Here is a 349,442-nt window from a genome sequence, read left to right on the forward strand (position 1 = left end):
TTTTTTATCAACTTTAAAACTTACTTCTCTCCCAACCATCATTTCCGCTAATTCCTCTTCAGACACATCTTCAACTTTTACCGTGCCAACCTTTTTCCCTCTCCTGATAATAGTACAATAATCCGCTGCTTGTTTTATTTCTTTTAATTTATGAGTAATAATAATTATTGTTTTGCCCTGTTCGGTTAATTTCTTCATTATCTGAATAAGTTCATCTATTTCCTGAGGAGTCAATACTGCTGTAGGCTCATCAAGTATTAAAATATCCGCACCTCTATAAAGAGCCTTTAATATCTCAACCCTTTGCTGCATACCCACAGTTATATCTTCAATTTTTATTTCGGGCTCAACAAAAAGTCCGTATTTTTTAGACAGCTCTTCCACTTCTTTTTTAGCCTTATTCATATCCAAATACCCTGAATCCTTAGAACCCATTTTTTTGGTCGTTTCCATGCCTAATATTATATTTTCCACTACAGTGAAGGTATTTATCAGCATAAAATGTTGATGAACCATGCCTATTCCGTTTTTTATCGATACATTTGGATTTGTGACATTTACTTTTTTTCCATTTATAAATATTTCTCCTGATGTAGGCTGGTATAATCCATAAAGAATATTCATAAGCGTAGTCTTGCCTGCTCCGTTTTCTCCCAAAAGCGCATGAATTTCCCCTTTATGAACTGTTAAATCTATACCGTCGTTTGCAACAAAATTGCCGAATTTTTTAGTTATCTTTTTCATTTCCAGGACTTTGGTTGAAAAATCAATCCTATTCAATAAGGTTGACCTCCTATCTTTAATATCAAACAGCCCAGGCATTTGCCTGAGCCGCCTATCAATTTTTATTGTAAGGTTTTTATAAACTCCTTGTAAGTATCTTCATTATACGGAACTACAATTTTCCCATCTATTATATCTTTTTTCAATTGCTCAACTTCGTCAAGTATTTCCTTTGGAACGTGTTTATCCGAAGTCGGAGCAATATCTACGGCTCCTTCTTTCAACCCATAAACTACGGTAGTCCCTCCTGGGAACTTACCTTCCTTTAAATCTTTAACTACATTATATACTCCGACATCAACTCTCTTCATAGCAGATGTAATAACATTATCCGGAGCCTTGAAATTCTGGTCCTTGTCAACACCTATTGCATACTGGTCCTGTTCTTTGGCCGCTTCTATAACACCGTCTCCAACTCCTCCTGCCGCATGAAACACTATATCCGCTCCCTGCTGATACATTGATGTCGCTATGGCCTTCCCTTTTGCCGCATCAGTATAGGATTCCGCATATTGTCTCAAAACTTCCGCATCCTTATTTGCATATTTAACTCCTGCCTGATAACCGTAATCAAAAGCCCATATTACATCTCCTTCCATACCGCCTACAAAACCGACTTTGTTCGTCTTTGTCATTTTTCCTGCTATGTACCCTACTAAGAATGACGGCTGTTCTTGTTTAAATACTATCCCAACTACATTATCGGGAGTACCGCCTGGAGTATCATCATAAGAAAAATCTACAATAGCATATTTTATCTCTGAATTCTTCTCAGCAGCCTCTTTAATAGCATCCGACAACTTATAACCGATACCGATTATCAGATTGTTTCCTGCATCTGTAGCTGCCTCAATATTAGGTTGAAAATCCGCATCTTGATGAGATTCCTGATAAGATACTTTCACACCCAATTCTTTTCCTGCTTTCTGTAAACCTTCCCACGCCGATTGGTTAAAAGATTCATCATTTACTCCGCCTACATCAGTAACCATGCTTACCTTTAAATCTGAATTTCCACCATCTTTAGAACATCCTACAATACCTAAGACAAGTACCGAGATAATTAAAATCGATACAATTTTCCTCATCTTAACTCCCCCTCTAAATATATTAACTCATATTTCTATTCTACATATCTTTTATAATTCCTGCTCTCTATCCATATATTTTAGCAAAAATGTTTTCAGAAGTTTCGGAAAAACAATTAACATTGAATATTTGATTCTCTTGATATATATCCTTCCTTTGACAAAATATTCACAGCCTTCGGCAGTTTCTCCTCATTAACCATTAATATAGGTCCCGTACATCCCATTCCGCTTTCTGCATAAACTCCGTTTTTCCACAAAACTTTTACTGCATTTTCCAACTCCATAATATCTATCCCCGCAATAGACCCTGTAACTACTTCTTTCAATGGAGCTTGAACTTCTTCATACTCATTTTTGTCTTCTTTTTTTGTATCCTTTGTCACATCTTTTAAAATTTCTTTCAATCCTGCATTGTTAGCTCTTGAAAATTCTTCTTCTTGTTTCTTTCGAATTTCTCCGTCTATTATATTTTTTCCGTACAATATGGCATTTTTAACTACTGGAGCTCCTGATGCTCTTGATATTATAAGTATCTTCCTGTCATACCCTTCTCCTATACTCGGCCCATATCCGTAACCCAAAGATTCATAGCTGCCTCCCGTTGTAAATGACGAAAATAATTTTGAAAGAATATTTCCCGTCAAAGTATCGGTAACAATTACATCAGCCGAACCTGTAAGAAGATCATTTCCTCTCATGATACATCCTCCGTCGGCTCTCATGGATTCGGCAAAATTAATTTTATATCCGTTGGAATTCAGCCTTTCTAATGCCCTCTCAACTTGATTTGCCCCATCTACATTTAATATGCCTACTTTGGGATCTTCAATTCCCATGGATTTAGCCGCTATTATACCCAATATTCCATTTTTAATCATAGCTTCAACCCTATGAGATGATGAGGTTCCTGTGGTTGTGGCTATAAATATTTCTTTTCCCGTTCCCGGGCTTACAGTTCTTCCTACAGTCGATACCCCAACCGGAAAACTATAATGCATGGTAACTGCACAATCTATTTTTCCGCTGTCAAGAAGTTCTTCCATTTTTTTATATCCTTCTTCTTCATCTTTTACTGCTTCTTGAATTAAAGAACTGTCCACTTTTGGTCCTATCAATATTACTTCCACGGTTTTATCTGATTTCTGTGCCATCTCCGCACCTTTGACTACATTTTCAACTCCATGTTCACTGCCAAAAGTTGTTATTCCTACTCTTACCTTTTTGCCTGTACTTCTGCCTTCCAAAATATCTGCCATGTCGTTAAAAATCTCACCTATCATTTTATTTACATTGTCTGACATTTTATCACCTCTAATCATCTATTAAATGAGATGCAAAATCTCTCATAGCTTCTGCTATAAGTTTTTTAATATTTTCCTGGGAAACTTCCTTGTCTTCCTTTTCAATTCCATGATTTTTCTCTATAACTATAGATACTCCGTCGAATAAATTAGTCATTCTTCCAAGGAAAAGACTTCCCTTACCTACTATCATGACTCTGTTAATGTCCCCCGCAAGGATGCCTTCTCTTGCAAGTCCCACATATGGCACGCCCGAAGGAATATGACCTTGAGTTGGTGCCCATCCTTCCATTCCGTGTTTCTCAATGAAAGAATTTATTTCCGTCCTTTGAATATCATTTCTCTTAACTCCCAATGCCGCTATCATCTTATAATTAGCTTTCGGCACATCTCCTGCTCCCGCAGGTTTCGTTATATCCGGATTTTGCATTTCTACCGAATATTTATCTATATCCGTAATCTTCAGATTTCCTCTATCCAGAGGTGCGGTTACCAAGGAAGTAATTACTGCCTGAGGCGAAGAACCTGTTCCTACGGTATGTCTCCCGACTAAATCCGTTCTCAGTACGGGATTTACTCCGTCATTTTCTCCTATGAGAATTGCAAAACCTCCCAACACATCCTCCAATATGGGTAATCCCTTTTTCACATGATCTTTCCCGTTCATCCCCAGTTTAGCGGTTGAACCTCCGCCAACCACAACCACGTTCTTATATATCTTTGATTGGACTAAAGCAGCAGCCTCTATTATGGAATGGGTAGGACCTGCACAAAAGCCTCTCGTATCTGAGCCCGTAGCATTTATAAATTCTGCTACTTCGGCTATGGATTTGGCAAAATTTCCTCCTCCTCTTTGATTCATATCACCGCAAGCCTCTTCCGAACATTCAATTATATACTCAACGTCTTCAGGATTGATATTATTCTTGTCAATCAGATTTAATGCTGCTATCGCTCCTGAAGCTTTAACCGCAATGTTTTCAAACATTACATGAGCACTTAGATTGATGTCAATATCATGAGCTCTCTTTATACAGCCTACAAGTTCATTATTGAAGAAAAGTCCTTCTGCCCCTTGCTCGTTTATTAATCTCTCTATTTCAGTTTTTTCTTCTCCTTTTTTAATTTTTGAAACCAACTCTTCTTTTATAAAATGATGCTTCAAAAGTTTTTCTTTGGCACTGTTGCTGAAATTATCGGTGAGCTTTACAAGATCAAAGGTATCAACTATCTTCATAAAGCCTATAAATTCATCTTCCGGCATTATTTCTCCAAATTTTCCTATCTTATTTGCTTCTTTCACTTTTTTATCATACCACGGTTCTCCATAATTTTTTAAGTCCTCCGGAGTGATATTTCCAATATATGTTTGGTTAGGAGGATAACTAACAACGTCTTCAAAGCTGCGAAGATGATTTGGCAGCTCTTTCAGATAATCTGAATTTGGATTTATAATCCTTTCTGTTGTCTGCGTTGTACCATTGTGTATAACCATATCTGGAGTATGAATCAAGACATACCCGGCTCCTTTAACTACAGGATAATTCATATTATTACACCTCCAAAAATTATATTACGAAAATTATTAAAAAGGCTTTTATCGAAACATCAATAAACTAATGAAGCCTTTGTTGAAACCCACTTAAGGTCAAATATATATTAATGAAAATTGGATTTTCCTATGGGTTATAAGAATTATAGTTTTTAAATGGGTGATAATTCTACCACCCATTTAAAAACAAATATATTATTCTTCAAAAACAGTCTGTTCTTCTACTTCTGTTGATAAAGCCTTCAAAGCTCTTTCTACAAGCTTTCTTCTCAATTCTTTCTCCTCTTTTTTGTCCAGACTCGGATTCCCAAGAGGATGAGGAATTGCAACTGTAGGTACTATTCTGTTAGCTCCTACAGTTAAAGATATAGGAACTATAGTACACATATGAACAACAGGAATTCCTGCTCTTTCAATTTCCTTCACCATTGTTGCACCGCAACGTGTACAGGTGCCTCAAGTGGAGGTTAATATAACTGCATCTACTTTATCTGCCACCAAATCTTTTGCAATATTCGCCGCATATTTTTTTGCATTGGCTACTGCTGTTCCATTTCCGACAGTAGCATAATAATATCTATGCAAGCTTCCTATTTTACCTTCTCTTTCCAAATCCCTCATTATATCCACAGGCAGAACCCTGTCAGGATCGTCATTGGCATATACAGGATCATACCCGCCATGAGCTGTCTGATATGTTTCAGAGGTTAGATCATTTACTCCCTCGATATCATACTTCCCATATTTAGATGCACTGGAAGATTCAATATGATCGGGATTTCCCTTTGGAACTATTCCTCCCGATGTAACCAATGCAATTTTAGCGTGAGCAATATCCTTTATAGGAGGATTCGGCTTAACTCTGTCAAATTTCGGCATAGGAAATTCTGTTGTGAATTCCTCTCCCTTTAATTTTTTAATCATCATATCTACTGCTCTTGCAGAACCTCGTTCTTCTGCAAAATAGTTTTTCCTGATTCCCCGCGGTATATATTCTTCTTCTTCCGGCATTCCTATTTCTTCTCCCTTGGCAAGCTTAAGTGCCAAAGGAACCATTTTCTTTACTGCGTCTCTCATTCCTGCAGCGCTATTTTTAGTTGATACTATATATATACTTTTCTTAAACATATCTGCTCCGGGATTTTCTACATACATTCCGGTTAAAACAGGTATTCCAAGTTCTTTATATACAGCATCTGCTATTGTGCCGCAGGCAACTCCGTATCTTCCTGCATTGAAAGCCGGTCCTGCTATAAACATATCCGGATTATAGCTTTTTACCATCTTAATTATTTCAGCCTTTGCTTCTTCAATGTTTTCGTTGAAATAACTGTCGCCGCATATAATTGTGGCCACTATCTCAACTTCTCCCTTAAAGCCAGCATTCAAAGCCATACCGGGACCTACAAACCCTTTTCTTATTTCCGGTTTATAATCAGCTTTTTCTTCTCCTCCTATACCTGCAAAAAACTGATTTATATAGTGAACAACTTTAATCTTTCCCATTATTCTCACCCTCTCCTTTGTCCACGGGGGCACTAATCTTTAAATATTGTATATTCATCTCTTATAGTTTTAACTTCTTTCCTTATTTCATCTACGTCTAAAACCATTTCCATCATTCCTATTTGCTCGTCATAAACTTCGGGATTAACTTCCTTTTTAAATTCCGGTTCTACTGCATGATAAACTCTGAGTCCCAACTGGACTCCTGCCAATGGACCTGCATAAGTAGGATCACCAGCTGTAACGGTTTCGGCAGCTAATCCGGCAGCTTCTGCTTCTGCACCGCCGATTATAACTACTGTATTTTCCGGACCGTATTTTTCAGCTAATTCTTTAACCCTCTTCTGATTCTCAAGATCCATTGCTCCTGCTGCAGTTCAGACAAAGCATTCTGTTGATGAGAATACAACTTCGCATCCTGTTCCCTTTAGACATTCTTCTATTGCGGGACCCGGTATACCGTCTCTGTCTCCGATGATTATAACCTTTTTCCCTTCCAACATTGACATGTTCTCACTTCCTTTCTTCTACATATTATTAATATCCTTTTACCGACATTTTATTAAAGCCCATTTCATTAGTAGCACCAGTAATAGCTTGAAGTTCTACTACTACGGAACCGTCTTTATTTAAATTACCTACAAATCCTCCGGCTATGGCTTCAACCTGTCTTATATCCCCTATGACTTTTTCCATTGGAGGTAGTGTAATAAGTTCATTTGCATTGCCTCCCGTTACTACAGCATTGGCCGATACGTCTGCATCTGCCAATGACTGGCTTGCTCCGTCTCTTCCGGCATATTCATCGGTAATTATTACTGTTTTAATTCCCTTATTTTCTATCTTCTTGCAATTCATAATAAGATCAGTATCGGGATTTCCAAATCCTTCTTGGGAAACAATTGCTCCGTCTGCTCCCAAATACTCAGCTAATTTTGCTGTCCAATTAGAAGATCTCTCTTTATCTGCCAAATAAACATTTTCATTGGTTATTATTACTCCTACAAAGTTAAGTTCCTTTCCATGTTTTTTAAACAAATCCTCAATTACAGGATTGTTTAAATGATGGTAGGTAGTATTTTTATCGCAGGCAGAAACACAATTCCCGCTGATTATAGCCCCATCCATCAATTCTGTAGGATACACTATCGTAGGAACCATACGCTTTGCATCTACACCATAAACATAAGTATCATGAAGCAATCCTTGACTTTGAAGCATTAAAACATAAACTACTTTAGGTAAATCAGGATATGCTTTTATGCCCTCCAATAGAGGTAATGTCTCAAAACTTTCTACCTTATCGGGAACTAATTGGGAAGCTGATTTCCCTACATAAGTTGCGGCTTTCAAACCTGCAATTCTCAGGGCATGTTCATATTCATGTTGTTTCAGCCCTTCTTTAGGTTGAAATGCCAATACTATATTATTAAGCTTTGAAAAAGGAGTATATTCTGCTCCTACGCCGGTCATGTCAATAATGCCTTCCTGAAATCCTACTATCTTTCCTGTTGTAACTATAGCGCAGCCTTTTAACACATTTGTTCTGCCACTTCCGACGGTTTCCACCTTTGAAATTACTCCCGGAAAAATTCCTCCTGCACCTTCTACTTTAACTCTCGGTTCAATGACATCTTTTACCGGTGTAATTCTTATGCTTTCTCCCGGTCTTGCAAGTTCAACTTTTACATCTTCTATATGCTCGTCTTCTTTTATTAAAGATATCAGTTCTTCCTTATTAACATATAATACTCCATTTTCCACTTTAGTTTCCTTGCCAAACTGAACATCTTTAATAAATATATAACCCAGATCAAGCTTCATATATTTCTTCACCTCCTTAGTTGTTTAAATATATATTTTAATTCCATGAAGGAATTAAAAACAATTTGAATTAAATATATTTTTTGATCATCTCTTCTACAGATTTTACGGTAGCATCATCTTTTATCTTTTCATCAATTTTTTCTCCGTCTTTATATATAGCTATTACAGGTAATCCCAAAACCTTTTGCCCTATAGCGACTCTTCTTGCTTTCGTTATATCCAATTCACAAAATTTAATCTTATCACCATATGTTTTTTCCATTTCTTCAACATGAGGTTTTAATGCCTTACATGGTTCACAACCTTGAGACCAAAAATCTACCAATGCATAACCCTTTGACTTTAATACTTCTTCTTCAAAATTAGTTTTGTCAAGACTTAACATTATTTATTCCTCCTCTTTATTATATTTAAACATCAAATGTATCCGCAATATATTTTTCAGCTTCAACAGCTGCTATTGCCCCATCGGATGTTGCGGTAACTACTTGCCTCAATGACTTCACCCTGCAGTCTCCCGCCGCAAATACTCCGGGAATATTCGTTTTCATATTTTCATCGGTTTTTATATAACCTCTTTCCATGTCCAATATTCCTTCAAAGAGCTGAGTTACAGGATTGTATCCAATAAACACAAATATGCCGAAAGTACCATCGTCTTCATCTGCAAATATTTCTTTTTCCTCTCCCGTTATTGTATTTTTTACAATCATAGACTGTACTACTCCATCGCCTTTTATTTCTTTAACAGCTGCATTCCACAAAAACTGAATCTTGGGATTCTTAAAAGCCTTTTCCTGAATTGATTTAGCCGCCCTTAATTTATCTCTTCTGTGAATTATTGTTACTTTTCTTGCAAACTTAGTAAGATACATAGCTTCTTCTACAGCCGCATCTCCTCCTCCTACTACAAATACCTCCAGATCCGTAAAAAAGTCGGCATCGCAAGTAGCACAATATGATACCCCTTTCCCCGTGAATTCTTTTTCTCCAGGGCATCCAATCGGTTTGGATTTTGCACCTGTTGCTATTATTACTGCCTTTGCTTTATAATTCCTTTTTTCTCCCTTAAGTACCTTTATCTTTCCATCAATTTGAACTTCCGTTATCGTATCAAGAGTTCTTTCAGCTCCAAATGCATCTGCTTGTTGAACCATTCTGGCGGTTAAAGACGGTCCGCTTGCATTTTCTATAGAACCCGGATAATTAGCAACTTCTTCTGTCATCACAATTTGTCCTCCGGATTTCTCTTTTTCCACTATAAGTACATTTAGCTTGGCTCTTGCACCGTATAGTCCGGCAGATAATCCGGCAGGCCCTGCCCCGATAATTATTAAATCATAAACTTCTTTCATCCTTACATCCCTCCCAACATATACTATATGTCATTATAATAATTAAATCTATCAATGTTAAAAAAAATTAATTTTTAAAATAAATTATCCTTTATTGCAGAGTTCATAAGGGATAAATCTATTATCTGAAAATCCTTAAGGACACTTTCATTCCATTTACAAGGCCTTTTTCCCTTCAAAAACTTTTCAGCAGTCATAATACTGTTTTCAATAATTGAGAGGGAATCCAAGTCAAGTGCATCTCCATAGCACATAATAATAGATTTATATGGAGTTTCATTTGGCTTTACGCTTCCTGACAGAGGATGAGTCCCAAGTTTATATCCTAAATGAATCTTATCCCTTGCATATTTTAATATACCCAATAAATCAACACTGAAATATTGTACTTCAAACTCTTTATAATATCTATCTCTCACCATTGGGTTGTTTGTCAATATAAAAAATTTTTTCATATAAATTCTCCTTACTAACCAATTCCGGGGAAATCCAATTGTCTTAAAGCTTCATAAAGAATAATATTTACCGAATTAGATAAGTTTAAAGATCTTTTAATCTCCAATCTCATGGGAATTCTAATAGTCCTGTCCCAGTTTTTAGACAACAACTCCATAGGAAGTCCCCTTGTCTCCTTGCCAAATACTAAGAAACAATTATCAAAATACTTCATATCCGTATATCTTTGCTTTCCCTTAGTAGTTGCATAGAAAAACATCTCTCTATCATATTTATCTAAAAGTTCTTCAATGCTATCATGATAATTTATATTTACAAGATTCCAATAATCAAGACCAGCTCTTTTTAAATGTTTATCATCAGTGGAAAACCCAAGAGGTCTTACCAAATGAAGAATTGATTTTGTAAGAGCACAAGTTCTTGCAATATTTCCTGTATTTTGAGGAATTTCCGGTTCCACAAGCACTATGTGTACAGACATACTATCTCTTCTTTCCAAAATTGTATTTTACATTAAATTTTCAATTATAAATCTAATTATTAAGAACGTATCTTTCAATAGCATTTCCTACTCCGTTTTCATCATTTGTGTCGGTTATAACATCTGCACTTTTCTTTGCTATTTCCACTCCATTTTTCATTGCAACAGACAATCCCGAAAATCTAAACATGGATATATCATTTTCATTATCTCCTATTGCCACAACTTCTTCTTTTTTTACTCCTAAGATATTGCATAATTCTCTGAGAGCGGTCCCTTTGGACACTCCTTCATTCATAACTTCAAAATTGTTATACCAAGAACTTGCAATTTCAATTCCGTTTAATCGAGATATTTTTTCTCTGAAAGACATTAATTTATCTTTATCATCCTCAATAAAAGTAATTTTAAATATATCGATATTTTTATTTCTTATAACTTCAACAGGATTATCGACTACTTCAATATTTATTTTATCTTTACCTTGCAGGCTTTGATTATTCTCATAATATTTTAAAGTTGCCTTAGTCATACCCGTTGAAAAGAAAGTATTCTCATTATAAAAATGGTAATACATGCCTTCCTCTTTCCCAACCTCAAATACTTTTTCACCAATCTCAGTGGGAATGGGATTTTTATATAGGACCTGTGAACCATCCTGATTTGATACATATCCGCCGTTGCAAGATATAATCGGAGTATCTATCCCCAAACCTTTGGCATAATGCAGTCCCGAAGTAAATATTCTTCCTGTAGCAAGAACTATTTTTATTCCTCTTTTTTCGGCTTTTCTTATAACATCTTTATTTTTTTCAGATATCCGTTCCTTACTGTTTAAAAGAGTCCCATCCATGTCTATTGCAATTACCTTATACCTCATTGATATACCTCCTTAATAATTTTGAACAAATAAAGTATAGCATAAAATTAGTAAAAATTTAAACCAAATCTTAAATAATAATTAAATGAAAATGATTTCCTAATAAAAATAAATCAATTCATAAGAACTAAAAGGTATCAACCGGGTATCTTAATAAAATCTTCTATACTATTTAATATGATGAGTCCATCTTTTTTCATCTGAAACAGAAGTTTTTCTCCCTCTTCTTTTTCCGTCCAGTCCATTCTCTTATAGCCTTTGGACTTTTGTATTAAATATACTTTTTTACCCATTTTTAATCCTTCATAGGCGCTCTGAAGATTCTTTAAATTTCCTCTTCCATAAGGCACATCACTTAATATTACTATTTCAGATTCTTCTATGGATTTCATATTCTTTTCAAAAGCAATTTCTCCTATTTCATTAAAAGGCTGCTCTTCTATCACTTTTATTGATAACCTCTTTGCCAGCTTCCAATCACTGTCTCCTATATTTATAACTCCCAAAGTAATATCAAAATTCGCTTCTTCCAATTTGCTTAATATTTCTCCTCCCGTTCCTCCGCCAGCTATTACATGAATCTTTTTCTTTCTAATTTTCTCTTCAGCCTTATTTAATTGAAGAGGTACTATATAAATGCTGTCAGTATAAGGGTTTTCTTCAACTATTGAATTTAAATTATAGGCTTTTTTTATGTTTTCTCTGGTTATGACGTTCTTTGGAACTCCTTGAGATAATATTTTCCCTTTGTCCATAAGTATTATATCATCGCTGTATCTTAAAGCCAAATTAATATCATGGATTACCAATACAACAGTAGTTCCTTTATTTTTATTAAAATCTTTTAAAAGAGAAAGTATTTCTATTTGATGGTTTATATCCAAATGACTTGTAGGTTCGTCCAAAAATATTATTTCCGATTCTTGAGCCAGTGTTCTTGCAATAATTACTCTTTGTCTTTCCCCTCCGCTTATTTTGTTTATACTTCTGTCTCTCAATTCAAATATATTAGTTAGTTTCAAACATTCATTGACGATTTCCAAATCATTTTCCTTTTCATTTTGAAATCTGCTGATATAAGGATATCTGCCCATAAGAACTACATCAAACACGGAAAAATCATAAGGAATATATGTATTCTGAGGAACAAGGGATATCTTCCTTGATAATTCCTTTGTCTTGTATTCCCTTATGTTCTTCCCATCCAACAATACCTTCCCACTATCAGGCTTATATATATTGCACAGATTGTTAATGAGAGTGCTTTTCCCACAGCCGTTGGGTCCGATTATACTTACAAACTTCCCCTTTTCTATATTAAAGGATACGTTATTTAATACTTTTTTATTTTCCATATATCCAAATTCTAAGTTGTTAACTTCCAAAACATAAGTCATTTCTTTCACTCCTGAAATCTATACGGTTTTTTTCCTTTTTCTCAATAAGTAAATAAAAAACGGCCCTCCAAACATAGCGGTTATAATTCCTACAGGTATTTCAGTAGGAGAAATTACAGTTCTCGCTACCGTATCTGCAAATATCATAAACATTCCTCCTACAAGAGCCGAGCTGGGCAGAAGTATTCTATGATCCGGACCTACAATGAGCCTTACAATATGAGGAATTATAAGCCCTACAAATCCTATTATACCACATACTGAGACTACCGAAGATGTTATAAAAGCACATATAACAAGTATATAAATTTTGGTTTTCTCAACTTCCACCCCCAAACTTTGAGCTGCCTCTTCTCCCGTAAGTATTATATTTAAATCTTTTGCAAAAAAAGTAAGAATAATCATAAATATTATAACCGGAGGAGAAGTTTTTAAAAATGGTTCCCAACCCTTGCCGGAAAAGCTCCCTAAAGTCCAAAATATAATTTTGGACATATCCTTGGAATTTATCACCATTATAAAAGACATAACAGCCGTAAAAAATTGTCCTACTGCAACACCCGAAAGCAGAAGGTTATCTACCGGTATTTTATTTTTAACTCGTGAAATAAAATAAACCAAAAAAGCCGCGGCAATCGCTCCTATAAATGCTCCAATGGAGACAGAAGACATTCCCAGCAAACTAAAATCAATCTTCGCCACTATGGTTATAGCGGCTCCCAGAGCCGCCCCTGAAGATATTCCTATGATATAGGGATCCGCCATGGGATTTTTAAATATTCCCTGAAACGCCGCTCCCGATATTGAAAGGGCTGCCCCCACGATAACTCCCAAAAGTACTCTGGGGAGCCTTATATTGAGAATAATAATTTTGGAAGAATCAGATATATCCGATGTATCTATATTATCACCCAATACAGGAATTTCTGATAAAATTATCCTCACAGTATCTACAACTTTAATATTTGCACTTCCCATTGTGGAAAAAACAGCAATTAAAAGAATAAGTAATATAAACATTAATAATATAATTTTCCCGTAATTCTTTCTATTCATCTTAAGTCTCATAATATACCTGCTTTATTTATTATTTGAAAAGTTCCGGATGTATTGATTTTGCTATTAATTCAAGGGCATCTATTATTCTCGGACCAGGTCTTGAAACTATATCCGGATCTAAAAGATAAATTCTGTCATTTTTAACTGCATTTATATCCTCATACCCAGGTCTTTTCCTAATGGAATCAGTGGTTTTTTCTTTACTGTCCTTTGAAACCAAATACACATCAGGGTTTCTTTCAACAAGTTGCTCTAAATCAAATTGAGGATATCCTTCCGCTGCGTCTCCCGCGATATTTTTCCCCCCAGCCAAGTTTATCAGTTCGTCCATAAATGAACCCGGACCTGCAGCCATCAAAGGGTCATACCATATTTCATAAAAGGTACTTATTTTTTTCGCATTTTTAACCTTTTCCACTACAGCATCTTTTCTTTTTTCCATCGAAGATACAATCTCCTTGGCTTTTTCTTCAGTATTTGTTATTTTACCTATATCAACAATAGTATCCTCAATTTGCGATACGTTTTCCGGTTCATAGGACACTAAAGCTATTTTAGCTTCTCTCATCTTATTATTGGTTTCCTCATTTCCTTGTCCGTACTGTATTACCAAATCAGGTTCCAAACTAATAATTTTTTCAAGGTTTATATTTTGGTAAGAACCAACTTTTTCTTTAGATAAAGCTTCTTTAGGATAATTACAAAAATCTGTAACTCCGGCTATTTTTTCTCCTAATCCCAATGCAAAAAGAATTTCCGTATGGCTTGGAGCTAAAGACACAATTCTTTTGGGCTCTTTTTCGATTGTAACTTTATTTCCAAACTGGTCTGTTATATCTAAAGGATAATTAACTTCCTTGTTAGTTTTCTCTTCACTTTCCGAGTTGCCTTTTTCATTTTCGGCATCTTGTTTTGTACAGCCCGTTCCAAAGGAAAATATCAATACTATCGTCATAAAAATCAAAAACAACGATTTAATGCCGTTCTTCTTCATAATCTATTCCTCCTATTTAAAAAAATTATCTTTTCATCTCCTTCCCGAAAATCACCGGTAGAATAATACTCTTAATCAAATAAAATTTTATCAAATTGAAAGGGCTAAATCAAGGATTCCTTGGTTAAAAATACTTTTTTATTAATGTTTTTATTAAATAATATTTTGATTTCATTTTTATTATCAATATAAATAAGAACAGCTCTGGCATCTTTTTCTTTTATGGGATTTAAAAAAATATTGAAATCTTCTTTTTTATCAGCATACAGAAATGATAAATAATGATTTTCTTCTAAAAATTGCGTTGAAATTTTGGAATCTTCCATATTAGCAGCTATATCTGCCCTATTGATATTTGAAGAAATGAGAACATATATACACTCCATCTTCTCAGTCGGTATTTCGGCTGCTCTTCTTTTTCCAAGAATATCGGATATATAATCTCTTGACCCACAGAGGATATCCCCATGGTCTCCTTTAATTTCTATCTTTTCCCCACAAAAAGCAGAAGAACTGTTTAAAGTTACGGTTCCGTCTCCCAAATTTGTAACCAATGCAAATTCAGGTTTTCCATCAGTCCATTCATTTTTGTATTTGTCATATTCTACAGTTAAATATTTGCTTGTCCTTTTTCCAATGCCCGATATCAGATAAGTTTCAAAGTTTTTAAGTCTTTCTTTTGAAAGATCGTTTAAAAAAACATTTTGACTGTTCATATTCCTTACAGGAATGAATTTATCCTTTTCCTGACCTTTCAGTATCAAATAATTCCCATACTCATTGCTTGGAAGCAAATCCCTTACTCCCGGAAAGGTCTCCCTTAGCAAATTCACATAATCCATTTTCTTAAAAATCTTAAAGTATATTCCAAGTCCTGCTTTAAATCCTTTATACAAGAGGTTTTCTTCCAAATCAAAGTAAGGAATCTTACCTCCTCCCCAAAAATAATAAGATTTAACAACACCTGAATTAGGCGTTCCGATCATTATAATTTTATCTACATCATTTCTATATCTTTTCCCTTGAATATATGCTCTCGCTACCAGCCCTCCCATACTATGGCAAATTAAATTTACCTTCTTGCTGCTGGAGATCCTCTTGGCTTTTTCAATGGTCGGAATTAAATATTTTTCACTTGAGAATTCACATGTATTCTTCCAATCATAAAAAGCTATAAACAGGCTCTGATTTTCTATATATCCCATGCTTAAAAGGGTTTTTATAAAGGGAACATATATCTTTGAAGCCAATCCAAAGGAGAACTCTCCTGTTCCCCTTATAACATCGTTTCCCATAGAACCAAAAAGTCCCGGTATAAATATTAAAGGATTATCCATATACACTCCTCCATTAATTTTTATTACCAGGATATTCTTTTTAACTATGGTTTAGAATAATATTTTTTAAATCTGATTTTCATTCATTATCAGTTGTATTTGCTTTTTGGGCTCTTCCTTCCCTTACCAGATTCCATTGATCCCTCGCCATTTCTTCAATAACAGGATTTTTATTGTTTCTGCAAACGGTAAATACCGTATTGAACCAATTCAATGCCTTTTCATTTTCTCCAAGCCTTCTTGACAATTCTCCTATTAAATATGATAAAGTTACCTCATCATAGCCGTTCTCCCTTAAATCTTCCTTATAATAAGATTCTTCAAATAGATCTCTTCCGTATCTTAGAAATCTTTTCTCTTCATTATCAATTCCCTGTATTCTATACAGCCAGCCTATTCTTAAGCAAATATTTCCCAATTCAACTTTACTCTTCTTTATAATTTCTCCGCAATATAAAGCTAATTTATAAATATTTACCGCATCTTCGAAAGATCTTTCTGGTTTCAGATCTCTTTTGTGCCATTTAGGAGTTACATTTCTCAATATAATACTCTTCCCGGAAGGCTTTATTTTATCAAATCTCTTCTCCATAGCAGCATATCCGCAAAACGGACATAAAAACACTTCATATTTTAAGGGATGTTCTTCTCCCTTATAATAATTTAAAAAATCCTCGTCTCTTTTCACAAGTTTTAGTTTAGATGTTTTAACTTTAGTCGTCATAAATTCTTTATTGCATACGGGACATTTAACTTTTTTTTCGTATATCATTGTTTTGTCAACCAATTAATTATATTCCTCCTAATTTATTAATCATTTGTACAAATCCGTGAAGTTTATTGATCCTCCGGTATTTCTTCTTCTATATGAGAACTGTCCAAACTTTCTTCCTCTGTAAAGGTATTGGATGCATCTTCCTTCTGTGGGTTTACTTTGTATATATAATTTTTAGGTGTATAGAAATCTGAAGTAATAAGCTCTTTTTTTGTTACTTCCCCATTTTTTGAAACAACTTTATAGGTTTTCACCTTGTACCCGTTTCTACCTTTTTGAACCAGCTGTTTAGTCCCCGGTTTTAATGAAGTATCAACAACCGTCTCTTCTTGAGCCTGAACTTTTTCAACCGGATCTGAAACTAAATCAATATCATAGTCTTTAACATTTCTATCTCCATAAATATATACATATACTCTGCTGCCGGAAACTCTCGTATAAATATATATGGGAAAATCAAATTCATTCTGAAATTTCAAATCCAAATATCCATATGAAACCGCCGCATCATGGCCGTAATTTACATAGGTCGCCGGTATGGAATGATGATGCCTTTCCATTATATTTATATCGGCACGGACCAAAGCATTATAAAGGGTTGTAGACATCTGGCACACTCCGCCTCCCACTCCGGGAGTAAACTCTCCCGATACTATGACATTTGCCTCCTTATATCCGAATTTTTTGTCCCTCGGGCCTGTAATATTATTAAAAGAAACGGATTCTTTAGGCATAATCACTTTATTATTTATTGATTTGGCAGATATAGTAATATTCTCGATTCTATCCCTGCTGCTCCCCTTGAAAGAAGTGGAGAATTCCCCGATAACACCGTTTATCCTTGACAGAAGAGCTTTGGTCTTCGTCGGAACTGATTGTTCAACATCAATGGTTATTTCCTTTAAATCATTCATATTGTTTTCAATATCTTTAATCAGTTTTTCCGTATTTACTTTTCTTCCTGTTGTTTCTTCCGTAATTGAAAAATTTTTTCCGTTAAAAGAAATATCGGCATCTTTTCCTTCCATATCTATAGCCTGAGCAATTCCTTCAACTGTTTTTTTTATCTTCTGGGGATTATATGTCCATTGAAGCTCTATTTCTGCACCATGTTTTTTAGTATCATATATATCCCTAATTCTTTTTAAAACAGAACCGCTCCTTCCAATATTGTGTCCTTCTTCCACTCCCTTTTTATAATCATAATTAAATTCCAAATCTTTCAACATGATTTTATACGTCTTATTTTCATATCTCAGAGTCATATTTTTTTCTTCTATTTGTTTTTCCAACTTGTCCTGAAGAAATTTTAAGGCTTGTTCCTCATTCATATTTCCTACGTCATAGTTGTTAATCTTTACCCCTTCATATATTGTTTTAGTATTCAACTTAGAATATAAAACAAAAAATTCTATTCCAAATATTATAACTATAATTCCAAGTATAATCAAAAGCATGTTTTTTATTTTTGTTTTTTCCATGACAAACCTCCATCTTTTCTATATTGCTTTTACTAAAATTATGATATGTATTAAAAGGAAAAAACAGAAGATAAAATTTATTTCTCCCAGTATAATTCAATATGATCTCCATCTTTTAATCTTTCCATATATTCGGGAGTTTTATTATTTAATTTCAAGATTAATCTTCCCTGGGGGTTTTTCAAATCAAAATCTATATAATCAAAAATATCAACAAAAACAAACTCACTTTTATTATATTCAAACTCTTCTTTCTTGCCATTGATATTTAGATATATCTTTTTATGTGAAGAATTTTTGTCTTTATCGTCCAAATTAAAATCTTTCGTCAAAATTACGTCATTATCTTTCAGTAAATAATTTTCATCAGCTTTTTCTCCATTGACATAAAGCTCTAAATTTGAATCCGTTAAATTCATATACTGAATCAAATCTCTTAGATATCCTATTTCTTTATATTCAATTTTATCCTCATCTTTTATTTTAATATTTTCTTTGATTGGTATATCATTAACTTTTACATCAGAAATCAAACTTATCTCCCTTTTATTTAAAGTTACCATTCTTCCCATTGGAATACAATCAAAAAGATATACTTCTTTTTTCTTGCCCTTCATACTTTTGGTAATATTTATTTCATCATTATTTCTAAGAACCGTATTCAAATTTGCAATTTTATCATTTACATATATAATCGAAGGAACGCCGGCTTCTCCTTTAATAACTTTCTTGTTTCCATTTACATAAAAAGAAGTTTCTTCTCCCATATAGGGAATTAAATCTCTGGGATCAAAATTAACGAGAATAAGTACATCAGAAACCTTTATATTTTCCGTATTAAAAATTCTTATTTCTTCCCTATTCAAATAAACTTTTAAGAAATTCTGGTTTGTATTATTTATTCCTTCCATTGCAATTCCTATTGGAGTAATAATGTCAGGCCCTTTCAATCTTCCTGTTAATCCTTCAACATTATCTATAGAGTCCGCATTTTTAACAACTACTCTTTCCTTGGGAATATTTAAATATCCGCTGATACTCTCCTTCAAATTAGGGAGCTGACTGCTTCCCCCAATAAGGAACACCGCACTTGGGGCTTTCCCGTTATATTCAAGTATCTTTTCACTTATTTCTTTTGCCAAATAATTTATAGTATCTGATATGGAACCGATTATTTCCTCCGTTGAAATCTTATGGGTAACGCCTACAACATCAGAGAATTCATGCTTGTCTTTCTTGTTAAGTTCAATTTTCAGTTTTTCTCCTGAATTGAAATCTAAAAGATAAGTCTTGCATAAACCCTCGGTTATCTCGTCTCCGGCTATGGGAATCATGGCATAAGCTATTATCTTGCCGTCTCTTGTTATGGCAATATCGGATGTTCCCGCTCCAATATCCACAAGAGCTAAATTTAAAAGCCTTAAACTCTCGGCTATAGCAACATTAATAGCTGCAATTGGCTCCAAGGTTATATTTTCAACTTCCAGCCCCGCCTTGATTACTACTGAATAGAGGCTGTCCACCACTATTTGAGGAAGAAAAGTAGCAAGAATTTCAGCACCCATAGTGCTCCCCTTATGTCCCTCCAACTTTTCCATATAAACACCATCTAAGTAATAACTCATTACACTATATCCCACACAATAATATTTTAATTTTTCTCTGCTTTTCTCCTTGTCTATATATTCCTGAGCCCTCTGAATACTTTCCAGTTCCAACGCTCCAACCATATTTTTATCTATTTCCATTGTAGCATCAATATCTTTATCCAATCTTACTTTTTGAGATATCAATGACCTTCCCGCAGCAGCTATAGAGGCTTTTTTTAGCTGAATCCCCAATTTGCTTTCCAAATCCTTTTTAATTTCAGTAACAATTTTAGTTACCCCTTCAATATCATGGATTTGTCCGTCATACATATTTCTTCTGTTATGTTCCATAATGGAATTTGCGAGTATGGTAAATTTACCATTTTCCGTTATTTTTCCTACTATACCTATAACAGTTCTTGTTCCTATGTCCAAAGAAAATATTAAATCATTCATCCCTTTATCAAAAGTTAGCATTGAAAACAATCCTTTCTTTTTTATAATTTCTCTATAGCGAACATTCTCATGTGAAATTATTCTCTGATATTATCTTTGTAATAAAGGCAGTATTCATTTATAGGACAGATTTCACAAGAAGGCTTTCTCGATTTACATATTCTTCTGCCATGAAAAATGAGAAGATGGTGTGCCTTAGACCACATTTTCTTATCTATATTATTCATCAACTGCATTTCCGTCTCGTATACATCGTTGCTATCCGCCAGGCCTATTCTGTTTGATACTCTAAAAACATGAGTATCCACAGCTATAGCATCCTTTTTGTAAGCATTTGAAATAACCACGTTAGCTGTTTTTCTTCCGACTCCGGGCAGTTTCATCAATTCATCTCTGTCATCAGGCACCTGCCCATTATATTGTTCTTCTAACATCTTACATGTACCTAAAATATTTTTGCTTTTATTCTTATAAAATCCGCAGCTTTTTATCTTTTCCCCAAGCTCTTCTTCAGAAAGAGATAAAAAATCTTTAGGGCATTTATATTCTTGAAACAATTTTTCTGTAACTTTGTTTACCTGTTTATCCGTACATTGAGCTGAAAGAATTGTTGAAATAAGCATCTCAAAAGGATTTGAAAAATTTAGTTCGGATTTTGCTTCAGGATATGTGTTTTCTAAAATATTCAACACAGTCTTTATTTCTTTATCTGTCAATTTTTTATTCATATTTATCACCTACAATATTTCAATATTATAATCAATAATTTCCATTCTGCTATCTCCATCTATAAATTTTATTATATTGGAAACCATTTGATTAGCATGATTTGTATTATTCGTAACACAAGCAAAGCCTATTATTGAGACCTGCCAGCTATCGTTTAAATCTAATTCGGCAATTGATACATTAAATCTGGATTGAATTTTCCCTATTATGCTTTTAATAACATGCCTTTTATCCTTTAAGGAGTTCGATTCAAATATTTGTAACTTTAAGGTACAAGCACCTATAACCATTTTTGCCTCCTCACATATGTTTATTACTCTATATATTATAATTATATATTAGACTATTTATGAAAAAAATAAAAGAGGGGATTTCCCCTCTTTTTAATTACCCAATTATATGCATTTTATTCCCGACTTTTTCAAAGGCATCTACCGCCCTATCAAGCTGCTCTTTAGTATGAGCGGCCGTTACCATACATCTTACTCTTCCGGTTCCCCTCGGAACTGTAGGAAATACTATTCCTGATACAAATACTCCGTTATTAAATAATTCCCTGCTAAACTCCATTGTCTTCGATTCTTCTCCTATTATTACAGGAGTAATCGGAGTTTGGCTATGGCCTGTATTAAATCCTAATTTTCCGAGTTTTGCTTTGAAGTATTTGGCATTATCCCACAATCTATCTGTATATTCGGTAGATTCCATAAGCATTTTAATGGCTTCAATGATAGCACCTACTGCTGCGGGAGGGAGAGATGTACTGAACAATACAGGTCTTGCCCTATGATTTAGCCATTCATACATAGTATTGCTTCCTGCTACATAACCTCCCAATACTCCTATAGCCTTAGACAAAGTTCCTATAGAAAAGTCAATTCTTCCATGAAGTCCAAAATGATCAACCGTTCCTCTTCCGCTTTCTCCCAATACTCCGGAACCATGAGCATCATCCACATAAGTCATTGCCTCATATTTTTCAGCTAATTCTACTATCTCCGGAAGTTTAGCAATATCACCATCCATGCTGAATACTCCATCAGTGATAATAAGTATATTCCTGTATTTATCCCTATTGGTTTTAAGTACCTCTTCCAAGCTGTCCATATCCGAATGTTTAAAAATAGTTTTTTTAGCTTTGCTCAATCTTGAACCGTCAATAATGGAAGCATGATTTAACTCATCGGAAACAATTAAATCTCCTTCTTCGGTTATGGCTTGAATAGTTCCTGCATTACAATTAAATCCGGACTGATAAACAAATGCTGCTTCTTCCCTCTTAAATTCAGCAAGAATTTTTTCAAGTTCTTCATGAATATCCATGTTTCCTATAATAGTCCTTACGGCTCCGGTTCCTGCTCCATATTTTTCAACAGCCTCAATAGCTGCTTTTTTAAGCCTTGGATGATTTGCAAACCCCAAATAATTGTTGGAAGAAAGATTAATAACTTTTTTTCCGTTAAGCATTACTTCCGCATCACTTGGGCCTTGAAGTACCGGTAATTTTCTATAAACACCTTGATCCTTAAGTTGTTGAATCTTTTCCTTTAAAAATTTAAGTTCATGAACATTTTCCATCTTTTTTCCTCCTTAAAATAAAAAGGTTTTCAATACTCTAAAAACAGTATATCACAAACTCTCATATTTTTTAATAAATATCATATTTTAAAATATCTTAATAATTTTTCTATTTCATCAATATCAATTCTATCCTTTATGCCATCGCCAATAATTTCTTTTCCTAATTTCTTATCTATATTTAGCAGACTCCAATATATATATTTTCTAAGATTAAAATCGATATTATTTAAAGACAAAAGCTCTTTCAAGAAAGAAACATTTTCTCCTTTTTTCATATTCCCCAAGGCTATAATTGCATTTCTCCTCAAAGTATTTCTTCCTACCCAGCTTCCCGCCATATTCCCGTATTCATTTTTAAATTCCCTATTGGATATCTTAAAAAGTTCTTTTATATCTATATAACCCTTTGTCCTTAAAGGCAGGAATTCCTTATTAGAACTTTCCTCCGCATATTTATTTTTAGGACATACCAATTGACAAACGTCGCATCCGTATACGTTGATCCCCATTTTCTTTCTCTGCTCATAAGGAATATCTCCTTTGGTCTGAGTAAGATAGGATATGCATTTCTTAGGATTTAACCTATATGGAGCTTCCAATGCCCCTGTAGGACAAGCTTTTAAACACAGATTACATTCTCCGCAGTTATATCCTTCAATTATTCCATCTTCTTCAATATCCAAGTCAGTCAGAATATATCCTAAAAAAATAAAGGAACCAAATTTTTCATTGATAATGGTACAATTTTTCCCGTAATATCCTAAACCGGATTTTTTAGCAATTTCTCTGTCTACAAGAGGACCCGTATCTGCAAAATAAGAATAATTAAATTTTACTTTTTTCTCCATTTCTTCAATAAGTTTTTTCATCTTATTATTTAAAACTTTATGATAATCCAATCCCCATGAGCATCTGGAAAGCTTTCCCTTTAAATCAGTATTTAAATTTTCATTATATTTTATATTATATGAGAGAGCAATGGCTATAATACTTTTACAATCGAGAAGTATAATTTTAGGGTTTATCCTTCTCTCTATATCTTTTTCTTCAAATTCCGTCGAATATCCTAAATTTTTTCTTTCCATAATAAAATCCTTAATATCAACTAAAGGACTGCTATCCGTAAATCTTATCATATCAATATTAAGTTCTTTTGATTTATCCATTATATATTTTTTTATATTCATATCCATTCCTCTCTAAATTTTCTTAATAATATTATAACATAAACATATATGATTTAATTTTGCATAATTTGACTATACCTTACAAAGAACAATATGGTATAATTATTTTTAGTAATAGAAGAAGGAGTAATGAGTATGCTTAATTTTAGAAAAAGTATCGTAAAAAGATTTGATTTTGTTCTCTTCATCACCGTCATACTTCTATGCATATACGGTCTTGTAATGATAGCAAGTGCAACTAAAAGTTTTGAAACCAGCCGTTTTATAAAAGTACAAACTATTTCTATGATATTAGGAATCGGCTGCATTATAATATTGGTAATAATGGATTATAGAATATTAGGCAAATTGTATATTCCAATTTATGTGTTTTGTAACATACTCCTTGTTGCGGTACTTATCTTCGGAACAGGAGATGAATCATGGGGAGCAAGAAGTTGGCTAAGCATAGGCGGATTTCGATTTCAGCCTTCGGAAATCGTAAAAATCGGATTAATTATATCAATATCAAAATTTATAGATAATAACAAAAATGATATAAATAACCTCTGGACATTATTAAAAATTTTATTGTTCGCCGGAGTCCCCATATTCCTCATATATAAACAGCCGGATCTCGGAACTGCCTTAGTATTTGTGTTTTTCATAATAATAATGCTTTTTATTGCCGGGCTTAATATAAAATACTTTGTATACACCATCATCGCGGGAGTTATAAGCCTCCCTATATTATGGTTTTCCCTAAAGCGCTATCAAAAAAACAGGATTTTAAACTTTTTAAATCCGCAAAATGATACAAGCAATACCGGATATCAAGCATGGCAATCAAAAATAGCCGTGGGGTCCGGAAAAATACTGGGAAGGGGATTGTTTAACGGGGTTCAGACTCAATTCGGATTCATTCCGGAAAAACAAACGGATTTGATATTTGCGGTTATAGGGGAAGAACTCGGACTTGTCGGTGGGCTGGTTCTTATTGTACTTTTCGGTATTATGATGTACAGACTTGTAAAGATTGCCAGGAATACTACCGATTTGTTCGGTTCCTTAATGGTAACAGGAATAACCGCAATGCTTTTCTTTCATATATGGGAAAATATAGGTATGACTATAGGCTTAATGCCTATAACAGGTATTCCGCTTCCCTTTATAAGCTACGGCGGGACTTTCCTTTTGGTAAATATGATTTCTATAGGAATTGCTTTAAGCGTAGGGGTTCATAAAGAAGGTCTGAATTTTTAATAAAAAAGGCTTCCATCGAATTATTAATACATTGAGGAAGCCTTTTTTTAGTCTCATCTTATAACTTTTCTATTAAATGTGTACATCTAATTTTTGCCATATATAATTGAAATAATGCCTGAATTCCGGTGATTCTCTACATTTCATGGGTGTTCTTATCCCATCGGGGCAGGTTAATTTTATATCGATTATTTCTTTTATTGTAGCCGGTCTGTTAGTAAGTACTACTACTCTATCAGCAATAGAAATTGCTTCCGATATGTCATGAGTTACCATTAATGCTGTTTTTTTCTCTTCTTTTAGTATTATTCCTACTTCATCCGCAATAGCCAGCCTTGTTTGATAATCGAGAGCTGAAAAAGGTTCATCCAATAGAAGTAACTCCGGTTTTACAATCAGAGTTCTTATAAGAGCGGCTCTCTGTCTCATTCCCCCTGATAATTGCCTTGGATAGCTGTTTTTAAATTCCGAAAGTCCGTAAGCATTCAACATTTTTTTTGCTAACTCCTTGTCCTCATCACTTACTTTCCCCTGAATTTCCAATCCTATTAACACATTTTGAAATATTGTTCTCCATTCAAAAAGATGATCTCTTTGAAACATATACCCTATTTTTTCAGTCCTTCCCGAAAGTCTTTCCCCGTTAATAAATACTTCCCCTTTAGTCGGTTTTATAAGTCCGGCAATAATTGACAAAAGAGTAGACTTTCCACATCCGCTTGGTCCAATAAAAACTACTATTTCCCCTCTATATATATCTAAATTAATATTATCAATGACTTTCGTTTCACCTTTTACAGTATGATAGTTCATACTTATATTTCTTATTTTTACAATCTTATTTTCATCCATCGGCATCTACCTCCTTTATGTCAGTACAAGATACTTTATAGTATTCATTTAAAAGTCAATATGTGAATGGGTTGTTAAGTCATTTGAAAATTTAAAATAAAATATCTTCAAAGTAGATATAAAACTAATGTTGTAATATAATTAAATTAGTTATAAAAGTGAAAAGGAGGGTTTTTATGAAAATAGTAATATTGGAACCTTTGGGAATTCCTGAAAAAGAAATCAAAGATATCGGGAAAACTCTCACAGATAATGGTCATGAAATTATATCTTATGAGGATAAAACCGATAATATGGATATCTTGAAGAAAAGAGCGGAAGATGCTGAAGTTCTGATAATAGCAAATATGCCTTTAAAAAGAGAACTTATATTATCTTGTCAAAAACTTAAGATGATTTCTGTAGCATTCACCGGAGTTGATCATGTTGATTTGGACGCCTGCAAGGAAAAAAACATTACCGTATGTAATTGTGCAGGGTATAGTACTCAAGCCGTTGCGGAATTGGCTATCGGATTAATGATAAGTTTAATGAGAAATATCGTCCCTTTAGATGAAAAAACTAAGGAGAATAAAACAAAAGAGGGGTTCACGCAAAAAGAAATTTTCGGAAAAACATTGGGAATAATAGGTACAGGCGCTATCGGAAAAAAAGTTGCGGAAATAGGCGTTGCTTTAGGATGCAATATTTTGGCTTATAACAGAAGTGAAAAAGAAGATGTTAAAAAGCTGGGAGCAAAATACGTAGAGCTGGATACTCTGTTATCCAATAGTGATATAGTTTCAGTACATTTGCCTTTAAATAATAGAACTCGCGGACTTATCTCAAAGGAAAAACTTGACCTAATGAAACCCGATTCCATTCTTATCAATACCTCCCGGGGCCCTATTGTAGACAATAAATCATTGGCTTACAAACTTAAAAGAGGAGAAATAGCCGGTGCCGGAATCGACGTGTTTGATATGGAACCTCCTTTGCCAAAGGATTACTGCCTTTTAAATGTACCTAATACCGTTCTCACTCCCCATATAGGGTTTGCATCGGAAGAAGCGATGGAAAGAAGAGCCAAGATAGCCCTCGCAAATATTTCAAAATGGATTGAAGGCAATCCTCAGAATATAATAATCTAAAAATGCATCAATTTATTTGGTTATGAAAGGAGTTTCTTATGAAAAACTATTTACGGTTTCAATCCTCTGCAATTCTCCTTTCCCCCGAAAGGGATGAGGATCTGTATTTTATATTTAATAACGGAAAAATTGCAGTAAATAAATCAAAAAAAATCATAAAAATACCTACCAGAAAAGATATTTCAGAAATGGGATTGAATATCAAAAATCCTATGTATATCGGTTCCTTTGACAATATAAATTGTTTTGGAGGGACATGCGAAAATATCCCTTCGGGATTTAAAAATTTAGAAGCCATAGGATTAAGGGAATTAAGTTACCTTGTTGAGAAAGAACTTTATTTAATAGCAGCCAAAGTATTTCTTTTGATTAATTGGGAAAAAGATCATAGATATTGCGGAAGATGCGGAAGCTTAATGGAAAGGAAGAAAAATAAAAACGAAAGAGCCTTGATATGTCCAAAGTGCGGATTCACTACATGGCCCAGAACGTCTCCGGCAATCATCGTAGCTGTTACCAAAGAAGACAAGCTTCTTCTTGCCCACAATAAAAATTTTGAAAACGGGAGGTACAGCGTTATAGCAGGATTTGTTGAAATGGGAGAAACCTTTGAGCAATGCGTTAAGAGAGAAGTATTTGAAGAAACGAGAATAGAAATTAAAAATATTAAATATTTCGGCAATCAGCCTTGGCCTTTTCCCAACTCCATGATGATAGGATTTACCGCAGAATATTTAAGTGGAGAAATAAAGGAAGACGGCGATGAAATAGTCACAGCCGGCTGGTTTAGAAAAGAAGAAATATGCGGAAAATACAACAAATCAAATAGTATCGGATCTCAGCTCATAGAAAATTTTATAAATACCCATTGAATGAAACAAGGAAAAACACAAGGGGACGGTTCTTTTGTGCGACACAAAAGAACCGTCCCCTTGTGTTAGTTTTTAATCCTTAATTGCTGCCTGAATACATAGATCTTCTTTATAGCTGTTTCCCACAGCGGGATTTACTTCTATATCCGGAGCAGTCTGAACTTCTTCGTTTATGGTATAGTCCGGATTGAGACACAGAAGACTTGAATATCTTACAATAGCCCCGCTGTTTGGAAGAGAAAAAATAATGGGATCTGGCCCTATCCCGTCTCCCCCCGTTCTTTCTCCGATAAGAGTCGCAAATTTACTTGCTTTAGCAAAAGAAGCAAACCCATCGGAAGAAGAATAAACCGCTTTATCTATCAGCATATATATCTTCCCCTTAAAGTTTATGCTGTTATATGGCTTTATTACAGCTGTAGAAATTTCATAATTTTTAAACTTGGTCTTTACTTCTTGGGGCATCTTATTTAAGATTTCTGGTGAAATTGATGAAATATCTCTAAATTCAGAGCCCATTGAATCATAAATTTTCTTATTATATTCTCCTCCTCGTTCAAACATATAGTAGTTGACAGATAAAGGTTTAAAGGTTAAAGGCTTAATTATATTTTCTATCCAATAATAATCCGAACCTCCACCGTTTCCTCTTATATCAATAATCAATTTGTCATAATCTTCTATTTTATTATAAAACTTTTTTATTTCTTTTCCGTCTTCCTCAATTCTTTTGGGATCCATCAATCTGATCTTTAAATATGCTACTTTGTCGGGAACAATTTTATCTGTTTTAAAAGCAGGTTTGGTACTGCTGAAAAGTCCATCGGAGCTTTCATCCTTCAAAGAGTCCTCACTGAAACCATACCACTCCATGGATTTTTTATTTGTAAGTACATTAAACCATGGCTTTCTACTATCCATATCTTTATATACACTATAAAAATCGGGAAAATTTTTTTTAAATAAGACATTAGTATGCCCGTTATGCAATTCACTTAATATGCTGTTCAGTTCTTCCATGAAATCTTCATTGTTCTTTGTGTTCTCAATTCTTGATTCATATATTTCTTTATTTTTAAGCCAATCTACTCCGTTAACTCTTTTGTTCACTTCAAAATAAGGATAATTTTCCTTAAGTATGTTGTACATGTATTCAAAGTCTTCCATCTTTTCCTGAGAAGTAAGTTCCTTTTTCCCATAACTGATTCCTGCATTTTCACCAGAACATCCGGTCAAAAAAACAGATATCAAAATAAAGATCATAATAAAGTTTACAAATACTTTAACGCTTTTCCCATTCATCAATAAGGCCTCCCCTTTACAACAAATCAAACAGTATCGGATCTCAGCTCATAGAAAACTTTATAAATACCCATTGAGTGACACAAGAGAACCGTCCCCTTGTGTTAGGGCCTCCCCTTTAACAATCACATTACTTTTATTATTTTTCTTTAGGATATATGGAAATATCTCCGGAACTCGTTGTTATATCTATGTTATTATTGCCTTCTCCCGTTTTTCCTACTAATCTGTGTTCTTCTTTACTTACTACAGATAAGGGAAAATTACATTCTATTTCTCCGGAAGCTCCGACGGCATTTAGGTTGAATTTTGAATTATTTGGGAGGTATACCTTCACATCCCCCGAGCTGCTGACAACGGCAATATCCCCATTCAGTTCCTTATAGCTTACGGAAATCTCCCCGGAACTCGTTGCCGCGTTTAAAATCCCTTTCATATCTTCTATGGTCATGTCACCCGAACCTGACTTAAATTTTATATTATCAGCATTGACACTTTTTATATTTCCGTCTCCCGAAGATGTTTCCAATGTCACAGTATCCGAATTTATATTTTTTAAATTTATGTCTCCGGAACTCGTAGCAATATTTATGCTCTTAACATTCATCTTTTCTCCGGTTATATCTCCAGAAGAAGTATTCATCTCAAATTTCCCATTGTATTCCTTTGGAATATAAATATCTAATTTTAAGTCTGAATAATTGCTATAATTACTATAGTAAGAATCGGTTCCCTTATTTTTTACATCGATATAAAGGGTACTTCCCGATTTTTCAGATGTCATGGAAGGGATATTTCCGGAACCTGATTTTATCTTTCCGTTGAAATGAATCCTTATATTATCTCTGTCTTCCGGAATCAGGTTTATATCAACAAAGGAAGTTCCAATATCTATCTTTTCAATTCCTTTTATATCTTCAAACTTTTCATGATCTATACTGTTTGATTTCAAATCTAACTTTTCATCTCCTGATTTTAAATTAACTCCAGAAGGACTTACATTGACAACATTGTCCCCTTCATCATCGGTAACATGTACTCCCGATAAACCTACGTTTACTTTTACACCATCTGCATCAACATTGATTATGCCTGGAGCAACATCTATATTCTCGCCTTTAAAATCATGACCTCTCTTCCCTTCAGAAAAATTGAGTGATAAAAAACATATTCCAAAGGATACAAGAGTAATTCCCAAAATTATTAAAATTATTTTCTTCATACTCATTTTCATTCCTCCTATTTTTTTATAACATTAATATTCCACTTCAAATATTTAACGGCCAATTTATAAAACAATTTGCTTAGATAAAATGTTCCGATTATAATCATTAATCCCAAGCCAACAATTCCGATTCCAAAGAAAATATAACTAATACGATTTACTCCCAAATATATTTCTATTGGGAAAAACGAGCCGAGCGTAATATTAAAAATAGTTTCCATCCCCCCCAGTATAAGACTTATAGATATTCCATATAGCAATACCAATACAAAGAACGACACCACAGTCGGCCCCAAGACTATAATAAAATTAAATATTCCAAGTGCAGTAGCAGAAAGAATGGCTTTAAATAAATTTTTAGTGGAAGGATCATTTTCAGCTTTCTCTATAGTTGAATTAGCTTTATACATCTTAGCGATGCTCTTTGGATCTCCCAGTTCAACGCATATTTCCTCCTCACTCTTCCCTTTTGACTCCCCAATCTGAAAATGTTCCTCATAATCATATATAATATCATCTGTTTCTTCTTGGGAAAGTCCTTTAATGTTAGATCTCAATATACCTATAAATTCTTTTTTATTCATGGAAATTCCCCCTTATTAATTCATTTACTCCATTTATAAAATGACTCCATTCTTCTTCAAGCTTATTAAAGGTTTCCTTCCCCTCTTCAGTAATTCTATAATACTTTCTGGGAGGCCCCTCCTGGGATTCGGCCAGATAAGTATTTACATAACCGCCATCTTTTAATCTCTTTAATAGAGGATATATAGTACCTTCTGATATATCAATATATTCACTTATATGTTCCACAAGTTCATATCCGTAATAATCTCTTTTTATAAGCATAGAAAGAACACACAGTTCCAAAACACCCTTTTTTAATTGAATATTCATAATTTTCTCCTTTGCTTTATATAACTATATTATATACTACGCTACCTTGCATTGCAATATAGCATTTAAAAATAATCCATCAAAATATTATTTTTAAATTTTTACCTAATAATTGTTAATCTATGGATTGATATGAAAAATTTTATCAATCTGACTTTGAATCCATTCAATAACATTCTTTTTATTTTTATTATTACTCGGTAACTTGTCCCACAAGTTGTTAAAATAATCTTTATGGGCTTGTACTATCATGGGTTCATCAATTAAAAAATCTGATGCTAATTCACTGCTAAAATCATCATATCTATTATTAGTATCTATCATCAAAAAATTTCTTCCCTTTATTAAAAATTTATAATCTTGATAATTCTCTTCAGGTTTATCATCTATTAATCCTATTTTATAATTATCATAATTTTTTAAATTAAAAATTGTATTGTTTAAATACTCAACTATATAATTTTTATTCGGTTTTAACGTACTATTTTTAAAAAAAGGTTTATCTTGGAAAGCCATATCCATTAAAAATTTCTCTACATCTTCTTTTATATATATATCTTTATAATTATAATATTTTATTTGATATTCAAACATTTTTAACTTTTTTTCATGACCAGACAGTCTATAATTGAATTCTTCGCAAGTATATTCCAAATCATACAAAAATTTTTCATAAGTATTCATAGAAATATTTAAATCATTAATCATTTCGCCGTACATGAATCTATCGCCAAATTTGAATTCATTACCAAAATATATTTCATCATATTTATTTTTATTATTCAAACGTGCCGTAATTAAAGGAACAGAATAAATAATCAGTTCATAATAACTTTTAACAAACATTTCAATTGTTGAATTACTTTCAAAATAAAAAGAAGTATCTATTTGTGCAAAAGGATCATTTCTAAAATAAATAAAAGCACTTATTTTAGGTAGAATAACCATTTCAGTCACAGGGTCTGATGGACTATTTCCCCTAAAATAATACATAGAAAAATTTCTGTAATTAATGAGTTCTCTAACAAAATTGAGTACTTTTATGGTTCTTACATTATCTTCATACAAAAATACGTTAAATACTATTTGCCAAGAATTATCCAAAAGCTTCTTTAAGATATTTTTGAATTTTTTAACTATCTCTTTAGAATTTAAAATACCGTCAATGCTTCCTCCTAAATTGAATAAAATTGGTTCACTTAGCCAACCATCTAATTTAGAAGCCTTATCTAGTTTATCCAATATTTCTTCTATAGCATTTTCCCCTCCATTTATAACTCTGTCCTTAGAAGACAATGATTTAGTTTTAATTTCATCTCTTAGCCCCATTTCCATTAACTTGCTTTTACAATAATCGTTTTTAAATGAATTGTTTCCTCCATTAGATAATAAAATTTTTGTTTTCTTATTCTGTTCAATAGAAAACTGCTGAGAACAAATAAACAAATTCATTAATCTTTTTTTAAGTGTCTCATTTTTATCACATTTATCGCCACCTATTACTAACAATAAATTCTGCAATTTTCCAAGTCTATAGGAATCGTTTTCTACGATATCTGATATGTAAGCCACAATATTATCAATATGGTTGGAATCGTAAGGAGGTATTCTTATATCATTAGCCCATCTGCTGACAAGGGAAGAATCCACATTTATTGCCCTTGCTAATTTACTGTAATTAATATCGAGAGTAGATAAAACCAGATTTAAACATTTGCCAAATTTAAGATTTTGATTCACACATATTCCTCCTAGCACATATATTCTTATATTTATAAATTTGTAAAACATTTTAATTATATATTAATTTTAACAATCCCTTTTTACATAAAAAGATATAGTTCGACAAATAACATAATATTGTCACTGACATTTAGTTGTCATTATTATGAAAAGGTTTTTATTAGAAAAAAACATTAAGGAGGCACTTTTTTTTGAAACACATCTACGGAAAGTTCACATTAAAATTTTAACTTTCTTATCGGTTATAAAAAAGGACTTTATTAAAACATAGAACATTTCATTTCTACATGAATAATATAAATTGAATACTTAATTTTGGTATAAGAGAGGAGAGGCTAACTATGAGCACTGTATCAAAAGAACATATGGAATATATGGATAGAAGAAAAAAGAGAAAAAAACTTATAGTATTTACTCAATTATTAATCCTGATTTTGTGCCTTTCAATTTGGGAAATTCTTGCAAGATTAAATATTATAGATACCTTCTTAACCAGCTATCCTTCGGAAATTTGGGCTCAATTCATCAATTACGTTAAAAACGGAGATCTATACTACCATGTAGGAATATCTGTCATGGAGACCATAGCCGGTTTCGTATTTGGGACTATATTAGGTGTAGTAATTGCTATTGGTCTATGGTGGTCGGATTTTATGGCAAGAGTATTAGATCCTTATTTGGTCATTCTTAACAGTCTTCCTAAAACTGCTCTTGCCCCTATAATGATTTTATGGGCAGGCGCAGGATATTCAGGAATAATAGTAACAGCCATTACAGTATCTATCGTAGTAACCATTATGAATATTTACTTAAGTTTTCAAAATGTAGATGAAGATAAAATTAAGCTGTTAAAAACATTTGGGGCTACAAAATTTCAGATACTTAAAAAAGTGGTATTTCCATCAAGTATTCCAACAATTATAAGTACTCTTAAAGTAAACATAGGATTATCATGGATAGGAGTAATTGTAGGAGAATTCTTAGTGTCAAAAGCAGGTATAGGATACCTAATAGTATACGGCGGGCAGGTATTCAAATTGGATTTAGTTATGATGAGCGTATTTATACTTGCAATAATTTCAGCCTTTATGTATCAAATAATTGCAATATTGGAAAATAAGTTTATGAAATGGCAACAATAACAATAAGCAATAAAAAAAATCCCTATAAAGGGATTTTTCTATTGTTTGGTAATTATAATAACTCCATTTTCAGTTATTGCAATAGTGTGTTCATACTGACAAGAAAGCTTTCCATCTTTAGTTCGTGCAGTCCAGTTGTTGTTATCTATAGTACAATGGTAAGTCCCCACATTTATCATAGGCTCGATTGTAAATACCATTCCCGTTGTAATCCTCGGCCCTCTTCCGGGACGTCCAAAATGGGGTACTTGTGGTTCTTCATGCATTTCCTTTCCTATTCCGTGTCCTACAAAATCTCTTACCACTGAGAAACCTTGGGCTTCTACATAAGACTGAATTGCATAGGATATATCTCCTATCCTATTCCCTGCTACAGCCTTTTCTATCCCTATATAAAGTGATTTTTCAGTCACTTCCATTAGTTTTTTTGCCTCTTCGGAAATATTCCCTACCGCATAGCTCCACGCAGAATCGGCAAGCCATCCGTTTAAATTAACTACCATATCAACGGTAACAATATCTCCGTTTCGGAGCGGCTTTTTCCCGGGAAATCCATGGCATATTTCATCATTTACAGATGTACAAGTAGCAAAGGGATACCCTTGATATCCTTTTTGCTCCGGCGTGGCTCCGTTCTTTTTTATAAATTCCTCTGCGAATTTGTCAATATCATAAGTAGATATTCCCGGCCTAATCATCTTTTTAATTTCTTTATGACAATTTGCCAATATTCTTCCTGCCTTCTGCATTTTTTCAATTTCATTTTCAGTTTTTAAAATTATCATATATATGTACTCCCTTTCAATTTATACTTATTATTTAAAAAATAAACCATATTTCCTATACCCTAAATTTTTTATTAATAAGAGAAATAAATCTGCTATCTTTATATAAATTTTCTAAATCCTTATCAAGTTTGATTATGTCTATGAAATTCGGATATAAAATTATAGCTTTTTTTAAATCATTTAAAGCTTCATCCAATTTTTTAATCTTTGAATAACAACAGGCCCGATTATAATATAAATATTCTGCATGAGGATTGTATTTTATCCCTTCTGTCAAAACTTTTATTGCCCCTTTAATATTCCCTCTTTCTATATAAATAACCGATTTGTTTAAAAAAGAATAAGGATACGTTTTGTTTTTTTCAATGGATTTATTATAGTATTCCACTGATTTTTTTAAATTCTTTCGTTTCTTTTCTATAACTCCCATGTTGAACAATGCCTTATAATATTCGGGATTTATTTTTATGCTTTCTTTAATCATATCATATGCTTTATCATACTGATTAAGTTCTTCATATATAGAACCTAAATTATTATAGGCAACATAATCATTTGGTATAAGATCAATAACCTTCTTATAATATTTTATTGCCTCATCCTTCTTCCCTATCTCGTCATATATATTAGCTATATAAAAATATGCCCTGTTGTATTCCTCATTTAGTTTCACAGCGTTAAAATAATATTTTAATGCCTTTTCCTTATTTCCTATTTTTTCATAAATAGAAGCCATTTCAAAATAGGCTCCAGCTTCTTTTTCATCCTCTTTAATTATCCTTTCATATGCCTTCAGGGATTTTTCTCTTTCTCCCACTTTGCTATATAAAAACGCAATATTATAAAGTATCTCTATAGTTTCATCTTTATCTCCCGGAAAATTTAAAGCCTTTAAATAAAATTTAATGGCTTTTCCCATTTTGTTATCTAAATAAGAGCGTTCGGCAAGTATTATATAATTATATCTTCTGTCATAATCACTTAAATGACCTTTCATTAAATCAGCACCTCTTACATGAATAATTAATTCTATTATAGTTTATCATATTTACCTTCTAAAATATTATACAACAAAAAAATGAAATGTAGAAGTAAAGCAAAAAAATAGACCTTTTAAAATAGGTCTATTTTTTTGTATATTAATATTTACTTAGGACGATTTCTGTTTTGATTTTTCATGGGATAAATTTTTATTTCTTATATAAACATACCAATATGCCATACCTACAAACAGTACTCCTCCAATGATATTTCCAAAGGTCACGGGAATTAAGTTTTTAATTATGAAATTTTTCCAATTGAGAGAATTCAATCCTTTCATTTTAACTCCAAGATTTAAAGCAGCTCCTACCCAATTCTCGTTTCCTTTTGCTAAAATTCCGGCCGGGATATAATACATATTAGCAATACTATGTTCAAATCCCGAAGTAACAAATAACCAAATTGTGAAAAATACGGATAATATTTTTCCTGTAATGTCCTTAGCTCCTGTTGCCATCCAAACCGCAAGACATACCAGCCAATTACACATAATTCCCAAATAAAAACCTTGTGCAAATGTTAATCCAACTTTAGATGAAGCTATTTTAATTGTCATTCCTCCCAATTCATTTGCTCCGCTGTTAAATAATCCGGATTTCACCATCATATAAGCTACAAACACAGCTCCTATAAAATTCCCGCAATAAACAAAAAACCAATTTTTTAACATATTTTTTATTGAAACCTTTTTATCCAACACGCTTATAATAATAGTTGCATTCCCTGTAAAAAGCTCTCCTCCTGCAATAAGAACAAGCATAAGGCCTGTGCTAAAAATTGCTCCGGATAGGGCTTTCCCCAGACCATAGGTTTCAATATTGCTTAGTAAATTATATGATGCCATATTTGAGCCTTCTGCTGCAAATGCTATAAAAGCTCCTGCCAATATCCCTAAAACAATCATCTTCACAACGGGCAGTTCCGTCTTCTTTATTCCATTTTGAATTGTAGCTTCAGCAATTTCGGGAGGAGATAAATAATTGTGTTCACTCATAGATAGAATCCCCGCCATTCTGCTGCCTGCAGGCTTTTATCACATGCTTTGCAAGTATTGACGTAGTAACTGAACCTACTCCTCCGGGAACAGGCGTTATCATAGATGATTTTTCAATACAGTCTTCCGTATCCACGTCTCCACACAAATTACCATTTTCGTCTGTATTTATTCCCACATCTATAACTGCCGCTCCTTCTTTTATATATTGGGAATTAACGGCTTTTGCTCTCCCAATACCCACAACCAATATGTCAGCTTGAGAACAAACCGAAGGCATATCCTCAGTTTTGGAATGACATATGGTTACAGTGGCGTTTTCATTTAAAAGCAGCATGGCCACAGGTTTACCCACTACCATGGATCTTCCTATAACCACGGCTCTTCTCCCTTTCATTGGGACATTATAGTACTTCAATATTTCTATAACCGCCGAAGGAGTGCATGGAGAAAACCCTGTCGGATCTTTCTCCATTATCTTAGCTACATTTACGGGGCTAAAACAGTCCACATCCTTGTCGGGTGCAATTTCGTATTTTATTAAATTCTCATTTAACTGTTTAGGAAAAGGCCTAAAGATTAAAATACCATTGATGGCTTTATCTTCGTTTGCCTTTTTTATTTCAGAAATAAATTCATCTTGAGGTATAGTCTCGGGAAATTCTCTAACTTCAGATAATATCCCAATCTTTTTACATTTTTTCAAGGCTCCCTTTTCATAGGCCAAATCACTTCCGTTGGACCCGACCCTCATTATCAATAGTTTAGGGATTATCCCTTTTTTCTTTAAAATTTCCACCTCACTAATCAACTTTTCATTTAATGCATCTGCCACGATTTTCCCTTTAATTATCTTTCCCATATTTTTTCTCCTCATATATGATTAGTAAATTGTTTTTCTATAAAATGGATTTTAATACTTTATTATAAACATCATCGCATATCTTAATTCCATCTTTGACTAAAGGCTCTATCTTATCTTTAATTTTATTTATATAGTCCTCATCCTTTATCAATTTTATATTAATCATTACATTTAGCTCTGCTCCGATTATTGCGGCTTTCAAACATTGAACTCCCACGCCTACATCACTTATAGCTAATTTTGAACAATTATCAACTAAATCTTCATGGATTTTAATCGATTCATAGGATAATTCAATTATCGATACCGGAATCTTGCAGGCATCTTTTAAGCCTCTCTGTAAGGCCTGTTCCTTTGATATAATTTGCTCTTCTGTATCCTTCGGCATACTATAAGCCTTTGACAATGGCAAGAAATATTTTGCATCTTCATTTACCATCTTCATCAGATCTTCTTGCAGCTTTTCTGCTCTGCTTAATATATCATTTAATTTTCCTTCAAATTCAGCATACTTTTTTTTCCCTATTGTTAAATTGCAAACCATACTTCCGAGGGCAGTTCCTACTGCCCCTACTAAGGCTGATGCAGCTCCGCCTCCCGGTACAGGACTCTTCGATGCCAAAATTTCCGTAAATTCTACACAGCTCTTATCCGTTAAATTCATTTTAATTCCCTCCAAAACATTAGAACAATCCGCTTATTACTCCATTTTCATCAACGTCTATTTTCTCGGCAGCCGGCAATTTGGGAAGACCGGGCATCTTCATTATTGATCCCGTTACCGCAACTATAAATCCTGCTCCCGCAGAAACAGTTACCTGCCTTACCGTTATATTAAATCCCGTCGGCCTTCCCAGTTTAGTTTGATCATCTGTTAAGGAATACTGAGTTTTAGCCATACATATTGGGAGTTCTCCGAACCCGTTCTTCTCCAATTCTGATATTTCCTTACTTGCTTGGTTTGTAAAATCAACATCGTCTGCTCCATATATCCTTCGGGCTATAGTTTTAATTTTTTCTTTTATAGGCAGTTTAAGATCATAAGCAAATTCAAAATTACTCTTTCCTTCATCTATTAATCTCAATACTTCTTTAGCAACTTCCGTTCCGCCTTCTCCTCCCTTAGCCCATACTTCAGAAAGTTTAACATTAACTCCGAGTTCTTTACATTTATCTTCAACAAGTTTTATTTCAGCTTCCGTATCCGTAGGGAATTTATTTAATGCAACTACTGCAGGAAGTTTAAAGACTTTAGTTATATTTTCCACATGTTTTAACAGATTAGGAATTCCTTTTTCAAGGGCTTCTAAGTTTTCATTATTCAATTCTGCTTTCGGAACTCCTCCGTTGTATTTTAACGCCCTTACCGTAGCAACTATTATTACAGCATTTGGCCTTAATCCCGACATTCTGCATTTAATATCCATAAACTTTTCTGCACCCAGATCTGCACCGAATCCTGCCTCCGTAACCGCATAATCAGCAAAATGAACCGCCATCTTTGTAGCCATTATTGAATTACAACCATGAGCTATATTAGCAAAGGGACCTCCGTGTATAAATGCCGGCGTTCCTTCCAAAGTCTGAACTAAATTAGGCTTCAGTGCATCTTTAAGTAACGCCGCCATAGCTCCTTGGGCTTTGAGTTGCCCTGCCGTTACTGGTTGTCCACTTCTGTTATATCCTATAACTATTTTTGACAGTCTTTCCTTCAAATCGTTTATATCATTCGACAGGCAAAATATAGCCATTACTTCTGAAGCAACCGTTATGTCAAATCCATCTTCTCTTGGCATACCGTTTGCTTTCCCGCCAAGTCCGTCAACTATAAATCTCAGTTGCCTATCGTTCATATCAACACATCTTCTCCAAACAATTCTTCTCGGATCAATGTCTAAAGCATTTCCTTGATAAATATGATTATCAATCATTGCTGCCAATAAATTATTTGCCGCTCCTATGGCATGGAAATCACCGGTAAAATGTAAATTAATATCTTCCATAGGAACAACTTGCGCATATCCTCCTCCTGCTGCTCCTCCCTTTATTCCAAATACAGGGCCAAGGGATGGTTCTCTTAACGCAACTATCGTATTTTTCCCTAATCTTGATAATGCATCCGCAATCCCTATTGATGTAGTCGTTTTCCCTTCTCCCGCCGGAGTTGGATTAATTGCCGTAACCAATATTAATTTAGCATTTTTCCCTTGAGTTTTTTTAAGCAATTTATAGTCTACTTTTGCTTTATATTTTCCGTATAGTTCTATATCATCTTCAGTTAATCCAAGTTTTCCCGCAATCTCTCTGATATCCTTTATCTTTGCTTCTTGTGCTATTTCAATATCTGTTTTAAATGACATTTTTGTTCCTCCTTAAATTGTAAAATTAAATTACAAATATAATATATCATATATAACTATCTCTTGAAAACCAAATATCTTAACTTTTGGCTATACCATTTTTAAAGTCTTTCGGTGTAGCTTCCATATTTCTCTTGAAAATTTTATAAAAATAATTGAGGTTATTATATCCAACTTTATACGCTATTTCCTTGATTGACAAATCCGTATTTCTTAACAACTCCTGTGCTTTCTTTATTCTGAGGCTATTCAAATATGTTATAAAACTTATACCATAATATTTTTTAAACATTCTTGCAATATAATTAGGACTTGTATGATATTTCTCTGCACATTCCTTTAGCTCAATATTTTCTTGATAATTATAATTTATATATTCAACTATTTTGTTAAATATCTGATTATCTGAATATCTATAGCCTAAGACTCTTTCCATAGTCTCCACAAATTGTTCGGGTTCAACAGGTTTTAACAATATATCCTTTGCTCCTAATCTCAAAGATAGCTGTGCATATTGAAAATAACTGTATCCGGTAATAACAACAAAATCGACTGCACTGCTATTTTCAGACATCCTCACTTTTTCCATTACTTCCAAACCACTTAAAACCGGCATATTAATATCTATAAAGACAATATCCGGCTTTAATTTTGTAATCATGTCTAAAGATTCATCACCTGCCGAACTTCTTCCAATAACTTTTAGAGGTAATTCATAACGTTTGATCAAATACTCTACCAATTCAACAGATAATTCCTCATCATCTGCAATAACAGCATTTCTCATTTTTATTCCCCCTAAAGTAAATTTTTTGATTTACAATTTATGATATATACTCTGGTAAAACCATTTTTACATATGTGCCTCTTTTTGGTGTGCTTTCTATTATGAATTCAAATTTATCTTCATAAAGAAATTTCAGCTTGGAATATACCATCATAAGACCGCTTATCTTGCCATATTTATCATTTGCCTTTATTTTGTCTTTAAGTTCATTTAAATGTTCTCCATCTATTCCAGCTCCATTGTCAATTATCCTGATTATTATTTTACCCCTATCCGTTCTTCCGCTAATTTCTATTTTCATATCCTTTTTCATATCTTTAAATCCATGAACAAAGCTATTTTCCACAATAGGTTGCAGACAATTGAAAGGAATATTTTTATTATTTATATCTTCTGAAATATCAAAATTTACTTCCAATTTATTACCATAACTTAGCTTTTTTATGTTCAAATAATTCTTCAAATGCTCCATTTCAATTTCAAATTGAACAAAATGGTTTTGATCTCCGGTAGTATACCTAAGCAGCTTTGAAAGATCTATAATTGATTGATAAACCTTTAATGAGTCTCCTTTCACAGCAAGTCCTGCCAAAGAGTTTAAGGTATTAAACAGAAAATGATTGCTGATCTGGATATTTAATACCTTTTCTTCTGTGGATTTTAAAGATTCTTCAAGAATAGTTTCATTTTTTACTATATCCTGAATAATATCTTCTTTCTTACCCAATTCAATTTCCGCATCTTTAAGAATATAATGATTCTCTATAGTTTTGCTTAGTTTTTTAAATTGCTGCATTACAGCATTTTGCGTACCTTTCGGAACAACCGGAATTAATTCTTCTAATGTATGAGAAGAAGTTACTCTCTTAATATTATAATCCTTAGATGTTCTTATATGCCCTCCCTTTATTATTCCTATAGCTCTATTGTTAAAAATAATAGGAATATCAAATATAGTCAGCCCGTAAGGACAAATAAATGCCGACAAATCCGCATAATGAGGAGGCCCATATTCATCTTTTATTTTATACATAGGGCAATTATTCACGTCTTGGTCTATTAAACATTTATGCTTACAAAATTCAGAATAATTCCTTCCCTGAATGATTATGTTTCCATTCATGTCAAAGATAGTTACCGGTATTTTCAGAGGGTTAACAATCGCTTCATATATATAGTTTATTTCATTATTGATTTTTACTTGGCTGTCAATTTTGCCCATTTCTTTTGCTAACGCTAATCCCTTGTTCCCAATCTGTACATTTTGCTCATAATGCACCGGAATACATACAAGTAATTGTCTTATGGGTTCATCGCCTAAATTAATGGTTTCATGGATAATCCCTGCATCCATATGATAAATATCTCCCGGTTTCATTTTTCCCGTTTTATCCCCAATTGTCTGAAAGCCCTCCCCCGATAATACATATATTACCTGCTCATTTCCATAATGCATATGCTTGTTTTGACGCCTATTAGGAAAAATAGTTGTAATACCTATACTCATAGTATTTAATGATCTATTAAAATCCGGTTCATATATCCATTCTACTTGTCCCCACTCAAAAGACTGTATATTACCTTGCACAGATTTTATTCCTCCTTTTTTCTATCTTATATTTAAAAGTAATCTGCTATTTTAATTATACCATTTTTGATTTGTCTGTTGAGTGTCTTGTGAGTTCAATTTACTAAGTTTCTTATACCTTTTAATTCCATATAATATAATCATAGCCGGCAGCTCCATTAATTTTATATTATTAAAACAGGGTTGCCGACTATTTTAAAATTAGGGGTATTTATAATGTATATGTTAAATTACAACTATTTTTTATTATACCTTGGAGACCATGCATCACTAACATTTTTAAGACCTAACTTATCGCCGTCAAATACAGGAGTTATTTTCATCTTTTTCTGTTCATTATAATCTTTGTAAATTTTTACGGCAGTATTCCCGAGGAACAATATAGCTATAACATTTATCCAAGCCATTAAAGCATTCGCAATATCTCCCATAGTCCATACGGTATCAGCCGATATTACAGAACCTATAAAAACGGAGCCTATAAAAAATATTCTCTGTATAAAAATACCTAATTTATTGCCTCCAATGAGATATATCAAATTACTTTCGGTATACAGATAATAAGCCGTAAGTGCTACAAAAGCGAAACATAATATGGATATCGCAATAAATTTTTCACCTAAGCCAGGTAAAGAAGTATTAATTGCATTTGTTACAAATGGGTTTCCATATGCTATTTCAGGCAGATGCTCAACTACCAACTTACCATTACTTCCGATTGTATTATAACTGTTTGTTATTAATATCATTACTGCAGATGTAGTACATACAAAGAATGAACCCATAAATACGGATAAGCCTCCTATCATTCCTTGAGTAACGGGATGATCCACTTCCGCTGAAGCTGAAGTAATAGCAGAGGTTCCGATTCCTACTTCATTAGCATATACACCTCTTTTAATACCCCAGCTTACTGCAGCACCAAACATAGCCCCAAATACCGAATCCATTCCAAAAGCAGATCTTATAATTAACATAATTACACCGGGAAACTTATCTATGTTAAAAATAATAATTACTACCGACATTAAAAAATACAATATTGCCATAATTGGTGACAATCTCTGTGCCACATTGCCGATTCTTTTCAAACCGCCAAAAATTACTATCCCCATAATCGCAGAGAATATAACCCCTGCTATTACTACATTAAAGCCAAATGCTTGGTTAAGTCCTTGTACTATATTATATGTTTGAACGGAAGGCATCAAAAATGTTACACCTATTACGGTTATAACTGCGTAAGCTACTGCAAATGTTTTTCCTAATTTGGCATTCTTCATTCCATTTTCCATATAGTAGGCAGGACCGCCCTTGAATTCGCCGTTAACTTCTACTTTATAAGTTTGGGCAAGTATACCTTCAATCATAGAAATTGAAGATCCGAATATTGCAAGTATCCATAACCAAAATATCGCACCAGGGCCCCCGAAATATATACCTGTAGCCATACCGGCAATATTTCCTACTCCTACAGTTCTGGCCGCCGTGAATATAAATGATTGCACAGAATTTAATCCCTTCTCAGACTTATTGGCACTACCTGCCGCTTTTACCATATCTTTTATATGAAGTATTTGAGGAAAACCTAACTTTATAGAATAATATAACCCGCTTATTAAAACCAATATAACTAATGGCATACTCCACACTACACCATTTATTCTATTCAATATATCGCTCATATAAATCCTCCCTATTTTTCATACTTAAGAAACTATATTATATATCCTCAATAAAATTAAAATAAATATTCATTTATATGAAATTTGATCTGAACTTTTTAATCATTAAAAGAATTTTCGGGATATAAAGGAAATCTTGATATTAATTCATGAGCATCTCTTCTGCATTTATCCAAATTTGTGGTATCTTCAGGGGCATCTGCGACTCTTTCCATTATCTCTGCAATTTTTTCTATTTCTTTTCCCCTCAATCCTCTTTGAGTAATTGAAGTAACTCCTATTCTAACTCCGCTTGTAACAAACGGTGATTGAGGATCGTTCGGAATTTGATTTTTATTAACGGTTATGCCTATTGAATCAAGTGCATTTTGAAACAATTTTCCGGTTATATTTTTCTTTCTTAAATCAACCATGACAATATGATTATCCGTTCCTCCGGTTACAATCCTAAAACCTCGTTTTTCTAATTCTTCCGCTAATTTTCTTCCGTTAACCAATATACTTGACATTATATTTTTAAATTCATCTGTTGCAGCATGTTTAAACAGCCATGCTTTAGCCGCCATAGTAGTAAGATGCATAGAACCCAAACACCCTGGAAATACACCTTTGTCCAACAATTTCGCATATTCATTCTTACACAAAACCATACCTGCCCTTGGACCGCCAAATGTTTTTGTAGTTGAAGTTGTTACAAAATCTGCATAAGGTACCGGACTGGGTATAACTTTTGCCGCAACTAACCCTGCAACATGAGCCATATCTACCATGAAATATGCTCCAACTTCTTTAGCAATTTCAGAAAACGACTTGTAATCTATAAGTCTTGGATACGAACTTCCCCCTGCTATAATTAACTTTGGTCTATCTTTTAATGCCTTCTCCCTGACCTCATCCAAATCTATTAATTCAGTATCTTTATTTACACCATAAAAATCATAATCATAAACTTTAGACAAAAAATTTGCAGGACTTCCATGAGTTAAATGGCCTCCCTGGTCAAGTCTCATACTCAGAACTTTGTCTCCCGGTTTTAATATAGATGAATAAACACAATAATTTGCCGTTGAACCAGAATATGGCTGAATATTAACATGCTCTGCATCAAATAATTTTTTTGCCCTTTCATCTGCCAATATCTCTAATTTATCCGCTATTTCAGATCCTGCCTGGAATCGGTTACCCGGATATCCTTCCAAAGTTTTATTAGTAAATATAGAACCGCTTAACTCCATGATTTCTAATGGTACAGTACTTTCAGATGCAATCATTTCAATATTGTTTTCTTGTCTTTCCAACTCTTCACAAACTATTTCATACAATTCTGCATCTGATATTTTCGTATTTTTCAACATATTATTGCCTCCCCAGATTACTTAATTTTGTTAATATAATTTTTTAAAACTTTGCTGATAACAACTTGTCCAACCCTTTTCCTGATAAATAGTATATAAATTCACCTCCTTCTATACTTATAAAGTTTATATTTATAACGTTTTCGTAAATATTATTTCATAATATTAAAAAAAACTATATTAACATATTGGACGCTTTATTGAACAAAATTGAACAATTTTTTGTAAGAAATATTATAAGTTACTTTAACAGTTCTATGATAAACTTAGATGTTTCTTCTATCAGTTGTGATTGAAACTTTGCTGAAGAATAGCAGTGATCTGCCTCATCTATAAATTTAACTTTTACATCTCTAAGTACAGATTTATATGCTATGGAATTTATGGGCAGTATATCGTTATCCTTACTTCCGTGTATTATTCTAACCGGATTTTCAAAATTTTTTATTTTTCTTATGGGATCTATTTTAATAATATCTTCAAAAAATTTCCGGCTAACCATATCCCCTTCCACATCAACATCATTCCCATTAATCCCTTTCATAAATTTTTCATGTCCAATCAAATGATAAAAATTCCAAAACGGATTGGAGACAGGAGACCATAATATCAATGCATCTGGATTTACTTCTGCAGCAGACAATGCCGCAATTGCTCCTCCCATACTGTAACCCATCATAAACAATTTCTTCATATTAAAATCCTTTTTTAAAACTTCAACTACATTGAGAGTATCTTCAACTTCTCCATTAATGGTCATATATTCATAATCTCCTTCACTGTCCCCCGCTCCTACACAATCAAATCGTACCGTTGTTATCCCCATGTCTAAAATTTTTCTGGACAAATTTACAGCCATTCTATGGGGTGTTATCTTGTTGCCGACAAAGCCATGGTTAAAAAGAAGAACGTAATCTCCCCTGACATCTTTATTTTTATATTCATATACAGCTATCATCTCATGAGCCCTGCTCTCTATAATCTTTGTTTCCAGCATTTATATCATTCCTTTCTTTATTAAATCAATATATACATTATTTCATAGCCTAAAAAAACTATATTAACATATTGTACATTTTATTGAACAAAATTAAACAATTTTTTTTGCAATAAAATCTTTAAGACAAAGTAGAATTTTTTTCTATGAAGTATAAAAAAAGATCCTTATTGTAAATCTCATCAATAAGGATCTTTAATGTTCTATACTATTTTATCACCAAATCTAAAGCTTCTTTTAAATCTGCAATTATATCTTCCGCTGTTTCAAGCCCAACCGATAATCTGACCAGTCCGTCACTGATTCCGGCTTCTGCCCTCTCCTCGGGAGTATAAGGCGAATGGGTCATAGATGCGGGATGCTGAATCAATGTTTCAGGATCTCCTAAGCTTACGGCAAGTTTCGCAAGTTTTACATTATTCATGACCGTTTTTCCTTCCTCAATTCCGCCTTTCAATTCAAAGGAAATTATGGCTCCCGGCAATTTCATCTGTTTCTTTGCTAATTCATAGTATTCGAAGCTCTCAAGACCTGGATAATAAACTTTCTTAACGGCAGGGTGAGTCTCCAAAAATTTCGCTACTTTTATAGCATTATCACAGTGCTTTTCCATTCTTATTTCCAATGTTTTCATTCCTCTTATTATTAAATATGCATCAAAGGGGCTCATAACCGAACCGGTCATATCCTTTATTCCAAACATCTTAACTTCTTCTATAAACTTCTTCCTACCTACTGCAAAACCTGCAATTACATCTCCATGTCCATTTAAATACTTTGTAGCCGAATGAATAACCACATCTGCTCCGAGTTCTAAGGGCTTTTGTATATAAGGAGTGCTGAAGGTATTGTCAACAAATACCAAACATCCCTTAACCTTATGAGCTATTTTAGATACGGCTTCAATATCGGTAATTTTTAAAGTGGGATTTGCAGGAGTTTCTAAATAAACAACTTTAGTATTAGGCCTCATGGCAGATTCCAGTTCTTCAAGATTACTTATATCTACAAATGTAACATCTACTCCGAATCTGGTAAGTCCATGGTTTAAAAGCGAAAAAGTACATCCGTAGAGAGTATCGGAAGCAACTACATGATCTCCCGCTTTTAAAGCAGTCCATAAAGATGCTGCCACCGCTCCCATGCCTGAAGAAGTCGCCGCTCCAGCCTCTCCTCCTTCCAATAAAGCTATCTTTTCTTCCGCCTCGGCAACCGTTGGATTTCCCAACCTTGTATATATGTAGCCCGATTCTTCTAAGGCAAACCTTTTCCCTCCCTGCTCAGCAGAATCAAATACAAATGTAGACGTTTGAAATATAGGCGTAGCCAAAGAACCATACTGAGAATCCTTTTTATGACCTCCGTGAATAGCTTTCGTTCCAAATCCCAGAGTATTTATATCTTCTCTATCCATATAATAAACCCTCCTACAAATTTTATTTTATAATCCATATTTCCATTATTATAACCCTGTTCATCCCCTCTCGTTTTAATTCTATCATAATAATAAAAAAGCTTCCATTGAAATATTAATAAATTAAGGAAAGCTTTTTTGAAACTCATTTTACGGAAAACATACACTAATGTATATTAAAAAAAACAGAAGAATTATTCTTCCACTTTTAATGCTCTTATAGAATTAAACACTGAAATCAACGCAACTCCTACGTCTGCAAATACCGCACTCCACATGTTTGCTATCCCCAATGCACCTAATATCAATACGACCATTTTTACTCCCAATGCAAAAACTACATTTTCTCTCACTATTCTATTCGTATTGTGGGAAATATTTATTGCCGTTTTAACCTTACTTATTTCATCATCCATGATAACCACATCGGAAGCCTCAACAGCCGCATCCGAACCCATTCCTCCCATGGATATCCCCACATCTGCTCTTGCAATTACGGGAGCATCATTTACCCCGTCTCCTACAAATATTACTTTTTTCTTGCCCTTCTTATTTTTCAAGATTCGATCCATCATCTCAACTTTTTCCTGAGGTAGCAATTCTCCATAAATTTCGTCTATTCCTATTTCTTTTCCTACCTGTTCGGCTGTAGTCTTTTTATCTCCTGAAAGCATTATTGTTTTTCGTATTCCTAAAGCTTTTAATTTCTTAATAGTTTCCTTTGATTCATCTCTTATTTCATCGGAAATTACTATATTGCCTATATACTCTTCGTCCTTACTTACGTATACTACAGTACCTATACTCGATTTATCAGCTACTTTCAATCCATGCTCTTGAAGGAGTTTCACATTTCCGAGAAGAACTTTACTTCCCTCCACGGTAACTTCTATTCCTTTTCCCGGTATCTCTCTATAATTGGAAATTTGACTTTTATCTATTTCTTTCCCATATTGTTTAACGATAGATTTAGCAATAGGATGGTTGGAAAATATTTCTCCATAGGCTGCCAACTTTAATATATCATCTTCAGAGTAGCCCTTAACTCCTTCAACTTCAGTAACCTCAAATATCCCCTTAGTCAAAGTTCCCGTCTTGTCAAATACTATAGTATCCGCCATACTTAAACCTTCTAAGTAATTTCCCCCTTTAACAAGAATGCCTGATTTAGAAGCTCCTCCTATTCCTCCAAAAAATCCTAAGGGTATGGATACTACCAGAGCGCATGGACAGGACGCAACAAGAAATATCAAGGCTCTATATACCCAAGTACTTAAATCTTGATGAAAAAACAAAGGAGGAATAAAAGCTAAAGCTATGGCCGAAAAAACTACTACAGAAGTATAATATTTAGAAAACCTTGTAATAAATTTTTCAATATTAGCTTTCTGTTTTGAAGAATTTTCAACCAGGTCCAATATCTTTGATACAGTAGATTCCCCAAATTTTTTAATAGTTCTTACTTTCAATAACCCTTCCTTATTCACAAATCCGCTCAAAATATTATCTCCGGGTTGTATACTCCTTGGGACACTTTCCCCTGTAATATTGGATGTATCCACGAAAGAATTTCCTTCCACCACTATTCCGTCCAAAGGAACTTTTTCTCCGGGCTTAACAATTATATACTGCCCTATTTCAATTTTATTTGGATCAACCTTTTTTATTCCTTCATTCGTTTCTATATTCGCATAATCCGGTCTAATATCCAACAAGGTGCTTATAGATTTTCTTGAATGATCAACAGCTTTTCCTTGAAAATATTCTCCTATTTCGTAAAAAAGCATTACAGATACTGCTTCAGGATATTCTCCTATTATAAACGCCCCTATGGTAGCAATAGACATTAAGAAATTTTCATCGAATACCTTGCCCTTAAGAATATTTTTAAATGCATTAATCAGTACTTCTCCGCCAATTATTATATAACTTATAAAAAATAATATAAATTCAATCCTGTATTCAAATTTAAAAATTACGGCAGCTAAAAAAACAATTACTCCTATTACAAATTTTATATTATCATTTTTCTCTTCCTCTTCTGTCTTTAAATCATCTTTAATTTCATCCGTTGTCATACCACCAATTTCATGTATAATTACATCAGGTTCTATTCTCTTCACAATGGATCTGACCTCATCTGAAACAGTTTCAGCCCTTGGTATTTCATCTATTTCAACTTTTAGTTTTTTAGTAACAAAATTTATATTTGCTTTTTTAACACCTTTTATCTTATTGGCATCTTCTTCAATTTCTCCTGCACAATGGGTACAATTCAATCCTTCTAACAAAAATTCCTTCTCTATCATAGCAGCCATCCCTTCCATCTGTTATATGTTAATATGGACATATGAGCAATTGTTCATATATTAATATAAATATAACTCTTAATTTAAGTTTTGTCAACTAAATATGAATAAAACAATTAATTTATTTAATACTATCTTTTTATCATCATATATCAGATTTAAGGAAAATTTAACAAAGAGTGTTCACACTTGAAAGATTAACAGGATTTTCATGGGTTAGTTATAAATAATATAAGAAAATTTTTCAACTAATTCAATAAACTGAAAATGAATTATAACTGCCGAAGAAATCCCTATTACAATTCCTGCAATAACATCTGTAGGATAATGGACTCCCAAGTACATTCTCGAAATTCCAATTGTAAGTGCTAAAATTACTAATATAACAGAAATACTTGGAAAATTAAGAGTCATTGTTGTAGCAATTGAAAAACTTGCTGTAGTATGTCCCGAAGGAAAAGAATAGTCCCTTAAATTAATTCCAAAGGTATTTATGTTTTTCAATATATTATACGGTCTTTCCCTTTGCAAAGATTTTTTCAACACTTGAACAAATATTTGGCTGACAGAAAGAGATGTAAGCCCCTCGATCCCTGCAACCCTTATTTTTTCTTTTCCAAATACAATCATTGCAAGAAGAATAATTGTAGTAAATATTCCTCCCCCCAGGTTAGTTATCCTATACATAAATCTATCTAAAACTTTGCATTTTATTGTATCATTAAACCAATGAAGTAATCTTTTATCAAAAGATTTAAATTTTTTTTTCATTTCCATCACCCACTTTCAATTTTGTTAATACCTTGTGTTATATTATTTTAAGATATTATTAACTTTTTTGCAAACAATTTTTATACCTTTAAGTAAATTTTATCTTAAAATTGGATATCTATATCTTGTATGCTATTATTAATATATAATATATATGTTAATTCAACGTTAAAATCTGATTGTAAGCAGGTGTACTAATGAAAATAAATTTTAATGATCAACAAACAAAAGCCATAAATCACGGAAAGGGTCCCGCTATTATATTGGCTGCTCCGGGTTCCGGAAAAACAACTGTCCTTTTACATAGAACATATAATTTAATATCAAAACATAAAATTCTGCCGGAAAAGATACTTTCCATCACTTTTAGCCGGGCTTCTGCCAAAGAAATGAAAAAAAGGTTTGTCAATAATTTTAAAAACACTTCCTCTATTCCCATAACTTTTTCAACAATTCACAGTTTTTCCTATAGCATATTGAGGGAATATACTAATAGACATGGAATACCCTATACTCTTATAGAAGGAAACAGTAATTCTATAAATAAAATCACTATATTAAGAAATCTATATTATGATATAAACGGTGAATGGGCCGCGGATGAAAAGTTAGAAGGAATAAACAACGGCATAGGATATATAAAAAATATGATGATTGGTGTTGATGATTATTTAAAAGAAAACAAGGTTGAAATAAACCACTTCAAAGAGATTTATATGTCATACGAAAATTTTAAAAAAGAGAAGAAAATGATAGATTTTGATGATATGCTTGTTTTAACTCTCGATTTTCTTAAGAGGGATTCTTACCTTCTTTCAAAATGGAGAAATAAATATGATTTCATCCAAGTAGACGAGGGACAAGACACGTCTAAAATTCAGTTGGAAATAATTAAACTTATAGCAAAACCTAAAAATAATCTGTTTATAGTGGCAGATGATGACCAATCCATTTACGGATTCAGAGGCGCTTTCCCTCAAGGCCTGTTTGATCTTAAAAGGGAATTTAAAGACCTTTCAATATTCTACATGGAAGAAAATTATCGATCATCCCGAAATATTGTCTCTGTATGCAATAAATTTATAAGGCAAAATAAATTAAGATACAACAAAAATATATTTACAAAAAATAATTATGTATCTCCTATAAATATAGTGAAGCTTAATACAATAACAGAACAGTATGAATATATAATAAAAGAACTGAAAAAATTTGCTGATTATTCAAATGCTGCCATATTGTATAGAAATAATATATCTTCTATCGGTGTTATAGAATATTTAGAGAATAACAAGATTCCCTTTCATATGAGAGATGTAAATGTTAAATTTTTTAATCATTGGATAATAAAAGATATCATCTCATTTTTAAATGTAGCTAATAATCCTGAAGATTTAAACTCCTTTGAAAAAATATATTTTAAAATGAAAGGCTTTATATATAAAAATTATGTGGATTATATAAAAACTCTCAATTATGATAAATCAGTATTCGATAGAATATTGGAAATAAATGATTTGAGCAGAGATTATCGTCAAAAAATAATGGAAATAAAAATCGATTTTAACAGGCTTAAAAATATGGCACCTCATGAAGCAATAACATTTATAGAAAAGAGCTTAGAATATGAAATATATTTGAAAGAAAATGCTCTAAAATTTGGATACACCTTTGATTCATTAAAAACTATACTTTATTATTTAAAATTAATCTCTGCAAAAACAGAAAATTTAGAAGAGCTTCTAAGAAGATTGAAATATTTAGAGTATTTAACATTTCAATCAAAATATAATACCAAAGGAGTAAATCTTTCAACTATCCACAGTGCAAAAGGTTTGGAATATGACAGAGTATTCATGATAGATTTAATTGAGGGCGATTTCCCTTCTTCCAATAGTATAGACGCCTTTGAAAACGGCAAAATTCAGCTAATGGAAGAAGAAAGAAGGTTATTTTATGTGGGAATGACCAGAACAAAAAATAATCTTATGCTTTTAACCTATTCAAACAAAAGTGAAAAAAAAGTATACCCTTCCCGATTTGTAAATGAATTAGAAAATTTATGATTTTTTGCTTAAATTTAATTTTTTATACTAAATTTTTCAAAAAAAGGAATACTATTAATGAAGGTTATACAATTTCATGAAAGGAGGGAAATCAATGTCAAAAGATAAAGATAAAAGAGACAATAAAAAAGCAAAAGGTGAAAAGAAAGAAAAGAAAGAAGAAAAGTAGGAATATTAATTATAAAAGATCCTTAAAGCCTTAAAAAGGCTTTAAGGATCTTTTATTTGAATTCTTCTACGTCCTTTTCCTCAACCGAAAAGAATTCTCCTTCTCTAAGTTGAAAGTGACCTGTACTGTAAGGAACACCTTCTGTTGAAATATATATCTTATCTGCATCATAATAATCTCCGAATGTATTTACTATACTTTTAATTATTTGAGCTTCAAAATTACTTCCGGCATTCATTTCTTCAGTTAATTCATTGGAAAAATCAACTTTTACTGTTCTATTTTTTTTATCAAAATTTATTTTATTTATTGCTGTGTTTTGAGAAATAGGAGATATTAATTTCTCTGAAGGAGGATTCTTAAATCCATTTTCAAATAGTTTTTCTATCCCTTCATTCGTCTTAAATCCAATATCATTTTGAGTATATACAATTTTTTCTCCTGAGTTCAGAATATAATAAAATCTCATATTTTGAACTAAGGGAGCGTTCTCTTCAATTTTTTCAAGAAGAGTTTTTATCTCTGTTTCTCCATCATTATATATGCTTGCAACAAGGCCTATTCCTTTAGCATAATAATCCTTCTCAACTTTATCTTCTCCCATTTGAGTAGTTACTTCCAAAGCTTTAAATTCCCTTAAAGGTGTTTCTATTGCTACATTGGAACCTGTAATGGTTCTTTTAGTTCCATCCGGAAGAGTCCATGAAGCTCCTACATTTAACGGTTCCTTCAATATAACTGTATTTTTTTCTTCATCTACATTCAATAAATTTTCTATATTATAAAATTCCTCTTCCGAATATATTTCTTTTAATTCTCCATCCTTATATTCAAGAATACTTACCATATTGGTTCCCGGATTCAATATTTTCTGCTGTGCTCTGTTATTGCCAATATACTCAAAATAAGATTTTTTTTCGGCATATTCATTCCCTTCTCCCGAATAATACATAACTGTATTCTTCTTGAAAGGATAGTAATCCGGTATGTATATTGTTTCTTCTTGAATATTTTCTGCATCTATATTTGAATTATCTTTATTGCTATCAATGCTGCAGCCGGCAGTAATACCAATCATAAAAATCATTGTCCATAAAATAATAATTCTTTTTTTCATAAAATCACTCCTACACATTGTTTTCATATAAATTATTATTGACAATATTTATATATCATTATTCATTTTCTCCGAATTCTTCTCTTTATCCATCATAGCAATAATTATTATTGACAATATCACCAAAAAAGTTCCTATTACCATTCCCAACCCTATTTTTTCTTTTAGTATTATCGCACCTATTATAATACTCACAAGGGGCTCAAGAGTATTAAGAATTGAAGCCTCCGAAGGTCCAATACATCTTACAGCCATTAAAAATAATATAAGGGGTATTGCAGTACAGGCTAAAGATAAAAACAGAGCGCCTACTACTGAGTATAAATTTATATACAAATGAAATTGGCCTGTTATTGTACTAAAAGTAAAAGCACATAAAGATGCCACTAATGTTACATAAAAAATAAGGATAAATGAATTTATATCCTTCAGATCCTTATTAGCGCCCATTAAAATATAAAAAGCATAGGCAAACCCTCCACTCAATGCTAATAAAACTCCTTTTATATTCATTACTCCACTTTTGTTTTCCACTAATAAATATATCCCTATTATAGATAATACTAAAGCTAATCCTTTCCTGAAATTCACCTTTTCTTTATAAATAACTATGGAGAACAGATTGACTACAATTGGGTATACAAAGCTAAGTATCGTAGCAAGTCCCGTAGAAATATACTTATAAGAATTAAATAAAAAGGCTGAAGTTAAAAAATATCCTGCCGATCCCATAAGCATGATAAATAAAAACTGTTTTCTGTTTATCTTTAAACTATACCCATGCTTTTTTATATAGATAAATAAAATAACTGCTGCCCCCAAAAATCTCAACGTCAGAGTAGTAAATGAATTAAGTCCTCCTTTAAAAGCAACTTTAGCAAATAACGGTATAGAGCCTAATAAAAATGATGCAATCACTATAAAAAATATTCCTTTATTTTTTGCCATTTTATCTGTCCTTTCAATTTTCAATATGTACCCTTCACGATTATATCATAAATTGCTCCTAAGCAAAAGCGCATTGGCATATTCATACATTTATCGATTTTTTATTCATATATTATATTAGCATTTATAATCTTAAATCTTTCCAACTTATTTTATATCAAAAAATAGACTTTATATTTTTAATATTATAATTTTCCAATGAAATAAATCCTCCAATAAGATATAATAGTTAAGGTGGGATATTTGTTAAAATAAAGGAGATGATATGTTGAAAACTATAATATTCGATATGGATGGAGTCATTGTAGACAGCGAACCTTTGCATTTCGAAGTATTTAATAAGCTCTTAGGAAAATTCGGCAAAAAAGTTAGCGTGGAAGAACATTCTAAATACATTGGAGTAACTGATTATGACTGCTGGAGTGAATTAAAATATAAGCTTAACATCCCCGTTTCTGTAGAAAAGCTAATAGAAATGTATAAAGAGAATTTCATAGAAAATATAAATGATATTCAAATGGTAGATAATGTTGAAAGTTTTATTAAAAATGTATATAAAGATTATTCCTTAGGATTGGCTTCATCTAATAATCGAAGAAGCGTCGATGCAATAATAACAAAATTTCAATTGGAAAAATATTTTAAAATATTTATAAACGGCGAAGAAGTAAAAAACGGAAAACCCGCTCCTGAAATTTTTCTCAAAGCCGCAAATGAGATGAATGCATCTTATACCGATTGCATAGTAATAGAAGATTCCAATGCGGGAGTAGAAGCTGCAAAGGCTGCAAACATGAAATGTATAGGATATAAAAATCCTAATTCGGGGAATCAAGATCTGTCTAAGGCAGATTTAATAATAAAAAACTTCAATGAATTATCAATAGAAATATTAGAAAGTTTATTTTATGTGTAAATGCACAAATAGTTTTAAGTATTAGCGATTATCATAAATATTTTTCTAAAATATTCTTATTTTAGAAAAATATTTATTAACACTATGCCGATATTTTTCATACTCTATTCTAAGAGGCTTTACTCTTATAATAGGAGGTGCTTATTATATGGATGATATACTAAGTAGAGATGAAAGACGTTGTGGCATAGATAGTTCTTTGTTATTCTTCTTCCTCATATTAGTAATCATTTTCTGTAATTGCGATATGTTTAGAAGATATTAAACTTATATACCATTTAGCGGGGTTTGTCCCCGATTCTTTTTTATCTGTATTAAAATCTAAATAAATTTATAATGTGGTTTTTCCTCTCCAAACAACCAATGCCTTAAATAATCGTAAAAAATTATAGCTGGTAAAGAAAGAAAAAACCATAAAACACTATATTCTAAACATATTTGACCCATCAAATTAAATTTTAAATTACTATAATCCCAAACATTTAATCTCAACCTTACATTCAAAATTAATCCAAATATTAATTCTAATGTTGTTATAACCAAACAAGATACACTCTGCTGTATTAATAAAGATTTTTTAAGTTTGAAATAGTATTCGTTTATTAAACCTACTGATACAAAACATAAGCCGCCTAAAATAAACATTGTAATATGGGAGTGCCCTCTCCATAAGATTTCAATAAAAAAATAGGATATCCCTCCGATTACGAATAAGATTAAATATTTATTCAGTCGTTTCATTTTCTTCATCCTTCACATTATTCAAAATAATGATTTCTTTATATAGTGTGAAGAATTTTTCTTTAAATATTCATAACCCATATAATGGCAAACGGCAATATAAAAGCACTTACTATTTTATTCAGTAAGTGCTTATCAATATAATGCAACTATTTTCCATGCCTTCTATTCCTCCTCTTTCTTACTTAAAAGAGAATATAGGAATTCTCTCTGCCTTTTGGCTTCTTCCAGCCTTTCGGCATTGATTATTTCTACACAATTTTTCAATTCCTCATATCGTGTTTTCCACGTTATAACCTCATCTCTAAGCCTTTTTATTTCATCATCCAATATTCTGATTTTCTCTTTGTCATTCATGGTTAGCCTCCCTTTCTTCGCTTTCCAAAAATATCTGAATTGCTATTATCCTTCGATCAATCATCTCACCTTATATTTATGTTGTTATTAGAATGTCCTATGATGATTTTAATTCATAATATTTACAAACTAATTCCTATGATAATTGGAGAGATACATCCTGAAATAATAATATAAAGGGATTTCTATTGGAGCGTGTAATAATCTCTGTTGGGAGTATGGAATGAAAGGAAAAAATCAGAGTGGCACGAAGATACCATATTGAGGGTTGCTAAATAAAAATAAAAAAACCTCACAACCCACTGGTTGCAAGGTGTTCCTTCTGGTGCACCTTCAGGGACTCGAACCCTGGGCCCACTGATTAAGAGTCAGTTGCTCTACCAACTGAGCTAAAGGTGCAAAACCAAATAACATTACTTATTATACACTCATTTATTATATTTGTCCAGCATTTTAATTTATTTTTTGTTAATTATTTTTCCATAATCCTCTCTTAATATGCCCATGATAATTTCATCATGGTATTCTCTTAAGCGCACTTTTTCTCCGCAATACATAACAATAACTCATCTCCATATTTTATTTAATTTTCTTAGCAAGAATTCTCCCATCTTATATAAGTTAGAATAATTCACATATTTTATATGATAAAAATCATAATAAATATAAAAATTTATTTTAATTTCTTAATTACCATAGTTGTTTTCCCAGTATGAGGATTTATGGCTAAGCTTTTCTCAAAAGAAATATCATACTTTACATTTTCCATATTTTTTTTCTTAAGAAAATTATCTAATAAGCCCTTTAAATTTTTTATTAATTCTTCCTCATCTGAATTTGAGAACTTTACACATTTTAAGCTAAAAAACGTATCGCTCTTCTGTATAAATTGATAATACTTTATGCCTTTCACATCTATATCATCTAAAAATAGCGGGTGAAGAAAATCAAAATTCCCACTACTGTTTTTAAACCACATTACTTCCTCTTCTCTTCCTATAATTCTATTTATATGAGTGTAAGGAAGAACCCCTTCTCCATCATAGTTAAAATCCTCAACTATATCATTTAATCTATATCTAATTAGAGGAAAGGTATTATTATAAAATGGAGTAATAACAAGTTTATTATCTTTATCGACCTCTATATAGTTCATATCGTCAAATAAATACATTCCGTCATAATAGCTTGCTCCTGCTCCAATAATAATGGATTCCGTACATCCGTAATAATCTATTATATCCGCATTAAACAATTCTGAGAAATATTTTGAAGTTTCTTTCGTCAAAGGCTCTCCGCCGGTAATAATTTTCTTGGGCCTTAATTTTATTTTCCCTTCTTCTTGAAGATGAGCTGCAATTTTTATACAAGAAGGGTAACCGCCAATATAATTCGGTTTAAAATCGCCGACAATTCTTTGCCATTTTTCTAAAGGTTCAAGAGCACTAACTACTACACTCCTTGATTTATATTTCTTTATACCTTCCAGAGCTAAAGCAGTACATGCATATCCGCTACCTACACTTGCTATATAAAGAGTTCTTATGGGAAAATCAGTCATTCTTATGGAGTTCTTTCCCCCTATACTCAATCTAACAAAATTGGATTCAATTTTGTTTAAAGCTCTTTTCCCATATAAAAAACTACATGGCCTTCCCGTACTTCCGGAAGTATGAACCAAATAATAGTTACCCACCTTGAGCAAGAGTTCATTCCTTTTTAATGCATCATTTAAATATCTCTTTTTTATCTTAAGAGTTGGAATATCAAAAAAATTATTTCTGACTTTTTCCTTATCCATATAAGGAATATCCTTTGGATCAATAGTGTTTAAATGTTCAAACTTTATACCATAACTCGCATAATACCTTCTATAAAAAGTGCTGTTCCTATAGGCATATTTAAGTATATTTCTAAAACATTTATCACTATAATCCATAATTTCATTTCTATCCCATTTATTATGATTATAATACATCCTTCCATATTTAATTAAAGAAATAATAATATCTCCTCCCGTCTAAACACAATTTCATCAAACAGAAAAATCCTCATTCTTTATGAATATATTTTACCACAAAATAAAACCATTAACCCTTCCTCCAAATTATCACTTATGTGAATCTCCCATACCCCAAGAATAAAAACTTCGTATAAAAGTTCAATTAGGAAAACATATAACTCTCCTCATTGAAAATCCTTACATTCTCAGCCACAACGGTATGAGGTTTTGCGGAAGTTTAATGGCAAAATCATAAAAACTGATATTGAATTATTTTTCTATTATTATAATTATATAATCTTCTCTATCAAATATTCTTATAACTCAATCACTTTATCCGGTTTTTCATTTAAAAAGAACACAGACAATGTCCCTGGTCCCGAATGTGCACCTATAGAACAGCACAACATATTAATTATAAACTCTTTGCAGCCAAACTCTTCTTCAATCATTTTCTTTAGCTGCATTGCTCCATTAATATCATCACCATGGTTAATCCCTATAACCTGATTTTTAAGATCCGCACTTTTTCCTCTTTCCTCCATTATCTCCAACATTCTTTTCATTACTTTGTTTCTTCCCCTAATTTTTTCAAATGGAACAATTTTCCCATCATTAAAGACCAATATAGGTTTAATATTTAGTAATCCTCCTATGAATGCCTGAGATCTCCTGACTCTTCCTCCTCTAAAAAGATACTCTATGTCATCAACAGTAAATATGTGTTCGATATGCTTCACATAAAACTCTATAGTTTTGAGTATTTCTGCCTTGACCTTGCCTTCTTTCGCCATCTGAGCCGCCTTATGTACAATAAGTCCAAATCCTAAGGAGGCCGACTTAGAATCCACTATGTCAAGGTCCAGCTCAGGATACTTTCCTTTCATTGTATCTCTTACTATTACAGCAGTTTGATATGTTCCGGAAAGGCCAGAAGAAAATGCTATATATATTGCGCTTTCTTTTTTCTTTGCAATTTCTTCAAACTTTTCTTCAAACATATGAGGCGGAATTTGGGCAGTCTTATAAACCGCTCCATTACGCATATCATCATACATTTCTTTAGGCATTAACGTTGCTCTGTCTAAAAATTCTTTTTCTCCTTTATTTACCACAATAGGTAATATCTCTATGTTATATTCATCTAATATTTCCTCTGGCAGATCACATGCACTATCACTCAATATTTTTATTGTCATTAAACATCCCCCTTTTTAAAGTTATCTTAAGTATATAATACCACTAAAAAGATACATTTAAAATATAAAAAAAGAAAACATGGCATATAAATGATTTTTAATAAATAAATTATACTACAAGAAAAATAAGGGGTGGGTAATATGAAATTTTTCTTTATAAAGAAAAAAACACTTCGTTATGTAATAGGAACAATTGCAGGAATAATTATATTGATTATAATATTTTCCTTATTATTATAATTATAACATAACAAAATCTTACATTTAGAATTGAAGCAGAGCTCCAAACTCTGCTCAATTACTCTTTTCATTTTCTCTAAATTTATAATACTGAAATATTAACTTGTCTAATTTTTGACTAAAATCAAGAATCTTATATTTATCTATTTCACATACCATCAAATTGTTAAGTTCCTCTCTCTTTTTCTCTATTTCCACTTTCAAATTTTCTAAAGTAATTATATTATTCATAAATCTCCATTCCCTTCCAGAATATTAATTGCTACTTGCAATTTTTTCTCCTTTAACAGTATAATTAATTACCTCCCAAATGTCTGGCTCTTCAAAGCCTTTTCTCCAAGAAGAAATTCCTTTTAAATTATATTTTGCTACAAGGTCAGATTTTAGCTTTACAGATTTTTTATCCTCTATCCAAATCCTATATCTCTTCCCAGCCTTTGCATATTCTATATAATTCTGACCATAATTACTTAACCAAACAGGTTTGCAGTCATTCTCCATAATTATTTTATTTACAGCCTTCATAGAAAGTGTTTTTGATTTTACACTTATATTGCCTTTTGTATCTTTTGCTTCCTCCCATTGCCTTGTATAAAATGGAATTCCCAATATAAGCTTTTCTCCTGGAATTCCGGACTTAATAGTATCTGTTATGCCTTTGGTTACCCAATTAATAGATGCTACCGGACCGCTTAATTTACTATCTCCGGGAGTTTCATCGTAAGCCATTAACATGCAATAGTCTACAATTTTGCCCAATTTTTGCCTGTCATAAAATTTAGACCATGTAGGACTTGCAGATGGAACAGTTATATCTATGGAAACTGAAATATTTTGCTGTTTTAAAGTTTGCGTAAGTTCAGAAATAAAATTTGTGAACCTATCCTTATCTTCATAATACACATTTTCAAAATCAATATTTATGCCATCCAAATTGTATATGCTCGAATATATCAATAACTGATTTATAATATTTTTCTTAGCATCAGAACTTTTTAATATTTTGCTGGTTAACTCCTTATCAAAATTATTGTCTATTAATGCCCAAACTTTATAGCCCTTGTTATGAGCATTTTCCACATATTTATAATCTCCTTTATTCAAAATATATCCTTTGTCATTTATCACGGAAAACCAAGTAGGGACTATAACATCCAGTCCGTCTATTTTATCTTCATCACCAGTATCTGGAGTCATATCTGTTATCTGATCCCATACAATATTTATTTTCCCTTTGGGAGAATAGTTTTCTCTTAGAGTATTAAGTTTTAAATCATTATTGTAAACTTCCCATCCTAATTGAAGTTCATCTTTTTTTATAAAGCCAACTTCTCCTTGCTTTGTCCTAACTTTGTAATCATTTCCCTTTTCATCAAAAATAAATACCTTTTCTCCTTTATTTATATATCTTATAGTTGGAATATAAAAGAAAAATTTATTGTAAGGGGACTTTAATTTTGTCTTATTAACAGTTTTCCCTATCATTTGCTTGTCCTTTATTTTGTCTAAAATCAGAATATTTGAATCCTTTATATAAGAAGAGCTTATTCCCAATATTTTTTCTATACCCTTAATATTTATGTAATTTACACCATCTATATTTTGGATTGGAAAATTTAATGATACTCCGTCCTTTATTCTATTAGAAAGCGTAAAATTTTCCAAAGTAAAAGCAGGTTTTTGTATAACTATATGTAACCTGTTCTCTTCTTCCTTTATTGAAATATCGTTATCAAAATACTTCTTCAGTATCTCAACAGGAATAAATATTCCCTTAGAATTTACTATAGAAAGTCGTTCCCCTTCTTCATTGCCCTCTACTACCAATTTACTCTTTAAAATATCCTTCTGTTTAATATTTTCTGCACTTGTCAAGCTCAATACGAAAAAATTAAGAATTAAAGCTAAAAACATTATCAAAGTGACAATATTTTTACTTTTTTTCATCTATCTACCCTCCTTCTAATCTTATTCCTTTTTTAATTATATCAGTTTAATAATAATATTCCATATTAATTTTTTTCCTTTTATCTACAATAATGTTTAAGAATTATTATAATATCTAATTTTAGTTAATTATAAATGTTATTTTTTATTTTTTATAAAAATGTAGTATAATAATGTCAAAAGGAGCGGAGGTGGAAAAATGTCGAAAATATTAAATAGATTTTTAAAATATGTAAGTTATGAAACTACTTCTAATGAAGAATCTAAAACAGTTCCAAGTTCTAAAGAACAATTAGAGTTTGGAAAATATTTAGAACAAGAATTGAAGGATTTAGGCCTTTCTTCTGTTGTGTTCGATGACAAAGGATATCTATATGCAACTCTGCCATCAAATATTGATAAAACTGTTCCAACCATAGGATTTATTGCTCATATGGATACCAGCCCGGACATGTCGGGGAAAAATGTAAAACCAAAAATAATAAAAAATTATGACGGCAATAATATCCTGCTAAATAAGGATTTAAATATTATCCTTTCTCCTGAAGATTTCCCTGAAATAAAAGATTACATAGGAAAGGATATCATCACAACTGACGGAACTACTTTATTAGGTGCTGACGATAAAGCAGGAATTGCTGAAATCGTAACAGCAATGGAATTTTTAATTGAAAATCCCAAAATTCCTCATGGCGAAATTAAAATAGGGTTCACTCCCGATGAAGAAATAGGAAGAGGTGCAGATTATTTCGATGTAAAAAAATTCGGGGCTGATTTTGCCTATACCGTTGATGGAGGAAAAATAGGAGAATTGGAGTATGAAAACTTTAACGGGGCAGAAGTAAAAATAATTATAAATGGCAGAAATGTTCATCCCGGTTCTGCTAAAAATAAAATGGTTAATTCAATGATTATAGCCATGGAATTGAATTCCCTTCTGCCTGTAAGCGAAAGACCGGAGTATACCGAAAAATATGAAGGGTTTTACCATATTACCAAAATAAATGGAAATGTGGAACAAACGGTCATTAATTATATCATCAGAGACCATAATAGGGAAAAATTCGAACAGAAGAAGAATTTATTTAAAAAAATAGTTGATTTTATGAATGAAAAATATGGTAATATTATTGTTATGGAATATAAAGATCAATACTATAATATGAAAGAAAAAATAGAACCTGTGATGTATGTTGTTGACATAGCAAAAAATGCCATGAAAGAAGTATCTGTAACTCCCTCCATTATTCCTATTAGGGGTGGTACAGACGGAGCAATGTTGTCCTTTAAGGGATTGCCTTGTCCTAACATCTTTACCGGCGGACATAATTTTCATGGAAAATTTGAATATGTACCTGTATTTGCCATGAATAAGGCTGTTGAAACAATAATTAAAATAGCAGATTTAACCAAAGAAATATCCTTAGCCTAAGCTGAGGATATTTTTATATTACAATTTTTTTTCTTCTCCTAATTAAATGATCTATAAAAGTAACAAATCCTGTAATTAAAATTTTCAAATAATAGTTTATAGCTCTCCATAGAATTAAGGAATGTAATATTAAGTTCTTGGTAAATATTGGCTTAAACAAGAGGTAATACCCTCCTTCCGAAGCACCTATACTCCCCGGAGTCGGCATAAAAACCGCCACCAAATATACAATAGACTGAACGGCTATAACATCCAGATATGCTGCTTTTCTAAGGTGCATGGATAAATAAACAAAATAAGTTACACTTAAATCAAAAGTTATCTGAATTGTTGAAAGTAAGAAAAGCCCCAAATTATTATTTCTGTTTCTTTTAATTTTTTCCGCACTAATTTCATATTCTTCCACGAACTTTTCTATCTTGTATTTATATTTCTCTAAATTTTTCATAATTTTGATCTTACTTAAAAATTTATATAAAGTTAAAACTATGGGTTTTATCCAACTTGGCTTATAAAATAATAAAGTTATACCTATCAGTACTACTACATATAAGAATAATCCAAATATTGCAAAAGGCAACACTGATTTTGCATTAACGGATACAAAATTAAATTTGAAAATAAACATTATTAAATAGTAAAGCGTTACTGCTGCTTGGTATATTACGAATTTATTAAATAATATAAGAGAACTCTTTGATACCGGTATGGAATCCTTAGACATCAAATATATCTGCGCTGGTTGTCCTCCCGCAGAAAATGGAGTAATAGCACTATAATACTGCCCAACTAACGAAAATCTAAAAGATTTTAAAAATTTTACCTTGCCATAAATCTTGTTAGTTAAAACATTTAATATAATTCCGTCTAAAGCCCAGTTTCCAAACATCAGCAATACGGCCACAATCAAATATTTAGTATTAGCAGCAATTATTACTTCAGGAAAGTCTTTTAAATCTTTATTAATAAATATAAATATTAAAAAAAAAGCTATAACCAATACTAAAGATACATTATTCCTTCTATTCTTATTCATGGCATTTCATCCTTTAATTTAATAGAATTTATATGTTATGCTATATTATAACACTGTTTTATATTATTTACAAAGGGATTTCTTCTCTTCAATGTAATTCTTAACTAAATTTAAATATCCATCTTGTATGGCCTTTATTAAATTATTGTCTGCGGAACTATATTTCTTATCATCTATAGAAGATATAGGCAGTACATTTACTGAAGTACCGGACATAAAGCCTCCGTCTATTTTATCTAAATCCTTTATATTGATATTTTCTTCCACGACATCAATATTTAATTCTTTACAAACATTTATTATATGTTTTCTCGTGACTCCCAGAAGAACCTCTCCTTTAGGAGCTGTAAACACTTTTTCCCCTCTTACAAAGAACATATTAGACCTGCTTCCTTCGGTAATATATCCTTCTTTATTTACCAGAAGAGCTTCAAATGCATTCATTTCTTTTATCTTTTTATTAACTTCATCTTTGAATGAAACATTCAACACCTTAGCATTAGGATTTTTTCTTTCATAATGATAAAGTATTGTATGTATTCCTTCTCTATATACCTTTTCATCAGGGTAGTAACTTTCAATAAAATACGCTAAAAATGTCTCCTTCTTTCCTTCTTCATAGGCCGAAAGAAGTTTTACATTTAAATTCTTTACATTATTCGCTTCTATTAGCTTCTTAATGTCCCCTATTATTTCCTGATCTTTTCTGAATATAGTTTTGCCCACTATTTCCGCAGATCTTCTCATTCTTTTCACATGCTCCTCAAAAAAAAGGGGTATTCCGTCCATTATTCTGATAACTTCATATATGGGAGAAATTTTTATAGTATCAAATACTCTCATATCATCGGTAGATATTATTTCTCCATTAATAATAAAGTAATTCTTTACTGCTTCCTTGTTCATAGTTTAAAATCCCCCTTACAATTTCTAATTTTTATTCTTCTATATCCTTGATATTTTGTAATATTATATCTCTTTTAATCTTAAGCAAATTATTATTTCCAACATTTATTGCCTCTTTCATATCCTGAAGAGACAGTACTAATTTTTCAAATATCTTCATTTTTTTTTGATCATCCTCAATTTTTTGTCTTAAACCCGCAGTATATTCTTCAGTCATATCCAGAAGATCCTTTGCCTTTTCCAATTCATTATTTTCTCCCGCAAGATAGCTTTGATACACATAATACTTTATTCTTGATGTTTCTCCTCTGAATTCATCTTTATAAAGCTCTAAAAAAGGAGAAAAATCAAACAGCGCCTTACTCCCATAATTAATTATATCCTTATTTTCTCTGTTTTCTACAGCAACGGTAAGGCCATTGAGACTATTTTTAAATTTTAAAATATATTCACTCGTAGCTCCACGTTCCATTATTTCTTTTTCATACTTGTTCCAAGATTCATGGCTATCCTTTATTTTGGAATTTATCTCTTCCCAGGCTTTTTTTATCTCTTCCTTCTTTTTTTCCTTCTCCTTAAGTATATCTGCTTCAATCAAACTTGTACTTTCATTAAAAGTTGCTGAAAGTTTTCCTGCTTTTTCTACATCTATTATTATATCATTAATATTCTCAACAATTCTATATAAACCTTCAGAAGCTTTATCGCTTTTTTCATAAGTTGTAGGTTTTTGATTTTGCCTAACTTGACAAGAAGTAGAACTAACAATTATAATCATTAAAATTAAAACAATAAAACCTTTTTTCATAGTCACCACCTCATTATTTATTATTTCCAAAGGCGGTTATTTTATGTTACAAAATAGGTGAAAGTAATCTCGATATGGATTCCTTAAATTTTATGATAAAGGATCTTTTCTCGTATTCTTCCATGGTTATTTCCTTACAAAAATTCAAATCATCAATAAATTTATCTGTTATTTTTTTATTTATTTCTTCATCGTACATAAATGCATTTACTTCAAAATTCAGCTCGAAACTTCTTATGTCTAAATTTGCACTACCTACAGAGGAGAGTACATCATCCGAAATAACTACTTTACTATGAATAAAACCGTTATTGTATATATAAAATCTTACTCCTGCTTTTAAAAGCTCCCCCATATATGATAAACTTGCCCAATACACAAAGGGATGGTCTGGTTTCGACGGAATTATAATTCTTACATCTATCCCAGACAATGCGGCAATTTTTAAAGATTCCAATATACTATCATCTGGAATAAAATAGGGAGTCTGAATATAAACTTTTTGCCTTGCATTACTAATCATTTTAAAATATCCGTCTTTAATACTGCTCCATTTAGAATCAGGGCCGCTTGATACTATTTGGATACTGGTTTTCCCCTTTGGTTCTAACTCAGGAAAATATTTCCTGTCAAACTGGAATTCTTCTTTAGAAGCAAATCTCCAATCAAGTAAGAATCTCCATTCAAGTCCTGTAATAGCTTCTCCCTCTATTTTTAAATGAGTATCCCTCCAAAATCCAAATCTCTTTGAAAGCCCCAGATATTCATCTCCGATATTAAATCCTCCTATAAAAGCTTCTTTTCCGTCGATAACACAAATTTTCCTGTGATTCCTATAATTAATTCTCAAATTAAACAAACCAAAAGACGGAAAAAATACTCCTATTTTTCCTCCCCCATCAACTAATTCTTTCCCGAAATCCTTAGGAAGATGTCTTCCTCCCATTCCGTCGTACAGAAGTTTCACTTCAACTCCGGCTTTCGCCTTATCGGTAAGAATCTTCATTATCTTTTTACCGATATTATCATTTCTTATAATATAATATTCCATATGAATAAATTCTTCTGCCTTTTCCAAACTATCTATCAGTGCCTTAAATTTATCTTGCCCGCTAAAATATACTTCCACTTTATTATTCTGAAAATAAATAGATTCGCTGGCAGCAAGATGATATTGAATTAAATCCTGATGCTCCTTAATTTCAGGATCATCAAAATTTAGCTGATTCCTTTGAATATTCCTTTCCTGATTTCTCACAAGATCTCTGATATATTTATCCTCCTCTTCCTTTAACTTAAACATATTTCTCTTTTTTAAATCCTGCCCAGCAAGCAAATAAAATATAAATCCAATACCAGGAAGAAAGAAAAATATCATCAACCATAACCAAGTTGACTTTGGATCTCTTCTTTCAAAAAAAACTACCAATATAGCCAGCAAAATATTAATCCATAATATATTTTTTAATATCCATATTATTATAGATATTACTGTAGATATAAAGTTTTCCACATCATCCCCTCCCTCTCGCTTTTATTCATGGCAATATTTAGTATATACCCAACCAAAATATAAAAAAAGGCTTTTGTTAAAAAAATAATATATTGAGGAAGCCTTTTTTTAAACCCATTTATGGAAAGCTTACATTAAGGTATATTATGATTTACCTATGGGTTATAAAAAATAAGGAACATTAAAAAATGTTCCTTATTTTTTATTTTTTTGAGATTTATACCTTAATGAACTGTTTAATATTCTTTTTCTTATTCTTAAACTTTTCGGAGTTATTTCTATGAGTTCATCATCTTCTATAAATTCCAAAGCTTCTTCCAAAGACATAATATCCGGAGGAGACAATTTTAATGCATCATCTGAATTAGACGATCTTATATTGGTTTGTTGTTTTTTTCTGCAAACATTAACTTCTATATCGTTTCCCTTAGGATTCGCGCCTACGACCATTCCTTCATAAACTTTCTCAGCCGGCTGTAAAAACAAAACTCCCCTTTCCTGAGCAGAATATAAACCGTATCCCGTAGCTTCTCCGGTTTCACATGCAATAAGGGATCCCTGACTTCTTCTGGGAATATCTCCCTTATATGGTTCATATCCCTTAAACACGGAATTCATTATTCCATTGCCTTTGGTATCGGTCATAAACTCCTGTCTATAACCTATAAGCCCTCTTGCCGGAATGAAAAACTCCAACCTCGCATATCCTCCGTTGGATTCCTTCATATTAACAAGTTCTCCCTTTCTTCTTCCCAGCTTCTCTATGACTATTCCTATAAAATCCTCAGGAACATCAATTGTTACATTTTCTATAGGTTCATTCTTCTTTCCGTTTATGGTTTTAAACAAAACTTCCGGTTTGGATACTTGAAACTCGTATCCCTCTCTTCTCATGGTCTCAATCAGCACCGATAAATGAAGTTCTCCTCTTCCCGAAACCTTAAAGGCATCTGTAGAATCCGTTTCTTCGACTCTTAAACTCATATCCGTCTGTATTTCTTTAAAAAGCCTGTTTCTCAAATGTCTCGAGGTAACAAATTTTCCTTCCTGCCCTGCGAAGGGACTGTCATTTACGGAAAAAGTCATTGATATGGTGGGCTCGGAAATTTTTACAAAGGGAAGAGGTTCCGGATTATCCACATCACATATGGTATCACCTATGTGTATTCCTTCGACTCCCGTTACGGCAACAATACTGCCCATCTTTGCTTCCTCTACTTCTACCCTTTCCAGTCCTTCAAATTCATATATTTTAGTTATCCTGACTTTTCTTCTCTTATCCTTATCTTCATAATTTACTATAACTGCATCTTGATTTACTCTGATGTTACCTCTGTCAATTTTGCCTATCCCTATTCTCCCTACATAATCATTATAATCTATAGTGGATATTAATACCTGAAGAGGTCCATCATAGTCTCCGACCGGTGCGGGAATATACCTGATTATGGTTTCAAACAAATCCGTCATATCCTTTTTTTCTTCATTAAGGTCAAGAGTCGAAGAGCCTGTTTTAGCCGAAGCAAATACAACAGGATAATCACACTGATTTTCATCTGCTCCCAGATCAATAAATAAATCCAAAACTTCATCTACTACTTCCTTAGGCCTTGCATCAGGTCTGTCAATTTTATTGATACATACTATTACCGGTAATTTAAGGTCTAAAGCTTTTTTTAACACAAACTTGGTTTGAGGCATTGGTCCTTCAAAAGCATCTACAAGAAGTACTATTCCATTTACCATCTTTAATATTCTTTCCACTTCTCCGCCGAAATCCGCATGTCCGGGAGTATCCACAATATTTATTTTAATGTCCTTATAATAAATGGCTGTATTTTTGGACAGTATAGTTATTCCTCTTTCTCTTTCAATGTCATTAGAATCCATTACCCTCTCTCTTACCACTTGGTTTGCTCTGAATATTCCGCTTTGTTTGAGTAGAGCATCGACTAATGTAGTTTTTCCATGATCCACATGGGCAACTATGGCGACATTTCTTACATCGTTTCTCGTTTCCTTCATACTTTTTACCACTTCCTAATATTTTAAGAATTTATCAACAGAATTAATTTTACCACAAATCACAAAAAAATCAACAAAACAATAAAACAAACACAAATATACCTAAGATTTATTCCTTTTTCGATTAAAATCTTAGGTATATTTAAAATAACTATTGGATTTTATGTTTTTTATATTAAACAACGTCCTTTTTTATTCTTCGCTTTTACTTAAAAGTTCAAGGGGTTCCGCTTTTAAATTATTTTTAATGAATATTAATGAAATAACAAAAGATACAATAACCACCCCGAGGCATACTACAACCGGCGTCATGGGATTTGCCGATACGTTGATTTCACTTAAATTCGCCATCTTATCGGAATTGTTTACCCAATTGCTGAAAGCCGTGCTGTACAATTCCGTTTCCATGTTTGTCGACTTCGACATAATAAAATCTGCCGTCTTAAATCCGGCAAAACTTCCTGTAACTGCCCCTATGGATATAATTATAAGAATACCGTAGAGCATGGACAGTGTACATTCCTTCCTGTTCATACCGAGAGAACGTTCTATTGCCGTACGCTTCTTCTGCTTCGAAATGAACAAAAATACGAAGAAAAACAGTATCGCCAGTGTCGTCGCCCCGCTTACCGCTACCAAAACTACGGCTACCGTTTTCAGATTCTGCATTCCTGAAGACAGCTTTTCATACCCTCCGTCATAAAATTCCACCTCCAAATTGCTGATGCCTAAAGCTTTGAATTTCTCCATGTATTCCTTTGTCGTCCCGTTGGGTATCTGAAAACATGTGTTGTATCCCTTCATGGGGCCGTAGCCTACAATGTTGTTTTCGTCGCTGTTTTTCACGGATTTTGAAGGGATAACCACCGCATTCCTTCCCAGTTCATACCCTGTGGGTTCTGCTTCCGTATTGGCGGTATTGCTGTAAAATCCTACAATTTTATAATTGCTGTCCTCAAAGACCGGATATTCTTCTCCTTGGGCATTGAGAAGCCCGAAATCCGACACAGTACCATTTGCCCTAAATATCTGACTTGCCGATTTTTCATAATCTGCATAATACAGTTTAAGATTTAAATTATCTCCTACTTTTAAATTGTTTATTTGAGCAAATTTCCAATGTATAATACATACCTTATCACCTTCTTCGTACTCTTCCTTTGTGATATCACGTCCGTCACAAATAGATGCACTTCCTTGGTTAAACTCCATCAGAAACTCCGTCTTGTTTGTAGGAACAACGGGAAAGGTATCTTCGAAAAATCTGTCTTCTGCCTTTCCTAAGTTTTCCCATTTCTTTACTTTCTCAGTTTCATAAAAATTATCAGTAACTTCTTCCCACTTTTCAGAAAGCATATCTTCCCCCGCAACCGTTTCTCCCTTCTTATTCCTTTGGGTTGAAATAGTAAGATTTTCCGGAATAAATTCATAAGATCTTTCCATATAAGAATCCTTATGTTCATTAGGAATTTGTTCAATAAATGTTATATATGTTTTTCCTTTCTCCAACAATCCCGGATTATCGTTAAATTCGTCGCAAAGCCAAATGTCAGTCCCCTCCAGATCAAACGTCCCATGAAGTACTCTTTTAACTTTCACTTTCACAGGATCTGAAGGAATACAGTCTCCATAGGCTACTATTTCCACAATAGAATTAAGTTTACTCTCAACATCTTCTTCATCCTTGGCAGACCTGATTTTTATACCGGGAGAATAAGCGCCGTAGTATGGCCTCTGCTCGGGTTTAATTATGTAACCAGCCCCTTTGAAATCAAGGAGAGAAATGGGTAAAATATAATCATATATAGGTTCATCCCAATAAGTATATTCCTTTCTTGCGGAATTCCAGCTCTGCTTTAACTCCACGGAATTTTCCTTTTGATTGACTACCCCCACAGTGGTAAAAACCTTTTCGTACTTTTCCATATTATCATTACATGTCCGCCAAAGATTGATACCTAAGGACAAAAACGTAACCGTCAGTACCGTAAGCAAAAGAAAAACAATTGTTCTTGCCTTCGTCCTTCCCATTTGTTTCAGACTGTTTTTTAACAGCATATTTCTCACCTTCCGCTTTTATTTTTCATTAATGAATGGGAGTCCGTCTACGGTACCGCAAACGGCTCTCATATTTCAAAATCAGTACATCTCATGGAAACCATTTATCTTATCATCCGTTATTTTTATACTCCAGTTGTTCTGTGTGGATTATTTGCACTCATTTCATTTTCAAGATTACCATTAGTTGAATAAATAGAATGACATAAACACATTGTTGAACAGTACCCATCGCATGCACATCCAAAGGAATATACCGACTGGGCAGATATTTGATTTATTTTCTTAATCTTCTTCACTTTATCGCCTCCTTGGTTAGTTTTGAGATGCACTGATATGAAATCTGTTTTCTGATTTATTCACCCTTACCAATCTGCCTTCAGATAAGCGATATATGATATCCATACCTTCCAAATTATCATATCTGTGCGTTATCATAATCACGGATTTATCCTTAAGTTCATTCAGGATTACATCATGGAGGTATGAATCGGACTCCACGTCATATCCCGAAGTTGCCTCGTCAAGTATGACAATGGGCGAATCCTTTACAATTGCCCTGGCAACCGCAAGTTTCTGTTTTTCTCCGCCGGAAAGCCTTGCTCCGTTTTTCCCGATTTTGCTGTTTTCCTTCTTGGGTAATTTATCGATAAACTCATTTGCTCCGCTCTGCCGGCAGGCCCTTTCCACCTTTTCTTCATCTGCACTGCCGTCAAGATTGATATTGTTCATAATAGTATCATGAAAGAGATAAGGCTCCTGACTGACAACAGAAAACAGTGAGCGGTATTTATCTATGCTGATTTGGTTTATATTTTTGTCACCAATGTATATTTCACCCTTTGTAGGTTCAATAAAACGCAATAAGAGATTCAATATAGTTGTCTTACCGCTTCCGTTTGCTCCGATGATGGCGATCTTCTCTCCCTTTGAAAAAGTAAAGCTGATATCTTTTAAGACTTCCCTGTTCTCCTCATAGGAAAAAGATACATTTTTGAATTGAATCATTTGATTTTCTTTCTCAACTTCCCTACCGTTTTCGGGATCTACCTCTTCTTCCATATCAAGAAACGAAAAAAGTCTTTTTGCAGACGGAAAAATCTTCGAGAAAAAATACCTGATGTTGAGTATTGAAGAAATCGGGCCGGTAACATAGCTGCTATATGAAAGAAATGCAAACACTCCTCCGATTGTAAGGGAACCGTTGACAATCAGAATCCCGCCGAGAATATATAGAATCCCCGTCACCGACCATTCAAGCATAACCTCATAAAATACATTCCAAGTATCCAGCATCGTGCTTTCTTTATTAATCTTCAGAATATCCTTCTGCTTTTTTTCAAAAGTTCTGTAACGCCGGTCATAAAGGTTCCATAGCTTTATTTCTTTCACGCCGCCGATATTGTCGTCAAACCATGCGGAAAAATCACGGTATATCTCAATCAATTTCTCCGTTTTCTTTTCTTTTCGTTTGGAAAGCTTCAGCACGGTAAAGTATTTGATCGGCGCCATTGCCAGAACAACAAGGGTTAACTTCCAGCTGATAATAACCAATCCCGCTATACCGCTGATTACCCTAAATATATAACTGATATTGACTGCTATGAAACGGCTTGTTACGGATGATACATTATCTACATCCATTTGTAGACTGTTTATAATTTCGGAATTGTTCTTATCGCTGAAATATTCAGTTTTAAGATGAAGGAGCTTATTGAAAGCCTGATGTGAAAGCAGAAACTCCGATTCGTTATGAATATCCGTAAAAAGCTTTGTCTGCATCACCTCAATAAGCTGATTCACAAAAACCAAACCGAATAAAACAAACACGGAATATATAATAACCCGCAAATTTTTTTGTGACATACCGTTATCCGTAATGTTTCGGATGGTAAGGGGCTGGAAAAAGCCGACTAAGGTGGACAGGCCAAAACCGGCTATAATAAGCCATAACCTTTTTTTAAACGGTTCCAGATACTTTAATATTCTTTTGAGCAGCCCAAAATCGAATTTTTCGCTTTTCATATAAAATTTCACTCTGCCTCTCATATCAATCTTAAGCATTGAATAATCCGATAACCCATTCAAAAATTTCTTGAGATGCCAAATCATCATTTGTTGATTCCAAATGACAGAATGGGCAGTCAAAGTGTCTTTCCTTTTCCGAAACAACTCCATCGATAAAACGGGAAGATACAAAAAAATTCAGCCATTTTTCATCAACCAACATGATGATGATATTTGCGTTTAAAAAACTTTCATAAAAGCATAACCATTCTTTTGTATTTTCTGCCGGCAATCTAAAACGGTTTTCTTCGAAACGGTTTTCCGAAATCATATCGCTGATACATACACAGTTGTACTCATTTTTTATGAATTTCCGCTGCAGCACCCTTGACAATTTTTCAATATTTTTTTTATTTAAAGGATCATATTCAACAGCTATTATCGGTATCTGCATTTCCTCTATATCCTTTGTTTCCGGTAAGGTTCTTGATAAAAAACAACCGTAACTGTCACTTATAACCTTTAATTTTTTTTTCTTTGCCAGGAGCTTTTTTATAAGCTTGATATCGGCAATTTTTTCTTCCCTCAAAATAATTTCTGCGATCTGTGCGGCAACAACCGGTGCGATAATACTGTTGGCCGATGACAAATAATAGCCGAAATCCCGTTCCAGCTTTTTCAGCACATTTAATTCGGGAACATATTCCCGGACATCTATGCCGTCTGCCGGACTGATATAAAATGTTTCTTCCTCTGAAGCCGAATCAGCTGTCTTTACCCCTATCACGGAAGGCAAACATGCGGGATAAGTGACGATGCCGTCATTTGCCCCGGCGGCAACTATAATTGTATTGTTCTTTTCGGCTTTTTTTGATACTTCAATTATCCTGTCCGCGGAAACGAACTGTTTCAAACCGATACTCAAACTAATCAAGTTCACTTTATTGTCAATGCTCCATTGAATTGCTCCGCTCAGTTTCCGGAGATTATTCCGCTTCTCCATGTCCAAAACCGAGATACTTACAATTTGGACATCATTTAAAATTTTTTCTGTCTCCAGGCTCTCCAGTAAAATCAAGGTACATACCGTTCCGTGATTAATCATCTGCAGCGGAGTTGTATACTGGGCAACACAAGTACCCTTCCATGCCTGGAGACAAGTAATTTCATTTTTTTTATCTCTCATCCTATGTATCAGCCCCATATTTATTCCGTCATCTATAACCGCTATTTTCAGTTTGCCTTCTGCCATAACATACCTACTCCTCGCTCTTACTTAAAAGTTCAAGAGGTTCCGCTTTTAAATTATTTTTAATGAATACCAATGAAATAACAAAAGATACAATAACCACCCCGAGGCATACTACAACCGGTGTCATGGGATTTGCCGATACACTGATTTCACTTAAATTCGCCATCTTATCGGAATTGTTTACCCAATTGCTGAAAGCCGTGCTGTACAATTCCGTTTCCATGTTTGTCGACTTCGACATAATAAAATCTGCCGTCTTAAATCCGGCAAAACTTCCTGTAACTGCCCCTATGGATATAATTATAAGAATACCGTAGAGCATGGACAGTGTACATTCCTTCCTGTTCATACCGAGAGAACGTTCTATTGCCGTACGCTTCTTCTGCTTCGAAATGAACAAAAATACGAAGAAAAACAGTATTGCCAGCGTCGTCGCCCCGCTTACGGCTACCAAAACTACCGCTACTGTTTTCAAATTCTGCATCCCTGAAGACAGCTTTTCATACCCTCCGTCATAAAATTCCACCTCCAAATTGCTGATACCTAAAGCTTTGAATTTTTCCATGTATTCTTTCGTCGTCCCGTTTGGTATCTGAAAAGATGTGTTGTATCCCTTCATGGGGCCGTAGCCTACAATGTTGTTTTCGTCGCTGTTTTTCACGGATTTCGAAGGGATAACCACCGCATTCCTTCCCAGTTCATACCCTGTGGGTTCTGCTTCAGGATTGACGGTATTGCTGTAAAATCCTACAATTTTATAATTGCTATCCTCAAATACAGGATATACTTCTCCTTGGGCATTAAGAATCCCAAAGTTCAGTACAGTAACACCTGCTGAAAATGTCTGGCTTGCCGATTTTTCATAATCCGCATAATACAGTTTAAGATTGAGATTATCACCTACTTTTAATCCGTTTATCTGGGCAAATTTCTGGGGTATAATACATATCTTATCACCTTTTTCGTACTCTTCCTTTGTGATATCCCGTCCGTCACAAATAGATGCATTTCCTTGGTTAAACTCCATCAGAAACTCTGTCTTGTTTGTAGGTACAACTGGAAAGGTATGCTTAAAGAATCTGTCTTTTGCATTCCCGAAATTTTCCCATTTCTTTTCCCCCCCAGTTTCATAAAAGTTGTCCGTAACCTCTTCCCAATTTTCAGAAGGCACATCTTCCTCAACGACTGTTTCGCCTTTTTTGTTTCTTTGAGTTGAAACGGTAAGATTGTACGGAACAAATCCATAAGATATTTTCATATAAGAATCCTTATGTTCATTAGGAATTTGTTCAACAAATGTTATATATGTTTTTCCTTTCTCCATCAATCCCGGATTATCGTTAAATTCATCGAAAAACCAAATGTCGATCCCTTCCAAATCGGATGTACCATAAAGTACCCTTTTAACTTTCACTCTTACAAGATCTGAAGGAATACAATCTTCATATGGTGTTATTTCCACAATACCGCTCGTTTTACCTTCAACGTATTCTTCTTCCTTTGCAGACCAAACTTTTATACCGGGAGAATAAGCTCCGTAGTAAGGCCTCTGCTCGGGTTTAATTATGTAACCAGCCCCTTTGAAATCAAGGAGTGAAATCGGCAAAATATAATCATATATAGGTTCATCCCAATAAGTATATTCCTTTCTTGCAGAATTCCAACTCTGCTTTAACTCCACGGAATTTTCCTTTTGATTGACTACCCCCACAGTGGTAAAAACTTTTTTGTACTTTTCCAGGTTTCCATTACATGTCTGCCAAAGGTTGATACCCAGAGACAAAAACATAACCGTCAGTACCGTAAGCAAAAGAAAAACAATTGTTCTTGCCTTCGTCCTTCCCATTTGTTTTAAACTGTTTTTTAACAGCATATTTTCACCTTCCGCTTTCATTTTTCATTAATGAAGGAGAGTCCGTTTACGCTACCGCAAACGGCTCTCGTATTTCAATCAATGCATCTCATAAATAATTACTTTCTATTATCTATTATTAACTTTTATACTCCCGTTGTTCTGTGCGGAGTATTTTCATTCAGTGAATTAATAAGATTAGACTTTCCCTTACTTGAAATGTTGCATAAACATACTACTTCACAACGTCCATCACATGGGCAATAGAAAGAGTACACTGACTGTGCAGATATAGGATTTATTTTCTTGATTTTTTTCAATCTAATCACCTCTTTTTTATTAATTTTGAGATGCATTAATATGAAATTCTATGTTAATACTGACTCCATAATTATTTTAGTAATGTCATTAATGGTATTAAATCTGTACCCTCCCAACTGTCTACTATCAATGGCAATATTAAATTTGTCTTCAATTAAAATATAGAGGTATACAAGGTCTGAATAACCAAAGGAAAAATACCCAGTTAAGATTTTATCAAAGTTTTCTTCCCTGAATTCTTCATTTATATTGAAATATGTTGAAAAAATTTTTTTCAGTCCTCGGACAATTTCTTTTCTCTCCATAAACTCTCCCCCTATACAATCAGCCCGTACGGTACATGAATTAAGCTGTTTTCTATTTCTTTAAAGACACGTTCCATATATTTCGGTTCGGTAAGATTGCCTAATATAAACGAAGACTCATCAGACACTTCTTCAATAACTTCCTGAACTTTCCGGCCGGACATATGAACAAAACAAAGTTTATTTTTATCCATCTCATCCGTACTGTCTATCATCTTATTGCTGATATGAACCGCATCTATTTCATATCCGAACTTTGCCTGAAAACTGCCGCTCATCGGCTCCCAAAACTTCTCTGAGAAAAATCCGTATGGACTGCAGGCAATAAAAAAACTCGCCGGAACAGCCTGAGAAACCATATAAGCGGATAATCCGAAATCATACCTGACATCTTCATCAAACTTCATCATCGGTTTTGGCAATTTGATGATGATGATGCCCGGATTTTCCTGCTCTTCAATATTCCTTACATATTTATTTACCCTATAGACACGGCTGCCCAACTCACCTCTCATATCCGAAAAATCAATTGTGTGGAAACCGAACAAACCGTTTGCCCTTTCCGGACCTATGGCGGACACTCTAAGACCCTTATCTTGGCACAGTTTAACCAAATTGTAAAATACCTCGTATCCCTGAACATTTTCTGCCAGTTCCCCGATAAAAACAACAGGTGCATAGGGATGATACAAGGGCTCCGAAATGTCCCTGTATGAAACCCGGGGAAGTTTGTCCTCAATGATACAGCGGAAGCCGATGTTTTCTTCATGACATATTTCTTTATACCGATTCATTGTTTCTCTGTCCAGATCCAGCAGGCATATGATATCCTTTCTCTGCCTGATTGCTTCTTCCACTGCCTTTATCCCATAATCATATAAATGGCCGGATTTATCTTTTGATAATATAAGTACTGTATCACATGATTTTATACTGTCATTCAGATTTGAAGTAACCGTATATCCTAATTCACACCTGTTTTCAGCAGCACCGATATCTTTCCCTTCCAAGCCCAATCCTCCTGGGGCAATGACGGAATCAACGACATATTCAGGCATAAAATTCGTCAGATTTATGATAACAGGTATATCTTCCGCCGAAAAGGGAACAGCACATATCGCCGATTTTCCCATAATCATTTCACCTCCCGGAATATATTTACATCGTTCAATGAATTCCCTTCTCCCGACAAATGCCTCTTTAACTCAAAGAGCAGAACCTTATTCTTTATTTTCGAGAAAGCCATTCTTTTTGATTCCTGACAATATTTTCTTTTCTTTTCCGCCGATAACTTCCCATCTTTGTCGGCTTTCTTTCCGCAGAGAATACACTGGGTAAACGCCCAGCAATTTCTGCACTCATCTTCCGTCAGTTTTCCGATATTAAGCAAGGAATTGATCTTATCCTTATCTAAACCCCTATCCAAAGAGCCGATATTCATACACTCCGATATTTCGTTTACCCTCTCGCATGGGTAAAATTCACCTTTGCAGTTTATAAACAGCCTCATTTTGCCGGGGATACACGGGCCTCCCGGCGCCGCCACATCCCCCAATACTCCATACCTTATTTTTTGTATTTCATGCTCCATATTTTCAATTTCATCAATTGTTGTCTTTCCGACTCCGGCTTTCTTGAATCGCCCGACTGTAGACAAAATACCCAAAAATTGATTGTAAAGGCTTTCATTCACATACTCATCCGAATAGTTCACCGTCTCTCCCTCATCTTTTTCCACAATCGAATGAAGGCATCTCATTTTCCTTATATACCTGTCATTAAATAATTTGTTTATTTCTTCATAGCTGTTCTCCGGATTGATTACCATATTTATAGATACGGTTTTCGCAAATTCCGGATGATTCTCCCATATTTTTTTGATATTCCTTATTACCGTATCATAGGAACCTTTCTTATTAGCAGCAAAAACCCGATTCTGATTATGTATTGATTTCGGGCCGTCCAAGCTGATCATAAGATTGAATTTGTTTTCAGCAAGGTAATCTATAAGGTCGTCGGTTAACAATGTAGCATTGGTTGTCGTAGTAAAAGTAATATTCCGCCCTTCAAACACTCTTCTTGCATAGTCAACTACCTGTTTGATCAACTCTTCATTTAAAAAAGGCTCGCCGCCATAAAAGCTGATATTAGGCTGCTTTGTATCCATAGAATGCATGAAATAAAAATCCACTGCTTTTTTTGCCGTTTCAAAAGACATCATTTTCTCCGAATGACTTCTCTGGCTGGGATAACTGTTCTCGGAATATACGCAATATGAACAGCGTAAATTACATTTCTGTGTCACTTGGAGAGTAATGCTGTCAATTTTTCGTTCCAAAAAAAGTTCCAATTCATCCGTTGCAGGATGTTTTATTTCTTTCACATGATTTGTACAAAGATATCCGCAGTCCTTCAAATCACCATACTGACGGACAACTTCCTCCCCAAACTGGTGGATCTCCTGCTCATTATCCTGCATTACGGCATCAATATACTTATATAATTGTTCATTTACTGCCACTATTTCATTCCTATTTGTTTCATAGAAATAAAACCCCAACGGAGTCTTAAAAGGCAGAATCAGTGGCTTAGACTGTTTAACTTGTTGTTCCATTAAAACTTCCCCCTTTTGTTGCCAGCTTCCCGTCTTTCATGGTGTAAACAACGTCTGCCCTGTCGGCTATGCTCATATCGTGGGTTATGATAATCACTGCGTATCCTTCGTCATGAGCCAATTTCCCCAGCAGTTCCACTACTATGTTTCCGTTTGCGGTATCAAGGTTTCCCGTAGGTTCGTCGGCAAGGAGGATTTTCCCTCCCACTGCAAGGGCTCTCGCTATTGCAACTCTCTGCTGCTCTCCTCCGCTCATCATAAGAGGAAGCTGATTATATATTCTTTCTTCGAGCCCTACTTTTGAAATCAGCTCTTTTGCTTTTTCTTTGGCTTCTTTTGTGGGAACTCCTTTAAGCTCCATGGGATAAGCCACATTTTCGAGAGCCGTCAAAAGGGGAAACAGGTTAAAGGACTGATATACAACAGACGCCGTATTTCTCCTGTATTTATCCCTGTCCAATGTGCTCATGGGTTTGTCCTCCAAATAGATTTCTCCCTTCGTGGGCAGATCAAGGCCTGCCAAAAGGGAAAGAAATGTGGTCTTTCCACTCCCGGAATGGCCTACTATGGCATAGACTTTCCCCGTATCAAAGGTGCATGAAACGTCGGAAACCGCTTTAACCGTCTGATATTTGCTTTTATATATATAGCTTACTTCCTTTGCTTTTAATATACTCAATTTCACCATACCTCCCTTTAGTCCGTTTTGGATAATACCGCCATTACGCTGAATCTGTTCAGTAAAAGCAGTGCAATTGCTGTCCCCATCATGTAAAAAATCAGGAATACTGCTAAAACAGTTACAGTAGTTTTAAACATAAGGTTTACAATAAAACCCGATACAAAAGCTCCTATGATACTGCCTAAAAGTGCCAATATCATGCTTTCCAAAAAGATTATCCGAAAACATTTTTCTTTACTTGTCCCTAAGGAACGCATAATGGCAAATTCATGCTGCCTGCTCTGCATCAATAAATAAGACGATATAAAGCCGATTGCGGCAACGATTATAAAAATCAGCGGTGCAAAACTTTTTAGCATGTTCAGGCTTTCCGTAAGCTGAGTTGCCGACATGATGAATGTTTCGTCGTTTATGGTCAGGGCTTTTCCCACCCGTGAAAAACCTGAACGCATATTGGTAGGTAAAAATCCGATTTTCTCCATTTCATCTTTAAATTCGTTGATTTTGAGAGAATCCCTGAGGGTAAACCTTGCGGCGCTTGCATAGCTCTTAACATTTGTTCCTTCATAGATGCTTTCCACAAATTTGTCCGAGCTTATAATATAGGGCGCTTCATTGCGGCTCTGGGTTTTGGACTTATAGCTTCCGATCACCTTCATCTTCACAAGGCCTATTTTTTCAAAATCGTCTATGATTTGTCCTTCATCATCATATTTCGGTGCATAGGCCTCAACTTCCAATTCGTCTCCCAATTTGATATTCTGCTCCCTCATAAACCTGTCCCTTACAATACATACGGCTTCACTTCCCTTTAAAAAACTTTCATCGTAGTTATCAATATATGAAACATCCTCAGGTGCGAATGATGAAAATATAGAAAAAGAATTGGTGCCTTCAAACCTGAATAAAATTCCCATAGCCGATTCGCTGTATGTACCGGGTAAAGCAGCCCATATTTCCATCGCAGTCACTTCGTCTTTTACAAGTCCCGTGTTGCGCATCTTTTTTAGCATCCCGAAATCAATCTGAAGCCCCACATCCTGACTGCCATCCATATTGCATATGCTCCCCGTAACGGGAATGGTCCTTCCGAGCCTTAAAAGCTGGGCTTGATTTTTTTCTATATTTCCCATGTACAACAGCAGAAATAAAACAATCATGCATGAAATCAGAACAGACAGAAAACTCTTTTTTCTGTGCCTTGAAATATTCTTCTGAATTGCATGAAAAACAAACATAATCACCACCGCCTTTTTAAAAAGTAAATAAATAAAATGACTATAATTGATAATAAATATCTATTTAAAATTTTTTATTTAATAAACGCAGGATACATTATGGAATAAATTTTGGATTGAGTATTGGAATTCTTATGTCTGATCTTAAGAGATGACTTGCTATTATCCTGACAACTTTCTGTAGGATTTGTTCTAAAGGGTTTGCCGGATTATTTATGTATTGCTTTTTTAATATCAATATTTACCTTTTTATCATAATAAAAGCATATATTTCTATTTGATTTAAATTATATCGTTATTATATATATAAGTAAATATATTTTATGTAAAAATTATGTAGAATTTATGGAAAAATATGAAATATATCAGGAAAAGCCCCTGCAATTTTAATTAAAATTGCAGGGGCTCTAAAAGTATTTTTTATATTTTCTGTTTTGCCGTTCCCAGATAAGCCGATTTAATATTTGGATTTTCGGCAATTTCTTTCGCTGAACCCTTCATCGTTATCTTCCCTTGTTCCAGGACATAAGCCCTGTCGGCAACGGAAAGGGCTTTGTATGCATTTTGTTCCACCAATAGTATGGTCTTGCCCATCTTTCTTATATCCACTATTATATCAAATACTGTCTGAACCAAAAGAGGCGCTAATCCCAAAGAAGGTTCATCAAGAAGCATAAGATCAGGATTGCTCATAAGTCCTCTTCCCATGGCAAGCATCTGCTGTTCTCCGCCGCTCAAGGTACCCGCAATCTGGTTTTCTCTTTCCTTTAATCTTGGAAAAAGAGTATATACCTTCTCCAAATCCTCTTTTATTTTTTTATTATCATTTCTCAAATAGGCTCCTAAATACAGATTATCTTTCACGGACAAATTGGCAAACACAAGTCTTCCTTCCGGTACCTGACATATGCCGTCTTTTACCACTTTGCTCGGATTAGACGGAAGATTTTCACCTTTATATGTTATCTTCCCTTCTTTATACTTTAAAAATCCGGATACGGCATTAAGCAAAGTCGATTTTCCGGCTCCATTGGCTCCGATTATAGTTACAATCTCACCGGAATTTATATCTATGGACACTCCTTTCAAGGCGTGTATCCCTCCATAATATACATGTAAATTGTCTACTTTCAGCATTTCTATCCCTCCACTCCCAAATAGGCTTCGACTACTTTAGAATTTCCCTGTATTTCCGAAGGAGTTCCTTCAGCTAATTTGCAGCCGAAGTTTAGAACCACTATTTTTTCGCATATACCCATAACAAGATCCATATGATGATCTATAATCAAAACAGATACTCCGAATTTTTCCCGTATATATGATATCAGGCTCATCAACTGTTCCGTTTCGTCAGGGTTCATGCCGGCAGCCGGTTCATCCAACAATAAAAGCTGAGGATTTAATGCCAGTGCTCTTGCTATCTCCAACCTTCTCTGAAGCCCATAAGGAAGATTATCGGCTATCATTTCTTTTCTGTCCATAAGCCCCATTATTTCAAGAAGTTCTTCTGTTTGGCCTTTTAACTTTCTTTCCTCTTTTCTGCATTTAGGAAGTCTCAAAAAAGTTTCGACAATATTATAATTTCCGTTATAATGACAAGCCGTAAGAACATTTTCATAAACAGTAAGCTTTTTAAAAAGCCTGATGTTTTGAAAAGTCCTGGTAATACCGCATTGGGCTATTAAATAAGGCTCTTTATTTGTAATTTCATTTCCCTGAAATATTATATTTCCCTCGGTAACCTTGTAGACTCCCGTTATAAGATTAAATATGGTTGTCTTGCCGGCACCGTTAGGACCTATAAGCCCTACGATATTGTCATCGTCTACGGTAAAATCCACATTTCCTACCGCCGTAAGTCCGCCGAAACGCTTTGTGACATTCTTAAATTCCAACATAGCCATTTTATTATTTCCCTCCTTCAGTATCTTCAGCAGGGTTCTTTTTATGTTTGCCTATCCTCGAAAACAGTTTTTTCATACTTGAAGGAGTAAATTCATATCCGCCCATAAGGCCTTCGGGCCTTGTTATCATAATAACGATTACGGCTAATCCGTAAAAAACAAGCCTCCAACTTGAAAATGCCCTTAAAATTTCAGGTAAAGCAGTTAATATAAGGGTTCCAAGTACACTTCCGGATATACTTCCGAGGCCTCCGAATATAACTATTATTGTGAGTTCAGTGGACTTTACAAGACTGAACATTTTAGGTTGCAAAAACGTCATATAATGACCCATAAGTCCTCCTGCAATACCTGCATAAGCAGCGCTTATCATCAATGAAATGAGTTTATATTTAAAAACATTTATGCCGACTGTTTGGGACGCCAGCTCCTCTTCCCTTATAGCAATCATATTTCTTCCGTATTTTGACCGAATTAAATTTGCAAGTAGAAATATTCCGATTATATTTATAACAAGAACATTGGTCAAGTTCGTATAATTAGGAATTCCGGGCCAGCCTCTTGCACCGCCGAAATATTGAACATTATCAAGAATCAGTCTTACGGCTTCTCCAAATCCCAATGTCGCTATACAAAAATAATCTCCTTTAAGATTAAGAGTCAATCTCCCTATGAAAATACTAACTACAGCGGCCGACAATCCCCCAATCAGCAAGGCAGGTATAAAAGGCCAGCCGTATTTTACGGTCATCATGGCTGTCGCATATCCTCCTATTGCCATAAACCCAGCATGTCCAAAGGAGAACATCCCCGTAAATCCTGTCAAAAGAGATAATCCCAATACAGTCATCAGATTTATTCCCGATAATATCAAAATTCCTTCTATATAATACATATCCATTAGAAAATCTCCTTTCTATGCTTTATCCTCAGTAGTTTTACCCATAAGCCCAGAAGGTTTTACAACCAAAACCCCTATTAATAGTACAAATGCTATTAAATCTCTATACTGAGATGATATATATCCCGATGTAAAGGTTTCGATTATTCCAAGTAAAACGGAACCTATAACGGCTCCCGGAAGGCTTCCCAGTCCCCCGAAAACTGCCGCTATAAAGGATTTATTTGTAATAACCCCTATCTGAGGATAAACCGTGTATTTCATACCAAACAATACTCCTGCTATTCCTGCAAAAAAACCCCCTAATGCAAATATGGCAATTATGATGAAATCCGTATTTATTCCCATAAGGGCACTTGCTTTTATATTGTAAGATGTAGCTTGAATCGCTTTCCCGATCTTCGTATGATCTATAAGGTAAACGAGAAGTAGCAGGCATATGGCAGATATGACAAACATAAGAGCATCTAACCTTCCGATAGAAATACTTCCCAAAGTAAAAGGCGTTTTATCAAGTACAGGAGGATAGGTCCTAAAAGTAGGACCTATGGACGGTATTGCTATTATAATATTTTCCATGAATATGGATGCCCCCATGGCACAAATAATAAAATACAGAAACGGGGCTTTTCTGTCTCTCAACGGTTTATATGCGGTTCTTTCGATTATTACCGCAACTATTGCGGTACACAGAGCTGCAAATAAAAATGCCAAAGCAAAAGGAAGATTGTATTTTGTTAAAAAAAAGTACCCAAAATAAGCTCCGAACATTATAACTCCGCCATGAGCAAAATTGCTGAATTTCATAATACTATAGACTAAAGAATATCCGACAGCCATTAATGCATATACACTTCCGATGGATAATCCGTTAATAAGTTGTTGCAAAAATTGAGTCATAAATCTTCTCTCCTTTAAAAATTATCTTCTCTCCCAATAAATTTAAGTTTTTATTGCGCAGCGGAATATTTTTTCTGGAATACGTATTCTCCATTGACTAACTTAACTATTGCTGCTTCTTTTCCCTCCGGATTATGCGTATCTTTACCAACCTTTATTTTACCGGTTATTCCGACTATATCCGTAGTTTCAAGAGCTTTGGCAATTTTTTCGGAATCTGCTTCTCCTGCCCTTTCCATAGCGTCAACAAGCATCATTATAGCATCGTGAACCAAATATCCGTTGATCTCCATATTTTTGTTGTATTTTTCCTTGTACTCATTTTTTAAATCCTGCACGTCAGGGTCATCATAATTTACCTGATTAACTATATATGAACCTTCTACCGCATCCTTGGCCATAGTTATAAGTTGTTCCGAAGGCCAAGTGTCTCCGCCCATAAGAGTGGCTGTTATTCCCAATTCTCTGGCCTGATTTGAAGATAGAGCAACTTCTTTATAAACAAATGGCATAAATATTACGTCAGGATTTGCAGATTTTATCTTGCTCAATTGAGGTCTAAAATCAACATCTCCGGTTTTAAAGGCTTCCTTGGCAACAATTTTTCCTCCCTTTTTAACAAAGGTTTCCTCAAAAAATTCACTTAATCCTTGAGAATAGTCATCGGACACGTCATAAAGTATAGCCGCATTTTTTGCTTTCAGCTCGTCTGCTGCAAACCCTGCCGCTACCGCTCCCTGATATGGATCTATGAAACAAACTCTGAAATTATAGGGCTTAACTTTTCCATCAACAACGGTGACCTTTGGATTCGTTGCAACTGTAGCAATATCCGCAACTTTTGCCTGTTCAAGTACGGGAGAAATGGGTATAGCAGTACCGCTTGTATTAGGCCCTAATATTGCAACCACCTTGTCCTGTCCCGTAAGCCTTTTGGCAACGTTTACAGCTTCCTGAGCATCACCTTTTGTGTCATATCCTATAACTTCCAATTTCTTACCCAGAACTCCTCCCTTTTTATTAATATCATCAAATATCATCTTTACCGCGTTCAATTCACATTGTCCCCATACTGCTTGATCTCCCGTCAGGGATCCCATCCAGCCTACTTTTATAACGTTTTCATTCTCCGTCTTCTCTTTTTCGTTCTTAGAACATCCCGTAGTAATTACAGAAAAAATCATTACAAATAATAACAATAATGATAAGGCTCTCTTTTGCATTTTATTCATTCCTCCTTAAATATTAAAATAAAATGGAATTTTTTTTATTATAATATTCAATATTCAAAAAACTTCATAATGCTTCAAGAATATTCGAAATTTTTAAATGAATTTTATATTTCTCATAATAACTGCCCCTATACAAGAACATTGTCCTTGTATAGGGGCAGTTATTACTTACTCAACATTACTTTAACTTTGATAATAAATCATAATACTGATCCATAAATTCATCTACGGAATCGGTCTTTTGCTTAGCTAATCCTAAAAACAAAATATCTACTATAAACAGTTGCCCATATCTGGAAAAAATCGGAGCTAATCTCGTTGCATTAAGTTCTGTGCTTGGAACTAAAAGCTTTAAATCTGCTAAAGTTTCAAGCTCACTCTTGAAATTTCTCGTTATCGCTATACATTTTGCCCCGTTTTTCTTGGCTTCTTTGACAGCTAAATTTACCGCCTTAGTTTTGCCGCTAAAAGATATTGCTATTATTACATCTTCTTTAGTTGCAATTCTTGAATTCAGTACTCCAAAATTACTATCAATACTATATACACAACGTTTTTCTAAGCGTATCAACTTTTGCATAAAATCCATTACTACGATACCGGATGATCCTACTCCAAAGAAGAATACAGTATTGGCAGCATTTATCCACTCTATAGCCTGTTTAAATGGCCTGATACCGTTAACACCTATGACATCCTTACATGTTTTTGATATGCTGCTTATTATATTATTGGGCATTTCGTTAAATGAATCCGCCCAATTAAAAATTTTATTAGCATTATCATAAGCGTCGTTGTCATTACCGGAAGCAACCTCAATTTTTAATTCACCAAAAGATAATTTACAATACTTACGAACAAATCTTGATATAGATGCCGATGAAACATTTAAAGTTTTTGCCATTGCATGTATATTTGCCTTTACAAATTTATCTGTATCCTTCAAAATATAATTTGCGATAACTTTTTCGGTATCCGTCATCATATCATAATTTCTTTCTATTAATCTTAGGCTTTGCAACGGTATATCTCCTTCCATTTTACTAATTAATTAGTATTCTATCATTATCCACACACTTAATTTTATTGTCTGGCTTTATGATAAATTTTACAGGGTTACCATATTCATTATACCATAATACTAACATACACAATTAATTGAGTCCCTACCTGCTTCTATTGCTATATTAACAAGATTATTCAGATTCTCCTCACGGCTTAAAGCTAATGTTGTCTCTATAATCATGGGAAGATTTACGCCGGTTATAATCTTGATATTGCTTTTATTATTTTCCCGGATATATTTATAACTTTCATTAAAAGGTGTTCCTCCCATAATATCGGTAAATATTAATACCCCATTATAGTGGGAAGTCAATGTATTCAGCTTCTTTGTCAGTTCCTCTTTATAATTGTTGTAGTCATCAAATTTTAAAACAAAAACATTATGATTTTCTCCTGCAATCATTGCTAAGCTATTCAGCATCCCTTGGCATAAATCTCCATGGGAAGTCACTAATAATCCTATCATTTATACCCCTCCAAATGTAATTGCTTATTATAATGTGTTATGGATTCATCGTCGTGGATAGTAAATTTTAAGAATGCGGCATCTTCCTTTTATTTTTATATTACCTGAAGAAGCCGGCACAAATATTGTTTCTGTATATGATAAATTATATAGTTCGTCTTCACATTGTAATACGCAGTTCCCTTTAACACATGTAAGAATGTAATATTGTCCATTACTCAAAATATCCATTTCATTTTCTATGTCAATCACATCTGCGTGAAATAATATATGTTCAACCCCTACATGGCAATTATTGCTTTGAATTTGAGTTAAAGGAAAATGCTTAATTTCATATTTAGCATTAATGTCTAATGCCTCAAAGCCTTTCTCTAAATCTAACGGGCGAGGGCGGCCATAATCGTATATACGGTAAGTAATGCCACCAAAACTTCCTATTTCAACCACTAACATATTTTTACCGCAAGCGTGCAAAAGACCGGCAGGAATTAATACAAAATCTCCCTGTTTTACAGGTACTCGGTTGACATAATTCTCTAAAGTCCCATCTTCAGCCGCTTTACGCAATATGGCTTTATCTCCTATATTAACACCGGCTGTAATGTATGCTCCCTCATCTGCTTCTAAGACGTACCATGATTCCGACTTCTCATAATCATTTATTTTTTGAGCATACTCTTCATTAGGATGCACCTGTATTGAAAGGTCTTCCGCTGCGTCAATATACGCTACGCGTATTAATTGTGTATTCGGATCATCTCCCATTATTTCTTCATGATGATTTTCAATAATCTCTTTAATATTCTTCCCTGCAAATCCGCCTTCGGCAATTGAATTCTCCGAATTCTTATATGCACATACTTCTCTGGAAATACCAAAACCATGTTCATTCAAATTCCTTATTTTTTGCAGCCTATTGCCCGCCCATATACACTTCATATAAACGGGTTTCAATTTTAATGGTTTCATTTTTGCTTCTCCTAACGATTTTTATATTTTTCATTTTTGTAATGAGTATAGTTATCACGTAAAAATGTTTTGTGGATAACTACAGGCTGGTATCCTTTTGCTTCAATAATATAATCATCAATTGTTGCAGGTATCGTAACAATTTCCAGATATTTTTGTGTAAAACGGAATTCAGGATTACTTTTTGAATAAACCTCAATTTCTTCTCCATCCACTAATGTTATGACAGTAAACTGTCCGCTATTATTACCTTCATACTTTCCATGTGTATTCAACTCTATACGATTAGTCTGATAGTACATCAAATCTGTTCTTCCAACGATATATTCTTTATAATCTTGGGATTCTGAAATTAATATGGGTTCTATGACTATATTTTGCCTTACCCATTCTGAATCCCGTTCAAAATGTAATACCTTTTCTGCATTCTTGGTATGAATAGGACGAAATTGTCCTTCTTTGTCCTTACGATTATAATCATAAATTTTATAAGTATATGATCCAAGTGTTAAGCTGCCTAATTCTAAAATAAACTGATTTCTACCGGAAGCATGAATGGTACCGGCCGGTATCATAATTTGCTTCCCCGGAACAGACTCAACTGAATTTACGTATTTCTGATAGTCTATGTCTTGATGATCTCTTTCTGATTTTTTAGCAAGTTCTACAAGTTCCTTGCCATCTCCCTTAAATCCAGCGTATGTTTTAGCTCCATGCCCTGTAGCAATAACATAATACGCTTCATCTTGACGTCCTAACTCATTATAATTATCCATAACAAAATCTTCATCCGGGTGAACTTGAATAGACATATTTCCATCGCTATGCCACGTATCGTCATAATTAAATCTGATCGGAAAATATCCGTCAAATTCATCAAAACATTTTTGTCCCATCATTGACAGCCCTTTTTTCTGTACAAATGTATAGAAAGGAATGTCAACATAATTACCGTCTATATCTACAACTATACTTGTTTCCATTGGTATAAATTCAAAAATCCAAGCTATATTAGAAGAAATATCCTGGGGAATATTCCTAATCTTACGTATATATTCGCCTCCCCAGATTCCCTCCAGATAAACCGGTTTTGCCCTGAAAGGATAATGGACTAAAGTTTCCAAAACGGTTTCTAAACTTGAACCATCCATTAACATATAATTATTATCGTCATTTCCAAGAATATAAAAATCAATACCATATTCATTAAGTAATTCTTCACGCAATTTAAATACAATTTCAAAATCAACGAAATAATTCCTTCTCATAAGTAAATTGAATTCACGAGGGTTTTTATCACCTATATTGGCAAATCTCTTTTCTCTGGCGCGGATAGCTGCAACTTTTGGTGTGACATCAATGTAGGCTACCGCATCACAAAGATTGCGGATGTTTTTTATGGCGCTTCCCAGTCCGTATACTGCTGTTATACCTTCATTCTTTTTCTTTAACACCCCACATAATGAATTTAATTTATCTTGATCCATTAAATCATCCATGCTTCCTTCGAAAAGTTTACCAAATAGCAGGACCGGATCATCATCATAATTTAGCGGTAGGCTTTTCTTTGTTAACTCGTCAATTTCCGATTCTGATTTATAGTAATCTTTTATATTAATAGTAGTTAATTTAATATTTCTCTTTTTGCAGTATTCTCTAATTCCTTTTAATACTACATCAAACTCTGCACTTACATATCCATCGATGGCTAAAGAATATCCATTGTTTTTCATATTTTCAATACAATGTTTTGCAATGGATATTCCTACCTTATCATTGCCAACCACCAAAGACTCCTTTACTTCTCTCGGTAAATCTATTTTATTTACAGCACTCATATCGTCATACGCTAGCGGTTTAAACATAAAACTCATATTCTGTCCCTCCAATTTTAGCATTTACAGTTATCTTCTATAAACACTGATTTATAAAATCTACAATCAAATTTGCCTTGAGATATCCGTCAATTGGAACTATAATATATTCAATAATACTCCAAATATTCCCATGGCAAATGACAAAGCCAATGTTATATACAAACCATTCTTGGGATATTTTTTTATAATATAATAAAATAGAAATACTGTACAATAAGGTAATAATTTTGGTATTACAGAGTTAATTACATCATTTAACACAATTTCTTTCTCTGCAAACTTAAACACCGGTGATAGATTAACCTTTACATAGTTGGTAATTAAACCGGCTGTAACCATCATACCAACAATAGTAGAACCCTCAACAAATTTTTGTATAATATTACTATTTTTCATTTTAAGTATGAATTTAGTTCCAAATTTATAGCCCATCATGGTACCATAGTATCTTACTAAAATACAAACTATTAAATTGGGAATAATAAATACTAAAGGAGCAATCGGGTTTCCTTCAATTGCTAAAGCTGCAGCAAAAGCACCGGTGATAGTGACTACAACCCCCTTAAAGAAAGAATCGCCAAACCCTGCTGTAGGTCCCATTAGGGCTGCTTTAGTAGCTGAAATGGACTGTGCTTCGATAGGTGCCCCCAAAGCTCTTTGCTCTTCTAATGCGATAGTTACGCCCATGATTACATTATGCATAAAAGGATGTGAATTATAAAATTCAGTATTACGTATAGTTGCCTCTTTAAGGTCTTCACCTTTATATAATTTCTTTAAAGCAGGTAAAATTGCATAACAATATCCTAATCCCAAATATCTTTCATAATTTAAACATGCACCGGTAAAGTACGAACGACGGTATATGGATTTTAAATCCTGCTTTGTCAGAATCCTTTGTGAACTGTCTTCTTTAATCTCTCCACCGATTTCCTGGGATTCCTCTTCTTTGCCAAGAGTATAGATGGCCACTGCAACACCAATACTGAATATAGCTATGGATATGACGTTCATCTCTAAATAAGCCGTCATCACATATCCTATTGCTAAAAAACACCAATACCTCTTCAAATTCATCATTTTTAGAAGCATTGCCATACCCATTGCTGGCATTATACCTCCCGCTACACTGAGACCTGTTCTTATAAATTCCGGTAAAATATTATATAGCCTTTCAACCCATGCACTTCCTAAATATATACCTAAGAAAGACGAAAGCGCCCAACAACCAAACATACAAATTAGGCAAAGCATTTGATGTGTTTTAACAGCATCAACATTGCCATCCATTATTTTTTTGTCTGCTCTATGTGCAATAAACAGATTTATATTATAATCCAGTAATAATATAAATTGTGCAAATACGCCTATGGGAAACGCCAATGTTACACCTACCTCTGCATTTCCGCCGCTTGCTATGGCCAAAACAGTTGACATCATTCCTGCAAATTGTGCATTGGGAGGAACACTTCCACCTACCGGGAATACACCCATAAACATTAGCTCTACCGTTCCTCCTACTATTAATCCTGTTCGTAAATCACCCATTAAAAGACCAATTATTGGACCCGCAAATACCGGACGGCTAATTTGGATATGTCCATATCCCAAATTTTCCGTTAAGAGAAGCGCCATAATTAATGCAATTACGATTGAAGTTGCTAATGACATAAAAAAACCCCCTTTAAAATTAAATTTTTGTTTTTTATATCTTCTGACACTGTTTAAATTAAATCTAAAATATTCTTTTTTGACTCTGTCGGCAGTTTTTGTATTTCACATACAATTCCCATATCAGTTATTTCACGTAAAGCATCTAACTCTTCCTCAGAAACATACACTGTCTTAAAGATTTCTTTTTTGCCGGGTTTGAAATGAATGCTTCCAATATTGAGATTGGTAATTTTCACTCCGTTTTTTATTAGGTTTAAAAAAGTTATAGGACTTTTAGCTATTATAAACATTTTCCTCGAGATGTTATTTATCTGTTCGATGGCATCGTTTTCATCAAAAACGCATAGTTTCTTACCTCTCGGGCAAGCCATCTCCAATAAGTCTTTAAGCATTTCATTTTTTGCCGAATCGTTATCCACTACAACAAAAGTATCAAAATTTATAGCCTGTGCCCAGGCGGTGCTAACTTGTCCGTGTATCAACCTTTCTTCCACTCTGCTAAAAACTATAGGCATAACTTATCTCCCTCCTTAAATTTTGATCATTTAATTTTTAAAATTAAATATCGTGAAATAATTCTTTATTATTAATATATCAGAAATTTAATTTATTTTCAATATATATTTTTAAAATTTAATTTCATATACTATTTTATAATTAATCCTTTGTCTTTACCCCTACAGAGTTTTACTTGCATTTGATGTATCCGGCTGAATTATAAGAAAGTTATAAAAAAATAGAAGGAATAAAAATTCCTCCTATTTTAACATTATTGTATTATTTATCTGAACTTCTAATAGGGCTTTTCACATAAGAAAAGTAACCCTTCAAAAAATTTATCGATGTTGACCTTTCCCCCTATATTTCTTTTCCCTCGTAAAAAATCCATTTCTGCCTTTACATTTTCAAAATCAAACAACGTATTGAAATATGTTTGAAAAATTTCATTAGAATAATCTTCTAATCCTTCGCTGGCAATATTAGACAACCCTATTTTAATTGCTCTTCTTATCCTTTGTTTTACTGTTTTGGGTTTGTCCTTGCTTATATATGAGCATAGATTATCTAAATTAAAATCTTCATAGGATTTTTCGGACTCTATAATATACATACAAATTTTAATAATATCGCTTGTCCCTTTTTCTCCCAGCATTCCGACCATACTAAGAGCATTTTTTATCTTGTTGATTTTGTTTTCTCTTTCAGTTTCTTCATGAGAATCCGAATCCTTAAATACCCTCTTTATTCTTTTCAACATCCTTTCCAACTCAATTTTTTGGGCTACTTTATTTGCAACTTTTTCAACCTCAATTATATTTATAGGTTTGTTTATAAAGAATTCTATTCCCAAATTATAGGCTTCTGTTATAAGGTCCGTATCTGAAACTTGAGATATCATTATAAAATTTATTTCCGGTTTAATTTTTTTTATTTCTTTTACTAAACTATTTCCATCTAATTTAGGCATAAGCAAATCGACCAAAACAATATCAGGATTTATAATGATAATTTCCTTTAAAGCCGTATCTCCGTCATTGGAAGAACCGACTACCTCTCCCAAATTGTTTTCTTCTATAATGTTGGCAAGTATTTTTACAATATTTATATCATCATCTACAATATAATATTTCAAAACAAATCCCTCCCGAAAACTTCTTTGGGTATATTTATGGTAAAAACAGTCCCCTTATTCAGTTCAGATTTTACAGAAATCTTTCCTTTAAATTTATTTTCCACAAGATCTTTTACCAATGCAAGACCTATTCCTCTTTCTATATTGCCTGTATCCTTATCAAACTTCGTGGAAAATCCCGGATTATATATATAATCCAAATTATCTTTCTTTATTCCCATACCGTTATCTGAAATATAAAATACATAATCATTCGTATATTCATCTATTAACACTTTCAATATGCCTCGTTTTTTATTTTCCATGGCTTCGATTCCGTTATTTATTAAATTCATGAATACGGACATAAGATAAAAATGATCCTTAACATCAAAATTTACTTTGACATTAAAATTTAAAATTATATCCAATTTATTTCTTGCTATATATTCTTTCATATCGATCTCTAAAATTTTTATTATATCTTTAATGTTCATACAAGATACATCTGATTTATCTTCAGACATTTCTTCCAATCCTTTTATAACTCTTATATAATCCTTTTTTATTTCGTGGACATTTTTAGCAATGTCTAAAGATAAATTTTTAAGTTCTTCAGGATAATTGTTCTCCGAAATTGTCTTATAAGCAAAATATGATTTTTTCATTACCTCCTCAATCTCTGCCATATTTTTATTCATAAAGTAAATCTCACTTTTAAAACTGGCAGTAAGCATCATCAATCTTCTGTATCTGAATTCATGTTCATCTTTTATAAGAAATGACTGGTATCTCTTTATTCCTATTACTATTCCCAGAACAGCAGCGGACCTTAACAATGCTATTAATATAAGCCCCTTGATAATCTCTATATCCATATCAACTATTCCGGTCCTTATACTCATTTCTACCACGTTTGAAAGAAAGTCACAGGAAAAAGAGGCTGTTATAAAACTTGTAAGATTTTTTTCTGTTTTTCTATAATAAAATAAATAAAAAAATATACCATATGAAAAATAAAAAAATACATCAGGCATTACCATTATATATATTTGATGTATATCCTTAATTGTTATATAAAGAACTATGCTTCTAAAAACGGGAGAAACTATCCCCGATGCAAAACCTACCCCTATAGGATTGACATCCTCATAATAATATAAAAGGACAGGAAGTATTATAATCGAAAGAGTTATGATGAACCCTTGAGAATAATAGTTTATATGAAACAGAGCGCCTATCGCTATACATACTGCAATAAAAACCGTATGCTTAAACTTTTTCATTTTTTTCACCTTATCATAAGCTATTATGAAATTGTTTTCCTTTTTATCTATAATACTAAATTTATATCTTCTTGTCCATATTGTTTTTCTGCTTTAATTTATCTTTAAAGCAATAAAAAATCTGCTTTGAAATTAATTTCAAAGCAGATTTTTTCAAATTCTATTTAAATAGATAATTGTAAATCATTATGGCCGCACTTTCTCTGGTCAAATTGCTCTTAGGATTGAATTTACCATCAGAACCTTGAATGATTTTTAATCCATATGCAATATTTACATATCCTAATAATTTTGGATCTATATCCTTTGTATCCTTAAATATTTCTTTGTATATTCCTTCCAGATCTGCGACTTTGCTATATCCCAGAGCTCTTATAATAAATTTGACTCCTTCTTCCTTTGTAACGACTCTCTCCGGATCTCTTTCCCCTTCTTTTACTATTCCTTGAACCGTTAAATATTTATAAAGAGAATTATCAAAATCCTTAGAGTCCGGCTCAAAATAAGGATAAGCCGCTTTACAAATTAAATATAGGAAATCCTTCTGGATAATATTTTCTTTCGGTTTAAACTCATCCGATGAAAAATATATGCCATAATCAGCTAAAGTCTGAATCTGAACCTTTGCATTGCTATCATCAATATCCTTATAAACAGGGGCTACCTTTTCTTTATAAACGTTCCCGTTACTATCCAAAAGCTGTCCCGTAGTCGCACTGATATTTACAGGTTTATCCTGCTTTAACGTATAGCATAATTTTACGGACTTAGTATATTTAGGAGTCGTATAATCATATACAGTCACATATCTAAGTTCCATCCCTATATTACTATACAGAACGTCGTAAGCTTTGTCTGAAGATATTATCTTATCTTGAGACGGAAATTCTCCTTTATACCAATCAATATTATACGATGTTATCTTTCCGTTCACACCATTAATTCCTACACTTATATCATCTCCGTCGACATAAGCTTCACCTGATTTTCTTACAAAATTAAAATATCTATAAATATCATTCTTTTGTACATTTCCCTGCTCCATCAATTCCACTTCTTTATACTTTGAAGGATTGAATTTTTGGATAAAATCCTGAGCGTTCTTTAACAGTTCTTTATCCGAATATTTTACGGAACCTGTACTCGCATTTGGATCCCCGTAATAAAAACTTATCAGTTCTCCCGTTTTAGCATCAACAGACACCTCATAAGTTTCATAATTGTTATTCTCGGATTTTTTATTAAAACTAATCATCCATACATATTCGCCTTCGTTTTTCCAATAGGAATTTAAAGACTTATCAACAACTTCAAATTCTTCACCTATATTTAACATTTTTCTTGCTTTATCTACGGCTTCATCACCATTTATAATTGAAGATATACTTTCAACGGCTTTAATCTCGTCGGGAGATAAATTCTCTCCGTTACCGCCTGCATCTGCCATACTTTTTTCCTCTGCTCCTCCATATAGTCTGTAATAATCGTATGGCATCAATTCTCCCGTCAGTGCATCTACTCCCTTAGATTCTCCTATATAAGAGTATGCTAAATAATAGTTTGGCTTATCCTTTTCATAGGTATATTTATACACCAAATTTATTCCTTTTTTATCTTTAAATGTGCTCTTTGCCTCATCTAAAGATATAATATTTTTGCTATCCGGAAACTTCAAGCTACTGTCCCAATTGAAATTGTAATTTGTAACTTCTCCTGTATTTTTATCTACATATATGGTTGCATTATCATCACTATAAGGAATTCCGTTTACAATCCTTATGAATTCATAATCATATTCATTTGATCCAGGATTCAAAGATGTATTTTCATTGTCATATTTTACAGACTCAACTACTTTAGGATTGACTTTTTTCAAAAATTCCTGAGCAATTTTCAATCCGTCTTCCTTTGAAAGTTTAGGCAGTTTGTTATCTGATGTATTCTCGGAGTTATATTTATTGTAATTAAGAACCGTTCCTTCAGCATCAATAGTCACATTTACTCCCTTAGAGTCCTCCTTGGAATTAGTCCAATTTAGATAGAATGTAACTTTTTCTCCCGAAGAGCTTACATTATAATCAAATTTATCATAAGTATCTGTAATATTAAACAGCTCTTTAGATCTTAATATTGCATCTTGAAGTTTTTTATCATATTGTTCTTCTCCAAATACTGCTAAAGGCAACATCAGAGAAATCATCAGCATAAAAGACACTACTTTTAATATTTTTTTTCTCATAAATAACCCCCCTTGGTATTACAAGTATTTAATAGCTATAATCTTATTTTTATTAACATAAAACTCATCACTTAAGCCATTGGCAATTATCAGTCCTCTTCCACTGCATTTTAAATCTAAAGGATTATATTTATTGCAGTCAAAAATAAAACCTTCTCCTTCATCTGATACTTCAATCTTTATTACTTTCTCCATCACCTCCAGATGGAGTTTAACACATTTATTTCTGTCATAATCATTTCCGTGTATGGCTCCGTTAGTTACAAGCTCATTTAATATCAGCTTAACATCGAACATTACCGTTTCATCCGAAATTATTCTGCTCAATTCATTCAACACGTTTTGTAAAAAATCTTTAATAATATACAAATCACTGCACACATAACCATTAAATATAAAGGACAACTAAATCACATCCATCTAATATATATTTTACGTTTTATGATTTTATTTAAACTATTTAATAGTTACCCATATTTTTGTCCTTCAACCTAATGTTTTTTACTTAATTTATAAAACTATATCTCTCCTTCCATATCAAATTTCTTAAAAATATTATATAATTAAAATATCATAAATGGGTTACAAAACCATTACAATATTGTATAAACAAAAGTGGTTTAAAATAAGCAATAAGCGGGTATTATTTATTATGTTTAACTCATTATGACAAATTTATGAGGAGAGTGATAAAATGGATAGATATGTTTGTGGTCCGTGCGGTTATGTTTATGATCCTAAAGTAGGAGATCCCGACGGAGGTATAGCTCCGGGAACCCCCTTTGAAAAACTTCCTGATGATTGGGTATGCCCAGTCTGTGGCGCTACAAAGGATCTTTTTGAAAAAGAAGAATAATAAAAGAGCAGCAATTATTTTAATTGCTGCTTTTCATTTACTTCAAGTATTTCTTCTATTATTTCCCATATAAGTTCAATATTCATTCTCTTTTCTGCAGAATATGGAATTATCAAGTTTTCATCAGCAATTCCCAATTTCTTCTTTATTACAGAAATCTGTTTTGTAATCTGACTTTTAGATAGCTTATCGGATTTGGTACATACAGCTATGCCGTTAAACCCATAGGATTTAATCCACTTATACATGGTTAAATCATGCTCCCCAGGTTCATGACGTATATCTAAAAGAAGAATTACTTCCACAAGGTTTTCTCTGTTGTGAAGATAATCATCAATCATTTTGCTCCATTTTTCTTTTTCTCCCTTAGACACTTGAGCATAACCATATCCGGGTAAATCTACCAGTCGAAATTGATCATTTATATTATAAAAATTTATAGTTCTGGTCTTCCCAGGTTTGTTGCTTGTCTTTGCTAAACTTTTTCTATTTGTCAATGTATTTATTAGAGACGATTTCCCTACGTTGGATCTTCCTGCAAATGCTATTTCAAATTTATTATCTTTCGGATATTGTTTTTCATTAACTGCTAATGCAGTAATTTCAGACTTATTTATTTTCATTTTTATCATCCTTATTCAGCAAAGAATATTTTAGCACCTCATCCATACTTCTCACAAATATAAATTGAGTCCTTTTCTTTATGTTCTTGGGGACTTCTTCCATATCCTTTTTATTTTCATAAGGAAGAATTATCCTTTTAATCCCCGCTTCACTTGCCGCAAGGACTTTTTCTTTAATTCCTCCTATAGGAAGGACTCTGCCCCTTAATGTTATTTCTCCTGTCATGGCCGTATCCCTTCTTATAGGCTTTCCGGAAAGAGCCGATATAACTGCCGTAGCCATAGTAATACCTGCCGACGGACCATCTTTAGGTATTGCACCTTCCGGCACGTGAATATGAATATCCGTATCTTTATAAAACTGTTCGTCTATACCAAAATCAGAAAAATTCCCTCTTATATAACTTATCCCCGCCATGGCGGATTCTTTCATTACATCTCCGAGCTGTCCCGTAAGTTGGAGTTTACCTGTACCTTTCATACAATTTACTTCTATAAAGAGTATTTCCCCTCCGAATACTGTCCATGCAAGGCCTGTTGCTATTCCTACTTGATTCTTTTCTTTTACTACTTCGTGCTTGTATTTTTCTACTCCTAAGTAGTTATGCAAATTCCCGTTATTTATTCTCACCCTGTTGATATTTTCTTCAACTATTCTTTTAGCCGACTTTCTGCAAATATTGGCTATATTTCTCTCCAAATTTCTAACTCCCGCTTCTCTGGTGTAATTGCTGATTATAGTTTTTAATGCTGTCTCGGAGATATATAAATTTTTCATTTTCAAACCATTTTCTTTAATTTGCTTGGGAAGAAGATAGCCTTCCGCAATTTTTAATTTTTCTTCTTCCGTATACCCCGATATTCTTATAACTTCCATTCTATCGAGGAGTGCATCCGGTATAGTCATAGTAGTATTGGCAGTAGTTATAAAGAACACCTTTGACATGTCAAAAGGTACTTCCAAAAAGTGATCTGTAAAGGAATTATTTTGTTCGGGATCCAGGACTTCCAGCAATGCACTTGCCGGATCTCCTCTGAAATCTCTATTTAATTTATCTATCTCATCAAATAAAAATACAGGATTTTTTGAACCTGCCTTTTTAATTAAACTTATAATCCTTCCGGGCATCGCTCCTACATAAGTTCTTCTATGTCCTCGTATTTCTGCTTCATCTTGAATCCCTCCCAAGGACATTCTTACAAAGTTTCTATTTAAAGACTTGGCTATGGACTTAGCTATAGAAGTTTTCCCAACCCCAGGAGGTCCTACAAAGCACAGTATAGGTCCTTTCATATTTCCGGATAACTTTCTTATAGCTATATATTCCAATATTCTTTCCTTTACATCCGTCAGTCCATAATGATCCTTATTTAATATTTCTCTTGCCTTTTTTAGATCTACCTTATCTTTAGTTTCTTTATCCCAGGGAAGTTCTATAATCCAATCAAGATAAGTTCTTATAACTCCCGTTTCAGGTGAACCTGGAGAAAGCTTATATAATCTCTCTGCTTCAGTTATTGCCTTATCTCTTACTTCTTTAGGCATCTTTACTTTTTTAATTTTATTCTTGTATGATTCCACTTCCTCAGATACTTCGTCTTCTTCACCCAACTCCTTTTGAATTGCTTTCATCTCTTCCCTCAAATAATATTCCTTTTGCACTTGCGTGATCTGTTTCTTAACTCTTTGATTGATATCAACTTTAATTCTCAATATTTCTATTTCTTCCTGAAGCATTTTATGAAGTATTTCCAATCTTTCATAAAAATCAAATGCTTCCAATATTTTCTGATCGTATTCAGGCTTTAAATATATATAAGAAGCTATAATATCCGCAAACCTTCCCGGATCTTCTATTTCGGCAACAGTAACAATTACATCCTGAGATATTCTGTTGCTTAAGTTAGTATATTCCTGAAAATCATCCAGTACCAATCTCATTATGGCTTCCGTTTCCTTATCTTTTCCTATTTTCTCCGGATCATAAGTAAGCTCTTCTATTTCGGCTTCAAAATATTTATCCGTTTCTGTAAAATCTACTATCCGTCCTCTGTTCAATCCTTCTATAAGAACTCTTATACTCCCTCCCGGAAGTTTAAGCATTTGTTTAATTTTCGAGACAGTCCCTATATGATAAAAATCATCTATCCCAGGTTCATCTATTTTGGGATCCTTCTGAGAACATAGTAAAATTAGAGAATCATCTACCATTGCCTTTTCCAGTGCATTCACAGACTTATCTCTGCCTACATCAAAATGAATAATCATATAGGGAAAAACAGATACTCCTCTTAAAGCTATGATAGGTATGGTTCTTTTTAAAATACTATATGGGTTTAACTTCATTTTTTCACTCCTTTATGTACATAACTAAATATAGTTTATCTTATTAAATTAATATTATGAAAAAATTAATGAAAAAGACTCACCAACATGTGAGCCTTTTTCATTATGATGCAGTCTCTCTTTCCCCAGATTTTTTCTGTCTTGCTTTTTTCTTTCTATCAGAAATCACAAGAGTAGGTTCTCCACCATTCATAATTGTTTCCTTAGTTATAACACATTTCTCTATATCATCCCTTGAAGGTATTTCATACATTATATCCAACATTGTTTCTTCTATAATGCTTCTGAGTCCTCTTGCTCCGGTTTTTCTTTCAATGGCTTTTTGGGATATAAGATCTAAAGCATCTTTCTCAAACTCAAGCTCCACATCATCCATTGCAAATAATTCTTTATATTGTTTTACCAAAGCATTTTTAGGTTCAGTAAGGATTTTAACAAGAGATGGTTTATCCAATTCCTCTAATGTAACAACGACAGGAAGTCTCCCCACAAATTCAGGAATTAAACCATATTTAATTAAATCTTCAGGTCGAATATATTTAAGTATATCTCCTACGCTCAAATTGGTTTTACTTTCAATTTTTGCTCCGAATCCCATGGAAGACTTTCCGGTTCTGTTCTGGATAATCTTCTCCAATCCATCAAATGCTCCTCCAACTATAAACAAAATATTAGTTGTGTCAACTTGAATGAATTCTTGATGGGGATGCTTTCTTCCTCCTTGAGGAGGTACATTAGCTACAGTTCCTTCCAATATTTTCAAAAGTGCCTGTTGTACTCCCTCTCCGCTTACATCCCTTGTAATCGACGGGTTTTCCGTTTTTCTTGCTATTTTATCAATTTCATCTATATAAACTATACCCTTTTCCGCTCTTTCAATATCATAATCCGCCGCTTGAATTAATTTTAGTATGATGTTTTCAACATCTTCTCCTACATAACCTGCTTCTGTTAAAGAAGTTGCATCCGCAATAGCAAAAGGTACATTTAATATTTTGGCAAGAGTTTGAGCAAGAAGAGTTTTTCCTGAACCAGTAGGCCCAATCATAATAATATTACTTTTTTGTAATTCAATATCATTATTTTTATTTGATTTTCTGTTAATACGTTTATAATGATTATACACCGCTACAGCTAAGGCCTTTTTGGCCCTCTCTTGTTTTATAACATATTCATCAAGAGTTTCTTTTATTTTATAAGGTTTAGGAAGTTCTTTTACTTCATAATCAAAGGAATCTTCAAATTCCTCATTTATAATCTCCTGGCAAAGTTCAACACACTCATCACATATATATACATTAGGTCCTGCAATAAGTCTCCTCACCTGGTCCTGAGGCTTTCCGCAAAAAGAACACCTAAGCTGCTTGTCATCATATTTTGCCATTGTGACACCTCACTTAAAGTTATTTTTTAAACTCAATCACTTCATCTATTATACCATATTTTTTAGCTTCGTCTGCATTCATAAAAAAATCTCTATCAGTATCTTTCGATACTTGTTCATAGGATTTTCCGGTTCTATCACTTAATATCTTATTTATTCTCTCCCTCATTTTAATTATTCTTTCTGCTCGAATTTTAATATCTTCTGCCTGCCCTTGAGTTCCTCCTGAGGGTTGATGAATCATAATCTCCGAATTCGGAAGAGCAAATCTTTTTCCCTTTGCACCTGCGGCAAGTAAAAACGCTCCCATGCTTGCAGCCATTCCTACGCATATAGTAGAAACATTGGGCTTTATATACTGCATAGTATCATAAATTGCAAAACCAGATGTAATAACACCACCAGGAGTATTTAAATAAAGTTGAATATCTTTGTCGGGATCTTCCGCTTCAAGAAACAATAACTGTGCTACAACTAAATTTGCAGTAACATCATTTATTTCATCTCCAAGAAAGATAATCCTTTCCTTTAATAATCTTGAATATATATCGTAAGATCTTTCACCCCTATTAGTTTGTTCTACTACCATTGGAATTAAAGCCATCAAAACACCCCTCTCATAACATTATACGAATTTTACATTTTTAATAAGCAATTCAATTGCCTTATCTTTAATTATACCCGATTTAATCCATTCTAAATCTCCCTTTTTTACGTCTTCTTTAAACTTTTCTGTATCTTTTGGATTATATTCCGCAGCAATTTTTTCTATTTCTTTATCTATCTCTTCTTCTGTAGCCTGAATATTTTCCTGTTTTGCCAATTCACCCAATACAAGGTCAGACTTAACTTTGTTACCAGATCTTTCTTTAAATTGCTCTTTTAATTTTTCCAAAGAAGTATTTGCAAATTCAAAATATTTATCAAGAGACAATCCTTGCATTTTCAGCCTATAATCAAATTCCGATACTTCATCATCTATTTGTCTGTCAATCATAACTTCAGGAATTTCAACTTCTGAAATCTCCATCAATTTTTCAATAGCTTTTGTTTCATTTTCAACTTTCTCTTTATCTTTTGCTTCCTTCTCAAGTTTCTCTTTTATACTCGATTTAAGTTCATCTAAAGTATCAAACTCACTTACATCTTTTGCAAATTCATCATCTAATTTTGGTTTTTCTTTAATCTTAATTTCCTTTATCTCAACTTTAAAGAGTGCATCTTTAGATCTTAATTTTTCTTCAAAATAATCATCGGGAAATTTTACATTAACATCCACTTTTTCTCCTACTTTTTTCCCTATAAGCTGTTCTTCAAAACCAGGGATAAATTTTTTTGAACCCAATTCCAAATTTTGATTTTCAGCCGTTCCACCTTCAAATTTTTCTCCATCCATATATCCTTCAAAATTTATTGTTAATATATCTCCATTTTCCGCTTCTTTATCATCAGCATCAATAAGCCTGGAATTCATATCCTGCATATTTTCAATTTCTTTTTTTACATCTTCTTCAGTAACATTATACTTTGCCTTTTCTATTTCTATACTTTTATAGTCTCCAAGCTTTACTTCGGGTTTTACGGTCACATCAAGTTTTAGTATAACAGGTTTACCTTTTTCCAATTGTTCAATATCCACTTGAGGTTGATCTACAGGTTCCAATTCTAACTCTTTAACTGCTTCCTCATAAGCTTCTGGTAATAATATATTCAACGCCTCTTCATAGAATATGCTTTCTCCGTAATTTAGCTCAATAATTTTTTTTGGAGCTTTTCCCTTTCTAAATCCGGCCACATTAAATTTATTTCTAATCTTTAAGTATGCTCTATCTATAGCTCTTTCAAATTTATCCTCTTCAATTTCGGCTTTAAAAGTAACTATATTATTCTCCTTTTTTTCTACGTTAAAATTCATGTTTTCCCTCCTAACTTAATATTTGACTCTTCAAAGCTAATATACACTATCTTATAAAATTATATCATAAAAAGTAAATATTTGAACTGTCAAATGTCAAAAATAAAAAAGCCACTGGAGTAACCACTGGTTTCATCTTGGTGCGGGAAAGAGGACTTGAACCCCCACGTCAATGACACTAGATCCTAAGTCTAGCGCGTCTGCCAATTCCGCCATTCCCGCTTATCTGTATAGATTACCTTTTTCATTATAACATTTCACATTAAATTGTCAATATTATTTTTTGTGTTTGGTTTCCATAAAAAACTACAGCTTTGTTATTCTAAAACTGTAGTTTTAATGATTTTATTCAAAATATTTGCAATTTATTTTAAAAATACTTTGGTAAAAAACAGAATAAATAAACCAAATACAATAGCGCCTAATACTACTATAGGAAATATTATCTGAAAAGCTGCTATTATCATTGCTAAAATATCTTTCTTAGTGAATTTGTATGGTTCTTCAGCATTTTTTCTGTCAATTTCTCTTTTCAAATCCCTTTCCTGTTCTTTTATAGTTTTTTTATTTGGCAAAGTGGCACGCCACAAAGTGTTCTCCTCCCAGATTTCTAAATTCAGGAATTTCTTCCTTACATATATCTTTTGCATAAATACATCTTGTATGAAATTTGCAACCCGAAGGAGGATTAGCCGGACTTGGAATATCCCCTTCCAAGATTATTCTTTTAATTTTTGTCTTAGGATTGGGTACAGGTATCGCGGAAAGCAATGCTTGAGTATAAGGATGCTTAGGATCATTGAACAGGTCCTTTTTATTTGCCATTTCAACTAAAGAACCCAAATACATTACTCCGACTCTATGGCTTATATATTTAACAACCCCTAAGTCATGAGAAATAAACAAGTATGAAAGCCCTCTGTCTTTCTGCAAATCCGTCAAAAGATTTATAATCTGAGATTGAATCGAAACATCAAGGGCAGAAACCGGTTCGTCGGCAACTATAAAAGAAGGATTAAGGGCCAAAGCTCTTGCTACCCCTATTCTTTGCCTCTGTCCTCCGGAAAATTCATGAGGATATCTGTTTAAATGATATTTAGCCAATCCACATGATACAATAACTTCTGTTATATAATCATCTAATTTCTTCCCCTTTTTGTACAATCCATGTTCGACTAATGATTCTCCGACTATTTGAGACACTGTCATCCTCGGATTAAGAGAACTGTAGGGATCTTGAAATACTATCTGCATCTCTCTCCTTAATTTCATCATTTCATCCTTGGAAGCATTTAGAACATCTTTTCCTTTATAATATACCTTCCCTTCATTGGCATCCAGTAGCCTTAAAATTGTTCTGCCAGTCGTAGACTTTCCGCAGCCCGACTCTCCTACCAACCCTAAGGTTTCTCCTTCTTTTATATAAAATGAAATATTGTCAACTGCTTTTACATCTCCTACTTTTTTTCTAAAAATTCCTTTATATATAGGAAAATATTTTTTTAAATTATCCACTTCAAGAAGTGCATTCTCGATCATTTTGTCACCTCCTCAGCCCTAAAACAGCTAACCTTATGATTTGAACTCAATTCTCTTAAAGCCGGCTGAGATTTTTTACATTCATCTGTTGCCCATTTACATCTCGGGTTAAAATAACAGCCCCTCGGAAGATATAACGGATTCGGAACAGAACCCTTTATGTTTTCAAGCCTTTTTCCCTCTTCAATCAGAGACGGAATGGAGGTCATGAGGCCTATTGTATAAGGATGTTTGGGATTATCAAACAATTCATATACGGGAGCATCTTCAACGACCTTTCCGGCATACATTACTATAACATGGTCAGCCATTTCGGCTATAACTCCTAAATCATGAGTGATAAGCATAATAGAAGTATTCAACCTGCTCTTTAAATCATTCATCAATTCGAGAATCTGGGCCTGTATAGTAACATCCAATGCGGTAGTCGGTTCATCTGCGATTAATAGCTTAGGCTGACAAGCCAAAGCCATGGCTATCATTACTCTCTGCCTCATTCCTCCTGAAAGCTGATGGGGATACTCATCAACTATCTTTTCAGCTCTGGGAATCCCTACAATTTTTATCATCTCAATAGTCCTTTTTCTGGCTTCTTCCTCAGTCATATGCTGGTGAAGCATCAGAACTTCGGATATTTGAAATCCTACGGTAAATACAGGATTCAGCGACGTCATAGGCTCTTGAAATATCATTGAAATATCATTTCCGCGAATATCTCTGATTTTATTTTCGGAAACTTCTAAAAGATCTTCCCCATTAAATGTTATCCGTCCATTGACAATTTTTCCGGGAGGACTTGGTATTAAACGCAATATAGACATAGCCGTAATGCTTTTGCCACAGCCTGACTCTCCTACTATTCCTATGGTCTTCCCCGATTCGACATCAAAATCCACACCATCTACGGCTTTCACTACTCCATCGTCAGTATAAAAATAAGTCTTTAAATCTTTTACTTTCAATAGTTTATCCATACCTCTATCCCCCTTATTTAGACTTAGGATCAATGGCATCTCTTAATCCGTCGCCAAACAAATTGATTCCCATAACCGCTAAAAAAATAGCAATTCCCGGCGGTAACCACAACCATACACGATTTTTCAATACATATATATCCCTTGCATTTTGAACAAGATTTCCCCAAGTAGGTACGGGAGGAGTTACGCCAAGTCCTAAGAAGGACAAAGCCGCCTCACTCATTATTGCTGCCGCCATCCCCATTGTGGCGCTGACAATTATATAACCAACCGTATTGGGTATTAAATGTCTCCATATGATTTTACTGTCCCTGATCCCCAAAGCTCTTGCAGCCTGAACAAATTCCTGTTCTCTTAACGAAAGTATCTGGCCTCTTATCATTCTGGCAAGTCCTGGCCAACTCAATACTCCTATAATAACCATAACTATATACATTTTTTGTTCCGGCTTAACGCTGGTTCCAACTACTGCCGATATAGTAATGGCTAAAGGCAGAAAAGGGAACGACATGAATATTTCATCAATTCTCATCAATAAATTATCTATCCATCCTCCATAAAATCCCGCTACTCCTCCGACTAATGCGCCTATTACTATTTCTATTCCAACGGCAAAAAGTCCAACTTTCATAGATACTCTGCCGCCATACAATATCCTTGTCAGATAATCTCTTCCTACCTCGTCAGTTCCCATAAGATGTTCTCTGGAAGGCGGCTTATTTATTTGAGTAAAATCCATAGTATAAGGGTCATAAGGAGTCAAAACAGGAGCAAGTAAAGCGGACAACACCAAAATTAAAAATATAAACAGCCCCACCATGGCTACCTTATTCTTTATGAACTTCCTAAAAACCAGCTTCCAAGGAGTAATAATTTCCTGCTTTCTTTTATTTTCATCGTCGGTAATATCACCATCAATATCATTTTCCATTTTAACATCTGCATCTTTATCAGTCATCATGTTCCCCCCTTAATCGACCTTAATTCTTGGATCTACCAAGGCATAGCCTATATCCGCCAAAAGATTGCCAAGAAGAGTAAGGAGTGCAAAAAACATATTTAAAGCCATCATCATGTTATAATCCCTGGCACTGATAGCATCCATCATAACATTTCCTATTCCAGGCCATACAAATATTCTTTCAAGTATTACGGCCCCCGAAAATAATCCCGGAATAGAAAATCCCACTATGGTTACTATAGGTATTAAGGCATTTCTGAAAGCATGTTTATATATAACTATTTTTTCCGTTAATCCCTTAGATCTTGCGGTACGAATATAATCCTGATTAATAACTTCCAGCATACTTGTCCTTGTATACCTTATTAAGCTTGCCATACTTCCGAATGTCAGAACTACTGCCGGAAGAACCATATGATATATAATATCCTTTGCTCTTGCCAATCCTATGGCGTTTTTCCCCGGCGTTATCATGCCGTTTATAGGAAACATATTTAATTTGACCGAAAAAATATATATCAAGAGTAAACCGAAAAAAAATGACGGCATAGATATCCCTATAATAGAAAACACAGTCCAAAAATTGTCCGTAGTCGAATACTGTTTAACCGCACACACTATACCGATTGGTATGGATATGGCAAATGCCAAAAAGTAAGTTACAATATTTAAAATAAAACTGTTTTTTATAAATCCGGGCACTACTTTGCTTACAGGCTGTTTATACATGTAAGAATCCCCGAAATCGCCTTTTACAGATCGCCTCAGCCAATTAAAATACTGAACCGGTATAGGTTTATCCAAACCTAATCTGGCGCGCTCAGCCGCTTTCTGCTCAGCCGTAGCTTTAGGATCCAGCCTTGACCCTACCGGATCTCCGGGAGCCATTTTAATAATTCCAAATATCAAAACCGATATGATAAATATTACGGGAATCAGATGTAGTAACCTTCTCAGTATATATTTTAGCATAATTTCCCTCCTTTAATGAAATAAAGTTGTTCTTCTATGATATAAACCCGGTATTTACCGACCGGGTTTATATCACTTTATATTATCAAAACAGCTATTGTTACAATTCAACATTTAAAATGGTCACTGGGTAAGTAAAATCTTCGTATGGAGAAGTGTTGAAATTCTTAACTCGATTATTCACCACATCCCAAACTAAATTTTGTGTCATGAACATATATGGGAGTTCTTCATTTATAAGTTCTACCCATTTATGATATATTTCTGCCCTTTTCTCTTGGTCAAATTCCATTCTTCCTTCATCTATAAGTTTATCATTTTCCTCATTGCGGAATCCCCCTGAATTAAATCCGCCGAGAACATCTGCCGAGCTATGAAATACTTCCTTTGAATCCGGATCTATACTTAAAGACCAAGCCATATTGAACATTTCAAAATCCTGCTTATCATATACTTTTTCCGTAAGAGCGGCAAATTCCATTAAATTAGGTTCAACCTTAACTCCGATCTTCTCCCAATCGGCTTTAAGCATAGGTATTAAAGTTTCAACGTATTTACTGTCCGTATAGGTATCCCATACAAATTCAAGACGCTTGCCGTCTTTTTCCCTGATGCCGTCTGCCCCCGGTTTCCATCCTGCTTCGTCAAGAAGAGCCTTTGCCTTTTCCGGATCATATTCATATTTGTTTATATCTTCGGTATAAGCCCATGAAACCTGAGAAACAGGTACATTTGAAACCTCGGCATACCCCTGATAATAAACGTCAACAAACTGCTGCCTGTTGAATCCATAGGTCAAAGCCTGACGAACTCTCTTATCGGAAAGTCTTTCATCTCTTAAGTTAAATCCCATGTAACCATATCCGTTGTCAGGAAAACTGTGAATATTTAAAAATTCTGCATCGTCTACCATATTTTTATTTTCTTCTTTTGGAGGAACGGCTAACTGAACGTCAATGGTTCCCTTTTCCAACTCCTGCATCTGAGTTTCAGCAGTCGTAAATTTCAAAATCAATTTTTTAATCTTGGGTGCTCCGAGAAAATAATTCTCATTTGCCGTAAATTCTACATATTGTTTCGGTTCGTATTTCGCAAGGATAAAACTTCCCGAACCTATAGGAGTGTTCATCTTATCCTTTATAGGTTGAATATTTCCCTTTTCGTAAGCATAAATATGGGAAGGCATAATCCCTATTATTAAATCCCAAATATGTGTAATCATTGCGGTTTTAAATGTAAATGAAATGTTATGATCATCAATAACCTTTATTCCTGCCACATTGGTAGCGCTTCCATTATGGTATTCGTCATATCCTACCAAATCCTCCACATATGAAGACCTGGGCCCGTCGTAAGAAGGGTCACATAAAAACGTATAAGTAAATTCCACATCCTTAGCTGTCAATGGAGTACCGTCGGTAAACTTAACTCCCTCTACCAAATGAAAGGTATAAGTTTTATGATCTTCGGAAATATCCCAATTTTTAGCCAAATGAGAGGTAGGATTTCCCTCCTTGTCATTGGAAATAAGTGCATCAAAAATTAAAGATGTAACATACCCGTCATATACTTCCCCTGCAATTCCGGGAACAAAATCGCCTTTTGTTTCATGGGTCCCTATTATTAAAGTATCTGATGCGCCGTCTCTTGTTTTTGCCGGATTGACAACAGTTTCTTCCGTTTCATCTTCTCCGCCCGTTACAGGAGCGGGTTCTTCTTTTTTACCACACCCTGACAACACTGCCGATAAAACCAGAACCAAACAAAGAATTAAACAAATCTTTCTTTTCATTAAAATATACCCCCTTTTATTAATTATACTTAATAATAATTAATTATAATTAAATGTATTATATCATCCGACTTTCATGGGTGTCAACGGGCAACGTAGATATAGTACATTTAAATTTAAAATAATAAAAGTATATTTATACTAATATACACATATATATTCTTATCTGATAAAAATATTTTGTTTGCCGTATTTATAATATTTATTAGGTTTTTTTGAATATCCCACTACAATCAAGCGCATCACTAATTTATTATTCATTCACATAAACTAATATTCTTAAAGTATAAATAATTCTGATTTTTATTTATTTTTTATTATTTTATATTAATATAAATATTAAAAATATTATGATCTGTAACTTTTTCTTGTTAATATTTATCAATTTTTCTTTTAAATATATTAATTTAATGAAAATTTAATTATATAATGGGTATAAATGAATATATATTAATAAAATAGATAAAAAATAATATTTTTTAATATTTCTTAATTTTTCGTAAAACTAATCAGCCCTTTATATTTCTACGTAGTAAATTCTTTTAATTTCACTTATTAAAGTGGTAAATGTATTTTTTGCACAAAAGGAGGATTTTAAGATTATTTGTCTAATTTATAATTATGAAAATACAATTGGGGTGATATCATGGGAAAAATAGAAAATGATATTGAAAAACTATGTATAGACCTAATAGTGATTCTTAATGATTTAAAAATCAGTGGGAAAATATCTGAAGAAGAATACAAAGAATATATAAAAGAAAAATTAATATTTATATCAAAACATATGGATTTTTCCAACACCTGTTAGGTGTTGGAAAAATCCATATTTAAAACACCTGCTTTATAATGCCTCCGCCTAATACTAAATCTTTTTTGTAAAATACAACCGATTGTCCCTTTGTAATTGCCCTCTGAGGACACTGAAATTCCAATATTACCCCATCATTATGAGGAGTAACTGTTCCTTCCCCTTCTTTCATTGTTGATCTTACTTTAGCGGTAATATTTTCCTTCTTTGTCAGCTCTTCCACCGGAATGATATTTAGCTCATCTGCATATAACCTTTCTTTGAATATATCCTCCTCATTTCCCAAGACAACTAAATTCTTATCAGGAATTATCTCTTTAACAAATACCCTCTTGCCCAACGCGATTCCCAGTCCTTTTCTCTGCCCTATGGTGTAATGAACAATTCCCTTATGTTTTCCCAATATATTTCCCTTAGTATCCACAAAGTACCCTTCCGTAATCTTTTCAGGAATCCTATTTTCTAAAAACTTTCCATAATCATTATCGGGAATAAAACATATTTCTTCACTGTCCGGCTTATTATAGACCTTCAGCCCGATATTCTCCGCTATCTTTCTTACTTCATCTTTATTATAATATCCCAAGGGCATAAGAGTATGTTCCAATTGATATTGAGTCATTGTATATAAAAAATAGGTCTGGTCTTTTTTAGGATCCACAGATTTTTTCAAAAGAAATCTGTTGGTTTTTTCGTCTTTTTCTATCTTAGCATAATGTCCTGTAGCTATATAATCTGCCCCAAGCCCTTGAGCTTTTCTTAAGAATTCATCGAACTTTATATATTTATTGCATGATATACATGGATTTGGAGTTCTTCCCTCCAGATATTCATTAATAAAATAATCTATTACTTTTCTCTCAAATATTCCTTTAAAATTCATGACATAATGAGGAATATTAAGTTGCTCGGCTACCCTTTTAGCATCATATACTGAAGAAATAGAACAACATCCTCCTTCTCGTTCATCATATACCTCATCATGAGGAATAACCGTCATAGTAACTCCTATTACATCATATCCTGCTTTGAGAAGTAAATAAGCTGTAACGGAACTATCCACTCCTCCACTCATCCCTACTATAACTTTCTTCTTCATATTAACACCTGCTTTTCTAACAGTCTATATTACAAAAAAATTTCTATATAAAAACAGTTTCCACATTTGGACTTACTTTATATATTATATCTTTCCTTTCAACTACAATGGAAATTTTCTTATATAAATCTTTATCCTTCTTAAGTACTTGAAGCAAATCCCAATTTGGGTTAACCGCTGTCGGATTTCCTACCATTCTAAGCATGGACAAATCACCCGTTGTGTCTCCATAGGAGTAGCTTTTATCAAGATCCACTTCATATTTTCTTACAAATTCATCAATAATGTTTTGCTTATTTTCCGAGTCCCACATTTTTATAATTTCCCCGGTAAAATTATTATTTTCATCTACTATATATCTGCTTCCTCTGCATTCCGTAATTCCATATTTTAATGCCATTTTTTCTACTAAAAAATCAGGACTTCCCGATATAAAAAATACTTTATGTCCTTTTTGCTTATGCCATTCAATTTTGTGTCTGGTATATTTATAGACATTTTCTCCATTTAATTTTATAACCTGACTTGATACAAAATCTATGTAATTTTTATTTATACCCTTAAGTCCTTTCAAATAAAAATCAGCCAATTCCTCAAGATAATCTTCAAAATTCCCGTATCTTTTTTCCCATTCGGTATATGTATGCTTTACATGGTTATACCATACAGAGGGATCTATAATTTCATATTTAATTAATTTTTTGAAATGCTGTATCATTAAAGAATTTCTATACAAAGTACCATCTATATCAAAAAAGGCACCTATATTATTCAATGTTAAATCTCCCCTTCAACCTATTTTAATCTTATAATACCCAAAATTATAATTTTCCTTTAGAATCTATTTGAAATAGAGGTGACATTCGCCATATCCATTATTAAAATGCTAAAACTATTCCTCCCTTATCAGCATAAGCACTGCTTAATCCACCTGTTCTCAATATTATTATCTCTTTAAAATTATATTTCTTTTCTATCATTGCTTTAAGAGCTTCTGCTTTTTCTAATGCATCACAATGGGCAATCCCCAAAATTTTATTTTCAAATTTATATCCATTTTCTCCTATTATTTCAACAAGTCTGTTAAATGCTCTTTTAGCTCCCCTCACATTATCAAATAGCTTAACATTTCCAGAACCATCTGAACCCATAATAGGTTTAAACGACAACAGAGATGCAATGCGACCTGCTATTTTATGAAGTCTTCCAGCTTTAATTAAGTTATCAAGATTTTCTAATATAAAATAAGTTTTCATTTCCTTTATATATTCTTCAGCTGCTCTTACTATTTCATATTTATCATATTTTTTTTGTATCAATTCAAATATTTTCATACTGACTAATGTTTCACCTATGGATGCACTCAAAGAATCAAATATATGGATAAATTTCTTTGTACTTTCAAGGGTAAGTTTTTTAGCAAGTACTGCATTATTATAAGTACTACTCAATTGAGACGAAAGTGTAACCACAAAGATCTCATCCCCTCCTTCATATGCCTTCATAAAGTCAGCCGGAGATGGGCTTGAGGTACGGATACCGGTTTTACTATTCCCCATAGTATAAAGAAAATTTTCAATATTCAAATTCTCATCGTCTATGAAGTATTTCTCTCCTATATCTATTTTCAACGGCACTAAAGAAATATTCATTTCTTTCTTCAATTCCTCGTTTAGATCGCAACTGCTATCGGCAACAATTTTAAAAGTCATCACTACACCTCTTCTATTTAATTTAAAGTTATACTAATAGTACCACTTATCTTATAAGGACACAATAAAAAATAAATCAAATTATGCAAAAAGACCTCATATATAAATTATCCAAATAATATGAGGTCAGCAACATAATATCCTGTTATATTTTACAATTAATAATTCTCAGCTAATAACTCAAAATATCCTTGAGGATGAGCACAGGCAGGACATTTTTCAGGAGCAGACGTGCCTTCGTATATATATCCGCAGTTATTACATTTCCATCTTCTCACTGTTTCTTTCTTAAATACAGAATTATTCTCTAAATTGCTTAAAAGTTTCCTGTATCTCTCTTCGTGATGTTTCTCGACTTCTGCAATTTTCTCATAAACATAAGATATTTCTGGAAATCCCTCTTCGGCTGCAACTTTTCCGAACTCAGAATATAATTGAGACCATTCTTCGTGTTCTCCGTTAGCCGCGGACAATAAATTTTCTTTAGTATTTCCTAAGTTGACAGGATAGGAAGCTTCTTTGATTTCTATCGATTCTCCTTTAAAATCTTCATTTAGAAATTTAAAAAATCTTTTAGCATGTTCCTTTTCATTTTCTGCCGTTTCCATAAAAATATTAGAAATCTGGACATATCCTTCCTTTTTAGCTGTAGATGCATAATAAGTATATCGAGTTCTGGCCTGAGCTTCTCCGGCAAATGACTTCATCAAATTTTCAGCAGTTTTTGTACCTTTTAGTGATTTCATTTATAATCCTCCAATCTTAAATTATTTCAATAAAGATTTTAATTACCATTTAAGAAAAATTGTTGAACTTATCCATTTCAACAAATCATTTTATAAATATTAGGTTTTCATTTATCCTTATTGGCTAATTTATACATATCACATAACTTATATTATATCATCGATCATATAAAAAGTTAATCTATTTTATCACTAAAAATAGCATCTATATGCATTTTCCAAAAATATAAGCAAAAGTTCAACATTTAAATGATCGCCTGCCATTGATCTAAGAATTTTAAAAGCATGGGTAGGAGTAATTTTTTTCTTATATGCTCTATTTGTGGTTAAGGCATCATATATATCCGCGATAGCACAGATTTTTGCATAAAGGGGTATATCTTGCCCTTTTAGGCCATTTGGATATCCACTTCCATTTTCCTTTTCATGATGCATTAGCACTGCTAATTTTACGTCTTCCGAAATGCTGTCTGCATTTTTAACAATATCATATCCTAAAAGGGGATGGAGCTTAATTATTTCAAATTCTTCTTTTGAAAGCTTTTCTTTTTTATTTAATAGCTTTAAGGGAATTTTTATCTTACCAATATCGTGAAGAACTCCGGCTTTAATAATTTCGCCCATATTGTAATGAGAAAATTTCAAATATTTTCCCAACACCATACAATAATATCCTACATTTAAACTATGAATATATGTATAACTGTCCCTTTCATATAGGTCAGTAAGATAATTATTAATAAATGGCTCATTAACTATTTTCTCAAATAATCCGTCCGAAATTTCATTTGCCTCTCTTGTCTCAAGCATTTTCCCCTGTGATAATCTTTCAAAGGTCTTTTTAATTATAACCCTGTCCTTCTCGTATATATCATTGATTTTCATTATTTTTTCTTCTTTTTCACTTTCTTGATTTTTATAAACATATATATATTGAACTCCCATCTCCATTAATTTCATTTTAATATTTTTATCAATTATTGTAGACTCCTTTATAAGAAGCTGCCCTACATTATCTACGATATTTTCAGCCAATATATCTCCATATTCACATGTCACGATGTCTCTTTTATTTTTAACCATATACACCAACCTCACCCTGATTTATGAATAATTCTCAAATTAACAATTCGATCAACACGTAACTTAGTACAATAATAGAGTTCATTCTATATATGAATTTTCAAAATAATATAAATATATTTCGTCTTTTAATTCCATAAATTTGCACAATTCCTTAAAAAAATTTATATTACCAATAAAATATTATAACGTAATATTTTTCATGTCAAGTAATTCATTATTTTGTCATATGTCACATAAATCTTTACTATTAAATATAAAAACTTATTATATATTTTTACTTTATTCTATTAATTCTTCGACCTTTCCCATTGATTTGCTTCAAGGAATACCAATATATTTATAATAACTCAAATATTTATTATTTTTATGCACATATATTTTTAAATCAAATATGGCTTCCCTATGGATTATAAAAAAGGTTCAATGAAAATTTATAACCATAAGTTAATTTTCATTGAACCTTTCAATTTTTTATTTAATATAATTTGAAATTAAAGTAATTTTATTTTATTGGCATATATATGTCAAATTCTCCATTTTCCATAAATCTATGGTCGTACAGTTCAAGTTGAGGTCTGCAATCCATCTCATGGCCTGAATCCGGCATCCATTTTGTAAATATGCTGTTATAAAATTCACCTAAATTTTTTAAGTCTCCGCAATAAGTATATACGACATACTTACCTTCAGGAACGACTTTTCCTTCCATTCCTTCCGGTATATCTTCAAAACTATCTACTTCTGCACAAGCGGTATAATGAAATTTTCCTTCAGAATCCACTTCATCACATATGCCATAACACAGCATAGATTGGCTCTTTCTTTTTATATAATTGTATCTTTTATTAAATACATCCCAGAGTTTTGGGATTTCTCCATTACTATTATCTCCAAAATAAGTAAGCCCTACAGCTTTAAAACCATTGATTTTCACTGCTTTTCCTTCCATAATATCTCCCTCCATTCATTTAGTAACCCAATTATATCAAATAATTCTTGCCATCTGTATGTCAGGAATTTATTATGGTTTATATAAATTTAAAATTTTTTGAGCTTTTAGGATTATATATTCTCTCACCTCTACAGGTTCTATAACTTCCAGCCTATCACTCAAAGTAAAAAGCATATTACAAGCAGTTTCAAAGCTTATCATATCTACATCACAAATTTCATATCCCTCTATTTCATTCTGAGAAAGTATAAAAAAACCTTTGAGCAAAGCTTCCATTTTTTCAAAAAATTTAATTTTTACAGGATATGCATTATAAACTTCATTAGATAATGACTGATTTACAAACTGCTCTTTGTTCTTTTCCCAGAAATTTTCTAAAGAAAAACCACAAGGCATAATAAAATTTTCATTTATTACTTCAATACTTTCTATCCTATTACACTTAAACGTTCTAATATCCTTTTTGGTCTCACAAAAAGCTACTACATACCATTGAAGATTTTTTATCACTATCCCATAAGGTCTTATAATTCTTTCTGATGTTTCCCCATCATATTTTCTATACGTTATCTTTAACTTTCTAAGATCAATTACAGACTTTTTAATTATGTCCACATTTTTATTTCCGCTTTCCCTGCCCCACCAGGGATCTGAATCAACAAAAAATTTCTCCTTAGCATTAATAATCTCTTTTCTGTGTTCTTCCGATACACTATTTTCAAGTTTAATAATGGTATTTTTAATCTGTTGTTCCATTTCCGTATTTCTTTCCGACGTTTCAAGTATTTTAGCCAAATCAGCCGATTTCATTACCCCTCTTGCATCAAGAAGCATAATAATTCCCAAAAGCCTATGAAGTCTCATAAACACACACTCCAATTAAGTTTAAAAATTAGTTTGCTTGTCCATATCCATAATTACTGTTTAATGAAATTGACTTAACTTTTAATAGTCTATCCTCTTCAAAAACACATATATGTTCATATTTATTATTTTCATTTAGCATCTTAGGCAAAAACATAGGAAGATTTAACGCAACTCCCGTATTTTTAGAGTCAAGAATCCATGATATATTTTTCCAGTCAAGAATCCCTTCCCTTACTTTTCTTGGTGTTATATAAGAAAAATTTTTAGGGATATCCGCCACAAAAGCATACATACCTCCGCTAAAGATTCCATCCTTTACCCAGGTCACCACTCCTTTATACTCTACATTTTGAAGTCTTATAGACGTTTCTTCAAGAACTTCCCTTAATATACACTCTTCAGGTGTTTCTCCCTTCTCCAATTTTCCTCCGACACCATTCCAACTACCCATCCAACTTGGTTTTTCTCTATTAATCAATAATATATTGTCTCCCTGTCTTATAAAACAAATAGTATATTTAAGCATATTAGTTCCTCCATTAATCTACTCAAATTAATATTACACCTTACCATTTAACAAAACCATATGAATATGATCTTCCCATTTCCCATTTATTCTCAGATATTTATACGCTATGCCTTCATTGTAAAACCCTAATTTTTGAATTACCCTTAATGAACGCTTGTTTTTAGGCATAATATTAGCTTCAATTCTATGTAGACCTTTTTCGTTAAATATGATTTCAATTGCTTTTTGAATTGCTTCAGTAATATAACCTTGATTAATCTCATCTTTATCTAATTTATATCCAAGATGACAGGATAAAAAAGAACCCTTCACGATATTATTAAAACTAACGGAACCAATTATTCTATTTTTGTCTTCCTTCTTAAAAATCCAGAATCTAAGGCAATTTCCTCTCCTTATATTAGTTAATTCCCCTTCCAGTTGTTCTTCTTGATATCTCTTTGTGTAAAATTCTTGGGTTTTTACAGGTTCCCATTCCTCTAAAAACGATTCGTTTCTTATGTAATAATCCAACACTAATTCTGCATAAGATTTATCTAATATTTTTAATACAAGACGTTTTGTTTCATAGAAATCCTCCATATAACTCCCTCCGATATTTTATCTTTCAAGAACTTATATTATCATCAAATTAAATTGTATAACTTATATGGACTAAAATATTACAATTTCAAAGCCATTTCATATTGACCAACTTTATATTTAAATCCCGATTTAAATATAAAGTTGGTCATGGATTCAGAATCTTCATCTATATTAAAAATTCTAATTTTTTGTGATTCCGTATTTTTTAATAAATCCGTAATGATACTTCTTCCAATCCCCTTATGTCTATAATTCTTGTCTACTGCTATTTGAGGAATATCTCCTGTCTTTTTACTAACAATTCCATAACCTATCTTTGTGTTATTAACACGAACAACGGAATACACGAATGTATCGGAAACAGCATTGATTGAATCTATAGAATTCTGCCATGATGGTATAAAATCCCAAAAACTCGTCATCAATTTCCATTCGTTAGATTTAATTCTATTGACATGTTCAACCTTATAAGCCATACTATGATCATACTCATCCTTATTATCCAATTCAAAACACAACAAATTTCTTATAATCTTAAATCCTTGTTTTTTATAAATCCGTACTGCTGACGTATTTGATTGGATTACTTCAAGAAGGTATCGGCTCACATCTTTTTTGTTAAACAACTCTTTAACCTTTAGAAGCATATTATTCGTTATCCCTTGTTTTCTATATTCTCTTATAACACCTGTTCCTATATCATAGACAGTTTGCTCTCCTCTCCAGTTTCTCAGCCCATTCAAAACAAAACCTGCCAGTTCCTCATCTTTAAACGCACCTATCGAAATCCCAGGAACATAACCTCTTCTTTGCAACAATTGGCAAAAATCAAAAAGCGACAAATCTATTTCAACTTGATAATCGGAAAATGCCCCTAAAAATCCCTTATAAAGCATTTCAATATTTGTATTTTCAAGGGTTTTATAATCAAACATATTAGTTTTCTCCTTTTCATCCCTTCATCAATATAAATCATACATAAGCCATAAAATTTAAACCTTTTATAATTTATATTTATATTGCTGCTTTTTTCAGGCATATTAAATTTTTTATATAACCGATTGCTTGTACCTAACAAGGAGATAGTCATCATAATTTTTAAATCCCAATGAAGTGTAAGCTTTGACAGCAGGTAAATTGTTCTTTACAACAGAAAGAGTCGGCAATTTTCCCCTCTCAACTATCCTTCTGCATATTTCCGATACAATTGCTTTACAATATCCCTTATTTCTTTCATCCTGAACTGTATAAACACCTCCGATTTGATTAATCTTAGGAGTATAAGTCTGGATACACGCCTGAGCTACAATTTTACCGTTTCTTTCCCCAATGATAAAATCTTCTTCCTCTTCTCTTTGGATTAATGTGTTTTTAATGCTTTCTCTCGTCTGAATTTGGTTGAATCCATTTATGCGAGCATTCAACACAAAATCTACTACGTCTTTACTATCCACTCCCCTTATATCTCTAAAATTTAAATCATTTAATATAAAGGGTTTAAAATTCTTATTTATAAAATACGAACCTTCACTATATTCCTCAATCTCTTTATAATCTTTGAGTCCTTCATATAAAGGCCTTACAATCCTGTTCATTCCCAATAAAAACTCAAACTTCCTCTTTTTCATAATTCCCACAAATAAAGGAACAGCATCATCAACGATACACCTCCGTAAATAAAAATTATAAGTAATGCGATGTTTCAGTGGGCATATCTTTTTTCTTTAATCTTTCTTCAATAATATCCTTAATTATAGAATAAATTATTGTAAATAAAGGAACTCCTATAATCATTCCTACTATTCCAAATGCCTTTCCCATTACCAAAATGGAAAACAAAATCCAAAAAGCCGATATTCCAAGAGAATCCCCCAAAATTTTAGGTTCTATAAGATTGGCATCTGTTTGTTGTATTATTAATATAATAAGTAAAAACCATAGCGCTTTTATTGGCGAAACAAAAAATATTATTATAAAAGATGGAATAGCCCCAAGAAATGGGCCAAAAAACGGAATAACATTTGTAATCCCTACCGTAAATGAAATCAACACAGCATAAGGCATTTTAAATATTGTTAAAACAATAAATGTTATTATTCCTATAATAAATGCATCTAATATCTTTCCGCCTATAAATCTGTTAAATATATTATTGCTTCTATAAAATAACTTTAAGATTTCCATTGCTCCCGTTTTTGAAAATAAGGAATAAACTATTTTTTTCCCTAAAGCAAAAAACCTTTCCTTATCAATTAAAACATAAATGGAGATAATCAATCCTAAAATTATATTCCAAATACCGGATATTGCTGTTTTAAATAAATTGCCCAACATAGGAACCAAATCGTCGGAAACATTATTAATATAATTTACAAATTCATTCCATTTTTCAACTGCGAAATCTAAATATTCCTCTCTTATATTTAAGCGTGAGACTAAATTATTTAATAACTCGTCTCCTTTGTCAATATAATAAGGAATATTGTTTATTAAACCTACAATGCTGGCAGACAACTGAGGCAGTATAAAATTCATAAATAAATATAACATCAATAGAGTAGTAACATAGGTAAGCAAAATACCTATCCTTCTTTTATTTTTTTGTTTCAGTTTATTTAAAGTTCCAAGGGTTAATACTTTTTTTTCATAAAATTTTAATATAAAATTCAAAAGGTAGCCGATCGTCAAACCTATAATAAACGGCTGAAGCACTGATACAGCATTTGATACATGAACTCTAAGCGAACTTATCCGTGATATTATAAGGTAAAATATAATACTACAACAGATTACTATAAAAGAATACACGGATATTGTAGTATAATTTCTATTCCAATTTATTTTCAACTCTTTTTCTCTCCTAATATTAATAATATTTTTTATAACGAATAAGAAAGTTCCCACTTATAAAATACTGATTAAAAAGAACTTTCCGTAAATGAGTTTCAAGAAAAGCTTTCTTATAATATAATTTTTCGATAGAAGCTTTTCTTATAACCCATAGGGAAATCAAGATTTCCTTAATATAAATTTCCCGTTAAGTGGGTTTCAAGAAAGGCTTCCTCATAATTCTTTGATAGAAGCTTTTCTTATATTGATTCTATTATAAACATTAATTCTACCTATATGTCAATATTTTTTTAATAAAAAAGGTTTCTATTGAAATACCAATATGTTAAATAGGCCTTTTTTGAAATCCATTCCATGGAAAATATAAATTAAGGTAAAATATGTTTTCCTATGGGTTATAAGAATTAATTTTATTGTAATTATCTCAGAAAAAACTTTATATACAGCCTAAAAGGACAGTTTTTTAAAAAAACTGTCCTTTTGATCTCTTATATTTTGAAATTTTTAATCCATTTTAAATTTTCTAACCATTTCATTAAGTTTCTGTGCAAGTTCCGCTTGCTCTTGAGCAACTTGAGCAACCTCTTCAACTCCTTGGGAAGAATCACTTATACTGTCTTCTATTTCGTGTGTATCCTCCGATACTTTTTGAGATGTATTTGCCATAACTTGGATAGCTTCACTTACTTGTTCTACCGTTGCATTAATTTCTTCAGTCATAGAAGCAACTTCTTCTGATATTTCACTTAAGAAACCCGCATCTTCATAATATTGTCTTCCTGTTTCTGCAAAAGAATTTAAATGCAAATTTATGTTTTCTTCCATGAATTTTAATATTTCACTTCCATTGTTAGATAAGTTAATAAAAGCATTCTTAACTATTTCCACAGTATCATATATATCCGATACCGATTGTGCAGACTGTTCCGCAAGCTTCCCTATCTCTTCCGCTACTACCGCAAACCCTTTTCCATGTTCTCCAGCTCTTGCTGCTTCTATAGATGCATTCAATGCAAGAAGGTTAGTCTTTGATGAGATACTTGAAATAGTATCTGCCATTATTTTTATTTTATCTACTACCCTTCCATCTTCTATTGCTTTTAAAATAGCTTTCTTTTTCTCTTCATTCATTTGTTTCGTACTATCTACGGATTTCTTAGCCTCTTTCTGAACATTTAAAGCCTTTTCTTTTATGTCACTCGCATGATTATTTCCTTCAACTGCTCTGTCTGAAAGCTGTGAAATACTTGCATTCACTTCTTCTACGGACGCAGTTATCTCTTGTGCCGAAGAGCTGGAATCTTGAACACCTTTTACTATTTCCGAGGTGGAACCGTTTATTGTCTCAATCTTTGCTGCAATCTCTTCTACAGATGAAGAAAGTTCCTCACTTAGCGAACTTAAATTCCCTGAGGTATCCACAATATCTTTAATTATTCTGATTAACCCTTTTTGCATCGTTTCCACAGAATTTGCTATATCGCCTACTTCATCCTTTCTGTCCAAATACTTTTTAGGCACATGATATGTAAAATCTCCATTTGAAACAATCTTTAAATGTTTAGAGGTGAGAATCATAGGAGCCACAATATCTTTATTTAGCATAAAACCGAGTATAATACAAAGAATAATTCCAAAGCCCGTCAATATTATCATTGCAAGTCTTAAATTGTCCTGATAAATACTATTAATTCCCACACAACCGATTATTACAATAAATAAAGCTATAAGTATAAATGATACCAATAATTTATACTTAATTTTAAACTTCTTGCCCATAATTTTCATTCCTCCTAAGTAAGTTTTAAATTGTCTAATAATTCTCAGCCTTTGTTTTTTGACAATTAATTTTTAAAGCTATATTATTTATTAAAACAATATAAATATTTTGTTTAAATTATCGGCAAATTTTTTTAATATGGAATTATTAATACGCCAATATATGACTTAATATTACATTTATTTTATATTATGTTATATATATTGTTTGAATTTGTAAAAAAATTATTAAAAGTTGGTTTTTAAGATATATTATGTTATAATTTATTAAACAAAATATTTATTTTGTACCATTTTATGCTTAGGAGGAAAACAATGGAGCAAAATTACAATAGACGAATAAAATATCTGACACAACAAGAAACAAGAAACCTTTTCATGGAAATCAGCAACTTAAAAAACATTCATAACACAAGAAATTTGGCAATATTTAGGATTGCATACAGGTGTGCACTGAGAGCATCGGAAATAGCCCTAATAAGACTGCAAGACTATAATGCTGGGAAAGGGGAACTTTACTGTAAAAGGCTTAAAGGTAGCTGCAATAATACAATACGGCTTGATAGTAAAACAAAAGCAGCTTTAGACAAATATATAAGTGAAGCGAATATATCGTCTAACTCCGAAGTGCTTTTCAAAAGCCAAAAAAATAAACCCATTTCGAGGCAAACTCTTGATTACTTAATGAAAAAATATTGTATGCTTGCTAAAATCGACGATAAAAGCAAACATCACTTTCATACCCTGAAACATACTGCGGCAGTTCACCTGGCCGAATCAGATATGGACATAAAGGAACTCCAGTGGTGGCTTGGTCATAAGTCCGTTTCAAATACAGAAATCTACTTTCAATTTACTACAAAGCAACAAGAAAAAATGTACGCAAAACTTGAAAAAAACAGCGAAATGGTTTAAAAGGATGCCATGGACCATATTCAAATCAACTATTGCAACAGTAATCTTGCTCACAAAGAATCTCTCGGTACTTTCATATCTCATCAAAAGTTACAATTTACAAGGATAATCCGTATTGACATATGTTTTCATTACAATTTGTACCTGAGCAAAGCGAAAGGATGTGAGTTAAAATGAAATATGGAATTATAACTATCGGTTCTCAAGGGGATATTAACCCCTTTATTGCCCTTGGAAAACGGCTTCAAAGCCGGGGACATCATGTGCGAATAGCAGCATTTCACAAGTTTGAAGAATATATCAGGTCAGAAGGCTTTGAATATGCACCACTGGCCGGGGATGCTGTCGATGTAATTCGATTGTTGATCGGGGAACAAGTGTCCCCATTTCAATACTTCTATAATCTTGATACATTATTAAATCCCATAAAAGACGAGTTCCTTTCCGATGTGGTTTCTGCCTGCAAAGGTATGGATGCAATACTGTATTCGTTGCTTGGTGCTGTGGCATGGCATGTAGCGGACAGCTTGAATATCCCTTGCTTTCGTGTATTCTTTTTTCCGGCAGACCCGACAGGAGAATTTCCGGCAATGACAGCGCCTGGTTTACCTCTTGGTCCTGTCTATAATAGATTTACATTTGCCTGCGGGGATTTTCTTTGGACTCATGCTACGCGAAGGTTGCTAAACGATTGGCGGAAAAATTTAGGGCTTACAAAAATACGTCCTTTCTCTTTTCCCTATCGAAATTTACATGGAAAGCCAATTCCTACCCTTTACGCATATAGCCCGATTGTTGCACCAAAACCTGATGAATGGGATGACGATAAACACATCACTGGATATTGGGTCCGTGATTCAAAAACTGATTGGAAGCCAGACAAGACACTTGTTAACTTTTTGAAAACAGGAAGCCGGCCAATTTATATTGGCTTTGGCAGTATGGTCGGTGGTTCATTTCAACAAATTCTTGATATTGTATTGGAGAGTCTTCGAATAACGAATCAACGCGCTATTCTTTCTGCCGGATGGGGCAATTTGCAGGAACAGCATTTACCCGACTATATCCATCAAGTCGGATTTGTTCTCCATGAATGGCTCTTTCAACATGTTGCTGCTGTTGTTCATCACGGCGGAGCTGGAACGACGGCCACCGGATTGCGGATGGGTGTTCCAACGATTGTAGTACCGTTTGGAGGAGATCAGCCCTATTGGGGCAATCGTGTTCATCAATTAGGAGTTGGACCAAAACCGATACCACGAAAAAAATTAGATGCAAAATGCCTTTCTGCGGCTATTTTACAAGCTATTAATAGCCAAGAAATAATTGCTAATGCTAAACATATTGGAGAAAAACTGTGTGCAGAAGACGGCGTCGGGAAAGCAGCGGATATTATTGAGCATAGAACCAAAATAGATAATTATTAAGTTGATTTTCTTAATGCATCACACAGAATTATTCATTAAAATGTATCAGAAATTTTTGTTCTGTACAACTCCAAAAAATCACAGGAATTTAAGGGCGGCAAGTTCGCTCTTTTTTTTCGACACTTTTCAAATGACATATACAAAAAATTTGTGAGGAACACTGTATCTCCGATGTGGTTCACTTTGAACATATATGGCTGGTACCTAAAGAAACAAGTAAATCTGAAAATATAAGATGGAAAGAAAATAAAAAAATTTGAAACGTTTTTATATAATCTAAGTCTTTATAGACGGGAGGTGAGAAAGTGAGGGACTTCGAAAAAATATATACAGAATACTTTTCCGACGTATATAAATATGTGCTGACCATATGCCGGAACGGGGCCATTGCGGAAGAAGTTACACAGGAAACTTTTTTCAAGGCTATGCGGCATATAAATCAATTCAACGGAAGCTGTAAATTATATGTATGGCTTTGTCAGATAGCTAAAAATACTTATTTCTCGCTTTCCAATAAGCAAAAGTGGATAAGCCCTGATATAGATGTGGATTTCCCGGATACAACATCGGATTTAGAAAGAGATTACCTTGATAAAGACACGGCAAGGCGGTTACACGTTCTCCTTCATAATCTGAATGAGCCATACAAAGAGGTCTTTACTTTACGGGTGTTTGGAGAACTGCCATTTTCTCAAATCGGTGAATTATTTGAGAAAACCGATAGTTGGGCAAGACTGATTTTTTACAGAGCAAAAAAACAATTACAGGAGGCAATGAAATGAAAATATCTTGTGAAATCATAAGAGATTTACTGCCGTTGTACCACGATGGCGTTTGCAGTAACGATAGCAAAAAATTAGTTGAAGAACATCTTGCTTATTGTGATAGCTGTAAAGCCGAGTTGAAAGCAATGGACGATAAATTACCCATTAACGATGCGAAGCAAAATTTGAACGAAGCCGAAGCGGTAAAGAAACTGTCAAGGAGGTGGAAAAAAGGAATGATAAAATCGTTGCTGAAAGGCATTTTAATCACGATTTTAGCCATTGCCGTTATTGTGCTTATTCTCTATTGCTTCATGGATTTTAGAATTACACCCAAACCCTATTGATTGGAGGAAAATAATTTGAATGACTACATTTTAACAGCAGAGCATATCAAAAAAGAATACAACGGAAACACGGTTTTACGTGACGTTTCAATTTATATTAAGAAAGGTGAGATTTACGGCTTGATTGGTAAAAACGGTTCCGGTAAAACGACCCTGTTTCGTATTCTGACAGGACTTATTCAAAGATATAACGGAACGGTTTCCGTTGGAAAAGTTAATACTCACAAAAGCAAGGTTTCTGCAGTTATTAACTCTCCATCATTGTTTCTTAATTTGAGCGCATTTGAAAACATGAAAGCGCAAGCATTCCTGTTGGGAATTCACAATGACAGCCGGATTAAACAAACCCTGAAAACTGTCGGATTACAGGATTATAAAAACATACTGGCAAAAAATTTCTCATTGGGCATGACCCAAAGATTGAAATTGGGAATGGCACTGTTGAAAACCCCTGATATTCTCATTTTAGACGAACCTATTAATGGACTAGACCCCGACGGTATTGTAGAACTACGGGAACTGCTGCTCAACTTAAATCATACCGACGGAATGACAATTCTAACTTCCAGCCAGATACTTTGAAAGGAATTCCTCCACAATTTCTTCAATTGAAGAACTCAAATTTGATGGTATTTTATCCAACGGGAAAAATCGTGCATCTCTACCTTCACTCGGATCAACTACTATTTCTCCAGAAAAATCTTTACATATATATGTAGCAGTAACATTATAAACTTCATTCCCGTCCGGATATTTATAGTATAATTTCTCTCCTGAATAAACATTAAAAAGTTTTAGATCTCTACATATTAGTCCTACTTCTTCCAATACTTCACGCTTAGCCGTTTGTTCAAAGCTTTCACCTAACTCCATCGCTCCACCTGGTAATCCCCACCAATCTCTGTCGATACGATGATGTAACAAAATTTGACCTTGATCATTCAGTAAAATAACATTTGCTCCGCACATAATTATTGGTCTTGTGCCTATTAGTTTCCTTAAATCTCCAATATAATCTGTCATACCTGCCCCTCCAAAATTATACTTATTTAACCTAAATACTGATTAGCATCATAGAAATCTTACATAGCTTTCGAATCTCTGACATCTGCAACCTAACATTTCATATTATAATTATGGGTATTGCTAATTCTCACAAATTATATACTTTAATTGTATACATCGGCAATATCCCCTTTATGCATTATTAGTGAACTACACCCCACTTATAAGAAGTGGGGGCTTCGTACAGAAGATTTATAGTCTAAGCTATCCTTATTCTAACAGGCGTATCCACTTCGCCACTACCGTATAGTGCTTTTATGCACACAACGCTACTTTTTTTTAGTATATTCAATGCTCCGTTTACATCAGCATTTAAGCAATATCCTTTTTGGGTCTTATATAGTCCTCTTTTGCCACTGAATTCATATTCCTTTGATGCGTTGGGATTATATTGATGTAACTTTGTAATAAAGTTTAATCATTTTATTATATATATTATAAAAGTTTATTATAAATCCATATCAACAGTGCAGAGTTAAAAAACAAAACTACATTCCTTTCAATGCTAAATTTTATTTTTGCAAAATATACCCTAATGCCTTTGCTGTACCAATGGGGTAAAGATATATATTATCAAAATCTAAATTTTTACACCCAGCTACTATATCAGCTCCATTATTTACTAATTCTCTCAATGTAGGCTTATAACTAACATTTTTAACCACTTGCTCTCTAGTTAAAGCAATCACTCCTCCAACTTCATATTTTTGAAGGTTTTTAGGCTCTGTACTTAATCTTGCATTAAATATTATTATTTTATACAATTGTCCTGCTTTTGGAGTTCCTTCTGCATGAATCATATCATATAACGCAAGAGGTTTTACATTATCCTCCACTTCAACATTCTCTATTTTACCATCACTATGCATATACCACGTTTTTTCAGATGAAATTAGTTGTATATCAGCCTCTAATTCTTCCTTAACTTCTCGTTTCGCACAAGTAACAAAATCCTCCCCTTCCTCTAAATGACCTCCAATCCCTGCATAAAAAATATTATTTTTCATATTCTCATACTTTTTACCCGGTAAGAAAAATAAATATTTTTCATCAGTATACTTTAATGCTAATCCTACTCCAGTTTCTGTACTTTCCTTAATATAATCCGAAAGCTTATACAACAAATCTATCATCTCCTAATTAATTAGTATAGTATTATCTCAATACTATCTATTTCATACACTGGAATTATTATTGTTCTATTTCCCGAATCATTTTAAAAACATTATCATCAATAATAAATCTCAAGTTATAATAATCGTCTCCCTTTAAAAGGAGGCTCAAGTATTCTTTTTCAGATATGTTATTATATCCAATAGTTGTTTTTCTACAAACATCATACTTTTCATAATTGTTAAGAAGCCTTTCAACTAATAAAGAAAGATATTTTGCTTGATCATAAGATAAATGCATAGGGTATGCATGAACTTTATTCCAAAATACTGTTTCAATTTTTCTAGTTCCATATAGTTTATTAAACTTATCATAATCTTGATATAAAATAGTACCAGGATAAAGCATAGTTGGCTTAAGTGATACTCCGCAAATTTTGATAAAAACCCCGCAACAAATCAGAAATTATTCTGTATCTACTGCGAGGTTTCACAAAGTTCATTATTATAGAGTAAATGTATATTTAAAATAAACTCCGCTCCAAACCGAAATCCCTCAAACCCTTATCCCTTCTCGCCTTATGCCCATTTTCCTAATTCTTTCCATATAATAAAGTCGGTTCAAAAATTCCATATTTTCATTCCATTTAATAACATTTATTCCTTAATTCTTGTAGTAATTTTTAAAATAAAGTCGGTTCCAAATAGGGATAAGGTGAAAGGAAAAAGGTATAAGGTTGCATTTTCTATTGTCTTATTTCAGTGTTATTTCAATCAACATATCGTTTTCAATTCCTTTAAAATCAATACCTTTAGCCTTATTACTTACCCCTTAACCCTTTCTTACAGAAAACAAACCCCGCAGCAAATGAAGATTTCTCCTGCATCTGCTACGGGATTTTGGAACGGACTTTATTTTTATGGAGCGAACTTTATTTTAATGGAGTCAACTTTATTTGAATTATACATAGTTAAGGTCAAGAAGACTTGGGATAAGGAAATAAGCATTTTATATCCGTTATTCTATATAAACAACTGTAACTTGAAAGTCCACTATGCAAAATAAAGCCCTCATCAATTCTTCGTAGTAAATGTAAAGTTTCTTATCTGTTTAAGTAATATTTATTTATTTTGTTTATACTCAATAAATAGGTTTCCTGATTTACTTTTTATTACTGTGAAGTTCTTTTCTTTTTCATCTAACACTATATTTTTAGTCTCTATATAAGCGTCATCACAATGAATATGTGGGCGACCTAATGTTAATTCAGTTCCAAAGAGTTCTATAGTTTCTTCCTCTTCACCTTCTATATCAAATTCAAATGCATCGCTATTTTCTTTATTATATAAAGCAATTATCTTTTCATCTTCAACTGGCAATTCCTCAATATACAATTTACCATTGTTTTGAATGATATTACCTAGCCTATTAATTATATCGATATCATCATATGATATTTTATCTGGCACGTTAAAATTAACATGAAAATATTTTTGTATTTTTATGAGGTTCGAGTAAGCAAATTCTTGCAGTTTAAACGATTCAATAAATTCTTTCAAATTATCTTTTTCAATCGATATGTCAGGCAAATCAAAATGAATACTGTAATCATCTGCTCTATATAGTGATACTTTTTCTCCATTAAACCACTTTAAAAGCAACTTTGAAACCTTACTTCCTTCATATATATCTGATGGTTTTAACCATTGAATATTAATTTTTTTATCTTCAATTATGCAATGATGCTCGTCTATACTTTTTAGTAAAAACTTGAATATTATTCTAAAACTTTTATGATTTATTTCAGTTTGTATTAAAAACTTAGAAACATATCTTTTAAATATGACATTTTCAGGTTCATCTACGTCTTGAAAATATAGGTGTCCTACATACTCTTCCTCTGGATGAGGTATTAAATGTAAACTATTAGTTATCTGTAAACATTGTGGAACCGAATTTATGCTATAGCCATTAATTTTACTATCTATTTCTTTAATAAATTCACCAGGTATAGTAATAGGTTCAAAACTTTTACCATTCAAAAATTCATATAATTTTTTCATTATATCAATATACTCTTCGTCTTTTTTATTACTTTCAAATCTAATGCTTAAGTTCATATTAACATTATCTGAATTACCATTTAATAAACCTATGGAAGATAAATATGGATACTGTCCGAAAATTTGGAAATCTAATTTTACTCCTTCTTTTTCAAAAACTTTTTTAACTTTTTGAAATTGTACTAAACCTTTACTACAATCTTCAATTAATTTGTCTTTAATATCCTTTTCCAATTTAGGAATAATTTCTTCCGCAGACATCGGTATATAGGATATATTTTTTGTTGCTAAATAAGCCTGTTTATATTCAGGTAATTGTGGTATTGCTAAAAAACATTCATTACCAAATTGTCCCAACTTATCAATTATCTTATCAAAAATAAATTGGATATTAGGGTCTTCCAAAGAATATCCCACAAAAAAAATCGATTTCTTTGCAATAATAGATTTTATCTCTGTCCATAATGGCCTAAATATATCACTATCAAAAAACTTTAAATAATCCGATTTTGTTATTATGATTAAATCTGGATTAGTAAAATCAGAATGTATTTTAAATAACTTAACTTTATCAGAATTAATCGATGAAAATGCTGTAGCAATAGACTCATCTCTAATAATTACCTCTATATCATTTCCATATGCTCTTTCAAATAAATCATCAAAATTTGTTGTAATAATTGTTTGTATTTGGGGTATGTTTTTTAATGAATTATGTACATATAAATCTGAAACATTAATGTCTACTTGCAAAGCATTTTTGATTATTGAAAATAACTCTGTTTTTTTATTATTACGCATTTTGACAAATTCTTCTGCTACTTCTGGTAAAGTGTTATAATGACTTAGTAGTTCCTTTTCACTTTGTGTCGCACTTGATTTAATTTTTTGTACTAATTCTGCTCCCATCGGCACTCCTGCGTATTTTGAGAATCCTGCTCCAACCCAAAGAACTACTTCATTATTTCTAATTTTATTTAATAGTTTTTCATAGTTATGCATTCTTAAATCACCTTCTTTTCAAAGAAAGTTTATCATTTTATCTTGTACATCTTTATAATTAATATTTCGACATTAGCCCTTATTTTCCTTGAAGATTTTATAATTCTATCAACTAAAATATTAGCACATCTATAAAGTATATAATCATGTTTGTCGCTTTTGTAACTATTTACTCAACAAATATTTTACTTAATTCAAATTTATATTCCTCCCTAATCCCCGCCTTCCTGATTATCTTCCACATTTGCAGTTCCTCTCCTTCTTTCTCTAATTCCTTAACTGCCCAGCGAAACCTTCTTAACCTGAAGTCATGATTGGTCTCCTTAACAGAATCCAGGTATGCTTTTGTCTTTGGAAGTTTATCTAAATGCTTTCCAAGCAAGCCTCTTATACCTAATTTACTACCAATTAGACTAATAGTAATCCTTTCAGGCTTTTCGTCCGAATTCAGCATCTTATCAACTATTTCTTTTATCTGAGACAATATCTCATTATCTCTTTGATTCCAATCAACTCTGCTTTTTACAGTATTAGACACTTTTTTATCAGGTGAGTTCTGGTTTAGCCATTCCCTGTCATTTCTATAAAGCCAGGCAAATAAAGCCTTATCAACCTGCCGTAATTGCGTTTTTCCCATCTCTGGATATTGCTTTCTTAATTCATTCCACCTTTTTCTGTAGTAATCCTTATCATCCAAGTTCTTTGAAGAATAACTGCTTTTTTCATTATCATATACAACATCAGCCTCACTCCGCTTTCCCCAGTAAGTCGTTAATCCAAGTTTCTTAGCATACTTCTTAACTGTAATAGGGTCTACCCCTAATAACCTTGCTGTTTCTCTTAAACTCAACTTTCGGTCTAATAATTCTTTGAGTTTCTCCTCCCATACTTGTCCAAACTTTTTTATCCTTCCGAATCTATATCTTGCATCCTCAGACTCATCTGGCCCACTTCTGGTATAAACAAAACCGCAAGCACAGGAAAAAGTCCCAACAGGACATTTTGAATCTGTACTGTGTGAGACCTTTAAATCAAAAACAACTGGTTTCAGATAATGGTCTGCCGCTGCATTCAAACAAGGCCACGGTCCATCCCCAAATGGTTTATATTCCATCTTTTTATAAAATAAATCAGGAAGAGAAATTCCAAGAAAACGGGACAAAAGCAAATGTCTGATAGGATGAGCAGTCTTGTTTTTCTTCCTTAACATATCCATCAGCCAATTTGAATCGTTATCGACATCAACCCTAGACTGAACAATTTCTAAAAATTCTTCACCGTAATAATTAACAAACTCTTTTATAAACTCCTTTTGATGCACTTTTCCGTTTGAAGTTGCAAATCCCATTTCTATCATCTTTGCAAGATACTGCTCTTTATACCATTCTATATTTCTCTTTTCAAAATCACTGTTAAGTAAAATCTGAGCATCCTCTGCAAGCCTAACCAGTTTTTCAAAAACATCAGCAGCGTATATCACATCAATATCTGGCTTTACACAGTTCTCTTCGCTAGCAGCCTTATATTGGTATTTGTTATATCCCCTGACCAGTACCAGGCTATTATATAAAGGAACATAATGTTTTAGGCATACTAGTACCCCTGGTATTTGATGAACTCTATGCCAGTATAACTCTCCGTACTGAAACTTATCTTCTTTAGCGCAGATAGGACAAAACTTAAAATACTGGTTTAATACTATAGAACTGGCCATAATTCCAGTCCGGCTGTATATGCTTCCTCCATTTTCCCCTTTCATTGATTGAAAAACTTGTTCTGCACGCTCAGGAGGTAAGAAAGCAGAATAGAATGGAAGAAGTGTATGCCTTTTAATAAGATATTCTTCAGTATACCTGGAATTAAGGGGCATATTATTGACGAGGTTATGTATATTGGAAGGCAAGTCCATCACCGCTGTTACGAAAGTTGACCCAAATAGGTCTCTTATTGTCGCCTTATAACTTATATTTCCACTCCGCACATGGTATCTTGCAAGGACGCTGTATAATACTTCATCCTCATAAGGCACAGGAAAAAACGTCATCATATGCGCTACACCGCCTTGAAAAAGTCTTTTTCTACCTGCTTAATAAGCCCTTTTTCTTTTAATGATTCATAGGCTGATTTTTTATTTCTCCTGCCCTCTTCCACAATAAACCTTATATCATTTTCATCCATATTCTTTGCTTTACTTTTTTCCTCTTGTTTTGATTTACCATTGGTTGCTATCATCTGTACAGCCTTTATTACAATCTCAGAAACTTCAAGCCCTTCTTCATTATCAAGTACCTTCTCAACTGCTTTTTGAGCCTTTTTGGCATCAATATTTAAGTCCAGCAATTTAAGAATTGCCTGTTCCTTCTTTGAAAGATTGACTTCCTCTTCTTTTTTCTTTTGCTGCTTTTGAAGCATTTTCATCCTCATGTCCCAATATACTGACTGTTTGCTTTTGTCCACAAATCCCATAAAATCAATGTCTACAGTGCAAATATCTTCATATTTTGCGATTTCTTTAATATTTCCTGATTTTAATGCTTCCAGCATAGGACGAACCAATTTTAAATTATCTTTTGCAACCTGCCTAATCAGATTTGCTGTGATAACCTCTTTCCCTGAAAGAATAGCCCGTATTTGTGACATCGCATAAAGTTTTACCGCAATGTCTATAATGCCTTGTGACTCTTCATAGAGAACATCACTTAATTCAGGTGTTAGCGGTACTTCCTTTTTGGTCCATTGATAGTCCCAAAATGCATTGATAATCAGTTCCCAACTTTTATCTTTGCTCAACCTCTCCCAAATCATATCCCCTTGTCCGCTTCCACGCCTTGCCTGACGGAATTCAGATTGCAAAACTGATAATGCTTTTGTTGTACCAATAAGTACAGTAGGCACTCCGATAGTATTTACAAGGGTGACAAAAAAGTTAAGCATCTTTTCATCCCCTCCGCTTTTTGCACTGCTCAGATGTTGAATCTCGTCAATTACTAATACTCCTAACGCTGTATTTCTGGCTATCTGAGACATAACGGAGAGCATAGTGTCTACTGTATTCCTACCTACCCCGAATTTCTTATGATAGTCTGTACCCAACAGGTCATCTACCTTATGGAAGAACTCAATACACAAGCCTTTCAAAGAACCATCAAAAGGGCAGTCCAACTTAAGCCAAACCAGTTGGTACATACTAAAATTGGTATTATTATATTCTGAATGTACAATTATCTGGGGATAAAGAGATAATACACGGTTGATAGCAGTTGTTTTACCCATTCCACTTACACCTATAATAGTAAATCCCGATGCAGTAGTCCTGAAGGATGCGTTACTGCTTAACTCCCATTTCATGCTTTGTATTGCCTTATATCCGTTTTGTAGACTTTCAGCATAGGAAGGTTTAAATGGGTTACGTGCCAGGTATCCCTGCCTTATGACTCTGCTTATCCTGCTTTCAAGGTCAATATGAATACTCAACGGCTGAAAACACTGAAACAACCGCTGCACCATATGAATACGGTAGTGGCCTTCCAATCGTCTTTCCTCTGGATTATAGTGGGGATATAGAGATAGTTTATCCACTACCTCTTCCTTAGAATAAACCGGTGGTAGTGCTTCAATAAATGGATTCCCGCTATATTCAGGTATCAACTGTTCCTTGTATTCTGCAACTACAGCATTAGCACCGTTAGGTATTATTACTTTATTCATGGATTTTCTTCAAAGCCTCCTTTTGTTTTCTTATCAAAAGGCTTATCGTATCATTCTCGTCCACCTCTTCCTCCTGTTCTGCCCTGCTAAACGGTATAACTTCTGCATTACTTCCTGTTTCTTTTTTATCCAGTTCAAAGGCTTCTTTCTCCCTGTTTAACATCTTTTCTAATTTTCTGTTGTTTCTAATCCCTTTTTTACGTTTCGAATCGCTTTCATTTGATTTTTCTTCTTTAAAAGATTTTTCTGCCTCTTTTGCAATACTTTCAATTTCAGTAATTAAATCAACCTTTGCCTGCAGTTCCTTATCTTCTGCAATTTTTATTCTAAGTTTCTCATCTTCAAGAAGGTATTGAATTTCCTCAAGATTTTTATCTTGATACCTATCCTGGTGTTCCAGAAGAAAACATTTCTCGAAGTCCATACCATTTTGCTCTTTGACATAAATAAAGTTCATATTGCGGGGGTCATAGGAAACATCAATCTTCCATGTTCCTTTATTTCGCGCCTTTTCAAACCATCTCTCCTTGAGAGTTTTTGGTGAAGCATAATACAATCCTTTGAATTTTATTCCCTTTGCTGTTACAGTTGCCGCATCTGAAGGCATTAGATTTAGTTTAACGATATCCTCTGGTACACTTCGCAATTTTCCCGCACGGTTCGCAATCCCCCAGTTCCATATTTCCCGTGGAATGCATTCTACTTCATCAGCAACCATCATCTCTTCCCTGTCATAGTTTTTAAGATGATACTGGTTATTATGGTACAAGGCACATTTTATGATTATCTGTGTAAACTGGTATATATCCAATTTGGCATCCAACCTGTAATCCCTGTCGCCACGCTCTCTCACATCAGGGTCAACAGTACCAGGCAAAAGCGGTCTTACCCTTAAATTAGTAATTCTGAAATGCTGTTCAACAATTGCTTTCCAGTCTGCCCGATATGGCGGAGTATTCTGTATCTTTACATGCAGAGCATTAATAAGGTTTTCAACATTTTTTCCTTCAAGTTCCCCTCTGTCTGCCAAAATGGACTCTGGCAAGTGATGGACAGGCCAGTCCTTTTCTTCAATATCTATTCCATACTCTTTGCAAAAGGCAACTTTGTCGGACGCTGCATTTACAAGAGCCATCATGGCCCCTATCCAACTCGGACCCTCTAAGCCAACATAAATACCAACAACCATTCTGCTGAAAACATCTAAAACTGCGTAAATCACCGGTCTTCCAATTATCCAGTTCCTGTTATACCGGCTCACAAGGTAAATGTCGCCTACAGTTGCATCAATCTGATAGATACTTCCTGGCGCAATTGCTTCGGAAGTTGTATTGCCTAAAAGGGGTCTATACTGCTGCTCATATTTTTTGCTGCTTTGTCTGGATGAAATTTGCTTTTTGAAATTGATATTCTTATAATACCAGTAACGGAATTGGGCATATGTAGGAACCTCACCTATAGTTTTTATTACAGGAACTCTTATTCCGTTTTCTATCTTAAATTCATCACTGAAGAATTCCTTTCTCATCAGTTCATATGCAAGTTTAAGAGAATTTTTGGCGCTTGTATGATAGTATTTATTGATAGTGACATTGAATATCCTTTTTATTTCTTCATCTACATTGATTCCCTCACCCACCAGTTCAGCATTTTTTCTTCTGCGCCCACGCTTTTTGTCTCCTGCCCGCCTTTCTTTTCCCGGGCCTCCGCATAAATAGTAGTCCGGAAGCAAGGCGTTCTTTGTTTTCCCTCTCTTCCAGAATCGTTTTAGGTAATTTGAAATAGTTTTGGCATGCAAATTATAAATTGCCGATGCCTTTAATACGAGTTTTCTCCGTTCTTTCTTATAAAAAATAACAGGTTCAAGCACAACCAGTTCCTTAATTACTTCCCATGCTTTATCACGTATTTCTTTTGATTTCTCTGATAATTCTCCTTCATCAATAACCTTAACAAACGGGTCGCTATCCAATATGTTTGCATTCCCCTGCTTAATGCCCTCTTCAATATCAGAAATATACCTTAGGAAAGGACTTTCATTTGAATATATGTTTATAACATATGCAATGTTTTGCTGCCTATCAAGCCATAAAATCCTTCCCACGTTTTCTTTATCATTATCATGTTCCCATTTGATTAATGTATTTACCGCTATCATAGAACTCTCACCCTTTCTGTTAAACTGGGATTTATGATTTCTATACTCCGGGTCGAATTATTAAGGTCGATTTTTTTATTCATGTCCACCATTATCTTTTTAAGGGCAATTAAGCGCTTAAATATGTATATCCCTGTACCTGTGTCCAAATTAAACAGCCTGTCAAACTGCACAGTGAAATTTCTAATCGATGTATTACTTCCTTCCAATTTGTCAATAAAAGCATTACAGTAATAGTCAACCTCTTCATCTGTAAGTCCTCTTTCATCGGAAGGATACAAGGATGAGTGAATCCATTCGATGTTCTTTGCCTTAACCACTGGAATCTCTTTTTGTGTTACTATTCCCCAATCAATATTTTGGCTCTGCCAGTATCTCCTCTCTATTTCCAACCTTTCTAATGCTGTTTTGCGCTCAAGTTCATAGTCTGCTTTAAGACTTCTGGCAACATATACTATTTTATCGTTTGGTTTTTTCAAGGTTATAAAAAATGATGTAGATAAAATGTATGGCGTTCCTGTATCTTTGTCTTTAAATAAATTAAAATTTAAGCCAGCCTTGTTTTGCATTACTTCTTCACAATCAAATAAGGGGTAATGTTCCCTGATATCTAAAACATCATCCTCCCATTCCAACAGATAAAAATACCGTGCTTCCGAATCCGTAAAAAAATGATGAATTCTTTTTGTTTTCCATCCAAATACACGTGTAACCCTTCCTTTGCTGGGAAAGTCCTGTACAGTAAGCCAGGGCTTGTAATCCTTGCCTTCCCCCTGTCCTCTGCCTTCCTGTATCCATTTTTTTAATTTATTTTCATCCCAATCTATTTTCCGTTTAGCCATGCAGATACCTCCAGAGTTTAGGAGTTAAAGGTTAAGGTGGATAAGTTAAAAAAATTGATTAACTTTGTTAAAATCCCAGAATCTTTACTTCTTATCCCTTATTCTCCTATTCTGAATAAATAAAAAATGCCATCGACATCAGTTGGACACCTCTAGGGTGACTGTGTCAATGGCACTTAGTCCATTTCCTTTAAACCTATTCTCATTATATCATGGACCGACTTTATTTTAAACGTAAAATCTGACTTGAAATAATATGCAGTAGTCGGATAAAATTCTGTGCAACCAACATAAGGAGGCATTTTATGAGGTATAGTGTTTTTTTGACTATAAAATTGGTAATACTCATGAGCATGTTTTTGTTGCCATTTACCATTATTGCAGAAAATATGTTTATCCGCTTTATTGCAGGCTCCCTACAAGGCATATTCCTTATTATGCTTCTTTCTTTTACCATAAAAGTCCAATCATACTTTAAAAAGGATAAGAAATATTAAAAAATAAGAAAAAGGTTTTGGTAGGCTTAAAATCTACTAAAACCTTTTTTACTATAGTTCAGTATATTCAAAAAATTAAATGTATCGTGCTGTCCTTTAACATTTCTAAAAATGCTGCATTATCTATTAATTTGTCTTGCTCCTCAATTGAATTATCCTGTTTTTTTCTCGTAAATTTTATTCTTCTCGTCTGCCTGTAACTGTCCACAAAGGCATCAATATTATTTTCATTTATATATCCAAGCCTTGTCCATTCATAAATCAGAAAATCATTCGACTTAAATGTTATGGAAGTATTATTTCTATTTTTAAATCGCTCATCTCCATAAAGTATTTCCTTGGCCTTAGAAATAAATTCATATGTATCTCTGTCACTGCTAAAGATAGTAATAATATCAATACTTTCACTGTAATAATAGGAAAGAATATAACTTAGAACAGAAATAGATATCTCTCCTGCATTTTTCCTTTGAATTCTGCCGTTTGAAAGTTTCCTCTGGTCTAGACCCTCTTCATAAAATATGTTTAGCCATTCTTCATAGGGGTCCAAGTCTTCTACAGGTCTGTTTTTTAAGATGTTTTTCTTGATAAAACTAATTAGTCTGCTCACATTGTAGCAGCAATACAAAAACAGATAGTATAATTCTACTTCTTTGTAATCCACTAATATTAAATAATCAACTTCATCTATAATTTGGACCTTCAAGTAATGTTCTAAATCATTTATGTAACTTTTTCTATTATCACTATCACAGACCTCAACCCATACCCATTGAGGAATAAAAATAATATCATACTGGCTAAATATCTTTTCAGGGCTGATGCTCCCATGTACCCAAGTCAAAAATTCAACAGAGTTGTTATCTAAGATGCAAACTTTGAGAGACTTGCCCGTGGAAAGGTATTTTTTTAAATCATTTATGCCTTCTCCTTTCATTTGACAAGCCCCTCCACTCCTTTTTTAATTTTACTCTTTAGTTTGAGTAGAAACTGATAATTATCCTTATGATGGGAAACATCTGGGTTTTCTTTCATAGCATTTTGTATCTTTTTCTCTAACCCCCCCAAACTTACAACAAATGAGGGTTTTACTAACTCTGCATCCAATTCCAAATCTATAAATTTTTGCACTAAGTCATCAGGTTTATTATCAAAATGCTCAAGAATTTTTTCTTTTAAATCCAAATCATTATATTTTGTAACGGCTTCTTCAAATAGTTCTATCAGTACTGCCTTATATGGTGCCTTATATACATCCATGCATTTTATAACTCTGTCAATAAAATTTTCATCATCTAGTGAATAGTAGTAGTCGTACACATTGCCAAAAATCATTTTTGCAGCAAAATAATCTGCTCTTCTCTCATTCAAATCCATATCAACAGCAATATTATGGGTCTCATCCATTAAACTGAGGTCATAGAACAAATGATATATTTCATGCCATGCAACAAAATATTGGTAGACACGGGGCTGTGCTGTATTGATAACTGGTATTTTAATACTTCCCTTTGTAATAATAGCCCCGCCCCAATACTCATCATCAATAGGAATCTGGATTAAATGCTTCTCTTTTAATACCGAAAAAGACAGTTTATCCTGTCCCGTTACCCTCGACTTATTAAATCTGACTGTAAAATCATTTGTTAATCTTAATATATCATCTTTAATCAGGTTATTTTTTTCAATAACCTGCTCAAGATTATTACTCGTTATTAATTCCGACATAATCTGCACCTTCTTAATTGTAATACAGTTCGCACATATGAACTATATCTTCTAGAATACCAAACATCTCTTGAGCATTAGGTTTCAGGACATGATTCTCTGGAGCATTGTCAGACAGAGCAAAAACAAGTTCCTTTTTTGTATTATACTTTGGAACATAGTTAAGTAATTGTTCTCCATCCATGCCCTGTGTTTCCAAGATTTTTCGAACATGAGTTTTAAATGTCGCAAGGCTGTCGACTTCTCCTTTGATTAATTTATCTAAAGTAGGTCTTGAAATATTGGTAAGTCTTGAGAAGGAAGACTTCGTATATCCGTTGTCTTTAATGATACTCAATATATTTTTGCCAATTAGTTTTCTATTTTCAAATAATAATTCCATACTCATTTTTTACACCTCCTATTATATTATACACCAAAAGTGTAAAAAAAGATACAGCATGTAAAAAAAATTTTTACGAATTTTAAAGGTTGACTTTTTAGTAATAAAATTTCCTATAAGAAAAAAGCATCAGCAGAATTTATTTCCTGCTAATGCCTTTTACCTATTACCTAATGAAGAATGCAACCTTTTATTCTGTAATTCTTAATATAATCCCAGTATGCCTTTTCTTCATCCCGTTCTAACATTTTTAAAATGCTCTCAATATAATCATAAAAATCCTTGTATGTCTTGCGGATGGAAGGCCGCAATTCTTCTCTCAGATGCGGTAATAAATAATTGCAAAACACCAAATCCCTTAAGACCAGGAATTCTGCAATACTTGTTTCAATAATAACTTCTTTTTTATTGTAAGGTTCGGCTATAAGAATATACAGTTTAACCATTAACATCTCGGCATTGCCTATATATTCATATATTGCAAAGTTATTGACTATCTCTTCTTCATTACCTAATATTTCACGAAGTCTATCTACCTGCTGTAATAAAGTAAATAGTAATTTTTTGGGAATTATAACTTGAATATTTTCTTCATTGAATTTTGTATAAATTTCTTCCGGTTTTAGAAACATAAAATGAGCCCTCCTTAGTATTATAAAATTCCTATTTGTGAACTGTATATAATATAAAGAGGGCTATATACTGGTAACAAGTGTTTTTTGCAAGAGGAAATTCCTCACTTTTGCAAATTTTTTTCCTCACCCCATAGGTGGGGAATTTTTGATCATTGCAGCCATCTTTCAACTTTTTATTCTGCGGTTACTAAGCCGAAATACTTGATTCTCTCATCCTGTTGCTCTCCCCGGGGAAAAGCAGCAGGTGACAGTGGTGTAAAACTCTATCCAGTATTGCGGCTGTCATATCTTTATCATAAAAAACATTTATCCATCTTGAAAATTCAATATTAGTGTTTATAATCAGTGTTCTTTGTTCATAGCATTCGGATATAAGTTCAAACAACAGCCGGGCTCCTGTTACATCAAGGGGTACATATCCCCATTCATCACATATAATCAGTTCCGCTTTCATAATCTTTTTCATAAAACTGCTTAAGGTTCCTTCTTTCTTTGCTTCCGACAGTCTGTTAACTAATGCTGCCGTACGGTAAAAACGGGTTTCCATCCCTTTTTTACAAGCTTCTACTCCTAATGCTATGGATAAGTGAGTTTTCCCTGTACCTACATTTCCGTACATTATGATATTTGTTTTGCTTTCACAAAACTTTAACTCCTTTAAATACTCCGGTGTAACACCTGGAGGCAGGCTTATTTCATCAAACTTGAATCCGTTAAATGTTTTTATACTATAGAATCCTGCCTTGCTTATTAGTTTATCTATTCTTGCTGTTTTTCTGTGTTCTATTTCTTCCTGCAGTAGTTTAAGTAAAAATTCCTGATGATTTTCCCCTTCCGTTGTCTGTGCCTGTTCTGCCAGGTTTTGACTTAATCTGAGACGTTTACAGCATTCTCTGATTTCTTTATCTAACATGTCCTTTTACCCCATTTTTTCAATGCCTTATCATACTTTGATAAATCTGTTTTCGTAGGTTTCAGTCGGGGTATTCTGCTTTCTGTTTTCATCGGAGGTAATTCCCTTATCTCACTGCATAAATGCCTGTGCATGCTTATCAGGCTGTCTACATCCACTGCATCATAACATAGTACTTGGGTTACTGTTTGTGCTGCATTCTCAAAACCATTTTTCTCTGTTAATGAAGCTATTACGGATAGTATCTTCCCTCTCTCGCTTCTTTTACATTTATCCAGGTATTTCTTCATATCTTCCGGCATAATGTTATAGATACCACTATATTTTAGTGCCCCAGGACGTTTGGCAAGCTGCCTCAGATAGGGAAGCCACTTCATGCTTTGCTGTTTATGATCTCCGTATAATCTTTTGTGCCGAACAATTTCGTTTTGATTTTCATCCATAGGTATCACATATAAAGATGTAATTTTGATTACAACACGGGTATTTGCGTATTTTGGTGAAACGGAATATTCATGTAATCCATTGTTTAAATAAAATCGCCCATATCCGTTTGTATGTACTATATGATATCCTGCTGTATCAAACTCTGTTGCAGGCAGCGGTAAAAAATTCTTTTTATCTTCTTCAAACAATTTACTGATAAAATCTGCTTTCCTGTAATGCTCCCTGTTTCCGTCTTCATTACATTTGACAAGTAATTCCTCGTTATATTTCCTTAATTCCTGAAATCTCGGAATGGGGACTAACATATTTCTCCTGTGGTATCCTACTTTTGATTCAACATTCCCCTTTTCATGCCCTGCCTCAGGATTACAGAATACAGTATCAAAACCGTAATGTTCCCGAAATCTCATGAATTTTTCAGTCAGGTTACGGCTTCCTTCTTTCAGTATTTTGGTTACAATCGTCTTCGTATTGTCAAACCATAACCGGGTTGGAACACCTCCTATATATTCGAATATTGCTTTCAATCCTTCCAACAAACATTCAATATTTTCTCCATAGAATAACTGAAGATATCCCTGATTACTGTATGGGAAAGATACATTCAGATATTTTCCGTCATGAAGTACGCCATTTTCATAAAACTGTGCATCCCCGAAATCAACCTGTGCTTCACCCGCAGGGTGCTCCAACGGCAAATATCCTTCTTTTTCGGTATGAAAAATTTCCTTTTTCTTTAATGTTACAAAAGCCGCTACTGTCCGGTAAGAACAGTCAAAACCTTCGATTTCTTCTTTCAGTCTGTTATAGACCCTGGTGGCTGTATGACGTTGTTTCTTTTTTGCTTTCTTATCATTCTCCAGCCATTGGGTAATAATTGACTTGTAAGGATCAAGTTTAGAAAATTCCATATTTGTTTTAACTGCAGGAACAGGCTTGTTCCAATCATTTTTATTAATATACTCCCTTATTGTTTTTCTGTCATAACCGGTTTCACGGGATATTTGAGATATATTTTTCCCTTCCTCAAAGTAAAGTTTTCTGATATCATATATTTGTGCCATTGTTAGCATCTCCATTTCCTCCTTGCAATCTAATCAATTACAAGGATAATATATTGGTCAGATGTCTGCAATGGCATTTGCAATATTGGGGAAATTACCTCTGCAAAAGTGGGGAATTCTACTTTGCAATATTGGGTAATTTTATTTTACAGCAAACATTTGTGGTATAAACATATTTTTATCTTCTACTTTGACTTGTACATACTTAATGTTTTCAGAAGAAGTATAATCGCTAATATTATGCTTTCCTTCTCTGGCGTCCTTAAGTATATTTTCTATATCATTTCGATTCTTAAACCTCATTACTTCAATGAGTTCTTTTTGTTCAATTTCGCCTTTATAATCATTTAGTAAATTATTTAATCTTTCAGAAGATGCACCTCTCCACTCATAAATCATTTGTTTAGAATCAGCAAAAAATATGGCTTTATTTTTTTACCTATTAATTTTTTTACTATTTTGTCTTGTAAATCTGATGAATCTTGGTATTCATCTAGTATAATAAGATTATATTTGTTTTGAATTACACTTAATAACGTCTGCGACTTATTTAATAATTCCATCATATAATAGGCTATATCTGAAAAACCTATGTACCCTTCTTTATTAACTTCTTTAATTATATTTTTGATATCTTCCTTATAAGGAATAAGTTTTTTTACAGAGGCTTTGACATTTCCATAGCGAGTTAAAGGTGTAAAATCCCCTTCAAGCAAAGTCTCAGCCCAGTCATATTGGTCTTTATTATTTATGTCATACCCTGGTATTGTTGAAAATTTTCCCTGAAGTATTTCTCTCCTTTGCTTAGGCGACATAATAATTAAATTTTCTTTCAGCCCCAAATATTTACTATACGCCCATACATACTTCTGAAAAAATGAATGAAAATTTGTTATCTCTATATATTTCCCCCAATTAATATCATCAGAACTTAATATATCTAACTGTTTCTCTATTTGTGCTCTTGCATTTTTTGAAAATGTTAATATTAAAACTTTTTTACTGTAACGAGGATTATTCCTAATATTAAAACGTACGTAATTCATTGCTGTTGCTACTGCTGTAAAAGTTTTTCCAGTACCAGGTGGTGCTTCGACCAGTAATATTCTCTTATTGGTATTATTTTGAGTAAAATAATTAATAATACTTTCTTGTTCTGGATTAGGTTTAATCATTTTATTCGCCTCGCACATTTAGAACATTATTATATCCTTTTCTAATATACGCACATTTTTCGCAAATATCAGCATATGAAAATAAAGGATTAACTGCTTTATGAATTACACATCTTTTAGAATCTTCACAAACAAAATTGCTATCAACATATACACCTATAAGATTAAACATGTTTTTAAATTCCACAGCGAGAAAATCTTCAATTTCTTTTTCCTCTGCTTCACTTACCAAGTATGAAGCAACATATTTAGCATTAGGTATACCTGCAAGATTAATATGTAAAAACTCTCTTTGAAATTCTTTAATTTCATTATCACTTAACAAATTAATTAATTGTTCTAAACTTTTCGATTGCTCAATCTCTTGTAAATTATTATTATATTTATCTTTAAGAATATAACTTTTTGAACTTCCTGGTCTGAACGGTTTCAAATAATCATCTTTATATTTTTTGAATTCATGTATTTCTTCAAATAGTTCCTTCCAACAATCCTGAAAAACTTGCATACTTATTATTGCTGTTTCATAATCTTTGGGCAAAATCAGAATTAAGCATTTTACCTGATTTTTCATAAAATTATTTAGTAAACGTTCAATATCAGCATCGTTATCAACCAAGCATATACAAGGAATATTACATTCACTAAAGAATTTCGCATATTTATAAATTTCATCTTTTCCTCCTCCCATTATCAAATCTACTCCATTATATTCCAAGCCTTTCTTATACTTTTTTGAAAATATAGAGAGTCCAGATAAGTCTGCTTCTCCTTCAACTAATAGAACACCTTTAGAAAATAATCCTGAGATTAAATCTATTTTTGCATACTGTTCAATTTTTTTCTTAAATTTATTATCAACATACTCTAATGAAGGAAGAGGTCTAATTTCACCATCTCTCATCAAAAAGATGTTTTCAAACTCATGCATTTTTGCTACTTCAATTGAATGAGTCGTTAAGAAAATTTGACCTTTTATTGTATCAGTAATGTTTTGTATTATTTTCCGCTGCATAAATGGTTCAAGGTTTTGCTCTGGCTCTTCTAAAAATAATATTCCTGTTTCCTTTAACATTTCTCCTAAAGCAATTAGCAGCATTAAATTTTTTATACCTTTTGATTGATATTTAATTGGTATATACTTTTCCGTATTCTTATTTTTAAAAACAAGACTAAAGGCTTGCAATGTTTTACTTTCACTTAATTCAGTGGCTTCTAGACTTATAGCCACTTCATCATCTGAAATCAAATTAAAGTTAGCGAAGTTATTACCTAAATTTTCTAATGCTAACTTAAAATCTGGGTCTTTCATTAAGCAAGCAGTAGTAGTATTATTAAATTCTTCTATTATGCTTTGAATTAAGACATTTAAGTTATCATGATGTATAAATTTTGATAATACTGAATTTCTAACAAAAGATAGTTCCTTAAGCGGGTCTCTCTCTGATTCTATGTATTTAAAATTGATTATACCTTTATGTACTTGTTTGAAAGAATGCTCTTTTCCATTTGAAAAGATACTATGTATTGGCTTTTTATCAGGTCCAGCCTTAAACCTTGTAATCAAAACTAATTCTTTTCCATTTTCACTAATATTATCATTTTCATCAACATGTTCAAAATATAACTCTCCATCATCCTCAATAAAGTCATCCAAATCTTTAAACCACACTTCAATCAAAATAGTGTTTGACGTGTTTCTATCATAATAGTCAATGTCAGATAATGTTCTATTGTACCATTGAATATACGGATTGAGTAAATAATCTAAAGCAGTTGCCAATGTTGATTTTCCACAACCGTTAGGCCCAATTATCACATTAACATTTTTATTTGGTTTCCATTCTAGTTTTTTAATACTCCTGAAATTTTCAATTATTATTTTATATATATACACCTCTATCTCCCCCAATAGGTTTTTTAATCAATGGGTCTATCTAAGTAGTTACAGATATTAAAACTATTACATAAAACATCGAAATATTTTCATTAATAATTATAAGACAAATTTCATATTTTTTCCACAAAACTTGCCGATTTACATAGTAAATTAAAATTATGCAAATATGAGAGACACAGTGAATTTTTCGTCTAAAATGTCTAAGATTAAGTTAATTAATCTAAATTCAAACATTTTTTCAAATCAGTAATGCTTCTAAAATAACATTCAATAAATGTGTTATTAATATAATCTTCGTTTTTTCCTATACAAAGATTTACTCTATAAAATATGTCCAATCGTTCATCAAAGCCTCTATCAATTTGTATATCATTAAGCATAAAAGTTTGTAATACAGTAAAATTACCGAAAATTGTAACACCTATCATTAATAAATCACTCCACTCAATACTGATTTTGAGATATTATATAAGCAGTATTCTGCATATCAACTTTTGGAGTGATTTTTTTAGACATCTTACTTCAAGTAGAACATTTTGATTATTACATTGAACGGCTTTAGTAGTATAAATCTACTAAAGCCGTTCAATGTATAAAGCAATGGCAATTGCCTTTTAATATTTTAATATAGCACATATTTTTAAAGACTTTTTTGCGCTTCCTGTAATATTTACTGGTTAAATTCATACTATTTTTGTGGTATAATATAACAAAAATCATATGTAAAGAGGTAGAATCTTTTAATGAAAGAAACAACAAAAATAATTGAACAATCGATTGACAGCAATCAAAAAGAAATCGAAAGTATTATGGACGCTATAATTAATGAAAATAGGCAGGCCCTTATAGAGTTGGCAAAACAATAATAATTATTATGCTTACTTTTCAAATAGGTTTGTCTAAGAATTTTGTATTGAGTTTAATAAGCCGAGATATTTCTCGGCTTATTATTAATTATCTTCTTAAATTTCATTATAAACTTTTTCATATTCCTTAACCCGTCTATAAAATGTATTTCTCTTCATCATACACAATTCCATCGCTTTAACGGCTGTTATTTCTCCTGACTTCCATCGCTTATACACTTTTTCAAAATTATCATCGATATTATGTTTAGGTCTCCCAAATTTAACCCCTTTTGCCTTTGCTACGGCTATTCCTTGGCTTTGTCTTTTCCTTATATTATCCCTTTCCCGTTCTGCGACAAAACTTAGAACCTGAAGCACTAAATCGCTTACGAAGTTGCCTAAGGTATCCTTATATTGAGTAGTATCTAATAGGGGCATGTCTAACACTTTAATATCTGCTTTAATTTCCTCTGTTATTTCTCTCCACTCTTTTAAAATTTCCCTATAATTTCTACCAAATCTGTCAATTGCCTCAACTATCAGTAAATCCCCCTGATTTAACACTCTCTTTATTAGTTGATATTCTTTCCTCTCAAAATTCTTTCCGCTTTCCTTATCAATAAAAATAAATCGCTCATCTACTCTATGCTTTTTCATCTCTTCTATTTGGCGTGCTTCATTTTGGTCTTTAGAACTAACCCTTATATACCCATAAATTCTTCTATTTATATTTCTCACCGTCCTTTTTAAAAAGAAAATAAAAAACTATTTCAAAATGTCACTACACTTTTGAAATATATTTCAAAATATAAATTTAACTTTTTGAAATGCTATTTCAGGTCTTATTGAATAGTTTCAAAAAGTGCACTTTTTGAAATAGGAAGACACTATTTCTTTCTACCCATAAACCAGATGGCAGCAATACTGACAAGGGTAATGCAAAAAATCATAGTAACTATTAAATGAACCATATCCACTTATCCTCCTAATAAAACAGAGATAAGGTTTCCCTTATCCCTGTTGTTTTAACATCTTCCACTCTTTTCTATTATCTAAAATAACAAATCCTGTGACTATTAGAAACGGTATTATTCCCAGCCATCTGTATTCGAAAAATGTTTTTTCGAATAAATAGTAAAGCAGGAAAAATACTATATATGCTACTGCGGTTGGTATCACTATATTAAGCATAATATTTATTTTCTTTTTCATCGATAATCATCCCCTCTGTTATATAAATTTATAAGGTAATTGTAGCGCACACAAAAAAATTTGTCAGGTCCAAATTTATAAAATTTCATGCATTTGTAATAAAGTCTACTAAAATCTTTGTCGCCTTAAAACACTTCAAAGCCTTGAAACTTAAGCCTTTCCCCTTATCAACTAATATACATAATATTATAGGGGTTTAGGAAATAGGAGGTTTAAGGACAATAAGGATAAAGGAGGATTTATTCCTTTATTCTATCTCTACTAAACACCATTCTCTCAAGTTCGTCTATGGTATTGATACCTGAAACCTTCCTAAGCCACTCCATTAAAATATTCTCATTTTGTTGATTTGTAATAGCAAAGTATAGATTGTCAGGTAAGGAATTAAATTTATGTAAAAGGATTATTAACAATGAGTTCTGCATACCCTCCTTAATTCCTTCATCCTTAATCCTTACCCCTACCTCTGTATCCATGAGATATTCCTTTACAACACCAATCCCTTTGTTTCCAGTAAATCTTGAAACAATTTCGGTTATTACTGTCATGTAAGCCAGTTGTTCTTCCTCTTCATTTAATGCTTCTATAAGTGATAAAACCTTTGATAATGCTTCTCCTAATGGCAATGAATGATACATAAATGGCAAAAATATAAGTTTCGATTTATCTATATGACTGAGCATACTACCTGAATGAATTTTTCCCTCAATTTCACTATATATTTCTTCCCCATTAAATTCTGAAAGACATATGATTTGAGCCTCATAATGTATTGAACCACTATCTGTCTTCAATTTTCCCTTTTGTTCGCTTCCAGAATATAAAATAACGGTAGTCACTTGAATACCATACTTTATACAGATATTTGCGTCATATATCATCATACTTTCAATATTGGGTTTAATTTTATCATTAATAAATTCAATATGAAGTATTGTTTCATCTTCGAGCAGAAGCATGAGCAACGGCTTTTTATAATTTTCTATCTGCTCCACTTCAACAACTTCTTTGACTGCTGGCAAGTCTAAACCGAATTCTTCAAAGGATAAGCCCTTAAAGATTCTATTAAAATATCCTTCAATAAAACTCTTTTGTTTAAAATCTGCTTTCATAACTTTCACCTCTTGCCTTAAACTTTATCTTTCAAAAAATAAAAAAGCACATTCTCCTTAATTACTGCCAAAACGAATCTGGCTGTATAAAGAGAATATGCTCTCCGCCTGTGTCACTAACGCTATTGTAGCGCATATTAAAGAAGAACACAATTACATTCTAACAATAATACTTCCATCTAACCTTATCCCTTTAACCCATATCCCTGTTTTCATATGCCTAAATATCCTTTCCAGCCATTTCTCTCAAATCTTATAAAAGCCTTTCTATACTGCTCTTCAAATGAGTCCTTAGTTGGATGAGTCAATTTGCTATTAATATTATTAAAAATATCTTCTGCTTCGTTTTTTGTAATCTCACCAAAATACACACATAAAGCCAGAATATTATTGTGTGTAAGGGTAATAAACTCATCCAGCCACTTAAATTCAGTGTAATTATCTGATATTATTATTGGAATTCTCAACGCCTGGGCATATCCTGCGCATTAACTTTCTCCTGGACCGATTACCTTTTTCTTATCTTCGATGATGTCTCTAGCAAGTATGTTTATAGATATGTCTTTCTTCCTATCTACAATCTTAAATATACTCCCGTCCTTATGAATTGCTTCGTTAATCAAACCATAATATCTTCCTGCATTTTTCTTTATTTCAATGTCATATACAAATTGAGGAATGATGATTTCTTTAAATAAAAGTTCTAAAATGTCCAATCTGTTAACCCTGGCTAAATTAATCAGGATATCAGCATCAGATATGGCTCCTGAATATCTCATGTTAATAGTCCTCTTCCAAGGGATACTCATATCCGAATTGTTCAGGAGCCAGTCCGATAAATTCAAGGCTGGTTTTCATGTTCTTGTATGAAATATTCCCTCTTTCGTAGTTGGTTTTTATAAACTCGATATATTCCTTTGGTACATATGTTTCTTTTGATGGAGTTATCAAGTCTATACTGTAGCCTTCCCGTCTGGTTAAAGATTGGAGTTGTTCCGTATTTCCCAGTGAACAGATGTCTACTAGTTCCTCATACTTGTCAATAGAACATAAATTAAGTTGGATAAGCCTTTTTAACATCGCCTTATAACTTACTTTAAAATAATTGTGCATTCTAATGATATGCCTTGGTAAAACACTATCTTTATCTACATTAACAATTTTATAAAATACTTCTTTCACATAGTCCTCAGGCATTAAAAATTCGGAAGCAAATACATCCGCTTTCGCATCTTCTGCTTTATGCTTTTCGTCATCCAAAAGGATTTTTTCTTTTTTCAGGATATCAGCATTATAAATAAGATGGTATAGTTCATGGGCACCAGTATAGCGCTCATGCCCCAAAGTAAAATTGCTGTTTAAATAGACAATAAACTGTCTCTCAAAATAGGTACTAAATCCTGATAATTCATCTGTATCCAATGGTTTTCTTATTAGGAATGCAGCCTCTGTTAGAATATCAAATATATCAGAAAGCCCTTTCCTCGCAAATTTTATTCTTACTTCTTCTGCCAAATCTTTGATTTGCAGTCTGAAGGATTCTCCTGGGAGATTTAAATTATTCTTTTGCAATCTTAACACTCCTCCCACAGTGGCTTTCTCTTTTGTGGTTTAAACTCTCCATCGTATATTTTCTTTTGGTAAATGAACATCTTTATTATATCCTGGAGTTTCTCAACTTCTTTAACGGTTTTTTCCGAAAAATTTTTCTTCCTGAATAGTGTAACTAAATCGTCGTCTTCTTCATCTTCAAAAAGAATGTTTATATCTATATTCAGAACTTTGCATATGGCATTTAACTCCACAGCCGATACAGTCCTGTTGCCGTTTTCTATTTTGCTCAATGTTTCCCTGCTCATGTTAATCCCCTTTTCAGCAAGTCTTTCTACTGCCTCAATCTGGCTTAATCTCCTTGCCTCTCTAATAGCCTTTATTTTTAATCCAATAGGAATATCCTTTGACATCTTTAATCCCTCCTTTTTGTAATATTATATTACACCAATATTGGTTTTGTGTCAATATTTTATGCATTTATGTAATATTTTATTACCTTTGTATAAAGTTATACTTAATTCGTTAAATAAAATTTTTGCACTGATTTTTTGATTTTCTATGAACTCACCTATATAATACCCGAAAATCTCTTGCGAGGAGTGGTTATAATGATAAACTTAGAAGTTTTTAGACTGGTGTATTTGTCAACCGAAAATTAGGTCAAAAGACCATTTAATTTTAGGTCACTTTCTTGTAAATAAATGTGCCTCTAAAATTTGTGTACAAAGGCACAAATACTTTAAGCTGTTAAAGATTTAATAGATGCACCATTTTCTCTTAATGTTTCTCTTAGCCGATAAGAATCACCCTCCATGTCGACAAGAATTGCCTTGTAAGTAAGTCTATCTATCATCGCACTTGTAACTGTCGGATCACCGAAAACCTCAATCCAACGCTCAAATGAAAGGTTAGAAGTAATTATTGTTGATTTCCTTGCTGCCCTTAAAGAAAGATTATTAAACAGCAGATCTGTCCCTTCCCGGTCAAACGAGGTGTACCCAAGTTCATCTGCCACTACAAGGTCATATTTTTCAAATCTATTCTCAAAATATCTCAAGGTCTTAGCGCTATTGCTTTCCTTCAATGTAGTAACCAGTAGTGGAATTGTCGTGAACAGAACCTTATAACCTGCCATGCAAGCCTTTAATGCTAAAGCAATACTAACCATAGTTTTTCCGGTTCCCGGGTTACCGGTCATTATGATATTTTTGCCTTTTTCGATAAAATCAAGTGTTGCTAACTCAGGAAGTCTTTTCTGCATATCTACTGGGAGACAGTCAATTTCAATATCTTCAATATATTGCCTGTAAGGCAAATGTGCATTTCGAATACGACATTCAATGGAACGCTTATCCTTTTCTTCCATCTCATAAGTTAAAAGCTTATGAAGAAAATCCTCATAATCAGCCGCTTCAGATATTACTTCTTCATAGTGAGTTTTAATTCCTTTAAGTTTCAATATATTACAGTATTCTTTAATCTCTTCATTTAATTTAACCTTCATACTATACAGCCTCCTTGTTAAGCTTTCTTGATTGGAGTGCTGCAAGTTTATCATAAATCGATAATGTGCTCCTTGATTTTTCAGTTAGATGATCATTTAATGGAACAGTAACGCAAATTTCTTTTTCCTTTCTACTTTCACAAATCACCTTAACCTTATCAGCACTCATATCCATTGGTGACAGTTTTTCAAGTTCCCTTAAAGCTTCTGTCACAGCATGGATTCCTTTTTCATAAATAATTTCTAAAACTTGTAGAAATGTCTTGGCATCTTTGGTATAATACTGTTCATAGATATATTTGATCTGGGTGTCCGTTTGGAGCAGTGCTGTGCTTCCTTTGAGGGCACCTGGTTTTTTATGTAGAGTTCTAAGATAATGATGAATCTCAATTTTCCAGTCATGCAGTTTAAAACTGCGGTCATGTTTAGCTACAATGCTGTTATCGTAGTAGATAATTATCTTATCTGTAAACATCTTCACTTTTACCATTTTACCAACTAATGTATCCGGCACAGAATAATGATTTTGACTTACCGTTACGGTCGAATATTTGTCAACACGGTTTTCTGAATAAATACTGCTTTCAAACTTAGGTAAGTTAGGAAACAAGTGTTTTTGCTCTTCTTTAAAGATTTCCATCGGCACCAATCCGTTAGATGTTTCTTTATTATTAAGCTTCATACATTCTTCAAAAAGAAACTTGTTTGCTTCTGCAAGAGTGTCGAATTTGTCATTACCCGGCTCACTGAATACTTTTCTTCTAACATATTCTACACTTCTCTCAACGTGGCCCTTTTCATTGCCTTTTGCAATATTCGTGAACCTAAAGTTGAATCCATAGTATATTGATAATTCTGTCAATGCTTTTGTTGGCTCTTTTTCGAACAATCCAACAAATTTCTTAACTGCAACCCTCATATTATCATAGACCATTGTTCTAAAATTACCTTTGCAAAATGAGAAAAATTCTGCATGTGATTGTTGAAATGCTGGAGTATCTTGAGATTTAAAAAGCATTGAATATCTGATTCCGCTTTTAGCAGGAGTAAAAACTGCCATTTGATAAGCTTTATATCCTTCTCCCCCTATATCTAATTTTGCCGTACCCCAGTCAAATTCACATACATCTCCAAGAACATATTCTTGTCTTATGAAAGCTTCACGATGCCTATCCTCGATTGTTTTAACTAATCTTTTAACTGATGAATAACTAATATTAAAATTTTTCTTTAACAAGTATTCATGAATATCAATTTTTCTCATTTGCTGCTTTGACATACCGTTAGCACGCTTCCATTCATTAACCTTTAAGCATTCTTCAATTACTTCAATCATCTCAGATGTTACCTTGTTTGGCCCTCTGTTTTCAGAATTGTATTTTGGTTTTTCAACAATTGCTTGAATTAATTCTTTTGTATCTGTTTCAGGATTTTTTGCTAAAAGTTCTTGCTTTTGATTTTCATACTCATTTACATATTTATTTACAGTATCCTTGCTCATGTGAAGCTCACTGGCAATGCTTCGATTGCTCATACCGTCAATATGTTTAAGTATGATTTTTTGTTTTTGATTCAATTTTATCACTTCCTTCTCTTCCTCCTCCCAGTTTATACTGAAAGGATACCATATTTTCTTAAGAAAGTGACCTAATTTTCAATGAGCCAGCTGACCTATTTTTAGATTAGCATAAACAATTTTAGAACCAACTTTATTATCATAGAGTCAACTTTATTATTTCTAAAACATTTTCCTTATTCCTTTTCCCTAAAAATCCTTACCCCTAACTATGTATATTTAAAATAAACTCCGCTCCAAACCGAAATCCCTCAAACCCTTATCCCTTCTCGCCTTATGCCCATTTTCCTAATTCTTTCCATATAATAAAGTCGGTTCAAAAATTCCATATTTTCATTCCATTTAATAACATTTATTCCTTAATTCTTGTAGTAATTTTTAAAATAAAGTCGGTTCCAAATAGGGATAAGGTGAAAGGAAAAAGGTATAAGGTTGCATTTTCTATTGTCTTATTTCAGTGTTATTTCAATCAACATATCGTTTTCAATTCCTTTAAAATCAATACCTTTAGCCTTATTACTTACCCCTTAACCCTTTCTTACAGAAAACAAACCCCGCAGCAAATGAAGATTTCTCCTGCATCTGCTACGGGATTTTGGAACGAACTATATTTTTATAGAGCGAAGTTTATTATTATGGAGTGGAGTTTATTTGTATTATACATCAACACCAATAATTATATTGTTATTCATATGCAGCACTCCTTTTCTAATTCTAATTTTGTTTTAAAAAGGTCCTTCTTAAAGTGTCAGGCTCCTTTATGTTCTTTGCTATCCTAATAAACCATTTTTTATAATTTCAAGTATTTCTACAATAAAAAAATTGCTTACCTGTTAACCAGGTAAGCGTAGGAATTTATTTTAACGGAGGTATATAATGTCAATTCATTAAAATACCTTATTATTAAAGACAATTCTTTATAGTAAATCATCTATTACAAAGTCAAGTATTTTTGTTTTTCTTTATATCCTATATCCTCTTCCTCCTTATCACTTTACCCTTCTCTAAATTATATATGTATTTAGTAAATCCCCCCAATTCATTGATATAACAATGCTTTAATATACTTTTAAGCGTCAAAAATCATGTTAGGATATTAATCCTAAGTGCAAATGTTAAGGACTAATTATGCATTATAAAACTCCTTAAGCCTTTTAACTATTTGAAATAATTTTATAAAAAATTCTAGTATAAAAATTTGACTTACGCTTAACAATCCGTAAAATGTGGAAAAATCTAATATTTGAAAGGATGAATCTAAATGAGCAATGTTTTAGTCATAAGGGATTTTAAGACACTTAAAGTTTGGCAGAAGGCAAACGCTCTTGAACAAGAAATAGAAGCATTGGTTAAAGCATTTCCAAGCCATGAGCAGTATCGGCTTACTGACCAAATCATTAGAAGCAGTCGAAGTATTTCCGCAAACATAGCCGAAGGAAATACCCAACTGTTTATAAAGCGGGAATTATTCCATGCCAACGCTGCTCTTGGCAGTTGTGGCGAAACGAGAAACCATTTACTTACCGCATATCAGAACAACTATATAAGTGAAGAACAATACAAAATTTTAGATGAGAAATTCCTTGAAGTAATAAAAATGCTGTATGGCTATATAAAGATGTTAAAATCTTGTTTAGATAATGAATCAGTTACAATTGACCCCTAATATTTTATAATCTTTACATACTCCATAATATTTTCACCTGCTATTTGCAAAGGCGATGATTGCGCAGTATCACATACTTTTGGTGGACTTAAAATTCACCTAGAAAAAATTTTTACAAATGAATAAGTTTGAACTTTACAGACTGTTATAAAAAATGCCTTGGAAAGACTGCTAAATCTCCAAAGCACTTAAAAAAATCCTAATAGCCCTATTTATTAATAGTTTTAGGGTCAAGGTGTTTGCACACCTTGGCTTTCAAATACCTATATATATTATACCACATTTTACGCTTAATTTTCATATCTGTTTATAAATTCCCATAACATACTTTAAGTTTCCGTAATGCACCTGAAATGCCCTCAAATGGGGATAAGTTTTGAGGATTAAGGGTTTTGGAGAACAATGTTGTTATATTCCATAGTGAATTAAATACTTGTTTCCTGTTATAGCCTCAGTTATTTTTTCAGTGAGAAGTTGAAGTTCTTTTGCCTTGAAGTGATTATTTGCCTTTATAATAATATCCCTGAATTGTTTGAGGGATTCTGGAGGGATAAGCGTCACACCGCAATAATCTAATCCAGTACCTGGCTGGGTTGTAACCTGAAAATATGTCTTTATTGCCATTAATTCTTCATTATACTTTATAATTAATTCTTCAACTAAATCGTCGTTGACAGAAATACAATTATATTTTTCAGGTTCATAGTCACTATACCATTTGTTTTCTTCAAAAGAATCTATTATTCCAAACTCATGCTTTTCCAAATTATTACTCCCACACAAGTATGTATAACCTCTTAATACATATTTCTATAGAAAGTTTTGACCTAAATAATCTCTGAAAAAATTTCATGTATATTGCCATCTGGGTCTGCAAATAATGCTGTTCTTTGATTCCAGGGCATATTTTGAGGTTGATGAACAGGAGTTGCTCCCATCGTAACCAACTTTTCAAATGCTTCATCTACTTCATCAGGATTTTCACATGGAAAAGCCAATTCAAAAGCCTGACCAACTACTTTTTTCCTATACTCATCACTATATGAATACATAACATTTCTCATACATATAGCAAATCTTACTCCATTATTTTCAAATTCAACATAATTGCCAAGGTCATTTTTAATTCTAAATCCAAGGACTTGATTATAAAAATTTCTCATCCTGTCAATTTCGTCTGTCCAAATTGTAATAAGGTTAATCTCTGCTTTCATTATAAGTTCCTCCTTCTTAATTTCTCGCTTGTAGTTCGTAATATAAGTTCTATACAAAATGATTTTATTACTTAACAAGAAGGATTTCTGTTTCAGAAATAAGTTCCTTAAGCATATTTATCCCTTCTCTTGTAGTATCTCTATCAGCGGAAAGTAATGTAATAATCTTATCTATTCTATTTTTATAATCCCTGGGCTTTATAATAAAGCCATCAATCGTTCTGACCGCTTTTTTCTCATTAATGCAGTATTCTTCATTCAAAGCAAATAAAACTTGATTTAAGCAAGAAATACTTCTGAAACAATGTCCACATACATAATAAATGTCATCCTTATCGACATTATCCTCAGCAAACATTAAGGAAAAGGAGGCCTCAAACATAAAATATTGAACTATTGCATCTTTTAAAGTTTGAGGATATGGCTTGGTTCTGGATTTTAATTCTGAAATTTTACCCCTAGGGTCAACAAGTATTTTGCAAACGGAAATTTCGCCCATATACATTACATTTAAATATGCATGGGGATGACCAGTTTGGTAATGAGCAGATACTTTTCCTGACAAACAATCATCAACAACCTGAGACACCCTTTTTATGTCACGTAATATAAAGTCTACATGATATCCTTTAACAACAAGCCATCCGCCCGCATTTACCCAAGGTCCCCATCCACCTATTTGTGTAATTAAATTTTCTCTATGCTCATCATCTAGTTTTGAAGCAACCTTGCCTAATTCTCTGATATCAAAGCCCTCTGTTTCGTCATAGTATATTCCGATATCTATGTCGGACTTTTCATGATTGGTACCTCTTGCTCTTGAGCCTCCTAAAACTATACCTATAATGCCTGGTATGCCTTCCAATTCTCTGGTGATTTGATTCAAAATATTTTCTACCATCGCAGCACTCCACCTCCGCCTTCATTTTGTTCTAATATAACTTCTTTCTTGCTGACACAAGCAGCATCATCGGCCGGCGCAGTTCATCCCGCATCCCAGGTACTGTGTTGAGCATATTTTCTGCAGGCTTTGGTTCGACAACACCTGTTATTTCAAAGCCTATTTTTATGAGACTGTTTAAGTATGTAGTAAGTGTCCGATGATATTTAATAACTTCCTCACCTAGAAATTTAGCATTGCGAATGCCTTCTGTGAAATAATGGTCAACTGGCCAATGCAGAATATTGCCCTTATCATCATAATACCAATCCTGAGGGCCTTGGGCAGTAAAAATGGGATGCTCTACAGAAAATATAAAATCTCCACCCCTTGAAAGGCATTTATATACTCTATCTAAAACATCCTCAAAGGATTTAATATAGTGAAGCGCCAGGGAACTGATAACAACATCAAAGGATTCTTCAGGAAAATCTATGTCTTCTATTGGCATACAGATATACTCGATATTTCCACACTTTGTTTTACTCTTTGCTTCACTTAACATTTTTTGTGAAATATCAATTCCAATTACTGACCTGGCACCGTTCTCTACAGCATAGCGACAATGCCATCCAAACCCGCAGCCTAAATCCAAAACCCTTTTATCTTTGAAGTCAGGCAGCATATTTTTCAGTTCATGCCACTCCCCCGCACCTTCAAGACCATTTTTCGACCTATCCATATTACTATATTTATTAAAAAAGGTGTCATCATCGTATTTGTTTTGTTTCATTATAAATTTCCCTTTCTATCTATTTGTTCTTCTTTTCATTTCAAGTTATATGCAAACAAAAACACCCTATCCTCCTACTTTGACGTTTTGTCTCGATATGCAATCAGAGTAATTGCATTTAATATGATAGTAACAGTGAGAAGAATAATAGCGGCAAATGCCGCAGCACCAGTAGTGTCCATAAGAGCAGACCAGTCCTCAATCTTTACTAGATGGTAGCCATAAAGAATCTGGAAACATAGTGAAATAGCACAAGCGCTGATGCTCATAATAGAAAGAAAAACCCAATTCCTGTTGCCATGATTCTTATATCGCATAAGATTGACAACAGGAAGTATCCAGGCAATTACTCCAAGCACTAGGCTACCAAGATTAAGCAAACCAATCATAACATATCCCCCTTTTAGATTTTTTGGACAGCATAAATAAGAGTTCACCTTTATCGCAGCCGATGTCAAGGCAAGTATTAACATTATCTGGAATAAGTTTCATGAGTTGTTTGAAATAACAGTTATTATGATTCCATTTTGGGTCATCAAGTTCTGATATTTCATTGAAATCATTTTTCACAACATTATAATCTTCCACCTTCATACCCCCATAATAGTTACTGACGCAATATTATGTCCAATTCTTGATAATACAGATTTATATAAACCCAAAGAGCCTACTGCGGAAGAATAGGTTTTCACACGGTCTACTAATCCTTAATTGCAATTACTATTATAAATTAAAAGAATAAAGCGAACTGATTTACTTCTTACCATTGACAATTTCTATAGCCGCTTTACCTGTCATATATTCGATTTTGACTTCAATTAAACATACTCTATCCCATGCTCTTTCGATTTCCTGCTGTCCTTCTTCAATATGGTCAGGCGAATATTTTTCAATTAAACTTTCGAGAGCATATCGTTTCTCAGAGTCGTCTGTAAGAATCCTTGCTCTACCAAAGATAGAAACACTTCTAAAATGAGTAGTAAAAGTTTTTTGTATTACTTCATCTTTTTCTATTACACAAAATGACACCTTATCATTCCTTTTTATACTGTCAATCTTATGCCCCTCTTTTGCGCTATGAATGAATATTTTGTCGTCTTTTAAAGCGTAACTTACTGGAACGGTATACGGGTAACCATCGTCGCCAATTACACCTAAAACTCCAGAAGTACATGACTTTAGAATCTCAATTGTCTCTTCTTTGGATAACAACTGTTTCTTCCTTCTCATTTCTCTGAACATAATCACACATCCTTCTAATTCTTTCGCTATTTTGGTTTTTATCATTTTTTCAATTCTAAGGCTTAGACATTGTAATAGATTTATAATAACTTTGCTATCCGTAATATACTACTTGTTATGACCTTAATATAACATAACTCTATTTTTATTTAAATACAATTTTGCCACTTATGAAATTACTTTTCTATTTTAAATTATTGTTCTTTATAAAAATAGAAATAAGATAATACGATATAAAGCAGGAATAAAAGTCTGTTAGAATCCAAGGTTTATGACTTATTTATTTAAAGGCAAGTAACATAATTGCATTTCTATTCTTGTATCAAGAAATATTTAATTTTCTTTGGAAGTTCATTTTCTTCCTTGGTCAATGGGATTTTATATTTTTATCTATTATGCATTGAACTATCTAACACAACTTTTTCATTTTTAACACGACTTTTTTATTTTTAACACAAGTTTTTTATCTTTGACACAACTTTTTTATTTTGCCCCTTATCCCTTAACCCTTTTTAGAATAAAACTTAATCCTAACTATGTATACACATAAAAAACTCATGTCAAAACCCAACACCCCTCAACCCCTTGTCCCATCTATCCTTAACCATATTTACCTATTTTCTTCCAGATAAAAAAGTCATGTCAAAAATCACCCACTTTCCTTGTTCTTTTCTCCTAATAATTTCCTATTTTTACTCTCATTTTAGATAAAAAAGTCGTGTCATAAATAGGGATAAGTATCAAGAGAAAAGGGAAAAGTTTTAATCAATATCTTTCATCAATACTCTATTCAAATCCAATAAAATCAATACTTTTAACCTTATACCTTACCCCTTAACCCTACTCATCCTAAAACAAAAATCATGGCTCCAATAAGGTTTTCTACCCTATTTTCACCATGACTTTTAACATGACTTTTTTATTTTTAACACAACTTTTTTATTTGTGACACGAGTTTTTTTTGGTTATACATTTAACACAACTTTTTTATTTGTGACACGAGTTTTTTTTGGTTATACACCCGCAACAAATCAGAAATTATTCTGTATCTACTGCGAGGTTTCACAAAGTTCATTATTATAGAGTAAAATACTACAGCCTTATAATTTTATTCTACAGTTACGGATTTTGCCAAATTTCTTGGTTTATCTATATCACAGCCTTTTTTCTTTGCTGCATAATAAGCTAACAGTTGAAGCAATATTCCCGATAGTGGAGCCGTCAGCTCATCTATTATTTCCGGAATATATAACACGACATCCGCTTCTTTTTCTATTTCCTTATTTCCCTTTTTAGCTATAGCTATTACATATCCTCCTCTTGCTTTTACTTCTTTTATATTGCTTAATGTTTTATCAAACAATCTATTCTGAGTAGCCAATGCTATAACGGGAACTCCATCCTCAACTAACGCTAAGGTACCATGCTTTAATTCTCCCGCTGCTATGGCTTCAGAATGTATGTATGATATTTCCTTAAGTTTCAAACTACCTTCCATTGCCACATAATAATCTATACTTCTTCCTATATAAAATACATCTTTTTGATTCACAATATAAGATGATATACTTTCAATTTCAGATTCCATTTTCAAAACACTTTCAGCTTTTTGAGGAAAAGATTTTATTTCATTTAATACTTTTGTATATTCATCATCTGAGATGGTTTTTCTTAATTTTCCTATATAAAGAGAAATCATAGCCAAAACAGCTACCTGAGTAGTATATGCCTTTGTAGATGCTACCGCAATCTCAGGACCTGCCCATGTATACACACAATAATCGGATTCCCGTGGAATAGAACTTCCTACTACATTGCATATGGAAAGAATCTTTGCCCCTTTCTTTCTTCCAAGTCTTAAGGCAGCCAATGTATCTGCTGTTTCTCCAGATTGGCTTATAATTATCATAAAAGTATTTTTATCGATAAACGGATTGTTGTATCTGAACTCGGAAGCAATATCCACCGACACAGGAATCTTTGCATATTTCTCTATAAGATTTTTCCCTACTAATCCTGCATGATAGGCTGTCCCACAAGCTATAATATAAATTTTATTTACATTATCAAAATTTGTAGGAAATTCATCAAGTTTTATATTTCCGCTTTCATCTATTCTCGGAGATATAGTATCTTTAAGAGCCTTTGGTTGCTCCGATATCTCTTTAAGCATAAAATGCTCATATCCGCCCTTTTGAGATTCTCCGACATTCCATGTCACTTCAAAGGGTTCTCTTTCAATTAAATTTCCGTCAAAATCCATCAGCTGCAGAGAATCTTTCTTAACTACTGCCACTTCACTGTTCTCTATTATTATAACGTCTTTAGTCCAATTAATAACAGCAGTTATATCTGAAGCTATAAAGTTTTCACCTTTCCCTATTCCTATGACTAATGGGCTGTCCCTTCTCACAGCTATTATTTCATCCGGATTATCCTTTGACATGATAGCTAAAGCAAAAGAGCCTTTCAGTTCTTTCAAAGCAGTAAGTACAGCTTCTTTCAAATCCCCATTGTAATAATAATCAATCAATGACGGTATAACTTCCGTATCAGTTTCGGATAAAAAAGTATATCCTTTTTCTGCTAATTTCTTCCTTAATTCCAGATAGTTTTCTATAATCCCATTATGAACCACCGCAATATTTCCTTTTTGGTTCAAATGTGGATGAGCATTGATATCTGAAGGTTCTCCGTGAGTTGCCCATCTTGTATGAGCAATCCCTACATTCCCATGTATCTTGCTAAATTTGATTTTTTCTTCCAAGTTTGCTATTCTGCCTTTACATTTAAATACGTCTATTTTCCCTTTATCAATAACTGCAATTCCGGCAGAATCATATCCTCTGTATTCTAATCTTTTTAACCCCTGAATCAATATGGGCTGAGCTTCCTTATCTCCTATATATCCTATTATTCCACACATTATTTTCACCTTCCCTTTTAATTAGTTGTATTGGCATCCCCAAACTTTTTCTCCCAGTCTTTTTTCAATCAAATCGGCTAATTCTGTTGCCATTTTATCAATTTTATTCTGATCCTTTCCTTCTATCATTACTCTGACTAAAGGTTCCGTTCCTGAAGGTCTGATGACAACTCTTCCCTCTCCGTTAAATTCAAACTCAAGATTTCTTATCCTTTCTTTTATAACCTCATCTTCAAGGTATCTATTCTTATTCTCATTTTTCACCTTTGCATTAACTAACACCTGAGGATAATTAACCATCAAATTATTCAACTCGGATAATCTTTTATTTGTCTTTTTCACGGTATCAATTAACTGCAGCGATGTAAGAAGGCCGTCTCCCGTAGTATTATATTCAAGAAATATTATATGACCCGATTGTTCTCCTCCAAGAACATACCCATCTTTCAACATCTCCTCTATTACATACCTATCTCCAACCTTAGTTTTCACAATATTTATTCCTTTGCTCTTTAAATAAACATCCAAGCCCATATTTGTCATAACCGTTCCTACTATCCCGTTATTTTTTAATTTTCCTTCCTCTTTAAGCCGTGTTCCGCATATAGCTAATATATGATCTCCATCTACAATATTTCCTTTTTCATCTACAGCTATCAATCTGTCTGCATCTCCATCATAAGAAAGCCCTATATCAGCTTTTGTTTTCAAAACCAATTTTTTAATCATAGCAGGATTAGTAGACCCACAATTCACGTTAATATTGACTCCGTTTGGCTCACGATTTATGACTACCACATCTCCGTTTAATTCTGTAAAAAGTTTAAGGGCAATATCGTATACTGCTCCGTTTCCGCAGTCAATGGCAATTTTAAGCCCATTCAAATCAGTATCTATTGTTTTTTTCAAATGGTCTATATAATCTCTTGCTCCATTCTCAGATACTATTTTTTCTCCTATATCTCCTGCAATCGGCCTTAAATCTATGACACCCCTATCTAAAATTATGCTTTCTATTTTCTCTTCTATACTATCATCAAGTTTATATCCCTTTTCATTAAAAAATTTGATCCCATTGTATTCTACCGGGTTATGGGATGCCGAAATAACTACTCCGCTTAAAGCATTATACTTTCTTGTAAGATAAGCAACACAAGGAGTGGGGACTATTCCTACGGATATAACATTCAGCCCGACTGACAATATCCCAGCTGTCAAGGCTTGCTCCAACATATCTCCGGATTTTCTCGTATCTCTTCCAACAACAATATTACCCTTTTTGCCGTTAGACAAAAAATACGCCCCTGCTCTTCCAATATTAAAGGCAAGTTCCGGTGTTAAATCCTTGTTAGCTATTCCTCTTACTCCATCAGTTCCAAACAATCTACCCATCAATTCTACCTCCCATGTAGAAATATAACATTATTATCATAGCACAAGCCAATTATATTAACAAATATTTTTTGAAACAAAACTTTTCTATTTCAGGGGATATCTTCTATTAACCAATTCTATTAAACTTTTCTTCTTATTCAATTTTGAATTCCCCATAACTTCTTCCAATAAATAATTTAATATCTCTCCTATGACTTTTCCTTCTCTATATCCTAAATTAATTAAATCTCTTCCATCTATATCTAAATCCTTTAATTGAAACGCCTCTTTATTTTTAATTATTTCTTTGGTACGATTCTCCATTTGAATAATATGTTCAAATTCATAATCTCCGCTGCTGCACTTTTTATCTGCCTTTTGAAGGGTAAATAAAGAAAATATTTTTTCTTTCCCCATTCTTCTTATAAGTCTTTTTAATCCTTTATCTCCAAAATTTCTGCCGTGTTTCATATGTAATTCTACTAACTCTCTTACCTCTTCTGTAAGTTCTTTTGAACATTTAAATCTTTCCAATATTTCTTCAGTTATTTCCGCTCCCTTTTTATCGTGATTATAAAAATGGCCTATTCCTTTTTCATCAACAGTAAAAGTATAAGGTTTCCCAATATCATGGAAAAGTGCGGCCAAACGTATGCTGAGTACAGAAGGAGTATTATCCAATACGCAAAGAATGTGGTTATATACATCTTTATCATGGTGAGGATTTTTTTGGTCAAATCCTATGGCAGGAATAATCTCGGGGATTATTATTTTAAGAACTCCCATTTCTTCCATTAACCTTATTCCGGTTGAAGGAGTCTCTGAAAGAAGCATTTTGAAAAATTCCTTCTGTATCCTTTCCATGCTAATATCTCGAATTTTATCCGCGTTTTTCTTCCCGGATAAATAAGTTTTTCTTTCTATTTTAAATTTCAGCTCACAAGAAAATCTTATAGCTCTTAATATTCTAAGATAATCTTCTTTAAACCTCTCTTCAGGATCCCCCACAGTTTGTATAATTTCATTATTCAAATCCTCCATTCCGTGAAAGGGATCAACTATTCCTTCTGTTTTATTATATGCTAATGCATTTATTGTGAAATCTCTTCTTGAAAGATCTTTTTTAATATCAGTACAAAAATTTACCCAATCAGGTCTTCTGCCATCGGAATAACTCCCCTCCACTCTAAACGTGGTAACTTCCACCCGGTGTCCTTCCGACAAAACTATTATAGTACCGAATTTTTTCCCTACATCTATAGTTTTTATGTTATTAAAAACACTCTGAATTTGTTCGGGAAGAGCGTTAGTAGTTATATCAAAATCTTGAGGAACCTTATCCATAAGAATATCTCTTATGCACCCTCCTACCAGATATGATTCATAACCTTCCTCTTCCAATCTGTTTAATATAAATTTCACATATTGAGGTATTTTAATATCCATAAAATCACTCCATACTGATACTTAAAACACATAACATATATTATATCACAAAAATGCCTCCCGAATTCAATTGGGAGGCAGCATAAATTATTCAAATTTTTTTATAAGTATTGATCCATTATGACCACCAAAACCAAAAGAATTAGATAGGGCATATTTTACATCTCTAATTTTGCTTTTATTGGGAGTATAGTCAAGATCACATTCTTCATCAGGAAACTCATAATTAACGGTGGGGTGAATTATTCCCATTTCTACAGTCAAAACAGTAGCTATTGCTTCAATTCCTCCCGCTGCTCCCAAAAGATGTCCTGTCATAGATTTTGTTGAACTTATTGAGATTTCATGAGCATGCTCTTTAAATACCTTCTTTATGGCTAAAGTTTCCAACTTGTCATTATAATAAGTACTGGTGCCATGAGCATTAATATAGTCTACGGATTTGTAATCAACTTTTCCGTCCTCCAATGCCAGTCTCATTGCATCTGCCGCCCCTTCTCCATCAGGTTCCGGTTCTGTAATATGATAAGCATCTGAAGTAATTCCATATCCTACTATTTCTCCATATATATGAGCATCTCTTTTCAACGCATGCTCCAGTTCCTCCAGTACAATTAATCCTGCTCCTTCTCCTACAACAAAACCGTCTCTGTTCTTGTCAAAAGGCCTGCTTGCTCTTTCAGGTTCTTCATTTCTTGTGGACAATGCTCTCATAGAAGAAAACCCTGCTACCGCCATAGGGCATACGGATGCTTCACTTCCGCCGGTTATAATAATGTCGGCTGTACCGTTCTGTATCATTCTAAAGGACTCTCCTATTGCATGAGTCCCGGAAGAACACGCTGTAGTAATATCAAGGGAAGGTCCTTTGAACCCAAAAAACATTGATACCTGTCCCGGAGCCATGTTAGAAATCATCATAGGTATAAAAAAAGGACTAATCCTTTTTGGACCTTTTTCCAACAATTTTGTATGCTCTTTCTCAAAGGTTTGTATTCCTCCTACCCCTGAACCTATTATAATTCCAACCCTTTTTTTATCAATTTTGTCCAAATTCATTTCGCTGTCTTTTATGGCAATCTCAGTCCCTGCTACTGCAAATTGGGCAAATCTGTCCATTTTTTTGGCCTGCTTCTTATCCATGTAGTCTTCAGGACAGAAATCATCTACCTGTCCTGCAATTTTAACAGAAAAATCTTCAGCATCAAAACATGTAATTTTTCCAATACCGGATTTCCCTTCTATTAAAGAATTCCAATATTTCTCTTTTCCTATGCCTATAGGAGTTATAGGGCCAATACCGGTTATAACTACTCTTCTCAACTAAATTCCCCCCTAAACCTTAAGCTATTTTGGATTGCACGTAATTAACAATATCTCCTATATTCTTAAACTTTTCCGCATCTTCATCGGGAATCTCAATGTCAAATTCATCTTCAATTCCCATCATTACTTCAACGGCATCCAAGGAGTCTGCATCTAAATCTCCCATAATAGAAGTTTCAAGGGTTATTTCTTCCGAATCATCTATTTCAAGTTGTTCCGCAATAATATTCCTTATTTTTTCAAATACATTCATATAAATTTCCTCCTTCATATCAATTATGCTTTTACATTACCATTCCGCCATCCACATTTATTACCTGACCGGTAATATAGCTGGCTTCCCTACTGCACAGAAACAAAACTGCATTAGCAATGTCTTCCGGTTCGGCACATCTTTTCAGAGGTATTGAATCAATCATCTTTTTCTTCACATCATCTTTTAAAATTTCAGTCATATCCGTTTTTACAAATCCCGGTGCGACAGCATTAACCCTTATTCCTCTGCCTCCCAATTCTTTCGCAACAGTTTTTGTAAAACCTATAATACCGGCTTTAGAAGCACTGTAATTACTTTGTCCGGCATTACCCGTCAATCCAACTACAGACGCAATATTTACAATTATTCCAGACTTTTGTCGTATCATGCTCTTTGACACCGCCTTTGTAACAAGATATGTTCCTCTCAGGTTAGTATTGATAACTGAATCCCAATCCTCCGATTTCATCCTCACTAAAAGACCATCTTTTGTAATTCCTGCGTTGTTTATCAATATGTCTACAGAGTCAAATTGTTTTAGTACCAATTCAACCATATTTTTTACATCTTTCTCTTCTGAAATATCCGCTTTTACAGCTATTCCTTTCACTTCAAATTTCTTTATCTCATCTATCACCTCCTTTGCTTTATCATCATTAGAGATATATGTTATTGCCACATTTACGCCATTTCGTGCAAGTCCCAAAGCTATCGATCTTCCGATTCCTCTTGTACCTCCTGTAACTACAGCATTTCTGCCATTAATAGTCAAACTAATACCTCCTTTTGTTAAAAAAATCACACAATTCGTTATATTCCTCTATATTACTGACATTATAAGCATTTACCTCTACATTTTCATACTTTGCTATTCTCTTTACAAAGCCTGTCAAGCTTTTCCCAGGTCCCATCTCTACAAAAGTATCTGTTCCTTCTTTTAACATAAAAGATATGGTATCAGTCCACAAAACCGGACTGCTTACCTGTTTTATAAGATTTGGAATTATAGATTCTCTTTTAACAGGTTTTGCATCCACATTAGCAATGACTTCTTTTTTCAATGGGAAAATATCTATATTTTTTAATTCATCTTTTAACTTTTCTCCGGCAGGTTCCAGCAATTTGCAATGAAAAGGTGCACTTACACGCAAAATAACAGCTTTTTTAGCTCCAAGTTTTTTTGCCTTATCACACGCCACATTCAAAGGGCGAATTTCTCCCGAAATAACTATTTGTTCAGGACTGTTATAATTAGCTACTTCAACTACTCCATACTGCCTTGATTCTTCAATTGCTTTAAGAACACCTTCTTTATCTAATCCCAATATTGCAGCCATGCCTCCCTTTCCTTCCGGAACTGCTTCCTGCATATACTTTCCTCTTTTTTTAACAACTTTTACTGCATCTGAGAAACTAATAGATTCGGCTTTTACTAAAGAAGAATATTCTCCTAAGCTTAAACCTGCTGTATAATCACAGTCAATCCCCATTTTCTCTACAGCTCTTAATATTGCAATGCTGGTTGTAAGAATAGCAGGTTGAGTATTTTCGGTTTTTTTTAATTCATCTTCGTCTCCCTCAAAACACAGAGAACTTAAACCCATATTGAGAGATTCATCTGCCTCGTCAAAGACTTCCCTGGAAACAGAAAATCTTTCATAAAAATCTTTTCCCATTCCTACATATTGTGCTCCTTGCCCGGGAAATATAAAAGCAGCTTTCCCCATCTTTTATTCCTCCCCATTTCTCTTTAATAACATATTTAGCTGTTCTTCAGCTTCTCTAACTATGTCTTCAATTATCCCTTGACATGGTTTTATATCATGTATCATTCCCGCTATTTGTCCGGCCATTAAAGAACCGTTTGGAATATCTCCATCAACCACTGCTTTTCTAAGTCTACCTACGCCTAAATTTTCCAATTTTTCAAAGGGAACCCCTTCTTTTTCAAGTTTTAAATATTCCTTTGCAAATTTATTTTTCAATACTCTTACAGGATATCCTGTACTTCTTCCCGTAACTATAGCATCTCTGTCCTTGGCTTTCAGTATTGCTTCTTTATAATTTTCATGGGTACTGCATTCTGTAGAACATACAAATCTTGTTCCCATTTGGATACCTTCGGCACCTAAACTTAAAGCTGCCAGAAATCCCCTTCCGTCAGCTATTCCTCCCGCCGCAATTACCGGAATATCTACTGCATCTATTACTTGGGGAACAAGACACATAGTAGTCTGTTCTCCAATATGCCCACCTGCTTCCGTACCTTCCGCTATCAGTGCATCTACTCCCTCTTTTTCCAGCCTTTTAGCTAAAGCCACCGAAGGAACTACAGGTAAAACTTTTATTCCATATTCTTTAAATTTTCTTATATATTTTCCCGGATTTCCTGCTCCGGTGGTCACAACAGGAACTCTTTCTTCACAAACCAATTCTATTATATCCTCGGCAGAAGGAGACATAAGCATTATATTAACTCCAAATGGCTTGTCCGTTATTTCCTTAGTTTTTCTTATCTCTTCACGAATTACATCCTTAGGTGCGTTCCCTGCCGCTATGATTCCAAGTCCTCCTCCGTTTGATACCGCTCCTGCTAAACTATGAGTAGCAACCCATGCCATTCCTCCCTGTATAATAGGATATTTTATATTTAAAATTTCACATACTCTCGTATTAAACAAAATAAACACCCCTTTTATTTAGACCATTTTAAAATTACGGAAGCCCAAGTAAGTCCCGCTCCAAAAGCAACCAAAAGAACTATGTCATCCTTCTTAATTAATCCTTTGGATACAGCTTCATCAATGGCTACAGGAATTGATGCGGAAGACATATTGCCATATTTATTTAAGTTTATAAACACCTTTTCTTTTGGTACCTTAAGTCTTTTGGCAACAGACTCTATAATCCTTATATTAGCTTGATGAGGAATAAGAAAATCAATATCATCTAAGGACATTTCTGCATCATTTAACGTATCAAGAGCAACTTTTTCCATAGATCTCACCGCAAATTTAAACACTTCTCCTCCATTCATATGTACTGTATGAAGTTTTTTCTGAACAGTTTCAATACTTGCGGGCATCCTTGAACCGCCTGCAGGCTGAGTCAAGAAATGGCCATTTGCTCCGTCTGCCCCTAAATTATAAGCAAGAATTCCCTTGCCTTCTTCACATCTTTGAAGAATACATGCTCCTGCTCCATCTCCAAAAAGAACACACGTACTTCTGTCAGTCCAATTAAGAACTCTTGAAAGTATTTCAGCTCCAATAACCAATACAGTTTTACAAGCTCCTGTCTTAATAAAATTTGAACCTATAGCAAGTCCATATAAAAATCCTGAACAACCTACAGAAATGTCAAAGGCAGCTGCATTTTTCAGCCCCAAATTTTTCTGGACTAAACATGCCGTGGAAGGATATGCCATATCAGACGTAACTGTTGCTATAATTACAAGATCAACATCTTCAGGTTCAACACCCGCATCTTTCATTGCCTTTTGAGCGGCAAAAGTACACAAATCAGATGTTGCCATGCTTTTATCGGCGATTCTTCTCGATTCAATTCCAGTTCTTGTCCTTATCCATTCATCAGATGTATCCACCATCTTTTCCAAATCAAAATTTGTAAGTGTCGTTTCAGGCACATAGCTTCCTACTCCCGAAATTCCAACGGGATACAAAGTATTCAAAATATGCACCTCCAATTTATGTTTAATTTAAATATTTGAATTAAGATATATTTTATAATATAATTTAATTGTTAAGTTTACATATAAACCTTTAAAGGATATTATAGATATTTTATATCAGTGGAGATATAATATCAATATTTTTCTTTCTCTTTTTCCAAAATATAGTATAATGAGGTGTTCTTAATGAAAAATGTATTGAATGTAACTGAAATAAAAAATATCATCCCTCACAGATATCCTTTTCTGCTTGTCGACAAAGTAGAAATAATAGAGGAGGGTGTGAAAGGAATTGGATATAAAAATATTACCATTAATGAATATTTTTTTCAAGGCCATTTTCCTGAATATCCTGTAATGCCCGGTGTACTCATAATAGAGGCAATGGCTCAAACAGGAGCTGTAGTTATATTAAGCCAAGAAAATTTTAAAGGAAAGACCCCGTTTCTTGCAGGATTAAATAAAGTTAAATTTAGAAAAAAAGTTGTCCCCGGAGATACACTATTAATGACAGTAGAAATTTCCAAACTGAGAGGATCAATAGGCGTAGGAAAGGGTAAAGCAGAAGTTGACGGGCAAATAGTTTGTGAAGCGGAATTTTTGTTTGCCATAGGATAAAAAAACTCCTATTGAAACTCATTTTACGGAAAATCTACAGCAAGGAAATTATAATTTCCCTACGGATTATAAAATCTCCTGCTTAGAGCTAAAGGCAAAGTTCTAAGCAGGAGATTTTTAAAAATTTATCTTCTGTTATAAAATTATTTCTTGTCCGGATATAAAGGTTTTACGGACTTTAAAAGAACTGTCCACAAAATTAAAATCAGCGTCGAATCCTTTCTCAATTTTACCTTTTTTTATCTTCATATGTGTTCCGCAATTTGTAGAAGTCATTTTTACAGCATCAGGTATACCTAACCCTAATTTGACAATTATTGTTTTGAAATGATCCGCCACATCTCTTGTGCTGCCATACAGTACTCCGTTTTTTAGATAAATTGCTCCGTCCTTTATTATATAATCTTCAGTTTCCCTGTCAGAAGAATCATGCCCAAACTTAATATCTCCATCAGATACTGCCATAATTTTGTCTGTCCCTTTTGATTTAATTAATATTTTCATTGCTTCTTCGCTAACATGGACACAATCCATTATAAGTTCACAATATATATCATCACTAAGAATTGCCGCCCCCATGATGCCTGGTTCTCTATGTTCATACGCTCTCATTGCATTATACATATGAGTTACCTGAGTAGCCCCTTCTTCGATACCTCTCATGGCCTGTTTATAAGTTGCCATAGAATGACCCAATGAAACTACTATTCCTGCTTCTGCAAATTTATTTATTGCCTCATAAGCTCCCTCTAATTCCGGAGATATTGTTATTATCTTTATAACATCAGCCCCTGCATCAATTAATTCTTCTACTTCTTCGGGAGTTACTACCTGTCTAAGCTTTTTTTCATCCATAGCACCTTTTTTTTCTAAACTTAAGAATGGTCCTTCAAGATGAATTCCTAAAAAACAAGCTCCTAAATAATCGGAACCAAAAGCCTTTCTACATTCTTCAAACATCCTAAAATATTCTTGATTGCTTTCAGGTCCAATGGTCACATAAAAACCGGTAACACCTCTACTGGCATAGTCAATCGCCATTTGCTTCAATTCATATGCATCATAGCCATTGGCTCCGTGGCAGTCAATAAATCCTGGGATTAAATAATAATTAGAAGCATCTATTATCTCATTATTTTTAGATTCTTTCTCCTTTAGTTGCCCCACATATTTAATAATACCATCTTCTATGAGGACATCATTATCCTTCGTCATTATACCATTAAAAGGTATTTGAGCATTTTTTATTATTTTCCTCATATTATTTAGGCTTCACTCCTTTTTATAAAATTTTGGTTTGCTGCTTTAATTAAGGTTGTTAATGTTCCTGCTTTTTTCTGCGATTGATTTTTTGTCAAAAACCTGAACAGCGTTCTTCCCTACATTTGTTATCTGCTCGACTAATTCTTTTAACGGCATTACTTCTCTTTTAATAATCGATTCTATTATCATCGAAATATTGGTTCCGGTTACAACATATACATTGTCATATTTCATGCCTAAAATAGTAGATATCCTAAATGGAGTACCGCCGATAATATCCGTAAATATTAATGTACCTTCCTTTGAGCTTTTAATAATATCTTCTATTTTGTTTGAATATATCTCTAAATCTATATTATTAAATTCAACTTTTATAATATCTTTCTGAATACCCATTATAAAATTTATTCCGTCCAACATTCCATCGGAAAATCTGCCATGACCTGTAATTATCAGTTTTACCATTATATATCTCCATTCTATAGTCCCTTATTTTCTAAAAAATTCCAAAGTACTTAGTAACTATTCCAAACACTATAATAATTCCAAATATATAAGACGGCTTTAATCCTTTTTTCAGAAGCCAATAAACTAAAAAAGTAAAAGCCAATGGAATCATATTAGGCATAATTTTATCCAAAACATCTTCCTGCAATTTTATTGATACTTTACCTGCGTTTATCACAAGAGGTGTACTCATGCTTACATATGAAGCAATCAACGCTCCCAGTACTGTAAGACCAACAATGGAAGCCAATTTAGAAAGTTGCTTTGTCCCAGTTCTAAGCTTCGACAACGCACTTAATCCTTTTCTATAACCGTATCCTATTCCTCCAAATTGGAGTACAAAATGCAGTACATTAAACAAAACAAGGGATAATATTGGCCCCGCAATATTACCTTGTATAGCAAGAGAAGCTCCTAACCCTTGACAAATGGGAAATATCGTAAGCCATATAAGAGCATCTCCTATTCCTGCAAAAGGTCCCATTAGAGCATACTTAACGCCTCGTATGGCTTCCCTGTCTTCACCCTTTTCTTCCATAGCTGCTATAACACCCGCAACAGGAGTAACCACAAAGGGATTTATATTAAAGAACTCTAAATGATCCTTCAATGCGGATTTTAATTTCTCCGGGTTGTTTTTATAAATTTTCCTTAGAGCCGGCATTAAAATATATTCCCATCCTCCCGCCTGCATTCTTTCAAAAGAAAAAGAGGATTGAAGGAAAAAAGATCTCCATGCCATATTATTTAAATCTTTTTTTGTTAATAAACCTTTTTCATTATTAGATTCCGTCATTTGAAATAACCCCCTTATCTCCATCATCATCCGATCTTCCGTTATAGTAAGTATAAGCCGCTATTATAACCGCTATAATTGCAACACCTATTATAGATAATTTAAAATAAGTTACCAGCACAAATCCCAGAAACATAAAATAAACCAAATCCCTTTTCAGCATTATTTTAAGCAATATGGCAAAACCTACGGCCGGCATCATTCCTCCGGCTACCTGAAGACCATCAAGGATTACGGCAGGTATGGAATCGATCACCGCCTTAGCTGTACTTGCCCCAAAATATAAAGGCAAAAAAGCAATTAAGAAAAAGAAAGTAAACATTGGAATCATTCCGGCAAGGTTCATTAGTTCTATACCTTTCGTATCGCCTTTTTCAGCATATTTATCAGCTTTATGAATAAATCCGGCATTTGCGGTATATATTAAATTGCTGATGGCCTGAACGGCTATAGAAAATGGTACAGCTATTCCGATTGCAACTTTAGCATCAACATTCGTCAGTATTGCAAAGGAAGTTCCCAATATTCCTCCAATGACACTGTTTGGAGGCTGCGCTCCTCCTATTGCCATTACTCCCAGGAATACCAATTCCAAAGTACCCCCAACAATTAATCCTTTTTGAACATCCCCAAGAATCAGCCCAATTATTGCCCCAGTCGCAAGAGGCCTATAAATCTGTAGATTACCATTATCACTATCCAAACCGCATATCCCCGAATATATGGATATTAACAGTACTTTTAATAACATCATTCCGCCTCCTTTATTAATTTCATCATATCGGTTCCGTTTTCAGTCGGTACCCTTTTAGCTTCACATTTAATGCCCATCTCTCCCAACTTTTTAAAAGCCTTGATATCTTCTTCATCAACTGAAATAGCAGAAGATATTTGTTTTTTACCTTCCTTGAAATGCATATTCCCGACATTTACTTCTTTAATAGGAATACCTCCTTTAATAAGCTTAATAATGATGCTTACATCTCTTACTATTAAAAAAATATTTTGGTTCGGTCCCGCCTTTGGCAGTTTCTTAATAGCTTCTTCAATACTAAAATAACGAGTACCTACTCCGTGAGGAGCAGCCATATCCAGCAGCAGCTGCTGAGTCTTATCTCCACAAACCTTGTCGTCAACTACTACTATTAAATTAGCATTGACCTCCGAACACCAGGATACAGCAACCTGTCCGTGTATAAGCCTGTTATCAATTCTTGTCAATACAATTGGCATATTTTCATCTCCTTTTGGTATTTATCTACCGCAAAATTCATACCAACCAGTGTAACATATAAATATAATAAAAAAACAAATAAAAAAAGGTGCCTCAATTCAATATTAGACACCTTTAAACTGTAGTATTTCAATATTTACTCAACTTTTTATAACTTTAAATCACTTATTTTTAAATTAATTATATCATAAATATAGGCAATCTCTGATACAGGTATTTCTATTTTGTAAACATCGGCTATGACACTAAAAGATTCATCAACATAATTTATAAACTGTCCATGACACTGTTTAAATTCATCCAGCCCTTTATATGACATTATGGGTTCCTTCATCACCAATCTTTCTATAAGACAGCTTATATGGATATACAAACTTATCTTTAAATCATTGGTGAAATACTTTTTTAGTCTTCGCTCAAGATCATTTATTATAATTTCAACCTGATCGATTATTTTGTTGGAATTTAATATAGTTATATTTTCTATAACATTTTGCAGTGAAAATAATTTTACTATAGCCTGATTAATCTTCTCTACATCTTCTTTACCTGCAATATTTTTTAGTGCCTTTTTAAGAGCACTGTAGCCTTTGCTGAGTATTAAATCTTCCAAAGACAAATACTGAATCTCTTGAATCCCTGGATTAATCGTCCCTATTATCAATTTTACTTCATATTCCTTAAATATTTTATCTTCGGTTCCATTTCCTTTAAGTTTATTATAGTCATAGGCAATTATTTCTATATTGTTATCCATGAGGCATTTGGCAAATAAATCCCTTATTTTTACCGCGACTCCTATTCCGGTCATACAAGTCACGATTATGGCATCTTTTTTGTTTCTGTTATATTTAATAAATTTATACCTATTATTATTTTCAGCTACAGATTCCGATACAACTTTTTCTAATTCTTCTCCTCTTATTATCTTGTTGCCTACTCCTATGGCCAATTGAGTAGTAATATTGTTCACAATCCCTATATCTCCATTTACAATATCCCCAATGGATCTGTATATTTCCTCCAAAGAACCCATATCCACCAATATAATAACCCCTGAAGACGTATTTATGCCCTTTAGATAACTGCATATTTTATGCATAATCTCTTGAATAGACATTTCTATAGGCATATCAAAAGCTTCAAAAATAAACTGCCTCAGAAGCCTGTTTGCAACGCTTGCAATACTGCTCGCTGTAGAATATCCGTGAGAAATAATTACAGCGGTAATATTTTCCCCGTTATTTTCTTGGTTAAATGTATTTATATATAATGTAAAATAAATTAATATTAATCTGTCGGTTTTCATATCAAGATTAACCTCAATAAGTCCTGTCATCTTTTTTGCAATTAAAAATTCCTTTGGGAAAACATCTTCTATAATATTCAAAGCAGCCTCAAAGTCATAGTTACCTTCGAGTTTTTTTGTAATACCATCATACATTATATTTATCAAATATGTAAAAACGATGGATGCATTGCCGTAATATCTGATTCCATATAAGTTCTCCATAATTTTCAAAATATTCTGTATAACCTTCTTAGTTTCATTATAAAAAACAGTGTCATTATAATTTTCTATATCTTCAAATATAATTTTATCTAAAACTTTATCTATGGTTGTCGTCATTTTTTTCTTGAAATTCCGTATATCGGTTTTATTATTCTTATAATCCCGAATAGAATCAAGCAGTACCTCTGTTTCTTTATTTATCGTGGAATCTTCAAATATATCATTGGGGGCATAATCTTTAGGTATATCTTTAGATACAAACATGCTGCTGAATATACTTCCTGTTAAAATAAAATCAACTTTGGTCTTAATTTCTGCAGGTAAATCGTATAAATGTATTTTCAATATCTTAACACTGTCCATTACATATGCACCATAAGCCGACGCACAACTGTATTTGATTGCATTCTTCAGTTTTCCTATATTTCCCGATATATTGATCTTTAATAAAACATCCATCACCTGTTTACTGACAACAATATCTATTCCGATATTTTTTGATTCTTCCTGATAAAAATTGTATATCATCTGCAATTTTTCCTGAACAGGCCTTCTGAACAAATCCGGTATGCTTACAACTAAAGGTATACGACGTAAAAATGTGTTAATAAGACTCAAAGACGGTTCTTCCGTCGTAGCAAAGATAAATCTAACCTTTGATGACCTCCAATTGTTAGACTCTCCTAATCTTCTGAATATTCCTTTATCAAGAAATAAAAAAAGTTTCTCCTGTCCTTCCGGAGTCAGCCTATGAACTTCATCTAAAAACAAATAACCTCCATTAGCTTCCTCCAACAACCCTATTTTATCCTTATCAGCACCTGTAAAAGCACCTTTCACAAAACCAAATAAATTTGCCGACAACAATTCCGGATTGTCTGCATATTCTGCACAATTAAATATGACATAAGGAGCATCTTCGGCTATTATTTTGTTATTCTTTGCATATTCATATATAACTTGTGCCATAAAACTTTTACCTGTACCGCTATTTCCTATAAGAAGCAGGGGAAGACCGTCAGGAGGATATGTAGCAGCCGACTTGCACATTTTGACCTGTTCTCTAAGACTTCCATGACTTCCTATTATCTTGTCAAAGGGATCGTATTTTTCAACTGCCGTTCCTCTTCCGATTTCCACATGACCAATCGTTTTCTGCAATATAGAATTATTTTCATAGGCATCCCTGTCTATGAAATAAACAGGTCTCGTATTAATTTTTATTGCTTTGCCTTCCATATACAATTCATTCAGCAAATGACTTGCAACATTTCTTTTGATATTTAATTCTTTTGATATTTCGCTGGCAGTTACACCTCTCTTTTTGTTATTACACAAATCTAAAGACATAACTTTTAAAAAATTATATACTTTATCCTTGTTCCTTTTCATACTTATCTTATTCTCCTTCTTTGCTAAACATTAAATTTTATATTTTAACGTTTAGCTGCCACATAAAATTGTACTTAAAATATTTCTTATTATTTTGTTATTTAATCCATTATACCCTATTTAAGCCTTATATGCTATAAAGTAAAGTGACGATGGATTATAAAAAAATTTGTTGACATTTTTAAATAATGCTTGTATAATTCATTATTAATAATTGAATATGAAAAACTTCTTATCCAGAGAGGTGGAGGGACTGGCCCTATGAAACTTCGGCAGCGGATTCTTTTCATTAGAGAATGCTGTGCCAATTCCAGCAAGCTTTATAGCTTGGAAGATAAGAAGAGCGAATGTATCATCTTTTGATATAAACCTCTTCTTACTTTAAATTAAGAAGAGGTTTTTCATTTTCATAATATGTCAGAAGAAGGTGATGCTTAAAATGTCAGAAGAAATAAAACAAAAGATTTTAAAAGATGTAGAATCCAATAGTTCTAAGTATATTTCCATAAGTCATGAGATTCACGATCACCCTGAAATAGGAAATGAGGAAATCTTGGCCAGTAATCTATTAACACAGCTTTTAATATCAGAAGGTTTTTGCGTAGAAAAAAATGTAGCAGGTCATCCCACAGGATTTATTGCAAAAAAGGAATCTTCTCATTTATCGGGGCCTACCATTGGATTTTTAGCCGAATATGATGCACTTCCTAAATTAGGTCATGCTTGCGGCCATAACATCATAGGAGTCAGTAGTGCCGCGGCAGCAATTGCTTTAGGAAAAGTATTGGACGAAACGGGAGGAAAAGTTGTAGTTTTAGGCACTCCTGCCGAGGAAGGAGGAAATAACGGAAGTGCCAAAGGAAGTTTTGTAAAGCATAATCTATTGAAAGGAATCGATGCTTGTTTAATGGTTCATCCCGGAAATAAAACATATACTACAGGAAAATCTCTTGCGGTAAATCCCCTTGATTTTGAATTCATAGGAAAATCCGCTCATGCATCAGCAGCTCCCGAAAAGGGGATTAATGCCTTAGATGGAGTTATACTTTTATTTAATGGGATAAATGCTCTGCGTCAGCATGTAACAAGTGATGTAAGAATTCATGGAATAATTACCCATGGTGGAGATGCGCCTAATATTATACCTGAATATGCCAAAGCCCGCTTTTTCATAAGAGCAGATACAAAAATTAAATGCGACAAAGTCACTCAAAGAATAAAAGGCATTGCTAATGGTGCCGCTCTTGCTACCGGAGCAAAGGTAAATATTATTGAATTTCAAAATTCAGTTGATAATATTCTGCCTAATAAAAAATTTGACGATGTTTTTAAAGAAATCTGAGAATCCTTTGGTTTAGATATTCATTCGCCGGAAAATAAAGCCAGTGGATCCAGTGATGTTGGAAATATCAGTCACGTAGTGCCAACTATTCAGCCTTCAGTTAAAATAGGTCCTGACAATTTAGTAGGACATACAATAGAATTTAGGGAAGCCGCTCGTTCAAAGGATGGTGACAGAGCCCTCTTATTAGGAGCTAAAACATTGGCTTTAACAGGATTAAAATTAATTTTAAATAAAAAATTGTTGAAAGAAATTAAAGACGAGTTTGAATATCAATTAAAGAATGAAGCTAATGAATTTTAACAATTTAATTTTGTAACATATTTAAAATTGTAAGTTTCTTTTTTAATATAAATTAACTCCTCCAAATTTTTTGAAACTCATCTTACGGAAAATCCAAATTAGGATAAATGGAATTTTCATATAGTTAAAAAAATAATACGGATTTTAAAAAATCCGTATTATTTTTTAGTTTTGTAAATTTTATGATAATAATACTTCAACAAATAAATTGATTTTAGCTAAATATTCCCGTACTTAAATATCTCTCTCCATTATCCGGAGCAATAGCCAATACAGTTTTGCCTTTTCCTAATTTCTTTGCCCATTGTAGTGCTGCATAGACCGCTGCTCCCGATGAAATTCCTACAAGTATCCCTTCTTCCCTTGCCAGTTGTCTTGTAGTTTCAATGGCATCTTCATTAAATACCGTATTTATATCATCCAATAAATCAAGGTCCAGTATACTTGGAACAAAGTTAGCTCCTATTCCTTGTATTTTATGAGGACCTGCTTTTCCTTCAGACAATAAAGGTGAAGATTTTGGCTCTACGCCTACTATTTTCACATTACTGTTCTTCTCCTTTAGAACCTTCCCTACTCCTGTAACTGTGCCTCCTGTACCTATACCTGCAATAAATACATCTATGTTACTCCCCAGATCTTTGAGTATTTCTTGAGCTGTGGTTTCAATATGGGAAAGAGTATTATTTTCATTGCCAAACTGATAAGGTATATAATAATTTGAATTTTGCTTTGCAAGTTCTTCTGCTTTATCTACTGCTCCCTTCATCCCGTTTGAGCCAGGAGTTAAAACAACCTCTGCTCCAAAAGCTTTGAATAAATTTCTTCTTTCTATACTCATAGTTTCCGGCATAACAAGAATAACTTTATATCCCTTTGCAGCACCTACCATGGCAAGACCTACTCCGGTATTTCCGCTTGTTGGTTCCACTATTACATATCCTTTTTTTAACTTTCCCTCTTCTTCAGCTTTTTCAATCATATATAGTGCTGGCCTATCTTTAACACTTCCACCCGGATTAAAATATTCAAGTTTTACATATATATCCGCATAATCTTTCCCTACCAATTTGTTTAATTTGACGATAGGTGTGTTGCCTATTAGCTCTAATACATTTGTTGCAACTGTCATTTAAATCCCTCCAAATTAATATTTTAATACTAAATTTATGCCCTTTAAGCTTTTTTATAACCCATAGAAAAATCCTGTTTACCTTAATATAGATTTTTCGTAAAATGGGTTTTAAGAAAGGTTTCCTTAATATATTAATGTCTCAATGGAAGCCTTTCTTCATTCACAAAATATTATTATTTTATGAATTACTAAAAAGCATTAAATTTATTGAAACAAAAAAACTTCTGTCTCCGAAATAAACAATTTCAGAGGCAGAAGTTTTGCTTCCACGGTCCCACTCTGTTTAGATGAACAAACATCCATCTTTAAATCCGGCACTTTCATGCCTTATCTCTATAACGGAAGAATTCCGTAACAGTCTACTTTCCCTACGGTTTCGACTTAACACTCCCAAGAGCACTTTTGATATGTCCAACTATAGAGTTCTCTCACCGCCTGAACTCCTCTCTGTATATCTTTCATATCATACTTTCCTTGATCATAGCGTTTAAAATTTAATTCATACTAAATTACTATACATTCATAATAATTCATATTCAAAAAAAAGTCAATAGTTTATTTTAAAACTCTATAGCTATTTTTATGAAATATTTATTTCATAATCAATATCTCCGGCCATTATTCTTTCAATTCTCTCTCCTTCAGTAATTACCCTGTTCAATTTCTCATCAAAGGGGTACATTCCTCCATTTACAATTCTTGTAGTTAATTTCCCGCATGCAGCACTATTTCCTTTTAAATGAGGTGCATCAAGAATACCTATTTTAACCGCTTCTTCAAGAATAACAGGATCTGTTAGAGGATCTTTTGAACTGTTAGATAGACTCTTAATGGAATTTATTATTATGCTGCCGTCTTTTATAAGCTGAGCCTTCCTTCTCTGAACATCTATATCGTCAACCATATTTATATCTCCCAAGAATATATTTTTCAAAACTCCCCTAACTATCATACAGGATTCTATTATATCATCTGCTGTTGCCGCATGATGAGCTTCACAATATCCTACTACGTGGTATATATGAGGTTTTATAGCCATAGATAGATAAGCAGATGATGCCAACTGTCCTTTTGCCTGGTATAGATTAGTAGGAAAACTTGCGAGGCCGGCTCTCGCTTGACGGTAAACCCTAAAATTCTCGTCTTCTAAGTTTTCAATAAGCTCTATCATTGCTAACATCTTGGCTAAGTCCATCTTAGGAGATATTGATGCAGGAACGTTAAACATATATTGTGAAATATAATCTTTTACTCCCATTTTCTTTGCATTATAGGCTGCCAAATAAGCCGTAGCCACTCCTACAGCATCATGAGCATCTCTCAAACTCCAATGATGAGATTCGTTTGCCTCTACAGGTATATTTCTCTGGCCATGCCACTTCATAACTTTTTGATTTTCCCTTATTGCTTCTTTTATTTTTCTGGGTCCTCTTTTATCTAACTCACTGTACCAGAACAAGGGGACAGCACACCAGGCATTATGAATAGTTTCCTGAAGCATTTCACTGTACTTGATCAAATTTTTTGTTCCGCTATAACATCTCATCAGAGGATAATTCCCCTTCTGAGCTGCTTCATATAACTTCGAGAAATCTTCTTTTGTCCTTAGCGGAACTCCTCCTGCTCCATCTAACCTCGAATCCATTTTGTCCTGGTCAAAAAAGTATTCCTGAGCATTTTGGTCCGGAGCAATGGATATTACATCCAGAACCTTTGAATCCGATATTTTATCAATAGCTCTGACAGTTTCCTCAACCGATGAAAGTCCTATATGATGTCTTAGTACAGGATATGGATATTTCCAATTAATCCTTGATATTAAATCTCTGGGATACGTTTCCTCCACTCTTAATTTTTTATTTCTCAAAATGGATATTACTTCGTCTACGTCTTCACCTCCATAAAATACTTTCTTAAATATACCACTTTTTTCGGCTACCTTCCCTGTCGGTTCCGTTCCCCCAAAGAGCCATATCTTATCTTTCAAATCTGATTTCTCCAATTTCTCTTTTAACTCATTTAGAATAGCTTCCAAAGGCTCCGGACTTAATCTATAGCTTAACCCTATTACATCCGGATCGGAACATTTTACATTTTCAATCACATCATCAATAGGTAAAGATATTCCCATAAAATCTACTTCATATCCTTCCCTCTCCGCTAAAGCAGAAAAGTTCATTACACCGGCTACATGCACACAATTTCCTATTGTACAAAGAGACATTTTTTTCATTAGGCAACCACTCCTTCTTTATTATCTAATAATTTTCCCGTTCTGGCCAAATGGTGTATTTGAAATTTATCCAGTCCTTCCAATCCCAATTTTTTAACTGTTCTTCCCTCTTCCCAGAAATTTTTTCCGGTAATTATTTCTGAAAGAACTATAATTGAATCTATTGCCGGAGTCTCTATATCTAATTGCTTTGCTAAAGATGACATGGGAACAAGACTACAAGGAACATCTTCGTAAATATATCTGATATTAAGACCTTTAGGAGATTTAAGCCCTTTATAGGCCGGATTATTTTGAACAGCATCATATAAGGTATCTCCTTTTGAGCCATAAGTTTCATATAGCCAGTCTTTTGCAGACATAGTATCTATGTTTAACTTATCAGCTATTTCCATTCTCTCTTTATCCATCCGTTCAATAAACCTTCCTACAGATGGAGTTATTCCTTCAGTATAATAATCAAACGTTATGCCTCTTTCTATATGACCGCTATTTAATAAAGTAGGTGCCGGATGAAATATGGCTCCAAAATTATTTAAGCTTGTTTCCATTACATCCTTGGCAGGTATGAATTGAGAAAATATGGGTGAAATTTTTGAAATTACTTCTTCGGTTCTGCTCGCAGGTATGGCTGATAAAGATACCTCTTTTTTGCTTTTGAATATATGAACTTCATTGTTTCCGGTTATCCTGCATGCATATATAAGGGATTGAGCTTCTGCTACGACTACATCTTGAGCAGTGCATTCGGAATTTCTGATATTTTCATATACTTCTAATGCTCCCCCTGTTCTTCCCGGATTCAATATTATAATCTGTTCATCCTCTAAGTAAGGTGCTATGTTTTGAGAAATAAATTTGTGACCTACAGCAGGAACCGTAACCATAATTATATCCGTATTCTCTATAGCTTCCCTTATATTATCAGTAACTTTGTTTAACCGTCCGCAACCTTCTATCTCACCGGTTAAATGTATAATTGGATTCTTGATTAATGACATTATATTTTCTTCAGTTCTATTATATAAATTTACCTCATATCCTTTCATAGCAATATATCCGGCTATTGCTATGCCCCCATTTCCTGCTCCTAACACTGAATATCGTATTTTTTTATTCATGCAATTTCCTCCTTTAAATTTATTTTCTGTCATAATCTAAACTGGTATTTACTTATAAAGGGCTCTTATTAAAAAGTCATATATTGAGGAAACCTTTCTTGGAAATCCATTTTATGAAAAGTTCACATTAAGGTAATTTAAGATTTTCCTATGGGTTGTAAAACATGAGGGAAAATTAAAAGACTATGGAAGCATAGTCTTTATATAAGAATTACTTCCCCTTTAGTGCTTACGAGGTTAGCTGTCGGATTCGGGCAAAAGGGCTTGCCCTACCATATGGATTCACCCCATTTAATTGGTTCCCCCGCTTCTCTGAATTTCAGAATTAAGCAAATATTAAATTTATTGTTAAAATGTTAACTAATGCCCTATAAAATTTATTATTTTAATAAAAATAATAATCAATATCATTAAAATCATTTGGAAAAAATTGAAAAATATTTAAGTTAAAAAAAATAATATCACAAATTAGTAATACTTAAATTATTAAAATTAGAAAATTTACAAGATATAATATAAGGTATAAATATATAAGAAAAGTCTTTAAATAAATAGCAGTAAAAGTTAACAAATTTATCTTATTAGATATATTATATACTAAATTAATTAATTTTGCAATTATTTTATTAAAAAAATTACCAAATTTTTCGAACTATTTACTTACAGTATTTATACAATTTATTATTTGGACTGCCGCTTCGAAATCAGGAAATTTTCAACAAAAAATTAATAGATTTTTAAACAAGTGGAGTGATATAATGATAGATGAAAAATATTGTAAAGTAAAAGTCAAAAAAATTTATTGAAAATGTTACGAAAACCTTTTCAATAAAATATAAATCAGGGGGTACTTATGAAAAAAGATGATGCTCAATATAAATCCTATTTAAAAGTTTTACGGGAAGAATTAGTGCCGGCTATGGGCTGCACAGAACCGATTTCCATCGCCTATGCAGCCGCAAAGGCAATGGAACTTTTGGGAAAACTACCCGAACAATGTAGAATAGAAGTCAGCGGAAACATAATCAAAAATGTAAAAAGTGTTGTTGTCCCAAATACTAACGGTTTAAAGGGAATCGAAGCTTCTGTTGCCGCGGGAATAATAGCAGGGGATGCGTCTAAGAAATTAGAGGTACTATCCAATATTACAAAAGAAATGAAACCCAAAATCCGCGAATATCTCTTAAGTCACCCTATTGCCGTAGTGCCAGCAGATAACGATATGATTTTTTATATTGATATTATATTGCAAAATGGCGACCAATGGAGTGAAGTCATTATTGAAGGATATCATACTAATATTACTCAAATGAAATTAAATGGAAAAGTACTATTTCAAGCTGAAAGAACAGAAAATCCCGATAATAATTTTTCTAATCAAGGGCTTTTAAACATAAAAGATATCGTTAAATTTGCTAATATTGCCGATATTGAAGATTTCAGAGAACCTATAGGCCGACAAATTGCTTATAACAGTACTATTTCTGAAGAAGGACTGAAACATAATTGGGGAGCTAATGTCGGAAAAACAATATTAAAAACCTACGGTACAAATATTGCCATGAGAGCAAAAGCTGCCGCTGCGGCAGGATCCGATGCTCGTATGGGGGGTTGCGAAAAACCGGTAATTATCGTGTCTGGGAGCGGAAATCAAGGGATAACGGCAGTTCTTCCGGTAATAGAATATGCAAAAGAGCTTAATGTATCAGAGGATAAATTATATCGTGCTGTGGCACTTTCCGATTTAGTTACAATTTATCAGAAAACGGGTATAGGAAGACTGTCTGCTTTTTGCGGAGCTGTCTGTGCAGGGTGCGGTTCAGGTGCAGGAATCGCATATCTTCATGGAGGAGGTTACAAAGAAATAGCTCATACTATTGTTAATGCCCTCGCTATCGTATCGGGAATCGTATGTGATGGGGCAAAGCCGTCATGTGCTGCTAAGATTGCTGCATCTGTAGATGCAGGGATATTGGGCTACGAAATGTATAAAAACGGTCAGCAATTTCGAAGCGGAGACGGAATCGTTACAAAGGGAGTAGACAATACAATTTCCAATGTGGGGCGAATGGCCAGAGAAGGCATGAAAAGCACCGATAAAGAAATTTTAAAAATCATGACGGGACATTAATAAACTAAGAAAACCTTTTTTTAAACCCATTTTAGGTCAACTATAAATCAAGGTAAACGGATAATACCAGTCAATTTCTAATTTACAGAAAAAAGGGAGCATCTCTAACCACTTATTCGGCAGTTCTGCGACACTCCCTTTCTTTTTTATTTTATACTATTATACTAATACCTTTCTTTGATTCTTCACAGCCTCGGCACCTTTTTCCAGAGCTTCTTTATTTAATGGAATAAACTTAGCCTTTCTTTCTCCAAATACTTTTGTAAAAGCCTTTAAAACAGATTCTACCTTTACTGCATTTGTTATTTCCAAGTAAGCACCCAGCATAACCATATTTGAAACTTTATCATTCCCCAGACTGTTGGCAATTTCGTTTGCCGGAATATAATATACGTCTATGTCATTTCTTGATGATTTCCTGTCAATAAGGGATGAATCTATAAATAATTTTCCATTTGGCAATACATCCTTTTCAAATTTATCTAAGGATGGTTTATTCATTATTATTGCCGAATCAGATTCTACTACTAACGGTGAGCCTATGGCTTCGCCGCTTATTATTACACTACAGTTTGCCGTGCCTCCACGCATTTCAGGTCCATAAGAAGGAAGCCAGGAAACATTATAATTTTCTATCATACCCGCATAAGTTAAAAGCTGACCGATTGCCATTACTCCCTGTCCGCCAAATCCCGCTACAACCAATCTTTCTTCCATTATTTTTCCACCTCCTCTGGAGTTCTAAAGTTGCCTAAAGGATAATAAGGTATCATATTATCTTCAAGCCATTTCATTGCATCCGCAGGAGAATACCCCCAGTTAGTAGGACAGGTAGAAAGAACCTCTACAATTCCAAACCCTTTTCTGTCTATTTGAGTCTGGAAACATTTCTTTATGGCTTTTTTTGCATTTCTTATATGTGCAGGACTATTAACGGCCACTCTTTCTACAAACTGCGCTCCATGTATTGTCGCAAGCATCTCCGCTATCCTTATTGGTCTTCCGCAAAGGGCTTCGTCTCTTCCATAAGGTGCCGTAGTCGCTTTTTGGCCGACCAATGTAGTAGGAGCCATTTGTCCTCCTGTCATTCCATAAATGGCATTATTAATAAATATAGTTGAAATTTTCTCCCCTCTATGAGCGGCATGAACTATCTCTGCTGTTCCTATAGATGCCAAATCCCCGTCACCCTGATAGGTGAATACGAATTTATCCGGTTGAATTCTTTTTATTCCAGTAGCTACAGCAGGTGCTCTTCCATGAGCCGCTTCTTGCATATCACAGTTAAAATAGTTATATGCCAATACAGAACAACCTACCGGTGCCACTCCTATGGCATTATCCAATACTCCCAGTTCTTCAAGACATTCGGCCACCAGCCTATGAACTATTCCATGGGTACATCCGGGACAGTAATGGGTTGGGACGTCAGTTAATCCTCTTGTTTTGCTAAATACTATTGCCATTACTTTTCACCTCCCATAATTTTTTTCACTTGATCTACCATTTCATTTGGTGTAGGCACCATTCCTCCAGTTCTTCCATAGAAATAAACAGGGAACTTTCCTTCTACTGCAATTTTTACGTCATCCAGCATCTGTCCTGTATTCATCTCTATTGTTAATATACCTTTACATTTACTGTTAATCTTTTTAAATTCATCATAAGGATAGGGCCATAAGGTTATAGGCCTGATAAGCCCAACCTTAAATCCTTCTTTTTCAAGTTTTGCTATTGCTGTTTTGGCAATCCTTGAAGTTGTTCCATAAGCGGCAATTACTACGTCTGCATCCTCTATATTATATGACTCTACTTTTACTTCATTCTGTTTTATAATGGCATATTTTTTCTGAATTTCATTGTTATGCTTTTCCAATGCTTCGGCTGCCAGATACAGAGAATTAATAATATTAGGTTTTCTCTTACCTCCTGTACCTGTAGTTGTCCAATCCTTCTTTGGCAATTCTCTCTTTTTAGGAGTTTTAAACTCGACTGGTTCCATCATTTGTCCAATCATTCCATCACCCAGAACCATTACAGGATTTCTGTACTGATCTGCTATATCAAATCCTTCTATTACCAAATCAACTAATTCCTGAATATTTGAAGGGGCAAGAACCACCAATCTGTAGTCTCCATTTCCGCCTCCTCTTGTAGCCTGAAAATAATCGGTCTGAGAAGGTTGAATACTTCCAAGTCCCGGACCGCCTCTCATCATGTTCACTATTAAGCATGGAAGTTCAGCTCCCGCAATATATGAAATTCCTTCCTGTTTAAGAGAAATCCCCGGACTTGAAGATGAGGTCATAACCCTTGCTCCGGATCCTGCTGCCCCATAAACCATATTAATTGCAGCTATCTCGCTTTCTGCTTGTAAAAACACTCCTCCTACTTTTGGTAATTCTCTTGACATATATTCAGGTAACTCACTTTGAGGCGTTATAGGATATCCGAAAAAATACTTACAATTGGCTTTGATAGCTGCAGCGCCAACAGCTTCATTTCCTTTCATGAGAACTTTCGCCATAATTAACCCTCCTTAAATTATTATTCTGTAAATCGTTCTACTGTAATAACAACATCAGGACATATTGTCGCGCAATTTGCACAACCTATACACTTGTCCATTTCTTTCACTGTTGCTGGGTGATAACCCTTCGAGTTAATTTTTTCCTTATCAAGTAATACGATTTTCATCGGACAGACGGTCGTACAAAGCCCGCAACCTTTGCAAATGTTTTCCTTGAATATCACTTTCCCTTTAACTTTTGCCATTTTGACCCCTCCTTTAATTTAAACCATCCATTCTTCCCTCATATATAAATCCATAGGGAATATTTCACCCTTCATATCTTTAGGTAAAAGGGCTGCAACATTTTTAATTACTGATATATATTTAATTGGTATATCCAATTTTTCCGATACCTCCAATGCTACTTTTTGACCTCTAAGTAAATCATCAACAGTTGTACTTTTAAGCATATGGGTATTATTGACTAAGGCTGTAACCTTTATCCTTGCCATATTTTCTATTCTTTTTAAATATTCTATAGCCTTATCGGCGGTACTCGTTTCCTGTCTGTTGGCATTAAGTATATAAAACATATCATATTTCCCATTTACAAAAAACTCCTCATATCTTCCCAGAACTCTTGCTCCTGCCGGATCTCCTCCTAAATCCAAAACTACATCGTAGCTTTCATCCTCAAGGGGAGCATATACCTCCCCTGATATGGCGGGAATATCCACAGCAGGGGCGTTTATTGAACTCGAAATCACCTTTATGCCCATATTCTCTAAAAGCGAAGATTTTTCTCTGCTTCTAAAATATAAATTGATTACATCTAAGTCAACTAATGCGACTTTTCTCTTTATTTTAGCAAGTTCTACCGCATAGTTAACACTGAATTCCGTTTTTCCGCTACCATAATGACCTGTAACTATTCTTATCCTTTTATCATCTAACATAACAGATCAGCTCCTACTTATATACTTTTGCCATTTCTTCTCCCCTCAACACTCTTAGTCCGCCTAAAGCCAGAGCATCTAATTCATCTTCTCCCGGATATACATATACTTTGCTTATAAATTTAACTCTCTCCTCTATCAAAGCAGTAAAATCACTATCATGAGCAATTCCTCCGGTAAGTAATATTCCGTCAACTTCTCCTTTCAAAACTGCCGCACATGCTCCTATATCCTTCGCGACTTGATACGCCATAGCGTTATATATCAGCTCGGCCTTCTTATCTCCTTTTTCAATCATTTTTTTCACTTCTCTTACATCCTGGGTTCCTAAATATGATACAATTCCGCCTTTGCCTTTAATCATTTTCTTCATATCACTGTGGCTGTATTTCCCCGAATAACAAAGTTTAACCAGGTCTCCTACAGGAAGTCCTCCCGATCTTTCAGGTGAAAAAGCCCCGTCTCCATAAAGAGCATTGAATACATCTATTATTTTACCATTTTTATGAGCGCCTACCGATATTCCCCCACCTAAATGAGCTATAATCAAATTTGCCTCTTCATACTTTTTACCGTTTTCTTTAGCCCATTTACGTGCAATAGCTTTGTGATTTAAAGCATGAACTATACTTCTCCTCTTAATTTCCGCCAATCCGGATATCCTTGCTATATCCTCCATTTCATCCACTGTTACCGGGTCTACGACATAGGAAGGTACTCCTATCTCCGTTCCTATTTCCTTTGCAATTATTCCTCCCAGATTAGAGGCATGGTCTCCCTGAACTCCCACTTTTAAGTCTTCAATCATAGCTTCGTTTATTTCATAAGTCCCGCCTTCAACAGGTTTTAACATTCCACCTCTTCCTACAATGCAATCCAAAGATTTCAAAGGTATGTTGTTCTTCTTTAAAGTTTCAACTATTATATCCCTTCTGAAAGCATATTGATCGTAAGTTCTTTCATATTTTGAAATTTCCTCTGTTGAATGTCTTAAAACTTCCTCAAATAACAATTTTTCATCTTGAAAAACCCCAATTTTAGTAGATGTAGAACCGGGATTAATAACTAAAATTTTAAATTCTTTTTTCATTTTTAAACTCCCTTCTGACATTTTTATACCATAAGAGCTGACAATACTATTGAATTTAACTTTGTTTCCGCAGTATCAGTTCTTGAAGTTAACACTATAGGTGATTTTGCTCCGACTATAACAGCAGCATTTTGTGCTTTAGCCAAGAACGTTAAAGTTTTATACATTATATTTCCGGCTTCAATATTAGGCATCAAAAATATGTCCACATCTCCAGAAACCGGATTATCCACTCCCTTATGAATTGCAGCCTCTTTTGATACAGCATTATCAAGAGCCAGAGGGCCAATAACTGTACAATCCTTTATCTCTCCTCTTTTATTCATATCTTCCAATTCCTTAGCATCAATAGTTGATTCCATTTTTTTATAAACTTTCTCTTTAGCACATACTACCGCAACCTTTGGATTTTTAATATCCAAACTGTGAGCAAATTCTACTGCATTCTCCAGTATTTTTTTCTTATATTCCAAATTCGGAGCAATATTCATTGCGGCATCCGTTAAAATAAACAGCTTAGGGTAAGTAGGAACGCAAAATACTCCTACATGGCTTATAACCTTATCTGTTCTCAAACCAATTTCCTTGTCCAAAACTTGTTTCATAATAATAGAAGTATCCACAAGCCCTTTCATCAATATGTCGGCTTTTTGAGAGCTCACAATGGATACTGCTTTCCTACATGCTTCTATGCTTTCCACTTCATCGATAATCTCAATACCATCTAAATTCAATTTTACTTTCTTTGCTACATCTTTAATTTTTTCTTCATTTCCTATTAAGATAGGTTTTACTATATTTTGATCATAAGCTTCTTTTACAGCACTTAATACATCAAAATCTTCCGCAACAGCAACCGCAATTTTTTTTGCACCATTTTTTTTAGCTAAATCCAATAATTCCTTAAAACTTTTTGCCATCAAAAATCCACCTCGTCTTCGTATATTTTCTCTTTTTCAATCCCTTTAAGCACTCTCAGTACCCCTTGGTTTAATGCTCTCATTTCATCCTCTCCGGGATAAACAACTACTTCCCCTATAAATTTTACCATGCTTGTTATTATTTCAACTAAAAATTTCGAATATGCAAACCCACCGGTCAATATAATATTATCAACCTTTCCGTTTAAAACTGTAGCCATTGCACCAATTTCTTTTCCTACCTGATATGCCAAGGCACTATATACAAGCTCTGCTTTTTTGTCACCTTTCTTTATCATCTCTTCAACTTTTTTGCCATCATTGGTATTTAAATAACTTACCAAACCACCTTTTCCTTTAATCTTCAGCTTCATTTCTTTAAGTGTATATTTCTTAGAATAACACATATCAACTAAGTCTCCGACAGGAAGACCCCCTGTTCTTTCGGAAGAAAAAGGCCCCATCTCACTGGCATTATTTGCATCAACTATCTTTCCATGCTTAAAAGGAGCGACAGATATTCCTCCGCCCATATGTGCTACCACAAAATTCACATCTTCTATCTTCTTTCCTATTTCACCGGCTCGTCTGTAAGAAACCATTTTTATATTTAAAGCATGAACCAACGATATCCTTTCTATTTCCGCCAATCCGGATATTCTTGCTATATCCTCAAATTCATCTACAGCAACAGGATCTGCGATATATGATTTTATGCCTTCCTTATCGCCTATTCCTTTTGCCAGCATTCCACCTAAATTAGCTGCATGTTCTCCCCGAATTCCTATTTTTAAATCATCTATCATCTTCTCCGTAACTAAATATGTGCCTCCTGGCATAGGCCTTAACAGACCTCCTCGTCCTACTACAGCCAACAGCATATTTGTATCTATTTTTTCCCTCTTTAGCCACTCATAAATTAATTTCAACCTATAACTATATTGATCGGAAACTTTATCAAATTTTTCAATCTCCTCAATACTGTGCTCAATTTTATACTCCCTTATATTTTCCTCCCCTTTAAATATAGCTACTTTTGTTGAAGTAGAACCCGGATTTATAGCGAGTATATATTCTCTCAATACGATATTCCCCCTTCTATTGTTTTAGATGAATTTGGATTTCCGATGGATTAATATTCACGATTTCCACGCCATTTATTTCATTTACCTTAACGGGAACCGTATGAGCTCCCTCTCCAAGACCATCTAAGTCTATAAAAAGAGGCAAATCTTCTTTAGTCAACGGTTCTATAATTTTATCGGACCCTTTTACCGTTACAGCTATATGAGAAGGCGCAGTTGCATTATTATCGATAGACAATCCTCCTCCCAAATTATTGACTGAAATTTCATCCAAATTATATTCCATGGTTTTTTCAATTATTTTGTGTATATCAATATCAGCAGATGGTTTTATGGACGGCTCTGCAAGTTCTATTCCTTCCGGAATTATAAGCTTTAATTCTACACTTCCTTTTTCTAAAAAAGTGCTGATATTCACAACTTCAGTTTTAATAGATTTAACAGCGGCAAGTTCATCCTCGTCTCCCATTATTTTTACGGTACTCGGAAATACTTTTATGTTTCCCATTTCATATCCTTGCGGGACACTCCCCTCAGTTTGAATTTCAATAGGAACAGTTTTTACCCTCTTGACAGGAATAAACACATCCACTACATTAGGTTCTTTTTCTAACCCATTTACCTCTTTTCCATCTACATCCACTAACTTTATGGGAACTGTCACATTTAGATCTTTAGTACTCTCAGATACATCCACATAAGCAATTACCTCTGAAACACGGTTCACCAAAGTTTTCGGACCTTTTATAAAAACAGACTGGGGCCTTATTTCCTTATCAGCCAAAATATATCCTGAGGCCACCTTCCCGGTAGTTTCAACTGTAACAGGTCTTTCACGATTTACAATATTATCAAAATCGAACAATACCTCCTTAGGACTATAGTCCACCAGTTCCACTTTGCTCGGAACGTCAACATCTATGGAAACTCTCTTTTTACCTGCAGAATACCCGCTTAAATCTACTTTTGCAGTTATATCTTTATCCGTAATAGCCAATATATCATTTCTCCTGCCGGCAATTTTCACATTCACCTTTATTTCCTCAGGAGATGTAACTACTATTCCAGATTTTTTTAACTGCTCGGTTTGAGAATAAACAACATTTATATTTCTATATTCCTTTGTAATTCTCGGATTTACATCATTCATTACATAGCTCCAAAAAACAATAGCAATGAGTAAAGCAAAGATTTTGATAGTGAGGTTATTGTTCTTTTCCTTGCTCATCTTTATGCCTCCACTTCAACAAGAAAATTTGTTTCTGATCCTTATATTTATACATATCCATAAGTATTTGTTTTAATGTTTTTACGTCCAAATACCTTGATAAGCTTCCATTTTCCGCAACAGAAATCGCTCCTGTTTCTTCCGAAACCACGATTGCAATACAATCGGATCTTTCCGAAATACCTAATGCAGCTCTATGCCTTGTCCCCAATTCTTTACTCAGCGATGCATTCTCAGTCAAAGGCAAAAAACATCCTGCCGCTTTGACTGTGTCTTCTTTTATAATTACCGCACCATCATGAAGGGGAGTATTAGGAATAAAAATATTTATAAGAAGACCGCTGGAAACTTTTCCTTCTATTTTGGTCCCGGTTTCTACCACTTCATTTAAACCGGTCTCCCTTTCCATCACTATTAAGGCTCCTATTTTTTGCCTTGCAAGAGAAGCAACTGCATCCACTATTTCATCCATTATTTTATTTAAACTTTCATCCTCTATTTCAACAAAAGATTTAGTAAAAAATCTGCTCCTGCCAATGTATTCCAATCCTCTTCTGAGTTCAGGCTGAAACACAATAAGAATAGCTATAACTCCAACAGTCATAGTTTTATCTAATATCCAGTAAACTGTATACAACTCCAGCCACTCACTAACTTTTGTCGCAATAAAAAGCACTAAAATTCCCTTTATAAGCTGTTCTGCTCTGGTTTCTCTTATTAACATGAAAAGTTTATAAAAGGCAAAGGCTACTATTAAAATATCGATAATATCTCTGATTCTAATATTCATAAAGAGCTCTTTCATGTATTGCAATAGGTTCCCACCTCTTTATTCCATCTTGATTAAATATTATTACAATCTATAATCTATTATATAACAAATAAATGTTAATTTAAATAAATTTTAATAGGAATATTATATTGATATCAAAATTTAATATTAAGATTAAAAAATGTTAATAATTTTCTGTTATTTAATCATTTTATCCATTGTATCTTTGTATGAGTCCTCTATCCTTGTATATTCCTTTGTAGTCAAAAGTCCCTGTTCTTCCTTATTATCTAAAAATTCCTTTACCGGAATTATCTCATATTTTAATTTATTTCCATCTTTATATTTACGCACCCATGTAGGAATATATGTAATATTTTTAATAATGGTTTCGTCTCTTTCATAATTTTTTTCTACTTGAATTTGTACCATTACACCATCTTCCGTATACTTATTATCAACTGTTTCCAATCTCTGATTCGACAAAAAATTTCCCAGGGAATATATAATAAAATTATTTTTTCCATCTTTCTTAATAATCTGTGATCCTTGAACTACATGGGGATGGCTTCCAAATACTATATTTGCTCCCCATTTAACCATTTTTTCTCCCAAGGAAATCTGATTTTCATTGGGACTGCGTTGATATTCATTTCCCCAATGAATAAACACAACTATTAAGTCCGCTTTTTGTTTTTTAGCTTCTTCTATATCCGATCTGATTTTTTCTTCGTCAATAAGATTTATCATATAACCCAATTCCTCTGAACTCAAGGTTTGTTCCATTCCATTACATCCATATGTATAAGAAAGAAGAGCTATATTTATATTATTTACATTTTCTATAAGTACAGAATGATTCGGCGTTTTATATGTCCCGAAATTTTTAAGTCCATACTTTTCAATATTATCTATAGTAGAAATTATTCCATTTTTCCCCTGATCCAAACTATGATTATTGGCCGTTGAAAGAACATCGAATTCGGCATACTTCAATGCCTCGATTACTTCTTCGGGAGAATTGAAATTTGGATAACCTTTATATCCATATTGTTTTCCTGCTGTAACCGTTTCAAGATTTGCTATGGATAGATCCGAGGAAGAAATATAAGGCTTGACCCATTTAAATGTATCTTTAAAATCATAAGTATCATTTCCCTCATTGTAAGCAGCTCTTATTTGAGGTTCATGAAACATTATATCGCCGGCTGCAAGAATAGTAGCTTCTTTAAGTTCAGAATAAACTTCTTCTTGTTGAACTGCAGTTAATTCTTCCGATTTGTCTTCATATATTGAGCTTGTCTCCATTTTTTCCTGCCGAACGCGATAAACTGTATATACTCCACAAAAAACGGCGGCAATTAAACAAACAAATATAATAAATCTGTTTCTCCACTTTTTCATCTTACTCCCCCTTTATATAAACATTCTATACATTTCTGTACAATTCTTCAATCCATTTATTTTTCTCTTTTTATACCAATAATTTTGGATCTTGAGTCAAAAAGATATCTGCTCAATTTTCTCTCGTTTAACCACCATAAATATACTACATAGGGAACAAATATTAAAGTGACTTGAGGTATATCTGCCATAAGAATAAAATCAAATATTCCATGAAAAATCATAGGCATATAAAGTGATCTTCTCATGTTCTTCCTCTTGATTCTTTCATCATCGCTAAATTTCGCTAAGGAAAGATAGTACCCCATAGTGATTCCAAATACACCATGAGCAGGAACTGAAAAAATTCCTCTGTATAAACCTATATAATGATTATTGGTAAATCTATATGCCACATATATAATATTTTCAACTGTAGCAAATCCCATGGCAGAAAATACCGCATATACTATTCCGTCTAATTTTTCATCAAAATATTTAGTCTTGTAAGGAAGTTTCAGCACTACAAGTCTTTTAAAGTATTCTTCGGTAAATCCCGCTATTATAAATGCAGTAAAAAGATTGCTTAATATACCGGGAAAAATATTTATGAAATTCAGCATTTCTTCTACTATAATGGAAGGAATAACGGAAAAGGCCCCCAGTAAATAAGTTGCCATCAATATTTTTAAAGGTTCTCTGTCGTATCTGTCACTTAAATATATCCCAAATATTATAACAAACGCAGGAATAATCGCTATTACAAAAAGTCTTATGCTCAATTAATCATCCTCCTTTATTTTTTCTCATATATAGTATATCAATATAGTATTTCAAAAAAAACAAAAAATATAAAAAGGCTTCCATTGAAATACAAATAAATTAAGGAAGCCTTCTTTGAAACCCACTTAAAGTCAAGTTATATTAAAATAAATATAGCTTTTCTCTGGGTTATAAAATACTATATCATTGTGAATAAATTAGAATGGTTTTATCGTTCCTTTACCTATTAATACTAATGATATAACTGCTAATATCACTAATATTCCGCATATAACTTTTTCATAATTATTTTCAAATGGTATTTGATTTCTCTTCTTTCTATTTCTATAATATACTATTGTTCCAGGAGCATAAAGTACAGAAGTTATTAACAGGTAATCCATTCCTCCGGCATAAATAAGCCAAACTGCATATATCGTTGCTATTAAGGCTACTATAGTGACTCCTGCATGATTCTTTGATTTGGATTTTTCAAACGCCTCCCCTGTTATGCATATCTTTAACAAATAAAGAGCGCTTAAAAGATAAGGGACTAAAATCATACTTGTGGATAATGCATAGAATATCTGATAGGTGCTTGCATTAAAGAAAGTAATTATCAGGAACATTTCTATAACGCCGTTTGTTAAGAATAATGCATTTGCAGGAGCATTCTTTTTATTTTCCTTTGCAAAAACTTTGTCGAACTTCCCATTGACACCTAATACATAAGGCATTTCAGAAGCAATTATAGTCCATCCTAAGGTTGCTCCTACTAAAGAAATTATAACTCCCAAATTAATGAGAACAGCTCCCCATGTTCCTACTGCTTTCTCAAAAATAAATGCAAGAGAAGGATTTCCTAATTCCGCCAACTCAGCTCTTGGCATAATACCCATGCTCAATACTGAAATCAATACATAAATAATAAATATTCCTAAAAATCCTCCTACAGTTGCTTTCCCTATATCACTTGACTTTTTAGCTCTCCCTGAAATTGCAACTGCTCCTTCAATACCTATAAACGACCATACAGTAGTTACCATAGTCGCTTTTATTTGCTCTATGACAGGCATAGAGCCGTCTCCCCAGAAGTTCTGTTTGAATATTCCAAAATCAAAAGCCCTTACAAATATTACAGCAAGAATAAATATAAATATAGGTAAAATCTTTGAGAAGGTTACCACTATATTTACAGTAGCCGCTTCCTTTGTTCCCCTTAAACAAAGATAATTAATAAACCATATAAAAGCTGAAGCGCAAACAATAGATATTAAATTATTGCCTTCTCCGAATACAGGGAAGAAATATCCTATTGCTGCAAACAATAAAGTTGCGTAGGATACATTACACAATAAGGCACTGACCCAATATCCCCAAGCAGAATTAAAACCTACATAACCTCCAAAGCCTTTTTCCGCATAAGTATAAATTCCGCCTGTTAGTTCCGGTTTTCTTAAAGCCAATTCTTGAAAAGATAATGATAACGATATCATTCCGACTCCACAAATAGCCCATGCAATTAACACTGCCCCTTGGCTTGCCCCTTTTGCGGCAAAATCTCCGGACAAGCTGAATATTCCGGATCCAATTGTAGATCCCACAATTATAGCAATGAGCCGTCCCAAATTTAGTTGCTTGTTACCAATATTTTTTTGTTGAGAATCTTGAGATGATGACATTTTCTTTCCTCCTTTAATTTTATTTCTGTAACTAATGACATAACTATTAATTATAACCTACTAATAAATTATATCATAAAATTATATATGCATAAATAGTACCAATTATCTTATAAAATTAAGAAATACTCCAGATACTGAAATATGCTTGTTTTAATAAAATTTAGCATAAAATAACAAGCCATCATATCAACAAAAATATTATATTTTTTTTGCATAAGCAAAATATTTTGCACTATTATAGTTAATCAAAAGGTGCTGTTGCAAAACAAATTTGAGATAGCAAATTGCACAAAGCAACAGCCTGAAATATAAGAGAATGCGCCTTGAAACGGTTTTGAAAGCCCAATCAAAGCGCATCTTCTGTGTACTACTTTTCGGCATAACTGTTTTGCAACAGCCTCTTTCGGTGAAAGTATTTCTTATTCCACATTTATCTTATTTAAAAGATCTTCTACATCTTGAATAGTACTCAAATTTAATGCCTTATTAACTAATTCTTCCGATTCCTTCTTGGAAGTCTTGCTTATTGTCCATCTTGCCTTTAGTATAGATGAAGAACTCATACTAAACTCGTCAAGCCCCATTCCTAACAGCAAAGGAATAAGTTTAGCATCTCCTGCAGCTTCTCCGCACATTCCTACCCATATTCCTGCTTTGTGTCCATTTTTAATGGTCATGTTTATAAGTCTGAGAACTGCCGGATGATATTGACTATATAGATAAGAAATATTTTGATTTCCTCTATCTACCGCTAAAGTATACTGTATCAAATCATTTGTCCCTATACTAAAGAAGTCTACTTCTTTTGCAAAGATATCAGACTGTATTGCCGTAGATGGAATTTCTACCATTATACCTACTTCTATATCCTTTGCAAAGGGAATATTTTTTGACTCCAGCTCTTTTTTTACTTCTTCAAGAATTTTTTTTGCTTCTCTCAATTCCGCTATGTTAGATACCATAGGAAACATTATCTTTACATTTCCATAAATACTTGCTCTCAATATTGCTCTAAGTTGAGTTTTAAATATATCTTTTCTATCCAGGCACAGTCTTATAGCTCTATATCCTAAAAATGGATTCATTTCTTTTGGAAGATTTAAATATGGAATTTCCTTATCTCCCCCTACATCTAAAGTACGAATAACCAAAGGTTTCCCTTGAAGTTTTTCTGCAACTACTTTATATGCCTTAAATTGTTCATCTTCTGTTGGAAGTTTATCGTTATCCATATAAAGGAATTCAGTTCTGTATAATCCTACTCCTTCACCATCATTTTCTATAACCTTATCTATGTCCTTTGGCGTCCCAATATTCCCTGCAATTTCAACCTTTATTCCGTCCTTTGATAAGGTTGGTTTTCCTTTCATTTCTTTCAGTTTTAAAACAAATTCTTCATAAGATTTTTTCTTTTCCTTGTATTCTGCTATTTCTTTCTCAGTAGGATTAAGTATGACAACGCCCTTCTCGCCGTCAATAATCAGCGTATCGCCATCTTTAACCTTTTTAGTAATATCCGAAACTCCGGCCACAGCCGGTATTTCAAGAGTCCTTGCCATAATAGCCGTATGAGAAGTTCTGCCTCCCTGTTCAGTCACAAACCCTAATACTTTATCTCTTCTCATCTGTGCCGTATCCGAAGGAGTCAAATCTACACATACTATTATACATTCTTCTTTAAGTTCGGATAAATCTACACTTTTAATATTAAGAAGTTTAAAAAGCAATCTCTTTGAAACGTCTTTTAAGTCTAATATTCTTTCCTTTATATATTCATCTTCCATAGTTGCAAATAAGTTAGAATAATCTTCCACACTCTTATTTATTGCCCATTCCGCATTAACACTACTATTATTAATTTCTTTCTTAACCTGTCCAATAAATTCAGGGTCTTTCAAAATCATTAAATGAGCACTAAATATATCCGCTTCCTCTTTTCCAACAGTATTAAGAGTATGATTATACAAATCATCAATGTCTTTAACGCTTTCTTCTATAGCATTATCCAGTCTTAGAATTTCTTTTTCCGGATCATCCACATGTTTCTTAACAATTTTTATTTCCGGCTCTATCTTCAAAAACGCTTTTCCTATAGAAATACCGGTTGAAGTACCTATTCCCTTCATCAAGCTGCCTCCTATTCATTAAACTTGGTTTTTATTAAGTCCACCAGAGACTTTACAGCCTCTTTTTCGTCTTTCCCTTCAGCCTTTATTTCCAATGTATCCCCTTTTGTTGCTCCCATGCTTAGCACTCCCATTATACTCTTTGCATTAAATTCCTTTCCATCCAGCATAACTTTAACATCAGATTCAAATTTTGAAGCTTCCTTTACAAATAAACTCGCAGGCCTTGCATGAAGTCCTGTTTCATTCAACAAAGTTGCTTTTTCAATATACATTTCACAGCCCCCTATAAATTATCAATATCTAATATTTTGTTCATAAAACTGAAATTTTATAACATATAAAAATATAATATCACATCAATTATTATATTTCAATATTCTTCCCAAATGAATTAAATCTCTTATTTATCATCCATTTTTGAATCAATATAAATATACCCAAAGAAATCAATATGTCTCCTATGCTTATCATTTTAGGAAAAAAATAAGGTTTAGAAATAGGTATTATATCACTTAAATAGTAAAGATTAGTGCTACTATTAGCAAAAGTATGAGTTAATAACTTATTTTCTTTGAGAATCCTTATTTGTTCCAAAAAATATGAACCATTCATTTCATTTATTGCAACGGGCATTTTCCCTTTATTAAAAATGATACATATAAAATTAAGAATTGTACCGGCAAAAATTATTTTCATTCCTAACTCTTCAATATTAAGCCCGATACCTATGAGAAGAAGAATATAAGCTAATCCGCGTATGTATATAAAATTTTCATTAATAAATATTGATAAAAAATTTTCCTGTTTTGCAATCAGTATACTTGCAATATTAATAATAAAACTAAAAAAAATAAAACCACTTCCCCTTATACGAAAAAAACCTAAATTTTTAATCTTACCTTTTCTTAATTTCCCCACAATTAATGAAAGTCCCAGAGCTTCTATTATCATATAATTCACTCCCATGCCTATTTAAATTGTTTCTATTTTTTATTGCTTATTGGCTTATTTTATTATAACAAATCAGGCAAAGTTTTTCTCTTATTTATTCTCAGATAACTCATATTTTTTTATAACAATTTAATTTGATTTTTTAAATTTCAGTCAATAATTACATAATCAACCTTTATTAAAATAAATAGCTATAATATTCCTTGTATTTCATTAAATATTATGGTGAAAATAAAATACACAAACTCATTTAAGAGGTGAACTTAATGAAAAATATCGATTTCAATGCAAAAATTGCGATAGAACAGTTCAAAATTGAAATGAGCAGAGAATTAGGATTAGAAAATAGTATATTAAATATATCACATAAAGACAATTCAAATGAGCAAATAACAAAAAATCTTATAGAAAATGAAAAAATTTCAAATAAGAAACAGCCCCAATATTGAGGCTGTTTCTTCATGACCTTTTTTATTTTTCCGGAAAAATCTTATTCAACAATTTTATTAAAAAATAAAACACAATAAGTATAAAAAAAGTAGTAATCATTCCATATAAAAGCAACCTTAACCCTTCAGACATAATATCCATCCCCCTAAGAAAGAAGTGCTATTACTACACTTCCGGCTATTATAGAACCAATCTGCCCCGATACATTGGCGCCTACCGCCTGCATCAAAACAAAATTTGTAGGATCCGCTTCTTTAGCTAATCTCTGAATAACTCTTGCGGACATAGGAAAAGCAGAAATCCCTGCCGCCCCGACCATCGGATTGTATTTCTTCTTAACAAACAAATTTAAAAATTTTGCAAAAAGTACTCCTCCTGCTGTATCGAATACAAAAGCAAACAAACCTAATGCCATTATCATTCCCGTTCTAACATTTATGAAAGCGTCTGCAGTCATGGTAGAACCTATTGTGATTCCTAATAAAATAGTAACTAAATTTGCTAATTCGTTTTGAGCAGTTTGGGAAAGCCTTTCCACCACTCCGCATTCTCTTATCAAATTTCCAAACATCAAAAGTCCTATTAAAGTTACGCTTATTGGTGCAATAATTCCCGCCACAATAGTTACACATATTGGAAATAATATTTTAACCGTCTTCGAAACCTTTACTTCTTTATATTCCATTCTTATTTTTCTTTCTTCCTTTGTAGTAAGAAGTTTTATAATTGCCGGCTGGATAATAGGAACCAATGACATATAAGAATAAGCCGCCACAGAAATAGGCCCTAAGAGATGCTTAGCAAATTTGCTGGCAACAAATATGGAAGTAGGTCCATCTGCCGCACCTATTATTCCTATAGAGGCAGCTTCTTTAATATTAAATCCTAACATAAGTGCAAACAATATGGTCATGAATATTCCGAATTGAGCAGCGGCTCCAAAGAATAACATTGACGGCATTTGAAGAAGAGGAGTAAAATCAACCATTGCACCTACTGCAACAAACATCAAAGCCGGAAACAGTTCGGTGGTTATTCCTGCATTTTTAAGTATTCCAAGAACCCCTTCGTTACTTGCTATTCCTGCAATACCGGGAACCACGGGAATATTAGCTAAAATAGCGCCAAATCCTATAGGAAGAAGAAGCATCGGTTCATAGCCTTTTTTTATGGCAAGGAATATAAGTGTACCTCCGATAATAAACATTGCTATCTGCTTAATGGTCAGAGCTTCGATTCCTACTAATAATTGTTCCAAAATAATACCTCCTTTTGTAATTTTCATTTTTTAATGCATGAACCTTTTTATTTAAATAATAAAGACTTTCATCTAACTACAAAACGATTAAATAAAAGTCTTAAATTTTATACCCTTTTATTTAATTAAACCCCCCATGATTAAAACATGACATTCCTGCTTTATTAATCTTATAAATCTGTATCTCTTAAACATAATTCAGATAGTTTTCGACCCGCCATCGTCTACCATTTATATATCATTTATTGCATTTTTTGTCTTTTCATGACACACTTGATTCGCATTTATATCTCCATCATGGATTGTTTTACATTTTGAACATTCTTCACTCTCTACATTTAGATTCTCTATCCTCTTGTTTTTATATGCATATATGGTATGTATTTTAAAATGTATATGTTTTTACCCTCCACCTTCCCATGCTGAAACTCAATATTTTTACTTATAAAATTATAGCTTGTACTACAAAGCCAATTTCATTATAAACTAAAAGAAAGCGTTTTTCAAGCATGAACTAATTTAATTTCCATCCCATTTTATAAAATTTATAAATTCAAAAATTCTCCGATACATATGGTTTCTGCACTGCCTTTCATGTATATATCATAATTATCATTTAAGCATACCTGAATTTTTCCTCCTTCCATATTAACTTCCACCTTCTTGTTTAATTTTCCAAGAATATTTCCTATAACTACGCTGGCACAGGAACCCGTTCCGCAGCCCAACGTCCTCCCCGCGCCTCTCTCCCATGTATATATGTTTATATGACCTTTATCAATTATTTCTACAAAATTCACATTCGTTTTCTTGGGAAATATTTTGTTCAATTCTATTTTCCTTCCGACATTATTTATGTCTATCTCTTTTATATTATCCACAAATATGACCGTATGAGGAACTCCCACAAGTACTGAAGAAAATTGAATTTTCTTATCACCGATGTTTAAATTTTCCAGCAAAACTTTTTTCTTGTTAATATCTACAGGAATCTGAGTGCTTTCAAATATAGGGTAACCCATATTAACCTTCACTGATGTTACTTTATTATCCTTGTCTGTTTCTAATTCTACGGTTTTAATACCTGATAATGTCTCTATTGTAAATGTCTTAATATCTATCAGCTCATTTTCATAAACATATTTTGCAAAGCATCTTATTCCATTCCCACACATTTCACCTTCTGAACCGTCTGAGTTATAATATACCATTTTTATATCAGCCCAACTGCTTTTTTCGCAGATCATTATTCCATCTCCGCCTACACTAAAATGTCTGTCGCAACATCTTAAGGCTAATTTTTCATAATCCTTTATGGTATATTCAAATCCATTAAATATAATAAAATCATTCCCGGCTGCTACCATTTTAGTAAATCTCATGTTTTCAACTCCTATTTCTATCTTTTATTATAAAAATTATTTTTTTGTTCTTAATATAATGATTATATTTTTTATTTTACCATATAATTTAATCTTGCTCAATTTTTAATAATATTACAGTAGAATCGATTTGTTGTAGAAAAAAGGATTATTAAAAACTTTTTTAAAATATATTGACATATTTAATAATAGGAGTAAAGTAATATTGTACATAAATAAAAACTCTGAACATATGTAAAAATACTATAGGAGATATTTAAATGAGAAAAATTATAGACGATAAGAGATTATTAATTAAATGCAGTGTAATGTACTATATGCAGTATAAAACCCAAAATGAAATATCTAATATTCTTGGTATTTCAAGGCCGACTGTTTCGAGGCTTTTAAAGGAGGCAAAAGATGAAGGTATTGTAAAAATACAGATACAGGATTTTAAGGAGAATTATAATCATTTTGAACGATTAGAAGATGAAATTGAAAGAAAGTATGGACTTTTGGAAGTTATAATAGTAAATGATGAAAATGATGAAAATACTCTAAAACAGGAGCTTGGCAAAGCAACCGCAAGATATTTGGAAAGAATATTAAAGAACAAAGATATTGTGGGTGTATCAATGGGTACAACATTGAAAGAAATATATAAATTCGTCAGCAGCGAATCCAAAGTTGACGCCACATTTATACCGTTAATTGGCGGAGTGGGTCAAATAGGTATAGAACTGCATGCTAATCAGATTGTTATGGATTTATCAAGAGCTTTCAAGGGAAAATTCAAATTGCTTCATGCACCGGCTGTAATTTCAGATATAAATATAAAAGAAAATTTTGAAAAAGAAAAAAGTTTGAAAGAAGTTATAAATTATATCTATAAAGCGAATGTCGCTATAGTTGGTATCGGTGCGCCCACAGAAACCTCAACCCTTATGGCAACGGGATATTTTGATGCAGCATATATGAAAAATATAAAAAAACTTAAAGCAGTCGGTGATATTTGTCTGCAATTCTTTGATATTGATGGTAATTATGAAAAATTTCCTGATAACAAAAAAGTATTTGGAATAGAACTTCAAAAACTTAAAAATATCGATAGAGTTATAGGCGTAGCTGGGGGAAATGAAAAATCAGAATCAATCATTGGCGCAATAAAGGGCAAATATATAAATGTGCTTATAACAAATTATAGTTGTGCAAAAAAAATAAATGAATTTGTTTAAGGTGGGAGATATTTATGGCTAATTTGGCTATTTTGGCATTTGTACTAATCGGAGTTCAGTTTGGACTATCCTATTTTCAATTTAGAGACTATAGGAATAAAATAAAAGAATTAAGCAAGAAAGGTACAATAGGTATAGGTATAAAAAAAGGAAATATAAGACAAGGAAGTATAACTATCCTTGCCTGTGATGAAAAGGGTATCATTACAGATTGTACGGAAATGAAAGGTAGAACCGTATTTTCGCGATTTAAAGAAAATCATGATTATGTTGGACAAGATGTACATACTTTAAAAAACAAATTAGAAAATCAAAGTACAAAAGTAAAAAGTTCATTATTAAAAGCCGTTGAATCAATTGAAAATCAAGTTATAAACAAGCAAGTAAACCTTTTCTAAAGGTTTTACTAATAAATATATTTAAGAAAGGAGTCTTATAATGAATGCATTAGCTCATGGTGCTCAGGCATTTATTGGCCTGTTTCAAAAGGGAGGTGAACAATTTGTAAACAACATCACTGGTATTCTTCCGACTTTAATAGTTTTGATGACAGCAGTAAATGCAGTAGTCAAATTAATCGGAGAAGAAAGAGTACAAAAGTTAGCACAATCTGCGACAAAAAATTTTATCACAAGATATACCGTTTTCCCATTGTTATCGGTATTTTTCTTGACTAACCCGATGTGTTATACATTTGGAAAATTTCTAAAAGAAAAATATAAACCGGCATTTTACGATTCTGCAGTATCGTTTGTTCATCCGATTACAGGTCTTTTCCCTCATGCAAATGCAGCCGAATTGTTTGTTTATATGGGGATTGCAAACGGAATCAGAAAATTAGGATTCGGTCTCGGTGATTTGGCAATAAGATATTTTATAGTAGGTATTATAGTAATTCTCATAAGAGGTATTGTGACCGAAAAAATAACATCCATTATGATAAGCAGGAAAAATGTAAAACGCAATTCAGAAAATGTTAAAGTAACTGCATAGTTGTGAAAGGAGGAATTTGATTATGTACAGAACCATTAAAATCGAAAAGGGCAATGATGGATGGGGAGGACCTCTTATATTAAAACCTACAGAAAAAAAACATATAATCTTAAATGTAACAGGTGGAGGGATATCTCCAATTTCTAAAAGAATCTCCGAATTATCCGGTGCCGATGTTGTAGACGGATTTAAGACAGGAGTGGATGATGAATCCGAAATTCTCGTAGCTGTTGTTGATTGCGGCGGCACAGCAAGGTGTGGAGTTTATCCCAAAAAAGGTATAATGACAGTTAATATTACTCCGGTAGGTCAATCAGGACCTTTAGCACAATACATGAAAGAAAGCAATTATGTGTCAGGTGTAAAAAATGAAAATATTCAACTATTTGAGGATGCTCCTGAAGAATCCTATGCAGTAAATAGCGATGATAAAACCGATACAAAAGCAAAAACGTATGATTCTCATGAGGAGAAGACAAATATTTTAACCAAAATAGGTAAGGGTACCGGAAAGGTTGTAGGAATATTTTATCAAGCCGGCAGAGAGACAATAGATTCCGTGATCAAGAACATACTTCCATTTATGGCATTTGTATCACTGATTGTAGGAATTATACTTAAAACCGGCATTGGAAACTGGATTGCAAAGACAATATCACCATATGCGGGATCATTACCCGGATTACTTATTATATCAGTAATTTGTGCAATTCCCATACTTTCACCCTTACTCGGACCAGGTGCAGTTATAGCTCAAATAGTCGGAGTACTTGTGGGAACGGAAATCGGATTGGGGCATATACCCCCTCAGTATTCTCTTCCGGCTTTATTTGCAATAGATGCGCAAGCAGGATGTGATTTTATACCTGTAGGTCTAAGTCTTGGTGAAGCAAAACCCGAGACTATAGAAATAGGCGTACCCGCGGTATTGTTTTCAAGACTTATAACCGGACCGATAGCAGTACTTATTGCATATGCCTTTAGCATTGGATTATATGCCCATAGATAAAAAAATATCACAAAGTAAAAACACAACAAAATATTTTTACTTCATGATATATTAATAAATATTAATTTAACAATCTTATTCTATCATATGAAAATTGGCCTGTAAATATGAATAATGTTTTTATCAAAAATTTTGTATCAATATTCTCCTAACTATAAGGGCTATAAATTTTTGATGTTTTTATTTATTCATATTTGCAGACCTAAATTATAAAGGGTTTCTATTAAAGCGTTAATATACTGAGGAAGCCTTTTTTGAAACCCATGGGAAAGTATGTATTAAAGAAAACTCAACTTTCTTATGGGTTATAAAAATCCAAATTTTTATTAAAATGTAAAGAAGGTGTGGTATTTTATGAAGTATAAATCAACAATAACAGGACTTGGTGAAATGGTTACGGATTCTTTAAAATCGGGTTTTGTAATCATTTTTAATGATAATGCTCCGAAAGAAATAGCTGAAATATCAATTTTACATACTATAGAAAAATTTGATTCAGAAATAGAAGTCGGAGATTTATTTATAATCGGTAATAAAAAATATAAGGTTACCGCAGTTGGAGATGAAGCAAATAAAACATTTAAACAGTTAGGACATTGTACACTAAAATTCAGCGGCAGTCCGGATGTTAAACTTCCCGGGCAGATTGAACTTAAAGGTGAAGATATGCCGAATGTTAAAATCGGTGATTTTATAGAAATATTATAAAATTATCTTAAAATATATTGACAATAAAAATAATGCGAAGTAAAATACTTTAGAACAAAGATAAAGAATCTGAACAAATGTAAAAATGATATGAAGATTCACTTTAAGTACAGTTTTGACTGAAGAAAAGTATATTTCTTGATGTTAAAACTAATCAACACTAATAGAATATTTTAATTAAGGAGATGTGCAATAATGTTAGGAGTAAATTATAAGTTAGCTGAGCTCGAAGAAAAAGGCAAAAATATTAATTTAGGCATAGTCGGTGCCGGCCAGATGGGTATGGGCATGGTAAGCCAAGTAATGTTAATGAAAGGTATTAGACCTGCAGTTGTTTCGGACATAGATCTTGATAGAGCATTTAATGCATATATAAATGCTGGAGTTAAAAGTGATGATATAGCAAAAGTTTCAACTATAGCCGAAGCAAATGAAAAAATGGAACAAGGTAAGTATATTGTTACCGACAATTCTGAAATAGCATCAAAGGCAAATCTCGTAGATGTTGCTATAGATGCTACAGGAGTCCCAGAAGTAGGGGCAAAAATTGCACTTGATGCTATAGATAATAAAAAACATATAGTAATGCTTAATGTTGAAACAGATGTGTGTATAGGTCCTTTACTCAAGAAGCTTGCCGATAATGCGGGTGTTGTTTATACAGGGTCAGCAGGAGACGAACCAGGAGCTGTAAAGGAACTATATGATTTTGCAGATGCTGCAGGGTTCGATGTGAAAGTAATAGGAAAGGGAAAAAATAACAAAGTAGATCTTGACTGCAATCCTGATACAGTACTGGAAGAAGCAACAAGAAGAGGGGTAAGTCCTCATATGCTCGCATCATTCAAGGACGGTACTAAAACAATGGTTGAACTTACCTGTATGTCAAATGCTACGGGATTTGTTCCGGATATAAGGGGTGCTCATGGCGCAGAGGCAAAAGTAAATGAGCTTACTTCAGTGCTTAGTTTGAAGGAAGAAGGCGGAGTGCTTAACAAATACGGAGTTGTTGAATATATAAAGGGTGTAGCCCCCGGGGTATTCGTAATCGTATCGAGCAAGCTCGATACTGTAAAAGCTGAAATGAAATACTTAAGTATGGGTGATGGTCCAAATTATGTTTTGTACAGGCCATATCATTTAGCAAGTTTAGAGACCCCACTATCTGCGGTAAAAGCCGTATTGGACCATCAATCAACTATAGTACCGATGGGAGCACCAGTTTCAGAAGTAATCACTATAGCAAAGAAAGATTTAAAGGCAGGACAGAATTTAGACGGAATAGGCGGATACACAGTATATGGTACAATCGAGCTTGCGAAGACCGCAAAAAAAATAAATGCAGTTCCCCTTGGATTAATAAACAAAAAGACAGTTCTCAAAAAAAATGTAAAGAAAGGCGAAGTTATAACTTATGAGATGGTTGATCTTGACGAATCATCATTGATATTTCAGCTCAGGAAATTGCAAGACAGATTCTTCTAATATTTTATTTATATACGGGTATTGCATTACTTTGAATACCCGTATATTTAAATATTTAGTTGTTTAATGTTAAGCGATTAATTTTTAGGGAGATGATACTTTGTTAGTTTCATCAAAAGAATTATTTAAGGCAGCGATGAAAAATAATTTTGCAATACCGGCACCAAACTTTGTAGATCAGAATTCTATCGAGTCTTATATAGAAGTGGCAGAAAAACTAAATTTACCGGTTATTCTGGCATATGCAGAAGCACATAAGAATTTCTTGCCCTTTGATGATGCCGTATGTTTAGGCAAATATTACTGCAAAAAAACAAGGATACCGGCAGTACTTCATTTTGATCACGGTACCACTATGGAACTTATAATGAAAGCTGTAGATGAGGGGTTTAAATCGGTAATGATAGATGCTTCCATGGACTCATTCCAAGACAATGTAAAGAGAACAAAAGAAATCGTTGAGTATGCCCATTTGAGAGGAGCAGTAGTAGAAGCTGAAATAGGCCATGTGGGAAGCGGAGAAAATTATAGTAACAGTAATGATGGTGACAATATCTATACAACTGTCGAAGATGCAAAAAAATTTACTGAACTTACAGATGTGGATTCCCTTGCAGTATCCATAGGAACCGCTCACGGAATTTACAAGGGAAAACCAATTATAAATTTTGGGCGATTAAAAGAAATAAGAAATGCAGTGGATATCCCTCTGGTACTTCACGGAGGTTCATCAACAGGTGATGACAATCTTGCAAAATGCGCAAGAGAAGGAATATGTAAAATAAACATTTATACTGATTTAGTAAATGCTGCATATAAAAAAGTAAAGGACAGCAATTGGAATAACTATTATGAACTGAGAGATGTTCAAAAGAAAGGCATGAAGGAATGCCTTGAACATTATTATGATGTGTTTGGAACAAAAAAATTCAAAAAATAAGGGAGCGAAAACATGCGAAAAATACAAACACCATTTTTCATATGTAATCCAAAATCATATTTATATGGGGAAGAAAGTCTAAAACTGGCGCTTACTGCAGATGAACTCGCTTTAAAATACGGAGTTGACATATTTTTTACAGCACCATATACGGACTTAGCAAATATAAAAGCTCATACGAAATATATAAGGGTAACTGCACAGCATATGGATCCTTTAATTCCGGGACGTGGAATGGGTCACGTGCTTCCTGAATCATTAAAAGCGGCCGGAGTGGAAGCAGTATTCTTAAATCATGCTGAACATTCACTCAAACTCGTTGATTTAGTCAAAACTACGAAAAGAGCAAAAGATCTTGGAATCATTACAATTATCTGTGCAGATTGTATTGAGGAAGCCAAAGCTATTGCAAAGTTAAAACCCAATATATTATTATGTGAACCTACCGCACTAATTGGTACCGGAAAGACAAGTGATTCTCACTATGTAACACAAACCGTAAATTCAATAAAAGAAATTGATAGAAATATTCTGGTTATGGAAGCTTCGGGAATAACCACCGGAGAAGATGTCTATAAAATGATAATGAACGGTGCTGATGGAACTGGTGCAACAAGCGGAATACTTAAAGCTCCGAACAAGGCAAAAATGTTGGAAGAAATGGTACAGGCAATTGCTAAGGCTAAAAAAGACAGGGAAAAAATGAAATAATGGAGGAATTGACATGACAGTTTATAATGATGAATTGATTTTAAGATCAAATGGAAACAGAGTTTCATATTTTGAGATAACGGATAAAGTAAGAAAAATAGTAGAAAAAAGCGGAATTAAAAACGGAATATGCGTAGTAGCTTCACCGCATACGACTTGTTCAGTATTTCTTGAAGAATATTCTCATGACAGAAACTACGCGGGAGATGAATATCTTCAGGTTGACCTTAATAATGTGCTTGAAAAGATCATCCCAAGGTGTGTAACTGAACGCCAGTATTATCATCCGGGGCCAAAACATATAGCTTTTGGTGACACATTAGGTTCAGAATATGTTCCGGACGGTGACAGAAGATCATTACTGAATACAGAGGCTCATTTAAAAGGAACTCTTATAGGATCAAGTCAGACATTTATTGTTCAGGATTCAAAACTTCAGATCGGCGGAGTCGGATATATATATTTTGTTGACTGGGATCAGAACAGAGTACGTGACAGGCACTGCAAAGTTCAAGTTTTAGGGGAATAGTAGAAGGCTCATATTGAAGTATTACTAAATTAAAAAAATTAGAATTTTCCTATGGGCTATAAAAAATCCTGTATTTTACATTAATAAAATATAAAATACAGGATTTTTTAATATAGCATATAAAGCACAAAATTATATCTCATTCTTTAGCATATCATCATAGGATTCTCTTTTCACTATTAATTTATCTTTTCCTTGGCTTACCATTACTACTGCCGGCTTCGGTATTCTATTATAATTACTTGCCATGGAATAATTATAAGCTCCTGTAGAAATTATTGCTAAAATATCTCCCGATTCAATTTTAGGTACTTTTAAATCCCATATTAAAATATCTCCTGTTTCGCAACATTTCCCTGCTATCGTGACTATTTCATTCCTTTCATCTAATATTTTATTGGCTACGACTGCCTCATACTTTGCGCTATATAAGCTAGGTCTCGGATTATCAGGCATTCCTCCGTCTACCGCTACATATGTTCTAACTCCGGGAATATTTTTTATAGTTCCTATGGTATAAAGAGTTATTCCTCCTTCTCCTATTATCCATCTTCCAGGTTCTATCATAAGTAATGGCCTCTCCAAATTATATTCTGTACAACATTTTTCTAACTCTCCCATTATTGCATCCGTAAAATATTTTAAGGGTTTTCTTTCTCCTTTTCCTGCATAGTGGATTCCATATCCTCCGCCCGTATTTAATTCCTTAGTTATAAAGCCCAGCTCGTCTTTCACCTCCTTCATAAGTCCTGCTATTACCCTTACTGCTCTAATATAAGTATCATTTTCAAAAAGCTGAGAGCCAATATGAAAGTGAAAACCAAGAAGCTTTATATGTTTATAATTTATGACTTTTTTAATCCCTCTGTGAATTATATTATCATCTAAAGGTATACCAAATTTTGAATCCACTTGACCTGTACTTATATATTTATGAGTATGGCTATTCACTCCAGGGCTTATTCTAAACAGTATATTAACTCTTTTGTCATATTTTTCCGCTGTTTTTTCAATTAAATCTATCTCCCTCAAATTATCTATCACTATTCTTCCCACATTATTTTTAATAGCAAGTTCCAGTTCTTCTTCCGTTTTGTTATTTCCATGAAATATTATTTTGTCCATGGGAAAATTTACTTTAACTGCCGTATATAATTCACCTCCAGATACTACATCAAGGCCAAGTCCCTCTCTCGCAATAATTCTTGCCATTTCTTTAGTCAAAAATGCCTTGCTGGCATATACAGCCATAGTTTTTTTATATTTTAGAAGAAAATCATGTTTGATTTCATCACATCTCTCCTTAATATAATCTTCGGATATTACATACAAAGGGGTACCATATTTTTTTGCTAATTCTACCGTATCACATTCTCCAAAATAAAAATTGCTCATCTGTCTCCTCCCTTTCTGCGTCTTTAAATCGTTTCTTTATAATGCTTTGCAATAAACATGCCAAAAATAAAAAAATTCTTTTTTGTATTTTTCAACAGAAAAGAAATAAAAAATTATATTCTTTTTACCGATTTTAGGAATACTTTCATCTTAGATTCTCTCAATTCCTTTTTCTCTGTTTTTTACTACAAAAATCTATTTTCCTATTTTCAATACTATATTCCTGCTTTCCGTCTCATTATATATATCTAATCTTACTCAATTTTAATAATATTACATTTGAAAACTATGGATATTATAGAAATTTAAATTAATACTGCACAAATTTACATGGTTTATAAGAAAATTTTCTACACATAATACTAATACACCAATAAATTATATTTAAATTACTTGAAAGGAGTGAAAAAAGGTGGCTACTAATAACAACAGTGGAAGTAACAAAATTTTAGTACCAGCTGCACGTCAAGCATTAAATCAAATGAAATTTGAAATAGCAAATGAACTTGGAATGACTAATTACGATTCAATGGATAAAGGAAATTTACCATCCAGACAAAACGGTTATGTTGGTGGATATATGACTAAGAGATTAGTTGAGATGGCACAGAAGAACATTAGCGGTGGAGGAACTGGTAGATAAATACATTTTAAAAAGTAAGATAGGTCTCTTTTGACCTATCTTATATTTTATTTAAATATTATTGTCTCCATTCAGTCCATAAGTATAATATCCAATTTTTCATATATATCATATCCTATCTTATCTGTAATAGGAATTTTATTATCTTTTAAGAATTTTACGACTCCTCTCTTCATCTCTTCTCCGTAAATGCCATCAATAGCTCCCGAATAATATCCTTTCTGTTTCAATCTTTTTTGAACTTCTTGAACATCAGCCCCTCTGTCTCCTGGGCGAAGATCCCTAAAACCATTAGCAAAAGGACCATAGACGCCATTAGTTATAGTTACCAAACTACCTTCTTTAACAAAATCGTACAGTTCCTCTACGTCGCTATTTCTCATTCTTATGCAGCCTGCACTTGCATTATATCCTACTGTCCCCGGTTTATTTGTACCATGAATTCCATATCTCCCCCACGGAACATTAATCCTCATCCATCTTGAACCAAATCCTCCTCCCCATCTTGCCTTTTCAATAATTTTAAAGCTTCCTAAAGGAGTAGGGCTGCCGGCCTTTCCTGTTGCTATCGGATATTCCTTTATAATCTCGTTATTGTCCAAATCAATGAGGGATAATCTTTTCATATCTACTTCAATAAGTACAGCAAAATTTCCTTCATTTTTTTTTAAATAAGTATCCTCATCATCCTCTTTTACCAATACCAAATGAATATAATTCCCTATAATCACAACAATTAAAATCATAATAAATGAAAAAATTATTATTTTGATCCTCCCCATAGATTCAATCCCCCTCTTATACAGTATATGCCCTCTAAAATTATTTAAAACTAAAAAAATTCCTTTGAGCATAACAAAAACTTAAATATAGTCGGATAATTTGAATATTATCTAAGTCAGTTGTGGTAAAATATAATTAAATTAAAAGTTGGGAAGGTGTTATCATGATTAAACACATAAAATACGACAAATACTTAAGAGAAGTACTGGATAAAATGGAAAAAGGCCTATTTTTGACTGTAAAAAGTAAAGAAAAAATAAATACAATGACCATAGGATGGGGCAGTATAGGAATTATATGGGGAAAACCCATATTTACTGTAGCCGTCAGAAATTCAAGGTATACTCACAGTCTTATTGAAAACAGCAATAATTTCACAGTAAGTATTCCTTTGGAAAAAGACATGAATAAAGAGCTAATATATTGCGGAACCAAATCCGGCAGAGATGTAGATAAAATAAAGGAATGTAATTTAATATTAAGAGATGGGATAAACACACCCTCTCCCGTTATAGAAAATTGTTCCCTTCATTATGAATGTAAAATAGTATATAAACATGATATAAACTTACAAGTTATGGACAAAGAAATATGTGAAAAATGCTATAAAGACGGAGATTATCATACATTATATTATGGAGAAATAGTTGATTGCTACCTGATTCCATAGTAATATGACAAAGGATTTCTTTGTCATATTACTATCTAAATTCTATCTTGATTTCTTTAAATCCTAAGGATGTAAGAAAATCCGAAATTATTTCCTTAGTATTATTCTCCGCTTCTTTTAAAAAACCTTTATCTATTATTTCTTTTTCTGTTTTTTGTTTCTCCTTTATTAAGGCATCGTACAAATCATTAAAACTTAATTTATTAAAAACCGAATCTCTTTCGTCATATATATAAACACTTTCTTCGTCTATTACATTTTCTAAAACTTTAGGCTTGTCCAATACAATAGATACTCTGAGATTATCTTTTACATCAATTTGGGGATTATTAAGTTCTACACCCCCTTTAATATACCCAGAATATTTAATTAAAAATCCTTTGCTTGTAAATGGTATATCAATACCTTTAAATTGTTTTGCATCTTTAAACGTAACTACATTAGTATAATTGTATTTAATAGCAGAAAGTTCGGCTAACTTTTCAACTTTCTCCTCGATAGTATCTGAAAGGAGGCTGGTTTCTCTCTTAACTGCAAATTTAGAATATATATATATACCTATAACCGCGATGATGCATATTAAAATAATTACAAATATTTTCTTCTTTTTCAAGCTGATGTCCCCCTTTAATTTATTGTGATCATTCATTAATTCTACACAAAACTTCATAATTTATCAATATATATTATAAGCTTTTGATAAGATTTATTTATTGCCTCATTTAAATTTTCCCTCCCTTAAATTGTTAGTTACATATTACCCATTTATTCTCTTATATCCCAGATAAAAAAACAATTTAATCAATTTAATTTTTCTTGTTATAAATAAGAAGCCTCCGATTATATCGACAATAATACCGTAATTTCTGTTTTAACTTAAATAATATCTTAAATTTTTTGGATTCATGATATCAATATTTTCTTCAGATATACGTTTTTTTAGCATCATTCGATTTATACCTCAAAACCGCTATTGAGAATTTCTGCTTTTAAAAAAGGCAAATAATACCATGTCTTTTTATTTAGTAATAAAAAAAGTTCTGTTGAAATATTAATAAATTAAGGAAATTAGGCCTTTCCCATAGATCATAAAAAAACTAATTATTTCTTTTTATCCTACTTTTAAAAAAATTTCTTACACATAATTTTTGTTTATTTGATAATTAATTGCAAAATTTAAAATTGTATATATGTAAATTTTTAATGGAGTTATAATCGTTTTAAAAAAGTCTTTTTCATAGATAAACTTTAAAAATTTATCGTAAAATATATTTTATTAATAGATTTTGAAATATCTTTTAGCGACACAACCTTATTCTGGAAAAATGTTATACTAAAAATTTCTATTAAAAGTAATATGTGTATTTAAATTTAAATAAGATTTTATATTTTGAAAAATATTTATATCTCGGTTATTATTTCACAACAAATCGAAAAGATAAATTTATATAGGAAATGACAACTATTTGATTATCAATAAAAAGCGACATATTTTTTGATATCCTTATATCCTCATTTTTTTGATAAATTTTTCTTATAAAACAAGGAATAAAAAAAATGTCGTAAATTATGACTAAACTAAATTTAAAATTTTTTCTATTAAAAGGAAGTGCATAATTTCCTATGGATTAAAAAAAGAGCCTGAGGCTCAGGCTCCAAAGATATACTCTATTTTTAGAACATATTTTAAATACATCTTTCATGAGTATACATATAAGTTATCACAGTTCTCTCTCAAATATTGATATCTTTTCTTTGTTTTCAAAATCATTCAGAGATTTTATACCCAATTCATTAAGGAACTGATTCATTATTTCATTATACACGGATATCTTAATTTTTGAATCGTCTCCATATTTATCTACTGCTTTCTTGCCTTCTTCTTTTGGAACTATGGCTTTCGGTCCTCCTACACAACCTCCTATGCAACCCATTCCTTCCAAAAATCTTGCACTTATTTTCCCTTCTGTAATATCTGAAAGCATCTTTCTGCATTCGGGGACTCCGCTTGCCTTGTCCGAGGTGAACAAAGATATTTTATCGGGAAACATCTCATTTAAAGCCTCTCTTACCGCTTCAGACACTCCTCCAACTCTTGCATATATTCTTCCTCCTTTTGATGAATATTGAGTGGATAATTCTTCAGGGAGCTTTTCAAGATGTATATCCAAAACATCAAAAATATCTTTCAATTCCGTAAATGTAAGGACATAATCAATGGCTCCTTTTATATCTTCCATCTTCGCTTCTGCCTTTTTCGCTATACAAGGACCTATAAATACTACTTTGCACTCAGGATCTATTGCCTTAATTACTCTCCCTGCTGCAATCATTGGGGAAACCGAAGGAGATGTATATTTTATTAATTCATTAAATTTTTTCTTTATCATTCCTATCCAAATGGGACAACAGCAAGAAGAAAGCATAAAATCTTCTTTTTCGGAAACAAACTTGTTAAATTCGGAGGCTTCTTTTATTGTAAGCATGTCAGCAAAAAATGCCACTTCTACCATATCGGCAAAACCTATAGCCTTCAATGCCGATCTTATTTGTCCTATAGATACATCTGGTCCAAATTGGCCTGATATGGCAGGTGCTACTGCTGCTATTACCTTCTTATTCTCTTTTATAATTTCTTGAAGAGGAATAAATTCAATCTTATCAATAAAATTTTCTCTTTTACATATATCAACGCATATTCCGCAGTTCACACAATCTCTTTCATTTATTTCAGCTTGTGAAGTTTCCTTATTTATAATTATTGCATTAAAAGGACAGGCATTCTCACAAATAGTCTTCCCGTTTACCGTTACACAGTCAGCCACACAATCATGGGTATTAACTATCACCTTGTTTGATTGTATATAATTTTTTAATGCTTCTTTTAACTGAGAGGAAAAATCCTTCCCATATTCAACTTCAACTCCGCATATTGCGGATATTCTTCTTGCCAAAATCTCTTTATCTACTTCTTCATCTTTAGTTAATTCTTCAATTTTTTCATCTAATACTCCTTCGTAATAAGATTTAAGTATTTCTTTAAAAAGCTGCGCATTTTTAGGTATCATAATCTCATCTTCCTTTCTTACGATTATATATTACTTTTTCTTAATTATTTATACAACTTTTATACCCTTTTTTCAATAAAATCTTCAAATCATCCTATTTATTATAATTAAAATAGATAAAATTTATATTTATTTAAATGATATAGATATTTCTTATTTTTCTTAATCTTTCTACTATTATATAATTTATTTGGACAAATAATACAAAGGAGGGAATTAAAATTGGGAAGTAATAAAAAGATATTCATCTGTGGAGGTATTATAGGCTTAATTGCAGCTATTCTCATGAAATTTGGAAATCCCGCCAATATGGGAATATGTATAGCTTGTTTTTATCGGGATATTGCCGGAGCGTTAGGTCTCCATGGCACAGAAACTGTCCGATATATAAGGCCTGAAATAATCGGGTTTATATTCGGAGGATTTATAGCAGCATCTTTAAAGGGGGAATTTAGATCAAGGGGAGGTTCATCTCCTATAATAAGATTTATTTTATCAGTCTTTTTAATGTTTGGTACATTGGTATTCTTAGGATGCCCCCTAAGAATGATACTAAGGCTTGCCAACGGGGACCTAAACGCTTTGATTGGACTCATTGGATACGTTTTCGGAATATTTATCGGAATACAATTTATCAAAAAAGGCTATTCCTTGGGAAGGAGCTTTAACCAAACAAAAATTTCAGGGTATGTTATACCAATCTTCGCAATAATCTTACTTATATTCTTAATTGTAAAACCATCTTTTATATCTTTCAGTACGGAAGGCCCGGGTTCTATGAGAGCACCCATAATATTATCGCTGATTCTCGGAATAATAGTAGGTTTGATTCTTCAGAGGAGTAGAATATGTACTGCAGGCGGATTCAGAGATGTCTTGCTCATTAAAGACTACCATTTTTTATGGGGAATAATAGGAATATTTATTTTCAATTTAGTTGGCAATCTTATTTTAAATTTCGATACATTTCATATAGGCTTTGCAAATCAACCCATTGCACATACCGAATCCCTATGGAACTTTTTAGGCATGTCTCTTGTGGGAATATGCTCCATTTTCCTCGGAGGATGCCCGTTAAGACAAACTATATTGGCTTCTGAAGGAGATACCGATTCGGGAATCACTGTGTTTGGACTTATAGTTGGCGCCGCTTTGGCCCACAATTTTCAAATTGCAGCCAGTCCAAAGGGTGTTCCTTTTAACGGAAAGTTAGCTGTAATTATTGGATTTATTGTAGTTTTATTCATCGGATACAGTGTAATTAAAAATGTACAAGGTCAGGAAAGAGTATCAAAGGAGGTTGAAAAGAATGCCTAACATTGTGGATGCAAGGGGAAGATCATGTCCCGAACCTGTTATAATGACAAAAAAGGCTATAGACAATAATCCCGGCGGAGAATTTAAAATACTTGTGGATTTGGATGTAGCTAAGGAAAATATAATTCGATTCGTAAAAAGTAAGGGATACAAAGTAGATGTAAAGGAAAAAGATAAAGAATATACAATTCACATAAAAAAATAGGTGAAATATATGGATGATTTCTACTGTGTTATAACTTTTCACAATATCCAGGAAGCTCTGTCTTTTGAATCAGAAATGAAAAAGGAACATATTTCAATAAAGCTCATGCCTGTACCCAGACAAGTAAGCTCAAGCTGTGGAACAGCGGCCAGAATTCCTTGTGAAATAAGAGAAGAGATCCTAAAACTTTGTGAAAATAAAAAAATTAATATAAATGAATTTCATGAAATTCACAAGGATAAAAAAAAGAATGGATTTTTAAAAAATTTTGTAAGGTTTTAATTATTGGTATCACTATAAAAGCTAACTTGCAAAAATAGGCTGCTACAAAATTAATTTTGTAGCAGCCTTCTCTATAGTATCTTATTTCCATAGTGATCTGTAAATTTTAACTATATCTTCCTTTTGAGGGTTTCTTCTCGTGTTTTGCGGACTTCCGCTTTGTAGTGCGTCTTCTGCCATTTTATCCAAACTTCCAAAATATTCATTTCTATCTACTCCAAACTCTTCAAGAGTCTGGATATTTAAATCACTGCATAGTTTCCCTACTGAATTAATAAAAGACTGCCCTCCTTCCAATTCAGTCATCCCTTCTTTATATGTTCCTATGGCCTTTGCTAAATCGCAAAATCTTTCAACTGCTCCTTTTAGTGCAAATTCAAGGCAATTATTAAGCAGCATTGCATTAGACAGCCCGTGAGGAATATGAAAAATGGCACCGATAGGTCTGCTCATTCCATGAACTATCGTCACGGAGGAGTTGTTAAATGCAATACCTGCTTCAAGAGCTGCTATGGACATTTCCCTTCTGGCATCAGTATCCTTTCCGTTATTATACGTTTTTAACAAATTTTTAAATATTCTTTTTACTGCGGAAATTGCAAAGATATCGGATAAAGGCTGAGCCTTTTTCGATGTATAAGCTTCAATTGCATGAGTCAAAGCATCCAATCCGGTAGAAGAAGTCACTTTAGGCGGAGCAGACAATGTAAAGAACGGATCTATTACTGCTAACTTCGGAATCAAACAAGGTCCCTTAAGGAGCATCTTTATATCCCTTTTTGTATCAGATATTATTGTAAATTGAGTAACCTCAGAACCTGTTCCTGCCGTTGTCGGTATAGCAACTAAAGGAGGAATCGGATTCGGTATTATCTTTCCGAGATAATCATTTATTTCTCCTTCCAACCAAATATACAATATTAGATAAGCATACGATTACCACATGGATACTGAAACACGATAATTACCCGGAGTAGCTGCAAGCTCAAAAGCCCTCTGAACTTCATTAATAGGAACTTTATATGAAATCATTTTATCTACTTTTACAAGCCTTTTGCTGAGCAGATCCGCAGCTATCACATAATCCGAAAAATCCGCTCCATAAGTTCCTATAAGCTCATATTCGTTATAATGAATCTTATTTGAATCTATATTAAGTTCCGGAGTGGGATAGCCAGATGCAAAGAATAATATTCTTCCCATTGTTGAAAGCAATTGTATCCCCTGGTCGTTGGCTTTAGTATTTCCAACTGCAAGTATAACCGCATCCATTCCCCTTCCCTCTGTTATTTCTTCAACTCTTTTAGCTATATCCTCCTTAGACGGATTTATAGTCGCTAAACCAAGGGACTGGGCTATTTTACATCTTTCTTCATTAATTTCACTTACAAGTACATTCCCTCCGTATATTTTCGCCACTTGTGCATTAACAAGTCCCAAATTACCTGCTCCTATTACAAGAACATTATCATTTGGCTTTACTCTGAGCCTTTTTATTCCATGAACTGCTGTGGAAGTAGGTTCTAAGTAACCGCCTTCCTCATATGGCAAATCGTCCCCCAACTTTAAAACTCTCTTTGAATTTACGACAAAGTATTGAGCCATTCCAAAATATCCTTCAATACCATCAATTTCAATTTGTTTCGGCTTATTAAGGCATCTGCTCGTATGCCCCATACGACAATAAAAACATTCTCCGCATGCTCTGCTTCCCTGAGCAATAAATCCTACATGCATACCTACTTTCAATTCAGGCCTTACATTTTCTCCTATTTCTATTATTTCTCCCGACATTTCATGGCCGGGCACCCATGGTAACTTTCTTCCCTGAGATTTACGAAGTCCTGCCCATGTCTGCCAATCCGTCGTACATATATTACATTGATAAATCTTCACTAACACTTCTCCCGCTCCAACTTCCGGCACATCCATTTCTTTTACACTCATCTTTTTTATATCTTCCATTACTGCTACTTTCATCTTCATAATTTTAATTCCTTCCTTTATATTTAAAAAGTAATTTTATTTTTACCATACCAAACTTTATATGAAAACCCTTTTTAACTAATTTTTATATGTAAAATTTTCCTGTTCATTGTAAAAAATATTCTTTGATATGATAAAAGTATTCCTATATACTTTATTATACCAAAGAATATTAAATAATTTGGCTATTTAATTAATAAATATAATTCAAAACTATATACTGTATTATAAATCATAGGCTTTTATCATATTTTTAATATCATTAATCACTTCGTCTTTCGGCATACTGATTGGTTTTCTTGTTATCCCGGCTTGAATTCCCATTAGATTCAATGTTGCTTTCATAACACTGGGTGCTACACATTTTTTTAAATTCATTCTTAATAAATCTATTTTATTCCTTTGCTCTTGGGCTTTTACCAAATCACCTTTTAAATACTCATCATACAACTTTACCTCAATATCAGGTAAAACATTGGAAGTTGCCGCGACACTGGCAACCGCGCCTGCTTTAAATGCGTCTAACATTAAGGAATCCGAACCGTTAAGCACCATAAAGTCTTTATGTTTTGAAATCTTAATATATTCCTTTTGATTCTCAAAGTTTCCGCTGCTGTCCTTAATTGCCACTATATTGGGTAATTCGGCTAATTTATCAACAATCTTGGGTTCAATGTTAATTCCCGTTTGTCCGGGTATATTATATAAAATAATTTTAGCTTCTGTCTGATCAGCAATTGCTTTATAATGCAAATATAAATCTTCTTGTGTCGGTACCAAATAATATGGTGTAACAACAGAAATATAGTCTGCCCCTGCATCAACTAATCTTCTTGTAAGATTAATCGTTTGCATAGTACTGCAGCAACCTGAACCTGCACAAATAACAATTTCTCCACCTACCTCTTCAACGATTGCCTTTGTCAACTCAACCTTTTCATCATCGGTAAGCAGGTGAAATTCCCCATTTGTCCCAGCTATAAATAAACCATGAACACCTTTACTAACCAACCATCTTGCCATCTTTTTCGCTGAAACTAAATCAAGGCTTTCGTCTTCATGAAATGGTGTAACCATAGCTGTTATAATACCTTTTAATTTTTTCATATTGATCCTCCCTCTAAAACTTTTAATACATTATCAACTGCAATTTTCATTGTATTATTATCTGATTCAACCGTGAAAGATGCCGCATGGGGTGTAATGCTATAGTTTGGTAAATCAATAATAGCTTTATCCCGTTCTTTTAATTCGACATCTTCAATAACGTATCGAATTTTTCCTTCAGTTAATGCTTGATAAAGGGCTTTGTTTTCAACCAATCCTGCTCTTGCACTGTTTATTAAAATAGCACTTTCTTTCATTCGGTCAAATACGGACTTATTAATAATTCCTGCCGTATTTTCGGTTAACGGTATATGCAAACTTATATAATCCGATTCCTGAATAAGTCTGTTTTGGGAAACAAGTTCAATTAATTCAGAATCACTCTGCATAACATACGGATCATACGCAATTACTTTCATTTCAAAACTAAGAGCTATTTTGGCAACTTTTTTCCCAATTGCACCTAACCCTAAGATTCCTAAAGTTTTCCCGTATAGTTCTTGCCCGATAACCCTTTCTTCATTACCATTTTTTGCTTGGTTACTTATATTTACAAAATCTCTGGATGCCGATAACATCATCAATATTGTCATTTCGGCAACTGATCTTGAGTTTGCTCCCAATGCTTTGCATACTTTGATACCCATTTTATTTGCATACTTAACATCAATGTTGTCCAAACCAACCCCATATTTTGATATCACCTTTAACTGTTTTGATTCTTTGAGAATTTCCTCATTCAGTAAATCATTTCCTGTAATTATTGCATCGGCATCCTCAATCTTGTCAAGCAGTTCTTCATGTAAAAATCTACGATTTAATGAATTATAATCGACCTCATATCCTCTTGATTCCAATAAATCGATAAAATACATACCTTTTGTATTAAACGGTCTTGGTGTAATTACAATTTTTCCCCTGCTCATATTACAAAACTCCTAAAAAGGTCAGTCCCAAACTGGCAACTAAAATACACAGTAAAATTCGCAAATAGTGCGGACCCCTTTTTTGAATATAAAAGTATATTGCAAAAACAACAAGAATTGGTAATAACGACGGAACAATTTTATCAAGCATATCCTGAATTACAATAGTATTTCCTCCCCCTGTCGTTATCTTTAAAGGAGTTGTAATTTTAACATAGGTCGCGGACAATGCCCCCATCATAAACAACCCAAACATTCCGGCACCCGCAATAATCTTACGGATTTTACCTGAATGTAATATCTCAACAATTGAATTCTTTCCCTTCTGATAACCTATTTGTATTGCAAACTTACTGATAAACCACATATAAGTTACTTGATAAATCAGAGGAATTAATGAACCAAAGAAAGAACCATTCATTGCAAAAGGAATACAAATTCCCATAACAATCGGCCTAAAAGTCCCGAAATCTAAAGTATCTCCAATGCCGGCAATCGGTCCCATCAATCCTGTTTTTAGACTTGTAATTAACTCATTTGTGGTTTTTTTCTCTTCTTCAGTTTCACTTGCAGCTTTTTCTTCCAAAGCAATCGTAATACCATTAATAACGGTTCCCCAATTAGCTTGCGTATTATACATTGTTAAATGACGTTTGAGTGCTTCTGACAAATCTTCTTTGTTCGGATACAATTTTTTCAAAATATCTAACATTGAATTACAGAATGCCAAGGCCTGAAGTCTTTCAAAGTTTAAAGATGTTTCAGAAAAAGCATTCCAATGAAACCAAGCTTTTTTTATATCTTTTTTAGTAATAAGTTCATTTTTTATTTTCTGTTCACTTTTTTTTACCATAATTATCTTCCTCCTTCCTCCAATGTAGCATCTTTATAAAATAACATAAGAATCAATACGATACAAATACCGAAAATTGAAACTCCTATAGTACTTAATCCTGTATAAGCAACTAAAAAATAGCCGGCAATAAAAAATGGAATAAACTGCCTTTTCCCAATGACAATCATAGTTATGGCAAATCCCAATGCTGGCAATATATTACCTGCTGTAGCTAAGCCCTGAGTTGCCCAAGTCGGAAGAGCACTGACAAAACCTTGAATTGCTTCAGGCCCATACAGGCAAGCAACAAATACAGGTATAAATCTCATAGGAAATGCGAGCAAAAGAGGATAGATTGTTGCTGCTTTCCTTATTCCTTTTACGTCACCATTTTCCGCATACTTATCAGCCATATGAATAAAGCCGGAATTCAATGTTTTTCTTACATTTTCCAACACTACACCCAATAATCCCAAAGGAATGGCTAAAGATACTGCTACAACAGGATCAATTCCTGAAGTTAGTGCAATGGGAATTGCAATGCATGATGCTAATCCTTCGTCTGCCGGTGGATTCCCTCCCGGTGCAATTGAGCCTATATAAATCATTTGTAATGTAGCACCAACTGATAATGCAGTCGGCACATCGTTGAACAAAAGTCCAATAAATGGTGCAATTGATAACGGCATCCTCATAATTGAAAATCCGTACCATACTTTGGCTTGCGATATCCAATAAATTAAAGCGATAATCAGAGCTTTTACTACAGTCATTTCGCTTCCCATCATATACTCCTCCCTTTTATCTTAATTTACTTATTATTTTTAATTTGATATTTATTCTGTCGAAAATGAATTTGATAATTATGATTCATAGTTATTCTTTCCTTTAGAATTTAAATTTTTTTAATATTTTTTGCAATTCTGCCGGTTTATCTTCGGGAACAGTTTGGAAAAATACCTCTACACCTCCTTTTTCCATTTCCGTTAAGATATCTGCATCTTCTTTATTAAGGGTTATTTGATTATATACTACTTTTCTTCCCGGAGCAGAACCAAGTCCTCCTATCTGAATTTTGGAAATCGGAAAGCCCTTTTCCCATGCGGAAAAAGCATTGCTTACATTTTGAAATAAGACTAATAACTTACCATCTCCCATTTTGTTTTTATTCCATGAATCCACTGCATCTTTTATGGTGAGCATTTCAACCTTAACGCCAGGAGGTGCTGCCATTATATATATCTTACTCATAAAAGGATCTTGATAAAGTTTATCATCTATTACTTCTATACGCTGTGCATTTGTTCTCTTCATCCATTTGGTTATTACCTGACCGTGTATAAGCCTGTAGTCTATTCTTATAAGACTAATATCAGCCATTTATTTCCCTCCTCTTTTATTTTTATTAAGCATGGTTTTTAAACAAGGTAGTTATCTCTTTACATGCTTCTTTACCTACATTTGCTACTGCCACCGCTAATTCTTTTCCGCAGACTCCGTTTTCCCTTAAGGAATCTGCTTCTATCAGCATAGCAATATTTAAGCCGCTCACAATAGAAATATCATAATCCCTTGAAAGTGCAATAGCCACATTAGATGGAGTCCCTCCAAATAAATCTACAAATACTAAGGTATCTTTTGGTGCCTTTTCCAAAACATTTTTTATGTCATTAGTGAAATCATTCAAAGACATATTGGGTAGTAGTGAAAAAGTATAAACATTCTTTAATTTTCCGAGAATCATTTCTGCACTCTTTACTAATTCTTTTCCTGCATCTCCATGGGTAAGTATTATTATCCATGGGCTTGTATGCTCTTTAATTTTTGCCACCTCCCCTGTGATGATTTATCTGTTTATTACCTTTCGTATATTAAATTAAGCAATTAACATGCCAACTCATGTATTAAATTTTTCAGCCTGTCAACATAAGAAAAGAACAGCTTTTTTCAAATATACAAAAAGCTGTTCTTTTCTACTTGATATATGTTTAATGTGTATTAATGTGTATCGTCAAAATGTGTATCAATTAAATCCATTATATATCCGATTTCTGTATCGGGAATTTCCATGCCGAAAGTTTCTTCAACTATCTTTAATGATTCCTTTATATTCTTGTAAAGCATGGGAGCATTTCTTATAGATTCATCAATATTGTCATAGGAAAGGGGTTCTTTTTTTAAGGCTCTTTCAACCATACAACAGCTATGAAGCATGAATGCTGTTTTAAAGTCATCTCTGTCCTTTACCTCCAACAGTTTTATAAGTTTACTATAAGAACTGCTTATGGCATTGTAAGCCTTAACCGGATTTAAAAAATTAAGAGAATTTTCTATCATCTTTACGGTTAAGTTAGGAATTTGTATATCATTTTCTAATTCCATCCTATGATAAATATTTCCTCCTTCTATGATATTATTAATATCCATAAACCCATTCCCAATTAATATCTCATTTATCGGTATATAAGGAACATCAGGAATTTTTAAATCAACGCTTCCAACAACTGCAATGATATTTTCTTCCTCATCTATCTCTATATTATTCACATTATAGATATTCATTGGTTTTATGACAATATTATAAGCTGTTATAGCCGGTAAATTATTTTTTAGAAGGTCCGCAAGTTTTACTGCCGTACCTTCTCCTGTCACACAAGTTGTAATTATAATTCTTGTTTTCCTGTTATCTTTTAACAAGTTGCTCAAGCTTCTTCCCATATAGGGAGTAGAATATTTTAAATCTTCTACCAGTTGTTTGAGAGTCATTTCCGGAATCATACATTTTCTTACCGCTTCAAGTACCACCGGTGTCGAAATTGTTTCCACAGCTCTTACATCTATATTTGTCTCCTTTTTTATTATTCCTTCAAAGGATACAAGAGAACCCATGTCAACTAATATTAAAACTCCCTTCCCCTGATTAATCTTTTTTACCATTTCAATTGCCTTAGTCAGTATACTGTCCACTTTTTCATCAAGAGGCATATCTATAGACTTGCAATCATCAGTATCCAAAAGACTATTAACAACATCTGCTATGCTGGAAGCAGTATGCTTTCCATGGGCTAAAACTATAACTCCTATCTTTTTATTTGAATTCTCCGAATCAATCGCATATAAAAAGATTGCTATAAATCCTATTTCTTCTTCCGGTATCTCTATGTCTAATTTATCCTCCAAAAGTCTCTTTACCAATTTGGCTGTATCATATTCATCAGGATGATTGACTGCTATTTCGTTCAAATTTTCGTTGTAAGCTACCTTACCTTCTGAAATTCTTTCTATTAAAGAACTTATATGCATGGATAAAGCAATAGTAACATTTTTACTGTAATGCTTTTTTAATTTCCGTTCTGCAATGTCAAGAGCCATTTCTACAGCATTATAGACTCTCGGGCTTACAATTTTAAATATCTTATTTTCATCTGAAATTTTTCCCTGTATATCAATTTTCTTTATCAATCTTCTCAAATATTTTTCTATGATTTCATTCATTTTTCTGTTTATCTCTGTCTCTGAACATCCTTGATGATCATAAAAATAATATTTGTTGTTTATTTCCTTATAAATTTCATCAGAAACATCATATTCATCCATAGAAATAAGATCTCTACTGTTATTCTGAGTAAATTTATAATATTCTTTATTATCAATATCCAGCAAATCTTCAAGTTCCTCTCTTTTATCTCTGCTGTTTAAAAGTCCGTGGTATACATTTTCGGGAACCAAAGGTGTGTCTATTTCAACAACTTTTTTATGATATGTTTTATATTCTAAAAAGCCTCTTGCACACATCAATTGAATATCGGCTTTCAACTGCCCTATATTTCCCGTACAATCATATAATAATAAGGCTTTTATTACATCTTTATAAACTTTTATGGGAACATTCATACATTTGACTTGATCACCGAAGAACTGCTTTATTAAACGGTACCTCTCTGTAAGAGGCCTATCCGATAAAGTCGGTATTTTTATTACCATAGGAATCCTTCTAAGAAAAGTTTTTAAAAGGACCGAATCCGCATCTTCCGTTGTGGCTGCTATAAGAAGTACATCGGCACTTCTCATATTTTCCGTTTCTCCCAATCTTCTGTATACATTCTTATCCATAAAATAAAACAGCATTTCTTGACTTTCCGGGGAAAGCCTGTGAACTTCGTCAAGTAATAATATTCCGCCGTCAGCTTTTTCGAGTAACCCGGGTTTGTCCTGGTCTGCACCGGTAAATGCACCTTTAACATGACCGAACAATTGGGATAAAATCAATTGAGGATTTTCAGCATATTTAGCACAATTAAAAACTATAAATTGCGCCTTTGGTTTAACCTTTCCTATCTGTACAGCATATTTATACATCATTTCTGCGAACATGGTTTTTCCTACTCCCGTAGGTCCAATCAGCAATGTATGCATCCCTCCCGACGGATAAAGAATGGCAGCCTTTGCTTGTTTTATAGGAACCTCCATACTCTGATTAGCCCCTATAATATGTTCAAAGATATCGGAATTTTCTTCAATCTCTTTGTCATCAGAATTATAATCAGATTTTAATAATAAATCTATAGACTCTAATTTTGTTATATTTCTATTAAGTTTTTTCCCTAAAATCTTTTCAATTCTCCTTTTATCTATATAATGAACAGGTTTTCCCATAATTTTTATAACTCTATTTTCTGAAACCAGGATATTTAATTCTTTACTTACATTGTTTCTGAGGATATTCAATTTTTCTCCTATTTCAGTTGCATCAAATCCACAATTACCATTTTTCAAATCTTTCAAATTTATATTTTCGGATAATATCTGCAATATATTATATACTTTTTCTTTTCTGTTCATATCAAGACTTCCTCCAATTTGACCCAAAATAATATAAATTTATAAAAACAAATACTCAATCCCTTTATCCGGACAAATATTTATCTATAATTTCAATTCATATGAACTTGCATTATCTCTTTTGTCAACTTCTACAAATCCCATGGATTTAAATAAATTCTGTGATCTGTTATTATAAGAATAAATATCCGGTATATATATTTTGGTTAATCCTATAGATTTGGCTCTTCCTATGAGTTTCCCAATGACTTTTTTCCCTATTCCCTTACTCCAGTATTTTTCGTCGCCTATTACTATAGGCATATTTTGTTCAGATAAAGTAACGTCACCAATAGCCTTCCAAATATCTTTTTCATATACTTCAATAAAATATAGTTCTCCGATACTGCTTAAATATCCGTACATCCTATTTATTATATTCATATCGTAAGTTTTATCGGTGATTCCCTCGGAGTAATATAATATCTTTGGATTCTTATACCAAGGCAATGCTGTCTCCCACTGAAGTCCATCGGGGTTTCTTAATCTTAAACCTTTATCTATATTAATGACATCGGGTTGAACAATATCTCTAAAAGGCATTTTTTATTCCTCCTTTTATTCAATAAACATTTATAATTATTATATTTTTTACCGTTTTTAGACCTTTTACAATCATTTTTAATATAAGTCGACTTTTTTCTTATCATCAGTATACCACAACTCTTTTCCTTTTGCTAATTCTAATGATATCGACGTAGTTTAGTTAATATATGGTGGCTTTTTATGTGAAAAAAGTGTATGATATTTATGGAAACAATTTTAGGAGGTTTAAAAAAATATGAAATATGATTTAATAATTGTAGGAGCTGGACCTTGTGGAATATTTACAGCTCTTGAAATGAAAAAATTAAATCCAAAGGAAAAAATTTTATTGATAGAGAAAGGAAATTCTATTGAAAAAAGAATATGCCCGAAAAGAAAAACAGGGGTATGTGTAAATTGTACTCCATGTAATATTACAACCGGGTTTGCAGGAGCCGGAGCATATTCCGACGGAAAATTATCCCTTTCTCCAAATGTAGGCGGAAATCTCCCTGAATATATTGGTTATGAAAAAACCATGGAATTAATAAACTATGTTGACAGCATATATTTAAATTTTGGAGCTGATAAAAAAATTTACGGAATCAACACAAAGCATAAAATTGACAAAATACGCAAAAAAGCTATTATCAGCAATTTAAAATTGGTAGAATGTCCTATAAGACATATGGGAACTGAAGAAGGCTATAATATTTATTTAAAAATAGAAAAATATTTAAGAGAAATAGGTGTTGATTTTTCTTTCAGAAATCCTGTAAAGGATATAATTCTCGATGATTCAGGCAAAGTTAAGGGAATAATTGCTGATAAAGAATATTTCTCTGATCTTGTAGTTATAAGTGTGGGAAGAGAAGGTTCAGATTGGTTAAAAAACTTGTGTAGCAAACACAATATAGAAACGGAAACAGGCGATGTAGACATCGGAGTAAGAGTGGAGACCAGAAATGAAATAATGGAAGAACTAAACGATGCTATGTACGAGAGTAAATTAATATACTATACCCCTACTTTTGATGATAAAGTAAGAACATTTTGTACCAACCCCGGAGGAGAAGTTGCTACAGAATATTATGACGGAAATTTAGCCGTTGTTAATGGTCACAGTTATAAATCCGAATCTTTAAAAACCGAAAATACCAACTTTGCGTTATTGGTTACAAAACATTTTACAAAGCCTTTTAATTCTCCTATAGAATACGGAATGCATATTGCAAAGTTAGGAAATATGTTATCAGGAAATAAAATATTGGTTCAAAGGTACGGTGACTTTAAAAGAGGAAGAAGAACTACCGAAGAAAAATTATATAGAAATAATATCATTCCTACGTTAAAAGATGCTGTACCCGGCGACTTAAGTTTAGTACTTCCCTATAGATTGATGAAGGATATAGATGAAATGCTTGCTGCTTTAGACAATGTTTCACCGGGAATTGCCAGTGATGAAACACTTTTATACGGAGTTGAAGTTAAATTTTACTCAAATAAAGTAAAAACAAATAAAAAATTTGAGACAAATATAAAAGGACTATATGTAGGAGGAGATGGAGCCGGTATTACAAGAGGCCTTATGCAGGCCAGCGTAAACGGAGTGGTCTTGGGAAGAGAACTATTTGAAATTTAATTAAAATACGGATTTTTAGTTCATTCTTTTGGCATGGAGTTCATTACTCATGATGCCAAAAATGAACATATACATAGATTTGGACATAAAACTCCAAATCTTTTTTATTATGACTCATGGAAAGGCATTATTTTTCTTTAATATATATTTCCCGTTAAATGGGTTTCAAAAAAGGCTTCCTCAATTTATTTCTTCTTTATATAGAAGCCTTTTTTATAATTCTGAAACTACCCGATTTTAAAGCATCTCATGGAAACACTGCCATTTTGGATGGACTCATGAACATATTCTATTTTATCATCCTCTTTTACCATGCCCAAAGAGTAAATCATAGGCAGATAATGTTCATCCGTCGGGACGGCTTTTCTTGACAGATCCCCATATTCCTTATAACTAACTAAGCTCTTAAAATTTTTTTTATTAATATCTTCTTTTACAGCATTATCAAAATCAATAGCCCATTCATACGGTTTAGCATTTTCTTTAAAGATAGCCGCTCTTAAATTATGAACAATATTTCCGCTTCCAATAACTAATATTTTCTGCTTTCTTAGGGAGTACAATTTTTTCCCTAACTCATAATGTTGAAAAGTATTTTTAGTTAGATCTAAACTCATCTCCAATACAGGAATATCTTCGTCCGGGTATATAAATTTTAAGACTGCCCAAGCAGCATGATCTATTCCCCTGTTTTCATCTATTTTTATATATTCTTCTCCTACCGTGCCTCTTATAAATTCAGCCATCTCTCTTGAACCGGGTGCCTGATATTTTATTTTATACAATTCCTTAGGAAATCCATAAAAATCATATATCTGTTCAGGAGCTTCGGAACCCGTTATATAAGTTCCCCGGGTAAGCCAATGAGCAGATACTACTAAAATAGCATCCGGAACCGGCAAATCCTTTTTTAACTTTAGAAGATCTTTTGTATACTCATTATCACTTATTATGTTCATAGGTGAACCATGCCCTACAAACAATGCAGGAAACATATCAATTCCCCCTTTCATAATTATTTAACATTTTAGTCTATACCCAAAGTATTCTACATATAATAAAATATTAAAAAATAATAATTGAATTTTTTTTAAATAACAAGTATAATAATAGATGTCATTAAAAATAAAAGGAGGTCGCGAAAATGAAAAGTATCAGTATAATTTTAAGCATAAAGAAGTTTGTCTTTGGCGGCAAAGATTTCATGTCACGGCCTATGCCTATTTTTTGATGATTACATAATTTAGATCAAAAAAGCCATAGGTGTGAAATTCCTATGGCTTTTCAGCTTTTATAAATAAAAAGTATTTCATTATTCCTTTATCAGTTCAATTTACTTTTTGTTGTGAATAAATGCTTAAAACCATAGGATCAAAGTTTATCTGTTCTATGGTTTTTTATTCTATTTATAACAGGAGGCGATATGTTGAAAAGTATTAAATCTTTATGGAATTTTATGAAAGGAAGCAGAACCATATATTTATTTGGAATTATAAGTATAATTCTTGCAACATTCTTTACGGTATTAACTCCTCTTTTTATCAGAACTACTATTGATTCAATTATTGGAGACACCCCGATAAGTTCTGTTTATATAATAAAAATAATAAATTTTCTGGGAGGCAGAGAATACCTCAAAGAACACCTTTGGGTAATGGGAGGATTTTTAATATCATTAACACTCCTACGGGGAATATTTTTATACTATAAAAGTACTCTATCCAGCAAGTCATCTGAAAAAACCGCTAAAAAAGTCAGGGACGAATTATACGATCACATTCAAAAACTTCCCTATGAATACCATGTAAAAGCTGACACAGGAGAATTAATTCAACGGTGCACTTCCGATGTTGAAACCGTGAGGAAATTTCTTGCCGTTCAATTGGTCGAAATAGGAGGTTCCATATTTACACTGATTTTCGTATCTTATATAATGTTTAATTTGAATGTAAAAATGACAATGGTATCAATGATCGCAGTCCCCATAATATTTGTTTTTGCAGTAGTATTTTTTTCAAAAGTTAAAGTCGCTTTCGAAGCAAGTGATGTGGCAGAAGGAAAAATGTCCACTGTCCTTCAGGAAAATTTAACGGGGATCAGGGTGGTTAAAGCCTTTGCAAGAGAAAAATACGAAATAGGAAAGTTTGATGAAAAAAATAAAAATTATAAGGATTTAACATATAGATTGATAAAACTTCTGGCTTGGTACTGGGGATGTTCGGACTTTTTGTGTATGATGCAAATTGGCGCGGTACTAATAGTGGGAAGTCTGTGGACATCAAGGGGCAATATATCTTTAGGGACTTTGGTGGCATTTGTCAGCTACGAAGAAATGCTCTTATGGCCTGTAAGGCAAATGGGAAGAGTCCTTACAGATATGGGTAAAGCTTTTGTTTCGTTAAAAAGGATTGGTGAAATATTTTCAAACCCAATTGAAATTATGGAAGAAAACCATGAAAAGCCAAGAATAGAAGGAAATGTATCATTCAATAATGTATATTTCGAATATGAAAAAAACAAACCTATTCTTAATAATATAACTTTTGATGTTAAGAAAGGAGAAACGGTTGCCATATTAGGCCCCACAGGTTCAGGTAAAAGTTCTCTTGTTTATCTTCTTGCAAGACTCTATGAGTATAAAGACGGTTCCATTACCATAGACGGCATAGAGCTTAATAAGATAGATAAAAAATGGATAAGAAAAAATGTAGGAATAGTACTTCAAGAACCTTTCCTCTTTGCCAAAACGGTTAAAGAAAATATTAAATTATCCAATCCAATGATGGACGACAGAAAAGTCTTTGAAGCAGCAAAAGTAGCAAGTATCCACAAAGATATTTTATCCTTTGAAAACGGATACGAAACTGCCGTAGGTGAAAGAGGGGTATCCCTTTCAGGAGGCCAGAAACAGAGAATCGCCATTGCCAGAACAATAATAAACGAATGTCCCATAGTTGTATTTGACGATTCTTTAAGTGCCGTAGATACGGAAACGGATATTTCAATAAGAAAATCTTTAAATCTTAGGAGAAATTTATCTACTACTTTTATCATTTCACACAGGATATCTACCGTCTGTGAAGCAGATAAAATTATAGTATTGGATAAGGGAAATATTGTTCAACAGGGAACCCATTATGAGCTTTTAAAAGAAGACGGATTATATAAAAGAATATATGATATACAAAGTTGTCCTCATGAGAATTATGAATATGAGATGAATTTAAAAAATGCATAAAAGAGGTGGTACTTAATGGAAAATGAAAAAGACGAAAAGATAAATATTGCTCTTTGGAAAAATTTTATTTCCTTTGGCAAACCATATAAAAAAGAATTTAAGATTTTAATAATTGTAATGGCTTTTGTAGGAATAATAGATGCAGTTTTTCCTCTTATGACAAAATGGGCAGTTGATAATTTGATAACAAACATAAGCACCAAAAAATTTGTTAATTTTTCAGTTCTTTATGCTTTATTAGTTGCAATACAAGCCATAAACGCTTATCTCCTCATATCTACCGCAGGTAAAATAGAAATGGGAATGGCATATAATATAAGAAAAATCGGATTTGAAAAGCTTCAAATACTCCCTTTGTCTTATTATGATCATAAAGCCGTAGGATGGTTAATGGCAAGGATGACTTCAGACATTGCAAGATTAAGCGAAACAATTTCCTGGGGACTTGTAGATTTTATATGGGGTATAACTTTGATGGGTACTATAATGGTTGTAATGCTTATAATGAATTGGAAATTGGCACTGATTACTCTTTCCGTAGTACCTCCCCTTATTTTAATAAGTCTATATTTTCAAAAGAAAATACTTAAAGCTTATAGAAACGTAAGAAAGATAAATTCTAAAATAACTGCCTCTTTCAATGAAGATATTCAAGGTGCTAAAACTACAAAGACCTTAGTCAGAGAAGAAAAAAATTTAGAGGAATTTTCTGATATCACTAATAAAATGAAGGTTAGTTCTATTAGAGCCGTGACATTATCTGCCATATATCTTCCCATAGTATTAACTCTGGGAAGTATAGGAACCGCCCTTGCAATAAATTTTGGTGGAAAAAGTGTTATGAATAACGTTATGAGCTACGGTACCCTGATAGCATTTATGTCTTATACCATACAGTTCTTTGAACCGGTAAGACAATTGGCTGCTATATTTGCAGAACTTCAATCCGCTCAAGCTTCTGCAGAAAGGGTTTTCTCCCTTGTTAACGAAACGCCCGAAATTATAGACAGACCGGAAATAACTGAAAAATACGGAGATTTCTTTGAACCTAAAGAAAAAAATTGGCCTTTAATTAAGGGAGAAATCAAATTTAAAAATGTTTCTTTTTGTTATAAAGAAGGAAAAAAGGTATTAAATAATTTTAATCTCCACGTAGAATCAGGAGAAAACATTGCTCTGGTAGGAGAAACGGGTTCGGGGAAAAGTACAATAGTTAATCTCCTGTGCAGATTTTATGAACCTACGGAAGGAGACATCGAAATCGACGGAATCAATTATAAAAGTATGCCTCAAATATGGGTCCATGAAAATTTAGGATATGTTCTTCAATCCCCCCACCTTTTTAGTGGAACCATTAAAGACAATATCAAATACGGGAAATTGGATGCAACTGATGAGGAAATTATAGAGGCAAGTAAGCTTGTAAATGCTCATGAGTTTATATCCAATTTAGAGAAAGGATATGAAACTCCCGTGGGAGAAGGAGGAGGACTTCTTTCAACAGGGCAAAAGCAGCTTATCTCTTTTGCAAGAGCGGTAATTAGAAATCCAAGAATATTTATATTAGATGAAGCTACTTCTTCAATAGATACGGAAACTGAAAAAATAATTCAGAATACTATTCATAAAGTCTTAAAAGACAGAACAAGTTTTATAATTGCTCATAGACTTTCAACCATTAGATCTGTAGACAGGATTTTGGTTATTAGTAAAGGAAAAGTAATTGAGGAAGGAAACCATGAAAATCTTCTTAAGAAAAAAGGATATTACTATAAATTATATACTAATCAATTTATAGAAGAGCAATCAAATGCATTAATGAATTAAAACTTCAGTAGGGTTGTTCCCTGCTGAAGTAAAATAAAAAGATTTTTATTTTGCTGCATAGCTGGAGAATATTATGTAATGGAGGAATTAACTTTGAAGGAATTAGAAATAGCAATTAAATTGAGGAAAGAAGGAAAACTAAAGGAATCAAATGAAATTTTAATAAACCTTGTAAATGAATATCCCGATGATCCAATGATTAATTACCAGTGCGCATGGAGTTTTGATTCCTTGGTTTTAGAAAAAAATGCAATACAATATTATGAAAAGGCCATTTCCATAGGATTACCCGATAAGGAATTGCGAGGTGCCTATTTGGGTTTAGGAAGTACCTACAGAGCATTAGGCCAATATGAAGAATCACAAGAAGTATTTAAAGACGGATTAGTTAAATTCCCTCAGGATAAAGCCATGAAAGTTTTTTACGCAATAACTTTATACAATTTAAAAGAATATTCTAAAGCAATGGAAATTTTACTTTATACTATTGCTCAAACATCTATAGATGAGAATATTAAAAATTATAAAAAAGCAATAGAATTTTATTCTGATAAGTTAGATGAAATATGGTAATTTAATGCACATAATTATATATTTGAAGTAAGCAATGAGACCTGTGGAATCATATTTGAAAATCAAACTTATGGGCTTTGTGACAGCAATCCGGACTGTCACAAAGCCCATAAACTAAATAAAAATTATTTTCTATTTAAATCTATATTCTTTATTTCAAATACCCTCAGAGAACTTTCTATATCTTTTTCCAAAGCTAATTTTCCATACTTGTCCACTTCATTTTTATCTTTTGGACCATGATGAAGGCTTGCCGGACCTGCAATGCATCCTCCCTGACATGCCATTCCTTCTATAAAGTTGCCGTTAAGCCTTTTTACCTTTGCCATTTTTAATGATTTGTCGCATTCTTTCAATCCGTCACAAGGAACAGGCGTGAAATCTACATCCAACTTTTTAACTTCTATTACATGTTTTATTGACTCAGTTACTCCTCCGCTTCTTGCAAATATTCTTCCGAAATATGAAGCATTGTTTAATTCTCCATCCCCACATTCTGCTAAATTTATTTCTGCGGCATCCAACATAGCTGCAAGCTCTTCAAAGGTTATAACAAAATCAACATCTTCTTTCAGTTCTCCTTCCGTTATCTCCGCTTTTTTGGCAATACAGGGCCCTATAAATACTACTTTTGCCTTATCGTCTATATCCTTTATAAGCCTTGCCGTAGCTATCATAGGAGAAACGGTATTTGATATTTTATCTGCAAGCTGAGGATAATATTTTTTTATATAAGAAACAAAAGCAGGGCAACAGGATGAAGTTACATATCCCTTTTCTTCAACAGTTTCTTTAAATTCTTCTGCCTCATTAAGAGCTACCATATCAGCTCCCAAAGCTACTTCTACTACATCATGAAATCCAAGTTTTTTAATGCCGCTTACCACCTGTTCAATTTTCGCATAGGTAAACTGACTTGATATGGCTGGTGCTATTATAGCATATACATGAATATCTTTATTCTTTTTAGATTCATCGAGAATTTTTATTACATCAACTATAAAAGATTTGTCCATTATTGCCCCAAAGGGACATTGTATAACACAAGCTCCACATTGAATACATTTATCATTATCTATTACTGCTTTCTTGCTTTCATCATTACTAATTGCTCCCGAAACGCAGGCTTTTCTGCATGGCCTCATTACATCCGCAATAGCATTATAAGGACAAGCTTCTTTACATCTGCCGCATTCAACACATTTATCCTGATCAATATAGGATCTTCCTCCTACATGATAAATAGCACCTCGCGGACACGCTTCACTGCATCTATGAGCCAAACATCCTCTACATGCTTCCGTTACAAAGAACCTGTTTATGGGACATCTGTCACATGCTATGTCGATAACTTCCACTATATTCTTATTTTCTTTATTTCCTCCCATAGCAAGCTTTACTCTTTCCTTAGTTATTGCTCTTTCCTTATATATACAACACCTGGTCCTTGGCTCTGGACCCGGATCTATAATTAATGGAATAGTATCAAGTTTTTCTTCAAGGGTACCCTCCATTGCAAATCTTGCGACCTCTCTTAGAACCTCATATTTTATAAGTTGTACATCATTTTCAAACTTTCTCACATTTTGCATATTGCCTTTTCCCTCCATTATACATAAATTACGTTAACTTTTGTACCCAATGCTTTCATTTCAGCCACCAATTCCTGTACCACTTTCAGTTTAATACTTAAGTCTGCGGGAAAATCAGGATTTTGATGAGCGGGATTTATGGCCTTTCCTACCCACAAATTTAAATGAGTACAATCCTCAATTAATAATCTGACCAACTTTGAGGCTCCATCATTTTTATTAAAACTATAAAAAAGATTGTCCTTATATGGAGAATTAATATACCTTTTAATTTTCTCCACCGCCTTACTCAATGTTAAAACCCCTTCTGTAACCAAATCTATCCCCTCTATTTCCGCTGTCGGAGGTACTTCAGGATCGATAAAATCCATATTGGTTATAATTTCCCTGCCAAGTTCCCGTGCAACAATCTTTGCAGCGGTACCCCCACAGACAACTTTTTTTCCCTTTCCATTCATTAAATTTTCCACGGTTTTAGCATCATTTGACGAGTCCTTAGGAGGACCAGTAAACAGATCTACTATTTCAGGCTTTCTTATCTTAGCAATAACAACCGTAGTATCATCTCCTGGTTTGTCTCCATATAAATATTCACATGTATCAATCAAGGCTTTAGATATTTTACCTGCACTTTTTTCTTTCAATGCTACTTTACATAAATACTCTCCGACATTTTTCCACTGCCATCCGAGATTCAATATGCCTCCTACTCCTGCATGAACCACTCCATCACTAACTATAGCTAATAAATCATTTTTCTGCAAGGTTAAATTACATTCCCGAACTACAGTATTACTAATTTGAGTTTCCCTTCTCTTTAAATCAACAAGTTTTCCATCTCTAATTAAAAATATCGGAGGATTATCATATTCAGCAATATATGTCCTTCCATCTTCAAATATTTCAGCTATGGTAAAAGTAGAATAGGCTAATTTTCTAACTTTACATACAGGAAGAGTATGAATAACAGTATCTACGGTTTCATAAATATTAATGCCGCCTTCAAGCATTGAAATTACAATTTTGGAAGTAAGAGTTGAAAGAATATTGGCTTTCACTCCACTTCCCAATCCATCCGCCATAACTATCATATTTCTATTATCTTCTCTGATAATTTCTACTTTGTCTCCGCACAGCTCTTCTCCATCTTTATTTATGCTGCGATAAGCTATATCTACAAAATATTCTTCGCTCACTTCACATCACCATCTTTAAGAACCAATTCCTTCAATTTCGTCAGAACAACTTTTGTTTCTGCAGTAGTTTCTCCCAAAAGCCCTGCTATTTCTTGGGCAACTCTCATCTGTTTCTCAATAACATCTTGTGCTGCTTGGAGAGCATTCTCTTTTATTTTCACCAGCTCTTCTTTACTTTTCTCCTCATCTGTTATATCTGTCATTATTACAAGAAGAGCATTTTCCTTTTCTATTAAAATAATATTCTGCAGGAACAACATTCCATACTCTTTATAATAAACCTTTTGAAGTATTATGTTATCTTGAGTTTCTATTACCTTACGAAATATTTCATCATCCAATATAACCGATATGGGTTTCCCCATTATTTCCCCGGATTTAATATTGAATATTTTTTCACATACTTTATTAAACTCCACTACCTTCAAATCTTCGTCAACAACAAATATAGCATTAGGACTACTTTCAAAAATATGATTTGAAAGCCTTTCTGCTCTGCTCTTCATATAAGGCATGCACATACTTTTTTCTGCCATCCCTTCATATACAGCTTGTACCTTTTCTCTACACGTAGAATATCCACAAGCACCGCAGTTTAATTCATCCTCAGGCGTAAACTTATCAATAGACCTTAATATGGACTGTATTGTAGCTTCGTCAGCTTTAGGTCTATAGAAAGACTTATCCACGAAAACTTTCCCAAAATCTATGTCTTCAGGGATATCTATTTCATCTGTCGTAAAATTTTCATTTTCATAATTAACATATCTTTTTACTATCCTCTTTCTTTCATACTTACCCAAACTATCTTTCGGAACCCCGGGCCCATTAATGCATCCTTCCCGACAAGCATTTAATTCTACACATAATCCTTCAGTATCATCTTTCATAAGGGTATTTAACATATCAATGCACTCATCTATTCCATCTATATTCATGACGTCATATTTACTTCTGATATGATCGTCTAAAAAACTTCCAAGTACACCTCCCTTTAAGGGAAAATTTCTGCCCCGTTCCGTAGAAGATCTATCAAAAGGTGTATATTCCATATTATCTATGTCCAATTGGCTCTCATAAACCCATTCTTTCAATTCTTCAAAAGTCATAACAGCATCGATTACATCATCATGCTGAGCTTCCTTAGCTTCTACCTTCTTAGATATACAAGGCCCTATAAATATGACAAAGGTATCCATTCCATACACTCGCTTAATAAGCTTTCCATGAGCTATCATAGGAGATACTATAGGGAACATATACTTTGTCAATGAAGGAAAATATTTCTCTATCAAAAAATTAGCAGAAGGGCAGCAGGTAGTAATAATATTTTTATAATTTTTTTCTTTTAATTTCTTTTTATATAAATTAGCTACTATATCAGCACCTACCGCTGTTTCTTCTACATAATCAATACCTAATTTTTTTAATACTGTAACAATCTTTTCTGCAAAATCAGTAGAAAAAGAACCTACAAACGATGGAGCAACTGTTGCGACGATTCTTCGCTTCTCTTTAATAGCTTCTTTTATATCATTTAAATCGCTTTTTACTTTTCTGGCATTTTGAGGACAGGCTATAAAACAATGGCCACATGCAATGCATCTTTCTTCAACTATACTTGCCTGGTCATTCTTGAATTTAATAGCTTTAACCGGGCACACTCTTAAACACTTATAACAATGTTTACAATTTGCTTTGTTGAAGTTTAGGAGTTCCATTTTATACTCTCCCTATTACATATTTATTAAAAAACTCTTCCACGTTAGTATCATTTACTGAATATACTTCACCCTCATCTACTTTAACTGAAACAGCTTTTGTACATTCTCCAAGGCAAAATGCAGCTTTCACAACAACCTCATCATCCATATTGTTCTTCTTTATTAAATCTTGAAATCTGTTTATTATATTATAAGAACCTTTCAGATGACAGGCGCTTCCTATGCAAACATTTATAGTAGTCATGTCACAATCCCCCTTATTAGCTTCTATATATAACAGTATACTACTATGTTACTTTTTTATCAATTCCTTATTATAAATATATTGTTAAATATTTATTAATTTTTTTTATTGATAATAAAAAGATTAATCCACTTTATCCACATTATCCACAGGTTGAAGTGGATAACTTATGTAAACCATAATAATAATTATAATTACAATTATTTTTCTAAAATAAATTTACATAATATTTTTTATCAACATAAACTATTATTATCCACAGCAATTTATCCACAAAAAAAATTATTTATCATTCTCATTCGTTAAAGTATCTCATTAATCCCACATATATAGCCCAAGCAATTTTCTCCTGATATTTATCGTCATTTAGCAGCTTTTCCTCTTTTGTATTCGATAAAAATCCACATTCCACCAATATAGTGGGTACATTCACTTCTCTCAATAAATATACATCATCTCTTCCCTGTGGAACTCTTCTGTTATCTTTGTCAAGAACATTTCTTAATTCTTCTTGGACTAAATCGGCCATACGTTTGCTTTCCAAACAATCTTTCTTATAGAATACATGAGCTCCCGAATATTTGGATTTTGTAAAACTGTTTAAATGTATAGTTACAAATACATCGCATTTATTTTCTTCTATTATCTCTTTCCTTCTTTTCAAATCTTCACTTTTCTTTTCTTTTAATGTCTTTGATTTTTGTGTATATAATCCTTTTTCATTCTCTCTTGTAAGTATAGGAATACCCCCACTTTGCTCAATATATCTTTTAAGCTTTAATGCAATTTTTAAATTTATATCTTTTTCTGTTGTTCCTTCCTTTCCCACTGCCCCCGGATCTATTCCTCCATGACCTGAATCTATCCCTATAATCTTATTAGTTATGGGAAGATAAAAAGTTTCCATTGTAATTCTCCTGTAAGCAATTAAAAATATTATAATTCCGACTATGGCAATTAAAAACAAATATACAATTTTTTTGTTAATAACTAGTACCTTCATACGTATCTCCCCCTTTCATACAATTTCAAATATATACAAAAAGTTCTGTCAATATTACAAAAAAAATAAAACACCGAAATTTTGGTGTTTCTAAAATATACACTTTTTTGTTCCGAGGAAACTTGTGGGAGTTCCTTAATGTTGAAATCTTTTTTAGATTAAGCAATTATCCAATGATGCTGTAATCTTTTCTTTGTCCAAATGTAGACCGATAAAAACAAGCATTGTTTTACGGTCTCCGTAATGAGGGTCCCAATCTTTTTTAATACTGGGATTCTTGGCAAAAGCAGCCTTCTGTTCCTGCTTTGTGCCGACTGCAAGCCAACGCCCGAAGGGTGTTATATCAATTGATTTCCCTGCCTGCTCAAACAGAAAACTTGTATCGTTATGGTCATGTAGCCATATGAGACCTTTACATCGTACAACATTTTCCGGCCACTTTTTTATCCATTGATTAAGCTTTTTCTGACTGAAAGGTTGTTTTCTGGAATACACAAAGGAATTAATTCCATATTCCTCTTCTTCCCCTTCTCTTTCACCATCCTTGGCTTTTGCTATTTCCTGAATCCAACCCGGAGAAACGCAAGCTTTTTCGAAATTAAACCGGTGGGCATTTAGAATTTTTTCAGGGGCTACTTTTCCATAACTGGTCTCGATGATTTCTGCAGACGGCTGTAAAGTTTGTAGGATTGTTTTAATATCATGAAGCTGTTCCTTGCTGACCAAATCAACTTTGTTCAAAATAATTAGGTTGCAAAACTCGATTTGTTCCACAAGAAGCCGCGCAATATCCTCATCATCCAACTCATTAGTATGAAGCAATGTTGTACCCCCCATAAATTCGGATACCAAACGGTATGCATCCACAATAGTCGCAATAGTGTCCAGCCTGCAGATTTTTGGAAGTTGTCCATTCCCCAGACTTCCGTCAAGTAAAGTAAGGGCCTGGGCAATGGGAAGAGGTTCACAAATGCCGCTTGCTTCTATAAGAATATAATCAAAGCAGTTAGGCTTTACAAGTTCTGCAATTTGCTTTATCAAATCCGTACGAAGCGTACAGCAGATACAACCGTTTGACAAGGCAACAAGGCTTTTGTCGTTACGTGATATACTGTTTTCTTTTTCAATTAGGTCCGCATCAACATTGATCTCACCCATATCATTTGTAATTATTGCCACTTTCATGCCGCTTTGGTTACGTAGTACATAGTTAACCACAGTGGTTTTACCCGCCCCAAGGTATCCCGTGAGAAGCGTGATCGGAACGCGTTTTATTTTCATAATCATACATCTCCTTTAAATTTTCCCTTTTACACTCTTTTTTTATTACATACAAAAATTGATTTTCTAACAGTATAACAGAACATGACAAAAACTATAATATTAAAATAAAAAATGATTTTGCTCCTCAACATATTTCATTATAACAATATCATATTTGCAAATGATTTGCATTTATAAATGCAATACTATTATAATACCGGTAAATCAAAAACTCAAGTTATTAAATTGCAATCAGATAACTTTATTGCTACTCTCCCCACACACTGCAACGCAAGTGAACACAAGGGGACGGTTCTCTTGTGTCATTTTTCTGTTTCCATCTGGTTATCTATTATATAAATTTTTCTCCATAGATGAAGTTATAAAAATATTCAGCACAGCAAAAATTGAAGAAGCAATTCCTAAAAATTTAAATGAAGTACTTAGAGTAAATATATCTCCTATTTTTCCTATGAGAGGAAATATGAATATCATGAAAAAGCTAAACACCATACTCTGAAAAGATAGGATGGTTGATCTATTTTCGCTGGGAATAAGTTTATTTAAATAGTCACTCGTTACAATGTACATTATGGTTTCAAATATCTCTACAGCTATAAAAAATATATAAGAATATCTTGTAAAGCTTATCCCCCATATACAAATGCATGTAACTATGGGTAAAAATATTAATAAAAGATGTTCTTTAAAAAGCTTTTCTATTTTATGAACATTTGGAGCTACAAAGGCATTTATCAGCGAAGAAACGGCAAATATAACTCCTATTCTAAATTCATTTAATCCGCTGTCCTTCCAATAGTTTTGCAAATAATAAAATAAACTCGTTCCAAACACCGACATAACTTCTGCAAAAACAATCAATAGCGATATTTTCTTAGTATTTTTTACTATTTTAAAGCTATCCAATGTTTGGTCTTTAAAAACTTTAAAAGGATGAATATTGGCCAAATTCTTATTTCTACCTATACTGGGTTCTTGAAATAGCAAAGATTCTAAAAGAGCTATACCTGCAAATGCCGCACTTAATGCAAAAGGCCACACATAGTTCTTATGAGCTAAGTATCCCCCTAAGGTAAGGGCAAATATACAGCTTATCTCCAATATCATTTCATTAAATCCATTTATCTTCATATAGGTTTTCTCTTCTCCTAATTCCATAAGGGAATCATAAAGCAAGGCTTCCCCTGCCCCAGACTCTAAGTTATACGATACAGCAAGTATCGAAAAGGAAAGGGCAAATAAATAAAAGTTAGTTGATAAGACTAATACAATATTACTTATAATAAAAAACGCTCTTCCCAAGGTTCTGCTGACCTTTCTTCCATAAATATCGGCCACAGCTCCTGTGGGTACTTCCATGAAAAAAGAAGTTATGTGAAATATACCCTCTAAAAGTCCAAGTTTAGCAAGAGACAAACCTTTATTAGCCAAGTATAGCATCCACACTCCTTGGGTTAAATCCAATCTGTTTAAAAAAATAAATATATAGTTCAATTTTATATTTCTTCGTAAGCTTTTTTTATAGTTCATTTTAACAACCTCCATAGTAACGCATTTAAAGTTTTCAAAAAATATCAAAAATCAACCCACCCACCCTTTAGTGCGTACAAAAAAACCTAAGTAGGTTCTTTCTACTTAGGTTTAATGAGGCTATAATAATATATTTCAACCGAAAAGTATAAAGATGCTACTTGAAGTTAGTTTACATAATATCTAATTTTGGACACACTTCCCCTACGGCATCCAAAATCAAATGTTATGTTCTGAACTACAGCAAGATAATCTTGCATATAGCAGCTAACCTTAAAGCCCATCTTTACACCTCTCCTTATTTTTTATTCTTTTCCAGACATGTTCTTATTATATAAATTTTTATCTTTTATATTAAGTATATTATAACAACTTTTTTGAGCTTATGTCAACAATTTGGGCAAAATCAACATTCACAAATGATTTTAAAATGAAAAATTATACCTACACGGGTCTTTGACAGTTGAAGAATAAAAAAATCGCTAAAGTCATTGAAATGGCTTTATTTTTTGTCAAATTTAAAATATTTATATTGCGGAATAGGCCGGAATGTGTTATAATATTCTTATATATAGGAGGTGTCGTCCATGAGGTTATCAATCTCTAAATCTAAAAATGCTACTTCACTTTATGTTAAAAAAGATGTTGTGGTCAATGGTAAAAGGACTACTAAAATAGTTGAAAAATTAGGCACTGTTGCCGAATTGGAAAAAAAGTTGGGCGGCGAAGATCCTGTTGAATGGGCAAAAAAATATATTGCTCAGATGAATCTCCTTGAAAAAGAAGGCAAAGAAACTGATGTTATTGCTAAGTACTCTCCATCAAGATTATTGAAAAAAGATGTTCAATTTAGTTTCAATGGTGGCTACCTATTCCTCCAGAAAATTTATCATGATTTAGGGATACATAATATCTGCAGCGAAATTAAAAAAAAACATAAATTCAATTTTAATTTAGATTCCATTCTTTCAAGGTTAATTTATGGCAGAATACTTTTCCCCGGTTCTAAACTGTCGACCTATGAACTTTCTTCTGAATTAATTGAACCGCCGGATTTTCAACTCCAGCATATATACAGGGCACTTGAAATCATTTCAAAGGAATCAGATTTTATTCAATCATCTTTGTATCAAAACAGTTTAAAGGTTTCTAAACGAAACACCGGGATTCTTTATTACGACTGCACTAATTACTTTTTCGAAATTGAACAATCAGAAGGACTAAAACAATATGGCTTTGGAAAAGATCACAAACCAAACCCCATTGTACAGATGGGAATGTTTATGGATGGTAACGGCATTCCTCTTGCTTTTTCAATCAGCAAAGGAAATACAAATGAACAGCTTACCTTAAAGCCTTTGGAAAAAAAGATTTTGTCAGACTTCAATGTTTCAAGATTTGTGGTATGTACTGATGCAGGGCTTGCGTCTAATGCTAACAGGAAATTCAACGATAAAAACGATCGTGCTTTTATTACAACTCAATCGATCAAAAAATTGAAAAACTATCTTAAAGACTGGGCTCTTGATCCGAAAGGATGGCATCTTTCAGGAGATGATGGGGTCTACGATATCATGGAGCTTGATGAAAAAAATGATATTGAAAAAATATTTTACAAAGAACGCTGGATAAAAGAAGATGGATTAGAGCAAAGATTGGTTGTTACATATTCAATAAAATACAGAAATTATCATAGAAAGATACGCAGCTCGCAGATTGAACGTGCTATGAAATTGATAAATACAAATCCAAAAGCAAAATTAAAGAAGGCAAATCAAAATGACTATAAAAGATTCATAGAAAAAAAACATTACACTTCTGATGGGAAACAAGCAAAAAAAGAGATTTACAGCATAGATACGGATCTTATATCAAAAGAAGAAACATATGACGGTTTCTATGGTGTATGTACAAATCTTGAAGATGATGTTGATATAATCGTCAAAGTAAACAGAAAGCGCTGGGAAATTGAAGAATCATTCAGGATTATGAAAAGTGAATTTAAAGCAAGGCCTGTACACCTAAGCCGTGATGACAGGATTGAGGCACATTTTATGACCTGTTTTATGGCTTTATTGATCTATAGGATATTGGAGAAAAAATTAGAAGAGAAGTTTACATGTAGTACTATTATCAACAGCTTACGTAAAATGAATTTTAAATTAGAAGAGGGAGAAGGATATATTCCCATATACACCAGAACAGATTTTACTGATGCCTTGCATGAGGTATTCGGATTTCGTACTGACTATGAAATCGTAACATTAAAACAAATGAAAAAAATTTTTAAGCTGACAAAAAATCGATAAACATTCCGCACTTTTATATTAATCTATAAAAGCTTGTATCCTATTGTTTTCAATAGCCTACAAGCTTTTTCTTTTCTCCAACTGTCAAACTTGGGAGTATATTATAACAACTTTTTTGAGCTTATGTCAACAATTTGGGCAAAATCAACATTCACAAATGATTTTAAAATGAAAAATTATACCTACAGGTACGGCTTAAACTGATTCTATAGAAAAGCAAAATTTCTATCTTTAAAAAAATTGGGGAGTATTTTTTTCAGTGGTCTTGCACAATCCGCGCATATCATATATGTTGTGATATTTTTTATATTAAATGGGTAATAATATTTTAGATATATAGTTGAGGGGGTAATTTGATGAATATAGTTGCAATAGTAGGAAGTTTAAGGAAGGATTCATATAATAGAAAAATAGCTGAGTTTATGAAAAACAGGTATAAAGAAAAAATGGATATAGAGATTTTGAATATAGGAAATCTTCCTTTATTCAGTGAAGATATAGAGGATGATCCTCCGACGGTAGTAAAGGAATTTAAAAATCAAATTAAATCAAGTGAAGGAATATTATTCGTCACACCCGAATATAATCATTCCATTCCGGGAGCATTAAAAAATGCATTGGACTGGTGTTCGAGAGTTGATAGAGTCATGAAGGATAAACCTACTTTTATAGTTGGAGCTTCAAATGGCAATGTTGGTACAGCCAGGTGTCAGGCTCATCTTCGACAGGTTTTAAATTCTGGCGGGATATCAGCTATTGATTTACCGGGAAATCAGATTTTAATAGCAAATGTACAAGATCATTTTGATAAAGAGGGAAATTTTATTGATGAAAGAACCATCAAATATTTGGATAGGGTAGTAGATAACTATATTAAATGGGCTGAAAAATTGAAATCATAAATAGAACCACGGTTAATCCGCGGTTTTTAAGTGCAAAAGGAAAAGAAAAAAAGACACAAGAGAACCGTCCCCTTGTGTCTAAATCTTCTATCTCTTTGAAAATTGTGGTGCCTTTCTTGCTTTCTTGAGACCATATTTTTTTCTTTCTTTCATCCTTGAATCCCTTGTAAGGAATCCAGCCTTTTTAAGTACAGGTCTTAATTCTTCATCAGCTTCAAGAAGTGCCCTTGATATTCCGTGTCTGACAGCTCCTGCCTGACCCGTAAATCCTCCCCCTTGAACATTAACAAATACATCATATTTATCCGCTGTGTTTGTAATATCCAAAGGCTCTCGGATAATTGCTTTTAATGTATCGTAATCAAAGTAGTCGTCCATATCTTTTTTATTTATTGTTATATTGCCAGAGCCCGAAACAAGTCTTACTCTTGCAATAGAGGTTTTTCTTCTTCCAGTTCCATAAAATTGTATATTAGCCAACTTCATTCCTCCTTTCTCTATAACTAAAATTCATAAACTTCAGGCTTTTGTGCTTCATGCTTATGAACAGGTCCTCTGTATACCTTCAGTTTTCTATACATTTGTCTTCCTAAAGCATTTTTAGGCAACATTCCCTTTACAGCAAGTTCAATAACTTTTTCAGGTTTCGCCGCCATCAATTTTTCATATGGGATTTCTTTTAACCCTCCGGGATGGCCGCTATGATATCTATAATATTTCTGTTCCAGTTTCTTTCCTGTTAAAACCACTTTATCCGCATTTATAATTATAACGAAGTCACCAGTATCTACATAGGGAGTATATATAGGTTTTTTCTTACCTCTCAATATAGACGCAACTTCTGTTGCAAGTCTTCCTAATACTTTTCCTTCAGCATCTATCACATACCATTTTCTATCTATTTCAGTAGGTTTAGCCATATAGCTCTTCATTTCTTTCCCTCCTTGTTCCAAACATTTCTACTCTAATAATATAAAAAGTTTCCGGGGCTTTTTATAAATAACCATTTATATATTAATACATGATTATGTCAATGTCAAGAAATATTCTTTATTTCAATCTATTCATAAAAAACTTTCTCTAAAAATAACCCTTGAGGTGGTGCAGTGTGACCTGCTCTTTGTCTATCAAGAGATTTCATTATAAATGGAATTTGTCCTTCGGCAATTTTCCCTCTCCCAATGTCTACAAGAGTTCCTATCATTATTCTAACCATATTATATAAAAATCCATTTCCGTCAAAGATAGCCATAACCAAATCTCCATCCTTTAAAAGTAAAGCATTGTATATAATTCTATTTTTATCTTTAGAATTACTCTTGGGAGATGAAAAAGAAGTAAAATCATGAGCTCCTAAAAAATACTTTATTTCCCTTTCCATCAATTCATAATTCAATCTTTGAGGAAAGTAATAGGAATACCTCCCCCAGAAGGGGTTTTTCACAGCCCTATTATATATTAAATATTTATATATTTTTCTTTTCACATTATATCTGGAGTGAAAATCAAGGGAAACTTCTTCAGAATCCGAAATCCGTATATCGTGAGGAAGAAATGCATTTAATCCAAATTTAATTTTATCCGGAGGAATATTGACATCAGTTATAAAATTCGCTGTTTGCCCTAATGCATGAACTCCGGCGTCTGTTCTTCCCGAACCAATCAAATTGACATTTTCTCCCGTTAATTTAAAAATTGCTTTTTCTATTTCTCCCTGTATAGTATCTTGATTAAGTTGTCTTTGCCAACCCGAATAATTTGTTCCGTCATATTCTATAATAATCTTTATGTTTTTCATTTGAAGCCCTCTTAAAAATATTTAGTGCTTATAATGCCGCCAAAAAAAATTGTCATTATGATTAATGCAACAAAATCTCTTCTTTTGAGTTTAATTTCATTAAGCCTGGTTCTATGTTCTCCTCCTCTGTAGCATCTTGCTTCCATAGCCATGGCAAGTTCGTCTGCTCTTCTAAAAGCATTTACAAACAGTGGCACAAGCAATGGCACCAAGCTTTTAGCTCTTTTAAGGATATTACCGCTTTCAAAATCGGCTCCTCTTGCCATCTGAGCCTTCATAATCTTATCCGTCTCTTCTAACAAAGTGGGAATAAATCTTAATGCTATTGTCATCATCATGGCTAATTCATGAGCAGGAACCCCTATCTTTTTTAACGGAGAAAGAAGCTTTTCGATTCCGTCTGTCAATGATATAGGAGATGTTGTTAAGGTCAATAATGTAGTTCCCATGATCAGAAATATAAGCCTTAATGCCATAAATACAGCTTGAGTTAATCCTTCTTTGGTAACGTCCAGAGGTCCTATCTCCCAAAGTATTTCACCTTTAGTCATAAACATATTTATAAGAAAAGTTATTATTATGATAAACATAAGAGGCTTTATTCCCTTAAATATATATTTAAAGGGCACTTTGGATAATTTAGTAGTTACCAATACAAAAATAAAAATGAAAATATATGGATAAAATTTATTAATAAAAAATAATGAAATTATAAATACAAAAGTCAAAATTATCTTAACTCTCGGATCTAATTTATGAATTATGGTTTCTCCCGGAAAATATTGCCCTATGGTTATATCTTTAAGCATTGCCATTACTCCTTAAATATTTTAATATTTCATCTTTAGCCTCTTCTACAGTAAGTATATCATCTCTCACTTTGTGACCTCTTCTTTTATATTCTCTCATGAAATAAGTAATTTGAGGAACTCCAAGCCCTAATCTCTCCAATTCTTCTACTTTAGTAAATATTTCTCTTGTACTTCCTTCCATTACTACCTTGCCTTTATGCATAACAACTACTTTATTTGCTAATTTTGCAATATCTTCCATACTGTGAGATACTAATATAATGGTAATTTTTTCCTTTCTGTAAAGTTCCTGTATTTCTCCCAATATTTCATCTCTTCCTCCTGGGTCCAAACCTGCTGTAGGCTCATCCAGTACAAGTACTTTAGGCTTCATGGATAAAATCCCCGCGATTGCTACTCTTCTTTTCTGTCCTCCACTCAGTTCAAAGGGCGATCTGTCTTTCAACTGCTTAAAATCAAGGCCTACCAGTTCCATAGACTCCCTTATCCTTCTGTCGATTTCACTTTCCTCTAATCCTAAATTAGCAGGTCCGAAAGCAATATCCTTATATACGGTTTCTTCAAAAATTTGATGCTCCGGATACTGAAATACAAGGCCTACTTTTTGTCTTATTTTTTTTAAATCCGCCTCTTTAGAGGTAATATCTTCTCCATCTATAAATATTTTCCCCGAAGTAGGCTTAATCAATCCGTTAAAATGCTGAACAAGGGTTGATTTTCCGGAACCTGTATGCCCAATAAGTCCGATAAAATCCCCCTCTTCAAATTCTAAATTTATATTATCCAATGCTTTAATTTCAAAAGGATTCCCTTGATTATATATATAACTTAAATTTTCCGTTTTTATTATCATAACGCTTCCACCAATTCTTCTACAGTCAAAATATCCTTAGGAACATTTATTCCTTCCTGTCTTAATTCATATGCCAATTCCGTTACCTGAGGTACATCTAATCCGATCTTTTTAACTTTCTCAACTTCACTGAATATTTGCCTTGGGGTTCCATCCATTACAATATTTCCATCTTCCATTACTATTATTCTATCCGCTTCTACTGCTTCATCCATATAATGGGTTATCAATACTATAGTTTTATTTTCTGTTTTATTAAGTTTCTTAACAGTACTGATGACTTCTTTTCTCCCAATTGGATCAAGCATTGCTGTAGGTTCATCTAAAATTATACATTCCGGATTCATTGCAAGGATACCTGCAATTGCAACTCTCTGTTTCTGTCCTCCTGACAGAAGATGAGGAGCATGCTTTTTATATTTACTCATTTCTACCGTCTCTAAAGATTCGTCTACTCTTTTTCGTATTTCCTTTGGGGGAACTCCTTGATTTTCAGGTCCGAAGGCAACATCCTCTTCTACTATTGTTGCTACTAATTGGTTATCAGGATTTTGAAAGACCATTCCCGCTGTTTGTCTGATATCCCAGACCTTACTTTCATCTCTGGTATCCATGCCATTTACAAACACCCGTCCTGTTGTCGGTAGTAAAAGAGCATTCATCATCTTTGCAAGAGTAGATTTTCCTGAACCGTTATGTCCAAGTATGGCTAAAAATTCTCCTTTATATATATCCAAATCAACTCCCTTTAGCGCTTGAAATTTTTCCTCGTCATCTGATGTATATTCGTAAGTAACATCTTTCATTTCTATCATTATATTAGACATTTTTATCCCTCATTTATATACAATTCCATTATTTAATAATAACACAAGGAAATCTCTAAATCAATCATAAAACCACAAAAGGGACTAAGTTTTGAAAACTTAATCCCCCACTTTTATAGCAATTCTATTATAGCCATCTCTGCTCCGTCTCCATTTCGTGGCCCAATTCTTACTATCCTTGTATACCCTCCCTTTCTGTCGGAGTAATTAGGTGCAATTTCGTCAAAAAGTTTTTTAACTATATTTTCATTATATATATATGCTAAAGCTTGACGTCTTGCATGCAAATCTCCTCTTTTCCCAAGGGTAATCATTTTATCTGCCATTCTTTTTGTTTCTTTTGCTCTAGTAACTGTGGTCTCTATTTTACCATGTTCAAACAAGCTTGAAACTTGATTTCTAAGCATTGCCTTTCTATGGGCAGTAGGACGACCAAGTTTTCTTAGTTCAGCCATCTATTATCCCTCCTTCTTGCCTTGTTAATCATCATTCTTTCTGAGGGCTAAACCCAATTCGGATAATTTCCTTTGCACTTCTTCAAGGGATTTCTTGCCTAAGTTTCTAACCTTCATCATATCTTCTTCACTTTTCTGAGTTAATTCTTCCACGGTATTTATTCCTGCTCTCTTTAGGCAATTATAACTTCTAACAGATAAATCCAATTCTTCAACCGTCATTTCCAAAACTTTTTCTTTTTTATCTTCTTCTTTTTCTACCATTATTTCCACGTCATTTACATGCTCGGTAAGGCCAATAAATAGATTTAAATGTTCAGTAAGTATTTTAGCTCCCAAAGAAGTTGCTTCATCCGGCTTCATGGTACCATTAGTCCATACTTCTAATGTCAACTTATCATAATCCGTAATTTGACCTACTCTCGTATTTTCAACTTTATAATTCACTTTACTAATCGGAGTAAAAATTGAATCTATGGGAATAACACCTATAGGCTGCCCTTCCTTTTTATTTTTTTCCGCTACTGTATATCCTCTTCCTTTAATCATTTCCAATTCCACATATAATTTTCCGTCTTGATTTACCGTAGCAATATGGAGATCCTTATTTACTATTTCAACATCAGGACCTGTAATTATATCTCCTGCGGTAACTTCCTTAGGCCCTTCAACTTCAATTTTCAACATAACCGGTTCATCGGAATACATCTTCGCCGCAATGCCCTTTATATTAAGTATAATTTCAGGGACATCTTCCAACACTCCCGGAATAGTAGTAAACTCGTGTAAAACTCCTTGAATTTTTATAGAAGATATGGCAGCACCAGGTAACGAGGAAAGCAATACCCTCCTCAAAGAATTCCCCAATGTCGTACCGTATCCTCTTTCCAAAGGTTCCACAACAAATTTTCCATAGGTATTGTCTTCACTCATTTCAACTATTTCAATTTTAGGTTTTTCAATTTCCAACATTCTAACCCTCCTTTAAATTAAATATTTTATTACTACGAGGGTAACTGATTCTTAAAATATTACTTAGAATATAACTCAACTATTAAATGCTCTTCTATAGGCAAATCTATGTCTTCTCTTGTCGGCTCGGAGACTACTCTACCCTTTAAATTTTCTAAGTCTATTTCAATCCATCTGACTGTTGTTCCTCTGTGATTTTCTACAAGATCTTTAAATTTGGTAATACTCTTGCTTTTTTGTTTTACTTCTATTTGATCTCCCACTTTTACTATATAAGATGGAATATCGACTTTTCTTCCATTCACTGTGAAATGGCCATGCATTACCAATTGTCTGGCTTCTGCCCTTGATGATGCAAATCCCATTCTGAATACTACATTGTCAAGTCTTAATTCCAATATCTTTAACAAATTTTCTCCTGTTATCCCTTTCATCTTATCCGCCATAGAAAAATATCTTCGCATTTGGGATTCCTGAATTCCATAATATCTACGAACTTTTTGTTTTTCTCTTAATTGAACTCCATATTCAGTCAATTTCTTTCTCGATTGACCATGTTGACCGGGAGCATATCTTCCCTTTGCTATTTGACATTTATCCGTATAACATTTATCTCCCTTTAAATAGAGCTTCTGTCCTTCTCTACGGCATAATCTACAAACAGCACCAGTATATCTTGCCATTCATTAAACACCTCCTATATTATACTCTTCTGCGTTTTGGTGGTCTACAGCCATTATGTGGTATAGGCGTAACATCTTTTATTAGACTGACCTCTAACCCAGCAGCTTGCAATGATCTTATTGCAGCTTCTCTGCCGGCACCAGGTCCTTTAACATAAACTTCTACAGACTTCAGTCCATGTTCCATTGCTTTTTTCGCTGCTTCTTCGGCAGCCTGTTGTGCTGCGAAAGGAGTCGACTTTCTTGAGCCCCTGAAGCCTAATTGTCCTGCACTGGCCCATGATAATACATTTCCTTGAGTATCGCTTAAAGTAACTATCGTATTATTAAAGGTTGACTGAATATGGGCTTGACCTCTTTCTATATTTTTACGTTCTCTTCTCTTAACACGAGTTTTAACACCTTTTTTTCCTGCCAAATTAAATCCCTCCTTTACCTACTTCTTACCTTTCTTTCCTGAAACTTTACTTGGACCTTTTCTTGTTCTGGCATTAGTCTTAGTTCTCTGGCCTCTTGTTGGTAAACCTTTTTTATGACGGATTCCTCTATAACAATTAATCTCTTTCAATCTTTTAATATTTAAAGCTACTTCTCTTCTTAAATCACCTTCAACATGATAAGAGTCTATTATACTTCTTAAGGAAGCAATTTCAGATTCAGTCAGATCTTTAACTCTGGTATCGGGATTAATTGCAGCTTTTTTCAATATTTCATTTGACCTTGGCCTTCCGATTCCATATATATAAGTCAAACCAATTTCTACTCTCTTATCTCTTGGTAAGTCAATACCGGCAATTCTCGCCATTGATGTTTGCACCTCCTAAAAATTACTTGTTACTACAAAATTAAATTAACCTTGTCTTTGCTTATGTTTCGGGTTTTCACAAATCACCATTACTTTCCCTTTTCTTTTAATTATCTTACACTTTTCGCACATCTTCTTAACAGATGGTCTAACTTTCATCTAAATCCCTCCTAAACTACTTATTACGCCATGTAATCCTACCTCTTGTCAAATCATATGGTGATAATTCGATAGTTACTTTATCTCCCGGAAGTATCTTAATATAATTCATCCTCAACTTTCCTGAAATATGAGCAAGTATTTCATGCCCATTTTCTAATTTTACCCTAAAAATAGCATTTGGTAAAGCATCTACTACAATACCTTCTACTTCAACAACATCTTTCTTTGACATGCACTTATCGAACCTCCTGTCGAAATAAATTTACAACATTTTCTTGAAAGGTTCTAGCAATTTTCTAACATAAGCATTATTAATCTTTTCGCCGTTTTTTATCTTATCCTGAAATTCTATAAATACAGTATTATATATTATTAGATGATTAATTTTTTTCTTCTTGGGATTACTTATCTTCCTCATTTCTCCATCAACAATATAAACGTACTTATAATCAATTATGCCCAATATTAGAAATATATTACCTTTGTCTCGACCAGCTCCAGACTTAACCACTTGACCAATGGCTATGTCGCCAGTTCCCTCCATTAAATTCACCTCTCCGTGCTTATAGCCGACAATTAAGGGCTGCCGACCAAAAAGAAACATAATTATTTCTATATCTCTATTTCAAAGAATTCATAATATCTTGGGAAACCTCATCTATACTCTTATTGCCATCAATGTTTAAAAGAAGTCCTTTATCAAAATAGTATTTAATAAGGGGTTTTGTTTGTTTCAAATAAACTTCTATTCTTTTTTCTACCACTTCTTCTGTATCATCATTTCTTTGAAAAAGCTCTCCATTGCATTTATCACATTTGCCTTTTACCTTAGGAGGGTTAAATTCAATATGATAGGCAGTTCCGCAATTTTTACAAATTCTTCTCCCCACAGCTCTTCTTATCAATTCCCCTTTATCTACATCTATATTTATCACTTTGTCTAGCTTTTGTTTTAAATTTTTAAGCTCTATTTCTAAAGAATCGGCTTGACTTACTGTTCGAGGAAATCCGTCCAAGAGAAATCCTTCCTTACAATCCTCTTTAATAAGTCTGTCTTTTATAATCGAAACCATCAATTCATCTGGTACGAGTAATCCTTTATCCATATATGACTTTGCCTTTTCTCCCAACTGAGTTTTTTCTTTAATATTTGCTCTAAGTATATCTCCCGTTGATATATGGGGAATATTATATTTATAGCAAATATAATCTGCTTGAGTACCCTTTCCGGCCCCGGGAGGTCCCAATAATATTAATCTCAATAAAATCATCCCCTAAATTATTTTAAGAAACCTTTATAGTGTCTCATCAACATTTGAGATTCTATTTGCTTAACTGTTTCGAGGGCAACTCCCACAACGATAATTAATGCTGTTCCTCCAAAATTAATGTTTAACTTAAATATAGAAGAAAGTACAATTGGAAGAGATGCTATTAATGCTAAAGATATAGCTCCCACAAATGTTATTCTTGAAATAACCTTATTTAGATATTCTACCGTTGGTCTTCCTGGCCTTATTCCCGGTATAAATCCACCATATTGTTGTAAATTCTTTGAATACTCTACAGTATTAAATTGAATCGCAGTATAGAAATAAGTGAAAAATATAATCAGTAAAGCATTCAATATCGTATATATCCATGTTCCAGCAGTTCCACTTACGGTTAGATACTTAGTTATCCATGCCGCTGCTTTCCCTTTGAAAAATAACGATAATGTTTGAGGAAAAGCAAGTAATGATGTGGAGAATATTACCGGTATAACTCCTGCCATTGAAACTTTAATTGGTATGTGCGTACTTTGTCCGCCATACATCTTTCTCCCTACAACTCTCTTTGCATATTGTACCGGTATTTTTCTTTCTCCTTCTTGCAATGCAACTACTATTGCAATTATCGCTAAAGCAAATACTAAAAATAATATCAAACCAATGACATTAAGAGTTCCTGCTTTGTATGCTTCATAAGTTCCTAATATTTGAGCGGGTAATCTGGAAATAATACCTATAAATATTATTAGAGATATTCCATTTCCTATACCATTTGAAGTAATTAAATCTCCTATCCACATCAAAAGAGATGTTCCGGCCGTCAGAGTAGTAACTACCACAGTTATAGACAAGAAGCTCGTCGAAATTAACGCTTTATTGAAAAATCCAATAGCCATAGCTATAGACTGTATCAAAGACAATACTATGGTAGTATATTTGGTCCACTTGGCCATCTTCTTTCTTCCTTCTTCCCCCTCTTTAGCAACCTCCTCTAATCGCGGTATTGCTATAGTCAATAATTGAATAATTATAGATGCTGTTACATAAGGATAAATGTTTAGAGCAAATATACTGAAATTACTAAAAGTTCCTCCAGCCATTAGATCTAAAAATTGTAGCACTCCACCTTGCGACATCTGAAATATTTGCTTTATTACATCTTTATTTATAAAAGGAACTGGAATAAAGGAACCTAATCTAAAAACTAAAAGCATCCATAAAGTAAATATTATTTTCTTCCTAATGTCTGGAATTCTCCAAGCATTCCTTAAAGTTTTAAGCATCTATATCACCTCTACCTTTCCCCCTGCGGCCTCAATTTTCTCAGCAGCGGTTTTACTAAATTTATGTGCTTTAACAGTAAGTTTCTTATTTAAATCTCCATTACCTAATATTTTTACTCCATCTTTAGCCTTTCCATTCTTTACAATTCCTTCCGAAATCAAAACTTCAGGCGTTACAACTGCTCCATCTTCAAATCTGTTTAATATCTCAATATTTATTTCTGCATATTCCTTTGCAAATATATTCGTAAAGCCTCTCTTTGGAAGTCTCCTGTACAAAGGCATCTGTCCGCCTTCAAACCCTGGCCTTGTTCCTCCACCTGAACGTGAATTTTGTCCTTTATGACCTCTGGTTGAAGTTTTTCCATGTCCCGAACCGGTACCTCTACCAACTCTTTTAGGTTTCTGACTTCCTCCCCCTTCATTGGGTCTTAAATCATGAAGTTTCATAGGTACACCTCCTCTTTTCTTCCGAATTAATCTATAATCTTAACCATATAATCAACTTGATGTATCATACCTCTGATTTGAGGGGTATCTTCCTTTTCAACTACTTGACCGATTTTTTTGAGGCCAAGAGCTTGAATCGTCTTCCTGTGTAATTCCGGTGTGCCGATTTTGCTTTTAACCAATTTAATTTTTATCTTAGCCATATCTTCATTCCCCCCTAACCTAGTATTTCTTCTACAGTCTTTCCTCTAAGCTTAGCTACTTTTTCTACCTTTTTAAGATTCATTAATGCATTAAATGTTGCATTTACTACATTTCTCGGATTACTTGATCCTAAAGATTTAGTCCTAATATCTTTTATGCCTGCCAGTTCACACACGGCACGAACTGCTCCGCCTGCTATAACTCCGGCTCCTTCCTGGGATGGTTTTAAAAGAACTCTTCCTGCTCCAAACTCCCCTACAATCTCATGAGGAATAGTAGTCCCTACTATGGGAACTTCAATTATATGTTTATGAGCATCCTGAATAGCCTTTCTAATAGCTTCCGGTACTTCCAAAGCTTTTGCCATTCCAACGCCTACATGACCATTTTCATCTCCAACCACAACTAATGCACTAAATCTAAAGTTTCTACCACCTTTAACTACTTTGGTTACACGATTGATGCTTACTACTCTTTCCTTTAGATCTAATTCTTTAGGATCTATAAATGAACGCTCCATTTATTCCCCTCCTTTTCTTAAAATTTAAGCCCTGATTCTCTTGCTCCATCAGCAAGTTCCTTTACTCTTCCATGATATACATATCCGCCTCTATCGAAAACTACTTGATCTATTCCTTTTTCCACTGCCTTTTTACCTATTAATTTTCCGACAAACTTTGCAGCTTCTTTATTGCCTGTTGAATTTAATTTATCCTTTACTTCCTTATCAAGGGTTGAAGCGGATACAATTGTTATTCCCTTTGTATCATCTATTATTTGAGCATATATATTATTTAAACTTCTATATATATTCAATCTTGGCTTTTCAGGAGTTCCATCTACTTTTTGTCTGATTCTCATATGTCTTTTTTGTCTTTGTTCATTTCTCTTTATTTTCTTAAACACTTTAATCACTCCCTCCTACTTACCAGTCTTGCCAACTTTTCTTCTGACAACTTCCCCGGAGTACCTTATTCCTTTTCCTTTGTATGGTTCAGGTGCTCTTAGAAATCTAATATTAGCAGCATAATTTCCAACTCTTTGTTTATCAATCCCTTTAACTATAATCCTATTCGGTTGTGGTACTTCCGTCTCAATTCCTTCAGGATCCTCAATTTCTACAGGATGAGAAAATCCCAAGTTAAGGGAAAGTTTCTTACCTTGTTTTTGTGCACGGTATCCTGTTCCTTCGATTTCTAAGGTTTTTGAATATCCATTTAAAACTCCTTCAATCATATTTGCTATTAATGTCCTGGTAAGGCCATGCAAAGATTTATGTTTTTTTGAATCCGAAGGTCTGCTAACTATAATAACCGAATCTTCTATTTTAATATCCATTTCAGTACTTAATTGAAAATTTAAACTACCCTTAGGTCCTTTTACTTGCGCATAATTTTTATCATCTATCTTAACTTCAACTCCGTCTGGAATCGTTATTGGTTTTCGCCCTATTCTTGACATGAGTGCACCTCCTGTTCCTTTAATATCACCAAAAGTCTACCATACATAACAGATTACTTCCCCACCAATACCGCTTTTTCTGGCATTCTTGTCAGTCATAATTCCCTTTGATGTAGAAAGTATTGCTATTCCTAATCCACCCAAAACTTTCGGTATTTCAGTATTATCTACATACACCCTAAGACCTGGCTTCGAAATTCTCTTTATCCCGCTAATAACTTTTTGATTGTCCTTTTCATATTTAAATTGGATTCTTATTATCCCTTGTTTTCCGTCATCGATTACATCAAATCCTTTGATAAAACCTTCATTAAGTAAAATTTTAGCTATTTCTTTCTTTATATTCGATGCAGGCACATCCACAGTTTCATGCTTTGCATTATTACCATTTCTAATTCTGGTCAGCATATCTGCAATTGGATCAGTCATCATATTTAGCTACCTCCTTTCATAACTTTCCTACTACCAGCTAGCTTTTTTAACTCCCGGGATTTGACCCTTATATGCTAATTCTCTAAAGCATATACGGCATATACCGTATTTTCTTAAGTAGCCATGTGGTCTTCCACAAATCTTACATCTATTATGCTCTCTTGTACTGAATTTTTGATTTCTTTGCTGCTTATTAATCATTGATTTTTTTGCCAAATTTTTCTCCCTCCTTCTTTATTTTCTGAAAGGCATTCCCATTAGATCCAAAAACCCCTTGGCTTCTTCATCAGTTTTTGCTGTAGTAACAATTATTACATCTAATCCTCTTATGGCATCGACCTTATCATACTCTATTTCAGGGAAAATCAATTGTTCTTTTATTCCTAACGCATAATTTCCTCTTCCATCAAAGGATGCTGGATTTGTTCCTCTAAAATCTCTTACCCTCGGAAGTGCTACGTTCATTAATTTATCTAAAAAATCATACATTCTTTCTCCTCTAAGAGTAACTTTTGCCCCTACCGACATTCCTTCACGAACTTTAAAATTTGCAATTGATTTTTTTGCTTTTGTAACAATTGGCCTTTGTCCAGAGATCATTGTCATTTCCTCTACTGCATTCTCCAAAGACTTAGGGTTTTCTCTGGCTTCTCCAATTCCCATGTTTAATACGATTTTTTCTAATTTTGGTACTTCCATTATATTTTTATATTGAAATTTTTCCATCAATCCAGGAACAACATCATTTATATACTTTTCTTTAAGTCTGGAAGTCATCCTTATTACCTCCCTTCGATAATCAACTATTTATCAATTACTTCCCCACATTTTTTACAATATCTTACCTTTTTACCGTCTTCAAGGAATTTATGTCCTAATCTTACACCTTTTTTATCCTTATCACAAAAATACATCGCCTTTGAAGCATTTATAGGGCCTTCCTGATGAACAATTCCACCTTCTTGATTAGGTCCCTGAGCCTTTTTATGTTTAGTCAATACGTTTATACCTTCAACTATAATTCTATTCTCTTTAGGCATAACCTTTAATATTTTTCCTTTTTTCCCTTTATCTTTTCCTGATACGATTACAACTGTATCTCCACTCTTAACATGCATACTGTCTCACACCTCCTCCTATAATACTTCTGGTGCTAAAGATATAATCTTCATATAGTTTCCTTTCCTTAATTCTCTGGTTACAGGTCCAAAAATACGAGTGCCTACCGGTTGTTTATCATCTTTTATTATAACTGCTGCATTTTCATCAAATTTAATATAGCTTCCGTCGTTTCTTCTGACTCCTTGCTTAGTTCTTACTATAACGGCTTTAACTACGTCTCCTTTTTTAACAACACCTCCAGGTGTTGCACTTTTAACCGCACACACTACCACATCTCCTACATAACCAAACTTTCTTTTTGAACCTCCCATAACTCTTATCACTAATAGCTCTTTCGCGCCTGAGTTATCCGCAACTTTAAGACGGCTTTCATTTTGTATCATGAGAATACCTCCTTTCCAACAATCAGGACTATTTTGCTTTTTCTACTATATCAACAACTCTCCATCTTTTTTCTTTGCTCAATGGTCTAGTTTCCATTATTCTCACAGTATCTCCGATTCCGCATTCATTATTTTCATCATGTGCTTTAAATTTGCTGGTTCTCTTTATTTGCTTTTTGTATAAAGGATGTTTAACAAGTGTTTCCACTGAAACTACTACTGTTTTCTCCATCTTATCACTTACTACTTTTCCTATTTTTACTTTTCTGTTTTTTCTTTCCATATGAAGCCTAGACCTCCTTTCCTATTCCGAGTTCTCTTTCCCTCATCAATGTTTTAACTCTCGCTATATCCTTCCTAACAGCTTTAATCCTCATAGGATTATCCAACTGTCCTGTAGCTAATTGAAATCTTAAATTAAATAATTCACTTTTTAACTCCAACAATTTATTGTTTAACTCCTGACTAGTCAGTTGTCTAATTTCATTAGCTTTCATTAGCTTCACCACCCTTTTCCTGCACGTCTTCACGAGTGACAAATTTACATTTTATAGGCAACTTATTTGATGCTAACCTCATAGCCTCTTTTGCTGTATCTTCATCAATTCCGCCCATTTCAAACAATATTCTGCCTGGTTTTACAACCGCTACCCAATATTCTGGTGATCCTTTACCTGAACCCATACGAGTTTCAGCCGGCTTTTCCGTAACTGGTTTATCAGGAAATATTTTTATCCACACATTCCCGCCTCTTTTTATATATCTCGTCATTGCACGTCTCGCCGATTCTATTTGATTTGAAGTAATCCATGCCGGTTCAAGGGCTTGCAGACCATAATCTCCGTATGTTATTGTATTACCGCGAGTTGCTTTACCTTTCATTCTTCCTCTATGGACTCTACGAAATTTAACTCTTTTTGGCATTAACATTATACTTTCCTCCTTCCTACAGCTATTATATAGCTATTTCCCAACATTTTCAGTTTGTACTTCTCCTTCTACTTTTTTAGTAGGAAGAACCTCTCCTTTATATAGCCATACTTTAACGCCCAGCTTTCCATAAGTAGTATTGGCCTCAGCAAAGCCATAATCAATATCCGCTCTTAAAGTTTGAAGAGGTATTGTTCCTTCACTGTATCCTTCTGTCCTTGCCATATCCGCACCACCAAGTCTTCCAGCTATAGCAGTCTTTATTCCTAATGCTCCTGATCTCATTGTTCTTGTAATAGCTTGCTTCATTGCTCTTCTAAAAGAAACCCTTTTTTCCAATTGAGCTGCAATATTTTCAGCAACGAGCTGTGCATCCAATTCAGGAATTTTTATTTCTTCGACATTTATTATTACGTTCTTTTCAGTCATCTTTTCTATATCTTTTCTTAACTCCTCTACTCCCTGACCGCCTTTGCCTATTACCATACCTGGCTTTGATGTAAATACGGTTACTTTAACTCTGTTAGCCGCTCTTTCTATTTCAACTCTAGATATTCCTGATATATAAAGTTTCTCTTTTACATATTCACGAATATTGAAGTCCTCAATTAACAGATCGCTAAAATTTTTTTTATCAGCAAACCATTTTGAATCCCATTCTTTTATGATCCCAATTCTTAGACCATGTGGGTTAACTTTTTGACCCATTAATCATCCCTCCTTTTCTATTCTTTTTCTTTTACCGTTACACCTATGTGACTGCTCCTCTTTAAAATAGGATATGCCATTCCCTTAGCTCTCGGTCTCCATCTTTTTAAAGTAGGCCCATCATTTGCATAAGCCTCTGCTACATAAAGATTTTCTCTATCTAAATTAAAATTATTTTCAGCATTAGCAACAGCAGATGTTAAAACCTTTTTTAATACTTTAGCGCCTCTTTTAGGAGTATATCTGAGAATAGCAAGAGCTTCATCTACTTGCTTCCCCCTAATTTCTTTACATATAAAATTAACCTTTAAAGGCGATATTCGCACATATTTAGCTATAGCCTTAGCTTCCATTGGGAATCCCTCCTTCACTCATTATTTCAACGCAGTTGACTTTTCCGTTTTATTTCCATGTCCTCTGAAAGTTCTGGTAGGAACAAATTCACCAAGTTTATGTCCAACCATATCTTCGGTTATATAAATAGGTACATGTTTTCTTCCATCATGAACAGCAATAGTATGACTAACCATTTGCGGAAAGATAGTTGAACGACGTGACCAAGTTTTTATAACCTTTTTGTCATTCTTCTTATTCAATTCCTCAACTTTTTTTAGAAGATGATCATCACAAAATGGTCCTTTCTTTAGAGATCTACTCATATTTATCCTCCTTCCTACAAATAAGTCCTATTTAGTCCTTCTTCTTATAATATATTTATCAGATTTTTTCTTTTTATCCCTTGTTTTAAGTCCAAGAGCAGGTTTTCCCCAAGGAGTCACAGGCGAAGGCATTCCAATCGGAGCTTTTCCTTCTCCACCACCATGGGGGTGATCACAAGGATTCATAGCACTACCTCTTACTGTAGGTCTGATTCCCATATGTCTCTTTCTTCCTGCTTTCCCTATTTTTATATTTTCATGATCTAAGTTTCCTACTTGACCAATCGTAGCTCTACATTCTACTCTTACCATTCTAAATTCTCCGGAAGGTAATCTCAATTGTGCATAATTTCCTTCTTTACCCATAAGTTGAGCTACGGCTCCTGCCGAACGAACAATTTGCCCGCCCTTTCCTGCTTTAAGCTCTATATTGTGTATATTTGTACCTACCGGTATATTTTTTAACGGAAGAGTATTCCCAACTTTTATATCTGAATCAATACCTGATTCTATTGCATCTCCAACTTTTAAACCAAATGGAGCAAGGATATACCTTTTTTCGCCATCTACATAGTTTATAAGTGCAATATTTGCAGTTCTGTTTGGGTCGTATTCAATAGCAGCTACTTTGCCTGGAATTCCGTCTTTATTTCTTTTAAAATCTATCATTCTATATTTTCTTCTTGCACCGCCGCCTCTATGACGAATAGTAATTCTTCCTTGAGCATTTCTTCCACTATTCTTTTTTAAGCTTACCAATAACGATTTCTCCGGATCTTTTTCAGAAATTTCCTCAAAAGATGAAACGGTCATCTGTCTTATTGCTGGAGAAGTTGGTTTATATCCTTTTATACCCATTACTATTCCCTCCTTCTTTTAAAAATTTCTATTCCATTCCTTCGAAGAATTCAATCTTCTTACTGTCTTCAGTTAATTTAACTATGGCTTTCTTCCAGCTCGGCCTTCTACCTACATTAGAACCCATTCTTTTTTCTTTTCCAAGCATATTCATTGTATTTACCTTTTTTACCTTCACTCCAAATATCGATTCCACAGCCTTTTTAATTTCAGATTTATTAGCTTTTTTATCTACTACAAAAGTATATTTTCCATCCGCCATATTATCCATACTCTGTTCAGTAATAATAGGTCTAATAATAATATCGTGTGGGATACGCATTATGCATACACCTCCTCCACTTTTCTTACTGCATCCTCTGTTATGATGAATAAATCATATTTAAGAACATCATATACATTTAATGTATTTACAGAAGTTGTCTCAACAGCAGGAATATTTCTTGCTGATCTCACTATGTCTTCATCCTTTTCACTCATTACAATCAAAGCCTTTTTGTCTACTTTCAAATTGTTAAGAATTTTAGCCATTTCTTTTGTCTTTGGTTGGTCCAATAGCAACTCATTCAATACTATTATTTCATTATTTAAAACTTTCGAAGATAAAGCACTTTTTATTGCTGCCCTTCTAACCTTTTTGGGAACTCTATAGCTATAATCCCTTGGTTTTGGTGGAAATACTATCCCGCCTTTTCTCCATTGAGGAGATCTTATGCTTCCCTGACGTGCTCTTCCAGTGCCTTTCTGTCTCCAAGGTTTTCTTCCTCCGCCTCTTACTTCAGCTCTTGTTTTAGCTGAATGAGTTCCTTGTCTTCTATTCGCAAGTTGGTTTTTAACTACTTCATATAGCACGTGTTGATTAATTTCTGCTCCAAACACATTTTCAGACAAATCAATTTCTCCAACTTGTTCTCCTGATATATTATAAACATTTACTTTTGGCATACCATATCCTCCTTTCCTTAAGCTTTAACACTACTTTTTATCAATAGTAGTCCGCTTTTAGGTCCCGGTACCGCACCTTTGATAAGAATTAAATTCTTGTCCGCATCCACTTTCACAACTTCAAGATTTTGCACTGTCACTCTCTCATTTCCCATATGTCCAGACATCTTTTTCCCTTTTAAAACTCTGCCGGGATAAGTACCTGCAGACATTCCACCTACTGCTCTGTGGTATTTAGAACCATGAGTTTCAGGACCTCTTCCATGCCCGTATCTTTTTATAGGACCTTGGGTTCCCTTACCTTTGGAAGTGCCTGCTACGTCTACTCTTTCTCCCGAAACAAATATATCGGCCTTTATTTCCTGACCAATTTCATATTCATCAATATTATCAACTCTAAACTCTCTTAAAAATTTCTTAACTTCCACATGAGATTTAGCAAAATGCCCTTTTCTTGGTTTATTTGCTTTTCTCTCTTTTAAGGAAGAAAATCCTACTTGAATTGCATTATACCCTTCTTTTTCAACCGTTTTCTTTTGAACAACAGTCAATGGTCCTGCTTCTACAACAGTAACCGGAACTACCGTTCCATCGTCCTGAAATATCTGAGTCATACCTATTTTCTTACCCAATATCTTTTTCATTTCTGCACCTCCTATTATCTTACAGCGGATTGTTTAATAAAAAACAATCATTCCAAGAAATTATAGTTTTATCTCAATATCCACTCCAGCCGGCAAATTAAGTTTCATTAAAGCATCCACAGTCTTTTGATTTGGACTTAAGATATCAATTAATCTCTTATGGGTTCTCTGCTCAAATTGTTCCCTTGAATCTTTATACTTATGGACAGCTCTCAATATTGTTATAACTTCTCTCTCCGTTGGAAGGGGTACTGGTCCTGATACCTGAGCTCCAGTTCTTTTAGCGGTTTCAACAATCTTTTGAGCTGACGTGTCCAAAAGCTCATGATCATAAGCTTTTAACCTAATTCTAATTTTTTGTCTTTCATCACTTTTACTTGACATAAACTTCCCTCCTTCTATCGTATGTTGGATTTCACTACATACGACATGGAATTGCCCATACACTCATCCGTGCGTGTTGTGTTTTTGTTGAAACAGCAACTCCAGTCGCCCGATTCTTAACCGGACATTCTCAGCAAAAATTCCCTGTAAACAGCAACCTTTTGCTTCATCGCAATGCTAAAAATTGCACACTTTATTATTTTATAGCATATTTCAAAAAAACTCAAGACCTTTTGTGATTTTTTTAAAATATTTTACGAGATATAAGATTTCAAATAGGAATTATATAGACATTAAAAGAAGGGTTACTGCCCTTCCTTTAATGCAATAAAGTTATATTAAATTTTATTCAATAATCTTGCTGACTACTCCAGCTCCAACTGTCTTTCCGCCTTCTCTGATTGCAAATCTTAATCCCTCTTCCATTGCTATCGGCGTTATTAATTCTATCTTGAAGTTCGCATGGTCTCCAGGCATTACCATCTCTACTCCTTCTTCCAACTCTATGTTCCCAGTTACATCCGTTGTCCTGAAGTAAAACTGAGGTCTATATCCGTTGAAAAATGGTGTATGCCTTCCTCCCTCTTCTTTCGTCAATACATATACTTGGGCGTTAAATTTTGTATGGGGTGTTATGCTCTTCGGTTTCGCCAATACTTGCCCTCTTTCTATTTCTGCTCTCTGTACTCCTCTTAATAATGCTCCTATATTATCTCCTGCCTGCGCTTCGTCCAATATCTTCCTGAACATCTCTAATCCTGTTACTACTACTGTCCTCGGCTCTGTCGACAATCCTACTATCTCTACATTGTCTCCTACTTTTAATACTCCTCTTTCTACTCTTCCTGTTGCTACTGTCCCTCTGCCTGTTATACTGAATATATCTTCTACCGGCATTAAGAATGGTTTATCTGTTTCTCTCTTCGGCTGCGGTATCTCTTCATCTACTACATCCATTAATTCTATTATCTTGTCTCCCCATTTCCCGTCCGGATCTTCTAATGCTTTCAATGCTGACCCTACTACTATCTTCGTATTGTCTCCGTCAAATTCATATTCATTTAACAGGTCTCTTACTTCCATCTCTACTAATTCTATTAATTCAGGATCATCTACCATATCTGCTTTATTTAAAAATACTACTATCTTTGGTACTCCTACCTGTCTTGCCAGCAATATATGCTCCCTTGTCTGAGGCATTGGCCCGTCTGCTGCTGATACTACAAGTATTGCTCCGTCCATTTGAGCTGCTCCTGTTATCATATTCTTTATATAATCTGCATGTCCCGGACAGTCTACATGGGCATAATGGCGTTTCTTCGTCTCATACTCTACGTGTGCTGTTGAGATCGTTATTCCTCTTTCTCTTTCCTCTGGAGCTTTATCTATGTTGTCGTATGTCATTACATTACCTAATCCGTATCTCTTATTCAACACCAATGTGATTGCTGCGGTAAGCGTCGTTTTACCATGATCTACGTGTCCTATTGTTCCTATATTTACGTGTGGCTTATTTCTTTCATAATGTTGCTTTGCCATCTCTTGATTCCTCCTTAAATCTTAAATATTATTTATGACCTAATATTTTCTCAGTAACACTATTTGGCACTGGTTCATAATGATCAAACAGCATCGTATACGTTCCTCTTCCTTGAGTCTTCGAGCGAAGGGTTGTCGCATATCCAAACATTTCTGCCAAAGGCACGAATCCTCTTATAATCTGTGCCCCGCCTCTCATTTCCATTCCTTCTATTTTTCCTCTTCTCGAATTTATGTCTCCAATTACATCCCCCATGTACTCTTCGGGAACTATTACTTCTACTTTCATATGAGGTTCCAACAATACGGGCTTTGCTTTTTTAAAAGCTTCTCTAAATCCCATAGAACCCGCAATTTTAAATGCCATTTCAGAAGAGTCGACTTCATGGTAAGAACCATCATAAAGAGTAACTTTTACATCTATTACCGGATAACCTCCCAGTATGCCGCTTGACATTGCTTCTCTTATTCCATTATCCACAGCTGGAATATATTCCTTTGGAATAACTCCACCTGTTATTGCATTTACAAATTCATATCCCGTCTCAGACTTCAATGGCTCTATTTTTAGTTTTACATGGCCATACTGTCCATGTCCGCCTGACTGTCTGATGTATTTGCCTTCTGCTTCAGCAGGAATAGTAATAGATTCTTTATACGCAACCTGTGGAGTTCCTACATTTGCTTCAACTTTAAACTCTCTTAAAAGTCTATCTACTATTATTTCCAAATGCAATTCTCCCATACCTGCTATTATTGTCTGACCTGTCTCTTCGTCTGTATAAGTCTTAAATGTAGGATCTTCTTCAGATAATTTACTTAGTGCTGTAACCATCTTTTCCTGACTCGCTTTTGTTTTAGGTTCTATAGCAACATCTATAACCGGTTCAGGAAATTCCATGGATTCCAATATTATAGGATTGTCTTCACTGCATAGAGTATCTCCTGTTGTTGTATCTCGTAGCCCCACTGCTGCCGCAATATCTCCCGTAAAGGCTTCTTCAACTTCTTTTCGTTTATTAGCATGCATTAAAAGAATTCTTCCTATTCTTTCTTTTTTCCCTTTAGTTGAATTCAAAATGTAGCTTCCGGCCTTCAAAGAACCTGAATAAACTCTAAAATATGCAAGTTTACCAACAAAGGGATCAGATACAATTTTAAATGCCAATGCAGAAAACGGTTCATCATCGGAGGCAATCCTTTCCTCTTCCTCATCCGAATCAACACTCATTCCCTTTACCGGTGGTATATCAGCTGGTGAAGGCATAAAATTCACAATTGCATCAAGCAAAGGTTGAATGCCTTTATTTTTATAAGCAGAGCCACAAAGTACAGGGGTCATTTCAACCTTAGTTGTAGCCACCCTTATAACTTTGACTATTTCTTCGGGAGTTATCTCTTCTCCTTCAAGATATTTTCTCATTAATTCTTCATCATGATCCGATAAAGACTCAAGCAACTTTTCCCTATATTCAGCAGCCAAATCTTTCATATCATCAGGAATTTCTGTTATTTCTATTTTTTCTCCCAATTCATCATGATATATTCTGGCTTTCATATTAATTAAATCCACTACTCCTATAAAATTATCTTCTTTTCCTATAGGCAGCTCAATAGGAACCGGATGAGCCTTTAGCCTTTCTTTAATCATCCTTACAGCTCTATAAAAATCTGCACCAAGTATATCCATCTTATTTATAAAAGCTATCCTGGGTACATGATACTTATCTGCCTGATGCCATACAGCTTCCGATTGAGGTTCTACTCCTCCTTTAGCACAGAAAAGCGCAACCGCACCATCGAGAACACGAAGGGATCGTTCCACTTCCACCGTAAAGTCAACATGCCCTGGTGTGTCTATAATATTAATTCTATGATCTTTCCAGTAGCAAGTAGTAGCAGCAGATGTAATTGTTATTCCTCTTTCCTGTTCTTGTTCCATCCAATCCATTTGGGCAGCTCCATCATGAGTCTCCCCTATCTTGTGAATTTTCCCTGTATAAAAAAGCATTCTCTCCGTAGTGGTAGTTTTACCTGCATCTATATGAGCCATTATTCCGATATTACGTGTTTTCTCTAAGGGTAATTCTCTAGGCACAGTATTCTCCTCCTTTCTGTAACTGATACCTTACTATTAACTATAAACAAATTCACATTACCAACGATAGTGAGCAAAAGCCTTGTTAGCTTCAGCCATCTTATGCATATCTTCTCTTTTCTTAACACTGGACCCTGTATTATTAGCCGCATCCATTATCTCTTTTGCCAGTCTTTCTATCATTGTTTTTTCTCCACGATTTCTTGAGTAAGAAACAAGCCATCGGATAGCTAATGTTTCTCTTCTATCTTGCCTTACTTCTATTGGTACTTGATAAGTTGCACCACCAATACGCCTTGCCTTAACTTCCAATACAGGCATGATATTGTTCATGGCCTTATAAAATATTTCCATAGGATCTTCTCCCGTCTTTTCTTTAATGTAATCAAAAGCTCCATAAACAATACCTTGGGCAACTCCTTTTTTCCCATCCAACATAACCTTATTTATCAATTTTGTTATAATAATGTCATTATATATTGGATCTGGCATTACTTCTTTCTTTGGAATATATCCTTTTCTTGGCACTTTAACTTCCCTCCTTAACCATAAAATAGTTGATTCATTGGTACTCAACAGTCAACCTGCTGACGTGCACAAAAATGCATCTATATAAAAGGTATTCATACTACCTCTGCATTTTAAGCACAATTATTTTTTGGGCTTTTTAGCTCCATACTTGGATCTGCCCTGCATTCTTTTATCCACTCCGGCTGTATCCAACGTTCCTCTTACAATATGGTACCTAACTCCAGGTAAATCCTTAACTCTTCCACCTCTTACAAGAACAACACTATGCTCCTGTAAATTATGACCTATTCCCGGAATATAAGCTGTTACTTCAATACCATTTATAAGTCTTACTCTGGCAACCTTTCTCAATGCTGAGTTAGGCTTCTTAGGAGTAACCGTTTTAACAGCAGTGCAAACTCCTCTTCTTTGAGGCGAATTAACTACATTTGTTCTTTTATTTAAAGAATTGAAATTTACACTTAGCGCAGGAGATTTTGATTTATATTTAACATCTTCTCTGCCCTTTCTTATAAGTTGATTTATCGTAGGCATATGAACACCTCCTTTTAATTAGAATCTATTTAAGTAACGCAGCAACTGCTGCATTAACATCAATATTACATATTTCTCCTAATTCTTTCATTGTATCTATATAAACAATGTCTATTTGCTTTTCTTTGCATAATATTTCTACAGGACTTGTTACTCTTTGTTCTGCATCTTTCGCAATATATACAGTTTGAACTTTATCAGAATTTAAAGCTCTTTTAACTTGTTTTATTCCTACAATTCTTTTATTCTGATTTAAATTCGCTGCCATAATATTCCTCCTTTTAAACATCTTAAAGATTATGTGGATAAATCCACATAATCTTTAATGTAAAAGAATTCATCTTAAATTTAACACTAATACATTTTACCATCAGTTAGTTTGGCTGTCAACAATATTTTCATCCACCATATTTTCATTTGTATTCGGAGATTCATCTACTTTCTCTTCAGTAGGTACTATCTCAATTTCTTTATACCTCTTCATTCCAGTTCCTGCCGGTATCAATTTCCCTATTATTACATTCTCCTTAAGCCCTATGAGATGATCCTCTTTTCCTTTTATTGCAGCATCTGTTAGAACTCTTGTGGTCTCTTGGAAACTTGCAGCCGATAGGAAAGAATCCGTTGCCAATGAAGCTTTTGTGATTCCAAGTAAAGCTCGTTTTCCTGTGGCGGGTTTGCCTCCAAATTTCTCAGTATCATTATTGCTATTTTCAAATTCATGAATATTAACAAGACTTCCCGGTAACATATCCGTATCTCCTGAATCCTCAACTTTTACCTTATTAAGCATCTGCCTTACTATTATTTCAATATGCTTATCATTTATATCAACACCTTGAAGTCTGTATACTCTTTGAACTTCCTTTACCAGATAGTTTTCAACTCCCACAACTCCTTTTATTTTCAATATGTCATGAGGATTTAAACTTCCTTCTGTAATTTCATCTCCTGCCTCTAAGAAATCTCCCGTTCTTACCTTAAGCCTGGAACCATAAGGTATACTGTAAGCTTTGGTTGTGCCATCCTTGGATGTTACCACTGCTTCCTTTTTCTTCTTTGTTTCATTTATTGTTACCTCTCCGGATATCTCCGAAATTTGAGCTAATCCTTTCGGCTTTCTCGCCTCAAATAATTCTTCGACCCTTGGGAGACCTTGTGTAATATCTGCACCAGCAACTCCTCCCGTATGGAAAGTACGCATAGTAAGTTGGGTACCAGGCTCTCCTATAGACTGAGCCGCAACTATTCCTACGGATTCTCCGATATTCACCTCATTACCTGTGGCAAGGTTTCTTCCATAACATTTAGCACAAACTCCGTGACGTGTTTTACAACTGAGGACGGATCTTATTTTTACTTCTTCTAAACCACAATCTTGTATTTTTTTCGCTGTACTTTCACTTATCATTTCATCTTTGCTTACTATTAGTTCTTTTGTAACGGGATCTAAGATATCTTCAAAGGAATATCTGCCAGTTATTCTGTCCTTAAGGTCTTCAATAACTTCCTTTCCATCCTTGAAGGCTTTAGCTATTATATATTGATCTGTGCCGCAATCTTCCTCTCTTACTATAACGTCTTGGCTTACATCTACAAGTCTCCTTGTCAGATATCCAGAATCCGCAGTTCTAAGAGCTGTATCTGCCAATCCCTTTCTGGAACCATGGGTAGAAATAAAGAATTCCAACACACTGAGGCCCTCTCTAAAATTAGCCTTAATAGGTATCTCCACAGTTTTACCTGAAGCACTGGCCATAAGTCCTCTCATTCCCGCTAACTGTCTTATTTGATTTTTGCTTCCTCTTGCTCCTGAGTGAGCCATTATAAATATGTTATTCATTCTGTCCATACCATTCATTAATGCATCCGTTACGTCTTCTGTAGTTTTATTCCATACTTCTATTACCTTCTCATATCTTTCTTCTTCAGAAATAAGTCCTCTCCTATAGGATTTCTCAAGCTTATCTACTTCGGCTTCTGCTTTAGCAATTAATTCTTCCTTTTCCTTTGGCACTACTACGTCATCCATACCTACGCTAATAGCTCCTATAGTAGAATAATGAAAACCTACAGATTTTATATGATCAAGGACCGTTGCGGTAACACTGTTTCCATGTTTTTCATAACATTTTTCAATAATACTGCCCAGTTTTTTCTTATCTACCAAAGTATCTAACTCCAAAGAATATTTATCCTTTGTCCTGTCTACGAAACCTAAATCTTGAGGTATGTGTTCATTAAATATGAACCTTCCTACGGTACTCTCTACTAATTTGCCTCTTTTATCTTCATCATTCAATCTCATTCTTACCTTAACTACAGCATGGATTCCCACATCTTTATTGAAATAAGCATGAATCATTTCATCATAATCTTTAAAGATTTTTCCTGTCCCTTTTTCTCCAGGGTTATCTACTGTCAAATAATAACTTCCAAGAACCATGTCCTGAGTAGGAATAGTTATAGGCTTACCATCTTTAGGAGCCAATATATTATTCACAGAAAGCATAAGAAGTCTTGCTTCTGCTTGAGCCTCTGTCGACAGCGGAACATGGACTGCCATTTGATCTCCGTCAAAATCAGCATTATATGGTGTACATGCTAAAGGATGTAATTTAATAGCTTTTCCTTCCACGAGAACAGGTTCAAAAGCCTGAATTCCAAGCCTATGAAGAGTAGGAGCACGATTTAACAATACCGGATGATCTTTTATAACTGCATCCAATACATCCCATACTGCCGGTTTAACTCTTTCAACCATTCTTTTGGCACTTTTAATATTGTGAGCATATCCCTGCTCTACAAGTTCTTTCATAACAAAAGGTTTAAACAACTCTAAAGCCATTTTCTTGGGAAGTCCGCATTGATAGAATTTTAATTCAGGCCCTACCACTATAACGCTTCTTCCTGAATAATCCACTCGTTTGCCTAAAAGGTTTTGTCTAAATCTTCCCTGTTTTCCTTTAAGCATATCCGAAAGGGACTTAAGAGGCCTGTTCCCAGGACCCGTTACCGGCCTTCCTCTTCTGCCATTATCAATTAAAGCATCGACTGCCTCTTGAAGCATTCTCTTTTCATTTCTTACTATAATATCGGGTGCACCCAAATCAAGAAGTCTTTTAAGCCTATTATTTCTGTTTATAACTCTTCTATACAAATCGTTTAAATCTGATGTTGCAAATCTTCCTCCGTCCAACTGAACCATCGGTCTCAAATCCGGAGGAATAACAGGTACAGCCTCAAGTATCATCCATTCAGGTCTGTTCCCTGATTTTCTAAAAGCCTCTACCACTTCCAGTCTCCTTATTATTCTGATTCTTTTTTGACCGGTAGCATCTTTAAGTTGAATTTTTAGCTCCTTAGATTCTTTATCCAAATCGATCTTCGAAAGAAGTTCTTCAATAGCTTCAGCTCCCATTAAAGCTTTAAATCTATTGCCATATTTCTCAAGAGCTTCTCTATATTCCACTTCTGTCAGCAATTGTTTTTCTGACAATGAAGTATCCCCCGGATTTACAACAATATATGCTGCAAAATATAGAACTTTTTCAAGAGCTCGCGGCGACATATCCAACATAAGCCCCATTCGGCTCGGAATCCCTTTAAAATACCAGATATGAGATACAGGAGCCGCCAGTTCAATATGTCCCATTCTTTCTCTTCTAACCTTTGATTTAGTTACTTCAACTCCACATCTGTCACAAACAACGCCTTTGTATCTTACTCTCTTATATTTACCGCAGTGACATTCCCAATCCTTTGTAGGACCAAATATCTTTTCACAAAACAGTCCTTCCTTTTCGGGTTTTAAAGTTCTGTAATTGATTGTCTCAGGCTTTTTAACCTCTCCCTTTGACCACTGTCTGATTTTATCCGGAGAAGCAAGACCAATTCTAATTGAGTCAAAATTATTTAATTCAAACAAGGAGCGATCTCTCCTTTCTATAATAAAGTTTAAAACTTTATATAAATTAATATAATTGATAAATTATATATTATTGTCATCATCAAAATCTAAAGAATAATCTTCATCATCGTCAAAATCCTCATCTTGTTCTTCTTCATCCTTAGCTATTTTATCATCTTCAGTTACTTTATTTTCATCAATATCTTCTCCTATTAAATCCAAATCTTCTACATCATCATCTGTTGATTCCTTTATCTCTATCTCTTTATCTTCCTCAGTCAACACCTTTACATCTAAAGCTAAGCTTTGTAATTCTTTAATTAACACTTTAAAAGATTCAGGAACACCAGGTTCCGGAATATTTTCTCCTTTAACTATTGATTCATAAGTCTTGACACGCCCTACTACATCATCCGATTTTACAGTGAGTATTTCCTGCAAAGTATGAGATGCTCCGTAAGCTTCCAGTGCCCAAACTTCCATTTCTCCAAATCTTTGGCCTCCAAACTGAGCTTTTCCTCCAAGAGGTTGCTGTGTCACTAAAGAATAAGGTCCGGTAGATCTTGCATGAATTTTATCATCAACAAGATGATGAAGTTTAAGCATATACATATAACCTACTGTTACGGGATTGTTAAAATATTCACCGGTTCTTCCATCTCTTAATAAAATCTTCCCATTTTCAGGATAACCGGCTTTTACTAAAGCATCTATTATATCCTGCTCATTAGCTCCGTCAAAAACCGGAGTTGCTACCTTCCAGCCAAGTTTTTTAGCTGCAAGTCCCAGATGAACTTCCAGTACTTGCCCCAAATTCATACGAGAAGGAACTCCTAACGGATTAAGAACCACTTCAATAGGTGTACCATCGGGGAGATAAGGCATATCCTCTTCAGGAAGTATTCTTGAAATAACACCTTTATTTCCGTGTCTTCCACACATTTTATCTCCAACATTTATCTTTCTCTTTGTAGATATATAAACTCTAACCATTTGGTTTACTCCCGGAGATAGCTCATCGCCATTTTCTCTGGTAAATATTTTAACATCTAATATTATTCCTGTTTCACCATGAGGTACTCTTAAGGAAGTATCTCTGACTTCTCTTGCCTTTTCTCCAAATATTGCTCTAAGAAGTCTTTCTTCGGCCGTTAACTCCGTTTCACCCTTAGGGGTTACTTTCCCCACTAATATATCTCCCGACTTAACTTCCGCTCCTATTCGGATTACTCCCCTTTCATCCAAATCCTTAAGCATATCTTCTCCAACATTTGGAATATCTCTTGTTATCTCTTCAGGACCAAGTTTTGTATCTCTTGCCTCTGTCTCATATTCTTCTATATGAATTGAGGTAAGAATGTCTTCCTTAACTAACTTTTCACTTACAAGAACGGCATCCTCATAGTTATATCCTTCCCACGTCATAAAAGCAACAAGAAGATTTTTTCCTAAAGCGATTTCGCCATTATCAGTACTTGGGCCATCAGCTATTACCTGACCTTTTCCTATCCTTTCATCCTGACAAACTATAGGTCGTTGATTAATACACGTCCCCTGATTAGAACGTTTAAACTTCAACAGCTTATATCTGTCGACCTGGCCATCTTCGTCTCTTTTAATCAAAATTTCGTCTGAACTCGCCTTCGTGACAACACCTTTATGGCGAGCAATTGATACTACTCCGGAATCTCTTGCTGCCTTATATTCAATTCCCGTTCCTATTATAGGTGATTCGGTTTTTAATAGCGGAACAGCCTGACGCTGCATGTTCGCTCCCATCAGAGCCCTATTTGCATCATCATTTTCCAGGAAAGGAATCATGGCAGTTCCTACCGATACAATTTGCTTAGGAGATACATCCATGAAGTTTACTTCACTACTTGGAAATATATCAATAACACCCATTTTGCCTCTGGCTATTACCCTCTTATTTACAAATCTGCCTTCTTCATCTAAAACTTCATTTGACTGAGCAATTATATATTCATCTTCTTCATCAGCGGTTAAATAAACTATTTCATCAGTAACTACTCCTCTTTTACTGTCCACTTTTCTGTAAGGAGCTTCTATAAAACCATATTCATTAATTCTGGCATAAGTAGTTAAAGATGTAATAAGTCCTATGTTAGGTCCTTCTGGAGTTTCTATAGGACACATTCTCCCATAATGAGAATGATGAACATCTCTTACTTCAAATCCCGCTCTGTCCCTGCTAAGACCTCCCGGCCCTAATGCAGACATTCGCCTCTTATGAGTTAATTCCGCTAAAGGATTAGTTTGGTCCATGAACTGGGATAATTGACTGCTTCCAAAAAACTCTTTAATCGAAGCTACTACGGGCCTTATATTGATTAACGCCTGAGGCGTGGCTACATCTATATCTTGTATAGTCATTCTTTCTCTAACTACTCTTTCCATTCTGGAAAGCCCAATTCTAAACTGATTCTGAAGCAGCTCTCCAACGGAACGAAGTCTTCTATTGCCTAAATGGTCAATATCGTCAGTATTTCCTATTCCAAAGAATAAATTAAATTCATAACTTATACTTGCCAGTATGTCGTCAAAAGTAATATGTTTTGGGGAAAGCTCTCTGTGTTTCTCCTCCATTGCCTGTTTCAATTCTGTAGGATCTTTATAATTATTCATAAGTTCTTTCATTGTGGTATAATGAATTTTTCCTTTTAATCCAATATCATCAGTACTAAAGGGTAAATTAAATGCTTTTATATCTACAAAATTATTTCCCAAAACTCTTACCGGTCTTTCATCTTCGCTCATTATATCTACTTTATTTATTCCTCGGTTTTCTATCTCAATTGCTTTTTCCCTGTTAATCATTTCGCCTCTTCCGACGACTATTTCTCCCGTTTGAAAATCTATAACATTTTCAAAGGCTTTTCTTCCTGCAATACGATTGCGAAGAGCTAACTTTTTATTAAATTTATATCTTCCCACTTTGGCCAAGTCATATCTTTTGGAATCGAAAAACAAGTTGTTCAGCAATGTACTGGCACTTTCAACTGTCGGAGGTTCTCCCGGTCTTAACTTCTTATATATTTCTATTAATGCTTCTTCTTCAGATTTAGTATTATCCTTTTCAATTGTTCTCAAAACCTGTTCGGTTTCTCCAAGATATTCAATTATTTCCACATTGCTGTTAATCCCTAAAGCTCTTAAAAAAGTAGTAATAGGGAGCTTTCTCGTTCTATCAATTCTAACATATATAACGTCATTAGAATCTGTCTCATACTCAAGCCACGCTCCTCTGTTAGGTATAACAGTAGATGAATAAAGTTTTTTCCCTACTTTATCAAATTCATCTGCAAAATAAACTCCCGGAGATCTTACCAACTGACTAACTACAACTCTCTCGGCTCCATTAATAATAAACGTACCTTTTTCCGTCATCAACGGAAATTCACCCATGAATACTTCTTGTTCTTTAACTTCTCCTGTTTCTTTATTTATAAGCCTAACTTTTACTTTTAAAGGTATAGAATAATTTACATCCCTCTCTCTTGCTTCCTCTTCACTGTACTTAGGTTCTTCATCCATATCATAATCTACAAATTCAAGTATTAAATTACCTGTATAGTCCTGTATCGGAGAAATGTCCTCAAATACTTCCTTCAGCCCCTCTTTTAAAAACCACTCATAGGAGCTTCTTTGAACCTCAATCAAATCTGGCAGTTCTAATACTTCCTTAATTCTTGAATAACTCATTCTTTCACACTTACCATATGTAACAGGACTTACCATTAAATTTTCACCCCTTATTAAAACTAAAATAGCCAAAAGTATTGGTTACTTTTGGTAATCTGTGTTGAGAGTATATCTATTATAGTATTGACAAGTGCGTAATTATTTATACAACCTATTTATTTTTTCGACTATTATGCATCTTTTTATATTACCACTATTAAGTAAAGATGTCAAGTTGATTTATTCAATATTTTTGAACAATAAAAAAGGCTTCTATATAAGCATTAATATATTTAGAAAGCCTTTTTTAAACTCATTTAACGGAAAATATACACTAAGGTATATATGATTCCCCTATGGGTTATAAAAGAACTCTCAATATTGAGAGTTCTTTTATATAATAATTTATTTTAACTCTACCGTAGCTCCTACTTCTTCTAACTTGGTCTTAATTTGTTCAGCCTCATCCTTCGCTACTCCTTCTTTAACCGGCTTTGGAGCACCATCTACCAAGTCCTTAGCTTCTTTTAATCCCAATCCAGTAATTTCTCTTACAACTTTTATAACTTTAATCTTTTGTGCTCCTATTTCGGAAAGAATTACATCAAATTCCGTCTTTTCTTCTGCTGCCGGAGCTGCTCCTCCTGCTGCCGGTGCGGCTGCAACTGCTACCGGTGCGGCTGCACTTACTCCAAACTCCTCTTCCAATGCTTTAACTAATTCTGATAATTCTAAAACCGTAAGGTTTTTAACTTCCTCAATTAAATTTGATACTTTTTCACTTGCCATTTATATATTCCCTCCATCATAATTTTTTATTTAATTTATGCACTTTGTTTTTCCTGTTCTTCCTTTATTGCATTTAAAGTATATACAAGATTTCTAATATTTCCTTGAAGTACATTAACAAATCCCGTTATCGGAGCGTTAAATCCTCCAAGTACCTTTGAAATAAGTACCTCTTTTGATGGCAGAGTTGCTAAAGCTTTAATATCATCTGCCCCTATTATTTTGCCATCTAATATTCCGGCTTTTATTTCCAGATTATCATGATCCTTTGCAAAATCTTGAGTAACTTTTGCCGCCTGAACAGGATCTTCTAAACTGAAAACAACTCCATTAGGTCCATTTAAATATTGGTTAAATTCCTCATACCCTGTATCTTTAAAAGCAAATTTCATAAGAGTATTTTTATATACCTTATAATCCACTTTAGAGTCTCTGCAATTTTTTCTTAGCTGAGTAATTTCTTCAACATTTAATCCCCTATAATTAACTATGACTATACTTTTGGCGTTATTAATTTTCCCTTTTATTTCTTCAACTATCTCTTTTTTCTTTTGAAGTACTTCTTCTTTCATCTGTCTCACCTCCTCAGAATCCGTTAATCTTTAAAATAAAAAGGCCTCTTCGCAGATACGGAAGAGACCCTAATCTCACAGATCAGTTTATCTCACCTCGGTAGGATTTTTAAACCCATAAGTCCCTACTGTCTACGGCTTAAATATTACATAATTATTAAGCTATATAAATTAAACAACAAAATTGTATCAATAAGATACATTCCTGTCAATAGTTATTCCATAAATTTCTGAGTGTTTAACTTGATTCCAGGACCCATAGTGCTGGAAATAACAATACTTTTTAAATATCTTCCCTTTGATGCGGCAGGCTTTGCTTTAATAACAGCTTCCATTATAGCATCTAAATTCTCCTTCAACTTTTCATCTCCAAAGGATTTCTTTCCTATAGGAACATGAATAATACTTGTTTTATCAACTCTGTATTCTACCTTTCCGGCTTTAATCTCCTTCACTGCTTTTTCTATATCAAAAGTTACAGTTCCGGATTTTGGATTAGGCATTAAACCTTTCGGGCCTAATATCCTTCCTAGCCTTCCTACAACTCCCATCATGTCGGGAGTAGCTACTACCACATCATAGTCAAACCAATTTTCGTTTTGAATTTTAGCTACAAGTTCTTCTCCTCCAAAAAAGTCCGCTCCTGCTTCTTCTGCTTCTTTTAATTTTTCACCTTTAGCGAAAACTAATACTTTTTTAGTTTTTCCTGTCCCATGGGGAAGAACTACTGTTCCTCTTACCTGCTGATCAGCATGTCTTGGATCAACTCCCAATTTTATGGAAAGTTCAATGGTTTCATCAAACTTTGCTTTTGCAGTTTGTTGAACTAATTCTATAGCCTCTTTAGAATCATATAAATTAGTCCTGTCAATTATTTTTAAACTTTCTTGATAATTTTTACCTCTCTTTGGCATAATTTCCCTCCTTGTGGTATTAACGGAATCTCCTCCCACTGTTTATTCTTCTACAACTATACCCATACTTCTTGCGGTTCCTGCTACCATACTCATTGCAGTTTCAATACTTCCTGCATTTAAATCAGGCATTTTAATTTCAGCGATTTCTTTTACTTTAGCCTTGGAAATCTTAGAAACTTTCTTTTTATTTGGTTCTCCTGAACCTGATTCAATTCCTACTGCCTTCTTTAATAGTACGGAAACAGGTGGGGTCTTTGTAATAAATGTAAAAGATCTATCTTGGTAAACCGTTAGAACAACCGGAATTATCATTCCTACTTGATCTGCAGTTCTTGCATTAAACTCTTTAGTGAAAGCCATTATATTCACACCATGAGGTCCTAATGCTGTACCTACCGGCGGTGCTGGAGTTGCTTTCCCAGCAGGGATCTGAAGTTTCACTATAGCTATGACTTTCTTTGCCATAAATTAACACCTCCTTATTTCCTTCGTGGTTTGTCGGGTAAACCCTCCCACTGTTATATATCTATCTAAAAAAGCTTAATAGCTTTTATAAGCAATTTTACAATTTTTCAATTTGATCAAAATCCAATTCTACAAGAGTTTCCCTTCCAAACATCGAAATATAAACTTTGACTTTTCTCTTCTCTGCATTAATACTTTCTACAGTACCTATAAAACTTTCAAAGGGACCTGCTATAACTTTAATTGCATCCTTGATTTTTAAATCAATGTCTGATACAACTATTTCTTGTACTCCCAACGCTCTTACTTCTTTGTCTGTCAGCGGTACAGGTTTAGATCCTGGGCCTACAAATCCTGTAACTCCTCTTGTATTTCTTACAAGATACCAAGATTCATCATTTATTATCATTTTAACAATAACATAGCCCGGAAAAAGTTTTCTTTCTTTTACCTTTTTTGTCCCACTCTTTGATTCTACATACTCTTCCGTAGGCACAATAACTTCAAATATATCGTCTATTTTTCCTCTGTTTTCCACCATCTTTTCAATATTTGCCTTTACCTTATTTTCATAGCCGGAATAAGTATGTACTACATACCATTTAGCTTTTTTGACTCTCTCTTCTCTTGTTTCAGTCATATCAACCATAAGCATAAGAACCTCTAAATTAGGCCCTTCCCTCCCTCATATTACTTTACAATAAGTCCCAATAAACGATTTATCCCCAAATCCAAAAGCCATACTACAAAACTTACTATTAAACACATGAAAATTACTACTCCCGTGTAATTAATAAGCTCCTTTCTTGTAGGCCATATTACCTTTTTAGTTTCGGATTTAACTCCTCTGAAATATGCACGTAATTTACCCTTTTGAGCATCTGTTTGAGCAGCCATAAAATTCACATCCTTATTTTTATTCTTTTATCTATTTGGTTTCCTTATGAACAGTATGAGTTTTACAGAATTTACAATACTTTTTAAGCTCCATTCTTTCAGGATTCTTCTTTTTATTTTTTGTTGTAGTATAATTCCTTTGTTTACATTCTGTACATGCTAAAATAACCATATCCCTCAATCCAGCCACCTCCTAAAACACTAAATATGCTATATGTTAAATATACAAAAACCCAATTTTACTGCATTACTTAATATAAACTATCACAAATTAAATATTATGTCAATAAAAAATTAAAGTAAAAAAAACCTATCTTCACAAAAATATACAGCATAAATATATTTTATCCTTATCTGTCTTTTTTAATCCTTTAAAAAAGACCAAGTCAAAAGACTTAGTCTTTCCTCTAAAGCTATATTAAATTTTATTCAATAATCTTGCTGACTACTCCAGCTCCAACTGTCTTTCCGCCTTCTCTGATTGCAAATCTTAATCCTTCTTCCATTGCTATCGGCGTTATTAATTCTATCTTGAAGTTCGCATGGTCTCCCGGCATTACCATCTCTACTCCTTCTTCCAACTCTATGTTCCCAGTTACATCTGTTGTCCTGAAGTAAAACTGAGGTCTATATCCGTTGAAAAATGGTGTATGCCTTCCTCCCTCTTCTTTCGTCAATACATATACTTGGGCATTAAATTTTGTATGGGGTGTTATGCTCTTCGGTTTCGCCAATACTTGCCCTCTTTCTATTTCTGCTCTCTGTACTCCTCTTAATAATGCTCCTATATTATCTCCTGCTTGCGCTTCGTCCAATATCTTCCTGAACATCTCTAACCCTGTTACTACTACTGTCCTCGGCTCTGCCGACAATCCTACTATCTCTACATTGTCTCCTACTTTTAATACTCCTCTTTCTACTCTTCCTGTTGCTACTGTCCCTCTGCCTGTTATACTGAATATATCTTCTACCGGCATTAAGAATGGTTTATCTGTTTCTCTCTTCGGTTGCGGTATCTCTTCATCTACTACATCCATTAATTCTATTATCTTGTCTCCCCATTTCCCGTCCGGATCTTCTAATGCCTTTAATGCTGACCCTACTACTATCTTCGTATTATCTCCGTCAAATTCATATTCGTTTAACAGGTCTCTTACTTCCATCTCTACTAATTCTATTAATTCCGGATCATCTACCATATCTGCTTTATTTAAAAATACTACTATCTTTGGCACTCCTACCTGTCTTGCCAGCAATATATGCTCTCTTGTTTGTGGCATTGGCCCGTCTGCCGCTGATACTACAAGTATTGCCCCGTCCATTTGGGCTGCTCCTGTTATCATATTCTTTATATAATCTGCATGTCCCGGACAGTCTACATGGGCATAATGACGTTTCTTCGTCTCATACTCTACGTGAGCTGTTGAGATCGTTATTCCTCTTTCTCTTTCCTCTGGGGCTTTATCTATGTTGTCGTATGTCATTACATTACCTAATCCGTATCTCTTATTCAATACCAATGTGATTGCTGCTGTCAACGTCGTTTTACCATGATCTACGTGTCCTATTGTTCCTATATTTACGTGAGGTTTATTTCTTTCATAATGTTGCTTTGCCATCTCCTTGATTCCTCCTTAAACAATAATCTAATTAAATAAACTCCCCCGGGTGTTCCATAGCTGTAAAATAACACAAATTGGAGCCCATGACCGGAATCGAACCGGTTACCTCTTGCTTACCATGCAAGTGCTCTGCCTATTGAGCTACATGGGCATCTATAACCACCCTAAGTATTTTACTACCTACATTCTTCCTTGTCAATACTAAATTAATCTAATCTTCTTTGAGTTCCAGATATCTCTCTAACTTTCTTTTAACCCTCTGCAATGCATTATCTATACTCTTTACATGCCTGTCCAAATCCACTGCGATTTCTTGATATGTTTTCCCATCCAAATATGATGTTAACACTTCCCACTCCAAATTACTGAGTATTTCTCCTATCTTTGATTCCATGTAGGACAATTCTTCTCTGCTGATTATAAGTTCTTCCGGATCCGTAACCTTAACTCCCGAAAGAACATCAAGTAAAGTTCTATCGGATTCGTCATCATATATAGGTTTGTTTAAAGATACATAGGAATTCAAAGGAATATGTTTCTGTCTTGTTGCAGTTTTAATCGCCGTTATTATTTGTCTTGTTATACATAACTCTGCAAACGCTTTGAAGGAAGTTAACTTATCCTTATTATAGTCTCTAATGGCTTTATAAAGTCCAATCATTCCTTCTTGAATAATATCTTCTCTATCCGCACCAATTAAAAAATAGCATCTTGCTTTAGCTCTTACAAAATTTTTATATCTATTGATCAAATATTCTAAGGCCTGACGATTCCCTTTTTTTGCCTCTTCCACCACATCTTCATCTTCCATGCTGTTAAAGTAAGATAAGTTCAATTCATTGTATAAACCTAATCCCACTAAGTATCCCCTCCAGAAAAGCCAATTATATTATTTCCGACTTAATTAATTAAATTATAAATAAATATCCGTCCATAGTCAAGATCATTCACAACTTTTCCACTTCTTCAATTTTTTAATTATCTCATCATCAAGTTTTCCCATAATCAAATTATTGGTTTCATTCTTCTTCTTTTCTCTGTTTTCCAAAAGCCTTTTTTGATCCAATATTTCCATTTCCAATTCTCTTGCCGATATTCTCGTCCCCCCTCTTCCTAAAATTACTTGTTGTTCCATCCAATCAGAAGTAGCTACCGTCACCTTCTTTATTCTACCTATTTCATCCAATGCTCTTTCTATATATTGATCGGCAGTTTCATATTCTTTTGTATATATGACATCTACTTCTTTTATCCTATTGCTTTCTCCCCCATTTCCCTTTACCAAGTGACCATCAAATACTATTATTACTTTTATACCTGAATAATACTGATATTCCGCCATTACTTCAATAAGCTCTTCCCGCGCCATTTCTAAGCTCACTTCGCTCAAAGAGCGAAGTTTTTCCCATGAATTTATAATATTATATCCATCAACAAACAAATACTCGTTAAACTTTTTCTCATCTTTTTTCATTTTTCAAACTTCTCTGTCTCACAACTTCATATATTAATACAGAAACAGCATTTGATGCATTTAAAGACGATATATGCCCAACCATAGGAATTTTAATAAGAAAATCGCAATTTTCTTTTACCAGCCTTGATAATCCTTTACCTTCACTGCCTATAACCAATGCAATAGGCCCTTTTAAATCAGTTTCATAATAATAGTTTTCACCAGCCATATCTGCTCCAAATATCCATAGTCCTTTTTTCTTAAGGTATTGTATAGTAGCAGATATATTGGTTTCTCTTGCCACTTTAATCCATTCAATAGCTCCTGCTGAAGCCTTTGCAACAGCCTGAGTCAATGTTGCAGATCTGTGTTTTGGTATTATTATTCCATGGGCTCCTCCCGCTTCAGCCGTTCTTATTATTGCTCCCAAATTATGAGAATCTTCTATTCCATCAAGTATTATAATAAAAGGTTCTTCTGACTTTTCTGCCGATGCATTCAAAATATCATCAACAGTTGAATATGCATAGGAACTAACTAATGCGGCAACTCCCTGATGAGGGATACTGCCCGATATTCCATCCAGCTTTCCTCTTTCTACATACTGAATGGGAATATGCCTATCCTTTGCCTCTCCTATTATTTTATTTATGCTTCCTTTTAACTCGCCTTTAAGTATAAATATCTTATCAATTTCCCTATTAGATTTTAGTGCCTCAAAAATAGGATTTCTTCCTACTATATAATCTCCTTCCATATTTTCACTCCCTATGCATCCCAAAAATTAACATATTTTAAATTTAAAAGATATTACATATATTATACATAAAAATTTGTATCAATACATACAACTTATTATAAATTTAAAAATTTTTCTCTCACTTCATTGATCTTTCCGCAGGTCATCTTTCCTTCAGGACAAGAACCCATAATACACTCAGGTCCCGCATTCTTAAATAAAGAAGGATATACCCCTTTAACCAATCTCAACATCTCGGTAGCTAACAGCCTTATCTCCCATTGTGCTCTATTACAACATCTGAGCCTGAAAAAATTAAATAAACTTCTGGTATTCATAGTAAATATTATCTTTGTTTCACAGGCATTGGGAAATACATATCTGGCATCTTCTATAGAAGATTTTTCAGCTTTATTCCTTGCTGATTTTTCACTTTCTCCCATATCCATATACTTTTTCAAATAATCATTATACAACATTTCCGTAATTTGATTATAATATTGTTGATCTTCTTTCATTGCCTTTTGAAACATCTCTTTAGCTTCAGGAATATCTGCAATCGCCGGAGGAATTACATAATCAAAACCATCCAGTCTTACATATCTCTGAGACTGTTGAGAATAGCTCCCTATTCTATGCCTCACCAATTGATGGGAAAGAACTCTCGAAATACCTTCCACTCCAAAAGTGAAGGAAACATGTTCAATAGGAGATTCATGCCCTAAATTCATGAGCATGTTAATAAAGTTGTCCACTTTTTTTTCATTCAAATCTTCTTCAATTTCTTCAATTGTTACAGAAGAATAACAGAGCTTTGCCGCCTGTGCCACTAATTTTTCACCGTCTAAGGTGTATCTTAATAATTTCACTTTTAAATTGCTCTCCATAATCAAAACCTCCATATAACTCTATACTATGAAAGAAAATAACTGTATGATTCTATCCTCCTGCCCTTTTAAATATAAATATCCAATTAAAGTTTCAAATCCTGTGGCATACTTATATTCCAAAACGCTAAAATTTTTTGGATGGCTATTTATTTTAGCATTTCTCCCTCTTTTCACAATTCCCATTTCTTCTTCAGTTAAATACTTCTCCAATTTGTGTATAATATCCGATTGAGCTTTGGCGCTTACAAATTCTGTAGCTTTCTGATGAAGTTCCTGAACCTTCAAATTTCTGTTTATATTTATAATATAAGTTCTGACTAACAGTTCGTATACCGCATCTCCTAAGTAAGCCAACTGTAGAGGAGACAAACTGTCTATCTCCTCTACAGTTATATTTTTTAATTTTCCTAATACGTTGTTATATTCATTTTCCATTTTCTATACTCTTTTCCATTTGACTCCTTCCGATGTATCTTCCAGTATTATACCTTTTTCTTTTAATTCATCTCTAATTTTGTCCGCAAGCTTAAAATCCTTATTTCTCCTCGCTTCTGTTCTCTTTTCAATTAATTCCGTTATATCATTATCCAGCATTTCATCTTTTTTAGATAATATGCCCAGTATATTTGTTAATTCCATTAAAGTGCTATATGCATATTGTACCACATTCTTCAACGAATTTTCATTTAAATTTGTGTTTGCCCATTTTATCAGTTCAAATAAAGCAGATACACTATCAGCAGTATTTATGTCATCTTCCATTGAGTTAATAAATTTTTCTTTAAATAGGTCAATTGCTTTTTTCATGGAATCAGCTTTTTCATTAAATTCTACGGTAGTACATTTATTTAATAAATATTCTAAATTTTTCTTCCCGTTATATAATCTTTCTAATCCGTTTCCTGCCTGAAGGAGAAGTTCTTTATTGAAATTAACGGGACTTCTGTAATGAGACTGAAGGATAAAAAACCTCAAAACTTCCAGATCTACTACTTGCCCTATTTCCCTTACTGTAAAAAAGTTCAGTTTAGATTTAGACATTTTTACATTTTCCACATTTATCATGGCATTATGGAGCCAATAGTTGGCAAAGGGTTTTCCTGTTAAAGTCTCACTTTGGGCAATTTCGTTTTCATGATGAGGAAACTGAAGGTCTTCCCCTCCCGCATGAATATCAATAGTATCCCCCAAAAACTCTCTTGCCATGGCGGAGCATTCAATATGCCATCCAGGTCTGCCTTTCCCCCAGGGAGTTTCCCAATAAGGTTCTCCCTCCTTTGCCTTTTTCCAAAGAGCAAAATCCATAGGATTATGTTTTTCTTCACTTACCTCAACTCTTGCTCCGCACATAAGTTCATCAATATTCTTCTTTGAGAGTTTGCCATAATCTTTATCCTTAGTTATATCAAAATATACATTTCCCTCCACGTTATAAGCACAGCCTTTATTAATAAGCTCCTGGACAAATTCAACGATTTCTTTTATATTGTCTGTAGCTTTAGGATGAAACGTATCCTCCTCCTCAATTAAAAGTCCTTTTGAATCTTTATAGTATTCGGCAATAAATTTATCCGCTATTTCTTTAACGGTTTTTCCTTCTTCCTTTGCTTTTTTTATCATCTTGTCGTCTATATCAGTAAAATTAACTAAAAATTTAACCTTGTAACCCTTGTATTTTAAATATCTCCTCAAAGTATCAAATATAACTAAAGGTCTGGCATTGCCCACATGAATATAATTATAAACTGTAGGGCCGCATACATAAATACTTACCTCTTTTTCCCTTATTGGGACAAATTTTTCCTTCCTTCTCGTTAAAGTATTGTACAGTCTCATATTCTCATTCTCCTATCTTATTATATATCAAAACACCGCCTCACATTACAGAGACGGTGTTATCGCGGTTCCACTCTGATTTGGTTTCATTAAAAAACCCAACTCAAAAATTGATAACGGTTAACACCGGAAATTCCTAATTAATTTCGGAACAACAGTTTAAAGGTGCACTTCAGCTAAACATTGGCCCGAAATTTTTTTCAGCCAAATCAAAAATCCCTCTCTAAGAGCATGTTGAGCTTACTCTCCTTTTCAATACCTTTTAATATTTATTTGTTCTATATTTTACAATAATATGATGACATTTTCAAGGACTATATTAAATATTTTTCTTTAATATATTTTATTCTGTCTGTTATTTTATCTTTCCCCAAAATATAAATAATGTTTACAAGTTCAGGGCCGTGCATATTTCCTGTTAAAGCAATTCTTATGGGCATATATAAATTTTTCCCTTTTATTCCTGTTTTCTTCTGAACTTTTTTCATTATCCCCTTAGCAAATTCCTTGTCTATTTCATCTATATCTTCAAGTTCCGCTTCAAAAGCATCAAATAGCACATGGACTTGATCTCCTTTTAATACTTCTAATACCTCTTCCCCTTCCAAAGTTACTTTATCTTCAAAAAATATCTTTGTCTTATCAACAATATCCTTAATTGTAGATAAACTTTCTTGAACGGTTTCAACTATAGTTTCTATCCAATCATACCTGTTCTTTACATCCTCTTTTGTTATATAATTTGCTTCTATCAAATAGGGTATCGAAAGATCCGTTATCCTTTTTATGCTTGAACTTCTGATATAATGTCCGTTGACCCAATCCAATTTATCCTTATCAAATACTCCCCCGGTCTTTGCAACTCTTTCAAAAGAAAATTGCTTTATCATTTCCTCCATGGATAAAATTTCTTCATTTCCTTCCGGACTCCATCCCACTAATGCAAGATAATTCACAAGTCCTTCCGGAAGATATCCGCTTTTTCTGAAATCCTCCACAGATACATCCCCTTGTCTTTTGCTTAATTTTTTTCTGTCCTTATTCAGTACCACGGGAAGATGAACATATTGAGGACTCTCCCAGCCAAATGCTTCATAAAGATATACATGCTTCGGTGTAGATGCAAGCCACTCTTCTCCTCGGATAATATGAGTTATTTTCATTAAATGGTCATCTACCACTACCGCCAAATGATAAGTAGGAAAACCGTCTGATTTCATGAGAACCTGATCATCTAAATCATCTGTATTCATAACAATATCTCCTCTTACCAAATCGTGAAACTTTATATCCTTATTATGAGGAAGCTTAAGTCTTATTACGTATTCTTCTCCATTGGCAATACGTTTCCTTGCCTCCTCCAATGAAATACTCCTGCAAAGGCCATCGTACCTCGGAATAAGACCTTTTACCTTCTGTTCCTCCCTTACTTTCTCCAACCTTTCCTTAGAACAGAAACAATAATATGCGTAACCTTTTTCTATCAACTCATTTATATATTTCTTGTAAATACTAAGCCTCTCTGATTGAATATACGGACCATATTCTCCTTTTTGAATAATATTGCCATTATCATCAAAGCAAACACCTTCATCGATTTCAATTCCCGCCCAATTCAAAGACTTAATTAAATTTTCAATTGCTCCTTCTACAAATCTTGTCTGGTCAGTATCTTCTATCCTTAAAATAAACTTTCCATTATTGCGTCTAGCATATAAATAGTTGTATAAAGCAGTCCTAATAGAACCTATATGTATAAAACCTGTTGGACTTGGAGCAAATCTTAATCTTACTTCTTTCAAAACTGACACCTCCTGTTTAAGTCTAATTATAGTTATAATTATATACTACTCATAATAGAGTATCAACCTATGGGTGAAATCTTATCCCGACAATTTAAAATAAAATTTATATGTACTTATGAATATAATCATAATATAATAAAATAAAAGGGTTTCTATTAAAACATTAACATATCAGAGAGATCTTTATAACCCATCCAAAGTGAATAAAATAGGTATGGGTTATAAAAATAATATCAAATATGAAGGGAGGAAAATATGAAAAACAATTACATTATAGGAATAATATTAATATTACTCGGTGTTGGATTTCTCGTACAGCGGTTTCTGCCGGGATTCTATTTTAATAACATCATTCATACTTATTGGCCCTTAATCCTTATAATTATAGGATTAGTCAAACTTTCGGATAAAAACAGTTCCAAAATCACAGGTATAATAATATTGTTAATAGGGGCTTATTTCCAATCATATAATTTAAATTTAATACATTTTAGCTTTTGGGATATATTCTGGCCTATTATCTTACTAATCATAGGCTTCAATCTTTTGATACCCAAAATGAGGAATTCAAAAAAATATCAGGTCGGTGAAGAGAACAGCAAAAGTACTATTGAATCCTTCTGTTTGTTTTCTGGGCTTCATACTTTAAATCAATCTTCATCTTTTAAGGGAGGAAATGTAACAGTTTTGTTTGGAGGAGCAGACATCGATTTAAGGGGAGCAAACATTTCAGAAGGAGAAGCTTATTTAGAACTCAATGCTTTCTTTGGAGGGATAGATGTATTTGTTCCTGAAAATTGGAGAGTGGAAGTTTCGGGCCTACCTATATTCGGAGGATGGTCCAATAAAACTCCAATAAATTCAGATCCAAATGCTCCTATCCTTAATATAACATGCTTAGCAGCTTTCGGTGGGATAGAAATAAAATAAAAAGAAAGGATTTACTGATAAAAAATATAATCGGTAAATCCTTTTTCTTGATCTCATATCTCTTTTATATCTAAATCTTGATTTTTAAATTCTCTCTTTATATTTTCAATTATTTTATCCGTATTTATTTCCATATTGTCCTCTGATGCTCTTAAAGAATATTCCACTATATTTTCTTTTGCTCTTTTTCCTACAGTAATCCTAATAGGAATGCCTATTAAATCTCTGTCATTGAATTTAACTCCTGCTCTTTCGTTTCTGTCATCAAGGATCACTTCTAATCCTAATTTATCCAATTCTTTATATATTTTTTCTCCCAGGTCTGTCTGGGACTGATCCTTTACATTAATTACTGTAATTATTACGTGATAGGGTGTCACTATTAATGGCCAAATTATCCCTTTATCATCATGACATTGTTCTACAATTGCTGCCGCAGTTCTTGATACTCCTATTCCATAAGAACCCATATAAAAATACTGTCCTTTTCCGTTTTCATCAAGATAAGTTGCGTTTAAACTTTTACTATATTTAGTACCTAATTGAAATATATTCCCAACTTCTATTCCTCTGTCCATTTTTAAATGTTCTCCACACTTAGGGCATAAATCCCCTTCCTTTACAAGAAGAAGATCCTCTACGACTTCTCCCGAAAAATCCCTGTTATAATTTACATTTCTAAGATGATAGTTTGTTTCGTTTGCTCCTACTACGAAATTTTTCATCTTAGTAATTCTTGAATCCACAAGAAGCCTTACTCCTTTTTTTAGTCCTATAGGCCCTGAAAATCCCACACAAGCTCCGGTAATTTCTTTTATTACATCTTCATCTGCCAATTCAAGCTCATGTTCTGCAATACCTAAATAATGGCACAATTTTATTTCATTTAATTCCCTGTCCCCCGGTATCAAAGCAAATACTATTTCATCTTTTGCCTTATAAATTAGTGCCTTAGCAAAATTACATCCTTCAATTTTCAGAAAAGCCGACACTTCCTCTATGGTCCTTAAATCCGGAGTATAAACTTTTTCAACTTTTTTTTCTTCCTCATCCTTACATTTTAAGTCATAGGATACCTTAGCCTTCTCGTCTGTTGCCGCATACTCGCAATTATCGCAGTAAGCTATTCTTCCTTCCCCTACTTCCGATAATGCAATAAATTCATGAGATTCGTTTCCTCCCATTGCTCCCGAATCTCCCTCTACTATTTTAAATTTCAGCCTAAGCTTTTTAAACACCTTTTCATAGGCATCCCACATATTCTGATAGGCTGCCTTCATTCCTTGGAAATCCCTGTCAAAACTATAGGCATCTTTCATTATAAATTCTCTACTTCTTATAAGCCCAAACCTCGGCCTCTTTTCATCCCTGTATTTTGTTTGTATTTGATACAAATTCAGCGGCAATTGCTTATAAGATTTGATTTCATCTTTTATTAATGCAGTAAAATATTCTTCATGAGTAGGCCCAAGGCAAAATTCTCTATTGTTTCTATCCTCTAATTTAAACATCTCAGGTCCATAATTTTCCCATCTTCCGCTTTCCACCCATAATTCTTTAGGTTGTATAGCTGACATTAAAAGTTCTTGACAACCGGATTTATCCATTTCTTCTCTGACTATTTTCTCAATTTTTCTTATAACTCTATAGCCCAAAGGCAAATAGGAATATATTCCGGAAACCAGTTTTCTCATCATACCCGCTCTTAAAAGAAGTTGATGACTTGGTATTTCTGCTTCTGAAGGTATTTCCCTTAATGTTGGAACATATAATTCAGACATTTTCATTTTTCTATCTCCTTTCATTTGGTTTAAACTAAAAAAACCTTCATCTCAGGAAGAGACGAAGGTTTGAAATCCGTGGTACCACTCTAATGGATTTAATTTTTATAAATCCTCTCATAAGTTTTAACGATACTATCGTTCAGACATACTAAATTCTGACTGAAAGCTCCGGAATGGGTTCGATTCTTAGAGGACTGAAAGTATTTCACCTTTGAACTTTCTCTCTAAAATCATAATCATCTACTATTTTCCTTCAACGCAATATCTTGTTTTTTTTATAATACTAAAAAAAATTCTCCTTGTCAAATAATTTATATTAAATATACTGCTCTCTTTATCCAGAAATTAAATCCTCTGTTCTAAATCGGAATTAACAAACAAACGCTATAAGCGGAAATCCCTTCTTCTCTTCCTTCAAATCCCAAGTATTCAGTAGTCGTAGCCTTAATACCTATATTATCCTCTGATATATTCAATACATGAGATATATTGGCTTTCATTTTATCAATATATGAAGCAAGCTTTGGTCTTTGAGCCACAATAATACAATCCATATTTCCTATTCCATATCCCTTATCTTTAATTATATTATATACCCTTTTCAAAAGAATTAAGCTTGATATATCTTTATATTTCATATCGGTATCAGGAAAATATTTCCCTATATCTCCCAATGCCAAGGCTCCCAACATGGAATCCATTATAGCATGGATTAATACATCCGCATCTGAATGACCTTTTAAACCTTTTTCATGAGGAATTTCCACTCCTCCCAATATTAATTTCCTTTCTTCTGTCAGTTGGTGAGCATCATATCCTATTCCTATTCTCATCATTATCACCCTATCTGGTACGAAAAATTAAATTTTTCATATAAATAAAGTCTTTCTCTTTAACTATGGATTCTGCTATTATTAAATCTTCCGGAGTAGTTATTTTTATATTATTGTAATCTCCCATAATCATCTTTACTTTATATCCCAATCTTTCTACAAGCATACCGTCATCCGTACCTATAAATTGATCCTCTACAGCTTGCCTGTAAGCTTTCATTATAATATCATAAAAAAAACATTGAGGAGTCTGAGCAGCCCATATAAATCTTCTATCAGGAGTATTTTCTATAATACATTCATCCTTTATCAATTTGATAGTATCCTTAACGGGAACTCCTATAATGCAGGCTCCGTTTTCTTCCACTCCCTTTATTCCCGCTTCAATGCTTTCTACTTTTACAAAAGGTCTGGCTCCGTCATGAATAAGAACCATATCACATTTTTTATCTAATGCCATTAGCCCATTATATACCGAATCCTGCCTTTCCTTTCCTCCCTTTACAATTTTCATAACCTTTTTAAATCCATATTTCTTGACTATTTCTCTTCTGCAATATTCTATCTCTTCTTCTCTGCACACTACAACTATTTCATCTACAAATCTGTCTGTTTCAAATTTTTCTATTGCATGAGCTAATATCGGTTTACTATCTATATGTATAAATTGTTTATTTATTTTACTCCCCATTCTATTGCTCATTCCGGCTGCAGCTATTATGGCCGAAACAAAATAGCTTTTATACATGGCTCTATCACCTCTTACACATTATAGCATAATAAAATACAACATGAAATATATTTCTACTATCTTACCCCAAAAATAAAAAAATATTAGGGTCTATATAGACCCTAAACTGCTTTATCTACAAGATATTTGGGCTTTGCAAATATCATCCTACCTGCGGAAGTTTGTAGAACGGATGTAACTAAAACACCGACTGTTTCACCTATATGCTTTTTGCCTCCTTCTACAACTATCATAGTTCCGTCATCTAAATACGCTAATCCTTGCCCTGATTCCTTTCCGTCTCTTATAACCTGAACTATCATTTCTTCTCCCGGCAATACTACAGGTTTAATGGCATTTGCTAATTCATTAATATTTAAAACCTCAATTCCTTGAACCTCTGCTACTTTATTAAGGTTATAATCATTTGTTATAACCTTTCCCTTCAAATGTTGAGCAAGCTTTAAAAGTTTTGCATCAACCTCTTGAGCATTGTCTACCTTTTTATCGTATATAATTACTTCCATATCCAGCTCTTTCTGAATTCTATTTAAAATATCCAATCCTCTTCTTCCTCTATTCCTTTTTAATCCATCTGAAGAATCAGCTATATGCTGCAATTCTTCCAGCACAAAATCGGGTATTATAAGAGGCCCCTCTATGAACCCTGTCTTACACAGGTCTGCAATTCTGCCGTCAATTATTACGCTTGTGTCAAGTATTTTAGCACATGATTTACTTGTTGTTTTAGTTTTTTCTTTTCCTATGTTTTTTCTTAAATTGCTAAATGTGCTAACAAAATCTTCCCTTTTTCTCGTTGCAACTTTTATACCTAAATACCCAAAAATCAAATAAAGAATTATAGATATTCCTACTCCTAAGTAAGGAATTTTCAGATTATAAAAAGGTTGACTCAAAAGATACGCTATTATCAATCCCACTATAAGTCCTATGGAACCCATCGCAATATCTGCAGCCGGAATTTTTTGAAGCTCTACCTCTAAGAATTGAATAAATTTCTCCTCTCCTTTTATAAATTTGGGAGCTAAAAGAAAAAATATGATTCCGAAGATTAAACTTACTCCTATATAAATTACTAAACCCACCAAGCCTAAATCAGAAACATCTAATATATTTAGGCTTTTTAAAGCTGCCATAACTCCATATCCAATTAATATTCCTACTATGGTAATAATTCCTTTTATAATTTTATCTACCATATAAACTTCACCTCCTCATTTATTATATTTATTTCCATTAAAATAAATTATATAACTCAATTTTAGTGAAAAATGTTTTTTATTAAAATTAAGTTATATCTAATTTGAAAAATTAACTGCTTCTTCAATTAATTCTTCTGCCTCTTCAGGATCTCTCCCGACTACTAAAACAATTTCACTTATAAGCATTTGTTTTGCACTATTAAGCATCTTTCTTTCTCCCGTAGACAATCCCTTTTGTTTATCCCTTATCATTAGATTTCTCACAACAGATGCAATTTCAAACACATTTCCACTTTTTATTTTATTCATATTAAGCCTATAACGTCTGTTCCAATTTTGAGGCATCTTCGTAATATTTCCTTTAAGAACATTAAAAACTTCTTTTATTTCCTTATCACTAATAATCTCTCTTATACCTATTTCCTCAATATTGTCTACCGGAATCATCACCCGCATATCTCCTATAGGCATTTTCATAATATAGTACTTCCTCTTTTCTCCCAGTATTTCCTTCTCTTCTATTGCGATTATAATTCCAGCACCATGCATAGGATATACTATTTTATCCCCTATATTAAACATAGTGACAACCTCCTATTATTAGCTTATTATATTTTTATTATACAGGATTAGGTAATGATTGTCAAATTTTTAATTTTACCACATTACTTATCAATTTGTCAACTTAATATTTTTTCTTTTTTCATATTTTTTTTCATATCTTTTCTTTTTTAAAAAAATTAATTAATATATTTCAAGAATTATTTGACAACAGCTTGTCTACTTAAGTATAATGAAATTATAGTATGAATCTTTTTGACTGAGGTGGGATTATATGGACAGAGCTACAGCAAATAATGATAAAAACGTAACATATTGCGATTTTCAATGCAAGGTTGCAGAAGTAATCATCAGGCATAAAAGTATTTTGGATATAATCACTAAGTTAGACGAATGCAATTCACGAATCAACAGGGCAGTAGTTAAATCTGCCACATCTTGCGGTTGCATTTCCATTAAAGCTTCAAAACAAGAATATGATAAAAATACTCTTGATGAAGTTAGGCAAAGTTTAAAAAACCATGTAGAGGGAAATCTGTGTGAAGTTTGCAAAGAAAAAATCGAAGAAGAAATGGGAGAATATATTTTCTACTTGGCTGCTTTATGCGATACTTTAAATATAAGCCTAACCGATGTAATAAATACTGAATACAGAAATATAAAAACTTTGGGAATATACAATCTTAAGTAATGTCATGAAATATTTTACCTAGAATCTATCTTATAAAGTCTTAGCCGAAATCTCCCAGTTTTAATTGTGGGATGAAGGTTTATAGATATGTGTTCAATGCTATCTTAATGGATTGGTAGCAGTAGTTAGGAATATCAGAATTAGTATGAAAAAGGCTTCTATATAAAATCAAGAAGCCTTTTTTGAAATCCATTTTAGGTCAAGTATAATTTTATTCTTCCTTACTTTTATATTATATGTCGTTCTATAAATACTTGATCCTGATACCTTTTAAGTCCCTCTTTTATTATTTTCGCTCTTATTTCTCCTACTCCTTCTGCCAAATCCAATTCTGATACAGAAGCTTTTAATATCCGTTGTAAAGATCCGAACATTTTTATCACATTTTCTAAAACTCCCGAAGAAATTCTGGGAATTTTGTTTAATATTCTATATCCTTTTGGATATATATTCACATCTAATGAATTATTATCGTTATCATAGCCAAAAATCCGAGCAATATTAGATAAATTTAGCAATTCTTCAGAAGAAAGATTCATTATTTCCTCATTTATTTTCTGATATGATTTTTCTTGATTATGATACCAGTAATCCTTTATTATATTCATCTTATCTTCCTTTACATTGCTCATAATCTCTTCCATCTGCATAGTTATAAGTCTTCCTTCATTTCCTAACTCCAATATATATCTTTCAATTTCTTCTTCTATTCTTTCAATCATTTCAACTTTCTGTATAATCTTTGCTACATCATATACTGTAACCAGATCTTCAAATTCAAGAATAGTCAAATTGTTTATAGCTTGATTAAAGACGGTTTTATACTTTTCCAAAACTTGTATGGCTTGATTTGCTTTGTTTAGTACTTGATTCGTATCCCTTAAAACATATTTAATATTTCCTTTATATAATGTAATGATGTTCCTTCTTTGAGACACAGCTACAACTAAGGCTTTAGTTTGCTTAGATACTCTTTCAGCCGTTCTGTGCCTTATACCCGTTTCTTGTGAAAAAATATTTTGATCAGGCAGCAACTGAACATTAGCATAGAGAATCTTTTTACAATCTGACGATATAATAACCGCACCATCCATCTTTGCCAATTCATAAATATAATATGGAGTATAATCTTTATCGATAATAAATCCTCCATCTATAATTTTCAAAACGTCCTCTTCATTTCCAATTACAATTAAAGCTCCTGTTTTGGATCTCACAATATTGTCTATTCCTAATCTCAGTTCTGTACCAGGTGCTAACATTCTAAGAGAATTATATAGTTCTTGCTTTAAATTGTCATTTTTCATAAATTATCCTCCGAAAACCATATTCAATCCTTCTTCAACTGAAGATATCCCTATTATTTTTATCCCTTTAACATCTTTTATATCTTTTAAATTGGCCTTTGGAATCAATGCAGTATCAAATCCCAATTTAGCCGCTTCCTTAACTCTTCTCTCAACAAAGCTTACTGAACGTACTTCTCCTGCCAATCCTACTTCCCCCATAACCACGGTTCCCGGGGATATAAAAGCGTCTTTATAACTGGACGCAATAGATATAATTATTCCCAGATCCATAGATGGTTCTTTCGATTTTATTCCTCCTGCAATATTAATATACACATCATAATTTTGAAGCTTATAGCCCATTTTCTTCTCCAAAACCGCTATCATAAGTATGACTTTATTATAGTCTATTCCCATGGCAACTCTTCGAGGTATTCCAAAAGGGGTAGAGCTTACAAGAGATTGAACTTCCACAAGCATAGGCCTTGTACCTTCTATACTTGGTACTACTACAGTACCTGATGTGTCCATAGGTCTTCCTGAAAGAAGAGCTGCAGATGGGTCTTCAATTTCTTCAAGTCCTTTATCTTTCATCTCAAACATTCCTATCTCATTTGTAGAGCCAAATCTATTTTTAACCGCTCTAAGTATCCTGTAACTATGGTACATCTCCCCCTCAAGATAAAGAACAGTATCTACCATATGTTCCAATACCTTAGGACCCGCAATTGAACCCTCTTTAGTCACATGGCCCACTATAAAAGTAGCTATGGCTTTTTCCTTGGCTATTTTCATCAACTTATAAGTTGACTCTCTCACCTGGCTAACACTTCCCGGAGCCGACATAATATCTGAACTATAAACCGTTTGAACGGAATCAATTATGAGTATGTCTGGTAAAATTTTATCTATTCCCTTTTCAATTATGTCCAAATTAGTTTCGGATATAATATATAGTTCTTGAGAATTTAAATTTAACCTTTCTGCTCTTATTTTTATTTGTTTGAAGGACTCTTCTCCCGATGCATATAAAATCTTTAATCCCTTCTTGGACAGTTGATTTGCCATTTGAATTAAAAGAGTGGATTTTCCTATTCCCGGCTCACCTCCTACAAGAATAAGAGAGCCCTTCACTATTCCTCCTCCGAGAACCCTGTCAAATTCTTCGATCCCTATTTCAATTCTATCCTCTTCATCTATTTCTACATCAATTAGTCTCTCTATCTTTCTTTCAGATATGTTGTCAAGTGTGTTAATATGTGAAGTTTTTTCTTCCCTTTTTATTACTTCTTCGACAAATGAATTCCATGCATTACATGAAGGACATTTTCCCAACCATCGAAGAGTTTCATACCCACAATTTTGGCAAACATATTTCGTTTTTAATTTCACAAAATCTCCTCCAATTTTATTTTATCCATTATAAAAAAGGCTTCTGTTAAAGCATTAATGAATTAAAGAAAATATGATTTTTCTATGGACTATAACAAAAAACAGATACTCCTATTTTAAACAAGATAAAATAGGAATATCTGTAAAATAATTTTATCTATTTAATACAGGTTCCTTATTAAATATCAATTTATCTCCATCATAATTAATTAATATATTATCTGTCTTAGACACATTACCTTTAAGAATTTCCTCAGCCAGCTGATCCTCTATCATACTTCTTATAACCCTCTCCAAAGGTCTTGCCCCAAATTCAGGGTCAAATCCTTTCTTACTTATGAAGCTTCTTGTTTCATCGCTTATTTTCACATTGATATCCATTTTTTTGAGCCTCTTCTGCAGATTCTTAATCATTATATCCACAATTTCTTTTACCTGGGTTTCATTAAGAGAATGGAATATAATTATGTCATCAATTCTGTTCAAAAACTCAGGTCTGAATGTTCTTCTTAATTCTGCCTGTATAGTTTCCTTCATTTTTTCATATTCTTCCTTTTCCTCTGAAGACTGCCTTGTAAATCCGAGGACATTTTGCTTTTTAAGCAAAGTTGCCCCTACATTTGATGTCATAATTATCACCGTATTCTTGAAATCCACAGTCCTTCCCTTAGAATCCGTAAGTCTTCCGTCATCTAATATTTGAAGAAGAACATTAAATACATCCGGATGAGCCTTTTCTATTTCATCAAACAATATTACGGAATAAGGTCTCCTTCTAACCATTTCCGTTAACTGTCCTCCTTCATCATATCCTACATACCCCGGAGGAGAACCTATTAATTTCGATACAGAATATTTCTCCATATACTCCGACATATCAACCCTTATCATAGCATCTTCGTCGCCAAATAATGCCTCCGCTAAAGCTTTCGCAAGATAAGTTTTGCCCACTCCTGTAGGCCCTACAAAGATAAAAGTTCCTATAGGCTTTTTAGGATCCTTAAGCCCTACTCTTGCTCTTCTAACAGCTCTTGAAACGGCTTCGACTGCTTTATCTTGCCCAACGACCTTTTCATGAAGAACTTTTTCTAAATTAAGAAGTCTTTGGCTTTCTTCCATTGTCATTTTATTCACAGGAATCCCAGTCCAGTTTGAAACTACAGCAGCTATTTCATCATATCCGACTTCTATATTAGAATCCTTCTTTTCTTTATCCCATTGAGATTTTTTGAATTCCATCTCTGCTTTTATTTTTCTTTCCATATCTCTTACTTTCGCTGCTTTTTCATAATTTTGATTATTAATTGCTTCTTCTTTTTCCTGAGATAATTCTTCCAACTTATCTTCTAAGCTTTTCAAACCATTAGGAGTTGTTATTGATTTCAATCTCACCATGGAAGCAGCTTCATCCATTAAATCTATTGCCTTATCGGGAAGAAATCTATCTGTTATATATCTGGCCGAAAGCTCTACAGCAGCTTTTATTCCCTGGTCAGTTATTTTGACTCTATGATAAGCTTCATATCTATCTCTTAGCCCTTCAAGTATTTTAATTGTATCTTCTATTGTGGGTTCTTCAACCATTATGGGCTGAAATCTTCTCTCTAAAGCAGAATCCTTTTCTATATGTTTTCTATATTCATCAGTAGTTGTCGCACCTATTATTTGAAGTTCTCCCCGAGCCAAAACCGGTTTTAATATATTCGACGCATCTATCGCTCCTTCTGCTGCTCCCGCCCCAACTATGGTATGGAGTTCATCAATAAACAATATAACGTCCTTAGATTCTTTCAGCTCCTTCATAACTGCTTTAAATCTTTCTTCAAATTCTCCTCTATATTTAGCTCCTGCAATCATGCTTGCCAAATCCAAGGATACAACTCTTTTATCCTTAATCATATCCGGAACTTTTCCTTCAATTATCTTTTGAGCTAATCCTTCTGCAATTGCTGTCTTTCCTACCCCCGGTTCTCCAATTAAGCATGGGTTATTCTTAGTTCTTCTGCTCAGCACCTGAATTACTCTCTCTATTTCTTTCGTTCTCCCTATGACAGGATCTATTTTACCATCTTTTGCAAGCTTATTTAAATCAGAACTGTATTTATCGAGATTAGGAGTGCTGCTCCTACTTCTTCCGTCTCCCTGAGATGCCTTCATATTATTTTCTGTAAGCATTTCTATAACATCTTCTCTTAGCTTTTCTACATCAACTCCTAAGCTTCTTAAGACAACTACAGCTACCCCTTCTCCTTCTTCCAATAATCCAAGAAGAATATGCTCAGTTCCTATATAATTATTTCCTAAGTTCCTTGCTTCCAAAAATCCCAATTCAAATACTCTTTTAGTCCTAGGAGTGAATCCTAATATATCCGTTTCATAACTGCCATATCCTACAGCCTTTATTATTTGTTCTCTTAAAATATCCACATTCAATCCTGCATTTTTCAACGATTGGGCAGCAATACCTTCATCTTCTTCTAATAATCCCAAAAGCAGATGCTCCGTTCCTACATAATTATGTCTTAGCTTTTGAGCTTCTTGCTGAGCCAAGAGCATTACTTTTTGAGCACTTTCTGTAAATCTTCCAAACATTGCCATAATATCCCTCCTTCTTAAAACCTTTCTCGTATCAACTCAGCTCTTTTTATATCTCTTTCTTCTGGAATCATATCTTTTCCGTAATATCTTTGTAAACTTGACGGTTGGCACAAAATCATCAGTTGATCTATATCCTTTAATTTTATATCTTTAATTATACCCATTTCTATACCCATCTTTATATCGGAAAATAATTTCATTGTCTCACTGGAAGTTATAACTCTTGAATATTTAAGCAGACCTAATGCGCGAAATACTCTATCTTCCATATCGATTTTTTGGGTTTCCAATAACTTTAATCTCAGATTTCTTTCTTTCTCAATGACCTCCAAAATTACACTTTTTAATTTCTGAACTATTTCTTCTTCCGTTTCTCCCAGTGTTGTCTGATTTGATATTTGAAATAAATTTCCTAATATTTGACTTCCTTCCCCATATATCCCTCTCACAGTGAGTCCTATTTGATTCAATGCAGAGATCAGACTATCTATATACCCCGTTAACACCAAACAAGGCAAATGAACCATACACGATATTCTCATGCCTGTTCCCACATTAGTTGGACAAGATGTAAGATAACCAAACTTTTCACTGTAAGCATAATCTATATTCTTTTCCAAGAAATCATCAATTTCAGAACAAAGTTTCCATCCTTCCTCCAGATACAATCCGGGAAATAAGACCTGCATCCTCAAATGATCTTCTTCATTAATCATAATAGTAACCGCTTCATCTTCCCGTAAAAAAAAGCTTGATTTATCAGGAACTTCTATAAGTCCGGGACTTATGAGATGTTCTTCAACATATGCTCTTCTCTCTAAGGAAGATAAATCTTCTATTCTTTTAAAATTATATTTCTCAGGCAGATTACTTTTTTCCATAGCATTTAAAATCTTCTCCGTAACAACCTGAGATTCGTTTAGACTCATTCGTTGGGGAAATTTTTCATCTCTTATATTTCTGGCAAGTCTCACTCTGCTGCTTACCACAACATCTTCATCTATACCTTCTCTATCGAGCCACTTCACTATATCACCTCTATTTCTGTTCAATATCCTTCTGAAGCTTCTTTATTTTATCCCTTATAACGGCCGCCCTTTCAAATTGCTCTTCTTTTACATAGTTATCCAGTTGAACTTTGAGCTTATCTATTTCAGTTCTTATTCCTATGGTCCCTATAGATGCCTTAGGAATTTTCCCTATATGGTTATTATGACCATGAATTTCCGTTAATAAGGGAATCAATTTTTCTTTAAAAGATATATAACAATTTGGACATCCTAATTTTCCTGTCTGTTTAAATTCATTATAATCCATACCACAATAGGAACATTTTAAATCATATTTATTTTCCTTAACAGTTTCTCCTTGTATATTATCTATTAATCCCGTCAAAAATTTGTGAAAAGAAAAATTAGTATCAAAATCCAAATCCTTGTATTCTTTAGCACACTCGCTACAAAGATGAATCTCCGTCACCACTCCGTTAACTATTTTAGTATAATGCATAGTTGCTGGTCTTTTCTTGCATTGCTGACATAACATGATCCTTCTACCCCCTTTATTCTCGTAACAATACTAAAAGCATATTTTTAAGTATATCTGCTCTCAATTCATTCCTATTGTCATAAACATTCTTAAGCGTTCTATCTCCAATTGCAATTTTCATCATATCTCCTTCTCTTTCAGTTACGATACCTTCCTCACTTAGTCTTTCAATAATACTATATGCTTTGGTTTTAGATATAGATTGCCCTATAGTATTAACTAACAAATCATTAATATCACTATCTTCAGATATTCCCACCTTTACAATTTTTATATATCCTCCTCCGCCTCTCCTGCTTTCTATATAATACCCTTTGTATGGAGTAAACCTCGTAGTAAGGACATAATTTATTTGTGAAGGAGCACAATCAAAATATTGTGCCAATTCATTTCTTTGAATTTCAACTACTCCGTTATCAGTTTCATCTAGTAAATTCTTGATAAATTCTTCAATTATGTTACTCAACCTCGGCATTTTTATCACCCTAATTTATTTGACTTTGACTTTCTTTGCCTTTCTATACTAATTTTCTCCTATATAATACTTTTTTTCAACATTCAATATAATTCATATATCCATAAAATATAATAATATCATCAGTAGATAAGCATTTATATGATATTATTTCAATATTTCTCCCATTTTCTCGTCTTAATCATAATAAATTCAAACATATAAAAAAATCTCTATTGAAATATTGACATATTAAGGAAACTTCTTTTATCCATTCAGGGCTAAATATGTACTAAGATAAATCGGGGTTTCTCTATGGGTTATAAAAAGGCCTTGGATTTTAATCAAAATCCAAGGTCTTTTATATATCTGAAATTTTTTAATCCTTTTTGGATTCTTCAATTATTTTTTGACTTATATTTGCGGGAACTTCTTCATATCTTACAAAATGCATTGTGAAACTTCCTCTTGCCTGAGTCATACTTCTTAAATCTATGGCATATTTAAACAACTCGGCCTGAGGAGCTTCAGCTATAACAAGCTGCATTCCATCTTCCTGTTGTTCCATCCCCAAAATTTTGCCTCTTCGTTTATTCATATCACCCATTATATCACCCATATAAGCATCAGGAATTAGTATTTCTACTCTCATTATAGGTTCCAGCAAAACAGGATTTGCTGCTTCCATACCCTTCTTAAAGGCTATAGATGCCGCTATTTTAAATGCCATTTCGTTAGAATCCACAGGATGATAAGAACCGTCAAATAAAACAGCTTTAACATTAACTACGGGATATCCTGCTAGAACTCCCTTGTCTAAACATTCTCTCAGTCCCTTTTCAACTGCCGGTATATATTGTCTTGGAACCGCTCCTCCAAATACCTCTTCATCAAATATAAATTCTTCCTCCGTCGGTTCAAATCTTACGTGAACATCTCCATATTGTCCTGCTCCACCGGATTGTTTCTTATGTTTTCCCTGTACACTGGAGGTACCCTTTATGGTTTCCCTATAAGCAATCTTGGGATCAGCCATGTTTACATCTACTCCAAATGTATTCTTAAGCTTGTTCACTATAACTGACAACTGCATATTTCCTTGCCCGCCTATTAACAATTGTTTCGTTTCCTTATTTCTGTTTAATACAAAAGTAGGATCTTCTTCCGTAAGCCTCTGTAGAGAACTCCCTATTTTTTCCTCATCGCCTTTGGTTTTAGGTTCCACGGCCATAAACAAACAAGGTTCAGGATATTGTATCTTTTCATATTGAATAGGATTTGATTTATCGCATAAAGTATCTCCTGTTTGAGTAAACTGCAGTTTTGAAGTTGCTCCTATATCTCCCGCATCTATCTCCGATACTTCCAATTGAGTTTTTCCTCTTAATGCAAACAATCCTCCCAATTTTTCCGCACTATCTTTGTTGCTGTTAAATATTTCCTTATCCTTTGTAATCTTTCCGGATATCACTTTAAATACAGACAATTTACCAACAAACGGGTCAACTATTGTTTTAAACACGAGAGCAGAAAAAGGTTCCTTACTATCAACCTTTCTCGACATTTCCTTTTCTCCGCTCATTCCTTTATATTCTCCTACTTCGTTTGGAGCAGGGATATATCTTTCAATTAAATTTAACAATAAGTCAATACTTATATCTTTATCAGCCGAACCAGGAATCAGAGGAACTAAATCTCCATTTTTAACAGCAATTTTAAGGCCCTTTCTTATTTCTTCCTCTGTAAATGATTCTCCGTCAAAATATTTTTCCATTAAAGCTTCATCTGTCTCTGCTATCTTTTCTATTAAATCATCATTGATAGAGTTCATTTCTGATTGCAGTTCAGAAGGAATATCAACTGTTTTTACTTCTCGTCCATTATATTCCTTTGCTATTTTATCAATAACATCTACTACACCTTTAAAATCATCGGAACGGTATATAGGCAATCCAAAAGGTACAACCTTTTCCCCAAATTTATCTTTTATATCTGAAAGAAGTTTTTCAAAATTTATATTTTCTTTATCCATTTTGTTCATAAACATTATTGTTGGAACTTTATTTTTTTGAGTATATTGCCACGCTTTTTCCGTACCAACTTCTATACCTGATGAAGCATCTATTACTATTACCGCTCCATCAGCCGCTCTAAGTGCTCCGTACATTTCTCCGATAAAATCAAAATATCCTGGGGTATCAAGAAAATTATATTTAATATCTTTTAATTCAATAGGTATAACTGATGTTCCAATTGAAATTTTCCTTGAGATTTCCTCTTTATCAAAATCGGAAGCAGTATTCCCATCATCTGTTCTTCCCTGTCTCTTAGTTACATCTGTAACATATAAGGCAGCTTCCGAGATTGTTGTTTTTCCACTACTGCCATGCCCTATCAAAGCAATATTTCTGACCTGACCAGTTTGATATTCTTTCATTATATCTTTTCCCCCTTAACCAGCGTATTTGTTATTGGTAAGTATTCTACAAAGATTTTAAAATTCCTTTTAAAGCCTAATATTTTCCTACGGATAATATTTCCTACCACGCCGAAAATATGCAAAACACAATATTAAAACACTCTATTTTAAATTATAGCATGAAACATATAATTATCATAGTATTTTTTTGTTGTCTATATCTATAATTACTGATATACTAAATATGAAAAACTTTGAGAGGAGTTGGTTTTGTTGACATTATCTTATAGAAAAGAATTAAAGAATTTGATCCCTTATAAGCCGGGAAAACCCATAGAAGATGTAAAAAGAGAATATGGGTTAGACAAGGTCATCAAATTGGCTTCAAATGAAAATCCTTTAGGTTGTTCTGAGAAGGTCAAAGAAGCGATAACTCGTGCTTTAAATGACTTATCTATATATCCTGACGGAAATGCAACTTTACTTAAAGAAAGTATATCTAAAAAATACAACATTCCTGTAGATGAAATCCTTCCCACCAGTGGCTCTGATGAAATGATAGATTTGATAGCAAAGACTTTTATTGAAAAAGATGATGAAGCAATAATGGCTGATATAACGTTCCCACGATATGCCGCTACGACAAATATGATGGGAGGAGTACCTGTAATAGTTCCTCTGAAAAATTATACTCATGATTTAACGGCGATATTAAAAGCTATAACTCCCAAGACAAAAATTATATGGATATGCAATCCAAATAATCCGACCGGAACTATATGCTCGGAAGAAGAGGTAATAGATTTCTTAAACAAAGTACCTCAAAATGTAGCAGTTGCTTATGACATAGCTTATGGCGAATATGTGGAAAGAAAAGATTATCCTCGAAATAGTATCGATTTCATAAAAAAATATCCCAATGTTATGGTAATGAAAACATTTTCTAAAGCATATGGCCTTGCCGGTCTAAGAGTTGCTTATACAATAGCAAACAAAGAAATTATCGAAAATATCAATAAAGTAAGAGGTCCCTTTAATGTAAACTCCTTGGCTCAAATAGCTGCGGTTGCGGCATTAAAAGATGAAGAATTTCTTAAAAAAACTTATAAAGCAAATATTGAAGGAAAAAAATATTTATACCAGCAGTTTGATGATATGAAATTATCATATCCCCCTTCCGAAGCAAATCATATTTACGTAAATATAGAAAGGGATGCAAATGAAACATTCATTGAACTTCAAAAAAGAGGAATAATAATCCGTCCTATGGGTGGAACATGGATAAGAGTTTCAATTGGTACCATGGAGGAAAACCGATTATTCATTAAAAATTTAAAAGACATTCTAAATAAATAAAAAAGTTTCTATCTAAACATTAGCATATTAAAAACGCTTTTTTGAAACCCATTTTAAAACTTTCCTGTGGGTTATAAAAATCCAGAGGTTCTGGGGACATGGCAACATATAGATTGCCTTCCCCTATATGGCCTCAAATATTATCCTCCAAGGTAAGCTTTCTTTACCTTTTCATCATTTAAAAGGCTTGCCGCGTCTCCTTCCATATCAATTACCCCATTTCTGATTATATAGGCTCTATTCGTATATTTAAGGGCCATATTAGCATTCTGTTCAACCAATAAGATTGTAGTGCCATTTTCATTTATATCTTGTATAATCGAAAAAATTTCTTTAACAATTATAGGTGCCAATCCCATGGACGGTTCGTCCAATAACAATATGTTCGGTCTCGAAAGAAGTGCTCTGCCAATAGAAAGCATCTGCTGCTCCCCTCCGGATAAATTACCTGCATATTGATTTTTCCTTTCATAAAGTTTTGGAAATAAAGAAAATACTTTATCCATATCCTTTTTTATTTGGGGTTTATCAGTCCTTGTAAAGGCTCCCATTTCAATATTTTCAAGAACGGACATAGTCGAAAATACCCTTCTTCCTTCCGGCACATGCGATATTCCCATCTTAACAATATCCGAAGCAGAATATTTGCTTATATCCCGGCCATCATATTCTATACTTCCGGACTTCAATTTTTTAATTCCCGATATGGTACGCAATGTTGTAGTCTTACCGGCCCCATTAGAACCAATTAATGTTACTATTTCTCCCTTGTTTACCTTTAAGCTTACATCTTTCAAAACATGAATGGCTCCATAGTAAACATTCAAATTATGCAATTCAAGCATATTATTCACCTCCAAGATATGCTTTAATTACTTGTGGATTAGTCTGAATTTCCTGAGGAGTTCCGTCCGCTATTAACGTTCCATAGTCAAATACAAATATTTTATTACAAATTTCCATAACTAAAGACATATCATGTTCTATAAGAATTATAGTAAGACTGAATTCATCTTTGATCCAATTAATTAATTTTGTTAATTCCTTTGTCTCATTTGTATTCATTCCGGCGGCCGGTTCATCTAAAAGGAGTACTTTAGGCTTAGCAGCCAAAGCTCTTGCAATTTCTACTTTTCTTTGTTCTCCATAGGGAAGATTCTTTGCTAATTCATCTTTCTTATCATAAATATTGAATATCTTCAGCAGTTCAACTGCTTTCTCATATGCCTCTTTTTCATTCCTATAAAAAGATGGCAGTCTAAATAAAGAAGGTAATATTCCATAATTCAGATTACAGTGATATCCAATGAGAATATTATCAAGTACACTCATATTTTTAAAAAGCCTTATGTTCTGAAAAGTTCTTGATACTCCGTATTTAGGCATTTTAAAAGGTTTAAAATCTTTTGATAAAATTTTCTTTTTAAAATTATATGTTATATCGCCGGAACTGGGACTATAAATGCCTGTTAGGAGATTAAAAAAAGTTGTTTTCCCTGCGCCATTTGGTCCGATTACTCCTACTATCTCTCCTTCTTCAATCGACATGCTTATATTTGAAATAGCTTTTACTCCTCCAAAAGATTTACAAAGATTATTTACTGTGAGTACATCCATTTAAAACACCTCTCTTTTTAAACAACCTTAAGTCGTTTTTCCCTATCAGTCCTTGTGGTCTATAAACCATTATCAGGAATAAAATAACTGAATATACGACCATTCTCAATTCCGGAATATTCTGAAGGAAAACAGATATAATGGAAAGCATAACGGCTCCGACAACTGAACCTAAGACACTTCCAATGCCTCCAAATACTACTATAACCAATATATCTATTGATTTCATGAATCCAAAGGAATCAGGCCTTATAAAATAAAAATAATTTGCATATAGTGCACCTGCAATACCTGCAAAAAAAGCTCCCATTGTAAAAACCAATATTTTATAATATGTCGTATTTACTCCCATAGTTTCAGATGCAATTTCGTCCTCTCTGATGGATATACATGCCCTTCCGTTATAGGATTTTATAAAATTATTGATAATTATTATAGTTATCACCACACAAAAATATATCCACGTCCAATTTGTATATTGAGGAATATCATTAAGTCCTGTAGCGCCCCCAATATAATCATTATTAAGTCCAATGATCTTTATTATCTCACCAAATCCTAATGTCGCTATTGCAAGATAGTCCCCTTTAAGCCTTAAGGTAGGTATCCCAATTATAATTCCTGCTAATGAAGCAGATAAAGCTGCTGCTATAATTCCGACAATAAAGGGTTGGCCCAGCTTTGCCGTCATTATAGCTGAAGCATAAGCTCCAATAGACATAAATGCCGCATGGCCAAGAGAAAATTGCCCCGTAATTCCCGTTATGAGATTCAGACTTACTGCAAGTATTATATTTACACCTATTACAACAATATTCAATATTATATAGGAATCTATAATACCCCTATTTATCAAAAATTCAACTATAAAGTAAATACTTAAAATTAATATCAGATTAAAAATATTTTTTTTGTTCAGAAATTTCATATCATCACCCTCAGTTCTAAACTTTTTCTTTTATATTTTTACCAAGTAATCCGTTAGGTCTTACTAAAAGGACTATTATTAGTATTGCAAAAGCAACTGCATCTTTATAAAGGGAACCACCTGCTGCACTTATGACAGTTTCCGTAATTCCTAAGAAAAAGCCTCCAAAAACAGCTCCCGGAATAACTCCTATACCTCCTATAACTGCTGCAACAAATGCCTTGAGTCCCGGCAGTACTCCCATAAGAGGATTGATTGAATTGTAATATACTCCGACTAACACCCCTGCCGCTCCTGCAAGAGCCGAACCTATAGCAAAGGTACTTGATATCGTCTTGTCTATATTAATTCCCATCAGTTGTGCAGCATCACTGTCTAAAGATACTGCCCTCATTGCCTTACCAATTTTTGTTTTATAAATCACATATTGAAGAATGAGCATTAAAGAAATTGTTATAACTATTATGGAAAGATTTTTAAAATCCAAAACTGCATTTGTATTAAATATATGAATCTTCTTATCCGGTAAAAGTTCCGGAAAAGTTCTGGTCTCAGGCTTTACAAAATACATCATTCCATACTCTAAAAATAGTGAAACACTTATGGCCGTTATTAATGCAGCTATCCTTGTAGAATTTCTCACAGGCTTATAAGCTACCTTCTCAATCAACACACCAAGAATACTACACAGCAGCATAGATATTATAAGTGATGACAAAAAATTTAATTTAAAAAATGTTGTCAGTGCAAATCCAATATATGCTCCAATCATATAAATATCCCCGTGAGCAAAATTTATCAAATTTATTATTCCATAGACCATAGTATATCCGAGGGCTATCAACGCATAAATGCTGCCAAGGGATATCCCGTTTATTACTTGCTGAATTATCTGTTCCAAAATCATCACCCCATTGATTTATTAACATATAACAAATATCTATCACAGAGGCAAATAATCTTCCCTCTGTGGTAGATCTATAATAATTATGGCTCTAATTTTTTAACAAAGGAAGGTTGTCCGTCTTTTAATTGAAGTATTGTAATTGACTTTACAGGATTATGATTTTCATCCATAGAAAATGTTCCTGTTATACCCTTAAAATCCTTAGTGTCTGCTAAAGCATCCTTAATTTTTTCAGGGTCTGCCTCTCCTGCTCTTTTTATAGCATCAGCTACAAAATATCCCATATCATAACCTAATGCACTGAACGCATCCGGTTCGCTTCCATTCTTTTTCTTAAATGATTCTCTAAATTTTACAACATCAGATGCATCGTCCATAGATGAATAATGGTTTGTATAATAAACATTTTCTAATGATTTCTTATCAGCAATTTCTGCTAATTTCGGTGAATCGTATCCGTCGGCTCCAAGTATTGGTATGTTAATGCCTAATTCTCTGGCTTGTTTTATAATCAGCCCTACTTCTTCATAATAACCCGGAACATATAATACATCCGGATTGGTTCCTTTAATATTTGTCAAAACAGCTTTATAATCTGTATCCTTAGATTGATATGCTTCTTCTGTCAAAATTTCTCCGCCAAGTTTTTCAAATGTCTCCTTAAAATTCTTTCCTATTCCTTTACTGTAGTCACTTGTATTATCAATAAGAATTGCCGCTTTTTTTGCCTTTAAATCACTGAATGCAAAATTTGCCATGGTTATACCTTGAAATGAATCATTAAAACATGTCCTAAAGATATAATCTCTAACCTTTCCATTGCTATCAACGGTAAAATCGTCCGAAGTAGCTGAAGAGGATATAAGCGGAATTTTATTCTGCATTGCTGCCGGAGATGCCGCTTTTGCATCCCCTGATGTTGCCGGCCCTAATATTACCACAACTTTATCTCTTGTAGCTAACTTTGTCGAAACATTAGCAGCTTCTGCACTGTCTGACTTATTATCAACTTTTACAAGTTCTATCTGTTTACCAAGAACTCCGCCGGCTTTATTTATTTCATCAATTGCAAATTCTATACCTTTTACCGAACTTTGCCCATAAGTTGCAACATTTCCAGATAATTCATAATTTAATCCTATTTTTATATTTTCAGAACTTTCTCCTGATTTTGAATCACATCCTACTAATAAAGTAGATATCAATAAAACCGTCATAACTAAAGTAATTGCTCTTTTCACTTATTCATCTCTCCCTTAATGTAATATAGTTTTTATTTCAAATTTAAAAGCCGGCAAAAACCACCTCCACCAAATTAAAAAAGGCTTTTATCGGAATATTGATATATTAATAAAGCCTTTTTTGAAACTCACTTAAAGTCAAATACAAATTAATGTAAATAGAGTTTCCCATAGATTATAAAAAAAAGCCTCTATTACGTATATATACGTAATAGAGGCACGTTAGCACGGTACCACTCTAAATCATAATATCCTCACGAATACTATCTCAGTAGGTTCAATCAAACCTTCTCCTTATAACGTAGGATCCATTCGTCATCGCTTACTTAGTTCAGCTATGAAACTCAGAAGTGATTTATTATCTACTAAACCAATGCCGATTCTCACCATCTTCGGCTCTCTGTAATTAGTTAAAAAATAGTTTTTCTCTTCATCATAGTTTTTGATATAGTAAAGCATCAACAGGTTCAATCAAACCCTTCCCTTATAACGTAGGGGAACGTTACAGCCTACTTATTCAGCGGCACAACTCTGAAGTGAGTTATTATCTATTTTTTCAATCCCGATTTCCACCATACTCGGTTCTCTATAATTAGTTAAAAAATAGTTTTTTTCTTCATCATAGTCTTTAATATAATACATCAATATTCTACAAAAATTTATTAATTTCTATATACAATACCATCTTCTAAAACAAATGTCAATATCTTTTTTAATTTTTTGTAATTAATTTAAAACAAAAATTTAATCTTTACAAAAAATCCTCTTCTTTCTATTTATTAAGCATTTGTATTTCCTTAGAAAATGATTTTGTCTTATATCTTGTATCATATTATATTATTTAATCAAAAAATCTTCGAACATTTCGTCTGTCAGTTCCTTCGTCTTATTTTCATCATATATCCAAAAATCTTCTTTCCCGATTTTCTTTCCATCCCCGGGTATGGTCTCAGTCTTAACATTTTCCATGTTCAATTTATTGGCGTTTGTTACTGCTTTAACCATTGAATTCAAAGGTATATTGGTATCAATATAATCAAAGTAAGCATTTATCATTTTGGGTAATTTAATGATATTTTTGGGTTTAAGCACTTGTTTTATAAATTCCTTTATAAACATCTGTTGTGCCTTTATTCTACCTATATCTGCCTCTTTATATCCTCTATATCTTAAAAACTCAATGGCTTTATCCCCATTCAAAGTCTGAAACCCCTTCTTTATATTTATTCTCAGAGAAGGAATATCATTATGTTTCATGTCCTGAGGCACATCTATTTTTATTCCTCCGATTGCATCCACTATTTCCTTAACCGCTAAATAATCTACCGTTACATAATATTTTAAATCTACATTTAAAAAGTCTTTTACCGTGTCAACGGCAAGGTAAGGCCCCCCATAAGAATATGCGGCATTGATCTTATATTCGTTTTTCCTGCCTCTTATTCTTACTCTTGTATCCCTCGGAATAGACAATATATTTGTTTCGCCGGTTTTAAAATTAAATTTGCACAGCATCATGGTATCTGTCCTGTTCCCGGTTTCTATATATCTGTCTCCCTCTTTATTTCTATTTTCCTTTATTTTTTCTATTCCCCCATTTGCATCTATTCCCATAAATAAAAATAATATCTCATCTTTAAATTCATCTTCCGAATCATCTTCCTGCGAGAAATCCACAATATTATTGTCTGATAAATATTTACCTGCTATTGTAAATATAATCGAAAAGCATACCAATGATATTAAAAAGGCAGTCCAGAATTTCTTTTTCATTATTTAACCCCCATTATGCTCGTGGTAGTGTCAATAAGACACCACTCTTTTTTTATTAAAGCCTTATATTATCAAGGGTTACAGAGTTTTTATAAAATAAAAAACAATGACCCCCCATTTTCTGTTATAATTTGAGTTATCATGCACCAAATTTAAATAGAAAGGTTGGTCATTGTTATGTCTCAAATTATAACTTATTTACTACTATATAATCAATACTTACTTAATCGAATTTATGAATTAACTTTATTTATCGCAAAATATATTCCTCTTAAACAATGGGCCTTTGATGATTCTAAAAGTCCTTATTATCAGAAATTTAAAATAGATAAGCTTCCAATAATTAAAAAATTCTTTAAACAGGATTACAGTTTTTTACTTGAATACTATCTTTGGAAATATGGTAAACCTGTAAAACCGGTTCAACGTCGTAATGGTAAATCTATTCCTGAAGATATATTTTGCCCTCTCTGTGGTGCTCCTCATCAATACATTTACGATAATAATGGTGGTAAAGGCCAATATCAATGTAAAGTCTGTGGTCAAACTTTTATTACAGGTAAACAAGCAGCTTCTCCTTTGGTTCTTATTTGCCCTTATTGCGGACATGCTTTAGCTGCTAAAAAAGATCGTAAACACTTTATTGTGCATAAATGTGTCAATAAGAATTGTTCTTACTACAAGAACAATTTAAAGCTGCTTCCCAAAGACTCAGATCCTAGTGAGAAGTATAAATACAAGCTCCATTATATCTATCGTGAATTTACGCTGGATTTCTTTTCTATGGATTTACATCAGCTTCCGTCATGGGCTACTAGTTTTAAGTTTAGAAAGAACAATGCTCATATTATGGGACTTTGTCTTACTTACCATGTTAATCTTGGTTTATCTCTCCGTAAAACTGCTGAAGCTATGCGTGAAATCCATAATATTAATATCTCTCACACTATGGTTGCAAGCTATGCAAGAACTGCTGCCGTATTAATTAAGCCTTTTGTAGATACATTCGATTACAGTCCTTCAAATAACTTAGCTGCTGATGAAACCTATATCAAAATTAAAGGACTCAAGGGTTATGTTTGGCTCATTATGGATACTGTTTCTCGCTCTATTCTTGGTTATCAAGTCTCTAAAAGTCGTGACGTCGGCCCTTGTATACTTACCATGAGAATGGCTTTTGATAAATTTAGAAAATTCCCCGGTAAAGCTTTAAAATTTATATCTGATGGTTACAGTGCTTATCCTTTAGCTACTCAACAGTTTAAAATTGAAAAGGACTGGGACTTTAATGTTACTCAAGTTATTGGTTTGACTAATGATGATGCTGTAACTAAAGAGTATCGTCCCTTTAAACAAAAGATTGAACGCCTTAACCGTACTCTCAAAGCTTCTTATCGTGTTACTTGTGGTTATGGTACCGATGATGGTGCTTATTATGGTGTAAACCTTTGGGTTGCTTACTATAACTTCCTGCGTCCTCATGAACTTTATAGTTGGAAACGTCCTTTAAATGAGGTTGATATGCTTAAGAATGCCGGCAATATGCCCGGTAAATGGCAGCTTCTTATCTTTTTAGGACAGCAAGTCATTCTTAATATGCAAGAAAATCCTGCATCTTGATTTCTATCTGTTCTTAGATTTCAGAGCCTGAGGTAACCCAGCCACCCTTTAGGGCTTGCCCTTGATAGTAGGACAAATACAATGCTACAATACTGTAAAGACGGCACGAAAAATTATCTGTTCTTGAGTTTCTTTGCCGTCGGTAAATATTGCGCAGCATTGTTTTGGCATACTGTCAAGGGTGGCGGTGACTGCCATGAAAATATATTTTTGCAATTTTCTAGGTTCTATTCAGCCTGATTTTTTATTCTTGTTTTTCATAGGCTACTTTACACTATCATGCTCGTCTATAACTTAAATGATACTAAATATAGACATACTTTACAATAACATTATCTATTCCTTTTATATTTCATAAGATATTAATATCCCTAAAAACTTTCGACCTTATTTTTTTGAATCCATTTTTTCATTCTTTTTCTTTTAAAGTTCTATTATAACATAATTAAAATATGATTAATATTATAATACTTTTTAGTTTTAAATTCCAATATTCAATTTTATTGAAATAACCAAAACGATTCAAGAAACTTAGATAATATCAAAAAAATATCCTTTCTATTTATTATCCTTAAAAGTACCATTTAAGAGAAAATTTTTCTCCGCTTATTTTTTCAAACAGTTCTTCGTATTTATATAATCCGGAAGGCTTAATTACCTGTTCAAACAAAAAATTTCCAAATTCTTTTGGCTTCTTTGATATGGAATCAACGCCATATTTTCTGTAAAATACTTTTTTAAGCATACTACACGTTACGTCGCCCATAAAATAGTTATGCATATAAATGGGATGAGTTGTATAATGGATTCTGAAACCAAAAGGAGGCTTTTGGTTATATGGCTTATCATTGTATAGTTTGCTGTAGACTTTAAAATATAAGTTATATATATCATCTAAAGATTTTAGATCATTTTTATAAAGTTCATGATCAAAAAAAATATTTCCTACAAACCTTAAATGGCTTATCTTATCATATTCATGTATTTCTTCAAATTCCTTTTCTACCGAATTTGTAAAAAACTTTTCATAGAACATTTTATCATATAAAAATTCTTCAAACAGATCTGCTATTCCTTCCTCTATTATCCCGCTAATTCCCATATTTAATATGATTTCCTCAGGATTTAACATAAAAGAATGAATTCCATGTCCTGTCTCATGAAGAAGCACTTCGTATTCTCTGTACTGATTTTTCACATTGGCAAGTATTCTCGAATCCTCCCCGTATTTTATAGGGAAATTATATCCCCATTCCGATTTATTTTTTCGCGGAAAGATATCATAAGTAATATTAAATTTATTAATATCAAATCCAAAATTTAAAAAAAATTCTCTCAATACATTATAATAATTTGACATATCCACATGGCTATTCAAAGAAGACGATATTTTTGATTTGATATAGCTATAATCCCAAGGCATCAATTCTTCACTGCCGATAAATTTCCGAGCATATTCTCTTCCTTTTTCATTTAACACGATAATATGTTCCTTTAAATCATCTTCCCAAGTATCAAATATGTTTGGACTTAGTTCATCACTTTTTATTCTATATTCCATAAAATCTTTTTCTCCATACATTCCGGCATATTCATTTCTCAAATTAATTAAATCAATAAAGCCATTATCAACCATAGGTTTATCAATTTGATTTTTTGCAAAGAATGCCTTTTTTCTCAGTTCTCTGTCATCCTCTCGGGAAAGTATACAATCTATATCTACTCCTGAAACTTCCTTTCCATCTATTTTAAACCTAAAGGTGTTAAGTATTTTTGAAAGTTCATTAGTTTTTTTCTGAATTTCAAAATTCAAATCGTTTAATTCCTTAGTCAAATGATATGATTTAAATTCATTATATAAAATTTCTCCCTTTCTTTTTTCTACAGGTCCTGAAGCTTTTTCCATGTATTCAAGAACCAAACTATAATTTTTTTCATCCTTCAAAAAATTATTTATTTCTTCATGAGCCTCTTCAATACCAAAATCGTATCCCGTCGTATATTGTACCCATTCCAGTTTACTCAGCTTTACGTCCAATTCATATAACCTTTCAACCATTTCATAAAACTTTACCATAAATAACCCTCCTATACTAACTAAAATAACCGCCAAACTTTTTTATTGTATTTAATTATATCATTAAATATTCATAATGGAAACAAACGTTTTCTTTTATAGCTTAATTTTTATTATACATTTAAAAAAGGAGGAAAATTTCCTCCTTTTTATACTTTCTCCAATTTAATTCCCGTTATATGTCCATTCAGGTCTTCTTGTTCTAAAGAAGAGTCCTGAACTTTTTCAATGGATACCGCTAAGGTTTCTTTCTTAATATATTCGTCAAATTTGTTTAATGACAATTGGATTTTTTCGTCTCCATTATAATATATTCTTATATTGTCCATCATCTCATAGCCGTTACTTTTCCTCATCTGCTGAACTTTAGATATAAACTCTCTGGCATATCCTTCTTCTAACAAGTCTTCGGTTAAAACAGTTTCCAATATTACAAAAAGATTGTCTTCCATGGCTACATTAAATCCTTCTTTGGCCGTAATTTTAACTATTATATAATCTTTTTCTATATTTATATCTTCTCCATCTATATTTAATATAACTTTCCCTTTTTCTAATTTATTTACTAACTCATGGGTATCAACTTCCTGTAAAATTTTTGCAAAAGATTTAATCTTGGGACCAAGTATAGAACCTGCAACTTTGTAGTTAGGTTTTAAGGAATAGTTCATGAGATGAGTCAGGTCCTTCTCAAATACTACTTCCTTCACATTCAATTCTTCTTTTATTAAAGGTATCAAATCCCTTATTGTACTCTCATATTTTCCATCAAGAATTACTTCTTTCAAAGGTTGACGGACCTTAATTTTCACGCTTTCTCTTGAGGCCCTTCCCAATCCTACCAATTTTCTTACCAAATCCATCTTTTCTTCCAACTTTAGATCTATCAATTTTTCTTCTTCTTTGGGATAGAGTTCCAAATGAACAGAAATTCCGCCTGTTAAATTTCTGTATATTTCCTCTGCAATAAATGGTACAAATGGTGCTATTATTTTGCTTATTCCTAAAAGTATCTCATAAGTTGTACTATAGACCGCATTTTTATCTTCATCCAACTCCGTCTTCCAAAAACGTCTTCTGGAACGTCTTATATACCAATTAGACAGATCTTCCACAACAAATTCCTGAATAAGTCTTACTACCTTAGTTAAATCATAATTATCCATACCCTCTCTGGCTGATTTCAACATGCTGTTGTATTTGGACAATATCCATTTATCCAGTTCCGATCTTTTTTCATAAGGAACATCAAATTCCCTCGGATCGATTTCATCGGTATTCGCATATAGTGCGAAAAAATTATATACATTTTTTATACTTCTAAAGAACTTGCTTTCCACTTCTCTTAATCCGTCTTCATCGAATTTTGTCGGAGTCCACGGTGGGGATACATATAATAAATACCACCTTAAAACATCGGCACCATATTTATCAAACAATTGGAAAGGATCAACAGTATTACCTTTTGACTTAGACATCTTCTTGCCTTCTCTGTCCAATATCAAATCATTAACAAGTACTCTCTTATAGGGAGATTTTCCGGTCATAAATGTAGAGATGGCAAGAAGAGAATAAAACCATCCTCTTGTTTGATCTATTCCCTCACATATAAAATCCGCAGGAAATAGTGTGCTAAAATTCTCCTTATTTTCAAAAGGGTAATGGTGTTGGGCAAAAGGCATTGCTCCGCTGTCAAACCAAACATCAATAACATCCTTTTCCCTTGTCATTTTTTCTCCGCATTTATCACATTTTAAATGTATATCGTCCACATAAGGTCTGTGTAATTCAACATTTTCATCTATATCTTCAATAGATCTATCCACAAGTTCCTTTATAGAACCTACACTTGTAATATGCCCACATCTATTGCATCTCCAAATATTTAAAGGAGTTCCCCAATATCTGCTTCTTGAAATTGCCCAATCGTTCAAATTCTCCAGCCAATTTCCGAATCTTTTCTCTCCCACAAAAGGAGGATACCATTTTACTCCGTTATTATTCTCTATGAGCTTATCCTTAAATTTAGTTACTTCAATATACCAGCTTGGTTTTGCATAATATAAAAGAGGTGTATGGCATCTCCAGCAATGAGGATAATTGTGGACTATTTTTTCCTTTTTATAAAGTTTTCCGTTTTCCCTCAGCCATCGAATAATATCAGGATCCGCATCCATCACAAATTTCCCTTTCCAAGGGGTTTCTGTAAATTTCCCTTCTTCATTTACGGGCTTTAATACAGGCAATCCATACCTCTTTCCCGTATTATAATCATCTTCTCCGAAGGCGGGAGCTGAATGTACTATTCCTGTACCGTCTTCCGTAGTTACATAATCAGCAATCGTTATAAAAAAGGCTTTTTTATCTGTTTTAACGAAAGGCATCAATTGCTCATATTCAATATATTCCAAAGCCTTTCCTTTCATTTCTTCAAGAATTTCATAGTCACCTTTCAGTACCTTATCGGCAAGTTTTTTGTTCAAATAGTATATTTCTTCTCCTTCTCTCACCTTTATATAATCTTCTTCAGGGTTTACCGACAATGATACATTACTCGGAAGAGTCCATGGGGTTGTGGTCCAAGCAAGAAAGTACTCATTTCTGTCCTTTCTTTTAAATTTTACTATCACGGTCTCGCTTTTTATTTCCTCATAGCCTTGTGCCACCTCATGAGAAGCAAGACCGGTACCACAACGCGGACAATATGGAAGTACCTTATGGCCTTCATACAAAAGACCTTCTTTAAAAAACTTATCTAATATATACCATACCGACTCAATGTATTCGTTTTTAAGAGTAATATAGGCATTGTTCAGATCAATTTCATAAGCCATTCTCTGAGTCATATCATTCCACAGCTTTTCATACTTAAATACGGATTCCTTACATTTTTTATTGAATTTTTCAAGGCCATACTTCTCAATATCCTGTTTGTTATTCAATTTCAACTGTTTTTCAACTTCAATTTCCACGGGGAGCCCATGGGTATCCCATCCTGCCTTTCTTTTCACCTGATGTCCCAGCATAGTCTGATATCTGCATACCGAATCCTTTAATGTTCTTGCCATAACATGGTGTATGCCAGGTTTTCCATTAGCTGTAGGAGGCCCTTCATAAAATATAAAAGGATTATTTTCGTCCCTTTCATCAACGGTCCTCTTTAAAAGATCTATTTCTCCCCAATATTTAGATATCTCTCCTTCTTGCTCACTGACAGGTAAATTTTTAAATTCTTCAAATCTTTTCACTATTTTCATCCTCTCCAATAGTTTTTGTGAATATAAATAAAAGTCCCTAAGTTTTAAAACTTAGGGACGAAATTTCCGTGGTACCACCCACTTTATAAGGTATGAAACCTTATCACTCATTTCAAATAACGCTTTAGGCGTACTGCCTTACTCTTATTCAGGCAAACAGCTCCAAGGTGATCTTCTTAAAGGGTTTAGAGCAGTCTTTCACCTTATGACTATCTTCTCTGTATGCTAATCAGCCTTTAATACTCTCCTTTTCACAGCTTTTAAATATTAAATTCCATTTTAACCATGATACCGCAAAGATGATATATTGTCAAGGATTAAAAAATTTAAAAATCATTTTCTTTTAGGAAGATGTATAGCTCTTCCTAAACTGTCAGCACATGCTTCTTGTAAAGCTTCGGAAAATGTAGGATGACCGTGAACAATCTCCGACGCTTCATATGCGGTTATTTCCATAGCCATAAGTGATGATGCTTCATTTATTATTTCCGATGCTGAAGGTCCTATTATGTGGACTCCCAATATTTCCCCATACTTTTTATCAACTATCACTTTTACAAATCCCGAGGTTTCTCCTGAGGATAATGCCCTTCCGTTGGCGGCAAAAGGAAACTTTCCTACAGAAATACTATAACTTTTCTTTGCTTCTTCTTCAGTAAGACCTACGGATGCAGCCTCCGGAACTGTATATATACAACTGGGTACACAATTCAAATTTATTTTTTCTCTCCCGCCCATAGCATTTACAGCCGCAACTTCTCCCATTTTGAATGCTGCATGAGCAAGCATTCTCTTGCCGTTTATATCTCCCGGAGCATATATTCCTTCTACGTTGGTTTCCATATAATCATTAACCTTAATCCTTCCTTTTTCCATTTCAAATTTAATATCTCCAGCTCCTTCTAAATCAGGAATTCTCCCTATGGAAAGAAGTGCTTTATCCGCTGTCATACTTTCTCCTTTATCAACTTCAATGACCAATTTCTCATTCTTTTCTGTTATTCTTTGAAGTCTAACTGAGGTTAAAATTTTAACTCCTTTTTTTATTAATGAATCCTCCAAAAGCGTGGATATATCCTCATCCATGTTGGATACTATCCTATCCATCATCTCTATTATGGTCACTTTGCTTCCAAAAGAACTAAACACCGCTCCTAATTCTACTCCCACTGCTCCTCCGCCTATAATAACCAGTTCCTTTGGAATTTCCTTTAAATTAAGTATTTCATCACTGGTAAGGACTAATTTACTTTCTATCCCAGGAATATCTATTCTGGCAGCTTTGGAGCCTCCTGCCAATATGATCTTCTTTCCTTCAATTAATTTGTTACCATTTATAGATGCCTTTTTCCCTTTTGTTAATCTTCCTATTCCATTATATATATCCACTCCGTTACTCTTTAAGAGTCCCTGAACTCCCGTCGTAAGGGTCTTAACCACTTGATTCTTTAATTCCACAGTCCTTTCCATATCAATATTAACTTCAGGATTTGAGATAATTATTCCTCTTTTTTTTGCTTTTTCTATTTCGTGAATTATTTCAGCATTTTTAAGATATGTTTTGGCAGGAATGCATCCTCTGTTTAAACAAGTTCCTCCTAAAATATCCTTTTCTATTAAGGCTACCTTTCCCCCCATCTGAGCCGATTTAATAGCCGATACATATCCAGCCGGACCTCCTCCTATTATTATTACGTCATACATATTATTATCTGATGAAATGGCTTCCGATTTTTTCCCTTTAGATAAAGATTGAAATCCTACAATTTGAGATATGTCCTCGTCTTTTTCTCCAATATACCCTATGGTTGCTATAACGGGAACTACCTCTCCTTTATTTTTTAATATCTTAAGTAAGTAACCGGAAGTTTCAGCCTCTACTTCCATGTTTACCTTATCCGTCATTATCTCAAGGAGAACATCGCCTTTTTCTACATAATCCCCTTCTTTCTTATGCCATTTGATTATCTGCCCTTCCTGCATATCCATACCTGCTTTGGGCATTATTATTTCCGTTGCCAATATAAAACCCTCCCTTTTTGCATTACAATTAATACATCAATTTTAAACCAAAATCAATAACGGATTTTCCAACAGATATTTTAATTCCTTTAAAAATTTAGCTCCGATTAATCCGTCTATAATCCTATGATCTACCGTTAAGCTTAATGTCATTATGGATCTTATTACCGGCTGACCACCCACAGGCACTATTCTGTCTACTATGGCATTTACTCCCAATATTGCACTGTTAGGAGGATTGATAATAGGATTAAAATGAGTAATTCCATACATTCCCAAATTACTTACCGTAAATGTACTTCCCTGTAATTCATCAGGAGACAATTTCATATTCATTGTTCTTTCAGTGACATCCTTTTCAGCAATGACCATTTCAGTTAAACTTTTTTTATCCGCATCTTTTATTACCGGAGTAAGAAGTCCTTTTTCCATTCCCACCGCTACTGCCAGATTTACATAATCATGAATGATAATACCTTGTCCGTCTTCCGATAAACTTGCATTTATCATCGGGTGATTTTTTAAAGCTTTAGCTGTCGCAGTAAGGATTATATCCGTAATAGTGACTTTCTCCCCAGTTTTTTCCATTATATCCTCTTTTATTTCCCCTCTTAATTTTTTTACCTCAGTCATGTCGACTTCAGTGTTCAAAGTAAAGGTAGGAGCCGAAAAAAAACTTTGAGACATCCTCTCTCCGATTATCTTTCTCATATTTGACATAGGAATTACCTCAATTTCTTTTTTTAAATTTTCCACAGGCTTTTGTTTCAGGTCTTTTTCTTTTTTAGCCTTTAGTAAATCTTCCTTCATTATTTTACCTTCCGAGCCGCTTCCTTTAATATCGGCCAAATTTATTCCTTCACTTTCCGCAATCCTTCGTGCAAGGGGAGTAACTTTTAGTGAATCCCGTTTAAAATTCACAACATCTTTTTCCTGTATTCTGCCTTTAGGGCCAGTCCCCTTAATTTTGAACAAATCTATTCCCCTCTCTTTTGCAATTCTTCTTGCGGCAGGAGTCGCTCTCACTTTCCCCGGAATATCTAAAAATTCCTTCTGCATATCCATACTTTCGCCTCCTATCTATTCAATGTCTTGTTTACTGCAGATTTTATTTGTTCTTCACTCGGTACTACTGCCTTCTCCAATTCGGGATTATATGGTATTGGCACGTCCAAACCCGCAAGTCTGATTATAGGCGAATCCAAATAATCAAAGGCTTCGCTTTCCGTTACAACAGAAGCTATCTCTCCCAAATACCCTCCTGTTTTAGCTGCTTCATTTACTAATATCAATCTTCCCGTCTTTTTAACAGAATTTATTATCATTTCCTTATCTAAAGGGACCAATGTTCTCGGATCTACTACTTCTATACTTACTCCTTCCTTCTCCATTTCCTCGGCAACCTTTATCACTCTCGGAAGCATCCTCCCGTAGCTCACTATTGTTACATCTTTTCCTTCATGTTTAATTTCCCCTTCCCCTAATGGGATTATAAAATCCTCATCTTCGGGAACGGGGCCTTTAACCTTATACAATGTCTTCTGTTCGACAAATACCACAGGATTATTATCCCTTATGGCTGCTTTTAAAAGCCCTTTTGCATCTTTCGGGGTTCCCGGTACCACTACTTTAAGTCCGGGTACATGGCAAAACCACGCTTCCAAACTTTGAGAATGTTGGGCTGCCGCTCCTGTTCCCGACCCTCCCGGACATCTCAAAACCATTGGAACTTTTGCTTTTCCTCCAAACATATAGCGCATTTTTGCTGCCTGGTTGACTAAGGAATCCATAGCAATAGTGGTAAAATCCATAAACATTATTTCTACAATAGGCCTCATCCCGGTAACCGCCGCTCCGGCAGCAGCTCCAACTATGGCCGCTTCAGATATGGGGGTATCTCTTACCCTATCCTTCCCAAACTCTTCAAACATTCCCACAGATACTCCGAAAGCTCCTCCATATATTCCTACATCTTCTCCCATCAGAAATACATTTTCATCTCTTCTCATCTCTTCACACATTGCCGTCTTAACTGCATCTTTATAAGTCATTTCTTTCATCTGTCCCATTTCCTTCTCCCTCCTATGCATACACGTCTTCAGTCACAGTTTCAATCGGTGGATTTGGACTGTTGTTTGCAAATTCCACAGCCTCTTCTATCTGATCCTTAGCCGTTTTTTCTATATCATTTAACTCTTCTTCTTTTGCTATATTGTTTTCCAATATATATTTTCTCAATCTCCTAATGGGACATTTCTTTTTCCATTCCTCTACTTCTTCCTTTGTTCTGTACACTTGAGCATCGGACTTTGAATGTCCCAGCCATCTGTATGTTTTACTTTCAACCAGTACGGGCCCTTTCCCGCTTCTTACATACTCAGACACTTCCTTTATCAAATTATAAACATCTATTGCATTGTTTCCGTCTACTACATATCCGGGAATTCCGTAAGCCTTTGCCCTTATTGCTATATCCTTGATATTCATTGAATTTTTTACCGGTACCGACATACCGTATAAGTTATTCTCACAATAGAAAATCACCGGCAATTTCCATACAGATGCCAAATTCAGCGATTCATGAAAACTTCCTTCATTGGAAGCTCCATCCCCAAAGAAACACAGGACAATCTTTCCGGTCTTTTTCATCTGCTGAGTCAACGCTGCACCTACAGCTATTCCGTGTCCGCCCCCGACTACTCCGTTAGCTCCCAAATTTCCTGCTTCTACATCTGCTATATGCATGGAACCGCCTTTACCTTTGCAATATCCTGTATATTTCCCCAAAAGTTCAGCCATCATTTTATTTAAATCTATTCCTTTCCCAATAACCTGACTATGCCCTCTATGAGTTGACGTGATTAAATCATCCTTATTTAATGCCATACAAGCTGCAACACTCGATGCCTCTTCTCCGACGGAAAGATGAGTTGTCCCATGAACCATCCCTCTTGCAAAAAAGTAACTCACCTTTTCCTCAAACGCCCTTGCTTGGTTCATTCTCTTATACATTTCCAATATTGTCTCTTTATCAATATAAGTCATATATATTCCTCCTGTTTTATTAAAAATATTCATTATATATAAAAATGAGAATGGCCTATTCCAATTCTCATTTTTATATATTTCCGTTAATAAATTTTCTATCCTATAAGATCTTCCTGTATCTGCCTTAGTTTATATATCAAAGTTGTAGTATCCAGTTTGACCATGTCATAGGATATAGCTTCGCCTTTTTTTATGTCCCTTTTAGCAACAGCATTCTTATTTATCAAGCCGAAGGGTACCAAATTATCCTTTCTAGCATTTTCATAAGTATCAACACTTCCGTAAGCCGTATATCCTCCTAACCCGTCAAATTTTTCTCCTGCCTTCAAATCCTTTTTAGCTATAGTGATAGTTTCCGCTATAGGTTTACCCATAGGTATAATTGTTGGTTGATGATCTAAGACAGCTTTTGCAACGGTTAATGGAGTTTCAAGACTTGTAAGATGATATGGACGATAAAGAACATAATTTGGCCCAGGTCCCATACTTAAATATTGCATTTCACGATGAACCTGAGGAAGTTTACTCGTTATTATTATAAATACTCCCGGAGCAATTCCATTAACGTAATCTACAATTCTGTATTGATTTAAAATGCCGCCCTCACTTTTTAATCTAAAAATACCTGTCAGCTCATTTACGGTAGCCGATGGTGCATGAGCTCCTCTTATATCGGGTATGAATCCTGTAGCATTAGCCATGCATGTCAATTCCACCATGGTTTTAGTTCCGTCTTTAAAAGATGTCAACATCTTAGGACTTACACCTGATTTTAAGGCTTGTTCATAAACACTATCTGGATTTGACTCCAAATTTACCGGATTATTTTTGCCTTTTCCTATAGCAAGGACATCAAACCCTGCTGCGTCGGCAAAATCATACAATTCCTTCACAACCCCCGGTTCGTCTCCTGCCGTTCCTGTATATACTACTCCTGCATTTTGAGCAAATTTATTAAGTATCGGTCCTATGACCACATCTGCTTCCACATTGAGCATTACGATATGTTTTTTGTTGAATATAGAATCCATCGCCAATTTAGCACCGATATCAGGAACTCCTGTAGCATCTACTACCGCATCTATAAGGTTTGCCCTTGCGGCAAAGTCAAAATCCTGAGCAACTACATATTTCCCCTCTTCTATACTCCTATTTACTTGTTCAAGGGTATTTGCTATAATTATATCTTCTTTTCTAATGCCAGCTAATGTATAAGCTTCCACTGCGTTATCCAAATTTATGTCTACTACAAGAGAAGGAATCATACCTTTCATCAACATAGTTTGGCTGACCATCCCTTTTCCCATCTGTCCTGCTCCTACCAGTCCAACCTTTATTTGTTTGCCTTCTTCTTCTAACTTAGCCAATCTTGTGTTCAGTCCCAACATTTTTACTCCTCCATTTCTCAGCATATTATTGAAAAAAATTTCATACTATTAATTTTATTTCAAGATGATTATATAGTTAAAATATAATATAGTCAACTTTTGTTCTTCCGACTAACAGATATAAAAGGGCTTTTTCAAAACCAATTTAACAGAAAATTTATAAGGAAATTATGGCTTTTTTTATATCTATATATCTATTTTTTGTTATAATGGTATAGAATTAATTATTATTTTGAGGAGATATACATCTAATATATGGAGATGATATCTCCTATCTTTATATCTTCTATATTATGCTTGCCTTCTAATATTATTACTCCGGGCAATTCCTTTTCGTTGAAATTTTTAAATTTAAAAGTACAATGGCCTAATTCTTTTAAAGTCCTATTAGCCTCATCGCCAACAGCGGTAACTGTGAATTTCTTATCGCCGATTACAATTGTATCTCCAATTTCTACATCTGCTTTCATCTTATCTATAGTATGAAGAACTGAAATTTCAGCCAATTCATCCGGAGCATTTTCGTTAAACAGTATTAGCATATTTTCTTCAATAAGATCTTTTACCATTTCCCCCATTCCTACCACTGTTACCGAGTATTTCATAAAAATCCTCCTATTCTATTTATATAGTCCGATGCTGAATAAATAAGCAATAATTACCGATATAGGTCCAGTAATCAGTCTGGAAAATAATATAGCTGGAACACCTATTTCCACTGTTTCCGGTTCTGCATCACCTAAGCTAAGCCCTACTGGGATAAAATCACAACCTACCTGGGGATCTATAGCAAATAACGCAGGAAGTGCATATTGGGGAGGTATATTGCCTTTACCTATTTCCACACCTACAAGTACCCCTACTATTTGTGCTATAACAGCTCCAGGACCAAGCAATGGAGAAAGTATGGGAATTGCTGCTATAAGGGATATAACTAATAATCCGCCTAAGCTTCCGGAGAAGGGAGCTACAAATTTAGCAATAATATCTCCTATACCGCTTTTCAATATGATCCCAACAAGCATAGAAACAAAAGCCATAAAGGGAAGTATATTTTTAATTACAGAATCTATCGATTCTTTCCCCGCTGAATAAAATATTCCGACTACTTTTCCTGTCCCTTTTCCTATTCTTTCAATTATATTGCCCTTTTTTGCGTATACCTCTTTTTCTATAGCCACAGTATCAGTACTGCCCTGATTATTGTGTTCACGAGTTTCTTCTTCCAATTCTTCCGTTAAAACTATATCCTTTAACCCCACCCCAGATACGTAAACATCTTCTCTTATATATTTAGCTAAAGGTCCCGATTGCCCTACAGGTACTAAATTAACCGTCAGGATATTTTTTTTCGGATATACACCACATCTTGCAGTACCTCCACAATCTATAACAACCACTGCAATTTCTTCATCAGGCACAGATGTTTTAAACCCATCTACCGTTACTCCTCCGGTTAAATCCGCTATTCTTTGTGCCACATCGGAAATTCCCCCACCAGTAACAGATACTATCTTGTCCTTTCCGGACTTTGGAGAAATAATTAAAGGACCTCCCCAACCTCCCGGGCCTTTCTCTATTTTTACGCTTTTATATTCCATAATATTTCCCTCCTATTTATACCTGTTTTTTGCTCAACATCTTGTTAGTAATAAACTCTGTAGTAATTCCGCGAATAAATATAACAATGAGTCCTACTACAAAATACCTTATAGCAAGGTCTCCCTGGGAATAACCTAATTTCTGTATTCCCTGCGCTATTCCCAGATAGACAAACAATTCCGCGGAGTTAGCATGAGGAAACAGCCCTGTTATAGGATGTACAAAAGATACTGCCGCGTCATAAAAAGCTGGTTTATACTTTTCCTTTAAAAATTTTCCAAAAGTATAACACATGGGATTGGTCAAAAAGAACACGGATATAAACGGAAGTATAATATACCTTGAAAATACATTCTTTGTGGCCTTTTGAGCAACTCTTTGAACCTTATCCTCCCCTATGATTTTTATCAACGCATTTACGAATGTTATCAATACAATAAGAGTCGGAAGTATTCCTGTTATTAACCCAACAAGATTTTCTCCGCCTGCCTGAAATAAAGATATAAATCCTTCAGCTATCTTTGCAAGAGTTTTCATTTACATATTCCCCCTTTATTTTTAAATTAATAATTAAAATCTACCCTCCTTTCGCCTATAATTAATAAACTTTTTATATTTAATCAAACGCTTTTTTCAATGCCATAGCTGTCTTTTTATCTTTTAAAGAAGGTAATTCTTTTTTTATCTCGTCAATGGATTTATTTATGAATTCTTCCTTTACTTTGAATCTGTCAAATACTGTTATTCCCCTCATCTCCTGAGCATTCACCACTTTATTGTCTTTATCCACGGCTAATATAACAATTATTCCCTGAGATATTCTTCCTTTTTGTTGGCCGATTAGTAATTTCCCTTCTTTTTTCATAGTTCCCACTACTTTTTTAAAATTTCTTATCTGAAAATAAGAGAGAATTCCCTGCAATATCCACATAGAAAATATAAATATTATAACCTTTGTTAAATCGCTCATTATTTCACCCCTATCAAAATGCATATGATAAATCAAGAACTGCTTCCGCCGTTTTGCTGTCAACAATTAGAACATCTACATATCCTCCTGCTATAGAAGCCAAAATTGCCTTTTTCTTCTCTATATATCCTGCCACTCCTATCTTTAAAGGAACTTTTTTTAATGACTCTAAGCTGATTCCTATAATTCTTTTATTCAGTTCAAATTTGTCTCCGCTTCCGTATTTATCAATAAACATGGAACAAATATCGGCAGTAGCTCCTTGTCTTTCTAAATCTTCAATATCATCTAATGTAAAATATCCGCTTTCGATCAATGTAGAGGTATTTAATAGAGGAAAACCTATTCCCATTAAAGCAATATCTGCTTTTTTCATTAATTCAAAAAATGCCTGTATATTTTTATCATGAATAAAGATTTCCTTTCTATCTTCATTGTCAACTATGGAAGGAGCATACAACATTCTACTTTCTCCCTTGAATTTTTTAGAGAGTTCAAGAGCTATACTGTTTGAATGAATTTCTATATTTGTTTCACCAACTCCCCCGACCAAAGGAATAAATGTAACTTTATTTCTCCTGTCATTTTTCACATATTCAGGAATCTTACTTAAAGTTGTTCCCCAAGTCACTCCTATTATTTGGTCATCTTTAATTACCCGTTTTAAGTATTCTGCTGCCGCCCTTGCCAGCTCTCTCTTTATCTCTTCCGGCTCATTAGTCATACTGTCAACTATGATTACCTCTTTCAATTTAAACTTTCTTTCCATCTGTTTTTCCAAATCAATATACTGATTTTTAATAGGATTAACTACGGAAATTTTCACTATATTCTCATTCCTTGCGGATGATAATATTCTTGAAACAGAAGATTTAGAAATTTGCAATTTTTCTGCTATTTCTCCTTGATTTAATCCTTCATCATAATACATCTGCGCACATTTAACCATAAGTCTAATATCATAATTATTTTTACTCATACCAACCATCCTTGAATTTTTTTTCAATATATTAAATTATTTTCATAATTTACTTATAAAATATCAACAATTTTTTATGTTGTCAAGTTATGTTTATTTTTTCACTATTTAATTATATGATATACACAATAAATTCAATAAAAAAATTTTTAAAAAACTTTTATAAGTAAATAAAAATCAATTTATTGATTGAAATTTAACAATTTAAAATAAGGCTAAAAAATCAAGAGGCTATTCGCCTCTCCAATATTTTTTAATTACATATTCCACTCCATCTTCTCTATTGGAAAGAGTTATATAATCAGCCTCTTTCTTTACTGATTCCAATGCATTACCCATAGCCACTCCAAGACCGGCAAACTTAATCATAGAAATATCATTTTCTCCGTCACCGATTGCCATTATATCTTTTCTGTCTATATTAAGCTTTTCGCTTATTACTTGTATAGCCTTCCCTTTGCTTACTTCAGGATTCCAAATTTCTAAAAAATAAGGAAGAGAAAATCCAAATGATAGCTTTGAGCCAAATATTTTTTCCATTTTATCTTTAAATGATGCCAATACTTTATTATCATCACATAAAAGCAGCTTCCCTATTCTGTCCCAATAATTATTATCATCTATAAATTTATATATGTTATCTACTTTATTAAGTCCTGATGCAGTATATGAGTCAAAAATGTTATATCCCTCTTTCTTTTTACTGTCCACATATATCTTATTTTTGATGAATACAAAGGTACAGATATCCCCTTCTTGACAATTTTTTATTATATTTTCTGCTATTTTAGAATCAAGTTTTTTCTCATAAATTATATTTTCCCCTGTCCAGTCTGAAATAATTCCTCCATTAAATCCTATAACAAAATCCTTTATCCCCAACTCATGATTAAACGGTAATATAGAATTAGGTTCTCTTCCTGAAGCTAATATAATTCTTGCTCCCTCTTCATTTAATTCATGTATAATCTTTTTATTCTTTTCAGATATTTTATGTTTGGGGTTGAGAAGTGTTCCGTCTAAATCTAAAGTTAATATTTTAAACATTTTTTCCTCCTTAATCTAAGGCTGCATTTTCGCCAGCAATATATCCTGAAGCCCAAGCCCATTGAAGGTTAAAGCCTCCACAGTCTCCGTCAATATCTATCAATTCTCCCGAAAAATACAGCCCTTTGATTATCTTCGACTCTAAAGTCTTCGAGTTTATTTCATCTGTGGAGACTCCTCCGGCTGTTATCTGACAGCTTGGGAAAGATTTGCTCCCTATAATTTTCATTTCCCAATTCATAAGAATATTAACTATCTTCTCCAATTCCATTTTGGTAATATTTCCTGCTGATTTTCTTCTGTCAATTTCGGTTTTTTTAAGCATTATTCCTATAAGCCTCTTATTTATAAGTCCAATAAGGCTTTCTTCCATTGTTCTTTTGGGCTTATAACTAAATCTTTTTTTCAGATATTCTCTTAATTCCTCTTTTGTCCTATCATTAATAATCGAAATAATAACAACCGGATTTTGCCCCATATTAATCAGTTCCAAAGCTTCTCTCGATATCTGTAGAACAGGAGGACCTGATATACCATAATTGGTAAAAAGTATATCTCCTCTTTCTTCTCTAAGTATACATCCATGATTGGCAAGTTTAATGTTACCTATAATCTTGACTCCGTCTGCCTCTTTTAATAATCTTTCCTCTGTCTTTAATTGTACCAAGCCCGGAAATATATTTGTGATTTTATGTCCCAAGGATCTGCTTAGTTCATATCCATTGCCATCCGAACCTGACGAAGGCATAGATTTTCCTCCTGTAGCCAATATTATTTTATCAGTTCTGAGACTTGTTCCCTTTTCCGATCTGACTATAAACCCGTTTTCAATTTTTTTAACACTTTTTACATAAAAATCGCATATTGTCTCTACTTTCAACTCCTCCAATTCCATTCTTAAAACATCTAACACACTGGAACTTTGAAGAGACATAGGAAATACTTTTCCCCCCTCTTCCACTGTAGGAGTTATGCCTAATTTTTCAAAAAAATCTATAGTTTTATCTGCGCCAAACTGAGACAAAATATATCTTGCAAATTCAGGATTCTCTCCATGATAATTTTTAATATCTATATCCATATTAGTATAATTACATCTTCCGTTTCCCGTCGCAAGTATCTTTTTACCGACTCTGGGGTTTCTTTCAAGTATTGTAACTAATGCTCCCTTTCTTTTGGCAGCAATAGCTGCAATCATTCCCGAAGCTCCTCCTCCTATAACTATTATTTTTTTTGACATAATAAAAACTCCTTTTTACATAATCAATGATTATTATACCAAAAAATTATTATCAAATGAATCATTCTTTTAAAAATATTAAATATAATTTGTCTAAACTAAAAATAAGGGAGATAGTACATATTTTCTATGTGTTCTACCTCCCGAAATAGTGTTATTATTTAAATTTTACGGTACACCAAACTTTTTTCGTATTATTTCAAACATCCGTTTAATAAACAACCCTGTTAAAGATAGGTATGCATTGGATAAGTTAAATACTGTAAATTATCAATTTTCTCGGCTGTTACATATCCCGGTTTTGCATTAATTATTGTTGGAATTCTATTAACAATAGTTGCACAAGTATGAGCAACTGTATCCGGTTTTTCCACCGAAAATACCACATTAGGTTCCCCTATAATCTTCCAATCGCACATATCTCCATCGGATTTACGATATACTTTCCCAATACATTGAAGTTCCAAATCAACTCCCTGATGAGTATGAATAGTTGAAACTGAAGACATTCCGATAGCATATCCGGCAGGAATTGTTTTCCCTAATGTTTCAGAATAAATATCTTCATCAAGGGTAAAAGGAACACTTTTTTGAGAAATGGATTTAATTGTCCAGTTCATCTTTGAACAAATTGCTTCCCCTGCATTCCACATGTAAGAAGGCAGACTTTCTGCACGGGTAATTTCTTTTTCAAATTTAGCCAGATCATATCCGACACCATGGGCTTCTGCCAGAGCCAAGCCATAATCTTCAACATTATAACTTACAGCTCCTTCAATTTTTTTAATTTTATTTACTCCGGCAGCAACAAGACAGGGAAGATTAATCCAATATATATCCTGCATGCCTGTTCCTGTAATTGTTATATTGTTTTCCTTAGCTAATCGGTCAAGACGATTTGTTTCCGAAGGAGATGTATTCCATGGATATATTGCTTCTTCGCATGTTGTCACAACATTTACGCCATGTTCGGCACATTTTTCAAAAAATTGGAATATATCTTTCATATAACTGGAAATTGTGACAACCGCAATATCCGCATCACAAGATTCAAAGACTTCATCAGCATTGTCTGAAATTATAACTCCCGTTTTAAATCCAAGATTTGCAAAATCACCAATATCCTGTCCGGCATTACTTCTGCCGATTGCCCCTACAACTTCAGCTCCGTGATCATATAAGTATCTTATGATTACTTTAGCCATTTTACCGCATCCATACTGTATTACCCGTATTTTTTCTTTTCCCATACCAATTTTCCTCCTCATTTGATATAATATTCACAAAAGATTATTTACAATTTTATTATAATGTCTCTGGTAACTGGAGAGTCAAGGAGGATTATAAATGTTTTCCAAATTATTAAAAATAGGTGAGCTTGCCCATCTTAATCATATCTCTGTCGGAACTTTACGACACTATGATGAAATCGGTTTATTAAAACCTGAATATGTTGACCCTGAAACAAATTATCGATATTATTCTATCGAACAATCTGCACTTATAGATATAATACAATTTTTAAAAAACTTTGATTTTTCCCTCGACAAAATTGATTCACTATTAAATAGCAGCAATATTGATTTATTATATAAAGAAATTTGCAGTCAGAAACTTATATTGACGGAATATAAAGATGAAATCGACAGGAAGATTAGCCTTATCCAGCAATTTAAAGAATCTATTGATACATATGTGCAGAATAAAAATAAAAATGAGCTTGAAATTCTTAAATTTAATCAACGTAGGATTTATACATATTCCATATCCAAAAATATTTATGAAATGACAGTAGACGAATACGAATACTATTTGAGAGAATTCAAAATACATTTAGCAAAAGCAAAAATTCCTTTAGCTTATTTCAATAGGGTTGGATCCATTATGGATAAAAATTATTTTATAAATAAGCAATTTTTTTCCAACGAACTCTTTATATTTTTACCAACATCACAGAATATTAATTTAAAGACAAAAAATATTCCTGCAGGAAATTATGCTACATATTTTTGCAATTCATTTGAAGAGGAACTTCCTGCATTAAATACCCTATATGATTTAATTAAATCAAAAAATCTTACTGTAACCGGAGACTATATTTGCGAAGTAGTTTATGAAATTCCAAACAAATCAAAAAACAATAGAAAAATGTTTATACGCCTTCAGATACCTGTAAGTTTATAAAATAAAAGACATGAAATTAATATTAATTTCATGTCTTTTATTTTATAAACTTCTGAATATCTCTTCATCTTCTAAATTTTCTTGTTTCAATCCCTCATCTATCTGTGCAATAATATCCTCTTTATCTTTCATGAGGGTCCCTCTTAGGGAAACATAATTTGAAGCATGATTGCTTCTAAATATGCAATTATTTACATAAAGATTTTCTACAAAGATCCTATTTTCATGAAGTACTTCTTTAGGTTTTAACAATATAAATTTACCCTTATTTACATCTTCATATAACTCAGTCCCATCTTCTACCAACAAAGTTAAAAGTCCTATATAGTTGGGCTGAATTTCATTTATTACTTTTGCAGATTCGACAGCATGCTCAACAGAATATTCTTTTCCGCCTATTCCAGATATGAGAGTTACTGAAAGCTTTATATCGGATTTAACTATTTTTCTCCCCGCTTCAATTAATTCCCGAGAATTAACTCCTTTTTTAATCTTCTCGAGTATCATATCACTCCCCGTTTCTACTCCCATATATACCATATCAAGCCCTAAGCTATGAAATTCTCTTAATTCTTCATCCTTTTTTATAAGAATGGAGTTAGGAGAACCATATATTGAAACTCTCTTACATTCGGGAAATATTATCCTTATAGCATTTAATAATTCAACAAGGTATTCTCTTTTAGCTATAAGAGCATCTCCATCGGCTAAAAATATTTTTTCAACTTTTCTATAATATTTTCTTGACTCTTTCAGATCTTCCAATACATCTTCCAATTTTCTTATTCTGAATTTTTTATCTTTGTACATCGAACAAAATGTACATTTATTATGAGAACATCCTATAGTAACTTGTATTATTAAACTGTAAGCTTCACTGGGAGGTCTGTATACTATTCCTTCATAATCCATTGATTTCCTTCCTTTTTAATTACATTTGGAGTATCCGCAATTCATACAAATTACACATCCGCTTTCATGGGCGATTTTACTTCCACATTCAGGGCAAATAAACTTCTTATTTTCATTAGACGGCTTTTCTTCTTTTGATTCTTTTATATTATCAGTGTCAGAACCTTTAGTCTTCCCACATGCGTTTAACGTCCTTTCGAGAGCCTTTCCTATGGCATCGGGGCAAGACAAAACTTTTATATTATTATTCATGGCTTTCTGTCTCAAAGTAGAATGGCATCTTATTCCCTTAAGCTGTTCAATTATTTCTTTCGGGTCTATTCCCGATCTTAAGGCAATGGAAACCAATCTGCTGGTAGCTTCGCTTTGGCTGGGACAGCCTCCTGCCCTTCCGACATTAGTAAACACCTCACATATGCCATTTTTATCATAATTAACCGTTATATAAAGATTTCCGCAACCAACCCTAACTTTTTCCGTCATTCCCTGAGTAGTTTCAGGCCTCATTCTGGGTTTAATATTATTAGATGAAATACTATTACCTGTAGTTAATACCTGATTATCTCTGCTTCCGTCTCTATATATGGTTACCCCTTTACAGCCTAATTTATAGGCAAGGTTATAAACTTCCTCAACGTCTTTTTCAGTTGCATCATTCTTAAAGTTTACCGTTTTAGAAACCGCATTGTCAACGTGCTTTTGAAATGCCGCCTGCATCTTAATATGCCAAAAAGGTGATATATCATGAGCCGTCACAAATACTTTTTTAACATCTTCCGGTATCTCGGAAATATGTGCTAAAGAACCTTCTTCCGCAATTTTTTTCATGAGTTCTTCAGAATAGAATCCTCTTTCTTTTGCTATCTGTTTGAAATAAGGATGAACCTCCAAAAGTTTATCTTTATCCATAACATTTCTTACAAAGGATATGGCAAACAATGGTTCAATACCACTGCTGACACCAGCTATGATGCTTATTGTTCCTGTAGGAGCAATTGTAGTCGTTGTAGCATTTCTCATTTTAATATTTTTATCTTTATATATACTTAAGTCATAAGCAGGAAATGTTCCTCTTTTTTCTGCTAATTCCATTGATTTCTTTTTAGATTTTTCATCAATATATTTCATTAATTTGTCTGCAAGATCTACGGCCTTTTGAGAATTATAAGGTACATTCAAATAAAACAACAAATCTGCAAAACCCATTATCCCCAAGCCTATCTTTCTCGTTTTCTTCGTCATTTCATCTATTTCTGTCAAAGGATATTTATTCATATCTATCACATTATCTAAAAAATGTACTGCAATATCTACTGTTTCTCCAAGTTTTTCATAGTCAATTTCATAATTGTCTCCAACTTTTTTTATCATTGCAGCCAAATTAATAGATCCAAGGTTACATGATTCAAATGGAAGAAGAGGTTGTTCTCCGCATGGATTTGTGCTTTCTATTTCCCCAAGTTTACGAACAGGATTAGATTCATTTATCCTATCTAAAAATATTATCCCCGGTTCTCCTGTACTCCAAGCCATTGAAACTATATATTTAAATACTTCTCTTGCGTTTAACTTCTTTACAGATTTACGAGTATGAGGATCTATAAGATCATAATCCTCTCCCTTTTCTACTGCTCTCATAAATTTTTCAGTAATTCCTACACTTATATTAAAATTGGTTATTTCTCTCGTATCACTTTTACATTGAATAAATTCCATGATATCAGGATGATCTACCCTTAATATTCCCATGTTTGCACCTCTTCTGGTGCCTCCCTGTTTTACCGCCTCTGTAGCAGCATTAAAGACTTTCATAAAGCTTACAGGTCCTGAGGCTACTCCTCCTGTAGATCTGACTGTCGAGCCTTTCGCTCTTAATCTCGAAAAACTGAATCCGGTTCCTCCTCCGCTTTTATGTATCAATGCGGCATTTTTTATAGAACTAAATATTCCCTCCATGGAATCTTCTACCGGAAGAACAAAGCAAGCGGAAAGCTGCCCCAATTCTTTGCCTGCATTCATAAGAGTAGGAGAATTAGGTATGAATTTAAGACTGCTCATTACCTCATAAAACTCATCCCTTATTTTTTCTATTTCCTCGCCATCATATAACTTATCAGCCGAAGCAACAAAATCTGCAACTCTCCTAAACATCTCATGAGGAGTCTCCATTAAATTTCCGTTTTCATCTTTTAACAAATATCTTCTTTCTAATACTCTGATAGCGTTTTTTGATAATTCCATTTATGCACCTCTATTCTACTATATTTAGTGGATTATATATTTATATGCACTACTTATTGTATCACTCTTTCGATTATCCGTAAAAGATATTATTTCTTTAATTCATACTTAATTCGTTAATATATGATGATTAAAACGATTTTCTTAATTGTAACAAGCATTTAATTATTTTCTCTTAAGTAAGCACTTTTAGTATAATTATTTGATGCGTTCCAAAAAATCCATTCCTCTATATTATTATCGTAACAGGCTTTTTTCTGTTTATTAATTTCGTCTGGGCCATAGGTCCTATAATTTGTTCCATATTCTTTTTTCAGCCAAGGAGCGGAAAAATCTTGAAGCCAGGGCCTAATAATACTCTTTCTTTCACTTTTCATATTTTTTATTCTGTTCTGTGCAGTCTCCAGACTCCTATTTACAATGGCGTAAGGCTGAGAATTGGGATACTTAATTCCATAGGTTCCTAAATAATAATGGGAAGGATAAACCATGGGACATAATATGTCTACGCTATTTGCTAAAATTTCTAAACTTTGTCCTAATCCCATATCTCCCGAAGATGTCGTTACCAGTCCAAATATGTCTGCAGATACATACACTCCGAGAGGTTCTAATCTTTGTCTGGCATATTGAAGAAATTCTCCTATAACCTGCGCCATATTTCTACCCTCTGTTCCTTTGCCATAATCGATATTTTTAACATTTCCATCCGAAGGAAATCTCACGTAATCAAACTGAACCTCTTTAAATCCCATTAATGCAACCTTTTCTGCAATTTCAACAGGATATTCCCAAGACTCTTTATTATAGGGATTAAGCCAAGCATCGCCTTTATTATCCAACCATACCTTTCCATTTTTAGATTTTATGGATAAATCAGGTCTTTTCAAAGCCATTAGTCTATCTTTAAATGTAACTATTCTGGCAATAGGATAAATATTATTTTTTCTCAATATATCCATAAATTCATTCAAATCTTTTACTTTTATATTTTCACATGCCCCAACCTCCTGAGCAAGTTTTATGTCCAAATCAAAAGTCAATTCTCCCGTATCATCTTTGACATCAATAACTACCGCATTTACTTCCGTCTCATTAATAAATTTTATTAGTTTATTAAATTTCTCTTTAAATCCGGCTGTATTCCCTGTAATATAAATTCCCTTCACTTTTATTTTATCTTTATATGATGCCCAATTAGTTTGGGGTTGAAAAAAATAATCTTTTTTCTTTGTATATGTATAAGACATCTTTTCATTTTTTTCGGAATTGCTACGTCCTTTCCCGATTAAAATGCATATTAATATTAATATAATTACAAGAATTATCTTTTGATAATCTTTCACTTCTACACCTCATTATATAAGTTCTGATTTTATTAATACCCTTAACATTTTAATATATTTAATATTTTCTTTCAAATTTTCAAACTTTTCTGCATATATAGTACAATTCTCTATACACCTTATATAATAATAAAACAAAAGCCCTACTTCGATAACCTTTATACGAAATAGAGCTTCTTTATCTGGCAACGTCCTACTCTCCCAGAGCGTTTCCACTCAAGTACCATCAGCACTGAAAGGCTTAACTTCTGTGTTCGGTATGGTTACAGGTGTTTCCCTCTCGTCTTTGTCACCAAATACTTTTTCCTTTTCCTTTCCCTTTTCCCTGAAAACTTTGAAGAAGAATCTTTAGGTCAAGCCCTCGACTTATTAGTTTCTCTCAGCTTAAAGTATTACTACTCTTCCACCTGAGACCTATCTACCAGTTCGTCTTTCTGGTGTCTTACCTCCTTTGCGGAGTGGGAAATCTCTTCTTGAGGTCTGCTTCGTGCTTAGATGCCTTCAGCTCTTATCTTTCCCAGACTTAGCTTCTCAGCTCTGCCTCTGGCGAGACAACTGATTCACCATCGGTCTGTCCATCCCGGTCCTCTCGTACTAAGGACAGCTCCTCTCAAATTTCCTGCGCCTGCGACGGATAGGGACCGAACTGTCTCACGACGTTCTGAACCCAGCTCGCGTGCCTCTTTAATGGGCGAACAGCCCAACCCTTGGAACCTATTTCAGCCCCAGGATGAGACGAGCCGACATCGAGGTGCCAAACCTCCCCGTCGATGTGAACTCTTGGGGGAGATAAGCCTGTTATCCCCAGGGTAGCTTTTATCCGTTGAGCGATGGCCTTTCCACTCGGTGCCACCGGATCACTAAGTCCAAGTTTCCTTCCTGCTCCACCTGTATGTGTCGCAGTTAAGCTCCCTTCTGCCTTTACACTCTTCGTACGATTTCCAACCGTACTGAGGGAACCTTTGAGCACCTCCGTTACTCTTTGGGAGGTGACCGCCCCAGTCAAACTGCCCAACTGACAGTGTCCCTGTACTGGCTTCACAGTACTTGGTTAGAATTTCAATATCATAAGAGTGGTATCCCACTTTTGACTCCATAAATGCTGGCGCACTTACTTCTCTGCCTCCCACCTATTCTGTACATATGATATCAAAATCCAATGTCAGCCTACAGTTAAGCTCCATGGGGTCTTTCCGTCCTGTCGCAGGTAACACGCATCTTCACGTGTACTACAATTTCACCGGATCCCTTGTTGAGACAGTGCCCAAGTCGTTACACCTTTCGTGCGGGTCGGAACTTACCCGACAAGGAATTTCGCTACCTTAGGACCGTTATAGTTACGGCCGCCGTTTACTGGGGCTTAAGTTCTAAGCTTCGTATTTCTACTGACTCTTCCCCTTAACCTTCCAGCACCGGGCAGGTGTCAGCCCCTATACTTCGTCTTTCGACTTCGCAGAGACCTGTGTTTTTGGTAAACAGTCGCTTGGGCCCTTTCACTGCGGCCGGATTATTTCCCAGCCGTTTGGCCTTCTCTTCTTCCGGCACCCCTTCTCCCGAAGTTACGGGGCTATTTTGCCGAGTTCCTTAACAAGGGTTCTTCCGTGCGTCTTAGGATTCTCTCCTCGCCTACCTGTGTCGGTTTCCGGTACGGGCAATCATATACTCGATAGTGCCTTTTCTTGGCAGTTTGGATTCGGATGCTTCGCTACTTCTTTTTTCGCTCCCCATCACCTCTCATAACTCTTTCACGGTTTTCCCTATGAAAGCTTACTTCAGGCTTAGACACACTTTTCCATCTGTGTGCTCATCTTATCCTCCTGCGTCAGCACCTCTCTCTAACGCATATTCTTGGTACAGGATTCTCAACCTGTTGTCCATCGCCTACGCCTTTCGGCCTCGGCTTAGGTCCCGACTTACCCTGAGCGGACGAGCCTTCCTCAGGAACCCTTAGGCTTTCGACGGGCAAGTTTCTCACTTGCCTTTTCGCTACTCATGCCAGCATTCTCTCTTCTGTTTCGTCCACTACTCCTTTCGGTATAGCTTCTTCCTCACAGATTGCTCCTCTACCGATATTTCTATCCCACAGCTTCGGTGTCAGGTTTAGCCCCGGAAATCTTCGGCGCAACGTCACTTGACCAGTGAGCTATTACGCACTCTTTAAATGTATGGCTGCTTCTAAGCCAACATCCTGGTTGTCTCCGTA

Annotated in this window: 341 protein-coding genes, 3 tRNA genes, 2 rRNA genes, 1 pseudogene, 2 riboswitches and 4 other annotated features (2 of these 353 running past the window's edge); of the genes and pseudogenes, 47 read left to right on the forward strand and 300 right to left on the reverse strand. The window is 33.5% G+C overall.

From position 1 onward, the window contains the following. From EQM13_RS13035 to queG, 23 genes are all read right to left on the reverse strand, one after another. Positions 1-744 carry the beginning of an ABC transporter ATP-binding protein gene (locus EQM13_RS13035; protein ID WP_071140033.1) on the reverse strand. The gene continues 783 nt to the left of window position 1, outside the view, so 744 of the gene's 1,527 nt are visible here — the first part of the coding sequence; the start codon lies at positions 742-744; its stop codon lies off the left edge, out of view. A gap of 101 nt (positions 745-845) precedes the next feature. Then, on the reverse strand, positions 846-1,871 hold the full coding sequence (locus tag EQM13_RS13040; RefSeq protein WP_071140003.1) for a BMP family lipoprotein: 1,026 nt from the start codon (positions 1,869-1,871) through the stop codon (positions 846-848). 116 nt (positions 1,872-1,987) lie between these two features. Then, entirely contained in the window at positions 1,988-3,175 is a 1,188-nt protein-coding gene (gene grdD / locus EQM13_RS13045) for a glycine/sarcosine/betaine reductase complex component C subunit alpha (protein WP_128752934.1), read from the reverse strand. 10 nt (positions 3,176-3,185) lie between these two features. Then, positions 3,186-4,724, reverse strand: a complete 1,539-nt coding sequence (gene grdC / locus EQM13_RS13050; RefSeq protein WP_071140001.1) for a glycine/sarcosine/betaine reductase complex component C subunit beta — start codon at positions 4,722-4,724, stop codon at positions 3,186-3,188. Between the two features lie 198 nt (positions 4,725-4,922). Beyond that, on the reverse strand, positions 4,923-6,233 hold the full coding sequence (grdB, locus tag EQM13_RS13055; protein ID WP_083381869.1) for a glycine reductase complex selenoprotein B: 1,311 nt from the start codon (positions 6,231-6,233) through the stop codon (positions 4,923-4,925). Between the two features lie 32 nt (positions 6,234-6,265). Beyond that, positions 6,266-6,742 carry a glycine/sarcosine/betaine reductase complex selenoprotein A gene (gene grdA / locus EQM13_RS13060; protein ID WP_083381868.1) on the reverse strand — a complete coding sequence of 159 codons (477 nt, stop codon included), beginning with the start codon at positions 6,740-6,742 and terminating at the stop codon, positions 6,266-6,268. 28 nt (positions 6,743-6,770) lie between these two features. Next, positions 6,771-8,057: a glycine/sarcosine/betaine reductase component B subunit gene (locus EQM13_RS13065; RefSeq protein ID WP_071139996.1), complete on the reverse strand. Its 1,287-nt coding sequence runs from the start codon at positions 8,055-8,057 to the stop codon at positions 6,771-6,773. A gap of 70 nt (positions 8,058-8,127) precedes the next feature. Then, positions 8,128-8,445 (reverse strand): thioredoxin TrxA, encoded by a 318-nt coding sequence (gene trxA, locus EQM13_RS13070; RefSeq protein WP_071139995.1) that lies wholly within the window; start codon positions 8,443-8,445, stop codon positions 8,128-8,130. A 25-nt stretch (positions 8,446-8,470) separates the two neighbouring features. Then, positions 8,471-9,415 carry a thioredoxin-disulfide reductase gene (trxB, locus tag EQM13_RS13075; RefSeq protein WP_071139994.1) on the reverse strand — a complete coding sequence of 315 codons (945 nt, stop codon included), beginning with the start codon at positions 9,413-9,415 and terminating at the stop codon, positions 8,471-8,473. Between the two features lie 74 nt (positions 9,416-9,489). After that, positions 9,490-9,870: a GrdX family protein gene (locus EQM13_RS13080; protein WP_071139993.1), complete on the reverse strand. Its 381-nt coding sequence runs from the start codon at positions 9,868-9,870 to the stop codon at positions 9,490-9,492. A 14-nt stretch (positions 9,871-9,884) separates the two neighbouring features. Continuing rightward, complete coding sequence (gene trmL / locus EQM13_RS13085) at positions 9,885-10,352, reverse strand: tRNA (uridine(34)/cytosine(34)/5-carboxymethylaminomethyluridine(34)-2'-O)-methyltransferase TrmL (protein WP_071139992.1); 468 nt, start codon at positions 10,350-10,352, stop codon at positions 9,885-9,887. A gap of 52 nt (positions 10,353-10,404) precedes the next feature. Then, positions 10,405-11,232, reverse strand: coding sequence for a Cof-type HAD-IIB family hydrolase (locus tag EQM13_RS13090; RefSeq protein WP_071139991.1), 828 nt, complete (start codon positions 11,230-11,232; stop codon positions 10,405-10,407). 137 nt (positions 11,233-11,369) lie between these two features. Continuing rightward, the gene (locus EQM13_RS13095) at positions 11,370-12,629 is read right to left on the reverse strand and encodes an ABC transporter ATP-binding protein (RefSeq protein ID WP_071139990.1); all 1,260 of its coding nucleotides are present in this window, start codon (positions 12,627-12,629) and stop codon (positions 11,370-11,372) included. Positions 12,630-12,647: 18 nt separating this feature from the next. Beyond that, positions 12,648-13,697 (reverse strand): FecCD family ABC transporter permease, encoded by a 1,050-nt coding sequence (locus tag EQM13_RS13100; protein WP_206172701.1) that lies wholly within the window; start codon positions 13,695-13,697, stop codon positions 12,648-12,650. Between the two features lie 19 nt (positions 13,698-13,716). Beyond that, entirely contained in the window at positions 13,717-14,682 is a 966-nt protein-coding gene (locus EQM13_RS13105) for an ABC transporter substrate-binding protein (protein WP_128752935.1), read from the reverse strand. Positions 14,683-14,786: 104 nt separating this feature from the next. Next, complete coding sequence (locus EQM13_RS13110) at positions 14,787-16,019, reverse strand: esterase/lipase family protein (RefSeq protein ID WP_128752936.1); 1,233 nt, start codon at positions 16,017-16,019, stop codon at positions 14,787-14,789. 79 nt (positions 16,020-16,098) lie between these two features. Continuing rightward, on the reverse strand, positions 16,099-16,806 hold the full coding sequence (locus EQM13_RS13115; protein ID WP_240662933.1) for a DUF2225 domain-containing protein: 708 nt from the start codon (positions 16,804-16,806) through the stop codon (positions 16,099-16,101). Between the two features lie 50 nt (positions 16,807-16,856). Then, positions 16,857-18,275 carry a VanW family protein gene (locus tag EQM13_RS13120; RefSeq protein WP_128752937.1) on the reverse strand — a complete coding sequence of 473 codons (1,419 nt, stop codon included), beginning with the start codon at positions 18,273-18,275 and terminating at the stop codon, positions 16,857-16,859. Between the two features lie 77 nt (positions 18,276-18,352). Further along, entirely contained in the window at positions 18,353-20,320 is a 1,968-nt protein-coding gene (locus EQM13_RS13125) for a cell division protein FtsA (RefSeq protein ID WP_240662934.1), read from the reverse strand. A gap of 77 nt (positions 20,321-20,397) precedes the next feature. Then, on the reverse strand, positions 20,398-21,048 hold the full coding sequence (nth, locus tag EQM13_RS13130) for an endonuclease III (protein WP_071139984.1): 651 nt from the start codon (positions 21,046-21,048) through the stop codon (positions 20,398-20,400). A gap of 9 nt (positions 21,049-21,057) precedes the next feature. After that, positions 21,058-21,339, reverse strand: coding sequence for a DUF503 domain-containing protein (locus EQM13_RS13135; RefSeq protein WP_071139983.1), 282 nt, complete (start codon positions 21,337-21,339; stop codon positions 21,058-21,060). Between the two features lie 97 nt (positions 21,340-21,436). Then, entirely contained in the window at positions 21,437-22,627 is a 1,191-nt protein-coding gene (locus EQM13_RS13140; RefSeq protein ID WP_071139982.1) for a glycine C-acetyltransferase, read from the reverse strand. Positions 22,628-22,707: 80 nt separating this feature from the next. Beyond that, the gene (gene queG / locus EQM13_RS13145) at positions 22,708-23,817 is read right to left on the reverse strand and encodes a tRNA epoxyqueuosine(34) reductase QueG (protein ID WP_128752938.1); all 1,110 of its coding nucleotides are present in this window, start codon (positions 23,815-23,817) and stop codon (positions 22,708-22,710) included. Positions 23,818-23,952: 135 nt separating this feature from the next. Here queG and rodA point away from each other — a divergent pair, with 135 nt between their 5' ends. Beyond that, complete coding sequence (gene rodA, locus EQM13_RS13150) at positions 23,953-25,059, forward strand: rod shape-determining protein RodA (protein ID WP_128752939.1); 1,107 nt, start codon at positions 23,953-23,955, stop codon at positions 25,057-25,059. A gap of 72 nt (positions 25,060-25,131) precedes the next feature. Here rodA and EQM13_RS13155 read toward each other — a convergent pair whose 3' ends face one another. Further along, positions 25,132-25,911, reverse strand: a complete 780-nt coding sequence (locus EQM13_RS13155; protein ID WP_128752940.1) for an ABC transporter ATP-binding protein — start codon at positions 25,909-25,911, stop codon at positions 25,132-25,134. A 176-nt stretch (positions 25,912-26,087) separates the two neighbouring features. Between EQM13_RS13155 and EQM13_RS13160 the strand changes: the two genes are divergently transcribed. Continuing rightward, on the forward strand, positions 26,088-27,041 hold the full coding sequence (locus EQM13_RS13160) for a 2-hydroxyacid dehydrogenase (protein WP_128752941.1): 954 nt from the start codon (positions 26,088-26,090) through the stop codon (positions 27,039-27,041). Between the two features lie 38 nt (positions 27,042-27,079). After that, positions 27,080-27,913 carry an NAD(+) diphosphatase gene (nudC, locus tag EQM13_RS13165; RefSeq protein ID WP_128752942.1) on the forward strand — a complete coding sequence of 278 codons (834 nt, stop codon included), beginning with the start codon at positions 27,080-27,082 and terminating at the stop codon, positions 27,911-27,913. Between the two features lie 72 nt (positions 27,914-27,985). On the opposite strand, the gene EQM13_RS13170 is transcribed toward nudC, so the two are convergent. From EQM13_RS13170 to EQM13_RS13190, 5 genes are all read right to left on the reverse strand, one after another. Next, entirely contained in the window at positions 27,986-29,215 is a 1,230-nt protein-coding gene (locus tag EQM13_RS13170) for a S41 family peptidase (protein WP_128752943.1), read from the reverse strand. 139 nt (positions 29,216-29,354) lie between these two features. Then, on the reverse strand, positions 29,355-30,443 hold the full coding sequence (locus tag EQM13_RS13175; protein WP_161567253.1) for a DUF4097 family beta strand repeat-containing protein: 1,089 nt from the start codon (positions 30,441-30,443) through the stop codon (positions 29,355-29,357). Between the two features lie 11 nt (positions 30,444-30,454). Next, entirely contained in the window at positions 30,455-31,024 is a 570-nt protein-coding gene (locus EQM13_RS13180) for an HAAS signaling domain-containing protein (protein WP_071139975.1), read from the reverse strand. Then, on the reverse strand, positions 31,017-31,337 hold the full coding sequence (locus tag EQM13_RS13185; protein WP_071139974.1) for a PadR family transcriptional regulator: 321 nt from the start codon (positions 31,335-31,337) through the stop codon (positions 31,017-31,019). The genes EQM13_RS13180 and EQM13_RS13185 overlap by 8 nt, the downstream gene beginning before the upstream one ends. A 120-nt stretch (positions 31,338-31,457) precedes the next feature. Then, complete coding sequence (locus tag EQM13_RS13190; protein WP_128752945.1) at positions 31,458-33,077, reverse strand: hypothetical protein; 1,620 nt, start codon at positions 33,075-33,077, stop codon at positions 31,458-31,460. A 344-nt stretch (positions 33,078-33,421) separates the two neighbouring features. Here EQM13_RS13190 and EQM13_RS13195 point away from each other — a divergent pair, with 344 nt between their 5' ends. Next, positions 33,422-34,222 carry an ABC transporter permease gene (locus EQM13_RS13195; protein WP_071139972.1) on the forward strand — a complete coding sequence of 267 codons (801 nt, stop codon included), beginning with the start codon at positions 33,422-33,424 and terminating at the stop codon, positions 34,220-34,222. 38 nt (positions 34,223-34,260) lie between these two features. On the opposite strand, the gene map is transcribed toward EQM13_RS13195, so the two are convergent. The 14 genes from map to EQM13_RS13265 form a co-directional block, all read right to left on the reverse strand. Continuing rightward, positions 34,261-35,007: a type I methionyl aminopeptidase gene (map, locus tag EQM13_RS13200; protein WP_071139971.1), complete on the reverse strand. Its 747-nt coding sequence runs from the start codon at positions 35,005-35,007 to the stop codon at positions 34,261-34,263. A 55-nt stretch (positions 35,008-35,062) separates the two neighbouring features. Next, complete coding sequence (locus EQM13_RS13205) at positions 35,063-36,007, reverse strand: tetratricopeptide repeat protein (protein WP_071139970.1); 945 nt, start codon at positions 36,005-36,007, stop codon at positions 35,063-35,065. 153 nt (positions 36,008-36,160) lie between these two features. Further along, positions 36,161-37,045, reverse strand: a complete 885-nt coding sequence (locus tag EQM13_RS13210) for a formate/nitrite transporter family protein (protein WP_128752946.1) — start codon at positions 37,043-37,045, stop codon at positions 36,161-36,163. Further along, entirely contained in the window at positions 37,038-37,907 is an 870-nt protein-coding gene (locus tag EQM13_RS13215; RefSeq protein ID WP_071139968.1) for a bifunctional 5,10-methylenetetrahydrofolate dehydrogenase/5,10-methenyltetrahydrofolate cyclohydrolase, read from the reverse strand. Before EQM13_RS13215 ends, EQM13_RS13210 begins: the two co-directional genes overlap by 8 nt. 37 nt (positions 37,908-37,944) lie before the next feature. Continuing rightward, positions 37,945-38,574, reverse strand: coding sequence for a cyclodeaminase/cyclohydrolase family protein (locus EQM13_RS13220; protein WP_071139967.1), 630 nt, complete (start codon positions 38,572-38,574; stop codon positions 37,945-37,947). Between the two features lie 19 nt (positions 38,575-38,593). Next, positions 38,594-40,270, reverse strand: coding sequence for a formate--tetrahydrofolate ligase (locus EQM13_RS13225; RefSeq protein ID WP_071139966.1), 1,677 nt, complete (start codon positions 40,268-40,270; stop codon positions 38,594-38,596). 79 nt (positions 40,271-40,349) lie between these two features. Then, positions 40,350-41,057, reverse strand: a complete 708-nt coding sequence (locus EQM13_RS13230) for a response regulator transcription factor (RefSeq protein ID WP_071139965.1) — start codon at positions 41,055-41,057, stop codon at positions 40,350-40,352. A 37-nt stretch (positions 41,058-41,094) separates the two neighbouring features. Further along, the gene (locus EQM13_RS13235) at positions 41,095-42,645 is read right to left on the reverse strand and encodes a histidine kinase (protein WP_071139964.1); all 1,551 of its coding nucleotides are present in this window, start codon (positions 42,643-42,645) and stop codon (positions 41,095-41,097) included. A 236-nt stretch (positions 42,646-42,881) separates the two neighbouring features. After that, positions 42,882-44,330, reverse strand: coding sequence for an alanine/glycine:cation symporter family protein (locus tag EQM13_RS13240; RefSeq protein WP_206172702.1), 1,449 nt, complete (start codon positions 44,328-44,330; stop codon positions 42,882-42,884). 98 nt (positions 44,331-44,428) lie between these two features. Next, positions 44,429-45,685 carry a serine hydroxymethyltransferase gene (locus tag EQM13_RS13245; protein WP_128752947.1) on the reverse strand — a complete coding sequence of 419 codons (1,257 nt, stop codon included), beginning with the start codon at positions 45,683-45,685 and terminating at the stop codon, positions 44,429-44,431. Between the two features lie 241 nt (positions 45,686-45,926). Next, positions 45,927-46,682, reverse strand: coding sequence for an alpha/beta hydrolase family protein (locus EQM13_RS13250; RefSeq protein ID WP_128752948.1), 756 nt, complete (start codon positions 46,680-46,682; stop codon positions 45,927-45,929). A gap of 208 nt (positions 46,683-46,890) precedes the next feature. Beyond that, positions 46,891-48,096 carry a methionine gamma-lyase gene (gene megL, locus EQM13_RS13255; protein WP_128752949.1) on the reverse strand — a complete coding sequence of 402 codons (1,206 nt, stop codon included), beginning with the start codon at positions 48,094-48,096 and terminating at the stop codon, positions 46,891-46,893. A 194-nt stretch (positions 48,097-48,290) separates the two neighbouring features. Further along, complete coding sequence (locus EQM13_RS13260) at positions 48,291-50,405, reverse strand: heavy metal translocating P-type ATPase (protein WP_206172703.1); 2,115 nt, start codon at positions 50,403-50,405, stop codon at positions 48,291-48,293. A 216-nt stretch (positions 50,406-50,621) separates the two neighbouring features. Then, positions 50,622-51,176: a phosphatase PAP2 family protein gene (locus EQM13_RS13265; protein WP_083381862.1), complete on the reverse strand. Its 555-nt coding sequence runs from the start codon at positions 51,174-51,176 to the stop codon at positions 50,622-50,624. A gap of 197 nt (positions 51,177-51,373) precedes the next feature. Between EQM13_RS13265 and EQM13_RS13270 the strand changes: the two genes are divergently transcribed. Then, positions 51,374-53,242, forward strand: coding sequence for an ATP-dependent helicase (locus tag EQM13_RS13270; protein WP_240662935.1), 1,869 nt, complete (start codon positions 51,374-51,376; stop codon positions 53,240-53,242). Positions 53,243-53,463: 221 nt separating this feature from the next. Here the strand turns inward: EQM13_RS13270 and EQM13_RS13275 are convergent, their stop codons facing one another. Continuing rightward, positions 53,464-54,528 (reverse strand): GerMN domain-containing protein, encoded by a 1,065-nt coding sequence (locus EQM13_RS13275; RefSeq protein ID WP_161567254.1) that lies wholly within the window; start codon positions 54,526-54,528, stop codon positions 53,464-53,466. Positions 54,529-54,576: 48 nt separating this feature from the next. Further along, positions 54,577-55,500, reverse strand: coding sequence for a DMT family transporter (locus EQM13_RS13280; RefSeq protein ID WP_114218537.1), 924 nt, complete (start codon positions 55,498-55,500; stop codon positions 54,577-54,579). A gap of 244 nt (positions 55,501-55,744) precedes the next feature. Here EQM13_RS13280 and EQM13_RS13285 point away from each other — a divergent pair, with 244 nt between their 5' ends. Beyond that, entirely contained in the window at positions 55,745-56,392 is a 648-nt protein-coding gene (locus EQM13_RS13285) for an HAD family hydrolase (protein ID WP_128752952.1), read from the forward strand. 321 nt (positions 56,393-56,713) lie between these two features. Here the strand turns inward: EQM13_RS13285 and EQM13_RS19055 are convergent, their stop codons facing one another. From EQM13_RS19055 to EQM13_RS13320, 7 genes are all read right to left on the reverse strand, one after another. Next, positions 56,714-57,142: a putative ABC transporter permease gene (locus EQM13_RS19055; RefSeq protein WP_071139954.1), complete on the reverse strand. Its 429-nt coding sequence runs from the start codon at positions 57,140-57,142 to the stop codon at positions 56,714-56,716. A 156-nt stretch (positions 57,143-57,298) separates the two neighbouring features. After that, positions 57,299-57,490 carry a hypothetical protein gene (locus tag EQM13_RS13295; protein WP_128752953.1) on the reverse strand — a complete coding sequence of 64 codons (192 nt, stop codon included), beginning with the start codon at positions 57,488-57,490 and terminating at the stop codon, positions 57,299-57,301. Between the two features lie 323 nt (positions 57,491-57,813). Next, positions 57,814-57,889: transfer RNA gene (locus EQM13_RS13300), tRNA-Lys, on the reverse strand. Positions 57,890-58,163: 274 nt separating this feature from the next. Then, the gene (locus tag EQM13_RS13305; protein ID WP_128752954.1) at positions 58,164-59,468 is read right to left on the reverse strand and encodes a phenylacetate--CoA ligase family protein; all 1,305 of its coding nucleotides are present in this window, start codon (positions 59,466-59,468) and stop codon (positions 58,164-58,166) included. Positions 59,469-59,809: 341 nt separating this feature from the next. Further along, positions 59,810-60,691, reverse strand: coding sequence for a DegV family protein (locus tag EQM13_RS13310; RefSeq protein ID WP_071139951.1), 882 nt, complete (start codon positions 60,689-60,691; stop codon positions 59,810-59,812). A 294-nt stretch (positions 60,692-60,985) separates the two neighbouring features. Continuing rightward, positions 60,986-61,162 (reverse strand): aspartyl-phosphate phosphatase Spo0E family protein, encoded by a 177-nt coding sequence (locus EQM13_RS13315; RefSeq protein ID WP_083381858.1) that lies wholly within the window; start codon positions 61,160-61,162, stop codon positions 60,986-60,988. Between the two features lie 24 nt (positions 61,163-61,186). Then, the gene (locus EQM13_RS13320) at positions 61,187-62,878 is read right to left on the reverse strand and encodes a glycosyl hydrolase family 18 protein (protein WP_071139950.1); all 1,692 of its coding nucleotides are present in this window, start codon (positions 62,876-62,878) and stop codon (positions 61,187-61,189) included. Between the two features lie 199 nt (positions 62,879-63,077). Here EQM13_RS13320 and pepT point away from each other — a divergent pair, with 199 nt between their 5' ends. Next, on the forward strand, positions 63,078-64,310 hold the full coding sequence (gene pepT / locus EQM13_RS13325; protein ID WP_071139949.1) for a peptidase T: 1,233 nt from the start codon (positions 63,078-63,080) through the stop codon (positions 64,308-64,310). A gap of 13 nt (positions 64,311-64,323) precedes the next feature. Here the strand turns inward: pepT and EQM13_RS13330 are convergent, their stop codons facing one another. From EQM13_RS13330 to EQM13_RS13470, 30 genes are all read right to left on the reverse strand, one after another. Beyond that, positions 64,324-65,346 (reverse strand): lysylphosphatidylglycerol synthase transmembrane domain-containing protein, encoded by a 1,023-nt coding sequence (locus tag EQM13_RS13330; protein ID WP_071139948.1) that lies wholly within the window; start codon positions 65,344-65,346, stop codon positions 64,324-64,326. Between the two features lie 63 nt (positions 65,347-65,409). Continuing rightward, complete coding sequence (locus tag EQM13_RS13335) at positions 65,410-66,252, reverse strand: aminotransferase class IV (protein WP_128752955.1); 843 nt, start codon at positions 66,250-66,252, stop codon at positions 65,410-65,412. A gap of 31 nt (positions 66,253-66,283) precedes the next feature. After that, complete coding sequence (locus EQM13_RS13340) at positions 66,284-67,060, reverse strand: hypothetical protein (protein ID WP_114218545.1); 777 nt, start codon at positions 67,058-67,060, stop codon at positions 66,284-66,286. 46 nt (positions 67,061-67,106) lie between these two features. Next, complete coding sequence (gene cls / locus EQM13_RS13345) at positions 67,107-68,573, reverse strand: cardiolipin synthase (protein ID WP_240662936.1); 1,467 nt, start codon at positions 68,571-68,573, stop codon at positions 67,107-67,109. A gap of 195 nt (positions 68,574-68,768) precedes the next feature. After that, positions 68,769-70,598 carry a translational GTPase TypA gene (gene typA, locus EQM13_RS13350; RefSeq protein ID WP_071139945.1) on the reverse strand — a complete coding sequence of 610 codons (1,830 nt, stop codon included), beginning with the start codon at positions 70,596-70,598 and terminating at the stop codon, positions 68,769-68,771. A gap of 192 nt (positions 70,599-70,790) precedes the next feature. Next, complete coding sequence (locus tag EQM13_RS13355; protein WP_128752956.1) at positions 70,791-72,656, reverse strand: FtsX-like permease family protein; 1,866 nt, start codon at positions 72,654-72,656, stop codon at positions 70,791-70,793. Positions 72,657-72,781: 125 nt separating this feature from the next. Continuing rightward, complete coding sequence (locus EQM13_RS18290) at positions 72,782-72,955, reverse strand: hypothetical protein (protein ID WP_161567255.1); 174 nt, start codon at positions 72,953-72,955, stop codon at positions 72,782-72,784. A gap of 16 nt (positions 72,956-72,971) precedes the next feature. Then, on the reverse strand, positions 72,972-74,681 hold the full coding sequence (locus EQM13_RS13360; protein ID WP_161567256.1) for an ABC transporter ATP-binding protein: 1,710 nt from the start codon (positions 74,679-74,681) through the stop codon (positions 72,972-72,974). 31 nt (positions 74,682-74,712) lie between these two features. After that, complete coding sequence (locus EQM13_RS13365) at positions 74,713-75,915, reverse strand: S8 family serine peptidase (protein ID WP_128752958.1); 1,203 nt, start codon at positions 75,913-75,915, stop codon at positions 74,713-74,715. A gap of 7 nt (positions 75,916-75,922) precedes the next feature. After that, positions 75,923-77,809, reverse strand: coding sequence for an FtsX-like permease family protein (locus EQM13_RS13370; protein WP_128752959.1), 1,887 nt, complete (start codon positions 77,807-77,809; stop codon positions 75,923-75,925). Positions 77,810-78,135: 326 nt separating this feature from the next. After that, positions 78,136-78,393, reverse strand: a complete 258-nt coding sequence (locus EQM13_RS13375; RefSeq protein ID WP_128752960.1) for a peptide maturation system acyl carrier-related protein — start codon at positions 78,391-78,393, stop codon at positions 78,136-78,138. 11 nt (positions 78,394-78,404) lie between these two features. Beyond that, positions 78,405-79,526 (reverse strand): P-loop NTPase family protein, encoded by a 1,122-nt coding sequence (locus EQM13_RS13380; RefSeq protein ID WP_128752961.1) that lies wholly within the window; start codon positions 79,524-79,526, stop codon positions 78,405-78,407. A gap of 2 nt (positions 79,527-79,528) precedes the next feature. Then, positions 79,529-81,007, reverse strand: coding sequence for a Cys-rich peptide radical SAM maturase CcpM (ccpM, locus tag EQM13_RS13385; protein WP_128752962.1), 1,479 nt, complete (start codon positions 81,005-81,007; stop codon positions 79,529-79,531). Further along, positions 80,991-81,686 (reverse strand): ABC transporter ATP-binding protein, encoded by a 696-nt coding sequence (locus tag EQM13_RS13390; RefSeq protein ID WP_128752963.1) that lies wholly within the window; start codon positions 81,684-81,686, stop codon positions 80,991-80,993. The genes ccpM and EQM13_RS13390 overlap by 17 nt, the downstream gene beginning before the upstream one ends. A 17-nt stretch (positions 81,687-81,703) precedes the next feature. Further along, the gene (locus EQM13_RS13395; RefSeq protein WP_128752964.1) at positions 81,704-82,927 is read right to left on the reverse strand and encodes an ABC transporter permease; all 1,224 of its coding nucleotides are present in this window, start codon (positions 82,925-82,927) and stop codon (positions 81,704-81,706) included. Between the two features lie 420 nt (positions 82,928-83,347). Next, a complete protein-coding gene (locus EQM13_RS13400) occupies positions 83,348-84,064 on the reverse strand; it encodes an ABC transporter ATP-binding protein (RefSeq protein ID WP_114218549.1) in 717 nt (238 codons plus the stop codon). 2 nt (positions 84,065-84,066) lie between these two features. Then, a complete protein-coding gene (locus EQM13_RS13405; protein ID WP_114218550.1) occupies positions 84,067-84,831 on the reverse strand; it encodes an ABC transporter ATP-binding protein in 765 nt (254 codons plus the stop codon). A 4-nt stretch (positions 84,832-84,835) separates the two neighbouring features. Continuing rightward, positions 84,836-85,732: a branched-chain amino acid ABC transporter permease gene (locus EQM13_RS13410; protein WP_071139935.1), complete on the reverse strand. Its 897-nt coding sequence runs from the start codon at positions 85,730-85,732 to the stop codon at positions 84,836-84,838. Positions 85,733-85,747: 15 nt separating this feature from the next. Beyond that, positions 85,748-86,632, reverse strand: coding sequence for a branched-chain amino acid ABC transporter permease (locus EQM13_RS13415; protein ID WP_071139934.1), 885 nt, complete (start codon positions 86,630-86,632; stop codon positions 85,748-85,750). Positions 86,633-86,682: 50 nt separating this feature from the next. Then, a complete protein-coding gene (locus EQM13_RS13420; RefSeq protein WP_128752965.1) occupies positions 86,683-87,855 on the reverse strand; it encodes an ABC transporter substrate-binding protein in 1,173 nt (390 codons plus the stop codon). Between the two features lie 187 nt (positions 87,856-88,042). Then, positions 88,043-88,885, reverse strand: a complete 843-nt coding sequence (locus tag EQM13_RS13425; RefSeq protein ID WP_161567257.1) for a MurR/RpiR family transcriptional regulator — start codon at positions 88,883-88,885, stop codon at positions 88,043-88,045. 120 nt (positions 88,886-89,005) lie between these two features. Continuing rightward, entirely contained in the window at positions 89,006-89,395 is a 390-nt protein-coding gene (locus EQM13_RS13430) for a PTS sugar transporter subunit IIA (RefSeq protein ID WP_114218554.1), read from the reverse strand. 45 nt (positions 89,396-89,440) lie between these two features. Then, positions 89,441-90,364, reverse strand: coding sequence for a class I mannose-6-phosphate isomerase (locus EQM13_RS13435; RefSeq protein WP_114218555.1), 924 nt, complete (start codon positions 90,362-90,364; stop codon positions 89,441-89,443). Positions 90,365-90,375: 11 nt separating this feature from the next. Beyond that, positions 90,376-92,238, reverse strand: coding sequence for a class I mannose-6-phosphate isomerase (locus tag EQM13_RS13440; RefSeq protein ID WP_128752966.1), 1,863 nt, complete (start codon positions 92,236-92,238; stop codon positions 90,376-90,378). A gap of 99 nt (positions 92,239-92,337) precedes the next feature. Next, on the reverse strand, positions 92,338-93,912 hold the full coding sequence (locus tag EQM13_RS13445) for a PTS system mannose/fructose/sorbose family transporter subunit IID (RefSeq protein WP_114218557.1): 1,575 nt from the start codon (positions 93,910-93,912) through the stop codon (positions 92,338-92,340). Between the two features lie 53 nt (positions 93,913-93,965). Continuing rightward, positions 93,966-94,430: a PTS system mannose/fructose/N-acetylgalactosamine-transporter subunit IIB gene (locus EQM13_RS13450; RefSeq protein WP_114218558.1), complete on the reverse strand. Its 465-nt coding sequence runs from the start codon at positions 94,428-94,430 to the stop codon at positions 93,966-93,968. A gap of 278 nt (positions 94,431-94,708) precedes the next feature. Next, positions 94,709-95,548 carry a DNA-binding domain-containing protein gene (locus EQM13_RS13455; protein ID WP_071139927.1) on the reverse strand — a complete coding sequence of 280 codons (840 nt, stop codon included), beginning with the start codon at positions 95,546-95,548 and terminating at the stop codon, positions 94,709-94,711. Beyond that, a complete protein-coding gene (locus EQM13_RS13460; RefSeq protein ID WP_114218559.1) occupies positions 95,545-96,813 on the reverse strand; it encodes a sensor histidine kinase in 1,269 nt (422 codons plus the stop codon). The genes EQM13_RS13455 and EQM13_RS13460 overlap by 4 nt, the downstream gene beginning before the upstream one ends. Before the next feature lie 160 nt (positions 96,814-96,973). After that, positions 96,974-99,052, reverse strand: a complete 2,079-nt coding sequence (locus EQM13_RS13465; RefSeq protein ID WP_071139924.1) for an S-layer homology domain-containing protein — start codon at positions 99,050-99,052, stop codon at positions 96,974-96,976. 18 nt (positions 99,053-99,070) lie between these two features. Further along, positions 99,071-99,391, reverse strand: a complete 321-nt coding sequence (locus tag EQM13_RS13470; protein ID WP_161567258.1) for an ATP-binding protein — start codon at positions 99,389-99,391, stop codon at positions 99,071-99,073. A gap of 355 nt (positions 99,392-99,746) precedes the next feature. Here EQM13_RS13470 and rd point away from each other — a divergent pair, with 355 nt between their 5' ends. Beyond that, positions 99,747-99,908 (forward strand): rubredoxin, encoded by a 162-nt coding sequence (rd, locus tag EQM13_RS13475; RefSeq protein WP_071139923.1) that lies wholly within the window; start codon positions 99,747-99,749, stop codon positions 99,906-99,908. Positions 99,909-99,922: 14 nt separating this feature from the next. Here rd and yihA read toward each other — a convergent pair whose 3' ends face one another. The 12 genes from yihA to EQM13_RS13535 all read right to left on the reverse strand — a co-directional run bounded on the left by yihA (position 99,923) and on the right by EQM13_RS13535 (position 112,418). Beyond that, entirely contained in the window at positions 99,923-100,531 is a 609-nt protein-coding gene (gene yihA / locus EQM13_RS13480) for a ribosome biogenesis GTP-binding protein YihA/YsxC (RefSeq protein WP_071140935.1), read from the reverse strand. Continuing rightward, complete coding sequence (gene lon / locus EQM13_RS13485; protein WP_071140934.1) at positions 100,518-102,878, reverse strand: endopeptidase La; 2,361 nt, start codon at positions 102,876-102,878, stop codon at positions 100,518-100,520. Before lon ends, yihA begins: the two co-directional genes overlap by 14 nt. A 103-nt stretch (positions 102,879-102,981) precedes the next feature. Beyond that, positions 102,982-104,262, reverse strand: coding sequence for an ATP-dependent Clp protease ATP-binding subunit ClpX (clpX, locus tag EQM13_RS13490; RefSeq protein ID WP_071140933.1), 1,281 nt, complete (start codon positions 104,260-104,262; stop codon positions 102,982-102,984). 19 nt (positions 104,263-104,281) lie between these two features. Next, positions 104,282-104,866 carry an ATP-dependent Clp endopeptidase proteolytic subunit ClpP gene (gene clpP, locus EQM13_RS13495; protein WP_071140932.1) on the reverse strand — a complete coding sequence of 195 codons (585 nt, stop codon included), beginning with the start codon at positions 104,864-104,866 and terminating at the stop codon, positions 104,282-104,284. A gap of 21 nt (positions 104,867-104,887) precedes the next feature. Next, the gene (tig, locus tag EQM13_RS13500; RefSeq protein ID WP_128752967.1) at positions 104,888-106,177 is read right to left on the reverse strand and encodes a trigger factor; all 1,290 of its coding nucleotides are present in this window, start codon (positions 106,175-106,177) and stop codon (positions 104,888-104,890) included. A gap of 138 nt (positions 106,178-106,315) precedes the next feature. Next, positions 106,316-106,399 (reverse strand) — tRNA-Leu (locus EQM13_RS13505). A 143-nt stretch (positions 106,400-106,542) separates the two neighbouring features. Next, a complete protein-coding gene (locus EQM13_RS13510) occupies positions 106,543-106,752 on the reverse strand; it encodes a hypothetical protein (protein ID WP_071140929.1) in 210 nt (69 codons plus the stop codon). Continuing rightward, positions 106,742-107,716: an ABC transporter ATP-binding protein gene (locus EQM13_RS13515; protein WP_071140928.1), complete on the reverse strand. Its 975-nt coding sequence runs from the start codon at positions 107,714-107,716 to the stop codon at positions 106,742-106,744. Before EQM13_RS13515 ends, EQM13_RS13510 begins: the two co-directional genes overlap by 11 nt. After that, positions 107,713-108,690, reverse strand: coding sequence for an ABC transporter ATP-binding protein (locus tag EQM13_RS13520; protein ID WP_071140927.1), 978 nt, complete (start codon positions 108,688-108,690; stop codon positions 107,713-107,715). Before EQM13_RS13520 ends, EQM13_RS13515 begins: the two co-directional genes overlap by 4 nt. A 13-nt stretch (positions 108,691-108,703) precedes the next feature. Next, positions 108,704-109,651, reverse strand: coding sequence for an oligopeptide ABC transporter permease (gene opp4C / locus EQM13_RS13525; protein ID WP_234958941.1), 948 nt, complete (start codon positions 109,649-109,651; stop codon positions 108,704-108,706). 12 nt (positions 109,652-109,663) lie between these two features. Next, complete coding sequence (locus tag EQM13_RS13530) at positions 109,664-110,626, reverse strand: ABC transporter permease (RefSeq protein ID WP_128752969.1); 963 nt, start codon at positions 110,624-110,626, stop codon at positions 109,664-109,666. A gap of 100 nt (positions 110,627-110,726) precedes the next feature. After that, positions 110,727-112,418: an ABC transporter substrate-binding protein gene (locus tag EQM13_RS13535; RefSeq protein WP_128752970.1), complete on the reverse strand. Its 1,692-nt coding sequence runs from the start codon at positions 112,416-112,418 to the stop codon at positions 110,727-110,729. Positions 112,419-113,064: 646 nt separating this feature from the next. Between EQM13_RS13535 and EQM13_RS18295 the strand changes: the two genes are divergently transcribed. Further along, positions 113,065-113,229, forward strand: a complete 165-nt coding sequence (locus EQM13_RS18295) for a hypothetical protein (RefSeq protein ID WP_161567259.1) — start codon at positions 113,065-113,067, stop codon at positions 113,227-113,229. A gap of 19 nt (positions 113,230-113,248) precedes the next feature. Here the strand turns inward: EQM13_RS18295 and mnmA are convergent, their stop codons facing one another. From mnmA to EQM13_RS13600, 13 genes are all read right to left on the reverse strand, one after another. Beyond that, positions 113,249-114,328: a tRNA 2-thiouridine(34) synthase MnmA gene (gene mnmA, locus EQM13_RS13540; protein ID WP_128752971.1), complete on the reverse strand. Its 1,080-nt coding sequence runs from the start codon at positions 114,326-114,328 to the stop codon at positions 113,249-113,251. 43 nt (positions 114,329-114,371) lie between these two features. After that, positions 114,372-115,103, reverse strand: coding sequence for an HAD family hydrolase (locus EQM13_RS13545; protein WP_128752972.1), 732 nt, complete (start codon positions 115,101-115,103; stop codon positions 114,372-114,374). A gap of 103 nt (positions 115,104-115,206) precedes the next feature. Further along, a complete protein-coding gene (locus tag EQM13_RS13550) occupies positions 115,207-116,040 on the reverse strand; it encodes a DegV family protein (protein ID WP_128752973.1) in 834 nt (277 codons plus the stop codon). Positions 116,041-116,198: 158 nt separating this feature from the next. After that, complete coding sequence (gene rbr / locus EQM13_RS13555; RefSeq protein WP_071140921.1) at positions 116,199-116,786, reverse strand: rubrerythrin; 588 nt, start codon at positions 116,784-116,786, stop codon at positions 116,199-116,201. 192 nt (positions 116,787-116,978) lie between these two features. After that, positions 116,979-117,869 (reverse strand): HD-GYP domain-containing protein, encoded by an 891-nt coding sequence (locus tag EQM13_RS13560; RefSeq protein ID WP_128752974.1) that lies wholly within the window; start codon positions 117,867-117,869, stop codon positions 116,979-116,981. A 505-nt stretch (positions 117,870-118,374) separates the two neighbouring features. After that, the gene (locus tag EQM13_RS13565; protein ID WP_128752975.1) at positions 118,375-118,821 is read right to left on the reverse strand and encodes a GyrI-like domain-containing protein; all 447 of its coding nucleotides are present in this window, start codon (positions 118,819-118,821) and stop codon (positions 118,375-118,377) included. A 72-nt stretch (positions 118,822-118,893) separates the two neighbouring features. After that, positions 118,894-119,688, reverse strand: a complete 795-nt coding sequence (locus EQM13_RS13570) for a helix-turn-helix transcriptional regulator (RefSeq protein ID WP_128752976.1) — start codon at positions 119,686-119,688, stop codon at positions 118,894-118,896. A 28-nt stretch (positions 119,689-119,716) separates the two neighbouring features. After that, positions 119,717-120,217: an NUDIX hydrolase gene (locus EQM13_RS13575; protein WP_071140917.1), complete on the reverse strand. Its 501-nt coding sequence runs from the start codon at positions 120,215-120,217 to the stop codon at positions 119,717-119,719. A 33-nt stretch (positions 120,218-120,250) separates the two neighbouring features. Beyond that, positions 120,251-120,802, reverse strand: a complete 552-nt coding sequence (locus tag EQM13_RS13580; protein ID WP_128752977.1) for a GNAT family N-acetyltransferase — start codon at positions 120,800-120,802, stop codon at positions 120,251-120,253. A gap of 80 nt (positions 120,803-120,882) precedes the next feature. Then, positions 120,883-121,740, reverse strand: a complete 858-nt coding sequence (locus tag EQM13_RS13585; protein WP_128752978.1) for a GNAT family N-acetyltransferase — start codon at positions 121,738-121,740, stop codon at positions 120,883-120,885. Positions 121,741-121,854: 114 nt separating this feature from the next. Continuing rightward, entirely contained in the window at positions 121,855-122,433 is a 579-nt protein-coding gene (locus EQM13_RS13590) for a GNAT family N-acetyltransferase (protein ID WP_128752979.1), read from the reverse strand. A 55-nt stretch (positions 122,434-122,488) separates the two neighbouring features. Then, a complete protein-coding gene (locus EQM13_RS13595; protein ID WP_071140913.1) occupies positions 122,489-123,652 on the reverse strand; it encodes an AI-2E family transporter in 1,164 nt (387 codons plus the stop codon). A gap of 507 nt (positions 123,653-124,159) precedes the next feature. Next, positions 124,160-125,434, reverse strand: a complete 1,275-nt coding sequence (locus EQM13_RS13600; protein ID WP_161567260.1) for a methyl-accepting chemotaxis protein — start codon at positions 125,432-125,434, stop codon at positions 124,160-124,162. A 315-nt stretch (positions 125,435-125,749) separates the two neighbouring features. On the opposite strand from EQM13_RS13600, the gene EQM13_RS13605 reads away from it, so the two are divergent. The 5 genes from EQM13_RS13605 to EQM13_RS13625 all read left to right on the forward strand — a co-directional run bounded on the left by EQM13_RS13605 (position 125,750) and on the right by EQM13_RS13625 (position 129,469). Then, entirely contained in the window at positions 125,750-126,349 is a 600-nt protein-coding gene (locus EQM13_RS13605) for a tyrosine-type recombinase/integrase (RefSeq protein WP_071140908.1), read from the forward strand. A 173-nt stretch (positions 126,350-126,522) separates the two neighbouring features. Further along, positions 126,523-127,776, forward strand: a complete 1,254-nt coding sequence (locus EQM13_RS13610) for a glycosyltransferase (RefSeq protein ID WP_128752981.1) — start codon at positions 126,523-126,525, stop codon at positions 127,774-127,776. 305 nt (positions 127,777-128,081) lie between these two features. Further along, positions 128,082-128,558: an RNA polymerase sigma factor gene (locus tag EQM13_RS13615; RefSeq protein WP_114219907.1), complete on the forward strand. Its 477-nt coding sequence runs from the start codon at positions 128,082-128,084 to the stop codon at positions 128,556-128,558. Further along, a complete protein-coding gene (locus EQM13_RS13620) occupies positions 128,555-128,887 on the forward strand; it encodes a zf-HC2 domain-containing protein (protein WP_071140906.1) in 333 nt (110 codons plus the stop codon). Before EQM13_RS13615 ends, EQM13_RS13620 begins: the two co-directional genes overlap by 4 nt. Positions 128,888-128,902: 15 nt before the next feature. Further along, positions 128,903-129,469, forward strand: a complete 567-nt coding sequence (locus EQM13_RS13625; RefSeq protein WP_161567261.1) for an ATP-binding cassette domain-containing protein — start codon at positions 128,903-128,905, stop codon at positions 129,467-129,469. On the opposite strand, the gene EQM13_RS13630 is transcribed toward EQM13_RS13625, so the two are convergent. From EQM13_RS13630 to EQM13_RS13670, 8 genes are all read right to left on the reverse strand, one after another. Next, the gene (locus EQM13_RS13630; protein WP_128752983.1) at positions 129,446-129,910 is read right to left on the reverse strand and encodes an NUDIX hydrolase; all 465 of its coding nucleotides are present in this window, start codon (positions 129,908-129,910) and stop codon (positions 129,446-129,448) included. The two genes, EQM13_RS13625 and EQM13_RS13630, sit on opposite strands and share 24 nt — an antisense overlap. A 554-nt stretch (positions 129,911-130,464) precedes the next feature. Continuing rightward, a complete protein-coding gene (locus EQM13_RS13640) occupies positions 130,465-131,085 on the reverse strand; it encodes an NUDIX hydrolase (protein WP_114219952.1) in 621 nt (206 codons plus the stop codon). 58 nt (positions 131,086-131,143) lie between these two features. After that, entirely contained in the window at positions 131,144-131,473 is a 330-nt protein-coding gene (locus tag EQM13_RS13645) for a hypothetical protein (protein WP_071140902.1), read from the reverse strand. 713 nt (positions 131,474-132,186) lie between these two features. Beyond that, entirely contained in the window at positions 132,187-134,130 is a 1,944-nt protein-coding gene (locus tag EQM13_RS13650; RefSeq protein ID WP_128752984.1) for an SIR2 family NAD-dependent protein deacylase, read from the reverse strand. Positions 134,131-134,299: 169 nt separating this feature from the next. Beyond that, positions 134,300-136,177, reverse strand: a complete 1,878-nt coding sequence (locus EQM13_RS13655; RefSeq protein WP_128752985.1) for a TnsD family Tn7-like transposition protein — start codon at positions 136,175-136,177, stop codon at positions 134,300-134,302. A gap of 5 nt (positions 136,178-136,182) precedes the next feature. Then, positions 136,183-137,838, reverse strand: a complete 1,656-nt coding sequence (locus EQM13_RS13660) for an ATP-binding protein (RefSeq protein ID WP_128752986.1) — start codon at positions 137,836-137,838, stop codon at positions 136,183-136,185. Further along, positions 137,831-139,996: a Mu transposase C-terminal domain-containing protein gene (locus EQM13_RS13665; protein ID WP_128752987.1), complete on the reverse strand. Its 2,166-nt coding sequence runs from the start codon at positions 139,994-139,996 to the stop codon at positions 137,831-137,833. The genes EQM13_RS13660 and EQM13_RS13665 overlap by 8 nt, the downstream gene beginning before the upstream one ends. Then, complete coding sequence (locus EQM13_RS13670; RefSeq protein WP_128752988.1) at positions 139,993-140,838, reverse strand: TnsA endonuclease C-terminal domain-containing protein; 846 nt, start codon at positions 140,836-140,838, stop codon at positions 139,993-139,995. The genes EQM13_RS13665 and EQM13_RS13670 overlap by 4 nt, the downstream gene beginning before the upstream one ends. A gap of 305 nt (positions 140,839-141,143) precedes the next feature. On the opposite strand from EQM13_RS13670, the gene EQM13_RS13675 reads away from it, so the two are divergent. Next, positions 141,144-141,335, forward strand: coding sequence for a hypothetical protein (locus EQM13_RS13675; RefSeq protein ID WP_020458088.1), 192 nt, complete (start codon positions 141,144-141,146; stop codon positions 141,333-141,335). 67 nt (positions 141,336-141,402) lie between these two features. On the opposite strand, the gene EQM13_RS13680 is transcribed toward EQM13_RS13675, so the two are convergent. The 9 genes and pseudogenes from EQM13_RS13680 to EQM13_RS13725 form a co-directional block, all read right to left on the reverse strand. Beyond that, positions 141,403-142,272, reverse strand: coding sequence for a hypothetical protein (locus EQM13_RS13680; RefSeq protein WP_128752989.1), 870 nt, complete (start codon positions 142,270-142,272; stop codon positions 141,403-141,405). Then, entirely contained in the window at positions 142,269-143,063 is a 795-nt protein-coding gene (locus EQM13_RS13685; protein ID WP_128752990.1) for an ImmA/IrrE family metallo-endopeptidase, read from the reverse strand. Before EQM13_RS13685 ends, EQM13_RS13680 begins: the two co-directional genes overlap by 4 nt. Before the next feature lie 13 nt (positions 143,064-143,076). Beyond that, positions 143,077-143,451, reverse strand: coding sequence for a helix-turn-helix domain-containing protein (locus EQM13_RS13690; RefSeq protein WP_128752991.1), 375 nt, complete (start codon positions 143,449-143,451; stop codon positions 143,077-143,079). 164 nt (positions 143,452-143,615) lie between these two features. Then, complete coding sequence (locus EQM13_RS18545) at positions 143,616-144,077, reverse strand: hypothetical protein (RefSeq protein WP_206172705.1); 462 nt, start codon at positions 144,075-144,077, stop codon at positions 143,616-143,618. A gap of 190 nt (positions 144,078-144,267) precedes the next feature. Continuing rightward, positions 144,268-144,993: an IS21-like element helper ATPase IstB gene (gene istB, locus EQM13_RS13700; protein ID WP_128751668.1), complete on the reverse strand. Its 726-nt coding sequence runs from the start codon at positions 144,991-144,993 to the stop codon at positions 144,268-144,270. After that, positions 144,987-146,504 (reverse strand): IS21 family transposase, encoded by a 1,518-nt coding sequence (istA, locus tag EQM13_RS13705; RefSeq protein ID WP_406565237.1) that lies wholly within the window; start codon positions 146,502-146,504, stop codon positions 144,987-144,989. Before istA (EQM13_RS13705) ends, istB (EQM13_RS13700) begins: the two co-directional genes overlap by 7 nt. A 141-nt stretch (positions 146,505-146,645) precedes the next feature. Then, positions 146,646-147,697 (reverse strand): annotated as a pseudogene (locus tag EQM13_RS13715) (UvrD-helicase domain-containing protein). Next, positions 147,681-149,576: an ATP-dependent nuclease gene (locus EQM13_RS13720; protein WP_161567263.1), complete on the reverse strand. Its 1,896-nt coding sequence runs from the start codon at positions 149,574-149,576 to the stop codon at positions 147,681-147,683. Before EQM13_RS13720 ends, EQM13_RS13715 begins: the two are co-directional and overlap by 17 nt. A 218-nt stretch (positions 149,577-149,794) precedes the next feature. Continuing rightward, complete coding sequence (locus EQM13_RS13725; RefSeq protein WP_128752995.1) at positions 149,795-150,007, reverse strand: hypothetical protein; 213 nt, start codon at positions 150,005-150,007, stop codon at positions 149,795-149,797. Between the two features lie 315 nt (positions 150,008-150,322). On the opposite strand from EQM13_RS13725, the gene EQM13_RS18870 reads away from it, so the two are divergent. After that, complete coding sequence (locus tag EQM13_RS18870) at positions 150,323-150,445, forward strand: hypothetical protein (RefSeq protein ID WP_023062598.1); 123 nt, start codon at positions 150,323-150,325, stop codon at positions 150,443-150,445. A 96-nt stretch (positions 150,446-150,541) separates the two neighbouring features. Here EQM13_RS18870 and EQM13_RS13730 read toward each other — a convergent pair whose 3' ends face one another. The 9 genes from EQM13_RS13730 to istA (EQM13_RS13765) form a co-directional block, all read right to left on the reverse strand. After that, a complete protein-coding gene (locus EQM13_RS13730) occupies positions 150,542-151,165 on the reverse strand; it encodes a recombinase family protein (RefSeq protein WP_240662937.1) in 624 nt (207 codons plus the stop codon). A gap of 273 nt (positions 151,166-151,438) precedes the next feature. Next, on the reverse strand, positions 151,439-151,639 hold the full coding sequence (locus EQM13_RS13735; RefSeq protein WP_128752996.1) for a hypothetical protein: 201 nt from the start codon (positions 151,637-151,639) through the stop codon (positions 151,439-151,441). 239 nt (positions 151,640-151,878) lie between these two features. Further along, complete coding sequence (locus EQM13_RS13740) at positions 151,879-152,751, reverse strand: hypothetical protein (RefSeq protein WP_128752997.1); 873 nt, start codon at positions 152,749-152,751, stop codon at positions 151,879-151,881. 212 nt (positions 152,752-152,963) lie between these two features. Further along, a complete protein-coding gene (locus tag EQM13_RS18550) occupies positions 152,964-153,218 on the reverse strand; it encodes a hypothetical protein (protein ID WP_206172707.1) in 255 nt (84 codons plus the stop codon). A gap of 21 nt (positions 153,219-153,239) precedes the next feature. Further along, the gene (locus EQM13_RS18555) at positions 153,240-153,530 is read right to left on the reverse strand and encodes a hypothetical protein (protein WP_206172708.1); all 291 of its coding nucleotides are present in this window, start codon (positions 153,528-153,530) and stop codon (positions 153,240-153,242) included. A 1-nt stretch (position 153,531) separates the two neighbouring features. Then, complete coding sequence (locus EQM13_RS13750; RefSeq protein ID WP_128752998.1) at positions 153,532-154,323, reverse strand: ImmA/IrrE family metallo-endopeptidase; 792 nt, start codon at positions 154,321-154,323, stop codon at positions 153,532-153,534. Positions 154,324-154,325: 2 nt separating this feature from the next. Continuing rightward, entirely contained in the window at positions 154,326-154,715 is a 390-nt protein-coding gene (locus EQM13_RS13755) for a helix-turn-helix domain-containing protein (protein ID WP_128752999.1), read from the reverse strand. Positions 154,716-155,044: 329 nt separating this feature from the next. After that, complete coding sequence (gene istB, locus EQM13_RS13760; protein WP_114217624.1) at positions 155,045-155,809, reverse strand: IS21-like element helper ATPase IstB; 765 nt, start codon at positions 155,807-155,809, stop codon at positions 155,045-155,047. A 1-nt stretch (position 155,810) separates the two neighbouring features. Next, on the reverse strand, positions 155,811-157,394 hold the full coding sequence (istA, locus tag EQM13_RS13765; protein WP_128751667.1) for an IS21 family transposase: 1,584 nt from the start codon (positions 157,392-157,394) through the stop codon (positions 155,811-155,813). Between the two features lie 1,252 nt (positions 157,395-158,646). Between istA (EQM13_RS13765) and EQM13_RS13770 the strand changes: the two genes are divergently transcribed. Beyond that, a complete protein-coding gene (locus EQM13_RS13770) occupies positions 158,647-159,051 on the forward strand; it encodes a four helix bundle protein (protein WP_128753000.1) in 405 nt (134 codons plus the stop codon). 408 nt (positions 159,052-159,459) lie between these two features. On the opposite strand, the gene EQM13_RS13780 is transcribed toward EQM13_RS13770, so the two are convergent. The 16 genes from EQM13_RS13780 to EQM13_RS13855 form a co-directional block, all read right to left on the reverse strand. Next, complete coding sequence (locus tag EQM13_RS13780) at positions 159,460-159,816, reverse strand: hypothetical protein (RefSeq protein WP_014253613.1); 357 nt, start codon at positions 159,814-159,816, stop codon at positions 159,460-159,462. 62 nt (positions 159,817-159,878) lie between these two features. Then, on the reverse strand, positions 159,879-160,265 hold the full coding sequence (locus EQM13_RS13785; protein WP_094046545.1) for a VOC family protein: 387 nt from the start codon (positions 160,263-160,265) through the stop codon (positions 159,879-159,881). 67 nt (positions 160,266-160,332) lie between these two features. Continuing rightward, complete coding sequence (locus EQM13_RS13790; RefSeq protein ID WP_128753001.1) at positions 160,333-161,166, reverse strand: nucleotidyltransferase domain-containing protein; 834 nt, start codon at positions 161,164-161,166, stop codon at positions 160,333-160,335. Positions 161,167-161,197: 31 nt separating this feature from the next. Beyond that, positions 161,198-161,938: a class I SAM-dependent methyltransferase gene (locus tag EQM13_RS13795; protein WP_014253610.1), complete on the reverse strand. Its 741-nt coding sequence runs from the start codon at positions 161,936-161,938 to the stop codon at positions 161,198-161,200. 74 nt (positions 161,939-162,012) lie between these two features. Continuing rightward, positions 162,013-162,327: a hypothetical protein gene (locus EQM13_RS13800; RefSeq protein WP_114219953.1), complete on the reverse strand. Its 315-nt coding sequence runs from the start codon at positions 162,325-162,327 to the stop codon at positions 162,013-162,015. Further along, positions 162,311-162,526 (reverse strand): hypothetical protein, encoded by a 216-nt coding sequence (locus tag EQM13_RS13805; protein ID WP_206172709.1) that lies wholly within the window; start codon positions 162,524-162,526, stop codon positions 162,311-162,313. Before EQM13_RS13805 ends, EQM13_RS13800 begins: the two co-directional genes overlap by 17 nt. A gap of 165 nt (positions 162,527-162,691) precedes the next feature. Continuing rightward, positions 162,692-163,180, reverse strand: coding sequence for a pyridoxamine 5'-phosphate oxidase family protein (locus tag EQM13_RS13810; protein WP_103091500.1), 489 nt, complete (start codon positions 163,178-163,180; stop codon positions 162,692-162,694). Positions 163,181-164,288: 1,108 nt separating this feature from the next. Then, positions 164,289-166,106: a glutamine--fructose-6-phosphate transaminase (isomerizing) gene (gene glmS, locus EQM13_RS13815; RefSeq protein ID WP_128753002.1), complete on the reverse strand. Its 1,818-nt coding sequence runs from the start codon at positions 166,104-166,106 to the stop codon at positions 164,289-164,291. Between the two features lie 21 nt (positions 166,107-166,127). Next, positions 166,128-167,498 carry a phosphoglucosamine mutase gene (glmM, locus tag EQM13_RS13820; RefSeq protein WP_128753003.1) on the reverse strand — a complete coding sequence of 457 codons (1,371 nt, stop codon included), beginning with the start codon at positions 167,496-167,498 and terminating at the stop codon, positions 166,128-166,130. A gap of 87 nt (positions 167,499-167,585) precedes the next feature. Further along, positions 167,586-168,926, reverse strand: coding sequence for a CCA tRNA nucleotidyltransferase (locus EQM13_RS13825; RefSeq protein WP_128753004.1), 1,341 nt, complete (start codon positions 168,924-168,926; stop codon positions 167,586-167,588). An 87-nt stretch (positions 168,927-169,013) separates the two neighbouring features. Next, positions 169,014-170,249: a beta-ketoacyl-ACP synthase II gene (gene fabF, locus EQM13_RS13830; RefSeq protein WP_128753005.1), complete on the reverse strand. Its 1,236-nt coding sequence runs from the start codon at positions 170,247-170,249 to the stop codon at positions 169,014-169,016. Between the two features lie 19 nt (positions 170,250-170,268). After that, positions 170,269-170,505: an acyl carrier protein gene (acpP, locus tag EQM13_RS13835; RefSeq protein ID WP_071140897.1), complete on the reverse strand. Its 237-nt coding sequence runs from the start codon at positions 170,503-170,505 to the stop codon at positions 170,269-170,271. A gap of 31 nt (positions 170,506-170,536) precedes the next feature. Further along, positions 170,537-171,280 (reverse strand): 3-oxoacyl-[acyl-carrier-protein] reductase, encoded by a 744-nt coding sequence (fabG, locus tag EQM13_RS13840; protein WP_128753006.1) that lies wholly within the window; start codon positions 171,278-171,280, stop codon positions 170,537-170,539. A gap of 1 nt (position 171,281) precedes the next feature. Further along, positions 171,282-172,235, reverse strand: coding sequence for an ACP S-malonyltransferase (fabD, locus tag EQM13_RS13845; RefSeq protein WP_128753007.1), 954 nt, complete (start codon positions 172,233-172,235; stop codon positions 171,282-171,284). Between the two features lie 3 nt (positions 172,236-172,238). Beyond that, positions 172,239-173,189: an enoyl-[acyl-carrier-protein] reductase FabK gene (gene fabK / locus EQM13_RS13850; protein ID WP_128753008.1), complete on the reverse strand. Its 951-nt coding sequence runs from the start codon at positions 173,187-173,189 to the stop codon at positions 172,239-172,241. 14 nt (positions 173,190-173,203) lie between these two features. Continuing rightward, entirely contained in the window at positions 173,204-174,199 is a 996-nt protein-coding gene (locus tag EQM13_RS13855) for a beta-ketoacyl-ACP synthase III (RefSeq protein ID WP_114219817.1), read from the reverse strand. 186 nt (positions 174,200-174,385) lie between these two features. On the opposite strand from EQM13_RS13855, the gene fabZ reads away from it, so the two are divergent. Then, positions 174,386-174,817: a 3-hydroxyacyl-ACP dehydratase FabZ gene (gene fabZ / locus EQM13_RS13860; protein WP_128753009.1), complete on the forward strand. Its 432-nt coding sequence runs from the start codon at positions 174,386-174,388 to the stop codon at positions 174,815-174,817. A gap of 135 nt (positions 174,818-174,952) precedes the next feature. On the opposite strand, the gene nagA is transcribed toward fabZ, so the two are convergent. From nagA to EQM13_RS13890, 6 genes are all read right to left on the reverse strand, one after another. Next, complete coding sequence (gene nagA / locus EQM13_RS13865; RefSeq protein ID WP_128753010.1) at positions 174,953-176,077, reverse strand: N-acetylglucosamine-6-phosphate deacetylase; 1,125 nt, start codon at positions 176,075-176,077, stop codon at positions 174,953-174,955. Positions 176,078-176,122: 45 nt separating this feature from the next. After that, the gene (locus tag EQM13_RS13870) at positions 176,123-176,545 is read right to left on the reverse strand and encodes a PTS sugar transporter subunit IIA (RefSeq protein WP_128753011.1); all 423 of its coding nucleotides are present in this window, start codon (positions 176,543-176,545) and stop codon (positions 176,123-176,125) included. A 31-nt stretch (positions 176,546-176,576) separates the two neighbouring features. Further along, complete coding sequence (locus EQM13_RS13875; RefSeq protein ID WP_128753012.1) at positions 176,577-177,383, reverse strand: PTS system mannose/fructose/sorbose family transporter subunit IID; 807 nt, start codon at positions 177,381-177,383, stop codon at positions 176,577-176,579. Then, positions 177,370-178,134, reverse strand: coding sequence for a PTS N-acetylgalactosamine transporter subunit IIC (gene agaW, locus EQM13_RS13880; RefSeq protein ID WP_128753013.1), 765 nt, complete (start codon positions 178,132-178,134; stop codon positions 177,370-177,372). The genes EQM13_RS13875 and agaW overlap by 14 nt, the downstream gene beginning before the upstream one ends. After that, positions 178,134-178,616 carry a PTS system mannose/fructose/N-acetylgalactosamine-transporter subunit IIB gene (locus EQM13_RS13885; protein ID WP_128753014.1) on the reverse strand — a complete coding sequence of 161 codons (483 nt, stop codon included), beginning with the start codon at positions 178,614-178,616 and terminating at the stop codon, positions 178,134-178,136. Before EQM13_RS13885 ends, agaW begins: the two co-directional genes overlap by 1 nt. Positions 178,617-178,765: 149 nt before the next feature. After that, entirely contained in the window at positions 178,766-181,522 is a 2,757-nt protein-coding gene (locus EQM13_RS13890; protein ID WP_128753015.1) for a sigma 54-interacting transcriptional regulator, read from the reverse strand. Positions 181,523-181,751: 229 nt separating this feature from the next. Then, positions 181,752-181,863: riboswitch (SAM riboswitch) on the forward strand. Between the two features lie 98 nt (positions 181,864-181,961). Here EQM13_RS13890 and EQM13_RS13895 point away from each other — a divergent pair. Both EQM13_RS13895 and EQM13_RS18755 read left to right on the forward strand, forming a co-directional pair. Next, on the forward strand, positions 181,962-182,864 hold the full coding sequence (locus EQM13_RS13895) for a M20 family metallopeptidase (RefSeq protein ID WP_240662938.1): 903 nt from the start codon (positions 181,962-181,964) through the stop codon (positions 182,862-182,864). A gap of 78 nt (positions 182,865-182,942) precedes the next feature. Next, a complete protein-coding gene (locus tag EQM13_RS18755) occupies positions 182,943-183,167 on the forward strand; it encodes a hypothetical protein (RefSeq protein WP_240662939.1) in 225 nt (74 codons plus the stop codon). A 214-nt stretch (positions 183,168-183,381) separates the two neighbouring features. On the opposite strand, the gene cysK is transcribed toward EQM13_RS18755, so the two are convergent. The 3 genes from cysK to EQM13_RS13910 form a co-directional block, all read right to left on the reverse strand. Continuing rightward, positions 183,382-184,299 (reverse strand): cysteine synthase A, encoded by a 918-nt coding sequence (cysK, locus tag EQM13_RS13900; RefSeq protein ID WP_128753016.1) that lies wholly within the window; start codon positions 184,297-184,299, stop codon positions 183,382-183,384. Between the two features lie 583 nt (positions 184,300-184,882). Continuing rightward, positions 184,883-186,535 carry a cobalamin B12-binding domain-containing protein gene (locus tag EQM13_RS13905; RefSeq protein ID WP_128753017.1) on the reverse strand — a complete coding sequence of 551 codons (1,653 nt, stop codon included), beginning with the start codon at positions 186,533-186,535 and terminating at the stop codon, positions 184,883-184,885. Continuing rightward, positions 186,535-187,656: an NAD/NADP-dependent octopine/nopaline dehydrogenase family protein gene (locus EQM13_RS13910; protein WP_071140883.1), complete on the reverse strand. Its 1,122-nt coding sequence runs from the start codon at positions 187,654-187,656 to the stop codon at positions 186,535-186,537. The genes EQM13_RS13905 and EQM13_RS13910 overlap by 1 nt, the downstream gene beginning before the upstream one ends. A 211-nt stretch (positions 187,657-187,867) precedes the next feature. After that, positions 187,868-187,998, reverse strand: a riboswitch (cyclic di-AMP (ydaO/yuaA leader). A 511-nt stretch (positions 187,999-188,509) separates the two neighbouring features. Between EQM13_RS13910 and EQM13_RS13915 the strand changes: the two genes are divergently transcribed. Then, positions 188,510-189,787, forward strand: coding sequence for an L-cysteine desulfidase family protein (locus tag EQM13_RS13915; RefSeq protein ID WP_128753018.1), 1,278 nt, complete (start codon positions 188,510-188,512; stop codon positions 189,785-189,787). Positions 189,788-189,946: 159 nt separating this feature from the next. Here the strand turns inward: EQM13_RS13915 and EQM13_RS13920 are convergent, their stop codons facing one another. The 16 genes from EQM13_RS13920 to EQM13_RS13995 form a co-directional block, all read right to left on the reverse strand. Further along, positions 189,947-190,504 carry a 2-oxoacid:acceptor oxidoreductase family protein gene (locus EQM13_RS13920; protein WP_114218473.1) on the reverse strand — a complete coding sequence of 186 codons (558 nt, stop codon included), beginning with the start codon at positions 190,502-190,504 and terminating at the stop codon, positions 189,947-189,949. Continuing rightward, positions 190,504-191,253 (reverse strand): thiamine pyrophosphate-dependent enzyme, encoded by a 750-nt coding sequence (locus EQM13_RS13925; RefSeq protein WP_071140880.1) that lies wholly within the window; start codon positions 191,251-191,253, stop codon positions 190,504-190,506. Before EQM13_RS13925 ends, EQM13_RS13920 begins: the two co-directional genes overlap by 1 nt. Next, entirely contained in the window at positions 191,253-192,314 is a 1,062-nt protein-coding gene (locus tag EQM13_RS13930; protein WP_114218471.1) for a 3-methyl-2-oxobutanoate dehydrogenase subunit VorB, read from the reverse strand. Before EQM13_RS13930 ends, EQM13_RS13925 begins: the two co-directional genes overlap by 1 nt. Positions 192,315-192,334: 20 nt before the next feature. Then, positions 192,335-192,562 (reverse strand): 4Fe-4S dicluster domain-containing protein, encoded by a 228-nt coding sequence (locus EQM13_RS13935; protein ID WP_128753019.1) that lies wholly within the window; start codon positions 192,560-192,562, stop codon positions 192,335-192,337. An 18-nt stretch (positions 192,563-192,580) separates the two neighbouring features. Beyond that, on the reverse strand, positions 192,581-193,255 hold the full coding sequence (locus EQM13_RS13940; RefSeq protein ID WP_114218470.1) for an ATP-binding protein: 675 nt from the start codon (positions 193,253-193,255) through the stop codon (positions 192,581-192,583). Positions 193,256-193,268: 13 nt separating this feature from the next. Continuing rightward, positions 193,269-194,345 (reverse strand): butyrate kinase, encoded by a 1,077-nt coding sequence (gene buk / locus EQM13_RS13945; RefSeq protein WP_128753020.1) that lies wholly within the window; start codon positions 194,343-194,345, stop codon positions 193,269-193,271. 23 nt (positions 194,346-194,368) lie between these two features. After that, positions 194,369-195,265: a phosphate butyryltransferase gene (locus tag EQM13_RS13950; RefSeq protein WP_114218468.1), complete on the reverse strand. Its 897-nt coding sequence runs from the start codon at positions 195,263-195,265 to the stop codon at positions 194,369-194,371. Then, a complete protein-coding gene (buk, locus tag EQM13_RS13955; protein ID WP_128753021.1) occupies positions 195,265-196,347 on the reverse strand; it encodes a butyrate kinase in 1,083 nt (360 codons plus the stop codon). Before buk (EQM13_RS13955) ends, EQM13_RS13950 begins: the two co-directional genes overlap by 1 nt. Positions 196,348-196,363: 16 nt before the next feature. Next, entirely contained in the window at positions 196,364-197,578 is a 1,215-nt protein-coding gene (locus EQM13_RS13960) for a CdaR family protein (protein ID WP_128753022.1), read from the reverse strand. After that, on the reverse strand, positions 197,556-198,368 hold the full coding sequence (cdaA, locus tag EQM13_RS13965; RefSeq protein ID WP_240662940.1) for a diadenylate cyclase CdaA: 813 nt from the start codon (positions 198,366-198,368) through the stop codon (positions 197,556-197,558). Before cdaA ends, EQM13_RS13960 begins: the two co-directional genes overlap by 23 nt. 180 nt (positions 198,369-198,548) lie before the next feature. Further along, positions 198,549-199,754: a CapA family protein gene (locus EQM13_RS13970; RefSeq protein ID WP_114218464.1), complete on the reverse strand. Its 1,206-nt coding sequence runs from the start codon at positions 199,752-199,754 to the stop codon at positions 198,549-198,551. 56 nt (positions 199,755-199,810) lie between these two features. Beyond that, on the reverse strand, positions 199,811-200,515 hold the full coding sequence (locus EQM13_RS13975) for a PrsW family intramembrane metalloprotease (RefSeq protein ID WP_128753023.1): 705 nt from the start codon (positions 200,513-200,515) through the stop codon (positions 199,811-199,813). 198 nt (positions 200,516-200,713) lie between these two features. After that, positions 200,714-202,177: a basic amino acid/polyamine antiporter gene (locus EQM13_RS13980; protein WP_128753024.1), complete on the reverse strand. Its 1,464-nt coding sequence runs from the start codon at positions 202,175-202,177 to the stop codon at positions 200,714-200,716. A 422-nt stretch (positions 202,178-202,599) separates the two neighbouring features. Further along, positions 202,600-204,306, reverse strand: coding sequence for a phosphoenolpyruvate--protein phosphotransferase (gene ptsP, locus EQM13_RS13985; protein ID WP_128753025.1), 1,707 nt, complete (start codon positions 204,304-204,306; stop codon positions 202,600-202,602). 11 nt (positions 204,307-204,317) lie between these two features. Beyond that, on the reverse strand, positions 204,318-204,581 hold the full coding sequence (locus tag EQM13_RS13990; RefSeq protein ID WP_071140869.1) for an HPr family phosphocarrier protein: 264 nt from the start codon (positions 204,579-204,581) through the stop codon (positions 204,318-204,320). A gap of 91 nt (positions 204,582-204,672) precedes the next feature. Beyond that, entirely contained in the window at positions 204,673-205,260 is a 588-nt protein-coding gene (locus EQM13_RS13995) for a DUF5317 domain-containing protein (RefSeq protein WP_128753026.1), read from the reverse strand. 266 nt (positions 205,261-205,526) lie between these two features. Here EQM13_RS13995 and EQM13_RS14000 point away from each other — a divergent pair, with 266 nt between their 5' ends. Beyond that, on the forward strand, positions 205,527-205,709 hold the full coding sequence (locus EQM13_RS14000) for a hypothetical protein (protein WP_128753027.1): 183 nt from the start codon (positions 205,527-205,529) through the stop codon (positions 205,707-205,709). 22 nt (positions 205,710-205,731) lie between these two features. On the opposite strand, the gene EQM13_RS14005 is transcribed toward EQM13_RS14000, so the two are convergent. The 3 genes from EQM13_RS14005 to dapF all read right to left on the reverse strand — a co-directional run bounded on the left by EQM13_RS14005 (position 205,732) and on the right by dapF (position 208,350). After that, on the reverse strand, positions 205,732-205,842 hold the full coding sequence (locus tag EQM13_RS14005; RefSeq protein ID WP_159429067.1) for an OadG family protein: 111 nt from the start codon (positions 205,840-205,842) through the stop codon (positions 205,732-205,734). Between the two features lie 13 nt (positions 205,843-205,855). Next, entirely contained in the window at positions 205,856-206,968 is a 1,113-nt protein-coding gene (locus EQM13_RS14010; protein WP_128753028.1) for a sodium ion-translocating decarboxylase subunit beta, read from the reverse strand. A 545-nt stretch (positions 206,969-207,513) separates the two neighbouring features. Continuing rightward, positions 207,514-208,350 (reverse strand): diaminopimelate epimerase, encoded by an 837-nt coding sequence (dapF, locus tag EQM13_RS14015; RefSeq protein WP_128753029.1) that lies wholly within the window; start codon positions 208,348-208,350, stop codon positions 207,514-207,516. 260 nt (positions 208,351-208,610) lie between these two features. Here dapF and EQM13_RS14020 point away from each other — a divergent pair, with 260 nt between their 5' ends. The 9 genes from EQM13_RS14020 to EQM13_RS14060 all read left to right on the forward strand — a co-directional run bounded on the left by EQM13_RS14020 (position 208,611) and on the right by EQM13_RS14060 (position 215,942). After that, on the forward strand, positions 208,611-209,567 hold the full coding sequence (locus EQM13_RS14020; RefSeq protein ID WP_128753030.1) for a sugar-binding transcriptional regulator: 957 nt from the start codon (positions 208,611-208,613) through the stop codon (positions 209,565-209,567). Positions 209,568-209,581: 14 nt separating this feature from the next. Then, a complete protein-coding gene (locus tag EQM13_RS14025) occupies positions 209,582-209,965 on the forward strand; it encodes a transcriptional regulator GutM (protein ID WP_128753031.1) in 384 nt (127 codons plus the stop codon). A 40-nt stretch (positions 209,966-210,005) separates the two neighbouring features. Next, entirely contained in the window at positions 210,006-210,560 is a 555-nt protein-coding gene (srlA, locus tag EQM13_RS14030; protein WP_128753032.1) for a PTS glucitol/sorbitol transporter subunit IIC, read from the forward strand. 22 nt (positions 210,561-210,582) lie between these two features. Continuing rightward, positions 210,583-211,569, forward strand: coding sequence for a PTS glucitol/sorbitol transporter subunit IIB (gene srlE, locus EQM13_RS14035; RefSeq protein WP_128753033.1), 987 nt, complete (start codon positions 210,583-210,585; stop codon positions 211,567-211,569). 354 nt (positions 211,570-211,923) lie between these two features. Further along, positions 211,924-212,277 (forward strand): PTS glucitol/sorbitol transporter subunit IIA, encoded by a 354-nt coding sequence (locus EQM13_RS14040; RefSeq protein WP_128753034.1) that lies wholly within the window; start codon positions 211,924-211,926, stop codon positions 212,275-212,277. 195 nt (positions 212,278-212,472) lie between these two features. Next, complete coding sequence (locus EQM13_RS14045) at positions 212,473-213,762, forward strand: NAD(P)H-dependent oxidoreductase (RefSeq protein ID WP_114218451.1); 1,290 nt, start codon at positions 212,473-212,475, stop codon at positions 213,760-213,762. A gap of 100 nt (positions 213,763-213,862) precedes the next feature. Further along, positions 213,863-214,702 (forward strand): class II fructose-bisphosphate aldolase, encoded by an 840-nt coding sequence (locus EQM13_RS14050; RefSeq protein ID WP_128753035.1) that lies wholly within the window; start codon positions 213,863-213,865, stop codon positions 214,700-214,702. Between the two features lie 12 nt (positions 214,703-214,714). Beyond that, complete coding sequence (locus EQM13_RS14055; protein ID WP_128753036.1) at positions 214,715-215,413, forward strand: triose-phosphate isomerase; 699 nt, start codon at positions 214,715-214,717, stop codon at positions 215,411-215,413. Positions 215,414-215,426: 13 nt separating this feature from the next. Continuing rightward, the gene (locus EQM13_RS14060) at positions 215,427-215,942 is read left to right on the forward strand and encodes a YjbQ family protein (protein ID WP_128753037.1); all 516 of its coding nucleotides are present in this window, start codon (positions 215,427-215,429) and stop codon (positions 215,940-215,942) included. A 132-nt stretch (positions 215,943-216,074) separates the two neighbouring features. On the opposite strand, the gene lysA is transcribed toward EQM13_RS14060, so the two are convergent. Continuing rightward, positions 216,075-217,337: a diaminopimelate decarboxylase gene (lysA, locus tag EQM13_RS14065; RefSeq protein ID WP_071140856.1), complete on the reverse strand. Its 1,263-nt coding sequence runs from the start codon at positions 217,335-217,337 to the stop codon at positions 216,075-216,077. Positions 217,338-217,749: 412 nt separating this feature from the next. Here lysA and EQM13_RS14070 point away from each other — a divergent pair, with 412 nt between their 5' ends. Next, positions 217,750-217,980 (forward strand): alpha/beta-type small acid-soluble spore protein, encoded by a 231-nt coding sequence (locus tag EQM13_RS14070; protein ID WP_071140855.1) that lies wholly within the window; start codon positions 217,750-217,752, stop codon positions 217,978-217,980. Between the two features lie 71 nt (positions 217,981-218,051). Here EQM13_RS14070 and EQM13_RS14075 read toward each other — a convergent pair whose 3' ends face one another. Next, the gene (locus tag EQM13_RS14075; RefSeq protein WP_071140854.1) at positions 218,052-218,762 is read right to left on the reverse strand and encodes a L,D-transpeptidase family protein; all 711 of its coding nucleotides are present in this window, start codon (positions 218,760-218,762) and stop codon (positions 218,052-218,054) included. 164 nt (positions 218,763-218,926) lie between these two features. Between EQM13_RS14075 and EQM13_RS14080 the strand changes: the two genes are divergently transcribed. Next, positions 218,927-219,433 (forward strand): flavin reductase family protein, encoded by a 507-nt coding sequence (locus tag EQM13_RS14080; RefSeq protein WP_071140853.1) that lies wholly within the window; start codon positions 218,927-218,929, stop codon positions 219,431-219,433. 31 nt (positions 219,434-219,464) lie between these two features. Here EQM13_RS14080 and EQM13_RS14085 read toward each other — a convergent pair whose 3' ends face one another. Both EQM13_RS14085 and EQM13_RS14090 read right to left on the reverse strand, forming a co-directional pair. After that, positions 219,465-220,046 carry a DUF4230 domain-containing protein gene (locus tag EQM13_RS14085; RefSeq protein ID WP_071140852.1) on the reverse strand — a complete coding sequence of 194 codons (582 nt, stop codon included), beginning with the start codon at positions 220,044-220,046 and terminating at the stop codon, positions 219,465-219,467. A 1,108-nt stretch (positions 220,047-221,154) separates the two neighbouring features. After that, positions 221,155-222,501, reverse strand: coding sequence for a [Fe-Fe] hydrogenase large subunit C-terminal domain-containing protein (locus EQM13_RS14090; RefSeq protein ID WP_128753038.1), 1,347 nt, complete (start codon positions 222,499-222,501; stop codon positions 221,155-221,157). A gap of 222 nt (positions 222,502-222,723) precedes the next feature. Between EQM13_RS14090 and yedE the strand changes: the two genes are divergently transcribed. The 3 genes from yedE to EQM13_RS14105 are packed head-to-tail and all read left to right on the forward strand — an operon-like array spanning position 222,724 to position 224,305. Beyond that, positions 222,724-223,818: a YedE family putative selenium transporter gene (gene yedE, locus EQM13_RS14095; protein WP_128753039.1), complete on the forward strand. Its 1,095-nt coding sequence runs from the start codon at positions 222,724-222,726 to the stop codon at positions 223,816-223,818. After that, positions 223,811-224,023 carry a sulfurtransferase TusA family protein gene (locus tag EQM13_RS14100; RefSeq protein ID WP_071140849.1) on the forward strand — a complete coding sequence of 71 codons (213 nt, stop codon included), beginning with the start codon at positions 223,811-223,813 and terminating at the stop codon, positions 224,021-224,023. The genes yedE and EQM13_RS14100 overlap by 8 nt, the downstream gene beginning before the upstream one ends. A gap of 9 nt (positions 224,024-224,032) precedes the next feature. Next, a complete protein-coding gene (locus EQM13_RS14105; protein WP_071140848.1) occupies positions 224,033-224,305 on the forward strand; it encodes a DUF3343 domain-containing protein in 273 nt (90 codons plus the stop codon). An 81-nt stretch (positions 224,306-224,386) separates the two neighbouring features. On the opposite strand, the gene EQM13_RS14110 is transcribed toward EQM13_RS14105, so the two are convergent. The 10 genes from EQM13_RS14110 to EQM13_RS14155 all read right to left on the reverse strand — a co-directional run bounded on the left by EQM13_RS14110 (position 224,387) and on the right by EQM13_RS14155 (position 234,583). Continuing rightward, on the reverse strand, positions 224,387-225,223 hold the full coding sequence (locus EQM13_RS14110) for an iron-containing alcohol dehydrogenase (RefSeq protein WP_206172712.1): 837 nt from the start codon (positions 225,221-225,223) through the stop codon (positions 224,387-224,389). A gap of 18 nt (positions 225,224-225,241) precedes the next feature. Further along, complete coding sequence (locus EQM13_RS14115) at positions 225,242-226,291, reverse strand: zinc-dependent alcohol dehydrogenase (protein ID WP_071140256.1); 1,050 nt, start codon at positions 226,289-226,291, stop codon at positions 225,242-225,244. 225 nt (positions 226,292-226,516) lie between these two features. Beyond that, positions 226,517-227,398, reverse strand: coding sequence for a 4-hydroxy-tetrahydrodipicolinate synthase (gene dapA, locus EQM13_RS14120; protein WP_128753041.1), 882 nt, complete (start codon positions 227,396-227,398; stop codon positions 226,517-226,519). After that, positions 227,395-228,324 carry a phosphoglycerate dehydrogenase gene (locus EQM13_RS14125; protein ID WP_128753042.1) on the reverse strand — a complete coding sequence of 310 codons (930 nt, stop codon included), beginning with the start codon at positions 228,322-228,324 and terminating at the stop codon, positions 227,395-227,397. Before EQM13_RS14125 ends, dapA begins: the two co-directional genes overlap by 4 nt. 1 nt (position 228,325) lies before the next feature. After that, positions 228,326-229,177, reverse strand: coding sequence for a PTS system mannose/fructose/sorbose family transporter subunit IID (locus EQM13_RS14130; protein ID WP_128753043.1), 852 nt, complete (start codon positions 229,175-229,177; stop codon positions 228,326-228,328). A gap of 2 nt (positions 229,178-229,179) precedes the next feature. Next, entirely contained in the window at positions 229,180-229,944 is a 765-nt protein-coding gene (locus tag EQM13_RS14135) for a PTS mannose/fructose/sorbose/N-acetylgalactosamine transporter subunit IIC (protein WP_206172713.1), read from the reverse strand. 103 nt (positions 229,945-230,047) lie between these two features. Continuing rightward, the gene (locus tag EQM13_RS14140; RefSeq protein WP_128753044.1) at positions 230,048-230,539 is read right to left on the reverse strand and encodes a PTS system mannose/fructose/N-acetylgalactosamine-transporter subunit IIB; all 492 of its coding nucleotides are present in this window, start codon (positions 230,537-230,539) and stop codon (positions 230,048-230,050) included. 25 nt (positions 230,540-230,564) lie between these two features. After that, positions 230,565-230,990 carry a PTS sugar transporter subunit IIA gene (locus EQM13_RS14145; RefSeq protein ID WP_206172714.1) on the reverse strand — a complete coding sequence of 142 codons (426 nt, stop codon included), beginning with the start codon at positions 230,988-230,990 and terminating at the stop codon, positions 230,565-230,567. A gap of 167 nt (positions 230,991-231,157) precedes the next feature. After that, positions 231,158-234,001, reverse strand: coding sequence for a sigma 54-interacting transcriptional regulator (locus tag EQM13_RS14150; RefSeq protein ID WP_114218437.1), 2,844 nt, complete (start codon positions 233,999-234,001; stop codon positions 231,158-231,160). Between the two features lie 84 nt (positions 234,002-234,085). Then, on the reverse strand, positions 234,086-234,583 hold the full coding sequence (locus tag EQM13_RS14155; RefSeq protein WP_206172715.1) for a GNAT family N-acetyltransferase: 498 nt from the start codon (positions 234,581-234,583) through the stop codon (positions 234,086-234,088). A 238-nt stretch (positions 234,584-234,821) separates the two neighbouring features. On the opposite strand from EQM13_RS14155, the gene EQM13_RS14160 reads away from it, so the two are divergent. Beyond that, positions 234,822-236,207 (forward strand): NAD(P)/FAD-dependent oxidoreductase, encoded by a 1,386-nt coding sequence (locus tag EQM13_RS14160; RefSeq protein WP_114218436.1) that lies wholly within the window; start codon positions 234,822-234,824, stop codon positions 236,205-236,207. Between the two features lie 227 nt (positions 236,208-236,434). Here EQM13_RS14160 and ygiD read toward each other — a convergent pair whose 3' ends face one another. Continuing rightward, positions 236,435-237,202, reverse strand: a complete 768-nt coding sequence (gene ygiD, locus EQM13_RS14165; RefSeq protein WP_071140249.1) for a 4,5-DOPA-extradiol-dioxygenase — start codon at positions 237,200-237,202, stop codon at positions 236,435-236,437. A gap of 431 nt (positions 237,203-237,633) precedes the next feature. On the opposite strand from ygiD, the gene EQM13_RS14170 reads away from it, so the two are divergent. The 3 genes from EQM13_RS14170 to EQM13_RS14180 all read left to right on the forward strand — a co-directional run bounded on the left by EQM13_RS14170 (position 237,634) and on the right by EQM13_RS14180 (position 241,845). After that, on the forward strand, positions 237,634-239,445 hold the full coding sequence (locus EQM13_RS14170) for an ABC transporter ATP-binding protein (RefSeq protein ID WP_071140259.1): 1,812 nt from the start codon (positions 237,634-237,636) through the stop codon (positions 239,443-239,445). Positions 239,446-239,460: 15 nt separating this feature from the next. Then, complete coding sequence (locus EQM13_RS14175) at positions 239,461-241,272, forward strand: ABC transporter ATP-binding protein (RefSeq protein ID WP_114218435.1); 1,812 nt, start codon at positions 239,461-239,463, stop codon at positions 241,270-241,272. Between the two features lie 93 nt (positions 241,273-241,365). Beyond that, entirely contained in the window at positions 241,366-241,845 is a 480-nt protein-coding gene (locus tag EQM13_RS14180; protein WP_206172716.1) for a tetratricopeptide repeat protein, read from the forward strand. 125 nt (positions 241,846-241,970) lie between these two features. Here EQM13_RS14180 and EQM13_RS14185 read toward each other — a convergent pair whose 3' ends face one another. The 7 genes from EQM13_RS14185 to EQM13_RS14215 all read right to left on the reverse strand — a co-directional run bounded on the left by EQM13_RS14185 (position 241,971) and on the right by EQM13_RS14215 (position 250,418). Further along, positions 241,971-243,437 carry a 4Fe-4S dicluster domain-containing protein gene (locus EQM13_RS14185; protein ID WP_128753045.1) on the reverse strand — a complete coding sequence of 489 codons (1,467 nt, stop codon included), beginning with the start codon at positions 243,435-243,437 and terminating at the stop codon, positions 241,971-241,973. Positions 243,438-243,454: 17 nt separating this feature from the next. After that, positions 243,455-244,633, reverse strand: coding sequence for a SpoIIE family protein phosphatase (locus tag EQM13_RS14190; protein ID WP_170177316.1), 1,179 nt, complete (start codon positions 244,631-244,633; stop codon positions 243,455-243,457). Next, complete coding sequence (locus EQM13_RS14195; RefSeq protein ID WP_128753046.1) at positions 244,630-246,354, reverse strand: [Fe-Fe] hydrogenase large subunit C-terminal domain-containing protein; 1,725 nt, start codon at positions 246,352-246,354, stop codon at positions 244,630-244,632. The genes EQM13_RS14190 and EQM13_RS14195 overlap by 4 nt, the downstream gene beginning before the upstream one ends. Before the next feature lies 1 nt (position 246,355). Continuing rightward, entirely contained in the window at positions 246,356-246,601 is a 246-nt protein-coding gene (locus EQM13_RS14200) for a (2Fe-2S) ferredoxin domain-containing protein (RefSeq protein ID WP_114218431.1), read from the reverse strand. Between the two features lie 295 nt (positions 246,602-246,896). Continuing rightward, positions 246,897-247,604, reverse strand: a complete 708-nt coding sequence (gene cwlD, locus EQM13_RS14205; RefSeq protein WP_128753047.1) for an N-acetylmuramoyl-L-alanine amidase CwlD — start codon at positions 247,602-247,604, stop codon at positions 246,897-246,899. Positions 247,605-247,757: 153 nt separating this feature from the next. Then, the gene (locus EQM13_RS14210; protein ID WP_128753048.1) at positions 247,758-248,885 is read right to left on the reverse strand and encodes a CobW family GTP-binding protein; all 1,128 of its coding nucleotides are present in this window, start codon (positions 248,883-248,885) and stop codon (positions 247,758-247,760) included. A gap of 327 nt (positions 248,886-249,212) precedes the next feature. Continuing rightward, positions 249,213-250,418, reverse strand: a complete 1,206-nt coding sequence (locus EQM13_RS14215; protein WP_161567264.1) for an MFS transporter — start codon at positions 250,416-250,418, stop codon at positions 249,213-249,215. Between the two features lie 587 nt (positions 250,419-251,005). On the opposite strand from EQM13_RS14215, the gene EQM13_RS14220 reads away from it, so the two are divergent. Both EQM13_RS14220 and EQM13_RS14225 read left to right on the forward strand, forming a co-directional pair. After that, the gene (locus tag EQM13_RS14220; protein WP_128752783.1) at positions 251,006-252,727 is read left to right on the forward strand and encodes an IS1634 family transposase; all 1,722 of its coding nucleotides are present in this window, start codon (positions 251,006-251,008) and stop codon (positions 252,725-252,727) included. Positions 252,728-253,083: 356 nt separating this feature from the next. Next, on the forward strand, positions 253,084-253,629 hold the full coding sequence (locus EQM13_RS14225; RefSeq protein ID WP_071140238.1) for an NADPH-dependent FMN reductase: 546 nt from the start codon (positions 253,084-253,086) through the stop codon (positions 253,627-253,629). Positions 253,630-253,716: 87 nt separating this feature from the next. Here EQM13_RS14225 and rpsI read toward each other — a convergent pair whose 3' ends face one another. The 60 genes from rpsI to gltX all read right to left on the reverse strand — a co-directional run bounded on the left by rpsI (position 253,717) and on the right by gltX (position 297,029). Next, on the reverse strand, positions 253,717-254,109 hold the full coding sequence (gene rpsI / locus EQM13_RS14230; RefSeq protein ID WP_114218426.1) for a 30S ribosomal protein S9: 393 nt from the start codon (positions 254,107-254,109) through the stop codon (positions 253,717-253,719). Between the two features lie 23 nt (positions 254,110-254,132). Beyond that, complete coding sequence (gene rplM / locus EQM13_RS14235) at positions 254,133-254,561, reverse strand: 50S ribosomal protein L13 (RefSeq protein ID WP_071140236.1); 429 nt, start codon at positions 254,559-254,561, stop codon at positions 254,133-254,135. Positions 254,562-254,689: 128 nt separating this feature from the next. Continuing rightward, a complete protein-coding gene (truA, locus tag EQM13_RS14240) occupies positions 254,690-255,427 on the reverse strand; it encodes a tRNA pseudouridine(38-40) synthase TruA (RefSeq protein ID WP_128753050.1) in 738 nt (245 codons plus the stop codon). An 11-nt stretch (positions 255,428-255,438) separates the two neighbouring features. Further along, positions 255,439-256,236 carry an energy-coupling factor transporter transmembrane component T family protein gene (locus EQM13_RS14245; protein WP_071140234.1) on the reverse strand — a complete coding sequence of 266 codons (798 nt, stop codon included), beginning with the start codon at positions 256,234-256,236 and terminating at the stop codon, positions 255,439-255,441. Beyond that, entirely contained in the window at positions 256,229-257,092 is an 864-nt protein-coding gene (locus tag EQM13_RS14250; RefSeq protein WP_128753051.1) for an energy-coupling factor transporter ATPase, read from the reverse strand. Before EQM13_RS14250 ends, EQM13_RS14245 begins: the two co-directional genes overlap by 8 nt. Next, positions 257,089-257,907, reverse strand: coding sequence for an energy-coupling factor transporter ATPase (locus EQM13_RS14255; RefSeq protein WP_200796114.1), 819 nt, complete (start codon positions 257,905-257,907; stop codon positions 257,089-257,091). The genes EQM13_RS14250 and EQM13_RS14255 overlap by 4 nt, the downstream gene beginning before the upstream one ends. Before the next feature lie 125 nt (positions 257,908-258,032). Further along, on the reverse strand, positions 258,033-258,374 hold the full coding sequence (rplQ, locus tag EQM13_RS14260) for a 50S ribosomal protein L17 (protein ID WP_071140231.1): 342 nt from the start codon (positions 258,372-258,374) through the stop codon (positions 258,033-258,035). Between the two features lie 24 nt (positions 258,375-258,398). Continuing rightward, a complete protein-coding gene (locus tag EQM13_RS14265; protein WP_071140230.1) occupies positions 258,399-259,346 on the reverse strand; it encodes a DNA-directed RNA polymerase subunit alpha in 948 nt (315 codons plus the stop codon). A gap of 59 nt (positions 259,347-259,405) precedes the next feature. Then, positions 259,406-260,029, reverse strand: coding sequence for a 30S ribosomal protein S4 (rpsD, locus tag EQM13_RS14270; protein ID WP_071140229.1), 624 nt, complete (start codon positions 260,027-260,029; stop codon positions 259,406-259,408). A gap of 19 nt (positions 260,030-260,048) precedes the next feature. Then, positions 260,049-260,447 (reverse strand): 30S ribosomal protein S11, encoded by a 399-nt coding sequence (rpsK, locus tag EQM13_RS14275; protein WP_071140228.1) that lies wholly within the window; start codon positions 260,445-260,447, stop codon positions 260,049-260,051. 18 nt (positions 260,448-260,465) lie between these two features. Beyond that, positions 260,466-260,834, reverse strand: a complete 369-nt coding sequence (gene rpsM, locus EQM13_RS14280) for a 30S ribosomal protein S13 (protein WP_071140227.1) — start codon at positions 260,832-260,834, stop codon at positions 260,466-260,468. 45 nt (positions 260,835-260,879) lie between these two features. Next, positions 260,880-260,993: a 50S ribosomal protein L36 gene (gene rpmJ / locus EQM13_RS14285; protein ID WP_004824776.1), complete on the reverse strand. Its 114-nt coding sequence runs from the start codon at positions 260,991-260,993 to the stop codon at positions 260,880-260,882. Positions 260,994-261,009: 16 nt separating this feature from the next. Continuing rightward, positions 261,010-261,228 carry a translation initiation factor IF-1 gene (infA, locus tag EQM13_RS14290; RefSeq protein WP_071140226.1) on the reverse strand — a complete coding sequence of 73 codons (219 nt, stop codon included), beginning with the start codon at positions 261,226-261,228 and terminating at the stop codon, positions 261,010-261,012. Positions 261,229-261,258: 30 nt separating this feature from the next. Further along, positions 261,259-261,540 carry a KOW domain-containing RNA-binding protein gene (locus EQM13_RS14295; protein ID WP_071140225.1) on the reverse strand — a complete coding sequence of 94 codons (282 nt, stop codon included), beginning with the start codon at positions 261,538-261,540 and terminating at the stop codon, positions 261,259-261,261. Positions 261,541-261,616: 76 nt separating this feature from the next. Then, the gene (locus tag EQM13_RS14300) at positions 261,617-262,258 is read right to left on the reverse strand and encodes an adenylate kinase (RefSeq protein ID WP_071140224.1); all 642 of its coding nucleotides are present in this window, start codon (positions 262,256-262,258) and stop codon (positions 261,617-261,619) included. A gap of 17 nt (positions 262,259-262,275) precedes the next feature. Further along, on the reverse strand, positions 262,276-263,550 hold the full coding sequence (secY, locus tag EQM13_RS14305) for a preprotein translocase subunit SecY (protein ID WP_071140223.1): 1,275 nt from the start codon (positions 263,548-263,550) through the stop codon (positions 262,276-262,278). Further along, a complete protein-coding gene (gene rplO / locus EQM13_RS14310; protein ID WP_071140222.1) occupies positions 263,551-264,000 on the reverse strand; it encodes a 50S ribosomal protein L15 in 450 nt (149 codons plus the stop codon). A gap of 26 nt (positions 264,001-264,026) precedes the next feature. Further along, positions 264,027-264,203: a 50S ribosomal protein L30 gene (gene rpmD / locus EQM13_RS14315; protein ID WP_071140221.1), complete on the reverse strand. Its 177-nt coding sequence runs from the start codon at positions 264,201-264,203 to the stop codon at positions 264,027-264,029. A gap of 14 nt (positions 264,204-264,217) precedes the next feature. Beyond that, complete coding sequence (gene rpsE, locus EQM13_RS14320) at positions 264,218-264,724, reverse strand: 30S ribosomal protein S5 (RefSeq protein WP_071140220.1); 507 nt, start codon at positions 264,722-264,724, stop codon at positions 264,218-264,220. Positions 264,725-264,741: 17 nt separating this feature from the next. After that, the gene (gene rplR, locus EQM13_RS14325; protein ID WP_128753052.1) at positions 264,742-265,110 is read right to left on the reverse strand and encodes a 50S ribosomal protein L18; all 369 of its coding nucleotides are present in this window, start codon (positions 265,108-265,110) and stop codon (positions 264,742-264,744) included. Positions 265,111-265,125: 15 nt separating this feature from the next. Continuing rightward, positions 265,126-265,665, reverse strand: a complete 540-nt coding sequence (gene rplF, locus EQM13_RS14330; protein ID WP_128753053.1) for a 50S ribosomal protein L6 — start codon at positions 265,663-265,665, stop codon at positions 265,126-265,128. 36 nt (positions 265,666-265,701) lie between these two features. Further along, positions 265,702-266,097, reverse strand: a complete 396-nt coding sequence (gene rpsH, locus EQM13_RS14335; protein ID WP_071140218.1) for a 30S ribosomal protein S8 — start codon at positions 266,095-266,097, stop codon at positions 265,702-265,704. 30 nt (positions 266,098-266,127) lie between these two features. Beyond that, positions 266,128-266,313, reverse strand: a complete 186-nt coding sequence (locus EQM13_RS14340; protein ID WP_114218416.1) for a type Z 30S ribosomal protein S14 — start codon at positions 266,311-266,313, stop codon at positions 266,128-266,130. 18 nt (positions 266,314-266,331) lie between these two features. After that, complete coding sequence (gene rplE / locus EQM13_RS14345; RefSeq protein ID WP_128753054.1) at positions 266,332-266,874, reverse strand: 50S ribosomal protein L5; 543 nt, start codon at positions 266,872-266,874, stop codon at positions 266,332-266,334. Between the two features lie 26 nt (positions 266,875-266,900). Beyond that, complete coding sequence (gene rplX, locus EQM13_RS14350) at positions 266,901-267,215, reverse strand: 50S ribosomal protein L24 (protein ID WP_071140215.1); 315 nt, start codon at positions 267,213-267,215, stop codon at positions 266,901-266,903. 18 nt (positions 267,216-267,233) lie between these two features. After that, on the reverse strand, positions 267,234-267,602 hold the full coding sequence (gene rplN / locus EQM13_RS14355) for a 50S ribosomal protein L14 (protein WP_071140214.1): 369 nt from the start codon (positions 267,600-267,602) through the stop codon (positions 267,234-267,236). 28 nt (positions 267,603-267,630) lie between these two features. Then, positions 267,631-267,885: a 30S ribosomal protein S17 gene (rpsQ, locus tag EQM13_RS14360; RefSeq protein WP_071140213.1), complete on the reverse strand. Its 255-nt coding sequence runs from the start codon at positions 267,883-267,885 to the stop codon at positions 267,631-267,633. 7 nt (positions 267,886-267,892) lie between these two features. After that, positions 267,893-268,099, reverse strand: a complete 207-nt coding sequence (gene rpmC / locus EQM13_RS14365; protein WP_071140212.1) for a 50S ribosomal protein L29 — start codon at positions 268,097-268,099, stop codon at positions 267,893-267,895. Beyond that, positions 268,089-268,532, reverse strand: coding sequence for a 50S ribosomal protein L16 (rplP, locus tag EQM13_RS14370; protein ID WP_071140211.1), 444 nt, complete (start codon positions 268,530-268,532; stop codon positions 268,089-268,091). The genes rpmC and rplP overlap by 11 nt, the downstream gene beginning before the upstream one ends. Before the next feature lie 33 nt (positions 268,533-268,565). Beyond that, on the reverse strand, positions 268,566-269,240 hold the full coding sequence (gene rpsC, locus EQM13_RS14375) for a 30S ribosomal protein S3 (RefSeq protein WP_071140210.1): 675 nt from the start codon (positions 269,238-269,240) through the stop codon (positions 268,566-268,568). Between the two features lie 17 nt (positions 269,241-269,257). Continuing rightward, positions 269,258-269,593, reverse strand: coding sequence for a 50S ribosomal protein L22 (rplV, locus tag EQM13_RS14380; RefSeq protein WP_071140209.1), 336 nt, complete (start codon positions 269,591-269,593; stop codon positions 269,258-269,260). A 21-nt stretch (positions 269,594-269,614) separates the two neighbouring features. Continuing rightward, on the reverse strand, positions 269,615-269,899 hold the full coding sequence (rpsS, locus tag EQM13_RS14385; protein ID WP_071140208.1) for a 30S ribosomal protein S19: 285 nt from the start codon (positions 269,897-269,899) through the stop codon (positions 269,615-269,617). A gap of 27 nt (positions 269,900-269,926) precedes the next feature. Further along, complete coding sequence (gene rplB / locus EQM13_RS14390) at positions 269,927-270,757, reverse strand: 50S ribosomal protein L2 (RefSeq protein ID WP_071140207.1); 831 nt, start codon at positions 270,755-270,757, stop codon at positions 269,927-269,929. Between the two features lie 28 nt (positions 270,758-270,785). Then, on the reverse strand, positions 270,786-271,079 hold the full coding sequence (gene rplW, locus EQM13_RS14395) for a 50S ribosomal protein L23 (protein ID WP_071140206.1): 294 nt from the start codon (positions 271,077-271,079) through the stop codon (positions 270,786-270,788). Beyond that, a complete protein-coding gene (rplD, locus tag EQM13_RS14400) occupies positions 271,079-271,702 on the reverse strand; it encodes a 50S ribosomal protein L4 (protein ID WP_071140205.1) in 624 nt (207 codons plus the stop codon). The genes rplW and rplD overlap by 1 nt, the downstream gene beginning before the upstream one ends. A 17-nt stretch (positions 271,703-271,719) precedes the next feature. Beyond that, complete coding sequence (rplC, locus tag EQM13_RS14405; RefSeq protein WP_071140204.1) at positions 271,720-272,346, reverse strand: 50S ribosomal protein L3; 627 nt, start codon at positions 272,344-272,346, stop codon at positions 271,720-271,722. A gap of 60 nt (positions 272,347-272,406) precedes the next feature. Next, positions 272,407-272,730: a 30S ribosomal protein S10 gene (gene rpsJ, locus EQM13_RS14410; RefSeq protein WP_071140203.1), complete on the reverse strand. Its 324-nt coding sequence runs from the start codon at positions 272,728-272,730 to the stop codon at positions 272,407-272,409. A 345-nt stretch (positions 272,731-273,075) separates the two neighbouring features. After that, complete coding sequence (gene tuf / locus EQM13_RS14415; protein WP_114218409.1) at positions 273,076-274,269, reverse strand: elongation factor Tu; 1,194 nt, start codon at positions 274,267-274,269, stop codon at positions 273,076-273,078. 28 nt (positions 274,270-274,297) lie between these two features. Next, complete coding sequence (gene fusA, locus EQM13_RS14420; protein ID WP_071140202.1) at positions 274,298-276,367, reverse strand: elongation factor G; 2,070 nt, start codon at positions 276,365-276,367, stop codon at positions 274,298-274,300. 57 nt (positions 276,368-276,424) lie between these two features. Further along, positions 276,425-276,895, reverse strand: a complete 471-nt coding sequence (gene rpsG, locus EQM13_RS14425) for a 30S ribosomal protein S7 (RefSeq protein WP_071140201.1) — start codon at positions 276,893-276,895, stop codon at positions 276,425-276,427. A 123-nt stretch (positions 276,896-277,018) separates the two neighbouring features. Then, complete coding sequence (gene rpsL, locus EQM13_RS14430) at positions 277,019-277,432, reverse strand: 30S ribosomal protein S12 (RefSeq protein WP_071140200.1); 414 nt, start codon at positions 277,430-277,432, stop codon at positions 277,019-277,021. Positions 277,433-277,457: 25 nt separating this feature from the next. After that, entirely contained in the window at positions 277,458-277,700 is a 243-nt protein-coding gene (locus EQM13_RS14435; protein WP_071140199.1) for a ribosomal L7Ae/L30e/S12e/Gadd45 family protein, read from the reverse strand. Positions 277,701-277,802: 102 nt separating this feature from the next. Then, the gene (gene rpoC, locus EQM13_RS14440; RefSeq protein WP_071140198.1) at positions 277,803-281,360 is read right to left on the reverse strand and encodes a DNA-directed RNA polymerase subunit beta'; all 3,558 of its coding nucleotides are present in this window, start codon (positions 281,358-281,360) and stop codon (positions 277,803-277,805) included. A gap of 63 nt (positions 281,361-281,423) precedes the next feature. Continuing rightward, the gene (rpoB, locus tag EQM13_RS14445) at positions 281,424-285,101 is read right to left on the reverse strand and encodes a DNA-directed RNA polymerase subunit beta (RefSeq protein ID WP_128753055.1); all 3,678 of its coding nucleotides are present in this window, start codon (positions 285,099-285,101) and stop codon (positions 281,424-281,426) included. A gap of 348 nt (positions 285,102-285,449) precedes the next feature. Next, a complete protein-coding gene (gene rplL / locus EQM13_RS14450) occupies positions 285,450-285,833 on the reverse strand; it encodes a 50S ribosomal protein L7/L12 (protein ID WP_071140196.1) in 384 nt (127 codons plus the stop codon). Positions 285,834-285,868: 35 nt separating this feature from the next. Further along, positions 285,869-286,405: a 50S ribosomal protein L10 gene (gene rplJ / locus EQM13_RS14455; RefSeq protein WP_071140195.1), complete on the reverse strand. Its 537-nt coding sequence runs from the start codon at positions 286,403-286,405 to the stop codon at positions 285,869-285,871. Between the two features lie 27 nt (positions 286,406-286,432). After that, positions 286,433-286,561: a sequence feature (ribosomal protein L10 leader region), on the reverse strand. 59 nt (positions 286,562-286,620) lie between these two features. Then, positions 286,621-287,319 carry a 50S ribosomal protein L1 gene (gene rplA, locus EQM13_RS14460; RefSeq protein ID WP_071140194.1) on the reverse strand — a complete coding sequence of 233 codons (699 nt, stop codon included), beginning with the start codon at positions 287,317-287,319 and terminating at the stop codon, positions 286,621-286,623. Positions 287,320-287,361: 42 nt separating this feature from the next. Then, complete coding sequence (rplK, locus tag EQM13_RS14465; RefSeq protein ID WP_114218410.1) at positions 287,362-287,787, reverse strand: 50S ribosomal protein L11; 426 nt, start codon at positions 287,785-287,787, stop codon at positions 287,362-287,364. Between the two features lie 97 nt (positions 287,788-287,884). Further along, on the reverse strand, positions 287,885-288,436 hold the full coding sequence (nusG, locus tag EQM13_RS14470) for a transcription termination/antitermination protein NusG (RefSeq protein ID WP_071140192.1): 552 nt from the start codon (positions 288,434-288,436) through the stop codon (positions 287,885-287,887). A 41-nt stretch (positions 288,437-288,477) separates the two neighbouring features. Continuing rightward, a complete protein-coding gene (gene secE / locus EQM13_RS14475) occupies positions 288,478-288,684 on the reverse strand; it encodes a preprotein translocase subunit SecE (RefSeq protein ID WP_071140191.1) in 207 nt (68 codons plus the stop codon). Positions 288,685-288,715: 31 nt separating this feature from the next. Next, the gene (gene rpmG / locus EQM13_RS14480; RefSeq protein WP_071140190.1) at positions 288,716-288,865 is read right to left on the reverse strand and encodes a 50S ribosomal protein L33; all 150 of its coding nucleotides are present in this window, start codon (positions 288,863-288,865) and stop codon (positions 288,716-288,718) included. Positions 288,866-289,109: 244 nt separating this feature from the next. Continuing rightward, positions 289,110-290,303: an elongation factor Tu gene (tuf, locus tag EQM13_RS14485; protein ID WP_128753056.1), complete on the reverse strand. Its 1,194-nt coding sequence runs from the start codon at positions 290,301-290,303 to the stop codon at positions 289,110-289,112. 78 nt (positions 290,304-290,381) lie between these two features. After that, positions 290,382-290,457: transfer RNA gene (locus tag EQM13_RS14490), tRNA-Thr, on the reverse strand. A gap of 60 nt (positions 290,458-290,517) precedes the next feature. Continuing rightward, entirely contained in the window at positions 290,518-291,165 is a 648-nt protein-coding gene (gene sigH / locus EQM13_RS14495) for an RNA polymerase sporulation sigma factor SigH (protein ID WP_114218408.1), read from the reverse strand. Positions 291,166-291,249: 84 nt separating this feature from the next. Next, positions 291,250-291,780, reverse strand: coding sequence for an NYN domain-containing protein (locus tag EQM13_RS14500; protein WP_128753057.1), 531 nt, complete (start codon positions 291,778-291,780; stop codon positions 291,250-291,252). Further along, positions 291,767-292,519, reverse strand: a complete 753-nt coding sequence (rlmB, locus tag EQM13_RS14505; protein ID WP_071140185.1) for a 23S rRNA (guanosine(2251)-2'-O)-methyltransferase RlmB — start codon at positions 292,517-292,519, stop codon at positions 291,767-291,769. The genes EQM13_RS14500 and rlmB overlap by 14 nt, the downstream gene beginning before the upstream one ends. A gap of 98 nt (positions 292,520-292,617) precedes the next feature. Then, positions 292,618-293,388 (reverse strand): FAD-dependent thymidylate synthase, encoded by a 771-nt coding sequence (gene thyX / locus EQM13_RS14510; RefSeq protein WP_128753058.1) that lies wholly within the window; start codon positions 293,386-293,388, stop codon positions 292,618-292,620. Positions 293,389-293,409: 21 nt separating this feature from the next. Beyond that, positions 293,410-293,826 carry a Mini-ribonuclease 3 gene (locus tag EQM13_RS14515; protein ID WP_071140183.1) on the reverse strand — a complete coding sequence of 139 codons (417 nt, stop codon included), beginning with the start codon at positions 293,824-293,826 and terminating at the stop codon, positions 293,410-293,412. A 3-nt stretch (positions 293,827-293,829) separates the two neighbouring features. Next, entirely contained in the window at positions 293,830-295,227 is a 1,398-nt protein-coding gene (cysS, locus tag EQM13_RS14520) for a cysteine--tRNA ligase (RefSeq protein ID WP_071140182.1), read from the reverse strand. Positions 295,228-295,273: 46 nt separating this feature from the next. Beyond that, positions 295,274-295,492, reverse strand: a binding site (T-box leader). Between the two features lie 49 nt (positions 295,493-295,541). Continuing rightward, on the reverse strand, positions 295,542-297,029 hold the full coding sequence (gene gltX / locus EQM13_RS14525) for a glutamate--tRNA ligase (protein WP_128753059.1): 1,488 nt from the start codon (positions 297,027-297,029) through the stop codon (positions 295,542-295,544). A 258-nt stretch (positions 297,030-297,287) separates the two neighbouring features. Here gltX and EQM13_RS14530 point away from each other — a divergent pair, with 258 nt between their 5' ends. After that, a complete protein-coding gene (locus tag EQM13_RS14530; protein ID WP_128753060.1) occupies positions 297,288-297,962 on the forward strand; it encodes a LiaF transmembrane domain-containing protein in 675 nt (224 codons plus the stop codon). Positions 297,963-298,015: 53 nt separating this feature from the next. Here EQM13_RS14530 and EQM13_RS14535 read toward each other — a convergent pair whose 3' ends face one another. The 5 genes from EQM13_RS14535 to EQM13_RS14555 all read right to left on the reverse strand — a co-directional run bounded on the left by EQM13_RS14535 (position 298,016) and on the right by EQM13_RS14555 (position 303,114). Then, positions 298,016-299,749 carry a proline--tRNA ligase gene (locus tag EQM13_RS14535; protein WP_128753061.1) on the reverse strand — a complete coding sequence of 578 codons (1,734 nt, stop codon included), beginning with the start codon at positions 299,747-299,749 and terminating at the stop codon, positions 298,016-298,018. A gap of 48 nt (positions 299,750-299,797) precedes the next feature. Further along, positions 299,798-300,012 (reverse strand) — a binding site (T-box leader). A 93-nt stretch (positions 300,013-300,105) separates the two neighbouring features. Continuing rightward, a complete protein-coding gene (gene ispF, locus EQM13_RS14540) occupies positions 300,106-300,579 on the reverse strand; it encodes a 2-C-methyl-D-erythritol 2,4-cyclodiphosphate synthase (protein WP_071140178.1) in 474 nt (157 codons plus the stop codon). A 10-nt stretch (positions 300,580-300,589) separates the two neighbouring features. Continuing rightward, positions 300,590-301,327, reverse strand: a complete 738-nt coding sequence (ispD, locus tag EQM13_RS14545; RefSeq protein WP_071140177.1) for a 2-C-methyl-D-erythritol 4-phosphate cytidylyltransferase — start codon at positions 301,325-301,327, stop codon at positions 300,590-300,592. Between the two features lie 104 nt (positions 301,328-301,431). Next, positions 301,432-302,529: a PIN/TRAM domain-containing protein gene (locus EQM13_RS14550; RefSeq protein WP_128753063.1), complete on the reverse strand. Its 1,098-nt coding sequence runs from the start codon at positions 302,527-302,529 to the stop codon at positions 301,432-301,434. Between the two features lie 99 nt (positions 302,530-302,628). Further along, entirely contained in the window at positions 302,629-303,114 is a 486-nt protein-coding gene (locus tag EQM13_RS14555; protein WP_128753064.1) for a CarD family transcriptional regulator, read from the reverse strand. Positions 303,115-303,367: 253 nt separating this feature from the next. Between EQM13_RS14555 and EQM13_RS14560 the strand changes: the two genes are divergently transcribed. Next, the gene (locus tag EQM13_RS14560) at positions 303,368-303,784 is read left to right on the forward strand and encodes a nucleoside triphosphate pyrophosphohydrolase family protein (RefSeq protein WP_071140174.1); all 417 of its coding nucleotides are present in this window, start codon (positions 303,368-303,370) and stop codon (positions 303,782-303,784) included. 227 nt (positions 303,785-304,011) lie between these two features. Here the strand turns inward: EQM13_RS14560 and disA are convergent, their stop codons facing one another. The 7 genes from disA to fusA (EQM13_RS14595) all read right to left on the reverse strand — a co-directional run bounded on the left by disA (position 304,012) and on the right by fusA (EQM13_RS14595) (position 313,502). Beyond that, positions 304,012-305,091 (reverse strand): DNA integrity scanning diadenylate cyclase DisA, encoded by a 1,080-nt coding sequence (gene disA / locus EQM13_RS14565; RefSeq protein WP_128753065.1) that lies wholly within the window; start codon positions 305,089-305,091, stop codon positions 304,012-304,014. A gap of 3 nt (positions 305,092-305,094) precedes the next feature. After that, positions 305,095-306,465 (reverse strand): DNA repair protein RadA, encoded by a 1,371-nt coding sequence (gene radA, locus EQM13_RS14570; RefSeq protein ID WP_071140172.1) that lies wholly within the window; start codon positions 306,463-306,465, stop codon positions 305,095-305,097. Positions 306,466-306,618: 153 nt separating this feature from the next. Next, entirely contained in the window at positions 306,619-309,063 is a 2,445-nt protein-coding gene (locus EQM13_RS14575) for an ATP-dependent Clp protease ATP-binding subunit (RefSeq protein WP_071140171.1), read from the reverse strand. A gap of 14 nt (positions 309,064-309,077) precedes the next feature. Then, entirely contained in the window at positions 309,078-310,115 is a 1,038-nt protein-coding gene (locus tag EQM13_RS14580; RefSeq protein WP_240662942.1) for a protein arginine kinase, read from the reverse strand. Continuing rightward, positions 310,102-310,608: a UvrB/UvrC motif-containing protein gene (locus EQM13_RS14585; RefSeq protein WP_128753066.1), complete on the reverse strand. Its 507-nt coding sequence runs from the start codon at positions 310,606-310,608 to the stop codon at positions 310,102-310,104. The genes EQM13_RS14580 and EQM13_RS14585 overlap by 14 nt, the downstream gene beginning before the upstream one ends. Before the next feature lie 16 nt (positions 310,609-310,624). Beyond that, entirely contained in the window at positions 310,625-311,086 is a 462-nt protein-coding gene (locus tag EQM13_RS14590; RefSeq protein ID WP_071140169.1) for a CtsR family transcriptional regulator, read from the reverse strand. Between the two features lie 358 nt (positions 311,087-311,444). Beyond that, complete coding sequence (gene fusA / locus EQM13_RS14595; RefSeq protein ID WP_114218392.1) at positions 311,445-313,502, reverse strand: elongation factor G; 2,058 nt, start codon at positions 313,500-313,502, stop codon at positions 311,445-311,447. Between the two features lie 255 nt (positions 313,503-313,757). Between fusA (EQM13_RS14595) and hisC the strand changes: the two genes are divergently transcribed. Then, positions 313,758-314,840 carry a histidinol-phosphate transaminase gene (hisC, locus tag EQM13_RS14600; protein ID WP_128753067.1) on the forward strand — a complete coding sequence of 361 codons (1,083 nt, stop codon included), beginning with the start codon at positions 313,758-313,760 and terminating at the stop codon, positions 314,838-314,840. Positions 314,841-314,980: 140 nt separating this feature from the next. Here the strand turns inward: hisC and EQM13_RS14605 are convergent, their stop codons facing one another. From EQM13_RS14605 to EQM13_RS14630, 8 genes are all read right to left on the reverse strand, one after another. Further along, a complete protein-coding gene (locus tag EQM13_RS14605; protein ID WP_071140166.1) occupies positions 314,981-315,685 on the reverse strand; it encodes an ABC transporter ATP-binding protein in 705 nt (234 codons plus the stop codon). 1 nt (position 315,686) lies between these two features. Further along, entirely contained in the window at positions 315,687-316,457 is a 771-nt protein-coding gene (locus EQM13_RS14610; RefSeq protein ID WP_128753068.1) for an ABC transporter ATP-binding protein, read from the reverse strand. Continuing rightward, positions 316,435-317,385 carry a branched-chain amino acid ABC transporter permease gene (locus EQM13_RS14615; protein ID WP_128753069.1) on the reverse strand — a complete coding sequence of 317 codons (951 nt, stop codon included), beginning with the start codon at positions 317,383-317,385 and terminating at the stop codon, positions 316,435-316,437. Before EQM13_RS14615 ends, EQM13_RS14610 begins: the two co-directional genes overlap by 23 nt. A gap of 16 nt (positions 317,386-317,401) precedes the next feature. Then, positions 317,402-318,286 (reverse strand): branched-chain amino acid ABC transporter permease, encoded by an 885-nt coding sequence (locus EQM13_RS14620; RefSeq protein WP_128753070.1) that lies wholly within the window; start codon positions 318,284-318,286, stop codon positions 317,402-317,404. Positions 318,287-318,372: 86 nt separating this feature from the next. After that, complete coding sequence (locus tag EQM13_RS14625) at positions 318,373-319,533, reverse strand: ABC transporter substrate-binding protein (RefSeq protein ID WP_200796111.1); 1,161 nt, start codon at positions 319,531-319,533, stop codon at positions 318,373-318,375. 315 nt (positions 319,534-319,848) lie between these two features. Next, entirely contained in the window at positions 319,849-319,992 is a 144-nt protein-coding gene (locus tag EQM13_RS18300; RefSeq protein ID WP_206172717.1) for a hypothetical protein, read from the reverse strand. A gap of 54 nt (positions 319,993-320,046) precedes the next feature. Beyond that, complete coding sequence (locus tag EQM13_RS18875; protein ID WP_255417525.1) at positions 320,047-320,175, reverse strand: hypothetical protein; 129 nt, start codon at positions 320,173-320,175, stop codon at positions 320,047-320,049. A 195-nt stretch (positions 320,176-320,370) separates the two neighbouring features. Beyond that, on the reverse strand, positions 320,371-321,306 hold the full coding sequence (locus EQM13_RS14630) for an LCP family protein (RefSeq protein WP_128753071.1): 936 nt from the start codon (positions 321,304-321,306) through the stop codon (positions 320,371-320,373). 177 nt (positions 321,307-321,483) lie between these two features. Here EQM13_RS14630 and EQM13_RS14635 point away from each other — a divergent pair, with 177 nt between their 5' ends. Then, positions 321,484-322,926 (forward strand): DDE-type integrase/transposase/recombinase, encoded by a 1,443-nt coding sequence (locus EQM13_RS14635; RefSeq protein WP_128752145.1) that lies wholly within the window; start codon positions 321,484-321,486, stop codon positions 322,924-322,926. 571 nt (positions 322,927-323,497) lie between these two features. On the opposite strand, the gene EQM13_RS14640 is transcribed toward EQM13_RS14635, so the two are convergent. The 15 genes from EQM13_RS14640 to EQM13_RS14710 form a co-directional block, all read right to left on the reverse strand. Beyond that, positions 323,498-325,003 (reverse strand): gluzincin family metallopeptidase, encoded by a 1,506-nt coding sequence (locus tag EQM13_RS14640; RefSeq protein WP_128753072.1) that lies wholly within the window; start codon positions 325,001-325,003, stop codon positions 323,498-323,500. 149 nt (positions 325,004-325,152) lie between these two features. After that, entirely contained in the window at positions 325,153-328,251 is a 3,099-nt protein-coding gene (gene ileS, locus EQM13_RS14645) for an isoleucine--tRNA ligase (protein ID WP_406565228.1), read from the reverse strand. A gap of 59 nt (positions 328,252-328,310) precedes the next feature. Then, positions 328,311-328,524: a binding site (T-box leader), on the reverse strand. 69 nt (positions 328,525-328,593) lie between these two features. Then, positions 328,594-330,282, reverse strand: a complete 1,689-nt coding sequence (lpdA, locus tag EQM13_RS14650; RefSeq protein WP_128753074.1) for a dihydrolipoyl dehydrogenase — start codon at positions 330,280-330,282, stop codon at positions 328,594-328,596. A 42-nt stretch (positions 330,283-330,324) separates the two neighbouring features. After that, positions 330,325-331,347 (reverse strand): 2-oxo acid dehydrogenase subunit E2, encoded by a 1,023-nt coding sequence (locus tag EQM13_RS14655; RefSeq protein WP_240662944.1) that lies wholly within the window; start codon positions 331,345-331,347, stop codon positions 330,325-330,327. Positions 331,348-331,358: 11 nt separating this feature from the next. Further along, entirely contained in the window at positions 331,359-332,351 is a 993-nt protein-coding gene (locus tag EQM13_RS14660) for an alpha-ketoacid dehydrogenase subunit beta (RefSeq protein ID WP_206172718.1), read from the reverse strand. A 13-nt stretch (positions 332,352-332,364) separates the two neighbouring features. After that, positions 332,365-333,327, reverse strand: coding sequence for a thiamine pyrophosphate-dependent dehydrogenase E1 component subunit alpha (locus tag EQM13_RS14665; RefSeq protein WP_128753075.1), 963 nt, complete (start codon positions 333,325-333,327; stop codon positions 332,365-332,367). A 98-nt stretch (positions 333,328-333,425) separates the two neighbouring features. Then, entirely contained in the window at positions 333,426-334,718 is a 1,293-nt protein-coding gene (locus tag EQM13_RS14670; protein ID WP_128753076.1) for an NAD(P)H-dependent oxidoreductase, read from the reverse strand. Positions 334,719-334,966: 248 nt separating this feature from the next. After that, positions 334,967-335,323: a PTS glucitol/sorbitol transporter subunit IIA gene (locus tag EQM13_RS14675; RefSeq protein ID WP_071140149.1), complete on the reverse strand. Its 357-nt coding sequence runs from the start codon at positions 335,321-335,323 to the stop codon at positions 334,967-334,969. Positions 335,324-335,338: 15 nt separating this feature from the next. After that, positions 335,339-336,319 carry a PTS glucitol/sorbitol transporter subunit IIB gene (srlE, locus tag EQM13_RS14680; RefSeq protein ID WP_128753077.1) on the reverse strand — a complete coding sequence of 327 codons (981 nt, stop codon included), beginning with the start codon at positions 336,317-336,319 and terminating at the stop codon, positions 335,339-335,341. Between the two features lie 16 nt (positions 336,320-336,335). After that, entirely contained in the window at positions 336,336-336,857 is a 522-nt protein-coding gene (gene srlA / locus EQM13_RS14685; RefSeq protein ID WP_128753078.1) for a PTS glucitol/sorbitol transporter subunit IIC, read from the reverse strand. Between the two features lie 79 nt (positions 336,858-336,936). Next, positions 336,937-337,290 (reverse strand): transcriptional regulator GutM, encoded by a 354-nt coding sequence (locus EQM13_RS14690; RefSeq protein WP_161567266.1) that lies wholly within the window; start codon positions 337,288-337,290, stop codon positions 336,937-336,939. Between the two features lie 13 nt (positions 337,291-337,303). Then, positions 337,304-338,269, reverse strand: a complete 966-nt coding sequence (locus tag EQM13_RS14695) for a sugar-binding transcriptional regulator (RefSeq protein ID WP_161567267.1) — start codon at positions 338,267-338,269, stop codon at positions 337,304-337,306. A 231-nt stretch (positions 338,270-338,500) separates the two neighbouring features. Beyond that, complete coding sequence (locus EQM13_RS14700) at positions 338,501-339,316, reverse strand: Cof-type HAD-IIB family hydrolase (protein ID WP_128753081.1); 816 nt, start codon at positions 339,314-339,316, stop codon at positions 338,501-338,503. Between the two features lie 10 nt (positions 339,317-339,326). After that, positions 339,327-340,556, reverse strand: coding sequence for a BaiN/RdsA family NAD(P)/FAD-dependent oxidoreductase (locus EQM13_RS14705; protein ID WP_128753082.1), 1,230 nt, complete (start codon positions 340,554-340,556; stop codon positions 339,327-339,329). Positions 340,557-340,783: 227 nt separating this feature from the next. Beyond that, positions 340,784-341,806 carry an NAD(P)H-dependent amine dehydrogenase family protein gene (locus EQM13_RS14710; RefSeq protein ID WP_071140142.1) on the reverse strand — a complete coding sequence of 341 codons (1,023 nt, stop codon included), beginning with the start codon at positions 341,804-341,806 and terminating at the stop codon, positions 340,784-340,786. Between the two features lie 97 nt (positions 341,807-341,903). Between EQM13_RS14710 and EQM13_RS14715 the strand changes: the two genes are divergently transcribed. After that, the gene (locus EQM13_RS14715; protein ID WP_071140141.1) at positions 341,904-342,740 is read left to right on the forward strand and encodes a MerR family transcriptional regulator; all 837 of its coding nucleotides are present in this window, start codon (positions 341,904-341,906) and stop codon (positions 342,738-342,740) included. Between the two features lie 42 nt (positions 342,741-342,782). Here EQM13_RS14715 and EQM13_RS14720 read toward each other — a convergent pair whose 3' ends face one another. The 6 genes from EQM13_RS14720 to EQM13_RS14740 form a co-directional block, all read right to left on the reverse strand. Further along, entirely contained in the window at positions 342,783-343,652 is an 870-nt protein-coding gene (locus EQM13_RS14720; protein ID WP_128753083.1) for a radical SAM protein, read from the reverse strand. Between the two features lie 15 nt (positions 343,653-343,667). Continuing rightward, positions 343,668-345,893, reverse strand: a complete 2,226-nt coding sequence (locus EQM13_RS14725; RefSeq protein WP_071140139.1) for a vitamin B12-dependent ribonucleotide reductase — start codon at positions 345,891-345,893, stop codon at positions 343,668-343,670. 161 nt (positions 345,894-346,054) lie between these two features. Then, entirely contained in the window at positions 346,055-347,239 is a 1,185-nt protein-coding gene (locus tag EQM13_RS14730) for a putative glycoside hydrolase (RefSeq protein ID WP_071140138.1), read from the reverse strand. 12 nt (positions 347,240-347,251) lie between these two features. Continuing rightward, positions 347,252-347,428 (reverse strand): hypothetical protein, encoded by a 177-nt coding sequence (locus EQM13_RS18305; RefSeq protein ID WP_161567268.1) that lies wholly within the window; start codon positions 347,426-347,428, stop codon positions 347,252-347,254. Next, a 5S ribosomal RNA gene (rrf, locus tag EQM13_RS14735) occupies positions 347,420-347,536 on the reverse strand. Before rrf ends, EQM13_RS18305 begins: the two co-directional genes overlap by 9 nt. A gap of 52 nt (positions 347,537-347,588) precedes the next feature. Then, positions 347,589-349,442, reverse strand: a 23S ribosomal RNA gene (locus tag EQM13_RS14740) (it continues 1,078 nt past the right edge of the window).

The sequence above is a fragment of the Acidilutibacter cellobiosedens genome (assembly GCF_004103715.1).
Lineage (GTDB): Bacteria > Bacillota > Clostridia > Tissierellales > Acidilutibacteraceae > Acidilutibacter > Acidilutibacter cellobiosedens.

Bases quoted from the DNA above. Each gene is read 5' to 3' on its own strand.
- EQM13_RS13040 (WP_071140003.1), bottom strand. From the start codon at position 1,871: ATGAGGAAAATTGTATCGATTTTAATTATCTCGGTACTTGTCTTAGGT.
- grdD (WP_128752934.1), bottom strand. From the start codon at position 3,175: ATGTCAGACAATGTAAATAAAATGATAGGTGAGATTTTTAACGACATG.
- grdC (WP_071140001.1), bottom strand. From the start codon at position 4,724: ATGAATTATCCTGTAGTTAAAGGAGCCGGGTATGTCTTGATTCATACT.
- EQM13_RS13065 (WP_071139996.1), bottom strand. From the start codon at position 8,057: ATGAAGCTTGATCTGGGTTATATATTTATTAAAGATGTTCAGTTTGGC.
- trxA (WP_071139995.1), bottom strand. From the start codon at position 8,445: ATGTTAAGTCTTGACAAAACTAATTTTGAAGAAGAAGTATTAAAGTCA.
- trxB (WP_071139994.1), bottom strand. From the start codon at position 9,415: ATGAAAGAAGTTTATGATTTAATAATTATCGGGGCAGGGCCTGCCGGA.
- EQM13_RS13080 (WP_071139993.1), bottom strand. From the start codon at position 9,870: ATGAAAAAATTTTTTATATTGACAAACAACCCAATGGTGAGAGATAGA.
- trmL (WP_071139992.1), bottom strand. From the start codon at position 10,352: ATGTCTGTACACATAGTGCTTGTGGAACCGGAAATTCCTCAAAATACA.
- EQM13_RS13090 (WP_071139991.1), bottom strand. From the start codon at position 11,232: ATGAGGTATAAGGTAATTGCAATAGACATGGATGGGACTCTTTTAAAC.
- EQM13_RS13095 (WP_071139990.1), bottom strand. From the start codon at position 12,629: ATGACTTATGTTTTGGAAGTTAACAACTTAGAATTTGGATATATGGAA.
- EQM13_RS13100 (WP_206172701.1), bottom strand. From the start codon at position 13,697: ATGAGACTTAAGATGAATAGAAAGAATTACGGGAAAATTATATTATTA.
- EQM13_RS13105 (WP_128752935.1), bottom strand. From the start codon at position 14,682: ATGAAGAAGAACGGCATTAAATCGTTGTTTTTGATTTTTATGACGATA.
- EQM13_RS13110 (WP_128752936.1), bottom strand. From the start codon at position 16,019: ATGGATAATCCTTTAATATTTATACCGGGACTTTTTGGTTCTATGGGA.
- EQM13_RS13120 (WP_128752937.1), bottom strand. From the start codon at position 18,275: ATGGAAAAAACAAAAATAAAAAACATGCTTTTGATTATACTTGGAATT.
- EQM13_RS13125 (WP_240662934.1), bottom strand. From the start codon at position 20,320: ATGAATGATTTAATATTTTCTTTGGACATAGGAACAAGAACTGTTATA.
- nth (WP_071139984.1), bottom strand. From the start codon at position 21,048: ATGAATAAAAAATTGACAGATAAAGAAATAAAGACTGTGTTGAATATT.
- EQM13_RS13135 (WP_071139983.1), bottom strand. From the start codon at position 21,339: ATGGTTATAGGTGCTTGTACCTTAAAGTTACAAATATTTGAATCGAAC.
- EQM13_RS13140 (WP_071139982.1), bottom strand. From the start codon at position 22,627: ATGGAAAATGTTCATGAACTTAAATTTTTAAAGGAAAAGATTCAACAA.
- queG (WP_128752938.1), bottom strand. From the start codon at position 23,817: ATGAATATAAAAAAATATATAATGGATAAATCAAAAGAACTTAATATT.
- rodA (WP_128752939.1), top strand. From the start codon at position 23,953: ATGCTTAATTTTAGAAAAAGTATCGTAAAAAGATTTGATTTTGTTCTC.
- EQM13_RS13155 (WP_128752940.1), bottom strand. From the start codon at position 25,911: ATGGATGAAAATAAGATTGTAAAAATAAGAAATATAAGTATGAACTAT.
- EQM13_RS13160 (WP_128752941.1), top strand. From the start codon at position 26,088: ATGAAAATAGTAATATTGGAACCTTTGGGAATTCCTGAAAAAGAAATC.
- nudC (WP_128752942.1), top strand. From the start codon at position 27,080: ATGAAAAACTATTTACGGTTTCAATCCTCTGCAATTCTCCTTTCCCCC.
- EQM13_RS13170 (WP_128752943.1), bottom strand. From the start codon at position 29,215: ATGAATGGGAAAAGCGTTAAAGTATTTGTAAACTTTATTATGATCTTT.
- EQM13_RS13175 (WP_161567253.1), bottom strand. From the start codon at position 30,443: ATGAGTATGAAGAAAATAATTTTAATAATTTTGGGAATTACTCTTGTA.
- EQM13_RS13180 (WP_071139975.1), bottom strand. From the start codon at position 31,024: ATGAATAAAAAAGAATTTATAGGTATATTGAGATCTAACATTAAAGGA.
- EQM13_RS13185 (WP_071139974.1), bottom strand. From the start codon at position 31,337: ATGAATATTCAATTAAAAAAGGGTGTTTTGGAACTGTGTGTTCTTTCT.
- EQM13_RS13195 (WP_071139972.1), top strand. From the start codon at position 33,422: ATGAGCACTGTATCAAAAGAACATATGGAATATATGGATAGAAGAAAA.
- map (WP_071139971.1), bottom strand. From the start codon at position 35,007: ATGATAATTTTAAAAACTGAAAATGAAATTGAAAAAATGCAGAAGGCA.
- EQM13_RS13205 (WP_071139970.1), bottom strand. From the start codon at position 36,007: ATGAAAGGTCATTTAAGTGATTATGACAGAAGATATAATTATATAATA.
- EQM13_RS13210 (WP_128752946.1), bottom strand. From the start codon at position 37,045: ATGAGTGAACACAATTATTTATCTCCTCCCGAAATTGCTGAAGCTACA.
- EQM13_RS13215 (WP_071139968.1), bottom strand. From the start codon at position 37,907: ATGGGAAAGATAATTAAAGGGAAAATCGTGGCAGATGCATTAAATGAA.
- EQM13_RS13220 (WP_071139967.1), bottom strand. From the start codon at position 38,574: ATGAATTTAACGGATAAGAGCTGTGTAGAATTTACGGAAATTTTGGCA.
- EQM13_RS13225 (WP_071139966.1), bottom strand. From the start codon at position 40,270: ATGTCATTTAAAACAGATATTGAAATAGCACAAGAAGCAAAGATAAAG.
- EQM13_RS13230 (WP_071139965.1), bottom strand. From the start codon at position 41,057: ATGAGAAATGCTGTTATTGCAGATGATGAGGAATTATCTGTTGAATTG.
- EQM13_RS13240 (WP_206172702.1), bottom strand. From the start codon at position 44,330: ATGAGCGATATATTGAATAGAATAAATGGTGTAGTGTGGAGTATGCCA.
- EQM13_RS13245 (WP_128752947.1), bottom strand. From the start codon at position 45,685: ATGTTGAAAAATACGAAAATATCAGATGCAGAATTGTATGAAATAGTT.
- EQM13_RS13250 (WP_128752948.1), bottom strand. From the start codon at position 46,682: ATGCTGGAAACAAAGATTATAGAGAGCAGGGCTCATGAGATGATAGCT.
- megL (WP_128752949.1), bottom strand. From the start codon at position 48,096: ATGGATAGAGAAGATATAAATACTCTGGGATTTGGAACGAAAGCTATT.
- EQM13_RS13260 (WP_206172703.1), bottom strand. From the start codon at position 50,405: ATGATAGAGAAGGAATTTTTGTTAGAAGGATTGAATTGTACCCATTGT.
- EQM13_RS13265 (WP_083381862.1), bottom strand. From the start codon at position 51,176: ATGAAAAAAAAATTTAAATCTTTTGATAAAAGATTACTTCATTGGTTT.
- EQM13_RS13270 (WP_240662935.1), top strand. From the start codon at position 51,374: ATGAAAATAAATTTTAATGATCAACAAACAAAAGCCATAAATCACGGA.
- EQM13_RS13275 (WP_161567254.1), bottom strand. From the start codon at position 54,528: ATGAAAAAAAGAATTATTATTTTATGGACAATGATTTTTATGATTGGT.
- EQM13_RS19055 (WP_071139954.1), bottom strand. From the start codon at position 57,142: ATGAAGAAAATGAAACGACTGAATAAATATTTAATCTTATTCGTAATC.
- EQM13_RS13295 (WP_128752953.1), bottom strand. From the start codon at position 57,490: ATGAATGACAAAGAGAAAATCAGAATATTGGATGATGAAATAAAAAGG.
- EQM13_RS13305 (WP_128752954.1), bottom strand. From the start codon at position 59,468: ATGTATTATAATCATAATAAATGGGATAGAAATGAAATTATGGATTAT.
- EQM13_RS13310 (WP_071139951.1), bottom strand. From the start codon at position 60,691: ATGACAATAAAAATATTGAGTGATAGTGCATGTGATCTGCCAGAGGAA.
- EQM13_RS13315 (WP_083381858.1), bottom strand. From the start codon at position 61,162: ATGAATAATATAATTACTTTAGAAAATTTGAAAGTGGAAATAGAGAAA.
- EQM13_RS13320 (WP_071139950.1), bottom strand. From the start codon at position 62,878: ATGAAAAAAAGTAAAAATATTGTCACTTTGATAATGTTTTTAGCTTTA.
- pepT (WP_071139949.1), top strand. From the start codon at position 63,078: ATGTCGAAAATATTAAATAGATTTTTAAAATATGTAAGTTATGAAACT.
- EQM13_RS13330 (WP_071139948.1), bottom strand. From the start codon at position 65,346: ATGAATAAGAATAGAAGGAATAATGTATCTTTAGTATTGGTTATAGCT.
- EQM13_RS13335 (WP_128752955.1), bottom strand. From the start codon at position 66,252: ATGAACAAGGAAGCAGTAAAGAATTACTTTATTATTAATGGAGAAATA.
- EQM13_RS13340 (WP_114218545.1), bottom strand. From the start codon at position 67,060: ATGAAAAAAGGTTTTATTGTTTTAATTTTAATGATTATAATTGTTAGT.
- typA (WP_071139945.1), bottom strand. From the start codon at position 70,598: ATGAAGGAAACGAGAAACGATGTAAGAAATGTCGCCATAGTTGCCCAT.
- EQM13_RS13355 (WP_128752956.1), bottom strand. From the start codon at position 72,656: ATGCTGTTAAAAAACAGTCTGAAACAAATGGGAAGGACGAAGGCAAGA.
- EQM13_RS13360 (WP_161567256.1), bottom strand. From the start codon at position 74,681: ATGAAAAGCGAAAAATTCGATTTTGGGCTGCTCAAAAGAATATTAAAG.
- EQM13_RS13365 (WP_128752958.1), bottom strand. From the start codon at position 75,915: ATGGCAGAAGGCAAACTGAAAATAGCGGTTATAGATGACGGAATAAAT.
- EQM13_RS13370 (WP_128752959.1), bottom strand. From the start codon at position 77,809: ATGAAAGCGGAAGGTGAAAATATGCTGTTAAAAAACAGTTTAAAACAA.
- EQM13_RS13375 (WP_128752960.1), bottom strand. From the start codon at position 78,393: ATGGAGAGAAAAGAAATTGTCCGAGGACTGAAAAAAATTTTTTCAACA.
- EQM13_RS13380 (WP_128752961.1), bottom strand. From the start codon at position 79,526: ATGGGAAAATCGGCGATATGTGCTGTTCCCTTTTCGGCGGAAGATATA.
- ccpM (WP_128752962.1), bottom strand. From the start codon at position 81,007: ATGGAACAACAAGTTAAACAGTCTAAGCCACTGATTCTGCCTTTTAAG.
- EQM13_RS13395 (WP_128752964.1), bottom strand. From the start codon at position 82,927: ATGTTTGTTTTTCATGCAATTCAGAAGAATATTTCAAGGCACAGAAAA.
- EQM13_RS13400 (WP_114218549.1), bottom strand. From the start codon at position 84,064: ATGCTGAAAGTAGACAATTTACATGTATATTATGGAGGGATACACGCC.
- EQM13_RS13405 (WP_114218550.1), bottom strand. From the start codon at position 84,831: ATGGCTATGTTGGAATTTAAGAATGTCACAAAGCGTTTCGGCGGACTT.
- EQM13_RS13410 (WP_071139935.1), bottom strand. From the start codon at position 85,732: ATGGATATGTATTATATAGAAGGAATTTTGATATTATCGGGAATAAAT.
- EQM13_RS13415 (WP_071139934.1), bottom strand. From the start codon at position 86,632: ATGACTCAATTTTTGCAACAACTTATTAACGGATTATCCATCGGAAGT.
- EQM13_RS13420 (WP_128752965.1), bottom strand. From the start codon at position 87,855: ATGCAAAAGAGAGCCTTATCATTATTGTTATTATTTGTAATGATTTTT.
- EQM13_RS13430 (WP_114218554.1), bottom strand. From the start codon at position 89,395: ATGATAGGATTATTAGTGACTTCCCATGGAGATTTATGCCAAGGGATG.
- EQM13_RS13435 (WP_114218555.1), bottom strand. From the start codon at position 90,364: ATGAAACCATTAAAATTGAAACCCGTTTATATGAAGTGTATATGGGCG.
- EQM13_RS13440 (WP_128752966.1), bottom strand. From the start codon at position 92,238: ATGAGTTTTATGTTTAAACCGCTAGCGTATGACGATATGAGTGCTGTA.
- EQM13_RS13445 (WP_114218557.1), bottom strand. From the start codon at position 93,912: ATGTCATTAGCAACTTCAATCGTAATTGCATTAATTATGGCGCTTCTC.
- EQM13_RS13450 (WP_114218558.1), bottom strand. From the start codon at position 94,430: ATGCCTATAGTTTTTAGCAGAGTGGAAGAAAGGTTGATACACGGACAA.
- EQM13_RS13460 (WP_114218559.1), bottom strand. From the start codon at position 96,813: ATGAAAAAGTTTAAGCATACGGTTTTTATTGCAGTATGTATAGCGATA.
- EQM13_RS13465 (WP_071139924.1), bottom strand. From the start codon at position 99,052: ATGAGAAAAAAAATATTAAAAGTAGTGTCTTTTATGCTGATGATTTCT.
- rd (WP_071139923.1), top strand. From the start codon at position 99,747: ATGGATAGATATGTTTGTGGTCCGTGCGGTTATGTTTATGATCCTAAA.
- yihA (WP_071140935.1), bottom strand. From the start codon at position 100,531: ATGAAAATAAATAAGTCTGAAATTACTGCATTAGCAGTTAATGAAAAA.
- lon (WP_071140934.1), bottom strand. From the start codon at position 102,878: ATGAAGTTAAACCCATATAGTATTTTAAAAAGAACCATACCTATCATA.
- clpX (WP_071140933.1), bottom strand. From the start codon at position 104,262: ATGGCAAAATATGATGACAAGCAGCTTAGGTGTTCTTTTTGCGGAAAG.
- clpP (WP_071140932.1), bottom strand. From the start codon at position 104,866: ATGGCTTTAATTCCAATGGTAGTAGAACAAACTAATAGGGGTGAAAGA.
- tig (WP_128752967.1), bottom strand. From the start codon at position 106,177: ATGAATTTTAACGTAGAAAAAAAGGAGAATAATATAGTTACTTTTAAA.
- EQM13_RS13515 (WP_071140928.1), bottom strand. From the start codon at position 107,716: ATGATCGAGAATGCACTTCTTGAAGTGGATAATTTAAAAAAATATTTT.
- EQM13_RS13520 (WP_071140927.1), bottom strand. From the start codon at position 108,690: ATGGATAAACTATTGAAAGTAAAAGATTTAAAGACTTATTTTTATACT.
- opp4C (WP_234958941.1), bottom strand. From the start codon at position 109,651: ATGACTGATAAAGATGCAGATGTTAAAATGGAAAATGATATTGATGGT.
- EQM13_RS13530 (WP_128752969.1), bottom strand. From the start codon at position 110,626: ATGCTAAAATATATACTGAGAAGGTTACTACATCTGATTCCCGTAATA.
- EQM13_RS13535 (WP_128752970.1), bottom strand. From the start codon at position 112,418: ATGAAAAGAAAGATTTGTTTAATTCTTTGTTTGGTTCTGGTTTTATCG.
- EQM13_RS18295 (WP_161567259.1), top strand. From the start codon at position 113,065: ATGGGAAAAATAGAAAATGATATTGAAAAACTATGTATAGACCTAATA.
- mnmA (WP_128752971.1), bottom strand. From the start codon at position 114,328: ATGAAGAAGAAAGTTATAGTAGGGATGAGTGGAGGAGTGGATAGTTCC.
- EQM13_RS13550 (WP_128752973.1), bottom strand. From the start codon at position 116,040: ATGACTTTTAAAATTGTTGCCGATAGCAGTTGCGATCTAAACGAGGAA.
- rbr (WP_071140921.1), bottom strand. From the start codon at position 116,786: ATGAAATCACTAAAAGGTACAAAAACTGCTGAAAATTTGATGAAGTCA.
- EQM13_RS13560 (WP_128752974.1), bottom strand. From the start codon at position 117,869: ATGGTTAAAAATAAAAGAGACATCGTGACATGTGAATATGGAGATATA.
- EQM13_RS13565 (WP_128752975.1), bottom strand. From the start codon at position 118,821: ATGGAAGGAAAAGCAGTGAAAATCAATGGTTTTAAAGCTGTAGGGCTT.
- EQM13_RS13570 (WP_128752976.1), bottom strand. From the start codon at position 119,688: ATGAGACTTCATAGGCTTTTGGGAATTATTATGCTTCTTGATGCAAGA.
- EQM13_RS13575 (WP_071140917.1), bottom strand. From the start codon at position 120,217: ATGCTTAAATATACTATTTGTTTTATAAGACAGGGAGACAATATATTA.
- EQM13_RS13580 (WP_128752977.1), bottom strand. From the start codon at position 120,802: ATGGAGGATTTCTATGAAACAAAACGTCTTGTATTAAAAATATTAGAT.
- EQM13_RS13585 (WP_128752978.1), bottom strand. From the start codon at position 121,740: ATGTTTGATTATAAAACCCTTGAAAATACAAATATTGAAATGCTTTAT.
- EQM13_RS13590 (WP_128752979.1), bottom strand. From the start codon at position 122,433: ATGAAAAAGAGGAAGTTTGAGTTTTTATTGGGAATGAACAGGATTGTA.
- EQM13_RS13600 (WP_161567260.1), bottom strand. From the start codon at position 125,434: ATGGGCAAGAAGTTTAAAATTAAGTATAAATTATTGGTATCATTTATA.
- EQM13_RS13605 (WP_071140908.1), top strand. From the start codon at position 125,750: ATGGAGCAAAATTACAATAGACGAATAAAATATCTGACACAACAAGAA.
- EQM13_RS13610 (WP_128752981.1), top strand. From the start codon at position 126,523: ATGAAATATGGAATTATAACTATCGGTTCTCAAGGGGATATTAACCCC.
- EQM13_RS13620 (WP_071140906.1), top strand. From the start codon at position 128,555: ATGAAAATATCTTGTGAAATCATAAGAGATTTACTGCCGTTGTACCAC.
- EQM13_RS13630 (WP_128752983.1), bottom strand. From the start codon at position 129,910: ATGACAGATTATATTGGAGATTTAAGGAAACTAATAGGCACAAGACCA.
- EQM13_RS13640 (WP_114219952.1), bottom strand. From the start codon at position 131,085: ATGATAGATTTGTTGTATAAGCTTTCGGATTATATTAAGGAAAGTACA.
- EQM13_RS13645 (WP_071140902.1), bottom strand. From the start codon at position 131,473: ATGCTTTATCCTGGTACTATTTTATATCAAGATTATGATAAGTTTAAT.
- EQM13_RS13650 (WP_128752984.1), bottom strand. From the start codon at position 134,130: ATGCATAACTATGAAAAACTATTAAATAAAATTAGAAATAATGAAGTA.
- EQM13_RS13655 (WP_128752985.1), bottom strand. From the start codon at position 136,177: ATGATGACGTTTTTTCCTGTGCCTTATGAGGATGAAGTATTATACAGC.
- EQM13_RS13660 (WP_128752986.1), bottom strand. From the start codon at position 137,838: ATGAATAAAGTAATAATACCTAACGGTGCTAATGCTGTAGTTGCAGAA.
- EQM13_RS13665 (WP_128752987.1), bottom strand. From the start codon at position 139,996: ATGATAGCGGTAAATACATTAATCAAATGGGAACATGATAATGATAAA.
- EQM13_RS13670 (WP_128752988.1), bottom strand. From the start codon at position 140,838: ATGGCTAAACGGAAAATAGATTGGGATGAAAATAAATTAAAAAAATGG.
- EQM13_RS13675 (WP_020458088.1), top strand. From the start codon at position 141,144: ATGAGGTATAGTGTTTTTTTGACTATAAAATTGGTAATACTCATGAGC.
- EQM13_RS13680 (WP_128752989.1), bottom strand. From the start codon at position 142,272: ATGAAAGGAGAAGGCATAAATGATTTAAAAAAATACCTTTCCACGGGC.
- EQM13_RS13685 (WP_128752990.1), bottom strand. From the start codon at position 143,063: ATGTCGGAATTAATAACGAGTAATAATCTTGAGCAGGTTATTGAAAAA.
- EQM13_RS13690 (WP_128752991.1), bottom strand. From the start codon at position 143,451: ATGAGTATGGAATTATTATTTGAAAATAGAAAACTAATTGGCAAAAAT.
- EQM13_RS18545 (WP_206172705.1), bottom strand. From the start codon at position 144,077: ATGTTTCTAAAACCGGAAGAAATTTATACAAAATTCAATGAAGAAAAT.
- istB (WP_128751668.1), bottom strand. From the start codon at position 144,993: ATGTTAGATAAAGAAATCAGAGAATGCTGTAAACGTCTCAGATTAAGT.
- istA (WP_406565237.1), bottom strand. From the start codon at position 146,504: ATGGCACAAATATATGATATCAGAAAACTTTACTTTGAGGAAGGGAAA.
- EQM13_RS13725 (WP_128752995.1), bottom strand. From the start codon at position 150,007: ATGATAGGTGTTACAATTTTCGGTAATTTTACTGTATTACAAACTTTT.
- EQM13_RS18870 (WP_023062598.1), top strand. From the start codon at position 150,323: ATGAAAGAAACAACAAAAATAATTGAACAATCGATTGACAGCAATCAA.
- EQM13_RS13735 (WP_128752996.1), bottom strand. From the start codon at position 151,639: ATGAAAAAGAAAATAAATATTATGCTTAATATAGTGATACCAACCGCA.
- EQM13_RS13740 (WP_128752997.1), bottom strand. From the start codon at position 152,751: ATGAAAGCAGATTTTAAACAAAAGAGTTTTATTGAAGGATATTTTAAT.
- EQM13_RS18555 (WP_206172708.1), bottom strand. From the start codon at position 153,530: ATGAGATATTCAGGAGCCATATCTGATGCTGATATCCTGATTAATTTA.
- EQM13_RS13755 (WP_128752999.1), bottom strand. From the start codon at position 154,715: ATGTCAAAGGATATTCCTATTGGATTAAAAATAAAGGCTATTAGAGAG.
- istB (WP_114217624.1), bottom strand. From the start codon at position 155,809: ATGAAGGTTAAATTAAATGAAGAGATTAAAGAATACTGTAATATATTG.
- EQM13_RS13770 (WP_128753000.1), top strand. From the start codon at position 158,647: ATGAGCAATGTTTTAGTCATAAGGGATTTTAAGACACTTAAAGTTTGG.
- EQM13_RS13785 (WP_094046545.1), bottom strand. From the start codon at position 160,265: ATGAAAGCAGAGATTAACCTTATTACAATTTGGACAGACGAAATTGAC.
- EQM13_RS13790 (WP_128753001.1), bottom strand. From the start codon at position 161,166: ATGGTAGAAAATATTTTGAATCAAATCACCAGAGAATTGGAAGGCATA.
- EQM13_RS13795 (WP_014253610.1), bottom strand. From the start codon at position 161,938: ATGAAACAAAACAAATACGATGATGACACCTTTTTTAATAAATATAGT.
- EQM13_RS13800 (WP_114219953.1), bottom strand. From the start codon at position 162,327: ATGATTGGTTTGCTTAATCTTGGTAGCCTAGTGCTTGGAGTAATTGCC.
- EQM13_RS13810 (WP_103091500.1), bottom strand. From the start codon at position 163,180: ATGTTCAGAGAAATGAGAAGGAAGAAACAGTTGTTATCCAAAGAAGAG.
- glmS (WP_128753002.1), bottom strand. From the start codon at position 166,106: ATGTGTGGAATAATAGGATATATAGGAGATAAGGAAGCTCAGCCCATA.
- glmM (WP_128753003.1), bottom strand. From the start codon at position 167,498: ATGGGTAGATTGTTTGGAACTGATGGAGTAAGAGGAATAGCTAACAAG.
- EQM13_RS13825 (WP_128753004.1), bottom strand. From the start codon at position 168,926: ATGGATATTAAAATACCTCAATATGTGAAATTTATATTAAACAGATTG.
- acpP (WP_071140897.1), bottom strand. From the start codon at position 170,505: ATGAATGTATTTGAAAAAATAAGGAATATTATTGCGGAACAACTTGAA.
- fabD (WP_128753007.1), bottom strand. From the start codon at position 172,235: ATGGGGAAAGCTGCTTTTATATTTCCCGGGCAAGGAGCACAATATGTA.
- fabZ (WP_128753009.1), top strand. From the start codon at position 174,386: ATGAAAAATGTATTGAATGTAACTGAAATAAAAAATATCATCCCTCAC.
- nagA (WP_128753010.1), bottom strand. From the start codon at position 176,077: ATGAGGAAAATAATAAAAAATGCTCAAATACCTTTTAATGGTATAATG.
- EQM13_RS13870 (WP_128753011.1), bottom strand. From the start codon at position 176,545: ATGGTAAAACTGATAATTACAGGTCATGGCAGATTTTCCGATGGAATG.
- EQM13_RS13875 (WP_128753012.1), bottom strand. From the start codon at position 177,383: ATGACGGAATCTAATAATGAAAAAGGTTTATTAACAAAAAAAGATTTA.
- agaW (WP_128753013.1), bottom strand. From the start codon at position 178,134: ATGTTATTAAAAGTACTGTTAATATCCATATATTCGGGGATATGCGGT.
- EQM13_RS13885 (WP_128753014.1), bottom strand. From the start codon at position 178,616: ATGCCAATTGTATTGACAAGAATTGATAACAGGCTTATACACGGACAG.
- EQM13_RS13890 (WP_128753015.1), bottom strand. From the start codon at position 181,522: ATGAAAAGGAACAAGGATAAAGTATATAATTTTTTAAAAGTTATGTCT.
- EQM13_RS13895 (WP_240662938.1), top strand. From the start codon at position 181,962: ATGTCAGAAGAAATAAAACAAAAGATTTTAAAAGATGTAGAATCCAAT.
- cysK (WP_128753016.1), bottom strand. From the start codon at position 184,299: ATGACAGTTGCAACAAATGTATTAGAGCTAATAGGCAACACACCTATC.
- EQM13_RS13905 (WP_128753017.1), bottom strand. From the start codon at position 186,535: ATGAAAAAAATGTCTCTTTGTACAATAGGAAATTGTGTGCATGTAGCC.
- EQM13_RS13910 (WP_071140883.1), bottom strand. From the start codon at position 187,656: ATGAATAAAAAAATACGATATTCAGTGTTAGGAGCAGGAAATGGGGGC.
- EQM13_RS13915 (WP_128753018.1), top strand. From the start codon at position 188,510: ATGAAAAAAGATGATGCTCAATATAAATCCTATTTAAAAGTTTTACGG.
- EQM13_RS13920 (WP_114218473.1), bottom strand. From the start codon at position 190,504: ATGGAAGAAAGATTGGTTGTAGCGGGATTTGGCGGACAGGGAGTAATG.
- EQM13_RS13925 (WP_071140880.1), bottom strand. From the start codon at position 191,253: ATGGCAATAGTATTTAGCAAAACAAGAGGATTAACTGACGTCCCAACC.
- EQM13_RS13930 (WP_114218471.1), bottom strand. From the start codon at position 192,314: ATGGCGAAAGTTCTCATGAAAGGAAATGAAGCTGTTGGCGCTGCAGCT.
- EQM13_RS13935 (WP_128753019.1), bottom strand. From the start codon at position 192,562: ATGGCAAAAGTTAAAGGGAAAGTGATATTCAAGGAAAACATTTGCAAA.
- EQM13_RS13940 (WP_114218470.1), bottom strand. From the start codon at position 193,255: ATGTTAGATGATAAAAGGATAAGAATAGTTACAGGTCATTATGGTAGC.
- buk (WP_128753020.1), bottom strand. From the start codon at position 194,345: ATGAAAAAAGAATTTAAAATTTTAGTTATTAATCCCGGTTCTACATCT.
- EQM13_RS13950 (WP_114218468.1), bottom strand. From the start codon at position 195,265: ATGGCAAAAAGTTTTAAGGAATTATTGGATTTAGCTAAAAAAAATGGT.
- EQM13_RS13960 (WP_128753022.1), bottom strand. From the start codon at position 197,578: ATGAGCAAGGAAAAGAACAATAACCTCACTATCAAAATCTTTGCTTTA.
- cdaA (WP_240662940.1), bottom strand. From the start codon at position 198,368: ATGAATATTAGAATCAGAGATATTATCGATATTTTAATAGTAGCCTTT.
- EQM13_RS13970 (WP_114218464.1), bottom strand. From the start codon at position 199,754: ATGAAAAAGTGGAGAAACAGATTTATTATATTTGTTTGTTTAATTGCC.
- EQM13_RS13980 (WP_128753024.1), bottom strand. From the start codon at position 202,177: ATGTCATCATCTCAAGATTCTCAACAAAAAAATATTGGTAACAAGCAA.
- ptsP (WP_128753025.1), bottom strand. From the start codon at position 204,306: ATGAAGGGAATAGGTACTTCAACCGGTATTTCTATAGGAAAAGCGTTT.
- EQM13_RS13990 (WP_071140869.1), bottom strand. From the start codon at position 204,581: ATGTATATTGAAAAAGCAACTTTGTTGAATGAAACAGGACTTCATGCA.
- EQM13_RS13995 (WP_128753026.1), bottom strand. From the start codon at position 205,260: ATGATAATAGAAGCTCTGGGACTTTCATTAATTGTGGGGAAATTAAGA.
- EQM13_RS14000 (WP_128753027.1), top strand. From the start codon at position 205,527: ATGAAAAATATCGATTTCAATGCAAAAATTGCGATAGAACAGTTCAAA.
- EQM13_RS14005 (WP_159429067.1), bottom strand. From the start codon at position 205,842: ATGTCTGAAGGGTTAAGGTTGCTTTTATATGGAATGATTACTACTTTT.
- dapF (WP_128753029.1), bottom strand. From the start codon at position 208,350: ATGAGATTTACTAAAATGGTAGCAGCCGGGAATGATTTTATTATATTT.
- EQM13_RS14020 (WP_128753030.1), top strand. From the start codon at position 208,611: ATGAGAAAAATTATAGACGATAAGAGATTATTAATTAAATGCAGTGTA.
- EQM13_RS14025 (WP_128753031.1), top strand. From the start codon at position 209,582: ATGGCTAATTTGGCTATTTTGGCATTTGTACTAATCGGAGTTCAGTTT.
- srlA (WP_128753032.1), top strand. From the start codon at position 210,006: ATGAATGCATTAGCTCATGGTGCTCAGGCATTTATTGGCCTGTTTCAA.
- srlE (WP_128753033.1), top strand. From the start codon at position 210,583: ATGTACAGAACCATTAAAATCGAAAAGGGCAATGATGGATGGGGAGGA.
- EQM13_RS14040 (WP_128753034.1), top strand. From the start codon at position 211,924: ATGAAGTATAAATCAACAATAACAGGACTTGGTGAAATGGTTACGGAT.
- EQM13_RS14045 (WP_114218451.1), top strand. From the start codon at position 212,473: ATGTTAGGAGTAAATTATAAGTTAGCTGAGCTCGAAGAAAAAGGCAAA.
- EQM13_RS14055 (WP_128753036.1), top strand. From the start codon at position 214,715: ATGCGAAAAATACAAACACCATTTTTCATATGTAATCCAAAATCATAT.
- EQM13_RS14060 (WP_128753037.1), top strand. From the start codon at position 215,427: ATGACAGTTTATAATGATGAATTGATTTTAAGATCAAATGGAAACAGA.
- lysA (WP_071140856.1), bottom strand. From the start codon at position 217,337: ATGAGCAATTTTTATTTTGGAGAATGTGATACGGTAGAATTAGCAAAA.
- EQM13_RS14075 (WP_071140854.1), bottom strand. From the start codon at position 218,762: ATGGGGAGGATCAAAATAATAATTTTTTCATTTATTATGATTTTAATT.
- EQM13_RS14080 (WP_071140853.1), top strand. From the start codon at position 218,927: ATGATTAAACACATAAAATACGACAAATACTTAAGAGAAGTACTGGAT.
- EQM13_RS14090 (WP_128753038.1), bottom strand. From the start codon at position 222,501: ATGATACCTAAAAATGCGCAGCTTTTTAAAGAAATACTTAAATCTTAT.
- EQM13_RS14100 (WP_071140849.1), top strand. From the start codon at position 223,811: ATGCCTAACATTGTGGATGCAAGGGGAAGATCATGTCCCGAACCTGTT.
- EQM13_RS14105 (WP_071140848.1), top strand. From the start codon at position 224,033: ATGGATGATTTCTACTGTGTTATAACTTTTCACAATATCCAGGAAGCT.
- EQM13_RS14115 (WP_071140256.1), bottom strand. From the start codon at position 226,291: ATGAAGATGAAAGTAGCAGTAATGGAAGATATAAAAAAGATGAGTGTA.
- dapA (WP_128753041.1), bottom strand. From the start codon at position 227,398: ATGAAAAAATTAAAAGGTATTATAACAGCTATGGTTACACCATTTCAT.
- EQM13_RS14125 (WP_128753042.1), bottom strand. From the start codon at position 228,324: ATGAGCAGGGGAAAAATTGTAATTACACCAAGACCGTTTAATACAAAA.
- EQM13_RS14130 (WP_128753043.1), bottom strand. From the start codon at position 229,177: ATGGTAAAAAAAAGTGAACAGAAAATAAAAAATGAACTTATTACTAAA.
- EQM13_RS14135 (WP_206172713.1), bottom strand. From the start codon at position 229,944: ATGGGAAGCGAAATGACTGTAGTAAAAGCTCTGATTATCGCTTTAATT.
- EQM13_RS14140 (WP_128753044.1), bottom strand. From the start codon at position 230,539: ATGGCTGATATTAGTCTTATAAGAATAGACTACAGGCTTATACACGGT.
- EQM13_RS14150 (WP_114218437.1), bottom strand. From the start codon at position 234,001: ATGAACAGAAAAGAAAAAGTATATAATATATTGCAGATATTATCCGAA.
- EQM13_RS14155 (WP_206172715.1), bottom strand. From the start codon at position 234,583: ATGCCTTTTAGAGATATTGTTCAACCCGATGTCATTAATATAGATAAA.
- EQM13_RS14160 (WP_114218436.1), top strand. From the start codon at position 234,822: ATGAAATATGATTTAATAATTGTAGGAGCTGGACCTTGTGGAATATTT.
- ygiD (WP_071140249.1), bottom strand. From the start codon at position 237,202: ATGTTTCCTGCATTGTTTGTAGGGCATGGTTCACCTATGAACATAATA.
- EQM13_RS14175 (WP_114218435.1), top strand. From the start codon at position 239,461: ATGGAAAATGAAAAAGACGAAAAGATAAATATTGCTCTTTGGAAAAAT.
- EQM13_RS14185 (WP_128753045.1), bottom strand. From the start codon at position 243,437: ATGCAAAATGTGAGAAAGTTTGAAAATGATGTACAACTTATAAAATAT.
- EQM13_RS14195 (WP_128753046.1), bottom strand. From the start codon at position 246,354: ATGGAACTCCTAAACTTCAACAAAGCAAATTGTAAACATTGTTATAAG.
- EQM13_RS14200 (WP_114218431.1), bottom strand. From the start codon at position 246,601: ATGACTACTATAAATGTTTGCATAGGAAGCGCCTGTCATCTGAAAGGT.
- cwlD (WP_128753047.1), bottom strand. From the start codon at position 247,604: ATGAAGGTACTAGTTATTAACAAAAAAATTGTATATTTGTTTTTAATT.
- EQM13_RS14210 (WP_128753048.1), bottom strand. From the start codon at position 248,885: ATGAAAATAAAACGCGTTCCGATCACGCTTCTCACGGGATACCTTGGG.
- EQM13_RS14215 (WP_161567264.1), bottom strand. From the start codon at position 250,418: ATGAACTATAAAAAAAGCTTACGAAGAAATATAAAATTGAACTATATA.
- EQM13_RS14220 (WP_128752783.1), top strand. From the start codon at position 251,006: ATGAGGTTATCAATCTCTAAATCTAAAAATGCTACTTCACTTTATGTT.
- EQM13_RS14225 (WP_071140238.1), top strand. From the start codon at position 253,084: ATGAATATAGTTGCAATAGTAGGAAGTTTAAGGAAGGATTCATATAAT.
- rplM (WP_071140236.1), bottom strand. From the start codon at position 254,561: ATGAAGAGCTATATGGCTAAACCTACTGAAATAGATAGAAAATGGTAT.
- truA (WP_128753050.1), bottom strand. From the start codon at position 255,427: ATGAAAAACATAAAGATTATTATAGAATATGACGGAACAAATTATTCG.
- EQM13_RS14245 (WP_071140234.1), bottom strand. From the start codon at position 256,236: ATGCTTAAAGATATAACCATAGGGCAATATTTTCCGGGAGAAACCATA.
- EQM13_RS14250 (WP_128753051.1), bottom strand. From the start codon at position 257,092: ATGATAATAAAAACGGAAAATTTAAGTTATATATATAATCAAGGGAAT.
- EQM13_RS14255 (WP_200796114.1), bottom strand. From the start codon at position 257,907: ATGATAGAAATGAAAGATGTTACTTACGAATATACATCAGATGACGAG.
- rplQ (WP_071140231.1), bottom strand. From the start codon at position 258,374: ATGGCTGAACTAAGAAAACTTGGTCGTCCTACTGCCCATAGAAAGGCA.
- EQM13_RS14265 (WP_071140230.1), bottom strand. From the start codon at position 259,346: ATGTTGGAAATTGAAAAACCTAAAATTGAAATAGTTGAAATGAGTGAA.
- rpsD (WP_071140229.1), bottom strand. From the start codon at position 260,029: ATGGCAAGATATACTGGTGCTGTTTGTAGATTATGCCGTAGAGAAGGA.
- rpsM (WP_071140227.1), bottom strand. From the start codon at position 260,834: ATGGCGAGAATTGCCGGTATTGACTTACCAAGAGATAAGAGAGTAGAA.
- rpmJ (WP_004824776.1), bottom strand. From the start codon at position 260,993: ATGAAAGTTAGACCATCTGTTAAGAAGATGTGCGAAAAGTGTAAGATA.
- infA (WP_071140226.1), bottom strand. From the start codon at position 261,228: ATGTCAAAGAAAGATGTTGTTGAAGTAGAAGGTATTGTAGTAGATGCT.
- EQM13_RS14295 (WP_071140225.1), bottom strand. From the start codon at position 261,540: ATGGAGGGAACTGGCGACATAGCCATTGGTCAAGTGGTTAAGTCTGGA.
- secY (WP_071140223.1), bottom strand. From the start codon at position 263,550: ATGCTTAAAACTTTAAGGAATGCTTGGAGAATTCCAGACATTAGGAAG.
- rplO (WP_071140222.1), bottom strand. From the start codon at position 264,000: ATGAAACTTCATGATTTAAGACCCAATGAAGGGGGAGGAAGTCAGAAA.
- rpmD (WP_071140221.1), bottom strand. From the start codon at position 264,203: ATGGCTAAGATAAAAATTAAATTGGTTAAAAGCAAAATCGGCACACCG.
- rpsE (WP_071140220.1), bottom strand. From the start codon at position 264,724: ATGGAGCGTTCATTTATAGATCCTAAAGAATTAGATCTAAAGGAAAGA.
- rplF (WP_128753053.1), bottom strand. From the start codon at position 265,665: ATGTCAAGAATAGGGCGAAAACCAATAACGATTCCAGACGGAGTTGAA.
- rpsH (WP_071140218.1), bottom strand. From the start codon at position 266,097: ATGATGACTGATCCAATTGCAGATATGCTGACCAGAATTAGAAATGGT.
- rplE (WP_128753054.1), bottom strand. From the start codon at position 266,874: ATGACTTCCAGACTTAAAGAAAAGTATATAAATGATGTTGTTCCTGGA.
- rplX (WP_071140215.1), bottom strand. From the start codon at position 267,215: ATGCATGTTAAGAGTGGAGATACAGTTGTAATCGTATCAGGAAAAGAT.
- rplN (WP_071140214.1), bottom strand. From the start codon at position 267,602: ATGATACAAAATGAAAGCCGTCTTAAAGTTGCGGATAACTCAGGCGCG.
- rpsQ (WP_071140213.1), bottom strand. From the start codon at position 267,885: ATGGAAAGAAAAAACAGAAAAGTAAAAATAGGAAAAGTAGTAAGTGAT.
- rpmC (WP_071140212.1), bottom strand. From the start codon at position 268,099: ATGAAAGCTAATGAAATTAGACAACTGACTAGTCAGGAGTTAAACAAT.
- rplP (WP_071140211.1), bottom strand. From the start codon at position 268,532: ATGTTAATGCCAAAAAGAGTTAAATTTCGTAGAGTCCATAGAGGAAGA.
- rpsC (WP_071140210.1), bottom strand. From the start codon at position 269,240: ATGGGTCAAAAAGTTAACCCACATGGTCTAAGAATTGGGATCATAAAA.
- rplV (WP_071140209.1), bottom strand. From the start codon at position 269,593: ATGGAAGCTAAGGCTATAGCTAAATATGTGCGAATATCGCCTTTAAAG.
- rpsS (WP_071140208.1), bottom strand. From the start codon at position 269,899: ATGAGTAGATCTCTAAAGAAAGGACCATTTTGTGATGATCATCTTCTA.
- rplB (WP_071140207.1), bottom strand. From the start codon at position 270,757: ATGGGTATAAAAGGATATAAACCAACTTCTCCAGCAATAAGACAGATG.
- rplW (WP_071140206.1), bottom strand. From the start codon at position 271,079: ATGCGTATCCCACACGATATTATTATTAGACCTATTATTACTGAACAG.
- rplD (WP_071140205.1), bottom strand. From the start codon at position 271,702: ATGCCAAAAGTAAATGTTTATAATATATCAGGAGAACAAGTTGGAGAA.
- rplC (WP_071140204.1), bottom strand. From the start codon at position 272,346: ATGAAAAAGATATTGGGTAAGAAAATAGGTATGACTCAGATATTTCAG.
- rpsJ (WP_071140203.1), bottom strand. From the start codon at position 272,730: ATGTCAAGTAAAAGTGATGAAAGACAAAAAATTAGAATTAGGTTAAAA.
- tuf (WP_114218409.1), bottom strand. From the start codon at position 274,269: ATGGCAAAGCAACATTATGAAAGAAATAAGCCACACGTAAATATAGGA.
- rpsL (WP_071140200.1), bottom strand. From the start codon at position 277,432: ATGCCTACGATAAATCAACTTATAAGAAAGGGCAGAGAAGATGTTAAA.
- EQM13_RS14435 (WP_071140199.1), bottom strand. From the start codon at position 277,700: ATGGCAGCGAATTTAAATCAGAATAAAAGAATTGTAGGAATAAAACAA.
- rpoB (WP_128753055.1), bottom strand. From the start codon at position 285,101: ATGGTAAGTCCTGTTACATATGGTAAGTGTGAAAGAATGAGTTATTCA.
- rplL (WP_071140196.1), bottom strand. From the start codon at position 285,833: ATGGCAAGTGAAAAAGTATCAAATTTAATTGAGGAAGTTAAAAACCTT.
- rplJ (WP_071140195.1), bottom strand. From the start codon at position 286,405: ATGAAAGAAGAAGTACTTCAAAAGAAAAAAGAGATAGTTGAAGAAATA.
- rplA (WP_071140194.1), bottom strand. From the start codon at position 287,319: ATGCCAAAGAGAGGTAAAAATTATCAAGAAAGTTTAAAAATAATTGAC.
- rplK (WP_114218410.1), bottom strand. From the start codon at position 287,787: ATGGCAAAGAAAGTCATAGCTATAGTGAAACTTCAGATCCCTGCTGGG.
- nusG (WP_071140192.1), bottom strand. From the start codon at position 288,436: ATGGTTGATATGACTGAAACAAGAGAAGAGAGAGTCAAAAAAGCTAAA.
- secE (WP_071140191.1), bottom strand. From the start codon at position 288,684: ATGGCTGCTCAAACAGATGCTCAAAAGGGTAAATTACGTGCATATTTC.
- tuf (WP_128753056.1), bottom strand. From the start codon at position 290,303: ATGGCAAAGCAACATTATGAAAGAAATAAACCTCACGTAAATATAGGA.
- EQM13_RS14500 (WP_128753057.1), bottom strand. From the start codon at position 291,780: ATGAAAAAAGATGAGAAAAAGTTTAACGAGTATTTGTTTGTTGATGGA.
- rlmB (WP_071140185.1), bottom strand. From the start codon at position 292,519: ATGGAAGGAGATTATATAGTAGGAAGAAATCCTATTTTTGAGGCACTA.
- thyX (WP_128753058.1), bottom strand. From the start codon at position 293,388: ATGGAGAGCAATTTAAAAGTGAAATTATTAAGATACACCTTAGACGGT.
- EQM13_RS14515 (WP_071140183.1), bottom strand. From the start codon at position 293,826: ATGGAAAATGAATATAACAACGTATTAGGAAAATTAAAAAATATAACT.
- cysS (WP_071140182.1), bottom strand. From the start codon at position 295,227: ATGAGACTGTACAATACTTTAACGAGAAGGAAGGAAAAATTTGTCCCA.
- EQM13_RS14530 (WP_128753060.1), top strand. From the start codon at position 297,288: ATGAAAAACAATTACATTATAGGAATAATATTAATATTACTCGGTGTT.
- EQM13_RS14535 (WP_128753061.1), bottom strand. From the start codon at position 299,749: ATGAAAATGTCTGAATTATATGTTCCAACATTAAGGGAAATACCTTCA.
- ispF (WP_071140178.1), bottom strand. From the start codon at position 300,579: ATGAGAATAGGAATAGGATATGATGCTCACCAACTGACAGAAGAAAGG.
- ispD (WP_071140177.1), bottom strand. From the start codon at position 301,327: ATGTATAAAAGCTATTTTGTTTCGGCCATAATAGCTGCAGCCGGAATG.
- EQM13_RS14550 (WP_128753063.1), bottom strand. From the start codon at position 302,529: ATGGTAGATAAAATTATAAAAGGAATTATTACCATAGTAGGAATATTA.
- EQM13_RS14555 (WP_128753064.1), bottom strand. From the start codon at position 303,114: ATGTTTAATATAGGGGATAAAATAGTATATCCTATGCATGGTGCTGGA.
- EQM13_RS14560 (WP_071140174.1), top strand. From the start codon at position 303,368: ATGGACAGAGCTACAGCAAATAATGATAAAAACGTAACATATTGCGAT.
- disA (WP_128753065.1), bottom strand. From the start codon at position 305,091: ATGAAAAATGACAATTTAAAGCAAGAACTATATAATTCTCTTAGAATG.
- EQM13_RS14575 (WP_071140171.1), bottom strand. From the start codon at position 309,063: ATGGCAATGTTTGGAAGATTTACAGAAAGTGCTCAAAAAGTAATGCTC.
- EQM13_RS14585 (WP_128753066.1), bottom strand. From the start codon at position 310,608: ATGTTATGTCAGCAATGCAAGAAAAGACCAGCAACTATGCATTATACT.
- EQM13_RS14590 (WP_071140169.1), bottom strand. From the start codon at position 311,086: ATGCCGAGGTTGAGTAACATAATTGAAGAATTTATCAAGAATTTACTA.
- fusA (WP_114218392.1), bottom strand. From the start codon at position 313,502: ATGAAAGAATATCAAACTGGTCAGGTCAGAAATATTGCTTTGATAGGG.
- EQM13_RS14605 (WP_071140166.1), bottom strand. From the start codon at position 315,685: ATGCTTGAATTGCATAATTTGAATGTTTACTATGGAGCCATTCATGTT.
- EQM13_RS14610 (WP_128753068.1), bottom strand. From the start codon at position 316,457: ATGGATGTACTCACAGTAAATAATCTTTGTAAATCTTTTGGAGGAGTA.
- EQM13_RS14615 (WP_128753069.1), bottom strand. From the start codon at position 317,385: ATGAAATTTCTGAACAAAAAAAATATTTTTAATCTGATATTAATTTTA.
- EQM13_RS18300 (WP_206172717.1), bottom strand. From the start codon at position 319,992: ATGCTTTACTATATCAAAAACTATGATGAAGAGAAAAACTATTTTTTA.
- EQM13_RS18875 (WP_255417525.1), bottom strand. From the start codon at position 320,175: ATGTATTATATTAAAGACTATGATGAAGAAAAAAACTATTTTTTAACT.
- EQM13_RS14630 (WP_128753071.1), bottom strand. From the start codon at position 321,306: ATGAAAAAGAAATTCTGGACTGCCTTTTTAATATCATTGGTATGCTTT.
- EQM13_RS14635 (WP_128752145.1), top strand. From the start codon at position 321,484: ATGTCTCAAATTATAACTTATTTACTACTATATAATCAATACTTACTT.
- EQM13_RS14640 (WP_128753072.1), bottom strand. From the start codon at position 325,003: ATGGTAAAGTTTTATGAAATGGTTGAAAGGTTATATGAATTGGACGTA.
- EQM13_RS14655 (WP_240662944.1), bottom strand. From the start codon at position 331,347: ATGGATATGCAGAAGGAATTTTTAGATATTCCGGGGAAAGTGAGAGCG.
- EQM13_RS14660 (WP_206172718.1), bottom strand. From the start codon at position 332,351: ATGGGACAGATGAAAGAAATGACTTATAAAGATGCAGTTAAGACGGCA.
- EQM13_RS14665 (WP_128753075.1), bottom strand. From the start codon at position 333,327: ATGACTTATATTGATAAAGAGACAATATTGGAAATGTATAAGAGAATG.
- EQM13_RS14670 (WP_128753076.1), bottom strand. From the start codon at position 334,718: ATGTTGGGACTGAACACAAGATTGGCTAAGTTAGAAGAAGAAGGCAAA.
- EQM13_RS14675 (WP_071140149.1), bottom strand. From the start codon at position 335,323: ATGAAATACTCGGTAACAGTGGTAGGAATGGGGGAAATGGTAAAAGAT.
- srlE (WP_128753077.1), bottom strand. From the start codon at position 336,319: ATGGAATATAAAAGCGTAAAAATAGAGAAAGGCCCGGGAGGTTGGGGA.
- srlA (WP_128753078.1), bottom strand. From the start codon at position 336,857: ATGAAAACTCTTGCAAAGATAGCTGAAGGATTTATATCTTTATTTCAG.
- EQM13_RS14690 (WP_161567266.1), bottom strand. From the start codon at position 337,290: ATGAGCGATTTAACAAAGGTTATAATATTTATATTTTCTATGTGGATA.
- EQM13_RS14695 (WP_161567267.1), bottom strand. From the start codon at position 338,269: ATGAGTAAAAATAATTATGATATTAGACTTATGGTTAAATGTGCGCAG.
- EQM13_RS14700 (WP_128753081.1), bottom strand. From the start codon at position 339,316: ATGTTTAAAATATTAACTTTAGATTTAGACGGAACACTTCTCAACCCC.
- EQM13_RS14705 (WP_128753082.1), bottom strand. From the start codon at position 340,556: ATGTCAAAAAAAATAATAGTTATAGGAGGAGGAGCTTCGGGAATGATT.
- EQM13_RS14710 (WP_071140142.1), bottom strand. From the start codon at position 341,806: ATGGGAAAAGAAAAAATACGGGTAATACAGTATGGATGCGGTAAAATG.
- EQM13_RS14715 (WP_071140141.1), top strand. From the start codon at position 341,904: ATGTTTTCCAAATTATTAAAAATAGGTGAGCTTGCCCATCTTAATCAT.
- EQM13_RS14720 (WP_128753083.1), bottom strand. From the start codon at position 343,652: ATGGATTATGAAGGAATAGTATACAGACCTCCCAGTGAAGCTTACAGT.
- EQM13_RS14725 (WP_071140139.1), bottom strand. From the start codon at position 345,893: ATGGAATTATCAAAAAACGCTATCAGAGTATTAGAAAGAAGATATTTG.